This window comes from Pseudomonas extremorientalis (assembly GCF_024584605.1).
In the GTDB taxonomy this organism is placed as follows: domain Bacteria; phylum Pseudomonadota; class Gammaproteobacteria; order Pseudomonadales; family Pseudomonadaceae; genus Aquipseudomonas; species Aquipseudomonas extremorientalis.
The window spans coordinates 5910629-6363619 of sequence record NZ_CP089519.1 but is presented as its reverse complement, the minus strand read 5'-3'; the positions used below and the strand labels follow the sequence as shown (position 1 = coordinate 6363619).

Sequence of the window (452991 nt, the reverse complement as noted above, 5' to 3'; positions counted from 1 at the left end):
TAGCAGTAGGGTGTTTGCTTACCAGATTCACCAGACCGCCAGGCGCATTTTCACCGTAGAGCAGGGAAGAGGGGCCGCGGAAGATTTCGACCCGCTCCAGGCCATAGGGCTCACTGGTAGTGTCGTACCGATTACCTTGTACGCGCAGGCCATCTCGCAGCAGGCCGTAGCCGTAATCCGTGGCATTGAAACCGCGAATGAAGAACAGATCGCCCGCCAGCCCATCACCTGCGGCAAAGGGCGGCGCAAAGATACCGGGCACGTAACCCAACACTTCGGTCAGGGTTTGCGACTTCTGGTCCTTGATACGCTGGCCGGTGACGACCGATACCGAACGTGGTGTTTCCGACAGCGGCGTACTGGTCTTTGTACCGACCCTGCTGTTCTGCGCCTTGTAGCCCACATCCCCAGCAATCTCCTGATTGAAACCGCCCTGTTGATAAGTGCTGACTGTGGTGGGCGCGAGGGTGAGTTCGCCGGTGGAAGCGGCCTGCAGGACATAACTGCCAGGCGCCTGGACTACCGCCTGTAAACCGGAGTTTTGCAGCAGCAGCGCAAAACCTTGGTCCACGGAGTAGTCACCTTCCAAGCCTGCTGTGTTTAAACGTGTGGTTTGTTGAGGTGAAAAAGACAGAATCACATTCGCCTTGGCGGCAAATTGGCTCAAGGCGTTATCCAGGGGGCCGGCCGCAATAACGTAGTGTTGCACCGCGCTGGCGGCCAGGGCGCCCGTGGATAACAACACACCGACAGTGGTGGCCGTGCCTAGCAGCAGGCTGCATGTCATACCGTGGTAGGAAAGTCGCTGGCGGAGCTTGGTGGGAACGCGCATAGGTGAGTAAGCCCTGAAGGTGGCATCGTGATTACCTGTAGGGCCGTGTCAGGTAAAAAAAAGATAACCCCGCGTGCAGATATTTTTTCGATCAACCGATTCGCTTCACCGAAACCCAATAGCGAGTGAAGTATTTCACCTGAATCGGCAGGGTGGCCTGCAAATTGGCCAGCACTGCGTCGGTGGAATCCAGGCGAAAGGTCCCGGAAACACGCAGATGTGCCGAGGCCAGGTCGCATTGCAGGACACCTGGACGATAGCGGGCGAGCTCTTCGATAACATCACCGAGGCGTGCATCCAATACGATCAGTTGGCCATCGACCCAGGCGGCCTGGGATGTGCGGTAAACGGTGTTTGGCTGCACTTTTTGGCGATCGAAGTCTGCGCTTTCGCCGGCACTGAGCAGCCGGGCCTGGAGGGGCTGGTCACCAGGCGACACATTCACCCGATCCTCCAGAACGCCGACGCGGGTTGAGTCCTGCAGCTGGCGTACGGTAAACCGAGTACCCAATGCCTGGACGCGGCCTTGGCGGGTTTCGACATAAAAGGGCGTCTGCACACCCAGCTTGCCGGTGTGAATAAGTACTTCACCTTCGCGCAAGCGGATCAAACGCTGGCGCTCATCAAATAGCACATCAATCGCCGTGCCGGTATTCAGGTCAATCCGCGTGCCGTCGGCCAATTCGATACGCCGGCGTTCACCTACGACCGTGCGGTAATCGGCCCACAGATTACCCAGGGGCGTGTGTTGCTGAACATTCCAACCCAGGTACCCGGTGCCGCCCAGCACCAACATCCACTTGAGTACCTGGCGACGTTGCTGTGTGGCCGACAATGCGCGGCGGGTGAAATCCGGAGGCAGGGCGCCGAGACTGCGCTGCAACTGTTCCATCTGATTCCATGCGGCCTGATGGGAGGGATCGCCGTTGAGCCATTGTTGCCAGGCTTGGCGCTCATCGGCGGTAGGCGTCTGGGATTGAAACTGTACGTACCAACTGGCAGCAGCCTCAAAGGTTTTGCGATCGGGCGCCGCCATTACAGGCTGGCCATGATCAGTGAGCATTCAGTCAATACACGGATCATGTGCTTCTTCACCGTGGTCAGTGAAACCTGAAGCTGATCGGCAATCTGTTGATAAGTCAGCCCCTCGACCTGGGACAGCATGAATATCCGCCGCGCTCGCTCGCCGAGTGCAGACAAGGCTTTATCCACAGCCACCAACGTCTCGATGATGATGGCTTTGTCTTCTTCACTGATGGTTATGGCTTCAGACCGTTCGGCCAGGGTCTGTTTGTAGGCCTGTTCGATGGCGTTTCGACGGTAACGATCAATCACCAGGCCTCTGGCGATGGTCGCCAGGTAGTCACGTGGTTCAACGATCTGTGCCGCATGCCGCCCGCCCAGAATGCGCAAGAACGTATCGTGCGCCACATCGGCCGCATCACAGGCGTTATGTAGCTTCCCTTTGAGCCACCCGCGCAGCCAGGAGTGGTGCTGCTCATAAATGTACTGGACCGCAGCCGTGTGTGAAGAAGAGGACATAGGGCATGACAAGGTAGGTTAATGATAATCGCTATTATTAACTGCCCCGCCGTTTTCTCACAACAGATCTCTTTTTTCTGTGCTCACCATCGAGTGAAAGGTTTCGGTTGGCGTTGTGGCGGACTGAAGACAGACAGATTTGCCGATTTCTGTGGATTAAGCTCTGTGAATAACCGTCCCTGTGCCCAGTTGATAACAGGCCCTGAAACCTGAGTAAAAATGCCTCTGTGGATAACCACCTGTTTAATCCACAGGCTTAAAGGACTTATCCAAGGGCCTCGTTGGCACATGACCACAGACTTTTGACTCTCTGTACACGCCGTAAATAAAGGCATGTGTAGATCTATCCACAGAAAGTGTGCTCAGTAGAAATAAACATAAAAACAAAGATTTAATAAATTTCTCTCTTTTAATTTCTATTGTCTGTGATTCATCCACAGCTGGTTAAATTTTGTGCAAAGGGTTCTTTAGGAAGGGCTAAGTCCCTATACTTGCCGCCAAAGCTCTAAAACTCTTTCAACAATCAATTCCTGATTACCTACATAAGCAGGCACGAGGTGCGTGGTGGATTTCCCTTCCCGTTTTGAAGTGATCGTCATCGGCGGCGGTCATGCCGGTACCGAGGCAGCACTGGCGTCAGCACGAATGGGCGTAAAAACCCTGTTGTTGACGCATAACGTGGAAACCCTCGGCGCCATGAGTTGCAACCCCGCCATCGGTGGGATCGGTAAAAGCCATCTGGTCAAGGAAATCGACGCCCTTGGCGGCGTGATGGCCATGGCTACCGATAAAGGTGGCATCCAATTTCGCGTGCTCAACAGCCGCAAAGGCCCGGCCGTAAGGGCTACCCGGGCTCAGGCCGACCGCATCCTGTACAAGGCTGCAGTCCGCGAAACCCTGGAAAACCAACCGAACCTGTGGATATTTCAACAAGCAGCAGATGACCTGATCGTCGAACAGGACCAGGTGCGCGGAGTTGTCACCCAAATGGGTCTGCGTTTCTTCGCAGAATCCGTGGTGTTGACCACCGGTACATTCCTCGGCGGACTTATCCACATTGGCATGCAGAACTATTCCGGTGGCCGTGCCGGTGATCCGCCGTCCATTGCCCTGGCAAAGCGTCTGCGTGAACTGCCGCTGCGTGTCGGTCGGCTGAAAACCGGGACCCCGCCGCGTATTGACGGGCGTTCCGTAGATTTCTCGGTGATGACCGAGCAAGCAGGCGATACACCGATCCCGGTCATGTCGTTCATGGGCTCCAAGGAACAGCATCCGAAACAGGTGAGCTGCTGGATCACCCACACCAATGCGCGCACCCACGAAATCATTGCCGCGAACCTCGACCGTTCGCCGATGTACTCCGGGGTGATCGAAGGCATCGGCCCGCGTTATTGCCCGTCGATCGAAGACAAGATCCACCGCTTTGCCGACAAGGAAAGCCACCAGGTTTTTATCGAGCCCGAAGGCTTGACCACTCATGAGCTGTACCCGAACGGTATCTCCACTTCCCTGCCGTTTGACGTGCAAATCCAGATCGTGCAATCGATTCGCGGCATGGAAAACGCGCACATCGTGCGTCCGGGCTACGCCATCGAGTACGACTACTTCGACCCGCGTGACCTCAAGTACAGCCTGGAAACCAAAGTGATCGGCGGTTTGTTCTTTGCCGGGCAAATCAACGGCACCACCGGTTACGAAGAAGCAGGTGCCCAAGGTTTGCTGGCCGGAACCAATGCTGCACTGCGCGCGCAGGGCAAAGACAGCTGGTGCCCGCGTCGCGATGAGGCGTACATCGGTGTGTTGGTCGACGACCTGATTACCCTGGGTACCCAGGAACCGTACCGGATGTTCACATCCCGGGCGGAATACCGCTTGATCCTGCGCGAAGACAACGCCGACCTGCGTCTGACCGAAAAAGGTCGCGAACTGGGCCTGGTCGACGACGCACGGTGGGCTGCCTTCTGCAAAAAACGCGAAAGCATCGCGTTGGAAGAACAGCGGCTGAAAAGCACTTGGGTCCGCCCGGGCACCGAACAGGGCGATGCGATTGCCGAAAAATTCGGCACGCCGTTGACCCACGAATACAACTTGCTCAACCTGCTGTCGCGTCCGGAAATCGACTACGCTGGTCTGGTCGAAGTGACCGGGCAGGGTGCAGAAGACCCGCAGGTTGCCGAGCAGGTCGAAATCAAGACCAAATACGCCGGTTACATTGACCGCCAGCAGGATGAAATCGCCCGCCTGCGCGCCAGTGAAGACACCAAGCTGCCTGTGGATATCGACTACACCGGGATTTCCGGGCTGTCGAAAGAAATCCAAAGCAAGCTGGGGATAACTCGGCCAGAGACCCTGGGCCAGGCTTCACGTATCCCCGGTGTCACCCCGGCAGCGATTTCGCTGCTGATGATTCATTTGAAAAAACGCGGCGCGGGCCGTCAGTTGGAGCAAAGCGCTTGAGTTCGTTGGTCACCTCGCAACACGCCGAAGAGTTATCCACAGGTGCGCGCCAGTTGGGCGTCGACCTGACCCCGGCCCAGCACGAATTGCTGTTGGGCTACCTGGCCCTGTTGATCAAATGGAACAAGGCTTACAACCTGACCGCGGTGCGTGATCCCAACGAAATGGTGTCCCGTCACTTGCTCGACAGCTTGAGCGTGATGCCATTCATCGAAAACGGTCGCTGGCTCGACGTCGGCAGTGGGGGCGGCATGCCAGGCATCCCACTGGCCATTCTGTTTCCCGAGTCGCAAGTGACCTGCCTGGACAGCAACGGCAAGAAGACCCGCTTCCTGACCCAGGTCAAACTCGAACTCAAGCTGGATAACCTGCAAGTTATCCACAGTCGCGTCGAAGCCTTCACGCCTGAACAGCCATTCAACGGAATCGTTTCCCGGGCGTTCAGCAGCATGGAGAACTTCAGCAACTGGACCCGCCATCTGGGCGACCGCGACACCCGCTGGCTGGCAATGAAGGGCGTCCATCCAAGCGATGAGCTGTTAGCATTGCCGGCAGACTTCCACCTCGATAGCGAACACGCCTTGGCCGTACCCGGTTGCCAAGGCCAACGCCATCTGCTGATACTGCGCCGCACGGCATGATTGGGAACACAAGCAAGAATGGCTAAGGTATTCGCGATAGCGAACCAGAAAGGTGGCGTGGGCAAAACCACCACCTGCATCAACCTCGCAGCATCCCTGGTCGCAACCAAGCGCCGGGTGCTGTTGATCGATCTCGATCCACAGGGCAACGCCACCATGGGGAGCGGTGTGGATAAACACGGCCTGGAAAACTCGGTCTACGACTTGCTGATTGGCGAGTGCGACCTGGCCCAGGCCATGCACTACTCCGAACATGGTGGTTATCAACTGCTGCCGGCCAATCGCGATTTGACTGCGGCGGAAGTGGTGCTGCTGGAAATGCAGATGAAAGAAAGCCGCCTGCGCAGCGCCCTGGCGCCAATCCGCGAGAATTACGACTACATCCTGATCGACTGCCCGCCGTCGCTGTCGATGCTGACACTGAACGCGCTGGTGGCCGCCGATGGGGTGATTATCCCCATGCAGTGCGAGTACTACGCGTTGGAAGGGTTGAGCGACCTTGTGGATAACATCAAGCGCATTGCCGAATTGCTCAACCCGAACCTGCAGATCGAAGGCTTGCTGCGGACCATGTTCGATCCGCGCCTGAGCCTGATGAACGATGTATCGGCGCAGCTCAAGGAACACTTCGGTGACCAGCTGTACGACACGGTGATCCCGCGCAACATCCGTTTGGCCGAAGCCCCGAGCTACGGCATGCCGGCTTTGGCCTATGACAAACAATCCCGTGGTGCCATTGCCTACCTGGCGCTGGCCGGCGAGATGGTTCGCCGTCAGCGCCGCAATTCACGCACCGCTGCAGCCCAGCCAACTTAAGGAATCCCCATGGCCGTCAAGAAACGAGGTCTCGGACGTGGACTGGATGCACTGTTGAGTGGTCCGACCGTCACATCGCTTGAAGAACAGGCGGTGCAGGCCGACGAGCGCGAGCTGCAACACCTGCCGCTGGATCTGATCCAGCGCGGCAAATACCAGCCACGCCGGGACATGGACCCCCAGGCGCTGGAAGAACTGGCCAATTCGATCAAGGCCCAGGGTGTGATGCAACCGATCGTGGTGCGTCCGATTGGCGGCGGCCGTTTTGAAATCATCGCTGGTGAACGCCGCTGGCGCGCGAGCCAGCAGGCCGGCAAGGAAACCATCCCGGCGATGGTGCGCGATGTACCGGATGAAACCGCCATCGCCATGGCGTTGATCGAGAATATCCAGCGCGAAGACCTCAACCCGATCGAAGAAGCCATTGCCCTGCAGCGCTTGCAGCAGGAATTCCAGTTGACCCAGCAACAAGTGGCCGAGGCGGTGGGTAAATCCCGTGTGACCGTGTCCAACTTGCTGCGTCTGATCGCGTTGCCGGAAGTCATCAAGACCATGTTGTCCCACGGCGACCTGGAAATGGGTCACGCCCGTGCATTGCTCGGTTTGCCGGAAAATCAACAGGTTGAAGGGGCGCGACACGTTGTCGCACGGGGGCTCACCGTTCGTCAGACCGAGGCCCTGGTTCGCCAATGGCTCAGCGGCAAACCTGCACCGGTCGAAACGGCCAAACCTGATCCGGATATCGCCCGCCTCGAGCAGCGCCTGGCCGAGCGCCTGGGCTCTGCGGTGCAAATTCGCCACGGGAAGAAAGGCAAAGGCCAATTGGTTATCGGATATAACTCCCTCGATGAGCTTCAGGGCGTCCTTGCCCACATCCGCTGAAACATTTGCTTATGTAGCGCGTGATCGGAAATCACTACCCGGCAGTTGAATAGGGGCAGAACCGCCCCTATACTCTGCGCGCATTTTGTCGGCACAAATTATGCCAAGTTATTGATTTCCGGCAGCCGACCATTGAGGAGCAAGAGTGATGGAAACCCGCACGCCAAACACGTTGCCGTTCCATCGCTTGGCCGTTTTTCCGGTTTTATTGGCTCAATTTGTCATCTTGCTGATCGCCGCATTGGCGCTTTGGTACTGGCATGGAGTCGTAGCCGGATATTCAGGACTCTGCGGAGGCCTGATAGCCTTGCTGCCCAATATGTATTTCGCTCACAGGGCCTTTCGGTTTTCCGGCGCCCGAGCAGCCCAGGCTATCGTCCGGTCATTTTATGCCGGCGAGGCAGGGAAACTGATTTTGACGGCAGTGCTGTTTGCACTGACCTTTGCAGGTGTGAAGCCATTGGCGCCGCTGGCTGTATTCGGCGTCTTCGTGTTGACCCAACTGGTCAGCTGGTTCGCTCCCCTGCTAATGAAAACAAGACTTTCGAAACCTTAGGGCGTTTGAGGCAACCATGGCAGAAACAACCGCTTCGGGCTATATCCAGCACCACTTGCAGAACCTGACCTTCGGTCAGCTTCCTAATGGCGGCTGGGGCTTTGCCCACTCCGCAGCAGAGGCCAAAGAAATGGGCTTCTGGGCTTTCCACCTGGATACTCTGGGCTGGTCGGTCGCATTGGGTCTGATCTTCGTCCTGATTTTCCGCATGGCGGCAAAGAAGGCGACTTCCGGTCAGCCAGGTGCTTTGCAGAACTTCGTTGAAGTACTGGTCGAATTCGTCGATGGCAGCGTGAAAGACAGCTTCCATGGTCGCAGCCCGGTGATCGCACCGCTGGCACTGACTATCTTCGTCTGGGTGTTCCTGATGAACGCCGTCGACCTGATCCCGGTCGACTGGATTCCTCAGCTGGCCATCCTGATCTCCGGCGATCACCACATTCCATTCCGTGCGGTTTCCACCACGGACCCTAACGCCACCCTGGGCATGGCCCTGTCGGTGTTCGCGTTGATCATTTTCTACAGCATCAAGGTCAAGGGCATCGGCGGTTTCATCGGCGAACTGACCCTGCACCCGTTCGGCAGCAAGAACATCTTCGTTCAAGCCCTGCTGATCCCGGTGAACTTCCTGCTGGAGTTCGTGACCCTGGTCGCCAAGCCTATCTCCCTGGCCCTGCGACTGTTCGGCAACATGTATGCCGGCGAGCTGGTGTTCATTCTGATCGCTGTGATGTTCGGCAGTGGTCTGCTCTGGCTTAGCGGCCTGGGCGTGGTTCTGCAGTGGGCGTGGGCTGTGTTCCACATCCTGATCATCACCCTGCAGGCCTTCATCTTCATGATGCTGACCATCGTCTACCTGTCGATGGCGCACGAAGAGAACCATTAAGACCAGTCTCGACTAGTCTGATGTCCTTCCCGGTGAAACGGGAAGGTAGGCCCTACCGGGCTATGAAACGATTTGTTTTACCGCTTTAAAATCTAAAAAACCTAAACCATACGACGTAAAAGTCGGGAGGAAAGATGGAAACTGTAGTTGGTCTAACCGCTATCGCTGTTGCACTGTTGATCGGCCTGGGCGCCCTGGGTACTGCCATTGGTTTCGGCCTGCTGGGCGGCAAATTCCTGGAAGGCGCAGCGCGTCAGCCAGAAATGGTCCCAATGCTGCAAGTTAAAATGTTCATCGTCGCCGGCCTGCTCGACGCCGTGACCATGATCGGCGTTGGTATCGCTCTGTTCTTCACCTTCGCGAACCCCTTCGTTGGTCAACTCGCTGGCTAATCACTCGAATTTTTCGAGTTGATTGGAGTGATGGACAACGAATGAGCGAGGTGTTGGCGTGAACATTAATGCAACCCTGATTGGCCAATCCGTTGCGTTCTTCATTTTTGTAGTGTTTTGCATGAAGTTCGTGTGGCCTCCGGTCATCGCGGCTTTGCACGAACGTCAGAAGAAGATCGCTGATGGCTTGGACGCTGCCAACCGTGCAGCTCGCGACCTGGAGTTGGCCCAAGAGAAAGCGGGTCATCAACTGCGCGATGCTAAGGCACAGGCAGCTGAAATCATTGAGCAAGCCAAGAAACGCGGTAACCAGATCGTCGAAGAGGCTGTTGAAAAAGCCCGCGTCGAAGCTGACCGTGTGAAGGCTTCGGCTCATGCCGAGATCGAACAGGAACTGAACGGCGTCAAAGACGCGCTGCGTGCCCAACTGGGTGCTCTGGCGGTCGGCGGTGCTGAGAAGATCCTCGGTGCCACAATCGATCAAAACGCGCACGCGGAGCTGGTTAACAAACTGGCTGCTGAAATTTAAGCGAGGGCGATCATGGCAGAACTGACCACGTTGGCCCGACCTTACGCTAAGGCAGCCTTCGAGCACGCCCAGGCCCACCAGCAGCTGGCCTCTTGGTCAGCCATGCTCGGCCTGGCTGCAGCAGTGTCGCAAGACGACACCATGCAGCGCGTGCTCAAGGCCCCGCGCCTGACGAGCGCAGACAAGGCCGCCACTTTTATTGAAGTGTGCGGCGACAAGTTTGATGTGAAAGTGCAGAACTTCATTCACGTCATTGCCGAAAACGACCGTCTCCCGCTGTTGCCGGAGATCGCCGCTCTGTTCGACCTGTACAAGGCCGAAGCAGAGAAGTCGGTAGACGTTGAAGTGACCAGTGCTTTTGCATTGAACCAAGAACAGCAAGACAAACTCGCCAAGGTTCTCAGTGCACGACTCAATCGGGAAGTGCGCCTGCAAGCTTCGGAGGACGCATCCCTGATTGGTGGTGTTGTTATCCGTGCCGGCGACCTGGTTATCGATGGCTCGATTCGCGGAAAAATCGCGAAACTTGCCGAAGCATTGAAATCTTGAGTTTGAAGGGGCAGCAGAGCAATGCAGCAACTCAATCCTTCCGAAATAAGTGAAATTATCAAGGGCCGCATCGACAAGCTCGATGTGACCTCCCAAGCCCGTAACGAAGGCACTGTCGTCAGCGTATCTGACGGCATCGTGCGGATTCACGGTCTGGCCGACGTCATGTACGGCGAGATGATCGAGTTTCCGGGCGGCGTCTACGGTATGGCCCTCAACCTGGAGCAAGACTCCGTAGGTGCCGTTGTATTGGGCGCTTACACCAGTCTGGCTGAAGGCATGAGCGCCAAGTGCACAGGCCGCATCCTGGAAGTTCCGGTTGGTAAGGAACTGCTGGGTCGCGTAGTCGACGCACTGGGTAACCCTGTTGACGGTAAAGGTCCACTGGGCAACACCGAGACCGACGCGGTCGAGAAAGTTGCTCCAGGCGTGATCTGGCGTAAGTCGGTAGACCAGCCTGTACAGACTGGCTACAAGGCTGTCGATGCCATGATCCCAGTCGGCCGTGGCCAGCGTGAGCTGATCATCGGTGACCGTCAGATCGGTAAGACCGCTCTGGCGATCGACGCGATCATCAACCAGAAGAACAGCGGCATTTTCTGCGTCTACGTAGCTATCGGTCAGAAACAATCGACCATTGCCAACGTGGTTCGCAAGCTGGAAGAAAACGGCGCCCTGGCCAACACGATCATCGTGGCTGCCAGTGCTTCGGAATCTCCTGCGCTGCAATTCCTGGCACCGTACTCCGGTTGCACCATGGGTGAATTCTTCCGCGACCGCGGTGAAGACGCGCTGATCGTTTATGACGATCTGTCCAAGCAAGCAGTGGCTTACCGCCAGATTTCCCTGCTGCTGCGCCGTCCACCAGGCCGTGAAGCCTACCCAGGCGACGTGTTCTATCTCCACTCCCGTCTGCTGGAGCGCGCATCCCGCGTTTCGGAAGAGTACGTAGAGAAGTTCACCAACGGCGCAGTGACCGGCAAAACCGGTTCCCTGACCGCACTGCCGATCATCGAAACCCAGGCTGGCGACGTTTCCGCGTTCGTTCCGACCAACGTGATTTCCATCACCGACGGTCAGATCTTCCTGGAATCGGCCATGTTCAACTCGGGCATCCGCCCTGCAGTGAACGCCGGTGTTTCGGTATCCCGTGTGGGTGGTGCCGCTCAGACCAAGATCATCAAGAAGCTGTCCGGTGGTATCCGTACCGCTCTGGCTCAGTACCGTGAACTGGCGGCATTCGCCCAGTTCGCTTCTGACCTGGACGAAGCGACCCGTAAGCAACTTGAGCATGGTCAGCGCGTTACCGAGCTGATGAAGCAGAAGCAATACGCCCCTATGTCGATCGCTGACATGGCGTTGTCGCTGTATGCCGCTGAGCGTGGGTTCCTGACCGACGTTGAAATCGCCAAGGTCGGCAGCTTTGAACAAGCGCTGATTGCTTACTTCAACCGCGATCACGCCGAATTGATGGCGAAGATCAACGTGAAGGGTGACTTCAATGACGATATCGACGCTGGCATGAAAGCCGGTATCGAGAAGTTCAAGGCCACCCAAACCTGGTAAGCCGCAGCGGGAGCCGCAAGGCTCCCGCTTGCTAACCTGATAGGTGTTACATGGCAGGCGCAAAAGAGATTCGCAGTAAGATTGCGAGCATCAAAAGCACGCAAAAAATTACCAGCGCCATGGAAAAAGTGGCGGTCAGCAAAATGCGCAAGGCACAAATGCGCATGGCTGCTAGCCGTCCTTATGCGGAGCGTATCCGCCAGGTAATTGGGCATCTGGCCAACGCCAACCCGGAATACCGCCACCCGTTCATGATCGACCGCGCAGTCAAGCGTGTGGGTTATGTGGTTGTGAGCAGTGACCGTGGTTTGTGCGGTGGTCTGAATACCAACCTGTTCAAGGCCCTGGTCAAGGACATGGCGGTAAACCGCGAAAACGGCGTCGAGATCGATCTGTGTGTCGTTGGTAGCAAGGGTGCGGCCTTTTTCCGCAACTTCGGCGGTAACGTCGTTGCAGCTATCAGCCACCTGGGTGAAGAGCCGTCGATCAATGATTTGATCGGCAGTGTGAAGGTGATGCTGGATGCGTACCTGGAAGGCCGGATTGACCGCCTGTCCGTGGTATCCAACAAGTTCATCAACACCATGACCCAGCAGCCAACCGTGGAGCAATTGATTCCACTGGTGGCGACTCCGGATCAGGAACTCAAGCACCACTGGGACTACCTCTACGAACCGGACGCCAAAGAGCTGCTTGACGGCTTGATGGTGCGCTACGTGGAGTCGCAGGTGTACCAGGCGGTGGTCGAGAACAACGCAGCTGAACAAGCGGCGCGGATGATCGCGATGAAAAACGCTACCGATAACGCCGGTGATCTGATCAGCGATTTGCAGCTGATCTACAACAAGGCGCGTCAGGCTGCGATCACCCAAGAGATCTCGGAAATCGTCGGCGGCGCTGCCGCGGTTTAACGGTTCAAATATTCAGAGGATCCAGCTATGAGTAGCGGACGTATCGTTCAAATCATCGGCGCCGTTATCGACGTGGAATTTCCACGCGACAGCGTACCGAGCATCTACAACGCGCTGAAAGTACAAGGCGCGGAAACTACTCTGGAAGTTCAGCAGCAGCTGGGCGACGGCGTAGTTCGTACCATTGCGATGGGTTCCACCGAAGGCTTGAAGCGCGGTCTGGACGTTGTCGACACTGGCGCTGCCATCTCCGTACCGGTCGGTAAAGCGACCCTGGGCCGGATCATGGACGTACTGGGCAACCCGATTGACGAAGCTGGCCCGATCGACACCGAAGAGCGCTGGGGCATTCACCGTCCAGCACCTTCGTTCGCCGAACAAGCTGGCGGCAACGACCTGCTGGAAACCGGCATCAAGGTTATCGACCTGGTTTGCCCGTTCGCCAAGGGCGGTAAAGTGGGTCTGTTCGGTGGTGCCGGTGTAGGCAAGACCGTAAACATGATGGAACTGATCCGTAACATCGCCATCGAGCACAGCGGTTATTCCGTGTTCGCCGGTGTGGGTGAGCGTACTCGTGAGGGTAACGACTTCTACCACGAGATGAAGGACTCCAACGTTCTGGACAAAGTGGCACTGGTTTACGGTCAGATGAACGAGCCGCCGGGAAACCGTCTGCGCGTAGCACTGACTGGCCTGACCATGGCCGAGAAGTTCCGTGACGAAGGTAACGACGTTCTGCTGTTCGTCGACAACATCTACCGTTACACCCTGGCCGGTACTGAAGTATCCGCACTGCTGGGCCGTATGCCTTCGGCAGTAGGTTACCAGCCGACCCTGGCTGAAGAGATGGGCGTTCTGCAAGAACGTATCACTTCGACCAAGGAAGGTTCGATCACTTCGATCCAAGCGGTATACGTACCTGCGGATGACTTGACCGACCCGTCGCCAGCGACCACCTTTGCCCACTTGGACGCCACCGTCGTACTGTCCCGTGACATCGCTTCCCTGGGTATCTACCCAGCGGTCGATCCACTCGACTCGACTTCGCGCCAGCTGGACCCGAACGTGATCGGCCAGGAGCATTACGACACCGCTCGCGGCGTTCAGTACGTGCTGCAGCGTTACAAAGAACTGAAGGACATCATTGCGATCCTGGGTATGGACGAGCTGTCGGAAACCGATAAGCAGTTGGTATCCCGCGCTCGTAAGATCCAGCGCTTCTTGTCGCAGCCGTTCTTCGTGGCTGAAGTCTTCACCGGTGCATCGGGTAAATACGTTTCCCTGAAAGACACCATTGCTGGCTTCAAAGGCATCCTCAACGGTGACTACGACCACCTGCCAGAACAAGCGTTCTACATGGTCGGCGGCATCGAAGAAGCGATCGAGAAAGCCAAGAAACTGTAATCCAGGCGCCCGGAAACGGGCGCTCATCAGGTTGAGGCAATCAGATGGCTATGACAGTCCATTGCGATATCGTCAGCGCGGAAGGGGAAATCTTCTCCGGTCTGGTAGAGATGGTGATTGCACACGGCGAACTCGGTGACCTTGGTATTGCCATGGGCCACGCGCCGTTGATCACCAGCTTGAAGCCAGGTCCGATCACGCTGACCAAGCAGGGCGGGGAAAAGGAGGTGTTTTACATCTCTGGTGGTTTCCTCGAGGTTCAGCCGAACATGGTCAAGGTACTTGCCGACACCGTGCAACGTGCTGGCGACCTGGATGAAGCCTCCGCTCAGGAAGCCGTCAAGGCTGCCGAGAAGGCCCTAAACGAAAAGGGTGCGGACTTCGACTACAGCGCTGCTGCTGTACGTCTGGCCGAGGCTGCAGCCCAGCTGCGCACGCTCCAGCAGTTGCGCAAGAAGTAAGCGGCCTAGCCGTCGTACATCATGCGCGATTGATTAAAAAGGGTAGCCTCGGCTACCCTTTTTCTTTTTCAGCAAAACACTTCTCTGGTCTGAAGCCGGACCGCCCAGGATTGGTAGCCACTCATGTCTCTTGAAATCGTTATTCTCGCCGCAGGCCAGGGCACCCGCATGCGTTCGGCCCTGCCCAAGGTGCTGCACCCGGTTGCCGGCAATTCCATGCTGGGCCATGTTATCCACAGCGCCCGGCAACTGGACCCCCAGCGCATTCACGTAGTGATCGGTCACGGTGCCGATGTGGTGCGTGAGCGTCTCGCCGCAGACGACTTGAATTTCGTTCTACAAGACAAGCAACTCGGTACCGGCCACGCCACCGCGCAGGCCGTGCCCTTCATCACGGCGGACACCGTGCTGATCCTGTATGGCGACGTGCCGCTGATCGAAGTCGAAACGCTGCAACGCCTGCTCAAGCATGTAGTCCCAGGCCAGATGGGCCTGTTGACCGTTGAACTGGAAGACCCCACCGGCTACGGACGCATTGTGCGCAACGCCGATGGCAAGGTTGCCGCTATCGTTGAACACAAGGATGCCAGCGAAGCCCAGCGCGCTATTACCGAAGGCAATACAGGGATCCTGGCAGTGCCTGCCAACAAGCTCGCCGACTGGATGAGCCGCCTGTCCAACAACAACGCCCAGGGCGAGTACTACCTCACTGACGTCATTGAAATGGCCGTGAGCGATGGCCTGCTGGTCGCCACCGAGCAGCCCCACGACCCGATGGAAGTGCAGGGCGCCAACGATCGCAAGCAACTGGCCGAGCTGGAGCGTCATTACCAACTGCGCGAAGGCCGCCGCCTGATGGCCCAGGGCGTGACCCTGCGCGACCCGGCACGCTTCGATGTACGCGGTGAGGTCACCGTCGGCCGCGACGTGCTGATCGATATCAACGTGATCCTCGAAGGCCGTGTGGTCATCGAAGATGACGTGGTGATCGGCCCGAACTGCGTGATCAAGGACAGCACCCTGCGCAAGGGCGTGGTGGTCAAGGCCAACACTCATATCGACGGTGCCGTGATGGGCGAGGGCAGTGACGCTGGCCCGTTTGCGCGGTTGCGTCCAGGTAGCGTGCTGGGCGCCAAGGCCCATGTGGGCAACTTTGTCGAATTGAAGAACGCCAAGTTGGACGCCGAAGCCAAAGTCGGCCACTTGACCTACTTGGGTGACGCCACCGTAGGCGCGCGAACCAACATCGGCGCGGGCACCATCACGTGTAACTATGACGGCGCCAATAAGCACCAGACCACCATTGGGGCGGACGTGTTTATCGGTTCCAATAATTCGTTGGTGGCCCCGGTTACCCTCGACGATGGCGCCAGCACAGCCGCCGGCTCAACCATCAACCAGGATGTGGATAAGTCTCAACTGGCGGTAGCCCGCGCCCGCCAACGCAACATCGACGGCTGGAAACGCCCGGTCAAAATCAAAAAGACCTGAGTTATCCACAGCTCTTCAGCGACAAGTATTCAATGTGGGAGGGGGCTTGCCCCCGATTGCAGACTCTCAGCCAACATCCTTGTAGCTGATAGACATCAATCGGGGGCAAGCCCCCTCCCACATTTGCTCTGTGTCGTATGAAAATTTGCTGCTTTCCGCTTGACGATGTTTCGCCAATAGGTTTTGATTGCCTTCGTTATCTTTCGAAACGAAACTTATCATCACCATGTCGAAACGAAATACACCCCAGCGGCGCCACAACATCCTGACCTTGCTCAATGAACAGGGCGAAGTCAGCGTGGACGAGTTGGCCAAGCATTTCGAAACGTCGGAAGTTACGATTCGTAAAGATCTGGCTGCCCTGGAAAGCAACGGCCTGCTGCTGCGTCGCTACGGCGGCGCGATCACCATGCCCCAGGAACTGGTGGGCGACGCCACCCAACCTATCTCGGTGTACAAGCGCGCCATCGCCCGTGCGGCTGTGATGCGCCTGCGCGAACACGCCCGCATCATCATCGACAGCGGCAGCACTACCGCCGCGATGATCCCTGAACTGGGCCACCAGCCCGGCCTGGTGGTGATGACCAACTCCCTGCACGTAGCCAGCGCCTTGAGCGAACTGGAACACGAGCCGGTGCTGCTGATGACCGGCGGCACCTGGGACCCGCATTCGGACTCGTTCCAAGGCCAGGTCGCCGAGCAAGTGCTGCGTTCCTACGACTTCGACCAGCTTTTCATTGGGGCTGATGGGATCGACCTGGAGCGCGGCACCACCACCTTCAACGAATTGCTGGGCTTGAGCCGCGTCATGGCCGAGGTCGCCCGTGAAGTGGTGGTGATGGTCGAGTCCGACAAGATTGGCCGCAAGATTCCCAACCTGGAACTGCCCTGGAGCAGCGTCCATACCCTTATCACCGATGATCGCCTGCCGCTCGAGGCCCGCGACCAGATCCAAGCCCGCGGCATTACGCTGATATGCGCGGCAATCATCTAGGAGAAACACCATGTGTGGCATCGTAGGCGCAGTCGCTGAACGCAACATCACTCCCATCCTGCTCGAAGGCCTCAAGCGCCTGGAATACCGTGGCTACGACAGCGCCGGTGTGGCCGTCTTCACCAACGCCGGCAAGCTGGAGCGCATGCGCCGCCCGGGTAAGGTCAGCGAGTTGGAACAGGCCCTGGCCGGCGAGCCGCTGGTGGGGCGTCTGGGTATCGCCCACACCCGTTGGGCCACCCACGGTGCGCCGTGCGAGCGCAACGCCCACCCACACTTCTCCGGCGATCTGGCGGTGGTGCATAACGGCATCATCGAAAACCACGAAGTGCTGCGCGAACAACTCAAAGGCCTGGGCTACGTGTTCACTTCAGACACTGACACCGAAGTCATCGCCCACCTGCTCAACCACAAACTCAAGGACCTGGGCGACCTGACTGTCGCCCTCAAGGCCACGGTCAAGGAACTGCACGGTGCCTACGGCCTGGCCGTGGTCAGCGCCAGCCAGCCCGACCGCGTGGTTGCCGCGCGCAGTGGCAGCCCGCTGGTGATCGGCCTGGGCCTGGGCGAGAACTTCCTCGCCTCCGACCAACTGGCGCTGCGCCAAGTCACCGACCGCTTCATGTACCTGGAAGAAGGCGATATTGCTGATATCCGCCGTGAAAGCGTGCAGATCTGGGACGTCAACGGTCAGTCCGTCGAGCGCGAAGCCGTGCAATACCGCGACGGTGCCGAAGCGGCCGACAAGGGCGAGTACCGCCACTTCATGCTCAAGGAAATCCACGAGCAACCCGCAGTGGTGCAACGCACCCTCGAAGGTCGCCTGAGCCAGCACCAGGTATTGGTCAATGCCTTCGGCCCACAAGCTGCCGAGCTGTTCGCCAAAGTGCGCAACGTGCAAATCGTCGCCTGCGGCACCAGCTACCACGCCGGCATGGTTGCCCGTTACTGGCTCGAAGAACTGGCCGGCATCCCGTGCCAAGTGGAAGTTGCCAGCGAGTTCCGCTACCGCAAAGTGGTGGTGCAGCCTGACACCCTGTTCGTGACCATCTCCCAGTCCGGTGAAACCGCCGACACCCTGGCCGCGCTGCGCAATGCCAAGGAGCTGGGCTTCCTCGCCAGCCTGGCCATCTGCAACGTCAGCATCAGCTCGCTGGTGCGTGAATCCGACCTGACCCTGCTGACCCAGGCCGGTCGTGAGATCGGCGTGGCGTCCACCAAAGCCTTCACCACCCAGCTGGTTGGCCTGCTGTTGCTGACCCTGTCCCTGGGCCAGGTTCGCGGCACCCTCGCCGAAGGCGTCGAATCCACGCTGGTCGAAGAACTGCGCCGCCTGCCAACCCGCCTGGGTGAAGCCCTGGCCATGGACAGCACCGTGGAAAAAGTCGCCGAGCTGTTCGCCGACAAGAACCACACTCTGTTCCTCGGCCGTGGCGCGCAATACCCGGTGGCGATGGAAGGCTCGCTCAAGCTCAAGGAAATCTCGTACATCCACGCCGAAGCCTACCCGGCCGGAGAACTCAAACACGGCCCATTGGCCCTGGTGGATGACGACATGCCGGTGGTTACCGTGGCGCCGAACAACGAACTGCTGGAGAAGCTCAAGTCCAACCTGCAGGAAGTCCGCGCCCGTGGCGGCCAACTGGTGGTGTTCGCCGACGAAAAAGCCGGCATGACCAACGGTGAAGGCACCCATGTCATCAACATGCCGCACATCCACGACACCCTGTCGCCGATTCTCTACACCATCCCGCTGCAATTGCTGTCGTACTACGTGGCCGTGCTTAAAGGCACCGATGTGGACCAGCCGCGTAACCTGGCGAAGTCGGTGACGGTGGAGTAACCCGCCACACCCTGGAGGCCCGACAGGGTCTCCAGCATCAACTCGGGGAGGTGAGGATTCAAACTACGTTAAGTGCGGCAGCCCGCCTAAGGTACAAACTCCACCTTCAACCCCCGGCTCGCACTGCGCCCCTGATCATCACTGACCCGCAACCGATACTCCCCCGACTTGCCCGGCCGCCAGTTCAGCGTGGTCTGCGGCGAACCCTGGCCGATCAAGGTTTGATCAGCAAACCAATACAGCGTCGCCGCATCGCTGGCCGCATTGGCATTCAGCGGGATGCTTTCCTGGGGTTGAGACAAGCGCAACTGGTAGCTCACCTGGGTCAGCGGCGAGCGGATCTGCGGCGCTTCACTCTGGTCACTCAGGCGGTTGGGCTGGCAGTTCTTCATCACACTGGGCGGCGTGCGCCGAGGCAGGCCGGCCGCGCGGTACAGGCGTTGCACGTCACTCGGCCAGAATTCGAAGACTTCTTCGCGGGTGTACTGCGGATCGAACGGCGGGCAGGCGGCCTTGCCGGTGCGGGTGTCGATCAGCACCGGGCGGTGCAGGTTGGACACGCGAATCGGCGAGACGCCGGGGATGTACCAGGTCTTGCGGGTTTGCGGGCACCAACGGTTGGGCAGTTCGCCGGACGCGGCGCAGACGTCGATGCGCACCAGCCCGGCGGGCGGTTTGTCAGGCTTGATGACGGTGTTGGGCAAGGCCAGGGGCAGGGCGTCGGCGATGCGGAAGAACAGCGGCGCAGCGGTCTTGGCACCGATAAACGCCGGGTTCGGGCGGCCATCGAAGTTACCCACCCACACCACCAGCACGTAAGGGCCGACCAGCCCCGCGCTCCAGGCATCGTGAAAGCCCCAGGACGTGCCGGTTTTCCAGGCAGTGCGCCAATGTCGACCGGGCAGGCCATCCGGGCGTGGGTTACGGCGCAGCATGTCGCGCACCATGAACGCGGCCTGGGGCGTGAGCAACGGCGCGCCGGTGGATTGCGGCTGTTCCTGCAAATAGCGCAACGGGCGCAGGTGCCCGTCACCGGCCAGCATCACATACAGCCGCGCCAGTTCTTCCGGGGTCATCTCGCCGCCACCGAGGGCCAGGGCCAGGCCGTAGTGGCTCTCGTCGCGCAGGCCTTTGATGCCGGCGCGTTGCAGCAATCCGTATAGAGACGGGGACTTCACTTGGCTGGCGAGCCACACCGCCGGGATGTTGCGACTGCGGATCAACGCATCTCGCGCTGTCAGCGGGCCGACAAAACTGCCGTCGAAGTTTTCCGGTTGGAAGTAGCCGAAGTTACTGGGCAAGTCTTTAAGGATGCTCATGGGGTGGATGACCCCCTGGTCCAGCGCCAGCCCATATAGAAAGGGTTTGAGCGTCGACCCCGGCGAGCGTCGCGACAGCACGCCATTCACCTGACCGTGCAGGTTTGTGGATAAGTAATCCGCCGAGCCTACCAGTGCCTTGACGCTCTGGTCGCGGCTGTCGATCAGGATCGCCGTGGCGTTTTCCACGCCTGTGCTGCGCCGCTCGGCGATAAACCCGGTAATCAGGCGTTCGAGTAATTGCTGCAACGGCAGGTTGAGGGTGCTGTTCAATTCATTGCCGGCTTGGGAAGCCAGCAGTTGTTCACTCAGGTGCGGGGCGAGGAACGGGATCTGCTGGCGGTTGCGCGCTTCCAAAGGCAAATCGAGCAGGCTGTCGTTGCGCGGGTCCTGTGGATAAGTCTGGCGCCAGTCCGCCATCAAGCGCAGTCGCGCATCTTGCAGTGAGGGCCCGAAGCGCGCCCGCCGCCCCGGCTGTTGCGGAATCACCGCCAGCGCCAGCGCTTCGGACAGCGACAGCTGCGCCGCCGACTTGCCGAAGTAGATACGGCTTGCGGCTTCAGCCCCTTCGATATTGCCGCCCATGGGCGCCAGGTTCAGGTAGGCCTCAAGGATATCGTGCTTGCTGTAGCATGCCTCCAGCCACAGCGCCAGCGCCATCTGCTGCAACTTGCCCGGCACCTGGCGGGTGTTCAGGTCCCACAGGCGCCGGGCCAGTTGCATGCTCAAGGTCGAGCCGCCCTGGCGCTGGCCACCGCTGTAGGTGGCCATGGCCGCCCGCAGCAACGCCGGGGGATTGATCCCCGGATGCCAGTAGAAATTGCGGTCTTCCTTGAGCAGCAAGGTTTCGACCAGTGACGGCGATATCCGCTCCAGAGGTAGCCACAGGCGGTATTGACCGTCATCCGCCAGCGTCATGCGCAATAGCGAACCGTCGTCGGCCAACACCACCCGCGATGAGGTGACCGCGTGTTCCAGCGGGGCATGGGGCCAGAGCCGCAGGCCCACCAGCACCGCCGCCGCTACGAGCAGCGGCGGCGCCAGGCGCTTAAGGCTTGGTAATTTCAAGCTGGCCTACTTTGCCGCGCCCTTGCAGGGTGGTCTCGTACATGCCTTCGGCGTAGGCCGGTGGCGTGTTGAAGGTGCCGGCGTTGGTGGCGCGTACACGGTAGACGAACGTGCCGACATCACGCAGCGCGGTACCGTACAACACCACGCGATCATCACGCACATCCACGTAGTCCGGCTGCCAGTTGCTCAGCTCGGTTTCGCCGATGGGGGCTTGCCAGCTCTGCTCTTCCTGGCTGTCTGCTTCCACGTACTCGGACTCTTCGCCCTCGTTTTCCTCCGTGCTGGCGGCTTCTGGCTCCGGCGGCAAGTTATACACAGGCTCGACGCCACCCGGCAGCAGGTCGACCACGGCCACTTGCTGTACCTGATCGCGGTCGGTAGCGCGCAGGCGCAGGCGCACCAGGAACTCATCACCCACCGCAACCTTGCTCACGGGCTCGCCTTTGAGGTCGAGGTATTCGTGGATGATGTCCAGGCCATTGTTGATCGGCTTGAGCTTGGCGCCCTTGTCGAAACCGGCTTCGCTGAGCATGTAGAACGCGGTCGGGCCGTCGGATTTTTCCATCACCAGCTTTTGCGTGTTGCCCGGCACGGCGGCGCGCGGCGGCTGGCCGGCCATCTCCAGCAATTGCTGTTGCTTGTCACCCAGCCAGGCGGTGGCCTTGAGGGTCATGTCGCTTTGCGCACGCTGGCCGTAGTTGTCCAGGGCACGCAGCAACAGGGCCGCCGACAGCGAGTTATAGCGCTGTTCGTTGAGACGTTTGCCGAGTTTATCCAGCAGCGCTGCAGGCACATCGTCCATCAGCTCCGGGAAGTGTCGTGCCAATAGATGCAGGTGTTCGGCGTCGTGCACCAGCGGGTCGTAATACAGGCCGTCGCTGTCCCACTTATCCACAAGGGCGCGCCATGGCACCTTGCGGAACAGGGTATCGGCCTGGCGATCCTGCTTGAGCAGCTTGTAGCTGGCTGCCAGGTAAGCGGCGCCCAGGTCGTTCTGCCAGGTGTCCTTGAAGTAGCTTTCGTAGCGCTCGCGGATATCGCTCAGTGCACCACTCACCAGAATCCCCTGACGGCTCAGCAGGTAACTGGCGTAGGCGCGGTTGCGCAATTCCGACAGGCCTTCGCTGGGACCATTGGCCAGATCTGTCAGGTACGCATTCGAGCGCACCAGCAGGTCTTCCGGCACTGGCAGCCCGCGCTCCTTGGCTTCGATCAGAAAGTCGGTGGCGTAGAGGCTGGCGTAGGGCGCCACATCCGGGTTGGCCGCCCACAAGCCAAAGCCACCGGCCTGGTTCTGACGCTGGCGCAGCATGCGTACTGCACTGCCGAACGCTTGCTCGGCTTCCGGGGCGTTGCCGCCCCAGATCAATGCCGGCATGGCCTTGGACACCAGTTGCTCGGTGCAGGCGTAGCCGTAGTCGTCCAGGTAATGCTTGAGGCCGTTGGCCCACACCAGCGGCGAGGTGGCCACGCCCAGTTGCACATCGCGCAGTTGGCTGAACAGTTCGCGGGTCGGTTTCAGCTCTTTGCTGGCGCTGTCGAAGCGACCCAGGCTCAGGGCGACGCGATGTTCGCTCAGCGGGCGGATCGAGGTGGTTTCGGCGACCTGGATGCGCTTGCCATCCGGCAACACCGCGACAAAGCGCAAATCCGCCGAACCAAGGGTGTCGCCGACCTTGATCTTGAACTCGGCCGTGCCTTCCTTGCGCGGTTGCAGGGACAGTGTGCTGCCCTTATCGCCTTGCACCACCAGACCGTCGCTGGTCTGCACTTCAAACTTCACGTTCGCCGCTGCGTCGAGGTTGCTGAACACCCCGGCGCTGACGTTGAACACATCCCCCGGCGCCACAAAGGCCGGCACGTTCGGTGTGATCACGATCGGCCCGCGTACGTCGGTGCTGGCTTCGCTCACACCCACGCTGTCGCTGTCCACGGCCACCGCAAACAGGTGCAGCTTGCCGTTGAAGCTGTCCGGCACCTGGTAATGCAGCACGGTTTCGCCGGCCGGCAAGTCCACCAGCCCGGACCACCAGGCCACCGGCGGCTGGTGTTTACGCTTGAACGGGTTGAGGTGATTGGCCAGGGCGCCCTCCGTATCGCCACCGGGCGCCGCCCCACTGAGCAGGCGGCTGAATTCCGGCAGGATCAGGTCAAGGATCTGGCTGGTGCCGACTTCCAGCGCACGCTTCTGGAAGAAGAAGCCCAGCGGATCCGGTGTCTGATAGCGCGCTACTTGCAGGATGCCTTCATCGACGGCGTATACCACGGCGCGCCCCGGGCGATCAGCGTTGACCTTGATATCCAGCGTCTGCCCCGGCTCGATCCTCGCCGGACCCTCCACCTTCAAGGCCATGCGCCGCGCATCCAGGTTGATGCTGAACGGCACCACGCCGTAGGACAGCGGGCTCATGTACACCTCGGCCGAGCCCATGTCGCGCACAAACTGCACGTTCACGTAGGCATTGCCCTCAAGCCCTGCGGGAACACGGATATGTTGCACGCTGTTGGTGCTGTCGGCCTTGAACCACTGCTGGGTGTAGACCTTGTCCCGTTCGATAGTGATCAAGCCGGCGCCGGTGTACGGGGCACGGATGCTGATGGCGATTTCATCACCGGTGGCATAGCTGCGTTTATCCAGGCGCAGTTGCAGCTCGGCATTGCGTTCCAGGGAGCGCGAGGTGTTGCCACGCCCGGCCACGCTGTAGTCGATCTGGTTGAGCAGGTTGCCGTTGGCGTCCTTCAACTGCAGGGTGAAATCGCCCGGTGTCGACGTGTTAAGCGTCTGCTTGGCGCCTTCTTTCGTCATCACCAACGGTGACGCGGGCTGGCTTATGTTCTTGATGCGTGACTCGTACTTGTAGGTGCCGTTGGACTGTTTCACCAGCACCGACACGTAACGGTGCTCGACCACTTCGCTGGTCAGGCCGTCCACCGCCAGTGGTGTCAGGTCCGGCGCGACGGCCAGCCATTGCACCTGGCGCGGTGCATCCTTGGCGACGTAAGACAGCGAATCCTGACTTTTCACACCCACCAGGTAGGGCGCGGACGACACCAGCAAGGCACTTTGCGCCGCCACGTTGCGACCGCCTTCGGCCTCGAACACCTGGGTCATCACCTGCAAACGATAGGTGCTGTTGGCGAAGCGTTGCAGGTTGAGGTCGAGCACGGCCTGGCCGTTGTCGTCGACGGTGGTTTCGGCCAGATCTTCGGTCGTGGCGTCTTCCAGGGAATCGTTAAGGCGGAAACGGTAGTCCGGGTAGCGATCAAACGCCGCGAGCGTCGGGCTCAGGGACATCTTCGCGGTGACACGACGGCCCGCAGCCGGAGCGCCGAACAGGTGCATGGCGGTGACCTTGGCCACCACTTGGTCCGGTGCAATCCAGCCCTGCACCGGCGTGTCATGCAGGCTCAGGCTGACTTTCATGCGGTCCGGCTCGAAGTCGCGGACCTTGAAGTTCACGCTGCCCAGGTCGGTGCGCGTCTGCTTCTGGCCGATCAACTGCAAGGTCGCGGTGTACTCCCCGGCGGGGGCGACTTCGCTGCTGGGGAAATCAAAGGTTTCAAAGCCGCTGGCGGACAGTTTCAACGGCTGGCGAATCACCTCCAGCCCACGCGGGTCGGTGATTTGCAGCTCCACCGGCAGGCCTTGCAGCATGCCCTTCCAGTTGCCACTGCGCACGATCATGCCCAGGTGCGCGGTTTCACCGGGCCGGTACAGGCCGCGGTCAGTAAACAGGTAGGCGCTGAGACGATCAATCGCACCGTCTTCTTCCAGGCCGCCTACGTCGAAACGCGACAAATCCAACTGCTGGGACTGGCGGGCGATCGGCAGGAACGACTGGTCATTGCCGCGCGTGACCACATACATCAATGGCGTTTTCTCACGACGCAGTTCATCCAGCTTGGCGAAGTGCGCGTGGCCTTCGGCGTCGGTGCGGCCACTGCTCACCGGCAAACCGTTACGCCCGATGATGTCGACTTGCGCGTCGGACACTGGTGAACCATTGCCGATGGATTGCACGTACACGTCATGGCTGCCATCACTGGAACGCTTGGCGATGATGCCCAGGTCTGTCACCACGATGAAACGCAGGTCGCTGGTGCTGCTGCGCTCGTACTCGAATGTGCGCGTGGCCGGGTCGTCCTGGGGGCTGAGCTTGAGCACGAAAATGCCGCGCCGACCGCCGTTGGCGGTGAGGTAGTGGCTGAGGTCGACATTGTCGTAGACGGTTTTCGCCGGGTCATTGGAGGACAGCGGGATATCCAACGCCTGACGCTCGACCATGCGATCAAAATACTCATTGCCGAAATTCGGCCGGGCAAAGCTGCCGCTGCTCTGGTCCACCAGGTGTTGCAATTGGTTGGGCAGCAGGCGGGCGATTTCCACATGGGCGCCGGGCACGCCACGGGCCATGAAGCCCAGGCGTTTTTCGCCGTTGAGGCTGAGCAAGGCGCCGTCGGACAGGAACTGCAAGGTACGCGGATACGCCGGCATGCTGATCAGCGACGCCGTAGGATTTTTTGCCAGGTAGCCGCCGATGGCTTCCAGGTTGGCGGGCACTCGCACATACAGGGCGCGACCGGCCGGAGCCTTGAATTTGAAGGCGTGCAGGGTGTTCAGCGGCTCGACGCTGGGCACGTGGGTCAGGTTGACCTTGGTGCTGCGGGCGAGCAGGGCGTCATCGATGTCGTTGCTGCTATAGGGGCGCGTGTCGTCCTGGGCTTTTTCCGGCAGGAGCCAGGCCTGTACCTTGCCAGCGATGGTCTCATCGGCCACGGCGCTGGAACTGCTGAACATCAGCACGGGCTCCGGCTCACCACGTTGGTTGTCGACAAAGCTGACTTCGGCCCCGGTGAAGGTCAGGCGATAGCGACCGGGCACGGTGACTTCCGCCACCAGCGGCGCAGTGCTGGCGTTGCCGCCGTCGCGGGCCTTGATGCCTTCGTCGAGCCGGGCGCTGACTGGCGTGCTTTCCAGTGGCGTGGCCAGGGCGGCGGAGCGTACGTAGGCGTTGAGTTTCTTCTCGTCGAAGGTAATTTCCGGGCGGTTGGGCAACTGGGCGTCGCGGTAGGCCAGGCCTTTGCCGAGGGTCACGCTCACCCGCTTGCGTAGGGTGTCTTCATCCACCGGGTGGGAAAAATGGAAGGTCGCCACCAGCTGTTTCAGCGTCGGGTTGGACGGGTCCTGATACAGCTCGTTTTGCGCCAGGGTGGCGCGGAACGGTTGGGTGGAAAACTGCGTGCTGTATTGGTCCAGCAACACGCCATCGGCCAGCAGGTTTTTCTTCGCCAGGTCGAGGGTGTAATGGGCGTCGATGGGCCAGTCTTTTTCCGGGACGAACAACAGGCTGCGGTCGTCCGCCCAGCGCCAGGTGCCTGCGACCGCAGGTTTCAGGGTGATACCCTCAGTGACCGGCTTGCCGATGGCCGCCAGCGGGGCCACGGATTCGCCGAAGCGCACCTGCAAGTTATCCACAACCGGCGTGGGCTGGGTGTAGTCGGTGAGGTTCGGTTTGTGCAGCGAATAGCTCGCGGTATGTGGTTGCGGCAGGTTGGAATACCAGTGCCAGCCATAGAAACCAGCGGCCGCCAGCAACGCCAGGCCTACTACGCCGGCACCGGTTTGACGTGGATAAGCGCGGGCTTGGCTGCCCAGGTTAGCCAGCCCACGGCCAACGGCACGCAGCCAGACCGGCGGATGCCACTGGCCAAAGACGGCCCCCACCACAGTCAATAACGCACCGAGAATACGGCGGCTGATCGCTTTGAACGAATCGAACATGGTGAGCATCCCTGGCTAAGTGCGGCGTATCTTACACGCGTCTTTGATACAAAAGATGACGTCGATACACCGTCCCGCCAGGCGTGTTGCACAAAAGTGAGGCGCACCTCACAACTGATACGCCGCGCCGCCGAGGCGCGGTTTGTCATGGGGCTGCTGCGCAGCCCAACTCACCACCTGCCAGATCGTTATCTGGCTTTAGAGCGGACCTCAGGTCCACCAGTAGCGCACAAGATGAAAGAAGATCGGCGCCGCAAAGCACACCGAATCCAACCGATCCAGCATCCCGCCGTGCCCTTCGATCATATGCCCCCAGTCCTTCACGCCCCGGTCGCGCTTGATCGCCGACATCACGATGCCGCCGGCAAAGCCGAGCAGGTTGATCAGCAGCGCAATCAGGAACGACTGCCACGGGTTGAACGGCGTGGTCCACCACAGGGCTGCGCCGATCAGGGATGACAGGAGAATCCCGCCGACGAAGCCTTCAACGGTTTTGGAGGGCGACAGGTTGGGTGCGATCTTGTGCTTCCCGAACAACTTCCCACACACGTACTGCAGCACGTCCGACAGTTGCACCACGATCACCAGGTAGGCAATCAGCAACAGGTTGCGGCCTTCGTAGCCAGGGATGTCGAGGGTGAGCAGGGCGGGCACGAAGGATACGCAGAACACTGCGATCATCAGGCCCCATTGCACTTTCGAGGCACGTTCGAGGAAGTGCGTGCTGTCGCCACCCAGGGAGGCGAGGATCGGCAGCAGCAGGAACACGTACACCGGGATGAAAATCGAGAACAGCCCGTACCAGTCCGAATAGATCAGCAGGTATTGCAGCGGCAGCGCAAGGTAGAACGCGGCGACCAGCGCGGGATAGTCGCTGCGGCGGGTGGGGGTGAGCGTGAGGAATTCGCGCAGGGCGTAGAACGAGACGGCGTAGAACAGCAAGATCACCGCGCCGGTGCCGAGCCAGAAGGCGATGCCGATGACCACCACCATCACCCACCAGGCGTTGATGCGGGCGTTGAGGTTGTCGATCACCGCGTTGGGCGTACCACGGGTGCGCAGTTTGAGGATCAGGCCGATCAGCGAGGCCAGCACCAGAATCGCGCCGATACCGCCGAACAACATCAGGGTTTGGCTATCCATGTCAGACGTGCTCCGGAGCAAGGGCGAGCAGAGCATCGCGGGCACGGGCCAGGAAGGCGGCTTTGTCTTCGCCGTCTTCCAATTGCAGCGGGGCGCCGAAGCTGGTGGTGCACAACAAAGGCAGCGGCAGCACGCGGCCCTTGGGCATGACGCGGTTGAGGTTGGCGATCCACACGGGGATCAACTCGGCCTGTGGGTAACTTTTCGCCAGGTGATAAAGGCCGCTTTTGAACGGCAGCAGGCCGTCTTCGAGGTTGCGCGTGCCTTCCGGGAAGATGATCAGCGAGTCGCCGCCTTCCAGGGCGTCGAGCATCGGCTGTAGAGGGTTATCCACAGGGTCCTTGCGTTCGCGGTCGATCAACACGCCGTTGAACACCCGGTTGATGATGTAGCGGCGCAGGGCGCTTTTGTTCCAGTAATCACTGCCGGCCACCGGGCGCGTGAATTTGCGCAGGTTTTGCGGCAATGACGCCCAGAGCAACACAAAGTCGCCGTGGCTGCTGTGGTTGGCGAAGTAGATGCGTTGCACCGGCACCGGCGCGCACCCAAGCCACAGGCTGCGGGCGCCGGTGACGGTGCGGGCCATGGAGGTAATCAGCGTGGCGACCACGGGTTCGAACATGGGGATTCCTTATCCGGCGAAAGGCAGCCAAGGGCTGGCGAGGATCACGCCCAGGGTCAGCAGCGCTTGCGCGCCGAGCAGCCAGGCTTGTTTGCGCAACAGTTTGAGCGCGCCGCGACGGCGTTCAGCCCAGGGCCGGCCAATGCGCTTGGCCGATTGCAGGCCGAGCGTCACCAGAGCCTGGTCGAGGTCCGGCGTGCGCTTGATATCGCGAGCCAGCAGGGCGAACAGGTCGGCGTCGAACGCCACGCGCAGCGCCCAGTACTTTTGCAGCAGCCCGAGGATAATCATCCACAGGCTGAGCAGCAGGCAGATGATCGAAATACTCGCCATCAACAACTGCGCCATGCCGAACAGCACACCGGCCAGGGTCAGGCCTGTGGATAACTGATCCAGCGAACGGCCACGACGCAGCAGGCTGGCGACCACCTGCAGTTCCATATCAGCGGGCATGGGGCAAACCCTCCAACGCTTCTCGGTGTGCGGGGCGCAGGACCACATCGGTCCGTGCTGTAAGAATGATAGACAGCGCTTGCTCTACCGTCGCAGCGCGCCGGGTGTGCAGCAACCAGGCGGCGACGGCGGTAGCGCTGCGCGAGTAGCCGAGGGCGCAGCACACCAGCACGGGGCCGCTGGCGCGCAGACGCTCGATGGCTTGGGCGGCTTGCAGGCATTCGGCAGGCGTGGGCGCGATCAGGTCCAGTACCGGGATGGATTGATAGGCCCGCCCCTGTGGATTAATCGGTAATTCGGCACACAGATCGACGATGGCCTTGAAGGGCACTTGCTCGCTTGTGGCAGGAATACGCCCCAGCCAGATGTTATCCACAATCAGGTCGGGCTGTGGATGCTTGCGTGTCCACAGGCGCGAGTTGATCCAGGCGGCGGCCAGATAGGGTGCATATAGCCAGCGTGCGGCGGGCGTCTGTTGGCCGTCAGTGCGTTTCTGGAAGCCCGAAGCCCCCAGCACCAAGTAATTGGCCTTGATCAAGGCGAGGGAAACCGCCGGCCACAGTAGCCACAGCCACCAACCGCCCAGTACAAACGCTGGAATCGCCAACAGTACCGCGCCAAGCCCATAGCGCACGCCCAACCGCCAGCGCTTGGGATCTCGCGTCAGCCGTGCACTCAACAACGGGCTCGGATGTTCCACCGGCCACAGCCACACACAAATCCACCCGGCGAGGGCGCCTGTGGGTAAGTCGATAAAGTGGTGTTGATAAGTGGTCAGCACCGAAATGCCGATCAACGCGAACCAGCCATGCGCCAGCCAACGCCATACGCCTTGGGTGTGGCGCTGGTACATGACCCACAGGATCACCAGCAGCGCGATGTGCAGCGAGGGCGCCTGGTTGAACGGTTTGTCGAACCCGGCCAACACCGCAAACAGCCAGCCAAACACACCATCCAGTTCCGGCCGTTCGAAGGTAAAGCGCAACGGCCAGAGCAGGAAGCAGCTCACGGCAATCACCTGGGCACTCAGCAAGCGCAGTGCATGTTGCTTCAGCTCATGCCGGGTGTTGGGCAACAACAACGAAAAACCATAAAGCAGGTCGATGGACCAGTAAGGCACGATCGTCCATGCCCAGAACGGCATATGGGTTTCCCAGCCGAACACCAGCGTGCCGACGTCGCTGCGCTGGCTGGTGACCCAGGTGGCAAAGCCGTAGGTGCTGAAGAACAGCGGCGCCAATAGCAGCAGCCACAGCACCGCGGGTTTCAATAAACCGGGTTCGCGCATGTTCAGATCTTCTGTGCCAGGGACACGGTGAAAATGCCCCACTCATCCACACGCTGGGTGATTTTGCGGAAACCGGCCGCCTCCACCAGTTGATCCATTTCCGCCTGGCTGCGCCGGCGCATCACCCAGGCCTGGCCCTGGCGGTGGCTGGTCAGGGCTCGGGCGATCAATTCCAACTGCGGGTGCCACGGTTGGCCGGTGTAGACCAGGTAACCGCCGGGCTCCACCGCTTCGGCCAGCCCGGCCAGCGAACCGCCGACCATGCCGTTATCGGCAAACAATTCATACAGCCCGGACACCACCGCCAGGGTCGGCTTGGGGTCGAGTGCCGCCAGGTCCAGGCGATCAAACGCATCACCTTTGACGAACTGCGCGATATCCCCCAAACCCTTCTCGCGAATCAACGCGCCACCGTCGCGCACGTTGATGTCGCTGTAGTCGCGCAGCAGGATCGATTCCGGCAGCGGCGACACGCCCTGCAAGGCTTCCAGGATGTAGCGACCGTGGCCGGCGGCGATATCCACGATGCGCACTTCACGATCTTCACCGCGCAACTTGGCCATGGCCAGGCGCAGCAGTTCCTCCACATTCAGCTTGCGCTGGCGAATACCACGCCAGCCGATGGAGTTGAGGTAATTGGTGTCGATCATCCGCCCCAGCCCGCCTTTGCCGGTAGGCGTGTTGCGGTATACGTAGTCCAGGGTGCTGCCGGAGTCGAAACCGGTATCGAAGCCCAGTTTCACCCCGTCCGACAGGTTCTTGCCCAGGCCCATGCTGGCGCGGGTCATGCGCCAGTACAGGTCGCGCAGGGAGTTGCGCGGCAGCGGTGCGGCCAGGGCTTCGGATTCGGCGCAGGTGGCGCCGAGTTTGTCGGCGTCCAGCAGCGAAGCGCGATCCAGCGGGTGTTCGAAGTTCTGCAGGATGAAGCGCCTGGCGCTGCTCACAGCGGTGGCGCGATCACGTTCGCCGAGGGTGTCGTGGAAGAAACCGGGGAGAATGTGCAGCTCTTTTTTCAGGCTGCCCAGGCGGTCGAAGAACTGTTGCTGGGGCTTGCGGTGCACCACAAAGTCGGAGCCGGAGACCAGCAACTGGGTCGGCACCTGGATCGCCTGGGCATCGGCTACGACCCGGTCGGCGGCTTCGTACAGGCCCAGCAGCACATTGACCGAAATGGCCTTGGTGATCAGTGGGTCGCTGTCGTAGGACGCCACGCGTTCCGGGTCATGGCTGAGGAACCTGGCCTTCACGTAGCTGTTGACGAAAAAGTTGCCGCGAAACTTGCGCATCAACGCCAGGCCCGGCCGGGCGAAGGGCACGTAGAGCTTGACCTTGAACGCCGGGGAGGCAAGCACCAGCGCGCGGATTTTCGGTGCGTAATCATGCACCCAGGTCGCGGCAATCACCGCGCCGACGCTTTGCGCGACGACGGCAAAATTTTCTTCCTCGATGGCGTAAGTGGCGCCGATGTGGTCGCAGAAGGTCTGCACATCGCGGGCGCTGGTGGCGAAGCTGGGGCTGTCGCCGCGCTCGCCGGGGGATTGGCCGTGGCCGCGGGCGTCCCAGGCGAAGAAGTCGAATTGCGGCAGGTTCAGCTCATCCACCAGGTGGGCGATACGCCCGGAATGCTCGTGGCCGCGATGGAACAGCACGATGGCCTGGCGCTGACCGGTGGTTTCCGTGGCCGGCCAGTGCCGATAAAAAAGCTCGACGCCATCATGGGTACTGAAGGTGTGCTCTTGCTGTTCGCGCATCGCAAAAATCCTTATGCAATCGGTGAGGTTTCTTGTTGTTCTTTAAGGCCCTGGCGCACCCGGTTGACCAGGGTGTAGGCGAGCAGGGCGGCCACCAGCCACATCACCGCGTCGACCCAACCGACGCCCAGCCAGCCCAGCGCCACGCCGGTGGCCAGTACGCCGAGCACAAAGGCACGATCACTCTTGCCCATCGGTCCGTCATAGCGGCGCGAAGCACCGACCATCGGACCGAGCACACCGGCGTACTCGCTGAACACCGCCAGCAGCGCCACCAGCAGCACCGGCACCAGGCTCACACCTGGGATCAGCGCGAATGGCAGGATCAGCGCGCTGTCGGCGATTACATCGCACAGCTCATTCAGGTAGGCGCCCAGGCGCGATTGCTGGCCGAATTCCCGGGCGAGCATGCCGTCGATGGCGTTGAGCGCCATGCGCAGGATCATCCACAGCGGGATCAGCGCGAACAGCCACAGGTGGGTGGCGAAGCTGGCGATCAGCAGGCCGACCAGCAGCGAAATCACGCCGGCCAAAACGGTGATCTGATTGGCGGTGGTGCCGTTGTCGTAGAGGCGCTGCACCAGTGGACGCAGCAGGTTTTGAAAACGCGGCTTGAGCTGATAGATCGAAATCATGGGGGGTGACGCTTCCTTGTCCGTGAGCCCGCGAAAAACTGTTCTGGAGTGTGACGATAATTCGTTGCCGGCACTAGTGATGGCTCGCGTTTATGGGGGGTTAATCACGATCTTGACGGTGCGGTAGATCAAATGTGGGAGGGGGCTTGCCCCCGATGGCGGTGGGCCAGTTGATACCGGTGTTGGATGACACACCGCTGTTGGGGACAAGCCCCCTCTCACACGGGAACGGTGTACCGCTTAAAGCAATGTTTTTCGAACAAAAATTTCACGCTCCGTGTTATATCGTAACGAATTATGTACACGTGAGCGTTGAGTGGATGCAAGTGGATCTGGAAGCTGACGGCGCTTCGGTGGAAGGCCTTCCGCGTTTTCAACAAGGGTCGTTTCATGCCCGTCGATTGCGCCAGGCTGGTATCAGCCTGACGGTGCTGGCCGTTGCCGGTTGGGTGCTGGCGCTGTTTGTCGCGCTGTTTGCACCGCTGTCGATCTGGCCGGTGGTGTTGATCAACTGTGCGTCGGCGTTGCTGCTGCTGGTGGCCGGGTTGCAATCGGCGTGGTGGGTGGCGGACTGGCGCGCCCAGGCGATGGAGCAACCCGCGGCTGAAGTGCCGCTTGAAGACCCCGGCCGCTATGCACGGCTGATGCAGCGTTTTGGCACGCAGATCGGCACACCCGTGTTGTGGCTTGGCGGCTGGGCGTTGCTGGCGTTGATCAGCATTGTCGAGTTCTGGAACCTGGGGTTGCCCGCTGCACCGGTCGGCCAGTCGGCCAGCATCGGCGCCGCGCTGGCGTTGGCCCTGGCGTTTGGCTTGCTGGTGTTCGAACGTCGCCTGGCCCAGGAAACCGCCGCGCAATGGCCGGAAGCCGGGCAGCTCGCGCAGTTGAGTCGGGTGGCGATTGTGTGCCTGGTAGTCAGCGCGATTTGCCTGCTGTTCGCTGGTGCCGAGTCCATCTGGCCATTGCGCCTGGCGGTGTTGATCGGCCTGCTGCCGGCACTGGTCTCGCTGGAGTTTCTACTGAGGGCCGTGTTGTCGCTGTTCAGCCCACGCCAGCCCCGCCTTGAGCCCCGCCTGATGGCGCACAGTTTCATCGCCGGGCTGCTGCGCTGGCCGCCTCAACCCTTGCTCGCCTTGCAGCACGAATTGCACAACCGCTTCGGCATCGACCTGCGCCAGATCTGGGCGTTCACCTACATGCGCCGGGCGTTCCTGCCGGTGCTGCTGGTGGTGCTGGCAGTAGGTTGGGCACTGACCGGCGTGCATGAAGTGCCGCTGCAAGGCCGTGGGATTTATGAACGCTTCGGTAAACCCATCCAGGTATTCGGCCCCGGTTTGCATGCCGGCCTGCCCTGGCCGTTGGGCCGCGTGATCAGCGTCGAAAACGGCGTGGTGCACGAGCTGGCCACCAGTGTCAGCGACGCCGCCGCGCCGGAGTTGACGCCCGCCGAAGGCCCGGCGCCGCTGATCGCCAACCGCTTGTGGGACGCCAGCCATGTGAACGACAAGTCCCAGGTGATCGCCAGCAGCAGCGGCGACAAGCAGGGCTTCCAGATCGTCAACATGGACGTGCGTTTCGTCTACCGCATCGGCCTCAGCGACCAGGCCGCGCTCGCCGCCACCTATAACAGCGCCAATGTGCCGACCCTGATCCGCAGCACCGCCAGCCGCATCCTCGTACATGACTTCGCATCGCGCACTCTCGACGAATTGCTCGGCGAGCAACGTACAAGTCTCGCTGACGAAATCGGCCGTGCCGTGCAGGCCGACCTGCAAAAGCTCGACAGTGGCGTGGAAATCCTCGCCACGGTGGTCGAGGCGATCCACCCGCCGGCCGGTGCCGCCAACGCCTACCACGGCGTGCAAGCCGCGCAGATCGGCGCCCAGGCGCTGATCTCCCGCGAGCGCGGCGCGGCCAGCGAGCAAACCAACCAGGCCTTGTTGCAAGCCAGCACCGCCCGCGACCAGGCCACGGCCAGCGCCCGCGAAGTGAACGCTGGCGCCCAGGCGGCCGACCTGCGTTTTGCCGCTGAACAAAAGGCCTATGCCACCGCCGGGCAGGCGTTCGTGCTGGAACAGTACCTCGGCCTACTCAGCCAGGGCCTGGCCCACGCCAAGCTGCTTATCCTGGATCACCGCCTGGGCGCCGATGGCGCGCCGACGATCGATCTGCGTTCTTTTACCTTGCCGGCCGATCCTTCGCTGCCGCGTAAAGCCGTTCAATAAGGAGTCGGTCCGTTGAGCGCTCATTCCCACGATCACGGTCATCATCATGGCCATCACCACCATCATCATCACGGTGACGAGCACGCTGCCGGCCCATTCCCCTGGCGGCGCATGGCCTGGGCGGCGTTGCTGGTGCTGTTTGCAGTTGCAGCCGCCAGCCTGGTGCAGGTGCGGTCCGGCGAGGCCACGGTGATTACCCGGTTCGGCAACCCGGCGCGGGTGCTGCTGGAGCCCGGCCTGGGCTGGCGTTGGCCGGCTCCGTTCGAAGCGGCGATCCCGGTGGATTTGCGCCTGCGCACCACCTCCAGCGGTCTGCAGGATGTGGGCACCCGCGATGGCCTGCGCATCATCGTGCAGGCCTACGTGGCGTGGCAGGTACAGGGCGATGCGGACAATGTGCAGCGCTTCATGCGTGCGGTGCAGAACCAGCCTGATGAAGCGGCGCGGCAGATCCGCACCTTCGTCGGCTCGGCGCTGGAAACCACGGCGGCCAGCTTCGACCTGTCGAGCCTGATCAACACCGACGCCAGCCAGGTGCGCATCGCTGATTTCGAAGCACAACTGCGCCAGCAGATTGATCAACAATTGCTCAATACTTACGGGGTGCGTGTGGTACAGGTCGGTATCGAACGGCTGACGCTGCCGTCGGTCACCCTGACGGCCACCGTCGACCGCATGCGTGCCGAGCGTGAAACCATCGCCACCGAACGCACCGCCGTGGGCAAGCGCGAGGCGGCGCAGATCCGCTCTGCCGCCGAGCGTGATGCGCGCATCATGCAGGCCGATGCCACGGTGAAAGCCGCCGATATCGAAGCGCAATCCCGGGTCGAAGCCGCGCAGATCTACGGCCGTGCCTACGCCGGCAATCCACAGCTGTATAACCTGCTGCGCTCGCTGGATACCCTGGGCACCGTGGTCACGCCGGGCACCAAGATCATCCTGCGCACCGACGCTGCGCCGTTCCGTGCCTTGGTAGACGGGCCGAAGGACATCCAGCCATGACCGAGCGTGAGAGCCCGGACAGCCCATGGATCCAGGCCGGGCGCCTGACGTTCCTGGCGCTGTACGCAGTGACGGTGCTGGCGGCACTGGCCTGGGCGTTTTCCAATGTGCGCCAGATCGACCCGCAGAACCGCGCCGTGGTGCTGCACTTCGGCGCCCTCGATCGCATCCAGAATGCCGGGCTGTTGCTGGCGTGGCCGCAGCCGTTCGAGCAGGTGGTGCTGTTGCCGGCGGCTGACCGGGTGATCGAGCGTCGGGTGGAGAACCTGTTGCGCTCCGATGCGGCGACCCAGGCCGACCGCGTAGCCAGTTTCGCCACGCCGCTGAGTGACGCACTGGCCGGCTCCGGGTACCTGCTGACCGGCGATGCCGGCGTGGTGCAACTGGATGTGCGGGTGTTCTACAAAGTCACCGAGCCTTACGCCTTTGTGTTGCAGGGTGAGCATGTGCTGCCGGCCCTGGATCGACTGGTGACCCGCAGCGCCGTGGCCCTGGCCGCCGCACGTGACCTGGACACGATCCTGGTGGCTCGCCCCGAACTGATCGGCACCGACAACGGCGCCGCCGAACGTCGCGAACGGCTGCGCGGCGACCTGGTGCAAGGCATCAACAAGCGCCTCGTGGAGCTAGCGTCCACAGGCTTGGGGTTGGGCATTGAAGTGACTCGCGTCGACGTGCAGTCGAGCCTGCCGGGCCCGGCGGTGAATGCCTTCAATGCGGTACTCACCGCCAGCCAGCAGGCCGACAAGGCGGTGGCCAATGCGCGCACCGACGCCGAGAAACTCACCCAGACCGCGACCCAGCAGGCCGACCGCCTGGTGCAAGTCGCCCATGCCCAGGCCAGTGAACGCCTGGCCAATGCCCAGGCGCAAACCGCCACCGTCGCCAGCCTGGCCCAGGTGAAAGACCCGGGCTTGCTGCTGCGCCTGTACCGCGAGCGCCTGCCGAAGATTCTCGGCCAGGCTGGTTCCGTGACCACGGTCGATCCGAAAGACGACGCCCGCTTGATCATCCAGGGAGCCGAACAATGAGCGCACCCATGCTGACCTCTGCAGAACAGCGCAGCGCTGCCCGGCAATTGACCCTGGCCATGTTGGCCCTGGGGTTGCTGGTGCTGGGCCTGGTGTGGCGCTGGCTGGCGCCGGACCAGAGCGGTGTGAGCCAGTTGCTGCTGGGTGTCGCATCGCTGTTGGTGGCAGTGCCGGTGATGCGTTCGGCGTGGTACAGCCTGCGATTCCCCAGCCTGCATGGCATCACCGACCAACTGATCGCCCTGGCCATGCTCGGCGCCTGGGCCACGGGTGACCTGCTGACCGCCGCGTTGCTGCCGATCATCATGATTTTTGGTCATGTGCTGGAAGAGCGCAGCGTGATCGGCTCCCAGGAGGCGATCCATGCCCTGGGCAAGCTGACCCGCAGCCATGCGCGTTTGGTGCAGGCCGATGGCAGCATCCGGGAAGTAGACAATGGCACGCTGAATACCGGTGACATCGTCGAGGTGCGTGCTGGCGACCGAGTGCCGGCGGATGGCGTGGTGCTGTCAGGCCAGGCGAGCCTGGACACGGCGCCGATTACCGGTGAGTCGGTGCCGTTGGAAGCCAGCGTGGGTGTGCAGGTGTTTGGCGGGGCGATCAACCTCGATGGGTTGCTGCGCCTGCAGGTGACCCGCACCGGTAACGAGTCCACCCTGGGCAAAGTCATCGCACTGATGCAGAACGCCGAGCGTTCCAAGCCGCCGATCACGCGGTTGCTGGAGCGGTACGCCGGCAGCTATATGGTGTTGGTGCTGCTGCTGGCGGCGGTGACCTGGTTTGTGACCAATGATGCCCAGGCGATGCTTGCCGTGCTGGTGGCGGCGTGTCCGTGTGCGTTGGTGCTGTCGGCGCCGGCCACGGCGATTGCCGGGATCGCCGTGGCGGCACGGCATGGGATTCTGATTCGCAGCTCGGCGTTCCTCGAAGAACTGGCGGACCTGACCTCCCTGGTGGTCGACAAGACCGGCACCCTGACCTATGGCACTCTGCGTCTGCACGCCATCGACACCACGGCGCCGGACCGGCAGGTGTTGTTGAACCTGGCGGCGAGCCTGGGTTCGGCCAGCAGCCACCCGGTCAGCCGGGCGTTGGCGGGGTTGGCGACGCAGGAACAGATGCTGGCGTTGACGGACATCCGCGAACGCCAGGGCCTCGGCGTGGTGGCGCAGACCGATCAGGGCGAAGCGGCTCTGGGCCGCCCGGAATTGTTCGAGCAGTTGGGCATCGCGACCACGCCGGTGCCGAACCACGATGGGCCCATCGCCGGGCTGGCGTTGGACGGTCAGTTTCTGGCCTGGCTGTTGCTGGCCGATAGCGTCAAGCCGGAGGCCCGCCAGGCCCTGCAAGAGCTGCGCGACCTTGGCCTCGGTCGTCAACTGTTGCTCACCGGCGACCGCCAGAGCGTCGCCGACAGCCTCGCGCTGGATGTGGGCATCAGTGACGTCGAAGCCCAGGCCCTGCCGGAAGACAAGCTCAACCGCGTGCTGGGTGAAATCGGCAGCGGTTTCCGGCCGATGGTAGTGGGGGATGGCATCAATGATTCGCTGGCGCTCAAGGCCGGTGTGGTCGGCGTGGCCATGGGCGCGGGCGGGGCGGATATCGCCCTGGCATCGGCGGATGTGGTGTTGATCGGCAGCGACCTGCGGCGCCTGGGGACGTGCGTGCGCTTGAGCCGCCAGTGCCGGCAGACGTTGCAGGTCAACGTGATTATCGGTCTGGGCTGGACCTTGGCGATCGTTATATTCGCCGCGTTTGGCTGGTTGGGCGCTGCCGGGGCGATGATTGCTGCGGTGTTGCATAACCTCAGCACCTTGCTGGTCCTGGGTAATGCCGGGCGCTTGCTGCGCTTCCAGGAGCCCCTTTTGAAGCTTGAAGAATAATTTCAGAAATTTTTGCGCACCCCTGTAACGCGGATGAGGGACCTCACTCTAGTGGTGTGTCGAGACTGAACAATCCGTTCAGCCCGACACCCCTACTGATCGTTGAGGAATACAAAAAATGAACATCAAAAATGCCGTTTCCGGTGCTGCCCTGGCTATCGCTGCCGCCACCATGTTCGCCGGTGTCGCTACCCAGGCACAGGCCGCCGACGCTACTGTTCATTGCTACGGCGTCACGTCCTGCAAAGGCATGAACGATTGCAAGACCGCTGAAAACGCCTGTAAAGGCCAGGCTGTCTGCAAAGGTCACGGTTTCAAGGCCATGACCAAGGCCGCCTGCGACGCTGCCGGCGGTAAGGTCGGCGAGTAATCGCAAGCCGAGTGCAACCGCAGCGAGCCTTCAAGCCGCTGCGGACACTTTTCCAGGAGTCCGCAATGGCCATGTCTCTTCCCTTCCTGGGTTACGGCCTGGGTTTACGCAACGAATACTACGAACAGATCCTTGAACAATCGCCGGCTGTGGATTGGTTCGAAGTGATCTCCGAGAATTACCTGGTCCAGGGCGGTAAAGCCTTGTACTACCTGGACGCGATAGCCGAGCGTTATCCGCTGGTGATGCATGGGGTGTCCCTGTCCATCGGCGGGCCCCATGCCCTCGACACCGACTATCTTAAGCAGATCAGACAGCTCGCCGAGCGTATCCAGCCGGCGTGGGTGTCCGATCATCTGTGCTGGAGCCGCGGCAGCGCCCACCAGTTGCACGACCTGCTGCCGTTGCCTTACACCGAAGAAAGCCTCTACCACGTGGCCGCCCGCGTGCGCCAAGTGCAGGACGTGTTGGAGCGCCCGCTGGTGCTGGAAAACGTCTCCAGTTACGTGCGTTCCAAGGCCGATGAGTTCACCGAGTGGGAATTCCTCAACGCCCTGGCCCACCTGTCGGGGTGCCAGTTGTTGCTGGACGTCAACAATGTGTACGTCAGCTCGCGCAATCATGGCTTCGATGCCTGGACGTTTATCCGCAACCTGCCGCCGCAGAGCATCCGCCAGCTGCACCTGGCCGGGCACATGGACTACGGCGACTACGTGGTCGATACCCATGACCATCCGGTGTGTGACCCGGTGTGGGACCTCTATCAACAGACGCTGGAGCACCTGGGGCCGGTGTCGACCCTACTGGAGCGGGACGACCATTTCCCACCCTTCGAAGAGTTGCTTACCGAGCTCAGCAAGGCCCGTGAACTGGGCGCCATGGCGTTGGCCAGGAGATCGTTATGCGCCTGACCGATTGGCAGCTGGCCTTCGAACAGCACCTGTTATCCGAAACACCTGTAGCCAACAGTGGCTTCGCCGCGACCCTGCTGGGCGGGCCGACGCTGGATGTGGACACGGGCCTGGCGATTTATCACAACGCCTATATCTCGCGGTTGCAGGACGTCTTGCGGCATGACTTCAGCGCCATTCTCTATTGGCTGGGGGATGACGAGTTTGCCGCGCTGACCGAAGCCTATGTGCGCCGCTACCCCTCGGCCCATTACAGCCTGCGCTGGCTGGGCGAGCGTTTCCCGACGTTTATCCTTGAGCATCTGGTAGCGGAGCAAGGTGTGCCGCTGGCGGAGCTGGCGCGGTTGGAGTGGGCGTTTACCCTGGCATTCGATGCGCCGCAGGGCGAACCGCTGACCCTTCACGACATGGCAAGCCTGGCGCCTGAAGACTGGCCGGGCCTGCAGGTGACGCTGGCGCCCTCCGTGCAACAGGTCTTCTGCCGCTTCAATACCGTGGCGATCTGGCGAGCCAGCAAGGATGAGTCAGACTTCCCCCATAGCCAGGCCCTGGATCCGGTGCAGATCTGTCTGGTATGGCGGCACCAGAATGTGTGCCACTACCGCAGCCTGGAACCTGCAGAAATCTGCGCCCTGGCAGGCATGGTGACCACCGGCTGGCGTTTTTCAGAACTGTGCGCGGAACTGGCAGTCACTTATGCAGAGGGTGCTCCACTGCAAGCCGTGACGTGGCTGAAACAGTGGGTCCAGGATGGTTTGCTCGAGCGCCGAGCCCCATAGAGGACCGCTATCAAATCGATAGCCTCCTACTTTGTCTTCGGATGGTCTACCCTCACAGCAGACGTCTGAAACAAGGGGGGACTACTCATGCTCGCGCAACTTCCACCGGCCTTACAGAATCTTCAGCTACCGCTGCGTCTTCGACTCTGGGATGGCCATGAATTCAACTTGGGCCCCGAGCCCAGTGTGACCATCGTGGTGAAGGACCCCACGGTCGTTAACAAACTGACCCATCCCACGCTCGATTCACTGGGCGAAGCCTTCGTCGAGGGTAAATTGGAGCTGGAAGGCTCCATCTCCGAGGTCATCCGGGTTTGTGACGAATTGAGTCACGCCCTGATCGAAGACGACGAGGGGAGTCGTCCGGTGCGCTCGATCCACGACAAGGCCACTGACGCAGCGGCTATTTCCTACCATTACGACCTGTCCAACGAGTTCTACCAGCTGTGGCTGGACCAGGACATGGCGTACTCCTGCGGTTATTTCGAAACCGGCAGCGAATCCATCGACCAGGCGCAACAAGACAAATTCCGCCATCTGTGCCGCAAGCTGCGGCTGCAGCCGGGCGAGTATTTGCTCGACGTAGGTTGTGGTTGGGGTGGGTTGGCGCGGTTTGCTGCGCGGGAGTTCGGGGTCAAGGTGTTTGGTATCACCCTGAGCAAGGAGCAGTTGGCTCTGGCCCGGGAACGGGTGAAGGCCGAGGGCCTCGAAGACCAGGTGGACCTGCAATTGCTCGACTACCGCGACCTGCCGCAAGACGGCCGTTTTGACAAAGTGGTGAGCGTGGGCATGTTCGAACACGTCGGCCACGCCAACCTGGCGCAGTACTGCAAGACCCTGTTCGGCGCCGTGCGCGAAGGCGGCCTGGTGATGAACCACGGCATTACCGCCAAGCACACCGATGGCCGCCCGGTCGGTCGTGGCGCCGGGGAGTTCATCGAGCGTTATGTGTTCCCCAACGGTGAGCTGCCGCACCTGGCGATGATGACCGCCGAGATCAGTGAAGTCGGGCTGGAAGTGGTCGACGTCGAGAGCCTGCGCCTGCACTACGCGCGTACCCTGGACCATTGGAGCGAGCGCCTGGAAGACAACCTGGAGGCGGCGGCGAAGATGGTGCCGGAGCAGGCGCTACGCATCTGGCGCCTGTACCTGGCCGGTTGCGCCTATGCGTTTGCCCGGGGCTGGATCAACCTGCACCAGATCCTGGCGGTGAAACCCCATGCCGATGGCAGCCATGACCTGCCGTGGACGCGGGAAGATATCTACCGCTAACCCCGTTTCTGCGAAAAATGAAGGTCCAAGTGTGGGAGGGGGCAAGCCCCTCCCACAGGGTTCACCGCAGTGTGTTAAAGAATCGGTGAAATAAGCCGCGCGACTCGCATGCCCAGTTGTTGCAGGCGGCGCGTCTCGCGGCTCTCTTGCTGGCTGACCTCATGGGCCAGGGCAAAGTCGTCCAGCAGCATCAGCTCCACTTCCCGGGCGAAGGCTTCGTCGACCGTCAGCAACATCACTTCGAAATTCAGCCGGAACGAGCGGTTGTCCATGTTCGCACTGCCGATGGCGCTGATTTCGCTGTCCACCAGTACGACTTTCTGATGCAGGAAGCCCGGCGTGTAGCGGAACACCCGTACACCGGCGCGCACGGCTTCGATCGCGTAAAGGCTCGATGCCGCGTAAACGATGCGATGGTCGGGCCGTGAGGGCAGCAACAGGCGTACATCGACCCCGCGCAGCACTGCCAGGCGCAGGGCGGCGAACACCGCTTCGTCGGGGATGAAGTACGGGCTGGTGATCCATACGCGTTCGGTCGCCGCATGAATGGCCTCGACAAAAAACAATGAGCAGGTTTCATACGGGTCGGCGGGACCGCTGGCGAGCAATTGGCAGAGCACGCCGTCTTCCGGGTAGGCGTCCGGCAGGATCAGCGGCGGCAGCTCGCGTGCAGCCCAGAACCAGTCTTCGGCAAACGACTCTTGCAAACACGCCACCACCGGGCCGGTTACCTGCACATGGGTATCGCGCCACGGCGCCAGCGGTGGTTTCTTGCCCAGGTATTCATCGCCGACGTTATGCCCGCCGACAAACCCGGTGATGCCATCCACCACCACGATCTTGCGGTGGTTGCGGAAATTGACCTGGAAGCGATTGAGCCAGCCGCCGCGGGTGGCGAACGCTTTGACTTTCACCCCGGCGTCCCGCAGCGATTGCACATATCGGTGGGGCAGGGCGTGGCTGCCGATGCGGTCATAGAGCACGTGGATGTCTATGCCTTCAGCCGCTTTTTCCTTCAACAGCGCGTGCAATTGGCGGCCAAGCTCGTCGTCATGAATGATGAAGAACTGGAACAGCACCGCCGTCCTGGCGTTGCGAATGGCCTCGAAGATTGCGCTGAACGTGGCCTCGCCATTGATCAACAAGCGCACTTCATTGTTGGCCAGGCACGGCATGCGGCCCAGCTTGGGCATGGCGCGCAAAGAGGTGTACGCGCTGGAGTTGCGCGCCGCGAGGGCTTCCTCGACCCAGGGGCGCCAGTTCAGCGCGGTGATCGCGGTGTGCATTTCCTGGTTGGCCTGGCGGCGGGCCTGGATGTAGGCGTCGAACGTGCTGCGGCCGAAGATCAGGTAGGGGACCAACGTGAGGTAGGGCATGAACATCAGCGACAAGGCCCAGGCGATCGAGCCTTGGGCGGTTCTGACGGTCAGCACCGCGTGGATCGCGGCGAGAGTCCCGAGAAAGTGCAGCGTGGCGATGAAGTAGGCGAGCAGGTGCGGGCCAAAGAAATCCATGGACGACGGTACTCCAGGCAATCCAAGTGCCTAACAGACCATGTCTGCTTACGAATGTCGCTATTTTATTTGCCGTGCAACACTAGCGCCCTGGCGGCGTCTAACGCCCAACATCAACCAGGAGTTACCCGATGAATGCACGTCTGCTGTCTTTAGCCATGGTTATGGGGTTGTCGCTGCCGGTGGCCGCACAGGCGCAGATGCTGGCGCCGGGCTTGTGGGAATTGACCACCAGCAATATGAAAGTCGATAACCAGGACCTGCCGGACCTGTCGCTGATCCTTGGTCAACTCAAGCAACAAATGACCCCCGAACAGCGCGCCATGCTGGAAAAACAAGGCATCACCATGGCCGGCAAAGGCGTGCAGGTGTGCCTGACACCGGCGCAGGTCGCCTCTGATTCTATCCCGTTGACCGACCCGCAATCGGGCTGCAAACAGCAAGTGACGGACAAGACCGGCAACCAGTGGAAATTCCGCTTCAGTTGCCCGAAAGCCCAGGGCACGGGCGTGGCGACCTTCCAGAGTCAGAAGGAATTCACCACTACCGTCAACGGCACCTTCAATGCCACCGGTATCCAGCAAAAGGGCAGCCTCGACAGTCACGCCCAGTGGCTGGGCAACGATTGCGGTACGGTCAAGCCTCGCGCTTAACGCAGGAAATGCAATGGCAGGCCCTGGCAACTGTCGACTACCTGACCGTTGTGCCAGGCCAAGTGGCCGGAGACCAGCGTGGTGCTGACGCTATGACGAAAGCTGCGCTCGGCGAAGGGGGTCCAACCGCAGCGGGCCAGGATCGGCTCGCTGCTCACCGGCTTGCCGTGGGGCTCGGGTTTGATCAGCACCAGGTCGGCCCAATAGCCTTCGCGTAGGTAACCCCGATCCGGGATGGCGAACAGGTCGGCCACGCGATGACTGGTCTTCGCCACCAGCGTGGTCAGCGGCAGATGCCCGTCAGCCACCAGTTCCAACAGCGCCGGCAGCGCGTGTTGCACCAGCGGCAGTCCGGACGGCGCCTCTCGGTAACCCAATTGTTTTTGCCCCCAGGTGTGCGGCGCATGGTCGCTGCCAATCACGTCCAATCGATCACTCAGCAAGGCCTGGCGCAAGGCGTCGCGGTCGGCACGACTCTTGATCGCCGGATTGCATTTGATCTGGTGGCCGAGGCGGTGATAGTCGCGGTCGTCGAACAGCAGGTGGTGCAGGCAGACTTCGGCGGTGATGCGTTTTTCGGCCAGGGGCTTGTCGTCGAACAGCGCCAGTTCGCGGGCGCTGGTCAGGTGCAGCACATGCAGGCGCGTGCCATGGCGCCTGGCCAACTCCACGGCAAAAGATGAGGAGCGATAGCACGCCTCGGCATCGCGGATCAGTGGATGCGCGACGGCGGGAATATTGTCGCCGAAGCGCTCGCGCAGACGTTGTTCGTTGGCCTGGATACTCGGCGTGTGTTCGCAATGGGCCAGCAGGATGGTTGGCACTTCGGCGAACAGGCGCTCCAGGATCCGCGGGTCATCCACCAGCATATTGCCGGTGGAAGCTCCCATGAATACTTTCACCCCGGCGACTTCACGCGGGTCGAGGGCGGCGACGGTGTCGAGATTTTCGTTGCTGACACCAAAGTGAAAGCCGTAGTTGGCCACCGAGTGCAGGGCGGCACGGCGTTTCTTGTCGGCCAGCGCTTGCAGGTTCAAGGTGGCCGGGTTGGTGTTGGGCATGTCCATGAAGCTGGTGATGCCGCCGGCCACCGCGGCGCGGGATTCGCTGTAGAAGCTGCCTTTGTCCGGCGCGCCGGGTTCGCGAAAGTGCACCTGGTCATCGATCATGCCCGGCAGCAGCCACTGGCCTTGGGCGTCGATTTCCACCGGTTCGTTATAGCCGTCAAGGCTGGCGGCGATCTTCTCGATACGGCCATTGGCGACCAGTACATCGGCGTCGAACTCCTGGCCTTCATTCACCAGACGGGCATTGCGAATCAGCACGCGGCTCATGGCTCAGAACTCGTTTTGCAGGGCTTTGTAGCCACGCACCAGATCGACGTTGGTACGCGCCACGTCTTCGGAAAACTCCGAGGCGCTCACGCTGACCGGCGGGAATTGCGACAGGTCGGTGGCAGGCCCGATGCGGGTGGTGGAGGGCACGTAGAAGGCGGCGGGCAAATCGCGACCGTCGACCACCGAGTTGTGACGCACCACGCAGCCATCACCCACGGCGCAGTTGAACAGCACACTGTTGAAGCCGATGAACACACGGTCGCCGACGCTGCAGGGGCCGTGGACGATGGAGCGGTGGGCGATGGAAGTGAACTCGCCGATGGTCACCGCCGCGCCGGATTTGGAGTGGATAACCACGCCGTCCTGGATGTTGGAGTTGGCGCCGATGGTGATCGGGTCCATGTCCCCACTGGCGTCGACTTCATCGGCGCGGATCACCGCGTAAGGGCCGACGAAGACGTTCTCGCCGATGATGACCTTGCCGCAGATGATTGCGGTCTTGTCGACGTAGGCTGATTCGGCAATGACGGGAAGATCGCCGGATGGGTTCTTGCGGATCATGCTGAGGGCTCCGTGATGATGTGAACGTAGTCGCCATCGATAGCGTTGTAGAAGCAGGTCGGTCGACCGGTGTGGCAGGCCGGGCCCTGCTGGTCGACGATCAGCAACACCGCGTCGCCGTCGCAATCCAGGCGCGCCTCGACCAGTTGTTGCCAATGGCCGGAGCTTTCGCCTTTACGCCATAGCTGCCGACGCGAGCGTGACCAGTAGCAGGCTTGCCCGGTGGCCAGGGTTTCGTTTAGGGCCGGGCGGTTCATCCAGGCCAGCATCAACACTTCACCGCTGCCGTGTTGCTGGGCGATGGCGGCGATCAGGCCGTCGCTGTTCCAGGGCAGGGCGTCGAGCACCTGTCCAAGTGGAAAGCGGCTGCCCACGGCAGCCCCTTCCAGATCGAGCATGCTCAGGGTCATGGCTTGCCCAGGGCCGCGCACAAGGTGTTGAGGTTGTATTCGAACAGCCCGGTAAAGGTGCTGGCCGGACCTTGCGCGGCGAGGGCGTCGGAGTACAGCGTGCCGCCGATCTGCGCGCCACTTTCGTCTGCGATCTGCTTGAGCAGGCGCGAGTCCTTGATGTTTTCCATGAACACCGCTTTGACCTTGTCTTTGCGGATCTGGGTGATCAGCGCGGCGACCTCGGCGGCGGACGGTTCACGTTCGGTGGACAGACCCTGGGGCGCAAGGAACTCAATGCCGTAGGCCTGGCCCAGGTAGCCGAAGGCGTCATGGGAGGTGACGATGCGGCGGTTGCCTGCTGGCAGCGCACCAAACTTGGCCTTGGCTTCGGCCAGAAGGCGGTAGATTTCTTTCAGGTAGGCCTGGCTGTTGCGCAGGTAGTCAGCCTTGTTCGCCGGGTCGGCGGCGACCAGCGCCTTGGTGATGTTGTTCACGTAGATTTCGGCGTTGGCCAGGTTGTGCCAGGCGTGGGGGTCGGGGATCGTTTCGCCGTCCTCTTCCATGGTGTGGGAAATCACGCCTTTGCTGGCGGTGACCACGGTCGCCTTGGTTTCAGTGCTGGCCACCAGCCGGTCCAGCCACGGCTCGAAGCCCAGGCCGTTCTTGATGATCAGCTTGGCCTTGAGCAGCGCCTTCGCGTCGTCCGGCGTTGGTTCGTAGGTATGGGCGTCGGCGTCAGGGCCGACCATGTTGCTGATCTGGATGTGATCGCCGCCGATCTGGTGGGTGATGTCATCGAGAATACTGAAACTGGTCACCACCTGGAGTTTGGCGGCGGCCTGGGCCATCGACAACGGCAGCAGCAGACTGAACAGCACGAGTAAAGCGCGCATCGGGAAACACCTCATTGGGATGTAAGGGAGGGCGGGCGGCGCAGCAAGCCGTGCACCGGACCGAAGACCACGGACAGCAGATACCCGGCACCCGCCACCAGCACGATGGCCGGGCCGCTGGGCAACGAGTAGTAGAACGACAACAACAAACCCAGCCACACCGACAGGCTTCCCAGCACCGCCGATACCGCGATCAACACCGGCAGGCGCCGGCTCCAGAAACGTGAAGCGATGGCCGGCAACATCATCAAGCCCACCACCATCAAGGCGCCGATGGCCTGGAAACCGATCACCAGGTTCAGCACCACCAGGGTCAGGAACAACCCGTGGGCCAGTGGGCCGAGGCGGCTGACGGTTTGCAGGAACAGCGGATCGAGAGTGTCCAGCAGCAACGGTCTGTAGATCACCGCCATGGCGATCAGGCTGAACCCGGAGACCCAGAGCATGCCGGTGAGGGTGGTTTCATCCACCGCCAGGGCCGAGCCGAACAGCAGATGCAGCAAGTCCAGGCGCTTGCCGGCGATGCCGAGGATCAACACGCCGGCGGCGAGGGAGATGGGGTAGATGGCGGCGAGGCTGGCGTCTTCACGCAGGCCGGTGCGACGGGTGATCCACGCGGACAGGCCGGCCATGCTCAAGCCGGCGCCGAGGCCGCCGATGGTCAGGGCCGGCAGGCTGAGGCCGGCAAACCAGAAACCGAGTGCGGCGCCGGGCAGGATGCCGTGGGCCACGGCGTCACCGATCAGGCTCATGCGTCGCAGGATCAGGAACACACCCAGCGGTGCAGTGCTGCAGGCAAGTACCAGTCCGCCGATCAACGCACGACGCATGAACACGAAGTCGAGGAAGGGCATCCACAGGTGGGCGGCGAAGTGCATCAGGCCACCTGCATTTGGGGCTGTGGGCGGATCAGCTCTTTGCTGGGGCCGAACAGGCAGCCGGTATTCTTGATCTGCACCACGTGCTGGGTGTGATGGCGCACGGAGGCAAGGTCATGGCAGACCACGATCAGCGTACGGCCTTGATCGTGCCAGGCGTGGATGTGTTTCCAGCACAGCGCCTGGCCTTCTTCATCGAGGGCGGCGTGGGGTTCATCGAGCAGCAGCACCGGCGCTTCGGCCAGGCTCATGCGGGCGAGCAGGGCGCGTTGCAGCTCGCCGCCGGAGAGAGCCATCAGCGGGCGATGTTCCAGGCCGCTGAGGCACCAGTCTTCCAGCACGGCTTCAAGGCGCTGGCTGCGTTGTTGCGGGGAGAGCTGGGTGCCCCAGAAGCCGGCGGCGACCAGCTCTTGCAGGCTGATGGGGAACTGGCGGTCCAAGTGCTGTTGCTGCGGCAGAAACGACAGACCGCCACGGCGTGGAACCGCCACCGTGACTTTGCCCGCCAAGGGCTTTTGCAGGCCGGCGATGACCTTGAGCAGACTGCTTTTGCCGGTGCCATTGGCGCCGATGATGCCGGTGAGGCTGCCTTTTTCCAGAGTGAGGTCGAGGGCGGGCGTCAGTGGTTGGCCCGGGGCGCCCCAGCGTAAGGCGGTGCAGGTGATCATGCAGGGTTTCTCGTCCAGCGGCTTTCCGCCACGGCATCGTGCGCGTGCAGGCTTTCGGCGTGGATCACTTTCAGGTGGAAGGCGTTGACCGCATCCGAGCGTTTCAAGGCGAGGTTCAGGCGGCGGGCGGCGTCTTCGCAGAACATCAGGTTCTGCCCATTGGCCAGGGCGAAGGCTTGTTCGTCCGCGCGTTTTACAGCGGTTTGTACGGCGGTGCCGAGGGCGGCTTCGACGTTATCGATCAGTTCGGTGATGGGCAGGCTGGGTTGGTCGCCGTCCAGCTCGATCAGCAACTGCGCGCTGCTGCGCTGGCTGTGAGGTGTGGCGACGATGCCATTGGCGCTGCCGAGCCAGGTCAACACGTCTTCATGCTGCAGCGGGGTGTTGCCGAAGTCTTCAAGAAATTGCTGCTGAATCAATTGCCTGGCGAGGGCGGCGGAGCACGGGCAGGTTGAGGAATAGGTAACGTCAATTTTTAGTTCCACGTGGAACATCTGGTTTTCCAGGCGCGCCTGGATGCTCACCGGGTAGCCTTTCCAGCCGGCCAACGGGCTGACCAGCGCCGAGCGCTTGAGCAGCAGATCGGTATGGATACGCAGGTAGGCGTTATTAGATAAACCTTCATGACTGTCGAGAAAACGCTGCAGTACATTACGCAGACGTGCAGGTGTAAGCGGCTGCTGGTCGAGCATCTCCAGCGCCAGGTACAGGCGTGACATATGAATGCCACGGGCGGCGCCATCATCCAGGCTTACGCCGGCATCGGCAGTAGCGGCAAGACGCTCGCCGTCGATGAGGATCGGCAGGGCGATGCCGCACATGCCTACCCAGTCGAGTGGCAAAGCTTGGCGTGAAGCCTGCGCGGCGATATCCGGCAGAGTCAGCGCATTCATGAGCAGGTCCATCGTTAGTGATAATTAGACATGTTATAGTATAACAATTAGATCAACGATGAATATTCTGCTCCAACCTTTTTTCAGTCATGTCGAGTAAGGACGCTCCTTCATTCGCGGTGTTTTTTCATGTACAGACGTCAGCTTCTTAACCTGCTTCTGGCCAGTCCGCTGTTCACTTTGCCGTTTGCCGCCCATGCCACACAGATTCGCAATGCTCGCCTGTGGCGCTCGGACGACAAGCTGCGGTTGGTGTTCGACCTCAGCGGCCCGGTGCAATACAAGACCTTCACCCTGAGCGCGCCGGAGCGCCTGATCATTGATTTGAGCGGTGCCGGGCTCAGCGGTGATTTCTCTCAGTTGGCGTTGAAGAACAGCGGCATCACCTCGATTCGCTCGGGGCATTTTGGTAAAGGCGATACGCGCATCGTGCTGGACCTGGTCGCACCGATGCAGCTCAACAGCTTTCTATTGCCGCCTCAGGACGGCCAGGGTCATCGCCTGGTACTGGACCTGACCAGCGCCACCCAGGTGCCTCGCCAGATGGCCGCTGAACCTGCGCCGCGCGTGAACAAGGCCCACCCCAAGCGCGACATCATCGTGGTGGTGGATCCCGGCCACGGCGGCAAGGACCCGGGTGCAGTCGGCTCCAAGGGCCAGCGCGAAAAAGACGTGGTGCTGTCCATTGCGCAACTGTTGGCCAAACGCTTGAAGCGCGAGAAAGGTTTTGACGTGAAGTTGGTGCGCAACGACGATTTCTTCGTACCGCTGCGCAAACGGGTGGAGATTGCCCACAAGCACAATGCCGACATGTTCATCTCCGTGCACGCGGACGCGGCACCACGCATCACCGCCTCGGGCGCGTCGGTGTATGCCCTGTCCGAAGGCGGCGCGACGTCCGCCACGGCGCGGTTCATGGCGCAACGGGAAAACGGTGCCGACTTGCTCGGCGCCACCAGCCTGCTGAATCTGAAGGACAAGGACCCGATGCTGGCCGGGGTAATCCTGGACATGTCGATGAACGCTACCATCGCCTCCAGCCTGCAACTGGGCCACTCGATCCTGGGCAGCCTGGAAGGCATCACCAGCCTGCATCAGAAACGCGTGGAACAGGCGGGATTCGCGGTGCTCAAGTCACCCGACGTGCCGTCGATCCTGGTGGAAACCGGGTTTATCTCCAATGCGCGTGACAGTGCGCGGCTGGTTACCGCGCGGCATCAACAAGCGGTTGCCGATGGGTTGTTCGAAGGCTTGAAAAAGTATTTCCAGAAGAACCCACCGATGAACAGCTACATGGCGTGGGTGCAGGAACAGAAGAGCGCCCAGGTCTAGCAACCCGTTATACGGCTGCAGGTGAATTTTGCGCTGGCACCACCCGAACTGGAAAACCGGTTGAGGGTGGTCCAGCCTACGCGCCGCGTGTAGCCGACCCACGCCTCACCGTCCGACGCCAACCCGGTAAAAAAGGTCAGCTGCCCGTAGCGGCTGTTGGTCTGTGCCCAGTAGCGCTTGCCGATCACCTCGTACCCGCGCAGATACGTGGTACTGCCGACCGTCGCCACGCTGTAGGCATTGCCCAACGGGTCGACACAAGCCAGCAGGTTGGCGCTGCGCGTGCAGTGGGCCAACAGGTTGGGGGCCTGGGCGCAGGCAGGTCCGGCCGCAGCCAAAAACAGGGCGCACACCAGGTATTTCATCAGGTTTCTCGTGGCAGGGAAGTGTTCAAGCATTGCGCCCTTCGTCGTGGTGAGCAAGAGGGGATTGGCTTATTTGTATTGTTATACTATAACATTAAAGCACAGCCTGACCCGTGAACCGCTCTCCATGACCGAACAAGACCTGCTGGCCCAACCGCCCGCCGACTATATGAATGAAGCCCAGCAAGGCTTCTTCCGTGAGTTGCTGCTGGCGCAACGCAATGAGCTGCAAGCGCGTATCGACGCCGAATTCCTGCTGCTGCGCGAGCAGGAAACCAACAGCGACCCTGCCGATGTGGGCAGCGCCGAAGAACAGCGCCAATGGCAACTGCGCCTGCTGGAGCGGGAAAAGAAGCTGTTGGACAAGATCGACGACGCCCTCGAATTGCTGGCACGCGGCGAGTACGGCTGGTGCCGCGAGACCGGCGAGCCCATCGGCCTGCAGCGCTTGTTGCTGCGTCCTACCGCCACCCTGTGTATCGAAGCCAAAGAACGTGAAGAGCTGCGCGAACGCCATAAACGGGCGATTTGACCGGCCAACCCTGATGAGGAATACCTGATGCCCAATCGCCTCCCCGTTACTGTGTTGTCCGGCTTTCTCGGCGCCGGTAAAAGCACGCTGCTCAACTACGTCCTGCGCAACCGCGAAAATCTGCGGGTGGCGGTGATCGTCAACGATATGAGCGAAATCAATATCGATGGCAGCGAAGTCCAGCGCGACGTCACCCTCAACCGCGCCGAAGAAAAACTGGTGGAGATGAGCAACGGCTGCATCTGCTGCACCTTGCGCGAGGACTTGCTGGAAGAAGTCGGAAAACTCGCCAAGGAAGGTCGCTTCGATTACCTGCTGATCGAATCCACCGGCATCTCCGAGCCCTTGCCGGTGGCCGAGACCTTCACCTTTCGTGATGAAAACGAGCAAAGCCTGGCCGATATCGCCCGCCTGGACACCATGGTCACCGTGGTCGATGGCATGAACTTCCTGCTCGACTACCAGGCCGCCGAAAGCCTGGCCTCGCGCGGTGAAACCCTCGGTGAAGAAGACGAGCGCTCCATCACCGACCTGTTGATCGAGCAGATCGAATTCGCTGACGTGATCCTCATCAGCAAGATCGACCTGATCAGCAGTCGCGAACGTGAAGAGTTGATGGCAATCCTCGAACGCCTCAACGCCCAGGCGGAAATCATCCCGATGGTCATGGGGGAGGTGCCGCTGAACAAGATCCTCAACACCGGCCGTTTCGACTTCGAGCGCGCCGCCCAGGCGCCGGGCTGGCTGCAGGAATTGCGCGGTGAACATGTGCCAGAAACCGAAGAGTACGGCATTGCCTCCACCGCTTATCGAGCTCGCCGCCCGTTTCATCCGCAGCGCTTTTTCGACTTTATCGACCGCCCGTGGGTCAACGGCAAACTGCTGCGTTCCAAGGGTTTTTTCTGGCTGGCCAGCAAACACCAGGATGCGGGCAGTTGGTCCCAGGCCGGTGGCCTGATGCGTCATGGGTTTGCCGGCCGCTGGTGGCGTTTTGTGCCCAAAAGCCAATGGCCCCAGGATGAAGAGAGCATCGCGGCGATCATGGGCAACTGGCAACTGAGCACTGGCGACTGCCGCCAGGAGCTGGTGTTTATCGGCCAGAACATCGACTTCACCCGCATGCGCGCCGAGTTGGATGCGTGCTTGCTCACCGATGAAGAAATGGCCCTGGGCGTCGAAGGCTGGCGCCTGCTGGCTGACCCTTTTGGCCCCTGGTATGAGGAGGCAGCCGCCTGATGCTGGCCCCGGTGATTCCCCTGCGTCCCGTGATTCGCCAGACCTGCGGTGACACCCCGCTGGCGCTGTCCGACATCCTCGAAGACGGCGTCAACCTGGCGCTGTGGCAGCGCCAGCTGCCGCTGCACATCGCCGAGTTCGGCGCCTTGCTGGTGGCGCTCAACGAGCCGTTGGCCGACTCCATGGTCATCGAGCTCAACAACGACGACGCCGAGCCAAACTTGCAGGGTTTGGCGTCGAGTTGTCGTGATCTTGAGGGCTACGAAGGCTTCATCGCCGATGTGTCGTGGCTGGTCAGCGCGTTCGCCTGTCTGCTTGGTGCCAAGCGTATCGGCGTGCGCCTGCGTCTGTTGGATAAAGCCATGTGCCCGCGTTTTCACGTCGACCACGTGCCGGTGCGCCTGATCACCACCTACGCCGGGGTTGGCAGCCAGTGGTTGCGTGAAGGCGTGATGGACCGTCGCAAGCTCAGCCAGCCGGATGCCGAACCCACCGAGCGTATCGAGCAGATCCACTGCGGCGAAGTCGCCTTGCTCAAGGGCACCAAATGGCATGGCAATGAAGGCCATGGCCTGATTCACCGTTCACCCGCACTGAGGGCCGACGAGCGCCGCTTGATCCTGACACTGGATTGGCTCGCATAACCGCGTAGGATCAGACGCTCTACACGGTCCGAACGATGCCCCTCATGTTGCAGAACATTCCTACCCACGTGATTGCCGGGCCCCTGGGCGCCGGCAAGACCAGCCTCATCCAGCACCTGCTTGCCCAGCGCCCGGCCAACGAGCGCTGGGCCGTGCTGATCAACGAGTTCGGGCAGATCGGCCTGGATGCCGCCTTGCTCACTCAGGATGACGACGGCATTGCCCTCGGCGAAGTCGCCGGAGGCTGCCTGTGTTGTGTGAATGGTGCCCCGTTCCAGGTCGGCCTGGGTCGCTTGTTGCGTAAGGCCAAGCCTGATCGGCTGTTTATCGAGCCCTCGGGCCTGGGTCATCCGGCGCAGTTGCTCGGGCAGTTGCGCGAAGCGCCGTGGCAGAACGTGCTGGCCGTCCAGCCGTGCGTGATGGTGCTGGATGCGCAAGCGTTGGCGGCGGGCAAGCCCTTGCCCCAAGCACAACATGAGGCATTGGCGAATGCCGGTTTGCTGGTATTGAACAAGGATGAAGCGCTGGATGCAGCGCAGCGCGAGGTGATCGAGCGGCAGTTACCCGACTGCCCGCTTTACTGGACCCGTCAGGCGTATTTGCCGCTGGCGCATTTACCTGGCCTTGACGCGCGGGCTGCTGCGGCTGTGGACAACTTCGCCGTACCCAAAGGCCTGGCGCAAATGCCGGCCATCTGGACCGATCCTGACCAGCCCATTTGCCTGAGCCAGGCTCAAGAGGGCGGCTGGAGCATTGGCTGGCGCTGGCACCCCAGCCAGCAGTTCGACACCCAGCGGCTGCATAACTGGCTTGCAAGCCTTGATTGGCGCCGCGTCAAACTGGTTATCCACAGTGCCGAAGGCTGGGTGTCCGCCAATGCTGTGGATAACGGCCCGTTCACCTGGCAACCCAGCGAATGGCGGCGCGATTCGCGTATCGAATTGATCTTCAGCGAGCCACAGGACGTGGACGTGTTACAGCGTGCGCTGGCCGCCAGCCGTCAGTGACGGTTCTTGGACGCGTGGTCCTGGCGCCACTGGCTCAGCTCGATCACCTCGGCACTGGGCAACGGCGTCTTGATCTCGAACGGGTAGGGCGCCAGTTCGATCTGTGCGCTGTGGGCACCGAACTGGGTGATGGTCCCCGGATGGCGGGTTTCGCCGGTCACGGTGAACTCGAAGTTGTAGATGCGCGCCAGGCGCCGCCGACCGTTGGCATCCTTTACAAAACCGATGCGCTTGAGTGCCACCGCACCGTCCAGCAGTTCGATGTCGAGCTTGGCGCAATGCTGCTTGACCCGCTCCAGCGCCCGCTCGCGCAGGCCATGGTTGTGCCAAACCCAGGCGGCACCGGTCGCCAGTAGCATCAACACGAACATGTTTCCCAGGGTCAGCATGCGAAAAACTCCAACAAAGTGAGGGCAGCTTAACTGTGTCGCCGGTCTGTCGTACAGGCTGCGTTTAGTCGCATACTGCGCGGCCAGAATTTCATTGGTTTTACGGAAATCTCCCGCATGAAACGCACACCTCATCTGCTTGCGATCCAGTCTCATGTGGTCTTTGGCCACGCCGGAAACAGCGCCGCCGTGTTCCCCATGCAGCGCGTTGGGGTGAACGTGTGGCCGCTGAACACGGTGCAGTTCTCTAACCACACCCAGTATGGCCAATGGGCGGGAGAAGTGTTGGCGCCACAGCAGATTCCCGCGTTGGTGGAAGGCATTGCCGCCATCGGCGAGCTGGGCAATTGCGATGCGATTCTGTCCGGCTACCTGGGCAGCGCCGATCAGGGCAGGGCGATCCTGACTGGCGTGGCGCGCATCAAGGCCATCAACCCCAAGGCCCTGTATCTGTGCGACCCGGTGATGGGGCATCCGGAAAAAGGCTGCATCGTTCCCCAGGAAGTCAGCGATTTCCTGCTGGACGAAGCCGCGGCCATGGCCGACTTCCTGTGCCCCAACCAACTGGAACTGGACAGCTTTGCCGGGCGCAAGCCGCAATCGCTGTTCGATTGCCTGGCCATGGCCAAGGCGTTGCTGGCGCGTGGGCCGAAGGCCGTATTGGTCAAACACCTGGATTATCCGGGCAAGTTGCCGGACGGTTTCGAGATGCTGCTGGTGACCCCCGAAGGCAGTTGGCACCTGCGACGGCCGCTGCTGGCGTTCCCACGTCAGCCGGTCGGGGTGGGCGATTTGACCTCGGGGCTGTTCCTGGCACGTGTTCTGTTGGGCGATAGCCTGCTGGCCGCCTTCGAATTCACCGCTGCAGCGGTCCACGAAGTGTTGTTAGAAACCCAGGCCTGCGCCAGTTACGAGTTGGAGCTAGTGCGCGCCCAGGATCGTATTGCCCATCCTCGCGTGCGTTTCGAAGCCACTCCCATTGGATTGTAGGAATATTCCTGATTGAGTCAGGCAAAGAGCGTCCGGTACTATCGGGCGCCTCTTAGTCCCCTGTGCTTTTCAAGGAAGAACCATGTCTCCCGTATTCCCTTCGCCACGGGCGTTGACCGCTCTGGTGCTGACGTCGTTGCTGGGCGGTTGCAGTGTGAACGGTACTTACCCTGACGCCACCGAGCCGGACGCTGCGAAACTGCGCTTCATCTCCAATACGTCCAACACCACCATCGACGTCTACGATGCGCAACATTGCATGGGCCAGACCACCGGCATGCTCAATAATATTTTCCTGGTCGATACCCGGCGGCGTGTCGGCATGTCGGTGCCCCCTCCGGCCAAGGCCAGGGGCTTGCTGGAGTTCAAGCTGGCTCCCGGCAAGGAAACCATGCTGATGATCAACACCAATGGCGGCAGCTATGTCTGCGGCAAATCAATGAGTATCACGCCAAAGGCCGGGGAAGAGTACGAAGTGACCTTCGATATGGCGCGGGGCATCTGCACGACCTCGTTGCAGCGCCTGACGCGCTCCGATGGCAAGGACGTGCGCATTCCACAGCCGATATTCGAGAACGGCATGCCATCGTGCGCGGGCAAAAGCCCGATATTCGGCAAGGTGATCCCGGATACGCCACACCGAACTGCGTTGATCAACGCAATCGTTGATACCCATATGCAACTCATCACATTGATGGAGCCTGACACGGCGCAGCGCCCGCAAGCCGTCGAGGAGGCAATCGCCGAGCGCAAGGCGCGGTTCGGCCAGTTCACTCCGCCTGAGTCCTATTGGACTCAATACCGTGAGAACTATGCACGGGTAAATCAGGAAATGGCCGGCCGCAAGGCGCGTACCCTCGAGCTGTATGAGCGGGTTTACCGCATGCGCCTGAGCGGCACCGAAGATGCGATCCTGGAGCAATGGCAGAACCCGACGGACGCCGCCGTGGTCGAGCGCGTCAAGGCGAACGACAAGTTGATGGCGCAGTACTACAAGAACACCAGCAAAGCGGTGATGGTGGACATCGTGAATCATCATATGGAGCGCATGAGCCAGTTGGACCAGCGCTTTGATGTCTGTGCCCACGATGATCAGTGCTGGCGGCTGTAGGAGCGCAGCTGCTCGCTCCTAAAGGCGGGAAATGGCCTACAGTGCGTCTGCCTTGATTTCCTGGTAGCGCTTCTCCAGTTCCTGTCGGATCTGTCGACGCTGCTGAGCCTGTACGAATCGGCGCTTGTCCTCGCTGTTCTGCGGTTGCAGCGGGGGCACGGCGGCCGGTTTGCGCTGGTCGTCCACGGCGACCATGGTGAAGAAGCAGCTGTTGGTATGGCGCACGGAGCGTTCGCGGATGTTCTCGGTCACTACCTTGATGCCCACCTCCATCGAGGTGTTGCCGGTGTAGTTGACCGACGCGAGGAAGGTCACCAGCTCGCCGACATGAATCGGCTCGCGAAAGATCACCTGGTCCACCGACAGTGTGACCACATAGCGGCCGGCATAGCGGCTCGCGCAGGCATAGGCCACTTCGTCGAGGTACTTGAGCAGGGTGCCGCCGTGGACATTGCCTGAGAAGTTGGCCATGTCAGGGGTCATCAATACCGTCATCGACAGCTGGGCGTTTCCGGGTTCCATAGCACACTCACGGGTTGTAGGCATTGGTTGGGGGGCACCTCTGCGGGTGCTGGAATCTTTGCAGGGCCATCCATAACGGGACGCCGGTGGGCGGCTAGCCGTCACGCGCGAACCGATCTGTTTCCATATATTGCACCGGCTTTCCGGCGGAAGTCGCGGTGTTAACCTTCAAAAGCCCATCTCAGGGCATTTCTTACGATCAAGGCAGACTTTTCCTTCCGCACTTTGCGACATTTCAAAGGCGCGCGCGGAAGTGGGAAAAGCGCCAGTACCCTCAAGGAGCCCCTCGCCATGCACGCCATCAGCTTTATCCAGGACTTGGCCGTGATCATGCTGGTGGCAGGGGTTGTCACCATCCTGTTTCACCGCCTCAAGCAGCCGGTGGTGCTGGGCTACATCGTCGCCGGGTTCATCATCGGCCCCCACACCCCGCCGTTCGGCCTGATCCACGACGAAGACACCATCAAGACCCTCGCCGAGCTCGGGGTGATCTTCCTGATGTTCTGCCTGGGCCTGGAGTTCAGCCTGCGCAAGTTGTTCAAGGTCGGCGCCACGGCGTTTATCGCGGCCTTCCTGGAAATCATCCTGATGATCTGGATTGGCTACGAAATCGGCCGCTGGTTCGACTGGAACACCATGGACTCACTGTTCCTTGGCGCGATCCTGGCGATTTCTTCGACCACCATCATCGTCAAGGCGCTCAATGACCTGAAGATGAAGAACCAGCGTTTTGCCCAATTGATTTTCGGCGTGCTGATCGTCGAGGACATCCTCGGCATTGGCATCATCGCCTTGCTGTCGAGCATCGCCGTCAGCGGTACGGTCAGCTCCGGCGAAGTGTTCTCCACCGTCGGCAAGCTCTCGCTGTTCATGATTGTCGCGCTGGTCATCGGCATTTTGCTGGTGCCGCGCTTGCTGGCGTATGTGGCCAAGTTCGAAAGCAACGAGATGTTGCTGATCACCGTACTGGGCCTGTGTTTCGGTTTCTGCCTGCTGGTGGTCAAGCTGGAATACAGCATGGTGCTGGGCGCGTTTCTGATCGGCGCAATCATGGCCGAATCCCGGCAGTTGATTAAGATCGAGCGCCTGATCGAGCCGGTTCGCGACATGTTCAGCGCCATCTTCTTTGTGGCCATTGGCTTGATGATCGACCCGCAGATCCTGCTGCAATACGCCTGGCCGATTGCGGTGATCACCGTGGCCGTGGTGTTGGGCAAGATGCTGTCCTGCGGCCTGGGCGCGTTTATCGCCGGCAACGATGGCCGTACCTCACTGCGCGTGGGCATGGGGCTGTCACAGATTGGCGAGTTTTCCTTCATCATCGCGGCGCTGGGGATGACGCTGCAGGTGACCAGTGATTTCCTCTACCCCGTCGCGGTAGCGGTTTCGGCCATCACCACACTGCTCACGCCGTACCTGATTCGCGGCGCCGATCCACTGTCCTTGAAGATCGCCGCGGTCATGCCCAAGCGGTTGAGCCGGGTTTTTGGCATGTACGGCGAATGGTTGCGCAGCATTCAGCCCCAAGGCGAGGGTGCGATGCTGGCTTCGATGATCCGAAAGATCATTCTGCAAGTCGGGGTCAACCTGGCGCTGGTGATCGCGATCTTCTTTGCCGGCAGCTTTTTCGCGGCGCGCATCGGTGGGTATCTGGAAGGCTGGATCGGCGATCCAAGCTGGCAGAAGGCGTTGATCTGGGGCGGGGCGTTGCTGTTGTCGCTGCCATTCTTGATTGCCGCGTATCGCAAGCTCAAGGCGCTGTCGATGCTGCTGGCGGAGATGAGCGTGAAGCCAGAAATGGCCGGGCGGCATACCCAGCGGGTGCGAAGGGTGATTGCAGAGTTGATCCCGATCCTTTCGTTGCTGGTGATCTTCCTGCTATTGGCAGCCTTGTCGGCCAGTATTTTGCCGACCAACAAGTTGCTGGTGCTGATTGCCGTGGTGACGGCTGCGGTGGCGGCGGTGCTCTGGCGGTGGTTCATCCGCGTGCATACGCGGATGCAGGTCGCCTTGTTGGAGACGCTGGATAACCATAAGGATACGCCGGAGCATTGAGGGGCTTGGGAGGGCTGCTTCGCAGCCCGACGCGGGGCAAGTCCGCTCGCCACAGCAAGCCCGGTTAGCCAGAGAGCTTTGTCAGCTTTCCAGCCAGACGTCCCGCGCCCAGTGCCACACCGATTCCCAGGTTTCTTCGGTGACGATTTCTTCTTCGCCGGACCACAGCACCACGGTGCCGTCTTCTTCGACGCAGTAGTAGTCGTCGCCGTCCTGGCAGATCGGGATCAGGCTGCGGTCGACACCGGCATCCCAGGCGTTGGCGGCCACGTCCGGCAGGTAGGTGTGGGACTGCGGGTCGGTGACGGTCACCGGCTCCAGGCTGCCGTACACCACGTCGCTGACGGTCAGCAGGAATTCACGGAAGACAAACGGGATGTCGATGAACAGTTGTTCCTCGATCTCCACCAGTTGGTCTTCGTCAGGCAGCTCCAAGGGAACCGGGACCGGTTCGTTGGCTTCACGCAATTGTTCGATGATTTCTTCCACGGCCGGGATCCTCTTGCTAGATGGCGCGGTTTATAGGGGCGTTTTATACAGTAGCTCGCTATAAGTGCAACCGTGAAATAGAAAACCCCGGACAGGTCCGGGGTTTTTTGTATCTGTTTACCAAGCGTGCAGGGATCAGCCGTTCTGGCGGATACCGGCGACCAGCCATGGCTGGTTGTCGCCCTGTGCACGTTCCATGTTCCAGCTTTCGCTGAACACTTCGCCCTGGTCGAAACGCGAGGTCTTCGACACACCGCTGAAGGTCAGGGTGGCGATGGTCTTGTCGGCGCGATCATCCACACCGTCCAGCTGCACGCGCAGGTCGTCGATGTAAGTCGACTGGAATGCATCGCCAATCTCGGCGCGTTCGCGCTTGAGGAACTCCAGCAGTTGCGGGGTCACGAACTCGGCGATCTTGTCCATTTCATTGGCGTCCCAGTGCTGCTGCAGGGACTGGAAGTGGCTGCGAGCCGCCTCGACGAAACGTTCTTCGTTGAACCAGGCCGGTGCATTGATCACCGGGCGGGCCGCGGCAGGTGCTGCCGAACCACCGAAGATCGAACCCATGGCTGGTTTTTGCTCGAACACTTCACGCTGCATTGGCGCGCCGGCTGGAGCCAGGTGCTCCTGCTGTTTGCGGCGACGAGCGGCGATAAAGCGGAAGACCAGGAAGGCGATGACCGCCATGATCAGGATGTCGAAGATCTGCATACCCTGGAAGCCGCCGCCCATGAACATGGAGGCGAGCAGGCCACCGGCGGCGATGCCGGCAAGAGGGCCCAACCAGCGCGAAGCACCGCCGGCCTTGGCGGCAGCGCCTGCAGCACCGGCGGCGCCTGCGGTGGCCGCAGCACCGCCGGCACCGGCGGATGGAGCCATTTGGCTGGTCTGGTGAGTTGGTGCTGCGCCTGAGCTTTTGCCGCCACCGAAGCGTTTGGCGTTGGCGTCGAGGCTCATCGTCAGGCCGATGCACAACGCCATGGCGATGCTAAGAAAACGTTTCATAAAGGGAATTCCCATTTGTGGATTGCACGCGCGCCATGTTGCACAGGTGTGGTGACAGTGGCTAGCGGCATAATGTTTCGGGCTTTTGCGTAGGACAGATTCAGAACGGTCTGTAGGACTTATCACAGATATTGGCCCGCGCTTGTTAAAAACAAGGGTGGGCCAAGAACCTTCATGTAGGCAAATGTTTCAAACGGCTTCGAGCTTCGCGTAACCCATCATCAGCCACTTGCTGCCTTCGGCGAAATTCACCTGCACCCGCGCCTGGGCACCGGCACCCTCGAAGTTGAGGATCACCCCTTCGCCGAACACCGAATGCCTGACCTGCTGGCCCAGGCTGAACTGGGTCTGCGGAATCTCCGAGCCCGCAAACATGCTGCTGGAGTTCTGCTGCTGGCCCCCGCCGAACGGGCGGCTCACGCTGTTGGACAGGCGCACTTCCTGGATCAGACCCTTCGGTACTTCACGTACGAAGCGCGACACCTTGTTGTAGGTCTCGCTGCCGTACAGGCGTCGGGTCTCGGCGTAGGTCATCACCAGGTTCTGCATCGCCCGGGTGATGCCCACGTAGGCCAGGCGGCGTTCCTCCTCAAGGCGACCAGGCTCTTCCAGGCTCATCTTGTGCGGGAACAGGCCTTCCTCCATGCCCACCAGGAACACGTAAGGGAACTCCAGGCCCTTAGCGCTGTGCAAGGTCATCAGCTGGATGCTGTCTTCATGCTCGTCGGCCTGGGTATCGCCGGCTTCCAGCGAAGCATGGCCGAGGAACGCGGCCAGCGGTGTCAGCTCTTCGTCTTCCTCGGTATTTTCGAACGCACGGGCGGCGCTGACCAGTTCCTCAAGGTTTTCTACCCGGGCCTGGCCTTTCTCGCCTTTTTCCGCCTCGTGGTAGGCGATCAGCCCGGATTGCTCGATCACGGTCTGGGTCATCAAATGCAGGGGCATTTCCGCGCACTTGGCCGCCAGGTTCTCGATCAGCTCGACAAACACACCCAGCGCACCCGCCGCACGACCAGTCAGGCCCTTGTTGGCGATGAGCAGGCGCATGGCTTCCCACATCGACACATCGGCGTGGCGGGCGTGGTCGCGAATGGCTTCGACGGTTTTTTCACCGATGCCACGGGCCGGGATATTGATCACCCGTTCCAGCGCTGCATCGTTGCCACGGCCTTCCAGCAAGCGCAGGTAGGCCATGGCGTTCTTGATTTCCGCCCGTTCGAAGAAGCGTTGGCCGCCATAGATGCGGTACGGGATGCGTTCGCGCAGCAAGGCTTCTTCCAACACCCGCGATTGGGCGTTGGAACGGTACAGAATGGCGATATCGCTGCGCGCCAGGCCGGTTTTCAGCGCACTTTCGATGGTTTCCACCACGTAGCGCGCTTCATCGTGTTCGTTGAACGCGGCGTACAGGTTGATCGCTTCGCCTTCGCCGCCGTCGGTCCACAGTTCTTTGCCCAGGCGCCCGGTGTTGTTGGCGATCAAGGCGTTGGCCGCCTTGAGGATCCCGGCGGTGGAGCGATAGTTCTGCTCCAGGCGGATGGTGACCGCGTCCGGGAAGTCTTCGGAATACTGGTAGATGTTCTCGATTTTCGCGCCACGCCAGCCGTAGATCGACTGATCGTCGTCGCCCACCACCATCAGGCTGTCGCCACCTTTGGCCAGCAGGCGCAGCCAGGCGTACTGCACGGCGTTGGTATCCTGGAACTCGTCCACCAGGATATGGCGGAAGCGTTTCTGGTAATGCGCCAGCAGGCCTGGGTTATCGCGCCACAGGTCGAGGGCGCGCAGCAGCAGCTCGGAAAAGTCGATAACCCCGGCGCGCACGCAGGCGGCCTCATAGGCTTCATAGATGCTGCGCATGGTGGCCAGGAACAGATCGCCGCTGGCCTGGATATGTTGCGGGCGCAGGCCTTCGTCTTTCTGGCCATTGATGAACCATTGCGCCTGGCGCGCCGGCCAGCGTTGTTCGTCGAGGCCCAGCTCGCGGATCACCCGCTTGACCAGGCGTTGCTGGTCATCGCTGTCCAGAATCTGGAAGGTCTGGGCCAGGCCCGCTTCCTGCCAGTGCGCCCGCAGCAAGCGGTGCGCCAGGCCGTGGAAGGTGCCCACCCACATGCCGGCCGGGCTGATGCCCATCAGCTGTTCGATGCGGTGGCGCATCTCGGCAGCGGCCTTGTTGGTGAAGGTCACCGACAGGATGGAATGCGGGGACGCGTTCTCGACCTGGATCAACCAGGCGATACGGTGCACCAGCACTCGGGTTTTACCGGAGCCAGCACCGGCCAGGACCAACTGACGGCCAACGGGGGCCGCTACAGCCTGGCGTTGGGCATCGTTGAGGGAGTTCAGCAAAAGGGAGAGATCATCGCGCATCGGCGCATTCTATGGCCCCCGGGGAAGTGGGGCAAATGCCAATGCCGGCTGGTCGACGGAAAACCTTCGGGGTGATGACCGGTCGGTCGATGGTCGCAGCCCGCGCAGCGTCTCGCTCAAGCCGTCTGGCCCGGAAGTTTGCGCTGCATGACCGCGCAGTTTTTATGACATGGAGCAGTTTGGCCCAAGCGCTTGCTTGTGTATGCTCCGTCGACGTTTCGGGCTCACCATTATAAGAACACTGCCTATGACCCTTAGCACCGACCTGCTTGGCCCCTCGGCGGCTCCCGCGCAGGTTATCCGTAAACACTACGCCACGGAGATGGCGGTCGAGCGCACACGCCTGCTGTATCAAGGCTCACTGCTGCCGACCCTGTTGATGTTGGTCAATGGCCTGGTCTGCGCCTGGCTACTGTGGAACCCCCAGCAATACCTGTTGGACAGCATCTGGTTGGTCTGGCTGCTGGCCCTGGTGGCAATGCGCGTGATCCAAGTGGCCGCGTTCGACTCGGCGATGCCCAGCCGCCAGGCCCAGCCGGTGTGGCAGCGCATGTTCCTGCTCGGCTCGGCGGTCAGTGGCCTGACGCTGGCAACGGCCGCCATCGCCCTGGTGCCGGGTGACAGCTTCATGCAGCAGGCCTGGGTATTCGGCCTGATCGGCGCGGCGACCTTGTCGGCCAGCGTGGCGTACGCCGTGAGCCTGCCGGCGTTCCTGTCCTTTGCCTTGCCGTGCCTGGTGCCGTCCATCTTCTACCTGTTCTGGAGCGGCGACCCGCAGCAGCGTGGTTGGGGTGTACTTGGCCTGATCCTGCTGGCGTCCTTGAGCCTGGTGGCGTGGCAGGTCAATCGCCTGATCCAGCGCGGGCTGTTGCGCCGCTTCCAGAACCAGGCGCTGATCGAACACCTGCAACAGGCGCAGCAGCGCAGCGAGCAACTCAATCAGGACCTGGTGCGTGAAGTCGAGCAGCGCCGTCAGGTCGAACAGGAGTTGCGCGAAGCCCAGATCGGCCTGCAAGACCGCGTCGCACAGCGCAGCCAGGAACTGGACGCCGCCAGCCTGGCCTTGAATAAAAGCGAAGCACGCCTGGCCATGGCGCTGCAAGCCAGTGAACTGGGCCTGTGGGACTGGAACCTGCAAACCGATGAGGTCCATCACACCCAGCTCAAGGAGCTGTTCGGCCTGGAGCCGGAGTACGTCACGGCAATGCTCAGCCACCTCAAGCCGCGCCTGCACCCCGACGACCTGCCGCTGCTCAAGCGTGCCTTGGTGGAACACCTCAAGGGCCGCAGCGAGGACTATCAGGTGGAATACCGCGTGCGCCATGGCGACGGGCACTGGGTGTGGATCGAAGACCGTGGCCGCGCCGTGGAGCGTGCGCCCAGCGGCCGGGTCACGCGCATGCTCGGTACGCGCCGCGATATCAGCGCCGGCAAGGCCCTGGAGGAACAGCAGCGGTTGGCCTCGACCGTATTTGAAGCCGCCAGCGAAGGCATTGTGATCCTTGATCCGGACTACAAGCTGATCGCCGTCAACCAGGCTTTCAGACGCGTTACGGGGTTCGAAACCGATGACATGATTGGCCGCAATGTAGTGGAGTTGCCCAGCAGTCGTGACGCCCGCCGCCATTTCCCGGTGATCCGCCAGGCGTTGCTCAGCCACGGCACGTGGCAGGGCGAATTGGTGGAGACCCGCAAGAACGGTGAGCTTTACCCGCAGTGGCTGCAGTTGAACGTAGTGCGGGATTTTCGAGGAAAAGTCAGCCACATCGTAGGCTTCTTCGCCGATCTCTCGGCGCGGCGTGAGTCCGAAGAGCGTATGCGCTACCTCACCCACTACGACGAACTGACCGGCCTGGCCAATCGCTCGCTGTTTCGCGAACGCTTGCGCGAGGCGCACCAGCGTGTCCGCCAGGGTGGGCGTAGCCTGGCGCTGCTGCACATCAACCTCGATCGCTTCAAGCTGTTGAATGACAGCCTGGGCCATGAAGTGGCCGACCAGTTGCTGCAAAAAATGGCGCGACGCCTGATCAATGCCTTGCCCGAGGCCGACACCATTGCACGCCTGTCCGGGGATGAGTTTGCCGTGTTGTTCGACGCCTACGGCAACTTGTCGAGCCTGGCGCGGGTCGCCACGCGGCTGCTGGCCAAGCTGCGGGTGCCGGTGACGGTGGAGGGGCATGAACTGGTGGTGAGTGCTTCCATGGGGGTCAGCCTGTTGCCGGACAACGCGCGTGAAATTTCCGCATTGGTCAGCCAATCGAACATGGCCATGCAACACGCCAAACACCTGGGCGGCAACAACTTCCAGTTCTACACCGACAGCCTGCAAGCCAGCACCCTGGAGCGCTTGCAGCTGGAAAACCACCTGCGCAAGGCCATCGAAGAGCGTCAGCTCACGGTGTTCTATCAGCCGAAACTGTGCTTGGCCACTGGCAAGCTCAATGCTGCCGAAGCGCTGATCCGTTGGGACCATCCGCAGTGGGGCATGGTGCCGCCGGGGGAGTTTATCGGCCTGGCCGAAGAGACCGGCCTTATCGTACCGCTGGGCGAATTCATACTGCGCGAAGCCTGCTGGCAAGCCTGTGAATGGCAGCGCCAGGGGCTGGCGCCGATCCGGGTATCGGTCAACCTCTCGGTGCACCAGTTGCGCCAGGGCAAGCTGGTCAGCCTGGTGCGCCAGGTGCTCGAAGAAACCGGCCTGGACCCGCAATACCTCGAGCTGGAGCTGACTGAAAGCCAACTGCTCGACAGCGTCGAACACATCATCGCCACCTTCCAGCAACTGCGTGACCTGGGCGTGAAGCTGGCCATCGATGACTTCGGCACCGGGTATTCGTCCCTGAGCTACCTCAAGCGCATTCCCGTGGACTACGTGAAGATCGACCAGACCTTCATTCGCGGCCTTGGCCAGGGGCGCGAAGACGCGGCCATCACTCGGGCAATCATCGCCATGGCCCACGGGCTGGCGCTGAAGGTGGTGGCCGAGGGTGTGGAAGATCAGCAGCAGCTGGATTTCCTGCGGGGTGAGCATTGTGACGAAGTGCAGGGCTATTTGATCAGTCGGCCGATGCAGGCCGATGGGTTGGCAGATTTGTTACGGAAAAATGCAGAATTTCCTTAACGACGCCGGGGGCGCCCCTGTGGCTACAACGCGGCCGCCCTTAGATTCAAAGGGGGGCAGGGCGATTTAGTGATGCGTCGGACGGGCAAAAGGGCAATTCTTGTAGTATAACTACAAGCTTGCTACATCCCTGGCCCTGCCCATAACAAGAGTCCTGCCCTTTGAACCTGTTGCAACATATCGCCCAGTCGCGCCACCTGTTACGCAAATCGGAACTCAAGGTTGCCGATCACGTGCTGCTTGACCCTGCGGCTGTGATGCACAGTTCGATGGCCGACCTGGCCCATAGCGTGGGTATCAGCGAACCGACCATCGTGCGATTCTGCCGCGCCATCGGTTGTTCCGGGTTCCAGGACTTGAAACTCAAGCTGGCCCAGAGCCTGGCCGCCGGTGCCAGCTTCGGGCAGTTCGCGATCCATGAAGACGATTCCGTCGCCGACTACAGCCTGAAAATCTTCGACACCACCTTGCACACGCTCATGGAAGTGCGCGAGAAGCTCGACCCGGTGGAGTTGCAAAAGGCCGTGACGGCCATGTCCCAGGCCCAGCGTGTGGAGTTCTATGGCTTCGGTGCTTCAGGCGCGGTGGCCGCCGATGCCCAGCACAAGTTCTTCCGCTTGCTGCTGACCGCTGCGGCCTACAGTGACCCGCACATGCAGGCCATGTCGGCGGTGACCCTGAAACCTACTGACGTCGCCATCTGCATTTCCCAGTCGGGCCGCTCCAAGGACCTGCTGATCACTGCCAACCTGGTGCGTGAAAGCGGTGCATCGTTGATCACCCTGTGCCCGAGCCAGACGCCGTTGGCGGAACTGTCCACGGTCAACCTGGCGATCGATGTGCATGAAGACACCGAGATCTATACCCCGCTGACCTCGCGTATCGCCCACCTGGTGGTGATCGATGTATTGGCGATGGGCGTGGCCATGGCGCGTGGGCCGAGCCTGGTCAACCACCTCAAGAGCGTGAAGCGCAGCTTGCGCAGCCTGCGGTTGTCGCCCAAGTCCGTCAAAGCCCTCGATGACTAAAGCGGTACACAGAGCAAAATGTGGGAGGGGGCTTGCCCCCTCCCACATTTGGATCTCCTGCAAACCCAGAATCTTCATCAGGCTGTCATCGCTGCGTCATCGCCCAGGGCCATCCTGAACTCCCCGTACTCGCATTGGGAGACTCCAAATGGCCCGGACTTACGAAGACAGCAACAGCTCCGTCAAAACCCGTCGTCAGCAGGAAGACCAGCGCCGCATGGCGTTCCGTCGCGCAATCGAAGACCGCTGTGAGGAGCGCCAGTTGCTCCAGAGCATCAGCGACTACCCTGAACTCCACTGGCAGGCACCCGCGGCAGCCCAGCGAAACGCTCAGCCAGTACGCTGATCTGCACCCTCTCGCTGCGGATAAAGCCCAGGAACGCATGGGCCACCGGTGACAGGCGCTTGGCCTTGGCCTGCACCAGGCACCAACTGCGGTACAGTGGCAGCTCTTCCACCGGCAGCTCCCGGAGCCCGCCGGTGGCCAGCTCCATGTTGACCGCATGACGCGTCAACAGGGCCACGCCCAATCCCGCACAAACACATTCACGCTGCGCCTCGGCCGAGGCTACTTCCACGGTCTGGGTGAAGTGCACGCGTTTTTCCTTGAAGTACTCCTCGCAGGCCAGTCGCGTGCCGGAGCCCGCTTCGCGCAGCAGCAGGGTGTAGGGTTCCAGGTCCTGCAGGCGCAGCGGGCCTTGCAGGCTCAAGGGATGGTCGGGCGGCGCCACGGCGACAATCGGGTTGTTGAGGAACGGCAGGAATTCCAGGCCCATGTCCTGGGGCACCATGGACATGATCACCAGGTCGTCGCGGTTGTCCGAAAGCCGGCGAATCACCTGGGCGCGATTCACCACCGTCAACTGCAACTGCACTTCCGGATGCTGGCGCTTGAAGGCGGCGAACAGGTGCGGCACGAAGTACTTGGCGCTGGACTCAATCGCCAGTTTCAACTGGCCCTGCAACGAGCCCTGCATGTCCGAGAGCTGCATATCGAGGTTTTCCAGACGCCCGAAGATGTCGCGGCTGGCGCGCTGCAAGGCTTCGGCGGCCTCGGTCATGTAGAGCTTTTTGCCCACGTAATCGAACAGCGGCTGGCCGATCAGCTCTTCCAACTGGCGAATTTGCAGGCTGACGGCCGGTTGCGTGAGGGACATTTCCTCGGCCGCACGGCTGTAGGAACGCAAATCGCACACCTCATGGAAGATCTGCAATTGACGCAATGTCAGTCTCATCAGTGACTTACGCATTTCTTAGTGCTCTCGCCGCAAGCTGTCCGGGTGACTATAAGTCTTTACTTATGCCCAACCCAATAATTATTGATTTTTGTTAATCCCTTGGCGGGCTTAGTGTGTGTCTCGCGACTGTCATGAAACATTTGGTCACGCGCCGACCCGGCTCCAGCGGGTCGAAGAACGCAGCAATCGGCTCAAGGGAATTTCCAAGTGATAAAAAAGATCCTGATCGCCAACCGTGGTGAAATTGCCGTACGAATCGTGCGTGCCTGCGCCGAGATGGGCATTCGCTCGGTCGCGGTCTACTCCGATGCCGACCGCCACGCGTTGCACGTCAAGCGTGCCGACGAAGCCCACAGCATTGGTGCCGAGCCCCTGGCCGGCTACCTGAACCCGCGCAAGCTGGTGAACCTGGCGGTGGAAACCGGCTGCGATGCGTTGCACCCCGGCTATGGCTTCCTGTCTGAAAACGCCGAACTGGCGGACATCTGCGCTGAACGCGGCATCAAGTTCATTGGTCCATCGGCTGAAGTCATTCGCCGCATGGGCGACAAGACCGAAGCGCGCCGCAGCATGATCAAGGCCGGTGTGCCGGTCACGCCGGGTACCGAAGGCAACGTCGCGGATATCCACGAGGCACTCACCGAAGGCGACCGCATTGGTTACCCGGTGATGCTCAAGGCCACCTCCGGTGGTGGTGGTCGTGGTATCCGTCGCTGCAACAGCCGCGAAGAACTTGAACAAGCCTTCCCCCGTGTGATCTCCGAAGCCACCAAGGCCTTCGGTTCGGCGGAAGTGTTCCTGGAAAAGTGCATCGTCAATCCCAAGCACATCGAGGCGCAGATCCTCGGTGACAGTTTCGGCAACGTGGTGCACCTGTTCGAGCGTGATTGCTCGATCCAGCGCCGTAACCAGAAGCTCATCGAAATCGCCCCAAGCCCGCAACTGACCCCTGAACAGCGCGCCTACATCGGCGACCTGTCGGTGCGCGCCGCCAAGGCCGTGGGCTACGAGAACGCCGGCACCGTGGAGTTCCTGCTCGCCGAGGGCGAGGTGTACTTCATGGAGATGAACACCCGGGTGCAGGTGGAACACACCATCACCGAAGAAATCACCGGGATCGACATCGTTCGTGAACAGATCCGCATCGCCTCCGGCCTGCCGCTGTCGGTGAAACAGGAAGACATCCAGCACCGTGGTTTCGCGTTGCAGTTCCGTATCAACGCTGAAGACCCGAAAAATAACTTCCTGCCCAGCTTCGGCAAGATCACCCGTTACTACGCGCCCGGCGGTCCCGGCGTGCGTACCGACACGGCGATCTACACCGGCTACACCATCCCGCCGTTCTACGACTCCATGTGCCTGAAACTGGTGGTGTGGGCGTTGACCTGGGAAGAAGCCATGGACCGCGGCCTGCGTGCCCTGGATGACATGCGCCTGCAAGGCGTGAAGACCACCGCCGCTTACTACCAGGAAATCCTGCGCAACCCGGAATTCCGCAGCGGCCAGTTCAACACCAGTTTCGTGGAAAGCCACCCCGAGCTGACCAACTACTCGATCAAGCGCAAACCCGAAGAGCTGGCCCTGGCCATCGCCGCCGCCATCGCCGCCCACGCAGGCCTGTGAGGAATACAACAATGTCCAAGAAAATCTTTGTCACCGACACCATCCTGCGCGACGCCCACCAATCGTTGCTGGCGACCCGCATGCGCACCGACGACATGCTGCCGATCTGCGACAAGCTCGACAAAGTCGGCTACTGGTCCCTGGAAGTCTGGGGCGGCGCTACCTTCGACGCCTGCGTGCGCTTCCTCAAGGAAGACCCGTGGGAGCGCCTGCGCAAACTGCGCGCCGCATTGCCCAACACCCGCCTGCAAATGCTGCTGCGCGGCCAGAACCTGCTGGGCTACCGCCACTACAGCGACGACGTGGTCAAAGCCTTCGTCGCCAAGGCCGCCGTAAATGGCATCGACGTATTCCGCATTTTCGACGCCATGAACGACGTGCGTAACCTGCGCGTGGCCATCGAAGCGGTGAAGGCCGCCGGCAAGCATGCCCAGGGCACCATCGCCTACACCACCAGCCCGGTGCACACCGTCGAAGCCTTCGTGGCCCAGGCCAAGCAACTGGAATCCATGGGGTGCGACTCCATCGCGATCAAGGACATGGCTGGTCTGTTGACCCCATATGCCACGGGTGAGCTGGTCAAGGCGTTGAAGGCCGAGCAGAGCCTGCCGATCTTTATCCACTCGCATGACACTGCTGGTTTGGCCGCGATGTGCCAACTCAAGGCGATTGAAAACGGTGCGGACCATATCGACACCGCCATCTCCAGCTTCGCCTGGGGCACCAGCCACCCGGGCACCGAGTCGATGGTCGCCGCTCTTAAAGGCAGCGAGTTCGACACCGGCCTGAGCCTGGAACTGCTGCAAGAGATCGGCCTGTACTTCTACGCCGTGCGCAAGAAATACCACCAGTTCGAAAGCGAATTCACCGCTGTCGACACCCGTGTGCAAGTCAACCAGGTGCCGGGCGGGATGATTTCCAACCTGGCCAACCAGTTGAAAGAGCAGGGCGCCCTCAACCGCATGAGCGAAGTGCTGGCCGAGATCCCGCGCGTGCGTGAAGACCTCGGCTTCCCGCCGCTGGTCACCCCGACCTCGCAGATCGTCGGCACCCAGGCGTTCTTCAACGTGCTGGCTGGCGAGCGCTACAAGACCATCACCAACGAAGTGAAGCTCTACCTGCAAGGCGGTTACGGCAAGGCGCCGGGCACCGTGAACGAGAAACTGCGGCGCCAGGCCATCGGCAGCGAAGAGGTGATTGACGTACGCCCGGCCGACCTGCTCAAGCCGGAAATGACCAAGCTGCGCGGTGAGATCGGCGCGTTGGCCAAGTCCGAAGAAGACGTGCTGACCTACGCGATGTTCCCGGACATCGGGCGCAAGTTCCTCGAAGAACGCGACGCAGGCACCCTGGCGCCGGAAGTGCTGCTGCCGATCCCGGAAGCGGGCGGCGTGGCGCGTGCCGGTGGCGAAGGCGTCCCGACTGAGTTCGTCATCGACGTGCACGGTGAAAGCTATCGCGTGGACATTACTGGTGTCGGCGTCAAGGCCGAGGGCAAGCGCCACTTTTACCTGTCCATCGATGGCATGCCGGAAGAAGTGGTGTTCGAGCCGCTCAACGAGTTCGTCAGCGGTGGCAGCAGCAACCGCAAGCATGCTACCGCGCCGGGCCATGTCAGCACGGCGATGCCGGGCAATATCGTCGACGTGCTGGTCAAGGAAGGCGATGTGGTCAAGGCTGGCCAGGCCGTGCTGATTACCGAAGCCATGAAGATGGAAACCGAAGTACAGGCCGCGATTGCCGGCAAGGTGACCGCCGTTCATGTGGCCAAAGGCGACCGGGTCAACCCTGGCGAAATCCTGATTGAAATCGAAGGCTGAAAACAGCCTTCGACACTACCGCTTAATCCTCGGGGGGGCAGGTGCCCCCTTTTTTTTGCCTGAAATTTGGTGGGTCAGAAGCTCATCTTCCATTGTCCCATCAGGCCTTGGTTACGGCTGTTGGTACCGGCCTGGGCGCTGTAGGTCAAGCCGACGGTGTGTTGTGTCGACAGGGCCAGGTCCAGCCCGGCTTGCAGATCCAGGCTATTGCGATCCAGCGAAGTGCCCTTGACCGTGAAGCCGTCAACCCGCCCTGGCAATGCGCGGTAGGACTGGCGCACCTGGCTGTCGACCTCGCCGTAGAGGTGTTTCCAGCCGGTGCTGAGATGAGGTGTGAGGCTGACCTGGTTATCGAATCGATACACCGTTGCCAGGCGAAGGCCCACGGTGCTGCTCAGGTTCTGCTGGGTTTGTGCGCCAACGTTCAGCGCGCTCAGGCCACCGGTTTCCTTGAAGCCGTCACGGTGGTAGCGCTGGAAGCCGAGGCCGGCGAAGGGCTCCACGCTGAGATCCGCGCTGCCCAGTTGATAGCCCAGTTCGGAAAACAGGGTCTGGCTCTGGGCGTTGTATTGGCCCCTGAGTTGCTCCTTGTAATCCAGCAGGTTGACGTTACGTTTGTTCTGCCCCGCATGGTCGCTGTAGATCGCGCCCAGGCGTAGGGCCAACGGGCCGTCCTGGCGCACGGCATAACCGCCCAGGTGCCAACTGTCCAACTCGGACGCGAAGCGCGGGGTATCGAGGTGGCTGGTGGATTTTGCGCCCATGACACCCACGCGCCAGGCGTGATCCAGCGCCCAGTCGGCGCCCAACAGCAGGCCTTCGGTGCTGTATTTCAAGCCGGCGCTCCCGCCTTGTGTGTCGAGGCGGCCGTCGTGGCCCAGGCCTTGAACCCAGAAGTGTCCCTCGTCGTCGGCGGGCAGTGTGCGTAGGTTCGAGAGCAATTGGCTGCCGATGTGGTGTGTGGTGTTTTGCGTTGCACCCGCGAGGTTGGCGTTCTGGCTGCCAGCCAATTGCTCAAGGCTGGCACCGATTCCGCCAGGCTGTTTCTCCAGCGCGTCACCGAATTTATCCAGGGCTTTGATTTGTTCGGAAGTCAGCTCTCCGGACTTCAGCAAACGAATCAATGCGGGCTCCAGCACTTTTGCCACTTGCAAGCCATTGTGCGAGGTGGCCTTGCGGGTGAGATAACCGTCCAGGGGCAGCGCTTTGGGTTCGGGTGTGTAGAACCAGTCGGCATCCAGCGCATCGTAGGGCTGATACCAGTACGGCGTGTATTCGATATCGCCTTGCGCCTGTGCGGATTGAAGGCTGGTGGCGCTGAGCGCAAGGGCAATGACAAGGGCAACTCTGTGCGGTGTAAAAGGCATGAAATCCCAACCTCTGATGAATGAGGCCGGGAATTTAGCGAGATGGTGGGGTGATAACTGTCAGGCCATCGACTCCTGGTTTGCGGGAGTTGTCTTTACTGGCGGGAGATTAAGAACTTACCCCTTGCGCGCATACCCCTTGCCGTAGTGCCGCTCCATTTGCGCCTGGATCAACTCAAGCCCCAGGGACATCACCCAGTAGATGATCGCCGCCGTGGTGAGCATTTCGATATAACGGTAGCTGGAGCGTCCGTAGGACTGCGCCAGAAACATCACTTCCCATACCCCCATCACTGAAATCAGCGACGAGTCCTTGAGCATGGAGATGAACTGGTTGGTGGCTGGCGGGATGATGGTGCGCATGGCCTGGGGCAGGGTGACGTGCCAGAAGATCGCGCTGTCGCGCATGCCCAGGGCCAGGGCGGCTTCCCGCTGGCCCTGGGGTACGCCGAGGATACCCGCACGGAAGATCTCACTCAGGTAGGCCCCATAGTTCAGCGAGAGCGCGATGATCCCGGCAACGATTGCACCAGGCACCACACCCAATTGCGGCAGGCCCAGGTAGATCAGCAGGATCTGGATCAGCAAGGGTGTGCCGCGAAAGAACGAAGCGTAGAAACTGGCGACGCCGAAAGCCACGGCGCTATTCGACAGCCGCCCCAGCGCTGTGACAAAGCCCAGCAGCGACGAGGCCACCATCGAGCACAGGCACAGGAATACGGTGAGTGCCGCCCCTTGCAGGAAGCCGTTGGGGGCCAGGTGTACGCCGATCAAGTTGGGCAGTTTGTCGAGAATGATCGAGAACTTCAGGTCAAAGCTCAGGAAAAAGCTGGCGAACAGGCAGAACAACGTCGCCCAGGTCAAGTAAAGCCGAGTCCGGAATCCCATGAGGCGCCGTGTGTTCACCGGTGGCTTGGGAGGTGTGGGGAATGCAGTCATTGGCTGATATCGGCGCCGATCCATTTTTGCGACAGCTTGCTCAGGGTACCGTCCTGTTTCAGTTGGGCGAAGACCTCACGCACCTTGCTGTCCCACTGTGGGTCGCCTTTTTCGATGGCCACCGAGTTGGGTTCGGCATACAGCGCATCGCCGGCGAGCTTGAAGCGCTTGTCCTGGTCCAGGCGCGGTTGGGCAGTGACCAGATTGGTGAGGATCGCATCCAGGCGCACGCCGGCGCCCAGGCCCAGGTCCTGGAACGCTACGTTGTCGGTGTCGTATGGAGCGATCTGCACGTTGTCGAAAGGGTACTGCAGGTGGGTATCTTCGGCGCCTTCGATCACCAGATTCTTGTTCAGATAGCTTTCATAGCTGGAGGCGCTGGTGAGGCCGACTTTCTTGCCGCTCAGGTCCCTGGCGCCGTGAATACGGTCATCCTTGGCGTTGACCACAATCACGGCAGGCGACGCGTAGTATTGCACCGGGAAATCGAACACCTCGGCGCGGGCTTTGCTCGGCGTCATGGAGCAGATGCAGATGTCGTAGCGCCCGCTCCAGCGGCCTGCGGCGATTACGTCCCAGGAAGGCGTTTCCAGGCGCAGCTTCACCCCCAGTTTTTGCGCAACCGCCTTGGCGACATCCACGTCGAAACCGTCGAGTTGGTTCTGCTCGTTAAGAAACGAGAACGGCGGGTAGCTTTCCATCAACACGCCGACCAGTTCCTTTTTTTGCTCGACCCGGTCCAGCGTCGTGCCTGCGAAGGCTTGAGTCGACGTGGCCAACATCGTCAGGGCCAGAGCCAGCAGCGGTTTTAGTTTCACAATCGACACCTGAATAAAAAAGAGGTTGTTAATAACCGAATGCTGCGTATTAAATAGTTATAAGAACGGCTCTCATAGTGAGTTATTTTCATAAGCTTATGAGTAAAAGGCATATGGGTAAGGCACGCACAGTAATCCTTGATGGCGGCATGGGCCGTGAACTGCAACGCCGGGGCGCGCCGTTCCGGCAGCCGGAGTGGTCAGCACTGGCACTGAGTGAAGCACCGCAGGCGGTGGAAGCGGTACACGCGGCGTATATCCAGAGCGGTGCGACCGTCATCACCAGCAACAGCTATGCCGTGGTGCCGTTTCACATCGGAGAAGCGCGCTTTGCCGCAGAGGGCCAGGCGTTGGCCGCACTCGCCGGGGAATTGGCACGCCGTGCCGTAGAGGCCTCGGGCAAAGCCGTATTGGTCGCCGGTTCGCTGCCGCCGTTGTTTGGTTCGTACCGCCCTGACCTGTTCGAACCGCAGCGCGTGTCTGAATTGCTGACCCCACTGGTGCAAGGCCTGTCGCCCCATGTCGACCTGTGGCTGGCGGAAACTCAGAGCTCGATTGCCGAGGCACGTGCTATCCACGCCGGCCTGCCCAAGGACGGTAAGCCGTTCTGGCTGTCGTTTACCCTCAAGGATGAAGACACTGACGAGATTCCCCGCCTGCGTTCCGGCGAACCGGTGGCTGAAGCGGCCGAAGCGGCTTCGCAACTGGGCGTGCAAGTGCTGCTGTTCAATTGCAGCCAGCCCGAAGTGATCGGCGCGGCTATCGACGCGTCCTGCCAGACGTTCGAACGCCTCGGGGTGACGATCCAGGTCGGCGCCTATGCCAACGCGTTCCCGCCGCAACCCAAGGAGGCCACCGCCAATGATGGCCTGGACCCGCTGCGCGAGGATCTCGACCCGCCAGGTTACCTGCGCTGGGCTGCCGACTGGCAAGCACGGGGTGCCAGCCACCTGGGGGGGTGCTGCGGGATCGGGCCGGAGCACATTGCAGTGCTGGCCCGGCAGTTGGGCTAAGCCTCAGCGCGCCTGGCGGCGACACTCCGCCAGGCCTTTCACCTGCCCTGAACCGGTCTGGTTAGCCTCCGACAGCCACTCCTCGAAACCGGCCTGGATTGCCGACCATTCTGCGTCGATGATCGAGTACCACGCGGTATCGCGGTTCCTGCCCTTGACCACCATGTGCTGGCGGAACACTCCTTCAAAGCTGAAGCCCAACCGCTCGGCCGCGTACTTGGAGCGGGCGTTGGCGTTGTTGCACTTCCATTCCAGGCGGCGGTAGCCCTGTTCGAACGCGTATTTGGCCAGCAAGTACACCGCTTCGGTGCTTTTCGGCGAACGCTGCATCGGCGCGCCGAAGGTGACATGGCCGATTTCGATGCGGCCCTGTGCGGGGACGATGGACATCAGGCTGAGAAGGCCCTGTACCTGGCCGGTCTGGCGGTCGACCACGCAGAAGAAGTACGGGTCGCTGTGGGACGCGTGGTTGTTGAGCCAGTCATTGAAGGCGCTACGTTCCGGGAAGGGGCCGTATGGCAAGTAGTCCCACAGCTTGGGGTCGGCGCCGGGGCCCTGGAGGGCTTGGAACAACTCGTCGCCATGGCGTGCAGGGTCGAGTTTTTCCAGGCGGATGAAGCGTCCTTCAAGCAGTGTGACGGTAGGGGCCGGTGCGCCTTTCCAGTCGGCGAGGGAAGTAGTCATGCTGCGCTCCTTAAAGACCTTTGCGAAATTGGATGAACCCAGGGCGTTCGGCGATGCGTTCGTAGAGTTGGATCGCGGTGGCATTGGTTTCGTGGGTCAGCCAGTGCACCTTGGCGCAGCCATCGGCCTTGGCGGTGGCGTAGACGAACTCGATCAGCTTGCGACCGACGCCGGTGCCACGTTGGGCCGGGTCCACCAGCAAGTCCTGAAGGTAGCAGGAATTCTCGATGCTCCAATTGGAGCGATGGTAGATGAAGTTCACCATGCCCACCGCCTTGCCGTCCTGCCAGGCCAGGGCCGAGTGGGTCGGTTCGCTGGCGTCGATCAAGCGTTGCCAGGTGCTTTGGCTGACCGCGTCCGGTAGTTCGGTTTCATAGAACTTCAAGTACGCCTGCCACAGCGGCAGCCAGGCAGCGTGGTCGGCGGCGGTGACCTGGCGGATATCGATCGGGCTCATTCTGGGGCTCCTTGGGGGGGAATAAAGCGGGCGAGGGTCTGGTCGCGCACATCGGCGCTGGTTGCCAGGCCAGCACGAACGCCGGCCATGTCGGCCGCGCTGCGGTTCTGGCTGAGTTTGCGTTTACCGATCAGGCGTTCGATCGGCAGGGCGAAGCCGACGATAGCCTTGAGCATGCCGTCGATGTAATCGGCCGGAGCGTCGCTGACCTTCCAGGGCTGGGCGCGGCCGCCTTCATGGCGATCGGTCAGCGCAGTGACCACCGCGAGCAAGCGCTCGGCATCGTTGAATACCTCGGCTTTGCCATAAGCGTGCACGGCGATGTAGTTCCAGGTAGGCACGACTTTGCCGTGCTCGGCCTTGGCCGGGTAGAACGCCGGGCTGATGTAGGCCTCGGCACCGGCAAAGATCACCAGCGCTTCGCTGCCGTTCTGCAGGTCTTTCCACTGCGGATTGGCTTTGGCCAGGTGCCCGTAAAGCATGCCGTTGGGGCCTTCATCCGGGTTGAGCAGCAAGGGCAAGTGACAGGCTTGCAGGCCTTGCTCGCCAAAGGTCACCAGCTGCGCCAGGCGGGTGTGCTGGATCAGTTGCTGCAGTTCGGGCAAATCGTCGAGGGCAAAGGCGCGGGGTGTGTACATGGAAAAATTCCTTGGCGAATGCCTGCATCCTAGGCAGGCTAATGGCTCGTTGAAAGAGCCATCTGGCACCCATTTCATAGGTCCAATATGTCGCCTGTCTCGCCGCCCCTGTCGTTCAACCCCGCTGGTATTGAACTGGATCGCCGCCAAGGCCTGACGCGCCAGCTGTATGACGCCCTGCGCCAGCGGGTGCTGGACGGTCGGTTGGTCAGCGGGACGCGTCTTCCCGCCACCCGTGACCTGGCGACGGCGTTGTCGATTTCCCGCAATAGCGTGGTACGCGCCTACGATCAGTTGTATGCGGAGGGGTTTATTGAAAGCCGGGTTGGCGATGGCACCTATGTCGCCCAATTGCCCACCGCCAAAAAACTATCCACAAAAGTATCCACAGGGTTTTCAACAGCCTTATCCCCAGACTTATCCACAAAATGGGCAGATTTACCCGAAGTCCTGGACAGTGAAGTTACCCACAGCGTGGGCTTGGCACGGATCAAAACCAATCACCTGTCTCTGCCGCCAGTGGGGCCGCCACGGGCATTTCGCGTGGGTGTGCCAGCCTTCGATCTGTTCCCGTTCGAGGTCTGGGCCAAGCTGAACGGGGCCTTCTGGCGCAAGCCGGACCTGGAGCTGCTCTGCTACGGCGACCCCGCGGGCGACGGCCGCCTGCGTGGCCTGATTGCCGCCTACTTGCGCAGCTCACGAGGCATGCAGTGCACGGCTGAACAAATAGTGATCACCAGCGGCGCGCAGCAGGCAATCAGCCTTTGTGCACAGTTGCTGGTGGAGCCTGGGGACGGCGTGGCGGTGGAAAACCCCGGCTATCGCGCGGCCGGGCATGCGTTCGCCCTGGCGGGCGGGAAATTGCATGGCGTGCCGGTGGATGGCGAGGGTATTGATTGCCAAGTGCTCAATACCCTGGAGGATTGTCGGGTGGCTTACGTCACGCCTTCCCACCAGTATCCGCTGGGTGTGGTCATGAGCCTGGCGCGCCGCCTGGAACTGCTGGCCTGGGCCGAGCGAACGGGCGGTTGGATCATCGAGGACGACTACGACGGCGAGTACCGCTACAGCGGTGCACCGTTGTCGCCCCTGGCCGCGCTGGATCGCAGTGGGCGCGTGCTCTATGTCGGCACCTTCGGCAAGGTGGCTTTTCCGGCGTTGCGCCTGGGCTACCTGGTGTTGCCGCCGGCCCTGGTGGAGGCGTTCGCCCGGCGCCGTGCTGTCGACATGCGCCACTCCGAAGTCAGCACCCAGGCGGTAATGGCCGAGTTCATGGCTGCGGGGCATTTCCAGCGGCATATCCGGCGCATGCGCCGTGCTGCGTTGAGTCGGCGCAATGCTTTGTTGGCCGGCTGGCCAAAGGGGCTGGCGGGTGTGGGTGAGTTACCCCCTGTCAGCGCAGGGCTGCACCTGACCGTACGGGTCGCCAGCCTGGCTCGGGAACAGCGACTGCTTGCGCAGGCACGGGCCGTGGAGGTCGAAGTCAACGGTTTGAGCAGTTACTGGCTGGCACAGTCGAGCACGCCAGTGAACCAGCGCGCCGGCCTCGTGCTGGGATTTGCTGCGGTACCCGAGCATGCCATCGCCCTGGCATTGCAGCGCCTGCGCGCAGCGTGGCAGGTCGTTGACTAAGCGCGCACGGTAGTGACAGGAGGAGTGACCCGGACGGTAGATAAATAGAGGCAGAAGGCGTCGACTCAGGCCTCCTTCTTTTCGAAAAACAGTCGGTCGGCCTGCTTCAGGCTGATCTCGCTGAGGTAGTAGTCAATCCTTTGGGCTTCGCTCAGGCCTACGGTGGTGTCGGCGGCCAGTCCCTTGAGCTGCTCGGCCGGGGTTTTCAAACGTGCGGCGATGTAGTACTTGGCCGGTGTCCAGGAGGCGCTGTAGTGGAAGTGCGCATACCACAGCGGCTTGCCGGAGCTGCGTTCGACGATGCTGTACTCATCGAGGTAGTCGGGCCGGGGACTTTTGAGTTTGCGTCGGGTGATTGTCTTCTTGATCTTGATTTCATTGTGATTGAGCAGCCACTCGACATTCTCGATCGTTGGTGCCTGCGTCTTGTGCAGCCTGAGCAGGTGTTCGCGGCTGCGTCGGTATAGCTGAGCAATAGCCGTATCGAGCGCTTTGTTGACGGCACTGGCCGGTTGATTGACGTTTTCGGTGATGTTTCCTTGGGTCAAGGCCTGGTCGATGGCTTCGCTGGCGCGTTCCAGGCGCAAGGCTTGCTGGTGATAGAGGTTTTCGATGCCTAAGGTTGTGCGCTCCTCCTGGTTGGCCCGGACATCTGCCTGGCGCAGGAACTCAGGCAGCGTGTCCAGCAAGGCCTGGCCTTCGCGGACGGCGGCCTGAATATCGAGGGTAGCTGCCGGCTCTGTCGACGTCTGGACGCGCTCAACCCACACCCCCGGGGATTTCTGATGATAGGTGGCAATGATCTTTTGGGTGATCGGCGAGCGGATATCCACCAGGTCGGTTTGCTCCCCGGTGGGCGACAGGCGCGGTTCGCCGATGCGGATACCCTCGTAGCGCGTGCGGATGAATTGGCTGTTTGGCCGTGGTGGCAATGGTGGCGGGATAGGTCGCAGCCTGAGGGCATCTCTTTCGACACTCAACAGCGCCAGGTTCTGTGTGGCCTCCCGGCTGAACGCCTTGAGCTGGTCGCGCAGACCCTGTATCCGAGTCGGTTGCGTATGCGCTGTATAGCGTTCGGCAAAGTCACTCAGGCGTTCCCCGATGACCTGGAACTGGCCGACCAGGCTGCCCAGTGTGCCGATACGTTCGTCGAGGCGCGACTCGCTGCGCTCTTTCAACGTATCGGTCAGGCATTGAATGGCGATATCGGCGGTGTCGACGATCGAGTCGATGGTTGACCAGGCCTCTGGGGCGGAGGCCAGCGTATCCTCCGCCAGGCACAGGTGGCGAGTGAGGGTGACCTGCAGGGCCGTGAGGTGTTCGCGGGGGTAATGCGGCAATGTGCTTTTAGTGTCGCGGATCAACGTGAAGCCTTCCTTGGACAGTTGCCTGAGTTCATCGAAGCGGGTGTTCATGTAGTCAAGGCGGTCGAGCATGTCCTGGGTCAGGTCGATCATCTGGCGCGCGTCGTCGAAGGGCCGTTGGCTCGTTGGGCTATGGAGTTGGTCCAGTACCTTGCGCATCATCGGGGCAAAGCGGGTGAGAGCCTCGCGGATGCCCGCGTAAGTGAATTCAATCTGCACCTTGACGTAGGAGATGGCTTTGGTGGCGTAGTCCGCTGACGGCGCGAAGACATTCAGCTGCTTGAGCTGTTGCAGCACGGTTTCGTAGTTGTCGCGTTGAGCGACCAAGGTCTGCAAGTAGTTTTGTCGGCGTGTCTCTGCGGTGTCGGCAGTGCCCTGAGTCATGGCCTCATAAGCTTTTTGCAGCTCGGCCTGGGCGTCTTTCTTGGTTTTTTCGAAGTCACTCAGTTGGCGACGCAGGCGTTGAGCACGCTCTTCGGCCAGGGCCTTGGCTATCCGTGCCTTCAATGTGGGTCCCCCACCACGCAGGCGCAGGCGTGTGTCGATAAACCAGTTACCTTGGCGATTGCTGACCAGCAAAGGGCCGAGGCGGGACAATTGTTTCGAGTCGACGATGATGACGTTGCCACTTTCATCAACGATCACTTGATACCAACGATTGCCCACGGGCGCATAGAGTTTGTCGGCGAGCTTATAGAGATGCTGGTTTGGGCCGCGTTCGCTGATCGGCGCGCCAAGGTTGCTGGGCTTTTCGACTTTGTAGCTGTCCAGGAGCGCGGCCAGGTGTGATCCACCACGATGGGTGGCGCCGCTGGTGTGCAACGGTTGTGAGCGATCCGAAGGGATCTCAGAAATTTTGACATCTGGGATCTTGCGAATCGTGGTCGCCGGTCTTTTTTCCGGCGCTGGCTTGATCGGGATGGGTTGCTGGGCGATGGGCCGCGATGGTTTGGATTGTCGGGTCACGCTGTGCAGCGTGACGGCCATGCCCAGGTTGAGCAGCAGGTCAGTGATGGCGCCCCAGCGTGAGCGGTGTTGTGGGTCTTCTTCGGCGTCGACCACTTCTTGCAGTTGGTCCATTATTTGCCAGATCCATGCCGCCACCCCGGCCGTGCGCCCGAGGAACGGCAAGGCCGCGTTGAATATCAGCCAGCCGGTGCGCTCCAAGGTAGCCCAGCGCGCATCCGCGTTGGAGACCGACTGACGATCGGCCAATGTCACCAGTGCATTGGCGTTGGCCTTGAACAGGGTGGCGAGCCTATCGCCATTGAGGGTTTCCTCGCCCAGCAGCAGCGGGCCGCTCAGGCTCAGCACTTTGGCCGGTTCTACCAGGAAATCCACCACCGACCAGGGCGACGGTAAGGTGCCTGGAAACACATACCGGCTGTAATCCGTGCGCACGCTATCCGGCAACCAGGCGAGCACCGATTCGCGCAGGCTCGGGGATTGCTGGATCGCGTAGATCAGATTGGCGGGAGATGGGTATTGGCTCAGGGGCTCGTCGAGCAGTGGACGGTAAAGTAAGCAGGGCCCGGCATGCAGATCGGCGGGACCGATCACAAACATGTTCGCGACGGTGTTCGGTTTGCCGTTGCCGTTTTTCGTCAGAAAGGCCAACGGCCGTATGACGATAGTATTGCCCTCCACTGTGCGATCCGCTGCGTTGTCCTGCATCACGGCCGTCACATAACGGTATCCGCGTTCGTCGATGCCCCCTTTTTGATTGAGTTTGTAGTGGAGCGCCAACAGCGGTAGCTGAATGCGTAGATGGCTGGTGTAGAGCTTCTCACGTCGCGACGACTCTATCGGGTCATCCAGCAGTTTGCTTTTGATCAACGCCGGGTAGGCGCTGCCGATGTCGATGCGGGTAATCAGGGTTTCCAGGTAGCCGACGGTGAGCCACTCGGGAATTGTGCCGCCGTTGCTTCTGCGTAGGGTCTTGTTGCCCAACGGCAGGGCGATCAGGTTTTGCAGGGCCAGTTGCGCCAGGCTGAACGTGGTGGTCACGGTTTGTCCGGGCACCGTGAACGTACCCCAGATGACAGGGCTCTGGACCACGATGTCGATCTTGTCCAAGGCCAGATGCTTGGCGTCTTTGTGGTCTTTGTTCATCTGCGCTTTCAGCGCATCGAGTGCGTATTGCTCGATGGGGGCAATGCCGTCGTCGTAGGCGTGGCCCTCGTTCAGGCTATGCAGTGCTGCCAGGTCTTTGAGGTGGCGGCCATAGGCGTCCTGTTCCGGGCTGGAAGCCTCGCTGAGCCAATCGGGCAAGGCGTCCCTGAACCAGTCGAGGCCAGGGGAGCGCCGGGGCTGGTCATTGCCGGCAGGGGCCGTGACGGAACCGGGCAGCTGTAGCGTCGTGTCCGTAAAGCGGATGGCGCCGATGGCGTCGATTTGAATGGAGATCAAGATGCAGGCTTGCTGGTCGAAAAAGTTGCCGTCGGGCTCGAACAGGCGCCAATCGATTTTCTTGCCCAGCGCACGGTCTGGCAGGTAATTCTCCAACGCGGCTCCCAAGGCCTCGATCGAGTTGAATTTTTCATAGCCGTGCCCTGGCGAATAGGTCAGCAGCACCTCTTGGCCGTTTTGTCTGCCGACCAGTACGGCGATCAGGCTGTCATTGAGGTGGGTGGCTTTGCCGTCGTCGTCGATCAGAAAAATGTCCACCAGACAGGCACGGGACGCATAGGGATCATTGCGTTTGCGGACATCCGGATCCGGGGCGGCATACAGGCTGCGCGCCATGACGCAATCCTCATGCGTCCAACCGTCCACCGTCTCGACATTCCAAAAGCTGCGAAGGGCGCTGGACAGTTGCTGCCAATGGGGCGCTGAACCGTTCTCGGACATGTTCCAGTATTCTGCCTGTTGCTCCTGGAAGCCTGTGATCATCACTGGCGCCAGCAAATTGATAATGTTGGCGATTTCTTCGATGCGTACCTGCAGGTGCACCGCTGGCTCAACGATTGGCAGCCGGGTGAGAAAGTGTTCACCCTCGATATAGATCGTCGGTACGCCGAGTACGGCCTGTTTGGCCAGGACGTCGGCGAGTGCCTGGTACTGGGGAGGCTTGGCCACGACTTGATCACCGACGACGTCCCACACCGGCGTGCCAACCATCGTGCTATTGGGGTCTATATCCAATTGGGGGTAGCGCGCTTTGAGCTCACGTCGCAGCAAGGCGGCGGCCACCTCCCTAAACGCAGGGCCAGTGGACAACTGAGTGATCAGGGTGGCGGTGGAATAAAAGCGTGGCAGTAGTGGCGAATCTGAGGTGTCTGTGATTGAAGTCATGGGAGACCTGACAGGCTTGTGATGGGCATAGGCCGAGGCTCTGCCTCGGGTATGCCCATGCTAGAAAGCGCGCTGTCAGGAGGGCGGTGTTTATGTATGCGTCTCAGGTGCCGGACTTGATCTTGGTCCAGGCGCGGGTCCTGGCACGTTCGGCATCACGGCCCAGGGGTTTCAGGGTATAGAGCCCCGCCATCGCCGCCTCGGTGGGGTACAGGTTGGGGTTGTTGCGGATCGCCGGGTCGACCTGTTCGGTCGCATCCTTGTTCGGGTTGGGGTAGCCGACAAAATCGCTGATCGGCGCGATCACCTGGGGTTGCAGCAGGTAGTTGATAAAGGTGTAGGCGTCCTGTGGGTTCTGCGCGCCCTTGGGAATGGCGAGCATGTCGAACCAGATCGGCGCGCCCTCCTTGGGCAGGCGCATATCCACCACTACGCCGTTCCTGGCCTCCTTGGCGCGGTTGGCCGCCTGGGAGAAGCTGCCCGAATAACCCACGGCCACGCAAATGTCACCGTTGGCGATATCGGCCATGTACTTGGACGAATGGAAATAGGTGATGTACGGGCGGATCTTCATCAACAGCGCCTCGGCCTTGACGTAGTCCTTGGGGTTGCTGCTGTTGGGGTCCAGGCCCAGGTGCTGCAGGGCCAACGGCAGGATCTCCGAAGGCGAGTCGAGCAGGGCCACGCCGCATTGCTTGAGCTTGCTGATGTTCTCTTCCTTGAAAATCAGGTCCCAGCTGTCCACCGCAGCGTTGTCGCCGAGCGCAGCCTTGACCTTGGCCGGGTTGAAGCCGATCAGGATGGTGCCGTACATGTAGGGCACGGCGAATTTATTGCCGGGGTCATTGGCCTCGATCAGCTTCATCAGCTTGGGGTCGAGGTGGTTCCAGTTGGGCAATTGGCTGCGGTCCAGGGGCTGGAACACGCCGGCTTCGATCTGCTTGGCGAGGAACACGTTGGAGGGCACCACCACGTCATAGCCGGAGTTGCCGGTGAGCAGCTTGGCCTCCAGTGCTTCGTTGGTGTCGAAGATGTCGTAGACCAGCTTGATCTTCGGGTTCTGCGCCTTGAAATCCTCCAGTGCCTTGGGCGTGATGTAGTCGAACCAGTTATAGACTTTCAGGGTTTTTTCTTCGGCGTGTGCGGTGCTGCTCAGCACGGCGGCGCAGAGCACAAGCGACTTGAGCATATTCATTGGGCGGCCCCCTCAAAACCTTCGAGCACATTGACGGCGTTGATGCCGATTTCTTCCACCGCGTAACCGCCTTCCATCACGAACAGCGTCGGCTTGCCCAGGCGTGCGATGCGCGCGCCCATGGTCAGGTAGTCCGGGCTGTCGAGCTTGAACTGGGAGATCGGGTCATCCTTGAAGGTGTCCACGCCCAGCGAGACCACGAGGATGTCGGCGCCGTAGTGTTCGATCTCCCGGCAGGCCTGCTCCAGTGCTGCGCTCCAGGTGTCCCAGCCGGAGCCGGCGGGCAGCGGGTAGTTGAAGTTGAAGCCTTCGCCGGCACCTTCGCCCCTCTCATCGGCATAGCCCAGGAAAAACGGAAACTCGGCCTCCGGGTGACCGTGGATCGAGGTAAACAGCACATCGCGGCGGTCGTAGAAAATCGACTGGGTGCCGTTGCCGTGGTGGTAGTCCACATCGAGGATCGCGACCTTGCGGTGGCCCTGGTCGAGAAACGCCTGGGCGGCAATCGCGGCGTTGTTCAGGTAGCAATAACCGCCCATCAAGTCGCTGGCGGCGTGATGGCCCGGTGGGCGGCACAACGCGAACGCACTGTGGGCGCCGCGCTGGATCGCCTGTTGTGCGGTGAGCGCCACTTGCGCCGCCGAGTAGGCCGCCTGCCAGGTCCCGGCGGTAATCGGCGCGCCGCCGTCGAAACTGTAATAGCCCAATTGGCCGTGCAGGCTGGTGGGCAGCACGCGGCGCAGGGTGCGCGCGGGCCAGGTGTAGGGCAGCAGATCGCCGTCCTCGCCGTATTCGGTCCAGCGCGCCCAGGCGCCTTTGAAGAAATCCAGGTAGTCGCGGTTGTGAATGCGCTGCAAAGGCGCCAGGCCAAAGTCGTATGGCGCCTGCACTGGCCCCAATTCGCGGTCCTTGACCCGCTGCAGCACATGGTCGGCCCGCGAGGGCATTTCGAAGCAGGGCATCAGTTGCCCGTCCATCAATTCGCAGCGGCCGTGGTGCAGGTGGTGATCGTCCGAGTAGATCGTCAGCATTCTTGTTCTCCGCAGGCTGGGTCGGTGCATGCAGTCTTGCGGTGGGCGCGGTTCAAGAGAACGGCAGGAGCGGCCAAAAGGGGATGAATATGGCCAAAGTGTCTGTCCGTAATTCGCCCCTCAATGGCGCATCATGCTCGAAATTGGCTCGGTGCTACGCCGCTCCAGCGCACAAATGCATGCCGGAAACTCGCTGTTTCGCTGAACCCCAAGGCCTCGGCAATCCGGTAGATCGGCCACTGGTCCTCCGCCAGCAGTTGCTTGGCGCGCTCGAAGCGCAACTCGTCCAACAGCTCCTGGTAGCTGCAACCCTGGTCGTGCAAATGCCGGCGCAGGGTGCGCGCCGAGCAGTTCATCTGCATGGCCAGGCCTTCCAGGCCCGGCGCGGCGTTGAGTTGCGCGGTGAGCAACTGGCGAATCCTGCCCAGCCAGGCCCGGCGCCCGGTGAACTCCAGGTTCTGCTTGCGGCAGCGCTCGGCCATGGCCTGGTGGGTGACGGCGTCTGCCAGCGGCAGTGGCTGTTCGAGCCAGTGCCGATCGAAGGCAAACGCGTTGGCGGTGGCCTGGAACTGCAACGGGCAAGGGAAGCTTTCGGTATAACGCGCGCAGTAGTCCGGGGCGTCGTACTCGAAGCGTGCGGCGAGCAGTGGCAGCGGCTGGCCCAGCAGGTCGTCGCAGATGACCTTCAGCGAGGCCAGGCACAATTCGACATTGAACATCTCAAGCGTCGGGTCTTCGCGATAATCACAGGCGGTGAACCAGACGCGCTGGCCATCTTCCTCCAGGCTCAGCTCGAAAAGTGTTCCCAACAGCGCCGGGTAGTGCAGCGCCAGGCGCAAGGCGTCACCAAAGGTGGCACTGGTGAGCAGGGCATAGCCGAGCATGCCATAGGCCGATACATGCATCTGCCGGCCCAGTTCCAGGCCGATATCCCGACGCCGCGCTACGGCATTGGCACACACGCGCATCTCCTGGTTGGTGGTGATGCGCGTGTCGGCGCGGCTCAAGTCCGCCGCGCAGATGCCGCTGCCAGCCAGCAGTTCCTGGGCCGGCAAGCCTTCGGCCTTGAAAGCGTTAAGCACCAGGGACACGGCGTTGAGAGTGGTCAGGTGGGAGTGCAGCATAGGGGGCTTCCAGCCAGGGGATGGCTGGAAGGGAAGCAAGTTACAGGCCGGTCAGCTCAGCTCGCCACACAGGTCGAGTTCCACCAGGCGACGAACCTCGGCGGTGTCGAGCCCCGCACCGAGCAGTGCATTGAGCTTGCCGAACACCGCTTCGCGGGTCATGCCGCCACCGGACAACACGCCGACGCCGCGCAAACGGCTGCCCGCTTCGTACACATCCAGCTCCACACCGCCTTCATGGCATTGGGTGATCGCCACCACCACAACGTCTTGATCGTGCGCGCGTTGGAGGCTGGCCAGGAACGCCGGGTTGTCGCTCGGCCCGGTGCCGCTGCCGAAGCATTCCAGCACCAACGCCTGAATGCCGCTGTCGATCAGTGCATCCAGTTGCCCGGCGGCAATACCCGGCACCAGCGGCAGCACACCGACGTTGGCCACGGCTTTGGGCTGACGGTAATGCAGGGCGGCCGGGATCATTTCGGCCTGGGCGACGCCGCCATTGCGCTGCAGGGCAGCAAACGGGTGGCGACCGAAACTGCGGATTTTCGCGCAGCGGGTCGGCGCCATCAGCGCACCGTGGAAGAACAACTGCACGCCCGGCGCCAGGCCTTCGCCCAGCGCCGCCAAGGCACCGCTGACGTTTTCCCAGGCATCGCTGTCGGGCACGCCGGCGGGTAGCATGGAGCCGGTGAACACCACCGGCGCCGGCAGGCCGAGCAGTTGGAAGCTCATGGCGGCGGCACTGTAGGCCAGCGTGTCAGTGCCGTGCAGGATCAGTACGGCGTCGCAGCCGGCGTCCACCGCCTCAACCACGGCGGCGTGCAGGCGCTGCCAGTAGACGGGGGTCATGTTGGCGCTGTCGATCAGCGGCGACATTTCCTGGAAGCGCCAGGCGGGCACTTGCGCGTCGGCAAGCTGTTCGCGCATACGCGCCTCAAAACCTGAAGCGGGCGCCAGGCCGTTGGCGCTGGCCTGCATGCCGATAGTGCCACCGGTGTAGAGCACCATCACGTTGTTAGCTGGGGACATCGAATTTTCTCCTGAACGAAAAACGCCGCCGGGCCCAGAGCATGCCCAAGGCCGGGCGGCGTGTCATCTCTCTACACTCAGCGTTGCGCTTGAGCGTTCAGTTCAGCGGTAGTTTGAGCGCTTGGCTCAGGCTTGACCGGGTTGGCTGGCCAGGCCTTGCGGTCCAGGTCCAGGTCAGGGAACTGGCTGGAATCGAATACCGGGGTCTTGATGCCTGCGGCGCGCTGGTTGTCGTAGTCGTTGAGGATGCGCATGGCGATCTTGAACAGGAACGCCAGGGCGAACAGGTTGACGAACGCGAGCAGGGTCATGGTGATGTCGGCGAAGGCGAACACGGTGCTCAGGTTCTCGATGGAACCCCAGAAAATCAGCACCAGCACCAGGGCGCGGTAGCCCATCAGCACCTTGCGGTTGTTGCCTACCAGGAAGCGCAGATTGCTCTCGCCCAGGTAGTAGTTGTACATGATCGAGGTGAACACGAACAACGCCAGGGCCACCGAGATGAACATGCGGCCCCAGTCGCCCACCACCGCCGCCAGGGAGTTCTGGGTCAGGGCAATGCCGTCGCCTTCGAAGCCCGGGGTGTAGAAGCCGGAGAGCAGGATCAGCAACGCGGTACAGGTGCAGATCACGAAGGTATCGAGGAACACGCTGAACGCCTGCACCACGCCCTGGGCGATCGGGTGTTCGACCGACGCCACCGCCGCCACGTTAGGCGCACTGCCCAGGCCGGCTTCGTTGGCGAACACGCCGCGCTTCACACCCATGATGATCGCGCTGCCCACCAGGCCCCCGAAGGCCTGGTCGAGGCCGAAGGCGCTCTTGACGATGGTCGCGAGCATGGCCGGCACATGGTCGAATTGCAGCACGATTACATAGAGAGTCACGGCGATGTAGACCAGGGTCTTGACCGGCACCAGCAGGTCGGCAATCGAGGCGATGCGCTTGATCCCGCCGATGAACACCAGGCCCAGCAGTACCGCCAGCGCCAGGCCAGTGTAGGTGGTGTCCAGGCCAAAGGCGTTGTTAAGCGAGTGGGTCACGGCGTGGGCTTGCAGGCCGTTGAAAGCAAAACCGAAGGTCACCAGCAACAGGAACGCCATGACCATGCCCAGCCAGCGCTTTTGCAAACCGTGCTGGATGTAGTAGGCCGGGCCGCCACGGAAGGTGCCTTCCGCGTCGGTGCGCTTGTACAGCTGGCCGAGGGAGCACTCGATAAAGCTCGACGACATGCCCACCAGTGCGGTAACCCACATCCAGAACACGGCGCCCGGGCCACCCAGTGTCACGGCAATACCGACACCGGCAATGTTACCGGCACCCACGCGACCGGCCAGGCTGAGCATCAGCGCCTGGAAGGAGCTGAGCTGGTCGGAGCTGTTTTTCAGGCTGTCGCGAAACACCGAAAACATGTGGAAGAAGTGACGCAGTTGTACGAAACGCGAGCGAATCGTGAAATAACCGCCGAGCCCGACAATGAGCACGATCAGTACTTTCCCTGAGAGGAAGTCGTTGATGACTTCGAGCATGGAGTGTTCCTCGCTGATTTTTCTAATGGCAAACGCAGGACGGTTCGACGCTATCGCTCAGCACCAGGCAGTGCACGACGTTCGACCCCAATCCTTTTGCGGGTGTTGTTATTCATGCGGTTTCGCGCTGTACAGGACCTCGTAACCGACGATCTCTGACGCGAAGAGGGGCGGCACTATACCTAGGCGAACGTGATCCGTCTGCTCGGGGCGATTAAAGGTTTCAGCTGGGCGGTGGGCTTGCAGAGCGATATTCGCGTTTTTATAGGCTTCATTTCACAACCTCGGGGCAAAAAAAAGGGCCTGAAGAACGAGCCTTCAGGCCCTCAAAAGGTGAGAGGTGTCTAGTCCCTCAGCCTGGTGAGCGGTGCAACAAACGCTTAGGCCTTCAGCGGGACCAAGCGTGGAGCAATCATGTTTTCGGGGCGCAGGATGTCGTCGAGCATGGCGTCGTCGAGCAAGCCTTCTTCGCGCACCAGTTCCAGCACGCCACGGCCGCTTTCGAGGGCGATACGGGCGATGCGGGTGGCGTTTTCATAGCCGATGTACGGGTTCAGCGCGGTAACCAGGCCGATGGAGTGCTCCACCAGTTCGCGGCAGCGGGCTTCGTTGGCGGTGATGCCGACGATGCAGTGCTCGCGCAGCATGTCCATGGCACGTTGCAGCAGGCGGATCGAGTCGAAGATCTTGAAGGCGATCAGCGGCTCCATCACGTTCAGTTGCAGTTGGCCGCCTTCGGCCGCCATGGTCAGGGCCAGATCGTTACCGATGACCTGGAACGCCACCTGGTTCACGGCTTCCGGGATCACCGGGTTGACCTTGCCGGGCATGATCGAGCTGCCTGGCTGGCGGGCCGGCAGGTTGATCTCGTTGATGCCGGTGCGTGGGCCGCTGGACAGCAGGCGCAGGTCGTTGCAGATCTTCGACAGCTTCACCGCAGTACGCTTGAGCATGCCGGAGAACAGCACGAAGGCGCCCATGTCGGAGGTGGCTTCGATCAGGTCCGCAGCCGGCACGACCGGCTGGCCGCTGATTACCGCCAGGCGCTGTACGGCCAGGGCCTGGTAGCGCGGGTCGGCGTTGATGCCGGTACCGATGGCGGTGCCGCCCAGGTTTACTTCCGTCAGCAGCTCAGGCGCCAGGGTTTTCAGGCGTGCCAGGTCTTCACCCAGGGTGGTGGCGAAGGCGCGGAATTCCTGGCCCAGGGTCATCGGCACGGCGTCTTGCAACTGGGTGCGGCCCATTTTCAGTACGTGGCTGAATTCTTCGCCCTTGGCGGCGAAGGCCTGGATCAGGCTGTCGAGGCTGGCCAGCAGCGCGTCATGGCCCAGCAGCAGACCCAGGCGGATCGCGGTCGGGTAGGCGTCGTTGGTCGACTGCGCCATGTTCACGTCGTTGTTGGGGTGCAGGTACTGGTACTCGCCCTTCTTGTGGCCCATGGCCTCCAACGCGATGTTGGCGATGACTTCGTTGGCATTCATGTTGGTTGAAGTGCCGGCGCCGCCTTGAATCATGTCCACCACGAACTCTTCGTGGAAATCGCCGCGGATCAGACGGGCACAGGCTTCGCTGATGGCAGCGTGCTTGGCTTCGCTGAGCTGGCCCAACTCGCGGTTGGCGTCAGCCGCCGCTTGCTTGACCATCGCCAGACCGACCACCAATTTCGGGTAATGCGAAATCGGAACGCCCGAGAGGCGGAAGTTGTTCACCGCTCGCAGGGTCTGGATGCCGTAATACGCTTGAGCCGGTACTTCAAGTACGCCAAGCAGGTCTTTTTCGGTACGGAAAGATGCAGCGGAGGACATGACGGAAATCATCTCGATATGGACCCGGAACTGGCCGGAACGCTGCGAATGCTAGGCTTGTAGAACTTTTTGGGCCAATGCTGTTAAACACTGGCCTATGCACAAACGGCATAATGTGAGTGTGACCCGGTTATCATGGCGGGCGTGTGTGCCAAAATGGTGCGTACCCACGGGAGGCAGTAATGAACCTTGAGAGCAAATGGCTGGAAGACTTCAGCGCCTTGGCGGCGACCCGCAGTTTTTCCCAGGCGGCGGAGCGGCGCTTCGTCACCCAGCCGGCGTTCAGCCGACGCATCCGCAGCCTGGAGGCGGCCCTGGGTCTGACCCTGGTCAACCGCTCGCGCACGCCGGTGGAGCTGACGGCGGCGGGCCAGTTGTTCCTGGTCACTGCCCGCACGGTGGTCGAGCAGCTCGGTGAAGTGCTGCGCCATTTGCATCACCTGGAAGGCGGGCAGGGCGAGGTCATGCAAGTGGCTGCGGCGCACTCCCTGGCCCTGGGCTTCTTCCCGCGCTGGATCGCGCAACTGCGCAACGAAGGCTTGAACATCGCCACGCGGCTGGTGGCCACCAACGTCGGCGACGCTGTGCACGCCCTGCGTGAAGGCGGTTGTGACCTGATGCTGGCGTTCTACGATCCCGACGCCGCGATGCAAATGGATTCGGACATCTTCCCGTCACTGCATCTGGGCAACACCGAAATGCTCCCGGTGTGTGCCGCCGATGCCGACGGCAAACCGATGTTCGACCTGGAAGGCGACGGCAGCGTCCCGTTGCTGGCCTACAGCGCCGGCGCGTTTCTCGGTCGCTCGGTGAATTTGCTGCTGCGCCAGCGTGCGCTGCGCTTCACCACGGTGTACGAAACCGCCATGGCCGACAGCCTCAAGAGCATGGCCCTGGAAGGCCTGGGCATTGCCTGGGTGCCGCAGTTGAGCGTGCGTGCCGAGCTGGCGCGTGGTGAGCTGGTGGTCTGCGGTGGGCCGCAATGGCATGTGCCGCTGGAGATCCGCCTGTACCGCTGTGCCTTGGTACGCAAGGCGAATGTGCGGTTGTTGTGGCGCAAGCTCGAAGGCGGGGCGGCGCAGAATACGTGAGCTCCTCGCACAAGGTTTCGTGGTGCCTTGGACTGACTTCAAAGTCAATAAAACCGCCACTTTGCGCCGCTAGACAGATGGTCATCCCAGGGGCTGTTTATCTGGATTATTACGGTATACTGCGCGGCCTTCGGCCGGTCCAACCGGCCTTAATTCGTACACCAAGCCACGCCGGATTTCCCGCGTGGCTTGTTGTTTTTTGACGCGCCTGTGGGCGCCCAGAGAGAAGAGGCACGACGATGAGTGCATTGGTTGGCGTGATCATGGGCTCCAAGTCCGATTGGTCCACCCTTAGCCACACCGCCGATATGCTGGAAAAACTCGGCATTCCCTACGAAGTGAAAGTGGTCTCCGCCCACCGCACTCCGGATTTGCTGTTCCAGTATGCCGATGAAGCAGAATCCCGTGGCATCGAGGTGATCATCGCCGGTGCCGGCGGTGCAGCGCACCTGCCCGGCATGTGTGCGGCCAAGACCCACCTGCCGGTGCTCGGCGTGCCTGTGCAGTCGGCGATGCTCTCGGGCGTGGATTCGCTGTTGTCCATCGTGCAGATGCCGGCCGGTATCCCGGTGGCGACCCTGGCGATCGGCAAGGCCGGCGCGATCAACGCCGCCCTGCTGTCCGCCAGTATCCTGGGCGCCAAGCACCCGCAATTCCATGCGGTGCTGAAAAAATTCCGTGCTGAGCAGACAGACAGCGTGCTGGACAATCCAGACCCACGCATCGCCTGAGGTTGTTGACGATGAAAATCGGTGTAATCGGTGGCGGCCAACTGGGCCGCATGCTGGCCCTGGCGGGAACCCCGCTGGGGATGAACTTCGCTTTCCTGGACCCGGCGCCGGATGCCTGTGCGGCGGCCTTGGGTGAACACCTGCGCGCTGACTACAGCGACCCGGACCACCTGCGTCAACTGGCCGACGAAGTCGACCTGGTGACCTTCGAGTTCGAAAGCGTTCCGGCTGAAACCGTGGCGTTCCTGTCGCAATTCGTGCCGGTATACCCGAGCGCCGAAGCCCTGCGCATCGCCCGTGACCGCTGGTTCGAGAAAAGCATGTTCAAGGACCTGGGCATTCCGACCCCGGCCTTCGCCGATATCCAGTCCCAGGCGGACCTGGATGCCGCGGTCGCCAGCATCGGTCTGCCCGCCGTGCTGAAAACCCGCACCCTGGGTTACGACGGCAAGGGCCAGAAAGTCCTGCGCACCGCCGCCGATCTGGTCGGCACCTTCGCCGAGCTGGGCAGCGTCGCCTGCCTGTTGGAAGGCTTCGTGCCATTCACCGGTGAAGTCTCGCTGATCGCCGTGCGTGCCCGTGATGGCGAAACCCGCTTCTACCCATTGGTGCACAACACCCATGACAGCGGCATCCTCAAGCTGTCCGTGGCCAGCACCGACCACCCGTTGCAAGCGCTGGCCGAAGACTATTCCAGCCGTGTACTCAAGCAGCTGGATTACGTCGGCGTGATGGCGTTCGAGTTCTTTGAAGTCGACGGTGGCCTCAAGGCCAACGAAATCGCCCCGCGCGTGCACAACTCCGGGCACTGGACCACCGAAGGTGCCGAGTGCAGCCAGTTCGAAAACCATCTGCGGGCGGTGGCGGGCTTGCCGTTGGGTTCCACGGCCAAGGTCGGTGAGAGCGCCATGCTCAACTTCATTGGTGTGGTGCCGCCCGTGGAAAAAGTCATCGCCATCGACGACTGCCATCTGCATCACTATGGCAAGGCCTTCAAGGCCGGGCGCAAGGTCGGCCACGCTAACCTGCGCTGCAAAGACCGTGCGACGCTGCAAGCGCAGATCCTCAAGGTCGAAGCGTTGATCGCCGAGCAATAAGCCAGGGAGCGGCGGGAACCATTCGGCGACCGCCGTCCTCTGATTGCAGGATGCCAAAGCCTGACTAGGCTTTGGCATAGCTCACCTACATTCAGAGGGAAGTGCCATGGGTATCATCGGAACCATCTTTATCGGCTTGATCGTCGGCCTGCTCGCGCGTTTCCTGAAACCAGGCGACGACAGCATGGGCTGGATCATGACCATCCTGCTGGGCATCGCGGGTTCGTTGGTCGCCACTTATGGTGGCCAGGCCCTGGGCATCTACCAGGCAGGCCAGGGCGCTGGCTTCCTCGGCGCGCTGATTGGCGCCATCGTGCTGCTGGTGATCTACGGCCTGCTGAAAAAGAAATGATCTAAGCGACGAAGCCCTCTGCGCTGCGCAGGCGCGGAGGGCTAGAATGCTCGCCACCTGTACTTGCCGAGCCTCTCCATGCGCCGTCTTTTGTTGATACTCCTCCTGCTGGGCCCTGGCCTGGCGCACGCCGGCGAACTGCCGGAAACCGACTGGCTCGATCTGATGCCGCTGTCGGATCAAAAAGCCCTCGAAGCCATGCCCGAGATCGACCACAACTCGCCCGAGGCCCAAGGCACGTTCACCGACAAGGGTGGCCTGAAGCAGAGCAAAGGCTTGCCGGCGGTGATGTATTCAACCAAGACCGTGGCGGCCATGAATGGCAAGAACATCCGCATCGGCGGTTATCCGGTGCCGTTGGAGACCGACGCCAAGGGCCGCAGCACGCTGTTCTTCCTGGTGCCTTACCCTGGGGCGTGCATCCACGTGCCGCCTCCGCCGCCGAACCAGCTGGTGTTGGTGCGTTATCCAAAAGGACTGAAGCTGGATGATATCTATACGCCGCTGTGGGTCACGGGCACGTTGAAGGTGGAGAAGGTCAATAACGATCTGGCGGATGCCGCTTATGCGCTGGACGCCGGAAAAGTACGCGTGGTCAAGGAATCCGATCTTTAAAGGGCTGCGCATAACCAATGTGGGAGGGCCGCAAGCCCCCTTCCACATTTTGATTGTCGTTCTTACAGGGCGACAGCGCTGATGCTCACGCCCAAGGTGTGGCTTTCACCGGGTGCCAGACTCACCACATCATCCAGCACATTGGCTGTCTCGATGCACAACATGCCCGTCCAGCCATCGTCAGCCATGTCATCAAACGCCTTGGCACGTTCGGTCCAGGGGTTCCAGATCACCGTTGACGTCGAGCCCTCGGCAGTGAGCTGGATACGGCGCTGCCAATCTTTATCGACAATACTCAGCTGTGCAGGCGTATCGAGGTAGATACGGTCAGTCTCGCCGGTGAAATGCAGCAACCCGGCTTGCTGCTTCGTTGCCCAGTTGTCAGCGGTATCGATATACGCCGCTCCGTCCAGTCCCTCGACGTGCACCTTGCGCACGTCGCTCACCGCAAAATAGGTGTGCAGTGCCTGGCTGAGGGTCACGGTATCGTTGCCACGGTTATGGCTGGTCAGGTGGATGTGCAACTGATCGTCCAGCAACAGGCTCAGTTTAAGATCGACCTCGTGGGGCCAGCCAGGAAAGCCGCCTGTTGGGACTGGCAGTACCAAGTCCACCCGCAGTGCCTCACCTTCAAGCGCGCTCGCGGCCAATTCCCACAGCGCCGTGCGCACGAAACCATGGGCGCCGGCCGGCTGATCGCTTTGGCGCATCGCCTTGACGCTCTGCGGGTTACGGTCGAACACGCCAAACCACGGCCAACATACCGGCACGCCGGTGCGGATGCCTTTGCCCTGCGTGAACACCGCTTCGGGGTTCGGCCAGATCAGCGGCTGCTCGCCGTCGCGCTGGTAACTGAAGATATGTGCGCCCTGTCGGGCCACCATCAGTTCGGCGCCGTTGTGGCGGATGCGCCAGCAGTCCAACTCGTCGATTTTCACGGATTCAACGTGGGGTGTCGGCATAACAAAGCACTCTTCATGGCAGGCAATGGGGCAATTGACCGTCAAAACCCGGTGAGGTTTAACGTGCGCGCGACGGCACCGAACGCGTGCGACCACTGCCATCGATGGCGACGAACACGAACACCGCCTCGGTCACCTTGCGCCATTCGCTGGACAATGGGTCGTCGCTCCACACTTCGACCATCATCTGGATCGAGCTGCGACCGATTTCCAGGGCCTGGGTATAGAAGGAGAGCTGCGCGCCCACGGCGACCGGCACCAGGAACGCCATGCGATCAATGGCCACGGTGGCTACACGCCCGCCCGCGACCTTGCTTGCCATCGCGGTGCCGGCCAGGTCCATCTGTGCGACCAGCCAGCCGCCGAAAATGTCGCCAAAACCGTTGGTTTCACGCGGCAGGGCGGTGATTTGCAGGGCGAGATCGCCTTGCGGGATAGGATCTTCTTGTTCGAGTTCGATCATGCCAAGGGTGCCTCTGACCCGTAACGCTTCATGGGTATTTCAAGTGGATAGCCGTCTTATGGAAAAACGTTTCAGCACCAACATACTCCGCGTGATGCGTTTCTCGTAAGGCGTACTAAAGGGAAGCTCTGCCAAATCGGCTGGACGGCTTCCAACGACGGTTTGGCACAGCAGCCCCTCAAGACTGGGGGTCTTGCGCTTGCAAGGGCCGAGTATATCGACACGTTGTCGCCACGACGACCTCTGGGCGTTCATTTGGTCGGCAATTCGCGGCTGTATTGCGGCTTTTTCCGGCAACTGTGCTTCTGTGCGCAGATAACGCTCAGGAAAGCGGAATAATTCGCGCGGTTGAACGGTTATTCGCTCACCGCTGTGCTTTTGCGAGCGATTTGCTATCTTGCCATGCCTGCCGCAAGTCCCGGGCTTGCCGTCCCGACTACTATAAGAGAAGCCTTGCCATGTCCTCCGTGCCCGCAAGCAGTGCGCAACCTTCGCGCCCGCTGACCCGCAACGACTACAAAACCCTGTCGCTGTCTGCCTTGGGCGGGGCGTTGGAGTTTTACGACTTCATCATTTTCGTGTTTTTCGCCACCGTGGTCGGAAAACTCTTCTTCCCGGTCGACATGCCCGAATGGCTGCGCATGATGCAGACCTTCGGCATCTTTGCCGCCGGTTACCTCGCGCGCCCCCTGGGCGGCATCATCATGGCGCACTTCGGCGACCTGCTGGGCCGCAAGAAGATGTTCACCCTGAGCATCTTCATGATGGCCGTGCCCACCCTGATCATGGGCCTGCTGCCAACTTACGCGCAGATCGGCCTGTGGGCGCCGATCCTGTTGCTGCTCATGCGCATCATCCAGGGCGCTGCCATTGGCGGCGAAGTACCCGGCGCCTGGGTGTTCGTCTCCGAACACGTACCGCCACGGCATATCGGTTACGCCTGCGGCACCCTGACCAGCGGCCTGACCGCCGGGATCCTGCTGGGATCGCTGGTGGCCACCGCCATCAATACTATTTACAGCCCGGAGCAAGTCTCGGATTACGCCTGGCGTATCCCGTTCCTGCTGGGCGGTGTGTTCGGCCTGTTGTCGGTGTACCTGCGCCGCTGGCTGCATGAAACGCCGATCTTCGCCGAGATGCAGCAGCGCAAGGCACTGGCCGCCGAGTTGCCGTTGCGCGCGGTGCTGCGCGACCACCGTGGCGCCATCGTCTTGTCGATGTTGCTGACCTGGTTGCTGTCGGCCGGCGTGGTGGTGGTGATCCTGATGACCCCGACCGTGCTGCAGACCCTCTATCACTTCAGCCCGACCGTGGCATTACAGGCCAACAGCCTGGCCATCGTCACCCTGAGCCTGGGCTGCATCGCCTCCGGCGCCCTGGCTGATCGCTTCGGTGCCGGCCGGGTACTGGTGATCGGTTGTGCGCTGTTGCTGGCCACATCCTGGACGCTCTATCACAGCCTCTTCAACCATCCTGACTGGCTGTTCCCGCTGTACACCCTGACCGGTCTGTTCGTGGGCACCATCGGCGTGGTGCCCTACTTGATGGTCAAGGCCTTCCCGCCCGTGGTGCGTTTCAGCGGCCTGTCGTTCTCTTACAACGTGGCCTACGCCGTGTTCGGCGGGCTGACGCCGCTGGCGGTATCGCTGCTGATGAAGGAAAGCCCGCTGGGTCCGGCCTACTATGTTGCCGCCCTGTGTGTGATGGGGATGGTAGTGGGTGGGTATTTGTGGAAGCGTTCGCGCTAAGCCATGGATGACGATCGTTCCCGGCCCTGGGAACGATCACGTTTCAACGTATTTCCAAGCCTTAATCTCTCCCTCCCGGGCCTCGTGCCTGCGCGCTTTTCGTGGCGTCGTTGAATAGTGGCCTTTCATCTAATTGTCACATTCCAGACATAGAGTGTTCACACGGCCTCCCGATACTTGGCCCCGATCCAATTATCCCTATCTGCTAGGAGCAAGGCATGAAACTGAAACGTTTGATGGCGGCAATGACTTTTGTCGCTGCTGGCGTTGCGACCGCCAACGCGGTGGCCGCTGGTGTTGATCCGGCAATCCCGGCGTACGTGAAGACCACTGGTGTGTCGGGCAACCTGTCCAGCGTTGGTTCCGATACCCTGGCTAACCTGATGACCCTGTGGGCCGAGGGTTACAAAAAGGAATACCCGAACGTCAACATCCAGATTCAAGCTGCCGGCTCGGCCACCGCGCCACCAGCGCTGACCGAAGGCACCTCCAACCTGGGCCCGATGAGCCGCAAGATGAAGGACACCGAACTGGCGGCCTTCGAGCAGAAGTACGGTTACAAGCCAACCGCTATTCCGGTTGCGGTGGATGCCCTGGCCGTGTTCGTGCACAAGGACAACCCGATCCAGCACCTGACCATGGAACAAGTCGACGCGATCTTCTCCTCGACTCGCCTGTGCGGTGGCAAAGCCGACGTGAAAACCTGGGGTGATCTGGGCGTGACCGGCGACCTGGCCAACAAGCCGGTGCAACTGTTCGGTCGTAACTCGGTGTCCGGCACCTACGGCTACTTCAAGGAAGAAGCCCTGTGCAAAGGCGACTACAAGCCAAACGTGAACGAACAACCAGGCTCGGCTTCTGTCGTGCAGTCGATCAGCTCTTCGCTGAACGGCATCGGTTACTCGGGCATCGGCTACAAGACTGCCAGCGTGAAGACCGTGGCCCTGGCCAAGAAAGGCAGCACTGAGTTCATCGAAGACAGCGAAGAAAACGCCCTGAACGGCAAATACCCGCTGTCGCGTTTCCTCTACGTGTATGTCAACAAAGCGCCGAACAAGCCTCTGGCCCCGCTGGAAGCCGAGTTCGTGAAACTGGTGCTGTCCAAACAAGGCCAGGAAGTTGTCGTGAAAGACGGCTACATCCCACTGCCAGCCAAAGTCGCCGCCAAGGCCCTGGCTGACCTGGGTCTGAAAGAAGGCAACTGATTGCCTCTGCGGGGCCGGCGTACCGGCCCCGCATCCGAATTTTCTAGTCCGCTGCCAGCCTTGCTTCGCGGCGGATTTGTTGCGTCACTGCACTGTCATCTTTCTGTCATACAGGATCGCTAGGGTGTGCGCATGAATGATCTGGCCAATTCCACCATGACGACGACTTCTCCCCCCAAGCGCATTGACTTCAATACGCCTGAGCTGCAACGCAAGCGCCGCATTCGCGCGCTCAAGGATCGCCTGACCCGTTGGTACGTGCTGGTCGGCGGCCTCGCCGTCCTCGGCGCCATCACCCTGATTTTCTTCTTCCTGGCCTACGTCGTCGCGCCACTGTTTCAAGGCGCCTCGTTGACCAAGGAAGACGCACTGACCCCGGCCTGGATCCAGGACGCGGGCAAGCCGCTGATGATCTCCCTCGAAGAACAGAACCAGGTCGCCATGCGGGTTTCCGACAAGGGCCAGGCGCTGTTCTTCAATGTCGAGACCGGTGCCGAGCTCACGCGTGTCGACCTGCCCCTGCCCGCCGGCACCAGCGTTGCTTCTATCGGTGAAGACCAGCCCGGCAGCCCGCTGGTGATCCTCGGTCTATCCAATGGCCAGTCCCTGGTATTCCGCCACACCTATAAGGTGTCCTACCCGGACGGCAAGAAAACCATCACGCCGGCGATCGAATACCCCTACGGTGAAACGCCGATCGTGCTGGATGACGCCGGCCGCCCGCTGGAACACGTGGCCCTCAACGCCACGGATTCGTCCCTGGTGGTGGCAGGCTCCGCAGGTTCGCACTTGAATGTGCTGTCCCTGAGCCGCGAAGAAAACATGATGACCGGCGAAGTCACCAGCGAGCAGAAGCGCATCGAGCTGCCACAGATGACCGAGCCGGTGAAGGCAATCTTCATCGACCCGCGCCAGCAATGGCTGTATGTGATCAACGGCCGTGCCTTGGCCGATGTGTTCAGCCTGCGCGACAAGAGCCTCAATGGTCGCTACAAACTGCTGGAAGACGGGACTGCCGAAGTCACCGCGAGCACGCAGCTGGTGGGCGGTATCTCGTTGATCATCGGTAACTCCAAGGGCGGCCTGGCCCAGTGGTTCATGGCCCGCGACCCGGATGGCGAACAGCGGTTCAAGCAGATCCGTACCTTCCAGATGGGCACCACGCCTATCGTGGAAATTTCCGCCGAAGAGCGCCGCAAGGGCTTCACCGCCCTCGACGCGTCCGGCCAGTTCGGCGTATTCCACAGCACCGCCCACCGCACCCTGCTGGTGGACCCGGTGGTCGACGGCCAAGGCGTGTACGGCATGTCGCCACGGGCCAACCGCGTGATCGTGGAGGCGGGCGGCAAGCTGCAGCCGCTGATGCTCGACAACCCGCACCCGGAAGTGTCCTGGAGTGCGCTGTGGAGCAAGGTCTGGTACGAAAACTACGACGAGCCTAAATACGTCTGGCAGTCGACCGCCGCCAACACCGACTTCGAACCCAAGATGAGCCTGGCCCCGTTGACCTTCGGCACCTTGAAGGCCGCGTTCTACGCCATGTTGCTGGCCGCGCCACTGGCCGTTGCCGCCGCGATCTACACCGCCTACTTCATGGCCCCGAGCCTGCGCCGCAAGGTCAAGCCGGTGATCGAGTTGATGGAAGCCATGCCGACGGTGATCCTCGGCTTCTTCGCCGGCCTGTTCCTGGCGCCGTATGTGGAAGGGCATCTACCGGGCATTTTCAGCCTGTTGATGCTGTTGCCGATCGGCATCCTGGTGGCCGGCTTCATCTTCAGCCGCCTGCCTGAATCCCTGCGCCTGCGCGTACCGGATGGCTGGGAAAGCGCGATCCTGATCCCGGTGATCCTGTTCGTGGGCTGGCTCTCGCTGTACATGAGCCCGTACCTGGAAACCTGGTTCTTCGGCGGCGACATGCGCATGTGGATCTCCCACGACCTGGGCATCACCTACGACCAGCGCAACGCCCTGGTGGTCGGCCTGGCCATGGGTTTCGCGGTGATCCCGAACATCTACTCCATCGCCGAAGACGCCGTGTTCAGCGTACCGCGCGGCCTGACCCTGGGTTCCCTGGCCCTGGGCGCCACGCCGTGGCAGACCATGACTCGTGTGGTCATCCTCACCGCCAGCCCGGGCATTTTCTCGGCACTGATGATCGGCATGGGCCGTGCGGTAGGCGAGACCATGATTGTGTTGATGGCCACCGGTAACACCCCGGTGATGGAGATGAACCTGTTCGAAGGCCTGCGAACGCTTGCGGCCAACGTCGCCGTGGAAATGCCCGAGTCGGAAGTGGGCGGCAGTCACTACCGCGTGCTGTTCCTCTCGGCGCTGGTGCTGCTGCTGTTCACCTTCATCATGAACACCCTCGCCGAGCTGATCCGTCAGCGTCTGCGCAAGAAATACTCGTCGCTTTAAGAAAGGTAGAAGTCTGTGAAACAGAACTCCCTGAATGGATGGTTCAAGAGCGGCGCCCCCGGCGTCTGGATCAGCGGTGGCGCGGTGTCCATCGCGGTCATCATGACCATTGGTCTGCTGGCCGTGATTGCCGTGCGTGGCCTGGGCCATTTCTGGCCGGCCGACCTGATCCAGGCCAACTACAACGTGCCGGGCCAGGAAAACCATATCGTCATCGGCGAAGTGGTGCAGAAGGAAGAAGTGCCCCGCGAACGCCTGAAAAGCGCCGGCCTGCCGGTGCCGGACCAGGGCCCTGAGTTCATGACCCGCGAGCTGATCAAGGTCGGCAACCGTGACCTGAACGGCAACGACTTCACCTGGATCGTCGGCGAGTGGCTCAAGGACCAGACCACGCCGGCGAACCTCATGACCATCGAGCGGCGTGAGTGGGGCAACTTCTACGGCACCCTGGTCAACGTCAAGCAGGATGGCAAGGTCATTGCCGAAGGCGAGGCCGCCTGGCCGGAGCTGCAGGCCCGGGTAGACCGCGTCAACAAGCTGGCTGCCCAGCTCAAGACCCTGGAAAAATCCGACATCGGCGCGATCAACGCCGGCCTGGAACGTATCCGCCTGCATGGCCGCAAACTGGAATTGGAAGGCAAGCTCGACGCCGCCGCACAGGCCGACATGGACGCCGACCGCGCCGAGCTGAATGCCCGTTACCAAGACATCGAAGCCCGCCTGGCCGACCTGCACGCCCAGTTCAACCGCGACGCGCTGACCGCTCGCGACGGCAACGGCAAGGAAGTGGAAATCGGCATCGGCAAAGTGGTGCACGCCTACCAGCCGAACGCCATGGGTACGATCACCAAGATCGGCTTCTACTTCAGCAAGGTCTGGGAATTCCTCAGCGATGACCCACGGGAAGCCAACACCGAAGGCGGGATCTTCCCGGCCATCTTCGGCACCGTGATGATGACCCTGATCATGGCGATGATCGTGACCCCGTTCGGCGTGCTGGCGGCGGTGTACCTGCGTGAATACGCCAAGCAGAACACCCTGACGCGGGTTATCCGTATCGCCGTGAACAACCTGGCCGGCGTACCGGCCATCGTCTACGGCGTGTTCGGCCTGGGCTTCTTCGTGTATGTATTGGGTGGCTCGGTTGACCGGCTGTTCTTCGCCGAAGCCCTGCCGGCGCCGACGTTCGGCACGCCGGGCCTGTTGTGGGCCTCGCTGACCCTGGCGCTGCTGGCGGTGCCGGTGGTGATCGTGGCCACGGAAGAAGGCCTGGCGCGAATTCCTCGCACTGTGCGTGAAGGCTCCCTGGCACTGGGTGCGACCAAGGCGGAAACGCTGTGGAAGATCGTGCTGCCGATGGCCAGCCCGGCAATGATGACCGGCATGATCCTCGCCGTGGCCCGCGCCGCCGGTGAGGTGGCGCCGCTGATGCTGGTGGGCGTGGTGAAACTGGCGCCGTCGTTGCCGCTGGACGGCAACTACCCGTACCTGCATCTGGACCAGAAGATCATGCACCTGGGCTTCCACATCTATGACGTCGGCTTCCAGAGCCCCAACGTCGAAGCCGCCCGGCCGCTGGTGTACGCCACCGCGTTGCTGCTGGTGCTGGTGATCGCCACGCTCAACTTGTCGGCAGTGTGGATCCGTAACCACCTGCGCGAAAAATACAAAGCGTTGGACAGCTAAAGCTTTTCAATGTGGGAGGGGCCAAGCCCCCTCCCACACACAATGAATTGGTAGCACAGGGAGCATCCCATGCAGCAAGACACCCACACCCACGGCATCAACATGTCTGCCCTGGGTCGCGACAAGCAGAGCCTGAGCCTGGCCCAGGAAACCGTGGCCATCGAAGTGCCGGGCCTGAGCCTGTACTACGGTGAAAAACAGGCGCTGTTCGACGTCAGCATGAACATTCCCAAGCAGCGCGTGACCGCCTTCATCGGCCCGTCGGGCTGCGGCAAGTCCACGCTGCTGCGTACCTTCAACCGCATGAACGACCTGGTGGACGGTTGCCGTGTGGACGGTGCCATCAACCTCTACGGCACCAACATTTACCGCAAGGGCGAAGATGTGGCCGAGCTGCGTCGCCGCGTGGGCATGGTGTTCCAGAAGCCCAACCCGTTCCCCAAGACCATCTACGAAAACGTGGTCTACGGCCTGCGTATCCAGGGCATCAACAAGAAGCGCATCCTCGACGAAGCGGTCGAGTGGGCCTTGAAAGGCGCGGCGCTGTGGGACGAAGTCAAGGACCGCCTGCACGACTCGGCCCTCGGTCTGTCCGGCGGCCAGCAACAGCGTCTGGTGATCGCTCGCACAATCGCCGTGGAGCCGGAAGTGTTGCTGCTCGATGAACCCTGCTCGGCTCTCGACCCGATCTCGACGCTGAAAGTCGAAGAACTGATCTACGAACTCAAGTCCAAGTTCACCATCGTTATCGTGACCCACAACATGCAACAGGCGGCGCGGGTTTCCGACTACACCGCGTTCATGTACATGGGCAAGCTGGTGGAATTCGGCGACACCGATACCCTGTTCACCAATCCGGCGAAGAAGCAGACCGAAGACTACATCACCGGTCGCTACGGCTAGGAAGCTGTGGTTCTGATTGCACTGACGCTGCGGTTATCCGCACCTTACCGGACGCTCCAAGGACGCCAACATGATTAGCAAAGAAGGCCTTACCCACCACATCTCCGCGCAGTTCAACGCCGAGCTCGAGGAAGTGCGCAGCCACCTCCTGGCGATGGGCGGGCTGGTGGAGAAGCAAGTCAACGATGCGGTCACCGCGCTGATCGAGGCCGACTCGGGCCTGGCCCAGCAAGTGCGTGAGATCGATGACCAGATCAACCAGATGGAACGCAATATCGACGAAGAATGCCTGCGCATTCTCGCCCGTCGCCAGCCGGCGGCGTCCGACCTGCGGTTGATCATCAGCATCTCCAAATCGGTGATCGACCTTGAGCGCATCGGCGACGAAGCCACCAAGATCGCCCGACGCGCCATCCAGTTGTGCGAAGAAGGCGAAGCGCCGCGCGGTTACGTGGAAGTGCGCCACATCGGCGACCAGGTGCGCAACATGGTGCGCGATGCGCTCGACGCCTTTGCCCGCTTCGACGCCGAACTGGCACTGTCGGTGGCCCAGTACGACAAGGTCATCGACCGTGAGTACAAGACTGCGCTGCGTGAGCTGGCCACCTACATGATGGAAGACCCGCGCTCTATCTCGCGGGTCTTGAGCATTATCTGGGTGCTGCGCTCCCTGGAGCGGATTGGCGACCATGCGCGCAATATCTCCGAACTGGTGATTTACCTGGTGCGCGGCACCGACGTGCGGCACATGGGCCTCAAGCGCATGAAGGCCGAAGTTGAAGGTTCAGTCGATCAAATCCCTAATGTTCCGGGCGTACCTGACGATAAGTAAGGTTGCCCGAGAAATTAACGCCCGGCCTTTGGTCGGGCGTTTTTGTTTGCGGGTCCGAATTTTTCAGCGAGGGGGCACGAGAAAGTCCCAACGTGACTGCAGAGTTTTTGGCAAAATGCCATCAGTCAGGCGTCTTGCGTGCCGAAGTTTTTATAGGATGAAGGGTCGATGAGTAAAGTCAGTGTGTTGGTGGTGGATGACGCCTCGTTTATCCGCGACCTGGTGAAGAAGTGCCTGCGCAACTACTTCCCCGGGATCAAGCTTGAAGATGCGGTGAACGGCAAAAAGGCCCAGGCCATCCTGATGCGCGAGACCTTCGACCTGGTGCTGTGCGACTGGGAAATGCCAGAGATGTCCGGCCTTGAGCTGTTGACCTGGTGCCGCGAGCAGCCTCACCTCAAAGCCATGCCGTTCGTGATGGTCACCAGCCGTGGCGACAAGGAGAACGTAGTCCAGGCTATCCAGGCCGGGGTTTCCGGCTACGTCAGCAAACCGTTTACCAACGAGCAGTTGCTGAACAAGGTCAAGCAGGCCCTGCACAAGATCGGTCGCCTCGACGCCCTGGTCGCCAGCGCGCCGACCAAGATGAACTCGGCTTTCGGCAACGATTCCTTGAGCGCCCTGACCGGCGGCAAACCCGAAGTGGCGCGTGCGGCTCCTGTTGCGGCTGCCGCTCCTGCGCCTAACAAAGGGTTGCTCAACAGCCCACCGGTGCAGGCGCCGATAGCGGCTGCGCCGGCTGGCGGTCGTGGCCAGGGCCAATTGCGCCTGTCCAGTGGCACCCAGCAATGCGTGATCAAGGCGCTGAGCATCAAGGAAGCGCTGCTGGTGGTGCGTCGCGGTGAAGTCCTGCCCCAGGTACTGGAAAGCGCCGTGCTCGACCTGGAGCAAGGCGAAAACGCCGAAGTGGCCCGCCTCAATGGCTACCTGCACGCCATCGTCGCCTTCGAACCGAAGCCGGACAGCGATTGGCTGCAGCTGACCTTCCGGTTTATTGACCAGGATGCGCAGAAGCTCGACTACATCTCCCGCCTGATTGCGCGCGGTACGGCACAGAAGCATTTTGTGCCGGGTGCGTGATCCTGAGGGACACCGTACAACTGTGGGAGGGGGCTTGCCCCCGATGACGGCGGTTCAGCTAAGCAGTCGGTGGCTGACATCCCGCAATCGGGGGCAAGCCCCCTCCCACATTGGGATCTCCATTGTGGCGTATAGAGTTGTCATGATCCCTTGCTAACCTGCCGTTCAGTCATCCCGGCAGGTTTACGCCATGCTTATGCGCTTCTTGCTGTGCTGCGGGTTGGCGACGGTCGCTATGTCGGCCCAGGCCATGACCCTCTACAAATCCGTCGATGCCAATGGCCTGGTGTTTATCAGCGACCGGTATACGCCGGGCGCCCTGGCGTTCGTGATCCAGGAGCGCAAGGTTGAGCGACCGATGCTTGTCGTGCCCAAGCCCAATCGTGCACAACAAGCCTATCGCTACCCCTTGCCCTGGCGTGGCGGTCCTTTCCGCATGACCCAGGGACCCAACGGCAGCTTCAGCCACACCGATGCCAAAAGTCGTTATGCGATGGACATCGCCATGCCCGAAGGCACGCCGATCATTGCGGCGCGTAGTGGCATGGTGGTGAAGACCGAAAACGCGCAGGCCGGACGCGGCAGTGATGCGTCGGGGAATTTCGTGAGGGTGCGCCACGACGACGGCACCGAGGGCGTGTACCTGCACCTCAAGCAAGGTTCGGTCAGCGTCCGGGTCGGGCAGCATGTGGCGGTGGGGAGCCCGCTGGCGTTGTCGGGCAATACCGGCAACAGCAGCGGGCCGCATCTGCATTTTGTGGTGCAGCGCGCCACCGAGGCGGGGCTGGTCTCGATCCCATATGAGTTCAACCAGCCGGTCGGTGCATTGCCCAATTTTGCATTGGGCAATTGACGGTCAATCCAGCAACAGCACCTTGGCCAGTACGATCTTCGGCCCTTTCATCTTCTTGATGATGATGCGCAAGCCTTCAACCTCCAGCACTTCTTCCTCCTCGGGCACCCGTTTGAGGGTGTCATAGATCAGGCCGGCCAGGGTTTCGGCTTCGATGTGGTCCAGGTCCACGCCCAGCAGGCGCTCCACCTTGAACAGCGGCGTGTCGCCACGCACCAGCAGCTTGCCCGGCTGATAGGCCAGGATGCCGCGCTCGGCCTTGCGGTGTTCGTCCTGGATATCGCCCACTAGCACTTCCAGCACGTCTTCCATGGTGAGGTAGCCGATGATCTTGCCGTCGGCTTCTTCCACCAGGGCGAAGTGCGCGCCGCCTTTGCGGAACTGTTCCAGCAGCTGCGACAACGGCATGTGCCGCGACACACGCTCCAGCGGGCGGGTCAGCTCGGCCAGGTTGAACGACTCGGGGATGTGGTCCAGGGCCGCCAGTTCCAGCAGCAGGTCCTTGATGTGCAACAGGCCCACGAATTCGTTGCGTACCGCGTCATATACCGGGTAACGGCTGAACTTGTGGCGACGGAACAGCGCAAGGATTTCCTTGAGCGGCGCGTTGAAGTCCAGGGTTACCAGGTCTTCCCGGGAGTTGGCCCAGTCCACCACTTCCAGCTCGCCCATTTCCACGGCGGAGGCCAGTACGCGCATGCCCTGGTCGCTAGGGTCCTGGCCACGGCTGGAGTGCAGGATCAGCTTGAGTTCTTCGCGGCTGTAATGGTGTTCATGGTGCGGGCCAGGCTCGCCCTGGCCGGCAATGCGCAGGATGGCGTTGGCGCTGGCGTTGAGCAGGTAGATCGCCGGGTACATGGCCCAGTAGAACAGGTACAGCGGCACCGCCGTCCACAGCGACAGCAACTCGGGCTTGCGAATCGCCCAAGACTTGGGCGCCAGCTCGCCGACCACGATGTGCAGGTAGGAGATCACGAAGAACGCCGCAAAGAACGACACGCCCTTGATCACTTCCGGCGACTCGACGCCCACGGCGCCCAGCAGCGGCTCGAGGATGTGCGCGAAGGCCGGCTCACCGACCCAGCCCAGGCCCAGGGAGGCGAGGGTGATGCCCAGCTGGCACGCCGACAGGTAGGCGTCGAGCTGGCTGTGTACGGTGCGCAGGATCTGCCCGCGCCAGCCGTTCTTGTGGGCGATGGCCTCGACCCGGGTGGCGCGCAGTTTGACCATGGCAAATTCCGCCGCAACGAAGAAACCGTTGAGCAGTACCAGGATCAGAGCAAAAAGAATCATGCCGAAGTCGGCGAAGAGTGTCGCGAGGGTGATACCAGGGGAAGGGTCCATGATGGGGTTTTGCAGGTTCCGTATGTTCAGTAAGGGGTGGCAGGCGGGCCTGAAAGGCAGGCGCAAGTCGGCCAATGTAGCGGCTGACGGGGCGCTTGCCTAGTGCCCACTGCCGGGCGGGGCTTGGAATGCACTCTCTAAAACAACACCGGTCCACTGTGGGAGGGGGCTTGCCCCCGATGGCAGTATGTCAGGCAGCACATTCATATCTGACCCGCCGCCATCGGGGGCAAGCCCCCTCCCACATGTAGGCCCGTGGTGTATTTGGATTACTCGTCGTTGCTGAGGGCTCGCGAGCGCGCCACCTGAGCCGGCGGAAAATGGCAGGTAAACGTGCTGCCATGTCCCAGCACGCTGCTGATTTCCAGGCGTGCGCGGTGGCGCAGCAGCACGTGCTTGACGATCGCCAGGCCGAGCCCGGTGCCACCGGTGTTGGAATTGCGGCTGGAGTCGACACGGTAGAAACGCTCGGTCAGGCGCGGCAGGTGCTTGGCGTCGATACCGATGCCGGAGTCCTGCACGCTCAAATGCGCGCCTTGTTCGTCGGCCCACCAGCGGATGCGGATATTGCCTTTGTCCTGGGTGTACTTCACGGCGTTGAACACCAGGTTGGAAAACGCGCTGCGCAACTCGCCTTCGCTGCCCTTGAGCAGCACGGCCGGGTCGGCTTCCAGGCTGATCTGCTGCCCGCGTTGGCCGGAGAGGGCCTGGGCGTCGTTCTTGATGGTCTGCAACAGGCTTTGCACGGCCACCGGCTGGTTGTCCGACGGATAATCGGTGGCTTCCAGCTTGGCCAGCAACAGCAGGTCGTTGAGCAGGGTCTGCATGCGCGAGCCTTGCTGCTGCATTTGCTGCAGGGCCCGGCTCCAGCGTGGGTTGATCTCGTCGACGTTGTCCAGCAGCGTCTCCAGGTAGCCGCAGATCACCGTCAGCGGTGTACGCAACTCGTGGGAGACGTTGGCGACGAAGTCCTTGCGCATCTGCTCCAGCTGGTGGATGCGGGTGACATCGCGCACCAGCATCAGGTGTTCATTGTTGCCGTAGCGCGTCAGGTACAGCTGGATGCGTACGCGGTCATTGGTGGGCGAGGGGATTTCCAGGGCTTCTTCGTAGTTCTCCTGTTCGAAGTACTCCTTGAAGCGCGGGTGGCGCACCAGATTGGTCACTGGCTGGCCGCTGTCCTGGGGTGTCTTGAGGCCCAGCAGGGTCTCGGCGGCACGGTTCCACCATTCCAGGTTGCCGTCACTGTCGAGCATGATTACCGCGTCCTTGAGCGCGGCGGTGGACTCCTGCACCCGGTCAATCACCGCTTGCAGGCGGCCGCGCACACGCTGGTCGCGACGTTGCAGGTGGTAGATGCTGTCGAACACCTCGCCCCACAGGCCGTAGCCATCGGGTGGTGCTTCATCGGGTTTATGCTGGCGTAGCCATTCGTGCAGGCGCAGCAGTTGCTTGAGGGTCCAGCCCAGGTACAGCGCGATGCCGACTGCCAGACTCCAGCCGTAATAGCCGCTGACCAGCCCAACCAGCAGGCAGCCGGTGATCAGCAAAAGCATGTGGCGGATCAGGGTGCCATGCCAGTTTTGGTTCACTTGAACATGCGTCCTTGTCAGCTGTTAAGTCAGGATCCGATTGGCTCAGCCCTTGGTAGAGAAGCGGTAACCAGTGCCGCGCACGGTTTGTACCAGATTCTCGTAGGCATCGCCCAAAGCTTTGCGCAGGCGACGGATATGCACGTCCACGGTGCGTTCTTCCACGTACACGTTGCCGCCCCACACTTGGTCCAGCAGTTGGCCACGGGTGTAGGCGCGCTCCTGGTGGGTCATGAAGAATTGCAGCAGGCGGTATTCGGTGGGGCCCATCTCGGCCGGTTTGCCGTCGATGGTCACGCGGTGGCTGATCGGGTCCAGCAGCAGGCCGCCGACTTCGATAGGCGCTTCGCCATCGGTAGGCCCGGCGCGGCGCAGTACGGCCTTCAGGCGCGCTACCAACTCCCGTGGGGAAAAAGGTTTGGTGATGTAGTCATCGGCACCGACTTCCAGACCCTGGATCTTGTTGTCCTCTTCGCCCTTGGCGGTGAGCATGATGATCGGGATGTCCCCGGTCAGCTCGTCACGCTTGAGGCGGCGGGCCAGTTCGATGCCGGAGGTGCCGGGCAGCATCCAGTCCAGCAGGATCAGGTCCGGCTTGCGGTCGACGATAATGGCATGGGCCTGCTGGGAGTTCTCCGCCTCCAGGCAGTCATAGCCGGCCATTTCCAACGCAACGGCGATCATCTCGCGGATGGGCGCTTCGTCGTCAACAATCAGAATGCTCCTGCCAACCATGCTCGAAAATCCTCTTGTCATTTAACTGTCTTGCGCCGCATTAGATAACGGAATTATTGCAGTCGTGTGACAGTAATTTAGTCGCTCGGGCAATTCCCGCCTCTCTGGACTACGCTTTGAGTCCGAATCCTGACAACCACAAAAGGAAGGTTCCGATGACTTACAGCACGATTTCCTGGAAAGCCCTGCTGGTGACGGCTGCGTTGACGCTGCCGGGCCTGGCATTTGCGGCGGAGCCGGCGATGACCAAAGACGGAATGCTGGTGGACCACAAGGGCATGACGCTCTACACCTTCGACAAGGACGCTGACGGCAAGTCCGTGTGCAAGGACCAGTGCGCGACCAATTGGCCGCCGTTGAAGGCAGAGTCCACTGACAAGTCGATGGGCAAATGGACCGTTATCACCCGCGATGACCAGACCAGCCAGTGGGCCTATGACGGTAAGCCCGTCTACACCTACAAGGATGACCACAAGGCCGGTGACAAGACCGGTGATGGCAAAGGTGGGGCGTGGCACGTGATCAAGCCTTGATGACGCGGTGCCGCTGAAATCACCGGGGGCAAGTCGAATCGTCGTACCACCCCTCCCACAGGGGAACACATTCCAAATGTGGGAGGGGGCTTGCCCCCGATGAGGTCGGGACAATCGTCACAAAAACCTCAGCGAAACGCATAGTCCGCCACAATCCCGACAAATATCGCCAACCCCGCCCAGTGGTTGTGCAGGAACGCCTTGAAGCACTTCATGCGGTCCTTGTCCCGGGTGTACCAGAACTCCCAGGCAAAACAGCCCGCCGCGCCCAGCAGACCCAGGTGGAACCAGCCACCCAACTCGAATCGCACCCCCGCCAGCAACAGGCACACCAACGACAGCCCTTGCAGCGTAAGGATGATCACGCGATCCGCATCGCCAAATAGAATGGCGGTGGATTTCACGCCGATCTTCAAGTCGTCATCCCGGTCGGTCATCGCGTAATACGTGTCGTAACCCACTGTCCACAGCAGGTTGGCGATATACAGCAGCCAGGCCGTAGCGGGAAGGTGACCCGTTTCGGCAGTGAACGCCATCGGCATGCCCCAGGAAAACGCCGCCCCCAGCACCACCTGCGGGTAATAGGTGTAGCGCTTCATGAACGGGTAGCTCGCCGCCAGGGCCAGGCCACCGAGGGACAGCAGGATGGTGGTGGTGTTGGTCAGCAGCACCAGCAGGAAACTGATGCCCATCAGCACGGCAAAAAACACCAGCGCCTCTTTGGAGCTGATCTTGCCGCTCACCAGCGGGCGTTGCTCGGTGCGCTTCACATGGCCGTCGACCTTGCGGTCGGCCCAGTCGTTGATCACACAGCCACCGGCACGGGTCAGCACCACGCCGAGCACGAAGATCACGATATTGATTAAAGAAGGCGAGCCTTTGCCGGCGATCCACAGCGCCCATAGGGTCGGCCACAACAGCAGGTAGATGCCGATGGGCTTGTCCATACGGGTCAGTTGAATGAAATCCCAGGCCCTGGGGTTCAGGTGGTTCAGGGACTTGAGCAGACGTTGGTACATCAGCAATTCTCCGGATGGGCGTGTAGCGCGTGCCAGAAACTGGGCAAGAAGACTTCCGCGACCAGCACGCTCAGCGGCCCGCGATCAAAGCGTGAGCGGCGTGCCCACAGCCCGTCGACCTGATCGGCCGCTGGCAACCAGCGCCGAGGGTAATGGCACACTTCGATGGCCTGGCGGGTGAAGGCCTGGTCACAGAACAGCAGTTCGCCCAGGGACCGGCTGCCCAACTCATCCATATGCAGGCCGTCGCCCTGCAGAGCGCCGCGTGCGGCCACACTGCGTGCGAACACCCACGGCTGACCATGCCCACGCAGATACACCTCGCGCACCCAACCGATACTGGCCGGCGCCAGCGCCAGGGCGGCACATTCGTCATCGCGTAGCGGTTGCCAGCCTTCGAACAGTGGCGTGACGCTGAAACAGTCGTTGGACAGCCACGTCAACCGCCGCGTCAGCGAGTCTTCGTTGAACAGCCAATTGAGGGTCAAGGACGTGGGTACAGGGGCCAGGAGGCTCTGGGTCAACCATTGGCAAGCATCGGGAGGGTCGATTGAGTGCGGCACGGTGAGTCAGTATCGGCAGCAAAAGAGGCGGCGAGCTTACCATGGTGTCCAACGTTTTTGCCGGAGGCAACCGGCTGTTTGCGTCGATCATGCTTGCATCTGCCGGCCACCATCAGTACAAAACGCCCTGAGCCGTACGGCAATGCGGGTCTATCGACCGTCGGCCAAGAAGCCTGGACTCCTGAGGAACAAGTAATGAAGAAGTGGCAATGTGTCGTCTGTGGCCTGATCTACGACGAAAAGGACGGCTGGCCGGATGACGGAATTCTGCCTGGCACCCGTTGGGAAGACGTCCCGGAAGACTGGCTGTGCCCGGACTGCGGCGTGGGCAAAATGGATTTCGAAATGATCGAAATCGGCTGATTCTCGATTTTCAGAAAAGTATTACAAGGAGAAAGGAATGAACGCACCTGTCGTGATCATCGGCACCGGATTGGCCGGTTACAACCTGGCCCGTGAGTTTCGCAAGCTCGACAGCGAAACCCCATTGCTGCTGATCACTGCGGATGACGGGCGCTCCTACTCCAAGCCCATGCTCTCCACCGGGTTTGGCAAGAACAAGCAAGCCGATGGCCTGAGCATGGCTGAACCGGGCGCCATGGCCGAGCAACTCAAGGCCGAAGTGCGCACTCACACCCGCGTCAGCGGCATTGACCCCGGTCACAAGCGCCTGTGGATCGGCGAGGAGGCGGTGGCCTACCGCGACCTGATCCTGGCCTGGGGCGCAGAAACCGTCCGTGTGCCGATTGAAGGCGATGCGGCTGACCTGATTTTCCCGATCAACGACCTCGAAGACTACGCACGCTTTCGTGCCGCCGCTGCCGGCAAGCGCCGTGTGCTGCTGCTCGGCGCCGGCCTGATCGGCTGCGAGTTCGCCAATGACCTGATCCTGGGCGGTTATGAAATCGACCTGGTGGCACCGTGCGAGCAAGTCATGCCGACCCTGTTGCACCCGGCCGCCGCCGCCGCGGTACAGGCCGGCCTCGAAGGCCTCGGCGCGCGTTTCCACCTGGGCCCGGTGCTGAATCGCCTGCAGCGCACCGCTGATGGTCTGGAAGCTCACCTGTCGGACGGTGAAGTGATCGCCTGTGACCTGGTGGTCTCGGCCATTGGCCTGCGCCCACGCGTCGACCTGGCCGCCGCCGCCGGCCTGCAGACCAATCGCGGGATCATGGTGGACCGCCATCTCAAAACCTCCCACGCCAATATCTACGCCATGGGCGACTGCGCCGAGGTCGACGGCCTGAACCTGCTGTACGTGATGCCGCTGATGAGCTGCGCCCGTGCGTTGGCCCAGACCCTGGCCGGCAACGCCACTGCCGTCAGCTACGGCCCGATGCCGGTGACCGTGAAAACCCCGGTCTGCCCGCTGGTGGTTTCGCCACCGCCTCGGGGCACCGAAGGCGTCTGGAGTGTCGAAGGCGAGGGCGCCGACATCAAGGCCCTGTGCCGTGACGCCAGCGGTCGCCTGCTGGGTTACGCACTGACTGGCAGCGCCGTGATGGAAAAACTCGCCCTCAACAAAGAACTTCCGCCGTTGCTGGCGTAAATACCGGTCGTTCTGTCGGAATAAACACGTTTTTCCCTCCAGAAAGGTCGCCGCTAGACTGGCGGAGCGTGCGAGGGCATGCCATCCTCACTCCCGTCTGCCGCAGAGTAGAGCCTGCGGCGCTTTGGGCGCTGCTCCAGAAGAGAGCAGCACGGACATAACAACAAAAAACCGTCAAAGAGGCTTCACTTATGCGTAAACCAGAACTCGCAGCCGCCATCGCTGAAAAAGCCGATCTCACTAAAGAACAGGCCAACCGCGTCCTCAACGCCGTTCTCGAAGAAATCACCGGCGCCCTGCACCGCAAGGACAGCGTCACCCTGGTTGGCTTCGGCACCTTCCTGCAACGCCACCGTGGCGCTCGCACTGGCAAAAACCCTCAAACCGGTGAGCCGGTGAAGATCAAGGCGAGCAACACCGTTGCGTTCAAGCCGGGCAAGTCGCTGAAAGACACTGTCAACGCGTAATAGCGTTACCGTCTCGAAGGGGGCGGGGTGGTAGGAGAAATGGGCACGCCGACTGGGTCGGGTGCCCATTTTTTATTGGATTAAACAAGACTTCATTTGAATGGCGTGAGCTTTTCTAATCCGATCTTGCCAATGATTTCATTGATTCTGGCGACATTTTCTTCGATATCGGCCTTTATCTTTTCGTGCGGGTAATGTTCGGGTTTATCAAAGAACTGAATTTTTAACAGGCTCATCAGGTAAGTGACACGTTGATTGCCCTCTGTCGCAAAGTCGCCCTCGTTCTCTGCGTCCTGGATTTTGTCCAGGCTCAAGGTCTCGCCTCTTACAAAGCGTTCATGGGTGTTGCGCTTCACCGTGACTTGCAGCTCGTTTCCGGTGTTCAGCGCCGCCAATACACGAGCAAGCGCATCAGCGTACACGGGCTCATCACCGCGCGCCCTCGCCAGGGTGCCGTTGAGTACCAGTGACGCCTCGATCCAGACCCAATAGTCATAGTTATTTTCAAAAGGGATTTTGCTCAGCGGTGCAGTGAGCTGCTCGGCCAGGTCGTTTTCATTGATGACGTACAACAGGTAAGCCAGACGGGTCAGCGATTCGATACGTGACTTCTGAGTTTTATTGTATTTGGCTGCCACTTTCGACACGCGGTCTGCCAATGGGCCGCTGGCAGCAGAGAGTGAGTCAAGTGCTTCTGTGATCTGCATGGAAATCTCCAATCGGTTACTTCACGACTATTTTTACTCGGGTCCCGTCGTCATAGCCGCTCAGGGCATGCGCGATCGAGGAGCCTGCGCCTCGGTTGTCGCTAGGGTCGATGTACCTGACGCTAGCCCCTTTGCCACCTTCTTTGAACATCGCCATCGGGAATTCATCCCGATCCAGTGCCTTGACGGACGGGTGACCGGCCAGAGAGGCTTTGCGGTTATCTGCCGCGCCCAGGCGATCAATAGTGAATATATTTTTTCCTCGCGCCTTGATGACATCAGCGATGTGACCGAACGTCTGCTTGTACTGCTTCCTGGTCAGTTCAAGAACGATATCGTGTGTCTTGCCATCTCCTGCCTTGACGTTGCAACCCTTGTATCCAAGGGGGTCAGTCCAGACGATAGGGTTCGGCGCGTATTGATAGAGATTAATCCCGCCCGCCAGCCCAATAGGGTCGGGCGTCGTAAACCGCCCCACATCCGGATCATAAAACCTGAACGTATTGAAATGCAGCCCCGTCTCCCGATCCAGGTACTGCCCCTGAAACCGCAGGTTCTGCTCCTCGATGTAATAAGGCTCGCGCACCTCTTCCAGTGTGTTGCCCCACACCCGATAAGTCGCCTGCCAGACGCGGTGCCCATCGGCCTCGGTCAGTTGTTCCGGCAAGCCATTCAGATCGTTGTGGTAGTAGCGAATCTTCTGTAGCGGACCAAGGCCGTCGATGCGGGCCAGCGGTTCATAGCCGTCATCGTCGTAAACATAAAGGCTGGTCTGGCTGTGTTTATGCTCCTGCAACAACCGCAGTCCATCCCACACAAACTGCGTTTCTCCCAGCGGATACCCGTCACGGCCATGCTAGGTTTTTTCGATGCGTCGGCCCAGCTGCCAAACTCGCCATGGCGATAACGCTTGTCCTAATAGGTCAGCAGCTTGTTATGCACCACCAACCCAGCGCCAGCCTGCGGGCCGTCCAGCAGGTTGGCGGCGGCGTCGTAGGCGAAGGTTTGACCGTACAGGTTGTCAAGGCTAGCGCTTTTAAATACAACCTACGCCAGAATTTCCACTGCGGTTTCGCCTTCAAACGTTTGAACTGCAGTGCGATATATATCAGTCCAAATATCTCCAGCCGGCCTTTTGATAAGGTGTTTTGCGCCAAATACGTAAATGGTGTCGCCAAGAGAGATTTTTTCTTTGATGTGCTGTGCTGAAGGTGAAACTGAAAACTGACGTAAAAAAACCATAGGTTGACCCTGATGGTACAACCAAGCCGGCTCCCCCACCCATACGGGGCTCTCCTTTAAACAGAGAAATTCATTTTCCAATCGTTCAGTTAGCCATTTCTTTTTGTTTTTTGGCGCGCCTTGCTCAACGTATTCATCGTAAAGGCATCGGGCGAAATCCTCGGCCCCTTCAGCCTCCATCGAAGCGGACTTCTTTTCAGCAACAGCCATAGCCGCGCCCCAGAAAACGTGAAAATCAGTCAACTCACTCATGTCTGCTCCTTTAAAGCGTGCCTTACCATTGCCCTGTGGTTTTCACTACTCTCACCAAGTCCCAACCGGTATGGCGATACTTATCCATAGACTCATGCCCCCAAGGTGTCGCTTTGGTCAGGTTCCACTCCTCGTGAGCAACGTTTGATCGAGCTCGTTGAGGAATGTACTGATGATTCAGCTCCATCGGAACATCGATCACTTTGGTCTTGCCGACACGGCCGAGTCGTCTGTTCCTAGCACTGTCACGATAACGAACTTCAACCCTCATTCTAGGTGCTTTACCTTCCGACATCCGCGCCAGGTTTCTAGGAGAATATTTGCCAGGTGGTGCCTTGGCCGCAGCGTCTTTCCAGATACCTTTCCTTGCGGTGCCCCAACATTTCCAGCCCCAGGGGTCGGTCCAGCCCAACGGATTCGGTGCATATTGATAGAGGTTGATGCCCCCCGCCAACCCAATCGGATCCGGCGTCGTAAACCGCCCCACATCCGGATCATAAAACCTGAACGTATTGAAATGCAGCCCCGTCTCCCGGTCCAGATACTGCCCCTGGAACCGCAGATTCTGCTCTTCAATGTAATAAGGCTCGCGCACTTCCTCCAGCGTGTTGCCCCACACCCGATAAGTCGCCTGCCAGACGCTGTGCCCATCGGCCTCGGTCAGTTGTTCCGGCAAGCCATTCAGATCGTTGTGGTAGTAGCGAATCTTCTGTAGCGGGCCAAGGCCGTCGATGCGGGCCAGCGGTTCATAGCCTCATCGTCGTAAAATTTAAATTTTTAGCACTAAATAAGAACTTCCTTTTCTCTGCGAGGAATATTTGTATTTTTAACTCAGAATTTTATTCGCTAACGCCAGGTCGAACTGCTTGTTTCCAAAAATGGATTTAGTTGCGAGCGCTTTTTTTAGTGCGTCCGAATCCAGGCTCAGATTATTTTTGTAGGCAGCAAAGAGGATGGTGAGAAATGGGAATGCATAGTTATCAGGCTCAGCCAATACGTCCTCAATTAGTGCTCGTTTGCCAAGGATGCAATTCTCTGCCTTTGGGAGGTAAAAAGCCTTCAAACGGTCGGTTATTTTTTTACAGTCTGGCTTATTTCTTGCGGCGACGGCGTTCTAATGATACCGCCCATCTCGTCGCCAAACTGTTTAGTCTCTTCTGATAAGGAAGTCTTCGAAAAAAATGATGCGTTCAACAGCCGACTCTGATACGGCGGGGATTGATCTATACAAAAGCTAGATGCCTCACAGGTATATATTTCCATTCCAGCGTAGTAACCATCGGCTTTGGTCAAGTGCTGGATGTAGATGTCTGCAAGTTTTTTCTTTGCTACAAGCAGGCAAAGCTTGTTTTTGCTTACCTTCAGGTCGACGTTGGGAAGCGTTATTTGCTTCAACGCTTCCAATAGTTCAACTTCCATGTTTTTACGAATTTCTAGGCTCATGTTATTCACTTGTAGATCAGAAGATTGAAGGTTGCGTTGTGCTGTGCGCCTTTTTCACCTAACGGTACCTCCAGCTTTCCTTTAGTATCAACTTTGAACGATCCTTTCGTTCCGACAACCGATAAAGGGGGCAGATTTATTCATGGTTCCTATCTGGATTAAATAGATCCGTCCCCTTATCGCTTTATCACCATCGCCTTTATCGTTGAGTAGGCAATCTATTTTTATTTGGAATCAAACAATTCTTGCGTATGCAGGACTGCCTTGTTTACGCGCTCTGAAGCGGTAACGCTATCAATGCGTAAGTCGTCGGGTAAGTGCTCATAGTCCATGGCCTCATCCTCCGTTAGCGCCCCACGCAGATGAGCAATTACTCTGAAAATAATGTGATGCATACGCCAGCAAATTGAGGGTTCAATATTTACCAACTGTTCCTCAGATGCGGGCGTGCTTACGCCTCCAGTCCTGAATTCTGACTCAAACGCGAATTGAATTCTGTCATAATCAGAGGTCGATTTCGTGTAGTCCGGGTCACTGAAAAGAATCTTCCAGCGAGGGATATCTGAAAAACGCATGCTGCAGAAAATCGGTCGAAACAAACGTTTTGAGGTGTCCACCTCGCTGATCGAGGTAGGGATTTGTGTATATAATTTCTCAAAAACCTCAATCAAATGTCCCAGCGCAGGAGGAATCAGCTCGATATAGCGTGCAATCACAAAGCCAGGCTCATCTGAAGCGTTGAGGGCTGGGATGTAGAAAAGATCACCCGGTTTGGGTGCCTTGAGGGTTTTCATACAGCAGCCTCTTTTAGGTACAAGACCTAAGGGGTCAGATTTATTTGTAGTCCCTATCCGGATTAAATAGATCCGTCCCCTTTATTGTTAACTTTATGCCTGATTTTTATAGGGGGTAAATGATTGATTAGCGATGTAGAAGCCTAGCCCTTTGTCACCTTTGAACCGATTTTCTATCATGGCATCAGCCAAATCTTGGGAAATCAAAAGGTCGCCAGAATCACGCTCACGGGCAATCCCATCCATTCCTGCGGCGGTATCATGAAGCCAAATTTCATTGAAGTACAGTATTGAGCCACTGTCAGAGAGCTCCGGTACCGACTTGCTGTGATCAACAGCGCTAATCGCTTGGGCAGCATTGACGATGTAATAGCCGTCATCCACGGCCTCTCCGTTTGCAGCAATACTAGCGGGTTTCAAGAGCTGAATATGATGGTTGGCTTTCTGCATGAGGAAATCTGCCAACCTCTCGCTCACCAACGGTATGTCACCCAACAACCATAAGCAGTCATACGCCAATAGCTTTTTCTTTTGGCATGGGAAAAATATTTTTGGTCTATCCATGTCGGCAGGATAAGGCTCGCCTGACAGTAGCGATAAATAATCAAAGTTCGATCCCGCAGTCTCATACGAACCGATCTCGGCATCGTATGAGCCCAGCAATGTTTCGCTGTGATAGATAGGCGCTTTCCAGCTTAAGATCATTTCTAGATATCCTAATTATAATGTGCGCCTGGGCGCGCATTTTTATTCAATTGTCTCTCGCCAGAGCGGAGTAATCTTCGCTCATCGGACACGATTTTATCTAGGGCTTTGCGGTATTGGGCCTGATCCCAGTTTTCACGTTTGCCAACCTTTTGTACTCGATCCATTTTGCTCCCAAGGTTTTGATTGACCCTAGCTGCATGGCGTCCTTGGTGAATAGACCGACGTCCGTCAGTCATCGCCCGAGTCTTGTTGGGCAGGAATATTTTATTTTGCCGACTTTGCAAATCGAATCCTGCCAATTTAAGCAGAGGGTGATTTTTAGTACTGGCATGCTTGTCGCTCAGTATGTGGTGGTCCTGGTATCCCTGTTTTTTCAGGCGTCCAATGCGTCGGTTTATGGATGACGTACAGCTCCAGCCCAGTGGGTCAACCCATCCATATGGATTGGCGGCATACAAATAAAGATTGATGCCCCCCGCCAACCCAATCGGATCCGGCGTCGTAAACCGCCCCACATCCGGATCATAAAACCTGAACGTATTGAAATGCAGCCCCGTCTCCCGATCCAGGTACTGCCCCTGGAACCGCAGGTTCTGCTCCTCGATGTAATAAGGCTCGCGCACCTCTTCCAGTGTGTTGCCCCACACCCGATAAGTCGCCTGCCAGACGTTGTGCCCATCGGCCTCGGTCAGTTGTTCCGGCAAGCCATTCAGATCGTTGTGGTAGTAGCGAATCTTCTGCAACGGGCCAAGGCCGTCGACGCGGGCCAGCGGTTCATAGCCGTCATCGTCGTAAACATAAAGGCTGGTCTGGCTGTGTTTATGCTCCTGCAACAACCGCAGTCCATCCCACACAAACTGCGTTTCTCCCAGCGGATACCCGTCACGGCCATGCTCGGTTTTTTCGATGCGTCGGCCCAGCGGGTCGTAGGTCATTCGCACGACGCTGCCGTCATCGTTACGCACTTCAACCAAACGGCTTTCAGCATCGTAGGCAAACCGCTGCACGCCCCGTTTGGCGCTGCGTTTTTCAATCGTGCGGCCAAACGCGTCATAGCGATAACGCTTGTCCTGATAGGTCAGCAGCTTGTTATGCACCACCCACCCCGCGCCAGCCTGCGGGCCGTCCAGCAGGTTGGCGGCGGCGTCGTAGGCGAAGGTTTCGCGCTGGCCGTGCAGGCTGTCCTGGCTGGCGATGATGCGGCCGGTGGCGTCGTAGTGCAGCAGTTGGCGGTGTTGCGTGGCGGGCTGCTGGTCGAGTTTGCCGATCAGGTTGTCGGCGGGGTCGTATTCGAACTGTTTTTGCGCAGCCGCGGGCAGCAAGGTTGACTGACTGGCGTGACGGCGTTGGCGCGAACGCAGGCGGCCGCTGCGGTCGTATTCGCTGCGGGTGCTGAGCTGGCCCTGGGTGCGCAGCACTTCGCGGTGCAGGCGGTCGCGTTCGAAGTCGCTGATGACCTGGCCATCGAGGTTGATCTGGTGCAGGTGGCCGCTGCCGTAGTACAGGCGATTGAGCCAGCGGCCGTCCGGCAGTTGGGTCTGGATCAGGTTGCCGAGCTCGTCGTAGTGGTGGTGCAGGCCGCCTGCCGAGCTTTGTTCGGTCACCAACTGGCCGAGGGCGTCGTAGGCGAAGCCCAGGGCCTGGGCGTTGCCTTGCAGGTCGGTGAAGGTGACAGCAGTGAGTTGGTCGAGCTCGTCGTAGCGGTACTCGGTGCGGCCATCGTCCGTGGTTTTGGCCACCAACCGGCCGACCGCATCACGTTCGAGTCGATGCACGATAGGCGCGGGTGGTATGTCGGGCACCAACGCCAGCCCATTGCCGTAAGGCGCTGGAACGGCCGTCAGCGTCGTGACATTATCCAACGCGTCGTAATCGTAGCGCTTGGCGCTGCCATCGAGGTCTTGCTGCTCAACCAGCCGATCGCCAGCGTCCCACGCGAAACGATATCGCTCGCCGTTCTCATTGATCAGTGCCTGCAACCGCCCATAGCTGTCATAGCCGAACTGCACTTGCCGGCCATGGGCATCGATGCGCTGGCGTACCTGCCCGCGACGGTTGTGCTGGTACAACGTGGTATGTCCGGCCGGGTCGGTGTAACCCACCAGTTGCCCGCTCGTATCGCGCTGGTACTGCTCGATACGACCGTCTGGCAATTGGGTGGTGAGCAAGCGCCCCTGGGCGTCATAGCTGAATTGAGTGCGTTCGCCGAGAGCATCGGTGATGACCTGCAGATAGCCGCGCTCGTCATAGCTGAAACGAGTTGGGTAACCCGAGCAGTCGATATGCTCGACCAGTTGCCCGAACGGATTCCAGCGCAGCTTTTTGCTTTTGCCGGTGGCATCGATGATTTCCACGACCTGACCGTGGTCGTCATAGCGGTAGCGGGTGACGTAGCCCAGTGGATCGGTTTCGGCGATGCAGTTGCCGCGCCGATCGTAGCGATACGCCCAGCTATTGTCGGCGGCGTCGGTCTCCACCAGTGGCAGGGCCCAGTGCTCAAGCCACAAGGTCGAATCGCTGCGCCCTAGCGGGTCGGTTTCGCCGATCAGGTTGCCGGCCTCGTCGTAGCTGTATTCAAAGCGCCCGCCCAGCGGATCAGTGGCACTGAGCAACTGGCGCTCGTCGTTCCATTCGAACAGCCAGGTGTGGCCGAGATTGTCGCTGTATCGAATGATCTGGTGTTGAGTGTTCCAATGCCGGGTACTGACGCGTTGCAGGCCATCGGTAATTCGCGTGATACCGGCCTGCAAGTCATAGTCGAACTGGTAGGCGTCGCCTTCGTCGGTCCAGTGCCGCACCACGCGCCATTCCAGGTCTTCAACCAAGGCCCACTCATAGAAGCAGCGCAATCCGGTTGGCAGTTGATGCTCCACCATCCGCTGGCCACTGTCGTAGGCGAAACGCCGCTGGACCTGGCCAGTGGTATCGCGCACTTCAGCCAGGTTGCCCTGCGCATCGAAGCCATAGCTGACGAGCACTTCGCGGCGCTGATCGGGGTACAGGCGTTCGATGCGCGCCAACTGGCCCTGATCACGGATCAACTCAACCTGCACCAGATCGAAGGTATCGCGCAGGCGCACCAGTTGCCCGGCGGCGTCGTAGTCGACATGGATGCGGTTGTCATTGCGGTCGCCGAGCTGGCTAAGGCGCAGCAACGACGGGTTGGCAGAGGGTTCAAACAAGCGATACAACCCGTCATCGCTTTCGATCAGCAACTGCCCATTGAGATGTCGCCGCACGGCCAGCCCTTCACCCGCGCTGAACACGGCGCCGCCCAAGGGAATCGAGCCCATGTCGATGGGGCGGCCTTGTTCATCGGTGTAGACCAGCGTTTCGCCGCCATCGGGGTGATGCTGGATGTCGACGCACACTTCATACGGCACGCTCCAGCCTGCGCCGAAAAGACTGCCCGTGCGTGCGTCGCGGCTGTTGTAGAAGCGTTGCCAATCAATCGGCAGGATGCCGGGCAGGACGAAATCCAGCTCATCATCGCCGCCCAGCACCTTCGCGCCGGTGGCCGCATGCACCGGATTCGAAGAGCCCATCGCTGCGTTCGCCACGGCCCCCATCGCGCTGCTGACCGCCATCGACGTAGCGCCGCCGATCAACATGCACGGCAGTTTGCTGAAGAACTTGCCCTTGCCGCCCTTGAGCATCAACAACGCCGTGACCGCCAGCCCCACGCCCGGGGTCTTGCCGCTGCGGATCTCACGCACCACCACCGAGCCGCCGCCAATGGTTACGTTGGAAGAAATCAACCCCGACGACACCACTGTCGCATCACAGGTACTGCGATCACCACTGCGCACCGCCGGTTGGCCGTTGATGGTGACTTTGTCCGATCCCTCGGCCAGAAACTGCGGCGGCATCGGCGGGTGCTTCATGCAGGTGACCAGGTCCAGCGGCTTGGGCTCGGCCCCAGGCGCGGGGGTGGCGACGGTAGGGCGCCACATCTGCGAGAAGAAACTTTCGGCCATGTCCAGGTAGCTGGCTTCGGGCTCCGGCTCGGGCGCTTCCAGCTCGGTACCGGCCGGTGCGACATGGGAGCTGATCGCCCCTGCGGCGCGTGCAGCGGGGATGTTGTTGGTCAGGGTATCGGTGGAACCGGTAAGAATATTGGCCTGCACCGTGGGTGGAAACAGCGCGTTGGCGAACGTATCGCATAAATTCGTCAGGCCTTTGTCGGCCCCGGTCTTGCTCATGGCCAGGCCGACAATCGTGCCCACCACCGCTCCCAGCAGGAAACAGCCAAGCCCACCGGTGGCGACGGTAATCCCGGTGGCGGCGACGACAGCCGCCGTCGCCACCGCCGTGATCGCGATATTGGCCGCCACTTCCAGCACCCCACCAAGGATGTCCGCCATCATCGACGTGTGGGAGAGCGCATCGCCCATGCGGGCGGCCCAGAGTGCATCAGACAAGGACTGCACTCCTGTGTCTGATTGAATTGAACGCACAACTGTCCATAGTCGCCGTGTCCTTGAGTGTTATGGCATGCGCATCAGTGCTGTCTTCAAGCGTTTTATCAGCGTGGGACTTTCCAGGCACTCCAGCGGGGTGAGGTTGTCGAGTGCCGGAACCTTTTGCCCGATCCACCACAACCCCTCTTCAAGGCCTCGTTTTCCACGCAGTATCACTGCCAGGTCGAGATGGCCGCCCAAGGCCTTGGCCATTTCACGCGCATCGTCGTCAAGGTAGTCTTCTTCATACAAGGCCACTGTGCTCTGCCAGTCCGCGTCACCCGGGTATTCGTTTTCCAGTCGTTCCATGTTCAAAAACCTGCAAAGGAGATCAAGTTGCTGCCGGTCGGGTTGCGTGCCGATGGTGCCAGGATTCCATCATAGCCGTTGGCCTTGGCCCAATTGCCGATCTGATGGGTCTCGGTGTACTTCGAGCCGGTGATGCTTTTAAGGCTGACCCCTAGCTGCTTGCGCACATCGGCGCGGGTCAGATCCAGGACATTATTGAGCTGCACCTTCTTGCTGACCAACACCCGTTTGGACAGGTCGACCTTCCAGTGCGTGACCTCGCCCAGCGCGGTTTTCCGTGAGTTCGCGCCATACACCCCGCCGACGCCTTTGGTGGTGTAGCGGTGGGTGGACTCCACATTCCACTTGTGTGCCTGCCAAGTGGTCCCGATGCGCCCCGGTTCCTCGAACCGATACACGGTGCGACTGACCTTGCGCCCCTTGGGTGGGCTGGAGCATTTCATCAGGCCCAACGGGTCAATCCAGCTCAGCGGGTTGGGCGCATATTGGTAGAGATTCAGGCCGCCGGCCAGACCGATGGGGTCGGGTGTGGTGAAGCGCCCGATATCCGGGTCATAAAAGCGCAGAGTGTTGTAGTGCAGCCCCGTTTCCCGGTCCAGATACTGGCCCTGGAAACGCAGGTTCTGTTCTTCGATGAAGTAGGGTTCTCGGTTTTCCTCGACGGTATTGCCCCAGACTTCATAGCGCGCTTGCCACACCGTATGGCCGTCGCTCTCGGTGAGGCGTTCGGGCAATCCGTTGAGGTCGTTGTGGTAGTAGCGGATTTTTTGCAGGTGACCCGTGCCATCGACACGGGCCAGTGGTTCGTAGCCCTCGTCGGCATAGATATAGAGGCTGGTCTGCTGATTGCAGTGCTCCTGCACGAGTTGCAACGCGTCCCAAGTGAAACGTGTCTGGCTGCGCTGCACACCGTTGCGGTCGTAGGTGGTCTTGGCGGTGCGCCGGCCCAGCGGGTCATAGGTCATGACGACCCGGGAGCCGTCATCGTTATGCACCTGTGCCAGCCGTTGCTCCGCGTCGTAGCTGAAGCGCTGGGTGCCGCGCCGAAGGCTGCGCTTTTCAACCATCCGGCCAAAACCGTCATAGCGGTAATGTTTGTCCTGGTAGGTCAGCAATCGGTTGTGGGCGACCTGTCCTGAGCCATCCAGCAGGTTGGCCGCCGGGTCGTAGCGGAAGGCTTCCCGCTGGCCCAGGAGGTTGTCCTGGCTAGCCAGAATGCGGCCGGTGGCGTCGTAATGCAGTAATTGGCGGTGTGCCGCGCCGGGCTGGCTGTCGTAGCGTTCGACCAGTTGGTCGCTGTCGTCATAGCCCAGGCGTGTCTGCGCCGGTGGATGTAACAGTGAATGGTCCGGTTGGCGGCGCTGGCGGGCGCGCAGACGTCCACTGCGGTCATATTCGCAACGCGTGCTGATGCGGCCCTGGGTGCGCAGCACTTCGCGATGCAGACGGTCGCGCTCGAAGTCACTGATGACCTGCCCATCCAGGTTGACCTGATGCAAGTGCCCGCTACCGTAGCGCAGGCGGTTGAGCCAGCGGCCGTCGGGAAGGCGGGTCTGGGCCAGGTTGCCCAATTCGTCGTAGAGATGCTCCAGGCAACCGGCGGCGCTTTGTTCAAGGGTCAGCTGGCCGAGGGCGTCATAACCGAAGCCCAGGGTTTGCTGCTCGCCGTCGTGGCCTGTAAAGGTGATGGCTGTGACTTGGTCGAGCTGATCGTAGCGGTACGTCGTGCAGCCATCCACGGTGCGCTTGGCGATCAGCCGGCCAGCTGCGTCCCGCTCCAGATCATGAATGATGGCGGGCTCGGTGTCGGACGATGCGAGGGTTTCTACCTGTGTGACATTGTCCAGCGGGTCGTACGTGTACCGTTTCCGGCAGCCGTCCAGGCGCTGTTCGAGGGTCAGGCGATCACCGTCGTCCCAGTCGAATCGGTAGCGCTCGCCATTTTCGTTGGTCAGGCTGTGCGGGCGGCCATAGGCGTCGTGGCTCAACTCCACACGGCGGCCATGGGCGTCGATGCGTTGGCGCAACTGGCCGTTCGACGCATGCTCAAAGCGCGTGGTGTGGCCGGCAGGGTCGCTGTAGCCGATCAACTGGCCGCTGGCGTCACGCTGATAATGCTCGTTGCGCCCATCGGGCAACTGCTTGCTGATCAGGCGGCCCTGGTCGTCATACTTGAAGGTGGTGCGTTCCCCGAGCGCGTCGGTACTGGCCAGCAGCAAGCCTCGCTTGCAGTAGCTCAAACGGGTGGTCAGGCCCGTACAGTCGGTGTGCTCGGTCAATTGACCCAGTGGGGACCAGCGCAAGGTCTTGCGCTTGCCGATGGCGTCGATGATCTCCCTGACTTGGCCGTGTCCGTCATAGTGATAGACCGTGCGGTTGCCCAGCGGGTCGGTTTCGCGAATGCAGTTGCCCCGCGAGTCGTAATGGTACTGCCAGGTATTGCCAGCGGCATCGGTCTCCGCCAATGGCAGCGCCCAGTGCTCCAGCCACAAGGTCGATTCACTGCGCCCCAGGGGGTCGAGGGTCTCAGTCAGGTTGCCGGCATCGTCGTAGCTGAACTGATAATGCCCACCGAGAGGGTCGGTTGCGCCCAGCAGTTGGCTTTCATCATTCCACCGGAAGGCCCAGGTTCGCCCCAGTGCATCGGTGGACGCGATGATCTGGTGTCGCTCATCCCAGTGTCGAATGCTGACACGCGCCAGCCCGTCCGTGACACGGGTGATGCCGGTGTCCAGCGCATAGTCGAATGTGTAGGTGTCCCCGGCCTCCGTCCAATGCCGGACAACACGCCATTCACGGTCATCAACCCTGGCCCACTGATAGAAGCAACGCAGGCCGCTGGGCAATTGATGCTCGACCATGCGCTGCCCGGCATCATAGGCAAAGCGGCGCTTCACGTGCCCGTCGGATTGGCGTACAGCGGCCAGGTCGCCACGGACGTCGTAGGCGTAATGCATCAGTACTTCACGGTGGTGGTCGGGATACAGCCGTTCGATCCGGCTGACGCGCTGGGGCCAAGTGCTGTCGTAGGTCAGCTCGACCCTGACCAGGTCAAAGGTGTCACGCAGGCCCAGCAGGCGACCATCGTCGTCATAGTCGAGGTGGATTCGGTTGTCGTTGCGATCTCCCAGTTGGCTCAGGCGTAGCAACGATGCGTCCTGTGGCGCCGGCTCGAATAGCCGGTACAAGCCGTCTGCGCTTTCGATCAGCCACTGGCCGTTCAAGTGACGCTTGACGCTGAGGCCTTCGCCAGCGCTGAAAACGGCACCGCCCAAAGGGATCGAACCCATGTCGATACGTCGACCCTGCTCGTCGATGTACAGCGCGTACTCGCCCCCTTCAAGGTGAGGCAGCAGCTGCACGCTGACTTCATAGGGCACACTCCAGCCGGCACCAAACAAGCCATCGCGGCGTTCATCTCGGCTGTTGTAGAAACGCTGCCAGTCGATGGGCATGATCCCGGGCAAGGCGAAATCCAGCTCCTCGGGGCCGCCCAGCACCTTGGCCCCCGTGCTCGCGTGCACCGGGTTGGAAGAGCCCATGGCGGCGTTGGCCAGTGCGCCCATGGCCTGACTGACCACAAACGAATTGACGCCTGCCAGCAGCATGCAGGGAAGGTTGCTGAGGAACTTGCCTTTACCCCCCTTGAGCATCATCAGCGCGGTGACGGCCAGGCCAACCCCCGGCGTCTTGCCGCTACGGATCTCGCGCACCACGACTGAGCCGCCGCCGATAGTCACATTGGGCGAAATCAGCCCCGACGACACCACGGTGGCATCGCAGGTGCTGCGGTCACCGCTGCGTACCGCCGGTTGACCGTTGACCGTGACCTTTTCCGAGCCTTCGGCCAGAAACTGCGGCGGCATCGGGGGGTGCTTTGTGCAGGTCACCACGTCCAGCGGTTTAGGCACTGCACCTGGCGCTGGCGTGGCGACGGTGGGGCGCCACATTTGCGCAAAGAATCCTTTGGCCATGTCCAGGTAGCCGGGCTCTTCGCTGTGTTCCGGTGCTGGCGACGGCTCGGATTCGGTGCCCGCAGGTGCGACGTGGGAGGGCACGACGCCGGCCGCGCGCGCAGCGGGCAAGGCGTTGATCAGTGTGTCGGTGGACCCGCTGAGGATCGTGGCCATGACCGAGGGAGGGAACAGCGCGTTGCCGATTCCTTCGCACATGGCGCTCAACCCCTTGTCGGCCCCGGTCTTGCTCATGGCGATGCCGACGATGACGCCGACGACCGCGCCCAGCACGCAGGCCCCCAGTCCACCGGTCGCGACGGTAATGCCGGTAGCCGCCACCACCGCAGCGGTCGCCAATGCAGTAATCGCCACATTGGCCGCCACCTCCAGTACGCCGCCGAGGATGTCGGCCATGACAGAGGTGTGGGACAGCCCATCGCCCAGGCGCGCAGCCCAGAGCAGTGCGTCAGACATGCAAAGGCCGCTTCACTGGGGGACGTCGAACACGAGCGAGCCCTTGATCGTCGACCAATGCGCGGCCTCGGCATCCCCGAGCTTGTCCGCCTTCACATAACTCAAGGCGAGCATCTTGCGCGTACCCGGCAACACCAGCGCCAACTGGTACTGGAACACCTTGTCGTTGCCCTTGTTGAACTGGCTGCGCAGCTCGATGCCTTCGACCTCTTGGGCTGCGCCCAAACGCACGTCGACACCGGGTTGATAGCGTAAATCCTGCACCTGTTTTTCCAGGCGCTGGAGCTGGTCATTGAAGTTGCTGTGCAGGGTTTCACCCTCGGCGAGCAGGCTGCGGCTGACGATCAGGGAGGTGCCCAATTCAGGGAACTTGAGGATATTGATCGTCGCGTCCTGCAACTCGCTGGCGGGCAGTTGAAACTGGAATTCGTTGATTCGATACGTCATGAGAACAGGTCTCGTCAGGAGCTTTTCGGCGCGGGGAACGCGGCTTTGATATTGGCGTCGATGGCGGCTTTCTGGCCTTGGCCATCGGGTGTGGCGCCGGGGCCGCCACCGTTGTTCAGGTGCAGCACGCCACCGGTGTTGAACTCGGCGTCGCCGCTGGCATAGAAGCTGATCTGCACGCCGGTGAGGTTGATCTGCCCGCTGGCGTTCAACTCCAGGATGCTTTCACCGCAGACCAGGCGCAGGTTTTCGCCTACTTCGATGACGTAGCTCTGGCTGATGCTGTCGGTCTTGCGCTGGCCCACCGAGAGGATGTCTTCCTGCTTGACGATGCGCAGGCGGTTGTTGCCGATGGTCACCGTCTCGTTGTGCCCGATGCTCTTGTTGCGGTCATGCCCCACCGAATGGCTCTCATCCACCTCGACCACGATGTCCTGGTTGCGCTCGGCATGGATATACAGCTGCTCCAACCCCTTCTTGTCCTCCATGCGGATTTCATTGAAGTTGGCCGGCGTGCCGCCCTTGCTCGAACGGCTTTTCATGCCGCTCTGGGTGGCGTTTTCCGGCAGGTCGTAAGGCACGGTCTGCTCGGCGTTGTACACCCGCCCGGTGATGATCGGTCGGTCGGGATCACCTTCCAGAAAGCTCACAATCACTTCCTGGCCGATCCGTGGGATCTGCATCGAGCCCCAGTTCTTGCCGGCCCAGGATTGCGACACGCGAATCCAGCACGAGCTGTTCTCGTTGGATTGGTCGTGACGGTCCCAGTAGAAGTGCACCTTGACGCGGCCGTACTGGTCGGTCCAGATTTCCTCGCCCTTGGGGCCGACCACCAGCGCGGTCTGCGGGCCTTTGACGATAGGGCGGTGGGTGATGGCGAGCGGGCGGAAGCTCTGTTGGGCGTCAATGCAGGTGAGGCTGCTTTCGAACTGTGCCGAGCCCGAACCGCCGCCGCTTTCCAGGCTTTCCTGGACGATGTAGTAGCGGCAGCCGATGATCAGGTATTCGCGGTTCTGGTCCTGGCGGCTGAAGCCGGTGAGGCTGAACAAATGCCCCGAACCCAACCCCCGCGCGTTGCCGCTGAATTCGATCTGCTCATGCAGGGTCTGCAGGGCTTCGATACGGGTGCGTGCGTAGTGTTCGCCGTCCTCGCTTTGCACGTAGGTGCCGGGGTAGTCGTACAGCGGGTAGTCGCCGGCGGTGTGCGGGCGTGGCATGGCCGAGCGCACATCGATGCTGGCGCTGGGGCGCTGGAAGTCGTAGTCGTTGAGCTCCAGCGAACCGGGCTGCACCTCCTGCGCCAGGTGCCAGTTGTGCATGTGGTCGCGTTCGCGCTGCTGCTCGTCCTTGGGGTAATACGGGACTGACGCGTAGCCCGGCACCGTGGTGTGGGCGCCGTAGGCGTCGGCCAGCACCAGCACATGGCGGTCCTGCTCATGGCGGAAGAAGTAGTAAATACCTTCCTGCTCCATCAAGCGGCTGACGAAATCGAAGCTGGTCTCGCGGTACTGCACGCAGTATTCCCACTCGCGGTACGGCCGGCTCAGGGCGTCTTCGAAATCGGAAAAACCCAGGTCGCGGAACACCTGCTTGATGATCTGCGGGATGCTCAGGTTCTGGAAAATCCGGCAATCGGAGGTGCGGCTGAGCAACCACAGCCACGGGCGCAGCGTCACCTGGTAACTGGCGAACTGGCCCTGGTCGATGTTCTGGCTGCACCGTGCGACGATGCCGTGGAAGTGCCGTTCACCGCCGTCCGCCAACTGCAGGCCCACGCTCATGGGTTTGCCGAGCAATTGGTTGAGGTCGATGTTGGCATCCAGGGACGTCAGTTGCAGCTCGTAGTTGAACAGCCGCCCCAGCTCTTCGCCGCCGCCCATTTCATTGAGCAGCAGTACATCCGGCCCGAGGGGGCTGGTGATTTTGGCCAGGCGTGAGGCTTGGTTGAATAGCATCGGTTAACCCGTAAATGACTTGATAACTGAAGAAACCGAATCAAGTGTGGGAGGGGGCTTGCCCCCGATAGCGGTGTATCAGGTTAGAAATTTCTGGCTGACCCGACGCCATCGGGGGCAAGCCCCCTCCCACAATTTTAATCACATTTCGACAGGTCAATCGCTGAAGTCGTAATGCAGCTCGTTATCCCGGCTGCTGATGCGCACACCCGCCAACGCCTTGCCCTCCAGCATGCGCGTGAGGAATTCACGGCTCATGTCCGGCAGCAGGCTGTTGGTCAGGATGGTGTCGATCATGCGCCCGCCGCTTTCGGTTTCGGTGCAGCGCGAGACGATCAAATCGACCACCGCGTCGTCGTAATCGAAAGCCACTTTGTGGGTGGTCTCTACGCGCTTCTTGATGCGGTTCAGTTGCAGGCGGGTGATGGCCTTGAGCATCTCGTCGCTGAGCGGGTAGTACGGAATGGTCACCAGACGGCCGAGCAGAGCCGGCGGGAAAATCTCCAGCAGCGGCTGGCGCAGGGCCTTGGCGATGTCTTCCGGCTCCGGGATGTTCGCCGGGTCTTTGCACACCTGGGAAATCAGCTCGGTGCCGGCGTTGGTGGTCAGCAGGATCAGGGTGTTCTTGAAGTCGATCACCCGGCCTTCGCCGTCCTCCATCACGCCCTTGTCGAACACCTGGAAGAAGATCTCATGCACGTCCGGGTGGGCTTTTTCCACCTCGTCCAGCAGCACCACGCTGTAGGGCTTGCGCCGCACCGCTTCGGTCAGCACGCCGCCTTCGCCGTAGCCGATATAGCCTGGAGGCGCACCCTTGAGGGTCGACACCGTGTGGGCTTCCTGGAATTCGCTCATGTTGATGGTGATGACATTCTGTTCGCCGCCGTACATGGCTTCGGCCAGGGCCAGGGCGGTTTCGGTCTTGCCCACGCCCGAGGTGCCCGCCAGCATGAACACGCCAATCGGCTTGCTCGGGTTGTCGAGGCCGGCGCGGGAGGTCTGGATGCGCTTGGCGATCATCTGCAGGGCGTGGTCCTGGCCGATGATGCGTTTTTTCAGGTGCTGGTCGAGGTTGAGCACCGTCTCCAACTCATTGCGCGCCATGCGGCCGACCGGAATGCCGGTCCAGTCAGCGACCACCGAGGCCACGGCCTGGTAATCCACGGTGGGCAGGATCAGCGGGGTTTCGCCTTGCAGGGCGGTGAGGCGCTGTTGCAGGTCGACCAGTTGGGCGCGCAGCTCATCGTTGCCACTGTCCACGACGCCCGCCTTTTCACGCAGCGTTGCACGGGTGGCTAGCAACTCGTCCACCAAGGTTTTCTCTTCAGCCCAGCGGCTTTCCAAGGTCGCCAGACGCTCACGCTCAGCGCTCAACAACGCCTCGGTGCTGGTTTGACGCGTGCCAATCGCAATGCCGATGGCATGCTCACGGGCGATGATCTGCAACTCGGTTTCCAACGCCTCGATACGACGACGGCTGTCGTCCACTTCCGCCGGCACCGCGTGCAGGCTGATGGCGACGCGGGCGCAGGCGGTGTCCAGCAGGCTCACGGATTTGTCCGGCAACTGGCGCGCCGGGATGTAGCGGTGGGACAGCTTCACCGAAGCTTCCAGCGCTTCGTCGAGGATCTGCACCTGGTGGTGTTTTTCCATGGTCGAGGCCACGCCGCGCATCATCAGCAGCGCCTTGTCTTCCGACGGTTCGGCGACTTGCACGACCTGGAAGCGGCGAGTCAGGGCCGGGTCTTTCTCGATGTGTTTCTTGTACTCGGCCCAGGTGGTGGCGGCCACGGTGCGCAAGGTGCCACGGGCCAGGGCCGGCTTGAGCAGGTTGGCGGCATCACCTGTTCCGGCGGCGCCACCGGCGCCCACCAGCGTGTGCGCTTCGTCGATAAACAGGATGATCGGCTTCGGCGAGGCCTGGACGTCTTCGATAACCTGGCGCAGGCGCTGTTCGAACTCGCCTTTCATACTGGCGCCGGCTTGCAGCAGGCCCACATCGAGGCTGCGCAGCTCTACGTCTTTCAGCGCGGGCGGCACGTCCCCGGCGACGATGCGCAGGGCGAAGCCTTCGACCACGGCGGTCTTGCCCACCCCGGCTTCACCGGTGAGGATCGGGTTGTTCTGGCGGCGGCGCATAAGGATGTCGACCAGTTGGCGGATCTCTTCATCGCGGCCAACAATCGGATCGAGCTTGCCGCTGCGCGCCTGTTCGGTCAGGTCGACAGTGAAGCGCTTGAGCGCTTCCTGCTTGCCCATCGCACTCGGCGCCATGGCACCGCTGGCCTCGCCTGGAACACCGGCATTGAAACCATCGCTGGCGCTCAAGGCATTCTCCGGCGAATCACCAACGTATTCGTCAAAGCGTTCGCTCAAGGCTTCAGCCTTGATCTTGTCGAATTCGGCAGACAAACCCAGCAGCGCGTGACGCAAACTCGGCGTTTTCAGGATGCCCAGCACCAGGTAACCGGTGCGCACCTGGCTCTCGCCGAACATCAGGCTGCCATAGACCCAGCCGCGCTCGACGGCTTCTTCCACATGGGACGACAGGTCGGTGATCGACGTCGAGCCACGCGGCAGGCGGTCCAGCGCTTCGGTAAGGTCACGGGCCAGGCGTGCCGGCTCGACGTTGAACTGGCGAATGATGCGGTGCAGGTCCGAGTCCTGCAGTTGCAGCAACTGGTGAAACCAGTGGGCCAGTTCCACATACGGGTTGCCCCGCAGTTTGCAGAACACGGTGGCGGCTTCGATGGCCTTGTAGGCCACGCTGTTGAGTTTGCCGAACAGTGCGGCGCGACTGATTTCACCCATGCTCTGGATTCCTTGAGGTGGTGGCGTGGTCGGCGTAGTGCCGGGCCAGGATTAGGTCGTTGGCGTCATGCTCGGGTTTACCGAGCCAGGTGTTGAAGCCCAGGCGGAACTGGCCGTTGAGTTGCAGCGCCGGGACTTCGGGTTGTTGCAAAACCAGGTTCAGGTCCCAGTCCAGTTCATGGCCCAGGTACTCGGCCACCCACGCCACCAGTTCGTTGAATGGCTGGTGGCCGGGCAGCATGCCCATGTAGTCATCCAGCGTGAGCGGGCCCAGGCGGATACGGAATTTGTGCTGGCGGTCCCACACGAAGCTGCCCAGGCAAAAGTCCACGCCCAGGCGGTTGGCGCTCACACTCACGCGGCTGCGTTCGGGCAGTTCCAGCCATTGGCCGACGTACTCTTCGATCTCTACCGGCAGGCCGAAATACTCGCTGAGAATCGCTTTCAGGCCGTCCGGGTAGCGGGTTTGCGCCGACAGGTGGCCGCTGTAGTGCAGCTTGGCGGCATCCGGGATCAGCCCCTGATTCAGCAGGCTCGGCATGCCCCGGCCGCTCAGCGCGGCGAGGCGTGCCGACCAGTAGTCATCGTCCGGGCGGTCGTGGCTGACGGTCGGCCGCGCCTCGGCCCAGGCCCGGTAAAACAGGCTGAGCAGGCGATGGTGGAACACATCCAGGAACTGCTTGCTGGTGCTGTCGGCGTTGTTGCGCTGACGCTCGCGCACGTACTCGGTGATGTGCAGCGGCAGCGGGCCGTTCGGGCCGCCAAGGCCGAAGAAGAACTGCTCCAGGCGCGCCGGCTTGCCGTCGCCGCCGGGGTCGACCGAGGCCAGCGTGGCCGGGGCGAAGGTGCAATCGGCCTGTTGCCCCAGGCGCAGCGGGTCATCCGCCAGGCGCAGGGAATGGCCCAGGCGCGGCAGCTCCGGCGATTCGCACTCGATACGGCGCAGCGCCTGGAAGAAATCGTATTCCCAGGGCTCCTGGTGCATCGCATCCAGGGTACTCACAGGGTCGGACGACGTCCGGGCTTGGCTTTCCATCGCATGATCTCGCCGCGTTCGGTGGTACGGATCACCGTCTCGGTAAAACTGTTGATCGACACGTAGCGTGCCAGGAAGCGTTCCAATACCGCACCGAGCAGGAACACGCCGGTACCGCGAAACGCGTTTTCATCGAATTCCAGGGTGATCTCCAGGCCCCGGCCAAACACGATCGGGCCGGGCATCGGCAGGCGTCGGGTCACGGCTTTGCTGCTGACCTCGCGCAGGCCTTCGATCTGCAATTGCAGCGCGGCGTCGTTGCTGTCGCCGTACAGGCGCAGCAGTTCGCGCAAGGCGCCGGCGCCCTGGCCCTGTTCGCTCAGGGACAAATAGTTGAGCGAGAGCTGGCTGATCAGGCGCCAGGCCTTGGCGTCATGGGCGTGGCTGGGGCGCGGGCGGCTGGGGCCTGCCACGCAGCGCACCGACAATACCGGCGCGCTGTCGGCCAGGGTGAAGTCGGTCTTGCCGTTGCCCACGCTCATGAACAACGGCAGATCGCGGTTGGTGCACAGCGCGGTCACGCCGAGCTGGCGCAGATCGTGGCGGTACGGCGACTGCCGGCTGTCCACCAGGCTGACAAAGGTTTCGCTGCCCACATAGGTGGAGCGCGGCCCGTTGCGGCGCTGGTCGCTGGACAGTACGCGCGGCTCGCGACGCACGGTGTAGTACGCCTGGTCGCGGCCATAGCGCGACGGGTCGCGCACCGCGTAGAACGGCAAAAACGGCTGCTCCGGCCCGGTGCCGTGGCCGGTGATGCCGCTCAGGGAGTGAATCTCGAAATCCATCGGCCGTGTGCGATCGGCGATCACATGGTGTTCATTGACCCGGTCGGACAAGTGGATACGGTCCACGCGCTTGGGGAACAGGTTGATCGCTGGGGTGCAGAACGGCAGGAACTGTGCTGCGCCGACGCTGCCTTCCAGGCTCGGTTCGTGGCGGTCGAATAGCACGATCAGTTCCAGCTCCTGGCCGTCACAACGCTTTACCGCACGGCTCAGCTCGGCGAATTCGACGAACAGGAAGCGGTGGGGCAGGGCGAAGTATTCCTGCAGCAGGCGATAGCCCTGGAAGGCCCGCGCCACCACCGGCATGGCCGCGTCGGCGTCATCGAAACCACGGGAGCGCAACGCGTCCTGCGGCAGGCGCTCGACCCAATCGCCACCCGGCTTGCGCGCAAACACCGCGCAGGCGTTGCCCAGCAGTTGCTCGTAGAGGCGGAACGGTTGCTCGTCGGCGCCACTGAGGTACAGCGGCAGATTATCCAGGTCGAGGCTGTTGAACGGCAGCTCGGCGCCGGTGCGCAGGGTCAGGCGCAGACCGGCCTTGGCTTTCGGCTCACTGGCGGCTAAGCGTCCCAATACGGCGGCAGGGTTGCCGAAGTACTCGGCGTTGCTCACCTGCAGCGGCCACAGCGTCACCGGGTGAGCGGTGCGGTACTCGCAGCAGGTCTGGGTTTCGCGGCCCAGGGCGGCGCGCAGGACGGTGTCGCGGGGCAGCGGGAAACCACTGGCCAGCGAGCCTTCGTCCGGGTCGGTCTGCAACTGCACCACCGTCATCGACGGTGTCGGTGCCAGGTAGTGCGGGTAGGCGATTTCCAGCAGGTTGTGGGTGAAGGTCGGGTACTCGGCGTCGAGCTTGAGCTGCACGCGGGCCGTGAGGTAGGCAAAGCCTTCGAGCAAGCGTTCGACGTACGGGTCGGCGCAGTCCATACCGGACAGGGTCAGCCGACTGGCGATCTTCGGGTATTCCTTGGCGAACTCCGCGGCGCTTTCGCGCACGTGGTGCAGTTCCTGGTTGTATAGCTCCAGCAGGCGCGGGTTCATGGGCGCCTCCGCTGGTCGGCATTGACCACGCGTACGTGGCCGGATTCCAGGTCGAGGTCGGTTTGCAGCAACAGGCGCAACGGCACCGGCTGGGCCCACAGGTCGCCTTCGATCTCGAAACTCAGGGCGTTGTGGTTCATTTCGCCATGGCCGACACGGGCTTTGACACGCAGGGTGTGGCGCAGGATGCGCGGCTCAAAGGTGGCGATGGCCTGGTAGATCAGGGCTTCCAGCGCCTTGATATCCACGCTGGAAACACTGTTGCCCGCCAGCGCCGGCAGGCCGTAATTGACCACCGAGGTGCCGGCTGGAGTGTGCAGTGTGGCATCGGCATCGAGCAACGACGTGGTGTTGAGCAGCCACGCCAGGTCACGCAGCACCGAGGCTTTCAATTGGGTCAGGGACAGCACGCGTTTGTCGGCGCTTTCCTTGGGATTGGTTGGATCGTCGTCCGTCAGCCGGTCCAACAGGGACGGTTGCAGACGGTCGCGGGAAGCGATTTCAGTTACCACCAAAGCAGCTCCACGGACGGGTTGCGAGAGGGACAAAAAACCAGGGGCCGTGGCATGGCGCCACGGCCACCAGGGCTATCAGCGCTTGGTGTTGGAACGGATGTTCCAGCCAAACTTGATCGCGCCGCCGTCTTTGGTGCCGTCGGCTTTCTGCGGCTGGTAGTCGACCGTCACTTGGGCGAAGTTCAGGGTGACGTTCTCGGTCAGGCGGTCATCGGTGCCCGAACCGCCGGTGCTCAGCGAGGTCACCAGCACTTCTTCCAGGTTGATCACCATGTACTCGACCTGGCTTTCGCCACCGGCCTTGCGCACGGTCAGCTTGACCTTGTCGATGTGCTTGCCGCTGGCGCAGTGCATCATCAGGTTCGGCGAAGCCTTGTCGACGTACTTGGTCAGCGACAGGTCCTGGATGTTCACCTTGCCCGCGCCGCCACCGCCGCCCACGTGCATGTTGCCGGACTGGGCCATGCCCCAGCTCCAGTTCAGCACGTCGATTTCGTCCTTGTGGGCCTTGTCCATGGACTCGCCCTTGATGTCGCCGATCTTGATGAAAATATCAACAGCCATGTTTTCTCCCTGTGTGGCGTGGGCCACTGAATTTGATTAACTCCAAATGGGCAGTGCTTTTGTGTGGGAGGGGGCTTGCCCCCGATGCAGGCACCTCGGTGTGTCAGTTACACCCCGGTGATGCCATCGGGGGCAAGCCCCCTCCCACAGAAGAGCTAGCTCATCGGTGGTTTACGCGCTTTTCGCCGAAGGCAGCTTGGATACCAGGCGCAGCGACACCGTCAGCCCTTCGAGCTGGTAGTGCGGGCGCAGGTAGAACTTGGAGTTGTAGTACCCCGGGTTGCCTTCGACTTCTTCCACGATCACTTCGGCGGCAGCCAATGGGTGCTGGGCCTTGGTGGTTTCGGTGGAGTGCGCCGGGTCACCGTCCACGTAGTTGAGGATCCAGTCCTGCAACCAGCGCTGCATCTCGTCCTTCTCTTTGAAGGAACCGATCTTGTCGCGCACGATGCACTTCAAGTAGTGAGCGAAACGGCAGGTGGCGAACAGGTACGGCAGGCGCGCGGCCAGGTTGGCGTTGGCGGTGGCGTCCGGGTCATCGTATTCGGCCGGTTTCTGCAACGACTGCGCGCCAATGAACGCGGCGAAGTCGGTGTTTTTCTTGTGCAGCAGCGGCATGAAACCGTTTTTCGCCAGTTCCGCTTCACGGCGGTCGCTGATGGCGATTTCGGTAGGGCACTTCATGTCCACGCCACCGTCATCGGTCGGGAACGTGTGGGCCGGCAGGTTTTCCACTTCACCGCCAGACTCGATGCCACGGATGCGCGAACACCAGCCGTAGTGCTTGAACGAACGGTTGATGTTCACCGCCATCGCATACGCGGCGTTGGCCCAGGTGTACTTGGAACTGTCGGCACCGTCGGTGTTTTCTTCGAAGGCGAAGGCCTCCACCGGGTCGGTCTTGGCGCCGTACGGCAGGCGCGCCAGGAAGCGCGGCATGGTCAGGCCGATGTAGCGCGAGTCTTCCGATTCACGCAGCGAACGCCAGCCGGCGTATTCCGGAGTGGTGAAGATCTTGGTCAGGTCGCGCGGGTTCGACAGCTCTTGCCACGAGCCCATGCCCATCACGGTCGGCGAAGCGGCAGCGATGAACGGGGAGTGCATGGCGGCGCAGACTTTCGACAGTTCGCCCAGCAGTTCCACGTCGGGTGGCGACTGGTCGAAGTAGTAGTCGCCCACCAGGCAGCCGTAGGGTTCGCCGCCGAACTGGCCGTATTCTTCTTCGTACATCTTCTTGAAGATCGGGCTCTGGTCCCACGCGGTGCCCTTGAATTTCTTCAGGGTCTTGTGCAGGTCCGGCTTGGAGATGTTGAGCACACGGATCTTGAGCTGCTCATCGCTCTCGGTGTTGTTGACCAGGTAGTGCAGGCCACGCCAGGCGCTTTCCAGCTGTTGGAAGTCCGGGTGATGGATGATCTGGTTGACCTGGGCGGTCAGCTTGGCGTCGATGGCCGCGATGATCGATTCGATCGACTTGATCGCGTCATTGGAGACCAGGTCGGTTTGCGCCAGGGCCTGTTCGGCCAAGGTGCGCACGGCGGTTTCCACGGCTTCGCGGGCGCGCTCGGTCTTGGGCTTGAATTCCTGCAGCAGCAGGTTGGCGAACTCGCTGGCTTCTTCGGTCTGGGTGCCCAGGATCTGGGAGCCTTCGCGGGCGGTATTGTCAGTCATGATTACTGGTCCCCTGCAGGCTTAGGCGCGCTGGCAAGTGCTTGCAGCAGTGCCGGATCCTTGATCGCCTTCATGATGATTTCTTCAGCGCCGGTCTTGCCGTCCATGTAGGTCAGCAGGTTGGCCAGCTGGGTGCGGGCTTCGAGCAGTTGATTCAGCGAGTCGACCTTGCGTGCCACGGCGGCCGGGCTGAAGTCGTCCATGCTTTCGAAGGTGATGTCCAGGCTCAGGTTGCCTTCGCCGGTCAGTTCGTTCGGTACGTGAAACGCCACGCGCGGCTGCATGGCCTTGAGGCGCGAGTCGAAGTTGTCGACGTCCACTTCAAGGAACTTGCGGTCGGCCACCGGCGCCAACGGCTCGGCAGGCTTGCCGGCGAGGTCGGCCATCACGCCCATTACGAAGGGCAGCTGGACCTTTTTCTCGGCGCCGTAGAGCTCGACGTCGTACTCGATCTGCACTCGAGGCGCACGGTTGCGCGCGATGAATTTCTGAGAACTTTGCTTCGCCACGTTGCTGCTCCTGGTCGCTTGAGCGACGGTGTTGTTACTGCACAGTCGGATGGCTTACTCGCCGTCCGGCCCGCGCAGGTTTTCAAATTGGGACATGCCGTCGGGAATCAGATTGCGCACGATGGCCGCAAAGTCGGCGTGCACCAGATTCTTCGCCCGGTTCAACAGCACCGGCAGCGGGCTCGAAGGCTCGTGTCGGGTGTAGTACGCAAGGATCTTGTCGAGACTGCGCAGCACATCGTCGCGGCTGGCGATATCGCCAACGGGACGCGGTGCTGCGGGGGCGGCGGCGAAGTCGGCCGAGGGGGCATTGTCGTCACTGACGGCCTCGGGTTCGCTGCTGCCGGCGGCGCCGGGCACTGCTTGATTGAGTATCTGCAACGCCTGCTTGAGCGGTTGCTTCAAGGCACTGAGGTCCACGCCCTGGGCGGAACCGACCTGATCGTTGACCTGTTGTTCGATCGCTTCGCACGCCGCACGCGCCGTAATCAGAGCGTCGCGGGTGGCCTGTAGCTGCTCGGGGTCGCTGTCGAGGAACGCGGCATTGAGCTGCTGCGCGCCGAGTTGTTCATCGGGGAAGCTCAACAGGCCACTGGCGTTGAGCGCCGCGCGCAGGCTCACGGGGCCGAAGGTGCGCGAGCGCGTGAGGATGCTTTCGCGCAGAAGACGGATGTTGGTGTCGCAGGTCAGGCCGGTGAGAGCGTTGATGCGTACGGTAGGGTCGTTATCGTCGTCGGCGTCCAGGCGCGGGTGCAGGTCGGCCCAGTAATCGCGCAGCAGCGCATCGATCAGCGTCAGCGCTTCGGCCAGGCCGGCCACGCCTTGGAGGGCAAGGGTGCTTTGCAGCAGGAAATGGGTGATGCGCAGGTCTTTGCTGCGCGCGAGCAAGTCGAGGCTTTGCTGCTGGATGCTGCGCCATTCCGGCGGTTCAGCGGGCAGGATCGAGTCGCCCATGCTGCGCTCGGGTTGGCCCTTGGCATCACGCTCCAATTGCAGAAATTGCGCGTCATATTCCATATCTTCGCCACAGGGCGAAGTCGCGGAAACGGCGGTGAGCAGCAACGGCACATCCACTGAATTTGATCTCCCTATCAGCCCGTTAGATCGCGGGCAATTCATGCATTAGTTGCGCAAGGAACTTTGCATGTTTTCTTGGTCATATAAGCAAGACGCCACTAATGTGCCATCACTGGTATTCAAGAAGTTGTGCATTTTTGGTGTAGTACTTATGCCTTGTCAAGGTAAGCTATTCGCCCTCTGTGACAGATGTGCGGTGCTTAACAACCTGCGCGACTAGTGGGTCGAACGACGTACCGGGACAGGATTTTTGTCATAGAGCCCAGTTAAGATCAGCGATCATGCTGGTATTGGCAGGTTTTGGACGGTCGATTGCTCGACCTGATGGGGATATCCCGGGAAGCGCTGTCCCGGGAATCGACCGCGCGCGAAGTATCAGCAAGGAGGCAAGATGTCGCTGTGTTTGACTATCACTAGTTATCACAAAATTACCCCTGGGCAGTGCTCCGAAAAGTCCATGAATCAGGGCTCGATGGCTATCGGCCGCAGCTCGGATAATGACTGGGTATTGCCTGATCCTGAGCGTCTGGTCTCCTCGCAGCACTGCGTTATTCAGTACAAAGATGGCCGTTATTATTTAACCGATAACAGTACCAACGGGGTGGAGTTGGTTAACGCCGGCATTCGTTTGCGCAGGGGTAACAGCGAGCTGTTGCAGGATGGCGAGCTGATCCGCATCGGCGATTACGAGATCCAGGCGCGTATCGATTTCAACGTACAGGCCGTCGACAGCCAGCCGTTTGCCGGCGAGTCGCCGAACAGTTTCGAAGCGCTGATGGGCGCCGTGTCGAATAAGCCCGCGCCTGCTCCGGTGATTGCGCCGCAATTCCAGGGCGCTTCATCGATGGACACGCTGCCGGACCTGTTCGATTTCCTCAGTCCTACCGCCGTACCGCCGCCAACCGTGCCGGACCACGTGCCTTCCGAGCAACATGACTTCCGCCCGCCGACACCGGTGGCTGTGCCGGTAGTGGCACCGCCGGTGGTGTCGGGCGCGGTGATTCCCGAAGACTGGGACCTGTTTGGCGACACGCCAGCACCCGTCGTCAGCGATCCGCCGCCACCTGCGCCGCCACCGGTCATCCAGCCGCCCCCCGTGGTCGAGTCCCCGCCGCCCGTGGCGGAAAGCCAGCAACCGGACCTTCTGCAAGCCTTCCTGCGTGGTGCGGGCCTGGACCAACTGCGCCTGGACAAAGCCCAGGCCGAGGCCCAGATGGAAAACATCGGCCGCAGCTACCGCCTGATGGTCGAAGGCCTGATCGATGTGCTGCGGGCCCGCGCCAGCCTCAAGGGCGAGTTTCGCATGCAGCAGACCATGATCCAGCCGGCAGAAAACAATCCGTTGAAGTTCGCCCCGAATGCCGACGAAGCGTTACTGCTGCTCCTGCGCCACGGCAACCAGGCGTTTATGGCACCCGACCTCGCCGTACGCGACAGTTTCAACGACCTGCGCGCCCACCAGTTGGCGGTGATGGCCGGCGTGGAAGCGGCGATCAAGCACCTGCTCAGCCGCTTTGAACCCGCGCAACTGGAAGAACGCATGGGCAAGCCCGGCGGGCTGTCGAGCCTTTTCAACGGTTCGCGCCAGGCCCAGTACTGGCAGCAGTTCACCGAGCTCTACAGCAATATTTCCCGCGAGGCCCAGGAAGATTTCCAGGACCTGTTCGGCCGCGAATTCAGCCGGGCCTACGAAGAACACAGCGCACGACAGCGACGCTGAACCGCAGCACATGGATTTAACGGATAGCTAAGTACGTCATTGAGGACGCAGGATGATTCCCAGGTTTTTACTCGCAGTCGCCACACTGCTTTTGCTGACGGCGTGTGCCAAAGACGCCGCCAAACCCGAAACAGCCGCCGAGGCCGAAGTGGATACGGCCGCCGTCGAGCTGCACTTTCATGCGATCAGCGGGCTCAACCCCGGCGCCAACGGCCAGGCCGCCCCGGTGCGGGTGCGCATTTTCGAACTGAAAAACGCCGCCACCTTCGCCCGCTCCGATTACTTCGCCCTGGCGGACCGTGCGCAATCCACACTGGGCCTGGACCTGCTGGACCAGGACGAAGTGATGGTGCAACCCGGCGAGCAACTGAGCATCCAGCGTGACCTCGACCCGTCCACGCGCCAGATCGGTTTGCTGGTGGGCTATCGCGAGTTGGACCGCGCGCAATGGCGCACGGTGATCAACGTGCCCGCGCGCCAGTACACCGAATACCAGATCAGCCTCGATGTGCGTGCCGTGCGCGCCGACGTCGTGGTCACCCCATCCAGCCCTGCCCAATAAGAAGCAATCGGAGCCCCCATGTCCTGGAACAATCGCGTGGTCTGGTCGGAAGGCATGTTCATCGGAACGCAGCACTTCCAGCAGCATGACCGTTACCTGGAAAACCTGATCGATGCCCGCAGCCGCCCGTTGTCCGCCGGCGCCTGGGGTTTTTCCGAGCTGCTGATCGACCAGGGCCTGCTGGCCCAGGGCAAGCTGGCGATCGTGTCGGCGCGTGGCCTGCTGCCCGACGGCACGCCGTTCAATATCCCCCAGGATGACCTGGCACCAAGCCCGCTGAATATCGATGACAACCTGCGCGACGGCCTGGTGTACCTGGCCCTGCCGCTCAAGCGCGCCGGCGCCCGCGATACCGTGGATGAAGGCGAAGCCCTGGAGGCTGCGCGTTATGTGAGCCAGGTGCGCGAAGTACGCGATGACAACGCACCTTTCGAAAACCGCGCCCCGGTGGCCGTGGGTTCCCGCGCCCTGCGCCTGCTCACCGCCCAGGATGGCATCAGCGATTACGCCGCCGTGGGCCTGGTGCGCATCAAGGAAAAACGGGCCGACCGCGCCTTGGTGCTCGATGACACCTACATCCCGCCGGTATTGGATGTGGCCGCGAGCAAACCGCTCACCGCCTTTCGCAGCGAACTGCTCGGCCTGCTGCACCAGCGCGGCGAAGCCCTGGCGGGGCGGGTGGTGGCATCGGGCGCCGGTGGCGCGTCCGAGATTGCCGACTTCATGCTGCTGCAACTGGTCAACCGCGCCCAACCGCTGGTCCAGCATTTGAGCCAGTTGAGCCCGTTGCACCCAGAGCGCTTCTTCAGCGAGCTGGTCAGCCTGGCCGGCGAGTTCTCGACCTTCTCCACCTCCGGTCGTCGCCCCCAGGAATACCCGCAGTATCAGCACGATGACCTGGCCCTGAGCTTCGCGCCGGTGATGGCGGCATTGCGTGAAGCGCTGTCGATGCTGATCGACAGCAAGGCCACGCCGATCCCGATTGTCGAGAAAGCCTATGGCGTGCACGTGGCGATGCTGGCCGACAAGACTCTGCTCGACAACGCCAGTTTCATCCTGGTGGTGCGCGCCGATGTGCCCGGCGAAACCCTGCGCGCACGCTTCGGCCAGCAGAGCAAAGTCGGCTCGGTGGAGCACATCCGCGACCTGGTTAACCTGCAACTGCCGGGTATTGGCCTGCTGCCTCTGCCGGTGGCGCCACGCCAACTGCCGTACCACGCAGGCTCGACATATTACGAGCTCGATCGCGGCAGCGAGCATTGGCAACAACTGGGCAATTCCGGCGGTTTTGCCTTCCATATCGCCGGGCAGTTCCCGGGCTTGAACCTGGCCTTCTGGGCGATCCGAGGATAATCCGCGATGCATCCCAATGATGATGACCGCACCCAGTTCATGCCGCGTCCGGGTGGCCGGGCGCCGGAGCCTGTGCGTGCCGAAGCTTCGCCCCTGGCCATGCCGGCCGCACCGATGCTCACCGGCAAGAGCCACGGCCTCAACCCGCTGGAAAGTGCCGCCGGCCCGCTGTTGGCGCTGCTGACGCGCCTGCGCAACACCATCGCCCACCCGGCGCCGGCCAGCTTGCGCGCACAATTGCTGGCCTACCTGCGCCAGTTCGAAGAGCGTGCCGAAGCCGCTGGCATCGCCCGTAACGAAGTGCTTCTGGCGCGTTACGCGCTGTGCACTGCTCTGGATGAGGCGGTGTTGAGCACGCCCTGGGGCAGCACCAGTGACTGGGGCAAGCAGAGCCTGCTGATCACCGTGCACAACGAGGCCTGGGGCGGCGAAAAAGTCTTCCAACTGTTGGACCACTGCCTGCAAAGCCCACGGGAACGCCTGTACCTGTTGGAGCTGTTGTACCTGTGCATGTGCCTGGGTTTCGAAGGCCGCTACCGCGTAATGAACGACGGTCGCAGCCAGCTGGAGACCCTGCGCGAACGCACCGCCGCGGCCATTCGCAGTGCGCGTGGCGAGCATGAGCGTGAGCTGTCGCCGCACTGGCGCGGCGTGACCGTGGCGCGCGATCGCCTGGCGCAATTCATGCCACCCTGGATCGCCGTGGCCATCGGTGTCGCGTTGCTGCTGGCGTTGCTGTTCGGCCTGCGCCTGAAGCTGGCGGCGGATGCCGAGCCGGTGTTCAAGAATATCCATGCCCTGGGCGAGATTCCGGTGCAAGCCATCGACCGTCCGGTGGCGCAGCCCAAAGTCATCGAGCGCCCGCGCCTGGCGGGCTTCCTGGTGGAAGACATCAAGGCCGGCCGCGTGGCGGTGGAGGATGCGGTCGACCGTTCCGTGGTGACCATTCGTGGCGATGAGCTGTTCGCCTCCGCCAGTTCCAGCATCGTCGACGACTACCAGCCGCTGATGCTGCGTATCGCCGACGCCATTCGCAAGGTCAAGGGCCAGGTGCGGGTGACCGGGCACAGTGACAACCGCCCGATTGCCACGCTGCGCTTCCCGTCCAACTGGGCGCTGTCCGAAGCGCGGGCCAAGTCGGTGCTGGAGATCCTGGCGGCCAAGACCGGCCAGGCCGAGCGCTTCAGTGCCGAGGGCCGCAGCGACACCGAGCCGGTGGCGACCAACGCCACTGCCGAAGGCCGTGCCCGCAATCGTCGGGTTGAAATCACCGTATTGGCGGAGGGCGTCGAGTGAAGGCGTTTTTCAGTTTCATGATTCGCTGGGTGATCCCCGTGCTGGGTTTGATTGCCCTGAGCCTGATCATCTGGTTTGTCGGGCCGTTGCTCGACGTGCTGGTACCGGAAGGCCGGCGCTGGGCGCTGATCATCATGGTATTCGCGGTGTGGCTGGCCTACCGCGTGTTCCGTATCATCCAAGCGCGCCGTCAGGCCGCCGAAGTGATGCGCAGCCTGGCCGCCGAAACCCCGGCCGACCCCAACAGCGTCGCCACCGCCGAAGAACTCACCACCCTGCGCCAGCGCATGGACGAGGCCCTGGCCCTGCTGAAAAAGGCCAAGCTCGGTGGTGATGAGCGCCGCAACCTCTACGAGCTGCCGTGGTACGTGATCATCGGCCCGCCGGGTTCGGGCAAGACCACCGCGCTGGTCAATTCCGGCCTGCATTTCCCGTTGGCCGCGCAACTGGGCGCCGGCGCCGTGCGTGGCGTCGGCGGTACGCGCAACTGTGACTGGTGGTTTACCGATCAAGCCGTGCTGCTCGACACCGCGGGCCGCTACACCACCCAGGACAGCAACTCCACGGTGGATAAGGCCGCATGGCTGGGCTTCCTCGACCTGCTGAAAAAACAGCGCTCACGTCGCCCCATCGATGGTGCGTTTATCGCCATCAGCCTGTCGGACCTGCTGCTGGGCACTGACGCCGAGCGCGCCGCCCATGCCGCTGCCATCCGCCTGCGTATCCAGGAGCTGTACACCCAACTGGGCGTGCGCTTCCCGATCTACCTGATGCTGACCAAGCTCGACCTGGTGCCGGGCTTCATGGAGTTCTTCGACAACCTGAGCAAGGAGGAACGCGCCCAGGTGTGGGGCATGACCTTTGCCCTGGACGATGGCAAAAACAGCGACAGCCCATTGGCACACCTGCAAAGCGAGTTCGCCGGGCTGGAACAGCGCCTCAACGAACGCCTGGTCGAACGCCTGCAACAGGAGCGCGACCCGGCGCGGCGCGACCTGATCTATGGCTTCCCGCAGCAGTTCGGCGCCTTGAAGGATTGCTTGCAAAGCTTCCTCGAAGGCGTGTTCAAACCCAATGCCTTTGAAGAGCGCGTGTTGCTGCGCGGCGTGTACTTCACCAGCGGCACCCAGGAAGGCAGCCCGATTGACCGCCTGATCGGCGCCATGGCCCAGAGCATGAACCTGGACCGCCAGCACCTGGCGCGCCAGAGCGGCACCGGGCGCAGCTACTTCATCGAAAAACTCTTCACCGCCGTGGCGTTTGCCGAGCGTGGCCTGGTGGGGGTGAACCCGAAGGTCGAGCGGCGGCGCAAGTGGATTGCGCGGGGTGTGCTGGCCGCCACTGTGGCATTGGTCGTGGTGGTCAGCGGCCTGTGGTGGGTGAGTTACCGCGCCAACCAGGCCTACATCGCCCAAGTCGACCAGAAAGTCGCGCCGCTGGGCCAGACCGTACAGAACCTGAGCCCGGCGCAGCGCGAAGTGCTCGCCGTGCTGCCGTTGCTCAACGCCGTGAAAAACCTGGCGGGCGATTCGCCGAGCTGGTCCGAAGGCCTGGGGCTGTATCAGGGCGATATGCTTGAAGCCGAGTCCGCCAGCGTCTACCGCAAGCTGCTGATCGCGGTGTTCGCGCCACGCCTGGTGACGCGCATCGAAGAACAACTGCACGGCGGCGGCAATTCCGACTTCCTCTACGAAGGCCTCAAGGCTTACCTGATGCTGGCTGACGCCGAGCATTACGACCCGGACTTCATCAAGGCCTGGATCGCCCTGGACTGGGACCGCAACCTGCCCCGCGACCTGCCGGCGGATCAGCGCCAGGCATTGGCCGGGCACTTGCAGTCGCTGTTCGAACGCCACCCGCCGAACGCACGCCTGGATCAACGGCTGATCGACGACCTGCGCCGCCAGTTGCAACAACTGCCAGTGGCCCAGCGCGTATATGACCGGGTCAAGCGCCAGAAACTGCCCGAGGGCATCCCGGACTTTCGCCTCAACGAAGCCGCCGGCCGTGACGCCGCGCTGGTGTTCAGCCGCAAGAGCGGCAAGCCGCTGGGCGAGCCGTTGAGTGGCTTCTTCACCGCCAAGGGCTATCGCCAGGCGTTCCTGCTGAGCAGCCTGAACCAGACCGGCACCCTCGCTGAAGAACAGTGGGTGTTGGGCAACGAACAGGCTGACCAGCAGAACGTCGTGAGCCTGGCCGCCGATGTGCGGCGCCTGTATTTCCAGGATTACCAGCGCCAGTGGGATGCGTTGCTGGCGGACATCGACTTTGTGCCGATCACCAGCGTGGCCCAGGCGGCCGATGTACTGCGGGTAATTTCCGGCCCGACCTCGCCGCTGAAAAAACTGCTGGTGGCGGTGGCCAAGGAAACCGACCTGCAAGCCGAAGAGCGACAACTGGCCGCCAAAGGCGTGCCGGTAGAAGGGGGCGTCGACAAGCTCAAGGAGCGCCTGGGCAGCCTGCTCGGCCAGGAGCAACCGACGGCCAATGCGCCTGCGGCGGCGGAGGATCCGGTGACCGCGCACTTCGCCCAGCTCAACAGCATCGTCAGCAAGAACGAAGGCGAACCGGCGGCTATCGACGGCCTGCTCACCGACATGAACGCGCTGTATGTGCAGGTCAGCGCCATGGTTGGCGCCAGCGGCGATGCGTTGCTCGGCGAGGCGAAGAACCAGGCGGCGGCTGCGGCGACTCGGGTCAGTCTGAATGCCGAGCGCCAGCCGCCGCTGGTGCAAGGCATGGTCAAGTCGGTGGTCAACTCCACCACCAACAGCATGATGGGTGGTGTGCGTAACCAGTTGAACGCAGCCTGGGTCAGCGAAGTGGTCAACGTGTATCGCCAGTCCCTGGCCGGGCGTTACCCGATGTCGCCGGGCAGCGCACGGGATGCCACCCTGGATGACTTCGGCCAGTTCTTCGGCGTGGGCGGAGTGATGGACAACTACTTCCGCAAATACCTGCAGCCTTACGTGGACACCTCGGCGCAGACCTGGCGCTGGCAGCCGGGCGCGGCACAGAAGCTCGGCATTGCTCCGGGCGTGCTGCAAACCTTCCAGCGAGCCGCGACGATCCGCGATGCGTTCTTCCGCTCCGGTGGCACCCAGCCAATCGTGCGGTTTGAACTCAAGCCGGTATCGATGGACCCGACCATCACCCAGTTCCTGCTGGACCTGGACGGCCAGCAGTTGAGCTACGACCACGGCCCCAGCCGCCCGGTGGCGATGCAATGGCCGAACCCCGGCAGCATTGGCGTGGTGCGGATTTCCATCATGCCGCCCTCGGCCAGTGGCCGTTCCGGCGTGACCCTGGACGGGCCGTGGGCGTGGTTCCGCTTGCTGGAGCAGTCGGACCTCACCGCCGGCAACTCACCGGACCGCTTCAACCTGCGCCTGCGCGTCGACGGTGCGAGCATTGCCTACGAGTTGCGCGCCAACAGCGCCTTCAACCCGTTCAAGAGCCGCGTGCTCAGTGGCTTCAGCCTGCCGGAGCGGCTATGACGACGCTGGGCTTCTACGGCAAGTTGGCCAGCCGTGGCGACTTTGTCAGCCGCGCCTTGCCCCAGAGCTTTATCGGCCCGTGGGACAGCTGGCTGGCGGCGGGTTTGCTGGCCAGTCAGAACAGCCTCGGCGGTGAATGGCTCAATACTTACCTGGTCAGCCCGCTGTGGCGCTTTGTGCTGGCGCCGGGCGTGTGCGGGCCGGATGCGGCGGCGGGCGTGGTGATGCCGAGCATTGACCGGGTGGGGCGCTACTTCCCGCTGGCGGTGGTGGCGTTGCTCGATCACGACACCAATCCGGCCTCCCTGGTGGGCGGGCCGGACACTTGGTTCGAGCAGGCCGAGGCGCTGTTGCTCAGCACCCTGGATACCGGTGCGACCTTTGAAGGTTTCAACGAAGGCCTCGATGGCCTGGGCTTGCCGGCGAGTGAGCCGCGTGCCGTGGACAGCCGTTTCGCCGGCCTGCAGCGGGTGGCCGCGACCGTGCCGCAGCAGCGCATGACGGCCCTGGCCGAACAGGCCTGCGACGGCGCGAGCCTGTGGTGGGGGCGTGGTTCGCAACGTATTTCCCCTGGTTTGCTGCGGTGTCAGGGCCTGCCTGCCGCCAGCGATTTTGCGCAGTTTTTGCTCGGACAAGAAGGTGTGGTGTAGATGGGGTCGACGTACAAATCCGCGAGCAAAAGCCATGTGGGCATGGTCCGCCAGGTCAACGAAGACGCCTGCCTGGACCTGCCGGAAAACCGCCTGTGGGTGGTGGCCGACGGTATGGGTGGGCATGCGGCGGGCGACTATGTCAGCAGCCTGATCGTCGACAGCCTGCGCAGCGTGCCGGTGGGGCGCTCCCTGGATGAATACACGGCAGCGCTGCGCAATGACCTGCTGCGCATCAACGCAGCCGTGCGCGAAGAAACCGCCAACCGTGGCGTAACCATGATGGGCAGCACCGTGGTGGTGCTGGCCGCCCGTGGCCTGCGCGGTGTGTGCCTGTGGGCCGGCGACAGTCGCTTGTACCGCCTGCGCGACGGCGTGCTCGAAGGCATCTCCCGCGACCACAGCTACGTCCAGGACCTGCAGGACAGCGGCCTGCTCAGCGAAGCCGACGCGCGTACGCACCCGCGCGCCAACATCGTCACCCGTGCGATTGGTGTGGAAGCCCACTTGGACCTGGCGGTGGTCGACCTGCTGATCGCCCCCGGTGACAGCTACCTGCTGTGCAGCGACGGCCTGAACAAGACCGTCGAAGACCATGAAATCCGCGATGTGCTCAGCCACGACGCGCCGGATGAAATCGTGCGCAGCCTGGTGCACCTGGGGCTCAACCGGGGCGCGCCGGACAACATCACCGCCCTTGTCGTGAAGGTATCGCCATGAACATCGTCATCCCCGGTTATGACATCGAAGGCGAGATCGGCGAAGGCGCCATGGCCAGCGTGTACCTGGCGACGCAGCGCTCGCTGGAGCGCAAGGTGGCGTTGAAGGTGATGGCGGCGGCGCTGGCGGCCGATCCAACCTTCTGCGAGCGCTTCCTGCGCGAGGGCAAGACCCTGGCGCGCTTGTCGCACCCGCACACGGTGACCATCCATGACATCGGCAATGTCGGTGAGCTGTACTACATGGCCATGGAATACCTGCCCAACGGCACCCTCAAGGAGCGCATCGCCGCCGGCATGACACCGGAGCAGGGCGTGACGCTGATCCGCCAGATCGCCTCGGCGCTGGGCTATGCCCACGCCCAGGGCCTGGTGCACCGCGATGTGAAACCGGCGAACATCCTGTTTCGTGCCGATGGCACGGCGGTGCTGTCCGACTTCGGTATCGCCAAGTCGCTGGATGACCGCACGCAATTCACCCAGGCCGGGTTTGCCGTGGGCACCCCCAGCTACATGAGCCCGGAACAGGCGCGGGGCCAGGAGATCGATGGCCGCGCCGACCTGTATGCGCTGGGCGTGGTGCTGTACGAGATTCTGGTCGGCAAGCTGCCTTACACCGGCACCGATGCACTCTCCACGGCGCTGGCGCACCTGACCGAACCGCTGCCGGAACTGCCGGTGCACCATGGCCGTTATCAGGACGTGCTGCGCAAGCTGTTGGCCAAGGACCCGGCTGAGCGTTTCCCGGATGCGGCGGCGCTGTTGCGCGCCTTGGACAACCTGCCGGCGGACTCTCCGGAAGCCACCCTGGTGCGGCCGTTGCCGATTCCGATGAGTTTCGACCTGGCGGGCATTACCCCGGAGTCCATCGAGATTCCCAGTGATAAACCCCAGCCGGTGCGCCAACCGGTGGTGCCGCCGACCCAGCACAGCGAGCAGCGCCGTGGGCCGGTGTTGGCGCTGGCGGCGGTTGCAGTGGCGGTTGCACTGGCGATTGGCGGTGCGAGCTACTGGTGGTTGAGCGGTAGCGACGAGCCGGTGGTCAAACCGCCCGCTGCCGAGGTGCCGAAAGTCACGCCACCGCCGCCAGCGGTCGCCGAAGCGGATGGCGGCCAACGCCCGTTGCTCATGGCCGGCAAGAAGACCCTGTTCCAGCGCGTGCTCAGCAAGCCGGGCGCAAAGCTTTCGACCGATGCGGGCAGCGCGCCAGGCAAGGCCCTGCCGGCGTTTTCCGTGCTCTATGTGTACCAGCGCAAGGACGTCGACGGCAGCCCGTGGGTGCGTGTCGGCGCCGCCACCGATGGGCGCAGCGACGGTTGGTTGCCTGCGTCTCAAGTCAGCGACTGGAAGCAGAGCCTGGTGCTGAAATTCACCGAGCGCTCGGGCCGGGCGCCGGTGATGTTCCTGCGCCAATCCGGCGAAGTGGAAAAACTGCTGGCTGACCCTTCCGCCGCCAAAGGCGTGCTGGCCAAGGCGCAGAAAAACAGCGAAGACAACAGCCAGATCCTCGCGTTGGAGCCTGCCGCCAGCGCCGTCCCGCAGAACCAGTTCTACCTGTTGCCGATCTTCGACTCCAAAGAGAGCTTCGACGAAAACGGCCAACCGGTGCAGTTACTCAATGTCGCCTCCATCGACCCCGGCAGCAGCGCGGCCGCCAAACCCGCGACGCCGGTGATGAATGCCAACGCCGATGCCTTCCGCACGGCCGTGGTGCTGGTGGTGGACACCACCGTGTCGATGCAGCCCTATATCGACCAGATCCGCGATGTGGTGCACGAGTTGCAAACCCGCATCGCCGAGCGCGGCGAGTTGGACAGTGTCAGCTTCGGCATGGTCGGTTTTCGCAGCAGCATCAAGAAAACCCCGGGCCTGGAATACGTGGCCAAGACTCTGATCAGCCTCGATCAGGGCCGCGATCCGCAACGCTTCCTCGACATGGCGCGCCAGGTCAAGGCGTCCACCGTGTCCAGCCACTCCTTCAACGAAGATGCGTTCGCCGGGGTGATGCAGGCGGTAGACGGCATGGATTGGTCCGGTTATGGCGGGCGCATCATCCTGCTGGTTACCGACGCCGGTGCGCTGCGCAAGAATGACCCGTTCGCCGCCACCCAGATGAACGAAGCCGAAGTGCGCCAGGCCGCGCTGGGCAAGCAGATCAAGATCTACGCCTTGCACCTGCGCACCGACGCCGGCAAGAAAACCCACGCCGGTGCCGAGAGCCAGTACCGCATTCTCACTGCCGACGCCAACCCGCAGATTGGCGACCTGTACACCGCGGTGCCCGGTGGCGATGTGCGCAAGCTCGGCGAGCGGGTGGATGAGATCGGCACGGTGTTCGCCAACCTTGTGCATCAGGTGCGCAGCAACACGCCGCAGCCGGTCCCGTTGCTGAGCAGCGCACCGAGCCTGGCGGATAAGTCCGCAGCGGTCGGCTATGCCATGCACATGGATTTCCTCGGCCGCAAAACCGCGAGCCAGGCGCCGCAACTGGTCAGCGCCTGGACCGCCGACCGCGACCTGACCAACCCGGCACTGCCGGCGTTCCAGGTGTGCGTGATGCTGACCAAGTTGCAGCTCAACGATCTGCAGCAGTCACTGAAACTGATCGTCGACGCGGCGCGCAAGACCCAGACCTCGCCCAAGGACTTCTTCCAGGAAATCGCCAGTGCCTCGGCCTACATGAGCCGGGACCCGCAGGCCCTGCGCAAGGGCGGCAATCTGGCCGACGGCGGCATTCTCGGCGAATACCTCGAAGGCCTGCCGTACCGCAGCAAATCGCTGAACATGACCCAGGACCTGTGGTTGTCGTTGAGCGTGGCCGAGCAGGAAGACTTTATTGACGAGCTGGACTCGAAAATCCGCCTCTACGAAACCTTCCACAATGACCTGGCCAACTGGGTCCGTTTCGGCGATGCCGAGCCGGGCGATGCGTTGTACCGCGTTCCGTTGTCGACGTTGCCGTGATGCTCACCCTGAACGCGGTGCACAAGAGCCGGGGCGTCGGTAGCCAGCGCTATAGCCTGGTGATCCCGGCGCTGGCGCTGCGTGCGGGCGAGCAAGTGGCGATTGTCGGGCCCAGCGGTTGCGGCAAAAGCACCTTGCTCGACCTGCTGGCGCTGGTCTTGGCGCCGGATCAGGTCGGGCAGTTCGAGTTTTATCAGCAGGACATTGCCGGGCTGTGGCGCACTGATCGGCAATCCGCATTGGCCGCGCTGCGCAGCCAGCACTTGGGCTATGTGCTGCAAACCGGCGGCCTGCTGGGCTTTCTCGATGTGCGCGGCAATATCGCCTTGTCCCGGCAACTGCTGGGCTTGAAGGACGATGGCAGCGTGGTGCGCCTGGCCGAGCAATTGGAGATCAGCGACCAGTTGGCCAAGAAACCGGCGGCGCTGTCGGTGGGGCAGCGCCAGCGCGTCAGCTGTGCCCGCGCCCTGGCCCATGCGCCGCAACTGGTGCTGGCGGACGAGCCGACGGCGTCCCTCGACCCCCTGAATGCCGAGCGCGTGATGCACGCATTGCTGGCCCAGGCCCGTGAACACCGTTCGGCCTGTGTGATCGCCACCCACGACGAGCCCCTGGCCCGCGCCAGTGGCTTGCAGGTGCGGCGCATCAGTTGCCGTCGCGACACCGATGGCGGCGTCACCGCCACCCTCGGGGAGGTGTGCTGATGCGCATCGGTCTGGTGGCGTCGCTGGCCTGGCAGGATTACCGCAACGATGCCTGGCTGTCGGCCTGTTCGGTGCTGGCGCTGGTGGCGGTGATCGCGCCGCTGCTGGTGTTATTCGGCCTGAAATTTGGACTGGTTAGCAGTTTGACCGAACGTTTGCAGACCGACCCCGCCACCCGTGAAATTATTCCGCTGGGCGGTGGTCGATTCAGCAGTGCGTTTATCGAGCAACTGGGCGAGCGCAGTGAGGTGGCGTTCGCCATACCGCGTACGCGGCAGATTGCGGCGACGGCGCAAGTGGGCACGTTGGCCCTGGAGATGCTGCCGACCGCGTCCGGTGACCCACTGCTGGCCGGCCTGCCGGTGCCCAAGGGCCTGGACCAGATTGTGCTGAGCCACACCGCCGCCGAAAAGCTGGCGGCGCGGCCTGGCGATTGGCTGGAAACCAGCTTTGCACGACAAGTGGCCGGGCGCGTCGAAGCCCAGCGCACGCGCGTGCAGGTGCTGGCGGTGTTGCCGCTGGAAGCCTTTGCTCGTGACGGTTTGTTTGCCGACCTGGGTTTGCTGGAAGCGGCGGAAGATTACCGCGATGGCCGCGCAGTGCCAGCCCTGGGTTGGGACGGGGAGGCTGTAGGCGTCAGTGAGCAGCGCGTGTACCCGGCGTTCCGCCTGTATGCCCGCAACCTTACCGATGTGGAGCCGCTGCGGGTGTACTTCGCGGGGCAGAACCTGTTGGTGTCGACCCAGGCGCAGACCATCGCGCAGGTGCAGTCGTTGAGCCGCAACCTGTCGATCGTGTTCTGGGTGATCTGCGGGCTGGCGTTGGCGGGGGCGTTTGCGGCCATTTTTGCCGGCGCCCTGGCCTGCGTCGCGCGTAAGCGGCGGGAGTTATCAGTGTTGCGCCTGTTGGGGTTTTCCACCGGTGGGTTGTTGTTATTCGTGGTGGTGCAGGCGCTGTACAGCGCGGGTTTCGCCGCCGTACTCAGTGCCGGGCTGTATGGCCTGGCCGAGTCGGGCTTGAATGAATTATTTGTGCAGGTGCCGGGCGAACACGCCAGCCACCTGCTGGCGCGCCATTACGGCCTGGCCCTGGTTGCAGTCCTCGGCGTCAGCGCCGTGGCGGCGGCGTGTGGTGGTTGGCGAGTGGCGCGGATCCAGGCTTCTGAAGGAATCAGAGATGTATAAGTTGCTGGGCGCCTGTGTGGCGCTGACCCTGGCCTCGATGGCCTGGGCCGATGAGGCGAGTGACAAGCTCGACAACCCCAAGCCGTTGGAAGGCGACGTCAGCCTGCCGTTGCCCTGTGAAGGCAACATGGTGTTCCGCTACGCCTACGTGTTGGCCCAGGGCACCCTGGATGACCGCGAGATCAGCCTCGGCTACCCCTTTGCCGAAGGCGAGGCGGGTTATCAGCAATCGTTTATTTCCGGCTACCGTCGCGACTTCATCAATGGCCAGTTCACCCTCAAGGACCTGCCCAAGGACTGGAACAAAGTCATCGCGCCGTTGATGCCGAAGACCGACGCCAAGACCCCGCTCAAGCCCATGCTGTACTTCATCGGCAAGTACGAAGTGACCGCACGCCAGTACGCCCAGGTGATGTCCCAGGCGCAGTCCCTGGCCAGTGGCGAACCGGCGCCGGCGTGCGATGCGCCGACCGGCATGGCCGGGCGCCTGCCCAAGGTGAAACTGTCGCGCTTTGAAGCCGAGCGCTTCTCGGCGGTGTACAGCGCCTGGCTGATGAAATACCACCGCGACTTGCTGCCGGTGAGTGGCCGTGGTTCCTCGGCGGATGACGGCGGATTGGGTTTTGTGCGCTTGCCCACCGAAGTGGAGTGGGAGTTCGCTGCGCGCGGCGGTCATGCGGTGAGCCGCCAGGACCTGGAAGGGCGCCTGTTCCCGCGCCGTGTCGACGGCAGCGACAGCGACGGCCCGCTCAGTGATTACGCGGTGTTCAACCAGGTCGCCGGTGGTACCGGCCAGGCTGCGCGCCTGATGCCCATCGGTACCAAATTGCCCAATCCGATTGGTATGTTCGATGTGATCGGCAACGCCGCGGAAATGGTCCAGGAATCGTTCCAACTGGTCCACGCCGGGCGCCGCCAGGGCACCTACGGTGGCTTTGTGGTCAAGGGCGGCAACTACCTGGAAGGCGAGGGCACGCTGTTCACCGGCATGCGTCGCGAATACCCCTTGTTTGCCGCCGATGGCACCGAGCAGAGCAACGAGACCACCGGTTTCCGCGTGGCGATCGGCGCGCTGTCGGCGCCACGTTCGCGCTACAAGGAGCTGTTCGCCCAATGGCAGAAAGAGGGCCGCCTGGCCTCGCTGACCGACGCCATCGACGACGCCCAGGACCCGACCAAGCGTCTGGACAGCATCATCGCCGCCAGCGTCGATCCCAAACTGCAAGCCGAGCTGGGGCTGGTCAACGAAGAGCTCAAGCGCAACGTCTCGCTGATCGCCCAGCAACGCGAAGAAGCGGCGGGCAACCTGATTCAGTCGGCCGCGTTGGTGGCCGAGACCATCGCCAACTACAACATCCGCCTGGCCAACCTGCAGAAGAGTCGCCAGCAGGCCCTGGACAACAAGGACGCGGCCAGCGCGCAACTGTTCGAGATGGCCATTACCAATGGCCGCAGCGCCCTCGACGGCGCAGTGGCGATCTATATCGATAACCTGGCCACCGGCACGCGCTACACCGATGCGGTGATCCAGGCGCAGTTTCAACGGATCAAGGAAGAGTTGGATCGCAAGCCGGTGCTCGGCAAGAGCCTGGTGACGCGCGCAACACTGTTCGTTCGCCATGTCGGCAACTACCGCAAGCAACAGCGGGCCGACCCGGCAACGATCTTGAAGGAATTGCTCGCAGCGAGCGGTCAGCGATGAGCGCTGGCTGTATAGCGAGCTTGGAAGGGACTCAGGCGGCGGTGGGCCGTGCTGGGCAAGTCAAACTTAAAAGAGAACACACCTATGCTTTTTTCCCGTAAGGCGGTTTCCAAGCGTCACTTGCTGCTGATCGCGGCTGGCTTCAGCACTGTGCTGACCGGTTGCGCCACATCGCCGGCCTCCAAGGTCGCGTCGAGCACCAAGGTCGAGTACTACCCCAACTGCTATGAGCCCGTGCAGCACTTGCGCGCCACCGACTCGAACATGACCAAGTCGGTCGTGACCGGTGCGGCCATCGGCGCTGCCGGCGGTGCCCTGCTCGGCGCCCTGACCGGCGACAAGGAAAAACGTGGCCGTAATGCGGCCATCGGTGCTGCGGGCGGCGCCCTGGCCGGCGGTGCAGCGGGTTACTACACCGAGCGTCAGAAGCAGATCGCCGATGACAACCAGCGTATTGCCTCGTATGCGGCTGATGTGAACAAAAGCGTCTCCGACATCGACCGCAGCACGGCGTACGCCAAGGCGTCCCAGCAGTGCTACCAGAGCGCGTTCACCAAGTTGGTGGCTGATCGCAAAGCCAAGACCGTCAACGACACCGAAGGCCGCAAGCGCCTGGCGGAAATCGTCTCGGGCCTGAAGGAATCCAATGACCTGATCGTTGCGGTCAACGGTAAAGCCGCCGAAGACCTGAACAACTACACCCAGGCCTACGAGAAAGACCTGCAACAGGTTGGCGTACAGCGTACTGACGTGGTCACCGTGGCCAAGGCCGACACAACACCTGTTGTGACATCGGGCAAGAAGAAAGGCACAGGCACCAAGCCGCCGAAAAAGCCGGTTCTGCCAACCGTACCCACAGAAGCGGTGAGCACCGAGAAGACCTTCCAGACTGCCCAGGTCAAGCAAGCTGAAAGCAAGCAGGTCGCCAGCGCCGGTAAAGCTCAGCTCGAAGGCAGCTGCCGCGATCCGAACCTGGCCGACTGGGCGCCGGTTCCTTGCCCAAACGTTTAAGTAACATGCTGCTATAAGCGTCAAACGCCAGCCGATCTTCCGCTAATGCGCAAGATCGGTGGCGTTCTTTTTGCAAATCGTTAAACTGCTGCGGCCACTCAATAATTACACCGAGGCCGTGTGCATGAAATTCCGTCTTCTCCTGTGGGTGCTGGGCCTGATGATGGGCAAAGCCAGCCGCACCAATCCTGTCTTCCAGCAACAGTTGGGCGATAAAGACCTGGCGTTCCAGTTGCAGACCCTCGACGGCAAGGTAGCCCGTCACTTCATCGTCAAAGACCAGCGCATCACCAGCCGCTCGGGTGTTCACCCGGCGCCGGCGTTTGCCATTGCGTTCAAAGACGCCGCCTATGGCTTCGCCACGATGCAGGCGAAGAACAAGCAGCTGGCGTTCATGACGGGGATTCAGGACAAGTCGATCCAGATCAAGGGCAACCCGGCGCTGGTGATCTGGTTCCAGGGGTTGACCAAGTACTTGAAGCCGAAGAAAAAGAAATAGAGCGTGGTGGATTCATCGGGGGCAAGCCCCCTCCCACATGGGCATGCATTTCAAGTGTGGGAGGGGGCTTGCCCCCGATAGCGGTCTGACAGGCGACCGATTCAGCCCTGGCTGAACTGCGAGGCCAGTTCGCGCAACAGCACTTCAGCATCCAGCACTTTACCCACCACTTCTTCAGCCTTGTCACGGCTCAAGCCCAGGCGCTCCAGCAGCGCATCCGGAATCGTTTCATCCGGCCCGGAGCCAATGCCTCGGCTTCGCAACAGGCGCACCGCCAGGCTCACCAGGTTCGGGTACTCGGCGTATTGCCCGTCGTAGGTCGGGTCGTGCTGGAAGCGCAGGGCGGTGGACAGTTCGTCCGGCATGTCCCAGTAGCGCATCAGCCAGGCACCGATCTGCTCGCGGCTGATGCCCAGCAGGTGTTGCTCGACATAGCTGTGGCACAGGTGCGGGTTGACCTCCAGGTGACGGCAGATCAGCGAGAAGTGCGGCGGGAACACGTGGGCCAGCAGCAGATAACCGAAGTTGTGCAGCAGGCCGGCGAGGTAGGTGAGGCCGGCTTCCGGGCGCTGTGCGCGGGGCATGGCGCGGGTCAGGCCTTCGATCACGGCGGCGGTGTAGATCGACTGGTGTCAGTACGGCGTCGACTGGTGCGGGTGGTCCTTGGGCAGGCTCAGGGTCTTGCCCAGGGCCAGGCCCAGCGCCAGGTTGATCACCAGGTCGAAGCCCAGCACACGCACGATGGCGTCTTCCACTGAACGAATCTTGCCCGGCGAGGCGTAGTACGGCGACGCGGCCCAGCTCACCACTTGGGCGGCCAGGGCCGGGTCGGTCTCGACCACGCCGGTGATGTCGTCGATGGTGGCGTTTGGGTCGACGCGCAGCTTGATGATCTTCTGTGCGGTATCGGCCAGCGGTGGAATCTCGATGGTCGCTTCCAGGCGTTGCTGGATACGGCGGGCGGTGAACGCCTGCATTGCCTGGGTGATTTCCTCGCGGTCATCGTTGGGGCGGTCGAGGTTGGGGCGGATATTGCTCAACGGCTCGCCGAAGTGTCCGGCGCTGGCCTTGGTGAGCATCGTCTTGAAGGCGTCGCTGGGAATCTCCAGCAACAGGCCTGCTTCACCCGAATGCACCAGCAGGCTCGGCTCGTTGAGCAGGCTGCCTTCGTACAGGCAGGGCGAGCTGGTAAGGGGTGGTAAACCTGGCAGCAGGCTCAGGTCATGTTTGTCGAGCATGCGCTTGACGCGATCCGGCGACACAGCGGTCAGGCGGCGGCCGGTGAGTTCGGCGAGGCGGTTGAGGTCGAGCAACTGGTTCTGCGGGAACAGCACCATCAGGGCGCCTACCGCATCTTCCAGCAGCACTGCCTGGACCTTCTGCGCAGGATTCAGGCCCGGGAGGTCGGCGACTTCCGTGTAGGGGATGGCGAGTTTTGCGAGCAGAGCCCGAATGACCGGCGGGGCGGTCAGTGGGGCTGTGGCGAGGGCAACTTCTGACATGGCCTGATCCAATTTCTTACAGTCACCGAAGTATAACCAGCTTGATACAACTGTTGGTCGCTTAAGTGCGTCAGGCGTCACACTTGGCCGTATTGCTGTCCGTGCCTGAGCCAGCGATTGAGCAGCGGGCTGACGTGGTCCGGCCAGCGCTCCAGCAGTGCCTGTGCGGCATCGCGCACGGCAGGCAGCAGATCGGCGTCGCGCATCAGGTCGGCGACCTTGAATTGCAGCAGGCCGGTCTGGCGCGTGCCGAGCATTTCGCCGGGACCGCGCAGTTCCAGGTCCTTTTCGGCGATGACAAACCCGTCGTTGGTTTCGCGCATGATGCCCAGGCGCTGGCGACCGATCTGTGACAGCGGCGGGTGGTAGAGCAGCACGCAATGGCTGGCGGCGCTGCCCCGGCCCACCCGGCCACGCAACTGGTGGAGTTGCGCCAGGCCCAGGCGCTCGGGGTTTTCGATGATCATCAGGCTGGCGTTGGGCACGTCCACGCCGACTTCGATCACGGTAGTGGCCACCAACAGTTGCAGGTTGCCAGCTTTGAATTCGGCCATGACTGCGGCTTTTTCAGCCGGCTTCATGCGCCCGTGGATCAGGCCGACCTTGAGTTCGCCCAAGGCGCTGGTGAGGTCTTCATAGGTGGTTTCGGCGGCCTGGCAGGTCAGCTCTTCGGACTCTTCGATCAGCGTGCACACCCAGTACGCCTGGCGCCCTTCGGCACAGGCGCCGCGTACGCGTTCGATCACTTCCACACGCCGGGTGTCGGTGACCAGCACGGTATTGACCGGCGTACGGCCAGGCGGCAGTTCGTCGAGGATGGAGGTGTCGAGGTCGGCGTAGGCGCTCATGGCCAGGGTGCGCGGGATCGGTGTGGCGGTCATGATCAACTGGTGCGGGTTCATCCGCCCGCCGACGCCTTTCTGGCGCAGGGCCAGGCGCTGTTGCACGCCGAAGCGGTGCTGCTCGTCGATGATCACCAGGGCCAGGTTCTTGAACTGCACTTCGTCCTGGAACAGCGCGTGGGTGCCCACCACCATCGGTGCGCCGCCGGCAATCTGTTCCAGTGCCGCCGCGCGGTTCTTGCCCTTGAGCTTGCCGGCCAGCCACGCGACTTCCAGGCCCAGCGGTTCGAGCCAGCGCTTGAACGTGATGAAATGCTGCTCGGCGAGGATCTCGGTGGGCGCCATCAGCGCCACCTGGTAGCCGGCCTCCAGCGCTTGCAGGGCGGCGAGGGCGGCGACCACGGTCTTGCCTGCGCCCACATCGCCCTGGATCAGCCGCAGCATGGGCTCCTGCTGGCTCAGGTCATAGGCGATTTCATTGCCGACGCGTTGCTGGGCACCGGTCGGCGCAAAACCCAGGTTGGCCAGGTACTGCGCAGGCAAGCGCGTGGCCTTGGGCATTGCCGGTGCACGCAGGGAGCGCATGCTCTCGCGCAGGCGTTGCTGGGACAGTTGATGGGTCAGCAGTTCTTCGAAGGCCAGGCGATGCTGGGCCCAGTGATGACCGAGTGCCAGTTCGTCGACATCGGCGTCGGCAGGCGGGTGATGCAGGTAGCGGATCGCATCGTCCAGCGGCGCCAGTTGATAGTCGCGGGCCAGTTCCTGGGGCAGCCAATCAGGCAGGCTTTTCGGGCCGAGCATGGTCAGCGTCTGCATGCACAGTTGGCGCAGGCGTTGCTGGGTCAGGCCTTCGGTGAGCGGGTAGATCGGCGTGAGCGTGGTGTCGACCGGCGGCGGTTCGTCACCGGTAATGGCGCGGTATTCCGGGTGATAGATCTCAAGGCCGGATGCGCCGGGTCGCGCTTCGCCGTAGCAGCGCACGCGGGTGCCGCGCTTGAGGCCTTCCTTCTGCGCGTTGCTGAAATGGTAGAAGCGCAGGCTCAGGCCGCCAGTGCCATCCTGCAGGCGTACGACCAGACTGCGGCGCTTGCCCATCACCACATCGGCACCGCTGACGGTGCCTTCGACCACTGCGTCCTGCCCAGGGCGCAACTGGCCGATGGGCACTACGCGGGTGCGGTCCTGATAGCGCAGGGGCAGGTGGAACAGCACGTCCTGGAGGTTCTCCAGGCCCACCTTGGCCAGCTTCTCGGCCATGGCTTCACCGACACCCTTGAGTGCCGTCACCGACACCTGCGACAGCTCAGTCATACCCTGGCTTAGCTCGCGGCAGTCGGCTTGGCGACCGAACACAGGCGGATCGAGTCGGCGAGGATCTCAATCGCTTTGGGCCGTGGGAAGCTGGCGCGCCAGGCGATCGCCACAGTGCGGAACGGCACCGGCGGCGTGAGTGGGCGTACTTCGATCACGCCGGGGGCGTAGTGATGGCTGTCCACCGCCGACAGCGGCAGGATCGAAATGCCCAGGCCGGACGCGACCATGTGACGGATGGTTTCCAGGGAGCTGGATTCCACGGTGGTGTGCTTGGCACCGTCATTGCCCTTGGTCAGGGTCGGGCAGGCTTCCAGGACCTGGTCGCGGAAACAGTGGCCTTCGCCGAGCAGCAGCAGGCTCTTGTCGTTGAGCAGGCCGGCGTCGATGGTGTCTTTCTGTGTCCACGGGTGCGAGGCCGGCATGAGCACGTAGAACGGCTCGTCGTAGAGCGGCAGGGTCAGCACGTCGGCTTCATTGAACGGCAGGGCAATGATGATCGCGTCCAGCTCGCCGTTGCGCAGTTTGTCGCGCAGCACGTGGGTGAAGTTTTCTTCGATATACAGCGGCATCTGCGGCGCGACGCGGTGCAGTTGCGGGATCAGGTGCGGGAACAGGTACGGGCCGACGGTGTAGATGGCGCCGACCTTGAGCGGCGCGGTCAGCTGGTTCTTGCCGGCCTGGGCCAGTTCGCGAATGCTCTGCGCCTGCTCCAGTACCTTCTGGGCCTGGGCCACAATGCCTTCGCCCACCGGCGTGAGGCGCACGGCGCTCTTGCTGCGCTCGAAAATCAGCACACCGAGTTCGTCTTCAAGCTTTTTCACGCCCACCGACAGCGTCGGTTGGCTGACATGGCAACGCTCGGCGGCGTGGCCGAAGTGCTGCTCTTGGGCGAGGGTAACGATGTAGCGCAATTCTGTAAGAGTCATAGCGGGCGTCCATGAGGTTGCGGGCCAAGCATACCGGCTGCAATCGATAGACGCACGTTATCAGACACGATGGGGTTTGCGACACCGGCTAATCGGGTGCCGCAGGTGTTTTGCCGGTTATTTCTGCGGGTATTTGAAGGTGAAGGTCTCGGTGAACGGGCCCCACCATTCGGGTACGCCGGTTTCTTTGTCGACGTGGTGGAAGAAGCCATTGATCTGCGGGCTCTCGTAGCGCAGCACCACGGTATAGGTGCCAGGGCCGTCCATCTTCACGTTGTTCGCATAGTGGGCGCCGTCTTTGGCGACCATCGGCAGGAGCGTGCCGATTTGCTTGTAGTCAGGAGCGCCTTCCTTGACCAGGGAATAGGAGATGCTCAGGTAAGGCACCCACTCACCGTTGGACAGTCCGTACTTGTTGTCGGCGGTGGCATGCACATCGGTTTCAAGGTGCACCGAGTCCTTGTCCATGACCATGCCCGGTGGCATTGGCGCCATCTCGATTCCGGTGAGGTACGAGGAGGCGATTTCCATGTCGTGGGTCTGGACCGGGCCGCCGATGGGGTATTCACGGGCTTGGCTGAAGGCAGAAAAAGCCAGGGTGCTGGTCAGGACCAATGCAGCGGCCACAGGTTTGTGCAGGTGTTTCATGGGTGACGCTCCAGGGTGGGTGACGACAGTTGAGTGGTGCGCGACTGCACAAGGCGGCTACCCAGTACCAACAGGGTAAGGGTGGTCACCCAGGCAAACAGTTGAACGCCCAGGGGGCGGTCGGTGTAGCCGGTCAGCGCTTGCAGCGCCCGACCGGTGAGGCTTGCGTCGGACACCAGCCAGGAGGTGTCCCACAACTCGTAGCCCCAGGCCGGGATCAGGTTGATACCGGCCAGGATCGCGGCGGCGCGGCCGGCCATTCCCGCCGCGAGTACGGCGATCATCCAGGTGGTGACCGAGAACAGACGCTTGAGGCTGATCACCACCAGCCCGCGATACAGCAGCCACGACAGCACGCCGCCGCCGGCAATCCCGAGCACGCCGCCGATGAGCATCGTCAGGGGTTCGGTGTGGGTGGATGCAGCGATGCCATACAGGAACAGCACGATTTCCGAGCCTTCGCGCAGCACGGCAACGGTGATCACGATGGCCAGTGCCCACAGGGTCTTCTCGCCGCGTTGCACCGCGGCGCCGCTTTCGCGCAGTTGAGTGGCGAGTTCGCGGCCATGGCTGCTCATCCACAGGTTGTGCCAGCCGAGCATGCACACCGCGACGATAAGGATGGCGGCGTTGAAGATTTCCTGGCCGAAACCGTCCAGGGCCTGGGTGATGGCGCCGGTGAACAGCGCGAGGATCGCCGCGCCGCCAACACCGGCAGCGATGCCGCCGATGATGTAGGTACTGCGCCGCGCCAGCCCCTGGGTGGCGGCCATGACGATACCGATGACGATGCCGGCTTCCAGCACCTCACGAAACACGATCAGCAGACAGGCCAGCATGACTTACTCCTTGGCCGCGACGACGGTGACGGTGCCTTTGGCCTGGTCGGGATGGTAGTCGTCGAAAAAGCTGTAGGTGCCTGGATGCATTGGGCCGGCGAAGACGGTAATGGTGTTGCCCGGCACGACGATCTTTTCGAACTTCATGTCGTAGCTTTCAAATTCGTCGACGGTGTCGTCGTTATTGGTGAGCTGGATGCGAAAGCGCTCGCCGGCCGGCACGGTGAAGCTGGCCGGCGTGAAGGTATGGTTCTGCACGGTCAGGCTTACCAGTTGATCCGCATGGGCTGCGCAGGGGGCGCCAGCGATTGCGAGCAGGGCAAGCGTCAGGCGGGGAGGGCAGGACATGGCGAAAGGCCTCTCAAATGAGAATTGTTCGCGCATGATTGGTGGTGTATTGAAGTGTTACAAGTGAAGAACCATGACATTGGTTTCACATTCAGTCACGGTTCAGCTTGCGGGTCTGCAAGGCTTGAAATACGGGGGAGGGGAAATGCAATGGGCACCCGAGGGTGCCCATTGGGAGCGGCTCAGCGACGACGTTTCTCGATGTTGTACACGAACGGTGCAACGATCTCGATACTGCCACCCTTGAGCATGTCTGCCGGCGGCTTTGGCAGCGGCTGGGCACGCCGGATCATGTCCAGCGTGGCGCGGTCCAGGTCGGCGTTGCCGGAGCGGCCCACCAACTCGTAGGACAGCACGTTACCCTCGGCATCCACCACGAACTTCAGGCGGTTGAGGCCTTCCTTGCCACGTGCCTGGGCACCTGGCGGGTACTTCTTGTACTTCTGCAGGTGAGCCAGCAGGGTGCCTTCCCAGGACGCTTTGGCGGCGATCTGTTGCGGCGATGGGCCAGGAACGGGCTGGGCTGATTTTTCAGCCGGTGCCTGGGTCGGCGGAGCGTCGCTCGGCGGATCCTCGGAAGGTTTCTCCTTGGGCGGCTCGATTTTCTTCTCCACCGGCTTGGGCGGCTGCGGTTTGGGCTTGGGCTTGACCGGCTTGGGCACCTGGATCGTCGGCTTGGGTGCCTCGGCCAGTTTCGGCAGGGGCAGCTCTTCCACCGGTGCAGGCGGTTGCGGCGGCGTGACCACCTTGGGCGGTGCCGGCGGCGGTGGGGCTGGCATCGGTGCCAGGTCGATGACCATGGCAGCCGGTGGCAACTGCACCGTGCGCGGCGCCGACCAGTGAAGCGCGATAGCGATCGCGATGGCATGCACGCCCAGTACGACGGCGAGGCTGGTGCCATAACGCGTCAGTTTGTGGCGCGTCGTGATCATTTCTTGGCTGCCGTCTCGAGTCCGACCAGGCCTACCTTGAGGTAGCCGGCTGCCCGCAGGGCATCCATCACGCTCATCAGGTCGCCGTAGTCCACGCCTTTGTCAGCCTGGAAGAAGATCGTCGTGTCCTTCTTGCCCTGGGTCTTGGCGTCGAGCACCGGCCCCAGGGTTTCAGCCTTGACTTCTTCTTCACCCAGGAACAGGCGTTGGTCCGCCTTGACGCTGAGGAAGATCGGTTTCTCCGGCCGTGGCGCTGGCTTGGCGCTGGACGCGGGCAGGTCGACCTTGATGTCCACGGTGGCCAGCGGTGCCGCCACCATGAAGATGATCAGCAGCACCAGCATCACGTCGATAAACGGCGTGACGTTGATTTCGTGGTTCTCGACGAGTTCGTCGTCGCCTTGATTCAAATGCAGGCCCATGGCCGATTACCCCACTTTCACCATGTGCGGTTGCGAGCTGCGCTCGGTAGGCAGGTGATCGAGGTCGCGGCTGACCAGCAGCAGGACTTCCGCCGACGCGTCCGATACCTGGGCCTTGTAGCCGGCAATCGAACGGGCAAAGACGTTGTAGATCACCACCGCAGGAATCGCGGCAACCAGGCCCAGGGCGGTGGCCAGCAGGGCTTCGGCGATGCCTGGGGCAACGACGGCGAGGTTGGTGGTCTGGGTTTTGGCGATGCCGATGAAGCTGTTCATGATGCCCCACACGGTACCGAACAGACCGACGAAGGGCGCGGTAGAACCGATGGTCGCCAGCACGCCGGTGCCGCTGCTCATGTTACGACCGCAGGCTGCCACCAGGCGCTCCAGGCGGAAGGCCACACGTTCCTTGATGCCTTCTTTTTCGCGGGTGTTGGCCGACAGGCGCATTTCTTCCAGCGCGTCGTGCACCAGAGTGTTGGCCAGGGTGCCTTTCTTGGTCGCGCTTTCGCTCGCTTCCTTGAGGGTGGCGGCTTTTTTCAGGTGGACGATTTCGGCACGCAGGCGGCGTTTGGCGCCCAGCAGCTCGAAGCCTTTGGCGATCCAGATGGTCCAGGTGATGATTGAGGCGATGGCCAGGCCGATCATCACGGCTTTTACCACCACGTCAGCGTTCTGATACATGCCCCAGGGCGACAGGTCGTGGGCCATGCCCAGGGTGTTGTCTTCTTCCAGCACTGCGCCGGTGTCGTCGGCGGCGGCAGGATCAGCCGCCTGGGCCGGGTCGGTGGCAGCGGGTGCTGCGGCAGGTGCTGCAGGTGCCGCGGTGTTGTGCTCGGCAGCCGCGGGGGTGGCTGGCGCGGTGGCATCAGCGAAGGCGGCGGTCGGTGCCAGCAGTACGCTGAACAGCAGCGCAGCGATCGCGCGCCAGGCGCGGGATGGGCTGTGAAGCTTGGTTGGCGAAGCGGGGGTTGTATTACGTGTCATGCTGGCCGGACCTGAGTAAAAAAATGAGTGATCGTCCTTCCAGACCCAGGGGTCGAGGACAAATGGGTGGTTATTATTGCAAGTAATTCTTGTTAACAGAAGTAATACAGTAACTTTATTTGTGCTTTTTCTGGCCGTCTGTCATCTGCGAAGGCTAACCTAGACCTTTCTGTGCGGAGTTTTGTGATGTCAGCGCCTTCTGTTGTGATTGCCGGATGTGGCGATGTGGGGAGCCGGCTGGCCAGCCAATTGCTTGCCTCGGAATGGGAGGTATATGGCCTGCGCCGTGATATTTCGCGGCTTCCCGACGGCGTGATCGGCATTGCCGGTGACCTGTTCAAAAAAGATTGCCCCGACACCTGGCCGATTGGCGGGGTGGATTACCTGGTGTACTGCGCGGCTGCGACGGACCACGACGAGGCGGGCTACCGCACCGCTTATGTAGAAGGGCTGAAACATGTGCTGGAGTGGCTGAGTGACTACGGCCAGGAACCCAAGCATCTGCTGTTCGTATCCAGCAGCAGCGTCTACGGGCAGCAGAATGGCGAGTGGGTCGACGAAACGTCGGAGACTCAAGCGAAGGGGTATTCCGGGCAGGTGATGCTGGAAGCCGAGCAAGTGGCGCTCAATAGCGGCATTCCGGCGAGTGTCGTACGGCTTACCGGCATCTATGGCCCTGGTCGCGAATGGCTGCTGACCCAGGTGCGCCAAGGCTATCGCGTGGCAATCGATCCACCTTTATATGGCAATCGCATTCATGCGGACGACGCGGCGGGGCTACTCGCCTTTTTGTTGCGCCATGTGGAAGAGGGCGGCTCGCTGGACAAGGTCTACATCGGTGTCGACGATGCACCTGCTCCACTGGCCGAAGTGGTGGGCTGGTTGCGCGAATACCTGGGTGTGACTGAGTGGGCTGAGGATGCGAGTGTGCGGCGAGCGGGCAGCAAGCAGTGCAGCAATGCCCGGGTGAAGGCGCTGGGTTGGACGCCGACTTACCCGACCTTCCGCGAAGGCTACGCAGCAATTCTCAAAGGCTGAAACTCAAAATTTGGGAGGGGGCAAGCCCCCTCCCACATTTGGATCTATGTTTGGTTGCTTATTGCTTTTCAAGCAGCCATTGGCGTGGGCCTGGTGTGAACGAGGGCACTTCATCCGCCTGCGCGGTGTTGATCGCCTGGAAGATTTCCAGCTGTTTGCCTTTGCGGGTAAAGATCCACGGGTTGCCCTGGCCGTTGAGCTGCAGCCAGATGCTGTCGTAGCCGCCGCTCATTGAGGCGCAATCACCGGCCAGGCACAGCGAATACCGGTCCACATTGGGCAGGCCGGCGACCTTGCCGTCAGCCTGGAACTGCACGATGGCGCCGCTGCCGAAGCCGTCGCTGATCTTCCAGTCGCCGCCCAGGTAGGCCGCGTACAGCGCTCGCTCGAAGTTGGCACCCAAAGGTGCACCCTCCGGGGCCGGGTCTTTGGCGCGGGCAAACAGCTGTTCGGGCTCGTTGTCGTTGGCCACTTGCAGCAGTTGCTTGCCTTTGCGCTTGAGTTCGGTGGCGGAGCTGCCGTAGAAATCCACGCTCCAAGCGCCGGACTGTTCACCCAGCAACTTGCCTTCCGCTACTTCAAAACCGTTGTAGTAGCGGGCCTGTGAAGCCTTGGTATTGACCTCCCACTCGAGGTTCGGGCCAAAACTCTGCAGGGCTTCACGCAAAGGGCCGCCCTTGGCTGCCGCATCGATGGCGACCTGGTTAATCCAGGTGCCGCTCACATCCCTGTCGGCAGGGTTACTGGCACAGCCGCCGAGCAACAGGGCGAGCATTGATGAGGCTACAAGCGCTTTGCGCATCATGAAATCCTTCTGAAACGAAGTCGGCGCAGCCTGTGGGGGCTGCGCCGGGTGTTTTACTCGATGACCAGGATCGCGTCCATCTCGACCTGTGCACCCTTTGGCAGGGCGGCAACGCCGATGGCGGCGCGGGCTGGGTACGGCTGTTCGAAGTACTTGCCCATGATCTCGTTGACCTTGGCGAAGTGGCTCAGGTCGGTGAGGAAGATGTTCAGCTTGACGATGTCCTTGAACGAACCACCGGCTGCTTCAGCCACCGACTTGAGGTTTTCGAAGACCTGTACGGTCTGTGCTTCGAAGCCTTCCACCAGTTCCATGGTCTTCGGGTCCAGCGGGATCTGGCCGGACATGTAGACGGTGTTGCCCGCCTTGATCGCCTGGGAGTAAGTGCCGATGGCGGCAGGGGCTTTATCGCTGGTGATAACGGTCTTGGTCATGAATGACTCCTTGTAATGTGGGTTAGGCGCGCATGCGAGTGATGCGGATCACACCGGTCAAGGCTCGCAGTTTCTTGATCACGCGGGCCAGGTGCACGCGGTCGTGTACGCTGACCACCAACTGGACCACGCTGATGCGGCCATCGCGCTCGTCCATGCTGATTTTTTCGATATTGCCGTCGGCTGCGTTGACGCTGCTGGCGAGCAGGGCGATCAGGCCGCGCTGGTGTTCCAGCTCCACCCGCAACTCGACGTTGAATTCGCCGGTGACATCCTTGGCCCACGAGAGCTGGATGCATTTTTCCGGGTTGTGGCGGATTTCGGTGATGTTGCGGCAGTTGTCCAGGTGCACCACCATGCCTTTGCCTGCGGACAAGTGGCCGACAATCGGGTCGCCCGGGATCGGCGTGCAGCACTTGGCGTAGCTGAGCACCAGGCCCTCGGTGCCGCGAATCGCCAGCGGGCCTTCCGGGCTTGGCAACTGTTCGCCTTCGCCGAGCAGGCGGCGGGCGACTACATAGGCCATACGGTTGCCCAGGCCGATATCTTCCAGCAGGTCTTCGATGGTTTCCTGGCGGTACTCGTGGAGCATCGCTTGCACGCGTTCCTGCGGGATCTTGTCGAGAGCGCTGTCGAAACCGTTGAGCACCTTGTTCAGCAGGCGTTCGCCCAGGCTGATGGACTCGGAGCGGCGCTGCAGTTTCAGCGCGTGACGGATGTGCGTGCGCGCCTTGCCGGTGACCACGAAGTTGAGCCACGCGGGGTTCGGGCGTGCGCCCGGGGCGCTGACGATCTCGACCGTGGAGCCACTTTGCAGCGGTTCGGACAGCGGTGCGAGACGACGATTGATCCGGCAGGCGATGCAGCTGTTGCCCACATCGGTGTGCACCGCATAGGCAAAGTCGACCGCCGTGGAGCCCTTGGGCAGCTCCATGATCCGGCCTTTGGGCGTGAACACGTAGACCTCGTCCGGGAACAGGTCGATCTTCACGCTTTCGATAAATTCGAGGGAGTTGCCGGCGCGTTGCTGCATTTCCAGCACGCCTTTGACCCATTGGCGGGCGCGGGCGTGAGTGCCCTTGGGCTGCTCGTCGCCGCTGGACTTGTACAGCCAGTGGGCGGCGATGCCGTTGTTGGCCATCTCTTCCATTTCGCGTGTGCGGATCTGGATCTCGATCGGCACCCCGTGCATGCCAAACAGCGTGGTATGCAGCGACTGATAGCCGTTGGCCTTGGGAATCGCGATGTAATCCTTGAAACGGCCCGGCAGGGGTTTGTACAAATTATGTACAGCGCCCAGCACGCGGTAGCAGGTGTCGACCTTGTCGACGATGATCCGGAACGCGTAAACGTCCATGATTTCGTTGAAGGCACGGCGCTTGCCGCGCATCTTCTTGTAGATGCCGTAGATATGCTTTTGCCGGCCGCTGACCTCGCCTTCGATCTCATCGATCGCCAGGCAATGGCTCAGCGACTCTTCGATCTTGTTGACGATTTCCTTGCGGTTGCCCCGGGCGCGCTTGACTGCCTGGTAGATGCGCGCCGAACGCATCGGGTGCATGGCCTTGAAGCCGAGGTCTTCGAACTCGATACGTATGGCGTGCATGCCCAACCGGTTGGCGATGGGCGCGTAGATTTCCAGGGTTTCCTTGGCAATGCGCCGGCGTTTTTCGCCGGACAGCACTTCCAGCGTGCGCATGTTGTGCAGCCGGTCGGCCAGTTTGACCAGGATCACGCGAATATCGCGGGCCATGGCCATGGCCATCTTCTGGAAGTTTTCCGCCTGGGCCTCGGCCTTGGTCTCGAAGTTCATCTGGGTCAGTTTGCTGACCCCGTCGACCAGTTCGGCCACGGTTTCGCCGAATTGCGCGCTGAGCGCTTCCTTGGCGATGCCGGTGTCTTCGATCACGTCATGCAGCATCGCGGCCATCAGGCTCTGATGGTCCATGTGCATGTCGGCAAGAATGTTTGCCACCGCAAGGGGATGGGTGACATACGCCTCGCCGCTACGGCGGCGTTGGCCGTCGTGGGCTTGTTCGGCGTAGAAATACGCTCGGCGGACCAGGTTGACCTGGTCTGGGCCGAGGTAGGCCGATAAGCGATCGGCGAGGGCGTCTATGCTCGGCAAAGTGTGAACTCCTGCCGTTGGCTGTGACCCCGCGCCGTGCTACGTCGACCAGGCATAGGCTTAGACGGCCTCGTTGGACTCGTCCTCGAACGCTGCAAACAGCGGTTCGTCTTCAACGATTTCAGCGTTGGCGATGAACTCGTAGCTCATCAGGCCTTCGGCGATTTCACGCAGGGCCACAACGGTAGGCTTGTCGTTTTCCCACTGGACCAGGGGCTCTTTGCCGCCAGTGGCCAGTTGACGGGCACGCTTGGTAGAGAGCATGACCAGCTCAAAGCGGTTATCCACGTGTTCTAGGCAGTCTTCAACGGTTACGCGGGCCATGGTATTCCTCGGAGCGAATGCAAGATGCGCGCTGCCCGGTTGGGCGAGCGGACTAAACAGTTTAAAAAATCACCAGCGTTTAGGGAAGCGCTGATTTTTCGCAGGCCCTCGCAAAACCGCTACAAGCGCCAATGTAAAGCCCTTGCAGCGGTTTTGGGAAGAGCCAATTAACCGAGCAGTTCGGCGAGTAATTTGCCGAAACGCTGTTGCTGACGCTTTTGCTGGAGCTGATTGGCGCGGAAAATCGCCTTCAAATCGTCCAGCGCGTGGGCAAAATCGTCGTTGATGATCAGGTAGTCGTAGTCGACGTAGTGGCTCATTTCACTGACCGCTTCACGCATGCGGCCTTCGATGATCTCGTCGCTGTCCTGGCCGCGGTTGGTCAGGCGCTGGTGCAGCGCTTCAAGCGACGGCGGCAGGATAAAGATCGAACGCGCCTTGGGCATCAGCTGGCGTACTTGTTCGGCGCCCTGCCAGTCGATTTCCAGGATCAAGTCGTGGCCTTCGTCCAGGGTCTGCTGCAAGTGGCTTTGCGAAGTGCCATAGAGGTTGCCGAACACTTCGGCGCGCTCCAGGAAGTCGCCGTGTTCGATCATCTTGACGAACTCGGTGCGCTCGACGAAGTGATAGTGCACGCCGTTCACCTCGCCCGGGCGCATGGCGCGGGTGGTGTGGGAGACCGAGATGCGGATCTGCTCGTCAGCGTCGGTCAGGGCCTTGACCAGGCTGCTCTTGCCTGCGCCAGAAGGCGCGGAAATGATGTAAAGGGTGCCGGTGCTGTGGGTCATGGAGGTTGCCTTACTCAATATTCTGTACTTGTTCGCGCATCTGCTCGATCAACACCTTGAGGTTGACCGCAGCCGTGGTGCTGCGCGGATCGAAAGCCTTGGAGCCCAGTGTATTGGCTTCGCGGTTGAGTTCCTGCATCAGGAAGTCCAGGCGCCGACCGGCGGCGCCGCCGGACTTGAGCACGCGGCGTACTTCGAGGATGTGGGTGCTCAGGCGGTCCAGTTCTTCGGCCACATCGCTCTTCTGCGCCAGCAGCACCATTTCCTGCTCCAGGCGCACGGGGTCGAGGTCGGCCTTCATGTCGGTGAAGCGGTCGAGGACCTTCTGGCGCTGGGTGGCAAGCATCTGCGGGACCAGCTCGCGCAGGGTGACCACGTCTTCTTCGATCGAGGTCAGGCGCTCGCTGATCAGGCGCGCCAACTCGGCGCCTTCACGCTCGCGGCCAGCCTTGAGCTCCTTCAAACCCTGATTGAACAGGGCGAGGGCTTCGGCGTTGAGCGCCTGCGGGTCGGTGGCGTCGGCCACCAGCACGCCGGGCCAGGCCAGCACTTCCAGGGGGTTGAGCGCGGCCGGCTGCTTGATCAGGCCAGCGATGGTTTCGGCGGCGGCGACCAATTGCGCGGCGCGGTCGCGGTCAACCTGCAGCGGCTTGCCGGTGGTTTCTTCGGTAAAGCGCAGGGTGCATTCCAGCTTGCCGCGGGAAATGCCCTGGCGCAGCGCTTCACGCACAGCGCCTTCGAGGTCGCGGAACGATTCCGGCAGACGCAGATGCGGCTCCAGGTAGCGGCTGTTGACCGAGCGCAGTTCCCAGCTCAGGGTGCCTTGTACGCCGGCTTTTTCGACGCGGGCAAAGGCGGTCATGCTGTGCACCATGGAGGTACCTCGCGTTGCAGCCCCGTAAATGCGGGCTGATGATTGGGAAGGCGCAGGATTGTAGCGCAGTGGGGCGAGTGCGCCCAAACCCGGGCATTCGTAACTGGATTTTTTAGCAGTGCCCCGAATCGGCCCGCGGCTCTATAATGCTCGGCAGTTTTTCGTCCTCAGTACAGGTGTTCCCTATGAAACGTCCAAGTGGTCGCGCTGCCGATCAGCTCCGCTCGATCCGCATCACCCGCAACTACACCAAACACGCCGAGGGATCCGTACTGGTCGAGTTTGGCGATACCAAGGTGATCTGCACCGTCAGCGTCGAAAACGGCGTGCCGCGCTTCCTTAAAGGCCAGGGCCAGGGCTGGCTGACCGCCGAGTACGGCATGCTGCCGCGCGCCACCGGCGAGCGTAACCAGCGTGAAGCCAGCCGTGGCAAGCAAGGCGGGCGCACCCTGGAAATCCAGCGCCTGATCGGCCGTTCACTGCGCGCCGCCCTGGACATGTCCAAGCTGGGCGACGTGACCCTGTACGTCGACTGCGACGTTATCCAGGCTGACGGCGGTACCCGCACTGCGTCCATCACCGGTGCCATGGTGGCCCTGGTTGACGCGCTGAAAGTGATCAAGAAGCGTGGCGGCCTCAAGGGCGGTGACCCGCTCAAGCAAATGATCGCCGCTGTTTCGGTGGGCATGTACCAGGGCGAGCCAGTGCTGGACCTGGACTACCTGGAAGACTCGGCCGCCGAGACCGACCTGAACGTGGTGATGACCAGCACCGGTGGGTTCATCGAAGTGCAAGGCACCGCCGAAGGCGCGCCATTCCAGCCGGCCGAACTGAATGCGATGCTGGCCCTGGCCCAGAAAGGCATGACCGAGATCTTCGAACTGCAGAACGCCGCCCTGGCTGACTGAACCCGCCTCAAGGAGAAGCGCCATGAATGACAGCAGCCAAATGCCTGTGCCGACGCCTTCCTACGAAGTGCGCCAGGGCGCAATGTTGTGCCATCTCGCGGCGTTTCTGGGTTTCGTGTTCCCCTTCGGCAGCGTCGTGGGGCCACTGATCCTGTGGCAGATGAAGAAAGAAGTGGACCCGTTCATTGATGATCAGGGCAAGGAAGCCCTGAACTTCCAGATCACCGTCGCCATCGCCTGGATCGCTTGCATTGTGCTGGCCTTCGCAGTGATCGGTTTTTTCCTGATGGTTGCCCTGGCAATCGCCACGGTGGTGCTGACCATCATTGGTAGCATCAAGGCCAACAAGGGGATCGCTTACCGCTACCCCTTGACCTGGCGAGTGATCAAATAGTGAACAGGCACAAAAAAACCGACATCGCTGTCGGTTTTTTTGTGCCTGGGAAAAGACCTCAGATGGTCAATGTCCAGTCGTAGTCCACGATCAGCGGCGCGTGCTGCGAGAATCGCGGCTGGCGCGGCAGGCGTGCGCTGCGAACGAACCGGCGCAGGCCCGGGGTCAGCAGTTGGTAGTCGAAGCGCCAGCCCAGGTTGAGCATCTCAGCCTGTTCGTTATCCGGCCACCAGCTGTACTGGTCGCCTTCGCGGCTGACTTCGCGCAGGGCATCCACATAGCCCATGTTGCCGACAATCTCGTCCATCCAGGCCCGTTCCGGCGCCAGGAAACCCGGGGATTGCTGGCTGTCGCGCCAGTTCTTGATATCCAGCTTCTGTTGCGCCACGTACAGCGAGCCACAATAAATGTACTCGCGACGTTTGCGTCGCTGTTTATCCAGGTAACGGGCGAAATCGTCCATTAGCTTGAACTTCTGGTTCAAGTCTTCATCGCCGTTCTGCCCCGAAGGAAGCAGCAAGGTCGCGATGCTGACCTTGTCGAAATCGGCTTGCAGGTAGCGCCCGTAGCGGTCGGCTGTCTCGAAGCCGAGGCCGCTGATGACCGCCTTGGGTTGCAACCGCGAATACAAAGCCACGCCACCTTGGGTGGGCACTTCGGCATCGCAGGCATAAAGGAAGTAGCCATCCAGTTGGAAGGCTGGGTCGTCCAGTTCAAAGGCGGAGGCGCGGGTATCCTGCAGGCAGATGACGTCGGCATTCTGGGCTTGCAGCCAACTGAGCAAACCACGCTCGACTGCAGCCTGAATACCATTAACGTTCACACTGATGATCCGCATAAATGGCCCCAAAAATCGCGTGCGTGTATGATACACGCCGTCTACCTAATTAGCTAAATCCGTGGTATCTGAGGCTTTTTTCATGCAGGCGTATCAACGCGATTTCATTCGTTTTGCCATCGATCGCGGGGTTTTGCGCTTCGGTGAGTTCACCCTCAAGTCAGGGCGCACCAGCCCGTACTTCTTCAATGCGGGCCTGTTCAACTCGGGTTCGGCCCTGGCACAGCTGGGTCGTTTCTATGCGGCTGCCATCGTTGAAAGCGGTATTTCCTTCGATGTGCTGTTTGGCCCGGCCTACAAGGGTATTCCCCTGGCGGCCGCGACCGCCGTGGCGCTGGCTGAGCATCACGGGCAGGACCTGCCTTGGTGCTTTAACCGTAAAGAGGCCAAGGCCCACGGTGAAGGCGGCAGCCTGGTCGGGGCTCCACTCAAGGGCGACGTGCTGATCATCGACGACGTGATCACCGCCGGCACCGCTATCCGCGAAGTCATGCAGATCATCGCTTCCCAGGACGGCGCCAAGGCCGCTGGCGTGCTGATCGCGCTGAACCGCCAGGAGCGTGGCAACGGTGAGTTGTCGGCCATCCAGGAAGTGGAGCGCGATTTCGGCATTCCAGTCGTGAGCATCGTGTCGTTGAACCAGGTGTTGCAGTTCCTGGAAGATGATCCGCAGCTCAAGCAGCACCTGCCGGCGGTGCGTGCATATCGCGAGCAGTTTGGCGTCTGACCCACCGCCTTCGCGGGCAAGCCCGCTCCCACAGGGGAGCAGCGTGCATAAAAAAGGCCCCGCTCAATCATATTGAGCGGGGCCTTTTGTTTTCAGTGTTTAGGGACGCTTGCGGTTACTGATCAGCGTACCCATGCCGGTATCCGTGAAGATCTCCAGCAGTACCGCATTCGGCACTCGACCATCGATGATCAACGAGCTACCCACCCCGCCTTGCACCGCTTCCAGCGCGCAGCGGATCTTCGGCAACATGCCGCCGTAGATGGTGCCGTCGGCGATCAGGTCGTCCACCTGTTGGGTGGTCAGGCCGGTCAGCACCTTGCCTTGCTTGTCCATCAGGCCGGCGATGTTGGTCAGCAGCATCAGCTTTTCAGCCTTCAGCGCTTCGGCCACCTTGCCGGCCACCAGGTCGGCGTTGATGTTGTAGGACTCGCCATTGGCGCCCACGCCGATCGGCGCGATCACCGGGATGAAGTCGCCCTTGACCAACAGGTTCAGCAGGTCAGTGTTGACGCCTACCACTTCGCCCACCTGGCCGATGTCGATGATTTCCGGCTGGGTCATCTCCGGCGTCTGCCGGGTCACAGTCAGCTTTTTCGCGCGGATCAGCTCTGCGTCCTTGCCGGTCAGGCCGATGGCGCTGCCGCCATGGCGGTTGATCAGGTTGACGATGTCCTTGTTGACCTGGCCGCCGAGGACCATCTCCACCACGTCCATGGTCTGCGCGTCAGTGACGCGCATGCCATCGATGAAGTGACTCTCGATCGACAGGCGCTTGAGCAGGTCGCCGATTTGCGGGCCGCCGCCGTGCACCACCACCGGGTTGATCCCCACGGCTTTCATCAACACGATGTCGCGGGCAAAGCCGGTTTTCAGCTCGTCGCTTTCCATGGCATTGCCGCCGTACTTGATCACCAGCGTCTTGCCGACGTAGCGTCGGATGTAAGGCAACGCTTCGGACAGGACCTTGGCAGTGTTGGCAGCGGCTTCGCGTTCGAGGGTCATTCAGGGCTCCGGTAAAAAATCAGAACGGTAATTGGAGATCAGGGGCAACACGTTTCAACTGGGCGTGGAACACGTCCTTGATGCGCTGCAACTCAGCCTCGGTATCCGCCTCGAAACGCAGGACCAGCACCGGTGTGGTGTTGGACGCGCGGACCAGGCCCCAGCCTTTGGCGTAATCGACTCGCACACCATCAATGGTGGTCAGGTTGGCGCCTTCGCCCCATTGCGCATCGTGCAGTGCGTCAATGATGCTGAATTTGCTCTCCTCGGTCACATGGATATTGATCTCTGGCGTAGAAATATCGTTCGGGAAGGTCTGAAACAGCTCCTGGGCCGTGGATTTTTCCTTGCTGAGGATCTCCAGTAGGCGAGCGGCGCTGTAAATACCGTCGTCAAAGCCGAACCAGCGTTCCTTGAAGAACACGTGGCCGCTCATTTCGCCGGCCAACAGGGCGCCGGTTTCCTTCATTTTCTTTTTGATCAACGAGTGACCGGTCTTCCACATTAGCGGGCGGCCGCCGTATTCCTTGATCAGCGGCGTGAGGCGACGAGTGCACTTCACGTCGAAGATGATCTCGGCGTTGGCATTGCGCGCCACCACGTCGCGCGCGAACAGCATCAGCAGGCGATCGGCGAATACGTTCTCGCCGGTGTTGGTCACCACACCCACGCGGTCGCCGTCGCCGTCGAAGGCCAGGCCCACGTCAGCCCCGGTTTCTTTGACCTTGGCGATCAGGTCCACCAGGTTCTCCGGCTTGCCTGGGTCTGGGTGGTGGTTGGGAAAGTTGCCGTCGACCTCGCAGAACAGCGGGATCACTTCGCAGTTCAGGGCTTCGAGCAACTGCGGGGCGATCACGCCGGCTGCGCCGTTGCCGCAGTCCACCACCACTTTCAGGCGGCGCGCGAGTTTCACGTCGCCGGTGATTTGGTCAGAGTAGCGCTGCAGGATGTCGACTTTGGTGACGGTACCCTTGCCGCTGGTCAGGTCGTTGTTTTTCAGACGGTCGTGCAGGGCCTGGATCTGTTCGTTGGCCAGGGTGTCGCCGGCGATGACGATCTTGAAACCGTTGTAGTCGGACGGGTTGTGGCTGCCGGTGAGCATCACCCCGGACTTGCCGGCCAGTACGTTGGCCGCGTAGTACAGTGCCGGCGTCGGCACCAGGCCCACGTCACTCACATGGCAACCGCTGTCGGCCAGGCCCTGGATCAGTTGCTCAACCAGCTCCGGGCCGGACAGGCGACCGTCACGGCCAACCGACACGTTCGGCTCGTCCTGGGCCAGGCTCTGTGCGCCGATGGCGCGGCCAATCCAGTAGGCGGTTTCGGCAGTCAGGGTCTTTGGTACCACGCCACGGATGTCATAGGCGCGGAAAATGCTGTCGGGGAATGTCGGGGCTACTCGGGCTGCGGTACTCATCGCGGGGGGAAACTCCATCTGAAGGGGGCAAGGCTGGCCTTAATGTGGCTGACCGGCAGGCTCAAACTGAAGGGTATGACGGTGTTTTCGGCAGAGAGTTCGTGGTGCAAAAGTGCCATCGGCGTGCTGGCGCTGCTTTTCTTCCTGCTTAATGCTTTGATTTCAATAGGGAAATCTCGCTGATAGGGTCCGCGCATTCTTCGTCCTGAAAAGCCTTGCGGTGGCATCGAGCCGGGAAAAGGCGCCCGGCAGGATTCAGCTTAGTCAGTGACTGCCGGAATGCCCAAAACCGCCTGCGCCGCGTTGGGTCTCATCGAATTCCTCGACCAGTTCGAAGTGCGCCTGCACCACCGGTACCAATACCAACTGCGCAATGCGCTCGCCGACGGCGATGTTGAACGCGGTCTGGCCACGGTTCCAGCACGACACCATCAATTCGCCCTGGTAGTCCGAGTCGATCAGGCCGACCAGGTTGCCCAGCACGATGCCGTGTTTGTGGCCCAGGCCCGAGCGCGGCAGGATCAGCGCCGCCAGGCCAGGGTCGCCCACGTAGATCGACAGGCCGGTGGGGATCAGGATGGTCTGGCCCGGTTCAAGGACGGTGTCTTGCTTGAGCATGGCGCGCAGGTCGAGGCCTGCGGAGCCTGGGGTGGCGTAGGCCGGCAGTGGGAATTCGTTGCCGATGCGTGAATCGAGGATCTTGGCTTGCAAAGCGTGCATGGAAATTAAACCTGGTTCAGCCGTTGGGCGATAAAAGAGATCAGTTGACGGGCAATCTTGCCCTTGCTGGTCTGGGCGAAAAGGGTGGCGTGCAGGTCGCGGTCGATCACGCTGCAGGCGTTTTCCTCGCTGTTGAAGCCGATGCTCGGGTTGGCGACATCATTGGCAACGATCAGGTCGAGGTTTTTGTCTTTCAATTTGCGTGCGGCGTAGTCCAGCAAGTGCTCGGTCTCGGCGGCGAAGCCGACACTGAACGGACGGTCCGGACGCGTGGCGATGGTGGCCAGGATGTCCGGGTTGCGCACCATTTGCAGGAGCAGACCGTCACCGCTCGTAGGGTCTTTCTTGAGCTTTTGCGGGGCGACGACTTCCGGGCGGTAGTCCGCAACCGCCGCCGAGGCGATGAACAGGTCGCACGGAATGGCTGCCTCACAGGCCGCCAGCATGTCGCGGGCGCTGACCACGTCGATTCGCGTGACCCGATCCGGGGTCGGCAAATGCACCGGACCGGTGATCAGGGTGACGCGTGCGCCTGCCTCGACCGCCGCTTCAGCCAGGGCAAAGCCCATTTTTCCTGAGCTATGGTTGGTGATGTAGCGCACCGGGTCGATGTTTTCCTGGGTCGGGCCGGCAGTGATCAGCACGTGCTTGCCAGTGAGGGCCAGGTGCTGAAAGCACTCGGCGGCGCACAGCGCCAGATCGGTGGCTTCAAGCATGCGGCCCATGCCAACGTCGCCGCAGGCCTGGCTGCCGGATGCCGGGCCGAACACCTTGAGGCCTCGGCTTTGCAGAAGCTGGGTGTTGGCCTGGGTCGCAGGGTCGCGCCACATGGCCTGGTTCATGGCCGGGGCGATGGCGACAGTGGCGTCGGTGGCCAGTACCAGCGTGGTCAGCAGGTCATCGGCGATGCCTTGGGCCAGGCGCGCGATCAGGTCGGCGGTGGCCGGAGCGATCAGCACCAGGTCGGCCCATTTGGCCAGTTCGATGTGCCCCATGGCGGCTTCGGCTGCAGGGTCCAGGAGATCCAGGTGAACCGGGTGCCCGGACAAGGCCTGCATGGTCAGCGGGGTAATGAACTCACTACCACCGCGCGTCATGACCACGCGCACTTCGGCGCCCTGGTCCAGGAGCCTGCGGACCAGCTCTGCGCTCTTGTAGGCGGCAATGCCGCCGCCAACGCCGAGAACGATGCGTTTCCGATACAGACGCTGCATTGGTTTGCCTTTCCAGTTCAGTGTTGCCAGTTCAATGACGCCTGCGATGCCCCCTCCCCAGGGGAAATCGCCTGCAAAAAAGAGGGCCTACGATAACACAGCGTCCGCAAGGCAACAGCGGCACGCATGGCATACAGGGAGGGGAGGAGAGATGAGTATTCGTGATTGGCCGGCGGCAGAGCGGCCGCGAGAGAAGCTTCTGGAGTGGGGGGCGGAGAGTCTGTCGGATGCCGAGTTGCTGGCGATCTTCCTGCGTACCGGGGTTTCCGGCAGGAGCGCGGTGGACCTGGCGCGCCATCTGCTGGCGCAATTCGGCGGCTTGCGCCCGTTGCTGGAGGCCAGCCAGACGCTGTTCAGCCAGCAATTGGGCCTGGGGCCGGCGAAGTTTGCCCAGTTGCAGGCGGTGTTGGAAATGGCCAAGCGTCATATGGCCGAGCGCCTGCGACACGACTCGGTGCTGGAAAGCCCGGTGGCGGTGCGCGATTACCTCAAGGCCATGTTGCGCCATGAGCCCCACGAGATATTCGGCTGTCTGTTCCTTGATTCAAGGCACAGGGTGCTGGGTTTCGAGGCGTTGTCCCAAGGCACCATCGACGCGGCGATGGTGTATCCCCGGCAAGTGGTCAAACGCGCATTGGCCTACAACGCGGCGGCGTTGATCCTGTGCCACAACCATCCTTCCGGGAGCCTGGAGCCGAGCGCCGCTGATCGAAAATTGACCAAGTTGCTGCAGAACGCCTTGGAGGTGGTGGATGTGCGGGTACTGGATCACATCATTGTGGGGGATGGAGACCCGTTGTCGATGGCGGAGTATGGATGGATGTAGGGGGGACGCAGCTGCAAGCCTCAAGCGGGCTTGCAGCTTTCAGCTCAGGGCTTGACGCTGACTTTCGAGAAATCCTGCCGGCCGAACGGGCTCACCTGGTAGCCCTCGACAGTCTTGCGGGCCAGGGCGAACGCCGTCGGGTGCGCCAGCGGCAACCACAAGGCCTGCTGCTGGATCTGCGCCTGGGCCTGCTGGTACAGCTTGCTGCGCACACCTTGCTCGCTGGTGGTCTTGCCAGCGCTGATCAGCTTGTCCAACGCAGGGTCGCAGTAGCGGGCGAAGTTGGTACCCGACTTTACCGCCGCGCAGGAAAACTGCGGGGTCAGGAAGTTATCCGGGTCGCCGTTGTCACCGGCCCAGCCCATGAATAGCAGGTCGTGTTCGCCGGCTTTGGCGCGGCGGATCAACTCGCCCCATTCGATCACGCGGATCTCGGCCTGGATGCCGACCTTGGCCAGGTCAGCTTGCAGCAGTTGTGCACCAAGGTTCGGGTTGGGGTTCAGCAGGCTGCCGGTGGGGCGGGTCCAGAGGGTGGTCTTGAAGCCGTCCTTGAGTCCGGCGCGGTCGAGCAGCACCTTGGCCTTGGCGAGATCCTGTGGATAACCCGGCAGGTCCTTGGCGTAGCTCCAGGTGTTCGGCGGATAAGGGCCGTTGGCGGCCTCGGCGGTGCCTTCAAACACGGCCTTGAGGTAGCTGCCCTTGTCGAACACCAGGTTGATCGCCTGGCGGACTTCGGGCTTGTCCAGGGGCGGGTGCTGGCTGTTGATGGCCACGAAGGCGGTCATGAAGGCCGCGGTCTTCTCCACCTTGAGCGCCGGGTCCTTTTCGGCCTCGCCTACGTCCAGCGGCTTGGGTGACAGCGCAATCTGGCACTCATCGCGGTGCAGCTTCTGCAGGCGTACGTTGGCGTCGGGAGTGATGGCGAAGATCAAGTTATCCACAGCCGGTTTGCCGGCGAAGTAGTCCGGGTTGGCCTTGTAGCGCACCACGGCATCTTTCTGGAAACGGCTGAAGATAAACGGTCCAGTGCCGATCGGCTGGCTGTTGAGCTTCTCCGGCGTGCCGGCCTTGAGCAGTTTGTCGGCATATTCCGCCGGGTAGATCGAGGCGAACCCCATGCTCAGCGCGGCGAGGAAGGTGGAGTCGGCGTGATCCAGGGTGAAGCGCACGGTCAGTGGGTCGAGAGCGTCGATCTTTTTTACCTGCGTCGACAGTTGCAGCGACTGAGCGTGAGGGAAGCCGCTCTGGGCGATCTTGTGCCAGGGGTTGGCCGGGTCAAGCATGCGCTCGAAGCTGAAGCGCACGTCTTCGGCGGTCAGGGTGCGGCTTGGGGTGAAGTACTCGGTGCGGTGGAACTTCACATCCGGGTGCAGCTTGAAGGTATAGGTCAGGCCATCCGGCGAGACGTCCCAGCTGTCTGCCAGGCTGGGCACCAGTTGGCCGCTGGTCGCGTCATAGTCCACCAGGCGGTTCATCAGCACATCGGCCGAGGCGTTGGTGGTGGTCAGCGAGTTGTATTGCACCACATCGAACCCTTCGGGGCTGGCCTCGGTGCAGACGCTCAAGTTGCTGGCGGCCGAGGCCAGCGGGGCGATAAATAGAGGGGCTAGCAATAGGGGTAGGGCAGCGAGGCGCATGTTCGGTTTCCTTTGCAGATCGAAGGCCCATCTGCGAGTGCAGTCTGGAAAAGTCCTACCGTAGTGGTCTGATAGGTAAATGACTAGCCCATTTTTGCCTGTGCTTTTGCGCCAAATGCTGTTTTGATGGCGCCTCGGCGCGTTTCGTCGTGCACTTCACTGTGCCCGCGCGCGCTGTAAATCATTCTGTGCGACGAGCGGTCGGCTGTGACAGCGGCCCCTCCTGGCAACGGTTCAGGCGTCTACCGCCAAGATTTACGCCAGTAAAAACACGCGGGCTGTTGTTGCACTGGGGTCTTTCTGGTATAAAGCAGCGCTCTTTTCTAGGGGCCCGGTTCCTTCGCTTGTAGGTGTAGCCGGTAAGACCCTAAAGAAACGCGGCGCCTGGCGCCAAATGACTGAGAGATTAAGCGGCCAACCCATGCCGGGTTGGGCATGTGGTTTTAGAGGGCTGAGGCATGTCGAGAGTCTGTCAAGTTACCGGTAAGGGTCCGGTGACTGGGAATAACATTTCCCACGCAAATAACAAAACCCGTCGTCGTTTCCTGCCGAACCTGCAGCATCACCGCTTCTGGGTTGAAGAAGAGAAACGTTTCGTCCGTCTGCGCGTATCTGCCAAAGGCATGCGCATCATCGACAAGCGTGGCATCACTGTCGTGCTGGCTGAATTGCGCCGCGCTGGCACAATCTAAGGAGCTATATCATGCGTGAATTGATTCGAATGATCTCTAGCGCCGGTACTGGTCACTTCTACACTACCGACAAGAACAAGCGTACTACCCCGGACAAGCTCGAAAAGAAAATGTTCGACCCGCGCGTTCGCAAGCACGTGATCTACAAAGAAGGCAAAATCAAGTAATTGATTTTCCTCCTTGTGAAAAAAAGCCCGTATCTCACGATCCGGGCTTTTTTTTGCCTGTGATTTGGCCGGTCAGGCTTTCTGTTCGAACACCACGTAGATCTTGCGGCACGCCTCCAGCACTTCCCAGGTGCCGCTGAAGCCAGCGGGAATCACGAATCGGTCGCCAGCGCGCAAGGTCTTGGCATTGCCGTCGGCGTCACGCAGCACGGATACACCCTGCACAATCTCGCAGTACTCATGTTCGGTGTAATTGACCGTCCACTGTCCGACTTCACCTTCCCACACGCCCGCGCTCATCTGGCCGCAGGGGCTGTTGTAGTGGTTGTAGATCGTTTGCTCGGGATCGCCCTTGAGGATTTTCTCGGCGGCAGGGCGGTAACGCTCGGCGGCGGTCTTGGCTTGGCTGAAGTCGACGATGTCCTGGATGCTCATGTGCGTGTCCCGTCTGGCCTGCGGTTGGAGAGCCCAAAGTCTATGTTTATTAAAATGAACATCGCAAGGGCGTTTGCCGGCGTTATGTCAAATATATTGAAACACCCCCAGCCGCTGGTTTAGGGTGGCAGCTGCCTTGCGCCGAACCATTGGCTGGCGGGCAAGAATTCTTTAAGGCTGCCGTGGGATATCCCATGGCCCTTGTATTCAATAAGAGGAGGACACTCGCATGACCACCCTGACCCGTGCCGACTGGGAACAACGTGCCAAGGATCTGAAGATCGAAGGCCGCGCCTACATCAATGGCGAGTACACCGCCGCTGTTTCCGGTGACACCTTTGAATGCATCAGCCCGGTCGATGGTCGACTGCTGGCCACCGTTGCCAGCTGTGACGCCGCCGACGCCCAGCGCGCCGTCGAAAACGCCCGCGCCACCTTCAACTCCGGTGTGTGGTCACGCCTGGCGCCGGCCAAGCGCAAATCCGCCATGATCCGTTTCGCCGCGTTGCTCAAGGCCAATGCCGAAGAGCTGGCGCTGCTCGAAACCCTGGACATGGGCAAGCCGATCAGCGACTCCCTGAACATCGACGTACCCGGCGCGGCGAATGCCCTGAGCTGGAGCGGCGAAGCGATCGACAAAATCTACGACGAAGTCGCCGCGACCCCGCACGACCAATTGGGTCTGGTGACGCGCGAGCCGGTTGGCGTGGTTGGCGCTATCGTGCCGTGGAACTTCCCGCTGATGATGGCCTGCTGGAAACTGGGCCCTGCGCTGTCCACCGGCAACTCGGTGATCCTCAAGCCGTCCGAAAAATCCCCGCTGACCGCCATCCGCATCGCGGCCCTGGCCGTGGAAGCCGGTATTCCAAAAGGCGTGTTCAACGTACTGCCGGGCTATGGTCATACCGTGGGTAATGCGCTGGCGTTGCACATGGATGTCGACACCCTGGTGTTCACCGGTTCCACCAAGATCGCCAAGCAACTGTTGATCCGCTCTGGCGAGTCGAACATGAAGCGCGTCTGGCTGGAAGCCGGCGGCAAGAGCCCGAACATCGTGTTCGCCGATGCCCCGGACCTGCAAGCCGCCGCCGAATCCGCCGCCGGCGCCATCGCCTTCAATCAGGGGGAGGTCTGCACCGCCGGTTCGCGCCTGCTGGTGGAGCGTTCCATCAAGGACAAATTCCTGCCGCTGGTGATCGATGCCCTCAAGGGCTGGAAGCCAGGCAACCCGCTGGACCCGGCAACCAATGTGGGCGCACTGGTGGACACCCAGCAGATGAACACTGTGCTGTCGTACATCGAAGCGGGTCACGCAGATGGCGCCAAGTTGGTCGCCGGCGGCAAGCGGACCCTGGAAGAAACCGGTGGTACCTATGTTGAGCCGACGATTTTCGACGGTGTGACCAATGCCATGAAGATCGCCCAGGAAGAAATCTTCGGCCCGGTCTTGTCGGTGATCACCTTCGACAGCGCCGAGGAAGCAATTGCCATCGCCAACGACACCCAATACGGCCTGGCTGCAGCGGTGTGGACGTCGGACATCTCCAAGGCCCACCTGACCGCCAAGGCGCTGCGTGCCGGTAGCGTGTGGGTCAACCAGTACGATGGCGGCGACATGACTGCACCGTTTGGTGGCTTCAAGCAGTCGGGCAACGGTCGCGACAAGTCGCTGCATGCGTTCGACAAATACACCGAGCTGAAGGCCACCTGGATCAAGCTCTAAGCAACACCGCAGGCTAAATGTGGGAGGGGGCTTGCCTCCGATAGCAGTGTGTCAGGCGCCAGCGGTGCTCACTGATCCACCGCAATCGGGGCAAGCCCCCTCCCACACTGGTTTGTGTGAACTTGAAAATGATCCACAGGAGCGTGGAAATGCGTTGGGCGACTTATTTCGCCGTCCTGGCCTCAGTGCTCAGCGTCGGTCTGGCCCTGGGCGTCAGCATGCCGCTGGTATCCCTGCGCCTCGAAAGCTGGGGCTACGGCAGTTTCGCTATCGGCGTGATGGCAGCAATGCCGGCCTTTGGCGTGTTGCTCGGGGCGAAGCTTTCCAGTCGCCTGGCCTCATGGCTTGGCACCGCCAACCTCATGCGCCTGTGCCTGTGGGCGGGCGCGGTGTCCATCGGCCTGCTGGCGATCCTGCCCAGCTACCCGGTGTGGCTGGTGCTGCGCCTGATGATCGGGGTGATCCTGACCATTGTGTTTATCCTCGGCGAGAGTTGGATCAACCAGTTGGTGGTGGAGCAGTGGCGTGGTCGGCTGGTGGCGTTGTACGGCTGCAGCTATGCCTTGAGCCAGCTGTCGGGGCCGCTGCTGTTGGGCCTGATCGGCACCGAGCATGACTACGGTTTCTGGGTGGGCGTCGGCCTGTTGATGGTCGCGCCGCTGTTGCTGCTGGGGCGCTCCGGTGCACCGAGCGCCGAGTCCTTCAGCGTGACCTTCGCGCAACTGTGGCGCTTCTGCCGGAGCCTGCCGGCGATTGCCTGGGCGGTGGCGCTGTTTGCTGCGTTCGAGGCGATGATCCTGACATTGTTGCCGGTGTACTGCCTGCAACAAGGGTTCACCGCCGAGATCGCCTTGGCCATGGTCAGTACGGTGGTGGTTGGCGACGCGTTACTGCAATTGCCCATCGGCGCACTGGCCGACTACTTGCCTCGGCGCACGTTGTTCCTGGGGTGTGCGCTGCTGTTGCTGGTGTCGAGCCTGGCGATTCCCCTATTGATGCACACGCCAATGATCTGGCCGATCTGGGTCGTGTTCGGCGCGAGTGCCGGCGGCTTGTTCACCCTGTCGTTGATCCTGATCGGCGAGCGTTACCGCGACGACGCGCTGGTGCGCGCCAATGCCCACGTGGCGCAGTTGTGGGGTATCGGCTGCCTGATCGGCCCGCTGGTGGCGGGCGCGGGTAGCCAGTGGATCAGCGGGCATGCGTTGCCGCTGCTGATGGCGGCCGGTGCGCTGGGCCTGGTGATGTTGCTGCTGCGCCAGGGTGCATTCGGCGCGGCGCAGCCGGCCTAGAGCATGCGCTCAAGGCCGACGCTGGTGGCAAACCACGCATTGAACCGTCGCCACCAGCTCCCCGGCTCGCGGGTCAGGGTGTGCAACTGGCCGTTATCTTCGGTCACCCACACCACTTGGCCGTCCTGCAATTTCGCTTCATAGCTCAGGGCTGGCGCCATGCCTTGCAGTGCAAGGTTGCGCACGTGTTCCGCCAGCTCGGGGCTGTCGACCAGCACACCGACTTCGGTGTTCCACAGTACCGAGCGTGGGTCGAAGTTGAACGAGCCGATAAAGGATTTCTCCCGATCAAAGATCATCGCCTTGCTGTGCAGGCTGGAATCCGAGCCCCGGAAGGTGCCTCGGCGAAACAGGTGCGGGCCACTGCCGCCGCCATCCCCGGGCTGGCGGCGCAACTCATAGAGCTTGACCCCATGCTCCAGCAGCGCCTTGCGGTACGGCGCATAACCCCCGTGCACGGCGGGCACGTCGGTGGCTTCCAGAGAATTGGTCAGCAGGCTCACTGACACGCCCGCATCGGCGCGCCCCGTCAGGTACACCAGGCCTGGCTGTCCCGGCACGAAGTACGCCGAAATCATCATCAGTTCGTGATTGACCCCTTCCAGTTCCGGCGCCAGTTGCGTGGTGAGCAGCAACCTGGGGTCCGGGTCGTCCTTGGCCAGCACCTTGCTCGGCGCATCCCACAGCGCCTGGTTCCAGGCCCAGATCAGCTCGCGGCGCCAGGTGTCCATGCGGGGTTGGGTCTGGTAGGTGCGCAGGCGGTTGTACAGTGCGTGGTTCTGCTGGCGTGACTCGGCCAGGGACGCTTCCAGGCGTACGCGCGCGGCGGCCAGGTCACCCTTGGACGGTGCGTTGGAGACGAAATCATCGATGGGCTTGCTCAGCGCGCTGTTCCAGTACTGGTCGAAACTGTGGCCCAGTTGCTCGGCCACCGGGCCGACGCTGAGCATGTCGATATCGGTGAAGTTCAGGTTGGGCTCGGCATCGAAATACTCATCCCCCAGGTTACGCCCGCCAACGATGGCCACGCTATTGTCCGCCAGCCACAGCTTGTTGTGCATGCGTCGATGTTGCAGCGACAGGTTGAACAAGCGGCCCATGGCCCGCGTTACGCCGGTGCTGCGCCCAAGGTGCAGCGGGTTGAACAGGCGGATCTCGATTTTGGGATGGGCGGCGAGGGTGGCGATGATCTGGTCCAGGCCGTCGCTGGTTGTGTCATCCAGCAAGATGCGCACACGTACGCCACGGTCGGCGGCCTTGAGCAGTTCGTCCACGAGCATGCGGGTGCTGATGCCGTCGTGCACGATGTAGTACTGCAGGTCGAGGCTGGTCTGGGCGTTGCGGATCAGCTCGGCACGGGCCATGAATGCCTCGCTGCTGTTGGGCAGCAGGCGAAAGCCCGAGCGCCCTTGATAGGGCGCGGCCTGGGCCTGGATCGAGCGGCCGAACGATGACTGTGCGGCGGGCAGGGCGTCACTGGGGACGCGTGGCGTGCTCACGCTGGCGCAGCCGCCCAGGATCAGGGCTACCAGCAGGCAAAACGGTAATAGCCGTTGAATCATCAAGGGAGCGGCTTCCAGATCAGGGCGGTTGTCGGTATATGACGGCAATTTCCCGTGAAAGGTCAGTCGACCGTGTCTGCCAGCATCTTGATCGCCGCAGCCCCGACCTTGCGCACGGCTTCTTCAATCTGCGCGGTTGGCTTGGCAGCGTAGTTCATGCGCAGGCAGTTCCTGTACTTGCCCGACGCCGAGAAGATGCTGCCTACGGCCACCTGTACACCTTGTTCTACCAGGACACGGTTGAGCTTCAGCGTATCAAAGCCTTCCGGCAGTTCGATCCACAGCATGAAGCTGCCTTGAGGGCGGCTGGCGCGAGTGCCTGTGGGGAAGTAGCGGCTGACCCAATCGAGCATCAAGTCGCGATTGCGCTGGTATTGGGTACGCATCCTCCGCAAATGCGGTTCGAAGTGGCCACCTTTGAGGAATTCCGCAATCGCGATCTGCGGCTGCGTGGCGGTGCTGCCAGTGCTGATGTATTTCATGTGCAGCACTCGCTCCAGGTAACGTCCGGGCGCTACCCAGCCGATGCGCAGGCCGGGCGCCAGGGTCTTCGAGAATGAGCTGCACAGCAGGACGCGTCCGTCTTCGTCGAAGGACTTGATGGTGCGCGGGCGCGGGTAGCTGAAGGCCAGTTCGCCGTACACATCGTCTTCAATGATCGCCACGTCAAAGCGCTGCGCCAAGGTGAGCAATGCCCGCTTACGCGCCTCCGGCATGATGTAGCCCAGGGGGTTGTTGCAGTTGGGGGTCAGTTGGATGACTTTGATCGGCCACTGTTCCAGCGCCAGCTCCAGGGCTTCGAGGCTGATGCCGGTGATCGGGTCGGTGGGGATTTCCAGGGCTTTCATGCCCAGGCCCTTGAGGGTCTGCATGGCGCCGTGAAAGCTCGGTGAGTCCACCGCAACGATATCGCCCGGTTCACAGATGGCATGGATGCTGGCGGACAGCGCCTCATGGCAGCCGGTGGTGATCACGATGTCCTCGGCCGTCAGCTGGCAGCCGGAATCCAGGGACAGGCGCGCAATCTGTTCGCGCAGTTCCATACAGCCCAGGATGTTGTCGTAATACAGCCCCGGCAGATCCTGGCGGCGACTCACGCGGGCCAGGCTGCGCAGCAGGGGCTTGAGGGTGGGCGACAATACATCCGGCATGCCGCGGCCCATCTGTATGACATCCTTGCGCGGCGTTGCGCGTATCAACTCCAGCACCTGGTCCCATTGGGAAATTTCTACGGGGCGCTGAGCCGGACGACCGACTTCGGGCAGGGCCGGCAACTCGCGGCCGACCGGCACGAAGTAGCCGGATTTCGGCCTGGGCATCGCCAGACCGTTGTCTTCGAGCAAGCGATAGGCCTGCTGCACGGTGCTCAAACTGACCCCGTGTTCCACGCTCAACGCCCGTACGGAAGGCAGTCGATCACCGGGGCGATAGAAGCCTTGTTCGATGCGGGTGCCCAGCAATTCGGCGAGGTTCATGTACAGGGTCATGGCGGTCGCTCCAGAGGGACCATTACAGATAGGCAGAAAATACAGGATTCAGCGGTATATAGGCAGTATCTGTATGGATTTAATAAAGGTGGGTTGAATCTGTAATGGTTTTGGCTGCGCGCTCATGCTGGTCACTCAAGGCAACAAGCAACTGAGGGGCAGCAAAATGAACGGCATGAGCGATGTGCGGCTGGCGTTACACAGTCAGGAACTGGAGGCTGGGCAGGAGCGGGCGACGGCGCGGCGCGATATCAGTCGCTGGGGTCTGTTCTGGCACCGTCGCCACACGCGCAAAGCTCTGCTGCACCTGACCCGCGAGCAATTGCGCGATATCGGGCTGACCGCCGAGCAGGCGCGCCACGAAGGCCTGAAACCGTTCTGGCGCGATTGATCAGACCAGCTCTTTGAGGCGGTGCCAGAGCATCCCCAGCGCCAACAGCGGCGAGCGCAGGTGCCTGCCGCCGGGGAAGGTGATGTGCGGCACCTGGGCAAACAGGTCGAAGCGCCCGTGTTGCTGGCCGCTGATGGCTTCGGCCAGCAACTTGCCCGCCAGGTGCGTGGCGTTGAGGCCATGGCCGGCGTAGGCCTGGGCGTAATACACGTTGTTCTGGTCGGCCAGGCGGCCAATCTGCGGCAGACGGTTGGCGCCGATGCCGATCATGCCGCCCCATTGGAAGTCGATGTTCACATCGGCCAGTTGTGGGAACACCTGCAGCATCTTCGGGCGCATATAGGCGCCGATGTCCTTGGGGTCGCGGCCGGAATAATGACAGGCACCGCCGAACAGCAGGCGGCGGTCGGCGGACAGCCGGAAGTAGTCCACCGTGACACGCTGGTCGCACACCGCCATGTTCTGCGGCAGCAGGTTGGCGGCCTGGGCTTCGCTCAACGGTTCGGTGGCGATGATGTAGCTGCCGGCAGGCAACACTTTGCCGCTGAGGTGCGGGTTGAGGCCGTTGAGGTAGGCATTGCAGGCCAGCACCAGGGTCTTGGCGCGCACGTTGCCTTGGGCGGTGTGTACGTTGACTTCGGGGCCGTAGTCGATGCGCGTCACTTCGGACTGCTCGAACAGCTTCACGCCCGATTGCTGCGCGGCGGCGGCTTCGCCGAGGGCCAGGTTCAGCGGGTGCAGGTGGCCGGAGCCCATGTCGATCATGCCGCCCACGTAGCGCTCGGAGCCGATGACGCTGCCCATTTCGTTGGCTTGCAGCAGGCGTATGTCGTGACGATAGCCGAGGCGGCGCAGTTCTTCGGCATCTTCGGCCAGGCCGTGGAGGTCGCGGGGTTTGTTGGCGAGGTCGCAGTAGCCCCAGGTCAGGTCGCAGGGGATTTGGTAGCGCGCGACGCGCTCACGCACAATCTCCACCGCTTCCAGGCCCATCAACTTCATCTGGCGTACGCCCTCGGTGCCGATCACGCTGGCGAACTGGTCCAGGCCATGGCCGACACCGCGAATCAGTTGGCCGCCGTTACGCCCGCTGGCGCCCCAGGCGATCTTGCGCGCTTCCAGCAACACTACGCTGAAACCGCGTTCGGCCAGCTCCAGCGCGGTGTTCAGCCCGGAAAAACCGCCGCCGACCACGCACACATCCGCCGTCAGTTCGCCGGTCAATACCGGGTAATCAGTTTGCGGCACGCTGCTGGCGGCGTAGTAGGAGGCGGTATGCCGGGCGCTGGCAGTCATGGGGAGCATCCCTGTTTGGAAAATTTGACGCAGGATACAGCGGTCGGACGAAGCTGTCTGCGCGGGGCGTTTTGCGGCAGAATCCACGCCTATTCGCCGTTCGGTACGTGTTTCGATGAGTTGCAACAGTCAGAAAATCAGTGCGCTGCGCCGGCAGATTCCTTCGTTCGAGTGCGTCCCCGGTTGCCATGACTGCTGTGGGCCGGTGACCACCTCGCCCGAGGAAATGTCGCGCCTGCCGCGCAAGACCGCCGCCGAGCAGGACGCGGCCATGGAGGAGCTGAACTGCGTGCACCTGGGGCCGAAGGGCTGCACGGTGTACGACGAGCGCCCGTTGATCTGCCGGCTGTTCGGCACCACCAAGACCTTGCCGTGTCCGAATGGGCGGCGCCCGGTGGAGCTGATTCATCCACGGGTGGAGAAGCAGATCCACGAGTACATGGCGAGCACACGGCAGGTGCTGGTTTAGTCCGGGATCGGCAGGTTCAGGCTCTCTTTCACCTCTTCCATCACGATATAGCTCTTGGACTCCCGCACATGGGGCAGCTTGAGCAGGATGTCGCCGAGCAATTTGCGGTACGACGCCATCTCGGATATCCGCGCTTTCACCAGGTAGTCGAAGTCGCCAGAAACCAAGTGGCATTCCAGCACATGGGGCAGTTTCAGCACCGCGCGGCGGAATTCCTCGAAGGTGTCGCCGGACTTGTAATCCAGGCTGATCTCGACAAATACCAGCAAACTGCCCTTCAAATGCTGGGGGTTGAGCCGCGCGTTGTAGCCCATGATGATCCCTTCACGCTCCAGCCGCCGCACACGCTCGGTACAGGGCGTGGTCGACAGCCCGACCTTTTCCCCCAGCTCCGTAAACGAAATGCGCCCGTCGGTTTGCAGGATGCGCAGGATGTTGCGGTCGATCTTGTCCAGCTCCCGCTTGGTCTGGGTGTTGGTACGCATAGGGGATACGCCTCTGTGAAAAGGGTTTTTGCCGAGAATTGTCGCCAAATATAGGCAGTTATATAGTGAAATGCACTGGTCATTGTTTTTTACACTGCGCTCATCATTGCTCGAACAACACACGTCAGCGGCCATGCCCGCGATGAGGATATAAAAATGCGCGTTCTGGTCTTGGGTAGCGGCGTCATTGGTGTGACCAGTGCCTACTATTTGGCGCGGGCCGGCTTTGAAGTGGTAGTGGTCGACCGTCAGCCTGCCGCTGCCATGGAAACCAGTTTCGCCAACGCCGGGCAAGTGTCTCCAGGCTATGCCTCGCCATGGGCCGCACCGGGTGTGCCGCTCAAGGCCATCAAATGGTTGCTGCAACGCCACGCGCCGCTGGCGATCAAGGCCACCGCCGACATCGACCAATACCTGTGGATGGCGCAGATGCTGCGCAACTGCACCGCCAGCCGTTATGCGGTGAACAAGGAGCGCATGGTGCGCCTGTCCGAGTACAGCCGCGACTGCCTCGACGAACTGCGCGCCGAGACCGGCATTGCCTACGAAGGCCGAAGCCTTGGGACTACCCAGCTGTTTCGCACCCAGGCACAACTCGATGGCGCGGCCAAGGACATCGCCGTGTTGAAGGAGTCCGGCGTGCCGTTCGAGCTGCTCGACCGCGCCGGTATCGCCCGGGTCGAGCCGGCCCTGGCCAGCGTCACGGATATCCTCGCCGGCGCACTGCGCCTGCCGAATGACCAGACCGGCGACTGCCAGATGTTCACCACCCGCCTGGCCGAGATGTGCAAACAGTTGGGTGTGGAATTCCGCTTTGAGCAGGACATCCAACGCCTCGACTACGCCGGTGATCGCATCAACGGCGTGTGGATCGACGGCAAGCTGGAAACCGCCGACCGCTACGTGCTGGCCCTCGGCAGCTACTCGCCGCAGTTGCTCAAGCCGTTGGGGATCAAGGCGCCGGTGTATCCGCTCAAGGGCTACTCGCTGACCGTGCCGATCACCAACCCGGCGATGGCGCCGACCTCGACCATTCTCGACGAGACCTACAAGGTCGCGATCACTCGTTTCGACAACCGCATCCGCGTCGGTGGCATGGCTGAAATAGCCGGTTTTGACCTGTCGCTGAACCCGCGCCGGCGGGAAACCCTGGAGATGATCGTCAACGACCTTTATCCTCAGGGCGGCGATTTGACCGAAGCTACCTTCTGGACCGGCCTGCGCCCGACTACCCCCGACGGCACGCCGATTGTCGGTGCCACCCCGTTCAAGAACCTGTTCCTGAATACCGGCCACGGCACCCTCGGTTGGACCATGGCCTGTGGCTCCGGTCGTTTGCTGGCCGACCTGATGGCCAAGAAAACGCCGCAGATCAGTGCCGAAGGCCTCGATATTTCCCGTTATGGCAACCACCAGGAGTCTGCAAAACATGTCAATCCAGCGCCAGCTCACCAATGAGCGCATGAGCCAGATCGTTGTCCACAGCGGTACCGTGTATCTGGCCGGGCAAGTCGGCGACGACATGAACGCCGGGATCGAGCAGCAGACCCGTGAAACCCTGGCCAATATCGAGCGTTTGCTCGACCTGGCCGGTACTGACAAGACCCGGTTGCTGTCGGTGACGATCTACCTGAAGGACATCGACGCGGATTTCGCCGGCATGAATGCGGTGTGGGACAAGTGGCTGCCAAAAGGCGTTGCCCCGGCCCGTGCCACGGTTGAAGCCAAGCTGTGCGAACCGCAAATCCTGGTGGAGCTGTCCGTCGTGGCCGCGCTGCCTTAAACAACGATCCCTCTCCCGGTGCCGAAGCCGTTGGTCGGTGCCGGTTTTTCTTCACTTTGCCGCCTAGAAGCCTGCCGCCATGCGTCCTGCCCGTGCCCTGATCGACCTCCAAGCCCTGCGCCACAACTACCAATTGGCCCGTGAAGTCACGGGTGCCAAGGCCCTTGCCGTGATCAAGGCCGATGCCTACGGCCATGGTGCCGTACGCGTTGCCCAGGCGTTGGAAGCCGAGGCGGACGGGTTTGCCGTGGCTTGCATCGAGGAAGCATTGGAGCTGCGCGCCGCCGGGATTCGTGCGCCGGTGCTGCTGCTGGAAGGTTTCTTCGAGGCGGATGAGCTGCCGCTGATCATCGAACATGATTTCTGGTGCGTGGTGCACTCGCTGTGGCAATTGGAGGCCATCGAGCAGGCCAGACTGAGCAAGCCGCTGACCATCTGGCTCAAGCTCGATTCCGGCATGCACCGTGTCGGCCTGCACCCCAAGGACTATCACGAGGCTTACCAGCGCCTGCTGGCCAGCGGCAAGGTGGCCAAGATCGTGTTGATGAGCCATTTCGCCCGCGCCGATGAGCTCGACTGTGTGCGCAGTGATGAACAGGTGGCTGTGTTTGACGCGGCGCGCCAGGGTTTGTCGGCCGAGGTCAGCCTGCGCAATTCGCCATCGGTGATGGGCTGGCCGGCGGTGTCCAGCGATTGGGTGCGCCCTGGCATCATGCTCTACGGCGCGACGCCGTTTGGCGAGGACCAGGCCGTGGCCGCGCGTTTGCAGCCGGTGATGACCCTGGAATCCAAGGTGATCTGCGTCCGTGAACTGCCGGCCGGTGAGCCGGTGGGTTACGGCGCCAAGTTCATCACGCCCAAACCCATGCGTATCGGTGTGGTTGCCATGGGCTATGCCGATGGCTATCCGCGTCACGCGCCGACGGGGACGCCGGTACTGGTGGCCGGGCAGCGCAGCCAATTGCTGGGCCGTGTGTCCATGGACATGCTGTGCATCGACCTCACGGACGTGCCTCAGGCTGGCCTCGGCTCCACCGTGGAGCTATGGGGCAAAAATATCCTCGCCAGTGACGTCGCAGTCGCCGCCGAGACCATTCCGTATCAGCTCTTTTGCAACCTGCGCCGCGTGCCGAGGCTCTATTCCGGCGCTTGACCGCCGGGTACGAACGCAACCGCCCGGGATTTAGGCCCAAGTGTTGTAAATACTGAACGCTGTCGCCATGATAACGCTCAATTACAACAAAGCCTGAATCCTAGGAGGCTCCTGCATTGGACGTCGGCGAACGACTGCAATCCATCCGTAAACTGAAGGGGCTGTCCCAGCGCGAGCTCGCCAAGCGCGCGGGTGTCACCAACAGCACCATTTCGATGATCGAAAAAAACAGCGTCAGCCCCTCGATCAGCTCCTTGCGCAAGGTGCTGGGCGGCATCCCCATGTCGATGGTCGAGTTCTTTTCCGAGGAGATCCTCCAGGAAATACCGACGCAGATCGTCTATAAAGCCAATGAGCTGATCGACATCTCCGACGGCGCCGTCACCATGAAACTGGTAGGCCGGGCGCACCCTAGCCGGGCCATCGCGTTTCTCAACGAGATCTACCCGCCGGGCGCCGACACAGGCGAAGAAATGCTCACCCACGAAGGTGAAGAAACCGGGATTCTGGTGGAGGGTCGCCTGGAGTTGGTGGTCGGTCTTGAAACTTTTGTGCTCGAAGCTGGCGATAGCTACTACTTTGAAAGCACCAAGCCCCATCGTTTTCGCAATCCGTTCGACGTGCCGGCGCGACTAATCAGCGCAGCCACGCCCGCGAACTTTTAAGAAAAGAGGCGTCCTGCCAGCGTTGCAGAGGCACCCGAGCTGTACTCCGTGGGGTCGAATCTCCCTTTAGTTAATAGGGTTGTTTCGGCCAGGCGGGCTAACCGTTATACTTTCGCCGCCTGCGAAACCGTGGCCGCAGGCGTGAATAGCCACCATTGAGGGTGAACGCGTGAACCTAATTATGAAAATGCTGGCTGCACCAGCAACCGTACTGGCCCTATGGGCTGTCAGCGCTCAAGCTGCGACCAATGATGATATTGCCAAGCGCCTGGAGCCTGTTGGCCAGGTCTGCGTCCAGGGCCAGGAATGCAAGGGCATGGAAGTGGCGGTCGCCGCAGGCGGTGGCGCTGCGAAGACGCCGGATGACATCATCGCCAAACACTGTAATGCTTGCCACGGCACCGGCCTGTTGGGCGCGCCGAAAATCGGCGATACCGCAGCCTGGAAAGAACGCGCCGATCACCAGGGCGGCCTCGATGGCATCCTGGCCAAGGCGATCACCGGTATCAACGCCATGCCGCCAAAAGGCACCTGCGCCGATTGCTCGGATGATGACCTCAAGGGTGCAATCAAGAAGATGTCCGGCCTCTGATCCGCCGATCTTCGTCAAAAATGCCGCTTACGAGCGGCTTTTTTGTGCCTGCGATTCGTGTTTCAGCGCTGTTCATTGCAGCAAAGACCCGGCAAGCTCGGTCCAACCCCTAATCATGGAATGTTCAGGAGGGTCGGATGGTGCAGTTGTGTTCAATCGAGCAAGCAGTTGACGACGTACTGGCGCGGTTGCCGGCGCATATCCACATGGGCATGCCCCTCGGGCTGGGCAAGCCGAACCGGTTTGCCAATGCCTTGTACCGGCGCATCGCCAAGTTGCCGGAGCGGGCGCTGACGATCTATACCGCGTTAAGCCTGGGCCGCCCGACGATGGGCGATGGTTTGCAGAAACGCTTTCTCGAACCCTTTATCGAGCGGGTGTTCGGCGATTACCCCGAACTGGATTTCCTCGCCGACCTGCACAACGACAGCCTTCCGAACAATATCCACGTCCAACAGTTTTTCATGCAGCCCGGCAGCCTGCTGCACAGCGAGTCGGCGCAGCAGGATTACGTCAGCAGCAACTACAGCCACGCCGCTCGCGACATAAACGCCGCCGGCCTGAACCTGGTGGCGCAGTTGGTCGCCAGCAGTGCTGAACACCCTGATCGCCTGAGCTTGAGCTGCAACCCGGATATCACCCTCGACCTGCTGCCGATGATTGCCAAGCGCCGCGACGCCGGCGAGACCGTGCTGATCGTCGGGCAAGTCCACACCGATTTGCCCTACATGCCCGGCGACGCTGAGCTGGGCATGGATACCTTCGATTACCTGATCGATGAAAAAGACAGCACCACGCTGTTCTCCACGCCGAACATGCCGGTGGGTTTCCAGGACCACTTCATCGGCCTGCATGCCAGCACCCTGGTGCGCGACGGCGGCACCTTGCAGATCGGCATCGGCTCCATGGGCGATGCGCTGACTGCCGCGCTGCTGGCGCGCCAGGCCGACAACGAGTCCTATCGGTCGCTGCTGACGGACCTGGAGGTGTACCAATGGGCGCCGCTGATCAGCCGTGAAGGCGGTGTCGATCCCTTCGCCCGGGGCCTTTACGGGTGCAGCGAAATGTTCGTCAACGGCCTGCTGGTGTTGGCGGACGCGGGGATTATCCGTCGCAAGGTCTACCCGGACGTAGCGACGCAACAGCAGGCCAACGCCGGCACGCTCGACGATGCGGCGCAGCCCGACGGCATTTCGATCCACGGCGGATTTTTTCTTGGCCCGCGCAGTTTCTACCAGCGTCTGCAGGAAATGACCCACGCCAAGCGCCTCGAATTCAACATGACGCGCATCAGCTACATCAACGAGCTGTACGGCCAGGAAGAACTCAAGCGCCTGCAACGCCTGGATGCGCGGTTTATCAACAGCGCGATCATGGTGACGCTGCTCGGCGCGGGTGTGGCCGACCAGTTGGAAGACGGTCGTGTGCTCAGTGGTGTGGGCGGGCAGTACAACTTTGTGGCCCAGGGCCATGCGCTGGAAGGTGCGCGGTCGATCCTGATTCTGCGCAGTTGGCGCGAGTCGGCGGGGGAGGTCAGTTCCAATATCGTCTGGGACTACGGCCACTGCACCATTCCCCGGCATCTGCGGGATATTGTCATCACGGAATACGGCATTGCAGACTTGCGCGGGCAGACGGATGCCAAGGTGATCGAGGCGTTGCTCAATATCACCGACTCACGCTTCCAGGACGATTTGATCAAGCAGGCGCAAAAGGCTGGCAAGTTGCCCAAGGATTTCCAGCTGGATCCGCGCTTTGCCGAGAACACGCCGGAGCGGTTGCAGGGGATTCAGGCACGCCATCGTCGGTTGTTTCCGGAGTATCCGTTGGGAAGCGATTTCACCGATGAAGAGCGCGATTTGTTGCGGGCGCTGAACTGGCTCAAGAGCAAATTCAAGCTGACGGAGATTCTGGAGCTGGGCAAGGCGGCGTTGGATGCGCCGCAGGCGCAGGTGTTTCCCAAGCATCTGGAACGCATGCAGTTGACCAAGCCGGAAGGCTTGAAAGAGGATCTGTACCAGCGGCTCCTGCTCGCCGGCCTGCAGGCCACCGCGCACTAACCGACAACACAGGGTCGATGTGGGAGGGGGCAAGCCCCTTCCCACTTTTACCACCACTTTGAGGCAGGGGTTATTCGATGAAGGTGACGACGCCACCTTCCAGCGACTTGACCCGCGCCAGCGATTCAACCCGATAACCCTGCGCATCCAATTCCGCACGGCCGCCCTGGAACGACTTCTCGATCACGATCCCCAAGCCTGCCACGGTCGCGCCGGCCTGCTTGATGATCGAGATCAGCGCCTGGGATGCCTTGCCGTTGGCCAGGAAGTCATCAATCACCAGCACGCGGTCGCTGCTGGTCAGGTGGCGCGGCGAGATCGCCACGGTGCTTTCGACTTTCTTGGTGAAGGAATACACCGTTGCCGACAGCAGGTTTTCGGTCAGGGTCAGGGACTGTTGCTTACGCGCGAAGATCACCGGTACACCCAGGTTCAGGCCGGTCATGATCGCTGGCGCTATGCCCGACGCTTCGATGGTGACGATCTTGGTGATGCCCGAGTCCTTGAACAGCGCGGCGAATTCGTCGCCGATCAACTTCATCAGTGCCGGGTCGATCTGGTGGTTCAGAAAGGCGTCGACCTTGAGTACCTGATCGGAAAGCACGATGCCTTCTTCGCGAATTTTCTTGTGCAGTGCTTCCACGGAAAGCTTCCTCTAATGGCGCGTTGTGCGCCGAAAGTAGATTGAAAAGTAGTCGATTCTAGCGCTTTAACATCGCGCGTATGTCCGCCAGGGCGGTGTTGCCGCGAACGGCCTTCACCTCGGTCGGGGTGTCGTCATTGCCTTCCCAGGCCAGGTCGTCCGGCGGTAGTTCATCCAGGAACCGGCTGGGGGCACAATCGATGATTTCGCCGTACTGCTTGCGCTTGGCGGCGAAGGTGAAGGCCAGGGTCTGACGCGCGCGGGTAATACCCACGTAGGCCAGGCGGCGTTCCTCTTCGATGGTGTCGGCTTCGATGCTGGAACGGTGCGGGAGGATTTCCTCTTCCATGCCCATGATGAACACGTAGGGGAATTCCAGGCCCTTGGAGGCATGCAAGGTCATCATCTGTACACCTTCGGCGCCGTCTTCCTCTTCCTGCTGGCGTTCGAGCATGTCGCGCAGCACCAGCTTGCCGATGGCGTCTTCGACGGTCATCTCGCCGTCTTCGTCTTTTTCCAGGGTGTTCTTCAGCGCTTCGATCAGGAACCAGACGTTGCTCATGCGGTAATCCGCGGCTTTGTCGCTGGAACTGTTGGTGCGCAGCCAGTTCTCGTAGTCGATGTCCATGACCATGCTGCGCAGCGCGCTGATCGGGTCTTCGCCGGCGCACTGCTCGCGCACCTTGTCCATGAAGCGCTTGAAGCGCGACAGGCGATCGGTGAAGCGCGAGTCCAGGTGTTCGCCCAGGCCGATTTCGTCGGTGGCGGCGTACATCGAGATCTTGCGCTCAGTGGCGTAGTTGCCGAGCTTTTCCAGGGTGGTGGAGCCGATCTCGCGACGCGGCACGTTGATCACGCGCAGGAAGGCGTTGTCGTCGTCCGGGTTCACGATCAGGCGGAAGTAGGCCATCAGATCTTTTACTTCCTGGCGTCCGAAAAAGCTGTTGCCGCCCGACAGGCGATACGGCACCTGGTGGTGCTGCAATTTCAGCTCGATCAGCTTGGCCTGGTAGTTGCCGCGATAGAGGATCGCGAAATCGCTGTAGGGCCGGTCGGTGCGCAGGTGCAGGCTGAGGATCTCGACGGCCACGCGTTCGGCTTCGGCGTCTTCGTTGCGGCAGCGGATCACGCGGATCTCGTCGCCGTGGCCCATCTCGCTCCACAGTTGTTTTTCAAACTCATGGGGGTTGTTCGAGATCAACACGTTGGCGCAGCGCAGGATGCGGCTGGTGGAGCGGTAGTTCTGCTCCAGCATCACCACTTTCAGGGACGGGTAGTCGTCCTTGAGCAGCATCAGGTTTTCCGGGCGGGCGCCGCGCCAGGCGTAGATCGACTGGTCATCGTCACCGACCACGGTGAACTGGTTGCGCTTGCCGATCAGCATTTTTACCAGCAGGTACTGGCTGGCGTTGGTGTCCTGGTATTCGTCCACCAGCAGGTAGCGCACCTTGTTCTGCCATTTTTCGAGGATGTCGGCGTGTTCCTCGAACAGCTTTACCGGCAGCAGGATCAGGTCGTCGAAGTCCACTGCGTTGAACGCCTTGAGCGTGCGCTGGTAGTGGGTGTAGACGATGGCGGCAGTCTGTTCCTTGGGGTTGCGTGCGTTTTCCAGGGCCTGGGGCGGCAGGATCAGGTCGTTTTTCCAGGCGCCGATCATGTTCTTGATCTCATCCACGCCGTCGTCGCCTGCGTATTCCTTTTGCATGATGTCGGTCATCAGCGACTTCACGTCGGTCTCGTCGAAGATCGAGAAGCCCGGCTTGTAGCCCAGCCGCGCATGCTCCTTGCGGATGATGTTCAGGCCCAGGTTGTGGAAGGTACACACGGTGAGGCCACGGCCTTCGCCACCCTTGAGCAGGGTGCCGACGCGCTCTTTCATTTCCCGCGCGGCCTTGTTGGTGAAGGTCATGGCGACAATGTACTGGGCGCGGATGCCGCAGTGCTGGATCAGGTGCGCGATCTTGCGGGTGATCACGCTGGTCTTGCCGGAGCCTGCGCCGGCGAGCACCAATAGAGGGCCGCCGACGTAGTTCACGGCTTCTTGCTGCCGGGGATTGAGTCGGGACATACAGAATTCAGGGAGTCGTTGTTCAAAAGGGCGGGCATTTTAACAGGCTGGCAGGATTCTGCTCTGTCAGAACGACAGTGTGACGTACCACTCGATCTAAATTTGCCGGTTTTGATACTTTGCCGCAGGATGTGAGGGTTGTTTTGAGGCTAATGTTCACAGTTCGCGTGTTTGAAAACCCCTATCATTGGTGATTCTCAGGCCGCACGTCATAATGCCCGTCGCCACGAATTTTTGCAGAGTCTAGGGAGCTAGCTTGTCTACGCCTGTCGAACCCTTGCGTTTGCTGCTGCTGGCCGATGAGCCCGCGTGGGCAGCGTTATTGCGCGAGTGCCTGGCGCCGATGGGCGATGGGGCTGTGCTGATCAGCGCACCAAACTGGGAATCCGTGAGCCGTCTGTTCGATGACGACCACAGCGCCGTGCTATTGACCACGCCCAGCCTGCAACCCGGGCCTGGCCGTTGCAGCCTGCCGTGCGTGTTGTTGCTGGAACAGGAACCGCTGGTTTCACCGCTTGGCGTCAGCGATTGGCTGGTGCGTGACGTATTGGATGCCGATACAGTGCGCCGCTGCCTGCGCCACGTCCGCGAGCGCGGCGTGCTGGAAAACACCCTGCAACGCCTGGCCGAGCAGGACCCGCTCACCGGCATCGCCAACCGCCAGGGCTTCCAGACCCTGTTGACCGCGCGCCTGGCCGAGAATGAAGGGCGTGGCCTGGCCCTCGGTCACTTGGACCTCGACAACTTCCGCCACGCCAACGATGCCCTCGGCCACCAGGCCGGCGACCGGTTGATCCTGCAAGTGGTGTCACGGCTCAAGAGCCAGCTGGAGGTCGGCGACCAACTGGCGCGCCTGGGCAGCGATGAATTCGCCCTGCTGATCGATACCCGCCGTGCACCCCAGCGTGCCGAGTGGATGGCCGAGCGCATTACCGAGGTCATGGCCGAACCCTATTGGGTGGATGGCGAAAGCCTGCTGATCGGTTGCAGCCTGGGCGTGGCCCATGCCCGCGCTCGCGCCGGTGCCGACCCTTTGATGTGGCACGCTCATATCGCCATGCAGCAGGCCAAGAGCACCCAAGGCTGCACCTTTCATATCTTCAACGAACGTATCAACCGCAACGCGCGCAGCCTGGCCGACCTGGAAAGCGAGCTGCGCCGCGCCTTGCGCCGTGACGAACTGGAGCTGCATTACCAGCCACGCCTGGACCTGGACGACGGCCATATCGTCGGCCTGGAGGCCCTGGTGCGCTGGCGTCATGGCGAGCGCGGCCTGTTGCCACCAAGTGAATTCGTGCCGTTGGCCGAGCAAAGCGGCCTGATCGTGCCGCTGGGCTACTGGGTGATCTCCCGGGCCCTGCGCGACATGCAGGACCTACGCGAACGCGGCCTGCCGGCGTTGCACATGGCGGTCAACCTGTCGTTCCGCCAGTTCCAGGACAGCCAGTTGCTCTCCACACTCAGCCGGCTGATTGCCGAGCGGGGCGTGGAGGCGCAATGGCTGGAGTTCGAACTGACCGAAACCGCCGTGATGCGCCGCAGTGACCTGGTCAAGCAGACCATGGATGCCCTCGGCCGCCTGGGTGTGCGGTTTTCCCTGGATGACTTCGGTACGGGTTTCTCATCGTTCGTGCACCTCAACAGCCTGCCGATTGCCTTGTTGAAGATCGACAAGAGCTTTGTCGGTGGCATGGAGGAGCGCGAAGAAAACCGCAAGCTGGTGCATGCCATGATCAACCTGGCGCACAACCTCAACCTGGAGGTGGTGGCCGAAGGGGTGGAGACGCCTGAGCAACTGGCGCTGTTGCGTTTGTTTGGCTGCGACCAGGCCCAGGGTTACCTGATCAGCAAGCCGCTGCCGTTGCCGGAGTTGGTGGAGTACCTGACCTTCGGCAAAAGCCAGCAAGCTTTGCTCGGTTAGGAATGTGGGAGGGGGCTTGCCCCCGATGACGGAGTGTCAGCCAGCTCTTCTTTTACTGACCCACCGCTATCGGTGGTAAGCCCCCGCCCACATTTCCTGCCCTGGCGGCTCTCGCCGAATCATCCGCTTCATCTTCGCCTCAAACGCCCAGGTCAGGCTCACTGCCGCGCATGCCAGGCCCAGCGCCAGGCCCCACCACACACCGGTCGGTCCCCAGCCCAGGGTGAAGGCCATCAGCCAGGCCGATGGTGCGCCAATCAACCAATAGCAGCCCGCGCCGATCAGGAAGGTGGTCTTGGCGTCCTTGAGCCCGCGAATGCAGCCCATGGCGATGGTCTGCACGCCATCGAACAGCTCGAACCAGGCGGCAACGGCCAGCAGGCTGACGGCCAGGACGATCACGTCGTGGAACGCCGGGTCGTTGTGGTCGATGAGCAGTCCGATCAGCGGGTCGGAATAGAGCCACAGCACGGCAGCAAATCCCAGCATGATCGCCGCGCCAAAGCCGATGCCGACACGACCGGCCAGGCGCGCCTGCAGCAACTGCCCGGCGCCGTAGTGCTGGCCGATGCGCATGGTCACCGCGTAGGACATTCCCGCAGGCACCATGAACGCCACCGAGACGATCTGCAATGCGATCTGATGCGCCGCCAACTGCGTACTGCCCATGGTGCCCATGCACAGCGCCGCAAACGCAAACAACCCGACCTCCACCGCATAGGTGCCGCCGATCGGCAGGCCCAGGCGCCACAGTTCGCGCAGGTACTGGGTGTTGAGGCGCAGCAGGCCTGTGCTCAGCGGGTAGGCCGCATAGGTGCGGTTGCTGCGGATGTACCACATCAGCGTCAGCGCCATGCCATTGGCAACGATGGCCGTGACCAGGCCGATACCCATCAGGCCGAGCTTGGGCAGGCCGAACATGCCTTCGATCAGCGCGTGGTTGAGCAGGTAGTTGGCTACCGTGCCGCCAAGGCTGATCACCATCACTGGCGTCGCCTTGCCGATTGCACTGGTGAAGCCGCGCAGGGCCATGAAACTCAGGTAGCCGGGCAGGGCGAACGGCAAGATCGTCAGGAATTGCCCGGCCGAGTGCACGTTGGTCTCGGTCTGGCCAAACATCAGCAGCACTGGCTTGAGGTTCCACAGCAGCAAACCGGCCGCCAGGGCCATCAGCCACGCCAGCCATAGCCCGGCCTGGGTCAGGCGGGTGGCGCCGTCGATATCGCCCGCGCCGTGACGGATGGCCACCAGCGTGCCCACGGCGGCAATCACGCCGATGCAGAAAATCGCCACGAACGAGTAGGTCGCCGCGCCCAGGCCGCCACCGGCCAGGGCTTCGGGGCTCAGGCGCGCCATCATCAGGGTGTCGGTCAGCACCATCAGCATGTGTGCCAACTGTGAGGCAATCAACGGCCCTGACAGCCGCAGAATGGCCCAGAGTTCGGTACGTGCCGGATGTTGCATGATCATCACGCTCGACAAGTCAGAGGGTTGGGGAAGGCTTGATTCTCGGCGCTCTGGGTTAATTACACAAAAGGATTAAAGCGATGGTGTGCATGACTTAAACTCATGTGTATTGATCTGATAGTGTTGGTGGATCGCTATGCAGGAATTTACCGATGTCTCGTCGCCTTGCTCCGCTGTATGCCTTGCGCGCATTCGAGGCCGCCTCTCGGCACAATTCCTTTACCCGGGCAGCGGAGGAGCTATCCATCACGCAAAGTGCGGTGAGCCGACATATCCGCACGCTGGAAGAGCATTTCGCCTGTCGCCTGTTCCAGCGCAGTGGCCGCACCTTGCAGCTCACCGAGGCGGCACGCCTGCTCTTGCCGGGCGTGCGCGAAGGTTTTGCAGCGTTGGAGCGGGCCTGCCATACCCTGAACGCCGAAGACGACATCCTGCGCATGAAGGCACCGTCGACCCTGACCATGCGCTGGCTGCTGGCGCGGCTCAGCCGCTTCCGCGCGTTGCAGCCAGGCAATGAGGTGCAACTGACCAGCGCGTGGATGAGCGTGGACGAGGTGGATTTCAACCAGGAGCCCTTCGACTGCGCGGTGCTGCTGAGCTACGGGCACTTCCCGGCGGACTGGGAGGCCAGCTACCTGTTTCCGGAGCTGCTGATCCCGGTAGGTGCGCCGAACCTGCTTGAGGACGGGCCCTGGGATGCTGCACGCCTGGCCACCGCTGAATTGCTGCACCCCACGCCCGACCGTCGCGATTGGCGCAATTGGTTGGAGCGCATGGGGTTGTCATCCCAGGTGTCGCTCAAGGGCGGGCAGGTATTCGATACCCTCGAACTGGGCATGATCGCCGCTGCGCGGGGTTACGGTGTGTCCATGGGCGACTTGCTGATGGTGGCCGAAGACGTGGCCCAGGGACGCCTGAGCCTGCCCTGGCCAACGGCGGTGGCCAGTGGCGAAAACTACTACCTGGTATGGCCGAAAACCCGCCCCGGCGGTGAGCGTTTGCGGCGCCTGGCGGAGTTTCTGCAGGCGGAAGTCAAGGCGATGGAATTGCCTCAGGTCGAACGCCTCGAGTGAGGGGCGACAGACTGTTTGTGCAATCGTTTGCGTGATACCCCTGCGGATCGCTCAAGTATTGCCTCGGCTCGCCGAAGTAGGTGTGTTGGAACCATCGTACACCAACGTTTCCCACTGGATAATTTGCCGACAACGCTATGAGATCAGGATGATCCTGGCCTCGGCCAGGAGCCGTCATGTCTCAACCTCGCGCCCGGATAGCCTCCCAGTTAGGCCTGGCATTAGCCGTGATTCTGGCTGTCGTCATCAGCGGCAGCACCGTGTTTGCCTTGCGTTCCCTCGACTCCGCCAACCTCGCTACCCGCGAGGAGCACCTGGCCAGCGAGGCACGTTTGCTCGCCGACCAACTCAACACCTTCCACAGCACCTTGCGCGAAAGTACCCAGCGTTTGAGCGGGCTGTTTGAAAAGCGCTTCGGCGCCGGCTTGAGCGTGCATGCGGACCAGCCTGTGACCGTGGCCGGTGTGCAGACGCCTAGCTTGTACCTGGGCAATCAGGTGTTGAACAACAACTTCAATGAAGTGGATGATTTCAAGCAGATGTCCGGCGGCGTGGCCACGGTATTCGTGCGCAGCGGCGAAGACTTTATCCGCATCAGCACCTCGTTGACCAAGCAGGATGGCAACCGGGCCATCGGCACGGTGCTGGATCGCCAGGGCCCGGCTTACCAGCGGGTGCTCGGCGGGCAGACCTATATCGGCCGCGCGGTGCTGTTCGACCGCTCCTACATGACCCAGTACAGCCCGGTGCGCGACAGCAGTGGGCAGGTGATTGCGGTGTTGTTCATCGGGTTCGACTACACCGATGCGCAGAATGCCCAGTTCGAGAACCTCAAGCGTTTCCGCATCGGCCAGACCGGCTCCCTCGCCTTGCTGGATGAGCAGAAGCGCTGGCTTGTACCGCCGGCGGGCGTGCAGGCGCTGGATCAAGCCGTACCCGTGATGCTGGACCTGGCCAAGACGCCGGGCACCGGGCGCTTCTGGGCAGACAAAAACGAAGATTTCTACAGCGTGTCGGTACCCTTCGAGGGCGGGCCATGGGCCGTTGTCGCGAGCATGCCCAAGGCTGAGATCCGCTCGGTGACGTGGGACGTCGGTATCCGCCTGGTCGTAGGCAGCGTGCTGGCCATGCTGCTGGCGGTCGGTGCAACGGTGTGGCTGCTGCGCAGCAAGCTGGCGCCGTTGGGCGACCTGGTGCGCCAGGCCGAAGCCTTGGGCGCGGGCGACTTGAGCGCGCGCTTGAATGTGTCCAGTCATGACGAAATCGGCCAACTGGCGCGCAGCTTCAACCAGATGGGTGAAGCGCTGTCGACCATGGTCTCGCATATCCGCAAGGCGGCTGAAGAGGTCAACAGCCGTGCGCAGGCGCTGTCCGGCTTGTCCGGTGGCGCCTATGAAGGCATGGAGCAGCAGTCCGGCGAGATCACCAGCATGGCCGGCGCGGTGGAAGAGTTCAGCGCCACCTCGCTGAACATCGCCGACAACATGGGCAGCACCGAACGCCTGGCCCAGGAAAACGCCCAACAAACCCGCATCGGGCGCAACTCGATGCAAGAGGCGTCGTCATCCCTGGAACACATCGCTGCCGCGCTCAACAGCACAGCCACGGTGATCAACACCCTGGGCCAACGCTCCCAAGAGATTGGCGGAATCGTCGGCGTGATCACCTCGATTGCCGACCAGACCAACCTGCTGGCGCTCAACGCTGCCATCGAGGCTGCCCGCGCCGGTGAGCAGGGCCGTGGGTTTGCGGTGGTCGCCGATGAAGTGCGCAACCTGGCGTCACGCACCCGTGAGGCTACCGATGAAATCTCCGGGATGATCCAGAGCATCCAGCAGGAAACCGGCAACGCCATCAGCACCATGGAACACGGCAATGTGCTGATGCAGGAAGGCCTGTCGCGCAACGCCGACGTGGCTTCGGCCCTGGCGCGGATCGACGAGCAAAGCCGCTCGGCCGGTCAGCAGTTTGCCGCGATCACCACCGCCACCCAGGAACAGAGCAGCACCGCGACCTTGCTCAGCAGCAACTTGCAGAGCATCGCGCTGGCCAATAGCGAGCAGCGGGAAGTGGTGTCGAACCTGGCGATTACCGCCAAGGAACTGGAGACCCTGGCGGCAGGCTTGCGGCATGAGGTAGATCGGTTTCGTTGAGGCCTAGCGGTCGCCCAGGCCGGGGTCCACGCGCTTGCCGATGTCCTTCAGGCGCGCCAGTTGGTCGACCATGCCGGGGGCTTCGTCCATGCTGGTGACGAAGGTCCACAGGTAAGTCATGACTGCATAGATATGGCCGGCCTTGACCGCGGGTGACTGCGCCAACTGGCTGATGGCGACCACAAACAGCAAGGCGGCCAGCGTGCCAAGAAACAGGTACGCAGCGGCCTCGCGGTCTGACAGCCAGATGCGCAGGCGCGAAAGCACCTGGTAGTGGCGCCGCAGGGTCGGTGCGCCGACCTTTTCCACCAGGCCGATTTCTTTTTCCAGCCGGTTGTTCAACCGTTCATGCAGCGCTTGGTTGCGCCGGGCAAAGCGTGGCAACAACGTGATGCACAGCACTAGCGCGCCCAGGCACGCCAGGCCTACCCAAGGCTCGATCACGATCAACATCACTGCCGCGCCGATAATCGACACCAGCGCCGTGGCGATGATCGGTACATGCTTTTCAAAGAAGTCGACGAACTCCCGAGCAAGCACCACCCGCGCCGCCGATTTCGACGTGCTGTGGTTCTGCAGGCGTTGGTTGAGGATCACCGGCACCGCCAGATCGGCGTAGATCCGCGTGAAAGTCCGCGTATCCAACGCCCGGCGCGCCGCGCCGACCACCCAGAACGCCAGGACCACGGCGGCGTAGAGCAGCGCGTTACCCGTGTCGCCGCGGATGATCGCGTCCACCGCAAACCCGGCAAACAACGGGTAGGCCAGCAGCAGCGCGTTCTCCAGCGCGACCAGCGACAGCGTGGCGGACAGCTTGCCCGGATAGGCTTTGGCAATGGCCTTGAGCGTCTGGCCGGCGGATTGCTGGCCGATTTTCTGACTTTCTTCGATCAGGATTTGCGGTGTGACGGATGACATGGGGTGCACCAAAGGAGTGATAGACGCTATTATTGAGCGACTGCTCAAGTATCCTTGAGCGATCGCTCAAAAAGCAAGCGCCGCTTATCTGCCGGTGCCTGGAAGGAATTGCCCATGTCGCGTATCGACCGTAAAGACCAGATCATCGCCGCCGCCCTGGAACTGTTTCGCAGCAAGGGTTTTGCCGATGTGTCCACCCGCGACCTGGCCGAACATGCAGGCCTGTCCCGCAGCCACGTCTATCACTACTTCAGCGACTGGAAGGAACTGCGCCGCGAAGCCTTCGTGCGATTTGCCAACGAACAGCTGGACGAAGTACGCGCGCCCCTGGCAGAAGCAGCGCCCCTGGAAGCTTTTGTGGGTTTTTTGCGCGACTGCCTGCCAAGCACCGCCGATGCGGGGTGGGCGCTGTGGCTGGATGCCTGGGACGAAGCCATGCAGGACCCGGAAATGGCCCAGGCTTACCTGGCGATCAACGCCCAATGGCAAGGCATGCTCGCCGAAGTGATCGAGCGGGGTGTGGCTGCCAACGTCTTGCGTTGTGACTCGCCACAACGCGCTGCCCGCCAGATCTTTGCCGTGGCGATGGGCTATGCCGACGACCTGATGCTCAAACCCTCCATGGAGTCGGCCGAAGCGGCCCTGGATGAAGTGATGGAAGTGGCGCGGCTGCTGCTGGACTTCCCAGAGGCGCCCTAGCCGACGGCCGCGGGCCGATATTGCAGCGCTTCCGCCAGGTGCGGTCGAGTGATGTTATCGGCGTGCTCGAGGTCGGCCAGGGTACGCGCCACTTTGAGCAGGCGATGGGCCGCGCGCAGGGATAGCGTCAACCGTTCACAGGCGGTTTCCAGCCAGCCTTCATCGGTCTTCGTCAGCTTGCAGTGCTTGCGCAGCCCTGGCAGATCAAGGAACGCATTCGCACAGCCCTGGCGTTGCCGTTGGCGATCGCGGGCCTGGGCGACCCGTGCCGATGCCTCGGCCGTGTTATCGCCCACCTGCTGGGTTGGATTCAACGCGGTGGTTTCCCGCGCCACAGTGAGGTGCAAGTCGATGCGGTCCAGCAAAGGGCCGGAGAGCTTGTTGCGATAGCGCTGAACCTGCTCCGGCGTGCAGCGACAACGCCCGTTGGGTTCGCCCATGTACCCGCAAGGGCAGGGGTTCATGGCGGCTACCAGTTGGAAGCGGGCCGGGAAGCTGACGCGATCGCGGGCGCGGGAAATGACGATGTGGCCCGATTCCAGAGGCTCGCGCAGCACCTCCAGCACCTTGCGGTCGAACTCCGGCAATTCATCGAGGAACAGTACGCCGTGATGGGCCAGGGTAATCTCCCCAGGCTGCGGTTTCGACCCGCCGCCCACCAATGCCGGACCTGATGCAGAGTGGTGCGGCTGGCGAAACGGTCGGTGTGGCCAGTGACTCAGCGGTGCCAGGCTGACGACCGACTGGATAGCCGCCACTTCCAAGGCTTCCTGCTCGCTCAACGGTGGCAACAAACCCGGCAGGCGACTGGCAAGCAGTGTCTTGCCGGTGCCGGGCGGGCCGCTGAACAGCAGGTTATGCGCGCCCGCCGCCGCGATCAGCAGTGCGCGCTTGGCGGCGAGCTGGCCCTGTACTTCGCTCAGGTCCGGGTATGGCTTGTTCAGGTACAGCAAGCCGTCGGACTTGTAGGGCTCTATGGGCTGATGCCCATTCAGGTGCGCCACGACCTGCAGCAAATGATCTACCGCAATCACCTTCAACCCCGAGGCCAGGCACGCCTCCTCGGCATTCGCCCGCGGCACTATCACGGTGCGCCCGGCCTTGCGTGCCGCCAACGCGGCCGGCAGCACGCCTTTCACTGCTCGCACTTCGCCGGACAGCGCCAACTCGCCGAGGCATTCCACCTCATCGAGCATCAGCGCCGGCACTTGAACGCTGGCCGCCAGGATGCCCAGCGCTATCGCCAGGTCAAAGCGCCCGCCGTCCTTGGGCAGGTCGGCGGGTGCCAGGTTGAGGGTGATGCGCCGGGCAGGGTATTGCAGGGCAGAGTTGAGAATGGCGCTGCGCACCCGGTCCTTGCTTTCCTTGACGGCGGTTTCCGGCAAACCCACCAGGGTGAGGGATGGCAAACCGTTGGCCATGTGCACTTCGACGGTGACGGCAGGGGCTTCGACGCCGATCTGGGCGCGGCTGTGGACGATGGCGAGGGACATGCTCGTTCCTTGAAAAGAGGGCCGCTTCCTGCGGTTTTTCAAGGGTAGACGAGGTGGAGAAATGCGAGGCGAGGGAGGTTTTACAGAACGTATCCAGCGTCGTTCGCAGCGCTTTATGTGGGAGCTGGCTTGCCTGCGATAGCATCGCCTACGTGCAACTGATACACCGAGGCGTCTGCATCGCAGGCAAGCCAGCTCCCACACTGACCGCGTTTATTCAGCAGAGGGCGGCGTCAGTCGTGCTTCCAGCTCCGCCACCTTCGCCTCCAGGCTCTCCAGCCGCGCACGTGTGCGGGCCAGCACCACCATCTGGCTATCAAACTCTTCCCGGCTCACCAGGTCGAGTTTGCTGAAGCCGCTTTGCAGCAGCGCCTTGAACTGGCTTTCGATTTCATTGCGGGGCAGCGGGGTGTCGCCGCTGAACAGGCGAGAGGCGTGGCCGCTCAGGGCGTCGAGGAGGTCTTTGGGCGCGAGCATGGGAAATATTCCGGAATACTGTTGGCCGGCAGTGTACCACGCAGCGTCTATAGTCTTTTCCGTGGCGGCGAGCGCACGCTTTTCGCGCAGCGGGTCGGGCGGTGTCGCACTGTTTTTGTGCGCATTGCCGCCATCAAAAAGCCCCGCAGTTGGGCAAAAGTGAGCAAAGGACTGATTTCAGTGATTTTTACGGAGCTGGCAAGGTTTCTGCTTAGACGATCATGACCCATGCACTGATGCAGTCGCTGTGACGAATGCAGTGCGCCGACGGATCAGGGGTACAGGTTTCGTCACCAGTGGTTCGCTGGCGTCGCAACGGCAAATGCCGAGGCGACGACGCGTTACAAAGCCAGGCACTGCGCTTAGACTTGAGACGGGTTTGTTTTCCTGGGGCAAGTCCACCAATTCGGGAGAGAGTTTTCATGAAGCTAGTCACTGCCATCATCAAGCCGTTCAAGTTGGACGATGTACGCGAGTCGTTGTCCGAGATCGGCGTGCAGGGCATTACCGTTACTGAGGTCAAAGGCTTCGGTCGGCAGAAGGGTCACACCGAGCTGTATCGCGGCGCGGAATACGTAGTCGATTTCCTGCCGAAGGTGAAGATTGATGTCGCGATTGACGACAAGGATCTTGACCGGGTTATCGAGGCGATAACCAAGGCCGCCAACACTGGCAAGATCGGTGACGGCAAGATCTTCGTGGTCAATCTGGAACAGGCTATTCGCATCCGTACCGGCGAAACCGATACCGACGCAATCTAAGCCGCCAAACCCCAACGCCCCAGGAGAAAACAATATGACTCTGCGTAAATTCGCAGGGCTCGGAGCCCTGTTGTCCATCGTAATGCCAAGCCTGGCCATGGCGGCAGACGAAGTGGCGGCTCCAGTCCTCAATTCCGGTGACACAGCGTGGATGCTCACATCCACCGCGCTGGTGCTGTTCATGACCATTCCAGGCCTGGCGCTGTTCTACGGCGGCATGGTGCGCTCCAAAAACATTCTTTCCGTGATGATGCAATGCTTCGCCATCACTGGCCTGATCAGCGTGTTGTGGGTCATCTACGGCTACAGCATCGCGTTCGACACGACCGGTATGGAGCAGGGCGTCGTCAACTTCAACTCCTTCTTCGGCGGCATGGGCAAGGCGTTCCTGGCGGGCGTAACCCCGGCCAGCATCACCGGGCCTGCGGCGTTGTTCCCGGAAGCGGTGTTCATCACCTTCCAGATGACCTTCGCCATCATTACCCCGGCGCTGATCGTCGGTGCGTTCGCCGAGCGTATGAAGTTCTCCGCGATGCTGATCTTCATGGCCATCTGGTTCACCCTCGTCTATGCGCCAATCGCACACATGGTCTGGAGCGGTAATGGTGGCTTGCTGTGGGACTGGGGCGTGCTGGACTTCGCCGGTGGCACAGTGGTGCATATCAACGCCGGTGTAGCTGGCCTGGTGGCGTGCATCGTGCTCGGCAAGCGTAAAGGCTTCCCGACCACCCCGATGGCACCGCACAACCTCGGTTACACCCTGATCGGCGCGGCCATGCTGTGGATCGGCTGGTTCGGCTTCAACGCCGGCTCGGCCGCTGCGGCCAACGGCACTGCCGGCATGGCGATGCTGGTCACCCAGATCGCTACCGCTGCTGCGGCGCTGGGCTGGATGTTCGCCGAGTGGATCACCCACGGTAAGCCAAGCGCACTGGGCATCGCCTCGGGTGTGGTGGCTGGCCTGGTAGCCATCACCCCAGCCGCTGGCACCGTCGGGCCGATGGGCGCCCTGGTGATCGGCCTGGTCGCCGGTGTGATCTGCTTCTTCTGCGCCACCAGCCTCAAGCGCAAGCTTGGCTACGACGACTCCCTGGACGCATTTGGCGTGCACGGCATCGGCGGTATCGTCGGCGCGATCCTCACCGGTGTGTTCGCAGCCCCTGCGCTGGGCGGCTTCGGCACGGTGACTGACGTGGCTGCACAGGTCTGGATCCAGGCCAAAGGGGTCGGCTTCACGGTGATCTACACCGCTATCGTGACCTTCATCATCCTCAAGGTGCTGGACATGGTCATGGGCCTGCGGGTGACCGAAGAGGAAGAGGCGGTCGGCCTCGACCTGGCGCAACACAACGAGCGCGGCTACAACCTGTAAGTACGCGAAAAAAAGATGCCCGGCTTGCCGGGCATTTTTTTGTCTGTTGTTTGTCAGTCATAACGAGCTGTACCGGTTTTTATCGAGTGTTTGTGATGGGATGCACACGGCACTTTTCCGCATGCCAATGTCTTACAGGCATGTAGGCGTATTCGGCACTTTGTTTTTTCCCTGAGCGCGCTAGAATGCGCGCCGATGGGCGGAGAACTGTATGTGGCAACAGACCCTGATTACCCTGCGGGCCAAGCCCCGGGGCTTTCACCTGGTAACCGATGAGTTGCTGGCCGGCTTGCCTGAATTGAAGGCCTGTCGCGTGGGCTTGTTGCATCTGTGGCTGCAGCACACCTCGGCCTCGTTGACCGTCAACGAGAATGCCGACCCGGCGGTACGCCGTGACTTCGAACGTTATTTCAATTCGCTGGTGCCGCAAGGCCTCGCAGGGTTCGAACACAACGACGAAGGTCCGGACGACCTGCCGGCGCACTTCAAGGCCAGTCTCCTGGGCTGCCAGCTGAGTTTGCCGGTGAAGGCCGGCCGCTTGGCGATGGGGACCTGGCAAGGTGTTTATCTGGGCGAGCACCGTGATCATGGCGGTGCTCGTAAAGTCCTCGCCACCTTGCACGGTGATGGGGCATAAGCCACTGGTTAACCAGTGGATGTTGATTTTTTTCCGGCAGCCGTCGACAGAGGGTGAAGCTGGGCTATAACTAATCTGCTTTTCGCAAGTCATGAGGTAGAACATGAGCGACGATGATCTGGAAAACGACGAACTCGAAGTAGGTGACGAAGACGACACCGAAGAAGGCCTTGAAGCGGCGGCGGAAGACGTTGCCGACGAGGACAGTGGCGATGATGCGCCTGTCCCGGCCGCCAAAGGCAAAGCCAAGGCAGCTGTGTCGGTAGACGAATTGCCAAGCGTTGAAGCCAAGAACAAAGAGCGTGATGCCCTGGCCCGTGCGATGGAAGAGTTCCTCGCTAAAGGCGGCAAAGTGCAGGAAGTCGAGGCCAACGTGGTGGCAGACCCACCGAAGAAGCCGGATAACAAGTACGGCAGCCGACCTATTTGAGGTCAGTCACCTGCTTGTAAGAAAAAGCCCGCCGTCGCTGCGGGTTTTTTCATGCCTGGACGTTACCGGCGATAAAAATGTGGGAGGGGGCTTGCCCCCGATAGCGGTGTATCAGCCAACGAATATATTGGCTGACCCACTGTAATCGGGGGCGAGCCCCCTCCCACATGTTGACCTACGGTGTTACTTCCAGCTGCGCAGCAGTTCCGGCAACTCTGTCAGGCTACGAATCTGCGCATCCGGTCGCTTGTCCCCCTCCCATGCCTTACCCGTCGGGTTGAACCACACCGCCCGTAGCCCCGCCTGCTGCGCCCCGGCGATGTCATCCCCCGGGTGATCGCCAACATGCACCGCCGCACCAGCGTCCACGCCACCACGTTGCAACGCTTCCTGAAACAACCGCACATCCGGCTTGGCGATGCCGATATCTTCGGCCCGCAGCGCAAAATGGAAGTAGTCCGCCAGGCCAACACGCTGCACATCGGCATTGCCGTTGGTGATCACACCCAGCAGGAAATGCTGGCGTAGCGCCTGGAGCATAGGCTCGGCTTCGGGAAACGGGGTGAGCTGGTGGCGCGCATGAATGAATGCTTCGAAGCACACATCGGCCATTTCCGTGGCCTCAGGCTGCGGATAACCAGCCTCCTCAAATGCATGCATCAACACCCGGTGACGCAGGATGCTGATGCGGTGTTTCAGCTCGGGATGGCGCTCCAGCACCTGTTGGCGAAGACTGGCGAAGTGCTCCAGCGGCAAATCGCCGACCTTGGCGGCGTTAAGCGCCAGCCATTCGCGCATCGATGCCTCGGCGCTGATGATGACAGGTACGTTGTCCCAGAGCGTGTCGTCCAGGTCGAAGGTGATCAGCTTGATACTCATGAGTCGCCGTCCTTGATGCGTTTGGCCCTTGGGTGGGCGCTGTCGTACACCGTTGCCAGGTGTTGGAAATCCAGATGGGTATAGATCTGTGTGGTCTTGATATCGGAGTGGCCCAGTAGCTCTTGCACGGCGCGCAGGTCCTGGGACGATTCCAGCAGATGGCTGGCGAAAGAGTGTCGCAGCATATGTGGGTGCAGGTTCTGCCCCAGCTCTCGCTCCCCGGCGGCCTTCACCCGCACCTGAATCGCCCTGGGTCCAAGACGCCGGCCTTGCTGGCTGACGAACACCGCATCGTCCGCCGGGTTGGTCAGCAGGCGCAGCGGCAACCACAGCTGCAATGCTTCCCGTGCCTTGCGGCCTACCGGTAGGACGCGGGTCTTGCTGCCCTTGCCGAGCACTTGCACCAGCCCGTCTGCCAGGTCCAATTGATCCAGGTTCAGGCCGGTCAGCTCAGAAAGGCGCAGGCCCGAGGAATAGAACAGTTCCAGAATCGCTTGGTCGCGATGGGCCAGGAAGTCATCCTCGACCGCACCGTCCAACAGTTGCAGGGCACGGTCAGTGTCCAGGGTCTTGGGCAGGCGCCGCTCGCCCTTGGGTGGCGACAGGCCGTTGGCCGGGTCGTGGTCGCACAGGCCTTCACGGTTCAGGTAGTGATAGAGCCCACGCACCGCCGAGAGCAGGCGCGACAGGCTGCGCGAGGATTGGCCGGCCTGGTGCAGTCGCGCGATCAGGCTGCGCAGGCCCTGGATATCCAGGGCCTTCCAGCTGCTGATCTGTTGTTTTTCGCAGTAGGCCAGGACCTTGTTCAAGTCCCGTCGGTAGGCTTCCAGGGTATGGGGCGACACCTGGCGCTCGTTGCGCAGGTGAGCGCAGTAAGCGTCCAGTTGCCGTTCCATGGCTAGCGCACCGCGCGCAGGGCGGTGGTGAAACGCGGCAAGACGCGGCCCAGTACTTCGGCGATGTAGGTCAGGAACAAGGTACCCACGGAGCTTTTGTAGTGCTGAGGATCGCGGCTGGCGATGGCCAGCACGCCATGCAGGCCTTGATGACTGAGGGCGACGACGGCAGTGGAGCCGATCTGCTTGCGCTGTTCGGCCCCGAACAGGAAGTCCAGCTCATGCTCACGCAAGGTGCCGCTGATGGTCTTGCCTTCGGACAGCAGGCCACCGATGGTGGTTTGTGCGTCGCTGCCGCTGACCCAACGACCCACCGGCATCGGGTTGTCGCTGAACAGGATCAGGCTCACGAACGGCACCTGGAAGTCCTGGCGCAGGCTGTCTTCCACGGCGATCACCGTTTCTTCCAGGCTGGTGGCGTCCATCAGGGTCAGGATCAGGCGGCGGGTTTTCTCGAACAGGCGGTCGTTGTCGCGGGCGACGTCCATCAAGTGCGAGAGCTTGTGGCGCATTTCAATGTTGCGCTCGCGCAGGATCTTCATCTGCCGCTCTACCAGCGACACGGTATCCCCGCGTTGATGGGGGATGCGCAGGGCCGGCAACAGCTCTTCGTGTTCGACGAAGAAGTCCGGATTAGCCTCAAGGTACGCCGCGACAGCAGCGGCCTCCAGGCTGTTGCTCGGGGATGCTTGTGCGGGTACTTGAGGCTTATCGGTCATTGGCTTGGCTCACTCATAGACGGACCTGTCCTTCGTATACGCGCGAGGCCGGCCCGGTCATCATCACCGGGTGGCCCGGGCCAGCCCACTCGATGGACAAGCGTCCGCCGGGCAGGTCGATCAGCAGTGGCGAATCCATCCACCCCTGGCTGATCGCGGCCACGGCAGCGGCGCACGCGCCGGTGCCGCAGGCCTGGGTTTCGCCGGCGCCGCGTTCCCATACACGCAATTGCGCGCGGGTACGGTCGATCACCTGCAGGAAGCCCACGTTGACCCGCGCCGGAAAGCGCGGGTGGTGTTCGATTTTCGGCCCCAATTCATGCACGGGGGCGTTATTGATGTCGTTGACCCGCAGCACCGCATGGGGGTTGCCCATGGACACGGCGGCGATATCGACGGTCTTGCCATCAACGTCCAGGGCGTAGCTGACAGCTTGCTCGGTGGCCTGGAACGGAATATCCGCCGGCACCAGGCGTGGCGCGCCCATGTTGACGCTGATCTGGCCATCACTGCGGATATCCAGCTCGATCACGCCGCTCTTGGTCTCGACACGGATCTGCCGCTTGGCGGTCAGGCGCTTGTCCAGCACAAAGCGTGCGAAGCAGCGCGCACCGTTGCCGCACTGTTCCACTTCGGAGCCGTCGGAGTTGAAGATCCGGTAACGGAAATCCACCTCCGGGTTGCTCGGCGCCTCGACGATCAGCAACTGGTCGAAACCAATGCCGGTGTGACGATCGCCCCACTGTTTAGCGTGCTTGGGCAGGATATGCGCGTGCTGGCTGACCAGGTCGAGGACCATGAAATCATTGCCCAGCCCGTGCATCTTGGTAAAACGCAGCAGCATGGCTTACTCCGGCAGCAGGCTTTCGCCAGCATACAACTCGGCTACCGTCTCGCGGCGACGCACTTCAAACGCTTGATCACCGTCCACCAACACCTCGGCGGTACGCCCGCGGGTGTTGTAGTTGGAACTCATGACAAACCCATAGGCACCGGCCGAATGCACGGCCAGCAGATCGCCTTCTTCCAGGGCCAGCTGACGATCCTTGGCCAGGAAGTCGCCGGTCTCGCAGATCGGGCCGACGATGTCGTAGGCGCGGGCTTCACTGGCGCGCGGCGTCACGGCGGTGACATTCATCCAGGCCTGGTACAGCGCCGGGCGGATCAGGTCGTTCATCGCCGCGTCGACGATGGCGAAGTCCTTGTGCTCGGTGTGCTTGAGGTACTCGACCTGGGTCAGCAGCACGCCCGCGTTGGCGACGATATAGCGGCCCGGCTCGAACATCAGCGTCAGGTCACGGCCTTCGATGCGCTCGCGCACGGCTTGGATATAGTCGGCAATCAGCGGCGGCTCTTCATCACGGTAACGCACGCCCACGCCACCACCGAGGTCGATGTGGTGCAGGTAGATGCCGCATTCGCCAAGACGGTCGATCAGCGCCAGCAGGCGGTCGAGGGCATCCAGGAACGGAGGCAGGCTGGTCAGTTGCGAACCGATGTGGCAGTCGACGCCCAGCACTTCCAGGTTTGGCAGTTGGGCAGCGCGGATGTACACGTCTTCGGCGTCTGCAATGGCGATGCCGAACTTGTTCTCTTTGAGACCGGTGGAAATGTACGGGTGGGTGCCGGCGTCGACGTCCGGGTTGACGCGCAGGGATATCGGCGCGCGAACGCCCATCTCGGCGGCCACGACCTGCAGGCGCTCGAGTTCGTCGGTGGATTCGATGTTGAAGCAATGCACGCCGACTTCCAGGGCGCGGCGCATGTCTTCGCGGGTCTTGCCGACGCCGGAGAACACGATCTTGTCGGCTTTGCCGCCAGCAGCCAGCACACGTTCCAGCTCGCCACGGGAGACGATGTCAAAACCAGCGCCGAGGCGCGCCAGGACATTCAGTACACCCAGGTTGGAGTTGGCCTTGACCGCGTAGCACACCAGGTGCGGTACACCGTCGAGCGCGTCGGTGAACGAGCGGTACTGGGCTTCGATATGCGCACGGGAATACACATAGGTCGGGGTGCCAAAGCGCTCGGCAATCGCGGACAACGCCACGCCTTCCGCGAACAGCTCGCCGTCCCGGTAGTTAAAAGCGTCCATGGAGTACCCTTATTCGTAGGTGTCGTGCTTATGCGCTTTGGATGGTTTTTGCGACGATTGCGCCTGTTCATTCGGGTCTTTGCTGTCATCGGGCAGGTACAGCGGGCCTTTTTGACCACAGGCACTAACGAGGCAAGCGACCGCGACGAGCGCAGCAAGGGAAGAGATCAGGCGCTTCATGGCGAAATCCTTGAATATGCATTAATTGCGCCCGAGTATACCGACCACCCGCCAGCTTGCCTATGCGCTGGAATACCCGTCCGGCGGGGGTTTGCCGACATGAAGATGAAGTGGACTACGCTGGCCGTGGATATTTCGTACCGCCAATCGTGATGGAATCGGTATCCTTTGCAATCGGCGGGGCTCGCCCGTATCGTGCGGCGCTCGAGCAAAACCAGACACTTTTGAGGTTGCCACAATGAGTTTGACCGAAGCCCGTTTTCACGACCTGGTGGATTCGACCCAGCAGGCGCTGGAAGATATTTTCGACGACAGCGGCCTGGACGTGGACCTGGAAAATTCGGCCGGTGTACTGACCGTCAAGTTTGAAAATGGCACTCAATTGATCTTCAGCCGCCAGGAACCGCTGCGTCAGTTGTGGCTGGCTGCGCGTTCCGGTGGTTTTCACTTTGATTTCAACGAAGAAGACAACAATTGGCAGTGTGACACCAGCGATGAACTGCTCAGTGAAATGCTCGCGCGCCTGGTCAAGGAACAAGCCGGCGCCGACCTGGATTTCGACGAGATTTGATGGTGACCCAGCCTGCTGCCGTCCGTCCGCCCAAGCCGCTGTTCAGTAATGTCAGCCCGGCGGTGCCGTCACCTTGTATCAGTTTGTGTCGCCTGGACGAGCAGAAAGTCTGCCTCGGCTGCTTCCGCCATGTGGAAGACATCCGTGAATGGCGCTCTGCCGACGATGCACGGCGCCGGATCATCTGCGCCGAGGCCGAGCAGCGCCGGGCCCGCGCTTGAGGCTGTCTTGTTTATTTGTGACGCTGTGGTAGTGTCCGGATACGCCTCAACTCATCGAGGCCCGTGAGAACCCCGCCTTTCCTGGCGGGGTTTTGCTTTTTTGTGCAGAAAAAAGGAGTCTGCCTGAATCATGACCACCGCACCGTCCATCATCCTCACCCGTCTTGACGTGCAGCGTCTGGAGCAACTGATCGACCGCCTGGGCGACGAATCTCCCGGCGTCGAAGCGTTGCAAGCCGAACTCGACCGCGCCGAAGAAGTGGTTGGCCACGATGAAGTGCCTGCGGGTGTCGTGACCATGAACTCCAGCGTGCATTGCCGTGAGCAAGGCAGCGGCAAGGACTACCACCTGACCCTGGTCTACCCGAAAGATGCCAATGCCGATGAAGGCAAGATCTCGATCCTGGCACCGGTAGGCAGTGCTTTGCTTGGCCTGCAGGTTGGCCAGCATATCGACTGGCCGGCCCCTGGCGGCAAGACGCTCAAGCTGGAATTGCTCAGTGTTGAAGGCCAGCCCAAGGATGGCGGTGCCTTCCCTCTTTAAATCCGGCTCAGCGCTTCGTTGAGCGACAGTTCCAGCTCGGCCTTGTAGCGCAGGTACAGGTTGCTGGGGCTTTGCACATCACCGAGCAGGCCGGACAGGTCCAAGTCGGTGATGTAGCAGCGGTAACGTTCGGGCTCCCGGCGTTGCCCGACGATTTCCTGGGCGACCACTGCAAACAGCTGGTCGCCAAATTCCAGCTCGGAAAACTCCCGCTGATTGCAGTACAGGGTGATCCCCACCTGGCCCGGCGCTGCCTTGCCGATAATCGCCTGCACGTCATAGAACGGTTTATTCGCCGGGTTCGACGGCGCAGGGCGAGGCTCGATGCCGCGCGCGCGACCGCTGCCCGACGGCAACAGTTGGTAATACAAGGTTTGCACTGCGCCCAGTGGCTCATGCGGGTCCAGCGGTGACAGCGCGTCGCGGCGATAAATGATCGACTGCAAAAAGCGCTGCAACGGCGCCAGCAGGCTCTGTTCGTCATGGAACGGCAAGCGCTGCTGCCACAGCGCGTTGAACTCATCCAGCACATACAACTCGGCGAAGCCTTCGTTGACTCGGTAGAACACCTGCACGCAATCGGCCAGCCCCATCGGCAGCAGCAGCGCCAGGTCGTGGTCTTCCAGGGCCATGGCGTCCAGATGCAGCGGGCTGTAGCGGGCCAGTTCTTCGCTGAGGTAGGCGATAAGCGCGTCCTGGGTGGGCAGTGACACGTGGGTCGCCTGGCCCGGTATCAGCTCCATCACGTGATAGTGCTGCTGTACCTGGAGCAGGTAACGGTGATTGCCCTGACCGAGCAGCAGGTTCTGGGCGGTGTCGAAGATTTCTTCCACGCGCTGGGCAATGAACTGCGCGCGGTTGTGACAGAAGCAGCGCACCCGCAGCCGTGGCAGATGGTCCGCCGGCAATTGATTGAGGTAGTCGCGCAGGCAGTCGAGCAGGGCGTGAGGGCCGTCGTAGCGGCTGACCATCACCTCGTTCCAGCTGTTGAGCGTGACCTGGTCCAGGGTCAGCACCAGGTTGTCGCGCACACCGGCATAACTCAGGGAGTCGGTGCGTTCGGTGGTCATCAGGATGTTCAGGTCGCGGTGGTGCTTGAGCGGGTCGACGCCGACGTTGATCAGCAGCAGGACTTCCTCAGGCACCGCCGAGCGCAGCAGGCGCTCTTCATCGACGCTGGCCAGGGGCAGGGCGACGCTCTGTTGCAGGCTGCCCAGCAGGTTGAACAGCTCGAACTCAGTCATGTCGCTGGTGCCGGGGTGCAGGGCCAGGCGGGTGCTGCTGTCGATCACACCGTTGCGATGGCACCAGGTGAGCATCTCCAGCAGGTCGCGGCTGCGCTTGATCGGCGCGAAGTGCTCCCATTCCAGGGCCGTGAGGTTGCCGTTGTACAGGCCCCAGTGGTGTTGGCCCGGCTCCTTGCGGTTGGGCGATTGCACCAGGGTCAGGGTGTCTTCGGCCAGATCCGGGGCGATGCCGGGGTTGATGAACTCGACTTTGCCGGCCTTGCGTTCAAAGGCGGCATACAGGCGCCGGCCCAATACGTTGAGGTCGCGTTTGTTGATCAGGCTGACGGTCTGTTCGGTGCGAGCGAACTGGGTCAGGAAGCGATAGCTGTAATTGAGCTCGTTGACCAGTGCGCGGCGCTCGGAGGCGACCTGGCGTACTTTCCACTGGCTGCGACTGTCCAGCAGTGTCAGTTGGCGCTGGTCCCAGCCCCATTCATGGGCCAGGCGCTCCAGCAGCAGGCGTTGCCAGCTGGTGCTGCGCTGGCCGGCGCTGAGCTTGCGGTTGACCTTGAGGTACAGCGAACGCCGCACCAGCTCCAGGCGTTCTGGCTCGTTGCGGGCCTTGAGGTATTCCTCGATGCGGCGGTAGACCACGATGTAGGGGTCCAGCTCGTCCAGGTCCATCTGGTTGGCGAATACCGCGCGCTTGAAGCGCAGGCTCAGGCAGTGCACGTTCGGGTGTTCGCTGGCATAGACCTCGGTCAGCAGCAGCTTGAGCACCGACTTGTAGGGCGACTCGATGCCCTTGAACAGCTGCCACAACCCGGCGCCGATGAATTCGCCCGGAGGGATGCGCGCCAGGTGGCCAAGGTCCAGGGTTTCGTCGGCACGGATAAAGCGCTTGGAAATCAGCGTGTGGGTGAACTCGGCATAACGAGTCTCTTCATACACCGGCACCAGCCACCAGATCGGTGTACGCCCGGCCAGCCAGATGGCGGTGCGGTAGAACTCGTCCAGCAACAGGTAATGCTGGGTGGTGCCGCAATCGTCGGAACTCAGTTGCGTGTCGCGCTCACCGAGCACAAAGCGTGTCGGCTCGATCAGGAAGAAGTGCGCCTCGGCACCCATGGTCAGGGCCCAGGCTTCCAGCAGTTGGCATTTCTTGCGCAGTTCGGCCAGTTCCACCTCGCTCAGGTCGGCGGCGTGACACACCCACACATCCATATCGCTCTGGTCGGCCTGGGCCAGCGTCCCAAGGCTGCCCATTAGAAACAGGCCGTGAATCGGTCGCGGTGGGTTGCCGTGGCGTGGCTTGTAGGAGAACGAGCGGGTCAGGCGCTGGGCTTCGGTCAGTGCCTGGGCGTCGGGTTCGAAATTCGACAGGCCGGCCGGTGTACTGCCCGATACATAGCCGGGCAGCAACGGGTGATTGACGTGGAAGAACAGCGGCAACAAGGTCAGCACGCTTTGCTGACGCGGCGTCAGCCCTTCGACAGCCCGGGCCATGCGCCCTTCGTTGAGGGCCATGAAACGCGCGCGCAATTGGGCCAGCACCTTACGGTCGATGCCTTCGTCCAGGTCGGGGCGGATCTCATGGGTGCGGGTCATGTCGAAGTCGGTGGCTCGCAGAGCCCGACGTGGGCGGCCATGTAGGAGTTTACAGTCAGTAGCGTAGGAGGTTTAGAGGGAAATGGATTTTGACGTCAGAATTTTCGCACCTCCAAAGCAATGCCCCCGGAATCCGCCAGTAGCGGACTCCATGGGCGATGTAGGGTATCAGGCAGCTTCTTTGGTAGTGGCAGTGGTCAGGATGGTCAGCAGGGTCTGGGCTTGTTCGGCAGCGTCCCGGCCAAGGCTGGTCAGGTAGCCCCCGTCCGGTTGGTCGATAAGTCCTTTCGCGTGCAGGCGCTTGGCAGCAGCGATGGCAGTGGGCGCGGCGGTCTGGTGAACTTTCAGACCTTCCTTGGTGCTGTCCAATGGGAAGAGTACAAGGATTTCCAGTTCGGCAACCAACTCAGGGGTATACGACATAAGGACTCCAGACTTTCTAAGAATTTATTAGAGGCTAGCAGGCCATAAGGTGAACGCACTTTGCCGAACTGTCCAGCGTGTTGCAGCGCCCCTGGATTATTGCTTTTCCGGGGGCAGTTCCGGCAGGGCGCGCAGTGCAGTTTCATACCATTCGGTATTGAACGCACGGTCCTCTTCCAATAGCGCATCAATCTCGACAGCCAGCACGTGGGCCATCAGTTGCAGGATCTCTTCACGCTCATAACCCACCAGTGTCAGCTTGTTGAACGTGGCTTTGGCCGCCGGCGGGTTTTCGCTTTCAATCTGGTTCTCGATCGCTTCGATCAGGGTGTTTTCGGCGAATTCTTCTTCGTCGTTGTCGATATCGGTCGGCTCGCTCATGGCTGGCTCCTCAAGGAAAGGGCGTCAGTCTACCCCCATTCAGGCGGGTGATGCTGCTGGCAAGGCCGGGCCCTGAGGGCTATAACCCCTGCAGCCAACCCCATTCCCGGCCTGGAGGCACCTGCAATGCTCAAGCTCTACGGATTCTCGGTCAGCAACTACTACAACATGGTCAAGCTGGCGCTGCTGGAGAAAGGACTGTCGTTCGAAGAGGTGCCCTTTTTCTCTGGGCAGACCCCCCATGTCTTTGCGGTGAGCCCACGTGGCAAGGTGCCGGCCCTCGGCGTCAAGCAGGGGTTTATCAACGAAACCAGTGTGATCCTCGAATACATCGAACAGACCCAGGAAGGACCTTCGCTGTTGCCCGCCGAGCCGTTCCAGCGAGCCCAGGTGCTGGCGCTGTGCAGGGAGATCGAGTTGTACATCGAACTGCCGGCCCGCGCGTGTTACGCCGAAGCGTTTATGGGCATGCCGGTGCCGGAGGCGATCAAGGAGAAGTCCAGGTCCGAGCTGTTACTGGGGGTCGGTGCGCTGGGCAGGCACGGCAAGTTCGCGCCGTATGTGGCGGGGGAGAGCTTCACGATTGCGGATTTGTACTTCATGTACAGCGTGAACCTCGCCTGCGCGGTGGGCGAAAAACTGTTCGGCCTGGATTTGCTGGCTGAAATGCCGGCGGCCAAGGCGTTGCTGGACATGTTGCATGCGATGCCCAACGCTCAGAAAGTGGCGGAGGACAGGGAGGCGGCGATGCCTGCGTTCAGGGCCATGATTGCGGCCAAGAAATAACCCAGGCTGCACCGCACTCCCACCTGTTTAGCGGCTTGCGAGCAGGGCCTGGCCGCGTACCACTGCGGCTTTTACCTGCGCCGGGGCGGTCCCGCCCACGTGGTTGCGGGCATTCACCGAACCTTCCAGGGTCAGCACGGCAAACACGTCCTGTTCGATCTGGTCGCTGAACTGGCGCAGTTCTTCCAGGCTCATTTCCGCCAGGTCCTTGCCGGTGTCCACGCCGTACTTCACCGCATGGCCGACGATTTCGTGGCAATCGCGGAACGGCAGGCCACGGCGCACCAGGTAGTCGGCCAGGTCGGTCGCCGTGGAGAACCCGCGCAGCGCCGCTTCACGCATGATCGCGTGCTTGGGCTTGATCGCCGGGATCATGTCGGCAAACGCACGCAGCGAGTCGCGCAGGGTGTCGGCGGCGTCGAACAGCGGCTCCTTGTCTTCCTGGTTGTCCTTGTTGTAGGCCAGGGGTTGGCCTTTCATCAGGGTCAGCAGGCCCATCAAGGCGCCGAACACGCGGCCGCTCTTGCCACGCACCAGTTCGGGCACGTCGGGGTTTTTCTTTTGCGGCATGATCGAGCTGCCGGTGCAGAAGCGGTCCGGCAGGTCGATGAACTGGAATTGCGCGCTGGTCCACAGCACCAGCTCTTCGGAGAAGCGCGACAGGTGCATCATCGCAATACTGGCGGCGGCACAGAATTCGATGGCGAAGTCACGGTCCGACACGCCGTCCAGCGAGTTGCCGCCAACAGCGTCGAAGCCCAGCAATTGTGCGGTGTACTCGCGGTCGATCGGGTAAGTGGTGCCGGCCAGAGCGGCGCTGCCCAGAGGCATGCGGTTGGCACGCTTGCGGCAGTCCACCAGGCGCTCGTAGTCGCGGCTGAGCATTTCGAACCAGGCCAGCAAGTGGTGGCCGAAGGTCACCGGTTGCGCGGTCTGCAGGTGAGTGAAGCCCGGCATGATGGTGTCCGATTCACGCTCGGCCTGCTCCAGCAAACCTTTCTGCAGGCGGGTGATTTCGGACAGGATCAGGTCGATCTCGTCACGCAGCCACAGGCGGATATCGGTGGCCACCTGGTCGTTGCGGCTACGGCCGGTGTGCAGCTTCTTGCCAGTCACACCGATGCGGTCGGTAAGGCGGGCCTCGATGTTCATGTGCACGTCTTCCAGGTCGACGCGCCAGTCGAACGTGCCGGCTTCGATCTCGCCACGGATGGTGGTCAGGCCGTCGATGATGCTATCGCGCTCGGCATCGGTCAGCACGCCGACCTTGGCCAGCATCGTCGCGTGGGCGATGGAGCCCATGATGTCGTGGCGGTACAGGCGCTGGTCGAAGGTGACGGAGGCGGTGAAGCGGGCGACGAAGGCGTCGACGGGTTCACTGAAGCGGCCGCCCCAGGACTGGTTGGTCTTGTCGGTGCTCATGGATTCGCTCGTGATCTGCTTAATAAAGAGGCATGGAAGTGTGCCGGCGATAATAACAGGGTTGCCCGTGGACGCGGTGCTGCGGGTCGTCGGCATTTTTATTTGTGCAAAGGATGGCTAAGTGCCTTGCCGTCGACCGCGTCCAGGACGAGACTGAGGAAAGGGGCTTATTGAAACGATATTTGACGATTGAGCAATGTCGTCTCGGCGAGCGTCTACAGTTGGACTGATAGTGTGTGAATGCACCAAAGTCGGGTAATGCGGTCAGAGCCCAGACTATCCATTAAAAAAGGGGGGTATTCGGATTGTGTATCAGCAAACCCTACGACGATGCCCGAAGGCAGCAGGTCTTGGGCGCTATTGAACAGGTCCGGGTAAATATGGGTGCCACTCTCAGGGCACTTTTTGCCGCTCGCGCTAGTCTTAGCGTGGATCGCTGTGACGCAAGTCACCGCACCTGTCTACGCTATCCTTGTGCGAGACTCACGCAGGAATCCAGCGCAATATGAATGTCCTGATCGTTGATGACGAACCCCAAGCCCGCGAGCGACTGAGCCGTCTGGTCAGTGAGCTCGAGGGTTATGCAGTATTAGAGCCGAGCGCCACCACGGGCGAAGAGGCGTTGACGCTGATCGACAGCCTCAAGCCGGATGTGGTGTTGCTCGATATCCGCATGCCGGGCCTCGATGGCTTGCAAGTGGCGGCCCGATTGAGCGAGCGAGAGTCGCCACCTGCCGTGGTGTTTTGCGCAACCGGTGAAGAGTTTTCCACGGAAACGCTGGAAGCCAGCGGTGTCAGCTTCCTCATCAAACCGGTGGTGGGCGACGCCTTGCTCAAGGCCCTCAAAAAGGCTGAGCGCCCAACCCGCGTCCAGCTTGCCGCCCTGACTCAGCCTGCCGCCCAAAGTGGTAACGGGCCACGCAGCCATATCAGCGCCCGTACCCGTAAAGGCATCGAACTTATCCCGCTGGGTGAAGTGGTCTATTTTATTGCCGATCACAAGTACGTGACGCTGCGTCACCAGGGCGGCGAAGTGCTGCTCGATGAGCCGCTCAAGGCGCTTGAGGATGAGTTCGGCGACCGCTTCGTGCGTATCCACCGCAACGCGCTGGTGGCCCGTGAGCGCATCGAACGTTTGCAGCGCACGCCCCTGGGGCATTTCCAGCTTTTCCTCAAAGGCCTTAACGGCGACGCGTTGATCGTCAGCAGACGGCATGTGGCCGGTGTGCGCAAGATGATGCAGCAGCTTTAGCCCAAGGGTTGTAGCGAGGCCTGCATTCCATATCCCGGTGCGAGGTGGCCAGGGAGGCCCCGCACTTGCTGATTCAAATCAAAGCGTATTTGCCTGAGCTGTTATTATCTGCCGTATCTATTCAGTACGGATTGATCCATGTCCTCTCGCGAAATCCGCATCGCCACCCGTAAAAGCGCCCTGGCCTTGTGGCAGGCCGAATACGTCAAAGCACGCCTTGAGCAGGCCCACCCTGGCCTCAAGGTGTCCCTGGTGCCCATGGTCAGTCGTGGCGACAAGCTGCTCGACTCGCCACTGTCGAAGATCGGCGGCAAGGGCTTGTTCGTCAAGGAACTGGAAACCGCGCTGCTGGAAAACGAAGCCGACATCGCCGTGCATTCGATGAAAGACGTACCCATGGACTTTCCAGAAGGCCTGGGCCTGTTTTGCATCTGTGAACGTGAAGACCCGCGTGACGCCTTCGTTTCCAATACTTATGCATCGTTGGATGAGTTGCCTTTGGGCAGCATCGTCGGTACGTCGAGCCTGCGTCGCCAGGCGCAGTTGCTGACTCGTCGTCCGGACCTGCAGATCCGCTTCCTGCGTGGCAACGTCAACACCCGCCTGGCGAAGCTGGATGCCGGTGAATATGACGCGATCATCCTCGCCGCCGCCGGCCTGATCCGTCTCGGTTTTGAAGACCGCATCACCTCGGCCATCAGCGTCGAGGACAGCCTGCCCGCCGGTGGGCAAGGCGCCGTTGGCATCGAATGCCGTACCGCCGACCGAGAAATCCACGCCCTGCTCAAACCTCTTGATCACCAGGATACCGAAGTGCGCGTCACGGCCGAGCGCGCCCTGAACAAGCACCTCAACGGTGGCTGCCAGGTGCCGATCGCCTGTTACGCCGTGCTCGAAGGTGAAAACCTGTGGTTGCGTGGCCTGGTGGGTGATCCGGAGGGTGGCACCCTGCTGACTGCCGAGGTCCGTGGCCCGCAACGTGATGCCACGGCCCTCGGTATCCAGGTGGCTGAAGCGCTGCTGGAGAAGGGCGCCGGTGCCATTCTGCAAAAAGTCTACGGCGAGGCCGGCCCGCAGTGACCGAATGGCGTGTGCTGCTGACGCGGCCTGCCGAGGAATCGATGGCCCTGGCGGCCACGTTGTCCGATGCGGGGGTTTTCAGCAGCAGCTTGCCGTTGCTGGATATTGAGCCGCTGCCGGTCACTCCTGAACAGCAGGCTGTCTTCCATGACCTGAGCCGCTACTGCGCGGTGATCGTAGTAAGCAAGCCGGCGGCGCGACTTGCGGTCGCGCAGCTGGATCGCGCATGGCCGCAGTTGCCATGGTTCAGTGTCGGCGCCGCCACCGCACAGGTATTGGCTGATCACGGCCTCACCGTTCACTATCCCCCCACTGGCGACGACAGCGAGGCCTTGCTTCAATTGTCTGCGTTGCGCGAGGCTATCGCACGCCCTGATGCCCAGGTCTTGATCCTGCGAGGCGAGGGGGGGCGTGAGCTGCTGGCGGAGCGTTTGCGTGAGCAAGGTGCTAGTGTCGACTATCTGGAGTTGTATCGCCGTTTCCTGCCGGCCTACGACGCCGGGGTACTGATGCAACGCATCCAGTTGGAACGCTTGAACGGCCTGGTGGTCAGCAGTGGGCAGGGTTTTCTACACCTGCAAGCCCTGGCCGGAGCCGATTGGCCGCAAGTGGCACAGCTACCGTTGTTCGTGCCGAGCCCGCGAGTCCATGAGATGGCGCGGGCCGCCGGTGCAGAAAAAGTTGTGGATTGTCGTGGTGCGAGTGCCGCGGCTTTGTTAGTGGCGATACGGAGCTATACCGTTCCCACTCTCTGAAACGCAAAGGACGGATACGTGAGCGAAACAGCCTTGCCTAAAGATGAAACCCAACCCGCACTTGATGCGCCGGTTGAGTCACCGGTCACCGCGCCGCGCCGTGGCAATGGCCTGGCAATCGTCGCCCTGCTGCTCGGCGCCGCCGGTGTTGCCGCGGGCGGTTGGGGGATCTGGCAGGTCCGCGCCCTGCAGGCCAGCAGCCAACAGCAGTTGGGCCAGGTGCAGACCCTCGATGACCAGTCCCAGTCCCTCAAGCAAAGCCAGCAACAACTGGCGGCGCGCGTGGCGCAGTTGCCGGGTGCGGATGAGCTTGAGGAGCGCCGTCGTTTGGTGGCCCAGTTGCAGGGCGACCAGCAACGTCTGAGCCAGCGCCTGGAAACCGTGCTGGGCGCCAGCCGCAAGGACTGGCGTCTGGCCGAGGCCGAACACTTGATTCGCCTGGCGAGCCTGCGTCTGTCTGCCCTGCAGGACATCAACAGTGCGCAGGCGCTGGTGCAGGGTGCCGACGAGATTCTTCGCGAACAAAGCGATCCCGGCTCCTACGCTGCACGCGAGCAATTGGCCAAGAGCCTAGCTGCGCTGCGTAGCACCGAGCAGCCGGACCGCACCGGGCTGTACCTGCAATTGGCGGCCTTGCGCGACCAGGTCGTGCAGTTGGCGGCCATCGCCCCCGAATACCAGTTGACCGAGCCGGCCTCCCAAGGCCGCCCGACCACGGACACCGAAAGCCGCTGGAGCCAATGGTGGGAGCAGATTTCCCGCTACTTCCGCATTGACTTCAACCCGGATGACAACATCCGCCCGCTGCTGGCCGGCCAAGGCTTGAACCAGGTGCGCCTGGCCCTGAGCCTGGCCCTGGAGCAAGCACAATGGGCCGCTCTCAATGGCGAGTCGGCAGTCTATAGCCGCTCCCTGGGAGAGGCGCGCAGCGTCTTGCAGGACAACTTCAACCAGGACAACCCACAGAGCAAGGCGATGCTGGCGCGTATTGCAGAGCTTGAGCCCAAGGCGGTGTCGGTGGTGACGCCGGACCTGGCTGCGAGCCTGGCGGCAGTGCAGGCGTACCTTGAGCGGCGTCATCTGTCTGCCGACGAAGCCAAGGCGGCGGCGACGCCGGCGAAGCAGGAGTAGAGCTGATGAAACGTTTCTATGTGGTCCTGGTGCTGGCGATTGCCATCGCGCTGGCGCTGGCGGTGGGCATTTCGAAACACACCGGTTACGTGCTGGTCACCTACCCGCACGTGCTGCATTACGAGTCAAGCCTGTGGGCGACCGTGGTGGCGGTGTTTGCCATCGGTTTGGCGATTTACCTGATCCGCGTGCTCCTGAACCTGGTCACCACTTCCGGTGGCGTGGTCAACCCGTGGTCGCGGCGCAACCGCAGCCGCCGCGTGCAGATCGCCATCGAACAAGGTCAGATGGACCTCGCCGAAGGCCGCTGGGCCAGCGCCGAGCGCCACCTGCACCGCGCTGCCGAAGCCGAGCGTCAGCCACTGCTGTACTACCTCGGCGCGGCCCGTGCTGCCAATGAGCAGGGGCGCTACGAAGAGTCCGATGGTTTGCTGGAGCGTGCCCTGGAGCGTCAGCCCCAGGCCGAGCTGGCGGTTGCCTTGAGTCATGCCCAACTGCAACTGGACCGTGGTGATACGGAGGGTGCGCTGACCACCTTGCAGGCGATGCACGAACGCCATCCCCATAACGCTCAGGTGCTGCGCCAATTGCAGCGCTTGCATCAGCAGCGGGGCGACTGGTCATCGGTGATCCGCCTGTTGCCGGAATTGCGCAAGGACAAAGTCCTGCCCGCCAGTGAACTGGCCGAGCTTGAGCGTCGTGCGTGGGGCGAGAACCTCAGCCTCGCAGCCCAACGTGAAGAACAGGGCGAGGCCGGCTTGCAGTCCCTTGAACGGGCTTGGCAACAACTGACATCCGCTCAGCGTCAGGAGCCGCAATTGGTCCTGGCCTATGCCGAGCAATTGCGTCAACTGGGCGCCGACGCCAAGGCTGAGGAAGCATTGCGCGGCGCCATCAAGCGTGGTTACGACAGCCACCTGATCCGGCTGTATGGTCTGTTGCGTGGCAGCGATCCGGCCCGGCAGCTGAAGTTTGCCGAAGGTTGGCTGAAGGATCATCCTGGCGATGCCAGCCTGCTGCTGACGTTGGGCCGTCTGTGCCTGCAAAACAGTTTGTGGGGCAAGGCGCGAGACTATCTGGAAAGCAGCCTGCAGGTGCAGCGTAACCCTGAGGCCTGCGCCGAGCTGGCGCGCTTGTTGGCCCAACTGGGTGACACCGAGCGCAGTAACCAATTGTTCCAGGAAGGGCTGGGGTTGCTGGATAACCGTTTGCTGGCTTCACCGTTACCCGTCCCGGCCCGGGTTTGAGGCAGGAAGACAGGCGAGGGTTGGCTCGGATATGTCTGGCAGCCAATCCCTCAGGACCTCAGAAAGCAGCTATCAGCGAGATTGTGGGCAAAGTCCGACGCTCTGTTGTCTAAAGTCTTCCATCTTCTGGCGGGATCTCCTTAACCTCTCGCAGAATCGTCTGCTCCAGCATGTATTGAAAGCGGTCAGGCCTTTCCTCTACCGTAGCGACCTATCTTTCGCGATGCGGATAAAGCATGTCTTTGGCCCCTTCACGCTCCTTGTATGTCCTTGCGTTCCTGGCGGGTGCGCTGACATTGGGCGCCTCGTTTTACCTCGAGTTCGGGGTCTCGTTGCGTCCTTGCTTCCTGTGCCAGATGCAGCGGGGTTTCCTGGCCGGTTTCACATTAGTCAATCTGGTCGCCGCCCTTCATAACCCCAAGCGCTCGGTTATCTGCCTGTATGGGCTGGCGAGCATGGGCTTCGCACTGCTGGGTGCCATTACCGCCGTACGCCAGGTACTGCTGCAAAACGCCGCACCGGGACAGTCGGCTGATTGCTGGCCCAGCCTGCATTACATGATCGAAAACCTGTCGTTTTGGCAGGCTCTGCAATTGACCGTCAAAGGCACCGTCGACTGCGTTGAGATCAACTGGACGCTGTTTGACTTGAGCCTGCCGGAGTGGAGCCTGCTGTTCTTCATTGGGATGTTGATATTGGGCGTCATGCAATTTTCACAGCTGTTTTTGAGCCAACGTTTGCGCCCGGTGAGGCGCTGATATCGGGTCGCAGTTTGTAGGACGGGATTAAACACTTGTATGAACTTTCTCTCCTGCGTACCTTGAAGCCATAGTCATGCGGGCATAATCTGGCCCGCACGTGTAGTTCAAACCGTTTGTCAGACGCGGCCTTGTCCGGCTGCTGCTTTATCCTTGAAGTGTTGCGCGGGCACCAGGCGGCAGCGCCCCTATTAGGGAAGAGAGATCATCATGCTGGAAAGTTGTCAGAATGCTCAGGAACGCTGGGGTGGGGTGCACAAGCTGATCGACAGCTGGTTGAAGGCACGTCACGAACTGGTTCGGGCCTTTGATGCTCTTGGCGCCAAGCCTGAAGCACTGGCCGAGAACCGTGAACCGTTGCAGGACTTTTGTGGTGTGTTGGTGGACTACGTGTCAGCCGGCCATTTCGGTGTCTATGAGCAACTGACCAAGGAGGCCGAGGCCTTCGACGATCAGCGTGGCCTGGATTTGGCGGAAACCATTTACCCGCGTATCGACGTCATCACTGAAAAGCTGCTCGAGTTCACCGACCTGTGTGATGCCGGTAACTGCGTGGCGGATAAATTCAAGGAATTGGGCGCGTTGCTTCACGAACGGTTCGAGCTGGAAGACTGCCTGATCGAAGTGCTGCACAACGCTCACAAGGAAGAGTCTGCTACCCAGGCTTGATCCGCGATAATAGCGGTACAAAAAACGGTGCGCATGGCGCACCGTTTTTTATTGCCTCAGTGTCGGGTACCGAGCAATTCGATCTCGAACACCAGGGGTGTATAGGGCGGGATCAATTCGCCGGCACCGTCGGCGCCATAGGCCTGGGACGATGGAATCACCAGGCGCCATTTGGCGCCCACCGGCATCTGTTGCAACGCGCTGCTCCAACCGCTGATCACACTGTCCAGGCGAAACCATTGAGGTTGCGCGCTCTGGTCGAACACTGTCCCATCGGGCAGCCGTCCCACGTACTTCACTTGAACCTGGTCGCTGGCCTTCGGCTTGTCGCCAGTGCCTGGGCTGAGCTCGGTAAGCAGGATTCCATCCGCCAACTCGCGCACACCCTTTGTGGCTTTTTCTTTGCTCAGGAATTGTTGTTCGGCCGCGAGTGCTTTTTCGCTTTGAGGTGCCTGCGCGTCAGCTTCGCTTTGTGCTTCGTGCTGGGCAAGAATCTGTTCGATGCGTGCGTTGTCCAGCGCCAGGGGCTTGCCTTGATAGGCTTGCTTGAGGCCCTCGACCAGCGCCTGGATCTGCAAGTCGGGAACCTCCTGGCGCAGGCGTTCGCCGAGGCTGGCGCCCAGGCTGTAGGCGAGGTCGTGCTGGTTCTGGTCGGTGTTTTTTACCGGCGATTGTTCGCTCGCATTGGCCACCGAAATCGCCAGGCCAAGCACAAGAAAAAGGTAACGCGACATGGGCATCCTCCCGCCGAAAGTGCGACGGATTATGCCAGTGTGGTGACGTAAAAAGTGCCGCGTATTTTCGTTATCTCGATAAGAATTTTCTCACGGTGCAACGCCAGGCAAACGATACTGTCAACATGCCCTAGCGGCGGTAAGAGCAGAGGGCTAGTATGAGCCGCACCCACGTCAGCCAGGAGGTAAACCATGTCGGCCAAACAGAAGCCTGTTAATACCCCGTTGCATTTACTCCAACAACTCTCGGGCAGCTTGCTCGAACATCTGGAAAGCGCCTGTTCCCAAGCGTTGGCCGATGCAGAAAAACTGCTCGCCAAGCTGGAAAAACAACGCGGTAAAGCGCAAGAAAAGCTGCACAAATCCCGTACCAAACTGCAAGACGCCGCTACTGCCGGCAAGGCCAAGGCACAAGCCAAAGCCAAAGACGCTGTCAAAGAACTTGAGGACCTGCTGGACGCCCTCAAGGATCGCCAAGCTGAAACCCGCGCCTACATTTCCCAACTGAAAAAAGATGCTCAGGAAAGCCTGAAACTGGCTCAGGGCGTAGGTCGTGTGAAGGAAGCCGTGGCTAAGGTGTTGGGTGCTCGTACCCCAGCTAAAGCTGTTGCAGCGAGCGCGGCGAAGAAGCCGGCGAGCAAAGCTGTTGCTGGCAAGGCACCCGCTAAAGCCGTAGCAAAACCTGCTGCTGCCAAGCCAGCTTCTAAAACCGCTGCTGCAAAACCAGCCGCCAAGCCAGCCGCTAAAACCGCTGCTGCAAAACCAGCCGCCAAGCCAGCCGCTAAAACCGCTGCTGCAAAACCAGCCGCCAAGCCAGCCGCTAAAACCGCTGCTGCAAAACCAGCCGCCAAGCCAGCCGCTAAAACCGCTGCTGCAAAACCAGCCGCCAAGCCAGCCGCTAAAACCGCTGCTGCGAAACCAGCCGCCAAGCCAGCCGCTAAAACCGCTGCTGCAAAACCAGCCGCCAAGCCAGCCGCTAAAACCGCTGCTGCAAAACCAGCCGCCAAGCCAGCCGCTAAAACCGCTGATGCAAAACCAGCTGCCAAGCCAGCCGCTAAAACCGCTGCTGCGAAACCAGCCGCCAAGCCAGCTGCTAAAACCGCTGCTGCGAAACCAGCCGCCAAGCCAGCTGCTAAAACCGCTGCTGCGAAACCAGCTGCCAAGCCAGCGGCCAAACCTGCTGCTGTCAAGCCAGCAACACCTGCTGCCGCCCCGGCTGCAGCCACCGCTCCAACTGCACCGGCCAGCAGCACGCCTGCCCCGGTAGCGCCAAGCACCACCCCAACCAGCGCTTCCTAAGTGCTGGTGGCCGCGACGCGCAGCTGCTGCAGCGCGTCGCGGTCAAGGTTGGCGGTATCCTCAGCCGCCAGTCCTTCCAACCATCGTTGCTGACCCTGCGCATCGCCTGTCGGCCATGTTTGTGCCAACGCTTCCAGGCGCTCCAGCAACTGCCGTTCGGCGTCCAGCTCCAGGGCCTTGACCCGTTCGCGTAAGCCCGCCAAATCCTGATCCTGCAGCGCCATGGCGCGCCATTGCATGCGCACCTGTCGTAACGGTTTGATTACGTGTGTCTGCCAAGACCCGGCGATCTGTTTCAGCGCCTGCATGCGCTCGGCGGTCGCTATCACCGCACGCTGCTCGAGCCACGCACCACACAGCAACAGGCACACGTCCGCACCTTGCTCCTGCAAGCGCAGGCAAGCGGCCTCGCACCCTGAGCGGGCGTAAGTCGAGAGGGCAAAGCTCCACAGGTCAGCGCACATATTCACACCCAAGCCAGCGGCCAACGAAGCTGGTAGACTCCGCCGCCATTATGATCCGACTTCAAAGCCTAACATTACAGCGTGGTCCGCAACGTCTTCTCGAAGACGCCGAGTTGACCCTGCACGCCGGTCACAAAGCCGGCCTGATCGGTGCCAACGGCGCCGGCAAATCCACGTTGTTCGCTCTGTTGCTGGGTGAGCTGACCCCGGATTCCGGGGACTGCCTGCTGCCAGCCGACTGGCGCATCGCCCATATGCGCCAGGAGATCGACACCCTCGACCGTATTGCAATCGACTACGTGCTCGATGGCGATCTGCGCCTGCGTCAGGTGCAACACGACCTGGCCGAGGCCGAGAAAGCCCAGGACGGCGCCGCACAGGCGCGCCTGCACTCGGAACTCGACAGCGCCGACGGCTATACGGCTGACGCCCGTGCGCGCAAAATGCTCGCCGGCCTTGGCTTTACCAACGAACAGATGGACCGCCCCGTCGCCGACTTCTCCGGCGGCTGGCGCATGCGCCTGAACCTGGCGCAGGCGTTGATGTGCCCGTCTGACCTGCTGCTGCTCGACGAACCGACCAACCACTTGGACCTCGATGCGATCCTGTGGCTGGAAGACTTCCTCAAGAATTATCAGGGCACCTTGCTGTTGATCTCCCATGACCGGGATTTCCTCGACGCCGTGGTCGACAACATCGCCCACGTCGAGCAGAAAAAGATCACCCTCTATCGTGGCGGCTACACTGCGTTCGAACGCGCCCGCGCCGAACGCCTGGCCCAGCAGCAACAGGCTTACGAGAAGCAGCAGGCGCAACGTGCGCACATGGAAAGCTACATTGCCCGCTTCAAGGCCCAGGCCACCAAGGCGCGGCAGGCCCAGAGCCGGATCAAGGCCCTGGAGCGAATGGAAGAACTGTCGGCGGCCCACGTCGACTCACCGTTCGACTTCGTGTTCCGTGAGTCGGTGAAGATCTCCAGCCCGTTGCTGGATCTTTCCGATGCGCGTCTGGGCTACGGCGACAAGACCATCCTGGAAAAAGTGAAGCTGCAGCTTACGCCGGGTGCGCGTATCGGTTTGCTCGGCCCCAACGGCGCGGGCAAGTCGACGCTGATCAAGAACCTGTCAGGCGAGCTGTCGCCACTGGCTGGGCGTCTGACCCGTGGCGAGAACACTGTGGTGGGTTACTTCGCCCAGCATCAGTTGGACTCGCTGGACGCCAAGGCCAGCCCGTTGCTGCACTTGCAGCGCCTGGCGCCAACCGAGCGCGAACAGACCCTGCGCGACTTCCTCGGTGGTTTCGACTTCCGTGGCGCGCGTATCGACGAGCCGGTGCTGAATTTCTCCGGCGGCGAAAAAGCCCGCCTGGCCCTGGCGTTGATCGCCTGGGACCGTCCGAACCTGCTGCTGCTCGACGAACCGACCAACCACCTTGACTTGGAAATGCGCCTGGCGCTGACCATGGCCTTGCAGGAGTTCAGCGGTGCGGTACTGGTGGTGTCTCACGATCGCCACCTGCTCAAGAGCACCACCGACAACTTCCTGCTGGTGGCGGACGGTAAAGTCGAAGAGTTCGACGGCGACCTGGATGACTATGCGCGCTGGCTGACGGATTACCGCCTGCGCAACGCGCCGGTCAGCAACACCCCGGTCAACCCGGACAAGACCGACAAGAAAGCCCAGCGCCAGGCCGCCGCCGCGCTGCGTCAACAGCTGGCGCCGCACAAGCGTGAAGCCGACAAGCTGGAAGCCGAGCTGGGCAAGGTGCATGAGCGCCTGGCCAGGATCGAAACCAGCCTGGGCGACAGTGCCGTCTACGAGGCGGCCCGCAAGGACGAACTGCGCGACCTGCTGGCTGAACAGGCCAAGCTCAAAGTACGCGAAGGGCAATTGGAGGAAACCTGGATGGAGGCCCTCGAATTGCTGGAAACCCTGCAAGCGGAGCTGGAGGCGCTGTCCTGATGGAAGCGTTGCAACTGCCGATACCGACGCAGTGGGTCGAACCCGTATGGGTCGGCGTGCAAATCCTGCTGATCCTGCTGGCCGGCTACCTCGCACAGCGGTTTGTCGCCAAGGGCCTGACTCGCCTGGGTGAGCGCTATCCGTTCCCGCCGCAATTGCTGATGCCACTGCGCGGTGGCTTGCGCTGGCTGATCATGGGCAGTGCGCTGATCTTTGTGCTGGGTCGCCTGGGCGTGTCCGCCACGGTGTTGTGGACGGCACTCTCCGGGTTTGTCGCGGTTGCCGCCGTGGCGTTCTTCGCCATGTGGTCGGTGTTGTCCAACCTGCTGTGCGCCATTCTGATTTTCACCGTCGGGCCCTTTCGCCTGGGTGACATCGTCGAACTGGTGGATACCGTCGACAAACCGGGCGTGAAGGGTCGGGTCGTGGCGATCAACCTGCTCTATACCACGCTGGTCGAAGTGGCAGAGGCCGGTACCGACAGTGCGATGGTGCAGGTGCCCAACAGCCTGTTCTTCCAGCGCTCGGTGCGCCGTTGGCCAGGTACCCATGTCTTTCCGGGCGACCGCTAGTATTCACATCCTGTAAAAATCTATAGCCATCCTTTGGTCGGCGGAGTTAGCTTAAGGCACAACAGCAAACTCCCTCCTGAGGTGTGTAATGGCACTCGATACGTGGCTGGCCTTTTTCCTGGCCAGTTGGATCATCTCCCTTTCCCCTGGCGCTGGCGCCATCGCCTCGATGTCCAGCGGCCTGCAATACGGCTTCCTGCGTGGTTACTGGAATGCCATCGGCCTGCAACTGGGCCTGGCGATGCAGATTGCCGTGGTCGCGTGCGGCCTGGGTGCCATTCTGGCGACATCCTCCACCGCTTTCTATGCGATCAAATGGTTTGGCGTGGCGTACCTGGTGTACCTGGCCATCAAGCAATGGCGCGCCCTGCCCATGGACATGACCGATGACGCGGCCGTGCGCCCGATCGGTAAACCGATGGCGATGATGTTCCGTGGCTTCCTGGTCAACGCCAGCAACCCCAAGGCCCTGGTGTTCATGCTGGCGGTCCTGCCGCAATTCGTGAACCCACAGGCGCCGCTACTGATCCAGTACCTGATCCTGGGTGCGACGATGATCTGCGTCGATATGGTGGTGATGGCGGGGTATACGGGCTTGGCGTCGAAGGTGTTGCGCCTGTTGCGCACGCCTAAGCAGCAGAAACGGATGAATCGTACGTTTGCGGGGTTGTTTGTGGGGGCTGCGGGTTTCCTGGCCAGCTTGCATCGTGCCACGGCCTGACTGACGAAACGGGATTGAAAATGGGGGAGGGGCACGCCCCTCTTCCACATGGGTGTTGATACCCACCCTCCAACTGTTCTGAAAACTGCCTTGCCTCAACCCACGACAAATCACTTGTGCCTTGAGTCAAACGCTTTAACGTTTGACAATGTGTTACTTCGTATTTCCCTTTGAGATTCATTCATGACTGCCCCTTTTCGCTTTCTCGCCTGGCTGGTTTTGCCGGCGTTGATGTCGTGCAGCTTCAATCTGTTGGCCGCGACGGCCGAGGGTGCCCCACAAGCCCTGCATTTGCTGGATTACATTGGTGCTGACTACCCAGCGACGGTGGAGGCGGGCAAGGTAATCGATGAATCCGAATACCGTGAACAGCTGGAGTTTCTCGGGGTGTTGCAGGGCCTGGTGGCAGAGCTGCCGCAGCGCCCGGAACGCGCGGCGTTGGTCAAAGGCGTCGACGAACTGTCAGCGGCTGTAACCGGCCATCAGGACGGTACGACAGTCGCCCGCCAAGCCCGTCAGTTAGGTGCCCAACTAGCCGTGGCCTATGAAGTCAGCCAGGCCCCGGCGATCACCCCTGATCCAACACGAGGCGCGCCGCTCTATGCCCAGCATTGCTCGGTGTGCCACGGCACCGCAGGTGCGGGTGACGGCCCGGCCAGCGTGGGCATGACGCCACCACCGGCCAATCTGCGTGACGCCGTGCGCTTGGATCGCCTGAGCCTCTACGCGATCTACAACACCCTGGGCCTGGGCGTTGAAGGCACCGACATGCCGTCTTTCGCCGACCAACTGGACGACCGCCAGCGCTGGGACCTGGCTACCTACATCGCCGGCTTTACTGCCGACCCGGCGGCTGCAAAAAGCGAGCAACCGTTCAACCTCGCCGACTTGGCCCGCCAGACCCCCAATGAAGTACTGGCGGCCAACGGCCCAGCCGCCGCCGCTACGTTCCGCGCCCAGCGTGCGCAGCCGCCGCAGGTCAAGCGTGGCCCAGCGCAGTTGCTCGACTACACCGCGGCCACCCTGGACAAGAGTCTGGCGGCGTTCCAGAAGGGCGATCATGAGCAGGCCTACGACCTGTCTGTGGCTGCGTACCTGGAAGGTTTCGAACTGGTAGAAAGCTCGCTGGATAACGTCGACGCCAACGTGCGCAAGGACACCGAAAAGGCGTTGATGGCCTACCGGCAGTCGTTGCAGGACGGTCTGCCGGTTGAACAGGTGCAACAACGCCTGGACGTGGCCAAGGGCAAACTTACCGAATCCGCCGGCCTGCTTGGCGGTGATGGCTTGAGTTGGTCGCTGAGCTACATCTCCGGTTTGCTGATCCTGTTGCGTGAAGGCCTGGAAGCGATCCTGGTGCTGGCGGCGATCCTTGCGTTCCTGCGCAACACCGGCCAGCAATCGGCGGTGCGCAGCGTTAACGTCGGCTGGGGCCTGGCGCTGCTGGCGGGCCTGGCGACCTGGGCATTGGCCGCGTATGTGATCGATGTGAGCGGTGCCCAACGCGAATTGCTTGAAGGCTGCACGGCGCTGTTTGCCAGTGTGATGGTGCTATGGCTCGGCGTGTGGATGCACGACCGCCGCCACGCCGCCGCCTGGCAGGACTACATCAAGAGCAGCCTGGTAGGCGGCGGCGGGCGCTTCGGTTTTGCGGTGCTGGCGTTCTTCTCGGTGTACCGCGAGCTGTTCGAAGTGATCCTGTTCTACGAAACCCTGTGGCTGCAAGCCGGCCCGGCCGGGCATAACGCGGTGCTGGCGGGTGGCGCCACGGCGCTGGTGCTGTTGGTGGGCTTGGCGTGGGTGATCCTGCGGGGTTCGGCGAAGCTGCCGCTGGCGTTGTTCTTCGGCATCAACGCGGCGTTGCTGTGTGCGCTGTCGGTGGTGTTTGCCGGCCATGGGGTGAAGGCGCTGCAGGAGGCCGGCATCTTCGGCACCCGGCCGGTGGCGTTCTTTGATTTCGATTGGCTGGGCATCCACGCCGATGCGTACTCGTTGAGTGCACAGGCGGTGGCGATCCTGGCGATTGTGGTGCTGTACGGTCGCAGCCGTCTGGCCGAAAAGCGCCGGGTGGTTGCCTGAGCATGCGGGTGTGGATCGATGCCGACGCCTGCCCTCGGGCAGCCAAGGACCAGGTGGTGAAGTTCGCCCTCAAGCGCCAGTTCGAAGTGGTGTTGGTGGCCGGTCAGAGCCAGATCAAGCCGAGCTTCTCGTGTGTGAAGCTGATTGTGGTGCCCAGCGGCCCGGATGCGGCGGATGACTACCTGGTGGAGCACGCGGAGCCCGGCGAGCTGGTGATCTGCAGCGATGTGCCGCTGGCTGACCGCCTGGTAAAGAAGGGCGTTACGGCGCTTGATCCACGCGGCAAGGAGTTCAGCCCCGCCAACATGAGTGAACGGTTGGCGGTGCGCAATCTGTTCACTGATCTGCGTGAGCAAGGCCAGATGGGGGGCGGGCCACCGCCCCACGGGGAGAAGGAAAAGCAGGCGTTTGCCAATGCGCTGGACCGCATTCTTACACGCTTGATGCGCCAACCCTGATCCGTGGCGAGCGGGCTTGCCCCGCGTTGGGCGGCGAAGCCGCCCCAATTCAAGCGATGCGGTGAGTCCGTTAGACCATGGCTGCAGGTTTTAGGGCTGCTGCGCAGCCCAACGCGGGGCAAGCCCGCTCGCCACAACAAGCCGAGTTACCTACAAGCCTGCTCACCATAGGTGGGGCTATCAGTCGTTCTCGTGGGTCAATTCCAGCACCCGATCCACCAGCTTGTTGATCCCTGAAGCGACCTCGCTGATGTTCTTGCCGAGCATATAGGCCGGGGTGCTCACCAGCTTGCGTGCCTTGTCTTCGACGATATCTTCCACCCCGCACTCCTGGTGGGTAGCGCCCATCTTGTCCAGTGCGGCGGCGGTGTCGGCGCAGTTGCCGATGGTGCAGGTCACACCGGGGCCGTAGATTTTCGCCGCCAGGGCCGGGGAGATGCAGATCAGGCCCACGGGCTTGCCCGCTTCGGCAAAGGCTTCGGCCAGTTCCAGCACCTGCGGGTTGACGCTGCAGCCGGCACCCTCCACGGCAAAGTTCGAGAGGTTTTTCGCCGCGCCAAACCCACCGGGCACGATCAGCGCGTCGAAATCGCCGGCGTTGGCTTCGCGGATATCTTTCACGTCACCCCGGGCGATCCGCGCCGACTCCACCAGCACATTGCGCGACTCGGGCATCTCTTCGCCGGTGAGGTGGTTGATCACATGCAGTTGCGCAATATCCGGGGCAAAGCATTGGACCTGAGCGCCACGCTGGTCCAGGCGCAGCAAGGTGATCACGCTTTCGTGGATCTCTGCGCCGTCGTACACGCCGCAGCCGGAAAGGATCACTGCAATCTTTTTGCTCATGGGCATTTCTCCTGGGGTCTTGGCGTTAAATGTCTACTAATTTGTCATCTGTTGCCAATGGGATCTCACGCCGCTGCACCTAATCTTGATGTAACAAAAATAGACCGGACCAGACCATGGACTTCGTGCCTTACGCGGTACCGTTTTTCATTGCCTTGATCGTCGTGGAGTTGCTTGCCGACCGTTGGCGCGGCGAGCGTAACTACCGGGTGGCGGATGCCATCAACAGCCTCAGCACCGGGGTGCTGTCCACCACCACGGGGCTGCTGACCAAGGGCGTGGGGATTTTGACCTACGCGTTCGCCCTCAAGCATCTTGCCGTTATCGATCTGCCAGCCCACAGCGTGTTGACCTGGGGGTTCGCCTTCGTGTTCTACGACTTCTGCTACTACTGGCTGCATCGCATGGGTCACGAACGCAACATCCTGTGGGCCGCACACTCGGTGCATCACCAGAGTGAGGACTACAACCTCAGCACCGCACTGCGCCAGACCAGTACCGGCTTCCTGCTGAGCTGGATTTTCTACCTGCCCTTGGCCGTACTCGGCGTGCCATTGGTGGTGTTTATCAGCGTGGCATCGCTGAATTTGCTCTATCAATTCTGGGTGCACACCCGGCACGTGCCGAAGCTCGGCTGGTACGAGTGGTTTTTCGTCACGCCATCCAATCATCGGGCTCACCATGCACAGAACGCTCTCTACATGGATCGTAACTACGGCGGTGTGTTCATTATTTGGGACCGGCTGTTCGGTACCTTCCAGGAGGAGGACGACAACGAACCGGTGATTTTCGGCGTAACCACGCCGTTGGCCAGTTGGAATCCGCTGTGGGCCAACCTGCAGTTCTATGCCCAGTTGTGGAGTGATGCGCGGCGCACCGAGTGTTGGTGGGACAAGCTGCGCATCTGGTTCATGCGCACCGGCTGGCGCCCGGCGGACGTGAAGGCTAAGTACCCGATGGCCAGGCACGACCTGAGCCAGTTCCGTAAATTCGACGTGCCGCTGGACGTGCGTCAACAGGTGTACATCGCACTGCAATTTGCGGCCTATGTGGGCTTTGGCAGCTATCTGATGAATTTCGGCGAAGGTTTGCCCACGGCGGCACTGATCCTCGGTTGGAGCGCCATGGCGCTGGGGCTGTTTACCTTGGGGGTGGCGCTGGAGAACCGGCCGTGGGCGTTGAAGGCCGAGCTTTCGCGGCTGGTGCTGAACGTACCGCTGGTGTGGCTGGCACCGTTGGTCGGGTTATGGCCGGCCAGCAACCTGGGCTGGCTGGGCCTGCTGAGCTACAGCTTGCTCAGTGTGATTGGCCTCTACTGCTGCAGAAGCCGGTTTACTCGACTGGTGTCTTAGGCGGCTCGACCGGGTCCGGTTCTGCCGCGAGCCGGGCCTTGGCGTCGGCGCAGGCCTCGCGGGCGATGCGTGCATTCTTGAAGCGACGACGCAGCCACAGGCCGAAGCCCAGTATCAGCAAGGCACCCAATACCCAAAGCTCGTATTTCTTGATGCTGCCCAGCATGCCTTCCAGTACGGCGCCGAAGTGATAGGCCGCAGCGCCCAAGGCCAAAGCCCAGATCGCAGCGCCAATGCCGTTGAGGATCAGATAGCGCAACGGCGGATAGCCGGACAGGCCGATCGCCACTGGCATGACGGTGCGCAACCCGTACACGAAGCGAAAGCTCAGTACCCAGATATCCGGGTGCTTGCGGATATGCTCCAGTGCCTTGTCACCCATCAATTGCCAGCGTGGCTTGCGCGCCAACAGCTTGCGGCCGTGTCTGCGGCCCATGTAATACCAAAGCTGATCGCCGGCGTAGCTGCCGAAAAAGGCAACGACCACCACCAGGTTGATATCCATGTATCCACGGAACGCCAGGAAGCCTGCGAGAACCAGAATGGTCTCGCCTTCAAAGAAAGTGCCCAGGAAGAGCGCAAAGTAGCCGAAGTCATGCAGGAATTGTTGAAGCATGGTCTGGGGTGCTGGCGAAATGAACGCGCAGCCTACGCCTTCATGAAGATTCATGAAAGTATCGAGATGTGTCACGAAGTGAACAATTCCTACGGAAATGCCGAATGCGACTACAGGTCGCATCCTTAAGCACAACTGTCATACCTTCGTCATAATGGCCGCTTATAACTGCAACGCTCGCCCGTAAACCCGGGCTCAGGAGTCTGTCGTGAGCTTTACCCCTGCCAATCGCCTGTTCCCCACCACTCGTCTGCGTCGCAATCGTCGTGATGATTTTTCTCGCCGTCTGGTGCGTGAAAACGTGCTGACGACCGATGATCTGATCCTGCCGGTGTTTGTGCTGGACGGGGAAAATCGTCGGGAAGCGGTGGCTTCGATGCCGGGCGTGGAGCGCTTGACCATTGATCTGCTGCTTGAAGAAGCCGCTGGTTGGGTCGAGTTGGGGATTCCGGCCTTGGCACTGTTTCCGGTCACGCCGTCTGAACTCAAGTCGCTGGATGCTGCCGAAGCCTGGAACCCGGACGGGATCGCCCAGCGCGCCACCCGTGCCCTGCGCGAGCGTTTTCCGCAGCTTGGGGTGATCACCGACGTGGCGTTGGACCCGTTCACCACCCACGGACAGGATGGCATTCTTGACGAAGACGGCTATGTTCAAAACGACATCACCGTCGATGCGCTGGTCAAGCAAGCCTTGTCCCATGCGGCAGCCGGCGCCCAGGTGGTTGCCCCGTCGGACATGATGGACGGCCGCATCCAGGCGATTCGTGAAGCCCTGGAGCTGGCCGGCCACGTCAACGTGCGGATCATGGCCTACTCGGCCAAGTACGCCAGCGCCTATTACGGCCCGTTCCGCGATGCGGTGGGCTCGGCGCTGAACCTGGGCAAGGCCAACAAGGCCTCGTACCAGATGGACCCGGCCAACAGCCATGAAGCCCTGCACGAAGTGGCGGCCGACCTGGCCGAAGGTGCTGACATGGTGATGGTCAAGCCGGGTATGCCGTACCTGGACATCCTTTACCGGGTCAAAGACGAATTCAAAGTGCCGACCTTTGTCTATCAGGTCAGTGGCGAATACGCCATGCACATGGCTGCAATACAGAATGGATGGCTGAGCGAAGGGGTGATCCTTGAATCCCTGACAGCCTTTAAACGCGCCGGGGCTGATGGCATCCTGACCTACTTCGCCGCCCGCGCCGCACAATTGCTTAGAGAGCAACAATAGCCCTCACAGGAACACTCGATGAATACCGAAGGACTCACAGAAGTTGCCGTAAAAGACGCTCACCCGGTGGTTGAACAAGTCACCGAGACCCCGCCGGAGCATGAGCCCGCCGCGGCCGTCATGGTGGCCGAACCGCCCGTGCCGGCCCCGGTAGCGGCGGTGACCAACCTGGATGACAGCAGCCTGTACATCCACCGCGAGCTGTCACAACTGCAATTCAACATCCGTGTGCTGGAACAAGCGCTGGATGAGTCCTACCCGCTGCTGGAGCGGCTCAAGTTCCTGCTGATCTTCTCCAGCAACCTGGATGAGTTCTTCGAAATCCGCGTGGCCGGCCTCAAGAAGCAGATCACCTTCGCCCGTGAACAGGCCGGCGCCGACGGCCTGCAGCCGCACCAGGCCCTGGCGCGCATCAGCGAGCTGGTGCACGGCCATGTGGACCGTCAGTACGCGATCCTCAACGACATCCTGCTGCCGGAGCTGGAAAAGCATCAGGTCCGTTTCATCCGTCGCCGTCACTGGACCACCAAGATCAAGACCTGGGTGCGTCGCTACTTCCGCGACGAGATCGCGCCGATCATCACCCCGATTGGCCTGGACCCGACTCACCCGTTCCCGTTGCTGGTGAACAAGAGCCTCAACTTCATCGTGGAGCTGGAAGGTATCGACGCCTTCGGTCGCGACTCGGGCCTTGCAATCATCCCGGCACCCCGTTTGCTGCCACGGATCATCAAGGTACCGGAAGAGGTGGGGGGTGCTGGCGATAACTATGTATTCCTGTCGTCGATGATCCATGCGCACGCCGATGACCTGTTCCAGGGCATGAAGGTAAAAGGCTGCTACCAGTTCCGCCTGACCCGTAACGCCGATCTGGCGCTGGACTCCGAAGACGTCGAAGACCTGGCCCGTGCCCTGCGCGGCGAGCTGTTCTCGCGGCGCTACGGCGATGCGGTGCGCCTGGAAGTGGCCGACACGTGCCCGAAACATCTGTCGGACTACCTGCTCAAGCAGTTCAACCTGGGCGAGACCGAGCTGTATCAAGTCAATGGCCCGGTGAACCTGACGCGCCTGTTCAGCATCACCGGCCTGGACAGCCATCCGGAGCTGCAATACACGCCGTTCACCCCGCAGATCCCGAAACTGCTGCAAAACAGCGAGAACATCTTCAGCGTGGTGAGCAAGCAGGACATCCTGCTGCTGCACCCGTTCGAGTCCTTCACCCCGGTGGTCGACCTGTTGCGCCAGGCCGCCAAGGATCCGCATGTGTTGGCCGTACGCCAGACCCTGTACCGTTCCGGCGCCAACTCGGAAATCGTCGATGCCCTGGTCGACGCCGCGCGTAACGGCAAGGAAGTCACCGCGGTGATCGAGTTGCGTGCGCGGTTCGACGAAGAGTCCAACCTGCAACTGGCCAGCCGTCTGCAAGCAGCCGGTGCGGTGGTGATCTATGGCGTGGTCGGCTTCAAGACCCACGCCAAGATGATGCTGATCCTGCGCCGTGAAGCCGGAGAGATAGTGCGTTACGCCCACTTGGGCACCGGCAACTACCACGCCGGCAACGCCAAGCTTTACACCGACTACAGCTTGCTGACCTCCGACGACGCCTTGTGTGAAGACGTCGGCAAATTGTTCAGCCAGTTGATCGGCATGGGCAAGACCTTGCGCATGAAGAAGTTGCTGCACGCGCCGTTCACGCTCAAGAAGGGCATGCTCGACATGATTGCCCGCGAAACCCAGTTCGCCCTCGACGGCAAGCCGGCGCACATCATCGCCAAGTTCAACTCGCTGACCGATCCGAAGATCATCCGCGCGCTGTACAAGGCCAGCCAGTCCGGCGTGCGCATTGACCTGGTGGTGCGCGGCATGTGCTGCCTGCGCCCTGGCATTGTCGGGGTTTCGCACAACATTCATGTGCGCTCGATCATCGGCCGCTTCCTGGAGCACACACGGGTGTTCTACTTCCTCAACGGCGGCGAAGAGCAGATGTTCCTCTCCAGCGCCGACTGGATGGAGCGCAATCTCGATAAGCGCGTAGAGACGTGCTTCCCGGTGGAAGGCAAGAAGCTGATCATGCGGGTCAAGAAGGAACTGGAAAGCTACCTCACCGACAACACCCACAGCTGGAGCCTGCAGTCGGACGGTCGCTACGTGCGCAACACGCCGACCGGCAACCAGAACCCGCGCAGTGCGCAGGCGACGTTGCTGGAGAAGTTGGGTAGCCCGATTCTGACGGTGAACTAAAACCCTGCGGGGGTCTAAAAATGTGGGAGGGGGCTTGCCCCCGATGGCGGTGTGTCAGTCACCAAATACTTGGACTGATCCACAGCTATCGGGGGCAAGCCCCCTCCCACAATTGTTTTGCAGAGTTCTTCAGATCAGCGCAGGTTCAGGCTGAACCCCACCCGCTTCAGCCACTCCGCTTCCAGGCCAAAATCCGCCTGGGTCAGCTGGTTCTCATCCAGCCAGCCTTTCGGGAATACCACATCCAGGCTGTCGCCGTCGGCGCGCAGGGTCACTTGGGGCATTGCCTGGGTGCCACGGATGTGGTGGAACAGGATCGCAAAGCGCAGCAGCACGCACAGGCGGATCAGCTTGATGCCTTCGTCGCCGAATTCAGCAAATTTGTCCTTGGGGATGTTACGGCGATGGCCGCGCACCAGCAGGGCGAGCATTTGCTGGTCTTCACGGGAGAAGCCGGCCAGGTCCGAGTGCTCGATCAGGTAGGCGCCGTGCTTGTGGTAATGGTAGTGGGCGATGTCCAGGCCCACTTCATGCACCTTGGCGGCCCAGCCCAGCAACTCGCGCCAGACGCCGTCTTCCAGGTCCCAGTCCTCGGCCACCTGGTCGAAGGCGTGCAGGGCTTTGCGCTCCACGCGGGCGGCTTGTTCCAGGTCGACGTGGTAACGCTCCATCAACGAAGTGAGCGTGCGCTCACGCACGTCTTCGTGGTGATGGCGACCCAGCAGGTCATAGAGCACGCCTTCACGCAGGGCGCCGTCGCAGTGGTCCATGCGTTGCAGTTCAAGAGCATCGAAGATCGCTTCGAGAATCGCCAGGCCGGCCGGGAAGATCGCGCGACGATCAGGCTTGATACCGTCGAAGTCGATTTTCTCGGCATCCCCCAGCTTGAACAGCTTGCGCTTGAGCCACGCCAGGCCCTCGGCGTTGACCTCGCCGGTGCCATGGCCGCCCGCTTTCAGTGCCAGGCCGATGGCGCGGATGGTACCGGACGAGCCGATGGCTTCATCCCAGGTGAGGCGGTGCAGGGCGTGCTCGATGCTCATGATTTCCAGCCGCGCCGCGGTGTAGGCCTGGGCGTAGCGTGCCGGGGTGATCTTGCCGTCTTTGAAGTAACGCTGGGTGAAGCTGACGCAGCCCATCTGCAGGCTTTCGCGCAGCAACGGCTCGAAGCGCTGGCCAATGATGAATTCGGTACTGCCGCCGCCGATGTCGGCGACCAGGCGTTTGCCTGGTGTATCGGCCAGGGTGTGGGACACGCCCAGGTAGATAAGACGGGCTTCTTCACGGCCGGAGATGACTTCTACCGGGTGCCCGAGGATCTCCTCGGCGCGGCGGATGAATTCACCACGGTTACGCGCTTCACGCAACGCGTTGGTGCCGACGATTCGAACGGCGCCCAGGGGCATGCCGTTGATCAGTTGCGCAAACCGCTTCAGGCAATCGAGCCCGCGTTGCATGGATTCTTCGTTGAGCTGGCGCTCGTCGTCGATCCCGGCAGCCAGTTGCACTTTCTCTCCGAGCCGCTCAAGGATGCGGATTTCACCGTTCTGGGCCTTGGCCACGACCATGTGAAAGCTGTTGGAGCCCAGGTCGATGGCGGCGATCAGGGACAGATTCTTGGCTTGGGATTGCGGCATGGTTTGGGGTCTCGGTCGATAACCTGACCATCGTGCCACGATCGACCGCTGGAGCCAACGCGTAGTGCTTGGGGAATTTTCCTGAGGTCGTCTGTAGGTAATTCTTTTGGGACAGGTAGGTTGCTGTTTCGCGCTCTGTTAGAGAAGTTTCTGAGCGTTGTAGGAGTTTTTAACTTTGCCCTGTGGGACGGTTAATTGTGATTTCGCCTACAAGTTAGTTTCGGTTTTCTTTTCGTGGCCTGATTCGGGACTACTTCTGAGGTACGCGATACTGACAAGTTATTTGTAGGGCTCCGACAGTAATTAAGGTGTTGTCTTATTCTTTAATTAGTTTCCAACGAGACACACTGTCACTTGGCAATTGTGCCGTGGCGTTATTTATTTATGGTTTGTTCTACAAGGCAGAAATAAATACGCCAGCTAACTTTTAGTGATAGGTCGAACATGAAGAAAATTGTTGGATTGGCTCTCGGTATCGCTTGCCTCGCCGCGGCTGTGGGTGCACAGGCAACGACGGTTGCCGAATTGAAGGTCACAGGCACGATCAAACCTGCCTCCTGTAACCTCAGCATGACCGGAGATGGGATTGTCAGTTACGGTAATATTCTCTCGAGCTCCTTGTCCCAAGGGAGCCCGACGCCGCTTCGGGAGCTGACCACTCCAGTGAAGATCAATTGCGGCACAGGTTACACCCCGTTCGGGCTGACCTTTAACGACCTGCAGTCGACCAGCAGGGTGCCGGGCATCCTGAGTGCGCTCGGCCAAGGTCATAGCGAGATTCATAATTTTGGCTTGGGTACGGTAGCGGGTAAAAAAACCGGCGGTTATGCAATCACGCTCAGAGACCTGCAGTCACCAAGCGCAACGCTTTCTCTTATTACGCGCGGCAGCGATGTCGGTGCCTGGCTGAACAGTGATGGCAAGGTCGCAAGACTGCCAAGTCAGTATTCCTGGCGCAGCGGTACGACCCTCGTTCCGGCTTCGCTCTCCCAGATGAACGGGACTATCGCCGTCAGGGCCGTTATCAATAAAGCTCAAGACTTGACGCTGACCCGCGATGTTCTTCTTGAAGGGCGCGCCTCGCTGACATTGGTTTACCTCTAAGCGGTTTAACTGTAGCCGATCAAAAGGCAGGCGCTTTTTGATCGGCTGTTTTCATATGGGCGATTGGCTGCAATAGCTAACTTCATGCTCTACGGGGAATACTGGGTGCGTAGTCTTTCAGCAATAAATAAGTTGCGGTTGTTAGGTGCAAGTATCTGCCTATGTTTTGCCCATGTTGCCGCGGCGGACGGCATGCTGCCGGAGACTTCGGTGGTTATTCTTTTTGAAGAACAGGGCGAGGCCACGATAAATATCAGGAATACCGACGCGGGGCCGGCACTTCTTCACTCGGTTGTGGAGAACGTGCCCGAAGATGAGGAGCCCTTACTGATCGTTACGCCCCCTATCACGCGTGTAGAAGCGGGTGAAATCCAATTAGTGCGTTTTATTGCCACTTTGAAAGAACCGTTGAAGACCCAGCGATTGAAACGCGTGTCCTTTGAGGGGATTCCACAGGCGCGCGCCAAAACGGGTGCGACCATTGGTATCACCGTTCGGCAGAACCTGCCGCTGATCCTGCACCCCAAAGACTTGCCTCGGCATGATTCGCCTTGGGAACTGTTGAAGTGGAGCCGTGCAGGGGAGCGTCTCACCGTTCACAACGAAAGCGCTTATGTGGTGCGCCTGCTGCCGGATGTACAGCTTCTTCCCCAAAGGGCCATGGCCACTTTGCCTCGCACCTACATTTTGCCGGGGGAAGTGCTGACGGCACAGGTTGAGGGCACCCTGGGCGGCTTGGCCGAAGTCGAGATCCAACCGGCCACGGTCTACGGCTTTTCGGTAGACCGCTACCGAGCGCCGATCAATGTCGATGGGAGTTGATCGGCTCATGGCTAACTTGTCGAATAGAAGCCTTGCAGCTTCTTGTTGGCCGCGTCGACCCACGTTGCTCATGGGGTTTGCGACGCTGTGGAGTTTGCCCGGCCTCGTCTCTGCGCTTGAGTTGGGAGAGGGTTTCGACGTCGCGGCACTGACTACCTACGGAATCGACCCCAAGGTCTCGGACTATTTTCGCAGTGCGGCGCGTTTTCGCGAAGGTACCCAGGTTGTGGGGCTACGGGTCAATGGCAACCCGCTCGGGCTGGTGGATGCGCGGTTCGACTCGCAAGGCCAATTGTGTTTTACCCCAGGGTTGCTGGAGAAAGCCGGCTTGGTGCAGCCGCGTGAAATCGTTCGTGAAGGCAACACTGCCGATGACGCTTGCCATGATTTCCTCGGTGCCTTCCCGACGACGATGGTGCGGCTTCGACCCGGCATCGATGAAGTGGCACTGGTGGTGCCGACCCAATCGTTTCGTGAGCCGCAATGGGAGGCCGGAAATTTCGCCCATGGCGGCACGGCGGCCCTGTTCAACTATGACGTGCTGGGTTTCGACAGCCGCTCGCGCAGTGGGGCCCGCCGGTTCGTATCGGCTTATACCGAGGCTGGCTTCAATTTGGGCGACTGGATTGTGCGCAGTCGTCAGTTCTATGTCGCTGACAATGGTAATACCCGTACTGAGCACCTTTATGCCTACGCCCAGCGAGACATCGCTGCATTGCGATCGACTTTCCAGGCGGGGCAGATCTCCACCAACAACCCATTGTTCGGTGGTATCCAGCTATCGGGCGTGCAATTTTCTCCTGACGGCCAGTCGCGGGTGCCGGCGGGTAGTAACAATGCCGTCGTAGAAGGCCTGGCCCAGAGCCAATCGCGGATTGAAGTGCGCCAGTCCGGCGTGTTGATTCACAGCACGCTCGTGCCTGAAGGCCCCTTCCGGCTGACGGGGCTGCCTTTGCTCAATGGCACCAGCGACCTGGAAGTCAGTGTCATCGATGTACGAGGTGCCAAGCGCAGTTTCGCGGTTCCGGCGGCTTCGTTTGCGGGCGCCGCACCGGCTGCTCCCGGCTACTACTTTTCCCTTGGCAAGGTGCGGGAAAACGCATCCGAAAGCGGGGCGTCGCCCGTGGTTGCCATGGGCAGCGGCACATGGGGCCTGGGGCGTGACTCGTCTGCGGGCTTTGGCCTGTTGAGTACCGATGAATACTGGTCGTCTGGCGGCACGCTGAGCAGCGTGTTTTTCCAGCGCGTTTCCGTGGGCGCACGTCACAATCTGTCCCACGACAGTCGTAATGCACTCTCGGGGTCACGCAGCAGCGTGTCCGTGAGCAGCCCGGTTATTGCCGATATCGATGTCAGCCTGAGCGCAACTACCCAGACCCGTGGTTATCGTGAGGTGCTTGAAGCCGGGCGTTCATCCAGGGTCGAGGACGTGGGTTCTCGCTTCAAGAATCAATTTACGGCGGGCATGAACTGGGTAGACCCCACGCTTGGCGGCTTTTCGGTGGGTTACACCCGCAGCGCCCAATTCGACGGGCATATGACCGAGCATGTGTTCGCGGCGTGGAACAAGTCATACCGCTATGCCGACGTCGCGCTGATCGGCGACTCGCAGGTGGGCGGCACTCGGGCCCGCCGTGATGCCCCGGGTGACCGTCCTCGCCGCGATTCTGCGCAGGAAGATGGGCTGTCCTTGCGGCTGGAGGTTCGTGTGCCATTGGGGGCTGATCGGCGTGTGAGCAGCTATATCAGTCGTCAAGGGGGCCAGTCCCGCGCAGGTAGCTCATTCAGTGAGCGGGTCAATGAGTACGTGAGTTATGACTTGGGCGTCGAACGCGATCTCAGTCGTCAGGAACAATCGATCCGGGCCAATGTGGACGTGCTGCCGCGATATGCCCGAGCCGGGTTGGGTATCAGTCGTGACCCGCAGGGCACCACCTATTCAGGACAAGTTCAGGGTGGTGTGGTGGCCCATCAGGGTGGGCTGACCTTCTCGCCTTATACCGTACAGGACACCTTCGGCATCGTCTCGGTGGGTGACATTGGCGCTGCAAAAATCGATACCCCGCAAGGTCCGGTGTGGACCGACTTCACCGGACAGGCGGTGCTCGCCGATTTACCCGCCTACACCAACAGTCGTATCGAGGTACAAACCCAGTCCTTGCCAAAACGTGTCGATCTGAAGAACGGCACCCAAGTGCTGGCTGCAGGCCGAGGCTCCGTCAATAACGTTACTTTCGATGTCGTGACTGTTCGCCGCGTGCTGCTGAGTGCTAGCGATCAACAAGGGCGGCCGCTGCCCCAGGGCGCTTCTGTATTCGACAAAAACAATCGGTTCCTGACCACTGTGGTGGGTGACGGCATGATTTTCCTCAACGATGGCAATGACGCCCAAATACTGCGGGTTCTGTTGCCGGACTCTTCCTCTTGCCTGCTCAACCTTGCCCCCCAGTCGAAGGTCGACAATGACAAGTTCTACGAGACCGGTTCGGCGGTGTGCCATGGCCGTTAAGTTGAGAAGTATGGGCTTCGTGCTGATTTGTGTCGCGTTGTTAGCCGAAGGGGCACAGGCGCAAAACTGCCGGCTGTCCGTAAGTCAGCCGCGTGTCGACTACGGTGTAATTCGCAGGGAGGCGCTTGTCGACCCCCCTTCAATCGCGCTCGGCACGCGCATGGTGCAACTGAACGTACTGTGCGAGGAGCCAGCGGCCATCGCGTTGCGATTTACCGGTGCAGCCAATGGGCAAGGTTTTCGGTTTGGCCGTCAGGGGCGTTTCAGCCTGACCCTCAAGCACGCCCAGTTGGATGGGCGTACTGTCGAGTGGACGCAGGCGCCCGGTGAGACCGCCAGCGGGCAGTTATTGCCAGGACAGGCCCTGGTGGCACGAGGGACCGGCCGGCGATTGAGCGCCCAGGTGGCAATCGATACCCACCTGCCCGCTGACGCGTTACATGTTCGCAATCAAACGGTGCTGGAGGGGCAGGGCAGTTTCGAGCTGGTCAGCCCGGCTGCTCCACTGAACCGATGAAATTGGCCAGCTCGGCGGTTTGCGGGTTGGCGAACAGCACCTTCGGGTCGCCCACTTCATGCACCTTGCCCTGGTGCATGAACACCAGCTTGTCGCCGACTTCACGGGCGAAGCGCATCTCGTGGGTCACCATGATCAGGGTCATGCCGTCCTTGGCCAATTGGCGCACCACGCTGAGCACTTCATTGACCAGTTCCGGGTCGAGGGCCGAGGTGATTTCGTCGCATAACAGCACCTTGGGCGACATGGCCAAGGCGCGCGCAATCGCCACGCGTTGTTGCTGGCCGCCGGACAAGCGATCAGGGAAAGCGTCGAATTTTTCGCCCAGCCCAACGCGCTCCAGCATTTGCCTGGCCAATTGCGCCGCTTTGGCCTTCGGTACTTTCTGCACCACTTGCGGCGCGAGCATGACGTTCTCGCCTACCGTCAGGTGCGGGAACAGGTTGAACTGCTGGAACACCATGCCGACTTTCTGCCGCAGGCTGCGCAGGTCGGCGCGGGCGGCGTCGAGGTACTCGCCATCGACCTCGATCACGCCGTCGTTGATGGACTCCAGGCCGTTGAGCGTGCGCAGCAACGTGGATTTGCCCGAGCCACTGCGGCCAATGATCGCCACCACCTGGCCTTCATCCACGGTCAGGTCGATGCCCTTGAGCACATGGTGATCGCCGTAATACTTATGCAGGGCGGAAATTCTAAGCAGAGGCATGCAGTCTCCTTTCCAGGTAGCGAGCACTGAGGGACAGGGGGTAGCAGAGTAAAAAGTAACCAAGGGCCACCAGGCCGTAGACCATGAAGGGTTCGAAGGTGGCGTTGGCGAGCATGCCGCCGGTCTTGGTCAGTTCGGTGAAGCCGATGATCGAGGTCACGGCGGTGCCCTTGACCACCTGTACCGAGAAGCCCACCGTCGGCGCCACGGCAATGCGCAGTGCCTGGGGCAGGATCACATAGCGCAGTTGCTCCAGCGGATTGAGCGCCAGGCTGGCCGACGCTTCCCATTGCCCGTGGGCGATGGAGTCGACGCAGCCGCGCCAGATCTCGGCGAGGTAGGCGCTGGTGAACAACGTCAGGGCAATCGCCGCCGCCAGCCAGGGCGAGATATCCACACCCAGCAGGGCTATGCCGAAAAACACCAGGAACAGCTGCATCAACAGCGGCGTGCCCTGGAACAGCTCAATGTAGGTGCGGGCGACATTGCGCGGGAAGGCTTTGCGACTGATGCGCATCGTCATCACCAGCAAGCCGATCACGCCGCCCCCGACAAACGCCACCACCGACAGCAGCAGCGTCCATTGCAGGCCGGTGGCCAGGTTGCGCACGATGTCCCAGAACGAGAAATCACTCATCGACTGTTCCTCATCACAAAGCGGCGACCGATCCAGTTGAGCAACTGGCGAATCATCAGCGCCATGCACAGGTACACCAGGGTGGTCAGGGCATAGGTTTCGAACGCACGGAAGTTGCGCGACTGGATAAAGTTGGCGGCAAAGCTCAGTTCCTCAGTGGCGATCTGCGAGCACACCGCCGAGCCGAGCATTACGATGATGATCTGGCTGCTCAGGGCCGGCCACACCTTGCCCAGCGCCGGCAGCAGTACCACGTGGCGGAAGGCTTCGAAGCGCGTCATCGCCAGCGCCGCAGCGGCTTCCAGCTGCCCGCGAGGAATGGCCTGTATACCGGCGCGGATGATTTCCGTGGAGTAGGCCCCCAGGTTGATCACCATCGCCAGCACGGCGGCTTGCCACTCGGTGATCTTCAGCCCCAGGGACGGCAGGCCGAAGAAGATGAAGAACAACTGCACCAGGAACGGCGTGTTGCGGATCAACTCGACATAAACGCCGAAGAACCAGGCGAACGGCTGGATTTTCCACGCCCGCACCACAGCGCCGACGGTGCCCAGGGCCACGCCGAGGATGGCGCCGATGGCCGTGAGCTCGAGGGTGAACAGTGCGCCGCGCAGCAGCAGGTCGGTGTTGGCCAGCACCGGCACAAAGTCAAATTGATACGCCATGAGTCAGCTCCGCTTTCAGAGATCGGCGGGCAGTGGCTCTTTCAGCCATTGCATAGCGTTCTTTTCCAGGCTGCCATCGGCCTTGGCCGCGACCAGGATCTGGTTGACCTTATCCAGCAAGGCCGGCTCGTTCTTGTTCACGCCCACGTACACCGGCGAGTCCTTGAGCTTTACCTTCAGCGCGGGTACGCGTTTTGGATTGCGTTCGCTGATCGCCACCATTACCACGTTGCCGCTGGCAATCAGGTCGACCTGGCCGGCCAGGTAGGCGGCGATGGTCGAGTTGTTGTCTTCGAAGCGCTTGATCGTGGCTTCCTTGGGCGCGACGGCGGTCAGTTCGATATCTTCGATGGCGCCACGGGTCACGCTGATGGTTTTGCCCTTGAGGTCGTCGGTGCTACTGATGGCGGCTTCAGGCGGGCCGAACACGGCCAGGTAGAACGGCGCGTAGGCCTTGGAGAAGTCGATGACCTTTTCCCGCTCAGGGTTCTTGCCCAGGCTGGAGATCACCAGATCGACCTTGCCGGTGGTGAGGAACGGAATACGATTGGTGCTGTTGACCGGGGTCAGTTCCAGCTTGACCTTGAGCTGGTCGGCCAGCAGCTTGGCGGTGTCGATGTCCAGGCCACGTGGCTTCATGTCAGGGCCGACCGAGCCGAAGGGCGGGAAGTCCTGGGGTACGGCGACCTTGAGGGTGCCACGGGCGACGATGTCGTCCAGACCATTGGCCTGGGCGGGTGCCTGGCTCAGCATCAGGCTGGCAAACAGGGCAGTAAGCAGGGCGCTGTAGAGCTTGGTCATGGCAATACTCCGAGAAGGGCGAAGGGATTTTCTGGGTTTGCCCAGTGCACAGCCCATGCCATCACCCTCAGAATCGTCTGCAGGGCCAGTATTTGTTGAGTTTTGGTGGTCGGACTGGTCTGAACAGTGTCGGGACTTTGCGCACTGTTTTCGAGCGTCGGCAAAACCCCGCGAGCCCCTTTGGGGCGTGGCTTGCCGCCCGCCACGAATAGCTTTACAACTAGCCACTCAGTTGACTGGAACCTTGAGTTTTTTATGAATTCCATTGCCCAAGCCGTACCGGAAGCGGCCCTGCAGGCCATCCGCAAACTGATCAAGGAGCAAGGCTTCGGGCCGGGCGATGCACTGCCGTCCCAACGTGACCTGGCAGTGCAGTTGGGGGTGAGCCGAGCGTCGTTGCGTGAGGCATTGTCGTCCCTCAGTGCGTTGGGTGTGGTCAGTGTGCAGCCGGGCAAGGGCGTGTTCGTGCAGGCGGTCGAGGAGTCACCGGGGTTCACCTGGCCCTTCGCGGCGCAGGCTACGCCACTGGATATCTTCCAGTTGCGCTATGCCCTGGAAGGTTTTGCGGCGGGGTTGGCGGCGGTGACGCTGACCCTCGATGAGTTGGACAGCCTGGAAGACAATGTCGAGGCCATGCGCAAGGTGCTCAAGGCCGGCGACTTCGAAGCCGCCGCCAGGCTCGACTTCGAATTTCACCAGCGCATCCTGCTCGCCAGCGGCAACCAGGCGATGGTGAGCATTCTGAGCGCGAGTGCCGAAGTTTTTCTGGAGAGTCAGAAGCTACCGTTCATCCGACCGGAGCGGGCCATGGAAACCTGGCAGGAGCACCGCCGGATAGTGCGCGCGCTGGCCCGGCGCGCCAGCGCGGCGGCGCAAAAAACCATGCAGGAGCACGTACGCAATGCGGCGTTGCGCACCGGCATAGCCTTCGTGACTCCCATAACGCCCTGAGTTGGGCTATACCCAGACTCATGGGCCATCATAGGAAGACTCAATCAGAGGCGGCTTCCTGAACGGGGGAAGGGCGGCTATGATGGGCCACGTTTTTTTTGCTTACAATCCGGAGACATCCATGAGCAACGATCTTATCAAGCACGTCACCGACGCGACCTTTGAGGCCGAAGTACTCAAGGCTCAAGGCCCGGTGCTGGTTGACTACTGGGCTGAATGGTGCGGCCCTTGCAAAATGATCGCTCCAGTCCTGGACGACATTGCGACCACCTACGAAGGCAAGCTGACCATTGCCAAGTTGAACATCGACGACAACCAGGAAACCCCGGCCAAGCACGGCGTGCGTGGCATCCCGACCCTGATGCTGTTCAAGAACGGCAACGTCGAAGCGACCAAGGTAGGCGCGCTGTCGAAGTCTCAGCTCCAAGCTTTCCTCGACGCGAACATCTAAGCGTCCTCAAAAAAGCCCCGCAAAATAGCGGGGCTTTTTCGTGAAACAGGGCTAGACGCTCCGAAACTCAGGTGGTACATTCGGCCCCGCACTGGTTTCTCCACTGCCCCCTGCAAGCCGTCGCCGACGCATTCCTTTTCGATTAGTACGCGATCCTGTCGCCTTCTCTGCGGCGCGGCCTCATTAAGCCAAAAGCTTAATTTCCCCCCTCCATAAATGATTACGTCATTCCTATATGAATCTGACTGAACTCAAGCAAAAGCCGATTACCGACCTGCTCCAATTGGCCGAAGAAATGGGCATAGAAAATATGGCCCGTTCGCGCAAGCAGGACGTGATTTTCTCCCTGCTCAAGAAGCACGCGAAAAGCGGCGAGGAAATCTCCGGTGATGGCGTGCTGGAGATTCTCCAGGACGGCTTCGGCTTCCTCCGCTCTGCTGACGCGTCCTATCTCGCCGGCCCAGACGATATCTACGTCTCGCCAAGCCAGATCCGTCGCTTCAACTTGCGCACCGGTGACACCATCGTTGGCAAGATCCGCCCACCGAAGGAAGGCGAGCGTTATTTCGCCCTGCTCAAGGTCGACACGATCAACTTCGATCGTCCCGAGAACGCGAAAAACAAGATTCTCTTCGAGAACCTGACCCCGCTGTTCCCGACCGTGCGCATGAAGATGGAAGCCGGTAACGGTTCCACCGAAGACCTGACCGGCCGTGTGATCGACCTGTGCGCCCCGATCGGCAAAGGCCAGCGTGGCCTGATCGTCGCCCCGCCGAAAGCCGGTAAGACCATCATGCTGCAGAACATTGCCGCGAACATCGCGCGTAACAATCCTGAAGTTCACCTGATCGTGCTGCTGATCGATGAGCGTCCGGAAGAAGTAACCGAAATGCAGCGCACCGTGCGCGGCGAAGTGGTTGCCTCCACGTTCGATGAGCCGCCAACCCGCCACGTGCAGGTTGCCGAAATGGTGATCGAGAAGGCCAAGCGCCTGGTCGAACACAAGAAGGACGTGGTGATCCTGCTCGACTCCATCACCCGTCTGGCCCGTGCCTACAACACCGTGATCCCGAGCTCCGGCAAGGTATTGACCGGTGGTGTCGATGCCCACGCCCTGGAGAAACCGAAACGTTTCTTCGGTGCCGCGCGGAACATCGAAGAAGGCGGCTCGCTGACCATTATCGCCACCGCACTGGTTGAAACCGGTTCGAAGATGGACGAAGTGATCTACGAAGAGTTCAAGGGTACCGGCAACATGGAACTGCCACTGGATCGTCGCATCGCGGAAAAACGCGTGTTCCCGGCGATCAACATCAACCGTTCCGGCACCCGCCGCGAAGAGTTGCTGACCGCTGACGACGAACTGCAGCGCATGTGGATCCTGCGCAAGCTGCTGCACCCGATGGACGAAGTAGCCGCCATCGAGTTCCTGGTCGACAAGCTGAAAACCACCAAGACCAACGACGAGTTCTTCCTGTCGATGAAGCGTAAGTAATACGACGTTTCAGGTCCTGAAGAATGGCGCCCCCAGGGGCGCCATTTTTTTGTGCCCGTTTTTTAAGCGCTCCTGGCAGGCAAACGCACCCGGGAGCAGGTAGGATGTACGCCTATTTTACGGGTGGCATGGTTAATGAAATTCAAGGATCTTCGGGATTTCGTGCAGCAACTTGAGCAGCGCGGAGAGTTGAAACGTATTCAGATGCCGATTTCCCCGGTGCTGGAAATGACTGAGATTTGCGACCGTACCCTGCGCAACAAGGGCCCGGCGCTGCTGTTCGAGAACCCGACCGGCTTTGATATCCCGGTGCTCGGCAACCTGTTCGGTACGCCGGAGCGCGTGGCCTTTGGCATGGGCGCCGAGTCGGTCAGCGAATTGCGCGAGATCGGCAAGCTGCTGGCCTTCCTCAAGGAGCCCGAGCCGCCCAAGGGCCTCAAGGATGCCTGGTCGAAGCTGCCGATCTTCCGCAAGATCATTGCCATGGCCCCCAAAGTGGTCAAGGACGCGGTGTGCCAAGAGGTGGTCATCGAAGGCGATGACGTCGATCTCGCCATGCTGCCGGTGCAGACCTGCTGGCCCGGCGACGTCGGCCCGCTGATCACCTGGGGCCTGACCGTCACCAAAGGCCCGAACAAGGACCGCCAGAACCTCGGCATCTACCGCCAGCAAGTGATCGGCCGCAACAAGGTCATCATGCGCTGGCTGAGCCACCGTGGCGGCGCGCTGGACTACCGTGAGTGGTGCGAGAAGCATCCCGGCAAACCCTTCCCGGTCTCCGTGGCCCTGGGTGCCGACCCCGCCACCATCCTCGGTGCCGTGACCCCAGTGCCCGACAGCCTGTCCGAATACGCCTTCGCCGGTCTGCTGCGCGGTAACCGCACCGAGCTGGTGAAATGCCGCGGCAACGACCTGCAAGTACCGGCCACTGCCGAAATCATCCTCGAAGGCGTGATCCACCCGGGTGAAATGGCCGATGAAGGCCCTTACGGCGACCACACCGGCTACTACAACGAAGTCGACAGCTTCCCGGTGTTCACCGTCGAGCGCATCACCCATCGGATCAAACCGATCTACCACAGCACCTACACCGGCCGGCCGCCGGACGAGCCGGCGATTCTCGGCGTGGCACTCAACGAAGTGTTCGTGCCGATCCTGCAGAAGCAATTCCCGGAGATCACTGACTTCTACCTGCCGCCGGAAGGCTGCTCGTACCGCATGGCCATCGTGACCATGAAAAAGTCGTACCCAGGTCATGCCAAGCGGGTAATGCTCGGTGTGTGGTCGTTTTTGCGACAGTTCATGTACACCAAGTTCGTTATTGTCACCGACGACGACATCAACGCCCGCGACTGGAACGACGTGATCTGGGCCATCACCACGCGCATGGACCCCAAGCGCGACACGGTGATGATCGACAACACGCCAATCGACTACCTCGACTTCGCTTCGCCGGTGTCGGGCCTGGGTTCGAAGATGGGCCTGGATGCCACCCACAAATGGCCGGGTGAAACCACCCGCGAGTGGGGCCGGGTGATCGTCAAGGATGAAGCCGTCACTGCCCGTGTCGATGCGATCTGGAAAGAATTGGGAATAGATTGATGCGTGTAACCCTGCAACCTTCCGGCGCCGTGCTGGAGCTGGTCCCTGGCGAGCGAATCCTCGAAGGCGCACGCCGCCTGGGCTACGAGTGCCCACAGGCCTGTCGCAACGGTGTGTGCCATGTGTGCGCCGCGCTGTTGGTGGAAGGCCGCGTGCAGCAGGCCGGTGAAGTGCGTGATCACGGTGAGTTCTACACCTGTATTGCCGAGCCGCTGGAAGATTGCATTGTGTTGTGGGATGGCGTGCTGGCGCCGGGAGAGTTGCCGTTGCGCAAGCTGTCGTGCCAATTGAGTGAATGCGTAGAGGTCGGTGGCGATGTGTGGCGGGTGCGCCTGCGTGCGCCGGCTGGCAAGGCGGTGCGTTACCACGCCGGGCAATACCTGATGATCGAGCGGGAGAATGGCGAGAAATCCGCGTTCTCCCTGGCGTCGGCGCCTCATGCCGGGCGTGAGCTGGAGTTACATGTACTGGCCCGCGAGGACAGCGCGCGCACTTTGCTTGCGCAACTGCAGCGCAACCAGATGGCCCGCGTCGAGCTGCCGTTTGGCGACACCCACCTGGCCGAGCTGCCCGATGGGCCGCTGGTGTTGATCGCCGCCGGCACCGGCATGGCGCAGATGCACAGTCTGATCGAACATTGCCGCGCCTCCGGCTTCAAGCACCCGGTGCACCTGTACTGGGGCGTGCGTCGCCCGGAAGATTTCTACGAGATCGAACACTGGGATCAGTGGCTGCAACTGCCCAACCTGTTCCTGCACAAAGTCGTCAGCGATCTGTGCGGTTGGGAAGGGCGCTGCGGGTTGTTGCATGAAGCGGTGTGCGAAGATATTGCCGACCTCAAGTCGGTGCACGTCTACGCCAGCGGCTCACCGGCCATGATCTATGGCACTTTGGATGCGTTGGTCGAAGCCGGCATGGATGCGCACCAGATGCGGGCTGATGTGTTTGCCTATGCGCCGCGTGCTTAAAATCGTACGCCGGTCGTCACCATCGCTGCATTGAACCCCAGCAACACCAATTCCGCCGCCACCGGCCCGTAATGGGCGCCCACCGACGGAATGATCACCGGCGCCACGCCGAAACGGTTCAACGGGATCTTGTCGCGGTACTTGCCGCGATAGCCCTGGATCGCCCCACCGGTCAGCTTCAGGTACACCGGATAGTCCGCCAGGTCGTAGCGTTTACCCGCGTACGCGTAGAACGAGCGCTGGCTGAACGAGTTGCGAAACGTCGCCCCGCCATACACAAAACCTGAGGCTTCATTGCGCTCCAGGCCGATCAGGTCCTGGTTGTTGTTGTGGTCCGGGTCCGGCGCAAAGTGCCGGGTGTAGACGCTGGTCTGGGCGTACCAGAAACCTTTGTCGTCCTCGGTGGCTGGTGCTTCGCCCGCCAGAGCGGTGGTGGCCTGGGCCAGGAACAGCAGGCCAGGCAGTCGGAATTTTTTCATGGGTGCGACCTCGATAGTCGGTTTGACAGGCGGCTAGGTGGGTCGGGACGTGTGCGCTATTTTGACGGCTTGGCGCGTTCCCAGGCTGAACCGGGGCTGAAACTACCGGGATTGGCACGCGCAATCCTGACGAATGGGCGAGTTTGCATATGCAATCGCTTATGCTTTAAAGGTATTTAATTTGTTACATGAATATCCCTAAGCTATATCGCAACGGACTACCGACTCATTCACAACCACCAATCACTGACCGCCACCGCCCGCCAGCCGGACCGATCGTATGAACTCAGAACGCGACGTTCTGGTTTTTTGATTCAAAGGGGAGCGGTATGGGGAGCTACAAGCAACACGCGCTGTACACGGCGATTTTGTCAGCCAATTTGCTGACCGTCGTGGGTTTCAATCCTGTCTTCGCGGCCGAAACCTCGGCTACCGATGCACCCAGGCTCGACACCGTGATCGTCACCGGCACCCGGGCCCAGGAGCGTACGGCCAGTGCTTCGCTGTCACCCATCGATGTGATTTCCGGCGATACCCTGCGCAGCACCGGCTCCGATGAGCTGGGCGCAGTGCTGGCGCGGCTGATTCCGTCGATCAACTTCCCGCGCCCGAGCCTGGTGGATGGTGCTGAGCTGGTGCGTCCTGCGCAGTTGCGTGGCCTGTCGCCAGATCAGGTGCTGGTGCTGGTCAATGGCAAGCGTCGCCATACCAGCGCGTTCGTCAACCTGGGCGGTGCGGTGGGTCGAGGCTCGGCGCCGGCGGACCTGAATGCGATCCCGCTGTCGGCGGTAGACCATATCGAGGTGCTGCGCGATGGCGCTTCCGCGCGCTACGGCTCGGACGCCATTGCCGGGGTGATCAACGTGATCCTCAAGCACGCCGACCATGGCGGCTCGATCTCTACCAAGTTCGGCGAATACAAGAAGGGCGACGGTATCCAGCGTAATGTCAGCGGCAATACTGGCCTGGCGTTGGGCGATAACGGCTTTATCGACCTCTCGGCCGAAGGTGCCGATAACGATTACACCAACCGTGCGGGAGATGATTACCGCCCAGGCAGTGTCGGCTCCACCACCTACGGCCAGCGCGTGTTTCGCCAGGGTGAACCGGCCACCAATGAAGGCAAGTTCCAGTTCAACTCGGAATATTCGTTCAACGATGCCGCCGAGTTCTACACCTTCGGCGGCTACAGTAAGCGGCGCGGTGAGACGGCGGCGTTCTACCGGGCGAGCAACGCGTCCAATAACATCCCGGCGCTCAACCCCAACGGTTATCTGCCGCTGATCAAGGGCAACCTGGAAGACACCTCGCTGGTGGTGGGCCTGCGCGGGCTGTTGGCCTACGACTGGCACTACGACCTGTCGGCCAACTACGGCAAGAACCAATACGAGCTGGGCACGGAAACCATCAACACCTCCCTGGGCCTGGCCACGCCGCGCAAGTTCGACAACGGCACCCTGAGCAACGACCAGAAGCAAGTCAGCCTCGACCTGTCCCGTGAGTTCGACGTGGGCTTGCTGCCATATCCGGTCTCCGTGGCCTTTGGCGGTGAATACCTGCGCCAGGGTTACGAGATTGAAGCGGGTGAACCGGCGTCCTACTACCAGACCGGCAGCTCGGGCCTCGGTGGCTTCCGTGATGCCGACGCCGGCAGCAGTTCGCGCCACAACTGGGCCCAGTACCTGGACCTGGAAACCAACTTCACCGAAAAACTCAGCGCATCGGCCGCCGTGCGGCATGAGGATTACAGTGACTTCGGTTCCAATGTCAGCGGCTCGCTGTCGGCCCGTTACGACTTCACCCCGCAGGTGGCCTTGCGCGGCAGTATCTCCAACGGTTTCCGCGCACCGTCCCTGGCGCAGCAGAACTTCGCGTTTACCTCGTCGCAGTTGATCGGCAGTGACATCCGCGAGGCCGGCACCTTCCCGGCGTCGAGCCAGGTGGCCCGCCTGCTGGGCGCGGAAGACCTCAAGGCCGAGAAGTCGCGCAACTACAGCCTTGGCCTGGTACTGGAACCTGCCGACGACCTGACGGTAACGGTGGACGTGTACCGCATCGATATCCGCGACCGTATCAGTCTGTCGTCCAACCTCAACCTGGACCCGGCCACCCAGGCCTATCTGCGCGCCAATGGTGTCGGCAATATCAACTACACCACTGCGCGCTACTTCACCAACGCCACCGACACCAGCACCGACGGCATCGACCTGGTGGCCAACTATCGCTATCAGTTCGATAACGGCATCCGTTGGAACAGCACCGTAGGCTACAACTACAACCACACCCGGGTGACGGACGTGAAGCCCAACCCGGCCATCCTCGATAGCCTGGGTGCCAACCTGGTGCGGGTGGACCGTCGCGAGAAGAGCGGTTTGTTGGGCGATACCACGCCTGAACACAAACTGAGCCTGGGTAACGACTTCACATTCGGCAATTGGGCGCTGCACAGTAACCTGGTGCGCTATGGTGAATTCACCAGCTACCAGGCCGACAAGGTCAACGACCAGACCTTCAAGGCGGCCTGGGTCCTGGATTTGTCGGCGGACTACAAGTTGAAGAACTGGACCTTCACCCTGGGCGGCGACAACGTCACCGATAAATATCCGGAGAAGGTCAACGCGTTTGCCAGCAGCGGTGGGAATTTGGCCTATAGCACTTTTTCGCCGTACGGTTACAGCGGTGCGTTCTATTACGGTAAAGTTGCCTACAACTGGTAACGCACAGGAGACCTAAGCGATTTGCCATGACCGTTATTGAATCCGATCTCTTGCAATTGGCTTACCCTCCGCGGCTCGATCTTGGGCCGCAACTCACTCACGAACAGTTGATGAGCTCGATGCAGGCCACTATGGCGCGGCATAAGGGTGGGCCGGTCTGGTTATTCGCTTATGGTTCGCTGATCTGGCGCCCTGAATGCTCCTCGACCGAGCGGGTGCGGGCACGGGTCCACGGTTATCACCGGGGTCTGTACCTGTGGTCCCATGAGCATCGGGGGACACCGGAGTTGCCGGGATTGGTGTTTGGTCTGGATCGCGGCGGCTCCTGCAGCGGATTTGCCTACCGTTTGCCGGACGATCAGTTGGAGGCCTCGCTGTACGCCCTGTGGCAGCGCGAGATGCCTTACCCGTCCTACCGGCCACACTGGCTCAGCTGCCGTCTGGAAGATGGCAGTACCGTACAGGCGCTGGGGTTTGTGTTGGAACGGCACTTGCCCAGTTACGCCGGTAACTTGCCCGATATCGTGCTGAACCATGTGCTGCAAAGCGCTTGCGGGCGTTACGGCACCACTCGCGATTATGTCGAGCAGACCGTCAACGCCCTGCGTAGCCACGCCATGCCAGATAAGAACCTGGAGGCGCGGCTCAAGCGCTGTGCAAAGGATTGCCCAGGCGGTTAACGCGCCGAGCTGACGCTGTTGGTGTGCCACAGCGTTGGGATCAGAAAGGCGATTGCCAGCAGGCACGCGCCGATCAGCAGCACGAAACCACCGTCCCAGCCGAAATGGTCCACGGTGTAACCCATGGCCGCACTGGCAGCCACCGAGCCGCCCAGGTAACCGAACAGGCCGGTGAAGCCCGCAGCGGTGCCGGCGGCTTTCTTCGGTGCCAGTTCCAGCGCCTGCAGGCCGATCAGCATCACCGGGCCGTAGATCAGGAAGCCGATGGAGAACAGCGCGATCATGTCGATCATCGGGTTGCCCGGCGGGTTGAGCCAGTACACCAGGGTCGCCACAGTCACCAACGCCATGAACACGATGCCGGTCAGGCCACGGTTGCCACGGAAGATCTTGTCCGACATCCAGCCGCACAACAGCGTGCCCGGGATACCGGCCCACTCATAGAAGAAGTACGCCCACGACGATTTATCCACCGTGAAGTGCTTGGCTTCTTTCAGGTAGGTCGGTGCCCAGTCCAGTACGCCATAGCGCAGCAGGTAGACAAACACGTTGGCGAAGGCGATGTACCACAGCATTTTGTTGCGCAGCACGTACTTGACGAAGATTTCCTTGGCGCTGAATTCGTCTTCGTGGCTGGCGTCGTAGCCTTCCGGGTAATCGTTCTTGTATTGCTCGATTGGCGGCAGGCCTACCGATTGCGGGGTGTCGCGCATGGTGATGAAGGCAAAGGCCGCGACCAGCAACGCCACGGTGGCCGGTACGTAGAACGCCGCGTGCCAGTCGTTGAACCAGGCCATGCCCAGCAGGAACAGCGGGCCGATCAGGCCGCCGCCGACGTTGTGCGCCACGTTCCACACCGACACCACGCCGCCGCGTTCTTTCTGCGACCACCAGTGCACCATGGTCCGTCCACTTGGCGGCCAGCCCATGCCCTGGGCCCAACCGTTGATGAACAGCAAAATGAACATCATGGTCACGCTGGACGTCGCCCAAGGTGCGAAACCGAAAATGAACATCACCCCGGCGGAAACCAGCAGGCCGAAGGGCAGGAAGTAGCGCGGGTTGGAGCGGTCGGACACCAGGCCCATGAGGAACTTGGACAGGCCGTAGGCAATCGCGATAGCCGACATCGCCAGGCCCAGTTCGCCGCGGGTATAGCCCTCGTCGATCAGGTAAGGCATGGCCAGGGAGAAGTTCTTGCGCAGCAGGTAGTACCCGGCGTAACCGAAGAAAATACCGGCGAAGATCTGCCAGCGCAGGCGTCGGTAGGTACTGTCTATTTTTTCTTCAGGCAGGGGCGCCTGATGTGCGGCAGGACGAAAGAAAGCAAACATTCAAGAGCTCCAGATTTCTTGTTTTGACTGCGGATGCGAATGTTACAGTTTCGTTACCGAAAATAGCATCGCCTCTTATCTGTAAACAACAAGAAATGAACCCTAATGAATGTTCCCTTACGAACACCGGAGATCAAAATGTGTGAGGGGAGCTTGCCCCTCCCACATTGACCCTATTTCAAATTTTTTATCGAGTCTGGACGACCACTTTACCAACCGCCTTGCGCTGCCCCAGGTCATTGATTGCCTGGGCGGCCTGTTCCAGCGGATACACCTGCGACACCAACGGCTTCAACTTGCCCTCGCCGTACCAGGTGAACAACTGTTGGAAGTTCGCCGCATTATCCTGCGGCTGGCGCTGAGCGAACGAACCCCAGAACACCCCTACCACCGCCGCGCCCTTGAGCAGCGCCAGGTTCACCGGCAACTCCGGAATGCGCCCGCTGGCAAACCCCACCACCAGCAAGCGGCCGTTCCAGGCGATGGCGCGAATGGCCTGGTCAAACAGGTCGCCCCCCACCGGGTCGTAGATCACATCGGCGCCATTGCCGTCCGTGAGGCGCTTGATCTCGTCTTTCAGGCTGGCTTCGCTGTAGTTGATCAACTCATCGGCGCCGGCGGCCTTGGCCACCGCGAGTTTGTCGGCGCTGCTGGCGGCGGCGATCACACGGGCGCCCATGGCTTTGCCGATTTCCACGGCGGCCAGGCCCACGCCACCGGAAGCGCCGAGTACCAGCAGGGTTTCGCCGGCTTGCAGGTTGGCCCGTTGCTTGAGCGCGTGCATCGACGTGCCGTAGGTCATGCTGAACGCGGCGGCGGTGTTGAAATCCATGCTCGGCGGGATCGGCAGTACGTTATAGCCCGGCACCGCGACCTGTTCGGCAAAGCTGCCCCAGCCGGTCAGCGCCATGACCCGGTCACCGACTTTCAGGTGGCCGACTTTTTCGCCCACTTCACTGACCACGCCTGCCGCCTCGCCACCCGGCGAGAACGGAAAGGGCGGCTTGAACTGGTACTTGCCCTCGATGATCAGCGTATCCGGGAAGTTGACCCCGGCCGCGTGCACGTCCAGCAGGATTTCGTTCTTCTTGATCGCAGGGCTTGCGACATCTTCCAGCACCAGGGTTTCGGCAGGGCCGAAGGCTTTGCACAGCACAGCTTTCATCGGACTATTCCTTTTGGCGTCGTGGCCGATAAGTGTAGGAGGGTACGCCCGTGGGTCAACGAGCATGCCCAGGCCTGATAAGCCGCCATAAGCTTGTGCTCTGCCTTGCTAGCGTTATGCTACCCGGCAACCGAATGTGAGGAATGAACTGTGAAAGCGTGGATCCTGTTGATGCTGGCCCTGACCTTGCCGATGGCGGCCCAGGCCGAAGAAGCCAAAGAAGGCGAGGCGCCGAAGGTCAGCTATATCAGCCTGAGCCCGCCGTTCGTGGGCAACTACGGCCTGGATGGCACGGCGAAACTCAAGGTGTTCAAGGCCGACATCGCCCTGCGCGTGACCGGCACCGAAGCGGCCGCCGCCGTCAAAGCGAACGATGCGTTGATCCGTAACCAGTTGGTGGCGCTGTTCACCCAGCAGACCAACGAGGCGATGAGCACCGTCGAGGGCAAGGAAAAACTGCGCCAGGAAGCCCTGAAGCAGACCCAGCAAGTGATGAACGACGAAACCGGCAAACCGGTGGTGGAAGACCTGTTGTTCAACAACCTGATCATCCAGTAACCGCAGCGCGCCCATCGGGGGCAAGCCCCCTCCCACAGTTGGAATGCGATCAAATGTGGGAGGGGGCTTGCCCCCGATGACGGCGGTACAGGCGCCTCAGGACGCCAGGCTTTTCCTGAACCGCGCCAACGCCACCACAAAAAACACCAACCCAATCCCCGCCAGCGCCAGCAAGTCCGGCCACACCACGCTCACCCCTGCATCACGAAACAGAATCGCCGCACTCAAACTCACAAAATGCGTCGACGGCGACCCCTGCATCACCCACTGCAACCACTCGGGCATGCTGTCCAGCGGCGTACTGCCGCCTGAGAGCAACAGCATCGGGATAATCACCGGAATCGCCAGCAGGCCGAATTGCGGCGTCGAACGGGCAAGCGTGGCGAGGAAAATCCCCAGCGCCGTGCTGGCAAACAGGTACAGCGCTGTCACGAACAGGAACAACCCCAGCGATCCGGCCAGTGGTACACCGAGCAAGCCTTTGACCACCACCTCCAGCGACAGCCAGGTGCACAGCACCACCACCAGCATGTTGCTCCAGATTTTTGCCAGCATGATTTCCAGCGCCGTCAGCGGCAGCACCAGCAGGTGGTCGAGGGTGCCGTGTTCACGCTCACGCAGCAGGGCAGTGCCGGTGAGGATAATGGCGAGGATGGTGATGTTGTTGACGATCTGGATCACCGCCAGGAACCAGCCGCCCTCCAGATTGGTGTTGAACAGCGCCCGGGTAGTGAGCTGCGCGGGTGCCCGGCTGGCGGCATCGGCTTGTCCGCTGTAGGTCAGCAGTTCTCGCTGGAAAATCCGCCCGATATAGCCCGCCCCCATGAACGCCTGGCTCATCGCCGTGGCATCCACATTCACCTGCACCCCCGGCTGGCGCCCCGCCAACAGGTCCGCCTGGAAGTTCGCCGGCACATTGATTACGAAGGTGTACTTGCCGCTGTCCATGACCCTGTCCAATTGGTCATAGACCAACGGTGCAGGCGCCTGGAATTCGGGCGGTTGCAGCGCTTCGGCCATCTGCCGTGAGAGGGCGCTGTGGTCTTCATCGACAAACGCTACGCTGGCATTGTGCACACCGATCACCGAACCGGCGGCGGGCATATAGATGGCGACGGTGAAGGCGTAGAACAGAAACAGCAGCAATACGCTGTCGTGGCGCAGGCTGGTCAGTTCCTTGATTCCCAGCCGCAGAATGTGCGCGAACTTATGCATCAGGCCTCCTGCTTCTTGAGCATGACCAGGCTCAGCCCGGTAAACCCGACGAAGAACCCGAACAGCGCCAGGCACTGGGGCCACAACTGGCGCAGGTCCAGGGCCTTGGTGAAGGTGCCCACGGCAATATCCAGGAAGTGCCCCGCCGGAAACAGCATACCCATCAAGGCCGCCGCGCCCTCCAGGGACGAGCGCGGCACGATCAGCCCGGAGAACTGGATCGTCGGCAAGCTGGTGATGATCATGGTGCCGAGGATCGCCGCGATCTGCGTGCGGGTGAAGGCCGAAATCAGCAGGCCCATGCTGGTGGTCGCCAGCACGTAGAGCAGGCCGCCGAACGCCAGGGTGAGGGCGCTGCCCTTGAAGGGTACGCCGAACAGCCAGCGGTTCATCGCCACCAATACCGCCAGGTTGACCAGGCTCACGACCAGGTACGGTGCCTGTTTGCCGAGCAGGAACTCCAGTCGGGTCAGCGGCGTGGCGTAGAAGTTGGTGATCGAGCCCAGCTCCTTTTCGCGCACGATGCCGAGCGCGGTGAGCATGGCCGGGATAAATGCCAGGATCAGCGCCATCACTCCGGGGCCGATGGCATTCACGCTGACCACGTCCTGGTTATAGCGAAAGCGCGTTTCCAGCCTGGCGGCGGCCGGGGTGTTGCGCGGCAGGCTGCTCAGTTCGGCCAGTTGCTGCAGGTTCTCCTGATGCACGGCCTCGACATAGTTACGGCTGGTTTCCGCGCGAAACGGCATGCCGCCGTCCAGCCACGCGGCCACTGTAGGCTGGCGGCCGGCATAGAGATCGCGACCAAAACCAGGCGGGATCTCCAGGGCCAGTTTGATTTCTGAACGTTGCAGGCGCCGGTGCAGTTCAGTCGAGTCCTGGATCGGCGCTTGCTCGGCGAAATAGCGCGAACTGCGAAACGCCTCCAGGTAGGCGCGGCTTTGCGGCGTCTGGTCCTGGTCGTAGACGGCGAAGGCGAGGTTTTCCACATCCAGGGAAATGCCATAGCCGAAGATCACCATCATGAACATCGCCCCCAGCAGGGCGAAGGCCATGCGTACTCTGTCGCGCAGCAGTTCCTTGCCTTCGCGGCTGGCCACGGCCGCTAGCCGGGCCAGGCTGAACCCCCGTTTACTCATGGGCGGTGTGCTGGTTCCGCTGACAGTCTTGGCGGGCGCGGTAGGCTCGGCTTCGCCCTGGGCGCGCTCCAGGCAGGTGACGAACGCCGCTTCCAACGTATCGCCGTGGAATTGCTGTTGCAGCGCATCCGGCGTATCGCAGGCCAGCACCTTGCCCGCGTGCATCAAGGAGATGCGGTCGCAGCGCTGGGCTTCGTTCATGAAGTGTGTGGACAGGAAGATGGTCACGCCTTGCTCGCGGGACAGCTCGATCAGCAATCGCCAGAAGTCATCCCGGGCGGCCGGGTCGACGCCCGAGGTGGGCTCGTCGAGAATCAGCACTTCCGGACGATGCAGCACCGCCACCGCCAATGACAAGCGCTGCCGCAGGCCCAAGGGCAGCTCGCCGGACGGTTGCTCGGCGACGTCACCGAGGTCGAAACGCTGGATCAGCTCATCGATGCGCGGGCCGCTGTCCGCCTTGGGCAGGTCGAACAGTTGCGCATGCAGCACCAGGTTCTGGCGCACGCTGAGTTCGCCGTACAGCGAGAAGCTTTGCGACATGAAACCCACGCGCTTGCGGGTGGCCAGGTCCTTGGCGTTCACCGGGTTGCCCAGCAGCGTCGCGCTGCCCTCGGTGGCCGGCATCAGCCCGGTGAGGACTTTCATGGTGGTGGTCTTGCCGCAGCCGTTGGAGCCGAGGAAACCGAAGATCTCGCCGCGACCAATGGCGAAGCTGACCTTGTTCACTGCGGTGAAAACGCCAAAACGCAGGGTCAGGTCATGGGCCTCGATGGCGATATCGGTGTTGTCGCTTTGCCTCGGCGGGATCACCAGCGGCTGGTTGTCGTGAGCGCTGTCACCCTGGAAGTGGGTGAAGGCTTCGTCCAGCTTACCGCTGGGTGTCGCGGCGGCCAAGTCGCTGCTCAGGCCATCGGCGATCAGCTTGCCGCGATCGAGCATCAGGCAGTGTTCGAACTGCTCGGCCTCTTCCATGTAGGCCGTGGCCACCAGCAGCGTCAGTTGCGGGCGTTCGCTGCGTACGCTGTCGACCAGTTCCCAGAAGCGCCGACGTGACAGCGGGTCGACGCCGGTGGTGGGTTCGTCGAGGATCAGCAGGTCCGGGTCGTGGATCAGCGCGCAGCACAAACCGAGCTTCTGCTTCATGCCGCCGGAGAGCTTGCCCGCCGGGCGTTCGGCGAAACGCGCGAGGTCGGTGGCCAGCAGCAGGTTGTGCATGCGCTGGTCGCAATCGGCTTGGGACAGGCCGAACAGCGTGGCAAAAAAGCGGATGTTTTCGCTGATGGACAGCTCGGGGTACAGGTTGCCGCCCAAACCCTGGGGCATAAAGGCAATGCGCGGGTACAGGCTGTTGCGGTGGCGGCGATCTTCGATGGCGCCGCCGAGCACCTGCAACTGGCCGTCCTGGAGCTTTTTAACCCCGGCGATCAAGCCCAGGAGGCTCGACTTGCCTGCGCCATCCGGGCCGATCAACCCGCAGCGCGTACCAGCCGGCAGGCTGAAAGTGATATCAACCAGGGCCTGTTGCTTGCCGTAGCGATGATTGATGCCCGTGGCCTGCAGCGCCAGGGCGGTCATTGCAGGTTGGCCGGCCAGTCAATGTCAGCCGTGCGCACATAACCGGCGCCGGGCATGCCCGGTTTGGCCTGGGGCACGGCGCTGGGTTGGGTCAGGCGCAGTTTGACGCGGAATACCAGTTTCTGGCGTTCGTCGCGGGTTTCCACTTCCTTGGGGGTGAACTGGGATTTGGCGGCGACGAAGCTGATCCTGGCCGGCAGCGGCTGGTCGGGCAGGGCGTCGAGCAGGATGCGTGCGTCGCTGCCGACGGTGAGGCGGCCGGTCACGGAAGCGGGCAGGTAGAGGTTCATGTACTGATCATTAGGGTCGATCAGTAGCAGCACGCGGCCACCCGCGCCGAGCACTTCGCCGGGCTCGGCCAGGCGCAGCTGGATGATTCCGTCGATGGGCGCGCGCAGGCTGCTGTCGTCGATCTCGCTGGTGAGCTGGGCGACCTGGGCCTGGGCGGCGCCAATCGCGGCTTTCACCGAATTGACCTGGGCCTGGGCGGCAATCACGGCGGCGTTGCCGGTGTTCTGCCGGGCTTGCTGCTGGTCGATCAACTGGCTGCTGGCGAAGCCGCGCTTGTACAGCTCCTGGGTGCGCTTGAGTTCCTGGTTGGCCAGCAGTTGTTCGCTCTGGCGCAGTTGTACATTGGCCTCGGCAGCGGCGAAGTTTTCCTTGGCGCGCAGCACTTCGGCTTCGGCCTGCGCGCGTTGGGCTTCGAGGGTGCGGGTGTCCATGCGCGCGAGCAGTTGGCCTTTGAGCACCTTATCGCCTTCGTCCACCCGCACTTCGGCCAGGCGCCCGGGGATCTTGGCAGCGATCTGCACTTCGGTGGATTCCAGGCGCCCATTGCCCATGCTCAGGCCTTCGGGCAGGCGGTCCTGGGTGGAGCGCCAATAACCGAAGCCGCCGGCACCCAGCAACAGGGCGATGAGGGCAACGGCGAATAGGCGGGAGGTGTGGTGGTTCGTCGACATGGCTGCTTCCTGCGGCGTTAGCGTCCTAGTGTGAGCGGTTTGCCCCGGTGCGGCGTTGATGCCGGTCAGTCAAATCAACTTGATGACGGCGGCCCATTGCTCGGGCGTGACGGGCATCACCGAAAGCCGGCTGCCTTTTTGCACCAGAGGCAATTCGGCAAGGGCCGTTTGCTGTTTGAGATAGCCCAGGCCGAGCACCTTGGGAAAGGTCTGGACATGGGCGACGTTGATCGCGCTCCACGGATTTTTTTCCGGGCTGGCCTTGGCGTCGAAGTAGTGGCTTTCGGGCTCCAGCGCGGTGGGGTCCGGATAGGCCGCCTCGATGATTTTGCCGATGCCGGCAATACCCGGCTCCGGGCAACTGGAGTGATAGAAGAAAAACTCGTCACCCACCGCCATGGCCCGCAGGAAGTTACGCGCCTGGTAATTGCGCACCCCGTCCCAGCGGGCTTGGCCGAGTTTTTCCAGGCCTTTGATGGAGAGCTCGTCGGGCTCGGATTTCATCAGCCAATAGGCCATTTTTGGGCTCCTGAAATAAGCAGTGGGCAAGTTGTCCTGCAATTTAATGACAAACCGACAGTCGGTTGGCGCCAAGGTTTGCGTGTTGGTTCACGTTACCGCAGAATGCCGGCTTTTAAAGCTTGACGCAGCTGCAACGGACTACTTTGGAACGTTGTTGTCATCGTGTACGAGATGCCTGAAGGGGGGCAATCGATGCAACGTAAACCGGATTTACTATGGATTTTGGTGATTTTGTTTGGTCTGGGCGTCGTGACCACCGGGTATGCCCAAAGCTTGTGGTCGAACAAGACCGATGCGCCCGTTGAACTGGCTCAGCAGCAGCCACAACCGTTCAAGCGCTGACCCTTCTTCAAGGCGCCGCTGACTCCAGTGGCGTCTTCGCACTATACCAATGCTTATCGGTGACGGTGCCCGCCAGCGGCACATCCCAGCTTGCCTGTGCCAACCGTTCGACCTTCTGACATTCATGGGCCAGGCCCAGCAGCGTCGGCTTGCGCCAGCTCTGTCGCCGCGCCAGGTAGGCCAGGCTGCGGTCGTAGAACCCGCCGCCCATGCCCAAGCGCCCTCCCGCATCATCGAACCCCACCAACGGCAGCAACACCAGGTCCAGCGCCCAGACGTTGCGTTGGCGGCTGATATTCATCCGGGGCTCCAGGATGCGAAAGCGATTGGGCAGCAGCTTTTCCCCAGGCCTTACGCGCTGGAACACCATCTTGGTCCGAGGCCACGCGCTGAGCACCGGCAGGTAGGTGGCCTTGCCCCGGCGCTGGGCGGCGCGCAGCAGCAAGCGCGGATCGATTTCACCGTCCGTCGGTAGATACAAAGAGATATGTTTGGCCCGGCGAAACAGCGGATGCTGTGCAAGTTGCCGATACAGGCCCCGGGCGGCCTTGCGCTGCTCGCTCGGCGTGAGGGCGCGGCGGGCTTTGCGCAACATGCGTCGAAGTTGCGGACGGGAAAGCGGCGCAGGTTCGGTCATGGTTTCGGCATCATAAAACAATGCCAGTCCGGAGACTGGCATTGAGTTTGGGAATTCAGGCTCCCCGACAGAGCCGCTGTCGACTTAGCCCTTGAACCCGAAAGTTCAAGGTGGAAGATGCAGTAGGCTTTAAGGCTTTCCGTCTAGCGGACATGCACACCAGCCCAACGTGCAACTTCCAGGGTAGTGCGAATCGGCTCAGGGACATCGCCGACTGGCAAACACGCCAGGGAGTGGGGCGAGTATACCTTAAACCGTCGCGGCAATCAGCCCTTGGGTGCTTCCGGGTCGCTGGAAAGCACCAGATCGACACGTTCCAGCAAGTCACGCACCTGCTCACGTGTCGAGCCGCTGGCCTGCACGTCAGGGCGTTCCTGCTTATGCAGCAGATCGTGGGTAATGTTCAGGGCGGCCATCACGGCGATGCGGTCAGCGCCGATGACTTTGCCGCTGCTGCGGATTTCACGCATCTTGCCATCCAGGTAGCGGGCGGCGCTCACCAGGTTGTTGCGCTCTTCCTGGGGGCAGATGATCGAATATTCTTTGTCGAGGATCTGCACGGTGACGCTATTGCTTGAACTCATGAGTCTTGCTCCAGGGCCTTCAGGCGCGAAATCATCGATTCGACCTTACGCCGGGCGATTTCGTTTTTTTCAATGAGGTGAGCGCGTTCCTCGCGCCAGGTCTTTTCCTGAGCTAATAGGAGTCCGTTTTGACTCTTAAGTTGCTCGACCCGAGTAATTAGCAATTCGAGTCTGGCCATCAGCGCTTGCAGGTCGGTGTCTTCCATTGGGTTCCACTGGATTTGTCTGATGAATGGCAACTGCAGGATAAACGATCTGACGCCCTTGATAGTCTTGGTACGTCTGCCGGTGCTAGGATACAGCGCTCCATTCTAGACATTGCGCCGTCTGGCGCCTAGCTCACCATGCCTATTCAGAACTCCCCATACGATGCTTTCTCCAAACTGCTGAGCGCCAGCGGCCACCCCTGCTCGCCAGCCGAACTGCACGGCGTGTTGCTGGGCCGTAGCTGCACCGGCGTCGGCTTTGATGCCGACAACTGGCTGGCCGACGTGGCCGAGCTGCTGGAAACCGAACCGACCGACAACGTGCGCAACGCGCTGATCGGCTTGCAAGAGATGGTCAAGGGCGAGCTGACCGGTGATGACGTCACCGTGGTCCTGCTGCTGCCGACCGACGACGCGCCGCTTACCGAGCGTGCCGCCGCACTGGGCCAATGGTGCCAGGGCTTCCTCCACGGTTTCGGCGTGAACGCCGGCGGCCTGGAACTGAGCACCGACGCCAAGGAAGTGCTGCAGGACCTGGCAGCCATCTCCCAGGTGCAAGACGCCCTGGAAGAGTCCGAAGACGGTGAGGGCGACTACATGGAAGTGATGGAATACCTGCGCGTCGCGCCGCTGCTGCTGTTCACCGAGACCAAAAAATCGGCTGAGCCGGCTGCACCCAAGCCTTCGCTGCACTAAGAAAGGAAACCCATCTGCCCATGATCCATATCCCGAAAGCGGAATACACCCGGCGCCGCAAGGCGCTCATGGCGCAGATGGAACCCAACAGCATCGCGATCCTGCCGGCCGCCGCCGTGGCGATCCGCAACCGTGATGTCGAGCATGTCTACCGCCAGGACAGCGACTTCCAGTACCTGAGCGGCTTCCCCGAGCCGGAAGCGGTGATCGTGCTGATGCCCGGTCGCCAGCACGGCGAGTACGTGCTGTTCTGCCGCGAACGCAACGCCGAACGCGAACTGTGGGACGGCCTGCGCGCCGGCACCGAAGGCGCAATCCGTGACTTTGGCGCCGACGATGCCTTCCCCATCACCGATATCGACGACATCCTGCCCGGCCTCATCGAAGGCCGCGACCGGGTGTACTCGGCCATGGGCAGCAATGCGGAGTTCGACCGGCACCTGATGGAATGGATCAACGTGATCCGCTCCAAAGCCCACCTGGGCGCCCAGCCACCGAACGAATTCGTTGCGCTGGATCATCTGTTGCACGACATGCGCCTGTATAAATCGGCGGCGGAAGTGAAGGTGATGCGCGAGGCGGCGCGAATCTCCTGCGCGGCCCACGTGAAGGCGATGCAGGCCAGCCGGGCCGGCCTGTATGAGTTCAGCCTGGAAGCCGAGCTGGATTATGAATTTCGCAAAGGCGGCGCGAAAATGCCGGCCTATGGTTCCATCGTCGCCGCCGGGCGCAACAGCTGCATCCTGCATTACCAGCAGAATGACGCGGTGCTCAAGGACGGCGACCTGGTGCTGATCGACGCCGGTTGCGAGATCGACTGCTATGCCAGCGACATCACCCGCACCTGGCCGGTCAATGGCAAGTTCTCGCCGGAACAAAAGGCGATCTACGAGATTGTGCTGGCCTCCCAGGAAGCGGCCTTCGCCGAGATCGCCCCGGACAAGCATTGGAACCAGGCCCATGAGGCGACCGTGCACGTCATCACCGCCGGGTTGGTCAAGCTGGGATTGTTGCAGGGTGACGTCGACGAACTGATCGCCAGCGAAGCCTATAAGGCGTTTTACATGCACCGCGCCGGCCATTGGCTGGGCATGGATGTACATGATGTGGGCGAATACAAAGTGGGCGGTGAATGGCGTGTGCTGGAAGTCGGCATGGCGTTGACCGTGGAGCCGGGGATCTACATTTCGCCGGACAACCAGAACGTGGCAAAGAAATGGCGTGGCATTGGCGTACGCATCGAGGACGACGTGGTAGTGACCAAGCAAGGCTGTGAAATCCTGACCGGCGGCGTGCCCAAGACCGTCGCCGACATCGAAGCGCTGATGGCGGCTGCCCGATGAGCCGGGTCAACCTGGCGATCATCGGCGGCGGCCTGGTGGGTGCCAGCCTGGCACTGGCGTTGCAGGCCGGGGCCAGGGCCCGTGGCTGGAAGATCGTGCTGATCGAACCCTTCGCGCCGGGCGACAGCTACCAGCCGAGCTACGATGCACGTTCGTCGGCGCTGTCCTTCGGCGCCCGGCAAATCTATCAGCGCCTGGGCCTGTGGCAGGACATTTCCCGCCGCGCCGAGCCGATCAAGCAGATCCATGTGTCCGACCGTGGGCGTTTCTCCACTGCACGTCTGTCCGCGATGGAGGAGGGCGTGCCGGCTCTCGGCTACGTGGTGGAAAACGCCTGGCTGGGCCAATGCCTGTGGCAAGGCCTGGACAAAGACGTGGTCAGCTGGCGTTGCCCGGCCGAGGTCACACGCATGGAGCCGCTGCCCGATGGCTACCGCCTGACCCTCAATGATGAAACCGTGCTGGAGTGTGATCTTGCCGTACTGGCCGACGGCGGCCGCTCCGGCCTGCGCGAGCAATTGGGCATTGGCGTGAAAACCCGCCCGTACAATCAGAGCGCGCTGATCGCCAACATCACCCCTAGCGAAGCCCACAACGGCGAGGCGTTCGAGCGCTTCACCGATGAAGGCCCGATGGCCTTGCTGCCGCTGCCAGACAACCGCTGCGCGCTGGTCTGGACCCGCATCGGCATGGATGCGCAGCGCCTGGCCGGTCTCGATGAGCGCAGTTTCCTGAGTGAATTGCAGGGTGTGTTCGGCTATCGCCTGGGCACCCTCAAGCAGGTCGGTGCCCGCCACCTGTATCCGCTGACGCTGGTGGAAGCCGAGGAGCAGGTGCGTTCGCACCTGGCGATCCTTGGCAATGCCGCCCACAGCCTGCACCCGATTGCCGGGCAAGGCTTCAACCTGTCCCTGCGTGACGCGAATGCCCTGGCCGAGGCCTTGCTGGCCGGGCCGCAGGTGCCGGGTGATTTAGCCACCTTGCAGGGCTATCGCGAGCGCCAGCGACTGGACCAGAGCCTCACCGTGGGCTTCTCCGACCAGGTCACCCGCCTGTTTGGCAGCGCCCAACCGTTGGTCGCGGTGGGGCGCAACCTGGGTTTGCTGGGCCTGGACCTGTTGCCGCCGGCCAAGCGCTGGTTCGCCCGGCAGGCCATGGGCCTGGGCACGCGCCCCGATGCGTAAGTGGTTGATCGCGCGTCTGGGCAAGGCGCGGTTGTTGCGTTGGATCATGACCCTGTACCCGCCGTATCTGGGCGCGGGGGTCAGCGTGCAGCACATGAGCGCCGATTTTCGTCACGTCAAAGTGCGCATGGGCCTGGGCTGGTACAACCGCAACTATGTCGGCACGCAATTCGGCGGCAGCCTGTACTCGATGGTTGACCCGTTCTACATGTTGATGCTGATGGAGAACCTGGGCCGCGACTACATCGTGTGGGACAAGGCGGCGAGTATCGATTTCATTTCGCCCGGCAAAGGTCCGGTGTATGCCGAATTCTCCATCGACGAGACCTTGTTGGACGAGATCCGTCGACACACCGAAGGTGGCGAGAAGTACCTGCCCCACCTCGAGGTGCAGATTCATGACGGCTCCGGCACCCTGGTGGCGCGGGTCGACAAAACCCTTTACGTGCGGCGCAAGCCGCCAGTGAGACAGGCTTAAAGCATGGATATGCGCGCAGATGTGCTGATTGTCGGGGCCGGAATGGTCGGAAGCGCCCTGGCGCTGGCGTTGCAGGGCAGCGGCCTGCAGGTGCTGCTGCTCGACGGCAGCCCGCTGAGCGTCAAGCCGTTCGACCGTGACGCGGCGTTTGAACCCCGCGTGAGCGCCTTGTCGGCTGCCAGCCAACGCATCCTCGAACGCCTGGGCGTGTGGGACGGCATCCTGTCGCGCCGCGCCAGCCCTTATGGCGAGATGCAGGTGTGGGACGGCAGCGGCACCGGGCAGATCCACTTCTCGGCGGCCAGCGTACATGCCGAGGTGCTCGGGCATATCGTCGAGAACCGCGTTGTGCAGGATGCCTTGCTCGACCGTCTGCACGACTGCGACCTGGGCCTGCTGGCCAATGCGCGCCTGGAACAGATGCGCCGCTCCGGCGATGACTGGCTGCTGACCCTGGCCGACGGGCGCAAATTGCGCGCGCCGCTGGTGGTGGCCGCCGATGGTGCCAACTCCGCCGTACGCCGCCTGACCGGCACCGCCACCCGCGAATGGGATTATCTGCATAACGCCATCGTTACCAGCGTGCGCAGCAGCCAGCCGCATCAGCGCACGGCGTGGCAACGCTTTACCGATACCGGCCCGCTGGCGTTTTTGCCGCTGGTGCGGGATGGGCATGAGGATTGGTGTTCGATCGTCTGGTCGACCACGCCGGCCGAGTCCGAGCGCTTGATGGCGCTGGATGATGAACGTTTCTGCCGTGAACTGGAACGCGCCTTTGAAGGGCGCCTTGGTACGGTGCTGAGCGCCGACCCGCGCGTGTGCGTCCCGTTGCGTCAGCGCCACGCCAAACGCTACGTGGCCGAAGGCCTGGCATTGATCGGCGACGCGGCCCACGTCATCCACCCATTGGCGGGACAGGGCGTGAACCTGGGCTTCCTTGATGCGGCGACATTGGCTGAAGTCTTGTTGGCGGCGACCGAGCGCGGCGAGCGCCTGGCGGACGTGAAGGTGCTGAGCCGATACGAGCGTCGACGCATGCCGCATAACCTGGCGCTGATGGCGGCGATGGAGGGCTTTGAGCGGTTGTTCCAGGCCGATCAACTACCGCTGCGCTGGCTGCGCAACGCCGGGCTGAAGATGGTCGACCAGATGCCCGAGGCCAAGGCCGTGTTCGTACGCCAGGCTCTCGGCCTGACTGGCGATCTACCGGACCTTGCCAAACCCTGGTATTGAAATGCGACCCTTGTGGGAGGGGGCTTGCCCCCGATGAGGCCATCAGCCTACAAGCAATATCCGTCATGCAACATCTGGTAACGCCTCCACCGAGCGCTACCAAATGTGAGTCCTTATCATTTGCCCTCTTTTTGCAAATGAGAGACCGCACCCATGTTGGCACCCAAGCGCCTCCTGACTGCCCTGGCACTCACCCTGATCGGCAGCACCACCGTGCAGGCCGCCGACGAAGTGGTGGTCTACTCCTCGCGTATCGATGAGCTGATCAAGCCGGTCTTCGACGCCTACACCCAAAAAACCGGCGTGCAGGTCAAGTTCATCACCGACAAGGAAGCGCCGCTGATGCAGCGCATCAAGGCCGAGGGCGCAAACGCAACCGCCGACCTGTTGCTCACCGTCGATGCCGGCAACCTCTGGCAGGCCGAGCAGATGGGTATCCTGCAACCGTTCACCTCTCCGGTGATCGACAAGAACATTCCCCTGCAATATCGCTCGTCAAAACACACCTGGACCGGCTTGAGCCTGCGCGCACGCACCATCGCCTATTCCACCGACCGGGTAAAACCGGGTGACCTCACCACCTACGAAGCCCTGGCCGACAAACAATGGGAAGGCCGCCTGTGCCTGCGTACGGCGAAAAAGGTCTACAACCAGTCGCTGACCGCCACCCTGATCGAAACCCACGGCGCGGCCAAGACCGAAGAGATCGTCAAGGGTTGGGTCAACAACCTGTCCACCGACGTGTTCTCCGATGACATCGCCGTGCTCGAAGCCATCAACGCCGGGCAGTGCGACGTGGGTATCGTCAACACCTACTACTATGGCCGCCTGCACAAGCAGAAGCCGGACCTGGCCGTGAAGCTGTTCTGGCCGAACCAGGGTGACCGTGGCGTGCACGTGAACCTGTCGGGTATCGGCCTGACCCAGCACGCGCCGCATCCGGAAGCCGCCAAGGCGCTGGTGGAGTGGATGACCACGCCTGAGGCGCAGAAGATCTTTGCCGACGTGAACCAGGAGTTCCCGGCCAACCCGGCGGTGCCGCCGTCAGCCGAAGTGGCGACGTGGGGCAAGTTCGTCGCGGATACCTTGCCGGTGGAAGTCGCGGGCAAGCGACAGGCTGAGGCTATTCGGTTGATGGATCGCGCCGGCTGGAACTGACACACTACGGGTCAAAATGTGGGAGGGGGCTTGTCCCCGATAGCGGGATATATCAGTTCACTCATCATGGACAGATCCACCGCCATCGGGGGCAAGCCCCCTCCCACATTGGATTGAGTTGAATTTAAGACATTCATTGAGAGCTGACTTTGGCCCACCCCGCCCAACGCCGCTGGTACCTGCCGGTCTTTACCGTCGCCGCCCTGGTGCTGTTGCCGCTGAGCGTGCTGTTGCTGTCCTGGCAAAGTATCGATGCACAGGTCTGGTCGCACCTGTGGGAAACCCAGATGCCGCGCCTGCTGGGCAACACGCTCACCCTGGTGCTGGGCGTCGGCATTGGCGTGACCCTATTGGGCGTCAGCCTGGCCTGGCTGACCAGCCTCTGCGAATTCCCCGGACGACGCTGGCTCGATTGGGCACTGATGTTGCCGTTCGCCATTCCTGCCTATGTGCTGGCCTTTGTATTTGTCGGCCTGCTGGACTTCTCCGGCCCCGTGCAAACCCTGTTGCGTGAATGGTTCGGCACCGGGCTGCGCCTGCCACGGGTGCGCTCCACCGGCGGTGTGATCATCGTTCTGGTCCTGGTGTTCTATCCCTATGTTTATCTATTGGCGCGCACCGCATTCCTGGCCCAGGGCAAAGGCCTGATGGAGGCCGCGCGGGTGCTCGGGCAATCGCCATGGCGAGCGTTCTGGCACGTGGCTCTGCCCATGGCGCGCCCGGCGATTGGGGCTGGAGTCGCCTTGGCGTTGATGGAAACGCTGGCGGATTTCGGCGCGGTCTCGGTGTTCAACTTCGATACGTTCACCACCGCCATCTACAAGACGTGGTACGGCTTCTTCAGTCTTTCCAGCGCCGCCCAACTGGCCAGCCTGTTGCTGCTGGTGGTGATGTTGGTGCTGTACGGCGAGCGGCGCGCCAGGGGCGCCAGCCGGCCAGGCAATGAGCGGCCACGGGGCAAGGCGTTGTACCACCTGCGCGGGGTCAAGGCGGCCGCAGCCAGCAGTTGGTGCGCGTTGGTGTTCGCCTGCGCGTTTGTCATCCCGATGCTGCAACTGGTGGCCTGGTTCTGGCAGCGCGGCCGCTTCGATCTGGATGAGCGCTATTCGGGCCTGATCCTCCATACGCTTTACCTGGGCGGCATCGCGGCCTTGATCACGGTCAGCGTGGCGCTGGTACTGGCGTTCGCCAACCGCCTGGCGCCGACACGGGCGATCCGTTCCGGTATCAGCCTGGCCAACGTTGGCTATGCCTTGCCGGGCTCGGTGCTGGCGGTATCGATCATGTTGGCGTTCAGCTATCTGGACCGTGAACTGGTGGTGCCGCTGTCCGGCTGGCTCGGCGGGGCGGGCAAGCCGTTGTTGCTGGGCAGCCTGTCGGCGCTGGTGCTGGCGTATCTGGTGCGTTTCCTGGCGGTGGCCTATGGGCCGTTGGAAAACAGCCTGGCGCGTATCCGTCCGTCCCTGCCGGAAGCTGCACGCAGTCTTGGCGTCAGTGGTCCACGACTGTTTTGCAAAGTGTATCTCCCGTTGCTGTTGCCGGGGACGTTGAGCGCAGCACTCCTGGTGTTTGTCGATGTGCTCAAGGAAATGCCTGCCACCTTGCTGATGCGCCCGTTCGGCTGGGACACGCTGGCGGTGCGGATCTTTGAAATGACCAGCGAAGGCGAGTGGGCACGGGCCTCTTTGCCGGCGTTGACCCTGGTGCTGGTGGGCCTGTTGCCGGTGATCGGGCTCATCCGACGCTCTGCACGGCAAATCGGTTAGGTGCCAGTCCTACGGCTTGCGGCTACAATGCGCGGCATTCGGTGCGCTTCGTCTTTTGGAGCGGGTCGCTGGACGTGGCTGCAGGCCTTGTGAATCAAGGTGTTCAGCGCGGACAGTAGCTCCGCGCACCTTCGCCAAGCCCGGAAGGAGAAACCCATGGGACAGCGTACGCCTCTGTATGACCTGCATCTCGCCCTCGGCGCGAAAATGGTCGATTTTGGCGGTTGGGATATGCCTCTGCACTACGGCTCGCAAGTTGAGGAGCACCATCAGGTGCGACGCGACTGCGGGGTGTTCGATGTATCTCATATGACCGTGATCGATGTCAGCGGCCCCCAGGCCAAGGAATGGCTGCAGCACCTGCTGGCCAATGATGTCGAACGCCTGCACGACTGCGGCCGTGCGTTGTACAGCGCCATGCTCAACGAGCAGGGCGGCGTGGTGGACGACATGATTGTCTACCGCACCGAGGCCGCCTATCGGCTGGTGGTCAACGCCGCCACCCGCGACCAGGATATGGCCTGGATGCACGCGCAACTGGGCGACTATCAGGTGCAACTGCATGAGCGCGCCGAGTTGGCGATGCTGGCCATCCAAGGCCCCCACGCCCGGCAGAAGATCGCTGAGCTGGTCACTCAATCGCGCAGCACCCTGATTCACCAGCTCAAGCCCTTCGAAGGCCACGCCGATGGTGACTGGTTTATCGCACGTACCGGGTACACCGGCGAAGACGGCCTGGAAATTGTCCTGCCTGCCGATCAGGCACCGGGCTTTTTCAATGACCTGGTGGGCGCTGGTATTTCACCCATCGGCCTCGGCGCCCGCGATACCTTGCGCCTGGAAGCGGGCATGAACCTGTACGGCCAGGACATCCACCAGGAGGTTTCGCCCCTGGCGTCGAATATGGCCTGGAGCATCGCCTGGGAACCGGCCGAGCGTAATTTCATTGGCCGCACCGCACTGGAAGCGGAAAAAGCAGCTGGTGTGCAGTTCAAACTGGTCGGGCTGGTGCTGGAAGAACGCGGGGTTTTGCGTGCTCACCAGGTGGTTCGTATCGCCAATATTGGCGAAGGGGAGATCACCAGTGGTAGTTTCTCTCCTACGCTGAGCAAATCCATTGCGCTGGCGCGTGTACCGACGGCAACCGCTGATCGGGCCGAAGTGGAAATCCGCGGCAAGTGGTACCCGGTTCGAGTGGTCAAACCGACCTTCGTGCGCCATGGCAAAACCTTGATCTAACCTATTTCCGGCAGGCCGAAGGCCGCTGACATTACTTCTTGAGGACACAGACTATGAGCGATATCCCTGCCGACCTGCGTTTTGCCGAAAGCCACGAATGGGCACGCCTGGAAGCTGACGGCACCGTGACCGTCGGTATTTCCGACCATGCCCAGGAAGCGTTGGGTGATGTGGTGTTTGTTGAGTTGGCCGAAGTGGGCGCCCAGTTTGACGCGACTGGCCAGGCGGGTGTGGTTGAGTCGGTCAAGGCCGCCTCGGATATCTACGCCCCGGTTGCAGGCGAAGTGATTGCCGTCAACGAAGAACTGAGTGGTAGCCCGGAGCTGCTGAACTCTGATCCCTACGGCGCTTGGATCTTCAAGCTCAAGCCAAGCAACCCGGCTGATCTGGATAAATTGCTGGATGCTGCCGGCTACAAAGCCGCCATCGGCGAGTGATCCTGTTGCGGGAGCCGGTCAAACGGCTCCCGCAATGTGTTTTCAGGGCTGTAGAACCGCCTTCACGGCTGCCACCGACCGCTCCACATCCGCCTCTGTCATCGCTGTAAACATCGGCAACGACACGATCAAACGCCCCACTCTCTCCGCCACCGGGAACATGCCTTCCTTGAACCCCTGTGCCCGATAAAGGCTCAGCAGGTGGATCGGCGGGTAGTGATAGCCAATGCCGACGCCATGAGCCTGCATCTGCTCCATGAAGGTGGCGCGGGCTGGCAGACCGTCTTGACGTTCCGGCAGCACCAGTTGAAACAGGTGCCAGTTGCTGTTCTCGAAGTCTGCCGGCGGCAGTTGTGCGCCGTACTGCTCTTCAAAGTCACTGCCAAAGCATTTGAAGTAGTGCCGCGCCAGGTTCTGGCGGTGAGCAGTGATCTGCTCGATATGGGCAAATTGCCCCAGGCCAATGGCGGCGGCGATGTCGGTCATGTTGAACTTGCCGCCCAATACATCCACGTCGAGGCCGTCGAAGCCGGTGCGGGTAACGCCCTGCAGGCGGTATTTTTCCGCCAGCCGTGCCTCTTCGGCGTTGTTCAACACCAGGCAGCCGCCCTCGGAAGAGGTGATGTTCTTGTTGGCCTGGAAACTGAACGACACAAAATCCCCGGTGGCGCCAATACGCTCGCCATCCCAGCTGGAACCCAGCGCCTGCGCCGCATCTTCGATAATGCGCAGGTTGTACTTGTTCGCCAGTGCATACAGCATCGGCATATCCAGGGGCAGGCCGGCCAGGTAGACCGGGATGATCGCCTTGGTGCGCGGGGTAATCGCCGCTTCCACCTGGGACAGGTCGATATTGCGGGTCACCGGGTCAATATCGGCAAACACCGGCGTAGCGCCCACTTCCAGGATCACGTTGGCCGTGGCCACCCAAGAGATTGGCGTGGTGATGACTTCATCGCCCGGACCGATGCCGGCAATGCGCAAGGCAATCTCCATGGTGCAGGTGCCCGAGTTGAAGGTGCGCACCGGCCGACCGCCAAGGTACTCCGACAACTGCGCCTCGAATGCCTGGACCTTCGGCCCGCTGGTGATCCAGCCCGAGCGCAGTACATCGCCGACCGCTGCAATGGTGGCTTCATCAATGGTGGGTTTGGAAAACGGCAGGAAGGGCAGTTGGCTCATGACGACGAAGGCATCCGTTTCAGGTTGGCGATGAGTAAGCGAGGTATCAGTACCGGCATGGTTGCACGGGTTGACTGAATATAGCCTGTCGCCCGTGAATGAATTGTCATGCGCGGGGAAAAACGTGGACAAAAAAATGCCGCTTCAACAGCGGCATTTTTCAGAGCGATGGAATCACTCGGTGACAGCATTTTTCGCAAGGATGGCGTTGGCCAACTCCATGTCCGTGGCCTGCAGACCAGGGTTATCAGCGCGAACTTTCTGCATTGCTGCTTCCAGGTATGGACCACGGATGCCGCCGTCGCTGGCAACGAAGCTGCCTGCGTCGTCTTGTGCAGCGACCACCAGCTTGTGGTCCTTGAAGGTCAGGTACGTCGAGCCGGTAGTGGCGCCGGACGAGATGACATTGCGCCAGAAACTGTCGGCCATGGCTGATCCGACAGGGAGGGAAAGCACAGCAAGGGTTGCGACAGCATATTTGAGACGCATGATGGGTGACTCCGGGTGGGTTATCTGTACTTTATGATTGTAGTTAGCCCAATCGAGTTCCATCACTGACTAAACAGTTTCAACCCTTAACACCACGCCTTCCTGGCCAACCACCCGTACTTGGGCGCCTACGGGGCTGTCCGGGCCGGTCACCATCCACACGCCATCACCGACTTTCACCTTGCCCCGGCCATCCACAATCGCCTGGTGCACCACGAAGGTGCGGCCGATCAGCTCGGAGCCGCGTTCGTTGAGCCCCGGCTGGTCGCTGGCCTTGGCGCTGCTGCGCTGACGTTTCCACCAGTACACCGCCGTCATTATCGACAACACGGCAAACAGCAGGAGTTGCCATTCCAGCCCCAGGGGTGGCACCAGGAACTTGATCACGCCCACGGCCGCCGCGGCGATACCCATCCACAACAGGTAACCGCCAGCGCCGAATACCTCAAGAATCAGCAGTACCGTGCCCAGTGCCAGCCAATCCCAGAACGACAGATGCTGCAGGAAATCCCACATGGCGCTGGCCTCAGCCTTTCTTGTTGTCGAACGTTGCCTTGACGATCTCGCCGATACCGCCAACTGCGCCGATCACCTGGCTGGCTTCCAGCGGCATCAGGATGACCTTGCTGTTGTTGGCCGAAGCCAGCTTGCCCAGGGCGTCGATGTATTTCTGTGCGACGAAGTAATTGACCGCCTGCACATTGCCCGACGCGATTGCTTCCGATACCACCTGTGTGGCGCGGGCTTCGGCTTCGGCCTGACGCTCACGGGCTTCGGATTCAAGGAACGCCGCCTGGCGGCTCCCTTCGGCCTCGAGAATCTGTGCCTGCTTCTTGCCTTCTGCCGTCAGGATCGCCGAGGCGCGCAGGCCCTCGGCTTCGAGGATCTGCGCACGCTTGATCCGTTCGGCTTTCATCTGGCCCGACATCGCGGCCATCAGGTCGGCGGGCGGGCTGATGTCCTTGATCTCGATACGGGTGATCTTGATCCCCCACGGCGCGGTGGCTTCGTCCACGGTCTTCAGCAGTTTTTCGTTGATGCCGTCACGCTGGCTGAGCATGGCATCCAGTTCCATGGAGCCGAGCACGGTACGGATGTTGGTTTGCAGCAGGTTGCGGATGGCGTGTTCGAGGTTGTTCACCTCGTAGGCGGCCTGGGCGGTGTTGACCACCTGGAAAAAGCACACGGCGTCGATCTGCACGGTGGCGTTGTCGGCGGTGATGACTTCCTGGGGCGGGATATCCAGTACGCTTTCCATCACGTTGATCTTGCGACCGATGCGGTCCATGACCGGGATGATGATGTTCAAGCCAGGCTTGAGGGTATTGGTGTAACGGCCGAAACGCTCGACCGTCCATTGGTAGCCCTGGGGGACCACCTTGAAGCCCATGAACAGGATGGCGATGGCCAGCCCCACGAAAAGAAGCAGTACGGTTCCGATCTGCATAGCGATTCCCTATCTGATGGTGTCAGTGAAACGACGTTGGGCCGATTGTAACGGTGTTGTCACCGATAAGAACGGTTTCACTGCTTAACAAACAAAGGATTTGTTACCGAATCCCCGGGAGTCACCCGCAAGACTTCCGCCATCGTGGTGAGCCCCGCCGCGACCTTCTGCATGCCGGCCATACGCAAGCTGCGCATGCCGTGAGTCACTGCTGCCTGGCGCAGGGCCTGCACATCGGCCCCAGGCGTGATCAAAGTCCTGAGCGCTTCGTTCAAAACCATGATTTCGTAAACGCCGGCCCGCCCCTGATAACCGCTGTGTCGACATTCAACGCAACCGACCGCTTCATGGGCGTCACCCAACGCACGCTTGCAGTGGGGGCACAGAACCCGCACCAAACGCTGCGCCATTACGCCGAGCAAGGTGGCTTTGATCAAATAATGCGCAATGCCCAGCTCCTGCAGGCGGCTGATGGCGCTGGGCGCATCGTTGGTATGCAGGGTCGACAGCACCAGGTGCCCGGTCAATGCAGCCTGGATCGCCATTTCGGCGGTCTCCTGGTCGCGGATCTCGCCGATCATGATGATGTCCGGGTCCTGGCGGAGCAGGGCGCGGATGCCGCTGGCGAAGGTCAGGTCGATATTGTGCTGCACCTGCATCTGGTTGAACGCCGGCTCGACCATTTCGATCGGGTCTTCCACCGTGCACAGGTTGACTTCCCGCGTGGCCAATTGCTTGAGCGTGGTGTAGAGGGTGCTGGTCTTGCCTGAACCGGTAGGGCCGGTGACCAGGATGATGCCGTTGGTCTGGCTCGTCATGGCTTGCCAGCGTTGCTGGTCCTCAACCGATAAACCAAGCTGGTCAAAGCCCTTGAGCAGCACCTGTGGGTCGAAGATCCGCATCACCAGCTTTTCGCCAAACGCCGTGGGCAAGGTGGACAGGCGCAACTCCACTTCCGCTCCGGTCGGGCTTTTGGTCTTGACCCTGCCGTCCTGGGGCCTGCGCTTTTCTGCCACGTTCATGCGGCCCAGGCTTTTGAGGCGGCTGACGACTGCCATCGTGACCTGGGGCGGGAACTGATAGACGTCGTGCAGCAACCCGTCGATGCGAAAGCGCACACGGCCCTGTTCACGGCACGGTTCAATGTGGATATCGCTGGCCCGCTGGCCGAAAGCGTACTGCAACAGCCAGTCGACGATGTTGACGATATGCGCGTCGTTGGCATCCGGCTCCTGGTCGCTGGCGCCGAGGTTGAGCAGTTCGTTGTTGCCCGGTGCCGCAACTTTTTGATCGGCGCCGCTGACGGACTTCGCCAGCCGGTAGAACTCGCCGATACAGCGCGTTATGTCATGGGGGTTGGCAACCACACGCTTGATCGAGCGCTTGAGCACCTGCGCCAGCCCGGCTTCCCAACTGGTGACGTGGGGCTGGGCGCTGGCGACGGTGACCGTCTGCGCGTCCACCGCCACTGCAAGGATGGCGTGGCGTTGGGCGAACGCATGGGACATCAGCGGCACGACCGTCGCCACATCGATCTTCAACGGATCGATGCGCAGGTACGGTTGCCCGGCATGCTGGGCCAGCCATTCGGTCAGGGTTTCCAGACTGGGGCCAAGGGCTGCGATGCTTTCCAGGGGATGCAAGGTGTTGCTGGCCGGCAGCGCCGACAACTGCTGTGCAACTTCCGGGGTGATCACTCGCCCTTCGAGCAAAGCCGGCAGCAGCTGACGCAGTTCCAATCGTTGATCAACCGGCATGGAGATTTTCCTGAGGGCAGTGGGCGTAAATCCCAGGCTAGCCAGCCCCTGAATATCTTCCTCCCGGCGTGTATTGCAGGGTCTTACTGAGCAACCGTCATCACTGCCTGAGGCGCCACGGAATCAGCCGACCACACGTCCAGTGTGCACACGCTGATCAGGTTTCGAATCTTTTCACCGATCACCTGGGCGCGGTGCCAGCTCAGGCCGTCCATCACGATGCCGATGTTTAACAGGTCTTCTTCGCGGTTGACCGTAACCTGCTGTGGCGTGAGGAATTGCAGAGCGAAATAGTTGAGTACCCGGCACATCACGTCGGGCTCCGCCTCGGCGACGATCTGGTAATGGGCCTGGCAATGGGCGCTGTTGACGGCCCACGCATCGACGCGGGTGGCGGGGTGGTTGGTTTCGACGGCATGCATGGGAAAGCTCCGGATTCGACTGGAGAAATTTTTACATTCGCCACGGGAGATTTCTTATCTAAGATGGGCCTTATTTGTCGAAAATCGAATCAATCAATTCAGAATAAGTGCGATGGAGGGTATTTATATGCACAGCGAGTTGGACGCCTACGACCGCCGTATCCTGGCCCTGTTGCAAGAAGACGCTTCTCTCTCCAGCGCGCAGATCGCCGAACAGGTCGGCCTGTCCCAGTCGCCTTGCTGGCGACGTATCCAACGGCTCAAGGAAGAGGGCGTGATTCGTGGCCAGGTGACCTTGCTGGATCGCAAGAAGATCGGCCTCAACACGCAGATATTCGCCGAGGTGAAACTCAACGCCCACGGCCGCTCCAACTTCACCGAGTTCACCGATGCGATTCGCGGGTTCCCGGAAGTGCTGGAGTGTTATGTGCTGATGGGGGCGGTGGACTTTCTGCTGCGTATCGTCACCTCGGACATCGAGGCGTATGAGCGGTTTTTCTTCGAGAAACTGTCGATGGTGCCTGGGATTCAGGAGGTTAATTCGATTGTGGCTTTATCCGAGATCAAATCCACCACCAGCCTGCCAGTATTGCGCTGACAGGCTGGTGATAGCGGCCTTACAGACGCAGCAGAGTCTTCCACGCCCGGTTCTGATACACCGCAATCGCCTGATGCATCCGCGCATCCAGCGACTCATCGGTAATCGGCTGGTTGGCCAGTTGCACCAACTTGTTCAGCTCGCCGTACAGACGGTCCAGTTCCGGAATGTCGACCACCTGGCGCGCATGGTGCAGCCAGGCCTGGATGCGTTCGATACGCGGCAGTTGCTCGGCCAGGTCTTCCGGCTGTTGCTGGTAGCGCGGCAGTTGCAGGGCGACAGCGTCGTCGGCCAGCAGGCGCGGCAGCCAGTTGGTGATTTGCGCGGCGCCCTGGCGGTTGCCACGCACGTTGCGGTCGGCGGTCCAGGTGCGGGCGAGCAGCCAGCGTGAAGCGTTCAGTGAGAACAGGCCCCAGCGCACGTCGTCCAGTTCTTCGGCGAACTGTTCCGGCGCGGCTTTGCGGATGTCCTCGTCGTCATCACCGGCCTGTACCAGTGGACGCCAGTCTTCCAGCAGGGCATCGAGTGCGCTGCGCAGTTCGCTGGTGGACTGACGCGGTGCCGCCTGGCCAAGGCTGCCGACCAGGGCACGCAGTTCGCCGAGGTTGTCGACCCAGTCTTGCAGCAGGCGCCAGTGGCCATTGAAACGGTATTGCTCGGCCAGGCGTTGGCTGCTGCCCAGCAGGTGCCACATGATCGCAGCGAAGGCATCGTCCAGCGGCATTTCAGCGTGGATCTGCGGCGCCGGCAGGCTCAGGGAGTAGCTACTGGCGTCGTACAAGCGGTAGCCGCGCTCGGCCTTGCTGATATCGCACGGCATCAACGCCAGGGTCGCGGCCAGCTCGGCGGCCAACTCCAGCAGGGCGGCCGGTTCGCCTTCGCGCAGTTCCAGTTCCAGCTCGCAGATTTCTTCTTTCTGCTTGCCGACCACCACGTGGCCCAGATCCAGGGCGGCTTCGATCACCACCTTGGCCTTGCCGCGACCCCAGGCGATTTCGGCGCGCTCACGCACGAAGTCGGTGGTGAAGATCGGCTTGAGGGTCTTTTTGTCCAGCTCGGCCAGTTGCTCGGGCCAGCATTCGCCGTCGAGCTTCTTCACGTCGAGCTTGGCTTTAGGCAGTTCCCAGTTGTATTCGTTACGTTCCGACAAGCCGGCGACGCTCTGGCCGCGGGTCTTGAGGGTCTGGATGATGTCGTCACCGTCCTTGCGCAGGCGCAGGGCGACTTTGGCCTGGGCCAGGTCGCGCTCGGGGGTGTCGAAGTACTGGTTCATCAACTCACGGCGTTCCCAGCCACTTTTGTTGCGTTTTTTCAGGAGCGGGTGCTCACGCAGCGCGGCGAGGGTCTCGCGGCTGACGCGGAGCTTGATTTCAGTTTCTTTTTGCATGGCCGGAACATCCAGGATCGGGAGCGCAGCCGGGGAAATGAGTGGCTGCCAAGGTCGTGCAGTGTACAGGACTGAGCCCGGCAACGCGCCGCAACGGTTTATTGTGTCGTGCAGATGGCTCTATAGTGAGGCTCATCCGGGAAGTCGAGAGGCCGAGCATGCCGTTACCGTCCATGAAAGAGCAGTTTGCCGCGTTGATTGCCGCGCCATCCGTGAGCTGCACCCAGGCCTCTCTCGACCAGACCAACCGCCCGGTGATCGACTTGCTCGCCGCTTGGCTGGGGGATCTGGGTTTCGCCATCGACATCCAGCCAGTCAGCCCCGGCAAGTTCAACCTGTTGGCCAGTTACGGCAGTGGGCCCGGAGGCCTGGTGCTGGCGGGTCATAGCGATACCGTCCCTTATGACGCAGCGCTGTGGAAGACCGACCCGCTCAAGCTGACGGAAGTTGACGGCCGTTGGGTAGGATTGGGCAGCTGCGACATGAAGGGCTTTTTCGCGCTGGCCATCGAAGCGGTGTTGCCGCTGCTGGATCAGCCGTTCAAACAGCCTCTGCTGATTCTCGCCACCTGTGATGAAGAAAGCTCCATGTCCGGCGCTCGCGCACTGGCCGAAGCGGGCCGCCCGCTGGGTCGCGCAGCGGTGATCGGCGAGCCGACCGGCCTCAAGCCGATCCGCCTGCACAAAGGCGTGATGATGGAACGCATCGATATTCTTGGCCAAAGCGGCCACTCGTCGGACCCCAGCCTGGGCCACAGCGCGCTTGAAGCCATGCACGACGCCATCGGCGAACTGCGCGGCCTGCGCCTGGCCTGGCAGCGCGAGTACCGCAACCCTCAGTTCAGCGTGCCGCAACCGACCATGAACTTCGGTTGCATCCACGGCGGCGACAACCCCAACCGCATCTGCGGCCAGTGTTCCCTGGAGTTCGACCTGCGCCCACTGCCGGGCATGGACCCCCAGGTGCTGCGCGATGCGATTCGCCAGAAGCTCCAGCCGGTGGCCGAGCGCCATCAGGTCAAGATTGACTATGCGCCCCTGTTCCCCGAAGTACCGCCGTTCGAGCAACCGGAAGATGCCGAACTGGTACGGGTGGCGGAACGATTGACCGGCCATCGTGCCGAAGCAGTAGCGTTCGGCACCGAAGCGCCTTATCTTCAGCGCCTTGGTTGTGAAACCCTGGTGCTCGGCCCCGGCGACATCGCCTGCGCACACCAGCCGGGCGAATACCTCGAAATGTCACGCTTGACGCCTACAGTGCGTCTATTGCGGGAACTGATCGAACATTACTGCCTGAAACCTGCATAAATTAACCCCTGCCTGTTCGTACATAGAAGGAGAGTGAGCGTGTCGCCAAGCCTGTTCCGACGATAACCATCAGCCCGCCGTGCGCTTTCACGATTCATCCTTTTTCGGCTGCTTTTTATTACAGGCCCAGGTTCTATGCCCGACTACGTTAACTGGCTTCGCCATGCGTCCCCCTACATCAATGCCCACCGCGACTGTACCTTTGTGGTCATGCTGCCTGGCGATGGTGTGGAACATCCCAACTTCGGCAATATCGTCCACGACCTGGTGCTGCTGCACAGCCTGGGTGTGCGATTGGTACTGGTCCACGGTTCGCGCCCACAGATCGAAGCGCGCCTTGAAGCGCGGGGCCTGACCCCGGCTTACCACGAAGGCTTGCGCATCACCGATGCCGCAACCCTGGAGTGCGTGATCGACGCGGTCGGCCATCTGCGTATCGCCATCGAAGCGCGCCTGTCGATGGACATGGCCTCGTCACCGATGCAGGGCTCGCGCCTGCGCGTTGCCAGCGGCAACCTGGTGACGGCACGTCCGATCGGTGTACTCGAAGGCGTGGACTACCATCACACTGGCGAAGTGCGCCGCGTCGACCGCAAGGGTATCAATCGCTTGCTGGATGAGCGCTCCATCGTGTTGCTGTCGCCGCTGGGGTATTCGCCCACCGGTGAGATCTTCAACCTGGCCTGCGAAGACGTCGCGACCCGCGCCGCCATCGACCTGGGCGCCGACAAGCTGCTGCTGTTTGGCGCCGATATGGGCTTGATCGATGAAAACGGCCGCCTGGTACGCGAGCTGCGCCCGCAACAGGTGCCGGCTCACCTGCAGCGCCTGGGCAAAACCAACTACCAGGCCGAATTGCTCGATGCCGCCGCCGAAGCGTGCCGGGGTGGAGTAGGGCGCAGCCATATTGTCAGCTACGCCGAAGACGGCGCCTTGCTCACCGAGCTGTTTACCCGGGACGGCGGCGGTACGCTGGTGGCCCAAGAGCAATTCGAGCAGGTGCGCGAAGCGGCGATTGAGGATGTCGGCGGTTTGCTCGACCTGATCAGCCCGCTGGAAGAGCAGGGCATCCTGGTACGCCGTTCGCGGGAAGTGCTGGAACGTGAGATCGAGCAGTTCAGCGTGGTAGAGCGCGAAGGCATGATCATCGCCTGTGCAGCGCTGTATCAGATCGCCGATTCGGACGCGGGAGAGCTGGCTTGCCTGGCAGTGAACCCGGAATATCGCCATGGCGCTCGTGGCGATGTGTTGCTGGAGCGCATCCAGGCCCGTGCCCGGGCGCAGGGGTTGAAGACCTTGTTTGTCCTCACCACCCGCACCGCGCACTGGTTCCGTGAGCGGGGGTTTGTGCCGAGCAGTGTCGACCGCCTGCCGTCGGCGCGGGCGTCGCTGTACAACTATCAGCGTAATTCGAAGATCTTCGAGAAGGCCCTGTAACCCACACCCTGTAGGAGCCGGTTAACCGGCTCCTACAGGGAGCAGGGCTTGACGAATTTGTCGGTCACGAAGGCCGAGTCATCCGGCAGCACTACCTCAACCTTCCCCTGTTACTCCAAGAGCTTCGCCGTCTCCCCGATTGCCTTCACCGTGCCGTCTTTTGGCAGCGCATCGTTTTGTTGTGCCTGGGCATCCGGGAATGTCGTGCCGGCTAGCAGCTCATGAATGTCTGCGGCGTCGGCGCCTGTCATTTTCGCGATTTTCTGCACCGGTTTCGAATCTACTAATGAGAGGTTGAGACAAACGGCGTGGCGATGGTTTTACCGATCAAATCCTTGGGTGCGTCAATGTGGCTGTCCTTACGCACCACCGATGCTTCAGAAGTATTGATCTGGGCCGATACGATGAACGCGACGATGGATAGATTCCGTGATGCCGCTGCGGCAGCGGCGCTGGAACCGAGGTTGCCGATTTGCACGTCGCCCGAGGCGATGGCGGTTACGACTTCCGGCCCACTGTTGAATGGCGCCAGGCAATTTTCTAGCCGATGGGCAAATCGGCCGCTTGGACACCAAAAGAAACTATTAGTGACACAAAAACTGTAACAAATTGACGGGAGGATATGCGTTTGGCCATGATGGCGTCGCCTTTTTGATCGTGGGTGACGTATGCAACCTTACGGCCACACTAATCGATCTAAAAAAGTGCTAACAAATACCCTTTAGGAATTAGCTTGTGAAGCGGTTCGTCTACGCTGACGGGTTCGCGTCATGCAAAGGCTTATTCCCGAATCGTATGAAAAAGAATGAAATAATTCTTTTTGGGTGTATGAAAAACTCATTACCCTGCAGGGACCAAATCAACTGCGATTAGACGAAGGTAGTAGACACACAAGGTTACGATTGACTTGGTGGTCACTATCTGGCGCTAATCGCGCATCTGTGGATCGAGGGCGTCAGACCCGAGACCAAAGAAATACAAAAATTAGAAATGAGAGGAGCGGTACATGAAGAAGTCAACATTGGCGTTGGCCGTAGCTTTGGCTGCGATTGCCCAGCAGGCAAACTCCGCCGGTTTCATCGAAGACAGTAAGGCAACTCTGGGGCTGCGTAACTTCTACATCAACACCGATAACCGTGACGGTCACCCTAACGCCACGTCCAACACGCGTAGCAAAAACGCTGAATGGGGCCAAGGCTTCGATCTACGTTTCATCTCGGGTTACACCCAAGGTACTGTGCAGTTCGGTGTTGACGCGATTGGTCTGTACGGCGTGCGTCTGGATTCGAGCCGTGCTGATCACGGTAACTACACCGGCACTGCTTCGGGCGGTACCGTCTTCCCAAGCGACGGCAACAAAGCCGTCCACGATTACGCCAGCCTGGGCGTGACCGGTAAGGTGAAGATCTCCCAGACCGAACTGAAGCTGGGCACCCTGCAGCCAAAACTGCCGGTTATCGTGACCAACGATGGTCGTCTGCTGCCGCAAACCTTCCAAGGCGGCCAGATCACCACCAACGACATCAAGGATTTGACCTTGGTGGCCGGTCAGGTGGAAAAGGCCAAGGGCCGTAACTCCAGCAACAACGAAAACCTGTCGATTGGCGGCGCCAACGGTAGTTCCAACTACAATGCCGGCAAGTTCAGCAACAAGTTCTACTACGCCGGTGGTGACTACAAGCTGACCAAAGACCTGACTGCCCAGTACTACTACGGCAATCTGGAGGACTTCTACAAGCAGCACTTCCTTGGTCTGACCCACAACTGGGCAATCGGTCCAGGCGTTCTGAAGTCTGACCTGCGTTATTTCAACAGCTCGGACGATGGCAAGAACGGCGACACCGCCGCTTACTACTCCAGCGGTAACTACAACAACTTCAACGCGGGTAAAGGCAAGGTCGACAACAACCTGTACAGCGGCCTGTTCCTGTACACCGTTGCCGGTCACACCTTCGGTGGTGGTTACCAGGTCAGCAATGGTAGCAGCGACTTCCCTTGGTTGAACCAGGGCGACGGCTCGTCGGCTTACATCACTACCGACATGCAGATCCAGAAGTTCGCCCGCGCTGGCGAGCGTACCTGGCAAGCTCGCTACGCTTATGACTTCGCAAAAGTCGGTGTACCTGGCCTGACCGCTGGTGTTGTTTACCTGAAAGGTAGCGACATCGACACCATCGCCAACAACAACGGTCGTGCCGAAACCACTGGTCAATCCGAGTGGGAGCGCGACATCACTGTTGCCTATGTGATTCCGGAAGGCCCGCTGAAAAACCTGGGTGTTGCCTGGAAAAACGCTATGTGGCGTACCGACCTGGCGAACACCCGTTCCCAGGACGAAAACCGCCTGATCGTCAGCTACTCGCTGCCACTGTTCTAGTAGCGTGACGCTGTTGTAAGCCTGTAAAGCCCTGCCCGGTGCAACACCGGGCAGGGTGTCTTGCTTTCAAGTCGGGCCAAACCCCCGCAGGCCCTTCCTGACCCCTCTTTGTACAGCGTCTCAAGGCCTTCTCGAACCTTGAAAACGATGTTGCTCCTCGTCTGCCCCCGCGTCCAATGAACAGATTTTTAATATTCCTTTATCGTCTAGATAAATTGATATTTATTCTTTTTAAATAATCCACAATCCATGCACAGTGGGCTCCATAAGCACTCACCAGGAGCCACACCATGAGCCTAAGACTGGGCGATATCGCCCCCGACTTCGAACAGGATTCCAGCGCCGGCACGATTCGTTTCCACGAATGGCTGGGCGATAGCTGGGGTGTGCTGTTTTCCCACCCGGCGGATTTCACCCCGGTGTGCACCACCGAGCTGGGTTTCACCGCCAAGCTCAAGGACGAATTCGCCAAGCGCGGCGTCAAGGCCATCGCCCTGTCGGTCGACCCGGTGGATTCGCACCACAAGTGGATCGAAGACATCAACGAAACCCAGAACACTGTTGTCAACTTCCCGATCCTGGCCGACGCCGATCGCAAAGTGTCCGACCTCTACGACCTGATCCACCCCAACGCCAGTGACACCCTCACCGTGCGTTCCTTGTTCGTGATCGACCCGAACAAGAAGATCCGCCTGACCATTACCTACCCGGCCAGCACCGGGCGCAACTTCCACGAGATCCTGCGGGTCATCGACTCGTTGCAGCTCACCGACAGCCACAAGGTCGCCACGCCCGCCAACTGGCAGGACGGTGATGAGGTGGTGATCGTGCCTTCGCTCAAGGATGAGGAAGAGATCAAGAGACGCTTTCCGAAGGGCTATCGCGCGGTGAAGCCGTACCTGCGCCTGACACCACAACCGAATCGCTGATCACATAGCAGGGGTTTTGAGGCCGTTTCGACGGCCTTTTTTTTCGGCTGCGATTTCATACCTGGTATATGCATTTAAAGAATAAACAAATGAAAAAATAAGATTTATAGATATATGAATCTGCTGATAAGGTCTGTTCCATCTTGGCGCCATCGCCACACAGCGAACCGCCGACACCTGCTCAAGGAATTCCTGCATGTTGGTCGTAACACTTGGAGGCAGCCCCAGCCAGCGCTCCCGCTCCGGGGTATTGCTGGATAAAACCCGTCAGTGGTTGCAAGACAAAGGCGTAGAAGTGGTGAGTTACCAGATACGGGACTTCCCGGCTGAGGACCTGCTGCATGCGCGCTTCGACAGCCCCAAGGTCATCGACCTGTTGCAACAAGTGGCTAACGCTGACGGCCTGGTGATCGCTACGCCGGTGTACAAGGCCTCGTTCTCCGGCGCGCTGAAGACCGTGCTGGACCTGCTGCCCGAACGCGCCCTGGCCCACAAGATCGTGTTGCCGATGGCCACCGGCGGCAGCATCGCCCACATGCTGGCGGTGGACTATGCCTTGAAGCCGGTGCTGTCGGCGCTGAAGGCCCAGGAATTGCTCCACGGCATCTTTGCCGAAGACAGCCAGATCGCGTATGGCGAAGGCAGTGCCCAGGCGCAGTTGGTGCCAGTACTCGAACAGCGTTTGCACGAAGCCCTGGAAACACTGTACGGCGCCATGGCCCGTCGCCCGAAACCGCTGGACCCCCACGTGTTGAACGAACGTTTGTTGAGTGCTCGCTGGAGCATCTGAGCCTCACTGATATACCGAAACACTCACCTTACTCAGCCGCCAACGGCCAAGCAGGTGCAGCCAAAACCCCTAATCGCATTTTTGGAGAGAGCGCCATGCGCACTGTCATCTTGCGTCGTGGTCTGGTCGCACTGTTTGCTGCGGCTGTGTCCTTCGGCGCCATTGTTCAAGCTCAAGCGGCCGAGACCCTGCGGATCGGCTATCAGAAATACGGCACGTTGGTGCTGCTCAAGGCCAAGGGCACCCTGGAAAAACGCCTGGCGGCCCAGGGCGTTAATGTCCAGTGGACCGAGTTCCCTGGCGGCCCCCAGCTGCTTGAAGGCCTGAATGTCGGCTCCATCGACTTTGGCGTGACCGGCGAAACCCCGCCGGTGTTCGCCCAGGCTGCCGGTGCCGACCTGCTCTACGTGGCCTACGAACCACCGGCGCCGACCAGCGAAGCGATCCTGGTGCCGAAAGACTCACCGATCAAATCCGTGGCCGAGCTCAAGGGCAAGAAAATCGTGCTCAACAAAGGCTCCAACGTGCACTACCTGCTGGTGCGGGCCCTGGAAGATGCCGGCCTGAAATACACCGATGTGCAAACCGTATTCCTGCCGCCCGCCGATGCCCGTGCCGCTTTCGAGCGTGGCAGTGTGGACGCCTGGGTGATCTGGGACCCGTACCAGGCCGCCGCCGAGAAACAACTGCAGGCCCGCACCCTGCGTGACGGCACCGGCATCGCCGACAACCATCAGTTCTACCTGGCGACCAAACCGTATGCCGAACAACATCCGCAAGTGATCAAGGCGCTGGTGGAAGAAGTGCGCGCCGTGGGCGAATGGTCCAAGGCCAACCCCCAGGAAGTCACCGAACAAGTCGCACCGCTGCTCGGTCTGCCGGCTGACATCACCCTGACCTCGGTAAAACGCCAGGGCTACGGCGCGCTGTTCCTGACCCCGGAAGTGGTCGCCGCCCAGCAGAAAATCGCCGACAGCTTCTACCAACTCAAATTGATCCCCAAACCCTTGAGCATCAAGGACGTGATCTGGACGCCACCCGCCGCCGTTGCCAACGCGCCGTAATCCGACTTCTTCAGGAGACAACTCCATGAGCCTCAATATTTTCTGGTTCCTGCCTACCCACGGCGACGGCCATTACCTTGGCACTGCCGAAGGCGCTCGCGCCGTTGACCACGGTTATCTGCAGCAAGTGGCCCAGGCCGCCGATCGCCTGGGATTCGGTGGGGTGCTGATCCCGACCGGGCGCTCCTGCGAAGACTCGTGGCTGGTGGCCGCTTCGCTGATCCCGGTGACCCAGCGCTTGAAATTCCTTGTCGCGCTGCGCCCCGGGATCATTTCCCCGACGGTGGCTGCGCGTCAGGCCGCGACCCTGGATCGTCTGTCCGGTGGCCGTGCATTGTTCAACCTGGTGACCGGCGGCGATCCGGAAGAATTGGCCGGCGACGGCTTGTTCCTCAGCCATGAAGAGCGCTACCAGGCCTCGGTGGAATTCACCCGCATCTGGCGCCGTGTGCTGGAAGGCGAGACCGTGGATTACGACGGCGAACACATCAGCGTCAAAGGCGCCAAGCTGCTCTACCCGCCGATCCAGCAACCGCGTCCGCCACTGTACTTCGGCGGCTCCTCCGAAGCGGCCCAGGACCTGGCAGCCGAGCAGGTGGAAATGGTGTTGACCTGGGGTGAACCACCGGCCGCTGTCGCGGAAAAAATCGAACAGGTACTCGCCAAGGCCGCCAAGCTCGGGCGTACCGTGCGCTTTGGTATCCGCCTGCATGTGATCGTGCGTGAAACCAACGAAGAAGCATGGAAGGCCGCCGACAAACTGATCTCCCACCTGGATGACGACACCATCGCCCGTGCCCAGGCCTCTTTGGCACGCTTTGATTCTGTCGGCCAGCAACGCATGGCGGCGTTGCATGGCGGCAACCGCGACAACCTCGAAGTCAGTCCCAACCTGTGGGCCGGCGTTGGCCTGGTGCGTGGCGGTGCGGGGACGGCGCTGGTGGGCGATGGCCCGACCGTGGCGGCACGCGTCAAGGAGTACGCCGCGCTGGGTATCGACACGTTTATTTTCTCCGGTTATCCACACCTGGAAGAGTCGTATCGCGTTGCCGAATTGCTGTTCCCTCACTTGGATATCGAGCGACCCGAGCTGCCGAAAAGCGCCGGCTACGTCAGCCCGTTCGGCGAGATGGTCGCCAACGATATCCTTCCCAAAGCTGCGTCACAGAGCTGAGGCCGCCCCATGAGCTATGAAAAACTAAGCCACCGCGTGGCGCCCTGGGTACTGCCGGTGCTATTGCTCGCGGTGTGGCAGTTGTCGGTATCGGCGGGGTGGTTGTCGACCCGTATCCTGCCGGCGCCCAGTGCCGTGATTGCTGCCGGCGTGCATCTGGTCGCCAGCGGTGAGATCTGGACGCACCTGGCGATCAGTGGCTGGCGTGCCGGCCTGGGGTTTGTGATTGGTGGCAGCATCGGCCTGGTCCTGGGCTTTATCACTGGCTTGTCGAAGTGGGGCGAACGCCTGCTGGACAGTTCGGTGCAGATGATCCGCAACGTGCCGCACCTGGCGCTGATTCCGCTGGTGATCCTGTGGTTCGGCATTGATGAGACGGCGAAGATTTTCCTGGTTGCCCTCGGCACGCTGTTCCCGATCTACCTGAATACCTACCACGGCATCCGCAATGTCGACCCGGCGTTGGTGGAGATGTCGCGCAGCTACGGCTTGTCCGGGTTCAGCCTGTTCCGCCAGGTGATCCTGCCGGGTGCGCTGCCGTCGATCCTGGTCGGCGTGCGCTTTGCCCTGGGCTTCATGTGGCTGACGCTGATCGTGGCGGAAACCATCTCGGCCAGCTCCGGCATCGGCTACCTGGCGATGAACGCCCGTGAATTCCTGCAAACCGACGTGGTGGTGTTGGCCATCGTGATGTACGCCATCCTCGGCAAACTCGCCGATCTGGCTGCTCGTGGCCTGGAGCGTGTGTGGCTGCGCTGGCACCCGGCCTATCAAGTGAATAAAGGAGGTGCGGCATGACAGCTCAACAACCTCCGCGCCTGCTCAAGGGCATCCCCCTGGCGGTACGCAAGTTGCGCAAGGCCTTTGGCGCACGGGAAGTGCTCAAGGAGATCGACCTGCACATACCTGCCGGCCAATTCGTGGCGGTGGTCGGCCGCAGTGGCTGCGGCAAAAGTACCTTGCTGCGCCTGCTGGCCGGGCTGGACAAAGCCAGCGGCGGCGAGCTGCTGGCCGGTTCCGCACCGCTGAGCGAAGCGCTTGAAGACACGCGGTTGATGTTCCAGGAAGCGCGCCTGTTGCCATGGAAAAAGATCATCGACAACGTCGGCCTTGGCCTTAAAGGCGATTGGCGCCCCAAAGCGTTGGAAGCCCTGGAGGCGGTCGGCCTGGCTGAACGTGCCAACGAGTGGCCGGCGGCGCTGTCCGGTGGGCAGAAGCAACGCGTGGCCCTGGCCCGTGCGCTGATCCACCAACCGCGCCTGCTGTTGCTGGATGAGCCGCTGGGGGCGCTGGATGCCCTGACCCGCATCGAGATGCAGCAACTGATCGAAAACCTGTGGCAGAAGCATGGCTTCACCGTGTTGCTGGTAACCCACGATGTCAGCGAAGCCGTGGCAATTGCCGACCGCGTCATCCTGATCGAAGGCGGCGAAATCGGCCTCGACCTGATCGTCGACCTGCCACGCCCGCGTGCACGGGGCTCACATCGCCTGGCCGCGTTGGAAGCTGAAGTGCTCAACCGTGTGCTGTCGTTGCCCGGCTCGCCACCGGAACCCGAACCTGTTTCACCGCTGCCTACGCAATTGCGTTGGGCTCAATAACTCACTCGTCCCCTGAAGGAAGAACACCATGACTATTAAAGCCATCAACGTGCGTAACCAGTTCAAAGGCACCATCAAGGAAATCGTCGAAGGCGACGTGCTGTCGGAAATCGACGTGCAGACCGCGTCCGGCATCGTCACTTCCGTGATCACCACCCGCTCGGTCAAAGAGCTGGAGCTGGTGATTGGCAGCGAAGTGATTGCCTTCGTGAAATCCACCGAGGTGTCGATCGCCAAGTTGTGATCGCGCTTGAGACCGCCATCGGGGGCAAGCCCCCTCCCACATTTTGAATGTATTCACAAATCAAAGTGTGGGAGGGGGCTTGCCCCCGATGAGGCCGGCCCAGCCTCCACAAAATTAACGCTTGGGCAGGTAGGGCGGCAGGTACAGCCCTACATACGCATCAAACACCCGCATCCCTTCCTCCGCCATGCGCGGTGTGATCAGCCCATGCTGATGCACCGAGCGCGCATACACTCGGTCGCTCAGCTCCAACGCCAGGGCAAATACATCCACATCCTTCGGTAGCGTCGGCACTTCGAAGTGGCGGTTGAACACCGCGAGCATCAAATCTCCCAGCTCCAGATCATGCTGACGATCCGCCTGGGTCACTTCGGTCAGCCCATGCTGGGCCAGGATCAACTGGCGGGCGGCGGCGTCGTGCTCGTAGATGCTGAGCATGCGCTGTTCGACGATGCAGGACAGGTCGCGCCAATGCTTGAGTGAGTCGTGGTCGATGGGCGCCTGAATCGCCGCCCGGAAAGCGGCATGCACATCGGCGGTCAGAGCTTCCAACAGCGCCGGCACACTGGCGAAGAAGTGATACACCGACGACGGCGGAATCTGCGCCCGCTCGGCCACGCCGTAGATCGACAAACCCACCACGCCTTCGGCAGCCAGCAAGGTGCGGGCGGCGTCGAGGATCGCGTCGATCCGGGCCTGGCTGCGGGCGCGGGGTTTGCGAAGGGCGGCGGGGCGGGTGGTCATGGAAGTCTCCTACAAGGCAGCGGGCATTGTACGCAGAGCCTGAAGATGATCCATACCTGGGGCGAGGGCTTTTGTGGTGAGCGAGTTTGTTGTGGCGAGCAGGCTTGTTGTGGCGAGCGGGCGTGCCACAACAAGCCTGCTCACCACATTTACAGTCGCAACCGCTTACACGGTATGCAGGTACCAGTTGTACTCAAGGTCGGAGATGGAGTGTTCGAACTCTTCCAGCTCACTTTCCTTACAGGCGACGAAGATATCGATGTATTTAGGATCGATGTACTTGGCCATCACCTCGCTGTCGTCCAACTCGCGCAATGCATCGCGCAGGTTGTTCGGCAGGCTTTGCTCGTTTTGCTCGTAGCTGTTGCCTTCCACCGGTGCGCCAGGCTCGATCTTGTTGGTCAGGCCGTGGTGCACGCCTGCCAGGACCGAAGCCATCAGCAGGTAAGGGTTGGCGTCGGCGCCGGCCACGCGGTGTTCGATACGTACGGCATCGGACGAGCCGGTCGGTACGCGAATCGCCACGGTACGGTTGTCCAGGCCCCAGCACGGCGAGTTCGGCACGTAGAACTGTGCGCCGAAACGACGGTAGGAGTTGACGTTGGGGCACAGGAACGCCATCTGGGCGGGCAGGGTCTCGAGCACACCGCCGATCGCGTGACGCAATGCGGCGTTCTGCTCGGGATCCTCGCTGGCAAAAATGTTCTTGCCGTCTTTGTCCAGGATCGAGATGTGTACGTGCAAACCGTTGCCTGCCTGGCCCGGATACGGCTTGGCCATGAAGGTGGTGTCCATCTCATGGTCGTAGGCGATGTTCTTGATCAGGCGCTTGAGCAGTACCGCGTAGTCGCAAGCCTTGATCGGGTCGGCCACGTGGTGCAGGTTCACTTCGAACTGCGCCGGGGCACTTTCCTTGACGATGGCGTCGGCCGGGATGCCTTGTTCTTTCGCACCTTCCAGGATGTCCTGGAGGCAGTCGACATATTCGTCGAGGTCGTCGATCAGGTAGACCTGTGTCGAGTGCGGGCGTTTGCCGGAGATCGGCGAGCGGGGCGGTTGTGGGCGGCCGTTCACGTTCTCCTGGTCGATCAGGTAGAACTCAAGCTCGAAGGCGGCGCAGATGGTCAGACCGAGGTCGTCGAATTTGCTTACAACTTGGCGGAGCACTTCGCGCGGATCGGCGAAGAAAGGTTCACCTTCAAGTTCGTGCATGGTCATCAGCAGTTGCGCGGTGGGGCGCTTTTGCCAGGGTTCATTGCACAGGGTGTCGGGGATCGGATAACAGATTCGGTCAGCATCACCGATGTCCAGGCCCAGGCCGGTGCTTTCCACCGTAGAGCCGTTGATATCCAGGGCAAATAAAGAGGCAGGCAGGTTAATGCCCTTCTCGTAAACCTTGTGGAGGCTGGTGCGTTCGATGCGCTTGCCGCGCACCACACCATTCATATCCGCAATTAGAAGGTCTACGTACAGAACCTCAGGATGATCCTTAAGGAACGCGTTCGCTTCGTTAAGCTGAACGGCACGCGGGGGTACCGACATGATGCAACACCTTTGTTGTTAAAAATATCAATCATTGATCTTTTCTGGTTTCAGTCAACCCGAACGGCATGCCGAAGTCAAGCGAGGCCTTTTTTGCCCTAAAAAAGCGCCGTGAAGGCTTTTTTGGGGCTTTTTGGGGCGGTTTTTTGGGTTTGAGAGGCTTGGGACTCGCAGGCTTGAGCGGGCCGTGTTGTATTTTTTACGGGGGTGTTGTGTAAAAAAATGAACAAGGCTAAGCTCGATTCAAACCCATAACAGCAATAATACCGGGGTGCTTCATGTTTCACCTGCCGCCCAACGGCGTCTTGGCCTGCTTCAGCCAGGCTGTGTCATCCGTATTTTCCTCCCGCGTGATAGCGCGTCCCCCGGCCAATATTCTTGACGCCCGGTCTACCCTCTTTTTTGCTTCCTCATTTGTCAGAGAGCGGCGTGCGCCCTGCGTGCTGCTCAAGATTGCGCACAACTTTGGCGTGAGGAATGCAACGCAGCAGCAAATGGCAGGTAAGCTCCTACCCTGAACGAAAAAAACGACGCGGATGCTGCGTCAAACAACGCCTGGCCTTTAATGGATGCCAGGAAACCCAGCCCAGAGGCATTTATGAGTAACAACCTCGACCAGCTCACCGATTGGTTGAAAGACCACAAGATCACAGAAGTCGAATGCATGATTGGCGACCTCACTGGCATCACCCGGGGCAAGATCTCGCCGACCAACAAGTTCATTGCCGAAAAGGGCATGCGCCTGCCCGAAAGCGTTCTGCTGCAGACCGTGACCGGCGACTATGTCGAAGACGACATCTATTACGAATTGCTCGACCCGGCCGACATCGACATGATCTGCCGCCCCGACCAGAACGCCGTGTTCCTGGTGCCTTGGGCCATCGAGCCGACCGCCCAGGTGATCCACGACACCTACGACAAGCAAGGCAACCCGATCGAGCTGTCGCCGCGCAACGTGCTCAAGAAGGTCCTCAAGCTCTACGCCGACAAAGGCTGGCAGCCCATCGTGGCGCCGGAGATGGAGTTCTACCTGACCAAGCGCTGCGAAGACCCTGACTTCCCGCTGCAACCGCCGATTGGCCGTTCCGGCCGCCCGGAAACCGGTCGCCAGTCTTTCTCTATAGAAGCCGCCAACGAATTCGACCCGCTGTTCGAAGACGTCTACGACTGGTGCGAACTGCAGGAGCTGGACCTCGATACCCTGATCCACGAAGACGGCACGGCGCAGATGGAGATCAACTTCCGTCACGGCGATGCCCTGTCCCTGGCCGACCAGATCCTGGTGTTCAAGCGCACCATGCGCGAAGCCGCGCTCAAGCACGACGTGGCCGCCACCTTCATGGCCAAGCCGATGACCGGCGAGCCCGGTAGCGCGATGCACCTGCACCAGAGCATCATCGACATCGCCACCGGCAAGAACGTCTTCTCCAATGAAGACGGGACCATGAGCCAGCTGTTCCTCAACCACATTGGCGGCCTGCAGAAATTCATCCCTGAACTGCTGCCGCTGTTTGCCCCCAACGTGAACTCGTTCCGCCGCTTCCTGCCCGACACCTCGGCGCCGGTGAACGTGGAATGGGGCGAAGAAAATCGCACCGTCGGCCTGCGCGTTCCGGATGCCGGCCCGCAGAACCGCCGTGTGGAAAACCGCCTGCCGGGTGCCGACGCCAACCCGTACCTGGCGATTGCCGCCAGCCTGTTGTGCGGCTACATCGGCATGGTCGAAGGCCATAACCCGAGCGCGCCGGTGGTGGGCCGTGGTTACGAGCGGCGCAACCTGCGCCTGCCGTTGACCATCGAAGACGCCCTGGAGCGCATGGAAAACAGCAAGACCATCGAGAAATACCTGGGTCAGAAATTCATCACAGGCTACGTCGCGGTCAAGCGGGCCGAGCATGAAAACTTCAAGCGCGTGATCAGTTCGTGGGAGCGGGAATTCCTGCTCTTTGCCGTCTGATACGCCGGGCGCGCCCTTTGAACGGCGCGCCCTTTACTGAAAAGTCTAGGAGATTGGTATGTCCAGCAACAACCCGCAAACCCGTGAATGGCAAGCCTTGAGCAGCGATCACCACCTGGCGCCGTTCAGCGACTTCAAGCAATTGAAAGAGAAAGGCCCACGGATCATCACCAAAGCCCACGGCGTTTACCTGTGGGACAGCGAAGGCAACAAGATCCTCGACGGCATGGCCGGCCTGTGGTGCGTGGCGATCGGTTATGGCCGCGATGAACTGGCTGACGCCGCCGCCAGGCAAATGAAAGAACTGCCGTACTACAACCTGTTCTTCCAGACCGCTCACCCGCCAGTGCTGGAACTGGCCAAGGCCATTTCCGACATCGCACCGGCCGGCATGAACCACGTGTTCTTCACCGGTTCCGGCTCCGAAGGCAACGACACCATGTTGCGCATGGTTCGCCACTACTGGGCGATCAAGGGCCAGCCAAACAAGAAAACCATCATCAGCCGCAAGAATGGCTACCACGGTTCCACCGTGGCCGGCGCCAGCCTGGGCGGCATGACCTATATGCATGAGCAGGGCGACTTGCCGATCCCGGGCATCACCCACATCGCCCAGCCGTACTGGTTTGGCGAAGGCGGCGACATGAGCCCGGAAGAATTCGGCGTGTGGGCCGCCAACCAGTTGGAAGAAAAGATCCTGGAACTGGGCGTGGACAACGTCGGTGCCTTTATTGCCGAGCCGATCCAGGGTGCCGGTGGCGTGATCGTGCCGCCGGCCACCTACTGGCCGCGCATCAAGGAAATCCTCGCCAAATACGACATCCTGTTCATTGCCGACGAAGTCATCTGCGGTTTCGGTCGCACCGGTGAGTGGTTCGGTAGCGACTTCTACGACCTCAAGCCCCACATGATGACCATCGCCAAGGGCCTGACCTCGGGCTACATCCCCATGGGCGGCCTGATCGTGGGCGATGACGTGGTGGCGGTGCTCAACGAAGGTGGTGATTTCAACCACGGCTTCACCTACTCCGGTCACCCGGTGGCCGCTGCAGTGGCCCTGGAAAACATCCGAATCATGCGCGATGAAAAAATCGTTAACCGTGTGCATGATGAAACGGCACCGTATTTGCAGAAACGCCTGAGGGAGTTGGCGGATCATCCGCTGGTGGGCGAAGTGCGCGGCGTGGGCATGCTCGGTGCCATTGAACTGGTGCAGGACAAGGCCACCCGCAAGCGCTACGAAGGCAAGGGTGTCGGCATGATCTGCCGCACGTTCTGCTTCGAAAATGGCCTGATCATGCGCGCCGTGGGCGACACCATGATCATTTCGCCGCCGCTGGTGATCAGCAAGGCAGAAATCGACGAGCTGGTGACCAAGGCTCGGCAGTGCCTGGACCTGACTTTGGCGGCATTGCAGGGCTAAGTGCTAGGCTCAGAACGCAGTGGCTTTCGGGTGCTGCGTTCAGGGCAGTTATAAATGAGGCTTTGGTTGAAAGCCGGCCTCGGAACTTGCCAGACTGTCGCCCTGTTTTGTTGCCCTTTGGCTGGGCTACTCAACATTGAAAGCTTGTGGCCCAAAAAAGAAAAAATCGGAGCATCACCAAATGAAGGCATTAGGTTTGAAGAACGCTGGCAAGACCCTCCTCGCCTTGTCCCTGATGGGCGCAATGGCGGGCGCGGCCCAGGCAGACGATAAAGTGCTGCACGTCTACAACTGGTCCGACTACATTGCACCGGACACCATCGCCAACTTTGAAAAAGAGTCGGGCATCAAGGTGGTGTACGACGTTTTTGACAGCAACGAAACCCTGGAAGCCAAGTTGCTGGCAGGCAAGTCCGGTTACGACATCGTCGTGCCGTCGAACAACTTCCTCGCCAAGCAGATCAAGGCCGGTGTCTACCAGGAGCTGGACAAGTCCAAGCTGTCCAACTACGACAACCTGAACAAATCCCTGCTCAAGGCCGTATCGGTCAGCGACCCGGACAACAAGCACGCCTTCCCGTACATGTGGGGCTCGATCGGCATCGGCTACAACCCGGAGAAGGTCAAGGCCGCGCTGGGCGTGGACAAGATCGACTCGTGGGACGTGCTGCTCAAGCCTGAAAACATCGCCAAGCTCAAAAGCTGCGGCGTGAGCTTCCTCGATTCGCCAACCGAAATGCTGCCGATCGCGCTGCACTACCTGGGCCTGCCGACCGACAGCCAGAAGAAAGACGACCTCAAGCAAGCCGAAGCGCTGTTCCTGAAGATCCGTCCTTCGATCGGCTACTTCCACTCTTCCAAGTACATTTCCGACCTGGCCAACGGCAACATCTGCGTGGCCGTGGGTTACTCGGGTGACATCCAGCAGGCCAAGTCCCGCGCGGCCGAAGCCGGTGGCAAGGTCAAGGTGGCCTATGACATTCCGAAAGAGGGCGCTGGCAGCTTCTTCGACATGGTCGCCATCCCTAAAGATGCCGAGAACGTCGACGCGGCCTACAAGTTCATGAACTACCTGCTCAAGCCTGAAGTCATGGCGTCGATCACCAACAGCGTGCGTTTCCCGAACGGTAACGAGAAGGCCACCGCACTGGTCGACAAAGACATCACCAGCGACCCGGGCATCTACCCGCCAGCGGATGTGCAGGCCAAGCTCTACGCCATTGCCGACCTGCCGGCTGCGACCCAGCGTGAAATGACACGCAGCTGGACCAAGATCAAGTCCGGTAAGTAAGCGCTGAAACCGGTGGAGGGGCAGTTTGACTGCCCCTCTCACAAATTAAATAACAGAAAGTTTTGCCGGATCGGTTTATCGAGGGTAAGTTGCGCGCCGGTTTTGTTGCCGGGCAACAACTTTAAGGCCCAACTATTTAAGAGGACCTCCACTTGCCAATTTCTTTATTTCGCAAAGCCATGCTGGTGGGTGCAGGTATCACGCTGACGTTGAGCGTACAGGCCGCACCGACCGTGCATATTTATAACTGGTCGGATTACATCGGCGACGACACCCTGGCCAACTTCGAAAAGGCCAGCGGCATCAAGCCCGTGTATGACGTGTTTGACTCCAACGAAACCCTGGAAGGCAAGCTGCTGGCCGGGCGTACCGGCTACGACGTGGTGGTGCCGTCCAACCACTTCCTGGGCAAGCAGATCAAGGCCGGGGCATTCCAGAAGCTCGACAAGTCGTTGCTGACAAATTACGCCAACCTTGACCCGGCGCTGCTCAAGCGCCTGGAAAAGAACGACCCGGGCAACCAGTACGCCGTACCGTACCTGTGGGGCACCAATGGCATCGGCTACAACGTCGATAAAGTGAAGGAAGTGCTGGGCGTCGACCATATCGATTCCTGGGCCGTGCTGTTCGAGCCGGAAAACATGAAGAAACTGGCGACGTGCGGCGTGTCGTTCATGGACTCGGCGGACGAAATGCTGCCGGCAGTGCTCAACTACATGGGCCTGAACCCCAACAGCGAGAACCCTGAAGACTACAAGAAGGCCGAAGCCAAGCTGCTCAAAGTGCGACCCTACGTGACCTACTTCCATTCTTCCAAATACATCTCGGACCTGGCCAACGGCAACATCTGCGTGGCGGCCGGGTTCTCCGGCGATGTGTTCCAGGCCAAGGCTCGCGCAAGCGAAGCGGGCAAGGGCGTGAACATCGCCTACGCGATTCCGAAGGAAGGCGGCAACCTGTGGTTCGACGTGCTGGCCATCCCCAAGGATGCCACCAACGTCAAAGAAGCCCACGCCTTCATCAACTATTTGCTGCAACCTGAGGTGATCGCCCAGGTCAGTGATTACGTCGGTTACGCCAACCCTAACCCAGGGGCGGACAAACTGATGAAGCAATCGATACGCACGGACGAAGCGGTTTACCCACCGCAGGCGGTACTCGACAGGACCTTCGTCAACTTCGAGCTACCCCCGAAAGTGCAACGTTTGATGACCCGTAGCTGGACCAAGGTCAAGACGGGCAAGTAAGGCTCAAACTATCCAAGGTTCGCCCGCCTCGGGCGCACAGAAATTTTTGTTGGGAGTTTCGTAAATGGCAGTTGCCTCCGGCGCCTATAAGAAAGCCCTCGAAGGGGACCAGACACCGAAAAAGGTGCTGGTCAAAATCGACCGGGTCACGAAGAAGTTCGACGAGACGATTGCCGTGGACGATGTGTCCCTGGAAATCAAGAAAGGCGAGATCTTCGCCTTGCTCGGCGGTTCGGGTTCGGGCAAGTCCACCTTGCTGCGCATGCTCGCAGGTTTCGAGCGCCCGACTGAGGGCCGCATCTACCTCGACGGTGTGGACATCACCGACATGCCGCCCTATGAGCGGCCGATCAACATGATGTTCCAGTCCTACGCCCTGTTCCCGCACATGACCGTGGCGCAGAACATCGCCTTCGGCCTGCAACAGGACAAGATCCCCAAGGCCGAGATCGACGCCCGCGTGGCCGAGATGCTCAAACTGGTGCAGATGAGCCAGTACGCCAAGCGCAAGCCGCACCAGTTGTCCGGTGGCCAGCGCCAGCGTGTGGCCCTGGCCCGTTCCCTGGCCAAGCGCCCGAAACTGCTGCTGCTCGATGAGCCCATGGGCGCCCTCGACAAGAAACTGCGTTCGCAGATGCAGCTGGAACTGGTGGAGATCATCGAGCGCGTCGGCGTGACCTGCGTGATGGTGACACACGACCAGGAAGAGGCCATGACCATGGCCGAGCGCATCGCGATCATGCACCTGGGCTGGATCGCGCAGATCGGCAGCCCGATCGACATTTACGAAACGCCTACCAGCCGCCTGGTGTGCGAGTTCATCGGCAACGTCAACATCTTCGACACCCAAGTGGTCGATGACGCCGAAGGCCACGCGGTGCTCAAGTGCCCGGACCTGGACCGCGACATCTATGTGGGCTACGGCATCGCCACCTCGGTGGAAGACAAGTCGGTAACCTACGCCATCCGCCCGGAAAAACTGTTGGTCACCACCGAAATGCCGACCTGCGAGCACAACTGGTCCAGCGGCAAGGTGCACGATATTGCCTACCTGGGCGGCCATTCGGTGTTCTACGTGGAGTTGCCGAGCGGCAAGCTGGTGCAGTCCTTTGTGGCCAACGCCGAGCGCCGTGGCCAGCGGCCGACCTGGGGTGACCAGGTCTACGTATGGTGGGAAGACGACAGCGGCGTGGTACTGCGCTCATGAACATGAAGAAGCTCAAGCGCCGCCTGCAACGAATAACGCCCAGTGGCCGTCATGCGGTCATTGGCATTCCCTTCCTGTGGCTGTTCCTGTTCTTCATGCTGCCGTTCTTCATCGTCCTGAAGATCAGTTTTGCCGAAGCCGACGTGGCGATCCCGCCGTATACCGAGATCTACACCTTCGTTGAGCAGAAACTGCAGTTGGTGCTCAACCTGGGCAACTACGCGATGCTCGGCGACGACGAGTTGTACATCGCTGCGTACCTGGGCTCGCTGAAAATGGCGTTCTTCAGCACGCTGCTGTGCCTGTTGATCGGCTACCCGATGGCCTATGCCATTGCCAGTGCGCGCAAAGAGATGCAGACCGTGCTGGTGCTGCTGATCATGATGCCGACCTGGACCGCGATCCTGATCCGCGTGTATGCGTGGATGGGCATCCTCAGCAACAACGGTTTGCTCAATGGCTTCCTGCTGTCCATCGGCTTGATCAACGAGCCGCTGCAGATCCTCAACACCAACATCGCGGTGTATATCGGCGTGGTCTATTCGTACCTGCCGTTCATGATCCTGCCGCTGTACGCCAACCTGGTGAAACACGACCAGAGCCTGCTGGAAGCCGCTTCGGACCTGGGTTCGAGCACCTTCAACAGCTTCTGGAAGATCACCGTGCCGCTGTCCAAGAACGGCATCATCGCCGGTTGCATGCTGGTGTTCATCCCCGTCGTGGGCGAGTTCGTGATCCCGGAACTGCTGGGCGGCCCGGAAACCCTGATGATCGGTAAAGTGTTGTGGCAAGAGTTCTTCAACAACCGTGACTGGCCGGTGGCCTCCGCGCTGGCGGTGGTGATGCTGGCGATCCTGATCGTGCCGATCATCCTGTTCAACCGCAGCCAAGCCAAAGAGATGGAGGGCAAGATATGAAGCGCTTCAGTTTCTCGAGTTTCATGCTGGTGGCGGGGTTGCTGTTCATCTACCTGCCGATGCTGATCCTGGTGATCTACTCGTTCAACGAATCCAAGCTGGTGACAGTGTGGGGCGGTTGGTCGATCAAGTGGTACGTGGGCCTTCTGGACAACACCCAGTTGATGGGTTCGGTGGCGCGTTCCCTGGAAATCGCCTGCTATACGGCGGTGGCCGCGGTAGCGCTGGGCACCCTGGCGGCCTTCGTGCTGACGCGCATCAGCCAGTTCAAGGGCCGCACGCTGTTTGGCGGCCTGGTGACCGCGCCGTTGGTGATGCCCGAGGTGATCACCGGTCTGTCGCTGTTGCTGCTGTTCGTGGCCATGGCGCAGATGATCGGCTGGCCCCAGGAGCGTGGCATCGTCACCATCTGGATCGCCCACACCACATTCTGCGCGGCGTATGTGGCGGTGGTGGTGTCGGCGCGATTGCGTGAGCTGGACCTGTCGATCGAAGAAGCGGCGATGGACCTGGGTGCGCGGCCGTGGAAGGTGTTCTTCCTGATCACCATCCCGATGATTGCGCCGTCGCTGGCGGCGGGCGGCATGATGTCGTTCGCGTTGTCCCTGGATGACCTCGTGCTTGCCAGCTTCGTATCGGGCCCGGGCTCGACGACCTTGCCGATGGAAGTGTTCTCGGCGGTGCGTCTTGGGGTCAAACCCGAAATCAACGCCGTGGCCAGCCTGATCCTGCTGGCGGTGTCGCTGGTGACCTTCCTGGTGTGGTTCTTCAGCCGGCGTGCCGAAGAGATGCGCAAGAAGGCCATTCAGCAAGCGATTGAAGAAGCCGCTGCCGATGGCTGGCAGCAGCCGGACAAGCGCCGGGCAGCTGCACCGGTCTAAATGTGGGAGGGGGCTTTGCCCCGATGACAGTGTGTCAGCCGATGGATATGTGGCTGATGCTCCGCTATCGGGGGCAAGCCCCCTCCTACGTTTGATTGCATTTCAAGTCCAGGGCGACTTGCGGATCACCTCCACAAAATTCATCGGCTTGAACCCCGGCTCCTGATCCACCAGCACATCCGTCTTCACGTTGCCGAACGTGGTCTGCGGACGATGGCGCAAGCCGTCGGCAAACGCGCAGATGATGCACTCCTTGAACCCCTCGCCGCGTGGGTGCGCATGCACCACGGCTTCGCGCTGCAAGCTGGAAAACGCGGCGTAGTCCATGCCCAGCACGTCCATTTCAACGCCGGCCGTCACCAGTGCCACAGTCGGGCGCAAATGTTGCGGCACGCCTGGGGTGGTGTGCAGGGCGATGGACAGCCACACCTGTTCAATATCGTCATCGCTCAGCCCATATGGCTTGAGGAACGCGGCCGCGGCGTTGGCACCGTCGACTTCGAAGCGCTCGTTGTCACTGCGATGGCCTTCCACCAGGCCCAGGTCATGGAACATCGCGCCGACATAGAGCAGCTCCGGGTTGTAGGCCAGTTGCTTGCGTTCACCGCTCAAGGCGCCGAACAGGAATACCCGGCGCGAGTGGTGGTAGAGCAGGTCGGATTCGACGTCGCGGATGTATTCGGTGGTGGCCTTGGCCAGGGCGCTGTCCGGAATCGGGATGCCGGCGATGGTGGTGGTCATGGTGGTTCTCCTCAACAAAGCGCCGGGGGTGGCGCCGATGAGTCCAGTCTGTTCGCGTGGCCGCCAAGGGGCCATCGCGGCGGGGGAGCGATCCCGGCCAATGTGCTGGCATATCACGCCAAGGGTGTACTCGGTCAAATGTAGGCGCTGGCTTGTCGGATCGCCGCACCGCTGCGATATCATCACCGCGGTATACCTGATGGACCGAGTCGCTTGCATCGCAGGCAAGCCAGCTCCCGCAGGGTTTTGCGTTCGCCCGGACATAAAGGTCTACCCATGCAAAAAACCGTCGCCATCCTGATCTTCCCCGGCGTCCAGTCACTGGACGTGAGCGGTCCCATGGACGTGTTCTGCGAAGCCAACCGTTTTCTGCCGCCGCAGGATCATTACCGGTTGGACGTCATCGGCTTCGGTCACGGCAACATGGTTGCTTCCAACGGCCTGTCATTGCAGGCCCACCGGCACTACAGCGAAGCGTTGCAAGCGTATGACCTGCTGCTGGTGGCGGGTGGTCCGCAGTTGCCCTTCGAAGACTTCGGCGCCGAGTTCGATGCTTGGTTACGTGGCGCCACGGCGCGTGCGCAGCGCTTCGGCTCGATCTGCAACGGCACTTTCCTGCTGGCCCGCGCCGGGCTGCTGGACGGGAAAACCGTCACCACCCACTGGAACGATGCGGCGGATCTGGCGCGCTTGTGCCCCACAGCTCAGGTCGAAGCCGACCGTCTCTATGTGCAGGACGGCAGTCTCTACACCTCGGCCGGGGTCACGGCGGGCATCGATCTGTCGTTGTATCTGTTGGCCCAGGATCATGGCCCGGAAGTCGCGCTGAGCGTGGCCAAGCGCCTGGTGGTGTTCACCCAGCGGTCGGGCGGGCAGTCGCAGTTCAGCCCGTTTCTGACGCCCCACGCCGAAACCACCTCGGCGGTAGCGCTGGTGCAGTTGTATGTGTTGGCGAACCTGACCGGGGACCTGACCATTGCCGATCTGGCCAAGGCCGCGAACATGAGCGCACGCAACTTCTCCCGGGTGTTTGCCCGTGAGGCGCGGATCACGCCGGCGGAGTTTGTCGAGCGGGCGCGGGTGGACGCGGCGCGGGTCATGCTGGAAAGCAGCCCCGCACCGCTCAAGACCGTGGCCTACCAATGCGGCTTTCGCGACGCCCAGCACATGCGCAGTGTGTTCAACCGCCGCCTGGGCGTGACGCCGCAACAGTTCCGGCTTAACTTTGCGGCGCCGGTATAGGCGCCGGTTACTGCGGCGCGCGCGCGGGCAACAGCTTCAGTGTCCCGCGCGTATTGGCCGTCACTTCCTCATCGGTGAAATGCGCCTGTTCGTAGCCACCTTCGATGTAGGTTTCGGCCTGGTCGCTGTAGTGTCGGTCAAACGGCACGCCACTTTGCCCGACCGGGTTGATGGTCAGTGCGTGAGCCGCATCGGCGAAGTCGATCAAGCGGCGGGTCGAGGGGCCGTAGGTGACCGGCCACGGCGCCGGGCCGATCATGGCCGACTGGTTGTTCGGCACTTCATGGGTGCCCGGCGCAGGGAACGGGCCGACGTTGAATACCTTGTCCAAAGGCTTCTGCATGCCCAATGGATGGCCGTGGGTCAGGGTATGCGCGGTGCCCCACTGCCATTGGCCCGGGTCATCGCCGAGGGTGGCCTTGAGGTGCGCGAGGCTGTTGTCCCAGGCGAGCTTGACGGTGTCGGCGCGCTTGCCATCCCACCACGGTGAGTCCGGCGTGGCGGCCAGGCGTGGCAGGGCGGCGTCGATCACGCGGGTGGTGAGCAGAGTCTTGAACATGCCGTCGCCGAGTTTCGGGTGGAAGGCCGCGTCGGCCAGGTTGAACAGGAACTGGTTGAGCAGCGTGGCGCTGGTGGAGTCCAGCGGGTAGTCACCTTTCCAACGTGCAAGCTGCTCCACCAGTTTCAACTGTGCCGGGTCCTTGACCACCTCACGCAGTACCGGCAACAGCGGCGCCAGCAGGCGCGGGCCGAAAGCGGTGGTGGTGCCCAGTTGCAAGGCCTGGCTGTTGTTCACGTCCCATTTCACGCTCTTGTCGCTCAACTGCGCATTCAACTGCTGGCCACGGTCGGCCAGGTTGTAATAGCCGGGGATCTCCATACCGGTGGGCGACGCGGGCTGAGCATTGGCCGACACCACATAGCCGCGTGCCGGGTTTTCTTCCTGCGGGTTGGCGCTGAAGGGGTAGAAACCCGGTTTATCGGCCTGTTCGGTACTGCCATCGAGGATGAAACCGGGGTTGACCCCGGCCGGGCGAATCGGCAATTGCGCCGCCGCCCACCAGCCGATATCGCCCTTGGCGTTGGCCCACACGATATTCAGGCCCGGCGCGGACACCTTGGCTGCAGCGGCTCGGGCCTTGGCCAGGGTGTCGGCGCGGTTGAGCTGGTAGAAGCCTTCGAGGATCGGATTCTGGGTGTCGAGGAACGCCCACCACATGGCAATCGGGGTCTTGCCGGCGTTCTCGCCGAGCACGTCATTGATGATCGGGCCGTGGGGCGATTGGCGCAGGGTCAACGTCACCGGCGCCTGGCCCTTCACCGCGATCTGTTGCTCGGTGCGGGTCATGTCGACCCACTGGCCGTGGTACCAGACCTGGTTGGCATTGTCCGGGTTGACCTTCTCGGCGATCAGGTCGAGGTCGTCGTTCTGGAACATGGTCAGGCTCCAGCCGAAATCCAGGTTGTGTCCCAGGAATGCCATCGGCACCAGTGCGTTGTGATAGCCATACAGCTCGAAACCCGGCGCCGACAGCTGCGCTTCGTACCACACCGACGGCACCGAGAAACGAATATGCGGGTCACCCGCCAGCAACGGCTTGCCGCTCTTGGTAAGGTTGCCGCTGATGGCCCAGGCGTTACTGCCTTCGAACTGCGGCAGGCCGTTGTCGGCCAGGGCCTGTTCGCTCAGTGACGCGAGGGCGCCGAGGGTCTGCCAGTCGCTGGCGGCGAGGTGGAGGGCGCCCTTGGGCTGCCAGTCGAGATCAAAGATTTTCAGGTAGTCGCTGCCCAACTGGTCGCGTACGTAAGTCAGCAAAGGCTCGGTGCGAAACGCGGCGGCAAAGCTGTAGGCCATATACCCGGCGACGCTGATGGTGTCTTCGGCGGTGAACGGCCGCTTGGGGATGCCCAGCACGTCGAACTCCATCGGACGGGCGTGGCTGTCCTGATACTGGTTGATCCCGTCCAGATAGGCTTGCAGGGCCTTCCAGTGCGCCGACTCATGATCCAGTTGCGCCACATAGGTCGCGGCGCGGTCGCGAATGCGCAGGCTGCGGAACAGTTTGTCGGTCTCCAGCACCTTCGGCCCGAGCACTTCGGCCAATTCGCCACGCGCCAGGCGCCGCATGATTTCCATCTGGAACAGACGGTCCTGGGCATGCACATAGCCCAGGGCGCGATACAGGTCGGTTTCGTTCTCGGCGCGGATATGCGGCACGCCACGGTCGTCGTAGCGCACCGTGACCGAGCCTTGCAGGTTGGCCAGCGTCACCGTGCCCTGGCGGGTGGGCTGCTTGCTATAGACGTATGCGCCTGCGCCAAGGGCAGCCAGCACGACCAGAACCGCGAACACCTGCAAGACGCGCTTCATGAACATTCCTTACCAAGAGAGAGGCGGGTTACGAGCCTTTTGGCCACGAACAATAGCAGCCCACCGCCAGGGTGTGAGTAGCATTTATCTCGCGCCCCACTTCAAGGGCCTTCAGGATCGGCTCAATAAAGCTGTTGCTGGAATTGCACGTGAGGCCCTCGCTGTAGGGCCCGAAATACGCGAGCTTGCCTGTGCGATCCCAGATCCCCACGGCCGGGCTGGCCGGCACCTGGTCGGCGCCGGGCAGGGCGGCGAGGGTTTTCATCGTGCGCAGGTTGTCGGGCAGTTGGCCGTGGCTGCCGGGCTTTTGTAGGGCGTAGAACTCGACGCCTTGGGGCGCGTACTGCTCGATCAACTCGCCCAGGTGCTGCTGGTTGCCGACGTTGCACGGGCAGGCTGGGTCCCAGAAGTGCACCAGGCGGATCGGGCCGGGGCCGGCGAGGTCGGCGGGCAGCTTCAATGGGTCACCGGAAAACACCGCCGTGTGTTCGCTGAAGGCGCGCAGGTAGCGGCCCTGGAACCAGTCATACGCCGCCCACAGCACGCCCGCGCAGATAACCAGGATCAGGCTGGCGAATAGAGCGGTGCGGTAGGGCTGTCGCATTCAGATGTATCCTCGAAGGTCGCGTAGCTTGCCATGCTTGTCCTGACAGATGAATATCGCAGCTCGATATTCATCTTCGCCGCCAGTCTGGAAGCCTTTATGCCCGTCACCTTTGACCCCGATCATCTGCGCGAAAGCCTGCAGCCCCTGGTGGATGCGCAACCGCTTTCAGCCGAGGCACGGGTCTACCAGCGTTTCTATGGGCTGGACCAGGCGGTGAGTCGCCTGGGGCGCTTCGAGGTGGATGGATTCGAGGTGGTCGCGCAAGTGTGGTGGCCGCCCACACCGGTGGCCACGATGTTCATGTTCCACGGCTTCTACGACCACATGGGGCTGTACCGTCATGTGGTGAAGTGGGCGCTGGACCAGGGCTTCGTGTTGATCGCCTGCGATCTGCCCGGGCATGGGCTGTCCAGCGGCGCACGTGCCAGCATCGACGATTTTGCGGTGTACCAGCACGTGGTGCAGGCCCTGTTTAGCCAGGCCGAAGCCCTGCAATTACCACAACCCTGGCACCTGTTCGGGCAAAGCACCGGCGGCGCGGTGGTGGTGGACCACCTGCTCAACCACGGCGCCGACAGCCCCGCCCAGGGCAAGACCTTCCTGCTGTCCCCCCTGGTGCGGCCGCGTGCGTGGGGCTGGTCGCAGGTCAGCTATTACCTACTGCGCCCCTTCGTCAAAGGCATTGCGCGGCGGTTCAGCGAAAACACCAACGACCCCGCGTTCAAACCGTTCCTTGAAGCCGACCCGCTGCAGCCGCGCCAGTTGCCGACCGCCTGGGTGGGCGCCTTGGCGCGCTGGATCAAACACATCGAAGCCGCACCGCGCAGCCCTCGGCGGCCGGTGATCGTGCAGGGTGAAGAAGACATGACGGTGGACTGGCAGCACAACCTGCAGGTGTTGCGGAGCAAGTTCGACCAGCCGGAGGTGTTGATGCTGCCGCGTGGCAGGCATCACTTGGCCAATGAGATTCCGGAGATTCGCGAGCAGTACTTCAGGTATCTCACCCAGCACCTGAACTAAGACGATCCAAATGTGGGAGGGGGCTTGCCCCTCCCACATTTTTACTGCGCAAGGCTTGAGGTGCTTTGGCCGACCGCCAGGCCCGCGCGAATAGCGGCAAGGGCTGCCTGGTAATACGCCTTACCTTCCGGCGACTCCGCAAACGTCGCGAATTCTTCCAACTCCGGGTCGGACAGATCCCGATAGACGTACAGCAGCGTGTTGTTCAGATCCTTGTCGATCTGCTGCATCAACCGTTCACGTTGACCATTCAACATGCCTTGGGCCTGGCCGCCGCCCAGCAGGCCGGGGATCATCTGGCTCAGGCTGTCGGCCGCCACGCCGGCAATCGCCAGGCTGACTTCCGCGCCGGCTTCACGGGCCGGCAGGGCCTGGGCCAGGTGGCCGATGATCAGGCTGCGTGTGGCGCCGGCTTCGATTTTCGGCAAACCCTGGGCGTTTTTCGCCAGTTGGTCACGGCGGGTGGCGAGCAATTCGGCGGCGACAATCTTGCGGCCCAGGGGCGATTGGAAAAACGCCAAGGCAGGCGCAGGGTCCGCCAGGTGTTTGCGCAATTGCGCTTCGGCACGCTGGTCCATGGCCTGGGCGGCAAAGCGTTTATTGCTGTTGTCCACCAGCGCCTGGTACACCGCCGGCGGCAGGCTATTGCGATAGCGTTGCTGGGCGGCACTGAGGGCGTCATTGAAATGCGCACGTTGTTCGGCCCAGCCGGCGACCTTGTACAACTGGTCATGGCCGTCTGCCCAGGCGGGCAAAACGCAGAACATCAGCAAGGAAAAAAACAAACGACGCATAGGGACTCCTGTCAGTCGGCCACTATTGTCCGTGTCGGGCGTAGGATTTGTCGAGAAGTCCTATCAGTCACCTGACTAAAGTGCATTCAGACGCTCGGCGGCTCTGTCGGATTCACAGGCGTATGGATACTATGCGCGCCATGCAAATGCCCTTCGATCACCCCTTGCTGCAATGTATTGTCGACGACCTGGCCGAAAAGGGCTGGTCCCGACAGGACGGCTTCCTGCCCCAGGCTCTGACCCTGGAACTGGCGGCTGAGTGCCGTAAACGCAAGGCCGAAGGTGAGCTGGCCCCGGCAGCGGTAGGGCGCGGCCCGAGCCAGGAGATCCGTGAAGGCATTCGCGGTGACCACATCCAGTGGCTGGAAGAGGGCGATGCGGCGGTTTGCGACACCTATATGGCGGTGATGGACAGCCTGCGCCTGGCCATGAACCGTGGCCTGTTCCTGGGCCTGGAAGACTTCGAAAGCCATTTCGCGATGTACCCGCCGGGGGCGTTTTACCTCAAGCACCTGGACCGTTTCCGTGACGATGACCGGCGCATGGTCTCGGCGGTGATCTACTTGAACGATGCCTGGCTGCCCGAACATGGCGGCCAGTTGCGCATGTACCTCAAAAACGGCGTCGAATACGACGTGGTGCCCACCGGCGGTAGCCTGGTGGTGTTCCTGTCTGGCGAGGTGCCCCACGAAGTGATGCCCGCCACGCGCGAACGCCTGTCCCTCACCGGCTGGTTTCGCCGGCGGGGCAACGAGCCGTTCTGAGCATGCAAAAGATTCTGATCAGCCGCTGCCTGCTCGGGCACAAGGTGCGTTATGACGGTGGCGCCAGCGGGCCGTTCGACCAGTTGGCCGTGTGGCAGGCCGAGGGGCGTGTGGTTGCGATCTGCCCGGAAGTGTCGGGTGGTTTGCCAACGCCACGACCTGCTGCCGAGATCCCAGGCGGGCAGGGTGTGGATGTGTGGGAGGGGCGTGCCCAGGTGCTGACGGCCGAGGGCGAAGATTTCAGCGCAGCGTTCCTTGATGGTGCCCGCCAGGCACTGGCTCTGGTTCAACGCCACGCTATCCGCATCGCCGTGCTCAAGGCCAATAGCCCGTCCTGTGGCAACCTGCTCACCTATGACGGCACTTTTACCGGCGTGAAAGTGAGTGGCGAGGGCGTAACCGCGGCACTGCTCAAGCGCCACGGCGTGCAGGTGTTCAGTGAGCTGGAGCTGCCTGAGGCTGCGCGGGCACTGGCGCGGCTGTAGTCGGGGTTTCTCCTTCAAACCACTTCTGCGACAGCGCCTTTAACCGGCCATCCTCCTTCACCCGCTTCAGCGCGCCGTCCAGGCTCGTCTTGAACGCCGGGTTACCCTTCTGGAACGGGATCACCAAATCAGGCTTCTCGCGATAAACCTCGCTGAAATCGAACTGATCCTCAAGGTCGGCAGTCTTAGCGATATGGTTGATGGCCACGTCGTACTTGCCGGTTGCCACGCCGGGCAGCAAGTCGACGTCATCGGTGGTGATGAACGAGGAGCGCACATCCATTTCCTTTGCCAGCAGCTCACCCAGTTCCACTTCGAAACCGGTGAGTTTGTCGCCTTCCTTGAAGTTGAACGGAGGTGTATTGGCTTCAAGGGCGATGCGCAGTTCGCCACGATCGAACACATCATCGACCAGTTCGGCGTGAGCCAGGGGGCTCAGAAGGGGAAGCAGCAGTAACAGGCCAGGCGAAAAGCGCATGGTCACTCCTAGAGAATTTTTATGTGCGAGGCGCCGGTCAGCATCGCTTTGCTATGGTGTTGAGTGCCTTGGACAGCAATTTGTCGCGAAGTTGTCTTAACCCTACAGATTTCACAGAAAAACTGGAGAAGCGAATGAAAGCCCTTTTGTCCCGTGCCACCCTGGCCTCCCTGATGCTGGGTGCTTCGATGTTGGCAAACGCTGCTGATGTTCCCCGCACCCCCGCACCCAAGGGCGCCGAGGTGTTTATCGTCTCGCCCAAAGATGGCGCCACCGTCGACAAGACCTTCACCGTCAAGTTTGGCGTGAAGGGGCTGGACCTGGAACCGATCGACAAGCAGGTGCCCGGTGCCGGTCACCATCACCTGCTGGTCGACCAGGACGTGACGTCGCTCAAAGCAGACGAGGCGATCCCGGCCACCGCCACCTCTATCCATTTCGGCAAGGCGCAAACCGAAACCGAACTGACACTGGCCCCAGGCAAGCACACCTTGCAACTGGTGGCGGGCGATAACGTGCACCGCCAGTTCGAGCCCACTGTAGCCTCGAAAGTGATCACGGTTAACGTCAAGTAAGATTTGTTCAGATGCAAAAAAGGGAGCCCCGAGGGGCTCCCTTTTTCGTGGTGCGGTCGAAACCTTAGAACAACACGCGGCTACGGATAGTGCCGTTGATGTGCTGCAGCTTCTCTTGCGCCAGGTCCGAGTACTCGGCGTCGACGTCGATCACCACGTAGCCGACCTTCTCGTTGGTCTGCAGGAACTGACCGGAGATGTTGATGCCGTTTTCCGCGAAGACCTTGTTGATCTCCATCATCACGCCAGGGATGTTCTGGTGGATGTGCAGCAGACGGTGTTTGCCAGGGTGAGCCGGCAGGGCCACTTCCGGGAAGTTCACGGACGATACCGAGGTACCGTTGTCGCTGTACTTGACCAGCTTCTCGGCCACTTCCAGGCCAATGTTGGCTTGGGCTTCAGCGGTGGAACCGCCGATGTGCGGGGTCAGGATCACGTTGTCCAGGCCACGCAGCGGGCTTTCGAAGATGTCGTCGTTGGAGCGAGGCTCAACCGGGAACACGTCGATGGCGGCGCCGATCAGGTGCTTGTCCTTGATCGCATCGGCCAGGGCGTCCAGCTCGACCACGGTGCCGCGTGCGGCGTTGATCAGGATGCCGCCCTTCTTGATGGCGCGGATTTCCTTCTCGCCGATCATCCACTGGGTCTCGGCAGTTTCCGGAACGTGCAGGGTCACGATGTCGGACATGCCCAGCAGCTCGGTCAGGCTGGCCACTTGGGTGGCGTTGCCCAATGGCAGCTTGGTCAGGGTGTCGTAGAAGAACACCTGCATACCGAGGCCTTCAGCCAGGACCGACAACTGAGTGCCGATCGAGCCGTAACCGACGATGCCCAGCTTCTTGCCGCGGATCTCGAAGGAGTTGGCCGCGCTCTTGATCCAGCCGCCACGGTGGCAGGAAGCGTTCTTCTCGGGAATGCCGCGCAACAACAGGATGGCCTCGGCCAGCACCAGCTCCGCCACGGAACGGGTGTTGGAGTACGGTGCGTTGAACACCGCGATGCCGCGCTCGCGCGCAGCAGAGAGGTCGACCTGGTTGGTGCCGATGCAGAAACAGCCGACCGCCACGAGTTTCTTGGCGTGATCGAAGATTTCTTCGGTCAGCTGAGTGCGGGAGCGAATGCCGATAAAGTGCGCGTCGGCGATCTTTTCCTTGAGCTGGGCTTCCGGCAGAGAACTGGTGATGTACTCAATGCTGGAGTACCCGGCGGCCTTCAGTACTTCGACGGCCGATGGGTGGACGCCTTCCAGAAGAAGGAACTTGATCTTGCTCTTATCGAGAGAAGTCTTGCTCATCTGCGTAAACCTGTATCCCGGAGAAAAATGGCAGGGAATCGGATCGCTTAAGCTGACCCGGACGGCAGGAAAGCCGTCACCGCAGAAACGCCCTTGGGCTCTGTCCTGCGGGGGCGGTATGCTAGCATACGCGCCCCGCTAAACACTCATTCCTGCGACGTGAAGCGTTCTCAGGATGACCATGAATTGTTCGAGAGTTCTGTCGATGACCCATCCTGCCCTGATTGATGAGCTAAAGACCCTGGTTGAGCCCGGCAAAGTGCTGACCGATGCAGACTCCCTGGAGGCTTACGGCAAGGATTGGACCAAGCACTTCGCACCCGCCCCGACCGCCATCGTCTTCCCCAAGACCACTGAGCAGGTCCAGGCCATCGTGCGTTGGGCCAATGCGCACAAGGTGGCGCTGGTGCCATCCGGTGGGCGTACTGGCCTGTCGGCCGCTGCCGTGGCGGCCAATGGCGAAGTGGTGGTGTCGTTCGACTACATGAACCAGATCCTCGACGTGAACCTCACCGACCGCACCGCCGTGTGCCAGCCGGGCGTGGTCACCAAGCAATTGCAGAACGTTGCCGAAGAAAAAGGCCTGTACTACCCGGTGGACTTCGCGTCGTCGGGTTCCAGCCAGATTGGCGGCAACATCGGCACCAATGCCGGCGGAATCAAGGTCATTCGCTACGGCATGACCCGCAACTGGGTGGCCGGCATGAAGGTCGTCACCGGCAAGGGCGATGTGCTGGAGCTGAACCGCGACCTGATCAAGAACGCTACCGGCTACGACATGCGCCAACTGTTCATCGGCGCCGAAGGCACCCTGGGCTTTGTGGTCGAAGCCACCATGCGCCTGGATCGTGCGCCGAAAAACCTCACCGCCATGGTGCTCGGCACTACTGACTTTGATTCGATCATGCCGGTATTGCACGCGTTCCAGAGCAAGCTGGACCTGACCGCCTTCGAGTTCTTCTCCGACAAGGCCCTGGCCAAGGTCATGGGCCGTGGCGACGTGCCGGCGCCGTTCGAAACCGAGTGCCCGTTCTATGCGCTGCTGGAATTCGAAGCCACCACCGAAGAAGTCGCCAACCACGCACTGGAAACCTTCGAGCACTGCGTGGAACAAGGCTGGGTGCTGGACGGTGTGATGAGCCAGAGTGAAACCCAGCTGCACAACCTGTGGAAACTGCGCGAGTACATCTCCGAGACCATTTCCCACTGGACCCCATACAAGAACGATATTTCGGTGACTGTCTCCAAAGTACCGGCGTTCTTGAAGGAAATTGACGCGATCGTCGGCGAGCACTATCCGGACTTCGAAATCGTCTGGTTCGGCCACATCGGCGACGGCAACCTGCACCTGAACATCCTCAAGCCGGAAAACCTGAGCAAGGACGAGTTCTTTGCCAAATGCGCCACTGTGAACAAGTGGGTGTTCGAAACCGTCGAGAAATACAACGGCTCGATCTCCGCTGAACACGGCGTTGGCATGACCAAGCGCGATTACCTGACCTACAGTCGCTCGCCGTTTGAAATCGAATACATGAAGGCTGTCAAAGCAGTGTTCGACCCGAACGGGATCATGAACCCTGGCAAGATCTTCGCTGTTTAATCGCCCTGAAGGAGTCGTTCCATGAGCTACCAGCACAAGTATGTCGACGGCACCAACATCCACTTTCCGGTGGGGAAAGTGGTGTGTATCGGGCGTAACTACGCCGAACATGCCAAGGAACTGGATAACCCGGTACCGACCGAACCGTTGCTGTTCATCAAGCCGGGCAGCTGTGTGGTGCCGTTGGGCGACAGTTTCACTATCCCCACCGAGCGCGGTTCGGTGCATTACGAAGCGGAGATCGCGGTGTTGATCGGCAAGCCATTGTCGAACAAGCCCAGCCGTGAAGAAGTGCTGGATGCCATCTCCGGCTTCGCCCCGGCCCTGGACCTGACCCTGCGCGACAAGCAGGCCGAGTTGAAAGCCAAGGGCCTGCCGTGGGAAATCGCCAAGTCCTTCGACGGCGCGGCGGTGATTGCGCCGTTCGTGGTGGGCAGTACCTTTGTGGACGTGACCGACATCGGCATCCGCCTGACCATCAATGGCGAGGTGCGCCAGGACGGCAACAGCGCGCAGATGCTCAACCCGATCATCCCGATGATCCAGCACATGGCCGGCTGCTTCTCGCTGCAGGCGGGCGACGTGATCCTCACCGGCACCCCGGCCGGTGTAGGCCCGCTGAATGTGGGGGATGAGTTGGTGCTGGAACTGGCGGACCAGCATCGTTTTGAAAGCGTTGTTCGTTAAGCACAGACAAAACGCGGTCAAAATTGTGGGAGGGGGCTTGCCCCCGATGGCGGTTTATCAGTCAAATATCTGTTGCCTGACACTCAGCAATCGGGGGCAAGCCCCCTCCCACATCCCAGGCTTTTGCATTTTTTTCACACGCCATCCGGATAATCCTCAGCCTCGTTCGCGCAGGCCCGTTGTTCCTGTGCTATCACCTAACGCTGACTTTCCGGAAAAAGCGCCCAATGGCCGTGTCCCTGCCCTCCGCTTCACCCAAGCCGCGTTCTCGTTTTGCCATGCGTTGGTATTCCTGGCTGTTGCTGACAGGGGTGATCCTGTATGGCGTGGCCTGGGCCCTGCACTGGGATGATCGCGGTGTGTTGTGGGTGCTGGAGCGCTTTGAGACGCCGGCTGAACGCCAGCAGAGCGTATGGCTGCCGGACTACCATGCGGTCATTGATGGCAAGCTCTTGCCGGGGATGGAGAAGGACGAAGCGTCAGACGTTGCCTACAACCCACAGACCAAAACCCTGTTTTCCGTGATGGGCAAAAACCCGTTCCTGGCCGAGTTGAGCCTGCAAGGCGATGTATTGCGCAAGATGCCGCTCAACGGCTGGGACAACCCGGAAGGCGTGACCGTGATGGAGAATGGCCTGTTGGCAGTGGTCGACGAGCGCCAGCACACCCTGACCATCGTCAAGGTCGATGCGAGCACCACCCAACTGAACAAAGCCGACTTCACCAGCTATGACCTCGGCCCGTCCAAGGACCAGAACAAGGCCTTCGAAGCCATCACCTGGGACAAGCGTAACCAGCAGTTGATCCTTGGCGAAGAGCGCCCGCCCGCGCTGTTTACCTGGAAAAGCGACGGCGGCCCGACCCTGGCGGGCGATAAACAAACGCTGGCGAGCAAAGAACTGGACATGCGCAACCTCTCGGCCCTGTCCGTCGACCCGCGTACCGGGCATTTGCTGGTGCTGTCGGCCGACTCCCATCTGTTGCTGGAGCTGGACGAGAAGGGCCAGCAAGTCAGCTTCATGACCCTGCTCGGCGGTTTCAACGGCCTCAAGCACACCATTCCCCGTGCCGAAGGGGTGACCATGGACGAGGAGGGCACGCTGTACATCGTCAGTGAGCCAAACCTGTTCTACCGATTCGAAAAGCAGAAATAGCACACCGATTACGTCAGATATGTCTCTGTGAGCGGCATCTGCCAGACATCCGGGCGTGTTTAAGTTTAAATTCAGACGGGCGTGATATTCATTCGCCACTTTTGAATTTGAGCCCCCCCGATGCAACGACTAGCCCGCCCCAAACCCCTGTTCATCTTGCTTGCGCTGATCGCCCTGGTCAGCGCAGGGGCCGTTGCGCAGCATTTTCGCCTGTTCGAACGTGCCTGGTTCAATTGGCAGGTATGGCGCCAGCCAGCGGACGAACGCTCCATCGGGCTGGCGGACTACCGCGTCACGCTGGAAGCCCAGGCCATTGAGGGGCTCGACGACGATGTCTCGGCCCTGACCTACGACCCGGTGCGCAAAAGCCTGTTCACCGTCACCAATAAAAACGCCGAGCTGATCGAGTTGTCCCTGGAAGGCAAGATCTTGCGGCGCATCCCCTTGATCGGGTTCGGCGATGCCGAAGCCGTGGAGTTCATCAGCGACAACATCTATGTCATCAGCGATGAGCGCCAGCAGCGGCTGATCAAGGTGCATGTGGACGATGACACCCAATTCCTCGACGCCGCTGACGCGGAGCAGATGACCCTGGGTTTGCATGTCGGTGGCAACAAGGGCTTTGAAGGCCTGGCCTACGACTCGGTGGGCAAGCGCCTGTTCGTGGCCAAGGAGCGCGACCCGATGCTGATCTATGAGGTGCATGGCTTCCCGCATTTCAAACCGGAAAAAACCTACTCGGTACACGTGATCAATAACCCCAAGCGCGACGCCGGGTTGTTTGTGCGTGACCTGTCGAGCCTGCAATACGATGAGCGCAGCGGCCATCTGCTGGCGCTGTCGGATGAGTCGTTTCTGGTGCTGGAACTGGATATCGACGGTCGCCCGTTGAGCAGTCTGTCACTGCTCAACGGACGTCATGGCCTGACGAAGCGAGTGCCGCAGGCCGAAGGCATCGCCATGGATGACGAGGGCGCGCTGTACCTCGTCAGCGAGCCGAACCTGTTCTACGTCTTCAAGAAGCCTTGAGGGTTTTGACGCCTTCGGCGGTGCCCAGCAGCAGCACATCGGCCGGACGCGCCGCGAACAGGCCGTTGGTGACCACGCCGACAATCGCGTTGATCTGCGTTTCAAGCTCCACCGGATTGGTGATCTGCATGTTGAACACGTCGAGGATAATGTTGCCGTTGTCGGTCAGCACGCCCTCACGGTACACCGGGTCGCCGCCCAGCTTCACCAGCTCGCGGGCCACGTGGCTGCGGGCCATCGGGATCACTTCCACTGGTAACGGGAAGGCACCGAGCACCGGCACCAGCTTGCTGGCGTCGGCGATGCAGATGAAGGTCTTGGCCACGGCCGCGACGATCTTCTCGCGGGTCAGGGCTGCGCCGCCGCCCTTGATCAGGTTCAGGTGTTCGTCGCTTTCATCGGCGCCGTCGATGTAGAACTCCAGGTCGCTCACGGTGTTGAGCTCGTACACCGGAATGCCGTGGCCCTTGAGGCGTGCGGCGGTGGCTTCGGAGCTGGCCACGGCGCCATCGAATGCGCCCTTGTGCTGGGCCAGTGCATCGATAAAGCAGTTGGCGGTGGAGCCGGTGCCGACACCGACGATGCTCTTGTCGTCGAGTTTAGGAAGGATTAAATCGACGGCGGCCTGGGCCACTGCCTGTTTGAGTTGATCCTGGGTCATGCGGGCTCCGGAACGGGCGGGGAGTTATCGAGGGGCGCGAGTATAACCCAACAAAACCTCTGGATTCGTGTGGTCGCCCGCCCAAACGCTGGGTTAGACTCCTTGGCCCTGCCCAACCCGCCCAGTGATATCCGCCGATGCTTGAACAGTACGTCAAAAAGATCCTCACCTCGCGCGTTTACGACGTTGCCGTAGAAACCCCGTTGCAGACCGCCCGTCAGCTCTCCGAGCGGCTGGGCAACCAGGTCTGGCTCAAGCGTGAAGACTTGCAACCGGTGTTCTCGTTCAAGATTCGCGGCGCCTATAACAAGCTGACCCAACTGAGCGCCGAAGAACGTGCGCGCGGCGTGGTCACCGCGTCGGCCGGCAACCATGCCCAGGGCCTGGCCCTGGCGGCGAAGGTGCTGGGGGTCAAGGCCACCATCGTGATGCCCAAGACCACGCCTGAAATCAAGGTCGAAGGCGTGCGCTCCCGTGGCGGCAAAGTGGTGCTGCATGGCGATTCGTTCCCGGAAGCCCTGGCCTACTCGCTCAAACTGGTCGACGAAAAAGGCTACGTGTATATCCACCCCTACGATGATCCGCACACCATTGCCGGGCAGGGCACCGTGGCGATGGAGATCCTGCGCCAGCATCCAGGGCCGCTGGACGCGATTTTCGTACCGGTGGGCGGCGGCGGGCTGATCGCCGGTATTGCGGCGTACGTGAAATACCTGCGCCCCGAGATCAAGATCATCGGCGTCGAGCCGGACGACTCCAACTGCCTGCAAGCCGCCATGGCTGCTGGCGAGCGCGTTGTGCTGCCGACCGTGGGCATCTTTGCCGATGGCGTGGCGGTGGCGCAGATCGGCCAGCACACCTTCGACATCTGCAAGGACTATGTGGATGAAGTGATCACCGTGAACACCGACGAGATCTGTGCGGCGATCAAGGACATCTACGACGATACCCGTTCCATCACCGAGCCGGCAGGGGCTTTGGGCGTGGCCGGGATCAAGAAGTACGTCGAGACCCGTGGCGTCACCGGACAGACTCTGGTCGCCATCGACTCCGGCGCCAACGTCAACTTCGACCGCCTGCGCCACGTGGCCGAACGCGCCGAGCTGGGTGAAGGCCGCGAAGCCATCATCGCCGTGACCATCCCTGAGAAGCCCGGCAGCTTCAAGGCGTTCTGCGAGGCCGTGGGTAAACGCCAGATCACCGAATTCAACTACCGCTACCACTCCGGCAGCGAGGCGCACATCTTTGTCGGCGTGCAGACCCATCCGGAAAATGATCCGCGCAGTGCCCTGATCGCCAGCCTGACCCGCCAGGGGTTCCCGGTGCTGGACCTGACCGAGAACGAACTGGCCAAGTTGCACATTCGTCACATGGTGGGCGGGCACGCGGCCAAGGTCAGCGATGAAGTGGTGTTGCGCTTCGAGTTTCCGGAGCGTCCGGGGGCGTTGTTCAACTTTCTTAACAAATTGGGCGGGCGCTGGAACATCTCGATGTTCCACTATCGCAACCACGGCGCAGCAGACGGCCGTGTGGTCGCCGGCCTGCAAGTGCCGACGGATGAACGTCACCTGGTACCGGCCGCCCTGGAAGCCATCGGCTACCCGTACTGGGATGAAAGCGATAACCCGGCCTACAAACTGTTCCTCGGTTGAGCGACTACGCTGAAGGGGCGGCCTTCAAGGAAAACGACACATGGAAACCCTGACCACCCTGAAAGTTATCCACATGGCAGCCACCGTGGTGTTGCTGCTCAGTGGCCTTGGCCTGGCGCTGCTGGCCTGGCGCAAACGCAGCGCCGGCCCGGCGGTGACCGTGCAGCGCCCGTGGGCGTTCGTCTGGTTGCTGATGGGCGTGTGCGTGGTCAGCATGCCGTTTACCGGCTGGTGGCTGGTGCACCTGGTTGGCTGGCCGCTGGGCCAGACCTGGATCCTGGGTTCCAGCATCCTCTATACCGTGGCGGCGCTGGCCTGGTTCTGGCTGGTGGCGCGGCTCAATCGCCTGCGCAAAGGTGAGGGCGGTAGCCTGAACTTCACGCTGGTGCTGGCGGTGGTCAGTCTGGTGGGGTTTGTGGCGATTGCCGGTCTGATGGGCGCCAAGCCGGTTTAAGGCTTTGGACCGAGTCGTCTGCATCGGGGGCAAGCCCCCTCCCACATTTTGACCGTGTGAACCCGATCAAGTGTGGGAGGGGGCTTGCCCCCGATGGCTTCATCAGCTGCGCAGCGTGATCACCGGCCAGCCGCGCTTCTCGGCCTCGGCCCGCAGGTTCGGATCCGGATCCACCGCCACCGGGTGAGTCACTTTCTCCAGCAGCGGCAAGTCGTTCATCGAGTCGCTATAGAAATAGCTGTCTTGCAGGCTGTACCCGGTTTCTTCCAGCCAGCGGTTCAAGCGCGTCACCTTTCCTTCACGGAAGCACGGCACATCGGTGCTGCGCCCGGTGTAGCGGCCGTTTTCCATCTCGCACTCGGTGGCGATCAAGGTTTCAACGCCCAGGCGTGCGGCAATCGGCGCGGTGACGAAACGGTTGGTGGCGGTGATGATGACCAACTTGTCACCGGCGGCGCGGTGTTTGGCCAGCAGCTCAATGGCCAGCGGCAGCATGATCGGCTCGATGCAGTCGCGCATATAGTCGTTGTGCCATTCGTTCAACTGGGTGATCTCGGTGCGGCCGAGGATCTCCAGGCAGAAGTTCAGGTAGGCGGCGTTGTCCAGCTTGCCGGCCAGGTAATCCTGGTAGAACTCGTCGTTGCGGGCCTTGTAGGCCACCGGGTCGAGAATCCCGCGTTCACAGAGGTAATCGCCCCAGGCGTGATCGCTGTCACCGCCGAGAAGGGTGTTGTCCAAGTCGAATAAAGCCAGGCGCATTGCAGTTACTCGCTGAAAAGTCTGTAAAAAGGCGTCCAGAATACGGTCTTTTCACAAGAGTGCACATAAGGTACGAAGCCTCGTTGCCGCTTCATCAACCTTTGTGGAACAATGCGGCGACATGCGTTTGCGAGGTTGTTGCCGTGATCGACCCCGATGGTTTCCGTCCTAATGTCGGGATTATTCTTACGAATGATGCCGGACAGGTGCTATGGGCTCGCCGAATCAACCAAGATGCCTGGCAGTTTCCTCAAGGTGGAATCAACCCCGACGAGACCCCTGAAGACGCCTTGTACCGCGAGTTGAACGAAGAAGTCGGCCTTGAGCGCGAAGATGTGCAGATTCTGGCCTGTACCCGTGGCTGGTTGCGCTATCGTTTGCCGCAACGCCTGGTGCGTACCCACAGCCAACCGCTGTGTATCGGCCAGAAGCAGAAATGGTTTCTCCTGCGCCTGATCTCCAACGAGCAGCGGGTGCGGATGGATTTGACCGGTAAACCGGAGTTCGATGGCTGGCGCTGGGTCAGCTATTGGTATCCGTTGGGCCAGGTGGTGACATTCAAGCGCGAGGTTTATCGTCGCGCGCTCAAAGAGCTTGCCCCGCGCCTTTTAGCGCGCGACTGACGACGGAGTTCGACCCCGAGCCATGCTCAATACGCTGCGCAAGATCGTCCAGGAAGTTAACTCCGCCAAGGATCTCAAGGCGGCGTTGGGGATTATTGTGTTGCGCGTCAAGGAAGCCATGGGCAGCCAGGTCTGCTCGGTTTACCTGCTGGACCCCGAGACCAACCGTTTTGTGCTGATGGCCACGGAGGGCTTGAACAAGCGCTCCATCGGCAAGGTCAGCATGGCGCCCAATGAAGGTCTGGTGGGCCTGGTGGGGACGCGTGAAGAACCCCTGAACCTTGAAAACGCGGCCGATCACCCGCGTTATCGCTACTTTGCCGAAACCGGTGAAGAGCGTTACGCCTCGTTCCTTGGGGCACCGATCATTCACCACCGCCGCGTCGTCGGCGTGTTGGTCATCCAGCAGAAAGAGCGCCGTCAGTTCGACGAAGGTGAAGAAGCCTTCCTCGTGACCATGAGTGCGCAGCTCGCCGGGGTTATCGCGCACGCCGAGGCCACTGGCTCGATTCGCGGCCTGGGGCGCGAAGGCAAGGGTATCCAGGAAGCCAAGTTCGTTGGTGTACCCGGTTCGCCAGGCGCTGCGGTCGGTAGGGCGGTGGTCATGCTGCCGCCGGCGGATCTGGACGTGGTGCCGGACAAGGTCGTCACCGACATCGACGCTGAAATCAAACTGTTCAAGACCGCCCTGGAAGGCGTGCGCGCCGACATGCGCAACCTGTCGACCAAGCTGGCCACCCAACTGCGCCCCGAAGAGCGCGCGCTGTTCGACGTGTACCAGATGATGCTCGACGACGCGTCGCTGGGTAATGAAGTCAAGACCGTGATCAAGACCGGCCAGTGGGCCCAGGGTGCGCTGCGCCAGGTGGTCACCAATCACGTCAACCGTTTCGAACTGATGGACGACGCCTACCTGCGCGAACGGGCCTCGGATGTGCGCGACCTCGGTCGCCGTCTGCTGGCGTACCTGCAGGAAGATCGCACCACCAACCTGGTCTACCCCGACAACACCATCCTGATCAGCGAAGAGCTGACCGCGACGATGCTTGGCGAAGTGCCGGAAGGCAAACTGGTCGGCCTGGTGTCGGTACTCGGCTCGGGTAACTCCCACGTCGCGATCCTGGCTCGGGCCATGGGCATCCCGACGGTGATGGGCCTGGTGGACCTGCCGTATTCCAAGGTGGATGGTATCGACATGATTGTCGATGGCCATCGCGGCGAAGTCTTCACCAACCCCAGCGAAGTGCTGCGCAAGCAATACGCCGAAGTGGTCGAGGAAGAGAAGCAACTGGCGCTGGGCCTCGATTCATTGCGCGAGTTGCCATGCGTGACCACCGATGGTCACCGTGTGCCGCTGCTGGTGAATACCGGCCTGCTCGCCGACGTGGCCCGTGCGCAACAGCGTGGCGCCGAAGGGGTGGGGCTGTACCGCACCGAAGTGCCGTTCATGATCAACCAGCGTTTCCCGAGTGAGAAGGAGCAACTGGCGATCTATCGCGAGCAACTGCAGGCCTTCCATCCGTTGCCGGTGACCATGCGCAGCCTGGACATCGGCGGCGACAAGTCACTGTCGTATTTCCCGATCAAAGAGGACAACCCGTTCCTCGGCTGGCGCGGCATTCGCGTCACCCTCGATCACCCGGAAATCTTCCTGGTTCAGACCCGCGCCATGCTCAAGGCCAGCGAAGGCCTGAACAACCTGCGCATCCTGCTGCCGATGATCTCCGGCACCCATGAGCTGGAAGAGGCGCTGCACCTGATCCACCGCGCCTGGGGCGAAGTACGCGACGAAGGCGCCGACGTACCGATGCCGCCGATTGGCGTGATGATCGAGATTCCGGCGGCGGTGTACCAGGCCAAGGAACTGGCGCGGCAGGTGGACTTCCTGTCAGTGGGGTCCAACGACCTGACTCAATACCTGCTGGCTGTGGACCGTAACAACCCACGGGTGGCCGACCTCTACGACTACCTGCACCCGGCGGTGCTGCAAGCCCTGCAACATGTGGTGCGCGACGCCCATGCCGAAGGCAAGCCGGTGAGCATCTGCGGCGAAATGGCTGGTGACCCGGCGGCGGCGGTGCTGTTGATGGCGATGGGTTTTGACAGCCTGTCGATGAACGCCACCAACTTGCCGAAGGTGAAGTGGATGCTGCGCCAGGTGGAGCTGAGCATGGCCAAGGAGCTGCTGGCGAAGTTGATGACCATCGACAACCCGCAGGTTATCCACAGCTCGTTGCAGTTAGCCCTGAAAAACCTGGGACTGACGCGGATGATCAACCCGGCCTCTGCCAAAAACCTTTGAAAATGTGGGAGGGTGGGGTCATAGGTTGATTTCGACTTCGCCCAACCGCCCACCGTGCGGCCCGAAACTGCGTTCCACCATCCGCCGCGTCCCGTCGGCATTCACGATCAATGCCGTGCTCGCCCGCGTCCCGTAACTCGGGCTGGCAATAAACACGCTGGATAAAAGGCTTTCCGTCGCCAACCCCACCCCAGTGTCCGGCAAGTCCGCAAACGGCGCGGTCCGTGGGTCACTCAAAATATCCAGCAACGCCTCTGGTTGCGGATCATCCAGAACCGCGCTCAACGCCGCCCTGGCCTTGAGCAACTTGGGCCACGGCGTATCCAGCCCCGCGTTGGATAGCCCATACACCCCGGCCTTCAAGCGCGTGGGCTCGGTATGGTTGGCGTTGTAATGCCACAGCTCATCCCGCGTGCCCACCAGCAGATTGAATCCGGCATATTCAATCGAACGGCCGTTAACATCGGCCAAATATTCGTCAATCGGCAGGGAACCGTTGAGAAACCGCGCCACTAATTCCCCCCGTGACTTACGGGCCGGCGGTTGATGAGGATCACGGATATTGGTCAGGGCAGCGAAGCGCCCTTCGGCGTTCACGCCCAGCCAAGTGCCACCGGCTTCCTGGTCACGGCCGGCGTACACCTGTGGCGCATCCGGCCACTGGGCCAGCGGCAGGCTGGGGCGGGCGTAGAACTCATCGCGGTTGGCCGCGACGATCAGCGGCTGGGCGTGGCCCGGCCGCCAGGCAAAAACAATCAGGCACATCAGGCGATCCCTTTTGTGTTTTCAGCCACTCTACCCACTCAAGCAGAGGCGTTCCATCGTATCCAGTTGGGTCGCATGCCTTCCATCCGTTAACATGCCGGACTTGGTTCGGGGGCTCCCATGGAATTTCTGCTGTATTTGCTGCTCGGCGCCTGTGCGGGCGTGCTCGCCGGGCTGTTCGGCGTGGGCGGCGGGATCATCATCGTGCCGGTGCTGGTGTTCAGCTTCACCTTGCAGGGGTTTGACCCGCAGGTGCTGACCCACCTGGCGGTGGGTACTTCCCTGGCGACGATCATCTTTACCTCGGTGAATGCCGTGCGTGAACACCACCGGCGGGGCGCGGTGCGTTGGCCGATCTTTGTGTGGATGACCGTGGGCATCCTGATTGGCGCCGGCTTTGGCGCGCTGACTGCCGAGGCGATTTCCGGCCCGCACCTGCAAAAGATCATTGGCGTGTTTGCCTTGCTGGTGGCCGTGCAACTGGCCCTGGAGGTCAAGCCCAAGGCCAGCCGTACGGTGCCGGGCAAGGTTGGCCTGACCGTGGCGGGGACGTTTATCGGCTGGGCCTCGGCGATTTTCGGAATTGGCGGCGGTTCGCTGACCGTGCCGTTCCTGACCTGGCGCAGCGTGCCGATGCAGCAGGCGGTGGCCACTTCATCGGCCTGTGGCTTGCCGATTGCGGTGGCCAGTGCATTAAGTTTCATGATTCTGGGCTGGCATGACCCGCTGTTGCCCGCTCATAGTCTAGGGTTCGTGTATTTGCCAGCGCTGTTGGGCATTGCCCTGACCAGCATGGTGTTCGCCCGTTTCGGCGCACGCCTGGCGCATCGCTTGTCGCCGCGGTTGCTCAAGCGGTTGTTCGCCGGGTTGCTGTTCTGTGTCGGTTTGAACTTTTTGCTTTGAAAAAACTTGAGTAATGCAGGCTTAATCGCGGCCCGGCATGGTCCGCACGCCTAACGAATGATTTAACGAGGAGTCGCAATGCTGCCTTACCCGCAGATCGACCCGGTGGCCCTGGCCATCGGTCCGCTGAAAATCCACTGGTACGGGTTGATGTACCTGATCGGCATCGGCGGTGCCTGGTTTCTGGCCTCCCGACGCCTGAACCGGTTCGACCCGACCTGGACCAAGGAGAAACTCTCCGACATGGTCTTCTGGCTGTCGATGGGGGTGATTGTCGGCGGGCGACTCGGCTACGTGCTGTTCTATGATCTGTCCGCGTACATCGCCAACCCGACATTGATCTTCGAAGTATGGAAAGGCGGCATGGCGTTCCACGGCGGCTTTATCGGTGTGATGATCGCTGCCTGGTGGTTCGGTCGCCGCAACGGCAAGTCGTTCTTCCAACTGATGGACTTCGTCGCGCCGATGGTGCCGATCGGCCTGGGCGCCGGGCGTATCGGCAACTTCATCAACGCCGAGTTGTGGGGCAAGCCGACCGACGTGCCGTGGGCCATGGTGTTCCCGCCGTTCAGCGATCCGGCGCAACTGCCGCGCCACCCGTCGCAGCTCTACCAGTTTGCGTTGGAAGGCGTTGCGCTGTTCCTTATCCTGTACATCTTTTCGCGCAAACCGCGCCCGACCATGGCGGTTTCCGGCATGTTCGCGCTGTTCTATGGGATCTTCCGCTTTATCGTCGAGTTCGTGCGTGTGCCGGATGCGCAACTGGGCTACCTGGCGTTCGGTTGGGTGACCATGGGCCAGATCCTCAGCCTGCCGATGATCATCGGTGGCTTGGGCCTGCTGTGGTGGGCGTATAACCGCCCGCAACCTCTGAAGAACACCGCGCTTTAAATTCGAATGCCCAGGTCTTTATCTGGCCTGGGCTTCAACGATACGGGTACCAACATGAAGCAATATCTCGAGCTACTGAACGACGTCGTGACCAATGGACTGACCAAGGGCGATCGCACCGGTACCGGCACCAAAGCCGTGTTTGCCCGTCAGTATCGGCATAACCTGGCCGACGGCTTCCCGCTGCTGACCACCAAGAAGCTTCACTTCAAAAGCATTGCCAATGAACTGATCTGGATGTTGAGCGGCAACACCAACATCAAGTGGCTGAACGAAAACGGCGTGCGCATCTGGGACGAATGGGCCACCGAAGATGGCGATCTGGGCCCGGTGTACGGCGAACAGTGGACCGCCTGGCCAACCAAGGACGGCGGCACGATCAACCAGATCGACTACATGGTCCACACCCTCAAGACCAACCCCAACAGCCGCCGCATCCTGTTCCACGGCTGGAACGTCGAGTACCTGCCGGACGAAACCAAGAGCCCCCAGGAAAACGCCCGCAACGGCAAACAAGCCCTGCCACCGTGCCACCTGCTGTACCAGGCGTTCGTGCATGATGGTCACCTGTCGATGCAGTTGTATATCCGCAGCTCCGACGTCTTCCTCGGCCTGCCGTACAACACCGCCGCGCTGGCCTTGCTCACCCATATGCTGGCCCAGCAGTGCGACCTGATCCCCCATGAGATCATCGTCACCACCGGCGACACCCACGCCTACAGCAACCACATGGACCAGATCCGCACCCAGCTGGCGCGCACGCCGAAGAAGCTGCCGGAACTGGTGATCAAGCGCAAACCTGCGTCGATCTACGACTATAAGTTCGAAGACTTCGAGATCGTGGGCTACGACGCCGACCCAAGCATCAAGGCCGACGTGGCTATCTGATCAATGCCCATGGCTGCGCCCTACATGTGAGGGCTCAGCCTCACTGGCCAGCACACTCCCGCTGACTTCCAGCCGCTGCAGAATCCCGCACTGATCCCCGCCACCACAGCGCTGGCGCAGGTCCAGCAATTGCTCCTGCAACGCCAACAGCCCATCGATCCGCGCTTTCACGTGGTGGATATGCTCGTCGATCAGCGCATTCACGCTTTCGCACTGGTCCTGGGGGCTGTCCCGTAGCCCCAGCAGGCTGCGGATTTCTTCCAGGGTCATGTCCAGGCTGCGGCAATTGCGGATAAACACCAACCGCTCGGTGTGTGCCTGGGTGTATACGCGGTAGTTGGCGTCGGTGCGCGCCGGCGGAGGCAGCAGGCCTTCCTTCTCGTAGTAACGGATGGTTTCCACCGGGCAGTCGGTCAGTTTGGCCAGTTCGCCGATCTTCATCGCAACAATCTCCAAATGGGTGCTTGACCCTATAGTGGCTACAGGGTCTTTACTTGGCAACAGGCACCTTTACGGACGCGACAGAATGAGCGATTCCATCCACACCCCGCATAAACACGAGCATGATCACGATCATGGCCCGAAAAAACTCACGCCTGTGCATGACCATGGCCACGGCGGCGCCTGCTGTTCCGGCACCCCGGCCCCGGCGTTGGTGCAATTGAGCGAAGCGCCCACCGCCGGCTCGCGGCTGAGCACCTTTCGCATCGAAGCCATGGACTGCCCCACCGAGCAGACGCTGATCCAGAACAAACTGGGCAAGCTTGCGGGTGTGCAGCAACTGGAATTCAACCTGATCAACCGCATCCTCGGTGTCACCCACGATCTGCCGACGACCGCGCCGATCATCGACGCCATCAAGTCCCTGGGCATGCAGGCCGATCCCGTCGAAGAAGGCACACCCGCCGCCGAACCGCCCGCCAAGAAACACTGGTGGCCGCTGGCGTTGTCCGGCATCGGCGCACTGGGCGCCGAAGTGCTGCACTTCACCAGCGCCGCGCCGACCTGGGTGATTGCCATCGTGGCGCTGGTGTCGATCCTCAGTGGCGGGCTCACCACCTATAAGAAGGGCTGGATTGCCCTGAAAAACCTCAACCTGAACATCAATGCCCTGATGAGCATCGCGGTAACCGGCGCGATCCTGATCGGCCAGTGGCCGGAAGCGGCGATGGTGATGTTCCTGTTCACCGTGGCCGAGTTGATCGAAGCCAAATCCCTGGACCGTGCGCGCAATGCCATCAGCGGCTTGATGCAGATGACGCCCGAGCAGGCCACCGTGCAGCAGGCTGATGGGTCTTGGGCTGAACAAGAGGTCAAGAGTATCGATCTTGGCGCCATCGTGCGGGTAAAGCCTGGCGAGCGCATCGGCCTGGATGGCGAAGTCACCGCTGGCCAATCCACGATCGATCAGGCGCCGATCACCGGTGAAAGCCTGCCGATTGAAAAGACCGTGGGCGACAAAGTCTTCGCCGGCACCATCAACCAGGCCGGTTCCCTGGAATATAAAGTCACTGCCGCCGCCAACAACTCCACCCTGGCGCGCATCATTCACGCGGTGGAGCAGGCCCAAGGCGCACGGGCACCGACCCAGCGCTTCGTCGACAGCTTCTCGAAAATCTACACCCCGGCGGTGTTCCTGTTTGCCCTGGGCGTGGCGGTGATCCCGCCGTTGTTCATGGCCGGTGCCTGGTTCGACTGGATCTACCGCGCCCTGGTGCTGCTGGTGGTCGCCTGCCCGTGTGCACTGGTGATTTCCACCCCGGTGACTATCGTCAGCGGCCTCGCGGCGGCAGCGCGCAAAGGCATCCTGATCAAGGGCGGCGTGTACCTGGAGGGCGGTTACAAGCTCGACTACCTGGCCCTCGACAAGACCGGCACCATTACCCACGGCAAACCGGTGCAAACCGATTACCTGGCGCTGTTCCCCAACGTCGAAGACAGCGCACCGGCATTGGCCGCCAGCCTGGCTGGGCGTTCCGATCACCCGGTGTCGCTGGCGATCGCCAATGCGGCTGTGGATAAAAATCTGCCTACCCACATTGTGGATAACTTCGCCGCCCTGGCCGGTCGCGGCGTGCGCGGCGAGATCAACGGCGAAACCTACCATTTGGGCAACCACCGCCTGGTGGAAGACCTGGGCCTGTGCTCGCCGGAGCTGGAAGAAAAACTCTTCGCCCTGGAGAAGCAAGGTAAGTCCGTGGTGCTGCTGCTCGACAAGTCCGGCCCACTGGCGCTGTTCGCCGTGGCCGACACGGTCAAGGACAGCAGCCGCGAAGCCATCCAGCAGTTGCACGAACTGGGCATTAAGACTCTGATGCTTACCGGTGACAACACCCATACCGCCCAGGCGATTGCCGCCCAGGTTGGCATCGACCAGGCCCAGGGCGACCTGTTGCCGACCGACAAGCTGCAAGCCATCGAAACCCTCTACGGCCAAGGCCACCGCGTGGGCATGGTCGGCGACGGCATCAACGACGCCCCGGCCCTGGCCCGCGCCGAGATCGGCTTTGCCATGGCTGCAGCGGGTACCGACACGGCCATCGAGACCGCTGATGTGGCCTTGATGGACGATGACCTGCGCAAGATTCCGGCTTTCATTCGTCTGTCGCGGCAAACGTCGAGTATCCTCAAGCAGAACATCGCCCTGGCGCTGGTGATCAAGGCGATCTTCCTCGCGGTCACCTTCCTGGGCATGGCCACGATGTGGATGGCGGTGTTCGCCGACATGGGCGTGAGCTTGCTAGTGGTGTTCAATGGCCTGCGCCTATTGCGCAAATAGACGATGAGAGGGTGGTGTGCTGAGTGCCGAGTTGAAGGCGTTTTATATGGTCGCCCGCCTGGGCAGCATTACCCAGGCGGCGAAAAAACTCGGCCTGAGCCAACCCACGGTCACCACCCAGATCCGCAATCTGGAAAGCCAATACGGCATTGAATTGTTCTACCGTGGCGGGCGTCGCCTCACCGTCAGCGACGAGGGCGCGCGGCTGCTGCCGATGGTCAAGGCGCTGTTGCAGCAGGAAGCGGATATCGAGTTTTTCCTGCGCAACAACGGCCAGGTCCAAGGCGCACTGAGGATTGCCGCGACGGCGCCGTACTACATCCTCGACCTGGTCAAAGCCTTTCGCGAACGCCTGCCGCAGGTGGAAGTGTCGGTGGAAATCGGCAACTCCCAGCAGGTACTCGAAGCGCTGGACGATTACCGCGTCGACGTTGCCGCCTCCTCGCAACTGCTCGAAGACCCACGCCTGATTCGCCGCGTACTGGGCACCGACCCGTTGGTGCTGGCGGTGCACCGCAACCATCCGTTGGCCAAGCTCGACCATGTACCGCTCAACGCATTGGCCGGGCACACGCTGTTGATGCGTGAAGCGGGCTCTACCACGCGGCGTTTGACCGAAGAACTGTTGCAGAGTGCAGGTGTGAGCTTTGGACCGCTGCTGGAAATCGGCAGCCGCGAGTCGATTCGTGAAGCGGTGCTGCGCAACATCGGCATCAGCATCATTGCCCGTCAGGAAGTGCCCCATGACCCGCAATTGCGCGTGCTGACCATCGAGAATGCGCCGCAGATTCCGGAGTATCTGTACTGCCTCAAAGAACGGAAAAGTGCTCGCCTGCCGGCGGCTTTTCTGGGGTTGGCGCAGGAAATGTCGCCGCTCTGAAGCGTGGTGATCGCCTTGAGGGCCAATCGGGGGCAAGCCCCCTCCCACACTTGACCGAGTTCCAACATGAGAACGGGGTCTAATGTGGGAGGGGGCTTGCCCCCGATAGCGATAGACCAGGCACTCAGCATTGAGAGCCCTACCCAAATCCACCAATACCACTATCACCACGTTTTGCCTTTCTGCCACATCAGGGACGCATTGCCACCCTAGCATGGCCCTCATCCGTTCGATGAGGTGCCTTGCATGAACACAGCCCTGACCCAACCCGGCGCGCCCATGAAGGTGCGGGGTATCCAGAAACGCTTCGGCGCCTTTACCGCGCTGGACAACGTGTCCCTGGACGTCGCCGCTGGCGAGCTGGTGTGCCTGCTGGGCCCGTCCGGTTGCGGCAAGACCACCTTGCTGCGCTGTATCGCCGGCCTGGAACGCCAGGACAGCGGCGAGCTTTACCTGGGCGACCGCGATGTTTCCCTGCTGCCGCCCCAGGCGCGGGACTACGGCATCCTGTTCCAGTCCTACGCGTTGTTTCCCAACCTCACCGTTGAAGCGAACATCGGCTACGGCCTCACCGGCAGTGGTCGCGATGAAGTGCGCCAGCGTGTTGGCCAGATGCTCGAACTGGTCGGCCTGGTCGGTAGCGAAAAGAAATACCCCGGCCAGCTGTCCGGTGGCCAGCAGCAACGCGTCGCTTTGGCGCGTGCCTTGGCGCCCGCGCCTTCGTTGTTGTTGCTGGACGAACCGATGTCGGCCCTCGACGCCCGCGTGCGTGAGCATCTGTGTACCGAGCTGCGCCAACTGCAACGGTGCCTGGGCATCACTACGTTGATGGTCACCCACAACCAGGATGAAGCGATGCTGATGGCCGACCGTATCGCCGTGATGAACAACGGCAAGGTCGAGCAATACGCCACGCCCCAGGAGGTCTACGACCGTCCGGCCACGCCGTTCGTGGCGGAGTTTGTCGGCCAGGGCAATTGGCTGCCGTTCAGCCGCAACAGTGCCAGTCACGCCCAGGTCGGCGGGATGAACATGCGCCTGGCCGACGATGCCGGCATGGCCAAGTCCGGGCGCCTGTTCTGTCGCCCGGAGGCGATCAGCGTCAACCCGCCGGTGCATGAAGAAAACCTGTTCCCGGCCAAGGTGCGCGAGATCACCTTCCTTGGCAACCGCTGCCGCATGAGCTTTGAGCTGGAGCAATTGCCCGGCCACCCGCTGCTCGCCGAACTGGCCCCGGAAGCCATGCCGCGCCTGGGGGCACAGCACATCTGGGTGGCCTTGCCGCCGCGCAGCCTGCAGGTGTTTGCCTGAGATGGCTGCTGTGATGACACTGCCACGCCAGGTTTCGCGCGCCGAAACCGGCGACAGAGTTTTCGTCGTCGGCGGCAAACTGCTGTGGCTGTTGCTGTTGGGTATCGCTGTATTGATGCCGTTGCTGGCGATCTTCTGGCGCGGTTTCAGCAGCGAGGCCGGGCAGGGCGGTGGCCTGGTGGCGGCGCGGGAGCTGGTGACCAGCGCCAACTTCCATTGGCTGCTGGGCAATAGCCTGAAAGTGTCCCTGAGCGTGGCGGCCATCGTCGTACCGCTGGCTTACCTATTTGCCTACGCCCTGCAACGCACCTTGATTCCCGGCAAGGCGATCTGGCGCGGTATGTCACTGCTGCCGCTGATGGCGCCGTCGATGCTGCCGGGCATTGCGCTGGTCTATCTGTTTGGCAACCAGGGCATGCTGCGCGGGCTGCTTTCGGAGAACATCTACGGCTTCTGGGGCATTGTGCTGGGGGAGGTGATCTACACCTTCCCACATGCCTTGATGATTCTGCTGTCGGCGCTGTCCCTGGCGGATGCACGCTTGTTCGATGCCGCCTCCAGCATGGGCGCCAGCCCGGCCCGGGCGTTTCGCAGCATCACCTGGCCGGCCACGCGCCAGGCGGTGTTCGCCGCGTTTTGCCTGGTGTTCACCCTGACCATCACCGACTTCGGTGTGCCCGTGGTGGTGGGTGGCGATTATCAGGTGCTGGCCCTGGAGGCGTACAAGGCGGTGGTCGGCCAGCAGCAGTTCGGGCGCGGTGCGCTGATCGGCATGGTGTTGCTGTTGCCGGCGTTGTTCAGCTTTGGGGTGGATGCCTGGCTGCGCCGCCGTCACGGCGACTCGATGAGCGGCCGTGCGCAAGTGTTTCAACCGGTGCCATCGGCCTTGCGAGACGCCTGCTACCTGACCATCGTGCTGCTGATCTGCGCGGTATTGCTGTTGGTGTTCGGCATGGCGGTGTATTCCTCGCTGGTGAAATTCTGGCCGTACAACCTGTCGCTGTCCCTCAACCATTACCAGTTCGAGGACACAGCCGGCGGCGGTTGGCTGGCTTACCGCAACAGCCTGACCCTGGCCCTGTGCACCGCGTTGATCGGCAGCGTGCTGATCTTCACCGGCGCCTACCTGATGGAAAAAACCAAGGGCCAGAAGGGCCTCAACCTGGCCCTGCGCATGCTCAGCTTCGTGCCGATGGCCGTGCCGGGCCTGGTGCTGGGCCTGGGCTACGTGTTCTTTTTCAACCTCAACGGCAATCCGCTGCATGTGTTCTACGGAACCATGACCCTGCTGGTGGTGTGCACCATTGCGCATTATTTGACCACTGCACAGATGACCGCGACCACCGCACTGCGCCAGCTCGACGCCGAGTTCGAAGCCGCCGCGCTGTCCCTCAAGGCGCCGCTGTACCGGCATTACTTGAAGGTGACGGTGCCGATCTGCCTGCCGGCGCTGCTGGACATCGTGCGCTATCTGTTTGTGTCGGCGATGACCACCGTGTCCGCCGCGATCTTCCTCTACAGCCCCGACACCATCCTCGCCGCCGTCGCCGTGCTGAACATGGATGACGCCGGCAACGTGGGCGGTGCGGCGGCCATGTCGACCCTGATCCTGTTCACTTCGGCCGGCGTTTCGCTGCTGCTGGCGTGGGCTTCACGTGGCGCGTTGCGCCGCTCCCAAGCCTGGCGCCAGACCGCGCCCGGGCAATAATCCTGAAGGAGGTGTTCCATGTTCAAGCCCCTGGCGCTGGTCGCGGCGGTACTCACGGCATTCAGCGTGAATGCCTTTGCCGCAAAAACCGAGTTGACCGTGTACACGGCCCTCGAAGCCGAGCAATTGAAGACCTACAAAAAGGCCTTCGAACAGGCTAACCCCGACGTCGAGATCAAATGGGTGCGTGATTCCACCGGCATCATCACCGCCAAGCTGCTGGCCGAGAAAGACCGCCCGCAAGCCGACGCAGTGTGGGGCCTGGCCGCCTCCAGCCTGGCGATCCTCGACCAGCAAGGCATGCTGGACAACTACGCGCCCAAAGACCTGGACAAGATCGGCAAGAACTATCGCGATGCCGCCAACCCACCGGCGTGGGTCGGCATGGACGTGTGGGCGGCGACCATCTGCTTCAACACCGTTGAAGCCGAGAAACAGGGCCTGACCAAGCCGGTGAGCTGGCAGGACCTGACCAAGCCTGAGTACAAGGGCAAGATCGTCATGCCCAACCCGGCCTCGTCCGGCACCGGTTTCCTTGACGTCAGCGCCTGGCTGCAGACCTTCGGCGACAAGCAAGGCTGGCAGTACATGGACGACCTGCACCAGAACATCGGCCAGTACGTTCACTCCGGGTCCAAGCCGTGCAAGCTGGCGGCTTCCGGTGAATTCCCGATCGGCATTTCGTTTGAATACCCGGCGGTACAGCTGAAACGCCAGGGCGCGCCGTTGGACATCATCCTGCCGAAGGAAGGCCTGGGCTGGGATATCGAAGCCACCGCGGTGATCAAAGGTACCGCGCACAAGGACGCCGCGCAGAAGCTCGCCGACTTCTCCGCCAGCCCGGCGGCCATGGAGCTGTACAAGGAAAACTTTGCCGTGCTCGCTCAGCCGGGTATCGCCAAGCCGCAGACCGAATTGCCGGCCGACTACGAGCAGCGTTTGATCAAGAACGACTTTGCCTGGGCGTCGAAGAACCGCGACAGCATCTTGACCGAGTGGCGCAAGCGCTATGACGGCAAGTCGGAGAAAGTGGCAGGGCAGTAAGGTTTTTCGTTGGGGCTACTGGCCTCATCGGGGGCAAGCCCCTCCCACACTGATGGCATTCACAAATCGAACTGTGGGAGGGGGCTTGCCCCCGATGGCGGTCTGCAAAACAGGACATCACGATATGACACACCACAGCGACCTGCTGATCATCGGCGCCGGCATCCTCGGCCTGTCCCACGCCTACGCCGCCGCCAAACGCGGCCTCAAGGTCAAGGTGTTCGAACGCAGCGCCACGCCCTTGGGCGCTTCGGTGCGCAACTTCGGCCAGGCGCTGGTGACCGGCCAACCACCGGGGCCGATGCTCGACCTGGCACGCGAAAGCCGTGAGATCTGGGGCCATTGGGCGCAGGTCGCCGGGCTGCAACTCAAGCGCAACGGCGCCTACCTGTTCGCCCGCACCGAAGCCGAAGAGCATCTGCTGGAAGCGTTCTGCGCTGGCCGTGCGCAGGAACACGGCTACAACGTCGACCTGCTGCAAGGCGCAGCGATGAAAGACCTGTACGGCGGCCAGTTCCGCCATCACCGCGCTGCGCTGCATGGCAAGGACGATCAGCAACTGTATTCGCGCGAAGCGATCCCGGCGCTGATCAACTACCTGGCGCAAGAGCTGAAGGTGCAGTTCTACTTCTCTACGCTGGTGCGCGACGTCGAACCGGGCCAGTTGCACAGCACGGCAGGCAGCTTTCGCGCTGAACAGATCATCGTGTGCTCCGGCCACGACTACCAGACCCTGCTGGCCGAAGCGATGGCCGAACTCAACCCGAGCATCTGCCGCCTGCAAATGCTGCGCGCGCGGCCAGCGGTGAACCTGAACCTGCAACACGCGTTGCTCACCGGCTTGAGCTGCGTGCATTACGGCGCCTTTGCCGACCTGCCGGAAGCCGCGCCGGTGCAGGCGCAAATCCTGCGGGAGGCACCGCACCTGCATGAGCACGGTATCCATTTGCTGATCAGCCCGACGCCCCATGGCGAACTGATCATCGGTGACTCCCATGACTACGGCAGCGATGCATCGCCGTTCAATGCCGAGCAGGTCGATGACTGGATGATCGCGCTGGCCGAGCAGACCCTGGGCTGCAAGATCCAGGTCGTGGAGCGCTGGCAGGGCGTGTACGGCTCACGCGGGCCGGCGCCGTTTTCGTTCCTGCGGGCGGCGCCGGGTGTGAGCGCGGCGTTGATGCACACCGGTGTGGGCATGAGCGTGGGGCCGGCAATGGCTGAGCGAAATATCACAACCTTGTGGGGGGCGGCGTGATCAACCCGGAACAGACCATCGCCGAAGTCTTCGGCTTGTACGAACAGCACGGCACGGCGGATTACATCGGCGAGCCGGTGTCGCAGATCGAGCACATGTCCCAGGCCGCACAGTTGGCCATGGCCGAAGGCTTCGATGATGAAGTGGTGCTGGCGGCGTTTTTCCACGATATCGGGCACTTGTGCGGTGAGGGCGGCGAAAACATGGGCGGCTATGGCGTGGTCAGTCATGAGCGGCTCGGCGCCGATTACTTGCGTCGTGCAGGCTTCAGCGAGCGCATGGCCAAACTGGTGGAGTATCACGTGCAAGCCAAGCGCTACCTGACCTTCAGCCAGCCGGGCTATTACGCCCGCCTGAGCGAAGCCAGTCTTCGTACGCTCGGGTATCAAGGCGGTGTGATGACGCAAGAAGAAGCCCAGGCGTTTGAGCAAGACCCGCTCTGCGAGATCAGCCTGCGCATGCGCCATTGGGACGAACAGGCCAAGGCAATGCACGTGCCGGTGCTCGACCTCGAGGTGCTCAAGGCCAAGGCGCGGCAGGTGCTGGCGGCTTAGGTTTCGTCGAGGCGCCGGGCCAGTGCCTCGATCTGTTCCTGGCGCTCGGCCTGGCTGAGCCTGGGGTGAGGGTTGAGCGACGACCACTGCGGGTGGGCGCGGGCTTTGTGCAATGCATCCGGCAACTTGCCCTCGCGCCAGGTCTTGTCCTGGGGCGTGTCGACCTTGATGCTGTGCATCGCCGCATGGCCGCGCAGGTCCAGGGCCTTGAGCAACTGGCGTTGGCGCAGGGCGAGCAGGCGCAATACGCTGTCGTCTACGGTCAGCTCGCGCTGGCCTTTGATCTTGCCCAGCAGCCGGCTGCCATAGCTGCGTGCGGTTTGCAGCGCGCCACCGGCAATGGCGCCGGCCAGGGCGGCGGCGCCCAAGGTCAGGCCGCCGACCAACAGATCCACGCCGGCACCCGCCGCTGCGCCTGCGGCGATCCCGCCACCGACGCGCACGCCGAGTTGCTTGAGAGTTTCCGGGTTGAACAGGTCGTCGCCCCAGCGCCCGTCCAGCAGCGGCAGGTCACTGGCGGCGGCATCCTGCGGGCGGAAGCCGAACAGCTTGAGCAGCGCTTCCACACACTTTTGTTCGCGTTGGCGCACGGCTTTGCGCAGGTCGCCGATGGCGTGTTGTTCATCTTCGGTGACCACGCTACGGCGGCAGGCGGCGCAGTCGATCAGCAGTTCGGCGATCAGCCGGGCGGCGCTTTGCTGGCGGGCCTGGCGCTGGGCCTCTTGATCCAGGATCAGTCGCTCCAATTGCGGCCGTGCGTTTTCCAGCAGCAGGGCGAGGCTTTCATACAGGCGCCGCTCGCCGTCTTCCGGCGGTGCCACGCTGTCGAAGCGCACCAGCGCGTGCAGGCCAAGCCGGGCCAGGGCTTCGCGCCAGTCCGGCTCGCGGTGGTCGCTGCTGCTGACAAAGTTGAGCACCGGCAGCAACGGCTTGCCGCAACTGGCCAGCACTTGCAGCTCGTCGCGGTACTTGGCCAGTACCGGCTCGCGGGCGTCGATCACATACAGGCCGGCGTCGGAGGCCAGCAGTTGGCGCAGCACCTTGGCTTCCTGTTCGAAACGCTGGCGCGCTTCGCTGCCTTCCAGGAACCGCGCCAGGCGGGCCGGGCCGTCGAGGCGTTCGCCGGGGCGATCCAGGCGCTCCAGGTAATCGAGCAGGGCGATGGCGTCTTCCAGGCCGGGGGTGTCGTACAGCTCCAGCAAGGCTTCGCCGTCCACCGACAAGCGTGCGCCTTCCACATGCCGTGTGGTACTGGGACGATGGGACACTTCGCCGAAGCCCACATCTCGCGTAAGGGTGCGCAGCAGCGACGTCTTGCCGACATTGGTGTGGCCGACCACGGCGAGTTTCAGGGGCTTAGTCATGACCGGTCTCCAGCCAGTTCAGCGGTGCGCAGTCGGCAAAGGGCAATTCAAGCTGTTGCAGCGCGGTGTGCCAGTCGCCCAGGCGCTCGGCGTCGAGGGCCTGGCCGGGCGGCGCTTGCAGCAGCCACACGCGGGTGGCGGTGGCGCTGCGGGCGAGTTCGGCGATCAGCGCCAGGCTGCCGCGATCCGGCGAGCGGCGCGGGTCGCAGGCGATGGCCAGGCGTGCGGGCGGGAAGCGCGTGAGTTGTTCCAGCAGTTTGTTGCGCGATTCGCGGCTGTCGAGGATCCCGGCGTTCTTCACGTTGTGCGGCAGTTTGGGCGGCCAGGGGCGCTGGTCGTCCAGCTCGATGGCCACCAGCAGCGCGCCGTCGCTTTGCAGTTCGCTGACGCCGCCGCTGACGTGATGCAGTTGTTCGGGGGCGGCATCGTTGACCCCGAGGCGCTCACTGCTCGGCATCAGGCGCTCGCGCAATTGGCTGTAGCCGGGCAGGTTGAGGTCCAGGCGCAGGGCGGCGCGTCCACGTTTCCAGCGCCACAGGCAAAGCAGGGCAAGGATCAACCGGGGCAGCAGGCCATAGACCAGCAGCACGCCCACCAGCCACGCGGCCCAGGCCTGGCGGGCGCTTTCGATATTCAGCGCGGAATCGCCGCTGGCGCGGATCATCTCGACGGTCGGCACATTGAAGCCCAGCAGGGCGGGCAGGGTGCCGAGGGCCTGGGTGACGGCGACGAAGGTGTCGGCGCCGAGAATGGTGGTTTCCCACACGAAGCCGTAGCGGCGGGTGGCGAGCAGTGTCAGCAGAATCACCAGGGTGCTGAGCAACGCCAGCAACCACAGGCTATTGACCAGCACACCTACGGCCCAGCGATTGAGTTTCTGTCGTTGCAGCAATAGCAGCAGTGCGGGCGCCAGCTGCGCAGCCTTCGCGTCACGGGCGAGTTTTTCGCTGAGCCATAACCACAGTCGCCCCAGGCTGGCGCTGTGTTCACCGGCAAACAGCAGGCCCAAGGCCCAACTGATCAGCAGGATCAGGTTCAAGCCGAGCAAGCTGCCCAAGGCCCAGAACACATTCACCGGGACCAGGCCGTTGCCCAGCGCGGCAAAGGCCAGGCCCGCGCCGCTGATCACCGCGACGACCGCCAGCAGCACCAGCGCCAGACGTGCGCCTTGCAACCAGCGGGTGAGGGCGGTCGTGAGCCCATCGCGCTCGGCCAGGTGCAGGGCGCGGTGCTGGATGCGCGTCGGCAGGTCGCCACCGGCGGTCCGGGCCAGGCGGTTGGCTTCCAGGTCTTCCAGGGGGCCGGCGTGTTCTTCGCGCAGGCGCACGGTTTCTGTCAGCCAGAGTGTGTGCAAAGGAGTCACGCGTTGTCCTGTCGTGTTTGTGAGCCTGGAGCATAACCCCTGGCTCGGGGCTCTGGTATTCTCGTCGCCATGAAAAAAACTCTCCCTTTAAGCCTGATCGCAGCCCTCGGTGAAAACCGTGTGATCGGCGTCGACAACAGCATGCCCTGGCATTTGCCGGGGGATTTCAAATATTTCAAGGCCACCACGCTCGGCAAGCCGATCATCATGGGGCGCAAGACCTGGGACTCCCTGGGCCGACCGCTGCCGGGGCGCTTGAACATCGTGGTCAGCCGTCAGACCGATCTGGCGCTGGAAGGTGCGGAAGTTTTTCCGTCTCTGGAGGCCGCGCTAGAGCGCGCTGAGGAATGGGCAACGGCGCAAGGCGTTGACGAGCTGATGCTGATTGGCGGCGCGCAGTTGTATGCGCAGGGGCTGGAGCAGGCGGATCGCCTGTATTTGACGCGGGTGGCGTTGAGCCCGGAGGGGGATGCGTGGTTTCCGGAGTTTGATCGGGGCCAGTGGCAGTTGGTTTCCAATCTGGAGAATCCAGCTGAAGGTGATAAGCCTGCTTACAACTTTGAAGTCTGGGAAAAAGCCTAAAAGCATCGGGGGCAAGCCCCCTCCCACATCTTGACCGTCAAGTGTGGGAGGGGGCTTGCCCCGATTGCTATCTATCAGGCTTGCGCTAATTCCGCATGCTCATCCGCATTCAACAACGCCTTGTCCGTCTGCCCCATGACCTGGCTGGTAATCGCCCCCGCCGTCATCGAGCCATTCACGTTCAACGCCGTACGGCCCATGTCGATCAGCGGCTCCACGGAAATCAGCAGCGCCACCAGTGACACCGGCAAGCCCATGGCCGGCAGCACGATCAGCGCGGCGAAGGTCGCACCGCCCCCCACGCCGGCCACACCGGCCGAACTCAAGGTCACAATCGCCACAAGGGTCGCGATCCACAGCGGGTCCAGCGGGTTGATGCCCACGGTCGGCGCGACCATCACCGCCAACATCGCCGGGTAGAGGCCGGCGCAACCGTTCTGGCCGATGGTCGCGCCGAACGAGGCGGCAAACCCAGCGATGGATTGCGGGATGCCCAGGCGACGAGTCTGCGCTTCAATGCTCAGCGGGATCGCCGCCGCGCTGGAGCGGCTGGTGAAGGCAAAGGTCAGCACCGGCCACACCTTGCGGAAGAAGCGCAGCGGGTTGATCCCGGCCAGGGACAGCAGCAGGCCGTGCACCACGAACATCAGGCCCAGGGCCAGGTACGACACCACCACGAAACTGCCGAGCTTGATGATGTCTTGCAGGTTGGAGCCGGCGACCACTTTGGTCATCAGCGCCAATACGCCATACGGCGTCAGCTTCATCACCAGGCGCACCAGGCGCATCACCCAGGCTTGCAGGGTGTCGATGGCGTTGAGGACTTTCTGGCCCTTTTCCACGTCATCCTTGAGCAGTTGCAGCGCGGCAACCCCCAGGAATGCGGCGAAAATCACCACGCTGATGATCGAGGTCGGCTTGGCCCGGGCCAGGTCGGCGAACGGGTTGGCCGGCACGAACGACAGCAGCAGTTGCGGGATATTCAGATCGGCGACCTTGCCCGCGTAATCGCTCTGGATCACTTGCAGGCGCGCCATTTCCTGGGTGCCGGCCACCAGGCCTTCGGCGGTGAGGCCGAACAGGTTGGTCAGGGCGATGCCGATCAGCGCCGCAATCGCGGTGGTGAACAGCAGCGTGCCGATGGTCAGGAAGCTGATCTTGCCCAGGGACGAGGCGTTGTGCAGGCGTGCCACGGCGCTGAGGATCGACGCGAATACCAGCGGGATCACGATCATTTGCAGCAGTTGCACATAACCGTTGCCGACCAGGTCGAACCAGCCGATGGAGGCCTTGAGTACCGGGTTGCCGTCACCGTAGACCGTGTGCAGCACGGTGCCGAACACCACGCCGAGTACAAGGGCAAACAGCACCTTCTTGGCGAGGCTCCAGTTTGTGCGACGGGTTTGTGCCAGGCCCAGCAACAGGGCCACGAACACCAGTAAGTTGAGAATCAGGGGCAGATTCATTGAAGCTCCGTTGAGAAGGCAGCCAATCGCGCGAGCCTGCGATTGCGAACCGGAAAGCCTAACAGTTTGAAATATATTGATTTAATACCGATATGGAATGGTGACTGTCGCTTTTGGAATAAGCCCTTGACGCTCAGGCACATGTCCTTGGCGCGTTCACGACGCAAGCGGTCGTGCTCGGGCGATAACTGTCACAGGGATTTGTTAGCGTCGATGTTTTTCACTCAGGGAGAAACGCATATGAAGCTCGCTTCGAGATTGTTTGCCGCCGCACTGTGCTTGGGCCTTGCCGGGCCAACCATGGCCGCTACCGAGTTGAAACACTGGCCGGCCCCGGCCGCCGAGCAACTGAACAAAATGATCGCCGCCAACGCCAACAAGGGCAATTTCGCGGTGTTCGACATGGACAACACCAGCTACCGCTACGACCTCGAAGAGTCCCTGCTGCCCTACATGGAAAACAAGGGCCTGATTACCCGCGACAGCCTTGATCCGTCGCTCAAGCTTATGCCGTTCAAAGACACCGCCGACCATAAGGAAAGTCTGTTCAGCTACTACTATCGCCTCTGCGAAGTGGACGACATGGTCTGCTACCCGTGGGTTGCCCAGGTGTTCTCGGGGTTCACCCTCAAGGAGCTCAAAGTGCAGGTCGATGAGCTGATGGCCTCCGGCAAGCCCGTGCCCGTCACTTATTTCGAAGGCGACGCCATTAAGAAGTCCGAGGTGCAACCGCCGAAAGTCTTCACCGGCCAGGCCGAGCTATACAACAAACTGATGGAAAACGGCATCGAGGTGTATGTGATGACCGCCGCTTCCGAAGAGCTGGTGCGCATGGTCGCCGCCGATCCGAAGTACGGCTACAACGTCAAGCCCGAGAACGTCATCGGCGTGACCACCTTGCTCAAGGACCGCAAGACCGGCGAGCTGACCACCGCGCGCAAACAGATCATCGCCGGCAAGTATGACGAAAAGGCCAACCTGGGCCTGGAACTCACGCCCTACCTGTGGACCCCGGCGACCTGGATGGCCGGCAAGCACGCGGCGATCCTCACCTACATCGACGAATGGAAAAAGCCGGTACTGGTGGGTGGCGACACCCCGACCAGCGATGGCTACATGCTGTTTCACGACGTGGACGTGGCCAAGGGTGGTATCCACCTGTGGATCAACCGCAAGGACAAATACATGACCCAGTTGAACGGCATGATCGCCAAGCACGCGGCGGCGCAGGCCAAGGAAGGGTTGCCGGTGACGGCGGACAAGAACTGGGTGATCGTCAAGCCTGACGAAATCCAGTAACACCGCGCCGCTTGTTATCGGGGGCAAGCCCCCTCCAACATTTTTATCTATTGTTATTGGGGTTTGGGCCAGGCAAAAAAATGCCCCGCACTTGGCGGGGCATTTTCATGGGCGAGGCTTACAGGCCGTCGAGCATCGCCTTGTTACGCACCGCGCCCTTGTCGGCACTGGTGGCCAGCAGGGCATAGGCTTTCAATGCGGTGGTGACTTTGCGCGGACGCTTCTCCACCGGTTTCCAGCCTTTCTTGTCCTGCTCGACCCGGCGTGCCGCCAGTTCTTCGTCGCTGATCAACAGGTTGATCGAGCGGTTCGGAATGTCGATCAGCACCTTGTCGCCGTCCTGCACCAGGCCAATTGCGCCACCGGCAGCGGCTTCCGGCGAAGCGTGGCCGATGGACAGGCCCGAAGTACCGCCGGAGAAGCGGCCGTCGGTCAGCAAGGCGCACGCTTTACCCAGGCCCTTGGACTTCAGGTAGGACGTCGGGTACAGCATTTCCTGCATGCCCGGGCCGCCTTTCGGGCCTTCGTAGCGGATGATCACGATGTCGCCTTCCTTCACTTCGTCGGCGAGGATGCCCCGCACGGCGCTGTCCTGGCTTTCGAAGATCTTCGCGTTGCCTTCGAACACATGGATCGACTCATCCACACCGGCGGTTTTCACCACGCAGCCATCCAGGGCGATGTTGCCGTACAACACGGCCAGGCCGCCTTCTTTCGAGTAGGCGTGCTCGACACTGCGGATGCAGCCGTTTTCACGGTCGTCGTCGAGGGTGTCCCAACGGGTCGACTGGCTGAACGCGGTTTGCGTCGGGATACCGGCCGGGCCAGCCTTGAAGAAGGTGTGCACGGCTTCATCGTCAGTCAGGGTGATGTCCCACTTGGCGATGCCTTCGGCCAGGGATTTGCTGTGCACGGTCGGCAGGTCGGTGTGCAGCAGGCCGCCACGGGCCAGGGAGCCTAAGATCGAGAAGATCCCGCCGGCGCGGTGCACGTCTTCCATGTGGTACTTCTGGATGTTCGGCGCGACCTTGCACAGTTGCGGCACGTGGCGGGACAGGCGGTCGATGTCGCGCAGGTCGAAATCGATCTCGGCTTCCTGGGCCGCGGCCAGCAAGTGCAGGATGGTGTTGGTGGAACCGCCCATGGCGATGTCCAGGGTCATGGCGTTTTCGAACGCCTTGAAGTTGGCGATATTGCGCGGCAACACCGACTCATCGTTCTCGCCGTAGTAACGCTTGCACAGCTCGACGATGGTGCGGCCGGCCTGGAGGAACAGCTGCTCGCGGTCGCTGTGGGTGGCCAGCGTCGAGCCGTTGCCCGGCAAGGCCAGGCCCAGGGCTTCCACCAGGCAGTTCATCGAGTTGGCGGTGAACATGCCGGAGCACGAGCCGCAGGTTGGGCAAGCGCTGCGCTCGTATTCCGCGACCTTCTCGTCAGAAGCGCTGGAATCGGCGGCGATGACCATGGCGTCGACCAGGTCCAGGCCATGGGAGGCGAGTTTGGTCTTGCCGGCTTCCATTGGGCCGCCGGAGACGAAGATCACCGGCACATTCAGGCGCAGGGCGGCCATCAGCATGCCAGGGGTGATCTTGTCGCAGTTCGAGATGCACACGATGGCGTCGGCGCAGTGGGCGTTGACCATGTACTCGACGGAATCGGCGATGATCTCGCGGCTCGGCAGCGAGTACAACATGCCGTCATGGCCCATGGCGATGCCGTCGTCCACGGCGATGGTGTTGAATTCCTTGGCCACGCCGCCAGCGCGTTCGATCTCGCGGGCGACCAGCTGGCCCAGGTCCTTGAGGTGCACGTGACCCGGTACGAACTGGGTGAACGAGTTGGCAATCGCGATGATCGGCTTCTTGAAGTCGTCATCTTTCATCCCCGTGGCACGCCACAGTGCGCGCGCGCCGGCCATGTTGCGGCCGTGGGTGGATGTTTTCGAGCGGTAATCTGGCATGGAGCACTCCGGGCGGCTAATCGGTATCAAAAGGGAGTGAGCTTCTATTGACGTCTGGAACACCCGAAAAATGGCCGTGTGTCCGGAAGTTGCCACTCGCGTCGCGGGATCGCCGCTTGCTTGGGCCTCGAGCTCATAAACCCGCCGGGGGATGACTGGCGATGAATAGGCCGATTCTACACCGCTGGCGGCGGGAGGGAATGACCGAAACCGTGAAGATAGCGGCTACGGGACGTGCGGGCGGGTCAGCGTCCGGTTCTGGCATTGGTCAGCCAGCCCCACAGGCTGAAGACGATGAAGCTCAGGGCGATGCTCATCAATAGGTTGGATCCGGTCTGCGCCAGGGCGGCACTGCTGATGGCGGCGGTCAGGAACATGATGCTGTTCCCCGCCGAGGCAGCAGTGCCCGCGCTGCTTGAGAACAGCAGCATCGCCGCAGAAATCGCCGCCGGGCGAACCAGCGTCACGGCCAGGGCGCTGATTAACATTGGGATGAGCAACGTCACAGTGGTGATGGCGTCCAGGCTGACGATCAGCGTCAACAGCACGCCAGCGACGAGTAGCAGCCCCAGGCCGATATTGATTTGCCGGGACATCACAATGCGCTTTTGCAGGTACGAGGCTGCAACGCCGCCCAGTAGATAGGCCACGCCGTACACCATCAGCACCAGCGCGTACTGGTATTCGGAGAGCTTCAGCGCATCCATGAAAATCAGCGGTGTCACGCTGATCAAGGCGAAATAACACGCGAATACCAATGCGGCGATCCACCAGTAGCGCAGGAAGTCGCGATTGCGGGCGACGGCTTTCAGCGTGCCGATGATCGACACCGGCGTGCGGCGCGGGCTGGCGGACTTGGACGGCAGGATGCAGAGGGCATGGATCAACATGCCCAGTGCCATCACGGCGAACCCATAAAAGCTGCCTTGCCAGTCGAAGGTGGTTTGCAGCCAGGAGCCGATCAACGGCGACAGCGCGACGAATGAACCGCTCAGGGTCATGTAGTAAAGGCGCACTCGAGCGCGGTCCTGCTCCTCGAACAGGTCTTCCACCAGTGCGTGGCCTAATACAAAAAAGCCGCAGCCCAGGGCCTGGACAGAGCGAAACAGCAGGAAGGTCAGGTAGTCCGTTGCCATCGCGCAACCGATCGCACCCAGGATCGACAACGTGATGCAGCCCAGCAGGACTTCCTTGCGGCCCCATTTGTCCGACAGTGGGCCGGCGATCAGTTGGGAGATGGAAAAGACCAGGGTGAACAGGCTGATGGACAGCGCAACCTCTGCGCTTGGCGTGTCGAATCGGGCCGCCAGGGCAGGGAATGAGGGCAGGAGAATATTGATCGGAAAGAAGCTGATCAATGAAATGCAGGTAATGAGGATGAAGCGGGAGAGGTAGGGCCCAGACATTGTTTTTGTTTTCCGGAATAAAACCAGAAACGAATACTAGTCTGCGAAAAGTGGAATTCAATCAAAAGCGTTGAGAGAAACTTCCTGAATTGACGTGGCTTGCTTGGGTAGGAAAAGCGTTTACGGCAACCACAAAACAAATGTGGGAGGGGGCTTGCCCCCGATTGCGTAGTGTCAGCCCCATATTAGCTGGCTGACACACGGCTATCGGGGGCAAGCCCCCTCCCACATTTTTATCTGTGCTTGGCTTTAGCTATTCGGCAACAACCGGCACGTAATGCTCTTGATATACCGCGTCTCGGCAATCGCCGGATGCACCGGATGATCCGGACCCTGGCCACCACGCTCCAGCATCTGGATATTGCGGTCCAGGTGACGGGCGCTGGTCAGCAGGATGTTTTGCAGGTCATCTTCCGGCAAGTGCATGGAGCACGACGCGCTGACCAGGATGCCGTCCTTGCTGAGCAGGCGCATGGCTTGCTCGTTGAGGCGGCGGTAGGCGCCTTCGCCGTTCTTCATGTCTTTTTTGCGTTTGATGAAGGCCGGTGGGTCGGCGACGATCACATCGAAGCGTTCTTCGCTGGCTTTCAGCTCTTTGAGGGCTTCGAACACGTCGCCTTCGATGCAGGTCATCTTCTCGGCAACGCCGTTCAGCGCGGCGTTGCGCTCCACGCCGTCGAGGGCGAAGGCGGAGGCGTCGACGCAGAACACTTCACTGGCGCCGAAGGCCGCGGCCTGCACGCCCCAGCCACCGATGTAGCTGTACAGGTCCAGCACGCGCTTGCCCTTGGCATACGGGGCCAGGCGGGCGCGGTTCATGCGGTGGTCGTAGAACCAGCCGGTTTTCTGGCCCTGGATTACCGGGGCTTCGAATTTCACGCCGTTTTCTTCCAGCGCCACCCACTCCGGCACCAGGCCGAACACGGTTTCGACGTAGCGGTTGAGGCCTTCGGCATCGCGCGCGGCGGAGTCGTTCTTGAACAGGATGCCGCTTGGCTTGAGCACCTGTGTCAAGGCAGCGATCACGTCTTCTTTATGGGCTTCCATGGTCGCCGAGGCGATCTGCACCACCAGGATGTCGCCGAAACGGTCGACGACCAGGCCTGGCAGCAGGTCGGAGTCGCCGTAGACCAGGCGGTAGAACGGCTTGTCGAACAGGCGGTCGCGCAGGGACAGGGCGACGTTGAGGCGGTGCACCAGCAGCGACTTGTCCAGCGGCAACTTGATGTCGCGCGACAGCAGGCGGGCGCAGATCAGGTTGTTCGGGCTCATGGCCACGATGCCCAGGGTCTTGCCGCCGGCCGCTTCGAGGATGGCCTGGTCACCCGCCTGGAAGCCGTGGAGTGGGGTGGCGGCCACGTCGATTTCGTTGCTGTAGACCCACAGGTGGCCGTTGCGCAAACGACGATCGGCGTTGGCTTTGAGACGCAGGCTTGGCAGGGACATGACGTCGCTCCGGAAAAAAGAGCGGAAGTATACCTGTTGCGGCGCGCTTCATGTGGGCATGGGCTTGCCCGCGATGCAGGCGGCGCGGTGTATCTGACGTACGGCGGTGATGCCATCGGCAGCAAGCCCACTCCCACATTTAGTCCGGTTTCAATCGGGCATTTGGGTGTCGGTCAGGTTTGCTTAGAGGTTAGAATCCCCGTCTAGCCCAGAGTATGTACTTATGTCCCAAGAGCTTTCCGCCGAACAGATCCAACAGGCCCTGCAGGGCATCAGCGTGCCGCCCCAGCCGCAAATCATGGTGGATTTGCAGATGGAGCAATACATGCCCGATCCGGACCTGGAAGTGATCGCGCGGCTGATCTCCCAGGACCCGGGCCTGTCGGGCGCACTGCTGAAGATCGTCAACTCGTCTTATTACGGCCTGAGCAACAAGATCGCGTCGATCCAGCGCGCAGTGAACCTGTTGGGCAGCCGTTCGATCATCAATCTGATCAACGCGTTGTCGATCAAGGGCGAGATGAGCGACGACACCATCGTCACCCTCAACCGCTTCTGGGACACCGCCCAGGATGTGGCCATGACCTGCCTCACCCTGGCCAAGCGCACCGGCGCCCAGGCGGTGGACGAGGCCTATGCCCTGGGCCTGTTCCATGACTGTGGCGTGCCGCTGATGCTCAAGCGCTTCCCCAACTACATGGCGGTGCTGGAGCAGGCGTATGCCAATGCCGGCCCCGATTGCCGCGTGGTCGACACCGAGAACAACGCGTTCAACACCAACCATGCGGTGGTCGGCTACTACACCGCCAAATCCTGGCGCCTGCCGCAGCATGTGACCGACGCCATCGCCAACCACCACAACGCCTTGGCGATCTTCAGCGATGAGTCGTCGCGCACTCCGCAGCTCAAGAACCTGCTGGCGATCCTGAAAATGGCCGAGCATATCTGCTCGTCCTACCGTGTACTGGGCAGCCAGACGGTGGACCATGAATGGAATGCCATCGGCCACCTGGTGCTGGATTACGTGGGACTGTCGGACTACGACTTCGAGAGTATGAAATTGTCGATCCGCGAACTGGGCGCCCACTGATCCTTCCTTAAAGAGGCACCTATGCCCGAGTTACCAGAAGTCGAAACCACCCGGCGCGGGATTGCGCCCCACCTGGAAGGCCAGCGGGTCAGCCGCGTGGTGGTGCGTGAACGGCGCCTGCGCTGGCCGATCCCGGAAGACCTCGATGTGCGCCTGTCCGGGCAGCGCATCGTGCTGGTGGAGCGGCGGGCCAAGTACCTGTTGATCAATGCCGAAGTGGGCACCTTGATCAGCCACCTCGGCATGTCGGGCAACCTGCGTCTGGTAGAGGCTGGCATGCCGGCGGCCAAGCATGAACATGTGGATATCGAGCTCGAATCCGGCCTGGCCCTGCGTTACACCGATCCTCGGCGTTTTGGCGCGATGCTCTGGAGCCAGGACCCGCACAACCATGAACTGCTGATCCGACTGGGGCCGGAGCCGCTGACCGACCTGTTTGACGGCGAGCGTCTGTTCCAGCTGTCCCGTGGGCGGTCGATGGCGGTGAAGCCGTTCATCATGGACAACGCGGTGGTGGTGGGTGTGGGCAATATCTACGCGACGGAAGCGCTGTTTGCGGCGGGGATCGATCCGCGTCGTGAGGCGGGTGGTATTTCGCGAGCGCGTTATTTGAAGCTGGCGATCGAGATCAAGCGCGTGTTGGCGGCGGCCATCGAGCGTGGCGGCACCACGTTGCGCGACTTTATCGGCGGCGACGGGCAGCCGGGGTATTTCCAGCAGGAACTGTTCGTCTATGGCCGGGGCGGCGAGGCGTGCAAGGTCTGCGGCAGCGAATTGCGCAATGTGGTGCTGGGACAGCGCGCAAGTGTGTTTTGCCCTAAGTGCCAGAGCTGATTGATGGGTGATTGCTGATATTGCCATCGGGGGCAAGCCCCCTCCCACAGTGAAAGTGTTCGCAATCCAAATGTGGGAGGGGGCTTGCCCCCGATGAGGTCATGACAGGCGCTAAAGGTGGGTCAGGCCTTACCGGTAATCTTGCGGTACTTCTCCATCAGTTGCTCTTGCGTCTCTGGATGGGCTTCATCCAGCGGGATGCAATCCACCGGGCACACTTGCTGGCACTGAGGCTCGTCGTAGTGGCCGACGCACTGGGTGCACAGGTTGGGGTCGATCACGTAGATCTCTTCGCCCTGGGAAATTGCGGCGTTCGGGCACTCGGGTTCGCAGACGTCGCAGTTGATGCAATCGTCGGTGATGATCAGGGACATGGAAACTCCTGCCAGGGCCGTCCGCCAAGGCATCTGAAAACTAATGCGCGCAATTGTGCCGCATTGGCGCCCGCAGTGCGAGCAGGCGCCGATTGGGGGCTTATTTCTTGAAGCGCAGGGTCAGTGCATCCGCCACGGCCGGGTGCACGAACTTGGTGATATCTCCGCCCAAAGCGGCAATTTCACGGACCAACGTCGAGGAAATGAACGAATAGCGTTCCGACGGTGTGAGGAACAGGCTTTCCACGTCCGGCGCCAGTTGGCGGTTCATGTTGGCCAACTGGAACTCGTACTCGAAGTCCGACACCGCACGCAGGCCGCGCAGGAACACATTGGCGTTCTGCTCTTTGGCGAAATGCGCCAACAGTGTGGAAAAGCCCACGACTTCCACATTGGGCAGGTGTTTGGTGACCTCACGCGCCAACTCCACGCGCTGTTCCAGGGGAAACAGCGGGTTTTTCTTGGGGCTGGCCGCGACCGCGATGATCACATGGTCGAACAAGCGTGAGGCACGTTCGACCAGATCGCCATGGCCTTTGGTAATCGGGTCGAAGGTACCTGGGTACAACACTCGGTTCATCGCGTCGTCCTGGCGGAGTCCGTTGGGGAACCGGATGGTATCGCAGCCGTCCCGGTCGGGAAAGTCAACTTATGCAGAAGAAAGCACTATAGACACGGCGAATACCGTGTTTTTTCACGCTGTTTTCAGACGTTCGGCCAAGGCTGTCGCCAGTTGGGCGGTCAAACCGTACACCGATAATTGTGGGTTGGCCCCAATGCTGGTGGGGAATAGAGAGCCATCGTGGATCGACAGGTTGCGCAACTGATGATGGCGACCCAGGCTGTCGGCCACTGCATTTTTCGGGTCTTCGCCCATGGCGCAACCGCCCATCACATGGGCGCTGCCCAGGCAGGTGCGATGCAGTTCCAGATTGAGGCCTTCAATCAGCGTGCGCGCTTCGCCCAGGGTTTTTACGTAGCGGGCATCGTGATGCAGCGGCTTGACCGACTTGGCGCCCGCCGCGAACTGGATCTCGGCCATGCTGTGGAAGGCACGACGCAAGCCATTCCAGGCGTAGTCCGACACCTGGTAGTCGAGCACCGGCGTGCCATCGCCACGTAGCTCCACGCTGCCGCCCGGGCTGTCGGGGTGGAAGCCGTCGCGCAGCAGCGCCAGCATCGCGTGGGTGTTGGGCAATTGGCTCATGTCCAGGGCGTTCTGGGTGCCGTAACCGCCGAGCAGGGTGCTGGCCAGCGCCGGGTGCAAGGGCGGCGCCTCCAGCTTGTACGACATTTTCCCCGTGGTGCCGTCCTGCCACTGGAAATGGTCGGAATAGATCGACTGCGGCGCGCCGTAGAACGGGTTGATCACCTCGTCGAACAGCCCGGCGGAGAAGTTCACCAAGTGCAGGAACGTGCGTTTGCCCAGCCGCGAGTGCGGGTCGGGCGCGTCCGAGCGCATCAGCAGCGCGGGGCTGTTGATGCCGCCGCCCGAGAGCACGTAATGTTTGGCCTTCACAGTGATCTTGCGTCCGGTAGGCGCCACGCAACGCTCGTCCATTGCCATACATTCCAGGCTACTGATGGTGTCGCCGCTGTATTTGAGGCGCTCGGCGCGGGCCAGGTACAACAGCTCGCCGCCTTTTTCCAGGGTGGACGGGATGGTGGTCACCAGCATCGATTGCTTGGCGTTGACCGGGCAGCCCATCCCGCAATAGCCCAGGTTGAAGCAGCCGCGCACATTGCGCGGGATCACATGCCAGCTGTAACCGAGCTTTTCGCAGCCTTTGCGGATCACATCGTTGTTGGGGTTGGGGGGCAGGGCCCAGGGCGCGATGCCCAGGCGTTGTTCCATTTTTTCGAACCAGGGCGCCATTTCGGCGCTGCTGTGGCCCTTTACGGCGTACTCGCTGGCCCAGTGAGCGAGGGTGGCGTCCGGGGTGCGGAAGCTGGACGTCCAGTTGATCAGCGTAGTGCCGCCCACGGCTCGGCCCTGCAGGATGGTGATAGCGCCGTCCTTGCTCATGCGACCGATGCCCTCCTGGTACAGGCTGGTGTAGGCCTCGTCCTCCAGTAGCTTGAAGTCGCTGCTGGTCTTGAGCGGGCCTTCTTCGATCAGCAGCACCTTGTAGCCGGCGGCACTGAGGATTTCGGCAGTGGTGCCGCCGCCGGCACCGCTGCCGATGATCACCACATCGGCTTCCAGGGTCAGGTCGTTATCGAGGGTGGCGCCATTGTGGGTTTTCCAGCCACGGGCCATGCCGTCGCGGAACAGGTCGGGTACGGGCATCAGGGTCGTCTCTTGTTTTTATGGGAGGGCGGCGAATCAAATCTTCGGCGGGCCGGGGTAACCGCAATGCGCCCAGGACGCCGGCTGGAAATACCAGGCCATGATCACCAGCTTGAGCAGCGAGCCCTGGCCCATGCGCAGCAGGTTCAGGTAGCTGTTTTCCCAACGGTGCAGGAAGTTGCGGATCTGCTCGCCGCTGGCGTTTTCCCAACTGCCCCAGATTCCGGTCAACGGTCCACGGGTGACGCCCATGCCCAATACGTCGAACAGTTGCTGGGTAAGCTTGAACATCTCCGGCGACAGGTGTTGCAGGCTGAAGTCGAGCTTCTTGAGGGTGTCTTCAATCCCGCTGGCAACTTCCTGGGCGCTGGCCACGCCTTCGAGCAGCACCGGGATGACCGCGCGCAGGAACGGCAAGTCACTGCTGCGCAGCATGGCAAAACCGCTGGCCGGCGTGCTGCTGGAGCAACCGCTGAGGCTGGCGCCCAACCCGGCGGTAGCCAGGAAGGCGCTGGCGCACAGGCCAATCTTCAAGACGCCGCGCCGCGACAACGCGGGTGAATCAGTCAGGCTAGGGTTCATTGTTATTGTTATCCCGTGGGTGGCGGTTTCAGCGAACGAACAGCTTCTGGATCAACGTCTGGATGGCTTTGCCGTAGGGCGGGTAGATCAGCTTCGCCGCGTTAAGGCGCTGTTTCACCAGCACCCCCTTGGCTTTGCTGAACGTCAGGAAGCCTTCATGCCCGTGATAGTGGCCCATACCCGACGGGCCGATGCCGCCAAAGGGCATGTCGTCCTGGGCCACATGCAGCAGCGTGTCGTTCAGGCATACGCCGCCGGAATGGGTTTCGTGGAGCACGCGGTCCTGTTCGCGCTTGTTGTAACCGAAGTAGTACAGGGCAAGTGGGCGAGGACGTTGGTTGATGTAGGCAAAGGCCTGGTCGATACCGCGATACGGCACGATCGGCAGCACCGGGCCGAAGATCTCGTCCTGCATCACGGTCATGTTATCGCTGACATTCAGCAACAGGCTGTGGGCCATGCGCCGCGCCTGGCCCTGGTCATACAGCGGGATCAGGGTGGCGCCCTTGTCGGTGGCGTCCTTGACGTAGGCATTCAGCCGGGCCAGCTGTCGTTCGTTGATGATGGCGGTGTAGTCCGGGTTGTCGGCCAGGGTCGGATAAAATCCGCGAACGGCCTGGGTGTAGGCCTCGACGAAGCCGTCGACGCGGTCTTCCGGCACCAATACATAGTCGGGCGCGACACAGGTTTGGCCGGCGTTCAACGCCTTGCCGAAGGCGATGCGTTCGGCGGCGTCCTTGAGTGGTACATCCGCAGACACGATGGCCGGCGACTTGCCGCCCAACTCCAGGGTGACCGGTGTGAGGTGTTCGGCCGCCGCACGCATCACATGCTTGCCGATGCTGGTGGCGCCGGTGAACAGCAGGTGGTCGAAGGGCAGCTTGGAAAACGCCATGCCCACCTCGGCTTCGCCAAGCACTACGCACACCAGGTCTTCGGGGAAGATTTTCGTCAGCAGCACCTTGAGCAACTCGCCAGTGGCGGGGGTGGACTCACTGAGCTTGAGCATCACCCGGTTGCCCGCCGCCAACGCGCCGACCAGCGGACCCATGGCCAGGTACAGCGGGTAATTCCAGGGCACGATCACGCCAACTACGCCCAACGGTTGATAGATGACTTTGGCCGAGGCCGGTTGGAAGGCAATGCCTACAGCGCGCCGGGATGGTTTCATCCAACCCTTGAGGTGTTTGCTGGCATAGTGAATGCCATGCAGGCTGGGCATCAGTTCGGCGAACAGGGTTTCGTCGGCACTGCGGTGGCTGAAGTCCTGGCTGATCGCGTTGATCAGTGCCTGGCGCTCGTCGCTGAGCAGGTCGCGCAGAGCCTTGAGCCATTGCTGGCGCTGCGCGGCCGATGGCATCGGGTTGGCGGCGTAGGCACGACGCTGGGTGTCGAACAGGCGCTGGAGTGAGTCCAGTGCCTGGGATTCTTGCAGGTAGGCAACGTTGGCAGACATGGCGGCGTTCCCGATTGTTATAGGTCTGCCTGAATTTTTAGAGTCATTACTCTAAATTGTCAAATAACATTGCAGCAACATCCGGTTTTATCCGTGCAAGGATAGGCCGTAAGATGCCTTATCACGTGTACAGAAGCTGATCCCCTATGGCACCACGAGTAAAGACCAGCGAGCGCATTGTGCAAACCAGCCTGGAGCTTTTTAACCAGCAGGGCGAGCGCAGTGTGAGCACCAACCACATTGCCGCCCACATGGAAATTTCGCCGGGCAACCTGTACTACCACTTCCCCAACAAGCAGGCGATCATCGCCGTGCTGTTTCGTGAATACGAAGCCCTGGTGGACAGTTTCCTGCGCCCACCCCAAGGCCGCGCCGTCACCGTCGAAGACAAGCGCTTCTACCTGCAGGCCGTGCTGGCCGGTATGTGGCGCTACCGTTTCCTGCACCGCGACCTCGAACATCTGCTGGAAAGCGACCCGGAACTGGCCACCGGCTACCGGCGCTTTTCCCAGCGCTGCCTGACCCAGGGCGGCGCCATTTACCAAGGGTTTGTCGACGCTGGCATCCTCAATATGGACCCGGTGCAAACCGAAGCCCTGACCCTCAATGCCTGGATCATCCTCACCTCCTGGGTGCGCTTTCTGTGCACCACCAATGAAAACTCCGCCCACCTGAGCGCCGAGGCGATCAAGCGCGGGGTGTATCAGGTGCTGGTGCTGGAGGCGGGGTTTGTCACGCCCCAGGCGAAGGAGGCCGTGGATGCGTTGTTCAAAGAATTTTACGTGCCGTTGAATCAGGCATTGGAAGAAGTGAAGTAGGACCTTTCCCGAATCTGTTCATAGGAGTCCGTCATGCCGCTTGCCCAACTGATCAGCCCCCAGCAATTGGCCGAGCGCCAGAAGGCCGGCGGGTTGGTGATCCTCGATTGCCGTTTTGCCCTGGAAGACCCTGACTACGGGCTCTGCAGCTATGCCGAAGGGCATATCGAGGGCGCGCAGTACGCTGACCTGGAACGCCACCTCAGTGGGCCGGTGATAAAGGGCGTGACCGGTCGCCATCCGTTGCCGGCCGCAGATACCTTCGCCGAGCAATTGCGTGCCTGGGGGATCAACGCCGACACCGATATCGTGCTGTATGACGACGGCCCCGGTGCCTATGCCGCACGGGCCTGGTGGTTGTTGGCGTGGCTGGGCAAGCGCGATGGCGTGTTTATTCTGGATGGTGGCCTCAAAGCCTGGCATGCGGCGGGTTTCCCGCTGAGCCTGGACGCGCCGGTGGTTGAGCCGGGCGCCTTCGTTGGTACGCCAGATAATCGCCTGGTGCTGGATGCCGAACACCTGCAAAAACGTCTGGGCCAACCCGGCCTGACCTTGCTCGACGCCCGTGCACAGCCGCGCTTTCGCGGTGAAGTCGAGCCGATCGACCCGGTGGCCGGGCACATCCCTGGGGCGCAGTGCGCGGTGTTCAACGAAAACCTGGGTGCTGATGGCCGCTTCCTGCCGGCAGACCAACTCAAGCAACGCTTCGCCGCCCAACTGCAAGGTCGCTCGCCGGATGAACTGGTGGCGTACTGCGGTTCAGGGGTGACGGCGTGCCACAATCTGTTTGCCCTGAGTCTGGCCGGTTACCCGTTGGGCAAGTTGTATGCAGGGTCGTGGAGCGAGTGGATCACCGATCCGGCGCGGGCCATCGCTACCGGCGACTGAGCAACCAGGCCGGAATACGGCGCTCCAGGTAATAACCGGGGCGCTTCAGTGTTCCATCGACAAAACCGACATGCCCGCCCTTGGCCAGCAATTCGAATTCGGTGCAGTCCGACAGCTCACTGGCCTCGGGCAGGCTGTGGGCAAACACAAATGGGTCATCGGCGGCCTGGATGATCAGGGTCGGCGTGCGGATATTGCCCAGGTAATAGCGACTGGAGGCGCGGCGGTAATAGTCCTCGGCGTTCAGGAAACCGTGCAGCGGCGCGGTGACCCGGCCGTCGAAGTCCCAGAACGTGCGCATCTTTTCCAATGAACCCAGGGCCTCAAGCGTCTTCAACCCCTCCGCACGACCATCCTCTAGAAAGCGCCGTTGCTTGACGCGGATATAGGCCAGCATTTCCCGCATGAAATGCTTCTGATAAACCCGCGAGAATCCCAGGCCGATGCGATCCGCGCACTGGTCCAGGCGAAACGGCACCGATACCGCCGCCGCGCCTTGCAGCCCTGATGCTTCGCCGGTTTCGCCCAAATGCTTGAGCAGCACATTGCCGCCCAGTGAATAACCCACCGCATACAGCGGCGCCAGCGGTCGCTTGGCGCGCAGATGGGCAATCGCCGCGGCCAGGTCTTCGCTGGCGCCGGAGTGATAGCTGCGCGCCAACAGGTTTGGTTCGCCCGAGCAGCCACGCCAATTCAGCGCCGCGCTGGCCCAGCCTTGCGCAGCCAGGGCTTTTTGCAGACCGGCCACGTAGGGCGAATTGGAGGAACCGGTCAACCCATGCAGTACCAGCACCAACGGTGCTTGCGCGTCATGGGGGCCATGCCAATCGAGGTCGAGGAAGTCGCCGTCTTCCAGCCACAGGCGTTCGCGTTGGCGTTCGATGTGGGTGGTAGGGCGCCACAGCGGCCCCCACAGTGTTTGCAGGTGGGGGTTGCCGAGGCCGAAGGCGGGGGTGAACAGGTCGGAAGAAGGGGTCATGACACGCTCTGCTGCGGATGCATTTAACTGTGGCGAGCGGGCTTGCCCCGCGTTGGGCTGCGAAGCGGCCCCAAAACCAGTAATGATGTTCTAACTGAGCAATCGCGGTGTTCTTGGTGGGGCTGCTGCGCAGCCCAACGCGGGGCAAGCCCGCTCGCCACAAACAGAGGTCAGGCGGCGCTGCGTTGCCACAACGCGTAATACACCCGTCCGGACTTCTGTTCCCGGTGCAGGCGCCAGGTGGCCGGCAAGCCCAGGGTAGAAGGGGCGGTCTCGCTTTCAGTGTAGATCCACGAATCCGCTGCCAGCCATTGGCGATCTTCCAGCAATGCGCACACGGTTGGCAGCAAGTTCTGGTTGAACGGCGGGTCGAGGAACACCACGTCGAACTCGCTGGCCGGCTGGGTTTCCAGGTAGCGCAGGGCGTCGGCGGTTTGCACCTGGCCGGTGGTGCAGCGCAGGGTGCCCAGGTGTTCCTTGAGGCTGGACACCGCCACATTGCTGGCGTCCAGCGCCTGGCCCAGGGCGGCGCCACGGGACAGCGCCTCCAGGAACAGCGCGCCACTGCCAGCGAACGGGTCCAATACTTTGGCGCCTGCAATGTATGGAGCCAGCCAGTTGAACAGGGTTTCACGCACGCGGTCAGGCGTCGGGCGCAGGCCTACGACGTCGGGGAAGCTCAGCTTGCGGCTGCGCCATTCGCCGCCAATGATGCGCAGCTGGCCCACACCGTTATGCACGTTGTGGACAGGTTTTTTCGGGCGAGATGAACTGGCCATTAATGCTCCGGAACCCCGAGCGGCTGCTCGGCGGGTTTATCAGTGGGGGGCGGTAGTGGCTTTTGCGCAATCGTCGGGCCGGCGGTCACGATGACCATCTTGTCGGCGCTCAAGTGTTTATTCATTGCAGCCTTGACCTGCTCTACGGTCAGGGCCTGGGATTGTTTCATGAAATCTGCCAGATAGGTCAGCGGCAGGTTGTAGAAACCCATCGCGCCCAACTGCCCGACGATATCGGCGTTGCTGGCGGTCGACAGCGGGAAACTGCCGGCCAGCTCGCGCTTGGCGTCATCCAGTTCTTTTTGCGTCGGGCCGGTCTTGAGGTAGTCGGCCACCACGTCCTCGACCAGGCGCAGGGTGCCGCCGCTCATTTCGGCGCGGGTCTGCAGATTGATCATGAACGGGCCACGCACCTGCATCGGCGAGAAACCGGAGTACACGCCGTAGGTCAAACCACGTTTTTCACGCACTTCGCTCATCAAGCGAGTGCCGAAACCGCCACCGCCGAGGATCTGGTTACCCAGGGACAAGGCTGCGTAGTCCGGGTCGGCACGGTCGATGCCCAGTTGCGCGAACAGCAAGTGAGTCTGTTTGGACGGGAACTCGATACGAGTCAGGCCCGGTTTGGGTTCGGTCGGCTGAGCAATTTTTGGCAGCGCCGGGCCCTTGGGCAGCGATGCAGAAACCTTGGCCGTCATGGCTTCGGCTTCGGCGCGGGTCAGATCGCCCACTACCGCAATCACCGCGTTGCCTGCTGCGTAAGCCTTGGCGTGGAACGCCTGCAACTGCGCGATGGTGATCTTTGGCACGCTCTCGGGCGTGCCTTCGCTCGGGTGCGCGTAAGGGTGGTCGCCGTACAGGCGCTTGAACAGTTCAAGGCTGGCCAGCTTGCCGGGGTTCTGCTTCTGGTACTCGAAGCCAGCGAGGATCTGGTTCTTGATCCGGGCCAGGGAGTCGGCCGGGAAGGTTGGTTTGCCGATCACCTGGTCAAACAGGCTCAGAGCGGCGTCGCGTTTGCTACTGTCGCTGAGGCTGCGCAGGGACACCAGCGCCATGTCGCGGTATGCACCATTGCCAAAGTCCGCGCCCAGACCTTCGAAATCACGGGCGATCTGGCTCACATCCTTGCCCGGTACGCCTTCGTTGAGCATGGCGTTGGTCATCAGCGCCAGGCCGGGTACGTTGCCGTCCTGGCTGCTGCCGGCGGCGAACAGGATGCGCATGTCAAACATCGGCAGTTCATGGGCTTCGACGAACAGCACCTTGGTGCCTTCGGCGGTGGTCCAGGTCTGTACGTCGAGCTTGCGGTTGGTCGGCGCCTTGTCGTCCAGTTCCGCCAGGGATTGCAGCTTGCTGCTCGATTGGGCTTTTTCCAGTGCCTGGCTGGCGACGGACTCGCTCGGACGCAGGAAATACACGGCGCTCGCCGCAATCAGGGTGACGACGATCAGGCCGGGGAAGATCAGGCGGCTGCTTTTGCGATCACTCATGAGCGGTCTCCTCAGGCAAAACATGGGCGACGCTCAGACGTTCGCGGGTGAAGTAGGTGCGCGCGGCTTTCTGGATATCTTCCGGGGTCACGCTTTGCAGGTCGGCGAGCTCCGTGTCCATCAGTTTCCAGGACAGGCCGACGGTCTCCAGGGAGCCGATGGCCGTGGCCTGGCTGGTGATGGAGTCACGCTGGTAGACCAGGCCGGCAATGACCTGGGCGCGGATGCGTTCCAGTTCTTCGGCGGTCGGCGGCTTGGCCTTCAACTCTTCCAGCAGGCGCCACAGGCCGGCTTCTGCCTGGGCGACGGTTTTCTTCTTCTGCTGATTCGGCGTGGCGCTCAGCATGAACAGGGTATCGCCACGGGTGTAGGCGTCGTAGTTGGTGGACGCAGCGGAAACCAGCTCTTCACCACGCTCCAACTGTTCGGAGATGCGGGCGCTGTAGCCGCCGTCCAGCAAGGCCGAGATCAGGCGCAGGGCCTGCACCGAACGCTTGTCTTCGGCTGTGGCCAGGCCTGGCACGTTGAAGCCCAGCATTACGCTCGGTAGTTGGGTTTTCACATGCAGCGTCAGCAGGCGCTCGCCGGGCTCGGCCAGTTCCATCGGGATCTTGGCCGGTGGTACGTCGCGCTTGGGGATCGGGCCGAAGTAGCGCTGGGCCAGGTTTTTGACCTCGTCCGGGGTGACGTCGCCGACCACCACCAGGGTGGCATTGTTCGGGACGTACCAGGATTGGTACCAGTGGCGCAGCTCTTCGACTTTCATGCGGTCCAGGTCGGCCATCCAGCCGATGGTCGGCGTGTGGTAGCCGCTGGCCGGGAATGCCATGGCCTTGAAGCGCTCGTAGGCCTTGGACATCGGGTTGTCGTCGGTGCGCAGGCGGCGCTCTTCCTTGATCACCTCGATCTCGCGGCTGAACTCGTCGGCCGGCAGGCGCAGGCTGGCCATGCGGTCGGCTTCCAGCTCGAAGGCGACGCCCAGGCGGTCGCGGGCCAGCACCTGGTAATAAGCGGTGTAGTCATCGCTGGTGAAGGCGTTCTCTTCGGCGCCCAGGTCGCGCAGGATCAGCGAGGCTTCGCCGGGGCCGACCTTGGCGCTGCCCTTGAACATCATGTGTTCCAGGGCGTGGGACAAACCGGTCTGGCCCGGGGTTTCGTAGCTCGAACCGACCTTGTACCAGACCTGGGAAACCACCACCGGGGCGCGATGATCTTCGCGCACGACCACCTTGAGGCCGTTGTCCAGGGTGAATTCATGGGTGGGTTGTGGGTCGGCAGCCAAGGCTGAAAGAGGCAGACAAACTGTGCTGAACAGCAGGCCTGCGGCGCGGCGGGCTAGAGCATTCATTCGTTTTTAAACCTGTTGGGCTGCCCGCTTGGTCTTAGCGTCGGCGGGCGAGGAGGTGCTAGGATACTGATCCGACTGAGGGACGGCCACTGCGGCCGTCTTGTTGAGGCCCTATTTTGGCCTTCAAAATGTTGCGCATGAACGAGCTGGCTAAAAAACAGTCTGTTACGCATCGAATTTTATTTACCGGCGCGCCCCTTGGCGCGTCGCTACCTTGAGATAGCCGTCTCCATGTTTGGTTCCAACGACGACAAGAAGACCCCAGCCGCGGCTGGCGAGAAGAAAGGCCTGTTCGGATGGCTGCGCAAAAAACCGCAGGAAACCGTCGACGAACACCCGCCGGTTCAACCTGAACCTATCCCTGAGCCAACAGTAGAAGCCGAACCGGTTGCCGAAACCCCGGCGCCGGTGGTATTGCCGATGGCCGAGCCGGTGTTGCAGCCGGTCGTCGAGGCTGTCCCGGAACCCGAGCCGGAACCCGAGCACAAACCGTGGCTGGAACTGCCGGTGGCTGAAGAGCCCGTGGCGCTGGTCGAAGATGTGCAGGCTGAGCACATCGCCCCGCCGATTCCGGCTGTGGCCGAGGTGGCAGTGCCTGCTGTTGTCGAGCCGGAGCCCGTCGTCGCACCTGTCGAAACCAGCAAGACCGGCTTCTTCGCCCGTCTCAAGCAAGGCCTTAGCAAGACCAGCGCCAGCATTGGCGAAGGCATGGCCAGCCTGTTCCTGGGCAAGAAGGTCATCGATGACGAACTGCTGGAAGACATCGAAACCCGCCTGCTCACCGCCGACGTGGGCGTCGAAGCCACTGCCGTGATCATCCAGAGCCTCACCCAGAAGGTCGCGCGCAAACAGCTGACCGACGCCGACGCGTTGTACAAATCCCTGCAGGCCGAGCTGGCCGCGATGCTCAAGCCGGTGGAAGCGCCGCTGGTGATCACCCCGAAAAAACCTTTCGTGATCCTGGTGGTGGGCGTCAACGGCGCCGGCAAGACCACCACTATCGGCAAGCTGGCCAAGAAGCTGCAGTCCGAAGGCAAGAAAGTCATGCTGGCAGCCGGCGATACCTTCCGTGCCGCCGCGGTTGAACAACTGCAGGTGTGGGGCGAGCGCAACAAGATCCCGGTCATCGCCCAGCACACCGGCGCCGATTCCGCCTCGGTGATCTTCGATGCCGTGCAAGCCGCCAAGGCCCGTAACATCGACGTGCTGATCGCCGATACCGCCGGTCGCCTGCACACCAAAGACAATTTGATGGAAGAGCTGAAAAAGGTTCGCCGTGTGATCGGCAAGCTCGACGCAGACGCGCCGCACGAGGTTCTGCTGGTACTGGACGCTGGCACCGGCCAGAACGCCATCAGCCAGGCCAAGCAATTCAACCAGACGGTACAACTGACCGGCCTGGCATTGACTAAGCTCGACGGCACGGCCAAGGGCGGCGTGATCTTCGCCCTGGCCAAGCAGTTCGGGTTGCCGATTCGTTATATCGGCGTCGGTGAAGGCATCGACGACCTGCGCACCTTTGAAGCCGAACCCTTTGTACAGGCACTGTTTGCCGAGCGGGAGCGTTCATGATTCGATTCGAACAGGTCGGTAAACGCTATGCGAACGGGCATGTCGGCTTGCATGAGCTGAGCTTTCGAGTGCGTCGCGGCGAGTTTCTATTTGTAACCGGTCACTCCGGCGCAGGTAAAAGTACGTTGTTGCGCCTGCTGCTGGCCATGGAGCGTCCGACCACCGGTAAGTTGCTGTTGGCGGGCCAGGACCTGGCCACCATCAGTAATGCGCAGATTCCGTTCCTGCGCCGCCAGATCGGCGTTGTGTTCCAGAATCACCAGTTGCTGTTCGATCGCACCGTGTTCAACAACGTGGCGTTGCCGTTGCAGATCCTCGGGCTGTCCAAGGCCGAGATCGTCAAGCGCGTGGACTCGGCCCTGGAGCGCGTGGCGCTGTCGGACAAGACCGATCTCTACCCTGGCGACCTGTCCACCGGCCAGCAACAGCGCGTCGGTATCGCCCGCGCTATCGTCCACCGCCCGGCCCTGCTGCTGGCGGACGAACCCACCGGCAACCTCGACCCGCGCCTGGCGGCCGAGATCATGGGCGTATTCGAAGACATCAACCGCCTGGGCACCAGCGTGCTGATCGCCAGTCACGACCTGGCACTGATCGCGCGCATGCGTCATCGCATGCTCACTCTGCAACGTGGCCGCCTGATCGGTGACGGGGAGGCCGGCGTATGAGTGCAACACGCAGCCCTAAAGTCTCCGAACGCGTGGCGCCGAAACCGGCCGACCCGCAACCGCCGAAGAAAAAACACGACCACGATGACGATGGTCCGGACTTCAGCACCTTGCTGCGCGCCTGGATCGAAAGCCATCGCGCCAGCCTGGTCGACAGCCTGCGCCGCCTGGGCAAGCAGCCGATCGGCAGCTTTTTCACCTGCCTGGTGATGGCAGTGGCCCTGAGCCTGCCGATGGGCCTGTCGCTCCTGCTTAATAATGTGGAGCGCCTGGGCGGTTCCTGGCAGCGCGCAGCGCAGATTTCGCTGTACCTGAATATCGACGCCAGTGCCAAAGATGGCGAAGCGTTACGCGACGACATCAAGAACATCCCCGGCGTGGCGGATGCCGAGTACATCAGTCGCGATCAGGCACTGGAAGAGTTCCAGCAACAATCCGGCCTGGGCGAGGCGCTCAAGGAGCTGCCACAGAACCCGCTGCCGGGCGTGGTCCTGGTGACGCCGAACGAGGTGGACAAGCCGGCGCTGGAAGCCCTGCGACAAAAACTCGCAGAGATGCCCAAGGTGCAACAGGCGCAACTTGATCTAGTCTGGGTAGAGCGCCTGGCCGCGATCCTCAAGCTGGGCGACCGCTTTGTGTTCGGTCTGACAGTGCTGTTGGTGTCTGCATTACTTTTGGTGATAGGTAATACCATTCGTCTTCATATTGAAAACCGTCGCACCGAGATAGAAGTGATTAAACTGGTCGGCGGCACGGACAGCTATGTGCGTCGGCCTTTTCTGTACATGGGCGCGCTTTATGGCTTTGGTGCCGGGATTTTGTCCTGGGGCGTGCTGGCTTTTGGCCTGGACTGGCTGAACGACGCGGTTGTCGGGCTTGCCGGACTCTACGGCAGTGATTTCGCCCTGGCTGGCGTGCCGGTAGCCGATGGTCTGAGTCTCTTGCTTGGCGCGGTATTGTTGGGGTATATCGGTGCTTGGATTGCGGTCGCTCGTCATTTACGTGAGCTGGCACCGAAGTAGTTAATGTCAGATTAATGTGGTTTCGTTTGTATTGACCGTATTGGTGGTTTAGGGAACTTGTCCTACGGTTCCCGGTCAATTTTCGCAGTGCTTCACTGCACGAGTTATGTGAGTCGGAGGTTTTTTCGTATGACCACTTCTTTGCAACCTGCTTATGCCTTGGTCCCGGGTGCGAACCTGGAAGCCTATGTGCACACGGTCAACAGCATTCCGCTGCTGACGCCTGAGCAGGAGCGTGAACTGGCCGAGAGTCTCTACTATGAGCAGGATTTGGGGGCGGCTCGGCAGATGGTGCTCGCCCACCTGCGTTTTGTCGTACATATCGCCCGTAGCTATAGCGGCTACGGCCTGGCTCAGGCTGACCTGATCCAGGAAGGCAACGTCGGCCTGATGAAGGCTGTAAAGCGCTTCAACCCCGAGATGGGTGTGCGCCTGGTATCGTTTGCCGTGCACTGGATCAAGGCGGAAATCCACGAGTTCATCCTGCGCAACTGGCGCATCGTGAAAGTCGCGACCACCAAGGCCCAGCGCAAACTGTTCTTCAACCTGCGCAGCCAGAAAAAACGCCTGGCGTGGCTGAACAACGAGGAAGTCCACCGCGTGGCCGAAAGCCTTGGTGTGGAACCGCGTGAAGTGCGCGAGATGGAAAGCCGCCTGACCGGCCACGACATGGCCTTCGACCCCGCTGCTGAAGCGGACGACGACAGTGCCTTCCAATCGCCGGCCAACTACCTGGAAGACCACCGTTACGACCCGGCGCGTCAGCTGGAGGATGCGGATTGGAGCGACAACTCCAACCACAACCTGCACGAAGCGCTGGAAGTGCTGGACGACCGCAGCCGTGACATCCTCTACCAGCGCTGGCTGGCAGAAGAAAAAGCCACGCTGCACGACCTGGCGCAGAAGTACAACGTGTCGGCCGAGCGGATTCGTCAGCTTGAGAAAAGCGCGATGAACAAGCTGAAACTGTCCATCGCAGCCTAAAAATATGGGAGGGGGCTTGCCCCCGATAGCAGAGTGTCAGTCAACATCAAGGTGACTGGTCCATCGCTATCGGGGGCAAGCCCCCTCCCACATTTGTTTTTGTTGTGTCAGTCGGACCAGGGCGCCTTGCGGGAGTTGTTCAGTTCGACCAGGTAACCGTCTCCACCCAACTGACTCATCTGCTGACGAATCCAAGCCGCGCGCCTTGCCACATACGCCGTCGGATGGCTGGCACTCCACACCCGTGGATTGGGCAAAACAGCCGCCAGATAGCTGGCCTGCTGCCGCGATAACCCCTTGGCACTCACCCCAAAGTGATGCCGCGCCGCCGCTTCCGCGCCAAACACGCCTTCGTCCCACTCCACGCTATTGAGGTACACCTCAAGAATCCGCTGCTTGGGCCACAACACCTCGATCAACCCGGTAAACCAGGCTTCCAGGCCTTTGCGCAAATAGCTGCGGCCGGCCCACAGGAACAGGTTCTTCGACACCTGCTGGCTCAACGTACTGGCACCGCGAATCGAGCCGCCGCGCTCGTTGTGCAGGATCGCCGCCTGGATCGCACCGAAATCAAAGCCCCAATGCTGCGGGAAGCGCTGGTCTTCACCGGCCATCACCGCCACTTTGAGGTCATCGGAGATCTCGTCCCACGGTACCCAGGTGCGCTGCAGGTCAATGGGTTCGCCGTCGAACCAGGATTCGACCTTGCGCTCCACCATCAGCGCGGTGAAGGGCGGCGGGACGACACGAAACAGCAGCACCAGCAGCACACTGCCGATGGCAAACCATTTGACGACGTTGAGAAAGCGTTTGAAGAGGAGACGCAGCATAGAGATGGCTTGGCCGAACCCGTTGAGCGGGCCATTATACAGACCCGGCCCTTTGAGTCTGACTGGAGTTCCTCATGCTGCGTGGCTTTCTGATGTTGGCTGCCTTTTTCGGCTTCACCGGTGTCGCCCTTGGGGCCTTCGCCGCCCACGGCCTGAAAAACCGCCTGAGCGCCGAGTACCTCGCAATTTTCCACACCGGCGTGACCTACCAACTGGTGCACACCCTGGCGCTGTTCGGCGTGGCGCTGCTGGCGGCGCATATCCCTGGCCGGTTGGTCAGCTGGGCGGGCATCTCGTTTACCGTTGGCATCCTGCTGTTCTCCGGCAGCCTGTATGTGCTGACCCTGACCGGCATCAGCAAGCTTGGGATCATCACGCCGTTTGGCGGCCTGGCCTTCCTGCTTGGCTGGTTCTTCCTGGGCCTGGCGGCGTGGCGCTTGCAGGCAGCCTGACCAAGGGACTTGGGCCGGCAACCTCAATCGGGCTAGAATGCCGACCCCTAAAAACGATGGCGGCCCGTGGCATGCGCATTCAGTTGAACGGCGAATCCTTTGAACTGCCCGACGGTGAAACCGTTGCGGCCCTGCTGACCCGACTGGACCTGACCGGGCGGCGCGTCGCAGTGGAACTCAACCTGGATATCGTCCCGCGTAGCCTGCACGCCGAGACCGCACTCGCCGAAGGCGACCAGGTCGAAGTGGTCCACGCCATCGGCGGCGGCTGATCGCGCAGTTTCCTGAATTCTGCAGAACCTCACCCCATTCCGAGGATTTCCCATGAGCATCGTTCGTAGCGACAAGCCTTTCGTCCTGGCCGGGCGTACCTACCAGTCCCGCCTGCTGGTCGGCACCGGCAAGTACCGCGACATGGAAGAAACCCGCCTGGCCATCGAAGCCTCGGGTGCCGAGATCGTCACCTTCGCCGTGCGCCGCACCAACCTCGGCCAGATCGAAGGCGAGCCGAACCTGCTTGAAGTGCTGTCGCCGGACCGCTACACCTTCCTGCCGAACACCGCCGGTTGCTACGATGCCATCGAGGCCGTGCGCACCTGCCGCCTGGCCCGTGAGCTGCTCGACGGCCACAACCTGGTGAAGCTGGAAGTGCTGGCCGACCAGAAAACCCTGTTCCCCAACGTGATCGAAACCCTCAAGGCCGCCGAAACCCTGGTCAAGGAAGGTTTCGACGTGATGGTCTACACCAGCGATGACCCGATCATTGCGCGCCAACTGGCGGAAATCGGCTGCATCGCGGTGATGCCACTGGCCGGCCTGATCGGTTCCGGCCTGGGGATCTGCAATCCGTACAACCTGCAGATCATCCTCGAAGAAGCCAAGATCCCGGTGTTGGTGGATGCAGGCGTGGGCACGGCCTCCGACGCAACCATCGCCATGGAACTGGGCTGTGACGCGGTGCTGATGAACTCGGCCATCGCTCACGCCCAGCAACCGATCCTGATGGCCGAAGCCATGAACCACGCCATCGTCGCGGGCCGCCTGGCCTACCTCGCCGGCCGCATGCCGAAAAAACTCTACGCCAGCGCCTCCTCGCCGCTGGATGGTCTGATCAAGTAAGAGCCATTGATGACTGAATCAAACGAAACGCCGAACACCCTGGAAGCAGGCGACGAGTCCAAGCACCGCCGCATCAAGAGTTTTGTGATGCGCGCCGGTCGCATGACCGAAGGCCAGCAAAAGGGCCTGGAGCAAGGCACGCCGCTGTTCGTGTTGCCATTGGCCGACGCGCCGGTGGACTACGACCAGGTGTTCGGCCGTTCGGCCCCGCGTTCCCTGGAAATCGGCTTCGGCATGGGCCACTCCCTGCTGGAAATGGCCGCCGCTGCGCCGGACCAGGACTTCATTGGCGTGGAAGTCCACCGCCCAGGTGTCGGCGCGCTGCTCAACGGCGTGTTGACCCAAGGCCTGACGAACCTACGGGTCTATGACTGCGACGCGATCGAAGTGCTCAACCGCTGCATCGCCGACAACAGCCTCGATCGCCTGATGCTGTTCTTCCCGGACCCATGGCACAAAGCCCGTCACCACAAGCGCCGCATCGTCCAGGCCTCCTTTGCGGAGCTGGTGCGCAGCAAGCTGAAAGTGGGCGGCATCCTGCACATGGCCACCGACTGGGAACCCTACGCGGAATACATGCTGGAAGTGATGAACGTCGCCCCCGGCTACCGCAACCTGGCTGAAGACGGCAAATGCGTGCCACGCCCGGCCGAGCGGCCGATCACCAAGTTCGAGCGTCGCGGTGAGCGGTTGGGGCATGGCGTTTGGGATCTGAAGTTCGAGAAGCTGGCGTAACTCCCCATTAGCTTGAAATGCAATTCAATGTGGGAGGGGGCTTGCCCCCGATAGCGGTGGATCAGTCAGCTTATCTGTAGCTGACCCAAAGCAATCGGGGGCAAGCCCCCTCCCACATTTGTTTTTGCAGTGTGCTATGAATCAGCGGCGGTCTGCGACTACGCCGATCAGTACCAGTACCACGATCAACACCGGCGCCAGGCTGTAGTTATTGAACTGGCTCAACCCCCGCACAATCCACGGCGTGGCATAGATCAGCGCCGCGCCGCTGCCGATCATGCACACCAGCGCCATCAACGGCACGCGCAACGCACCCGCGATGCTGCCCAGGCGTGCTTCGATCCAGCCCTTGATATCGGCGCCGAACAGCACCAGCAGGCAGCCCACGAGGGCCAGGGAGATTTCCGACAGGTTGCTGCGGCTCCAGCGGGATACGGTGGCGAGCAGGTCGAGTACCAAATCCATTCGATTTCCTTAAGAGCGTCAGCTCAAAAACTTCTGCAACAGATCATTGAGAAAGAGTTGCCCGCGGTCGGTCGCCGCCAGGCGTGACGGTTCGACCTGCATTAAGCCACTTTGTTCTGCCTCGCGGCGGCCTTCATCGAGGCTCGCCAGATCCAGACCGGTACGCTCGGCGTAGAGCCTGGCATCGACCCCTTCGGTGAGGCGCAGGGCGTTCATCAGGAACTCGAATGGCAACTCTTCGTTGGTCAGCTCCTTCGCGCCGGCCTGGAAGCTTTTGGCCGGGTTTAGGTAGTCCTTCGGTGCACGGGTCTTCCAGGTGCGTACGATGCGCCCGTCCGGATGGCTGAGCTTGCCGTGGGCGCCGGCACCGATGCCGATGAAGTCACCGAAGCTCCAGTAATTGAGGTTATGCCGCGCCGGGCGACCTGGTTGGGCATAGGCCGATACTTCATATTGCGCGTAGCCGTGTTCGGCAAGCAACGCCTGGCCGGCTTCCTGGATGTCCCACAGGGTGTCGTCTTCCGGCAGTGCAGGCGGCTGGTTCCAGAACACGGTGTTGGGTTCCAGGGTCAGCTGGTACCAGGACAAGTGCGTCGGCTTCAGCGCGATGGCCTGGCGCAAGTCGCTCAAGGCATCGTCCAGGGACTGATCGGGCAGCCCGTGCATCAAGTCCAGATTGAAGTTATCGAACCCGGCCTGGCGCGCCATGCCAGCGGCACGTACGGCTTCGTCGCCATTGTGGATACGGCCCAGGGCCTCAAGCTTTTCCTGCTGGAAGCTCTGGATACCGATGGACAAGCGATTGATCCCCAGCTTGCGATAGGCCACGAACTTTTCTTGCTCGAACGTCCCGGGGTTGGCTTCCAGGGTGATCTCGATATCGCCGGCAAACGGGATGCGGGCTTCCACGCCCTTGAGCAACCGCCCCAACGCTGCGGCACTGAACAGACTGGGCGTGCCGCCGCCGAAGAAGATCGAACTGAGTTCGCGGCCATGCACTGCGTGCAGGTCCTGATCGAGGTCGGCCAACAGGGCGTCCACATACTCCTCTTCCGGCAGCACTTTACTGGCGGTGTGGGAGTTGAAGTCGCAATAAGGACATTTGCGCACGCACCACGGGATATGGATGTACAGCGCCAGGGGCGGCAGCACAGGCAAGGCCGCCCGAGGTGTTTGCGCGCCGCCGTGGATCAGCGGCTGCGCAGAGGTGTTCAGGGTCATTTCAGGCTCAGGCGTTGGCGCAGCAAATCCATTGCGCGGGCACGGTGGCTGATCTGGTTCTTGTCGGCCGGGCTCAGTTCGGCACTGGAAACGTTACGTTCCGGCACCCAGAACAAAGGGTCATAGCCAAACCCATGCTCGCCGCTGGCCGCATGCAGGATGCGCCCGTGCCACAGGCCTTCGCACAGGATCGGCAGCGGGTCATCGGCATGCCGTACCAGGGCCAGCACGCAGACGAACTGTGCGCCGCGCTCGGCGTCCGGTACGTCCTTGAGCGCGTCCAGCAGCTTGGCGTTGTTGGCGGCATCGCCCTTGCCGTCGGCGTAGCGCGCCGAATAAATGCCCGGTGCGCCGCCGAGGAAATCGACGGCCAGCCCCGAGTCATCCGCCAGCGCCGGCAGGCCGGAGATGCGTGCGGCGTTGCGTGCCTTGAGGATAGCGTTCTCGACGAACGACAGGCCGGTCTCTTCCGGTTCCACCTGGCTGAACTCGCCAATCGAGCGCAACTGCACGGAGTCGCCGAGCATGGCTTGCAGTTCTTTGAGTTTGCCGGCGTTATGGCTGGCCAGTACGAGTTGGGTGAGGTTCATTTTCCCGCCGGAAACAGTTCCTGGTTGAACTGGAAGCTATGGGCTTTGCCGCCGGTTTCAACGTTGATGGTAAACGTCTTGTATTCGCGCTGCGTCACGGAGTAGGGCGCCAGGTAATTGATGCCGCCTTTCTCGTTGATCTGCTTGAACGTCAGGACTTCGCTCTTGCCGCCCAAGTCCTTGATGGTGCCGGTCACTTGCGCGGCCACCGGGGTCACGCCCTTGATCACCGTCACGTTGATCAAGCCCTTTTCCTTGCTGCGCACCACGCCGACGGCCTGGGCGGTTTCCGGTTGCAGGAAGCTGGAGGTGAACGTGTTGTAGTGGACGGTGATATCGCCGAAGTCTTTCTTGCGATTGGCATCGATAGCGTCGGCGGCCAGGGCGCTGGCGCCCAGGCACGCGGTCAATAGAAATACAGCCAGGCGTTTCATGAGCGTCCCTCTTGAAAATGATTAGACGGCAATCTTGTGGTCCGTCAGGCCAGGACTGCTGACCCGGTAAATACCGATTTCGCCCAACAGATTGGGCCATAGTTTACTTGCCCAGCCGTGACGATGCTGTTGATCGACGGCAAGGCGGTTGATCACCTTGGCTTCACGCTCACTGCACAGGGCTTCGAAGTCTTCGAAGGTGCAGAAGTGGATGTTCGGCGTGTTGTACCAGGTGTACGGCAGGAAGTCCGACACCGGCATGCGGCCCTTGGTGGCCAGGTACCAGCGGCAGCGCCAGTGCCCGAAGTTGGGGAAGGTGATGATGCACTGGCGGCCTACGCGCAGCATTTCGTCGAGGATGCGGTCCGGGTAGTGCACCGCCTGGAGGGCTTGGGTCATCACCACGATGTCGAAGCTGTTGCTGGCAAAGTTGCCCAGGCCCTTGTCCAGGTCCTGCTCGATCACGTTGATGCCTTTGGCCACGCACTGGGCGATGTTGTCCGGGTCGTTTTCCAGGCCGTAGCCAGTGACTTGCTTGTTGTCGCGCAGCCAGCTCAGCAGTTCGCCATCGCCGCAGCCCAGGTCGAGCACGCGGCTGCCGGCGGGGATCCAGTCTTGGATGATTTCCAGGTCGGCTCTCATGGCGTTCTCACACAGTAATCCGGTTCATGTAATTGCCGAACGCCTGCAAGTAACGCGGGATCGGGATCAGGAAGGCGTCGTGGCCTTGCGGTGCATCGATCTCCAGGTAGCAGACGTCCTTGCGTGCAGCCATCAGCGCGTCCACCAGCTCGCGGGAGCGGGCCGGCGAGAAGCGCCAGTCGGTGGTGAAGGACATCACGCAGAACTTGGCCGTGGCGCCTTCGAAGGTTTTCGCCAGGTCGTCGTCGTGGTTGGCGGCCGGGTCGAAGTAGTCCAGCGCCTTGGTCATCAGCAGGTAGGTGTTGGCGTCGAAACGCCCCGAGAACTCCTCGCCCTGGTAGCGCAGGTAGCTTTCCACCTGGAACTCGACGCTGTGGAAGTCGTAGTTGAGCTTCTCGCTCTTGAGGCCACGGCCGAATTTCTCGCCCATGGAGTCATCGGACAGGTAGGTGATATGCCCGACCATCCGCGCCAGCATCAGGCCGCGCTTGGGAATCACGCCGGCTTCCTGGAACGAACCACCGTGGAACTCCGGGTCGGTAAGGATGGCCTGGCGTGCCACTTCGTTGAAGGCGATGTTCTGCGCCGACAGCTTGGGGGCCGAGGCGATTGCCAGGCAATGGCGCACGCGGTCCGGGTAGGTGATGGTCCATTGCAGCGCCTGCATGCCGCCCAGGCTGCCGCCGATTACTGCCGCCCACTGGTTGATACCCAGCAGGTCGGCGAGGCGCGCTTGGCTGTGCACCCAGTCTTCCACGGTGAGCACCGGGAAGTCGGCGCCGAACGGTTTGCCGGTTTCCGGATTGAGGCTGCTGGGGCCGGTGGAACCGTTGCAGCCGCCCAGGTTGTTCAGGCTGACCACAAAGAACTTGTTGGTGTCGATGGGCTTGCCGGGGCCGATGCAACTGTCCCACCAGCCGGGCTTGCGATCCTCGGCAGAGTGGAAACCGGCCGCGTGATGATGGCCGGACAAGGCGTGGCAGATCAGCACGGCGTTGCTCGCCGTGGCGTTCAGTTGGCCATAGGTTTCATAGATCAGGTCGTAGGCGGGCAGCGAACGGCCGCAGGCCAGGGCCAGCGGTTCGCTGAAGTGCGCCACTTGGGGCACGACCAGTCCAACAGAATCGGGGGGAAAGGCAGCTGGCATCGACCCTGCTCTCGTTTAAATGAGGCGTAAGTCTAAAGACCGCTGCACCTAGCGGCAAGCAATGGCCTGAGCGGTTTGAAATGTGGGAGGGGGCTTGCCCCTCTCACATTTGCTTTGCGTCAGATCAGCAGACGCAAAATCTCCGGCATCCCGGTCATGGCCGCCAGGTTGTTGATCACCAGCATGTCCAGCAACTTGAGCACCATGAACGCCAGGATCGGCGAGATATCCAGGCCGCCGAGGTTCGGCAGCAAGCGGCGGAATGGCGCCAGGGCCGGCTCGCAGATCTGGTTCACCAGCTCGGCGCCAGGGTTGTGGCTACCGGGGGCGACCCAGGACAGGATCACGCTGATGATCAGGGCGAAGAAGAAGATCTTCAGGAACAGCGCGGTCACGCCGATGATGGCCCAGATCAGCAACTGTACGAAATTGCCGGTGGTGCCGTAGGTCAGCAGCAGGGTCAGCGCCATCAAGGCCAACTGCACCAGGATTGCCAGCACCAGCGACGACATGTCCAGGCCGAACAGGCTCGGGATGATCCGGCGCAATGGCTTGAGCAGCGGTTGGGTGGCCTTGACGATGAACTGGCAGAGCGGGTTGTAGAAATTCGCACGTACCAGTTGCAGCACGAAGCGCATCAGGACGATCAGCAGGTACAGGCTGCCGAGGGTTTGCAGCACGTAGACGGCTGCGGTGTTCAAACCAATCATGTTGGCTCCTTATTTGCCCAGTTGTTCGGCGAGTTCCGCCGAGCGGTGCGCAGCGGCACCCAGTGCTTTTTCCACCAGGGCTTCAAAGCCCCCGGCCTGGAACGACTCGATGGCCGCCTGTGTGGTGCCGCCCGGCGAGGTCACGCGGCGGCGCAGCTCGGCGGCGTCCACATCGCTGGACACCGCCATGCGCGCAGCCCCCAGGGCGGTCTGCTCGGCCAGTTGTTCGGCAACGTCCTTGGACAGGCCCAGCTTCACGCCGGCGGCGGTCATGGCTTCGATCAGCAGGAAGAAATACGCCGGGCCGCTGCCGGATACGGCGGTGACCGCGTCCAGTTGCTGCTCCTGTTCCAGCCACAGCGCGAGGCCCACGGCGGACAGCAGTTCTTGCGCCTGGTCGCGTTGTTCGGCGCTCACTTCGGTGGTGGCGTACAAGCCGCTCACGCCTTGGCTGACCAGGGCTGGCGTGTTGGGCATGCAGCGCACGATCGGCTGGGCGCCGAGCCAGGTGTTCATGCTGGCGCAGGTGATGCCGGCGGCGATGGACACCACCAGTTGGTTCGGCTGCAGGCTTGGGCGCAGGCTTTCGCACACCGCCTTCATGGCCTGCGGCTTCACTGCCAGCACGATCACGTCGACGCCCTGGATGGCCTCGGCGTTGTCGGCAAAGGTTTCAATACCGTGCTCGGCGCTGACGCGGGCACGGGTGTCTGCGCCCGGGTCGCTGGCGCGGATCTGCGCGGCATCCAGGCCCTTGGCCCGCAGGCCACCGATCAGGCTGGCCGCCATGTTACCGGCGCCGATAAAGGCTATACGCGTGTCTTTCATGACAGGTCCTTAGCTAAATGGAAGTCAGCCATTTCATGGCTGGCCGTAGTCGCGGGCGCCAAACAGGGCGGTACCGATCCGCACCCAGGTGGCGCCTTGGGCAATAGCCGACTCAAGGTCGTGGCTCATGCCCATGGAAAGTGTGTCCAGCGGCAGGTTCAAGCTGGCTTGCAGCTCGCGCACGGTGGCGAAGGCTGCATCTTGCGCGGCGCGCTCTTCGGTCGGCTCGGGGATTGCCATCAGGCCACGCAGCTTCAGGCGCGGCAGGGCGCTGATAGCGTTGGCCAGGGCTGGCAGGTCAGCGGGTGTACAGCCGGACTTGCTGGCTTCGCCGCTGACGTTGACCTGGATGCAGATGTTCAGCGGTGGCAGGTCGGCCGGGCGTTGTTCGGACAAGCGTTGAGCGATTTTCAAGCGGTCCACGGAATGCACCCAAGCGAAGTTCTCGGCGATAGCGCGCGTCTTGTTCGATTGAATGGGGCCGATGAAGTGCCAACTCAAGGGCAGGTCGGTTAATTCGGCCTGTTTGCCCAGGGCTTCCTGCAGATAGTTCTCGCCAAAATCGTGCATCCCGGCGGCATAGGCTTCGCGCACGGCTTGCGCGGGTTTGGTCTTGCTCACGGCCAGCAGGTGGATGCTGCTTGCGTCACGTTGCACGGCGTCGGCTGCGGCGCGGATGCGCTGGCTAACCTGGCCGATGTTGTCTGCTATCGTCGACATTCAAGATGCGCCCGTGGATATGGAGTCCGCGGCATTCTACTGGAAATGGAAAGCCCTATGGATATCACTGAATTACTCACGGCCAGCGTGCGCCGTGGCGCCTCCGACCTGCATTTGTCCGCCGGACTGGCGCCGATGCTGCGGGTGGATGGGGAGGTCTGGCCGCTTGATGGGCGGGTGCTTTCACCCCCGCAAGTGGCCGACTTGTTGAGCCCATTGCTCAATCAGCACCAACAAAAGGATTTCGAAACATCTCTTGAAACGGATTTTGCCTTCGAACTGCCCGGTGTGGCGCGGTTCCGCGCCAATGTGTTCCGGCAGGAGCGGGGCATGGGCGCGGTGTTTCGCGCTGTACCGTCCGAGATCCAGAGCCTGGAGCGCCTCGGCCTGGGGGAAGTATTCCAGCGTATCGCCCAGCTGCCGCGCGGCCTGGTGCTGGTGACCGGCCCTACCGGCTCGGGCAAGTCCACTACCCTGGCGGCGATGATCGACTTTCTCAATCAGCATCGACGCCAGCACATCCTCACCCTTGAAGACCCCATCGAGTTTATCCACACGCCGAACATGGCATTGATCAACCAACGCCAGGTGCACCGCGACACCCATAGTTTTTCGGTTGCCCTGCGCTCGGCGCTCAGGGAAGACCCGGACGTGATCCTGGTGGGTGAACTGCGCGACCTGGAAACCATCCGCCTGGCCCTGACGGCGGCTGAGACCGGGCACCTGGTATTCGGCACCTTGCATACCTCGTCGGCGGCAAAGACCGTGGATCGGCTGGTGGATGTGTTTCCGGCGGGGGAAAAGGCCATGGTCCGCTCGATGCTGTCGGAGTCGTTGCAGGCAGTGGTGTCCCAGGTGCTGGTGAAGAAGATCGGCGGGGGGCGGGTGGCGGCCCATGAAATCATGTTGGGTACGCCGGCTATTCGCAATCTGATCCGTGAGGACAAGGTGGCGCAGATGGTCTCGGCGATCCAGACGGGTGGGGCGCTGGGGATGAAGACGCTGGATATGAGCTTGAAGGCGTTGGTCGGGGAGGGGGTGATCAGTCGGGAAGAGGCGCAGCAGAAGGCGAGGGTGCCTGGGGAAATATGAAGGTCCAAATGTGGCAGGGGCTTGCCCCCGATAGCAGTGGATCAGTTAGCTTATTTGTAGCTGATCCACGGTAATCGGGGGCAAGCCCCCTCCCACATTGTTCACCCACCGCACTCCAGCCTGGAATCAGCGCTGGACCACCCGCAGGTTGTTCTGCTCTTTGGGCAATACCCGCTTGGCAATCACGTAGTTCTTGTCCCAGAACGGTTTCTTCAGCGTGTCGATGCTGACCGCTTTGCCACGGCGTGGTGCGTGGATGAAACGGTCGTTGCCCAGGTAGATGGCAACGTGGTTCACCTGGCGGCTCTTCAATTTGAAGAACAGCAGGTCACCCGGTTTCAAGTCCTTGCGATCAACCTTCTGCCCGTGGCCGGCGGCCATGGCGTTGGAGGTGCGTGGCAAATCCACGGCGGCTACGTCGTTAAACGCATATTTCACCAAGCCGCTGCAGTCGAACCCTTTACTTGGGCTGCTGCCGCCCCAACGATAAGGAGTACCGAGCACGTTGACGGCACGGCTGAGCACGGTGCTGCTCTGCCTGGTGTTGACGCCTACCAGGCCGGCCGTTGCCTTGCCGTGGGCCTTGCTCAGTTGAGTCGGGCGGTTGACGGTCAGCTTGACCGACTTGGCGGTGCTTGGCGTGCTGTGGACTTTAGGGGTGAAACCGTTAACGTTGGGAAGTCGTTGCTCACGATTGGTGGCGTGGGCGGCCAGTGGCATTAATAGGCAAATGGTTAGCCATGTCTTGAAAAATGGTCGCATTAGGCGTGGCTCTTATGGGTTTGCGCGCAACTTTATAACAGCTTTTTGTGTCGTTCTCAGGCCGTTTGTCGACTGAACTTTGACGTCAAAATCAGGAAAAACGCGACGATTCGCCGCAATTGTCCTACACAAGTCAGGTGGCATAAGGCTTTCAGGGCAGGGAAGATACCATTTGCCGTACGTCGGGCGCCCGTAAAAAAGTCACAAAGAAAATGAAAAAATTTATCTATCGAGGCAAAAGAGGTACGCGATGAACACCTATCAGCAGATTGGCGAGCAGCAAGACACCCACAGCAAGGTCATCGGTTACCTGCTGTGGATTTTCGGTTTTACCGGGGCGCATCGCTTCTACTACGGCAAGCCGGTGACCGGAACGATCTGGTTTTTCACCTTTGGCTTGCTGGGTATCGGCTGGCTGATCGACCTGTTCCTGATCCCGTCCATGGACCGTGAAGCGGACCTGAGGTTTACCGCCGGGCCCATCGAATACAACGTGGCCTGGATCCTGTTGGCGTTTCTCGGGGTATTTGGCGTGCACCGCATGTACCAGGGCAAATGGATCACCGGCCTGATCTACCTGCTGACCGGCGGTTTGTTCCTGGTTGGGGTGCTGTATGACTTCTGGACGTTGAATACGCAGATATCGATCCGCAATGCCGAGCGCAACAGCGGCCGCTGATCTTTACTTCTGGTGGAGATCAACATGTGGGAGGGGGCTTGAACCCGATAGCGGTGGATCAGTCAGCTTATCTGTAGCTGACCCACTGCAATCGGGGGCAAGCCCCCTCCCACATTGATCATGCCCACATTAGAGGTGGAATTTTTCAGGCCGGGTAGCTGATGCGGCCATCCACCAGGGTGTAACGCACCGTCGCCGGCAGGCTATGGCCGATGAACGGGCAGTTTTCACCTTTGGATAGCCATTGCTCCCCCGCAATCGTGGAACTGGCCGGATCAAAAAGCACCAGGTCCGCCGCCGAACCCACCGCCAACTTGCCCGCTGGCAGGCGCAAGGCCTCGGCCGGGCCGCTGCTCAGGCGTGCCAACAATGTCGGCAAGTCCAGCAACCCATCCTCTACCAACGTCATCGCCAGAGGCAGCAACAGTTCGACACTGCTGATGCCCGGCTCTGTCGCGCCAAACGGTGCCAGCTTGGCATCCCTCTCATGGGGCTGGTGATGGCTGGAAATCGCCGAGACCACACCGGACTTCACTGCTGCGCGCAAACCGTCGCGGTCAGCCAGGGTACGCAGTGGCGGTTGCACGTGGTACAGGCTGGAGAAGTCGATCAGCGCTTCGTCCGTCAGGATCAGCTGATAAAGCGCCACATCCGCTGTCACCGGCAAGCCACGGGCCTGGGCCTGGGCGATCAGGGCCACGCCCCGCGCACTGGTCAACTGGCTGAAGTGCGCACGCACGCCGCTTTGTTCCACCAGCAGCAGGTCACGGGCCAGGGCCACGGTCTCGGCGGTTTCCGGGATGCCCGGCAGGCCGAGGAAGCTGGCCACGGCGCCTTCATGGGCCAGGCCGCCTTCGGCCAGGTCACGGTCCTGGGAATGGAAGATCACGGTAAGGTCGAAAGTCGCCGCGTATTCCAGGGCACGTAACAGCGTGCGGGTACTGCGAAAGCTATCCAGGCCGTTGCCGAAGGCCACGCAACCGGCGTCGCGCAGTGCGATCAGTTCGGCGAGTTGTTCGCCTTCCAGGCCTTTGCTCAAGGCGCCGATAGGGAACACTTTGCAGTTGCCGGCTTCACGGGCGCGGTCGAGGATCAGCTCGGTCACGGCCGAGGTGTCCAGCACCGGCCTGGTGTGCGGTGGGCAGCACAGGCTGGTTACCCCACCGGCTGCGGCAGCGCGGGTTTCGCTGGTGATATTGCCCTTGCGGCTGTAGCCCGGCTCGCGCAGGGCGACGTTCAGGTCAACCAGGCCAGGCGCGGCCACAAGGCCTTTGGCCTCGATCGTCTCGCTGGCGCTGAAGCCTGCGGGCGCGGCGCCAATGGCGATGAGCTTGCCGGCGTCCAGATGCAGATCGGTAACTTGATCCAGGCCACTGGCCGGATCGATGACGCGGGCGCCGAGGATGCTGAGCTTCACTGGGCGTTCTCCTGCTCGAATTGACGTTGCGCGGTTTGCCCGCTCATGGCCATGGACAGCACGGCCATGCGTACGGCGATGCCGTAGGTCACCTGGTTGAGGATCACCGACTGCGGACCGTCGGCCACCGCCGACTCAATCTCCACGCCACGGTTGATCGGGCCCGGGTGCATCACGATGGCATCCGGCTTGGCGCCGGCCAGGCGTGCGGTGGTCAGGCCGAACAAGCGGTAGAACTCGCCTTCGCTCGGTAGCAGGCCACCGGCCATGCGCTCGCGTTGCAGGCGCAGCATGATCACCACGTCCACGTCCTTGAGGCCTGCGGCCATGTCGGTGTAGACCTTCACGCCGTACTGTTCGATACCGATGGGCAACAGGGTTTTCGGCGCAATCACGCGGATATCCGGGCAACCCAGGGCTTTGAGGGCCAGCATGTTCGAGCGCGCGACCCGCGAATGCAGGATGTCGCCGACGATGGCCACCGAGAGATTCTCAAAGCTGCCTTTGTGCCGACGAATGGTGAGCATGTCGAGCATGCCCTGGGTCGGGTGGGCGTGGCGGCCGTCACCGCCGTTGATGATCGCCACCTGCGGGCACACGTGTTCGGCGATGAAGTGCGCGGCGCCGGAGTCGCCGTGGCGTACCACGAACATGTCGGCGGCCATCGCTTCCAGGTTGCGCAGGGTGTCGAGCAGGGTCTCGCCCTTGCTTGCCGACGAGGTGGACACGTTCAGGGTGATCACATCGGCCGACAGCCGCTGGGCGGCCAGTTCAAAGGTGGTGCGGGTGCGGGTGGAGTTCTCGAAGAACACGTTGCAGATGGTTTTGCCGCGCAACAGCGGGACCTTCTTCACCGCCCGGCCACCGACTTCGAGGAACGAGTCGGCGGTGTCGAGGATTTCGGTGAGCAGTTCGCGGGGCAAACCGTCGAGCGACAAGAAGTGTCGCAACTGGCCCTGAGCATTGAGCTGCAGCGGGCGCTTGGCATCTAGAGGCGTCATCGCGGGGACTCTTTACAAGGCGGTTTAAAGGGCGAGGTCTTGCAGTTCGAGTACGAGCGGCGTGGGACCGAGCAATTTTACCCGTTGATGGGCTTCTAGCGACAGGGTGGCGCCGACCACATCCGGGCTGATCGGCAATTCGCCGGCGTCCAGGTCCAGCAGGCACACCAGGGTCACGCTGGCCGGGCGGCCATAGTCGAACAGTTCGTTCATGGCGGCACGGATGGTGCGACCGCTCATCAGCACGTCGTCGATCAGCACCAGGTGCTGGCCTTCGATCTCGAAAGGCAGGGCCGACGGACGCACTTGTGGGTGCAGGCCGTTCTGGCTGAAATCGTCGCGGTAAAAGGAGACGTCCAGGGTGCCCAGGGGCGAATCGCTGCCCAGTGCTTCCAACAACGCCTGGGCCACCCACACACCGCCGGTGCGAATACCGATGAAGCGCGGCTCGCTGATGTTGCGGTGTTGCAGATGGGCCGTGAGGCTGGTGGCCATCTGGCTGATCAGTTCGGCGGGGTTCGGCAGGCTCATGCAGGCTCCTTCAGGACCTTGGCGCAGGCAAGGTCCGGGCTCAAACGTAAAAAGACGCGGCAAGCCGCGTCTGTCAGGATTCAAATAAAGCGGTGTTTTCATCCAGCCAACCCTGCAACAGCAGGGCGGCGGCGATGGCGTCTACCGGGTTGTCGCGGTAGCTGCCTTTCTGCCCGCCACGGTCGCGTCGCTCGCCTTTGGCTTCAAAGGTGGTGAGGCGTTCGTCGTGGGTATAGAAGGGCAGGTTGTAGCGGCCATTGAGGCGACGGGCGAATTTTTCGGCACGCAGGCACATGTCGCTGGGGGTGCCGTCCATGTTCAGGGGCAGGCCGACCACGACCGCGTCGGGCTTCCACTCTTTGATGAGGGCTTCAACCTGGTTCCAGTCCGGCACGCCGTTCTGGGCTTTCAAGGTGCACAGCTCACGGGCCTGGCCGGTGATCACCTGGCCTACGGCTACGCCGATCTGTTTGGTGCCGTAGTCAAACCCGAGGATCAGACGCAAAGCCATCAGGCGTGTCCCGCCTGGCTGGTCAGCAGGTTGAGGTTGATCCCCAGCGTCGCCGCAGCTGCGTCCAGGCGCAGTTCACTGGCGGTGTTGAACAGGATGTCGGCGTCGAACGGGCAGGTCAGCCAGGCATTGCTGGCCAGTTCGGCTTCCAATTGGCCGGCTTCCCACCCCGCGTAACCGAGGGTGATCACGCTTTGCTCAGGCCCCACGCCGTCGGCGATGGCGAACAACACGTCCTGGGAAGTGGACAGCGATACGCCGTCCAGATCGACCGTGGCCTGGAACTTCGGCCCGGTCGGGTGCAGCACAAACCCACGATCAGTCTGCACCGGCCCGCCGATGTAAATCGGCACGCCCTGGCACCGGGCCGGCGGGTCAAGCTCGGGGCGCAGTTGCTCAAGGATATCCGCCAGGTTCAGCTCTTGCGGGCGGTTGACCACCAACCCCATGGCACCATTGGCCGTGTGCTCGACGATGTAGGTCAAGGTCTGCGCAAAGTTCGGGTCGGCCATATGGGGCATGGCGATCAGGAATTGATGCTTGAGGTAGGTCGGGCTGACGTTTTTCATGTTCGATAGTGTGGCGGTGGAGGGGCGAACTGACAAGCTGGTGATGTGCCACAGCTGGTAATTGTCATCAATTGCTCGACAGCCGATCGCCCTTGGCAAACTTCCAGGTGCGGATGATTTCCAGGCGGTCGACGTCGTTCAAATCGCCGCTGAACGGCGCAAAGGGCGCGGCCAGGCGCACGATGCGCTGGGCGGCCTGGTCCAGCAACGGCTGGCCGGACGACTCGAGCACCTGCACTTCATAGAGCGTGCCGTCGCGGTTGATTGACACCAATAGTCGCAAATTTCCGTAAATCTGCTGGCGTCGGGCTTCCTCCGGGTAATTGAGGTTACCGATACGCTCGACCTTCTTGCGCCACTCGTCTTTGTACCAGGCGCCTTTGTCGCGCATGGTCGATGCGGCGTTCAGCCGATAGATGCGCGGGCGCTTGGCGTACAGCTGCTGTTCGTTGGCCAGTTCGGCTTCGAGGCTGGAAATTTCGTCGGACAGGGTCGAACTGTCGAAAGTCGGTGCCGGTTTTACAGGCTCGGGCGTGGGTTCGGTCTTGGTTTTTTCGCGCTGGGCCGGGGCTTTCTGCGGTTTGGGTGCGATGGTGGTCACGGCGGGCTTGGGCGCTGCCTGCTTGACCTCCGGCTTGGGCGCCGGTGGTGGGGTGACTTTGTTGACCTTGTTGTCCTGGAACGGCGCCACTTCGGTGGTCTTCGGCACGGCTTTCTTGTCGAGGGTGCCGCTGCCTTGCTGGTTGTCCTGGGCGAGAAAGTCAGCCTTCTCGGGCTTCTTTTCGCTCTTGAACGTGGCGAGGGTGATTTCCAGGGTCTGGGTGATTTGCTTGGGTTCGACCATGGTGAAACCCACGCCGAGGATCAGGGCCAAGTGAATCAACGCTGCCAGGAACAGGGTAAATCCGAGCCGATCAGCCGGGCGCACGCCGCTGTGGGAGAGTTCGGGGGGTAGCTCGGACGGGAGTGTCATGACAAAAAAACCAACATCGCGCGTTTCACAGGTGGGGCATGATAGCGCAATGTTGGTGCGTGTCCGGCTGTTCTATATCACTTGGCTTGCAGCTTGCGCTCAATGGCGGCCATCAACATTTCGCCGATGTTCGTGCCAAATGCGTTGTCGATCTCGCGAATGCAGGTGGGGCTGGTAACGTTGATTTCGGTGAGGTTCTCGCCGATGACGTCCAGTCCCACGAACAGCAGGCCTTTTTCGCGCAGGGTCGGGCCAACCTGGGCGGCAATCCAGCGGTCCTTGTCCGATAGAGGGCGGGCTTCGCCACGACCACCGGCCGCCAGGTTGCCACGGGTCTCGCCGGCGGCCGGGATGCGCGCCAGGCAGTAGTCCACCGGCTCGCCGTCAATCATCAGGATGCGTTTGTCGCCGTCCTTGATCGCCGGCAGGTAGGCCTGGCCCATGATCTGCTGGGTGCCCAGGGCGGTCAGGGTTTCCAGGATCACCGACAGGTTCGGGTCGCCGGCGCGGTGGCGGAAGATCGAGGTGCCACCCATGCCGTCCAGCGGCTTGAGGATCACATCGCCATGCTTGGCAGCGAACTCGCGCAGCACATCGGCGCGGCGGCTGACCACGGTCGGTGGTGTGCACTGTGGGAACAGGGTGGCGAACAGCTTTTCGTTGCAGTCGCGCAGGCTCTGCGGCTTGTTGACGATCAGCACGCCGGCGCGCTCGGCCTGCTCCAGCAGGTAGGTGGAGTAGACGAATTCCATGTCGAACGGCGGGTCCTTGCGCATCAGGATCACGTCCAGGTCGCTCAGCGGGCTGTCGATTTCGTCTTGCAGCTCGAACCACTTCTCAGGGTTGGCAAACACCTGCAGCGGGCGCATGCGTGCGCGGGCCTCGCCGTCACCCTGGTAAAGATCGCGCTGCTCCATATAGAACAAGGTCCAGCCGCGGGCCTGGGCGGCCAGGAGCATGGCCAGCGAGCTGTCCTTTTTATAGGAAATGCTGGCGATAGGGTCCATGACAATGCCGACGCGAACGCTCATGGGGGATTTCCTCTAGCAAATTAGGGCGCATAAAAGTGGCGTCAGAGTGGCGCTGCGGCTGTTGTGGGTCAAGGAAAAACCACCTGGCCGGTTGCTCGATAGATTGCGCCCGGAGACTGTGCTAAAAAGACTGCCACGGCGCAGCAGCCCTTGAATTCCAAGGCTTGCGGCGCTCATCCTGTGCAACATCAGGCAGTACACACCGAAAACCGATTCGCTGTGGCGATGGCAGAGCAGATATGGAACAGCATTCCAACGCCTTGAGAGTGATGGTGATCGACGATTCGAAGACGATCCGCCGCACCGCCGAGACCTTGTTGAAGAACACGGGGTGCGATGTCATCACGGCCATCGACGGTTTCGATGCCCTGGCCCGGATTGTGGATCATCACCCGCACATTATTTTTGTCGACATCATGATGCCGCGCCTGGATGGCTATCAGACCTGCGCGCTGGTGAAGAACAACCCGGCGTTCAAGTCGATCCCGGTGATCATGCTGTCGTCCAAGGACGGCTTGTTCGACAAGGCCAAGGGGCGCATCGTGGGTGTCGATCAGTTTTTGACCAAGCCTTTCAGCAAGGAAGAACTGCTGGGCGCGATCAAGGCCTACGTGCCAGGGTTCGCCGTAGTAGAACAAGCACACTGACGCCGCCTCACAAGGGCCGGCGTCCACCTATGTAGTGGGGAAAACCATGGCACGTGTTCTGATCGTCGACGATTCGCCGACCGAAATGTACAAACTGACCGGCATGCTGGAAAAGCACGGCCACCAGGTCCTCAAGGCTGAAAACGGTGCGGATGGCGTGGCCCTGGCCCGCCAGGAAAAACCCGACGCCGTCCTGATGGACATCGTGATGCCGGGCCTCAATGGCTTCCAGGCCACCCGCCAGCTGTCCAAGGAGCCGGAAACCAACGGCATCCCGATCATCATCATCACCACCAAGGACCAGGAAACCGACAAGATCTGGGGCGCACGCCAGGGCGCCAAGGACTACCTGACCAAGCCGGTGGATGAAGAAACCCTGATCGCCACCCTGAACAAGGTGCTGGCCGGCTGACGGTTCGCCATCATGACCGAGTCGCAAACCGCCTTTGAGCTGCTGCTGGACATCGACCGCCGCTGTCGCCTGTTGGCCGCCGACCTGCCGTCCCAGGAAACCCGCCTGCAACGCTGGAGCGGGATCGGCTTTCGCCTGGGGCAGCACTGGTACGTGGCGCCCATGGGCGAAGTTGCCGAAGTCCTGCATGAACCGCGCTGCACGCTGATGCCCGGGGTCAAGGCCTGGGTCAAGGGTGTGGCTAACCTGCGTGGGCGCTTGTTGCCGGTGATGGATCTGGGCGGGTTCCTCGGCCTTGAGCTGTCCAAGGCACGCAAACAGCGGCGCGTACTGGTGGTGGAATTCAACGATTTGTTTGTCGGGCTGCTGGTGGACGAGGTGGTGGGAATGCAGCATTTCGCACAAGACGCACTGCTGGCGAGTGCCGCCCCCGGCGCGCCGTTTATCCAGGGACGTTTCGAGGGCCCCCCGCAGTGGCAGGTCTTCAGCCCCTTCGCCCTGGCCCAGGCTCCAGGCTTCATGGATGTTGCCGCATGACCACCGTTACCCCGCCAAAACCCCAGGCCGCGTCGCGCAGTCGTTCCCAGATCATTGTGCTGTTCATTGCACTGATCGTGTTCATCATGTTGCTGTTTGCCAACTTTGCGTACCTCAACACCCAGTCCACCTATGACAAGCAGTACATTGGCCACGCCGGTGAGTTGCGCGTGCTGTCCCAGCGCATTGCCAAGAACGCCACCGAAGCCGCCGCCGGCAAGGCTGCTGCGTTCAAGTTGCTGGGCGATGCGCGCAACGACTTCGCCCAGCGCTGGGGCTACCTGAAAAAAGGTGATCCGGAAACCGGCCTGCCGGCTGCGCCCAGTGCGGTACGCGCCGAAATGCGTGCGGTGCAGACCGACTGGGAAGCGCTGCTGAAAAACACCGACGCGATTCTCGCCAGTGAGCAGACCGTGCTGTCCTTGCACCAGGTCGCGGCGACCCTGGCGGAAACCGTTCCGCAGTTGCAGGTGGAGTCGGAAAAGGTCGTCGACATCCTCCTGCAACGCGGTGCCCCGGCCAGCCAGGTCGCCCTGGCCCAGCGCCAGTCGTTGCTGGCCGAGCGGATCCTGGGGGCGGTGAACACCGTACTGGCCGGCGACGAAACCGCCGTGCAGGCCGCCGACGCCTTTGGCCGCGATGCCAACCGTTTCGGCCAGGTGCTCAACGGCATGCTCCAGGGCAACCCCGGCCTGCGCATCACCCAGGTCGAAGACCGCGATGCCCGCGCGCGGCTGGCGGAAATCGCCGAGCTGTTCGAGTTTGTCTCCGGCTCGGTGGATGAAATTCTCGAAACCTCGCCGCAACTGTTCCAGGTGCGCGCTTCGGCGAGCAACATCTTCAACCTGTCACAAACCCTGCTCGATGAAGCCTCGCACCTGGCCACCGGTTTCGAAAACCTGGCCAGTGGCCGCAGTTTCGACACCATCGGCGGCTATGTACTGGGTCTGCTGGCGCTGACCTCGATCATCCTGATCGGCCTGGTGATGGTGCGCGAGACCAACCGCCAACTGCATGAAACCGCCGAGAAGAACGAGCGCAACCAGAACGCGATCATGCGCCTGCTGGATGAAATCGAAGACCTGGCCGACGGCGACCTCACCGTGACGGCCTCGGTGACCGAAGACTTCACCGGCACCATCGCCGACTCCATCAACTATTCCGTCGACCAGCTGCGCGACCTGGTTGCCACCATCAACCTCACCGCCGGGCAAGTCGCCGGTGCGGTGCAGGACACCCAGGCCACTGCCATGCACCTGGCCCAGGCCTCGGAGCACCAGGCCCAGCAGATCGCCGAAGCGTCCACGGCGATCAACCAGATGGCCCAGTCCATCGACCAGGTGTCAGCCAACGCCGCCGAATCGTCGGCGGTGGCGGAGCGCTCGGTGGAAATTGCCAACAAGGGCAACGAGGTGGTGCACAACACCATCCACGGCATGGACAACATTCGCGAACAGATCCAGGACACCGCCAAGCGCATCAAGCGCCTGGGCGAGTCGTCCCAGGAAATTGGCGATATCGTCAGCCTGATCGACGATATTGCCGAGCAGACCAACATCCTCGCCCTCAACGCAGCGATCCAGGCGAGCATGGCCGGGGACGCCGGGCGCGGCTTTGCAGTGGTGGCCGATGAAGTGCAACGCCTGGCCGAGCGTTCGTCGGCGGCGACGCGGCAGATTGAAACCCTGGTGCGGGCGATCCAGGCCGACACCAACGAAGCGGTCATTTCCATGGAGCAGACCACCACCGAAGTGGTGCGCGGCGCACGGTTGGCCCAGGATGCCGGGGTGGCGCTGGAAGAGATCGAAGGCGTGTCGAAAACCCTCGCAGCTTTGATCCAGAGCATCTCCAACGCGGCGCAGCAGCAGACGAGTTCGGCGGGGCAGATCTCCCTGACCATGAACGTGATCCAGCAGATCACCACCCAGACCTCTTCGGGCTCCACGGCCACCGCGGAAAGCATCGGCAACCTGGCGAAAATGGCCAGCCAGCTGCGCCGGTCGGTGTCGGGGTTCACCTTGCCAGCGGCTAAACAGGCTGATGATTGAAATGCAGTACACATGTGGGAGGGGGCTTGCCCCCGATAGCAGTGGGTCAGTCACCCAATCTTTGACTGATGCACCGCCATCGGAGGCAAGCCCCCTCCCACATGTGATCTCTATCTGTCTTGATATCTCGCACCACCAGCAACCCATGAATTCCAAGCGGAGCAGTTATGGTTGATCGGCACGACTACGTGGCCCTCGAATGGGTCAAGGGCGACATTGCCGAAACCCTGAAACAGGCCCGTTCGGCGCTCGATGCGTACGTCGAAACCTCAGACGGCGATGCCATCGGCGAGTGCCTGGCGTGTGTCCATCAAGTGCATGGCGCGCTGCAAATGGTCGAGTTCTATGGCGCAGCCCTGCTGGCCGAGGAAATCGAAGAGCTGGCGCAGGCCCTGCAAGCCGACCGCGTGAGCCAGCGCGACGAAAGCATCCGCCTGCTGCAACAGGCCCTCAACCAATTGCCGCTGTACCTGGACCGTGTGCACAGCGCCCGCCGCGACTTGCCGCTGGTGGTGTTGCCATTGCTCAATGACCTGCGCAGCGCGCGTGGTGAAAGCCTGCTGTCGGAGACCAGCCTGTTCAGTCCGCAACTGCTGAGCATCGCGCCGCTGCCTGATGAGGCCCTGGCCCAACGTGCCGTGCCCGACCTGAAAGAACAACTGCGCCAGTGGCACCAACTGCTGCAACAGGCCTTGGCCGGGTTGCTGCGCGAAGACCATGGCCCCAGCAACCTGGAAGACATGGCGCGGGTGTTCGCGCGCCTCGAAGCCTTGTGCCAGGGCGCGCCGTTGTTGCCATTGTGGCAAGTCACCTCGGCGCTGGTCGAAGGCATGCTCACCGGCGTGATCGCCAACAGTCCGGCGCTGCGCAGCCTGCTCAAGGCCAGCGACAGACAGCTCAAGCGCCTGCTGGCCCAGGGCATCGTCGGGATCAATCAGGCAGCGCCGGATGAACTGCTCAAAAGCCTGTTGTTTTACGTCGCCAAGGTCACTCGGCCGACGCCGCGCATGCAAAGCCTCAAGGAACGCTACGGCCTGGATGAGGCCTTGCCCGACAGCGCGGTGGTCGACGCCGAGCGCGCGCGCCTGGCCGGGCCGGACCGCAACGCCATGGGCTCGGTGCTGGGCGCGTTGTGCGAAGAGCTGGTGCGGGTCAAGGAGCGCCTCGACTTGTTCGTACGCAGCGACCGCCAGCACACCAGCGACCTGGATGCGCTGCTCGCACCACTGCGGCAGATCGCCGACACCCTGGCGGTGCTGGGTTTCGGCCAGCCGCGCAAGGTCATCATCGATCAACTCGCCGTGGTACTGAGCCTGGCCCAAGGCCAGCGCGAGCCTAACGACGCCGTGCTGATGGACGTCGCCGGCGCCTTGCTCTACGTCGAAGCCACACTGGCCGGCATGGTCGGCACCGTCGAGCCGGAAAGCCGCGAAGAAAGCCGCCTGCCCACCACCGATCTGACCCAGATCCACCAATTGGTGATCCGCGAATCCTGCCAGTGCCTCAAGCAAGCCAAGGAACTGGTGATCGACTGCATTGAAGCCGACTGGGACCGCCAGCGCCTGGAGTCCCTGCCCGAGCTGCTGAGCCAGGTGCGTGGCGCCCTGGCGATGATCCCTTTGCCCCGTGCGGCGAGCCTGATGCGCGGGTGCACGGATTACGTCGACGAACAGTTGATGGGCAGCGATGCGCCACCGTCCGAGATGCAATTGGCGCATTTCGCCGACGTGATCAGCAGCCTGGAGTATTACCTCGAGCGCATGCTCCAGGACCCCGATGCCGCAGGTGAGCGCGTGCTGGAGTTGGCCACTCAAGGCTTGGCGGCGCTGGGTTACCTGCCCGTCGAGAAACCCTGGCGCCAGGCGTTGGTTGCACCGGATGGCACACTGCCGGCCGAGCTTGCGCCGAGCCAATCGCAGTACGACGCCCTGGCCAGTCCGACGTCGCGCCTCAACCCGCCGGCCCTGCAACGCCCCGGCAGCCTGTTGCCGCCGCCCGCCGACGAGGAGCCCATCGACGACGAACTGCGCGAAGTCTTCCTCGAAGAGACCGACGAAGTCCTCGAGGTGCTGCACCGTCATCTGCCCAACAGCGCGGACAAAACCGCCCAGGGCGAAATGCGCCGCGCTTTCCACACCCTCAAGGGCAGCGGCCGCATGGTGCGCGCCCTGGTCTTGGCCGAGCTGGCCTGGGCCGTGGAAAACCTGCTCAACCGTGTGCTGGAGCGCAGCGTGGTGCTCGGCCCCGAGGTGCAACAGGTGCTGGATGAAGTGGTGGACCTGTTGCCGGAATTGATTGCTGACTTTGCGATCGACGACCAGCGCCAACGTGATGAAGTCGACGCCCTGGCCGCCCGCGCGCACGCCTTGGCCAGCGGTACACAAGTAGCGACTGCCGAAGCCCATGACCCGATGTTGCTGGAGATCTTCCGCAACGAGGCCCAGAGCCACCTGGACAGCCTCAACCACTTCCTGCAACAGGCCGCCGAGCATGTGCCGCTGCAAGTCAGCGATGAGCTGCAACGCGCCCTGCACACCCTCAAGGGCAGCGCCTACATGGCCGGCGTGCTGCCTATCGCCGAACTGGCGCGCCCGCTGGACCACCTGACCCGCGAGTACAAGGCCCACCGCCTGCCGCTGGACCTGGATGAAGTGGAGTTGCTGCTGGAAGCCGAAGGCCTGTTCCAGCGTGGGCTGCGCGACCTGGACAGTGATCCCTTGGCGCCGATCAACGGTGCAGAGGGCCTGATCAAGCGCACCCAAAGCCTGTTGGATCAGCAGCTTGAAGCGCTGCTCGACGTGCGCATCAAGCGCGATCCGCAGCTGATCGCCAACTTTCTGGCCCAAGGCATGGACATCCTGCTTGACGCCGAAAGCCTGCTGCGCCGCTGGCAGCAGCACCCCGGCGAGCGCCAGGAGCTGACTGCGCTGCTGGATGAACTGACCACCCTGGGCGAGGGAGCGCATGTTGCGGATCTGCACGCCATCGACGAACTCTGTGAAGCCCTTCTCGACCTCTATGGCGCGGTGGAGGAGAGCAGCCTGGCGGTGAGCGAGCGGTTTTTCCACGAGGCCGAGCAGGCCCATGAAGCGCTGATCAGCATGCTCGACCAACTGGCCGCCGGCCAGGAAATCAGCCCGGCGCCGGCCCGTGTCGAGGCCTTGCGCGAGCTGCTCGATGAAGCCCTCGACCCGTCCGCCACCGGCTTGATCAAACGCGATGGCAGTCAAGTGCTGAGCATTGCCGAACTGGGCGCCGCTACCCAGCAGTTGGATCACGAAATCACGATGGACGACGAGATCGTCGAGATCTTTCTCGAAGAAGCCGTGGACATCCTCGACAGCGCCGGCCAGTCGCTCAAGCGCTGGTTGCTGGAACCTGACAACGCCGCGCCTTTGTCGTCGTTGCAGCGCGACCTGCACACCCTCAAGGGCGGTGCACGCATGGCCGAGATCGGCCCGATTGGCGACCTGGCCCATGAGTTGGAATGCCTGTACGAGGGGTTGGTGGACCGTCGCTACAGTTACTCCACCGAGCTCTCCCAGGTGCTGATGGCCAGCCATGAGCATCTGGCCTTGCAGCTTGAAGAGCTCCAGCATCACCAACCCTTGAGTGACAACGCCGAGTTGATCGCCAAGGTGCGGGCGTTGCGCCAAGGCAACGCGCCTGCCGCATCGGCCGCTGCGCCAGCAGCGTCGGGCGCCGACCCGGAATTGCTGGATATCTTCCTCGAAGAGGCGGCCGACATTCTCGACAGTTCCAGTGCGGCGCTGTCGCGCTGGCAGGCCGAGCCCGGCAACCGCCAGGAAGTGGAAACCCTGTTGCGCGACCTGCACACCCTCAAGGGCGGCGCGCGCATGGTCGAGATCACCCCCATTGGCGACCTGGCTCACGAACTGGAATTCCTCTACGAAGGCCTGTCTGCCGGCTTGCTCGCGCCATCGCCTGAGCTGTTCGCGTTGCTGCAGGGCTGCCACGACCGCCTGGCGCAGATGATCGATGCCGTGGCGGACGGCTTGCCGGTCGGCTCGGTGGCCAAGCTCATCGAGCGCATCAAAAGCCTGGTGCACCCAAACCAGGAGCCGGTGACGCCGGTAGCGTTGCCCGCAGGCAAGGCGGAGGCCGTGGTGGACCCGGCTGCCGACATGGTGAAGATCTCCGCCGAGCTGCTGGATGATCTGGTCAATCTGGCCGGTGAAACGTCGATTTTCCGCGGCCGTATCGAGCAGCAGGTCAACGACGCACGCATTGTCCTCACGGAAGTGGAAACCACTCTCTCACGCATGCGCGACCAACTGCGTCGTCTCGACACCGAAACCCAGGGCCGCATCCTCAGCCGCCAGCAGGCCGAGGCCGAGCGTCTGGGCTACGAAGAATTCGACCCGCTGGAGATGGACCGCCATTCGCAGTTGCAGCAACTGTCCCGTGCGCTGTCCGAATCGGCCTCCGACCTGCTCGACCTCAAGGACACCCTTGAACGCCGCAACGAGGACGCCCATGGCCTGTTGCAACAACAGGCACGCATCAATACCGAATTGCAGGAAGGCCTGATGCGCACGCGCATGGTGCCGTTCGAACGCATGCTGCCACGCCTCAAGCGCATCGTTCGGCAGGTGGCGGGCGAGTTGGGCAAGGACGTGGAATTCATCGTCGGCAACGCCGAAGGCGAGATGGACCGCAATGTGCTGGAACGCATGGCGGCGCCCCTGGAACATATGTTGCGCAATGCCGTCGACCACGGCCTGGAGTCCCGCGATGCGCGACTGCTGGCCGGCAAGCCGGAGAAAGGCCGCATCACCCTGGACCTGACCCACGAAGGCGGCGATATCGTCTTCGACATGCGCGACGACGGCGCCGGCGTGCCGCTGGAAGCCGTGCGACGCAAGGCGATCAAGCGTGGCCTGCTCGGGGCGCATCAAGAGATGAGCGATCGCGACGTGTTGCAGTTCATCCTGCAGCCGGGGTTCTCCACGGCCGAAAAGATCACGCAGATTTCCGGGCGCGGCGTGGGCATGGACGTGGTGCATGAAGAGGTTCGCCAGCTCGGCGGCTCGATGGTCATTGACTCGACCCCGGGCGAGGGTGTGCATTTCCGCATTCGTTTGCCGTTCACCGTGTCGGTCAACCGTGCACTCATGGTGCAGTGCGCGGACGATCAATACGCGATCCCGCTCAACACCATCGAGGGCCTGGTGCGGGTGCTGCCCCATGAACTGGCCGGGCATTACCAGCAAGACCCGCCGTATTATGAATACGCCGGCCAGCGTTACGAACTGTTCTACCTGGGCGACCTGCTGCACACCGTCAGCCGCCCCAAACTGCTGGGCCAGTATCAACCGGTGCCGGTACTGCTGGTGCAGTGCAATGAACGGCACGTGGCCATCCATGTGGACGCCATGGCCGGCACGCGGGAGATTGTGGTCAAGGGCCTGGGGCCGCAGTTTGCCGGTGTGCAGGGCTTGTCCGGCGCGACAATCCTGGGCGATGGTCGCGTGGTGCTGATCATTGACCTGCTGGCGCATATCCGTGCGCGGCAACCCGCGCTGCCGGCCCAGCCGGTCGACGCGCCACTGATCCTCAACGACCCGCTGAAAAAGCGCCCGTTGCTGGTGCTGGTGGTGGACGACTCGGTTACCGTGCGCAAAGTCACCAGCCGCCTGCTGGAGCGCAACGGCATGAACGTGCTCACCGCGAAAGACGGCATCGACGCGCTGGCAGTGCTGGAAGAACATACACCGGACCTGATGCTGCTCGACATCGAAATGCCGCGCATGGACGGCTTCGAAGTCGCCACCCAAGTGCGCAACGACCCCCGGCTGATGCGCCTGCCGATCATCATGATCACCTCGCGCACCGGCCAGAAACACCGCGACCGCGCCATGGCCATCGGCGTCAACGACTATCTGGGCAAGCCGTACCAGGAATCGGTGCTGCTCGAAAGCATCGCCTACTGGAGCAAGTCCCATGCTTGACCACCGCACCAGCCAACTCACTGGCCTGCTGCTGCCCCTGGCCGATCGCCACCTGGTGCTGCCCAACGTCGCCATCGCCGAGCTGATCGACTTCCAGCGCGGCGAACCGGCCAGCGATGCACCGCCGTGGTACCTGCGGCAAGTGACCTGGCGCGACCGGCAGATCCCGCTGATCAGCTTTGAAGCGGTGTGCGGCGAAGCGAGCGTGATCGGCGAACGCTCGCGCATCGTGGTGTTGAATGCATTGGGTGGGCGGCCGACGTTGAAGTTTATTGCGCTGGTGATCCAGGGGATTCCACGGTCGTACAAGCTCGACAGTGAGTTGAGTTATGTGGACGTGCCGCTGTGCCCGCTGGAACTGGCGGCGGTGCAGGTGGGCGAACATGTGGCTAAGGTGCCGGATTTGCTTGGGCTGGAGGCACTGCTGGTAGAGTCCGGCCTGGCCTGAGCCCTCATTCTCAATCCCAGTGAATATCAAAATGTGGGAGGGGGCTTGCCCCCGATGGCTGACTGTCAGTTGATACTTCTATACCTGACCCACCGCAATCGGGGGCAAGCTCTGTCTTACATTTGATCCTCTGTGTTTGACAGGCCGTCGCGACCCAAACCGCCCAAAAATGTCGGAACTGAATGTTATTTGTGTAAGTAATTTCTTTAACTGGATTGGGCCGGTTTTCTGGCCTGAGTGGGATGCTAGGTTCGGCGCTTCCCTTTGCCAGTAAGGACACGCAAATGGCTGTGCCGTTAATGCCTCCCGGTGTTTCAATGTTTGAAAATATGGCGATTGCCAAGTGCAAGCGCATCCATCTCAGGCCGGGTTCGGCGTTTGCCTATTCTTGGTTTTATTCGCAGGTCAGAGCTGCAGGGCCGTGGAACTACAAGAAGCAAGGGCGTCAATACGAGGCTTTTGGTAATTTCAATTACGGTGCCACGGGCACGGTGTTAGGCATTCCCGATCATGTGTTACTGCGGGCTGCAGGAGTTGCTCAAACCATCGCCAAAACCACCCTGCCGGATTTTGGCTCATGGTGGGGAGATGATCCTTTTGGTGATGACCCGCGAGATCAATATTGGATAAGGAGAGGTATCGAGTATGCGATTTCACAAGGCTACTGAAGGCCTCATACCGATCCTGCGTAACTGCCTGCTGGTGGGCTGCCTGATTTATATCGCAGGCAGTTGGTTACTATCACCCGGAACACCGGATTTGGACGAAGTGGTGTTGAAGCATTCCTTGGGCAACGGCTCCTCGATCTATGGCGCGCGGGATGGCCAAGGCGGTGCAACGGTGGGCTTTTCATACCGCTACTACGTGCATAGGAACTTGAGTAACGATCGGGAAATACTCACCACATTGGTGTCGGCGCATCCTTTTCTGAAAACCAAGGAACCCAATGTTCAAGTGAGTGAGCATGAGGGCGTGCTTACATTGGATATTCAGGGGCGAGTGTACGAGTACAACAGCTATGCCCTCGAAGGTCTTGGCCCGATCAAGGTGGTGATGGGGCTGTGATGGACTGGGCTTCGGATTTTTCCTGCAAGATTTTGGGCTGTGCATGAACTTGTCGGGCGCGGACAGCGCGCCTAGTCTTCGTCCCGTCATCGCAAAAAACGGTGACACGGACGTGCAAGTCCGACGAAACTGTTTAGGCGTACAAACGCCCAGCCATCCAACGGGCGTTTTTTGTGCTCGCTGCTTTATGGCGGCTGCGCGCAGGAGGTCTTCGGACCTGCTGGGTGTCCTAAACAGGCCCGGTCTTGCACACCTGCGCACGGTCGCCACCCTTATTCGCGTGCAAGCGAAAGGTGGCGCTCCTTACTCACTGTTTAGGAGTTTCATCATGATCAAACCAACCCCCAATCCGCCCCTCTTCACCGTAAACCCTCACCAAGACACCGAAGCCCTGCTGGTCAACGCCAGCGAAACCCTGTCCTCCCTCAACGCACTCACTTGCAACCTCGCCTTCGACCTGGACACCTCCCAGCGCGCGATCATGCTCGGCATCCAGCAAATGGCTGAGTTGGGGCAATTGCTGGTAGATCGGGCCTTGGAGCAAGTCAGCCCGGCGCCGGCCTCTTGAAACGGTCCCAAATAGGGACTGATCGTTCCCTATTTGGGACCGCTACTTAAGGCACCTCTGAACACGTGTGGCGAGCGGGGCAAGCCCGCTGGCCACAGAGGCATACCTTGCCGCGTCGCAATTGCTCGCTCCATCGTAAAGATCCCCACCCCACTGCCGATAGCCAAGGGAGTTTTTCGACAGAAGTATCGACGCAATGTGGCTTTTGGATGGGTTTGCCTGGCTGTACGACCTCAACCGTTTTACCGGCACGCTTCTGATGTGGTTTGGCGTGCTGGTGCTCACGGCAGCGGTGACCATGAACGTGCAGTCCAATCGTGGGAAGCTGTGGGGGTTCATGATTACCACCGCAGGCGCGGTGTTTATCCTGGTGTACCTGGAAAGCCTGAAGCTGGTCGGTGCCGATAAGGCAATCAGGGGCGTCGTGAGTAATTTTGTGGTCATGACCCTGGGCGGTCTTGGCTCGGGTCTGCTGGCGGTGGCGATATCCAAGGGGCCGACCCCGGAAGAAGACAAACAGGCCCGAGGGTTTATCCGTGATCGTCTGCTGGATGCGCTTGAATACGCCTTCGTGTACGTCGCGATTTGCGCGTTCACCGTGTTCGCGGTGTGCTTGCCACTCAACCTGCTGGGCTGGCCTCCCGTCGACGAGCACGACTTGCTGAGCCTGCTGATGGTGTGCCTGGGTGCCCTGCTGGGTTACGCGATAACCTCCCGTCCCAATCGCTTGAGCAACTGGGAGCAACTGGGCGGCTGCGCGCTGGTGGCGCTGCTCTTGCTGCTGTCGCCGGTTTACGCCCAGGCGCTGTCGGGCCTGTGGGAGTGGAGTTGGGCGGGTGTGTTGGGGCTGCACGGTTTTGCCGCGTTGGCATTGTTAAGAACCATATGGTTCCACCGCAGCGAATGGCACAGCACCTGAACGCCCGTGTTCATTGAGCCATCATTAATCCAGGCGTAACAGTCCAGCGCTCAGCTTGATTGATGGCCCCCTCAATCACTCCTAAGGTAAGCCCCACGACAGCAAACCCGTGGAGCGACCATGACAACAACAATCACCCCCGACTCACGCTGGACGCGGCGGCGCGACGAGAAGCAGCGGCGGCTCGGGCTGGTCAGGCAATACGCAGACGGTGCGGTGCTGCCCAGCGACAGGATCGTCGAGGCGCTTGAGGCGCTGATCCTCCCCGGCGACCGCGTGGTGCTGGAAGGCAACAACCAGAAACAGGCTGATTTCCTCTCGCGCTCCCTGGCCAAGGCCGACCCGGCCAAGCTCCACGATTTGCACATGATCATGCCCAGTGTCGGCCGCTCCGAGCACCTGGACCTGTTTGAAAAAGGCATCGCCCGCAAGCTGGACTTTTCCTTCGCCGGCACCCAATCCCTGCGCATCAGCCAGTTGCTCGAAGACGGCTTGCTGGAAATCGGCGCGATCCACACCTACATCGAACTCTATGCGCGGCTGGTGGTGGACCTGATCCCCAACGTGGTGCTTTCCGCCGGCTTCATGGCCGACCGCGCCGGCAACATCTACACCGGCGCCAGCACCGAAGACACTCCGGCGCTGATCGAGCCAGCTGCGTTCAGCGATGGCATCGTCATCGTGCAAGTCAACCAGCTGGTGGACGACGTCACCGACTTGCCCCGCGTCGACATCCCCGCGAGCTGGGTGGACTTTGTGGTGGTGGCCGACAAGCCGTTCTATATCGAGCCGCTGTTTACCCGCGATCCCCGCCACATCAAGCCGGTGCATGTGTTGATGGCGATGATGGCGATCCGTGGCATCTACGAAAAACACAACGTGCAATCCCTCAACCACGGCATCGGTTTCAACACGGCCGCCATCGAGCTGATCCTGCCGACCTACGGCGAATCCCTCGGCCTCAAGGGCAAGATCTGCCGCAACTGGACCCTCAACCCGCACCCCACGCTGATCCCCGCCATCGAAAGCGGCTGGGTGGAGAGCGTGCATTGCTTCGGCACCGAACTGGGCATGGAAAATTACATCGCCGCCCGCCCGGATGTGTTCTTCACCGGTCGCGACGGCTCGATGCGCTCCAACCGCATGTTCTGCCAGCTCGCCGGCCAATACGCGGTGGACCTGTTTATCGGTGCCACCCTGCAAGTCGACGGCGACGGCCATTCCTCCACCGTGACCCGTGGCCGACTCGCCGGTTTTGGTGGCGCGCCGAACATGGGCCATGACCCACGCGGTCGCCGCCATGGCACACCCGCATGGCTGGACATGCGCCACGACGATGCGCCCGAAGCCTTGCTGGAGCGCGGCAAAAAACTCGTGGTGCAAATGGTCGAGACCTTCCAGGAAGGCGGCAAACCCACCTTCGTCGACATCCTCGACGCCGTGGAAGTCGCACGCAAAAGCGGCATGCCCCTGGCGCCGATCATGATCTACGGCGATGACGTCACCCACCTGCTCACCGAAGAAGGCATCGCGTACCTGTACAAGGCGCGCTCCCTCGAAGAGCGCCAGGCGATGATCGCCGCTGTCGCGGGCGTCACGGCCATCGGCATGCGCCACAACCCAAAGGACAGCGCACGCATGCGCCGCGAAGGCCTGATCGCCTTGCCCGAAGACCTGGGGATTCGCCGCACCGACGCCACCCGCGAGTTGTTGGCCGCCAAGAGCGTAGCCGACCTGGTGGACTGGTCTGGCGGCCTGTACAACCCGCCCGCCAAATTCAGGAGCTGGTAAATGCGCGCCCTCAAACTGCGTGAACTCAGCCTTGCGGATCGCCTGGCTGACATGGCCGTCGATGCGCTGATCGATGAAGCCGACCTGTCGCCCAAACCCGCCCTGGTGGATAGGCGTGGCAACGGCGCCCATAGCGATTTGCACTTGGGCCTGATGCACGCTTCGGCGTTGTCGCTGTGGCCGATGTTCAAGGAAATGGCCGAGGCCGCGATTGAGATCGGTGAAGTCGGTTTGCCCCTGCGTGAAGCCCTCGGGCGTCTTGGCCGTGACGGTGAGCAGGCAATGCTGACCACCACCAACGGCGTGAACACCCATCGTGGCGCGATCTGGGCACTCGGGCTGCTCACCGCCGCCGCCGCGCTGCAACCACGCGCCGTGACGCTGACTGCCGCCAGACTGGCCCTGCTCCACGACCGCTTCGCCCCACAACCCATGAGCCATGGCGCCCAGGTTGCCCAACGCTACGGCGCACGCGGTGCCCGTGAAGAAGCGCAGCTCGGCTTCCCGTCCGTGGTGCAACGTGGCCTGCCGCAACTGCGTAAAAGCCGCCTGCACCATGCCGGCGAACAGAACGCTCGCCTGGACGCCTTGCTCGCGATCATGACCGAGCTGGCCGACACTTGCGTGCTCTACCGCGCCGGCACCGAAGGCCTTCAAGCCATGCAGCACGGTGCCCAAGCCGTGCTGGACGCTGGCGGCAGCGCAACCCTGGCCGGTCGGCGCCAACTGCATGAGCTGGACCAGCAACTCCTGGCCCTGAATGCCTCCCCCGGCGGCGCCGCCGACCTGTTGGCCGCCTGCCTGTTTATCGACCGCCTCGACGGAGCGTTGTGATGGAAACCTTATCCTTTGAATTCCCCGCCGGGCAGCCGCCAAAAGGCCGTGCGCTGGTGGGTTGCGTCGGCTCGGGCGACCTGGAAGTGCTGCTGGAACCGGGCACGCCGGGCACCCTGACCATCCAGGTGCAGACTTCGGTGAACGGCGCCGAACAACGCTGGCAACATCTGTTCGAGAGGATGTTCCAGGAGCAGACGCTACCGGCCTTGAACATCGATATTCACGACTTCGGTGCCACCCCTGGCGTGGTGCGCTTGCGCCTGGAGCAGGGTTTCGAGGAGGTCGGCCATGACTGACTTGCTCGCCAGACACAGCTTCGTCGAGCTGGGCGCTCGGCAGCGCGCCAAGGCTTTGCTGGACGTTGGCTCTTACCGCGAATTGATCGACCCGTTCCAGCGTGTCATGTCGCCGTGGCTCAGCCGCCAGGGTGTGGTGCCCCAGGCCGATGACGGTGTGGTGATCGCCAAGGGCAGCCTCGGCGGGAAACCGGTGGTGATTGCCGCCATCGAAGGCAACTTCCAGGGCGGCAGCCTCGGCGAAGTGGGCGGTGCGAAAATCGCCGGCGCATTGGAACTGGCGGCCGAAGACAATCGCAAGGGCATCCCGACCCGCGCTGTGTTGTTGCTGGAGACTGGTGGCGTGCGCTTGCAGGAGGCCAACCTGGGCCTGGCGGCGATTGCGGATATCCATGCGGCGATTGTCGACCTGCGTCAGTACCAGCCGGTGATCGGCGTGGTGGCGGGCAGTGTCGGTTGCTTTGGCGGCATGTCTATCGCGGCCGGATTGTGCAGTTACCTGGTGGTCACTCGCGAAGCACGCCTTGGCTTGAATGGCCCGCAAGTGATCGAACAGGAAGCGGGGCTTGAAGAGTACGACTCCCGCGACCGGCCCTTCATCTGGAGCCTTACCGGCGGCGAGCAACGCTTCAACAGTGGCTTGGTCGACCGTTACGTGGCGGACGATGTGGCCGAGATTCAACAGACTGTGAGTGCGCTGCTGCAACAAGGCCTGCCCGCCCGACAACGCAGCCGCCAGTCCGAATATTACCTGGCGCGCCTGGCCGAACTGGACGCTACGCCGCAGATCGACCCGGCGACGGTGCGCGCGCTGTATCAAGGAGAACGCTCATGAGAGGTTTGCAGTGGTTCAACGCATTGAGCGCCGGCGCCACGCCTGTCGAGGGTTTGCCGAACTCCGTGAAAGTGGCCGACGGCCTGCTGGACGAACGAGCCGTACGCTTTATCGCCGTGGTCACCGACCCCCAAAACCGTTTCCCCCGCGCACGCAATGGCGAAGTCGGTTTGCTGGAAGGTTGGGGTTTGGCGAAGGCTGTCGATGAAGCCATCGCCCGTGGCGACAAGCGCCCCATCATCGCCATCGTCGACGTGCCCAGCCAAGCCTATGGCCGTCGCGAAGAAGCCCTCGGCATCCACCAGGCGCTGGCGGCCGCCGCCGACAGCTACGCTCGCGCACGGCTGGCCGGGCACCCGGTGATCGCGCTGCTGGTGGGCAAGGCCATGTCCGGCGCGTTCCTCGCCCACGGTTACCAGGCCAACCGCCTGATCGCCCTGCGCGACCCCGGCGTGATGGTGCACGCCATGGGCAAGGCTTCGGCGGCGCGGGTGACCCTGCGCAGCGTCGAAGAGCTGGAAGCCCTGGCCGCCAACGTGCCGCCGATGGCCTATGACATCGATAGCTATGCCAGCCTCGGTCTGCTCTGGGAGACGCTCTCGGTCAGCCAGATCGAACAGCCCACTGCGGACGACGTGGCGCGGGTCGGCGATTGCCTGATGCATGCGATCAAGGATATCGGCAACACCGACTTGAGCAGCCGCCTCGGCGCTACCAACCGCGCCGCCTCCAGCCACGTGCGCCAACTGCTGCGGGAGCAATGGTGAACGCCCACGACCTGCTCTGGGGCATGACCCCGGCGCACCTGCCCGCTGACGCGCCGGCGTGGGCGAAGGATGCGGTTGGCACGGTAGTCGTGCGTCGCGCCATCGTCGCGCCGGGCTTTGTCGCGGTGGGCGTGCGTGGGCGTTTGCGCGAGCAGCGGTTTGCCGCGTTGATGCCGATGGCAGCCGTACAGCGGCGGGTCGCGCCGGAAGCGTTGCGCGATGTGGTGTCGACAAGGGATCTACCGGCATTGCAGGCCCTCGATCAACTGCGGCCCGTGCTGGCGCCATTGAGTTGGGGCGTCACGGGCAGCGCAGGGTTTGAGTTGGCAACGGGCATTGAAGCCCTGCATGCCCAGAGCGACCTGGACCTGATTCTGCGCACGCCCGAGCCGCTGGATCGCAACGATGCACGCGACCTGCTGGCCACTTTGGATGAAGTTACGTGTGCCGTGGACCTGCAACTGCAGACACCTTTCGGCGCCGTCGCCTTGCGCGAATGGGCCGGTCCATCACGGCGGGTGCTGTTGAAAACCGCCAACGGTGCGCATTTGGTCACTGATCCCTGGCAGGCCGTGGCATGAGCAGCCTTCTGGTGTTCCCAGGGCAGGGCGCCCAGCGCCCGGGCATGCTCCAGGCGGTGCCGGCCGACGTGCTGGAGCAGGCCAGCGATGCCTTGGGTGAAGACGTTCGCACCTTGGATTCGGCCGAGGCCCTGGCCAATACCCGCGCTGTACAACTCTGCCTGCTGATCGCCGGCGTGGCCAACGCCCGCCTGCTGCAACACACGCCGGACTACGTCGCAGGCCTGTCCATTGGTGCCTATGCGGCGGCGGTGATTGCCGGCGCGATGGACTTCAACGAGGCAATCAAGCTGGTCAGCCTGCGCGGTGAGCTGATGCAAAACGCTTATCCACAGGGCTACGGCATGACCGCGATCATCGGCCCCGAGTTATCCACCGTCGAAAACCTGCTGGCCGAAATCCACAGCCCTGAAACCCCGGTGTATCTGGCCAATATCAATGCCGATAATCAGACCGTCATCGCCGGCAGCGACCAGGCCATGAAATGCGTCGCCGACCGCGTCAAGGGCAATGGCATCGCCAAGCGCCTGGCTGTCAGCGTGCCCTCCCATTGCGCATTGTTGGACCAACCGGCACAGGCCCTGGCCCAAGCCTTCGGTACGCTCAAGACGCCGCGCATCACCTACCTGAGCAGCACCCGCGCACGGCCCATTCACACCCCCGAGCAACTGCGCGACGACCTGGCCTTCAACATGTGCCGCGTCGTCGACTGGCGCGGCACCGTGCAAAGCGCCTACGAGCGCGGCGTGCGCCTGCAAATCGAACTGCCACCGGGCGCCGTGCTCACCGGCCTGTCACGCCGGGTGTTTGAACAAGGCACGGTGATCGCCTTTGAGGGCGCACGCCTGGACACCTTGCAGGCCCTGCTGCAAGAGGAGGAGCGCCGCCACCGATAGAGCACTACCCAAGGCTTTCGAAGCACAACAACAACAATTTCGATCGAGCACTTTGAGGACAACAACAATGATTATCTACGGTGTGGCATTACTGGCGATCTGCACGCTCGCGGGCGTGATTATGGGCGACATGCTCGGCGTGTTGCTGGGTGTCAAATCCAACGTCGGCGGGGTGGGGATCGCGATGATCCTGTTGATCTGCGCCCGCCTGTGGATGCAAAAGCGTGGCGGCATGACCAAGGACTGCGAAATGGGCGTGGGATTCTGGGGTGCCATGTACATCCCGGTGGTCGTGGCGATGGCTGCGCAACAGAACGTCGTCACCGCCTTGCACGGCGGCCCGGTAGCGGTGCTGGCGGCGATCGGTTCGGTGGTGGTGTGTGGTTGCACGATTGCCCTGATCAGCCGCACGCACAAGGGCGAGCCGTTGCCCGATGAAGAGCGGCTGATTGCTCCAGTGGGAGGTCGCTGATATGTGGGATCTCATCGAAAAAGGCCTGGAACACAACGGCCTGATCACCGCGTTTGCCTTCGTGGGTGTGGTCATGTGGCTCTCCGTGGTGCTGTCCAGGCGCCTGACCTTCGGGCGCATTCATGGCTCGGCGATTGCCATCGTTATCGGCCTGGTATTGGCCTGGGTCGGTGGCACGATTACCGGCGGTCAGAAAGGCCTGGCGGACCTGGCGCTGTTCTCCGGCATCGGCCTGATGGGCGGCGCGATGCTGCGCGACTTTGCCATCGTCGCCACGGCTTTCGAGGTGCAAGCCACCGAGGCGCGCAAGGCCGGGATGATTGGCGTGATCGCGCTGCTGCTGGGGACGATCCTGCCGTTCATCGTAGGCGCGAGCATGGCTTGGGCGTTTGGTTATCGCGATGCGATCAGCATGACCACCATTGGCGCAGGGGCTGTGACCTACATCGTCGGCCCGGTGACCGGCGCGGCGATTGGCGCGACCTCGGATGTGATGGCGCTGTCGATTGCCACCGGCTTGATCAAGGCGATCCTGGTCATGGTCGGTACGCCGGTCGCGGCGCGCTGGATGGGCTTGGACAACCCGCGTTCGGCGATGGTGTTTGGTGGGTTGGCCGGCACCGTCAGCGGTGTGACGGCGGGGCTGGCGGCGACGGATCGGCGGTTGGTGCCGTATGGCGCGTTGACGGCGACGTTCCACACCGGGCTGGGCTGCCTGCTTGGGCCTTCGTTGCTGTATTTCATTGCGCGCGGCCTGGTTGGGTAAGGGGTCTATCAGGGCCTCATCGGGGGCAAGCCCCCTCCCACATTTGAACTGCGAACACATTCAAGTGTGGGAGGGGGCTTGCCCCCGATAGCGGTGTGTCAGGCCGGCACCTGGCGGTTGGCATACATCCGACACTCTGCCAGCAACGCCAGCAGGTTCGGGTCCCTTTCCTTGGCCTTCAGGAACACCACCCCGATATGCTGCTGCAACCGATACCTGGGTTGCAGCGGTATCAGCTTCACGCGGTTCTCATACACCGCCGCAATCCGCCCCGGCAGCAGCGCATAACCCACGCCCGAGCTGACCATGCTCAGCAGCGTGAAGATATCATTGACCTGCATCGCCACCTTCGGCTCGAACCCCGCCTGCTTGAACACACGGTTGCCATCCTGGTGCGTGGCGAAGCCTTGGGTGAGGGTGATGAAGGTCGCGTCGCGCACGTCGGCGAGGTCGATTTCCCGCTCGCGGTCGAAGGGTGAGTCGGCCGGGGTGGCGAGGAAGATATCGTCGGAAAACAGCGCGATCTGTTCGCAGTCGGGGTCGTTGGCGTGCTCATCCAGGGAGATGAGGATCGCGTCTACTTCCATGTTCTTGAGCTTGTAGAGCAGGTCGAAGTTTGAACCCAGGATCAGGTCGATATTGAGCTCGCTGCGGCGGATCTTCAGGCCCATGATCAATTGCGGCACGGTCTTCACCGTCAGCGAATACAGCGAGCCCAGTTTGAAGCGTTCGGCGGAGAACCCGGCGGCTTCGCGGGTCAGGCGTACGCTGTCGACCACGTCGGCCACCAGTTTCTGTGCACGCTCTTCCAATACGTAGGCGCTTTCCAGCGGCGTGAGGTTGCGCCCTTCGTGTTTGAACAGCGGGCAGCGCAGGGCGTTTTCCAGGGAGTGGATGGCGCGGTGTACGCTCACATTGCTGGTTTGCAGCTCGGCGGCGGCGCGGGTCAGGTTGCCGGTGCGCATGAACGCCAGGAAGATTTCCAGTTTCTTGAGGGTGAATTCTTCGTCGATCAGCATGGCCGTGGCTCTTGTTCGAATGCCGTCGATTGTGCCCGCAAAACCGTTCGGCGTCGCCGGAACGTCATAAGCCGCTTGCACTCTTATGCGCAAGGCTGGACGCTTGCCAGCCAGTCCTAACGGTTACAGGAGGCCAGTGACAGATGTACCACGGGGAACGATTCAACGCCTGGAGCCATTTGCTCGGTGCAGTCGCGGCGTGTATTGGCGCCGTGTGGATGTTGGTGGTGGCGAGCCTGGACGGCAGCCCCTGGAAGATCGTCAGCGTGGCGATCTATGGCTTTACCTTGATGGTGCTGTACAGCGCGTCCACCGTGTACCACAGCGTGCAGGGGCGGCGAAAAGAGATTATGCAGAAGGTCGATCACTTTTCGATCTACCTGTTGATCGCCGGCAGCTACACGCCATTTTGCCTGGTGACCCTGCGCGGGCCGTGGGGCTGGACGCTGTTCGGGATTGTGTGGGGGTTGGCGGTGATCGGGATTTTGCAGGAGATCAAGCCGCGCTCGGAGGCGCGCATCCTGTCGATCGTGATCTATGCGGTGATGGGCTGGATCGTGCTGGTGGCGGTCAAGCCGTTGCTGGCAGCATTGGGGACGGCCGGGTTTATCTGGCTGGCCTCGGGCGGGGTGTTGTACACCGTCGGCATTATCTTTTTTGCCTTGGAGGATCGCCTGCGGCATTCCCATGGCATCTGGCATTTGTTTGTGATCGGCGGCAGCCTCCTGCATTTTGTGGCGATCATGCATTACGTCTTATAGCCGCTCCAGAAGCTCCCTGGCACGGTGGCCAAAAATCTCCAGCAGATTGGCCAACATATGCGGCGGCGCCTCGTCGGCGCGGGTCAGGGCGTACAGGGTGACTGGCAGCGGCGGGGTCAGGGGGCGGATGCAGGTCGTGGTTGTCGACGCGCCCAGCGCGGTGAAGGGGTCGATCACCGTCAGACCCGCGCCGGATTCCACCATGGCGCGAGCCAGGGAATAGGTTTGCACCGAGATCGTCACCCTGGGCGGTGGGTCGACGTTTTCGAGGTAGCTGTCGAGCTTCGCCGCCAATGGGTCGGCGCTGGAGAGGCCGATCAGCGGTGCGCCTGCCAGGTCAGCCAACGGCAAGGGCTGGCTCAGTTCGGCTGGCGGCCAATAGCCTTTGGACGCCAATGCCACCAGCACACCGCCCGCCAGCACCTGCGTGATCAACCCCGGATGGCCGGAAAAGTTGAGCGTCAGCGCCAGGTCAATCTCACGCATCAGCAGCTTCTGCACCAGCTCGCGGCTATGGTCGCTGGACAGCTCGCAGGTCATGTCCGGGTAATCGTTTTTCCACTGCAGAATCGCCGGCGGCAGCAGCGACAGCGCCAGCGCAGGGATCGCGCCGATGCGCACACTCTGGCCCGGTTCTCGGCGCAAGGCCTTGGCCAGGCGCCGCACACCTTGCAGGCTATCGGTGACTTTCTCCACTTCGCTTTCCAGCGCCAGGGCTTCCGGGGTGGGCAGCAACTTGCCGCGTACCCGCAGGAACAGGGGGAAACCCAACTGCAATTCGGCGTGTTGCAACACTTTGGTCACCGCCGGTTGCGAGACATGCAGCAACTGCGCGGCGGCGCTGACCGAACCGGTCTGGCGAATGGCCTGGAAGATTTCGATATGACGCAAGCGCATGGCAAGTCCATAACCTTTGTTTATAGGTGACCCATCTTTATTCATTGTCGGTGGCCTGTCACCTGCTCTTAGGCTTGAGGCCTCTTGATTCAATGACGGGCGGCGGGAATGGTGTGCATTATTGGCGGTGGGGTGATTGGACTGGCCAGCGCATACGCGTTGGTGCGTGCAGGTCATGAGGTAACGGTGATCGATGCACGCGAGACCCTGGGCAGTGAAACCAGCTTCGCCAACGGCGGGCAATTGTCCTATCGCTACGTGGCGCCCCTGGCCGATGCTGGCGTGCCGCTGCAAGCCATTGGCTGGTTACTGCGCGGTGACTCGCCGCTGAAGCTGCGCCCGCGCCTCGACCCCCGGCAATGGCGCTGGATGGCGGCGTTCCTCGGCGCCTGCCGTGGTTCGGTGAACAAGCGCAATGCCGCGCACCTGTTGCGCCTGGCCTGCCTGAGCCAGGACACCTTGCAGCAGTGGCGCGAGCACGACCACCTGGACGGTTTCGACTGGCGGCGCAACGGCAAGCTGGTGACCTTTCGCAACGCCAGCTCCTTTGAGCATGCCCGCGGCAAGGTCACCGATATCCTGCAACAGCAGGTGCTGTCGGCCGCTGATTGCGCTCGCCTGGAGCCGGCGCTGGCGGGCGGTGGATTTGTCGGCGGGATCTATACACCCAATGAAGAGGTCGCCGATTGTCATGCCTTCTGCCAGCGATTGGCGGCGCGGCTGGAGGCATCGGGGCGTTGCATCTTCTTGTTGGGGCGCAAGGTCACCGGGATCCGCCATGCCGAGGGCGCGGTGCAGGCCATCGAGATCGGTGATGAAGTGATGCCGGTCGAACACCTGGTGCTGGCGGCGGGGTATCGCAGCGCCGAGTTGGGCGTGTCGCTGCCGCTGTACCCGCTCAAGGGCTACAGCCTCAGCGTGCCGATTGGCGCTCGGCACCAGGCGCCGAACGTGAGCATCACCGACTATGACCGCAAGATGGTCTACGCACGTATCGGCGAACAACTGCGGGTCGCCGCCATGGTCGATATCGTCGGTTTCGACGCCCGCCTCGAACCCAAGCGCCTGGCGCTGATGAAACGCCAGGCCGTGCAGACGTTTCCGCTGGCGGGGGATTACGCCCACGCAGTGGAATGGGCCGGCATGCGCCCGGCCACCCCGACCGGTGTGCCGCTGATTGGCGCGGGTGTCTACCGCAACCTGTGGCTGAACCTGGGTCACGGCGCACTCGGCTTCACCCTGGCCTGTGGCAGCGGCCAGTTACTGGCCGAGTTGATCGGCCGGCGAACGCCTTCCATTGATATGCAGGGCCTTACGCCCCGCGCTGCGTAAAGACTCACAAACCGAAAACCAACGGAGAATAACAATGAAAAAGATCCTGTTGACCGGCTGCACCCTGGGGCTTTTGCTGGGCGCGCAGGCCCATGCCAATCAAACGCCGCTGGACGGTACGCTGGGCAAGATTGCCGACGCCAAGTCCATCACCTTGGGCTATCGCGATGCGTCGGTACCGTTTTCCTACGTGGGGGATAACAGTGGCAAACCCATGGGCTATTCGGTGGAGTTGGCGAACAAGATCGTCGAGCGCATCCAACAGAAAACCGGGGTGGCCAAGCTCACTGTGAAGTACAACCTGGTGACGTCTCAGACCCGTATCCCGCTGGTGCAGAACGGTACCGTCGACCTGGAGTGTGGCTCCACCGGGGTGACCGCCGAGCGCCAGAAGCAAGTAGCGTTCTCCTACGGGTTTATCTATGTGAAGGGGCAGTTGCTCACGGCAAAAGACAGTGGCATCCAAGGCTTTGCGGACCTTGCAGGCAAGAATGTGGTGACCACGGCCGGCACCACCAACGAGCGTTTCCTCAAAAGCTACAACGCCGAGCACAAGGCCAATATGTTCGTGATCAGCGCCAAGGACCATGGCGAAGCCTTCAAGATGCTTGAGACTGGCCGCGCGGCGGCGTTCTACATGGACGACGCGTTGCTCTACGGCGAACGCGCCAAGGCAAAGGACCCGCACAACTGGGTGGTGGTGGGCGAGGAGCAATCCCGGGAAATCTACAGCTGCATGGTGCGCAAGGACGACCCGCAGTTCCTGGCGGTGGTCAACGAGACGCTCGCAGACCTCTACCGCAGCGGCGAGATCAATGGGATTTACCAGCGCTGGTTCGAACAGCCGATTCCACCCAAGGGCCTGAACCTGGAATTCCCGATGACCAGCGAGTTGAAGGCGATCATTGCCCAGCCGATCAGCGATCCGGTGGAGTAACCCTAGAAGTCGCCCCACAACTGCTGGGCGACGGCCAGCGCCACTACCGGCGCCGTCTCGGTACGCAACACCCGCGGGCCGAGGCGGGCGGCGTGGTAGCCGGCGCCTTGGGCGGTTTCGACTTCATGGTCGGTCAAGCCGCCCTCGGGGCCGATCAGAAAGGCCAGGCTGGCAGGCTTGGCATGGCTGATCATCGGCTCAGCCACCGGGTGCAGCACCAGCTTCAACTGCGCCTCGGTCTGCTTCAACCAGTCTGCCAGCAGCAGCGGCGGGTGGATCGCCGGCACCGTCGAACGCCCGCATTGTTCACAGGCGCTGATCGCCACCTGGCGCCAGTGCAGCAAGCGTTTGTCGGCACGCTCGTCCTTGAGGCGCACTTCGCAACGCTCGCTGAAAATCGGCGTAATCGCGTTGACGCCCAGTTCGGTGGCTTTCTGGATCGCCCAGTCCATACGCTCGCCCCGGGACAAGCCCTGTCCGAGGTGGATATGCAGCGGTGATTCGGCCTGGCCTGCGAAGCACTCTGTCAGTTGCACAGTGACGCGTTTCTTGCCGACTTCCAGCAGCGTGCCCAGGAATTCCTGGCCGGAGCCGTCGAACAATTGCACGGCATCGCCTTCGCCCATGCGCAGCACGCGACTGATGTAGTGCGCCTGGGCTTCGGGCAGTTCGTGGTCGCCGATGCTCAGCGGGGTGTCGGTGAAAAAGCGGGACAGTCTCATTTCTGTTCTCTGGAAAAGGAGTGCGGGCAATCAGCCCGGATCACGGAAGCCTGGGTGGAAGTCTTTTGGCACCGCCACACTGACTGTGCTGTTGGTGGCGATATCGATGCCTTCGCTGGCGACCTCGGCGAGGAAGTCGATCTGCTCCGGGGTAATCACATAGGGCGGCAGGAAGTACACCACACTGCCCAGCGGCCGCAACAGCGCACCGCGCTCCAGGGCATGCTCGAATACCTTCAAGCCACGGCGTTCCTGCCACGGGTAGGCGGTCTTGGTGGCTTTGTCCTGGACCATCTCGATGGCCAGCACCATGCCGGTCTGGCGTACTTCCGAGACGTGAGGGTGGTCCACCAGGTGCGCAGTGGCAGTGGCCATGCGCTGGGCCAGGGCCTTGTTGTTCTCGATGACGTTGTCTTCTTCAAAGATATCCAGGGTCGCCAGTGCCGCCGCACACGCCAGCGGGTTGCCGGTGTAGCTGTGAGAGTGCAGGAAGGCGCGCAGGGTGGGGTAGTCGTCGTAGAACGCGCTGTACACGTCTTCGGTGGTGACCACGGCTGCCAGCGGCAGGTAGCCGCCGGTGAGCGCCTTGGACAGGCACAGGAAGTCCGGGCGGATACCGGCTTGCTCGCAGGCGAACATACTGCCGGTACGGCCGAAGCCAACAGCGATTTCGTCGTGGATCAAGTGCACGCCGTAACGGTCGCAGGCTTCGCGCAATAGCTTGAGGTAAACCGGGTGGTACATGCGCATGCCGCCAGCGCCCTGGATCAACGGTTCGATAATCACAGCGGCCACGGTGTCGTGGTGCTCGGCGAGGGTCTGTTCCATCACCCGGGCCATCGTGCGCGAGTGGTCTTCCCAGCTCACGCCTTCGGGGCGCAGGTAACAGTCCGGGCTCGGCACCTTGATGGTGTCGAGCAACAGCGCCTTGTAGGTCTCGGTAAACAGCGGCACATCGCCCACCGACATCGCGGCGATGGTTTCGCCGTGGTAGCTGTTGGTCAGGGTGACGAAGCGCTTCTTGTTCGGCAGGCCGCGGTTGAGCCAATAGTGGAAGCTCATTTTCAGCGCGACTTCGATGCACGACGAGCCGTTGTCGGCATAGAAGCACCGGGTCAGGCCTTCGGGCGTCATCGCCACCAGACGCTCGGACAGCTCGATCACCGGCTGGTGGCTGAAACCGGCGAGGATCACGTGTTCCAGTTGATCGACCTGGTCCTTGATGCGCTGGTTGATACGCGGGTTGGCGTGGCCGAACACGTTGACCCACCACGAGCTGACGGCGTCGAGGTAACGCTTGCCTTCGAAGTCTTCCAGCCATACGCCTTCACCGCGCTTGATCGGGATCAGCGGCAGTTGCTGGTGGTCTTTCATCTGGGTGCAGGGATGCCACAGCACGGCAAGGTCGCGTTGCATCCACTGGTTGTTCAAGCCCATCGGTGATCTCCTCGAAGCGGTCCTGCGGCCGGCGCAGGTGAAACAATCGCGCAAGCCTATGCAATGGGCGGCTGTGTCACAAGCCATTACCGGTGAATTCGCAGTAAACGCGAGACGGTCTGTCACGTTTCTTAGGAATAGTCCTTAATCCATTGTTAACGTACTGTGCATAACCTCTTGATCGTATTTCTCGATATTTCAAAGCGAAATTTTCCGCTTTAATTCGATAGGTAAATCGCTAGTCTTGGGCACAGTTCTTACGGGATTAAGTACATGCAGCTACGCAATTCACCGGCCCGCTATGGTTGGGTCAGCATGGTTTTGCACTGGGGCGTGGCCCTGGTGGTGTTTGGCTTGTTCGCCCTGGGCCTGTGGATGGTCGGTCTCGACTACTACAGCGCCTGGCGCAAAGAAGCGCCGGACCTGCACAAGAGCATAGGCATCACGCTGTTCGCCATCATGCTGGTGCGTATCGTCTGGCGCCTGGTGAGCCCGCCGCCGCCACCGCTGGCCAGTTACAGCCGCATGACCCGTATCGGCGCGGCCTTTGGTCACGCCTTCCTTTATCTCGGGCTGTTTGCCGTGATGATCGCCGGTTACCTGATTTCCACCGCAGACGGTGTCGGTATCCCGGTGTTTGGTCTGTTTGAGATTCCTGCCGTGGTTTCCGGGCTACCGGACCAGGCAGATACCGCCGGCCTTGTGCACCTGTACCTGGCCTGGGTGTTGGTGGTCTTCGCTGGCTTGCACGGCGTGGCTGCATTGAAACACCACTTTATCGATCGTGATGCGACCCTCACGCGAATGCTGGGGCGCAAAGCCTGATGTTCAACCTCGACTCACAAGGAATAGAAAGCATGTTGAAAAAGACCCTCGCTGCTCTGGCAATCGGTACTGCCCTGCTGTCCGCAGGCCAGGTGATGGCTGCTGACTACAAGATCGACAAAGAAGGCCAGCACGCCTTCATCGACTGGAAAATCAGCCACCTGGGCTACAGCTACATTCACGGTACCTTCAAGGACTGGGACGGCACCTTCAGCTGGGATGCCGCCAAGCCAGAGGCCAGCAAAATCGCGGTCGATGTGAAGACCGCCAGCCTGTGGTCCAACCACGCAGAGCGTGACAAGCACATCGCCAGCAAAGACTTCCTGGACGTTGCCAAGTTTGCCGACGCCAAGTTTGTGTCCACCGCAGTCAAGCCCACTGGCGAAAAAACCGCTGACGTAACCGGCGACCTGACCTTCCACGGCGTGACCAAGCCTGTGACCTTCAAGGCCACTTTCAACGGTGAAGGCAAGGATCCATGGGGCGGCGAACGTGCCGGCTTCAATGCCAAGACCACCGTCAACCTGAACGACTTCGGTATCAAAGGCCCAGGCCCTTCCTCGCAGACAGTGGACCTGGACATCTCGCTGGAAGGTGTTAAGCAGAAGTAATTTCTGCCCGCACAAAAAAGCCCCGCATCGAAAGATGCGGGGCTTTTTCATGGGGCTATAAAACTCAGCGATTGCGTGTCAGCAGCGCTGGCTTTTCACCACGAGGACGGCCTGGCAACTGATCCAGTTGCTCCGGTGTCGGGAAGCGATCTACTTTCGACTCCTTGTGGATGATCTTCGGCGCCGGGCCACCGCGCGGGTTCTGCACAGCCGGTTCGGACAAGCGAGGCTGGTCGTCACGGGCCGGGCGGCGGTTGTTGTTGCGCGAGTCTTCGCGACGGGCCTGGCCGTCACGGGGTGCGCCATTGCGCGGGCCATTGCGCTTGGCAGGCGGCGTACCGGTGGTACCGCCGCTGCTGTTGCGAGGGCCATTCTGACGGCCGCCCTGTGGCTGGCCTCCACGTGGAGCGCCTGCACCCGCGCCTTGCGCCGGAGCACCAGGGCGACGGCCACGGCCTTGGGCCGGTTTGGCCTGGGGCACGTAGTCAACGCGGTTACCGAAGTTATCCACATCGTCGTCGAGGAACTCGTCCGGAGCACGGTCGGCAGCAGCGCGTGGCGGCTGGCTCGGCTGGCGCTGTTCGCGGGCCGGGGTGCCTTCGCGGGGCTTCTGCTCACGGGCCGGGCGTTCGCCACGGCCGCTGGTGGCGGATTTTTCCTTGCCCTTGTCCTTGCCCTTGTCGCGACGACCACCGCCACCCCCGCCGCCGTTCGGGCCATCGCCCTTCGGACCGCGTGGGTTGCGTGGGTTGCGCACGTCCGGGCGCTCGCGCGCTTCTGGCTTTTCGGCCTCCACGGCGCTGGCATCGAAGCCCATCAGGTCGCCATCGGCGATTTTCTGCTTGGTCATGCGCTCGATGCTTTTCAGCAGTTTTTCTTCGTCCGGCGCGACCAGGGAGATGGCCTCGCCCGAACGACCGGCACGGCCGGTACGGCCGATACGGTGTACGTAGTCTTCATCGACGTTCGGCAGCTCGAAGTTGACCACGTGCGGCAGTTGGTCGATATCCAGGCCGCGAGCGGCGATATCGGTGGCCACCAGGATGCGCACCGAGCCGGCCTTGAAATCAGCCAGGGCCTTGGTGCGCGCGTTCTGGCTCTTGTTGCCGTGGATGGCGACGGCGGTGAGGCCGTGCTTGTCCAGGTACTCGGCCAGGCGGTTGGCGCCGTGCTTGGTGCGGGTGAACACCAGCACCTGTTCCCAGGCGCCTGCGGTGATCAGGTGCGCCAGCAGCGCACGCTTGTGGCTGGCGGCCAGGCGGAAGACGCGTTGCTCGATACGCTCGACCGTGGTATTCGGCGGCGTGACTTCGATGCGCTCCGGGTTGTGCAACAGCTTGCCGGCCAGGGCGGTGATGTCCTGGGAGAACGTGGCCGAGAACAGCAGGTTCTGGCGTTTGGCCGGCAGGCGGGCGAGGACCTTTTTCACGTCATGGACAAAGCCCATGTCGAGCATGCGATCGGCTTCGTCCAGCACGAGGATTTCCACGTGGGACAAGTCGACGCTGCCTTGGCCGCACAGGTCGAGCAAACGACCGGGGCAGGCCACCAGCACGTCGACGCCACGGGACATGGCCTGAACCTGTGGGTTCATGCCGACGCCGCCGAAGATGCAGGCGCTGACGAACTTCAGATCGCGGGCATACAGCTTGAAGCTGTCATGCACCTGGGCGGCGAGTTCGCGGGTTGGGGTCAGGACCAGTACACGCGGTTGGCGTGGGCCGTGACGCTGGGATTTGTCCGGATGACCGTTGGGGAACAACCGCTCCAGAATCGGGAGGGCGAAACCGCCGGTTTTACCCGTACCTGTCTGAGCCGCAACCATCAGGTCGCGGCCTTGCAACACGGCGGGAATGGCCCGCTGTTGCACCGGAGTAGGCTCGGTATAGCCCGCTGCCTCGATGGCGCGGACTAAAGCCTCGGAGAGACCGAGGGAAGCAAAGGACATGAGTAATCCTGTTTTAGTTAGGGCTTGGCCCAAAGGGATAATCTTGCCGGGCGTGAATGGCGCTTAGAGGAGCGCAACCCCGTCCGGTCCTGCTGCGTCTGGCGGGCACTCCACCGGCTCGCGCGGGCTGAAAGCTGCGCTGTAGCGGGGTTGGCTGCCTTTTTCAAGACCTCAGCGGCCGGGCGTGAGCCTGGCGGAAAGGCCGGAGTATAACAGAGCAATCACGGCGCGCTGCTTTCCTGCTGCTCAACGGTGTGTTCAGAGGCCGTAATGGCCTGGATTCCACCATATTTGGCACTCAAGGCGCTATAGGCCGGCTCCTGCTTGAAACGTTTGAGCTCGGCGGCAAAGCGCTGTACCAGGAGGTCCATGCCTGCACCACGGCGTACCGCGAGGAATTGCTGCTGGCGGCTGACCACGGCCGGTGCCTGGCTGACCTTGCCTTCCAGGCCTAGCGCCTTGATCACATGCTGGCCCACTCGACGGTCGGTGATCACCAGGTCGATGCGTCCCAGCATCAATTTGCCAAAGTTGGCCTCATGGCTCGGTGCCGGTTCGCGGTTGAACAGACTGGAGTCGCTGAACGCCGCGCCGTACAGGTAGCCCGGCGACGTGCCGACGGTCAGGCCGCTCAGGTCTTCGAGGCTTTGCACTGGGTGGGGTCGCTCATTGGCGTAGAACAGCGTGAACTGCACTTCGGACAACGGCTCACTGGGGTATAGCAGCAAGGCGTCGCGCTCATGGCTGTGGAAAATATCCAAAGCGCCATCGGCATGGCCTTGGTCCAGCATGGCCAGGCAGCGCTTCCAGGGCAGGAACTGCCATTCCACATCTACGCCCAGGCGCTGGAACACAATCACTGTGGTTTCATAATCCAGCCCCCGCATGCTGCCCTGGTCCTCATACACGTAGGGCGCCCAGGGCTCGGTGACAATGCGCAGTTTCTCGCCATAAGCGGCGAGGCTCAAGCAAGTGAAGAGGGCAGCAGTCAACAACTTCAGAATGACGGGCATGCCCTGAGGTTACGACGCTCCCGCACTAAAGAGAAGCTCTGGCACGCGCATCTGCGGGCAGTGCTATTTTCCCTCTGAGGTCATGAGGTGTTCGTAGATGGCTGCGCGCCGTTCGCCCAGAATCAGGCGCACCAGGGGGTTGGCGAACCAGTGTTCCAGTTGATGGGCGTCGACGGGGCATTTCTGGCGCTCTTCCTGGTTCTGCCGCGCCTTGTCCCACCAAACCTGGCCACAGGCCTGGTCGAATTCGTTTTCGTGCTCGTAGCAACCGTAGAGAATCTCGCGGATGAACTGCTGCTTGCGTTTGGGCAGCGCGAGGGTAATCAGCTTGTACATGAGGCGTTGCAGGCGCGGCGGGCGCGGTAGGTGCGCGGAAACCTTGCGGGTATCGGCCAGTGCCTGCGGGCTGATCGGGTCGGTAGCATGTTTGCTGATCCACGCCCTGACCTTGGCGCGAAACAGCTGCTTGCGGCTCCAATAGTGGTGGATCAGGTCGGGACACTGGCGCACGTTGACCTTGCGGTACGCGGCAACCGACAGGCAGAACTCTTCCAGGGTGTAGGCACCGTGAGCCATTGGGAACAGCTCGTCCATCAGTTCTATCGAATGATCCAGCAGGTGCGCATCCTGCCGGGCCAGGCCCATGACGCCGGAGTTGAGCAGGTACATATCGTTGTCGGCCAGGCCTTTTTGCTCCAAGTGCGGGGCCAGGGCTTCATACAGCACGCTCTCACGGTTATCGCCGTATTTGGCGTGGAAGGCATTGCACAGCAAGGTGCCGGGGGCAACGCGCTCGAACAGCGCCATGGGCGAGTCGTGGAAAAACGTGTCGGTGTCGATGAGCAGCGCCCGTTCTGCGGTTTCCAGCACTTGGCGCAACAGCACATGCTTGGTGCGGAAATGGTAGCCGTGGGGTTCGCTCCAGTGCTTGCGGGTGGCTTCGTCAAGTGTGTGGACCTGCACCGGCAGGTCAACGTAGGGCGTCGGGTTGTCGCTGAACACCTGGATGTCCAGGGGCATGTCCTGCGTGCCGCCCAGATGCGCGAGTGCGCTGGCGATACTGAATACGGCTTCCTGATGGTAGGTCTCGGCGCCGAAGACCAGGTAGACCAGTTGCGGGCGAGGTGTCGGGGACGCTGTATTCATGTACTGCTGGCTTCCATTCCGGGAATGTATGGACAAAAAAAGCCCTCGTGTAAACGAGGGCCTGGATGCTGCTTGAACGACCTCAGCGCGGCAGCTTGAGGTTGTTCCAGATGGCCAGGCTCGGCTCAGCCTGGTTAAGGGTATAGAAGTGCAACCCTGGCGCGCCACCTTGCAACAATTCTTCACACATTGTGCTGATGACCTGTTCGCCGAACGCCTGGATGCTCTTGACGTCGTCGCCATAGGCTTCCAGCTGTTTGCGCACCCAGCGTGGGATCTCGGCACCGCAAGCATCGGAGAAACGCGCCAGCTTGCTGTAGTTGGTGATCGGCATGATGCCCGGCACGATCGGGATGTTCACGCCCATGGCCCGTACACGCTCGACGAAGTAGAAGTAGCTGTCGGCGTTAAAGAAGTACTGGGTGATCGCACTGTCGGCGCCAGCGTTGGCCTTGCGCACGAAGTTCTGCAGGTCGTCGTCGAAATTGCGTGCTTGTGGATGCATCTCCGGGTAAGCCGCGACTTCGATATGAAAGTGGTCGCCGGTTTCTTCACGAATGAAACTCACCAGTTCATTGGCGTAGCGCAGCTCGCCGCTGGCCATGCCCATGCCGGACGGCAGGTCGCCACGCAGGGCGACGATGCGCTTGATACCAGCAGCTTTGTACTGGGTCAGCAGGCCGCGCAGGTCGGCCTTGCTGTCGCCCACGCATGACAAATGCGGAGCGGCGGGAACTTTGACTTGGCTTTCCAGCTGCAACACGGTGTTGATCGTGCGGTCACGGGTCGAGCCGCCAGCGCCGTAGGTGCAGGAGAAGAAGTCCGGGTTGTAGCTGGCCAACTGCGTGGCAGTCGCCATCAGTTTTTCATGCCCAGCATCGGTCTTGGTCGGGAAGAACTCGAAGCTGTAGCGACGGTCTTGGGACATGGTAATAACCCTTTGAAACTCAGATACCGGAAGTCATGCACCGATTTAATGTTGGAGGGGACTTGCCCCCGATGAGGGTGTGTCAGTCGACATATCTGTTAACTGGCATTTCGTTATCGGGGGCAAGTCGAATCGTCGCACCGCCCCTCCCACATTAAAGGCCCGCCCTCACAAGGAGAGCGGGTGGTAAGCAAATCAGTAGCGGTAAGCGTGCGGCTTGAACGGACCTTCAACGGTCACGCCGATGTAGTCGGCCTGGGTCTTGGTCAGTCGAGTTACCACGCCGCCGAAGCCGCGGACCATTTCCAGGGCCACTTCTTCGTCGAGTTTCTTCGGCAGTACTTCCACGGTCAGGCGCTCGGCTTTCTGGGCAGGCGACAGGTCGGCGTACTTCTGGCCGAACAGGAAGATCTGGGCCAGTACCTGGTTGGCGAACGAGCCATCCATGATGCGGCTTGGGTGGCCGGTAGCGTTGCCCAGGTTAACCAGGCGGCCTTCAGCCAGCAGGATCAGGTAGTCGTCGTTCTGTGGGTCGAAATCACCCGCGCCGGTACGGTGAACCTTGTGCACCTGAGGCTTCACTTCTTCCCATGCCCAGTTCTTGCGCATGAAAGCGGTGTCGATCTCATTGTCGAAGTGACCGATGTTGCAGACCACGGCACGCTTCTTCAGGGCTTTGAGCATGTTCGCGTCGCACACATTCACGTTGCCGGTGGTGGTCACGATCAGGTCGATCTTGCCCAGCAGGGCTTTGTCGATGCTCGCTTCGGTACCGTCGTTCTGACCGTTGATGAACGGCGAAACCACTTCGAAACCGTCCATGCAGGCTTGCATGGCGCAGATCGGGTCGACTTCGGAAACCTTGACGATCATGCCTTCCTGACGCAGGGACTGGGACGAACCCTTGCCCACGTCGCCGTAGCCGATCACCAGGGCTTGCTTGCCCGACAGCAGGTGGTCGGTGCCGCGCTTGATGGCATCGTTCAGGCTGTGACGGCAGCCGTACTTGTTGTCGTTCTTGCTCTTGGTCACCGAATCGTTGACGTTGATGGCCGGGATTTTCAGCTCGCCCTTGGCCAGCATGTCCAGCAGGCGGTGTACGCCGGTGGTGGTTTCTTCGGTCACACCGTGGACGCGGTCGAGGACCTGCGGGTACTTCTTGTGCAGCAGCTCGGTCAGGTCGCCGCCGTCGTCGAGGATCATGTTGGCATCCCAAGGCGCGCCATCTTTGAGGATGGTTTGCTCCAGGCACCACTCGTACTCTTCTTCGGTCTCGCCTTTCCAGGCGAACACCGGGATACCGGCGGCAGCAATTGCGGCAGCGGCCTGGTCTTGAGTCGAGAAGATGTTGCAGGACGACCAGCGCACTTCGGCACCCAGGGCAACCAGGGTTTCGATCAGCACGGCAGTCTGGATAGTCATGTGGATGCAGCCGAGGATCTTCGCGCCCTTGAGCGGCTGCTCAGCGGCGTACTTGCGACGCAGGCCCATCAGGGCAGGCATTTCGGATTCGGCGATAAAGGTTTCGCGACGGCCCCAGGCAGCGAGGGACATGTCGGCGACTTTGTAGTCGTTGAAATCTGCAGGCGTGTTGACAGCGCTCATGAAGAGCCTCCATTCGTAGTGTGCGAATGGGCGCCGTTGTGCGTTTAGTATCAGGCCAGGTAGACCAGGCCGGACAACGCCCCATCCGAGCCTGACAGGTTGAACCTGCTGCAGCGCCCCTCGGACAGGTGGCGGGAGAACGGTATCAACCGAAGATAACCGTTTTGAAGCGGGGGCGATTATAGCCGTGTGCGCCAGACTTCCCAAGCCTTTCTGTCGGCCATATGAAGATCGCTCATGGGGTTGATAGGCAATGGCGCGTAGAGCTTGGGGCGGGCGTCTGCCATGATGCTGCCCATCATTGGGCAACACGCTTTGGAGTGAACATGAACTTCCACACCCGCAAATGGGTAAAACCCGAAGACCTCAACCCCAACGGCACCCTGTTCGGCGGCAGCCTGCTGCGCTGGATCGACGAAGAAGCGGCCATCTACGCCATTGTTCAACTGGGCAACCAACGCGTCGTCACCAAGTACATCTCCGAAATCAACTTCGTCAGCGCCTCGCGCCAGGGCGACATCATCGAACTGGGCATCACCGCCACTGCGTTCGGTCGCACCTCCATCACCCTGACCTGTGAAGTGCGCAACAAGATCACCCGCAGTAGCATTCTCACCGTGGAAAAAATGGTCTTCGTCAACCTTGGTGAAGATGGCCTGCCAGCGCCTCATGGCCGCACTGAGATCAGGTATGTGAAGGACCAGTTCAAGGACGACATTCCTCCACAGTAATCGCGGACCGGGTCGATTTGCTTTACCAAATCATTCCGGATGGACCTGTCCAGGCTCTCGCGTCACTCAGGATGACATCCTGTAGAGAATGGCGCGTATGAATATGAAAGTGTCCAGCTCGCATTCCACTGCTCAGTCTCAGCCGCCGGAGAATGTAGAAAAGAATGTAAAGGCATCGCTGGTCAAAGACGTGGGCGAGCGCAAATTGAGCCTTGAGCGATTCAGCGATGGCCAGGTGGAAGTGGTTTTGTCACCGCCGCCGCTTACGCATCTTGTATTGAGTGGGGGTGGGGCCAAGGGCATTGCTTTCCCGGGCATGGCCCAGGCACTTGAAAACCACAAGGCACTGGTGGGCGTCAAAGTGATCTCCGCGTCCTCCGCGGGCGCGATTTCTGCTGCGTTGCTGGCCAGTGGCCTGGATGCCAAGACCTTTGAAAACCTGTCGAACAGACTCAACCTGGCTGAATTGCTGAACAGCAAGAATCCTTTTATTGCAAAGCTACAGAATGCCAGTACTGAAATTGGAAAATTGGCAGGGCGCTTGTCAGGTACGGCGGGAAATATCGCGCAGTTATTGTTCACCCTGATACCGCGCCTGCAAACCGAAGCGCAGCCCCTGAAAGACCTGATCGGCAATGAGGCGCGCAAGTCGCTGCTGGCGAAGATCGCCGGGACCCGGCGGGTAGACCGGCCCGCCGGCGTCATGAAGATTGCAGACCGGCTCAGTGCCGGGAAAGGACCGACTTTTCGCGACATTGAGGTGTTGAGTCGTCACATTCCTGCAGTCAAGCAGCTCAACATCACGGGAACCGGCCTGTTCGATGGCCGAGCGCAGTTGGTGGTGTTCAATGCGAGCACCACACCGGACATGGACATTGCCCGGGCGGCTCTTATATCTGGCTCATTACCTGGGTTGTTCAAAAGCCCGATAGAGCAGGGCCATGCCTTTCAGGAGCACGCTGAGCAAACGGCATTTCTGGATGGTGGACTGCTGGTCAACACGCCGTCTTCTGCGGTGATTGATCCGCCTTTTCCAGAAAGCCCTCTGAGCAAGACCGAGTCACTGGTCGTCAGGTTCGAGTCGGAAACCCCGGAGCCTGCCAAGGCAGGCAGCGTTGTGAGCGGCTTGCTCGATAGGATCATTGGTGTCCCGCATGCGGCTGCCTGGAGGTATCAGGAAGACAAGCTCAAGGCACAAGCGGATCAGACTGTCGTATTACCGCTGAAATCAGAAAAGGGCGACTTCCGTGGCGTGTTCGGTGGCACGGTCAATTTCACCATGACCGACGATCAGAAGAAGCATCTGCAAGCGTCGGCGCGTACGGCGGTAAGCGCGCACCTGGAAAAGCGTGCCGCGTTGCGTGAGCGTTACCAATTCCAGTCATTGGACGACGCTGTGTTGGCCATGGACGACAAAATGCTGGCGAGCGTTGAGAGTTATCTGGAGAAGGATCCCGCCGCCAAGGATGTGTTGATGTTTCGCAAGAGCGCACAGCAAGCAATGCAGGAACTGGATGCCGCCATTACCGAAGCCAATCAGGCCAGTGACAAGCTGACGCTGACTCCCAGGTTGGCGGCGGCGTTGCGTAACCTGGATGCGCTGGCACGTCGTCCCGAGCGTGTCGAGTGGTTGGGACGGCGTCTCAACGCAGCCGGCAGGCCTAATTTTCAGCAGCTTCTGCAAGTGATGAACGGGCAGCCTTCTGGTAACGAAGTGGCGATGTCGAAGGTCATGACGAACGCGGTTGTGCAGATGAACAGGCGTGATGTGGCGGTAAAGGCCGAAAATTTCACGCGGGAAGTCATTTACCCGTCGCTCTATCGGCCTGGCCAGCCGCAGGCCAATATCGAACTGTTGCGGCGTGCCGCCCGTGACTTGGCGGATGCCACCAAGTGATCGACGATATCGTCAAGCACTACAAGTGCGCGCAATAACCCCTGGAGTACTCCGATCCGCTCTACCACTGTGGAAGCCGCCATAGCCTGGCGCATACCAGTTAAATCGTCAGGCCACTGAACAGCCATCGTCGGGGCATGTCGTAGCTACAGGCACCCCTCGGACTCTGGTAAATCATGGCCACCCAAACAGACGGCAAGACCCCCAATCTCTCGCAGGAAGAGCAGCAGGACGTGGACAAGAACCAGCCGCCCCGTGCGGCGGTGCTGCACGAAATCATCCGCACCCAGGGCGACCAGGAGCTCGAGCGCAGCGTCGCCGCCCTATGGTGGTCGGCGCTGGCGGCCGGCCTGACCATGGGCCTGTCGCTGATGGCCATGGGGCTGCTCAACTCGCGTCTGCCGGAGGGCGAAGCCTTCAAGGTGATCGCCAGCTTCGGTTACTGCGCGGGCTTCCTGGCGGTGATCCTCGCTCGCCAGCAGTTGTTCACCGAAAACACGCTGACCGCCGTGTTGCCGGTGATGAGCAAGCCCACCCTGAGCAACGCCGGGCGCCTGCTGCGGTTATGGTCGGTGGTGCTGGTGGGTAACCTGTGCGGCACCTTGCTAGTGGCGTACGTGATGCTGCACCTGCCGATCTTCGATACCAAGACCGACATGGCCTTCCTTGAGATCGGGCGCAAGATCATGGAGAACGACCCCGGCCAGATGTTCGCCAAGGGCATCGTTTCCGGCTGGATGATCGCCACCATGGTATGGATGATCCCGTCCATGGAGAGTGCCAAGATGTGGATCATTATCTTGATCACCTACCTCATGGCATTGGGCGACTTCACTCATATCGTTGTCGGCTCGGCGGAGGTGTCGTACCTGGTGTTTGCCGGCGAGTTGCCGTGGAAGGACTTCTGGCTGGTGTTCGCCGGGCCGACTCTGGCGGGCAATATCATTGGCGGCAGCTTTATCTTTGCACTGATCAGTCATGCACAGATTCGCAGCGAAAGCAGCCTGCCGGGCAAAAAAGCTGCGGACCCGAGGCATCCGCAGCGGATCAACAAGGATCAGTGAGTGTCAGGCGCGGCCTGGGGCTCGTCCCGGGTTACGCGCTTGACCAGCTTGCCGATGCTCAACCCCTGCAACAGGATCGACGACAGCACCACGATATAGGTGATGCTCAGCAGCAAATCGCGCTCCGGGCCCAGTGGCAAGGCCAATGCCAGCGCCACTGAAACCCCGCCGCGCAAACCACCCCAGGTCAGGATGCGGATGGTCCCGCGTGGCACCGTGCGCCAGCGGCGCAACAACAGAATGGCCGGAGCAACCGTCAGCAGGCGCGACAGCAGAATCGCCACGGCCAGGAGGCTGGCGGCGAACACGTGCAGCCAGTTGAACGGCAACAGCAACAGTTCCATGCCGATCAGTGCAAACAGCAGGGCGTTGAGCATGTCATCGAGCAGTTCCCAGAAGCCGTCCAGGTAGCGACGGGTCATATCGTTCATGGCCAGCTTGCGCCCCAGGTTGCCGATGATCAGGCCGGCGACCACCATCGCGATCGGTGCCGAGACGTGCAGTTCGGTGGCCATTGCCGAGCCGCCGATGACCAGAGCCAGAGTCAGCATCACTTCGATCTGGTGCTGCTCGATACTCTTGATCATCAGGTAAACGAGGTAGCCGATCAGGCCACCGAACACCACGCCGCCGATGGCCTCATGGGCAAACAGCATGGCGGTAGCGCCCACGGTGGGCGTCTCGCCCAGCTGTGCGATCCCCAGCAGTACGGTAAACACCACGACTGCCGTGCCGTCATTGAACAGCGACTCGCCGACGATGGTGGTTTTCAGGGGTTTGGAGGCATTGGCGGTACGCAGTACGCCCAGCACCGCAATCGGGTCGGTGGGGGAAATCAGTGCACCGAACAGCAGGCAGTAGAGGAAACTCACATGCCAGCCAAACAAGGCAAAGATGTAATACGCCAGGCTGCCAATCACCACGGTGGCGATCAGCACGCCGAAGGTCGCCAGCAGGCCGATGGGCCAGCGGTAGCTGCGCAGGTCGTTCAGGTTGACGTGCAAGGCGCCGGCGAACAGCAGGAACGAGAGCATCCAGTTCATCAACAAATCGCCGAAGTCGATCTGGCCGATCAGTTGCTGGATGCGTTCCTCAAGACCGGGGTAGCCGAGAAAACTCAAGCCTTGCAGGATCAGTGAAAACACCAGCGCCGTGACCATCACGCCGATGGTAGGTGGCAGGCCGATAAAGCGAAAGTTCACGTAGGTGAGCAGGGTGGTGAGGCAAATGAAGGCGGCGACAAGTTCAAGCATCCGGGGTCCTTGGAAGGTGGGGGAGAGCGTTGATGGGGGATGGACCGCAACAGCGGCACGATGTTGCAGGGGGGGGACAAATCACCGATAGAACCTTTCCGGACGTGGCGGTTCATAGCGGTGGGTGCGGTTTTACAGGTTTAGTGCTAAAACTCTAATTTCTGTTTAAAACTTAAAACAAAATTAAAAAAGGAATCAGTGATGACGGTGGCCTTCTGGTGTGTGTTGATCGCAATTTTCCTGCCTTATCTGTGTACAGGTGTGGCCAAGTTCAGTGGTGGCAAGTTCGGGCCACGGCAGAACCACGACCCCCGGGCGTTCCTGGACACCCTCGAAGGGTTTGCCAAGCGTGCGCATAGTGCGCAGCTCAATAGCTTTGAAGTCACGCCGGCGTTTGCGGCTGCAGTGATCATCGCGCACCTGGCCGGTACGGCCGAATTGGTGACCATCAATGTGCTGGCTGTGCTGTTTATCACCAGCCGCCTGCTGTACATCATCTGTTACCTGGCGGACTGGGCGATGCTGCGTTCGCTGGTGTGGTTTGTGGGGATGGCGTTGATTGCGAGTTTCTTCTTTGTCTCGATCTGACGGTTAAATATGGGCTTTTTGGTGAGCGCGCGTCTTGTGGTGAGCGCGCTTGTCCATCCCAATGAACCGATTTTGGCAAAGCGTTTTCAGGTCCCGCTAGGTGCATCCGGTACATGCGGCAGTGCTGCGCCCTTGGGCCACAGCATCCAGATCTGCCCCTGCTGTTTCATGTTGCCCGCCAATTCTCCCGCTGCGTCGCCGGTGCCCCAGAACAGGTCAGCGCGCACTTCGCCCGTGATCGCACCGCCGGTGTCCTGGGCGGCGACGGGCCTTGTGATGGGTGAACCGTCCGGTTTGGAAGTCGATAGCCACAGCAGGCTGCCCAGTGGAATCACCTTGCGATCCACCGCCACACTGTAGCCTGCGGTCAACGGCACGTTCAACGAACCGCGCGGGCCTTCGTTACTGTCGGGGCGGGCGCTGAAGAAGACGTAGCTGGGGTTGCTCGCCAGCAGTTCCGGGATGCGCTGCGGGTTGGCCTTGGCCCAGGCGCTGATGGCGCTCATGGTCACATCTTCTTTCTTCAACTGCCCTTGCTCCACCAACCAGCGGCCGATGGGGCGATAGGGGTAGCCATTCTGGTCACCATAACCGACGCGCAGTTGGCGCCCTCCGGCCAGTTGGATCCGGCCTGAGCCCTGGATTTGCAGGAATTGCAGGTCCATCGGGTCAGTCAGCCAGGCAATCGGTTTGGCCGTGGAACCTTGGCCATTGATGGCACTGGCGTCGTCGTAGGGCTTGAGTACGCGACCTTCCAGGCGACCGCGCAGGCGTTTGCCCTTGAGTTCGGGGTAGATGCTTTCCAGGTTAACGATGATCAGGTCGTCCGGTACGCCATACACCGGCACGTTGGCTTTGGCGGTTTTGGTCAGGCTGCCGGGGTAGACCGGTTCGTAGTAACCGGTGATCAAGCCGTTCGGGGTGTTGTCGGCCGAACGCAGGCCGAACACATCCAGGCGCTCCTTGAGAAACCCGCGCACGGCCACGGCATTGGCGGGCACCGTAGCGGCGGCTGCGCAGGTCGCGCCCCAGACCGGGTCGGCCTTGAGGCGTTGGCAGGCGCTGCGCCAGGATTCAAAACCGGCCAGCAAATCGTTGTCGGATACTGCGGGTAGCGCTTCCCACGGCGCGCTGACATAGGTCGCGACGGCGTGAGGCTTGGAAGTTTCATCTTTGGCTGCTTCTTTACCCGCATCGCAGCCGGCCAGCAGCACGATCATCGGCAGAGCCCACGCCAGGCGGTGGCTCCAGCGTTTCGACATGACATACATACAAACACTTCCTGAAGCGATTGCCCGCGCTGTAACACCTTCGGGCAACCCTTATTATTAATAGGGCTATTGGTCTTTGTGGGTGGGGCGAGGATACTGGCCGCCGTTTCCCGTGACCTCGAAGCCACCATGACTTTTAAACGACTGACTGTTGTACTGCTGGCCTGCCTGGCCCTGTCCGCCTGCGGCGGTGTTGATCCGAATTCGCCGCTGGGCCAGCGCAAGGCAATCTTCAAACAGATGCTCAAGACCGGCGAAGACCTGGGCGGCATGTTGCGCGGGCGCATCCCGTTTGACGGCGCCAAGTTTGCCGAGGGTGCGGTCAAGCTCGACGCCTTGTCCCATGAGCCTTGGAAACATTTCCCAAGCGTGCGCGAAGAAGATAACACCAGCGCCAAGGACGATGTCTGGCAGAAACAGGCGCAATTCCAGCAACTGGCCCGCAACCTTGAAGCGGCCACCGGCGAATTGGTGACCGCCAGCCAGGTGCAGCCCTACAAGGCCAGTAACCTGGGGCCGGCCGTGCAGAAAGTCGAAGATGCCTGCAGCGCCTGCCATAAACAGTTCCGGGACCACTGACCGGTTTTACTGGTCGAGTTCTTCCACCGCGTCCTGCAGTTCCTTGCGGGACTCGGCGAGCTTGTCCTTACGCTTGTTGATCTTGTCCGCGTCGCCTTTTTTCATGGCCTTGTCGAGGTCGGCCTGACGGCGGCTGACTTCGTGCTTGGCGTCGAGTACCTTGTTTTCACGCTCTTTCTTCAGGGATGCGTCGGTGCAGTTGGCGGTGACTTCACTCAGGGCTTTTTCCAGGCCGGCTTGTTGCGCGCTGTTGCCGTGGGCCTTGGCTTGTTCGATCTGGGTGCTGATGGCTTGGCGTTTGGCGGCGCAGCCGGTGAGGGGGGCGGCTTGTTCAGCGGCCAGCAACGGTGTGGTCATGAAGCTTGCGACGGTCAGCAAGGCAAAAGGGGCTAGAAATTTCATGTGGGGCTCCAAAGTCGCAATCTGATGGCGGGGGGCAGCGGGGTTCAAAACCCGTCTATCCCCGCCATGCGTAATGTTTCAGCCAAGGCCTGTACATGCGGGTCGCGAAAAAAAGCGCTCAGTTGCGCTGCGCGGCCCGGGCCGATGCCATCAATGTTCAGCCAGGCCTGGGTGTCTCTGGCGACCAGCGTCTGCCAGTCGCCCTCCAGGTTGTTACGTGCCGCAGGCGGTACACCCAGGGCCTTGAGCCATTGTGCAAAGGGCCGCTGCCGAGCGCTGTGAAGGCTTTCGAGTAGGCGTTCGCGGCTGCGATCACCGAAGCCATCAATGTTAGCAAGCTCTGCCGCGTCCAGGGTTAACCAATCGAGAAAGCCTGCGATTAGACCGGCCTGGATCAATACGTTCCAGGTTTCGCGACCTACGTGTGGCAACGCGAGGCCCTGGTTGCCGCTGAGCCAGGTAAGGCGTGCCAGTAATTGTTCCTCGCAATCGGGGTCCAGTTGCCAGCAGCTCAGCGCATGGAATTTGGCAGGGTTGGGCACTGGCAGGTCCACCCTGGTGGTATTGCGCAAAATGACCGCGTCCAACCCAGGAATAACCTGGCCCGCCAGGCTGACCGCGACCTGGTCGCCAGGTCGGATATCCAACGCTTGCCAGCGTACCAATGAGCCGACACTTACCCGGCTGATTTTCCGGTCGTCCAAGCGTACCGGCTCCAGTTCCAGCATGGGGGTGATGCGTCCGGTGCGTCCGACCTTGAACTCAACGTTGCGCACCAGTGCCAACGCCTTGGCCGCTGGGTACTTCCAGGCGACTGCCCAATACGGCGCATTAACCTGCCAGCGTTCGGCGGGTGCGTGCTGCGCCTGGTGCAGCACCACGCCATCGCTGGCGAACGGCAATGGATGGTTGTACCAATAGGTGCGCCAATGCGAGGCTTCGGTGATGTTTCGAATGGGATGGCTGTAGCGTCGGCTATCGGTGAAGCCCCAGCGTGCCAGTGTGGCGAGGCGTTCGGTAAATGTCGCCGGCCCTTTCGGCCAAGCCCAGACGAACAAGCCAATGCCTGCGGCGTCGGTGTCGCTCAATTGCTTACGGTTCATCAACCCGGCCACCTTGCTGCGGGCATTGAGCCCGCCATTTGCCGACTGCACATGGTCGCCGAGGCGCCAATAGAGTTCGCCTTGCAATACGAGATCAATGGGCTCGGGCAACTGCTGGACTATGCCGGGGATTTTGCGCGCCGAGGCAGACCAGTCGTGACCCCTTGCTCCATCGCCGCGGCTGATGACTTGGCTCAGGCGCCCCTTGCGATACACCAGGGTCACCGCCACACCGTCCACCTTCGGTTGAATCCAGACATCCTCGCGGTTGACCAGCCAGGCAGCGACTGCCTGTTCATCCAGCAGTTTCTCCAGGCCGGTATGGGCAACGGGATGCGGCCGGGTACCGCGTGCGCTCGCCAGTGGGTTGTCGGGCGTCAAAGGGGTGTCGGGGAAGCACTGGCGCCAGTGGGCCAGTCGCTGGCGGGCCTGGTCGTAGAGCTCATCGCTCACAGGGGATTGGCCAAGCCGGTGGTAGCTGTCATCCCACTGGCGGAGTTGTTCGGCCAGGGTGCTGACCTGAGCCCGAGCATCGTCGGGGCAATCTTCGGCCCACAGGCTGAACGGTAAAATACTGAGTAAAAGGGCTATCGGTAGACGCATCATGAGCATCCTTGCTCGAAAAGGGTGCCCAGCCTAATGGAACCCTGCGGCTACAAAAAAGCCCCGACAGCGCGGGGCTTTTTACCGGGTGTTTCTGTTTACTTGAACAGGCCGCCCAGGGCTTTCACCGCGTCAGGTTTATCAGCCTTGGCTTCCTGTGTTTGTTGCTTGGCATCGGCTTTGGCCTGCGCTTGGGAAAGTTTGTCACAGCCTTTGTTGATCTGGTCTTGAGCGGCTTTGAAAGCCTTCACTTTCAAGGTGTCCTTCTGGGCTTCGGCTGCATCGATCTTGGTTTGCAGGTCTGCGGCTTGCTTCTGGCAGTCGCCGGAATTGCCGCCACCGAGCTGCGAGCTCAGGGCACCGCTCAGTGCGCTCAGGTCGGCGGCGTGGGCCGGCACGGCGAACAGGCTGAGCAGAAGGGCGGCAGGGGCGAGCGTGGAGATGCGCATGAAAAACCTCAATGTTCGATTGCCTGCGCGCTTGGGAATCCCGGGCTGGCGCAGGGCAATATCCAAATAAGGTGAGAGGCCCGAGAGGGCGCGGATTCTAGAGGGCCATCATTGGGCCTGCAAGCTTTGGATCCAAAAAGTGTGAGGGGTGTCGCGCAAAGTGCAATGCAATAAAAAGCCCCGCCAGGCGAACCTGGCGGGGCTTTTGTGCACCTTGAGCGTTTACAGGCCGGCGGCGGTACGCAGGTCGTTGGCGCGGTCGGTTTTTTCCCAGGTGAAGGTGGTGAAGGTGTCGTCGCCGACAGTCTTCTGCGCAGGGGTACGGCCGAAGTGACCGTACGCTGCGGTTTCCTGGTACATCGGGTGCAGCAGGTCGAGCATGGTGGTGATCGCGTAAGGGCGCAGGTCGAAGACCTCACGCACCAGCTTGACGATCTTGTCGTCGCTGATCTTGCCGGTGCCGAAGGTATTCAGCGAGATCGACGTAGGCTGGGCCACGCCGATAGCGTAGGAAACCTGGATCTCGCAGCGCTCGGCCAGGCCGGCCGCGACGATATTCTTTGCCACGTAACGACCCGCGTAGGCTGCCGAGCGGTCAACCTTGGACGGGTCTTTACCCGAGAACGCGCCGCCGCCGTGACGGGCCATGCCGCCGTAGCTGTCGACGATGATCTTGCGACCGGTCAGGCCGCAGTCGCCTACCGGGCCACCGATGATGAACTGGCCTGTCGGGTTGATGTGGAACTGGGTGTCCTTGCTCAGCAGTTCGGCCGGCAGCACGTGCTTGACGATCAGCTCCATCACGCCTTCGCGCAGGTCGGCGTAGGACACGTCTGGGTTGTGCTGGGTCGACAGTACAACCGCGTCGATACCCACGACCTTGCCGCCTTCGTAACGGCAGGTCACCTGGGACTTGGCGTCAGGGCGCAGCCACGGCAGCAGACCGGATTTGCGGGCTTCTGCCTGACGCTGCACAAGCTGGTGCGAGAAGGTGATCGGTGCTGGCATCAACACGTCGGTTTCGTTGCTGGCGTAGCCGAACATCAGGCCCTGGTCGCCGGCGCCCTGGTCTTCCGGCTTGGCGCGGTCTACACCCTGGTTGATGTCCGGGGACTGCTTGCCGATGATGTTCATCACGCCGCAGGTCGCACCGTCGAAGCCGACGTCGGAACTGTTGTAGCCGATGTCGGTGATCACATCACGAACCAGCTGCTCCAGGTCAACCCAGGCGGTGGTGGTCACTTCGCCAGCGATGATCGCTACACCGGTTTTCACCAGGGTCTCGCACGCCACACGGGCGAACTTGTCTTCAGCAATGATGGCGTCCAGCACCGCATCAGAAATCTGGTCGGCGATTTTGTCCGGATGCCCTTCAGACACGGACTCGGAGGTGAAAAGGGAGTATTCGCTCATCTCGATGTTTTCCTGATATTTACCGATGGTGAGTGTCGCCAGCCGGCCGCTGAAAATGGCGGACCTGGATCTGGAAACCATTGCGTAAACCTACATAGAGGCTATCCCCGGGAACGAGTCCCGCAGCGGTGGCCCAACGGGCCAGGTCATCCTGTTCAAAACCCAACCAGAGATCACCGCAGGCCTCCCTGGCCCAATTCTGGTTGTGGCTGCATAAATCCGTAACCAACAGGCTACCGCCGGGGTGCAGCAGCCCGGCCATTTGCCTGAGGGCCTCGGCGGGGGCGGCGAAATGGTGCAAGACCATATTCAGCACCACGCAGTCCGCCTTGATTGTCGTGCTGCTCAGTGCGTCGGCCAGTTGCAGGCGGACATTGCCCAGCGACTCGCGCTCGCAGAGCTGGCGTGCCAGGTCGAGCATCGCCGGGCTGTTGTCCAGTGCCGTGACCTGGTGAAAGCGCCGCGCCAGTTCCGGCAGGAAACCGCCGTCACCCGGGCCGACTTCCAGGGCCGTGGCCTCATCACTGAAGCTCAGCTTGTCCAGCAGCGCCAGTACGCTGTCGCGGTATTGAGCCAGACCTGCGATCAGGTCCTGCTGGGCGCGAAACTTCTCTGCTACCCGCGCGAAAAAGTCCTGGCTGGCGGCGGCGCGCTGCCCGTGGACCTGGCCGATGCGCGATTGCACGTCGACCGGCAGGTTCAGGCTGTCCACTTCTTCGAGCAGCGCGGCGTGCAGCTTGCCGCCCAGCAGCTCGGTGTGGGGCAGGGCGCGCCGATAGAAAATCGCATTGCCTTCACGGCGGGTCGCCACCAGCTCGGCCTGGGCCAATACCTTCAGGTGGTGGCTCATGCCGGACTGACCGATGGCGAAGATCTGCGCCAGCTCCAGTACGCCAAAGGAATCGTTGGCCAATGCGCGCAACACGTTCAAACGCAACGGGTCGCCAGCGGCCTTGCACAAGGCTGCCAGTTCATCGCCGTCGTCGGGGCGCAGTGAGGGCATGGGTATATTCATAAGGCCAGCAGTCTAGTGACGGGTGGGCGTCCCCGCAAGGCCAATATCAAAAAGTTTTGATATTGGTCGATAAGTGGCGGTTATAAGCAGTCGCTATAACCTTTAGACGAACCGCTTAAAGGGTTCTGCAAGGTATTGACGCCCAAAGCACAGGAAAAACCTCCTCAAGTGACTATCTGTCATTGCCCGCAGGCGGTGGCTGAGGGAAAATGCCGGTCCTTTTTTCCGTTTCTTTTATATTCAAACCTCAGGAGATCAGCGATGCCCAGCCGTCGTGAGCGTGCCAACGCCATTCGTGCCCTCAGCATGGATGCCGTGCAAAAAGCCAACAGCGGCCATCCCGGTGCCCCGATGGGCATGGCGGATATCGCCGAAGTACTTTGGCGTGACTACCTGAAACACAACCCGAGCAACCCGTCGTTCGCCGACCGTGACCGCTTCGTGCTGTCCAACGGCCATGGCTCGATGCTGATCTACTCGCTGCTGCACCTGACCGGCTACGACGTCACCATCGACGACCTCAAGAGCTTCCGCCAGCTGCACAGTCGCACCCCGGGCCACCCGGAATTCGGCTACACCCCAGGCGTCGAGACCACCACCGGTCCCCTGGGCCAAGGCCTGGCCAACGCCGTAGGCTTCGCGCTGGCTGAAAAAGTCCTGGGCGCGCAGTTCAACCGTCCTGGCCACGACATCGTCGACCACCACACCTATGTATTCCTGGGTGATGGCTGCATGATGGAAGGCATTTCCCATGAAGTCGCGTCCCTGGCCGGCACCCTGGGCCTGGGCAAGTTGATTGCCTTCTACGACGACAACGGCATCTCCATCGACGGCGAAGTCGAAGGCTGGTTCACCGACGACACCCCGAAGCGTTTCGAAGCCTATAACTGGCAGGTGATCCGCAACGTCGACGGTCACGATCCGGAAGAGATCAAGACCGCCATCGACACCGCCCGCAAGAGCGCGCAGCCGACCCTGATCTGCTGCAAGACCACCATTGGCTTCGGTTCGCCGAACAAGCAGGGTAAAGAAGACTGCCACGGCGCCCCACTGGGTGACGCGGAAATCGCCCTGACCCGTGAGGCCCTGAAGTGGAACCACGGCCCGTTCGAAATCCCGGCTGACATCTACGCTGAGTGGAGCGCCAAGGAAAAAGGCCTGGCCACCGAAGCCGAGTGGGACCAGCGCTTCGCGGCCTACTCCGCCGAATTCCCTGAGCTGGCCAACGAGCTGGTGCGTCGCCTGGCCGGCGACCTGCCTGCCGACTTCTCGGAAAAAGCCTCGGCCTACATCGCCGAAGTCGCGGCCAAGGGCGAGACCATCGCCAGCCGTAAAGCCAGCCAGAACACCCTGAACGCCTTCGGTCCGTTGCTGCCAGAGATCCTCGGCGGTTCGGCTGACCTGGCCGGTTCCAACCTGACCCTGTGGAAAGGCTGCAAAGGTGTCTCGGCGGAAGACGCCAGCGGCAACTACATGTACTACGGCGTGCGTGAGTTCGGCATGAGCGCCATCATGAACGGCGTGTCACTGCACGGCGGCCTGGTGCCTTACGGCGCGACCTTCCTGATGTTCATGGAATACGCCCGCAACGCCGTACGCATGGCTGCGCTGATGAAGAAACGCGTGATCCACGTGTACACCCACGACTCCATCGGCCTGGGCGAAGACGGCCCGACGCACCAGCCGGTCGAGCAACTGACCAGCCTGCGCACCACGCCGAACCTGGATTGCTGGCGCCCAGCCGACGCGGTGGAATCCGCCGTGGCCTGGAAGCACGCCATCGAGCGCAAGGACGGCCCATCGGCGCTGATCTTCTCGCGTCAGAACCTGCAGCACCAGGTGCGTACCGACGCGCAGATCGCCGACATCAGCCGTGGCGGCTACGTGCTCAAGGATTGCATCGGCGAGCCGGAACTGATCCTGATCTCCACCGGTTCCGAAGTGGGCCTGACCGTGCAGGCGTACGACAAGCTGACCGCCCAGGGCCGCAACGTGCGCGTGGTGTCGATGCCGTGCACCAGCGTGTTCGAAGCCCAGGACGCCGGCTACAAGCAGTCGGTATTGCCGTTGCAGGTCAGCGCGCGTATCGCCATCGAAGCGGCTCACGCCGACTACTGGTACAAGTACGTGGGCCTGGAAGGCCGCGTGATCGGCATGACCACCTACGGTGAGTCGGCGCCGGCGCCAGCGTTGTTCGAAGAGTTCGGCTTCACCCTGGAAAACATCCTGGGCCAGGCTGAAGAGCTGCTGGAAGACTAAGTCAGTCTGCGTTGTCTGTACTGGCGCCATCGCGGGCAAGCCCGCTCCCACATTTGGATCGCGGTCTAATGTGGGAGCGGGCTTGCCCGCGATGGCGATGGTGCTTTCAACACCGAACTCACCTTGATCGAGAACCCCATGCCTCAACCGCGTCCCTACAAAGTTGCACTCAACGGCTACGGCCGCATTGGTCGTTGCGTCTTGCGTGCTCTGTTCGAGCGAGGGACGACGGCCGGGTTTGAAATTGTTGCAATCAACGACCTGGCTGACATGGCCAGCATCGAATACCTGACACGCTTTGACTCCACCCACGGCCGCTTCCCCGGCGAAGTGCGGGTCGAGGGCGATTGTCTGCATATTAATGGCACTTGCGTGCAGGTCTTGCGCAGTGCCACCCCCGAAGCCATCGACTGGAAAGCACTGGGCGTCGACCTGGTGCTGGAATGTTCCGGTGTCTACCACACCCGTGCCGATGGCCAGCGTTTCCTCGACGCCGGCGCACCGCGTGTGCTGTTTTCCCAGCCGATGGCCAGCGAGGCAGATGTCGACGCCACCATCGTCTACGGCATCAACCAGGATTGCCTGACCGGCGATGAGCGGCTGGTGTCCAACGCCTCCTGTACCACCAACTGCAGCGTGCCGCTGTTGCGCTTGCTGGATCAGGCGATCGGCCTGGACTATGTGTCGATCACCACGATTCACTCGGCGATGAACGATCAGCCGGTAATCGACGCCTATCACCACGAGGACCTACGCCGTACGCGCTCTGCGTTTCAGTCTGTGATTCCGGTGTCTACCGGCCTGGCCCGGGGTATCGAGCGACTGCTGCCGGAACTTGCCGGGCGAATCCAGGCCAAAGCCGTACGGGTGCCGACGGTGAACGTGTCCTGCCTGGACATCACCATGCAGACCGTCAGCGATACTGACGCGACGGAGGTCAACCGGATCCTGCGCGATGCCGCCACCAGCGGCCCGCTCAAAGGCTTGCTGGCCTACACCGAGTTGCCCCACGCCAGCTGTGATTTCAACCATGACCCGCATTCGGCGATTGTCGATGCCAGCCAGACCCGCGTTTCCGGCCCGAGGCTGGTGAACATCCTGGCCTGGTTCGACAACGAATGGGGGTTTGCCAACCGAATGCTGGATGTTGCGGAACATTATCTGCACATCGCCTCTAAACAACCTCATCAACAGTAATTCAGGAACTGCGACCCATGACCGTGTTGAAGATGACCGACCTCGATCTGCAAGGTAAGCGCGTACTGATCCGCGAAGACCTCAACGTCCCAGTCAAGGACGGTGTAGTCACCAGCGATGCGCGAATCCTGGCTTCGCTGCCGACCATCAAGCTGGCCCTGGAAAAAGGCGCGGCCGTGATGGTCTGCTCCCACCTGGGTCGCCCGACCGAAGGTGAGTTCTCCGCCGAAAACAGCCTCAAGCCTGTGGCCGACTACCTGAGCAAAGCCCTGGGCCGCGACGTGCCGCTGGTGGCTGACTACCTGGGTGGTGTGGACGTGAAGGCCGGCGACATCGTGCTGTTCGAAAACGTGCGCTTCAACAAGGGCGAGAAAAAGAACAGCGATGAACTGGCCCAGCAATATGCGGCACTGTGCGACGTGTTCGTGATGGACGCCTTCGGCACCGCCCACCGCGCCGAAGGTTCCACCCACGGCGTAGCCAAATACGCCAAGGTCGCTGCGGCTGGCCCACTGTTGGCCGCTGAGCTGGAGGCACTGGGCAAGGCCCTGGGCGCGCCGGCCCAACCGATGGCGGCCATCGTCGCTGGTTCCAAGGTGTCGACCAAGCTGGACGTGCTCAACAGCCTGAGCCAGATCTGCAACCAGCTGATCGTCGGCGGCGGCATTGCCAACACCTTCCTGGCGGCCGCCGGTCACCCGGTAGGCAAGTCCCTGTACGAGCCAGACCTGCTCGACACGGCCCGTGCCATCGCCGCCAAAGTCAGCGTACCGCTGCCGGTGGACGTGGTAGTGGCCAAGGAATTCGCCGAAAGCGCCGAAGCCACCGTCAAGCTGATCGCTGACGTGGCCGCCGACGACATGATCCTGGATATCGGCCCGCAAACAGCGGCCAACTTCGCTCAATTGCTGAAAGCTTCGCAGACCATCCTGTGGAACGGCCCGGTCGGTGTGTTTGAATTCGACCAGTTCGGCAACGGCACCAAAGTGCTGGCCAACGCCATTGCCGAAAGCTCGGCCTTCTCCATCGCTGGTGGCGGCGACACGTTGGCGGCGATCGATAAATATGGCGTTGCTGAGCAGATCTCCTACATTTCTACCGGTGGCGGTGCGTTCCTCGAATTCGTCGAGGGCAAGGTACTGCCGGCCGTTGAAGTGCTGGAAACCCGAGCCAAAGGCTGAGGCTCGTGATCTGGAAAAGGAGTATTCCCATGATCAAGTCGTTGGCATTGGTGATCGCAGCGGGCCTGTTGGCCGGTTGCGGCAGCACGCCGAACGCGAAGTCTGCGGCAGATGAACCTGCCTCCGGGCAGAAAAAGAGCTGCTACCAGGCCGACTGGCAAGCCGAAACCATGCCGGTGATCAACAAGCGCATCGGCAACGAACGGCTGGAGAAATACGACTCCGCGCCCAACGGTCAGGAACAGGGTTGCCCTTGACGGGTCTGATCAACTAACCGACAGCAG

418 protein-coding genes, 1 other RNA gene, 6 pseudogenes and 1 riboswitch (1 of these 426 running past the window's edge) are annotated in these 452991 nt (G+C 61.6%); of the genes and pseudogenes, 228 read left to right on the top strand and 197 right to left on the bottom strand.

The window, feature by feature from the left end; all coding sequences use genetic code 11:
* From LUU92_RS28960 to LUU92_RS28950, 3 genes are all read right to left on the bottom strand, one after another.
* Positions 1–832, bottom strand: partial view of a TonB-dependent siderophore receptor gene (locus LUU92_RS28960; protein WP_071490887.1) — the start only. Its footprint begins 1607 nt before the window's first position; the window shows 832 of its 2439 coding nt (coding positions 1–832); its start codon is at positions 830–832; its stop codon lies off the left edge, out of view.
* Positions 833–923: 91 nt separating this feature from the next.
* On the bottom strand, positions 924–1868 hold the full coding sequence (locus LUU92_RS28955) for a FecR domain-containing protein (RefSeq protein WP_071490886.1): 945 nt from the start codon (positions 1866–1868) through the stop codon (positions 924–926).
* Entirely contained in the window at positions 1868–2374 is a 507-nt protein-coding gene (locus LUU92_RS28950; protein WP_257102976.1) for a sigma-70 family RNA polymerase sigma factor, read from the bottom strand. Before LUU92_RS28950 ends, LUU92_RS28955 begins: the two co-directional genes overlap by 1 nt.
* 564 nt (positions 2375–2938) lie before the next feature.
* Here LUU92_RS28950 and mnmG point away from each other — a divergent pair.
* The 16 genes from mnmG to glmS all read left to right on the top strand — a co-directional run bounded on the left by mnmG (position 2939) and on the right by glmS (position 18752).
* Positions 2939–4831, top strand: coding sequence for a tRNA uridine-5-carboxymethylaminomethyl(34) synthesis enzyme MnmG (gene mnmG, locus LUU92_RS28945; RefSeq protein WP_025854394.1), 1893 nt, complete (start codon positions 2939–2941; stop codon positions 4829–4831).
* Entirely contained in the window at positions 4828–5472 is a 645-nt protein-coding gene (gene rsmG / locus LUU92_RS28940) for a 16S rRNA (guanine(527)-N(7))-methyltransferase RsmG (RefSeq protein WP_071490884.1), read from the top strand. The genes mnmG and rsmG overlap by 4 nt, the downstream gene beginning before the upstream one ends.
* An 18-nt stretch (positions 5473–5490) precedes the next feature.
* The gene (locus tag LUU92_RS28935; protein ID WP_010207696.1) at positions 5491–6288 is read left to right on the top strand and encodes a ParA family protein; all 798 of its coding nucleotides are present in this window, start codon (positions 5491–5493) and stop codon (positions 6286–6288) included.
* A gap of 9 nt (positions 6289–6297) precedes the next feature.
* Positions 6298–7170 (top strand): ParB/RepB/Spo0J family partition protein, encoded by an 873-nt coding sequence (locus LUU92_RS28930; protein WP_016970690.1) that lies wholly within the window; start codon positions 6298–6300, stop codon positions 7168–7170.
* Between the two features lie 148 nt (positions 7171–7318).
* On the top strand, positions 7319–7726 hold the full coding sequence (locus LUU92_RS28925; protein WP_010565865.1) for a F0F1 ATP synthase subunit I: 408 nt from the start codon (positions 7319–7321) through the stop codon (positions 7724–7726).
* A gap of 16 nt (positions 7727–7742) precedes the next feature.
* Complete coding sequence (gene atpB / locus LUU92_RS28920) at positions 7743–8612, top strand: F0F1 ATP synthase subunit A (protein WP_016970691.1); 870 nt, start codon at positions 7743–7745, stop codon at positions 8610–8612.
* Positions 8613–8746: 134 nt separating this feature from the next.
* On the top strand, positions 8747–9004 hold the full coding sequence (atpE, locus tag LUU92_RS28915; protein WP_002555987.1) for a F0F1 ATP synthase subunit C: 258 nt from the start codon (positions 8747–8749) through the stop codon (positions 9002–9004).
* A 58-nt stretch (positions 9005–9062) separates the two neighbouring features.
* Positions 9063–9533, top strand: a complete 471-nt coding sequence (locus tag LUU92_RS28910; protein ID WP_071490883.1) for a F0F1 ATP synthase subunit B — start codon at positions 9063–9065, stop codon at positions 9531–9533.
* 12 nt (positions 9534–9545) lie between these two features.
* Positions 9546–10082: a F0F1 ATP synthase subunit delta gene (locus tag LUU92_RS28905; RefSeq protein ID WP_003195833.1), complete on the top strand. Its 537-nt coding sequence runs from the start codon at positions 9546–9548 to the stop codon at positions 10080–10082.
* 21 nt (positions 10083–10103) lie between these two features.
* Complete coding sequence (gene atpA / locus LUU92_RS28900) at positions 10104–11648, top strand: F0F1 ATP synthase subunit alpha (protein ID WP_003177064.1); 1545 nt, start codon at positions 10104–10106, stop codon at positions 11646–11648.
* A gap of 50 nt (positions 11649–11698) precedes the next feature.
* Positions 11699–12559 carry a F0F1 ATP synthase subunit gamma gene (atpG, locus tag LUU92_RS28895; RefSeq protein WP_003233565.1) on the top strand — a complete coding sequence of 287 codons (861 nt, stop codon included), beginning with the start codon at positions 11699–11701 and terminating at the stop codon, positions 12557–12559.
* A gap of 27 nt (positions 12560–12586) precedes the next feature.
* The gene (gene atpD, locus LUU92_RS28890) at positions 12587–13963 is read left to right on the top strand and encodes a F0F1 ATP synthase subunit beta (RefSeq protein WP_015886645.1); all 1377 of its coding nucleotides are present in this window, start codon (positions 12587–12589) and stop codon (positions 13961–13963) included.
* A gap of 44 nt (positions 13964–14007) precedes the next feature.
* Positions 14008–14424, top strand: a complete 417-nt coding sequence (locus LUU92_RS28885) for a F0F1 ATP synthase subunit epsilon (protein WP_058424358.1) — start codon at positions 14008–14010, stop codon at positions 14422–14424.
* 123 nt (positions 14425–14547) lie between these two features.
* Positions 14548–15915 carry a bifunctional UDP-N-acetylglucosamine diphosphorylase/glucosamine-1-phosphate N-acetyltransferase GlmU gene (gene glmU, locus LUU92_RS28880; RefSeq protein WP_222540689.1) on the top strand — a complete coding sequence of 456 codons (1368 nt, stop codon included), beginning with the start codon at positions 14548–14550 and terminating at the stop codon, positions 15913–15915.
* Between the two features lie 226 nt (positions 15916–16141).
* On the top strand, positions 16142–16909 hold the full coding sequence (locus tag LUU92_RS28875) for a DeoR/GlpR family DNA-binding transcription regulator (protein ID WP_071490881.1): 768 nt from the start codon (positions 16142–16144) through the stop codon (positions 16907–16909).
* 10 nt (positions 16910–16919) lie between these two features.
* Entirely contained in the window at positions 16920–18752 is a 1833-nt protein-coding gene (gene glmS / locus LUU92_RS28870; RefSeq protein ID WP_257102975.1) for a glutamine--fructose-6-phosphate transaminase (isomerizing), read from the top strand.
* A gap of 86 nt (positions 18753–18838) precedes the next feature.
* Here glmS and pbpC read toward each other — a convergent pair whose 3' ends face one another.
* The 8 genes from pbpC to LUU92_RS28830 all read right to left on the bottom strand — a co-directional run bounded on the left by pbpC (position 18839) and on the right by LUU92_RS28830 (position 32816).
* Positions 18839–21139 (bottom strand): penicillin-binding protein 1C, encoded by a 2301-nt coding sequence (gene pbpC, locus LUU92_RS28865; RefSeq protein WP_257102974.1) that lies wholly within the window; start codon positions 21137–21139, stop codon positions 18839–18841.
* Positions 21120–26924 (bottom strand): MG2 domain-containing protein, encoded by a 5805-nt coding sequence (locus tag LUU92_RS28860; RefSeq protein ID WP_257102973.1) that lies wholly within the window; start codon positions 26922–26924, stop codon positions 21120–21122. Before LUU92_RS28860 ends, pbpC begins: the two co-directional genes overlap by 20 nt.
* Before the next feature lie 210 nt (positions 26925–27134).
* Positions 27135–28067: a phosphatidate cytidylyltransferase gene (locus LUU92_RS28855; RefSeq protein WP_017528659.1), complete on the bottom strand. Its 933-nt coding sequence runs from the start codon at positions 28065–28067 to the stop codon at positions 27135–27137.
* Between the two features lies 1 nt (position 28068).
* Positions 28069–28689: a lysophospholipid acyltransferase family protein gene (locus tag LUU92_RS28850; RefSeq protein ID WP_257102972.1), complete on the bottom strand. Its 621-nt coding sequence runs from the start codon at positions 28687–28689 to the stop codon at positions 28069–28071.
* Between the two features lie 9 nt (positions 28690–28698).
* On the bottom strand, positions 28699–29142 hold the full coding sequence (locus tag LUU92_RS28845) for a hypothetical protein (protein ID WP_257102971.1): 444 nt from the start codon (positions 29140–29142) through the stop codon (positions 28699–28701).
* On the bottom strand, positions 29132–30430 hold the full coding sequence (locus tag LUU92_RS28840; RefSeq protein ID WP_257102970.1) for a phosphatase PAP2/dual specificity phosphatase family protein: 1299 nt from the start codon (positions 30428–30430) through the stop codon (positions 29132–29134). Before LUU92_RS28840 ends, LUU92_RS28845 begins: the two co-directional genes overlap by 11 nt.
* A 2-nt stretch (positions 30431–30432) precedes the next feature.
* Positions 30433–32181, bottom strand: coding sequence for a bifunctional alpha/beta hydrolase/class I SAM-dependent methyltransferase (locus LUU92_RS28835; protein ID WP_071490874.1), 1749 nt, complete (start codon positions 32179–32181; stop codon positions 30433–30435).
* A gap of 11 nt (positions 32182–32192) precedes the next feature.
* Complete coding sequence (locus LUU92_RS28830) at positions 32193–32816, bottom strand: CDP-alcohol phosphatidyltransferase family protein (RefSeq protein ID WP_071490873.1); 624 nt, start codon at positions 32814–32816, stop codon at positions 32193–32195.
* 320 nt (positions 32817–33136) lie between these two features.
* Here LUU92_RS28830 and hflK (LUU92_RS28825) point away from each other — a divergent pair, with 320 nt between their 5' ends.
* The 8 genes from hflK (LUU92_RS28825) to cfaB all read left to right on the top strand — a co-directional run bounded on the left by hflK (LUU92_RS28825) (position 33137) and on the right by cfaB (position 42289).
* On the top strand, positions 33137–35041 hold the full coding sequence (gene hflK, locus LUU92_RS28825; protein WP_257103881.1) for a protease modulator HflK: 1905 nt from the start codon (positions 33137–33139) through the stop codon (positions 35039–35041).
* A gap of 12 nt (positions 35042–35053) precedes the next feature.
* Complete coding sequence (gene hflC, locus LUU92_RS28820) at positions 35054–36043, top strand: protease modulator HflC (protein WP_071490871.1); 990 nt, start codon at positions 35054–35056, stop codon at positions 36041–36043.
* Entirely contained in the window at positions 36040–37074 is a 1035-nt protein-coding gene (gene hflK, locus LUU92_RS28815) for a protease modulator HflK (RefSeq protein WP_092241533.1), read from the top strand. Before hflC ends, hflK (LUU92_RS28815) begins: the two co-directional genes overlap by 4 nt.
* Positions 37071–38957: a cation-translocating P-type ATPase gene (locus LUU92_RS28810; protein WP_257102969.1), complete on the top strand. Its 1887-nt coding sequence runs from the start codon at positions 37071–37073 to the stop codon at positions 38955–38957. Before hflK (LUU92_RS28815) ends, LUU92_RS28810 begins: the two co-directional genes overlap by 4 nt.
* Positions 38958–39075: 118 nt before the next feature.
* Entirely contained in the window at positions 39076–39327 is a 252-nt protein-coding gene (gene bufA2, locus LUU92_RS28805) for a BufA2 family periplasmic bufferin-type metallophore (protein WP_071490868.1), read from the top strand.
* Positions 39328–39392: 65 nt separating this feature from the next.
* Positions 39393–40238: an MNIO family bufferin maturase gene (gene bufB, locus LUU92_RS28800; RefSeq protein WP_071490867.1), complete on the top strand. Its 846-nt coding sequence runs from the start codon at positions 39393–39395 to the stop codon at positions 40236–40238.
* The gene (locus LUU92_RS28795) at positions 40229–41017 is read left to right on the top strand and encodes an HvfC/BufC N-terminal domain-containing protein (protein WP_071490866.1); all 789 of its coding nucleotides are present in this window, start codon (positions 40229–40231) and stop codon (positions 41015–41017) included. Before bufB ends, LUU92_RS28795 begins: the two co-directional genes overlap by 10 nt.
* A gap of 87 nt (positions 41018–41104) precedes the next feature.
* Complete coding sequence (gene cfaB / locus LUU92_RS28790; RefSeq protein ID WP_071490865.1) at positions 41105–42289, top strand: C17 cyclopropane fatty acid synthase CfaB; 1185 nt, start codon at positions 41105–41107, stop codon at positions 42287–42289.
* Positions 42290–42363: 74 nt separating this feature from the next.
* On the opposite strand, the gene cls is transcribed toward cfaB, so the two are convergent.
* Complete coding sequence (gene cls / locus LUU92_RS28785; RefSeq protein ID WP_257102968.1) at positions 42364–43803, bottom strand: cardiolipin synthase; 1440 nt, start codon at positions 43801–43803, stop codon at positions 42364–42366.
* A gap of 131 nt (positions 43804–43934) precedes the next feature.
* Between cls and LUU92_RS28780 the strand changes: the two genes are divergently transcribed.
* On the top strand, positions 43935–44456 hold the full coding sequence (locus tag LUU92_RS28780; RefSeq protein WP_071490863.1) for a DUF3617 domain-containing protein: 522 nt from the start codon (positions 43935–43937) through the stop codon (positions 44454–44456).
* Here the strand turns inward: LUU92_RS28780 and LUU92_RS28775 are convergent.
* From LUU92_RS28775 to folE2, 7 genes are read right to left on the bottom strand one after another with little or no spacing between them, the layout of a single operon-like run.
* On the bottom strand, positions 44453–45790 hold the full coding sequence (locus tag LUU92_RS28775; protein WP_257102967.1) for a dihydroorotase: 1338 nt from the start codon (positions 45788–45790) through the stop codon (positions 44453–44455). The two genes, LUU92_RS28780 and LUU92_RS28775, sit on opposite strands and share 4 nt — an antisense overlap.
* Positions 45791–45793: 3 nt before the next feature.
* Entirely contained in the window at positions 45794–46354 is a 561-nt protein-coding gene (locus LUU92_RS28770; protein WP_071490861.1) for a gamma carbonic anhydrase family protein, read from the bottom strand.
* Positions 46351–46764 (bottom strand): phosphoribosyl-AMP cyclohydrolase, encoded by a 414-nt coding sequence (hisI, locus tag LUU92_RS28765; protein WP_257102966.1) that lies wholly within the window; start codon positions 46762–46764, stop codon positions 46351–46353. The genes LUU92_RS28770 and hisI overlap by 4 nt, the downstream gene beginning before the upstream one ends.
* The gene (locus LUU92_RS28760) at positions 46761–47639 is read right to left on the bottom strand and encodes a metal ABC transporter substrate-binding protein (protein ID WP_257102965.1); all 879 of its coding nucleotides are present in this window, start codon (positions 47637–47639) and stop codon (positions 46761–46763) included. The genes hisI and LUU92_RS28760 overlap by 4 nt, the downstream gene beginning before the upstream one ends.
* Positions 47640–47650: 11 nt before the next feature.
* Positions 47651–48517: a metal ABC transporter permease gene (locus LUU92_RS28755; RefSeq protein WP_071490858.1), complete on the bottom strand. Its 867-nt coding sequence runs from the start codon at positions 48515–48517 to the stop codon at positions 47651–47653.
* A complete protein-coding gene (locus LUU92_RS28750) occupies positions 48517–49185 on the bottom strand; it encodes a metal ABC transporter ATP-binding protein (protein ID WP_071490857.1) in 669 nt (222 codons plus the stop codon). The genes LUU92_RS28755 and LUU92_RS28750 overlap by 1 nt, the downstream gene beginning before the upstream one ends.
* Positions 49182–50078 (bottom strand): GTP cyclohydrolase FolE2, encoded by an 897-nt coding sequence (folE2, locus tag LUU92_RS28745; RefSeq protein ID WP_071490856.1) that lies wholly within the window; start codon positions 50076–50078, stop codon positions 49182–49184. Before folE2 ends, LUU92_RS28750 begins: the two co-directional genes overlap by 4 nt.
* Positions 50079–50207: 129 nt before the next feature.
* On the opposite strand from folE2, the gene LUU92_RS28740 reads away from it, so the two are divergent.
* Entirely contained in the window at positions 50208–51410 is a 1203-nt protein-coding gene (locus tag LUU92_RS28740) for an N-acetylmuramoyl-L-alanine amidase (protein ID WP_257102964.1), read from the top strand.
* On the opposite strand, the gene LUU92_RS28735 is transcribed toward LUU92_RS28740, so the two are convergent.
* Positions 51407–51775 carry a glutamine synthetase gene (locus LUU92_RS28735; RefSeq protein ID WP_093120259.1) on the bottom strand — a complete coding sequence of 123 codons (369 nt, stop codon included), beginning with the start codon at positions 51773–51775 and terminating at the stop codon, positions 51407–51409. The two genes, LUU92_RS28740 and LUU92_RS28735, sit on opposite strands and share 4 nt — an antisense overlap.
* A 127-nt stretch (positions 51776–51902) precedes the next feature.
* On the opposite strand from LUU92_RS28735, the gene dksA reads away from it, so the two are divergent.
* Genes dksA through LUU92_RS28715 form a run of 4 tightly spaced genes read left to right on the top strand, consistent with a single transcriptional unit; the run spans position 51903 to position 55194 of the window.
* Entirely contained in the window at positions 51903–52307 is a 405-nt protein-coding gene (dksA, locus tag LUU92_RS28730; RefSeq protein WP_058424325.1) for an RNA polymerase-binding protein DksA, read from the top strand.
* Between the two features lie 27 nt (positions 52308–52334).
* Entirely contained in the window at positions 52335–53543 is a 1209-nt protein-coding gene (gene zigA, locus LUU92_RS28725; RefSeq protein WP_092241563.1) for a zinc metallochaperone GTPase ZigA, read from the top strand.
* Positions 53543–54187: a DUF1826 domain-containing protein gene (locus LUU92_RS28720; RefSeq protein ID WP_071490852.1), complete on the top strand. Its 645-nt coding sequence runs from the start codon at positions 53543–53545 to the stop codon at positions 54185–54187. The genes zigA and LUU92_RS28720 overlap by 1 nt, the downstream gene beginning before the upstream one ends.
* Positions 54188–54231: 44 nt before the next feature.
* A complete protein-coding gene (locus LUU92_RS28715) occupies positions 54232–55194 on the top strand; it encodes a CobW family GTP-binding protein (protein ID WP_257102963.1) in 963 nt (320 codons plus the stop codon).
* On the opposite strand, the gene LUU92_RS28710 is transcribed toward LUU92_RS28715, so the two are convergent.
* Positions 55188–55583 carry a DUF3301 domain-containing protein gene (locus tag LUU92_RS28710; RefSeq protein ID WP_058424321.1) on the bottom strand — a complete coding sequence of 132 codons (396 nt, stop codon included), beginning with the start codon at positions 55581–55583 and terminating at the stop codon, positions 55188–55190. The genes LUU92_RS28715 and LUU92_RS28710 overlap by 7 nt on opposite strands.
* A 117-nt stretch (positions 55584–55700) precedes the next feature.
* On the opposite strand from LUU92_RS28710, the gene pdxY reads away from it, so the two are divergent.
* Both pdxY and LUU92_RS28700 read left to right on the top strand, forming a co-directional pair.
* A complete protein-coding gene (pdxY, locus tag LUU92_RS28705) occupies positions 55701–56573 on the top strand; it encodes a pyridoxal kinase PdxY (protein ID WP_071490850.1) in 873 nt (290 codons plus the stop codon).
* A gap of 82 nt (positions 56574–56655) precedes the next feature.
* Entirely contained in the window at positions 56656–57684 is a 1029-nt protein-coding gene (locus tag LUU92_RS28700; RefSeq protein WP_257102962.1) for a hypothetical protein, read from the top strand.
* A gap of 36 nt (positions 57685–57720) precedes the next feature.
* Here LUU92_RS28700 and LUU92_RS28695 read toward each other — a convergent pair whose 3' ends face one another.
* Entirely contained in the window at positions 57721–58206 is a 486-nt protein-coding gene (locus tag LUU92_RS28695) for an acyl-CoA thioesterase (protein ID WP_033897247.1), read from the bottom strand.
* A 291-nt stretch (positions 58207–58497) separates the two neighbouring features.
* Here LUU92_RS28695 and LUU92_RS28690 point away from each other — a divergent pair, with 291 nt between their 5' ends.
* Positions 58498–60261 carry a cation:proton antiporter gene (locus tag LUU92_RS28690; RefSeq protein WP_093514228.1) on the top strand — a complete coding sequence of 588 codons (1764 nt, stop codon included), beginning with the start codon at positions 58498–58500 and terminating at the stop codon, positions 60259–60261.
* Between the two features lie 81 nt (positions 60262–60342).
* Here LUU92_RS28690 and LUU92_RS28685 read toward each other — a convergent pair whose 3' ends face one another.
* From LUU92_RS28685 to uvrD, 3 genes are all read right to left on the bottom strand, one after another.
* Positions 60343–60750 carry an SMI1/KNR4 family protein gene (locus LUU92_RS28685; protein ID WP_028618538.1) on the bottom strand — a complete coding sequence of 136 codons (408 nt, stop codon included), beginning with the start codon at positions 60748–60750 and terminating at the stop codon, positions 60343–60345.
* A 135-nt stretch (positions 60751–60885) separates the two neighbouring features.
* A complete protein-coding gene (locus LUU92_RS28680; RefSeq protein ID WP_071490847.1) occupies positions 60886–61755 on the bottom strand; it encodes a Tim44 domain-containing protein in 870 nt (289 codons plus the stop codon).
* Positions 61756–61944: 189 nt separating this feature from the next.
* Positions 61945–64128, bottom strand: a complete 2184-nt coding sequence (uvrD, locus tag LUU92_RS28675; protein ID WP_071490846.1) for a DNA helicase II — start codon at positions 64126–64128, stop codon at positions 61945–61947.
* A gap of 247 nt (positions 64129–64375) precedes the next feature.
* On the opposite strand from uvrD, the gene LUU92_RS28670 reads away from it, so the two are divergent.
* The 3 genes from LUU92_RS28670 (at position 64376) to LUU92_RS28660 (ending at position 68623) form a co-directional block, all read left to right on the top strand.
* The gene (locus tag LUU92_RS28670) at positions 64376–67249 is read left to right on the top strand and encodes an EAL domain-containing protein (RefSeq protein WP_257102961.1); all 2874 of its coding nucleotides are present in this window, start codon (positions 64376–64378) and stop codon (positions 67247–67249) included.
* Positions 67250–67410: 161 nt separating this feature from the next.
* The gene (hexR, locus tag LUU92_RS28665; RefSeq protein ID WP_003177007.1) at positions 67411–68277 is read left to right on the top strand and encodes a transcriptional regulator HexR; all 867 of its coding nucleotides are present in this window, start codon (positions 67411–67413) and stop codon (positions 68275–68277) included.
* Between the two features lie 148 nt (positions 68278–68425).
* The gene (locus LUU92_RS28660) at positions 68426–68623 is read left to right on the top strand and encodes a PA3496 family putative envelope integrity protein (protein ID WP_083351517.1); all 198 of its coding nucleotides are present in this window, start codon (positions 68426–68428) and stop codon (positions 68621–68623) included.
* Here the strand turns inward: LUU92_RS28660 and LUU92_RS28655 are convergent.
* The gene (locus LUU92_RS28655; protein WP_071490844.1) at positions 68553–69527 is read right to left on the bottom strand and encodes a LysR family transcriptional regulator; all 975 of its coding nucleotides are present in this window, start codon (positions 69525–69527) and stop codon (positions 68553–68555) included. The two genes, LUU92_RS28660 and LUU92_RS28655, sit on opposite strands and share 71 nt — an antisense overlap.
* 195 nt (positions 69528–69722) lie before the next feature.
* On the opposite strand from LUU92_RS28655, the gene LUU92_RS28650 reads away from it, so the two are divergent.
* Both LUU92_RS28650 and oadA read left to right on the top strand, forming a co-directional pair.
* The gene (locus tag LUU92_RS28650) at positions 69723–71138 is read left to right on the top strand and encodes an acetyl-CoA carboxylase biotin carboxylase subunit (protein ID WP_003195732.1); all 1416 of its coding nucleotides are present in this window, start codon (positions 69723–69725) and stop codon (positions 71136–71138) included.
* Between the two features lie 11 nt (positions 71139–71149).
* Complete coding sequence (gene oadA / locus LUU92_RS28645; RefSeq protein WP_058424313.1) at positions 71150–72958, top strand: sodium-extruding oxaloacetate decarboxylase subunit alpha; 1809 nt, start codon at positions 71150–71152, stop codon at positions 72956–72958.
* 74 nt (positions 72959–73032) lie between these two features.
* On the opposite strand, the gene LUU92_RS28640 is transcribed toward oadA, so the two are convergent.
* The 3 genes from LUU92_RS28640 to LUU92_RS28630 all read right to left on the bottom strand — a co-directional run bounded on the left by LUU92_RS28640 (position 73033) and on the right by LUU92_RS28630 (position 76082).
* Positions 73033–74325, bottom strand: a complete 1293-nt coding sequence (locus LUU92_RS28640; protein ID WP_257102960.1) for an autotransporter outer membrane beta-barrel domain-containing protein — start codon at positions 74323–74325, stop codon at positions 73033–73035.
* Positions 74326–74442: 117 nt separating this feature from the next.
* A complete protein-coding gene (locus LUU92_RS28635; protein ID WP_083351516.1) occupies positions 74443–75213 on the bottom strand; it encodes an amino acid ABC transporter permease in 771 nt (256 codons plus the stop codon).
* 47 nt (positions 75214–75260) lie between these two features.
* On the bottom strand, positions 75261–76082 hold the full coding sequence (locus tag LUU92_RS28630; protein ID WP_071490841.1) for an ABC transporter substrate-binding protein: 822 nt from the start codon (positions 76080–76082) through the stop codon (positions 75261–75263).
* A gap of 113 nt (positions 76083–76195) precedes the next feature.
* Here LUU92_RS28630 and LUU92_RS28625 point away from each other — a divergent pair, with 113 nt between their 5' ends.
* Positions 76196–77095, top strand: a complete 900-nt coding sequence (locus LUU92_RS28625) for a homocysteine S-methyltransferase family protein (RefSeq protein WP_071490840.1) — start codon at positions 76196–76198, stop codon at positions 77093–77095.
* Between the two features lie 3 nt (positions 77096–77098).
* Here LUU92_RS28625 and LUU92_RS28620 read toward each other — a convergent pair whose 3' ends face one another.
* Genes LUU92_RS28620 through LUU92_RS28610 form a run of 3 tightly spaced genes read right to left on the bottom strand, consistent with a single transcriptional unit; the run spans position 77099 to position 78874 of the window.
* Positions 77099–77779 (bottom strand): GNAT family N-acetyltransferase, encoded by a 681-nt coding sequence (locus tag LUU92_RS28620; protein ID WP_257102959.1) that lies wholly within the window; start codon positions 77777–77779, stop codon positions 77099–77101.
* Positions 77780–77789: 10 nt separating this feature from the next.
* Positions 77790–78236, bottom strand: coding sequence for a GNAT family N-acetyltransferase (locus LUU92_RS28615; protein ID WP_071490838.1), 447 nt, complete (start codon positions 78234–78236; stop codon positions 77790–77792).
* Entirely contained in the window at positions 78233–78874 is a 642-nt protein-coding gene (locus LUU92_RS28610; RefSeq protein WP_257102958.1) for an FMN-binding negative transcriptional regulator, read from the bottom strand. The genes LUU92_RS28615 and LUU92_RS28610 overlap by 4 nt, the downstream gene beginning before the upstream one ends.
* 87 nt (positions 78875–78961) lie before the next feature.
* On the opposite strand from LUU92_RS28610, the gene pdxR reads away from it, so the two are divergent.
* Entirely contained in the window at positions 78962–80506 is a 1545-nt protein-coding gene (gene pdxR, locus LUU92_RS28605) for a MocR-like pyridoxine biosynthesis transcription factor PdxR (protein ID WP_257102957.1), read from the top strand.
* Positions 80507–80571: 65 nt separating this feature from the next.
* On the opposite strand, the gene LUU92_RS28600 is transcribed toward pdxR, so the two are convergent.
* From LUU92_RS28600 to aspA, 7 genes are all read right to left on the bottom strand, one after another.
* Positions 80572–85164, bottom strand: a complete 4593-nt coding sequence (locus LUU92_RS28600; RefSeq protein ID WP_257102956.1) for a sbcc family protein — start codon at positions 85162–85164, stop codon at positions 80572–80574.
* Positions 85165–85267: 103 nt separating this feature from the next.
* Positions 85268–86359, bottom strand: coding sequence for a polyamine ABC transporter substrate-binding protein (locus LUU92_RS28595; RefSeq protein WP_071490834.1), 1092 nt, complete (start codon positions 86357–86359; stop codon positions 85268–85270).
* On the bottom strand, positions 86356–87390 hold the full coding sequence (locus tag LUU92_RS28590; RefSeq protein ID WP_071490833.1) for a histone deacetylase family protein: 1035 nt from the start codon (positions 87388–87390) through the stop codon (positions 86356–86358). Before LUU92_RS28590 ends, LUU92_RS28595 begins: the two co-directional genes overlap by 4 nt.
* 131 nt (positions 87391–87521) lie before the next feature.
* On the bottom strand, positions 87522–88514 hold the full coding sequence (locus tag LUU92_RS28585) for an AraC family transcriptional regulator (RefSeq protein ID WP_257102955.1): 993 nt from the start codon (positions 88512–88514) through the stop codon (positions 87522–87524).
* 51 nt (positions 88515–88565) lie between these two features.
* Entirely contained in the window at positions 88566–89543 is a 978-nt protein-coding gene (locus LUU92_RS28580; protein WP_071490831.1) for an asparaginase, read from the bottom strand.
* Between the two features lie 77 nt (positions 89544–89620).
* Entirely contained in the window at positions 89621–91072 is a 1452-nt protein-coding gene (locus LUU92_RS28575) for an alanine/glycine:cation symporter family protein (RefSeq protein ID WP_071490830.1), read from the bottom strand.
* Positions 91073–91452: 380 nt separating this feature from the next.
* On the bottom strand, positions 91453–92877 hold the full coding sequence (aspA, locus tag LUU92_RS28570) for an aspartate ammonia-lyase (protein WP_071490829.1): 1425 nt from the start codon (positions 92875–92877) through the stop codon (positions 91453–91455).
* Positions 92878–93059: 182 nt separating this feature from the next.
* On the opposite strand from aspA, the gene LUU92_RS28565 reads away from it, so the two are divergent.
* The 5 genes from LUU92_RS28565 to LUU92_RS28545 all read left to right on the top strand — a co-directional run bounded on the left by LUU92_RS28565 (position 93060) and on the right by LUU92_RS28545 (position 96763).
* Positions 93060–93968: a LysR substrate-binding domain-containing protein gene (locus LUU92_RS28565; protein ID WP_071490828.1), complete on the top strand. Its 909-nt coding sequence runs from the start codon at positions 93060–93062 to the stop codon at positions 93966–93968.
* Positions 93969–94207: 239 nt separating this feature from the next.
* Positions 94208–94699, top strand: coding sequence for a 5-(carboxyamino)imidazole ribonucleotide mutase (purE, locus tag LUU92_RS28560; protein WP_003176980.1), 492 nt, complete (start codon positions 94208–94210; stop codon positions 94697–94699).
* Between the two features lie 11 nt (positions 94700–94710).
* Entirely contained in the window at positions 94711–95796 is a 1086-nt protein-coding gene (locus LUU92_RS28555) for a 5-(carboxyamino)imidazole ribonucleotide synthase (RefSeq protein WP_257102954.1), read from the top strand.
* Positions 95797–95902: 106 nt separating this feature from the next.
* A complete protein-coding gene (locus tag LUU92_RS28550; RefSeq protein WP_058424295.1) occupies positions 95903–96148 on the top strand; it encodes a GlsB/YeaQ/YmgE family stress response membrane protein in 246 nt (81 codons plus the stop codon).
* A gap of 78 nt (positions 96149–96226) precedes the next feature.
* On the top strand, positions 96227–96763 hold the full coding sequence (locus tag LUU92_RS28545; RefSeq protein ID WP_071490826.1) for a DUF3299 domain-containing protein: 537 nt from the start codon (positions 96227–96229) through the stop codon (positions 96761–96763).
* A gap of 62 nt (positions 96764–96825) precedes the next feature.
* Here LUU92_RS28545 and LUU92_RS28540 read toward each other — a convergent pair whose 3' ends face one another.
* Positions 96826–97725 carry a D-hexose-6-phosphate mutarotase gene (locus tag LUU92_RS28540; RefSeq protein ID WP_257102953.1) on the bottom strand — a complete coding sequence of 300 codons (900 nt, stop codon included), beginning with the start codon at positions 97723–97725 and terminating at the stop codon, positions 96826–96828.
* Between the two features lie 58 nt (positions 97726–97783).
* Positions 97784–98188 (bottom strand): acyl-CoA thioesterase, encoded by a 405-nt coding sequence (locus LUU92_RS28535; protein ID WP_003176975.1) that lies wholly within the window; start codon positions 98186–98188, stop codon positions 97784–97786.
* Between the two features lie 458 nt (positions 98189–98646).
* Between LUU92_RS28535 and LUU92_RS28530 the strand changes: the two genes are divergently transcribed.
* The 8 genes from LUU92_RS28530 to LUU92_RS28495 all read left to right on the top strand — a co-directional run bounded on the left by LUU92_RS28530 (position 98647) and on the right by LUU92_RS28495 (position 108913).
* The gene (locus LUU92_RS28530; RefSeq protein ID WP_257102952.1) at positions 98647–99936 is read left to right on the top strand and encodes an MFS transporter; all 1290 of its coding nucleotides are present in this window, start codon (positions 98647–98649) and stop codon (positions 99934–99936) included.
* A 218-nt stretch (positions 99937–100154) separates the two neighbouring features.
* Positions 100155–101141 (top strand): phosphate ABC transporter substrate-binding protein PstS, encoded by a 987-nt coding sequence (locus LUU92_RS28525; RefSeq protein ID WP_049710887.1) that lies wholly within the window; start codon positions 100155–100157, stop codon positions 101139–101141.
* Positions 101142–101525: 384 nt separating this feature from the next.
* On the top strand, positions 101526–103559 hold the full coding sequence (locus LUU92_RS28520) for an ABC transporter permease subunit (RefSeq protein WP_170856048.1): 2034 nt from the start codon (positions 101526–101528) through the stop codon (positions 103557–103559).
* Positions 103560–103574: 15 nt separating this feature from the next.
* Positions 103575–105245 (top strand): phosphate ABC transporter permease PstA, encoded by a 1671-nt coding sequence (gene pstA / locus LUU92_RS28515; protein WP_071490822.1) that lies wholly within the window; start codon positions 103575–103577, stop codon positions 105243–105245.
* Positions 105246–105314: 69 nt separating this feature from the next.
* Positions 105315–106148: a phosphate ABC transporter ATP-binding protein PstB gene (gene pstB, locus LUU92_RS28510; RefSeq protein WP_025856391.1), complete on the top strand. Its 834-nt coding sequence runs from the start codon at positions 105315–105317 to the stop codon at positions 106146–106148.
* Between the two features lie 70 nt (positions 106149–106218).
* Complete coding sequence (gene phoU / locus LUU92_RS28505; RefSeq protein WP_058424288.1) at positions 106219–106980, top strand: phosphate signaling complex protein PhoU; 762 nt, start codon at positions 106219–106221, stop codon at positions 106978–106980.
* Between the two features lie 168 nt (positions 106981–107148).
* Positions 107149–108060 carry a response regulator gene (locus tag LUU92_RS28500; protein ID WP_071490821.1) on the top strand — a complete coding sequence of 304 codons (912 nt, stop codon included), beginning with the start codon at positions 107149–107151 and terminating at the stop codon, positions 108058–108060.
* 190 nt (positions 108061–108250) lie between these two features.
* A complete protein-coding gene (locus LUU92_RS28495) occupies positions 108251–108913 on the top strand; it encodes a M23 family metallopeptidase (protein WP_071490820.1) in 663 nt (220 codons plus the stop codon).
* Between the two features lie 3 nt (positions 108914–108916).
* Here LUU92_RS28495 and LUU92_RS28490 read toward each other — a convergent pair whose 3' ends face one another.
* The 3 genes from LUU92_RS28490 to phoB form a co-directional block, all read right to left on the bottom strand.
* Positions 108917–110257 (bottom strand): hemolysin family protein, encoded by a 1341-nt coding sequence (locus LUU92_RS28490; protein ID WP_010207573.1) that lies wholly within the window; start codon positions 110255–110257, stop codon positions 108917–108919.
* 269 nt (positions 110258–110526) lie between these two features.
* Positions 110527–111813, bottom strand: coding sequence for a phosphate regulon sensor histidine kinase PhoR (gene phoR, locus LUU92_RS28485; protein ID WP_256572938.1), 1287 nt, complete (start codon positions 111811–111813; stop codon positions 110527–110529).
* A gap of 81 nt (positions 111814–111894) precedes the next feature.
* Positions 111895–112584, bottom strand: coding sequence for a phosphate regulon transcriptional regulator PhoB (gene phoB / locus LUU92_RS28480; protein ID WP_003176964.1), 690 nt, complete (start codon positions 112582–112584; stop codon positions 111895–111897).
* A gap of 155 nt (positions 112585–112739) precedes the next feature.
* Between phoB and LUU92_RS28475 the strand changes: the two genes are divergently transcribed.
* Positions 112740–113117: a COG4315 family predicted lipoprotein gene (locus LUU92_RS28475; protein WP_071490818.1), complete on the top strand. Its 378-nt coding sequence runs from the start codon at positions 112740–112742 to the stop codon at positions 113115–113117.
* A 128-nt stretch (positions 113118–113245) separates the two neighbouring features.
* Here LUU92_RS28475 and ubiA read toward each other — a convergent pair whose 3' ends face one another.
* Positions 113246–114136 (bottom strand): 4-hydroxybenzoate octaprenyltransferase, encoded by an 891-nt coding sequence (gene ubiA / locus LUU92_RS28470; protein WP_092241626.1) that lies wholly within the window; start codon positions 114134–114136, stop codon positions 113246–113248.
* On the bottom strand, positions 114136–114699 hold the full coding sequence (locus tag LUU92_RS28465) for a chorismate--pyruvate lyase family protein (RefSeq protein ID WP_257102951.1): 564 nt from the start codon (positions 114697–114699) through the stop codon (positions 114136–114138). The genes ubiA and LUU92_RS28465 overlap by 1 nt, the downstream gene beginning before the upstream one ends.
* A 195-nt stretch (positions 114700–114894) precedes the next feature.
* Here LUU92_RS28465 and LUU92_RS28460 point away from each other — a divergent pair, with 195 nt between their 5' ends.
* The 3 genes from LUU92_RS28460 to LUU92_RS28450 all read left to right on the top strand — a co-directional run bounded on the left by LUU92_RS28460 (position 114895) and on the right by LUU92_RS28450 (position 116715).
* On the top strand, positions 114895–115062 hold the full coding sequence (locus LUU92_RS28460; RefSeq protein WP_015886569.1) for a rubredoxin: 168 nt from the start codon (positions 114895–114897) through the stop codon (positions 115060–115062).
* 37 nt (positions 115063–115099) lie between these two features.
* A complete protein-coding gene (locus LUU92_RS28455; RefSeq protein ID WP_257102950.1) occupies positions 115100–116248 on the top strand; it encodes an NAD(P)/FAD-dependent oxidoreductase in 1149 nt (382 codons plus the stop codon).
* A 191-nt stretch (positions 116249–116439) separates the two neighbouring features.
* On the top strand, positions 116440–116715 hold the full coding sequence (locus tag LUU92_RS28450; protein WP_003176958.1) for an HU family DNA-binding protein: 276 nt from the start codon (positions 116440–116442) through the stop codon (positions 116713–116715).
* Between the two features lie 92 nt (positions 116716–116807).
* Here LUU92_RS28450 and LUU92_RS28445 read toward each other — a convergent pair whose 3' ends face one another.
* From LUU92_RS28445 to tssA, 20 genes and pseudogenes are all read right to left on the bottom strand, one after another.
* Complete coding sequence (locus LUU92_RS28445; protein ID WP_257102949.1) at positions 116808–117422, bottom strand: DUF6707 family protein; 615 nt, start codon at positions 117420–117422, stop codon at positions 116808–116810.
* Between the two features lie 16 nt (positions 117423–117438).
* Positions 117439–118454, bottom strand: a pseudogene (locus LUU92_RS28440) (RHS repeat-associated core domain-containing protein); the annotation flags it as partial.
* A gap of 15 nt (positions 118455–118469) precedes the next feature.
* Positions 118470–118916, bottom strand: a complete 447-nt coding sequence (locus tag LUU92_RS28435) for a hypothetical protein (protein WP_179028899.1) — start codon at positions 118914–118916, stop codon at positions 118470–118472.
* 22 nt (positions 118917–118938) lie between these two features.
* A pseudogene (locus LUU92_RS28430) lies at positions 118939–119670 on the bottom strand (RHS repeat-associated core domain-containing protein); the annotation flags it as partial.
* A gap of 317 nt (positions 119671–119987) precedes the next feature.
* Positions 119988–120359: a hypothetical protein gene (locus tag LUU92_RS28425; protein ID WP_257102948.1), complete on the bottom strand. Its 372-nt coding sequence runs from the start codon at positions 120357–120359 to the stop codon at positions 119988–119990.
* Between the two features lie 224 nt (positions 120360–120583).
* Complete coding sequence (locus LUU92_RS28420) at positions 120584–121153, bottom strand: Imm26 family immunity protein (protein WP_257102947.1); 570 nt, start codon at positions 121151–121153, stop codon at positions 120584–120586.
* Positions 121154–121246: 93 nt separating this feature from the next.
* A complete protein-coding gene (locus LUU92_RS28415; protein ID WP_222540663.1) occupies positions 121247–121858 on the bottom strand; it encodes a hypothetical protein in 612 nt (203 codons plus the stop codon).
* Between the two features lie 11 nt (positions 121859–121869).
* On the bottom strand, positions 121870–126282 hold the full coding sequence (locus LUU92_RS28410) for an RHS repeat-associated core domain-containing protein (protein ID WP_257102946.1): 4413 nt from the start codon (positions 126280–126282) through the stop codon (positions 121870–121872).
* Positions 126283–126348: 66 nt separating this feature from the next.
* Positions 126349–126630, bottom strand: coding sequence for a hypothetical protein (locus tag LUU92_RS28405; RefSeq protein WP_071488103.1), 282 nt, complete (start codon positions 126628–126630; stop codon positions 126349–126351).
* 2 nt (positions 126631–126632) lie between these two features.
* Positions 126633–131060 carry an RHS repeat-associated core domain-containing protein gene (locus tag LUU92_RS28400; RefSeq protein ID WP_257102945.1) on the bottom strand — a complete coding sequence of 1476 codons (4428 nt, stop codon included), beginning with the start codon at positions 131058–131060 and terminating at the stop codon, positions 126633–126635.
* A 12-nt stretch (positions 131061–131072) separates the two neighbouring features.
* On the bottom strand, positions 131073–131507 hold the full coding sequence (locus tag LUU92_RS28395) for a DcrB-related protein (RefSeq protein ID WP_071488101.1): 435 nt from the start codon (positions 131505–131507) through the stop codon (positions 131073–131075).
* Between the two features lie 14 nt (positions 131508–131521).
* Positions 131522–133462 (bottom strand): type VI secretion system Vgr family protein, encoded by a 1941-nt coding sequence (locus LUU92_RS28390; RefSeq protein ID WP_222540659.1) that lies wholly within the window; start codon positions 133460–133462, stop codon positions 131522–131524.
* 156 nt (positions 133463–133618) lie between these two features.
* Positions 133619–136273, bottom strand: a complete 2655-nt coding sequence (tssH, locus tag LUU92_RS28385) for a type VI secretion system ATPase TssH (RefSeq protein ID WP_071488099.1) — start codon at positions 136271–136273, stop codon at positions 133619–133621.
* Positions 136266–137309: a type VI secretion system baseplate subunit TssG gene (gene tssG / locus LUU92_RS28380; protein ID WP_071488098.1), complete on the bottom strand. Its 1044-nt coding sequence runs from the start codon at positions 137307–137309 to the stop codon at positions 136266–136268. Before tssG ends, tssH begins: the two co-directional genes overlap by 8 nt.
* A complete protein-coding gene (gene tssF / locus LUU92_RS28375) occupies positions 137273–139132 on the bottom strand; it encodes a type VI secretion system baseplate subunit TssF (RefSeq protein ID WP_071488097.1) in 1860 nt (619 codons plus the stop codon). The genes tssG and tssF overlap by 37 nt, the downstream gene beginning before the upstream one ends.
* Complete coding sequence (tssE, locus tag LUU92_RS28370) at positions 139129–139644, bottom strand: type VI secretion system baseplate subunit TssE (protein ID WP_005792513.1); 516 nt, start codon at positions 139642–139644, stop codon at positions 139129–139131. Before tssE ends, tssF begins: the two co-directional genes overlap by 4 nt.
* Before the next feature lie 78 nt (positions 139645–139722).
* Entirely contained in the window at positions 139723–140211 is a 489-nt protein-coding gene (locus tag LUU92_RS28365; RefSeq protein WP_257102944.1) for an Hcp family type VI secretion system effector, read from the bottom strand.
* A gap of 171 nt (positions 140212–140382) precedes the next feature.
* Positions 140383–141882 (bottom strand): type VI secretion system contractile sheath large subunit, encoded by a 1500-nt coding sequence (gene tssC / locus LUU92_RS28360; RefSeq protein ID WP_058424268.1) that lies wholly within the window; start codon positions 141880–141882, stop codon positions 140383–140385.
* A gap of 2 nt (positions 141883–141884) precedes the next feature.
* Positions 141885–142391, bottom strand: coding sequence for a type VI secretion system contractile sheath small subunit (tssB, locus tag LUU92_RS28355; RefSeq protein ID WP_010207547.1), 507 nt, complete (start codon positions 142389–142391; stop codon positions 141885–141887).
* A 54-nt stretch (positions 142392–142445) separates the two neighbouring features.
* Positions 142446–143465 carry a type VI secretion system protein TssA gene (tssA, locus tag LUU92_RS28350; RefSeq protein WP_257102943.1) on the bottom strand — a complete coding sequence of 340 codons (1020 nt, stop codon included), beginning with the start codon at positions 143463–143465 and terminating at the stop codon, positions 142446–142448.
* A gap of 394 nt (positions 143466–143859) precedes the next feature.
* Between tssA and tagH the strand changes: the two genes are divergently transcribed.
* The 13 genes from tagH to LUU92_RS28285 all read left to right on the top strand — a co-directional run bounded on the left by tagH (position 143860) and on the right by LUU92_RS28285 (position 161329).
* Positions 143860–145188 carry a type VI secretion system-associated FHA domain protein TagH gene (gene tagH, locus LUU92_RS28345; protein ID WP_257102942.1) on the top strand — a complete coding sequence of 443 codons (1329 nt, stop codon included), beginning with the start codon at positions 143860–143862 and terminating at the stop codon, positions 145186–145188.
* Positions 145189–145240: 52 nt separating this feature from the next.
* Positions 145241–145750 (top strand): type VI secretion system lipoprotein TssJ, encoded by a 510-nt coding sequence (gene tssJ, locus LUU92_RS28340; RefSeq protein ID WP_071488094.1) that lies wholly within the window; start codon positions 145241–145243, stop codon positions 145748–145750.
* Between the two features lie 18 nt (positions 145751–145768).
* Positions 145769–147103 carry a type VI secretion system baseplate subunit TssK gene (gene tssK / locus LUU92_RS28335; RefSeq protein WP_071488093.1) on the top strand — a complete coding sequence of 445 codons (1335 nt, stop codon included), beginning with the start codon at positions 145769–145771 and terminating at the stop codon, positions 147101–147103.
* A gap of 6 nt (positions 147104–147109) precedes the next feature.
* Positions 147110–148399, top strand: coding sequence for a DotU family type VI secretion system protein (locus tag LUU92_RS28330; protein WP_222540655.1), 1290 nt, complete (start codon positions 147110–147112; stop codon positions 148397–148399).
* Positions 148396–151896 carry a type VI secretion system membrane subunit TssM gene (gene tssM, locus LUU92_RS28325; RefSeq protein WP_257102941.1) on the top strand — a complete coding sequence of 1167 codons (3501 nt, stop codon included), beginning with the start codon at positions 148396–148398 and terminating at the stop codon, positions 151894–151896. The genes LUU92_RS28330 and tssM overlap by 4 nt, the downstream gene beginning before the upstream one ends.
* Positions 151893–152546, top strand: a complete 654-nt coding sequence (gene tagF / locus LUU92_RS28320; RefSeq protein WP_071488090.1) for a type VI secretion system-associated protein TagF — start codon at positions 151893–151895, stop codon at positions 152544–152546. The genes tssM and tagF overlap by 4 nt, the downstream gene beginning before the upstream one ends.
* On the top strand, positions 152547–153266 hold the full coding sequence (locus tag LUU92_RS28315; RefSeq protein WP_071488089.1) for a PP2C family protein-serine/threonine phosphatase: 720 nt from the start codon (positions 152547–152549) through the stop codon (positions 153264–153266).
* Positions 153263–156229, top strand: a complete 2967-nt coding sequence (locus LUU92_RS28310) for a serine/threonine-protein kinase (RefSeq protein ID WP_071488088.1) — start codon at positions 153263–153265, stop codon at positions 156227–156229. Before LUU92_RS28315 ends, LUU92_RS28310 begins: the two co-directional genes overlap by 4 nt.
* Positions 156229–156933, top strand: coding sequence for an ABC transporter ATP-binding protein (locus tag LUU92_RS28305; RefSeq protein WP_071488087.1), 705 nt, complete (start codon positions 156229–156231; stop codon positions 156931–156933). The genes LUU92_RS28310 and LUU92_RS28305 overlap by 1 nt, the downstream gene beginning before the upstream one ends.
* On the top strand, positions 156933–158117 hold the full coding sequence (locus LUU92_RS28300) for an ABC transporter permease family protein (RefSeq protein WP_071488086.1): 1185 nt from the start codon (positions 156933–156935) through the stop codon (positions 158115–158117). Before LUU92_RS28305 ends, LUU92_RS28300 begins: the two co-directional genes overlap by 1 nt.
* The gene (locus LUU92_RS28295; protein WP_071488085.1) at positions 158110–159819 is read left to right on the top strand and encodes a formylglycine-generating enzyme family protein; all 1710 of its coding nucleotides are present in this window, start codon (positions 158110–158112) and stop codon (positions 159817–159819) included. Before LUU92_RS28300 ends, LUU92_RS28295 begins: the two co-directional genes overlap by 8 nt.
* Before the next feature lie 84 nt (positions 159820–159903).
* On the top strand, positions 159904–160830 hold the full coding sequence (gene tagQ, locus LUU92_RS28290; RefSeq protein ID WP_071488084.1) for a type VI secretion system-associated lipoprotein TagQ: 927 nt from the start codon (positions 159904–159906) through the stop codon (positions 160828–160830).
* Between the two features lie 124 nt (positions 160831–160954).
* A complete protein-coding gene (locus LUU92_RS28285) occupies positions 160955–161329 on the top strand; it encodes a helicase (RefSeq protein WP_071488106.1) in 375 nt (124 codons plus the stop codon).
* Positions 161330–161430: 101 nt separating this feature from the next.
* Here the strand turns inward: LUU92_RS28285 and LUU92_RS28280 are convergent.
* The 9 genes and pseudogenes from LUU92_RS28280 to exbB all read right to left on the bottom strand — a co-directional run bounded on the left by LUU92_RS28280 (position 161431) and on the right by exbB (position 170089).
* Positions 161431–162831, bottom strand: a pseudogene (locus LUU92_RS28280) (aminoacyl-tRNA deacylase and HDOD domain-containing protein).
* Positions 162832–162908: 77 nt separating this feature from the next.
* A complete protein-coding gene (recG, locus tag LUU92_RS28275) occupies positions 162909–164984 on the bottom strand; it encodes an ATP-dependent DNA helicase RecG (RefSeq protein WP_058424461.1) in 2076 nt (691 codons plus the stop codon).
* 8 nt (positions 164985–164992) lie between these two features.
* A complete protein-coding gene (locus tag LUU92_RS28270) occupies positions 164993–165913 on the bottom strand; it encodes a hydrogen peroxide-inducible genes activator (RefSeq protein ID WP_016975936.1) in 921 nt (306 codons plus the stop codon).
* A gap of 117 nt (positions 165914–166030) precedes the next feature.
* Positions 166031–166561, bottom strand: coding sequence for an iron transporter (locus LUU92_RS28265; protein WP_071488082.1), 531 nt, complete (start codon positions 166559–166561; stop codon positions 166031–166033).
* Positions 166558–167400, bottom strand: a complete 843-nt coding sequence (locus LUU92_RS28260) for an FTR1 family iron permease (RefSeq protein WP_071488081.1) — start codon at positions 167398–167400, stop codon at positions 166558–166560. The genes LUU92_RS28265 and LUU92_RS28260 overlap by 4 nt, the downstream gene beginning before the upstream one ends.
* Positions 167401–167403: 3 nt before the next feature.
* Positions 167404–167748, bottom strand: a complete 345-nt coding sequence (locus tag LUU92_RS28255; protein ID WP_071488080.1) for a cupredoxin domain-containing protein — start codon at positions 167746–167748, stop codon at positions 167404–167406.
* Between the two features lie 182 nt (positions 167749–167930).
* Positions 167931–168680 (bottom strand): TonB family protein, encoded by a 750-nt coding sequence (locus LUU92_RS28250; RefSeq protein WP_071488079.1) that lies wholly within the window; start codon positions 168678–168680, stop codon positions 167931–167933.
* Positions 168677–169102 carry a TonB system transport protein ExbD gene (exbD, locus tag LUU92_RS28245; protein ID WP_003195519.1) on the bottom strand — a complete coding sequence of 142 codons (426 nt, stop codon included), beginning with the start codon at positions 169100–169102 and terminating at the stop codon, positions 168677–168679. The genes LUU92_RS28250 and exbD overlap by 4 nt, the downstream gene beginning before the upstream one ends.
* 6 nt (positions 169103–169108) lie before the next feature.
* A complete protein-coding gene (gene exbB, locus LUU92_RS28240) occupies positions 169109–170089 on the bottom strand; it encodes a tonB-system energizer ExbB (RefSeq protein ID WP_071488078.1) in 981 nt (326 codons plus the stop codon).
* 186 nt (positions 170090–170275) lie between these two features.
* Here exbB and LUU92_RS28235 point away from each other — a divergent pair, with 186 nt between their 5' ends.
* On the top strand, positions 170276–171127 hold the full coding sequence (locus tag LUU92_RS28235) for an SDR family oxidoreductase (RefSeq protein WP_257102940.1): 852 nt from the start codon (positions 170276–170278) through the stop codon (positions 171125–171127).
* Positions 171128–171185: 58 nt separating this feature from the next.
* On the opposite strand, the gene LUU92_RS28230 is transcribed toward LUU92_RS28235, so the two are convergent.
* The 6 genes from LUU92_RS28230 to LUU92_RS28205 all read right to left on the bottom strand — a co-directional run bounded on the left by LUU92_RS28230 (position 171186) and on the right by LUU92_RS28205 (position 176480).
* The gene (locus LUU92_RS28230) at positions 171186–171929 is read right to left on the bottom strand and encodes a hypothetical protein (protein ID WP_058424247.1); all 744 of its coding nucleotides are present in this window, start codon (positions 171927–171929) and stop codon (positions 171186–171188) included.
* Between the two features lie 56 nt (positions 171930–171985).
* On the bottom strand, positions 171986–172366 hold the full coding sequence (gene ridA, locus LUU92_RS28225; protein ID WP_003176922.1) for a deaminase RidA: 381 nt from the start codon (positions 172364–172366) through the stop codon (positions 171986–171988).
* A gap of 22 nt (positions 172367–172388) precedes the next feature.
* On the bottom strand, positions 172389–174494 hold the full coding sequence (spoT, locus tag LUU92_RS28220; RefSeq protein ID WP_058424246.1) for a bifunctional GTP diphosphokinase/guanosine-3',5'-bis pyrophosphate 3'-pyrophosphohydrolase: 2106 nt from the start codon (positions 174492–174494) through the stop codon (positions 172389–172391).
* A gap of 60 nt (positions 174495–174554) precedes the next feature.
* A complete protein-coding gene (rpoZ, locus tag LUU92_RS28215; protein ID WP_003176920.1) occupies positions 174555–174818 on the bottom strand; it encodes a DNA-directed RNA polymerase subunit omega in 264 nt (87 codons plus the stop codon).
* Positions 174819–174985: 167 nt separating this feature from the next.
* Positions 174986–175606, bottom strand: a complete 621-nt coding sequence (gene gmk, locus LUU92_RS28210) for a guanylate kinase (RefSeq protein WP_003213284.1) — start codon at positions 175604–175606, stop codon at positions 174986–174988.
* Positions 175607–175616: 10 nt separating this feature from the next.
* Positions 175617–176480, bottom strand: coding sequence for a YicC/YloC family endoribonuclease (locus tag LUU92_RS28205; RefSeq protein ID WP_049710930.1), 864 nt, complete (start codon positions 176478–176480; stop codon positions 175617–175619).
* Positions 176481–176665: 185 nt separating this feature from the next.
* Between LUU92_RS28205 and rph the strand changes: the two genes are divergently transcribed.
* Together rph and LUU92_RS28195 are read left to right on the top strand one after the other, a co-directional pair.
* Complete coding sequence (gene rph / locus LUU92_RS28200; protein ID WP_016975928.1) at positions 176666–177388, top strand: ribonuclease PH; 723 nt, start codon at positions 176666–176668, stop codon at positions 177386–177388.
* A 22-nt stretch (positions 177389–177410) separates the two neighbouring features.
* A complete protein-coding gene (locus LUU92_RS28195; protein WP_071488075.1) occupies positions 177411–177782 on the top strand; it encodes a DUF4870 domain-containing protein in 372 nt (123 codons plus the stop codon).
* A 58-nt stretch (positions 177783–177840) separates the two neighbouring features.
* Here LUU92_RS28195 and crc read toward each other — a convergent pair whose 3' ends face one another.
* Positions 177841–178620, bottom strand: a complete 780-nt coding sequence (crc, locus tag LUU92_RS28190) for a catabolite repression control protein Crc (RefSeq protein WP_003195493.1) — start codon at positions 178618–178620, stop codon at positions 177841–177843.
* Positions 178621–178702: 82 nt separating this feature from the next.
* Here crc and pyrE point away from each other — a divergent pair, with 82 nt between their 5' ends.
* On the top strand, positions 178703–179347 hold the full coding sequence (pyrE, locus tag LUU92_RS28185) for an orotate phosphoribosyltransferase (protein ID WP_028618476.1): 645 nt from the start codon (positions 178703–178705) through the stop codon (positions 179345–179347).
* Between the two features lie 99 nt (positions 179348–179446).
* On the opposite strand, the gene argB is transcribed toward pyrE, so the two are convergent.
* Together argB and LUU92_RS28175 are read right to left on the bottom strand one after the other, a co-directional pair.
* Positions 179447–180352, bottom strand: coding sequence for an acetylglutamate kinase (argB, locus tag LUU92_RS28180; RefSeq protein ID WP_058424243.1), 906 nt, complete (start codon positions 180350–180352; stop codon positions 179447–179449).
* Between the two features lie 19 nt (positions 180353–180371).
* Positions 180372–181793 (bottom strand): annotated as a pseudogene (locus LUU92_RS28175) (phosphomannomutase/phosphoglucomutase); the annotation flags it as partial.
* 18 nt (positions 181794–181811) lie between these two features.
* Here LUU92_RS28175 and LUU92_RS28170 point away from each other — a divergent pair.
* Positions 181812–181952 (top strand): hypothetical protein, encoded by a 141-nt coding sequence (locus LUU92_RS28170; protein WP_156682180.1) that lies wholly within the window; start codon positions 181812–181814, stop codon positions 181950–181952.
* Between the two features lie 81 nt (positions 181953–182033).
* Here LUU92_RS28170 and dut read toward each other — a convergent pair whose 3' ends face one another.
* Together dut and coaBC are read right to left on the bottom strand one after the other, a co-directional pair.
* Entirely contained in the window at positions 182034–182489 is a 456-nt protein-coding gene (dut, locus tag LUU92_RS28165) for a dUTP diphosphatase (protein WP_102592390.1), read from the bottom strand.
* A 5-nt stretch (positions 182490–182494) separates the two neighbouring features.
* Complete coding sequence (gene coaBC / locus LUU92_RS28160) at positions 182495–183703, bottom strand: bifunctional phosphopantothenoylcysteine decarboxylase/phosphopantothenate--cysteine ligase CoaBC (RefSeq protein ID WP_016970585.1); 1209 nt, start codon at positions 183701–183703, stop codon at positions 182495–182497.
* 151 nt (positions 183704–183854) lie between these two features.
* Here coaBC and radC point away from each other — a divergent pair, with 151 nt between their 5' ends.
* Positions 183855–184529, top strand: coding sequence for a RadC family protein (gene radC / locus LUU92_RS28155; protein ID WP_071488072.1), 675 nt, complete (start codon positions 183855–183857; stop codon positions 184527–184529).
* 44 nt (positions 184530–184573) lie between these two features.
* Here radC and LUU92_RS28150 read toward each other — a convergent pair whose 3' ends face one another.
* Positions 184574–186166 (bottom strand): ABC transporter substrate-binding protein, encoded by a 1593-nt coding sequence (locus tag LUU92_RS28150; protein ID WP_257102939.1) that lies wholly within the window; start codon positions 186164–186166, stop codon positions 184574–184576.
* 458 nt (positions 186167–186624) lie between these two features.
* On the opposite strand from LUU92_RS28150, the gene rpmB reads away from it, so the two are divergent.
* Together rpmB and rpmG are read left to right on the top strand one after the other, a co-directional pair.
* Positions 186625–186858 carry a 50S ribosomal protein L28 gene (rpmB, locus tag LUU92_RS28145; RefSeq protein WP_010207494.1) on the top strand — a complete coding sequence of 78 codons (234 nt, stop codon included), beginning with the start codon at positions 186625–186627 and terminating at the stop codon, positions 186856–186858.
* An 11-nt stretch (positions 186859–186869) separates the two neighbouring features.
* Positions 186870–187025, top strand: coding sequence for a 50S ribosomal protein L33 (gene rpmG / locus LUU92_RS28140; protein WP_003176906.1), 156 nt, complete (start codon positions 186870–186872; stop codon positions 187023–187025).
* Between the two features lie 72 nt (positions 187026–187097).
* Here rpmG and LUU92_RS28135 read toward each other — a convergent pair whose 3' ends face one another.
* A complete protein-coding gene (locus tag LUU92_RS28135; RefSeq protein WP_092241680.1) occupies positions 187098–187460 on the bottom strand; it encodes a cupin domain-containing protein in 363 nt (120 codons plus the stop codon).
* 229 nt (positions 187461–187689) lie between these two features.
* Between LUU92_RS28135 and LUU92_RS28130 the strand changes: the two genes are divergently transcribed.
* Entirely contained in the window at positions 187690–189183 is a 1494-nt protein-coding gene (locus LUU92_RS28130; RefSeq protein WP_257102938.1) for an aldehyde dehydrogenase, read from the top strand.
* A gap of 149 nt (positions 189184–189332) precedes the next feature.
* Positions 189333–190475 carry an MFS transporter gene (locus LUU92_RS28125; protein WP_257102937.1) on the top strand — a complete coding sequence of 381 codons (1143 nt, stop codon included), beginning with the start codon at positions 189333–189335 and terminating at the stop codon, positions 190473–190475.
* Here the strand turns inward: LUU92_RS28125 and LUU92_RS28120 are convergent.
* Positions 190472–192037 (bottom strand): phospholipase D family protein, encoded by a 1566-nt coding sequence (locus LUU92_RS28120; RefSeq protein ID WP_257102936.1) that lies wholly within the window; start codon positions 192035–192037, stop codon positions 190472–190474. The genes LUU92_RS28125 and LUU92_RS28120 overlap by 4 nt on opposite strands.
* 62 nt (positions 192038–192099) lie before the next feature.
* Positions 192100–193524, bottom strand: a complete 1425-nt coding sequence (locus LUU92_RS28115) for an aminotransferase-like domain-containing protein (protein WP_071488066.1) — start codon at positions 193522–193524, stop codon at positions 192100–192102.
* Between the two features lie 166 nt (positions 193525–193690).
* On the opposite strand from LUU92_RS28115, the gene LUU92_RS28110 reads away from it, so the two are divergent.
* Positions 193691–193915: a DUF1127 domain-containing protein gene (locus LUU92_RS28110; RefSeq protein WP_222541665.1), complete on the top strand. Its 225-nt coding sequence runs from the start codon at positions 193691–193693 to the stop codon at positions 193913–193915.
* On the opposite strand, the gene LUU92_RS28105 is transcribed toward LUU92_RS28110, so the two are convergent.
* Positions 193916–195208 (bottom strand): NAD(P)/FAD-dependent oxidoreductase, encoded by a 1293-nt coding sequence (locus tag LUU92_RS28105; RefSeq protein ID WP_257102935.1) that lies wholly within the window; start codon positions 195206–195208, stop codon positions 193916–193918.
* Positions 195209–195323: 115 nt separating this feature from the next.
* Here LUU92_RS28105 and LUU92_RS28100 point away from each other — a divergent pair, with 115 nt between their 5' ends.
* Positions 195324–195677: a YkgJ family cysteine cluster protein gene (locus tag LUU92_RS28100; protein WP_071488064.1), complete on the top strand. Its 354-nt coding sequence runs from the start codon at positions 195324–195326 to the stop codon at positions 195675–195677.
* Here LUU92_RS28100 and LUU92_RS28095 read toward each other — a convergent pair.
* Positions 195674–196162 (bottom strand): Lrp/AsnC ligand binding domain-containing protein, encoded by a 489-nt coding sequence (locus LUU92_RS28095; protein WP_003176896.1) that lies wholly within the window; start codon positions 196160–196162, stop codon positions 195674–195676. The two genes, LUU92_RS28100 and LUU92_RS28095, sit on opposite strands and share 4 nt — an antisense overlap.
* 156 nt (positions 196163–196318) lie before the next feature.
* Here LUU92_RS28095 and dadA point away from each other — a divergent pair, with 156 nt between their 5' ends.
* The 6 genes from dadA (at position 196319) to LUU92_RS28065 (ending at position 202415) form a co-directional block, all read left to right on the top strand.
* Positions 196319–197620: a D-amino acid dehydrogenase gene (gene dadA / locus LUU92_RS28090; protein WP_071488063.1), complete on the top strand. Its 1302-nt coding sequence runs from the start codon at positions 196319–196321 to the stop codon at positions 197618–197620.
* A complete protein-coding gene (locus LUU92_RS28085; protein WP_058424231.1) occupies positions 197592–197945 on the top strand; it encodes a RidA family protein in 354 nt (117 codons plus the stop codon). Before dadA ends, LUU92_RS28085 begins: the two co-directional genes overlap by 29 nt.
* 79 nt (positions 197946–198024) lie before the next feature.
* Positions 198025–199098 carry an alanine racemase gene (gene alr, locus LUU92_RS28080; protein WP_071488061.1) on the top strand — a complete coding sequence of 358 codons (1074 nt, stop codon included), beginning with the start codon at positions 198025–198027 and terminating at the stop codon, positions 199096–199098.
* Positions 199099–199214: 116 nt separating this feature from the next.
* Entirely contained in the window at positions 199215–199763 is a 549-nt protein-coding gene (locus tag LUU92_RS28075; RefSeq protein ID WP_003176893.1) for a type II toxin-antitoxin system RelB family anti-toxin, read from the top strand.
* 181 nt (positions 199764–199944) lie between these two features.
* Entirely contained in the window at positions 199945–200355 is a 411-nt protein-coding gene (locus tag LUU92_RS28070) for a c-type cytochrome (protein WP_043293857.1), read from the top strand.
* Positions 200356–200492: 137 nt separating this feature from the next.
* On the top strand, positions 200493–202415 hold the full coding sequence (locus LUU92_RS28065) for an acetyl-CoA hydrolase/transferase C-terminal domain-containing protein (RefSeq protein WP_071488060.1): 1923 nt from the start codon (positions 200493–200495) through the stop codon (positions 202413–202415).
* 70 nt (positions 202416–202485) lie between these two features.
* Here the strand turns inward: LUU92_RS28065 and LUU92_RS28060 are convergent, their stop codons facing one another.
* Together LUU92_RS28060 and rep are read right to left on the bottom strand one after the other, a co-directional pair.
* Positions 202486–203058, bottom strand: coding sequence for a xanthine phosphoribosyltransferase (locus LUU92_RS28060; RefSeq protein ID WP_025856334.1), 573 nt, complete (start codon positions 203056–203058; stop codon positions 202486–202488).
* A 58-nt stretch (positions 203059–203116) separates the two neighbouring features.
* The gene (rep, locus tag LUU92_RS28055) at positions 203117–205126 is read right to left on the bottom strand and encodes a DNA helicase Rep (protein WP_071488059.1); all 2010 of its coding nucleotides are present in this window, start codon (positions 205124–205126) and stop codon (positions 203117–203119) included.
* A gap of 256 nt (positions 205127–205382) precedes the next feature.
* On the opposite strand from rep, the gene LUU92_RS28050 reads away from it, so the two are divergent.
* The gene (locus LUU92_RS28050) at positions 205383–207047 is read left to right on the top strand and encodes a putative bifunctional diguanylate cyclase/phosphodiesterase (RefSeq protein ID WP_071488058.1); all 1665 of its coding nucleotides are present in this window, start codon (positions 205383–205385) and stop codon (positions 207045–207047) included.
* A 66-nt stretch (positions 207048–207113) separates the two neighbouring features.
* On the opposite strand, the gene LUU92_RS28045 is transcribed toward LUU92_RS28050, so the two are convergent.
* Complete coding sequence (locus LUU92_RS28045) at positions 207114–208517, bottom strand: NorM family multidrug efflux MATE transporter (protein ID WP_071488057.1); 1404 nt, start codon at positions 208515–208517, stop codon at positions 207114–207116.
* A 149-nt stretch (positions 208518–208666) separates the two neighbouring features.
* Between LUU92_RS28045 and LUU92_RS28040 the strand changes: the two genes are divergently transcribed.
* Positions 208667–209587, top strand: a complete 921-nt coding sequence (locus LUU92_RS28040) for a LysR substrate-binding domain-containing protein (RefSeq protein ID WP_058424225.1) — start codon at positions 208667–208669, stop codon at positions 209585–209587.
* A 176-nt stretch (positions 209588–209763) separates the two neighbouring features.
* A complete protein-coding gene (locus LUU92_RS28035; RefSeq protein WP_257102934.1) occupies positions 209764–211740 on the top strand; it encodes a methyl-accepting chemotaxis protein in 1977 nt (658 codons plus the stop codon).
* Between the two features lie 3 nt (positions 211741–211743).
* On the opposite strand, the gene LUU92_RS28030 is transcribed toward LUU92_RS28035, so the two are convergent.
* A complete protein-coding gene (locus tag LUU92_RS28030; RefSeq protein ID WP_093120431.1) occupies positions 211744–212658 on the bottom strand; it encodes an ABC transporter six-transmembrane domain-containing protein in 915 nt (304 codons plus the stop codon).
* Positions 212659–212772: 114 nt separating this feature from the next.
* Between LUU92_RS28030 and LUU92_RS28025 the strand changes: the two genes are divergently transcribed.
* Complete coding sequence (locus LUU92_RS28025) at positions 212773–213357, top strand: TetR/AcrR family transcriptional regulator (protein ID WP_071488054.1); 585 nt, start codon at positions 212773–212775, stop codon at positions 213355–213357.
* Here the strand turns inward: LUU92_RS28025 and LUU92_RS28020 are convergent.
* Both LUU92_RS28020 and LUU92_RS28015 read right to left on the bottom strand, forming a co-directional pair.
* On the bottom strand, positions 213354–214850 hold the full coding sequence (locus LUU92_RS28020) for a YifB family Mg chelatase-like AAA ATPase (RefSeq protein ID WP_071488053.1): 1497 nt from the start codon (positions 214848–214850) through the stop codon (positions 213354–213356). The two genes, LUU92_RS28025 and LUU92_RS28020, sit on opposite strands and share 4 nt — an antisense overlap.
* A 213-nt stretch (positions 214851–215063) precedes the next feature.
* A complete protein-coding gene (locus LUU92_RS28015; RefSeq protein WP_071488052.1) occupies positions 215064–215327 on the bottom strand; it encodes an accessory factor UbiK family protein in 264 nt (87 codons plus the stop codon).
* A 422-nt stretch (positions 215328–215749) separates the two neighbouring features.
* Between LUU92_RS28015 and glnK the strand changes: the two genes are divergently transcribed.
* The 4 genes from glnK to sutA all read left to right on the top strand — a co-directional run bounded on the left by glnK (position 215750) and on the right by sutA (position 218527).
* A complete protein-coding gene (gene glnK / locus LUU92_RS28010) occupies positions 215750–216088 on the top strand; it encodes a P-II family nitrogen regulator (protein WP_002555808.1) in 339 nt (112 codons plus the stop codon).
* A 34-nt stretch (positions 216089–216122) separates the two neighbouring features.
* Positions 216123–217460 (top strand): ammonium transporter, encoded by a 1338-nt coding sequence (locus tag LUU92_RS28005; RefSeq protein ID WP_071488051.1) that lies wholly within the window; start codon positions 216123–216125, stop codon positions 217458–217460.
* 211 nt (positions 217461–217671) lie between these two features.
* Positions 217672–218097: a secondary thiamine-phosphate synthase enzyme YjbQ gene (locus LUU92_RS28000; RefSeq protein ID WP_010567185.1), complete on the top strand. Its 426-nt coding sequence runs from the start codon at positions 217672–217674 to the stop codon at positions 218095–218097.
* A 103-nt stretch (positions 218098–218200) separates the two neighbouring features.
* Entirely contained in the window at positions 218201–218527 is a 327-nt protein-coding gene (gene sutA / locus LUU92_RS27995; RefSeq protein ID WP_071488050.1) for a dormancy-specific transcriptional regulator SutA, read from the top strand.
* A gap of 183 nt (positions 218528–218710) precedes the next feature.
* Here sutA and LUU92_RS27990 read toward each other — a convergent pair whose 3' ends face one another.
* From LUU92_RS27990 to lptM, 6 genes are read right to left on the bottom strand one after another with little or no spacing between them, the layout of a single operon-like run.
* On the bottom strand, positions 218711–219406 hold the full coding sequence (locus LUU92_RS27990; RefSeq protein ID WP_222540635.1) for an HAD family hydrolase: 696 nt from the start codon (positions 219404–219406) through the stop codon (positions 218711–218713).
* Entirely contained in the window at positions 219403–220302 is a 900-nt protein-coding gene (gene xerC, locus LUU92_RS27985) for a tyrosine recombinase XerC (protein WP_071488048.1), read from the bottom strand. The genes LUU92_RS27990 and xerC overlap by 4 nt, the downstream gene beginning before the upstream one ends.
* 2 nt (positions 220303–220304) lie before the next feature.
* Entirely contained in the window at positions 220305–221021 is a 717-nt protein-coding gene (locus tag LUU92_RS27980) for a DUF484 family protein (protein WP_071488047.1), read from the bottom strand.
* Positions 221022–221034: 13 nt separating this feature from the next.
* A complete protein-coding gene (dapF, locus tag LUU92_RS27975; RefSeq protein WP_038843551.1) occupies positions 221035–221865 on the bottom strand; it encodes a diaminopimelate epimerase in 831 nt (276 codons plus the stop codon).
* Between the two features lie 3 nt (positions 221866–221868).
* Entirely contained in the window at positions 221869–223116 is a 1248-nt protein-coding gene (lysA, locus tag LUU92_RS27970) for a diaminopimelate decarboxylase (RefSeq protein WP_092241716.1), read from the bottom strand.
* 9 nt (positions 223117–223125) lie between these two features.
* Positions 223126–223296 carry an LPS translocon maturation chaperone LptM gene (gene lptM / locus LUU92_RS27965; RefSeq protein ID WP_010207449.1) on the bottom strand — a complete coding sequence of 57 codons (171 nt, stop codon included), beginning with the start codon at positions 223294–223296 and terminating at the stop codon, positions 223126–223128.
* A gap of 238 nt (positions 223297–223534) precedes the next feature.
* On the opposite strand from lptM, the gene cyaY reads away from it, so the two are divergent.
* The 3 genes from cyaY (at position 223535) to rnk (ending at position 224632) form a co-directional block, all read left to right on the top strand.
* A complete protein-coding gene (gene cyaY, locus LUU92_RS27960; protein WP_092241718.1) occupies positions 223535–223867 on the top strand; it encodes an iron donor protein CyaY in 333 nt (110 codons plus the stop codon).
* A gap of 2 nt (positions 223868–223869) precedes the next feature.
* On the top strand, positions 223870–224088 hold the full coding sequence (locus LUU92_RS27955) for a DUF1289 domain-containing protein (RefSeq protein WP_071488104.1): 219 nt from the start codon (positions 223870–223872) through the stop codon (positions 224086–224088).
* A 130-nt stretch (positions 224089–224218) separates the two neighbouring features.
* Positions 224219–224632, top strand: a complete 414-nt coding sequence (gene rnk / locus LUU92_RS27950; RefSeq protein WP_058424215.1) for a nucleoside diphosphate kinase regulator — start codon at positions 224219–224221, stop codon at positions 224630–224632.
* Here rnk and LUU92_RS27945 read toward each other — a convergent pair.
* From LUU92_RS27945 to LUU92_RS27935, 3 genes are all read right to left on the bottom strand, one after another.
* Complete coding sequence (locus tag LUU92_RS27945; RefSeq protein ID WP_071488044.1) at positions 224629–227469, bottom strand: class I adenylate cyclase; 2841 nt, start codon at positions 227467–227469, stop codon at positions 224629–224631. The two genes, rnk and LUU92_RS27945, sit on opposite strands and share 4 nt — an antisense overlap.
* 168 nt (positions 227470–227637) lie before the next feature.
* Positions 227638–227892, bottom strand: coding sequence for a TIGR02647 family protein (locus tag LUU92_RS27940; RefSeq protein WP_010207442.1), 255 nt, complete (start codon positions 227890–227892; stop codon positions 227638–227640).
* A 96-nt stretch (positions 227893–227988) separates the two neighbouring features.
* Positions 227989–228273 carry a hypothetical protein gene (locus tag LUU92_RS27935; protein WP_058424213.1) on the bottom strand — a complete coding sequence of 95 codons (285 nt, stop codon included), beginning with the start codon at positions 228271–228273 and terminating at the stop codon, positions 227989–227991.
* A 126-nt stretch (positions 228274–228399) separates the two neighbouring features.
* On the opposite strand from LUU92_RS27935, the gene LUU92_RS27930 reads away from it, so the two are divergent.
* Positions 228400–229059: a glutathione S-transferase family protein gene (locus LUU92_RS27930; protein WP_071488043.1), complete on the top strand. Its 660-nt coding sequence runs from the start codon at positions 228400–228402 to the stop codon at positions 229057–229059.
* Positions 229060–229086: 27 nt separating this feature from the next.
* Here LUU92_RS27930 and argH read toward each other — a convergent pair whose 3' ends face one another.
* A complete protein-coding gene (gene argH, locus LUU92_RS27925) occupies positions 229087–230481 on the bottom strand; it encodes an argininosuccinate lyase (RefSeq protein ID WP_071488042.1) in 1395 nt (464 codons plus the stop codon).
* A gap of 505 nt (positions 230482–230986) precedes the next feature.
* On the opposite strand from argH, the gene LUU92_RS27920 reads away from it, so the two are divergent.
* The 7 genes from LUU92_RS27920 (at position 230987) to LUU92_RS27890 (ending at position 237373) form a co-directional block, all read left to right on the top strand.
* A complete protein-coding gene (locus LUU92_RS27920; protein WP_071488041.1) occupies positions 230987–231733 on the top strand; it encodes a LytR/AlgR family response regulator transcription factor in 747 nt (248 codons plus the stop codon).
* A gap of 138 nt (positions 231734–231871) precedes the next feature.
* A complete protein-coding gene (hemC, locus tag LUU92_RS27915; RefSeq protein WP_071488040.1) occupies positions 231872–232813 on the top strand; it encodes a hydroxymethylbilane synthase in 942 nt (313 codons plus the stop codon).
* Positions 232810–233568, top strand: coding sequence for a uroporphyrinogen-III synthase (locus LUU92_RS27910; RefSeq protein ID WP_257102933.1), 759 nt, complete (start codon positions 232810–232812; stop codon positions 233566–233568). Before hemC ends, LUU92_RS27910 begins: the two co-directional genes overlap by 4 nt.
* Positions 233569–233586: 18 nt before the next feature.
* The gene (locus LUU92_RS27905; RefSeq protein ID WP_071488038.1) at positions 233587–234699 is read left to right on the top strand and encodes a uroporphyrinogen-III C-methyltransferase; all 1113 of its coding nucleotides are present in this window, start codon (positions 233587–233589) and stop codon (positions 234697–234699) included.
* Between the two features lie 5 nt (positions 234700–234704).
* Complete coding sequence (locus LUU92_RS27900; protein WP_093120459.1) at positions 234705–235946, top strand: heme biosynthesis protein HemY; 1242 nt, start codon at positions 234705–234707, stop codon at positions 235944–235946.
* 236 nt (positions 235947–236182) lie between these two features.
* On the top strand, positions 236183–236704 hold the full coding sequence (locus tag LUU92_RS27895) for a disulfide bond formation protein B (RefSeq protein ID WP_257102932.1): 522 nt from the start codon (positions 236183–236185) through the stop codon (positions 236702–236704).
* 210 nt (positions 236705–236914) lie between these two features.
* Positions 236915–237373 (top strand): Rsd/AlgQ family anti-sigma factor, encoded by a 459-nt coding sequence (locus LUU92_RS27890; RefSeq protein WP_058424204.1) that lies wholly within the window; start codon positions 236915–236917, stop codon positions 237371–237373.
* A gap of 56 nt (positions 237374–237429) precedes the next feature.
* Here the strand turns inward: LUU92_RS27890 and LUU92_RS27885 are convergent, their stop codons facing one another.
* Positions 237430–238107 (bottom strand): FKBP-type peptidyl-prolyl cis-trans isomerase, encoded by a 678-nt coding sequence (locus tag LUU92_RS27885; RefSeq protein WP_257102931.1) that lies wholly within the window; start codon positions 238105–238107, stop codon positions 237430–237432.
* Positions 238108–238299: 192 nt separating this feature from the next.
* Between LUU92_RS27885 and LUU92_RS27880 the strand changes: the two genes are divergently transcribed.
* Positions 238300–239406, top strand: a complete 1107-nt coding sequence (locus tag LUU92_RS27880) for an AlgP family protein (RefSeq protein ID WP_257102930.1) — start codon at positions 238300–238302, stop codon at positions 239404–239406.
* On the opposite strand, the gene LUU92_RS27875 is transcribed toward LUU92_RS27880, so the two are convergent.
* Positions 239403–239870 (bottom strand): TIGR02444 family protein, encoded by a 468-nt coding sequence (locus LUU92_RS27875; protein ID WP_071490479.1) that lies wholly within the window; start codon positions 239868–239870, stop codon positions 239403–239405. The genes LUU92_RS27880 and LUU92_RS27875 overlap by 4 nt on opposite strands.
* Positions 239871–239920: 50 nt before the next feature.
* Between LUU92_RS27875 and LUU92_RS27870 the strand changes: the two genes are divergently transcribed.
* From LUU92_RS27870 to LUU92_RS27850, 5 genes are all read left to right on the top strand, one after another.
* Positions 239921–241831 carry an ATP-binding cassette domain-containing protein gene (locus LUU92_RS27870; protein WP_257102929.1) on the top strand — a complete coding sequence of 637 codons (1911 nt, stop codon included), beginning with the start codon at positions 239921–239923 and terminating at the stop codon, positions 241829–241831.
* Positions 241831–242403, top strand: coding sequence for a mechanosensitive ion channel family protein (locus LUU92_RS27865; protein ID WP_028618427.1), 573 nt, complete (start codon positions 241831–241833; stop codon positions 242401–242403). Before LUU92_RS27870 ends, LUU92_RS27865 begins: the two co-directional genes overlap by 1 nt.
* An 88-nt stretch (positions 242404–242491) precedes the next feature.
* Entirely contained in the window at positions 242492–243124 is a 633-nt protein-coding gene (locus LUU92_RS27860; RefSeq protein ID WP_028618426.1) for a LysE family transporter, read from the top strand.
* Positions 243125–243307: 183 nt separating this feature from the next.
* Positions 243308–245203: an FTR1 family protein gene (locus LUU92_RS27855; RefSeq protein ID WP_071490477.1), complete on the top strand. Its 1896-nt coding sequence runs from the start codon at positions 243308–243310 to the stop codon at positions 245201–245203.
* A 2-nt stretch (positions 245204–245205) separates the two neighbouring features.
* Positions 245206–245661: a YaiI/YqxD family protein gene (locus tag LUU92_RS27850; protein ID WP_071490476.1), complete on the top strand. Its 456-nt coding sequence runs from the start codon at positions 245206–245208 to the stop codon at positions 245659–245661.
* Between the two features lie 180 nt (positions 245662–245841).
* Here LUU92_RS27850 and elbB read toward each other — a convergent pair whose 3' ends face one another.
* Complete coding sequence (gene elbB, locus LUU92_RS27845; protein WP_071490475.1) at positions 245842–246507, bottom strand: isoprenoid biosynthesis glyoxalase ElbB; 666 nt, start codon at positions 246505–246507, stop codon at positions 245842–245844.
* Positions 246508–246623: 116 nt separating this feature from the next.
* Here elbB and LUU92_RS27840 point away from each other — a divergent pair, with 116 nt between their 5' ends.
* Positions 246624–247859: a sterol desaturase family protein gene (locus LUU92_RS27840; RefSeq protein WP_257102928.1), complete on the top strand. Its 1236-nt coding sequence runs from the start codon at positions 246624–246626 to the stop codon at positions 247857–247859.
* On the opposite strand, the gene LUU92_RS27835 is transcribed toward LUU92_RS27840, so the two are convergent.
* Positions 247840–248475 carry a DedA family protein gene (locus LUU92_RS27835; protein WP_257103880.1) on the bottom strand — a complete coding sequence of 212 codons (636 nt, stop codon included), beginning with the start codon at positions 248473–248475 and terminating at the stop codon, positions 247840–247842. The two genes, LUU92_RS27840 and LUU92_RS27835, sit on opposite strands and share 20 nt — an antisense overlap.
* Before the next feature lie 208 nt (positions 248476–248683).
* Here LUU92_RS27835 and hemB point away from each other — a divergent pair, with 208 nt between their 5' ends.
* Both hemB and ppk1 read left to right on the top strand, forming a co-directional pair.
* The gene (gene hemB, locus LUU92_RS27830) at positions 248684–249697 is read left to right on the top strand and encodes a porphobilinogen synthase (RefSeq protein WP_071490473.1); all 1014 of its coding nucleotides are present in this window, start codon (positions 248684–248686) and stop codon (positions 249695–249697) included.
* 18 nt (positions 249698–249715) lie between these two features.
* Positions 249716–251938, top strand: coding sequence for a polyphosphate kinase 1 (ppk1, locus tag LUU92_RS27825; RefSeq protein ID WP_257102927.1), 2223 nt, complete (start codon positions 249716–249718; stop codon positions 251936–251938).
* 134 nt (positions 251939–252072) lie between these two features.
* Here the strand turns inward: ppk1 and ppx are convergent, their stop codons facing one another.
* The gene (gene ppx, locus LUU92_RS27820) at positions 252073–253575 is read right to left on the bottom strand and encodes an exopolyphosphatase (protein ID WP_092241744.1); all 1503 of its coding nucleotides are present in this window, start codon (positions 253573–253575) and stop codon (positions 252073–252075) included.
* A 444-nt stretch (positions 253576–254019) separates the two neighbouring features.
* Between ppx and LUU92_RS27815 the strand changes: the two genes are divergently transcribed.
* The 4 genes from LUU92_RS27815 (at position 254020) to LUU92_RS27800 (ending at position 258527) form a co-directional block, all read left to right on the top strand.
* Positions 254020–254679 carry a DUF1120 domain-containing protein gene (locus LUU92_RS27815; protein WP_257102926.1) on the top strand — a complete coding sequence of 220 codons (660 nt, stop codon included), beginning with the start codon at positions 254020–254022 and terminating at the stop codon, positions 254677–254679.
* A gap of 84 nt (positions 254680–254763) precedes the next feature.
* A complete protein-coding gene (locus LUU92_RS27810; RefSeq protein WP_257102925.1) occupies positions 254764–255501 on the top strand; it encodes a fimbria/pilus chaperone family protein in 738 nt (245 codons plus the stop codon).
* A gap of 7 nt (positions 255502–255508) precedes the next feature.
* Positions 255509–258010: a fimbria/pilus outer membrane usher protein gene (locus tag LUU92_RS27805; protein WP_371322028.1), complete on the top strand. Its 2502-nt coding sequence runs from the start codon at positions 255509–255511 to the stop codon at positions 258008–258010.
* A complete protein-coding gene (locus LUU92_RS27800) occupies positions 258000–258527 on the top strand; it encodes a DUF1120 domain-containing protein (RefSeq protein ID WP_257102923.1) in 528 nt (175 codons plus the stop codon). The genes LUU92_RS27805 and LUU92_RS27800 overlap by 11 nt, the downstream gene beginning before the upstream one ends.
* Here LUU92_RS27800 and LUU92_RS27795 read toward each other — a convergent pair.
* Genes LUU92_RS27795 through LUU92_RS27780 form a run of 4 tightly spaced genes read right to left on the bottom strand, consistent with a single transcriptional unit; the run spans position 258499 to position 261339 of the window.
* Positions 258499–259236, bottom strand: coding sequence for an amino acid ABC transporter ATP-binding protein (locus tag LUU92_RS27795; protein ID WP_071490467.1), 738 nt, complete (start codon positions 259234–259236; stop codon positions 258499–258501). The genes LUU92_RS27800 and LUU92_RS27795 overlap by 29 nt on opposite strands.
* On the bottom strand, positions 259223–259873 hold the full coding sequence (locus tag LUU92_RS27790) for an amino acid ABC transporter permease (protein ID WP_071490466.1): 651 nt from the start codon (positions 259871–259873) through the stop codon (positions 259223–259225). Before LUU92_RS27790 ends, LUU92_RS27795 begins: the two co-directional genes overlap by 14 nt.
* On the bottom strand, positions 259870–260538 hold the full coding sequence (locus LUU92_RS27785; RefSeq protein ID WP_017736949.1) for an amino acid ABC transporter permease: 669 nt from the start codon (positions 260536–260538) through the stop codon (positions 259870–259872). The genes LUU92_RS27790 and LUU92_RS27785 overlap by 4 nt, the downstream gene beginning before the upstream one ends.
* A 15-nt stretch (positions 260539–260553) precedes the next feature.
* Positions 260554–261339: a transporter substrate-binding domain-containing protein gene (locus tag LUU92_RS27780; RefSeq protein WP_257102922.1), complete on the bottom strand. Its 786-nt coding sequence runs from the start codon at positions 261337–261339 to the stop codon at positions 260554–260556.
* Between the two features lie 255 nt (positions 261340–261594).
* Between LUU92_RS27780 and LUU92_RS27775 the strand changes: the two genes are divergently transcribed.
* From LUU92_RS27775 to LUU92_RS27755, 5 genes are all read left to right on the top strand, one after another.
* Positions 261595–262290: a FadR/GntR family transcriptional regulator gene (locus tag LUU92_RS27775; protein WP_257102921.1), complete on the top strand. Its 696-nt coding sequence runs from the start codon at positions 261595–261597 to the stop codon at positions 262288–262290.
* Positions 262291–262411: 121 nt separating this feature from the next.
* Positions 262412–262741 (top strand): thioredoxin TrxA, encoded by a 330-nt coding sequence (gene trxA / locus LUU92_RS27770; protein WP_003213989.1) that lies wholly within the window; start codon positions 262412–262414, stop codon positions 262739–262741.
* 235 nt (positions 262742–262976) lie between these two features.
* Positions 262977–264236 (top strand): transcription termination factor Rho, encoded by a 1260-nt coding sequence (rho, locus tag LUU92_RS27765; protein WP_016973082.1) that lies wholly within the window; start codon positions 262977–262979, stop codon positions 264234–264236.
* 135 nt (positions 264237–264371) lie between these two features.
* Positions 264372–265838, top strand: a complete 1467-nt coding sequence (ubiD, locus tag LUU92_RS27760; RefSeq protein WP_071490463.1) for a 4-hydroxy-3-polyprenylbenzoate decarboxylase — start codon at positions 264372–264374, stop codon at positions 265836–265838.
* Positions 265838–266806, top strand: a complete 969-nt coding sequence (locus LUU92_RS27755; protein ID WP_071490462.1) for a CDP-6-deoxy-delta-3,4-glucoseen reductase — start codon at positions 265838–265840, stop codon at positions 266804–266806. Before ubiD ends, LUU92_RS27755 begins: the two co-directional genes overlap by 1 nt.
* Here LUU92_RS27755 and LUU92_RS27750 read toward each other — a convergent pair.
* Positions 266803–267285: a sn-glycerol-3-phosphate transporter gene (locus LUU92_RS27750; RefSeq protein ID WP_257102920.1), complete on the bottom strand. Its 483-nt coding sequence runs from the start codon at positions 267283–267285 to the stop codon at positions 266803–266805. The two genes, LUU92_RS27755 and LUU92_RS27750, sit on opposite strands and share 4 nt — an antisense overlap.
* Positions 267286–267614: 329 nt before the next feature.
* On the opposite strand from LUU92_RS27750, the gene LUU92_RS27745 reads away from it, so the two are divergent.
* Both LUU92_RS27745 and LUU92_RS27740 read left to right on the top strand, forming a co-directional pair.
* Positions 267615–270002, top strand: coding sequence for a TonB-dependent receptor plug domain-containing protein (locus LUU92_RS27745; protein ID WP_257102919.1), 2388 nt, complete (start codon positions 267615–267617; stop codon positions 270000–270002).
* Positions 270003–270028: 26 nt separating this feature from the next.
* Positions 270029–270682: a gamma-glutamylcyclotransferase gene (locus LUU92_RS27740; protein ID WP_093514087.1), complete on the top strand. Its 654-nt coding sequence runs from the start codon at positions 270029–270031 to the stop codon at positions 270680–270682.
* On the opposite strand, the gene glpT is transcribed toward LUU92_RS27740, so the two are convergent.
* Together glpT and LUU92_RS27730 are read right to left on the bottom strand one after the other, a co-directional pair.
* A complete protein-coding gene (glpT, locus tag LUU92_RS27735; RefSeq protein ID WP_025857408.1) occupies positions 270679–272016 on the bottom strand; it encodes a glycerol-3-phosphate transporter in 1338 nt (445 codons plus the stop codon). The genes LUU92_RS27740 and glpT overlap by 4 nt on opposite strands.
* A 187-nt stretch (positions 272017–272203) precedes the next feature.
* Positions 272204–273181 (bottom strand): NADPH:quinone oxidoreductase family protein, encoded by a 978-nt coding sequence (locus tag LUU92_RS27730; protein ID WP_071490458.1) that lies wholly within the window; start codon positions 273179–273181, stop codon positions 272204–272206.
* Between the two features lie 150 nt (positions 273182–273331).
* Here LUU92_RS27730 and LUU92_RS27725 point away from each other — a divergent pair, with 150 nt between their 5' ends.
* Entirely contained in the window at positions 273332–273739 is a 408-nt protein-coding gene (locus LUU92_RS27725; RefSeq protein ID WP_032884296.1) for a flagellar basal body-associated protein FliL, read from the top strand.
* 96 nt (positions 273740–273835) lie between these two features.
* Here the strand turns inward: LUU92_RS27725 and LUU92_RS27720 are convergent, their stop codons facing one another.
* The 4 genes from LUU92_RS27720 to LUU92_RS27705 form a co-directional block, all read right to left on the bottom strand.
* Positions 273836–274954 (bottom strand): ABC transporter permease, encoded by a 1119-nt coding sequence (locus LUU92_RS27720; protein WP_071490457.1) that lies wholly within the window; start codon positions 274952–274954, stop codon positions 273836–273838.
* Positions 274954–277671: a ribosome-associated ATPase/putative transporter RbbA gene (gene rbbA, locus LUU92_RS27715; RefSeq protein ID WP_257102918.1), complete on the bottom strand. Its 2718-nt coding sequence runs from the start codon at positions 277669–277671 to the stop codon at positions 274954–274956. The genes LUU92_RS27720 and rbbA overlap by 1 nt, the downstream gene beginning before the upstream one ends.
* Positions 277668–278633: an HlyD family secretion protein gene (locus LUU92_RS27710; protein WP_071490455.1), complete on the bottom strand. Its 966-nt coding sequence runs from the start codon at positions 278631–278633 to the stop codon at positions 277668–277670. The genes rbbA and LUU92_RS27710 overlap by 4 nt, the downstream gene beginning before the upstream one ends.
* A gap of 69 nt (positions 278634–278702) precedes the next feature.
* Positions 278703–279152 carry an EVE domain-containing protein gene (locus LUU92_RS27705; RefSeq protein WP_222540617.1) on the bottom strand — a complete coding sequence of 150 codons (450 nt, stop codon included), beginning with the start codon at positions 279150–279152 and terminating at the stop codon, positions 278703–278705.
* A 195-nt stretch (positions 279153–279347) separates the two neighbouring features.
* Between LUU92_RS27705 and LUU92_RS27700 the strand changes: the two genes are divergently transcribed.
* Positions 279348–279497, top strand: coding sequence for a hypothetical protein (locus LUU92_RS27700; RefSeq protein WP_010207387.1), 150 nt, complete (start codon positions 279348–279350; stop codon positions 279495–279497).
* A 7-nt stretch (positions 279498–279504) separates the two neighbouring features.
* Here LUU92_RS27700 and LUU92_RS27695 read toward each other — a convergent pair whose 3' ends face one another.
* From LUU92_RS27695 to LUU92_RS27680, 4 genes are all read right to left on the bottom strand, one after another.
* A complete protein-coding gene (locus LUU92_RS27695; RefSeq protein WP_071490453.1) occupies positions 279505–280134 on the bottom strand; it encodes a 5-formyltetrahydrofolate cyclo-ligase in 630 nt (209 codons plus the stop codon).
* A gap of 57 nt (positions 280135–280191) precedes the next feature.
* Positions 280192–280370, bottom strand: a non-coding RNA gene (gene ssrS, locus LUU92_RS27690) — 6S RNA.
* A gap of 30 nt (positions 280371–280400) precedes the next feature.
* Positions 280401–280718 carry a cell division protein ZapA gene (locus LUU92_RS27685; protein WP_058426457.1) on the bottom strand — a complete coding sequence of 106 codons (318 nt, stop codon included), beginning with the start codon at positions 280716–280718 and terminating at the stop codon, positions 280401–280403.
* On the bottom strand, positions 280715–280924 hold the full coding sequence (locus LUU92_RS27680) for a TIGR02449 family protein (RefSeq protein ID WP_007982902.1): 210 nt from the start codon (positions 280922–280924) through the stop codon (positions 280715–280717). Before LUU92_RS27680 ends, LUU92_RS27685 begins: the two co-directional genes overlap by 4 nt.
* Positions 280925–281062: 138 nt before the next feature.
* Here LUU92_RS27680 and LUU92_RS27675 point away from each other — a divergent pair, with 138 nt between their 5' ends.
* The 9 genes from LUU92_RS27675 to gcvH all read left to right on the top strand — a co-directional run bounded on the left by LUU92_RS27675 (position 281063) and on the right by gcvH (position 290458).
* A complete protein-coding gene (locus LUU92_RS27675; protein ID WP_058426458.1) occupies positions 281063–281620 on the top strand; it encodes a YecA/YgfB family protein in 558 nt (185 codons plus the stop codon).
* Between the two features lie 20 nt (positions 281621–281640).
* Entirely contained in the window at positions 281641–282963 is a 1323-nt protein-coding gene (pepP, locus tag LUU92_RS27670; protein WP_071490452.1) for a Xaa-Pro aminopeptidase, read from the top strand.
* Positions 282960–284147: a 2-octaprenyl-6-methoxyphenyl hydroxylase gene (gene ubiH / locus LUU92_RS27665; protein ID WP_071490451.1), complete on the top strand. Its 1188-nt coding sequence runs from the start codon at positions 282960–282962 to the stop codon at positions 284145–284147. Before pepP ends, ubiH begins: the two co-directional genes overlap by 4 nt.
* Positions 284140–284625, top strand: coding sequence for a DUF4442 domain-containing protein (locus LUU92_RS27660; RefSeq protein WP_092241773.1), 486 nt, complete (start codon positions 284140–284142; stop codon positions 284623–284625). Before ubiH ends, LUU92_RS27660 begins: the two co-directional genes overlap by 8 nt.
* A 9-nt stretch (positions 284626–284634) precedes the next feature.
* Positions 284635–285858, top strand: coding sequence for a 2-octaprenyl-3-methyl-6-methoxy-1,4-benzoquinol hydroxylase (locus LUU92_RS27655; protein ID WP_257103879.1), 1224 nt, complete (start codon positions 284635–284637; stop codon positions 285856–285858).
* Positions 285859–286011: 153 nt separating this feature from the next.
* The gene (locus LUU92_RS27650) at positions 286012–287016 is read left to right on the top strand and encodes an extracellular solute-binding protein (RefSeq protein ID WP_071490448.1); all 1005 of its coding nucleotides are present in this window, start codon (positions 286012–286014) and stop codon (positions 287014–287016) included.
* Between the two features lie 149 nt (positions 287017–287165).
* Positions 287166–288782 carry an ABC transporter permease gene (locus LUU92_RS27645; protein WP_071490447.1) on the top strand — a complete coding sequence of 539 codons (1617 nt, stop codon included), beginning with the start codon at positions 287166–287168 and terminating at the stop codon, positions 288780–288782.
* A gap of 156 nt (positions 288783–288938) precedes the next feature.
* A complete protein-coding gene (gene gcvT, locus LUU92_RS27640) occupies positions 288939–290021 on the top strand; it encodes a glycine cleavage system aminomethyltransferase GcvT (RefSeq protein ID WP_257102917.1) in 1083 nt (360 codons plus the stop codon).
* Between the two features lie 53 nt (positions 290022–290074).
* Positions 290075–290458, top strand: a complete 384-nt coding sequence (gene gcvH / locus LUU92_RS27635; RefSeq protein ID WP_071490445.1) for a glycine cleavage system protein GcvH — start codon at positions 290075–290077, stop codon at positions 290456–290458.
* Between the two features lie 42 nt (positions 290459–290500).
* Here gcvH and LUU92_RS27630 read toward each other — a convergent pair whose 3' ends face one another.
* The 6 genes from LUU92_RS27630 to LUU92_RS27605 form a co-directional block, all read right to left on the bottom strand.
* On the bottom strand, positions 290501–291640 hold the full coding sequence (locus LUU92_RS27630) for a DegT/DnrJ/EryC1/StrS family aminotransferase (RefSeq protein ID WP_092241782.1): 1140 nt from the start codon (positions 291638–291640) through the stop codon (positions 290501–290503).
* A 174-nt stretch (positions 291641–291814) separates the two neighbouring features.
* The gene (locus tag LUU92_RS27625) at positions 291815–292129 is read right to left on the bottom strand and encodes a DUF2388 domain-containing protein (protein ID WP_003176799.1); all 315 of its coding nucleotides are present in this window, start codon (positions 292127–292129) and stop codon (positions 291815–291817) included.
* 69 nt (positions 292130–292198) lie between these two features.
* Positions 292199–292645 carry an NfeD family protein gene (locus LUU92_RS27620; RefSeq protein ID WP_071490443.1) on the bottom strand — a complete coding sequence of 149 codons (447 nt, stop codon included), beginning with the start codon at positions 292643–292645 and terminating at the stop codon, positions 292199–292201.
* 10 nt (positions 292646–292655) lie between these two features.
* Positions 292656–293576, bottom strand: coding sequence for an SPFH domain-containing protein (locus tag LUU92_RS27615; RefSeq protein ID WP_010207363.1), 921 nt, complete (start codon positions 293574–293576; stop codon positions 292656–292658).
* Between the two features lie 77 nt (positions 293577–293653).
* Positions 293654–295333: a GspE/PulE family protein gene (locus LUU92_RS27610; RefSeq protein ID WP_257102916.1), complete on the bottom strand. Its 1680-nt coding sequence runs from the start codon at positions 295331–295333 to the stop codon at positions 293654–293656.
* 83 nt (positions 295334–295416) lie between these two features.
* Positions 295417–295755 (bottom strand): ACT-like domain-containing protein, encoded by a 339-nt coding sequence (locus LUU92_RS27605; protein ID WP_257102915.1) that lies wholly within the window; start codon positions 295753–295755, stop codon positions 295417–295419.
* 127 nt (positions 295756–295882) lie between these two features.
* On the opposite strand from LUU92_RS27605, the gene LUU92_RS27600 reads away from it, so the two are divergent.
* Positions 295883–296353 (top strand): Lrp/AsnC family transcriptional regulator, encoded by a 471-nt coding sequence (locus tag LUU92_RS27600; RefSeq protein WP_010207358.1) that lies wholly within the window; start codon positions 295883–295885, stop codon positions 296351–296353.
* A gap of 19 nt (positions 296354–296372) precedes the next feature.
* Here the strand turns inward: LUU92_RS27600 and LUU92_RS27595 are convergent, their stop codons facing one another.
* Positions 296373–297740, bottom strand: coding sequence for a CYTH domain-containing protein (locus tag LUU92_RS27595; protein WP_222540612.1), 1368 nt, complete (start codon positions 297738–297740; stop codon positions 296373–296375).
* 158 nt (positions 297741–297898) lie between these two features.
* Between LUU92_RS27595 and argE the strand changes: the two genes are divergently transcribed.
* Positions 297899–299047 carry an acetylornithine deacetylase gene (argE, locus tag LUU92_RS27590; protein ID WP_071490438.1) on the top strand — a complete coding sequence of 383 codons (1149 nt, stop codon included), beginning with the start codon at positions 297899–297901 and terminating at the stop codon, positions 299045–299047.
* Positions 299048–299182: 135 nt separating this feature from the next.
* Positions 299183–300484: an amino-acid N-acetyltransferase gene (gene argA / locus LUU92_RS27585; protein WP_071490437.1), complete on the top strand. Its 1302-nt coding sequence runs from the start codon at positions 299183–299185 to the stop codon at positions 300482–300484.
* 32 nt (positions 300485–300516) lie between these two features.
* Here the strand turns inward: argA and LUU92_RS27580 are convergent.
* Positions 300517–301120 (bottom strand): annotated as a pseudogene (locus LUU92_RS27580) (ABC transporter substrate-binding protein).
* 370 nt (positions 301121–301490) lie between these two features.
* Between LUU92_RS27580 and LUU92_RS27575 the strand changes: the two are divergent.
* The 8 genes from LUU92_RS27575 to LUU92_RS27540 all read left to right on the top strand — a co-directional run bounded on the left by LUU92_RS27575 (position 301491) and on the right by LUU92_RS27540 (position 308663).
* A complete protein-coding gene (locus LUU92_RS27575; RefSeq protein ID WP_071490436.1) occupies positions 301491–302861 on the top strand; it encodes an OprD family porin in 1371 nt (456 codons plus the stop codon).
* Positions 302862–303151: 290 nt separating this feature from the next.
* The gene (locus tag LUU92_RS27570) at positions 303152–303790 is read left to right on the top strand and encodes a peroxiredoxin (protein WP_071490435.1); all 639 of its coding nucleotides are present in this window, start codon (positions 303152–303154) and stop codon (positions 303788–303790) included.
* A 196-nt stretch (positions 303791–303986) separates the two neighbouring features.
* Entirely contained in the window at positions 303987–304580 is a 594-nt protein-coding gene (ssuE, locus tag LUU92_RS27565) for an NADPH-dependent FMN reductase (protein WP_058426479.1), read from the top strand.
* Between the two features lie 95 nt (positions 304581–304675).
* On the top strand, positions 304676–305644 hold the full coding sequence (locus LUU92_RS27560; protein WP_071490434.1) for a sulfonate ABC transporter substrate-binding protein: 969 nt from the start codon (positions 304676–304678) through the stop codon (positions 305642–305644).
* A gap of 25 nt (positions 305645–305669) precedes the next feature.
* Positions 305670–306818 carry an FMNH2-dependent alkanesulfonate monooxygenase gene (gene ssuD, locus LUU92_RS27555; protein WP_257102914.1) on the top strand — a complete coding sequence of 383 codons (1149 nt, stop codon included), beginning with the start codon at positions 305670–305672 and terminating at the stop codon, positions 306816–306818.
* A gap of 9 nt (positions 306819–306827) precedes the next feature.
* Positions 306828–307616: an aliphatic sulfonate ABC transporter permease SsuC gene (ssuC, locus tag LUU92_RS27550; RefSeq protein ID WP_071490432.1), complete on the top strand. Its 789-nt coding sequence runs from the start codon at positions 306828–306830 to the stop codon at positions 307614–307616.
* On the top strand, positions 307613–308419 hold the full coding sequence (ssuB, locus tag LUU92_RS27545; RefSeq protein ID WP_257102913.1) for an aliphatic sulfonates ABC transporter ATP-binding protein: 807 nt from the start codon (positions 307613–307615) through the stop codon (positions 308417–308419). Before ssuC ends, ssuB begins: the two co-directional genes overlap by 4 nt.
* A 28-nt stretch (positions 308420–308447) precedes the next feature.
* A complete protein-coding gene (locus LUU92_RS27540) occupies positions 308448–308663 on the top strand; it encodes a TOBE domain-containing protein (protein WP_003213899.1) in 216 nt (71 codons plus the stop codon).
* Between the two features lie 114 nt (positions 308664–308777).
* On the opposite strand, the gene LUU92_RS27535 is transcribed toward LUU92_RS27540, so the two are convergent.
* Positions 308778–309407: a TetR/AcrR family transcriptional regulator gene (locus tag LUU92_RS27535; RefSeq protein WP_257102912.1), complete on the bottom strand. Its 630-nt coding sequence runs from the start codon at positions 309405–309407 to the stop codon at positions 308778–308780.
* Positions 309408–309572: 165 nt separating this feature from the next.
* Positions 309573–310949, bottom strand: coding sequence for a glutamine synthetase family protein (locus LUU92_RS27530; protein WP_003213894.1), 1377 nt, complete (start codon positions 310947–310949; stop codon positions 309573–309575).
* Positions 310950–311547: 598 nt separating this feature from the next.
* Between LUU92_RS27530 and LUU92_RS27525 the strand changes: the two genes are divergently transcribed.
* From LUU92_RS27525 to LUU92_RS27495, 7 genes are all read left to right on the top strand, one after another.
* Entirely contained in the window at positions 311548–312906 is a 1359-nt protein-coding gene (locus LUU92_RS27525) for a glutamine synthetase family protein (RefSeq protein WP_003176780.1), read from the top strand.
* A 58-nt stretch (positions 312907–312964) separates the two neighbouring features.
* Entirely contained in the window at positions 312965–314329 is a 1365-nt protein-coding gene (locus tag LUU92_RS27520) for an aspartate aminotransferase family protein (protein WP_257102911.1), read from the top strand.
* A 196-nt stretch (positions 314330–314525) separates the two neighbouring features.
* Positions 314526–315620, top strand: a complete 1095-nt coding sequence (locus LUU92_RS27515; protein ID WP_071490483.1) for a polyamine ABC transporter substrate-binding protein — start codon at positions 314526–314528, stop codon at positions 315618–315620.
* Positions 315621–315772: 152 nt separating this feature from the next.
* Positions 315773–316867 carry a polyamine ABC transporter substrate-binding protein gene (locus tag LUU92_RS27510; protein WP_071490428.1) on the top strand — a complete coding sequence of 365 codons (1095 nt, stop codon included), beginning with the start codon at positions 315773–315775 and terminating at the stop codon, positions 316865–316867.
* A 64-nt stretch (positions 316868–316931) separates the two neighbouring features.
* Positions 316932–318074, top strand: coding sequence for an ABC transporter ATP-binding protein (locus LUU92_RS27505; protein WP_028618367.1), 1143 nt, complete (start codon positions 316932–316934; stop codon positions 318072–318074).
* Positions 318071–318991 carry an ABC transporter permease subunit gene (locus tag LUU92_RS27500; protein ID WP_058426489.1) on the top strand — a complete coding sequence of 307 codons (921 nt, stop codon included), beginning with the start codon at positions 318071–318073 and terminating at the stop codon, positions 318989–318991. Before LUU92_RS27505 ends, LUU92_RS27500 begins: the two co-directional genes overlap by 4 nt.
* Positions 318988–319872 carry an ABC transporter permease subunit gene (locus tag LUU92_RS27495; RefSeq protein ID WP_058426490.1) on the top strand — a complete coding sequence of 295 codons (885 nt, stop codon included), beginning with the start codon at positions 318988–318990 and terminating at the stop codon, positions 319870–319872. Before LUU92_RS27500 ends, LUU92_RS27495 begins: the two co-directional genes overlap by 4 nt.
* 102 nt (positions 319873–319974) lie before the next feature.
* Here the strand turns inward: LUU92_RS27495 and LUU92_RS27490 are convergent, their stop codons facing one another.
* Positions 319975–320613, bottom strand: a complete 639-nt coding sequence (locus LUU92_RS27490; protein WP_071490426.1) for an HD domain-containing protein — start codon at positions 320611–320613, stop codon at positions 319975–319977.
* Positions 320614–320889: 276 nt separating this feature from the next.
* Between LUU92_RS27490 and LUU92_RS27485 the strand changes: the two genes are divergently transcribed.
* Positions 320890–321855, top strand: coding sequence for a GlxA family transcriptional regulator (locus LUU92_RS27485; protein WP_257102910.1), 966 nt, complete (start codon positions 320890–320892; stop codon positions 321853–321855).
* A 7-nt stretch (positions 321856–321862) separates the two neighbouring features.
* On the opposite strand, the gene LUU92_RS27480 is transcribed toward LUU92_RS27485, so the two are convergent.
* Together LUU92_RS27480 and LUU92_RS27475 are read right to left on the bottom strand one after the other, a co-directional pair.
* Positions 321863–324226 (bottom strand): penicillin acylase family protein, encoded by a 2364-nt coding sequence (locus LUU92_RS27480; protein ID WP_257102909.1) that lies wholly within the window; start codon positions 324224–324226, stop codon positions 321863–321865.
* Between the two features lie 28 nt (positions 324227–324254).
* Positions 324255–324830: a DUF6436 domain-containing protein gene (locus LUU92_RS27475; protein ID WP_071490423.1), complete on the bottom strand. Its 576-nt coding sequence runs from the start codon at positions 324828–324830 to the stop codon at positions 324255–324257.
* Between the two features lie 99 nt (positions 324831–324929).
* Here LUU92_RS27475 and bipL point away from each other — a divergent pair, with 99 nt between their 5' ends.
* On the top strand, positions 324930–325853 hold the full coding sequence (bipL, locus tag LUU92_RS27470) for a phospholipase BipL (protein ID WP_071490482.1): 924 nt from the start codon (positions 324930–324932) through the stop codon (positions 325851–325853).
* A 41-nt stretch (positions 325854–325894) separates the two neighbouring features.
* Here bipL and LUU92_RS27465 read toward each other — a convergent pair whose 3' ends face one another.
* A complete protein-coding gene (locus tag LUU92_RS27465) occupies positions 325895–326647 on the bottom strand; it encodes a DUF2059 domain-containing protein (RefSeq protein WP_071490422.1) in 753 nt (250 codons plus the stop codon).
* A gap of 131 nt (positions 326648–326778) precedes the next feature.
* Between LUU92_RS27465 and LUU92_RS27460 the strand changes: the two genes are divergently transcribed.
* Both LUU92_RS27460 and LUU92_RS27455 read left to right on the top strand, forming a co-directional pair.
* Complete coding sequence (locus LUU92_RS27460) at positions 326779–327411, top strand: 2OG-Fe(II) oxygenase (protein WP_092241837.1); 633 nt, start codon at positions 326779–326781, stop codon at positions 327409–327411.
* 2 nt (positions 327412–327413) lie between these two features.
* Positions 327414–327896 (top strand): 2-thiouracil desulfurase family protein, encoded by a 483-nt coding sequence (locus tag LUU92_RS27455; protein ID WP_222540605.1) that lies wholly within the window; start codon positions 327414–327416, stop codon positions 327894–327896.
* On the opposite strand, the gene LUU92_RS27450 is transcribed toward LUU92_RS27455, so the two are convergent.
* Positions 327847–328374: a transporter substrate-binding domain-containing protein gene (locus LUU92_RS27450; RefSeq protein ID WP_071490419.1), complete on the bottom strand. Its 528-nt coding sequence runs from the start codon at positions 328372–328374 to the stop codon at positions 327847–327849. The two genes, LUU92_RS27455 and LUU92_RS27450, sit on opposite strands and share 50 nt — an antisense overlap.
* Before the next feature lie 134 nt (positions 328375–328508).
* Between LUU92_RS27450 and LUU92_RS27445 the strand changes: the two genes are divergently transcribed.
* Complete coding sequence (locus tag LUU92_RS27445) at positions 328509–328949, top strand: DUF4399 domain-containing protein (RefSeq protein WP_058426501.1); 441 nt, start codon at positions 328509–328511, stop codon at positions 328947–328949.
* Between the two features lie 64 nt (positions 328950–329013).
* Here LUU92_RS27445 and serA read toward each other — a convergent pair whose 3' ends face one another.
* Positions 329014–330243, bottom strand: coding sequence for a phosphoglycerate dehydrogenase (gene serA / locus LUU92_RS27440; protein WP_071490418.1), 1230 nt, complete (start codon positions 330241–330243; stop codon positions 329014–329016).
* 205 nt (positions 330244–330448) lie between these two features.
* Between serA and LUU92_RS27435 the strand changes: the two genes are divergently transcribed.
* The 4 genes from LUU92_RS27435 to LUU92_RS27420 all read left to right on the top strand — a co-directional run bounded on the left by LUU92_RS27435 (position 330449) and on the right by LUU92_RS27420 (position 334713).
* Positions 330449–331843: a D-2-hydroxyglutarate dehydrogenase gene (locus LUU92_RS27435; protein ID WP_257102908.1), complete on the top strand. Its 1395-nt coding sequence runs from the start codon at positions 330449–330451 to the stop codon at positions 331841–331843.
* Between the two features lie 21 nt (positions 331844–331864).
* Positions 331865–332530, top strand: coding sequence for a fumarylacetoacetate hydrolase family protein (locus tag LUU92_RS27430; protein WP_257102907.1), 666 nt, complete (start codon positions 331865–331867; stop codon positions 332528–332530).
* A gap of 227 nt (positions 332531–332757) precedes the next feature.
* Positions 332758–333684 carry an SdiA-regulated domain-containing protein gene (locus LUU92_RS27425; protein ID WP_093120554.1) on the top strand — a complete coding sequence of 309 codons (927 nt, stop codon included), beginning with the start codon at positions 332758–332760 and terminating at the stop codon, positions 333682–333684.
* A 120-nt stretch (positions 333685–333804) separates the two neighbouring features.
* Positions 333805–334713, top strand: a complete 909-nt coding sequence (locus LUU92_RS27420; RefSeq protein WP_257102906.1) for an SdiA-regulated domain-containing protein — start codon at positions 333805–333807, stop codon at positions 334711–334713.
* On the opposite strand, the gene rpiA is transcribed toward LUU92_RS27420, so the two are convergent.
* Complete coding sequence (gene rpiA, locus LUU92_RS27415; RefSeq protein ID WP_016979019.1) at positions 334700–335374, bottom strand: ribose-5-phosphate isomerase RpiA; 675 nt, start codon at positions 335372–335374, stop codon at positions 334700–334702. The two genes, LUU92_RS27420 and rpiA, sit on opposite strands and share 14 nt — an antisense overlap.
* A 137-nt stretch (positions 335375–335511) precedes the next feature.
* Here rpiA and ilvA point away from each other — a divergent pair, with 137 nt between their 5' ends.
* Both ilvA and LUU92_RS27405 read left to right on the top strand, forming a co-directional pair.
* Positions 335512–337026 carry a threonine ammonia-lyase, biosynthetic gene (gene ilvA, locus LUU92_RS27410; RefSeq protein ID WP_257102905.1) on the top strand — a complete coding sequence of 505 codons (1515 nt, stop codon included), beginning with the start codon at positions 335512–335514 and terminating at the stop codon, positions 337024–337026.
* Positions 337027–337066: 40 nt separating this feature from the next.
* Positions 337067–337480 (top strand): DUF2269 family protein, encoded by a 414-nt coding sequence (locus tag LUU92_RS27405; RefSeq protein WP_071490413.1) that lies wholly within the window; start codon positions 337067–337069, stop codon positions 337478–337480.
* 102 nt (positions 337481–337582) lie between these two features.
* Here the strand turns inward: LUU92_RS27405 and LUU92_RS27400 are convergent, their stop codons facing one another.
* Positions 337583–338239, bottom strand: coding sequence for a histidinol-phosphatase (locus LUU92_RS27400; RefSeq protein ID WP_093527214.1), 657 nt, complete (start codon positions 338237–338239; stop codon positions 337583–337585).
* Positions 338240–338382: 143 nt separating this feature from the next.
* On the opposite strand from LUU92_RS27400, the gene LUU92_RS27395 reads away from it, so the two are divergent.
* Together LUU92_RS27395 and ptsP are read left to right on the top strand one after the other, a co-directional pair.
* The gene (locus LUU92_RS27395) at positions 338383–338862 is read left to right on the top strand and encodes an RNA pyrophosphohydrolase (protein ID WP_003176750.1); all 480 of its coding nucleotides are present in this window, start codon (positions 338383–338385) and stop codon (positions 338860–338862) included.
* Between the two features lie 22 nt (positions 338863–338884).
* A complete protein-coding gene (gene ptsP, locus LUU92_RS27390) occupies positions 338885–341164 on the top strand; it encodes a phosphoenolpyruvate--protein phosphotransferase (protein ID WP_257102904.1) in 2280 nt (759 codons plus the stop codon).
* Positions 341165–341182: 18 nt separating this feature from the next.
* Here the strand turns inward: ptsP and LUU92_RS27385 are convergent, their stop codons facing one another.
* Positions 341183–341929, bottom strand: a complete 747-nt coding sequence (locus tag LUU92_RS27385; protein WP_257102903.1) for an NRDE family protein — start codon at positions 341927–341929, stop codon at positions 341183–341185.
* A 120-nt stretch (positions 341930–342049) separates the two neighbouring features.
* Here LUU92_RS27385 and LUU92_RS27380 point away from each other — a divergent pair, with 120 nt between their 5' ends.
* From LUU92_RS27380 to LUU92_RS27370, 3 genes are all read left to right on the top strand, one after another.
* Positions 342050–342832: a sulfite exporter TauE/SafE family protein gene (locus LUU92_RS27380; protein ID WP_071490409.1), complete on the top strand. Its 783-nt coding sequence runs from the start codon at positions 342050–342052 to the stop codon at positions 342830–342832.
* A gap of 78 nt (positions 342833–342910) precedes the next feature.
* The gene (gene lgt / locus LUU92_RS27375) at positions 342911–343723 is read left to right on the top strand and encodes a prolipoprotein diacylglyceryl transferase (RefSeq protein WP_071490408.1); all 813 of its coding nucleotides are present in this window, start codon (positions 342911–342913) and stop codon (positions 343721–343723) included.
* A gap of 54 nt (positions 343724–343777) precedes the next feature.
* Positions 343778–344611 (top strand): thymidylate synthase, encoded by an 834-nt coding sequence (locus tag LUU92_RS27370; RefSeq protein ID WP_092241868.1) that lies wholly within the window; start codon positions 343778–343780, stop codon positions 344609–344611.
* Here the strand turns inward: LUU92_RS27370 and cadR are convergent, their stop codons facing one another.
* On the bottom strand, positions 344612–345052 hold the full coding sequence (cadR, locus tag LUU92_RS27365) for a Cd(II)/Pb(II)-responsive transcriptional regulator (protein ID WP_071494514.1): 441 nt from the start codon (positions 345050–345052) through the stop codon (positions 344612–344614). It abuts the gene before it with no gap.
* Positions 345053–345137: 85 nt separating this feature from the next.
* On the opposite strand from cadR, the gene LUU92_RS27360 reads away from it, so the two are divergent.
* The 7 genes from LUU92_RS27360 to LUU92_RS27330 all read left to right on the top strand — a co-directional run bounded on the left by LUU92_RS27360 (position 345138) and on the right by LUU92_RS27330 (position 354145).
* On the top strand, positions 345138–347390 hold the full coding sequence (locus tag LUU92_RS27360; protein WP_257102902.1) for a heavy metal translocating P-type ATPase: 2253 nt from the start codon (positions 345138–345140) through the stop codon (positions 347388–347390).
* Positions 347391–347406: 16 nt separating this feature from the next.
* Positions 347407–348270, top strand: a complete 864-nt coding sequence (locus LUU92_RS27355; protein WP_071490404.1) for a LysR family transcriptional regulator — start codon at positions 347407–347409, stop codon at positions 348268–348270.
* Positions 348271–348516: 246 nt separating this feature from the next.
* Positions 348517–349581, top strand: coding sequence for a putative 2-aminoethylphosphonate ABC transporter ATP-binding protein (locus LUU92_RS27350; protein WP_257102901.1), 1065 nt, complete (start codon positions 348517–348519; stop codon positions 349579–349581).
* Between the two features lies 1 nt (position 349582).
* A complete protein-coding gene (locus tag LUU92_RS27345; protein ID WP_071490402.1) occupies positions 349583–351289 on the top strand; it encodes a putative 2-aminoethylphosphonate ABC transporter permease subunit in 1707 nt (568 codons plus the stop codon).
* An 18-nt stretch (positions 351290–351307) separates the two neighbouring features.
* Complete coding sequence (locus LUU92_RS27340) at positions 351308–352333, top strand: putative 2-aminoethylphosphonate ABC transporter substrate-binding protein (RefSeq protein WP_257102900.1); 1026 nt, start codon at positions 351308–351310, stop codon at positions 352331–352333.
* A 124-nt stretch (positions 352334–352457) separates the two neighbouring features.
* The gene (locus LUU92_RS27335) at positions 352458–353591 is read left to right on the top strand and encodes a TIGR03364 family FAD-dependent oxidoreductase (RefSeq protein WP_092241893.1); all 1134 of its coding nucleotides are present in this window, start codon (positions 352458–352460) and stop codon (positions 353589–353591) included.
* On the top strand, positions 353591–354145 hold the full coding sequence (locus LUU92_RS27330; protein ID WP_071490481.1) for a phosphonate degradation HD-domain oxygenase: 555 nt from the start codon (positions 353591–353593) through the stop codon (positions 354143–354145). Before LUU92_RS27335 ends, LUU92_RS27330 begins: the two co-directional genes overlap by 1 nt.
* On the opposite strand, the gene LUU92_RS27325 is transcribed toward LUU92_RS27330, so the two are convergent.
* Together LUU92_RS27325 and LUU92_RS27320 are read right to left on the bottom strand one after the other, a co-directional pair.
* On the bottom strand, positions 354142–355509 hold the full coding sequence (locus tag LUU92_RS27325) for a DUF3482 domain-containing protein (RefSeq protein WP_222540598.1): 1368 nt from the start codon (positions 355507–355509) through the stop codon (positions 354142–354144). The two genes, LUU92_RS27330 and LUU92_RS27325, sit on opposite strands and share 4 nt — an antisense overlap.
* Complete coding sequence (locus LUU92_RS27320; RefSeq protein ID WP_257102899.1) at positions 355502–356872, bottom strand: DUF2868 domain-containing protein; 1371 nt, start codon at positions 356870–356872, stop codon at positions 355502–355504. The genes LUU92_RS27325 and LUU92_RS27320 overlap by 8 nt, the downstream gene beginning before the upstream one ends.
* Positions 356873–356941: 69 nt before the next feature.
* On the opposite strand from LUU92_RS27320, the gene LUU92_RS27315 reads away from it, so the two are divergent.
* Positions 356942–357454: a dihydrofolate reductase gene (locus LUU92_RS27315; RefSeq protein WP_257102898.1), complete on the top strand. Its 513-nt coding sequence runs from the start codon at positions 356942–356944 to the stop codon at positions 357452–357454.
* 74 nt (positions 357455–357528) lie between these two features.
* Here the strand turns inward: LUU92_RS27315 and LUU92_RS27310 are convergent, their stop codons facing one another.
* Entirely contained in the window at positions 357529–358920 is a 1392-nt protein-coding gene (locus LUU92_RS27310; RefSeq protein WP_071490396.1) for an L-cystine transporter, read from the bottom strand.
* A 240-nt stretch (positions 358921–359160) separates the two neighbouring features.
* On the opposite strand from LUU92_RS27310, the gene LUU92_RS27305 reads away from it, so the two are divergent.
* Positions 359161–360219: a phosphorylcholine phosphatase PcpP gene (locus LUU92_RS27305; protein ID WP_371322027.1), complete on the top strand. Its 1059-nt coding sequence runs from the start codon at positions 359161–359163 to the stop codon at positions 360217–360219.
* A gap of 118 nt (positions 360220–360337) precedes the next feature.
* On the opposite strand, the gene ilvD is transcribed toward LUU92_RS27305, so the two are convergent.
* The 3 genes from ilvD to LUU92_RS27290 all read right to left on the bottom strand — a co-directional run bounded on the left by ilvD (position 360338) and on the right by LUU92_RS27290 (position 365031).
* A complete protein-coding gene (gene ilvD / locus LUU92_RS27300; protein ID WP_024077932.1) occupies positions 360338–362179 on the bottom strand; it encodes a dihydroxy-acid dehydratase in 1842 nt (613 codons plus the stop codon).
* 245 nt (positions 362180–362424) lie between these two features.
* Positions 362425–363585 carry an MFS transporter gene (locus tag LUU92_RS27295; protein ID WP_257102897.1) on the bottom strand — a complete coding sequence of 387 codons (1161 nt, stop codon included), beginning with the start codon at positions 363583–363585 and terminating at the stop codon, positions 362425–362427.
* Positions 363586–363834: 249 nt separating this feature from the next.
* Positions 363835–365031 (bottom strand): class I SAM-dependent rRNA methyltransferase, encoded by a 1197-nt coding sequence (locus tag LUU92_RS27290; protein ID WP_071490392.1) that lies wholly within the window; start codon positions 365029–365031, stop codon positions 363835–363837.
* 277 nt (positions 365032–365308) lie between these two features.
* Between LUU92_RS27290 and LUU92_RS27285 the strand changes: the two genes are divergently transcribed.
* Positions 365309–366121 carry an HDOD domain-containing protein gene (locus LUU92_RS27285; protein ID WP_173668613.1) on the top strand — a complete coding sequence of 271 codons (813 nt, stop codon included), beginning with the start codon at positions 365309–365311 and terminating at the stop codon, positions 366119–366121.
* 21 nt (positions 366122–366142) lie between these two features.
* The gene (gene mutM, locus LUU92_RS27280) at positions 366143–366955 is read left to right on the top strand and encodes a bifunctional DNA-formamidopyrimidine glycosylase/DNA-(apurinic or apyrimidinic site) lyase (RefSeq protein WP_071490390.1); all 813 of its coding nucleotides are present in this window, start codon (positions 366143–366145) and stop codon (positions 366953–366955) included.
* 122 nt (positions 366956–367077) lie between these two features.
* Here mutM and LUU92_RS27275 read toward each other — a convergent pair whose 3' ends face one another.
* The 5 genes from LUU92_RS27275 to LUU92_RS27255 form a co-directional block, all read right to left on the bottom strand.
* Complete coding sequence (locus LUU92_RS27275) at positions 367078–367329, bottom strand: YfhL family 4Fe-4S dicluster ferredoxin (RefSeq protein WP_003176712.1); 252 nt, start codon at positions 367327–367329, stop codon at positions 367078–367080.
* Between the two features lie 100 nt (positions 367330–367429).
* Complete coding sequence (gene coaD / locus LUU92_RS27270) at positions 367430–367909, bottom strand: pantetheine-phosphate adenylyltransferase (RefSeq protein WP_003176711.1); 480 nt, start codon at positions 367907–367909, stop codon at positions 367430–367432.
* 114 nt (positions 367910–368023) lie between these two features.
* Positions 368024–369619 (bottom strand): GMC family oxidoreductase, encoded by a 1596-nt coding sequence (locus tag LUU92_RS27265; protein ID WP_222540595.1) that lies wholly within the window; start codon positions 369617–369619, stop codon positions 368024–368026.
* 36 nt (positions 369620–369655) lie between these two features.
* Entirely contained in the window at positions 369656–370201 is a 546-nt protein-coding gene (locus tag LUU92_RS27260; protein WP_071490388.1) for a twin-arginine translocation pathway signal protein, read from the bottom strand.
* A 28-nt stretch (positions 370202–370229) separates the two neighbouring features.
* Positions 370230–371657 (bottom strand): coniferyl aldehyde dehydrogenase, encoded by a 1428-nt coding sequence (locus tag LUU92_RS27255; RefSeq protein ID WP_257102896.1) that lies wholly within the window; start codon positions 371655–371657, stop codon positions 370230–370232.
* A 146-nt stretch (positions 371658–371803) separates the two neighbouring features.
* Between LUU92_RS27255 and LUU92_RS27250 the strand changes: the two genes are divergently transcribed.
* Positions 371804–372475, top strand: a complete 672-nt coding sequence (locus LUU92_RS27250; RefSeq protein WP_016976019.1) for a TetR/AcrR family transcriptional regulator — start codon at positions 371804–371806, stop codon at positions 372473–372475.
* 33 nt (positions 372476–372508) lie between these two features.
* Positions 372509–373363, top strand: a complete 855-nt coding sequence (locus LUU92_RS27245; RefSeq protein WP_257102895.1) for a sulfurtransferase — start codon at positions 372509–372511, stop codon at positions 373361–373363.
* Here the strand turns inward: LUU92_RS27245 and LUU92_RS27240 are convergent.
* The 4 genes from LUU92_RS27240 to LUU92_RS27225 form a co-directional block, all read right to left on the bottom strand.
* Positions 373350–374342: a hydrolase gene (locus tag LUU92_RS27240; RefSeq protein WP_257102894.1), complete on the bottom strand. Its 993-nt coding sequence runs from the start codon at positions 374340–374342 to the stop codon at positions 373350–373352. The two genes, LUU92_RS27245 and LUU92_RS27240, sit on opposite strands and share 14 nt — an antisense overlap.
* 170 nt (positions 374343–374512) lie before the next feature.
* Positions 374513–375121, bottom strand: coding sequence for a 16S rRNA (guanine(966)-N(2))-methyltransferase RsmD (gene rsmD / locus LUU92_RS27235; RefSeq protein WP_071490383.1), 609 nt, complete (start codon positions 375119–375121; stop codon positions 374513–374515).
* Positions 375121–376611, bottom strand: a complete 1491-nt coding sequence (locus tag LUU92_RS27230; protein ID WP_071490382.1) for a M16 family metallopeptidase — start codon at positions 376609–376611, stop codon at positions 375121–375123. The genes rsmD and LUU92_RS27230 overlap by 1 nt, the downstream gene beginning before the upstream one ends.
* Positions 376604–377959 carry a M16 family metallopeptidase gene (locus tag LUU92_RS27225; protein ID WP_071490381.1) on the bottom strand — a complete coding sequence of 452 codons (1356 nt, stop codon included), beginning with the start codon at positions 377957–377959 and terminating at the stop codon, positions 376604–376606. Before LUU92_RS27225 ends, LUU92_RS27230 begins: the two co-directional genes overlap by 8 nt.
* A 231-nt stretch (positions 377960–378190) precedes the next feature.
* Here LUU92_RS27225 and ftsY point away from each other — a divergent pair, with 231 nt between their 5' ends.
* From ftsY to rpoH, 4 genes are all read left to right on the top strand, one after another.
* Entirely contained in the window at positions 378191–379531 is a 1341-nt protein-coding gene (gene ftsY / locus LUU92_RS27220) for a signal recognition particle-docking protein FtsY (protein ID WP_071490380.1), read from the top strand.
* Positions 379528–380199, top strand: coding sequence for a cell division ATP-binding protein FtsE (ftsE, locus tag LUU92_RS27215; RefSeq protein WP_003234627.1), 672 nt, complete (start codon positions 379528–379530; stop codon positions 380197–380199). The genes ftsY and ftsE overlap by 4 nt, the downstream gene beginning before the upstream one ends.
* Positions 380196–381221, top strand: a complete 1026-nt coding sequence (gene ftsX / locus LUU92_RS27210; protein WP_016976026.1) for a permease-like cell division protein FtsX — start codon at positions 380196–380198, stop codon at positions 381219–381221. Before ftsE ends, ftsX begins: the two co-directional genes overlap by 4 nt.
* A gap of 129 nt (positions 381222–381350) precedes the next feature.
* Positions 381351–382205 (top strand): RNA polymerase sigma factor RpoH, encoded by an 855-nt coding sequence (gene rpoH / locus LUU92_RS27205; RefSeq protein WP_003176698.1) that lies wholly within the window; start codon positions 381351–381353, stop codon positions 382203–382205.
* 107 nt (positions 382206–382312) lie between these two features.
* Here the strand turns inward: rpoH and mtgA are convergent, their stop codons facing one another.
* On the bottom strand, positions 382313–383035 hold the full coding sequence (mtgA, locus tag LUU92_RS27200; RefSeq protein ID WP_071490379.1) for a monofunctional biosynthetic peptidoglycan transglycosylase: 723 nt from the start codon (positions 383033–383035) through the stop codon (positions 382313–382315).
* Between the two features lie 74 nt (positions 383036–383109).
* On the opposite strand from mtgA, the gene LUU92_RS27195 reads away from it, so the two are divergent.
* From LUU92_RS27195 to trmB, 4 genes are all read left to right on the top strand, one after another.
* Positions 383110–383487 carry a DUF423 domain-containing protein gene (locus LUU92_RS27195; protein ID WP_016976028.1) on the top strand — a complete coding sequence of 126 codons (378 nt, stop codon included), beginning with the start codon at positions 383110–383112 and terminating at the stop codon, positions 383485–383487.
* 71 nt (positions 383488–383558) lie between these two features.
* Positions 383559–383759: a sulfur carrier protein ThiS gene (gene thiS / locus LUU92_RS27190; protein ID WP_058426546.1), complete on the top strand. Its 201-nt coding sequence runs from the start codon at positions 383559–383561 to the stop codon at positions 383757–383759.
* A gap of 52 nt (positions 383760–383811) precedes the next feature.
* Positions 383812–384606, top strand: coding sequence for a thiazole synthase (locus tag LUU92_RS27185; protein ID WP_058426547.1), 795 nt, complete (start codon positions 383812–383814; stop codon positions 384604–384606).
* A gap of 9 nt (positions 384607–384615) precedes the next feature.
* Entirely contained in the window at positions 384616–385341 is a 726-nt protein-coding gene (gene trmB / locus LUU92_RS27180; protein ID WP_058426548.1) for a tRNA (guanosine(46)-N7)-methyltransferase TrmB, read from the top strand.
* Positions 385342–385482: 141 nt separating this feature from the next.
* Here the strand turns inward: trmB and LUU92_RS27175 are convergent, their stop codons facing one another.
* From LUU92_RS27175 to LUU92_RS27135, 9 genes are all read right to left on the bottom strand, one after another.
* A complete protein-coding gene (locus tag LUU92_RS27175) occupies positions 385483–385806 on the bottom strand; it encodes a DUF3392 domain-containing protein (protein WP_058426549.1) in 324 nt (107 codons plus the stop codon).
* An 18-nt stretch (positions 385807–385824) separates the two neighbouring features.
* Entirely contained in the window at positions 385825–387027 is a 1203-nt protein-coding gene (gene hemW / locus LUU92_RS27170; RefSeq protein WP_071490377.1) for a radical SAM family heme chaperone HemW, read from the bottom strand.
* On the bottom strand, positions 387024–387617 hold the full coding sequence (rdgB, locus tag LUU92_RS27165; RefSeq protein ID WP_071490376.1) for an RdgB/HAM1 family non-canonical purine NTP pyrophosphatase: 594 nt from the start codon (positions 387615–387617) through the stop codon (positions 387024–387026). The genes hemW and rdgB overlap by 4 nt, the downstream gene beginning before the upstream one ends.
* The gene (locus LUU92_RS27160; RefSeq protein ID WP_257102893.1) at positions 387614–388051 is read right to left on the bottom strand and encodes a DUF4426 domain-containing protein; all 438 of its coding nucleotides are present in this window, start codon (positions 388049–388051) and stop codon (positions 387614–387616) included. Before LUU92_RS27160 ends, rdgB begins: the two co-directional genes overlap by 4 nt.
* 21 nt (positions 388052–388072) lie before the next feature.
* Positions 388073–388693 (bottom strand): methionine biosynthesis protein MetW, encoded by a 621-nt coding sequence (metW, locus tag LUU92_RS27155; RefSeq protein ID WP_034109956.1) that lies wholly within the window; start codon positions 388691–388693, stop codon positions 388073–388075.
* A gap of 7 nt (positions 388694–388700) precedes the next feature.
* A complete protein-coding gene (gene metX, locus LUU92_RS27150; RefSeq protein WP_071490374.1) occupies positions 388701–389840 on the bottom strand; it encodes a homoserine O-succinyltransferase MetX in 1140 nt (379 codons plus the stop codon).
* Positions 389841–389959: 119 nt separating this feature from the next.
* Entirely contained in the window at positions 389960–390550 is a 591-nt protein-coding gene (locus tag LUU92_RS27145) for a YggT family protein (protein ID WP_025859579.1), read from the bottom strand.
* A gap of 9 nt (positions 390551–390559) precedes the next feature.
* Positions 390560–391378: a pyrroline-5-carboxylate reductase gene (gene proC, locus LUU92_RS27140; RefSeq protein ID WP_257102892.1), complete on the bottom strand. Its 819-nt coding sequence runs from the start codon at positions 391376–391378 to the stop codon at positions 390560–390562.
* A 33-nt stretch (positions 391379–391411) separates the two neighbouring features.
* On the bottom strand, positions 391412–392098 hold the full coding sequence (locus tag LUU92_RS27135) for a YggS family pyridoxal phosphate-dependent enzyme (protein ID WP_092241976.1): 687 nt from the start codon (positions 392096–392098) through the stop codon (positions 391412–391414).
* Positions 392099–392155: 57 nt separating this feature from the next.
* Between LUU92_RS27135 and LUU92_RS27130 the strand changes: the two genes are divergently transcribed.
* Positions 392156–393190: a type IV pilus twitching motility protein PilT gene (locus LUU92_RS27130; protein ID WP_257102891.1), complete on the top strand. Its 1035-nt coding sequence runs from the start codon at positions 392156–392158 to the stop codon at positions 393188–393190.
* A 126-nt stretch (positions 393191–393316) separates the two neighbouring features.
* On the opposite strand, the gene LUU92_RS27125 is transcribed toward LUU92_RS27130, so the two are convergent.
* Positions 393317–393952 (bottom strand): C40 family peptidase, encoded by a 636-nt coding sequence (locus LUU92_RS27125; RefSeq protein WP_071490370.1) that lies wholly within the window; start codon positions 393950–393952, stop codon positions 393317–393319.
* A gap of 268 nt (positions 393953–394220) precedes the next feature.
* Here LUU92_RS27125 and LUU92_RS27120 point away from each other — a divergent pair, with 268 nt between their 5' ends.
* Positions 394221–394631 carry an NINE protein gene (locus LUU92_RS27120; protein ID WP_257103878.1) on the top strand — a complete coding sequence of 137 codons (411 nt, stop codon included), beginning with the start codon at positions 394221–394223 and terminating at the stop codon, positions 394629–394631.
* 145 nt (positions 394632–394776) lie between these two features.
* Here LUU92_RS27120 and LUU92_RS27115 read toward each other — a convergent pair whose 3' ends face one another.
* From LUU92_RS27115 to gshB, 7 genes are all read right to left on the bottom strand, one after another.
* Positions 394777–396048 carry a dihydroorotase gene (locus tag LUU92_RS27115; RefSeq protein ID WP_257102890.1) on the bottom strand — a complete coding sequence of 424 codons (1272 nt, stop codon included), beginning with the start codon at positions 396046–396048 and terminating at the stop codon, positions 394777–394779.
* On the bottom strand, positions 396045–397049 hold the full coding sequence (locus LUU92_RS27110; RefSeq protein WP_058426561.1) for an aspartate carbamoyltransferase catalytic subunit: 1005 nt from the start codon (positions 397047–397049) through the stop codon (positions 396045–396047). The genes LUU92_RS27115 and LUU92_RS27110 overlap by 4 nt, the downstream gene beginning before the upstream one ends.
* 24 nt (positions 397050–397073) lie before the next feature.
* On the bottom strand, positions 397074–397580 hold the full coding sequence (pyrR, locus tag LUU92_RS27105) for a bifunctional pyr operon transcriptional regulator/uracil phosphoribosyltransferase PyrR (protein WP_058426562.1): 507 nt from the start codon (positions 397578–397580) through the stop codon (positions 397074–397076).
* A 73-nt stretch (positions 397581–397653) separates the two neighbouring features.
* Entirely contained in the window at positions 397654–398091 is a 438-nt protein-coding gene (ruvX, locus tag LUU92_RS27100) for a Holliday junction resolvase RuvX (protein ID WP_003195067.1), read from the bottom strand.
* Positions 398091–398660 (bottom strand): YqgE/AlgH family protein, encoded by a 570-nt coding sequence (locus tag LUU92_RS27095; RefSeq protein WP_222540585.1) that lies wholly within the window; start codon positions 398658–398660, stop codon positions 398091–398093. Before LUU92_RS27095 ends, ruvX begins: the two co-directional genes overlap by 1 nt.
* A 67-nt stretch (positions 398661–398727) precedes the next feature.
* Positions 398728–399633 carry an energy transducer TonB gene (locus LUU92_RS27090; RefSeq protein WP_058426564.1) on the bottom strand — a complete coding sequence of 302 codons (906 nt, stop codon included), beginning with the start codon at positions 399631–399633 and terminating at the stop codon, positions 398728–398730.
* A gap of 77 nt (positions 399634–399710) precedes the next feature.
* On the bottom strand, positions 399711–400664 hold the full coding sequence (gene gshB / locus LUU92_RS27085) for a glutathione synthase (protein ID WP_028618297.1): 954 nt from the start codon (positions 400662–400664) through the stop codon (positions 399711–399713).
* A gap of 239 nt (positions 400665–400903) precedes the next feature.
* Between gshB and pilG the strand changes: the two genes are divergently transcribed.
* The 19 genes from pilG to madM all read left to right on the top strand — a co-directional run bounded on the left by pilG (position 400904) and on the right by madM (position 420521).
* Positions 400904–401311, top strand: a complete 408-nt coding sequence (pilG, locus tag LUU92_RS27080; RefSeq protein ID WP_071490365.1) for a twitching motility response regulator PilG — start codon at positions 400904–400906, stop codon at positions 401309–401311.
* Positions 401312–401357: 46 nt separating this feature from the next.
* Positions 401358–401723 (top strand): twitching motility response regulator PilH, encoded by a 366-nt coding sequence (gene pilH / locus LUU92_RS27075; RefSeq protein ID WP_014720320.1) that lies wholly within the window; start codon positions 401358–401360, stop codon positions 401721–401723.
* Between the two features lie 12 nt (positions 401724–401735).
* Positions 401736–402260, top strand: coding sequence for a chemotaxis protein CheW (locus LUU92_RS27070; RefSeq protein ID WP_257102889.1), 525 nt, complete (start codon positions 401736–401738; stop codon positions 402258–402260).
* Complete coding sequence (locus LUU92_RS27065) at positions 402257–404308, top strand: methyl-accepting chemotaxis protein (RefSeq protein WP_071490363.1); 2052 nt, start codon at positions 402257–402259, stop codon at positions 404306–404308. Before LUU92_RS27070 ends, LUU92_RS27065 begins: the two co-directional genes overlap by 4 nt.
* 167 nt (positions 404309–404475) lie before the next feature.
* Entirely contained in the window at positions 404476–410280 is a 5805-nt protein-coding gene (locus LUU92_RS27060; RefSeq protein WP_257102888.1) for an Hpt domain-containing protein, read from the top strand.
* Positions 410273–410728, top strand: a complete 456-nt coding sequence (locus tag LUU92_RS27055) for a chemotaxis protein CheW (RefSeq protein WP_257102887.1) — start codon at positions 410273–410275, stop codon at positions 410726–410728. Before LUU92_RS27060 ends, LUU92_RS27055 begins: the two co-directional genes overlap by 8 nt.
* Before the next feature lie 284 nt (positions 410729–411012).
* Positions 411013–411396 (top strand): polymorphic toxin type 44 domain-containing protein, encoded by a 384-nt coding sequence (locus tag LUU92_RS27050; protein ID WP_081049329.1) that lies wholly within the window; start codon positions 411013–411015, stop codon positions 411394–411396.
* Entirely contained in the window at positions 411374–411793 is a 420-nt protein-coding gene (locus tag LUU92_RS27045) for a hypothetical protein (RefSeq protein ID WP_058426571.1), read from the top strand. Before LUU92_RS27050 ends, LUU92_RS27045 begins: the two co-directional genes overlap by 23 nt.
* A gap of 328 nt (positions 411794–412121) precedes the next feature.
* Positions 412122–412361 (top strand): DUF6124 family protein, encoded by a 240-nt coding sequence (locus LUU92_RS27040; RefSeq protein WP_222540583.1) that lies wholly within the window; start codon positions 412122–412124, stop codon positions 412359–412361.
* A gap of 196 nt (positions 412362–412557) precedes the next feature.
* Complete coding sequence (locus LUU92_RS27035; RefSeq protein ID WP_257102886.1) at positions 412558–413280, top strand: hypothetical protein; 723 nt, start codon at positions 412558–412560, stop codon at positions 413278–413280.
* 120 nt (positions 413281–413400) lie between these two features.
* A complete protein-coding gene (gene mdcA, locus LUU92_RS27030; RefSeq protein WP_257102885.1) occupies positions 413401–415071 on the top strand; it encodes a malonate decarboxylase subunit alpha in 1671 nt (556 codons plus the stop codon).
* Complete coding sequence (locus LUU92_RS27025; RefSeq protein WP_071490358.1) at positions 415072–415905, top strand: triphosphoribosyl-dephospho-CoA synthase; 834 nt, start codon at positions 415072–415074, stop codon at positions 415903–415905.
* Positions 415905–416204: a malonate decarboxylase subunit delta gene (locus LUU92_RS27020; RefSeq protein WP_257102884.1), complete on the top strand. Its 300-nt coding sequence runs from the start codon at positions 415905–415907 to the stop codon at positions 416202–416204. Before LUU92_RS27025 ends, LUU92_RS27020 begins: the two co-directional genes overlap by 1 nt.
* Positions 416197–417039, top strand: a complete 843-nt coding sequence (locus tag LUU92_RS27015; RefSeq protein ID WP_222540581.1) for a biotin-independent malonate decarboxylase subunit beta — start codon at positions 416197–416199, stop codon at positions 417037–417039. The genes LUU92_RS27020 and LUU92_RS27015 overlap by 8 nt, the downstream gene beginning before the upstream one ends.
* Positions 417036–417806 carry a biotin-independent malonate decarboxylase subunit gamma gene (gene mdcE, locus LUU92_RS27010; protein WP_257102883.1) on the top strand — a complete coding sequence of 257 codons (771 nt, stop codon included), beginning with the start codon at positions 417036–417038 and terminating at the stop codon, positions 417804–417806. The genes LUU92_RS27015 and mdcE overlap by 4 nt, the downstream gene beginning before the upstream one ends.
* Positions 417800–418387 carry a malonate decarboxylase holo-ACP synthase gene (locus LUU92_RS27005; RefSeq protein WP_257102882.1) on the top strand — a complete coding sequence of 196 codons (588 nt, stop codon included), beginning with the start codon at positions 417800–417802 and terminating at the stop codon, positions 418385–418387. The genes mdcE and LUU92_RS27005 overlap by 7 nt, the downstream gene beginning before the upstream one ends.
* Entirely contained in the window at positions 418384–419283 is a 900-nt protein-coding gene (gene mdcH / locus LUU92_RS27000) for a malonate decarboxylase subunit epsilon (RefSeq protein ID WP_257102881.1), read from the top strand. Before LUU92_RS27005 ends, mdcH begins: the two co-directional genes overlap by 4 nt.
* 67 nt (positions 419284–419350) lie before the next feature.
* Positions 419351–419755 carry a malonate transporter subunit MadL gene (gene madL / locus LUU92_RS26995; protein WP_257102880.1) on the top strand — a complete coding sequence of 135 codons (405 nt, stop codon included), beginning with the start codon at positions 419351–419353 and terminating at the stop codon, positions 419753–419755.
* A gap of 1 nt (position 419756) precedes the next feature.
* A complete protein-coding gene (madM, locus tag LUU92_RS26990; protein ID WP_257102879.1) occupies positions 419757–420521 on the top strand; it encodes a malonate transporter subunit MadM in 765 nt (254 codons plus the stop codon).
* A gap of 98 nt (positions 420522–420619) precedes the next feature.
* Here madM and LUU92_RS26985 read toward each other — a convergent pair whose 3' ends face one another.
* Entirely contained in the window at positions 420620–421540 is a 921-nt protein-coding gene (locus LUU92_RS26985; RefSeq protein ID WP_071490351.1) for a LysR family transcriptional regulator, read from the bottom strand.
* Between the two features lie 143 nt (positions 421541–421683).
* Between LUU92_RS26985 and trhA the strand changes: the two genes are divergently transcribed.
* Positions 421684–422301: a PAQR family membrane homeostasis protein TrhA gene (trhA, locus tag LUU92_RS26980; protein WP_058426584.1), complete on the top strand. Its 618-nt coding sequence runs from the start codon at positions 421684–421686 to the stop codon at positions 422299–422301.
* Here trhA and LUU92_RS26975 read toward each other — a convergent pair.
* A complete protein-coding gene (locus tag LUU92_RS26975; protein WP_257102878.1) occupies positions 422296–423198 on the bottom strand; it encodes a LysR family transcriptional regulator in 903 nt (300 codons plus the stop codon). The genes trhA and LUU92_RS26975 overlap by 6 nt on opposite strands.
* Positions 423199–423306: 108 nt before the next feature.
* On the opposite strand from LUU92_RS26975, the gene LUU92_RS26970 reads away from it, so the two are divergent.
* Positions 423307–424530 (top strand): D-amino acid dehydrogenase, encoded by a 1224-nt coding sequence (locus LUU92_RS26970; protein WP_257102877.1) that lies wholly within the window; start codon positions 423307–423309, stop codon positions 424528–424530.
* 34 nt (positions 424531–424564) lie between these two features.
* Complete coding sequence (locus LUU92_RS26965; protein ID WP_071490348.1) at positions 424565–425467, top strand: transporter substrate-binding domain-containing protein; 903 nt, start codon at positions 424565–424567, stop codon at positions 425465–425467.
* Positions 425468–425469: 2 nt separating this feature from the next.
* Here the strand turns inward: LUU92_RS26965 and LUU92_RS26960 are convergent, their stop codons facing one another.
* Together LUU92_RS26960 and LUU92_RS26955 are read right to left on the bottom strand one after the other, a co-directional pair.
* On the bottom strand, positions 425470–426189 hold the full coding sequence (locus LUU92_RS26960; protein WP_071490347.1) for a 16S rRNA (uracil(1498)-N(3))-methyltransferase: 720 nt from the start codon (positions 426187–426189) through the stop codon (positions 425470–425472).
* A 30-nt stretch (positions 426190–426219) separates the two neighbouring features.
* Positions 426220–427626 carry an adenosylmethionine--8-amino-7-oxononanoate transaminase gene (locus LUU92_RS26955; RefSeq protein WP_093120675.1) on the bottom strand — a complete coding sequence of 469 codons (1407 nt, stop codon included), beginning with the start codon at positions 427624–427626 and terminating at the stop codon, positions 426220–426222.
* 273 nt (positions 427627–427899) lie between these two features.
* On the opposite strand from LUU92_RS26955, the gene LUU92_RS26950 reads away from it, so the two are divergent.
* Both LUU92_RS26950 and LUU92_RS26945 read left to right on the top strand, forming a co-directional pair.
* Positions 427900–428451: a cytochrome b gene (locus LUU92_RS26950; protein WP_222540577.1), complete on the top strand. Its 552-nt coding sequence runs from the start codon at positions 427900–427902 to the stop codon at positions 428449–428451.
* 32 nt (positions 428452–428483) lie between these two features.
* Positions 428484–429062 carry a YceI family protein gene (locus tag LUU92_RS26945; protein ID WP_071490344.1) on the top strand — a complete coding sequence of 193 codons (579 nt, stop codon included), beginning with the start codon at positions 428484–428486 and terminating at the stop codon, positions 429060–429062.
* 64 nt (positions 429063–429126) lie between these two features.
* On the opposite strand, the gene rhlE2 is transcribed toward LUU92_RS26945, so the two are convergent.
* The 5 genes from rhlE2 to ahcY form a co-directional block, all read right to left on the bottom strand.
* The gene (rhlE2, locus tag LUU92_RS26940) at positions 429127–431010 is read right to left on the bottom strand and encodes an RNA helicase RhlE2 (protein WP_071490343.1); all 1884 of its coding nucleotides are present in this window, start codon (positions 431008–431010) and stop codon (positions 429127–429129) included.
* 221 nt (positions 431011–431231) lie between these two features.
* Positions 431232–432023: a substrate-binding periplasmic protein gene (locus LUU92_RS26935; RefSeq protein WP_222540576.1), complete on the bottom strand. Its 792-nt coding sequence runs from the start codon at positions 432021–432023 to the stop codon at positions 431232–431234.
* 63 nt (positions 432024–432086) lie between these two features.
* Positions 432087–433169 carry a hypothetical protein gene (locus LUU92_RS26930; protein WP_257102876.1) on the bottom strand — a complete coding sequence of 361 codons (1083 nt, stop codon included), beginning with the start codon at positions 433167–433169 and terminating at the stop codon, positions 432087–432089.
* An 82-nt stretch (positions 433170–433251) separates the two neighbouring features.
* Positions 433252–434097 (bottom strand): methylenetetrahydrofolate reductase [NAD(P)H], encoded by an 846-nt coding sequence (metF, locus tag LUU92_RS26925; RefSeq protein ID WP_257102875.1) that lies wholly within the window; start codon positions 434095–434097, stop codon positions 433252–433254.
* Positions 434098–434292: 195 nt separating this feature from the next.
* Positions 434293–435702: an adenosylhomocysteinase gene (ahcY, locus tag LUU92_RS26920; protein WP_257102874.1), complete on the bottom strand. Its 1410-nt coding sequence runs from the start codon at positions 435700–435702 to the stop codon at positions 434293–434295.
* A 21-nt stretch (positions 435703–435723) separates the two neighbouring features.
* Positions 435724–435830, bottom strand: a riboswitch (S-adenosyl-L-homocysteine riboswitch).
* A gap of 198 nt (positions 435831–436028) precedes the next feature.
* Here ahcY and LUU92_RS26915 point away from each other — a divergent pair.
* The 3 genes and pseudogenes from LUU92_RS26915 to LUU92_RS26905 all read left to right on the top strand — a co-directional run bounded on the left by LUU92_RS26915 (position 436029) and on the right by LUU92_RS26905 (position 439394).
* The gene (locus LUU92_RS26915; protein WP_222540574.1) at positions 436029–436433 is read left to right on the top strand and encodes an acyl-CoA thioesterase; all 405 of its coding nucleotides are present in this window, start codon (positions 436029–436031) and stop codon (positions 436431–436433) included.
* A gap of 88 nt (positions 436434–436521) precedes the next feature.
* Positions 436522–438450, top strand: a pseudogene (locus LUU92_RS26910) (patatin-like phospholipase family protein).
* Between the two features lie 56 nt (positions 438451–438506).
* Positions 438507–439394 (top strand): formate/nitrite transporter family protein, encoded by an 888-nt coding sequence (locus LUU92_RS26905; protein ID WP_071490337.1) that lies wholly within the window; start codon positions 438507–438509, stop codon positions 439392–439394.
* On the opposite strand, the gene LUU92_RS26900 is transcribed toward LUU92_RS26905, so the two are convergent.
* The gene (locus tag LUU92_RS26900; RefSeq protein WP_092242070.1) at positions 439388–440647 is read right to left on the bottom strand and encodes a cation:proton antiporter; all 1260 of its coding nucleotides are present in this window, start codon (positions 440645–440647) and stop codon (positions 439388–439390) included. The genes LUU92_RS26905 and LUU92_RS26900 overlap by 7 nt on opposite strands.
* 201 nt (positions 440648–440848) lie before the next feature.
* Between LUU92_RS26900 and LUU92_RS26895 the strand changes: the two genes are divergently transcribed.
* Complete coding sequence (locus LUU92_RS26895; protein WP_010207167.1) at positions 440849–441235, top strand: MAPEG family protein; 387 nt, start codon at positions 440849–440851, stop codon at positions 441233–441235.
* A gap of 86 nt (positions 441236–441321) precedes the next feature.
* Here LUU92_RS26895 and mltA read toward each other — a convergent pair whose 3' ends face one another.
* Complete coding sequence (gene mltA / locus LUU92_RS26890) at positions 441322–442506, bottom strand: murein transglycosylase A (protein ID WP_071490335.1); 1185 nt, start codon at positions 442504–442506, stop codon at positions 441322–441324.
* A 129-nt stretch (positions 442507–442635) separates the two neighbouring features.
* Between mltA and LUU92_RS26885 the strand changes: the two genes are divergently transcribed.
* Entirely contained in the window at positions 442636–443085 is a 450-nt protein-coding gene (locus LUU92_RS26885; RefSeq protein ID WP_071490334.1) for a c-type cytochrome, read from the top strand.
* Between the two features lie 6 nt (positions 443086–443091).
* Here the strand turns inward: LUU92_RS26885 and LUU92_RS26880 are convergent, their stop codons facing one another.
* The 5 genes from LUU92_RS26880 to LUU92_RS26860 form a co-directional block, all read right to left on the bottom strand.
* Positions 443092–443487, bottom strand: a complete 396-nt coding sequence (locus LUU92_RS26880) for a DUF1090 domain-containing protein (RefSeq protein ID WP_071490333.1) — start codon at positions 443485–443487, stop codon at positions 443092–443094.
* A gap of 44 nt (positions 443488–443531) precedes the next feature.
* Positions 443532–445196: an NAD-dependent DNA ligase LigB gene (ligB, locus tag LUU92_RS26875; protein WP_257102873.1), complete on the bottom strand. Its 1665-nt coding sequence runs from the start codon at positions 445194–445196 to the stop codon at positions 443532–443534.
* A 95-nt stretch (positions 445197–445291) separates the two neighbouring features.
* On the bottom strand, positions 445292–445642 hold the full coding sequence (locus LUU92_RS26870; protein WP_222540570.1) for a hypothetical protein: 351 nt from the start codon (positions 445640–445642) through the stop codon (positions 445292–445294).
* A 222-nt stretch (positions 445643–445864) separates the two neighbouring features.
* A complete protein-coding gene (gene metK, locus LUU92_RS26865; RefSeq protein ID WP_071490330.1) occupies positions 445865–447055 on the bottom strand; it encodes a methionine adenosyltransferase in 1191 nt (396 codons plus the stop codon).
* A 19-nt stretch (positions 447056–447074) separates the two neighbouring features.
* Complete coding sequence (locus tag LUU92_RS26860; RefSeq protein ID WP_257102872.1) at positions 447075–448070, bottom strand: ArsR/SmtB family transcription factor; 996 nt, start codon at positions 448068–448070, stop codon at positions 447075–447077.
* 261 nt (positions 448071–448331) lie between these two features.
* Between LUU92_RS26860 and tkt the strand changes: the two genes are divergently transcribed.
* The 4 genes from tkt (at position 448332) to LUU92_RS26840 (ending at position 452964) form a co-directional block, all read left to right on the top strand.
* Positions 448332–450329, top strand: a complete 1998-nt coding sequence (tkt, locus tag LUU92_RS26855; protein WP_071490328.1) for a transketolase — start codon at positions 448332–448334, stop codon at positions 450327–450329.
* Positions 450330–450467: 138 nt separating this feature from the next.
* The gene (epd, locus tag LUU92_RS26850; RefSeq protein ID WP_071490327.1) at positions 450468–451526 is read left to right on the top strand and encodes an erythrose-4-phosphate dehydrogenase; all 1059 of its coding nucleotides are present in this window, start codon (positions 450468–450470) and stop codon (positions 451524–451526) included.
* Positions 451527–451543: 17 nt separating this feature from the next.
* Positions 451544–452707, top strand: coding sequence for a phosphoglycerate kinase (locus tag LUU92_RS26845; RefSeq protein ID WP_071490326.1), 1164 nt, complete (start codon positions 451544–451546; stop codon positions 452705–452707).
* Positions 452708–452736: 29 nt separating this feature from the next.
* Positions 452737–452964, top strand: coding sequence for a hypothetical protein (locus tag LUU92_RS26840; RefSeq protein WP_092242101.1), 228 nt, complete (start codon positions 452737–452739; stop codon positions 452962–452964).
* Positions 452965–452991: the final 27 nt, after the last annotated feature.

Coding starts and splice junctions, on each gene's coding strand:
- exbB (WP_071488078.1), bottom strand. CDS start 170,089: ATGACACGTAATACAACCCCCGCTTCGCCAACCAAGCTTCACAGCCCA.
- argH (WP_071488042.1), bottom strand. CDS start 230,481: ATGAGCACCGACAAGACCAACCAGTCCTGGGGCGGCCGCTTCAGTGAA.
- LUU92_RS28615 (WP_071490838.1), bottom strand. CDS start 78,236: ATGAGCCCGATCGATATCCGCCAGGTCACCGCCGCCGACCACGCTGCC.
- tssJ (WP_071488094.1), top strand. CDS start 145,241: ATGATTCCCAGGTTTTTACTCGCAGTCGCCACACTGCTTTTGCTGACG.
- hflK (WP_257103881.1), top strand. CDS start 33,137: ATGCAAGTGGATCTGGAAGCTGACGGCGCTTCGGTGGAAGGCCTTCCG.
- LUU92_RS27860 (WP_028618426.1), top strand. CDS start 242,492: ATGGCACTCGATACGTGGCTGGCCTTTTTCCTGGCCAGTTGGATCATC.
- LUU92_RS27480 (WP_257102909.1), bottom strand. CDS start 324,226: ATGAAGCGCGTCTTGCAGGTGTTCGCGGTTCTGGTCGTGCTGGCTGCC.
- LUU92_RS28845 (WP_257102971.1), bottom strand. CDS start 29,142: ATGCCCGCTGATATGGAACTGCAGGTGGTCGCCAGCCTGCTGCGTCGT.
- LUU92_RS28265 (WP_071488082.1), bottom strand. CDS start 166,561: ATGAAACACCTGCACAAACCTGTGGCCGCTGCATTGGTCCTGACCAGC.
- LUU92_RS28550 (WP_058424295.1), top strand. CDS start 95,903: ATGGGTATCATCGGAACCATCTTTATCGGCTTGATCGTCGGCCTGCTC.
- radC (WP_071488072.1), top strand. CDS start 183,855: ATGAGTATTCGTGATTGGCCGGCGGCAGAGCGGCCGCGAGAGAAGCTT.
- LUU92_RS28455 (WP_257102950.1), top strand. CDS start 115,100: ATGAACGCACCTGTCGTGATCATCGGCACCGGATTGGCCGGTTACAAC.
- LUU92_RS27660 (WP_092241773.1), top strand. CDS start 284,140: ATGCGTAAGTGGTTGATCGCGCGTCTGGGCAAGGCGCGGTTGTTGCGT.
- LUU92_RS27505 (WP_028618367.1), top strand. CDS start 316,932: ATGGCAGTTGCCTCCGGCGCCTATAAGAAAGCCCTCGAAGGGGACCAG.
- bufA2 (WP_071490868.1), top strand. CDS start 39,076: ATGAACATCAAAAATGCCGTTTCCGGTGCTGCCCTGGCTATCGCTGCC.
- LUU92_RS27420 (WP_257102906.1), top strand. CDS start 333,805: ATGCAACGACTAGCCCGCCCCAAACCCCTGTTCATCTTGCTTGCGCTG.
- LUU92_RS27520 (WP_257102911.1), top strand. CDS start 312,965: ATGTCCAGCAACAACCCGCAAACCCGTGAATGGCAAGCCTTGAGCAGC.
- LUU92_RS27705 (WP_222540617.1), bottom strand. CDS start 279,152: ATGGCCTATTGGCTGATGAAATCCGAGCCCGACGAGCTCTCCATCAAA.
- LUU92_RS27475 (WP_071490423.1), bottom strand. CDS start 324,830: ATGCGACAGCCCTACCGCACCGCTCTATTCGCCAGCCTGATCCTGGTT.
- ubiH (WP_071490451.1), top strand. CDS start 282,960: ATGAGCCGGGTCAACCTGGCGATCATCGGCGGCGGCCTGGTGGGTGCC.
- tagH (WP_257102942.1), top strand. CDS start 143,860: ATGTCGCTGTGTTTGACTATCACTAGTTATCACAAAATTACCCCTGGG.
- LUU92_RS27695 (WP_071490453.1), bottom strand. CDS start 280,134: ATGACCGAACCTGCGCCGCTTTCCCGTCCGCAACTTCGACGCATGTTG.
- LUU92_RS26915 (WP_222540574.1), top strand. CDS start 436,029: ATGAACTTCCACACCCGCAAATGGGTAAAACCCGAAGACCTCAACCCC.
- argB (WP_058424243.1), bottom strand. CDS start 180,352: ATGACCCTCGAACGCGAAGCCGCTGCCAACACTGCCAAGGTCCTGTCC.
- LUU92_RS28770 (WP_071490861.1), bottom strand. CDS start 46,354: ATGATCCGCAAGAACCCATCCGGCGATCTTCCCGTCATTGCCGAATCA.
- LUU92_RS27595 (WP_222540612.1), bottom strand. CDS start 297,740: ATGCAAAAAGAAACTGAAATCAAGCTCCGCGTCAGCCGCGAGACCCTC.
- LUU92_RS28330 (WP_222540655.1), top strand. CDS start 147,110: ATGCATCCCAATGATGATGACCGCACCCAGTTCATGCCGCGTCCGGGT.
- LUU92_RS28780 (WP_071490863.1), top strand. CDS start 43,935: ATGAATGCACGTCTGCTGTCTTTAGCCATGGTTATGGGGTTGTCGCTG.
- gmk (WP_003213284.1), bottom strand. CDS start 175,606: ATGACCCACAGCACCGGCACCCTTTACATCATTTCCGCGCCTTCTGGC.
- LUU92_RS28270 (WP_016975936.1), bottom strand. CDS start 165,913: ATGACTCTTACAGAATTGCGCTACATCGTTACCCTCGCCCAAGAGCAG.
- LUU92_RS26960 (WP_071490347.1), bottom strand. CDS start 426,189: ATGAGACTGTCCCGCTTTTTCACCGACACCCCGCTGAGCATCGGCGAC.
- LUU92_RS27775 (WP_257102921.1), top strand. CDS start 261,595: ATGAATTCCATTGCCCAAGCCGTACCGGAAGCGGCCCTGCAGGCCATC.
- ubiA (WP_092241626.1), bottom strand. CDS start 114,136: ATGTACCAACGTCTGCTCAAGTCCCTGAACCACCTGAACCCCAGGGCC.
- LUU92_RS27310 (WP_071490396.1), bottom strand. CDS start 358,920: ATGAATCTGCCCCTGATTCTCAACTTACTGGTGTTCGTGGCCCTGTTG.
- LUU92_RS27810 (WP_257102925.1), top strand. CDS start 254,764: ATGCTCTACGGGGAATACTGGGTGCGTAGTCTTTCAGCAATAAATAAG.
- LUU92_RS26945 (WP_071490344.1), top strand. CDS start 428,484: ATGTTGAAAAAGACCCTCGCTGCTCTGGCAATCGGTACTGCCCTGCTG.
- LUU92_RS28085 (WP_058424231.1), top strand. CDS start 197,592: ATGTCAATCCAGCGCCAGCTCACCAATGAGCGCATGAGCCAGATCGTT.
- LUU92_RS28755 (WP_071490858.1), bottom strand. CDS start 48,517: ATGCACTTCGCCGCCCACCTGTGGATGCCCTTCCTCGACTTCGTGTTC.
- LUU92_RS28925 (WP_010565865.1), top strand. CDS start 7,319: ATGGAAACCCGCACGCCAAACACGTTGCCGTTCCATCGCTTGGCCGTT.
- LUU92_RS27630 (WP_092241782.1), bottom strand. CDS start 291,640: ATGAGCCAACTGCCCTTCCTGCCGTTTTCCAAACCCACCATTGATGAA.
- LUU92_RS28065 (WP_071488060.1), top strand. CDS start 200,493: ATGGTGCAGTTGTGTTCAATCGAGCAAGCAGTTGACGACGTACTGGCG.
- LUU92_RS26950 (WP_222540577.1), top strand. CDS start 427,900: ATGCAGCTACGCAATTCACCGGCCCGCTATGGTTGGGTCAGCATGGTT.
- zigA (WP_092241563.1), top strand. CDS start 52,335: ATGCCCAATCGCCTCCCCGTTACTGTGTTGTCCGGCTTTCTCGGCGCC.
- ubiD (WP_071490463.1), top strand. CDS start 264,372: ATGAAATTCAAGGATCTTCGGGATTTCGTGCAGCAACTTGAGCAGCGC.
- ssuB (WP_257102913.1), top strand. CDS start 307,613: ATGACAGCTCAACAACCTCCGCGCCTGCTCAAGGGCATCCCCCTGGCG.
- LUU92_RS27650 (WP_071490448.1), top strand. CDS start 286,012: ATGTTGGCACCCAAGCGCCTCCTGACTGCCCTGGCACTCACCCTGATC.
- LUU92_RS27575 (WP_071490436.1), top strand. CDS start 301,491: ATGAAGAAGTCAACATTGGCGTTGGCCGTAGCTTTGGCTGCGATTGCC.
- LUU92_RS27430 (WP_257102907.1), top strand. CDS start 331,865: ATGAGCTACCAGCACAAGTATGTCGACGGCACCAACATCCACTTTCCG.
- LUU92_RS27570 (WP_071490435.1), top strand. CDS start 303,152: ATGAGCCTAAGACTGGGCGATATCGCCCCCGACTTCGAACAGGATTCC.
- LUU92_RS27065 (WP_071490363.1), top strand. CDS start 402,257: ATGACCACCGTTACCCCGCCAAAACCCCAGGCCGCGTCGCGCAGTCGT.
- LUU92_RS27050 (WP_081049329.1), top strand. CDS start 411,013: ATGGCTGTGCCGTTAATGCCTCCCGGTGTTTCAATGTTTGAAAATATG.
- LUU92_RS26935 (WP_222540576.1), bottom strand. CDS start 432,023: ATGCCCGTCATTCTGAAGTTGTTGACTGCTGCCCTCTTCACTTGCTTG.
- pilH (WP_014720320.1), top strand. CDS start 401,358: ATGGCACGTGTTCTGATCGTCGACGATTCGCCGACCGAAATGTACAAA.
- LUU92_RS27445 (WP_058426501.1), top strand. CDS start 328,509: ATGAAAGCCCTTTTGTCCCGTGCCACCCTGGCCTCCCTGATGCTGGGT.
- atpA (WP_003177064.1), top strand. CDS start 10,104: ATGCAGCAACTCAATCCTTCCGAAATAAGTGAAATTATCAAGGGCCGC.
- LUU92_RS28425 (WP_257102948.1), bottom strand. CDS start 120,359: ATGAGCCTAGAAATTCGTAAAAACATGGAAGTTGAACTATTGGAAGCG.
- LUU92_RS27135 (WP_092241976.1), bottom strand. CDS start 392,098: ATGTCGACGATAGCAGACAACATCGGCCAGGTTAGCCAGCGCATCCGC.
- ahcY (WP_257102874.1), bottom strand. CDS start 435,702: ATGAGCGCTGTCAACACGCCTGCAGATTTCAACGACTACAAAGTCGCC.
- LUU92_RS27880 (WP_257102930.1), top strand. CDS start 238,300: ATGTCGGCCAAACAGAAGCCTGTTAATACCCCGTTGCATTTACTCCAA.
- LUU92_RS28580 (WP_071490831.1), bottom strand. CDS start 89,543: ATGTCCCCAGCTAACAACGTGATGGTGCTCTACACCGGTGGCACTATC.
- LUU92_RS28475 (WP_071490818.1), top strand. CDS start 112,740: ATGACTTACAGCACGATTTCCTGGAAAGCCCTGCTGGTGACGGCTGCG.
- LUU92_RS27230 (WP_071490382.1), bottom strand. CDS start 376,611: ATGAGTGATCGCAAAAGCAGCCGCCTGATCTTCCCCGGCCTGATCGTC.
- LUU92_RS26930 (WP_257102876.1), bottom strand. CDS start 433,169: ATGAATACAGCGTCCCCGACACCTCGCCCGCAACTGGTCTACCTGGTC.
- thiS (WP_058426546.1), top strand. CDS start 383,559: ATGCGCATTCAGTTGAACGGCGAATCCTTTGAACTGCCCGACGGTGAA.
- LUU92_RS27875 (WP_071490479.1), bottom strand. CDS start 239,870: ATGTGCGCTGACCTGTGGAGCTTTGCCCTCTCGACTTACGCCCGCTCA.
- rep (WP_071488059.1), bottom strand. CDS start 205,126: ATGTCCCGACTCAATCCCCGGCAGCAAGAAGCCGTGAACTACGTCGGC.
- gcvH (WP_071490445.1), top strand. CDS start 290,075: ATGAGCGATATCCCTGCCGACCTGCGTTTTGCCGAAAGCCACGAATGG.
- LUU92_RS27195 (WP_016976028.1), top strand. CDS start 383,110: ATGCTGCGTGGCTTTCTGATGTTGGCTGCCTTTTTCGGCTTCACCGGT.
- ssuC (WP_071490432.1), top strand. CDS start 306,828: ATGAGCTATGAAAAACTAAGCCACCGCGTGGCGCCCTGGGTACTGCCG.
- metX (WP_071490374.1), bottom strand. CDS start 389,840: ATGCCAGCTGCCTTTCCCCCCGATTCTGTTGGACTGGTCGTGCCCCAA.
- LUU92_RS28025 (WP_071488054.1), top strand. CDS start 212,773: ATGTCGCGTATCGACCGTAAAGACCAGATCATCGCCGCCGCCCTGGAA.
- LUU92_RS26985 (WP_071490351.1), bottom strand. CDS start 421,540: ATGCTGATCGACGAAGAATTCACCCTCAAGAAACTGGAAATCTTCCTG.
- pepP (WP_071490452.1), top strand. CDS start 281,641: ATGATCCATATCCCGAAAGCGGAATACACCCGGCGCCGCAAGGCGCTC.
- LUU92_RS27870 (WP_257102929.1), top strand. CDS start 239,921: ATGATCCGACTTCAAAGCCTAACATTACAGCGTGGTCCGCAACGTCTT.
- LUU92_RS28700 (WP_257102962.1), top strand. CDS start 56,656: ATGTCTCCCGTATTCCCTTCGCCACGGGCGTTGACCGCTCTGGTGCTG.
- LUU92_RS27890 (WP_058424204.1), top strand. CDS start 236,915: ATGCTGGAAAGTTGTCAGAATGCTCAGGAACGCTGGGGTGGGGTGCAC.
- dut (WP_102592390.1), bottom strand. CDS start 182,489: ATGCACGCTTTGCAAGCCAAGATCCTCGATTCACGCATCGGCAACGAA.
- LUU92_RS28640 (WP_257102960.1), bottom strand. CDS start 74,325: ATGCCTTTTACACCGCACAGAGTTGCCCTTGTCATTGCCCTTGCGCTC.
- pdxY (WP_071490850.1), top strand. CDS start 55,701: ATGAAACGCACACCTCATCTGCTTGCGATCCAGTCTCATGTGGTCTTT.
- LUU92_RS28250 (WP_071488079.1), bottom strand. CDS start 168,680: ATGATCACGACGCGCCACAAACTGACGCGTTATGGCACCAGCCTCGCC.
- tssK (WP_071488093.1), top strand. CDS start 145,769: ATGTCCTGGAACAATCGCGTGGTCTGGTCGGAAGGCATGTTCATCGGA.
- LUU92_RS27325 (WP_222540598.1), bottom strand. CDS start 355,509: ATGACTAAGCCCCTGAAACTCGCCGTGGTCGGCCACACCAATGTCGGC.
- LUU92_RS28660 (WP_083351517.1), top strand. CDS start 68,426: ATGGCCCGGACTTACGAAGACAGCAACAGCTCCGTCAAAACCCGTCGT.
- LUU92_RS27940 (WP_010207442.1), bottom strand. CDS start 227,892: ATGTCGTATACCCCTGAGTTGGTTGCCGAACTGGAAATCCTTGTACTC.
- LUU92_RS27020 (WP_257102884.1), top strand. CDS start 415,905: ATGGAAACCTTATCCTTTGAATTCCCCGCCGGGCAGCCGCCAAAAGGC.
- LUU92_RS27615 (WP_010207363.1), bottom strand. CDS start 293,576: ATGCAGATCGGAACCGTACTGCTTCTTTTCGTGGGGCTGGCCATCGCC.
- LUU92_RS27490 (WP_071490426.1), bottom strand. CDS start 320,613: ATGACCACCACCATCGCCGGCATCCCGATTCCGGACAGCGCCCTGGCC.
- LUU92_RS27305 (WP_371322027.1), top strand. CDS start 359,161: ATGAAGCTCGCTTCGAGATTGTTTGCCGCCGCACTGTGCTTGGGCCTT.
- LUU92_RS28120 (WP_257102936.1), bottom strand. CDS start 192,037: ATGATTCAACGGCTATTACCGTTTTGCCTGCTGGTAGCCCTGATCCTG.
- LUU92_RS27425 (WP_093120554.1), top strand. CDS start 332,758: ATGGCCGTGTCCCTGCCCTCCGCTTCACCCAAGCCGCGTTCTCGTTTT.
- LUU92_RS26845 (WP_071490326.1), top strand. CDS start 451,544: ATGACCGTGTTGAAGATGACCGACCTCGATCTGCAAGGTAAGCGCGTA.
- LUU92_RS28170 (WP_156682180.1), top strand. CDS start 181,812: ATGTGGCTGACCGGCAGGCTCAAACTGAAGGGTATGACGGTGTTTTCG.
- LUU92_RS28205 (WP_049710930.1), bottom strand. CDS start 176,480: ATGGTGCACAGCATGACCGCCTTTGCCCGCGTCGAAAAAGCCGGCGTA.
- LUU92_RS27540 (WP_003213899.1), top strand. CDS start 308,448: ATGACTATTAAAGCCATCAACGTGCGTAACCAGTTCAAAGGCACCATC.
- hflK (WP_092241533.1), top strand. CDS start 36,040: ATGACCGAGCGTGAGAGCCCGGACAGCCCATGGATCCAGGCCGGGCGC.
- mdcA (WP_257102885.1), top strand. CDS start 413,401: ATGACAACAACAATCACCCCCGACTCACGCTGGACGCGGCGGCGCGAC.
- LUU92_RS27610 (WP_257102916.1), bottom strand. CDS start 295,333: ATGCCGGTTGATCAACGATTGGAACTGCGTCAGCTGCTGCCGGCTTTG.
- LUU92_RS27815 (WP_257102926.1), top strand. CDS start 254,020: ATGAAGAAAATTGTTGGATTGGCTCTCGGTATCGCTTGCCTCGCCGCG.
- epd (WP_071490327.1), top strand. CDS start 450,468: ATGCCTCAACCGCGTCCCTACAAAGTTGCACTCAACGGCTACGGCCGC.
- LUU92_RS28195 (WP_071488075.1), top strand. CDS start 177,411: ATGAATGACAGCAGCCAAATGCCTGTGCCGACGCCTTCCTACGAAGTG.
- LUU92_RS28610 (WP_257102958.1), bottom strand. CDS start 78,874: ATGTACACACCCCGCGCCTTTGCCCTCGACGATTTGCCCGAACTGCAG.
- LUU92_RS27130 (WP_257102891.1), top strand. CDS start 392,156: ATGGATATCACTGAATTACTCACGGCCAGCGTGCGCCGTGGCGCCTCC.
- LUU92_RS27245 (WP_257102895.1), top strand. CDS start 372,509: ATGCCGCTTGCCCAACTGATCAGCCCCCAGCAATTGGCCGAGCGCCAG.
- LUU92_RS27500 (WP_058426489.1), top strand. CDS start 318,071: ATGAACATGAAGAAGCTCAAGCGCCGCCTGCAACGAATAACGCCCAGT.
- rpoH (WP_003176698.1), top strand. CDS start 381,351: ATGACCACTTCTTTGCAACCTGCTTATGCCTTGGTCCCGGGTGCGAAC.
- LUU92_RS26975 (WP_257102878.1), bottom strand. CDS start 423,198: ATGCGCTTGCGTCATATCGAAATCTTCCAGGCCATTCGCCAGACCGGT.
- LUU92_RS27755 (WP_071490462.1), top strand. CDS start 265,838: ATGCGTGTAACCCTGCAACCTTCCGGCGCCGTGCTGGAGCTGGTCCCT.
- exbD (WP_003195519.1), bottom strand. CDS start 169,102: ATGGGCCTGCATTTGAATCAAGGCGACGACGAACTCGTCGAGAACCAC.
- LUU92_RS28565 (WP_071490828.1), top strand. CDS start 93,060: ATGAACCTTGAGAGCAAATGGCTGGAAGACTTCAGCGCCTTGGCGGCG.
- LUU92_RS27040 (WP_222540583.1), top strand. CDS start 412,122: ATGATCAAACCAACCCCCAATCCGCCCCTCTTCACCGTAAACCCTCAC.
- LUU92_RS28850 (WP_257102972.1), bottom strand. CDS start 28,689: ATGTTCGAACCCGTGGTCGCCACGCTGATTACCTCCATGGCCCGCACC.
- LUU92_RS28955 (WP_071490886.1), bottom strand. CDS start 1,868: ATGGCGGCGCCCGATCGCAAAACCTTTGAGGCTGCTGCCAGTTGGTAC.
- atpG (WP_003233565.1), top strand. CDS start 11,699: ATGGCAGGCGCAAAAGAGATTCGCAGTAAGATTGCGAGCATCAAAAGC.
- LUU92_RS28235 (WP_257102940.1), top strand. CDS start 170,276: ATGTCAGCGCCTTCTGTTGTGATTGCCGGATGTGGCGATGTGGGGAGC.
- LUU92_RS26885 (WP_071490334.1), top strand. CDS start 442,636: ATGACTTTTAAACGACTGACTGTTGTACTGCTGGCCTGCCTGGCCCTG.
- LUU92_RS28590 (WP_071490833.1), bottom strand. CDS start 87,390: ATGCTGACGATCTACTCGGACGATCACCACCTGCACCACGGCCGCTGC.
- LUU92_RS27935 (WP_058424213.1), bottom strand. CDS start 228,273: ATGAGCGAGCCGACCGATATCGACAACGACGAAGAAGAATTCGCCGAA.
- LUU92_RS28230 (WP_058424247.1), bottom strand. CDS start 171,929: ATGCGCAAAGCGCTTGTAGCCTCATCAATGCTCGCCCTGTTGCTCGGC.
- LUU92_RS27655 (WP_257103879.1), top strand. CDS start 284,635: ATGCGCGCAGATGTGCTGATTGTCGGGGCCGGAATGGTCGGAAGCGCC.
- rpmB (WP_010207494.1), top strand. CDS start 186,625: ATGTCGAGAGTCTGTCAAGTTACCGGTAAGGGTCCGGTGACTGGGAAT.
- ftsX (WP_016976026.1), top strand. CDS start 380,196: ATGAGTGCAACACGCAGCCCTAAAGTCTCCGAACGCGTGGCGCCGAAA.
- metK (WP_071490330.1), bottom strand. CDS start 447,055: ATGAGCGAATACTCCCTTTTCACCTCCGAGTCCGTGTCTGAAGGGCAT.
- lysA (WP_092241716.1), bottom strand. CDS start 223,116: ATGGACGCTTTTAACTACCGGGACGGCGAGCTGTTCGCGGAAGGCGTG.
- LUU92_RS27930 (WP_071488043.1), top strand. CDS start 228,400: ATGCTCAAGCTCTACGGATTCTCGGTCAGCAACTACTACAACATGGTC.
- LUU92_RS28545 (WP_071490826.1), top strand. CDS start 96,227: ATGCGCCGTCTTTTGTTGATACTCCTCCTGCTGGGCCCTGGCCTGGCG.
- proC (WP_257102892.1), bottom strand. CDS start 391,378: ATGAAAGACACGCGTATAGCCTTTATCGGCGCCGGTAACATGGCGGCC.
- LUU92_RS27800 (WP_257102923.1), top strand. CDS start 258,000: ATGGCCGTTAAGTTGAGAAGTATGGGCTTCGTGCTGATTTGTGTCGCG.
- LUU92_RS28365 (WP_257102944.1), bottom strand. CDS start 140,211: ATGGCTGTTGATATTTTCATCAAGATCGGCGACATCAAGGGCGAGTCC.
- LUU92_RS27835 (WP_257103880.1), bottom strand. CDS start 248,475: ATGCTTCAACAATTCCTGCATGACTTCGGCTACTTTGCGCTCTTCCTG.
- LUU92_RS27095 (WP_222540585.1), bottom strand. CDS start 398,660: ATGAAAAACGTCAGCCCGACCTACCTCAAGCATCAATTCCTGATCGCC.
- LUU92_RS28620 (WP_257102959.1), bottom strand. CDS start 77,779: ATGACTACTTCCCTCGCCGACTGGAAAGGCGCACCGGCCCCTACCGTC.
- gcvT (WP_257102917.1), top strand. CDS start 288,939: ATGGGACAGCGTACGCCTCTGTATGACCTGCATCTCGCCCTCGGCGCG.
- LUU92_RS28395 (WP_071488101.1), bottom strand. CDS start 131,507: ATGACGTATCGAATCAACGAATTCCAGTTTCAACTGCCCGCCAGCGAG.
- LUU92_RS27060 (WP_257102888.1), top strand. CDS start 404,476: ATGGTTGATCGGCACGACTACGTGGCCCTCGAATGGGTCAAGGGCGAC.
- aspA (WP_071490829.1), bottom strand. CDS start 92,877: ATGTCCTCCGCTGCATCTTTCCGTACCGAAAAAGACCTGCTTGGCGTA.
- LUU92_RS28490 (WP_010207573.1), bottom strand. CDS start 110,257: ATGGACCCTTCCCCTGGTATCACCCTCGCGACACTCTTCGCCGACTTC.
- dadA (WP_071488063.1), top strand. CDS start 196,319: ATGCGCGTTCTGGTCTTGGGTAGCGGCGTCATTGGTGTGACCAGTGCC.
- LUU92_RS28035 (WP_257102934.1), top strand. CDS start 209,764: ATGTCTCAACCTCGCGCCCGGATAGCCTCCCAGTTAGGCCTGGCATTA.
- ilvD (WP_024077932.1), bottom strand. CDS start 362,179: ATGCCAGATTACCGCTCGAAAACATCCACCCACGGCCGCAACATGGCC.
- LUU92_RS27385 (WP_257102903.1), bottom strand. CDS start 341,929: ATGTGCCTGATTGTTTTTGCCTGGCGGCCGGGCCACGCCCAGCCGCTG.
- ppk1 (WP_257102927.1), top strand. CDS start 249,716: ATGAATACCGAAGGACTCACAGAAGTTGCCGTAAAAGACGCTCACCCG.
- LUU92_RS27460 (WP_092241837.1), top strand. CDS start 326,779: ATGCGCGCCATGCAAATGCCCTTCGATCACCCCTTGCTGCAATGTATT.
- tssH (WP_071488099.1), bottom strand. CDS start 136,273: ATGGGTGAAATCAGTCGCGCCGCACTGTTCGGCAAACTCAACAGCGTG.
- rpoZ (WP_003176920.1), bottom strand. CDS start 174,818: ATGGCCCGCGTAACCGTTGAAGACTGCCTAGAACACGTGGATAACCGC.
- LUU92_RS28735 (WP_093120259.1), bottom strand. CDS start 51,775: ATGAAATACCTGGTGTGCGCCCTGTTTTTGGCTGCGGCCGGACCTGCC.
- LUU92_RS27850 (WP_071490476.1), top strand. CDS start 245,206: ATGCGGGTGTGGATCGATGCCGACGCCTGCCCTCGGGCAGCCAAGGAC.
- tagF (WP_071488090.1), top strand. CDS start 151,893: ATGACGACGCTGGGCTTCTACGGCAAGTTGGCCAGCCGTGGCGACTTT.
- LUU92_RS28935 (WP_010207696.1), top strand. CDS start 5,491: ATGGCTAAGGTATTCGCGATAGCGAACCAGAAAGGTGGCGTGGGCAAA.
- LUU92_RS28775 (WP_257102967.1), bottom strand. CDS start 45,790: ATGAGCCGCGTGCTGATTCGCAATGCCCGTCTGGTGAATGAAGGCCAG.
- LUU92_RS27730 (WP_071490458.1), bottom strand. CDS start 273,181: ATGAAAGCTGTGCTGTGCAAAGCCTTCGGCCCTGCCGAAACCCTGGTG.
- oadA (WP_058424313.1), top strand. CDS start 71,150: ATGTCCAAGAAAATCTTTGTCACCGACACCATCCTGCGCGACGCCCAC.
- ftsY (WP_071490380.1), top strand. CDS start 378,191: ATGTTTGGTTCCAACGACGACAAGAAGACCCCAGCCGCGGCTGGCGAG.
- LUU92_RS27485 (WP_257102910.1), top strand. CDS start 320,890: ATGCAAAAAACCGTCGCCATCCTGATCTTCCCCGGCGTCCAGTCACTG.
- rnk (WP_058424215.1), top strand. CDS start 224,219: ATGACCACCGCACCGTCCATCATCCTCACCCGTCTTGACGTGCAGCGT.
- ligB (WP_257102873.1), bottom strand. CDS start 445,196: ATGATGCGTCTACCGATAGCCCTTTTACTCAGTATTTTACCGTTCAGC.
- LUU92_RS28600 (WP_257102956.1), bottom strand. CDS start 85,164: ATGACTTCAATCACAGACACCTCAGATTCGCCACTACTGCCACGCTTT.
- mutM (WP_071490390.1), top strand. CDS start 366,143: ATGCCCGAGTTACCAGAAGTCGAAACCACCCGGCGCGGGATTGCGCCC.
- LUU92_RS28595 (WP_071490834.1), bottom strand. CDS start 86,359: ATGAATATGCTCAAGTCGCTTGTGCTCTGCGCCGCCGTGCTGAGCAGC.
- coaBC (WP_016970585.1), bottom strand. CDS start 183,703: ATGCAGCGTCTGTATCGGAAACGCATCGTTCTCGGCGTTGGCGGCGGC.
- cfaB (WP_071490865.1), top strand. CDS start 41,105: ATGCTCGCGCAACTTCCACCGGCCTTACAGAATCTTCAGCTACCGCTG.
- LUU92_RS26955 (WP_093120675.1), bottom strand. CDS start 427,626: ATGGGCTTGAACAACCAGTGGATGCAACGCGACCTTGCCGTGCTGTGG.
- LUU92_RS27005 (WP_257102882.1), top strand. CDS start 417,800: ATGGTGAACGCCCACGACCTGCTCTGGGGCATGACCCCGGCGCACCTG.
- LUU92_RS28260 (WP_071488081.1), bottom strand. CDS start 167,400: ATGCTGGCCTGTCTGCTGATCGTGTTTCGTGAGGTGCTGGAAGCCGGC.
- pyrE (WP_028618476.1), top strand. CDS start 178,703: ATGCAGGCGTATCAACGCGATTTCATTCGTTTTGCCATCGATCGCGGG.
- LUU92_RS28930 (WP_016970690.1), top strand. CDS start 6,298: ATGGCCGTCAAGAAACGAGGTCTCGGACGTGGACTGGATGCACTGTTG.
- LUU92_RS27145 (WP_025859579.1), bottom strand. CDS start 390,550: ATGATTGGTTTGAACACCGCAGCCGTCTACGTGCTGCAAACCCTCGGC.
- LUU92_RS28875 (WP_071490881.1), top strand. CDS start 16,142: ATGTCGAAACGAAATACACCCCAGCGGCGCCACAACATCCTGACCTTG.
- rho (WP_016973082.1), top strand. CDS start 262,977: ATGAATCTGACTGAACTCAAGCAAAAGCCGATTACCGACCTGCTCCAA.
- LUU92_RS28860 (WP_257102973.1), bottom strand. CDS start 26,924: ATGTTCGATTCGTTCAAAGCGATCAGCCGCCGTATTCTCGGTGCGTTA.
- LUU92_RS27495 (WP_058426490.1), top strand. CDS start 318,988: ATGAAGCGCTTCAGTTTCTCGAGTTTCATGCTGGTGGCGGGGTTGCTG.
- LUU92_RS28015 (WP_071488052.1), bottom strand. CDS start 215,327: ATGCTCGCGCCCAAAGACCTCCTCGACGCCCTGAGCGGCCACGCCTCT.
- recG (WP_058424461.1), bottom strand. CDS start 164,984: ATGACTGAGCTGTCGCAGGTGTCGGTGACGGCACTCAAGGGTGTCGGT.
- LUU92_RS28740 (WP_257102964.1), top strand. CDS start 50,208: ATGTACAGACGTCAGCTTCTTAACCTGCTTCTGGCCAGTCCGCTGTTC.
- LUU92_RS27685 (WP_058426457.1), bottom strand. CDS start 280,718: ATGAGTTCAAGCAATAGCGTCACCGTGCAGATCCTCGACAAAGAATAT.
- trxA (WP_003213989.1), top strand. CDS start 262,412: ATGAGCAACGATCTTATCAAGCACGTCACCGACGCGACCTTTGAGGCC.
- LUU92_RS28445 (WP_257102949.1), bottom strand. CDS start 117,422: ATGCAGATCACAGAAGCACTTGACTCACTCTCTGCTGCCAGCGGCCCA.
- LUU92_RS28710 (WP_058424321.1), bottom strand. CDS start 55,583: ATGCTGACCCTGGGAAACATGTTCGTGTTGATGCTACTGGCGACCGGT.
- metF (WP_257102875.1), bottom strand. CDS start 434,097: ATGTCCCAAGACCGTCGCTACAGCTTCGAGTTCTTCCCGACCAAGACC.
- LUU92_RS28715 (WP_257102963.1), top strand. CDS start 54,232: ATGTTGCAGAACATTCCTACCCACGTGATTGCCGGGCCCCTGGGCGCC.
- LUU92_RS28500 (WP_071490821.1), top strand. CDS start 107,149: ATGAGTAAAGTCAGTGTGTTGGTGGTGGATGACGCCTCGTTTATCCGC.
- ssuE (WP_058426479.1), top strand. CDS start 303,987: ATGTTGGTCGTAACACTTGGAGGCAGCCCCAGCCAGCGCTCCCGCTCC.
- tssC (WP_058424268.1), bottom strand. CDS start 141,882: ATGACTGACAATACCGCCCGCGAAGGCTCCCAGATCCTGGGCACCCAG.
- LUU92_RS26900 (WP_092242070.1), bottom strand. CDS start 440,647: ATGCTTGAACTTGTCGCCGCCTTCATTTGCCTCACCACCCTGCTCACC.
- trmB (WP_058426548.1), top strand. CDS start 384,616: ATGACTGAATCAAACGAAACGCCGAACACCCTGGAAGCAGGCGACGAG.
- hemW (WP_071490377.1), bottom strand. CDS start 387,027: ATGACCCTGAACACCTCTGCGCAGCCGCTGATCCACGGCGGCGCGCAA.
- LUU92_RS26970 (WP_257102877.1), top strand. CDS start 423,307: ATGGTGTGCATTATTGGCGGTGGGGTGATTGGACTGGCCAGCGCATAC.
- LUU92_RS27530 (WP_003213894.1), bottom strand. CDS start 310,949: ATGTCGGTACCCCCGCGTGCCGTTCAGCTTAACGAAGCGAACGCGTTC.
- LUU92_RS27895 (WP_257102932.1), top strand. CDS start 236,183: ATGTCTTTGGCCCCTTCACGCTCCTTGTATGTCCTTGCGTTCCTGGCG.
- mdcH (WP_257102881.1), top strand. CDS start 418,384: ATGAGCAGCCTTCTGGTGTTCCCAGGGCAGGGCGCCCAGCGCCCGGGC.
- LUU92_RS27435 (WP_257102908.1), top strand. CDS start 330,449: ATGACCCATCCTGCCCTGATTGATGAGCTAAAGACCCTGGTTGAGCCC.
- ridA (WP_003176922.1), bottom strand. CDS start 172,366: ATGACCAAGACCGTTATCACCAGCGATAAAGCCCCTGCCGCCATCGGC.
- LUU92_RS27265 (WP_222540595.1), bottom strand. CDS start 369,619: ATGCCCGTACCCGACCTGTTCCGCGACGGCATGGCCCGTGGCTGGAAA.
- LUU92_RS28905 (WP_003195833.1), top strand. CDS start 9,546: ATGGCAGAACTGACCACGTTGGCCCGACCTTACGCTAAGGCAGCCTTC.
- LUU92_RS28405 (WP_071488103.1), bottom strand. CDS start 126,630: ATGGAACGACTGGAAAACGAATACCCGGGTGACGCGGACTGGCAGAGC.
- madM (WP_257102879.1), top strand. CDS start 419,757: ATGTGGGATCTCATCGAAAAAGGCCTGGAACACAACGGCCTGATCACC.
- LUU92_RS27380 (WP_071490409.1), top strand. CDS start 342,050: ATGGAATTTCTGCTGTATTTGCTGCTCGGCGCCTGTGCGGGCGTGCTC.
- sutA (WP_071488050.1), top strand. CDS start 218,201: ATGAGCGACGATGATCTGGAAAACGACGAACTCGAAGTAGGTGACGAA.
- LUU92_RS28400 (WP_257102945.1), bottom strand. CDS start 131,060: ATGTCTGACGCACTGCTCTGGGCTGCGCGCCTGGGCGATGGGCTGTCC.
- bipL (WP_071490482.1), top strand. CDS start 324,930: ATGCCCGTCACCTTTGACCCCGATCATCTGCGCGAAAGCCTGCAGCCC.
- LUU92_RS27125 (WP_071490370.1), bottom strand. CDS start 393,952: ATGCGACCATTTTTCAAGACATGGCTAACCATTTGCCTATTAATGCCA.
- LUU92_RS27295 (WP_257102897.1), bottom strand. CDS start 363,585: ATGTCTGGGCCCTACCTCTCCCGCTTCATCCTCATTACCTGCATTTCA.
- LUU92_RS28750 (WP_071490857.1), bottom strand. CDS start 49,185: ATGATCACCTGCACCGCCTTACGCTGGGGCGCCCCGGGCCAACCACTG.
- LUU92_RS28450 (WP_003176958.1), top strand. CDS start 116,440: ATGCGTAAACCAGAACTCGCAGCCGCCATCGCTGAAAAAGCCGATCTC.
- LUU92_RS28300 (WP_071488086.1), top strand. CDS start 156,933: ATGCGCATCGGTCTGGTGGCGTCGCTGGCCTGGCAGGATTACCGCAAC.
- glmU (WP_222540689.1), top strand. CDS start 14,548: ATGTCTCTTGAAATCGTTATTCTCGCCGCAGGCCAGGGCACCCGCATG.
- LUU92_RS27025 (WP_071490358.1), top strand. CDS start 415,072: ATGCGCGCCCTCAAACTGCGTGAACTCAGCCTTGCGGATCGCCTGGCT.
- dksA (WP_058424325.1), top strand. CDS start 51,903: ATGACCGAACAAGACCTGCTGGCCCAACCGCCCGCCGACTATATGAAT.
- LUU92_RS28110 (WP_222541665.1), top strand. CDS start 193,691: ATGAACGGCATGAGCGATGTGCGGCTGGCGTTACACAGTCAGGAACTG.
- LUU92_RS27840 (WP_257102928.1), top strand. CDS start 246,624: ATGGACTTCGTGCCTTACGCGGTACCGTTTTTCATTGCCTTGATCGTC.
- pyrR (WP_058426562.1), bottom strand. CDS start 397,580: ATGAGCCTGCCGAACCCCGCCGAACTGATCAGCCAGATGGCCACCAGC.
- LUU92_RS28040 (WP_058424225.1), top strand. CDS start 208,667: ATGTCTCGTCGCCTTGCTCCGCTGTATGCCTTGCGCGCATTCGAGGCC.
- LUU92_RS27560 (WP_071490434.1), top strand. CDS start 304,676: ATGCGCACTGTCATCTTGCGTCGTGGTCTGGTCGCACTGTTTGCTGCG.
- gshB (WP_028618297.1), bottom strand. CDS start 400,664: ATGAGCGTTCGCGTCGGCATTGTCATGGACCCTATCGCCAGCATTTCC.
- LUU92_RS28690 (WP_093514228.1), top strand. CDS start 58,498: ATGCACGCCATCAGCTTTATCCAGGACTTGGCCGTGATCATGCTGGTG.
- LUU92_RS27035 (WP_257102886.1), top strand. CDS start 412,558: ATGTGGCTTTTGGATGGGTTTGCCTGGCTGTACGACCTCAACCGTTTT.
- LUU92_RS28585 (WP_257102955.1), bottom strand. CDS start 88,514: ATGCTGCACTCCCACCTGACCACTCTCAACGCCGTGTCCCTGGTGCTT.
- LUU92_RS28830 (WP_071490873.1), bottom strand. CDS start 32,816: ATGATTTCGATCTATCAGCTCAAGCCGCGTTTTCAAAACCTGCTGCGT.
- LUU92_RS27175 (WP_058426549.1), bottom strand. CDS start 385,806: ATGGATTTGGTACTCGACCTGCTCGCCACCGTATCCCGCTGGAGCCGC.
- LUU92_RS27290 (WP_071490392.1), bottom strand. CDS start 365,031: ATGTCCCTGCCAAGCCTGCGTCTCAAAGCCAACGCCGATCGTCGTTTG.
- LUU92_RS28030 (WP_093120431.1), bottom strand. CDS start 212,658: ATGTCATCCGTCACACCGCAAATCCTGATCGAAGAAAGTCAGAAAATC.
- LUU92_RS27625 (WP_003176799.1), bottom strand. CDS start 292,129: ATGCGTCTCAAATATGCTGTCGCAACCCTTGCTGTGCTTTCCCTCCCT.
- LUU92_RS27990 (WP_222540635.1), bottom strand. CDS start 219,406: ATGAGTATCAAGCTGATCACCTTCGACCTGGACGACACGCTCTGGGAC.
- LUU92_RS27185 (WP_058426547.1), top strand. CDS start 383,812: ATGAGCATCGTTCGTAGCGACAAGCCTTTCGTCCTGGCCGGGCGTACC.
- LUU92_RS28635 (WP_083351516.1), bottom strand. CDS start 75,213: ATGGGATTCCGGACTCGGCTTTACTTGACCTGGGCGACGTTGTTCTGC.
- pdxR (WP_257102957.1), top strand. CDS start 78,962: ATGTCGCCTGTCTCGCCGCCCCTGTCGTTCAACCCCGCTGGTATTGAA.
- uvrD (WP_071490846.1), bottom strand. CDS start 64,128: ATGCGCGATGATCTCTCCCTTTTGCTGAACTCCCTCAACGATGCCCAA.
- ilvA (WP_257102905.1), top strand. CDS start 335,512: ATGCTTGAACAGTACGTCAAAAAGATCCTCACCTCGCGCGTTTACGAC.
- LUU92_RS28315 (WP_071488089.1), top strand. CDS start 152,547: ATGGGGTCGACGTACAAATCCGCGAGCAAAAGCCATGTGGGCATGGTC.
- ruvX (WP_003195067.1), bottom strand. CDS start 398,091: ATGGCTTTGCGTCTGATCCTCGGGTTTGACTACGGCACCAAACAGATC.
- LUU92_RS27110 (WP_058426561.1), bottom strand. CDS start 397,049: ATGACGCCTCTAGATGCCAAGCGCCCGCTGCAGCTCAATGCTCAGGGC.
- folE2 (WP_071490856.1), bottom strand. CDS start 50,078: ATGAATGCGCTGACTCTGCCGGATATCGCCGCGCAGGCTTCACGCCAA.
- LUU92_RS27455 (WP_222540605.1), top strand. CDS start 327,414: ATGCAAAAGATTCTGATCAGCCGCTGCCTGCTCGGGCACAAGGTGCGT.
- LUU92_RS27745 (WP_257102919.1), top strand. CDS start 267,615: ATGGGGAGCTACAAGCAACACGCGCTGTACACGGCGATTTTGTCAGCC.
- LUU92_RS28855 (WP_017528659.1), bottom strand. CDS start 28,067: ATGGATAGCCAAACCCTGATGTTGTTCGGCGGTATCGGCGCGATTCTG.
- LUU92_RS27785 (WP_017736949.1), bottom strand. CDS start 260,538: ATGGCGTATCAATTTGACTTTGTGCCGGTGCTGGCCAACACCGACCTG.
- tagQ (WP_071488084.1), top strand. CDS start 159,904: ATGCTTTTTTCCCGTAAGGCGGTTTCCAAGCGTCACTTGCTGCTGATC.
- LUU92_RS27360 (WP_257102902.1), top strand. CDS start 345,138: ATGAGCGATTCCATCCACACCCCGCATAAACACGAGCATGATCACGAT.
- LUU92_RS28390 (WP_222540659.1), bottom strand. CDS start 133,462: ATGCTATTCAACCAAGCCTCACGCCTGGCCAAAATCACCAGCCCCCTC.
- LUU92_RS28535 (WP_003176975.1), bottom strand. CDS start 98,188: ATGATCGAACTCGAACAAGAAGATCCTATCCCGCAAGGCGATCTCGCC.
- LUU92_RS28020 (WP_071488053.1), bottom strand. CDS start 214,850: ATGTCCCTCGCCATCGTCCACAGCCGCGCCCAGATCGGCGTCGAAGCC.
- LUU92_RS27345 (WP_071490402.1), top strand. CDS start 349,583: ATGGCTGCTGTGATGACACTGCCACGCCAGGTTTCGCGCGCCGAAACC.
- LUU92_RS26895 (WP_010207167.1), top strand. CDS start 440,849: ATGACGGTGGCCTTCTGGTGTGTGTTGATCGCAATTTTCCTGCCTTAT.
- LUU92_RS28525 (WP_049710887.1), top strand. CDS start 100,155: ATGAAACTGAAACGTTTGATGGCGGCAATGACTTTTGTCGCTGCTGGC.
- LUU92_RS28005 (WP_071488051.1), top strand. CDS start 216,123: ATGACTCTGCGTAAATTCGCAGGGCTCGGAGCCCTGTTGTCCATCGTA.
- bufB (WP_071490867.1), top strand. CDS start 39,393: ATGGCCATGTCTCTTCCCTTCCTGGGTTACGGCCTGGGTTTACGCAAC.
- LUU92_RS28285 (WP_071488106.1), top strand. CDS start 160,955: ATGAAATTCCGTCTTCTCCTGTGGGTGCTGGGCCTGATGATGGGCAAA.
- LUU92_RS26880 (WP_071490333.1), bottom strand. CDS start 443,487: ATGAAATTTCTAGCCCCTTTTGCCTTGCTGACCGTCGCAAGCTTCATG.
- LUU92_RS28150 (WP_257102939.1), bottom strand. CDS start 186,166: ATGCGCCTCGCTGCCCTACCCCTATTGCTAGCCCCTCTATTTATCGCC.
- LUU92_RS27090 (WP_058426564.1), bottom strand. CDS start 399,633: ATGACACTCCCGTCCGAGCTACCCCCCGAACTCTCCCACAGCGGCGTG.
- LUU92_RS27620 (WP_071490443.1), bottom strand. CDS start 292,645: ATGTGGGATTTCCTGCAGCATCTGTCGTTCTGGGATTGGCTGGCACTG.
- lptM (WP_010207449.1), bottom strand. CDS start 223,296: ATGAAGCGCCTGATCTCTTCCCTTGCTGCGCTCGTCGCGGTCGCTTGC.
- LUU92_RS27980 (WP_071488047.1), bottom strand. CDS start 221,021: ATGACCGATAAGCCTCAAGTACCCGCACAAGCATCCCCGAGCAACAGC.
- LUU92_RS27680 (WP_007982902.1), bottom strand. CDS start 280,924: ATGGAAGACACCGACCTGCAAGCGCTGATGGCCAGACTCGAATTGCTA.
- LUU92_RS28130 (WP_257102938.1), top strand. CDS start 187,690: ATGACCACCCTGACCCGTGCCGACTGGGAACAACGTGCCAAGGATCTG.
- LUU92_RS28095 (WP_003176896.1), bottom strand. CDS start 196,162: ATGCGTACCAACACCCAGACCAAGCGGGAGCTGGACAAGATCGACCGC.
- rbbA (WP_257102918.1), bottom strand. CDS start 277,671: ATGACCGCCCTGGCGCTGCAGGCCACGGGCATCAATCATCGCTACGGC.
- LUU92_RS27260 (WP_071490388.1), bottom strand. CDS start 370,201: ATGAACCCTAGCCTGACTGATTCACCCGCGTTGTCGCGGCGCGGCGTC.
- LUU92_RS28070 (WP_043293857.1), top strand. CDS start 199,945: ATGAAAATGCTGGCTGCACCAGCAACCGTACTGGCCCTATGGGCTGTC.
- atpE (WP_002555987.1), top strand. CDS start 8,747: ATGGAAACTGTAGTTGGTCTAACCGCTATCGCTGTTGCACTGTTGATC.
- LUU92_RS28000 (WP_010567185.1), top strand. CDS start 217,672: ATGTGGCAACAGACCCTGATTACCCTGCGGGCCAAGCCCCGGGGCTTT.
- phoU (WP_058424288.1), top strand. CDS start 106,219: ATGATTAGCAAAGAAGGCCTTACCCACCACATCTCCGCGCAGTTCAAC.
- LUU92_RS27015 (WP_222540581.1), top strand. CDS start 416,197: ATGACTGACTTGCTCGCCAGACACAGCTTCGTCGAGCTGGGCGCTCGG.
- cadR (WP_071494514.1), bottom strand. CDS start 345,052: ATGAAGATCGGCGAACTGGCCAAACTGACCGACTGCCCGGTGGAAACC.
- LUU92_RS28125 (WP_257102937.1), top strand. CDS start 189,333: ATGCGTTGGGCGACTTATTTCGCCGTCCTGGCCTCAGTGCTCAGCGTC.
- LUU92_RS28835 (WP_071490874.1), bottom strand. CDS start 32,181: ATGCGCGAACAGCAAGAGCACACCTTCAGTACCCATGATGGCGTCGAG.
- alr (WP_071488061.1), top strand. CDS start 198,025: ATGCGTCCTGCCCGTGCCCTGATCGACCTCCAAGCCCTGCGCCACAAC.
- purE (WP_003176980.1), top strand. CDS start 94,208: ATGAGTGCATTGGTTGGCGTGATCATGGGCTCCAAGTCCGATTGGTCC.
- LUU92_RS27885 (WP_257102931.1), bottom strand. CDS start 238,107: ATGTCGCGTTACCTTTTTCTTGTGCTTGGCCTGGCGATTTCGGTGGCC.
- phoR (WP_256572938.1), bottom strand. CDS start 111,813: ATGCTTTTGCTGATCACCGGCTGCCTGCTGGTTGGGCTGGTCAGCGGC.
- LUU92_RS26905 (WP_071490337.1), top strand. CDS start 438,507: ATGGCCACCCAAACAGACGGCAAGACCCCCAATCTCTCGCAGGAAGAG.
- ftsE (WP_003234627.1), top strand. CDS start 379,528: ATGATTCGATTCGAACAGGTCGGTAAACGCTATGCGAACGGGCATGTC.
- ppx (WP_092241744.1), bottom strand. CDS start 253,575: ATGCCGCAATCCCAAGCCAAGAATCTGTCCCTGATCGCCGCCATCGAC.
- trhA (WP_058426584.1), top strand. CDS start 421,684: ATGTACCACGGGGAACGATTCAACGCCTGGAGCCATTTGCTCGGTGCA.
- LUU92_RS26965 (WP_071490348.1), top strand. CDS start 424,565: ATGAAAAAGATCCTGTTGACCGGCTGCACCCTGGGGCTTTTGCTGGGC.
- elbB (WP_071490475.1), bottom strand. CDS start 246,507: ATGAGCAAAAAGATTGCAGTGATCCTTTCCGGCTGCGGCGTGTACGAC.
- LUU92_RS27535 (WP_257102912.1), bottom strand. CDS start 309,407: ATGACCACCCGCCCCGCCGCCCTTCGCAAACCCCGCGCCCGCAGCCAG.
- LUU92_RS28305 (WP_071488087.1), top strand. CDS start 156,229: ATGCTCACCCTGAACGCGGTGCACAAGAGCCGGGGCGTCGGTAGCCAG.
- glpT (WP_025857408.1), bottom strand. CDS start 272,016: ATGTTTGCTTTCTTTCGTCCTGCCGCACATCAGGCGCCCCTGCCTGAA.
- atpD (WP_015886645.1), top strand. CDS start 12,587: ATGAGTAGCGGACGTATCGTTCAAATCATCGGCGCCGTTATCGACGTG.
- LUU92_RS27370 (WP_092241868.1), top strand. CDS start 343,778: ATGAAGCAATATCTCGAGCTACTGAACGACGTCGTGACCAATGGACTG.
- LUU92_RS28885 (WP_058424358.1), top strand. CDS start 14,008: ATGGCTATGACAGTCCATTGCGATATCGTCAGCGCGGAAGGGGAAATC.
- LUU92_RS26860 (WP_257102872.1), bottom strand. CDS start 448,070: ATGAATATACCCATGCCCTCACTGCGCCCCGACGACGGCGATGAACTG.
- LUU92_RS27525 (WP_003176780.1), top strand. CDS start 311,548: ATGAGTAACAACCTCGACCAGCTCACCGATTGGTTGAAAGACCACAAG.
- rph (WP_016975928.1), top strand. CDS start 176,666: ATGAAACGTCCAAGTGGTCGCGCTGCCGATCAGCTCCGCTCGATCCGC.
- atpB (WP_016970691.1), top strand. CDS start 7,743: ATGGCAGAAACAACCGCTTCGGGCTATATCCAGCACCACTTGCAGAAC.
- LUU92_RS27900 (WP_093120459.1), top strand. CDS start 234,705: ATGAAACGTTTCTATGTGGTCCTGGTGCTGGCGATTGCCATCGCGCTG.
- LUU92_RS27255 (WP_257102896.1), bottom strand. CDS start 371,657: ATGTCTGCCAACGTTGCCTACCTGCAAGAATCCCAGGCACTGGACTCA.
- LUU92_RS28105 (WP_257102935.1), bottom strand. CDS start 195,208: ATGACTGCCAGCGCCCGGCATACCGCCTCCTACTACGCCGCCAGCAGC.
- coaD (WP_003176711.1), bottom strand. CDS start 367,909: ATGAACCGAGTGTTGTACCCAGGTACCTTCGACCCGATTACCAAAGGC.
- LUU92_RS27750 (WP_257102920.1), bottom strand. CDS start 267,285: ATGAAAAAATTCCGACTGCCTGGCCTGCTGTTCCTGGCCCAGGCCACC.
- LUU92_RS27250 (WP_016976019.1), top strand. CDS start 371,804: ATGGCACCACGAGTAAAGACCAGCGAGCGCATTGTGCAAACCAGCCTG.
- LUU92_RS27350 (WP_257102901.1), top strand. CDS start 348,517: ATGAACACAGCCCTGACCCAACCCGGCGCGCCCATGAAGGTGCGGGGT.
- crc (WP_003195493.1), bottom strand. CDS start 178,620: ATGCGGATCATCAGTGTGAACGTTAATGGTATTCAGGCTGCAGTCGAG.
- LUU92_RS28100 (WP_071488064.1), top strand. CDS start 195,324: ATGAGTTGCAACAGTCAGAAAATCAGTGCGCTGCGCCGGCAGATTCCT.
- LUU92_RS26870 (WP_222540570.1), bottom strand. CDS start 445,642: ATGCGCATCTCCACGCTCGCCCCTGCCGCCCTTCTGCTCAGCCTGTTC.
- LUU92_RS28680 (WP_071490847.1), bottom strand. CDS start 61,755: ATGAAACGTTTTCTTAGCATCGCCATGGCGTTGTGCATCGGCCTGACG.
- LUU92_RS27605 (WP_257102915.1), bottom strand. CDS start 295,755: ATGCATGCCGTCGAAACCAACCACCCCGCCACCCGCGTCGATGCGTGG.
- LUU92_RS28435 (WP_179028899.1), bottom strand. CDS start 118,916: ATGAGTGAGTTGACTGATTTTCACGTTTTCTGGGGCGCGGCTATGGCT.
- LUU92_RS27920 (WP_071488041.1), top strand. CDS start 230,987: ATGAATGTCCTGATCGTTGATGACGAACCCCAAGCCCGCGAGCGACTG.
- LUU92_RS27160 (WP_257102893.1), bottom strand. CDS start 388,051: ATGAAACGCCTGGCTGTATTTCTATTGACCGCGTGCCTGGGCGCCAGC.
- pilG (WP_071490365.1), top strand. CDS start 400,904: ATGGAACAGCATTCCAACGCCTTGAGAGTGATGGTGATCGACGATTCG.
- argA (WP_071490437.1), top strand. CDS start 299,183: ATGCCCGACTACGTTAACTGGCTTCGCCATGCGTCCCCCTACATCAAT.
- LUU92_RS27790 (WP_071490466.1), bottom strand. CDS start 259,873: ATGAGTGATTTCTCGTTCTGGGACATCGTGCGCAACCTGGCCACCGGC.
- LUU92_RS28255 (WP_071488080.1), bottom strand. CDS start 167,748: ATGTCCTGCCCTCCCCGCCTGACGCTTGCCCTGCTCGCAATCGCTGGC.
- LUU92_RS27045 (WP_058426571.1), top strand. CDS start 411,374: ATGCGATTTCACAAGGCTACTGAAGGCCTCATACCGATCCTGCGTAAC.
- ptsP (WP_257102904.1), top strand. CDS start 338,885: ATGCTCAATACGCTGCGCAAGATCGTCCAGGAAGTTAACTCCGCCAAG.
- LUU92_RS28135 (WP_092241680.1), bottom strand. CDS start 187,460: ATGAGCATCCAGGACATCGTCGACTTCAGCCAAGCCAAGACCGCCGCC.
- LUU92_RS28760 (WP_257102965.1), bottom strand. CDS start 47,639: ATGCGCGCTTTACTCGTGCTGTTCAGTCTGCTGCTGCCGTTGTCGATG.
- LUU92_RS28115 (WP_071488066.1), bottom strand. CDS start 193,524: ATGACCCTGTACATGAACCTCGCCGAATTGCTGGGCACCCGCATCGAA.
- LUU92_RS28530 (WP_257102952.1), top strand. CDS start 98,647: ATGTCCTCCGTGCCCGCAAGCAGTGCGCAACCTTCGCGCCCGCTGACC.
- LUU92_RS27240 (WP_257102894.1), bottom strand. CDS start 374,342: ATGACCCCTTCTTCCGACCTGTTCACCCCCGCCTTCGGCCTCGGCAAC.
- LUU92_RS27465 (WP_071490422.1), bottom strand. CDS start 326,647: ATGCGTCGTTTGTTTTTTTCCTTGCTGATGTTCTGCGTTTTGCCCGCC.
- tssG (WP_071488098.1), bottom strand. CDS start 137,309: ATGGAAAGCCAAGCCCGGACGTCGTCCGACCCTGTGAGTACCCTGGAT.
- cyaY (WP_092241718.1), top strand. CDS start 223,535: ATGAGTTTGACCGAAGCCCGTTTTCACGACCTGGTGGATTCGACCCAG.
- LUU92_RS27275 (WP_003176712.1), bottom strand. CDS start 367,329: ATGTCCCTGATCATCACCGACGATTGCATCAACTGCGACGTCTGCGAA.
- rdgB (WP_071490376.1), bottom strand. CDS start 387,617: ATGAACCTCACCCAACTCGTACTGGCCAGCCATAACGCCGGCAAACTC.
- LUU92_RS28555 (WP_257102954.1), top strand. CDS start 94,711: ATGAAAATCGGTGTAATCGGTGGCGGCCAACTGGGCCGCATGCTGGCC.
- LUU92_RS27335 (WP_092241893.1), top strand. CDS start 352,458: ATGACACACCACAGCGACCTGCTGATCATCGGCGCCGGCATCCTCGGC.
- LUU92_RS27400 (WP_093527214.1), bottom strand. CDS start 338,239: ATGCGCCTGGCTTTATTCGACTTGGACAACACCCTTCTCGGCGGTGAC.
- LUU92_RS27600 (WP_010207358.1), top strand. CDS start 295,883: ATGCACAGCGAGTTGGACGCCTACGACCGCCGTATCCTGGCCCTGTTG.
- LUU92_RS27315 (WP_257102898.1), top strand. CDS start 356,942: ATGAAAAAAACTCTCCCTTTAAGCCTGATCGCAGCCCTCGGTGAAAAC.
- rpmG (WP_003176906.1), top strand. CDS start 186,870: ATGCGTGAATTGATTCGAATGATCTCTAGCGCCGGTACTGGTCACTTC.
- LUU92_RS27805 (WP_371322028.1), top strand. CDS start 255,509: ATGGCTAACTTGTCGAATAGAAGCCTTGCAGCTTCTTGTTGGCCGCGT.
- hemC (WP_071488040.1), top strand. CDS start 231,872: ATGTCCTCTCGCGAAATCCGCATCGCCACCCGTAAAAGCGCCCTGGCC.
- LUU92_RS28950 (WP_257102976.1), bottom strand. CDS start 2,374: ATGTCCTCTTCTTCACACACGGCTGCGGTCCAGTACATTTATGAGCAG.
- mdcE (WP_257102883.1), top strand. CDS start 417,036: ATGAGAGGTTTGCAGTGGTTCAACGCATTGAGCGCCGGCGCCACGCCT.
- LUU92_RS28840 (WP_257102970.1), bottom strand. CDS start 30,430: ATGCGCGAACCCGGTTTATTGAAACCCGCGGTGCTGTGGCTGCTGCTA.
- LUU92_RS27720 (WP_071490457.1), bottom strand. CDS start 274,954: ATGCATAAGTTCGCGCACATTCTGCGGCTGGGAATCAAGGAACTGACC.
- argE (WP_071490438.1), top strand. CDS start 297,899: ATGCCGTTACCGTCCATGAAAGAGCAGTTTGCCGCGTTGATTGCCGCG.
- LUU92_RS28810 (WP_257102969.1), top strand. CDS start 37,071: ATGAGCGCACCCATGCTGACCTCTGCAGAACAGCGCAGCGCTGCCCGG.
- LUU92_RS28045 (WP_071488057.1), bottom strand. CDS start 208,517: ATGATCATGCAACATCCGGCACGTACCGAACTCTGGGCCATTCTGCGG.
- glmS (WP_257102975.1), top strand. CDS start 16,920: ATGTGTGGCATCGTAGGCGCAGTCGCTGAACGCAACATCACTCCCATC.
- pstB (WP_025856391.1), top strand. CDS start 105,315: ATGCAGCAAGACACCCACACCCACGGCATCAACATGTCTGCCCTGGGT.
- LUU92_RS26840 (WP_092242101.1), top strand. CDS start 452,737: ATGATCAAGTCGTTGGCATTGGTGATCGCAGCGGGCCTGTTGGCCGGT.
- rsmD (WP_071490383.1), bottom strand. CDS start 375,121: ATGGCCAGTTCATCTCGCCCGAAAAAACCTGTCCACAACGTGCATAAC.
- LUU92_RS28695 (WP_033897247.1), bottom strand. CDS start 58,206: ATGGAACCCGGAAACGCCCAGCTGTCGATGACGGTATTGATGACCCCT.
- LUU92_RS27070 (WP_257102889.1), top strand. CDS start 401,736: ATGACCGAGTCGCAAACCGCCTTTGAGCTGCTGCTGGACATCGACCGC.
- hisI (WP_257102966.1), bottom strand. CDS start 46,764: ATGACCCTGAGCATGCTCGATCTGGAAGGGGCTGCCGTGGGCAGCCGC.
- madL (WP_257102880.1), top strand. CDS start 419,351: ATGATTATCTACGGTGTGGCATTACTGGCGATCTGCACGCTCGCGGGC.
- serA (WP_071490418.1), bottom strand. CDS start 330,243: ATGAGCAAGACTTCTCTCGATAAGAGCAAGATCAAGTTCCTTCTTCTG.
- LUU92_RS28625 (WP_071490840.1), top strand. CDS start 76,196: ATGGGTAAGGCACGCACAGTAATCCTTGATGGCGGCATGGGCCGTGAA.
- metW (WP_034109956.1), bottom strand. CDS start 388,693: ATGAGAGCCGACCTGGAAATCATCCAAGACTGGATCCCCGCCGGCAGC.
- LUU92_RS28495 (WP_071490820.1), top strand. CDS start 108,251: ATGCTTATGCGCTTCTTGCTGTGCTGCGGGTTGGCGACGGTCGCTATG.
- dapF (WP_038843551.1), bottom strand. CDS start 221,865: ATGCTGCTGCGTTTTACCAAGATGCACGGGCTGGGCAATGATTTCATG.
- mltA (WP_071490335.1), bottom strand. CDS start 442,506: ATGTATGTCATGTCGAAACGCTGGAGCCACCGCCTGGCGTGGGCTCTG.
- LUU92_RS27340 (WP_257102900.1), top strand. CDS start 351,308: ATGTTCAAGCCCCTGGCGCTGGTCGCGGCGGTACTCACGGCATTCAGC.
- LUU92_RS27740 (WP_093514087.1), top strand. CDS start 270,029: ATGACCGTTATTGAATCCGATCTCTTGCAATTGGCTTACCCTCCGCGG.
- mtgA (WP_071490379.1), bottom strand. CDS start 383,035: ATGCTGCGTCTCCTCTTCAAACGCTTTCTCAACGTCGTCAAATGGTTT.
- LUU92_RS28420 (WP_257102947.1), bottom strand. CDS start 121,153: ATGAAAACCCTCAAGGCACCCAAACCGGGTGATCTTTTCTACATCCCA.
- LUU92_RS28795 (WP_071490866.1), top strand. CDS start 40,229: ATGCGCCTGACCGATTGGCAGCTGGCCTTCGAACAGCACCTGTTATCC.
- LUU92_RS28720 (WP_071490852.1), top strand. CDS start 53,543: ATGCTGGCCCCGGTGATTCCCCTGCGTCCCGTGATTCGCCAGACCTGC.
- LUU92_RS27945 (WP_071488044.1), bottom strand. CDS start 227,469: ATGACCCGCACCCATGAGATCCGCCCCGACCTGGACGAAGGCATCGAC.
- glnK (WP_002555808.1), top strand. CDS start 215,750: ATGAAGCTAGTCACTGCCATCATCAAGCCGTTCAAGTTGGACGATGTA.
- LUU92_RS27795 (WP_071490467.1), bottom strand. CDS start 259,236: ATGCCTCTGCTTAGAATTTCCGCCCTGCATAAGTATTACGGCGATCAC.
- tkt (WP_071490328.1), top strand. CDS start 448,332: ATGCCCAGCCGTCGTGAGCGTGCCAACGCCATTCGTGCCCTCAGCATG.
- LUU92_RS27675 (WP_058426458.1), top strand. CDS start 281,063: ATGCCTATTCAGAACTCCCCATACGATGCTTTCTCCAAACTGCTGAGC.
- LUU92_RS28295 (WP_071488085.1), top strand. CDS start 158,110: ATGTATAAGTTGCTGGGCGCCTGTGTGGCGCTGACCCTGGCCTCGATG.
- LUU92_RS27055 (WP_257102887.1), top strand. CDS start 410,273: ATGCTTGACCACCGCACCAGCCAACTCACTGGCCTGCTGCTGCCCCTG.
- ssuD (WP_257102914.1), top strand. CDS start 305,670: ATGAGCCTCAATATTTTCTGGTTCCTGCCTACCCACGGCGACGGCCAT.
- rhlE2 (WP_071490343.1), bottom strand. CDS start 431,010: ATGTCCTTTGCTTCCCTCGGTCTCTCCGAGGCTTTAGTCCGCGCCATC.
- LUU92_RS28415 (WP_222540663.1), bottom strand. CDS start 121,858: ATGATCTTAAGCTGGAAAGCGCCTATCTATCACAGCGAAACATTGCTG.
- lgt (WP_071490408.1), top strand. CDS start 342,911: ATGCTGCCTTACCCGCAGATCGACCCGGTGGCCCTGGCCATCGGTCCG.
- LUU92_RS27225 (WP_071490381.1), bottom strand. CDS start 377,959: ATGAATGCTCTAGCCCGCCGCGCCGCAGGCCTGCTGTTCAGCACAGTT.
- LUU92_RS27450 (WP_071490419.1), bottom strand. CDS start 328,374: ATGCGCTTTTCGCCTGGCCTGTTACTGCTGCTTCCCCTTCTGAGCCCC.
- LUU92_RS27865 (WP_028618427.1), top strand. CDS start 241,831: ATGGAAGCGTTGCAACTGCCGATACCGACGCAGTGGGTCGAACCCGTA.
- LUU92_RS27710 (WP_071490455.1), bottom strand. CDS start 278,633: ATGTCGACGAACCACCACACCTCCCGCCTATTCGCCGTTGCCCTCATC.
- LUU92_RS27700 (WP_010207387.1), top strand. CDS start 279,348: ATGCAACGTAAACCGGATTTACTATGGATTTTGGTGATTTTGTTTGGT.
- phoB (WP_003176964.1), bottom strand. CDS start 112,584: ATGGTTGGCAGGAGCATTCTGATTGTTGACGACGAAGCGCCCATCCGC.
- LUU92_RS28460 (WP_015886569.1), top strand. CDS start 114,895: ATGAAGAAGTGGCAATGTGTCGTCTGTGGCCTGATCTACGACGAAAAG.
- LUU92_RS28310 (WP_071488088.1), top strand. CDS start 153,263: ATGAACATCGTCATCCCCGGTTATGACATCGAAGGCGAGATCGGCGAA.
- LUU92_RS27405 (WP_071490413.1), top strand. CDS start 337,067: ATGGAAACCCTGACCACCCTGAAAGTTATCCACATGGCAGCCACCGTG.
- cls (WP_257102968.1), bottom strand. CDS start 43,803: ATGGATTTCTTTGGCCCGCACCTGCTCGCCTACTTCATCGCCACGCTG.
- LUU92_RS28575 (WP_071490830.1), bottom strand. CDS start 91,072: ATGCTCGAAGTCATCAACGACTTCCTCTCAGGGAAAGTACTGATCGTG.
- tssF (WP_071488097.1), bottom strand. CDS start 139,132: ATGAACCCGCGCCTGCTGGAGCTATACAACCAGGAACTGCACCACGTG.
- LUU92_RS28540 (WP_257102953.1), bottom strand. CDS start 97,725: ATGCCGACACCCCACGTTGAATCCGTGAAAATCGACGAGTTGGACTGC.
- LUU92_RS27780 (WP_257102922.1), bottom strand. CDS start 261,339: ATGACCAAGCTCTACAGCGCCCTGCTTACTGCCCTGTTTGCCAGCCTG.
- xerC (WP_071488048.1), bottom strand. CDS start 220,302: ATGGAACGGCAACTGGACGCTTACTGCGCTCACCTGCGCAACGAGCGC.
- rpiA (WP_016979019.1), bottom strand. CDS start 335,374: ATGACCCAGGATCAACTCAAACAGGCAGTGGCCCAGGCCGCCGTCGAT.
- LUU92_RS28670 (WP_257102961.1), top strand. CDS start 64,376: ATGACCCTTAGCACCGACCTGCTTGGCCCCTCGGCGGCTCCCGCGCAG.
- LUU92_RS27855 (WP_071490477.1), top strand. CDS start 243,308: ATGACTGCCCCTTTTCGCTTTCTCGCCTGGCTGGTTTTGCCGGCGTTG.
- LUU92_RS28655 (WP_071490844.1), bottom strand. CDS start 69,527: ATGCGTAAGTCACTGATGAGACTGACATTGCGTCAATTGCAGATCTTC.